This is a genomic window from Prochlorococcus sp. MIT2308 (assembly GCF_059772345.1).
Genome location: NZ_CM186283.1, coordinates 780,382 through 1,241,754 on the forward strand (window position 1 = coordinate 780,382; position 461,373 = coordinate 1,241,754).

The window sequence follows — 461,373 nt, forward strand, 5'->3', positions numbered from 1 at the left end:
AACACTTTCCATGCAACTGGCAGTGGCAAACAATTTTTATCTGGAGAGACCGTAAATGTTAAAACAATGACTGTAGAGACAGTCCTTAGTGGAAGAAATATAAATTTAATAAGAATGGATGTAGAAGGTCATGAAGTAGAAATATTAAATGGGCTTGTACGTTCATTTAATAATATAAAAACAAAGCCTATGATTATTTTCGAAACACATCTATCTAGGTATGGAGAAGAACATGACTTTAGGAAGACTCTAAGTGATCTTTTTAAATTGGGTTACAGAAATAAGTATGTAGGATCATCATCACAAGAAGGTACAAATCGTATCAAATCTTTTGGATACTCTCCCCTAAAAGAAATTAATAGTGATGGCGACAAAAGATGCATATTTCAAAATTTAAATAACGAGGATATTATCGAATTAGCTTGTAATAAAGGTGGCATAAGGACAATACTCTTGTGCCATGAGAATTGAAGTTTTAAATTGATTTTAAATTCAACAAAAGTATTATTTCTAATATTTTCTAATGAGTAAAGAGAAAAGACTTTTAATAATTTCTGGTAGTAATAAGCAAGGTGGTGCAGAAAGACAACTATCCAAACTTTTAGGAAGCGTAATTGAATATAAAGTAAGTATGATCTGCTTTTCTAGATATGAGGAGATTGGAGAATTTAGCAATCTAAAAAATCTCAATAAGTTTGAGTACTATACAGTTAACATTCGTAATCCTTGTACTATTTATAAGTCTTTAAAGTACTCAATAGCTTTAATAGACAACCAGATTAAAAGTACTGTAATTGTCGGTTGGCTTGGTAAGGGCAATTTATACGCACTACTACTAGGAGTATTAAGGCCATTTAAAACTAAATTATTTTGTTGCCACAGATCGCTCTTCTCACTGAGACAATCTATAGTTAGTAGAGTTTTACTTATTTTTACATTAATAATATACTTTATATATCCAAAAAGAATACACCACGTCACAAACTCAAGTGCAATAGCCTCTTCAATAATAACTAAATTTTTACTAAGGTCTAAAACTATAGTTATTCCAAATTGTTATGAAAACAAAAACACCCAAACTAGTAAGAAAGAGAAAAGAAATGAATTTCAAGAACACAATTCACTAAAGCTAATTATTGTGGCAAGGTTTAGTAAGGAAAAAGGATATGAGACTTTGTTTAAATGTCTTAATGAAGTAAAGATTCCATTTAAATTAAGATGTATTGGTACAGGGTGTTGCATGTCTAACCCAGACTTCAAAAGGTTGTGTGATCAATATAGTATTGATCCAATTGCTAAAGAAACTGTATCGGAAATACTAGAAGAGTATCGAAAATCAGACTTTCTCATTTTGCCATCATACTCTGAAGCATTCCCAAATGTTATTGTTGAATCACTATTAGCAGGGACCCCAGTAATATCAACTCCTACTGGACCATTCCTAGATTTACTCCGACCTTATGGGTTAGTAGCAAAGTCTTTTAGCTACAAAGATATCAAAGTAGTAATATCAAGAGCTGCAAAAATAAGAAGCAGTCAAGAGGTATATTTGGAAGTGAGCAATGAACTGTCTAAGAGAATAAATGACTATATCTTAACTCCTTCTGAAGCTGCAAAAAAATATGAGTTACTTTTTAACAAGCAAACTTAAAAGATATTTATGTATAAGAAGCTATATTTAGAATCATTTATAATTAATTACTATAATTTGAATCTAGAGAATAAAAAGTGTTATGATTTTTGTATAAATAGCCAACCATGAAAGTCAATAAATTTGGGAGTTATGAGATATTATGTTTTTTGTGGTCTCAAATAGATAAAAAAAGCAAAAGACAATTTATTTATCTATTTCCATTAATTACACTCGGATCGCTAGCAGAATCAATATCTATAAGTGCGATTGTACCTTTTCTAATTAAGTTATTTGTGAGTGAAAATAATGCGTCAAAAATTGCACTACCGAGTTTTATGAATCAAGTATTGATGTTAAGCACAAATCAAATTCTTTACATGGTTATTGTTATCGTAATCCTCGCATTACTAATTAGACTTCTATCTATATACAAATATGGGCGTTGGGCTGCCTTTGTTGGATCAAGTATTGCTGTTAAAGCCTTTGCTAAATTTGCAAAGACAGATTATATGAAATACAACAATTATAGTGAGAGTGAAACTGTAAATATTCTTGAAAGTTCTACTAATCAAGCCTCCTCAAATATATACCTTTTTGTAACTTTACTGATATCTCTAATGACTTCATCGGGACTAATATTAACAGGTTTAATTTTAAACCCAGGACTGTTAACACTCATATTTATTACATTAGGTATTAGTTATTTAATAATATTAAAATGTTCTAGCAATTATATAAGGAGATTTGGAAAACAAAAACATCGATTCCTTGAAAAGTGTAGAAAATATAATAATGATTCATATCGATCTTTTAAGAGTATAAAACTTGAAGCAGTAGAAGATAGTTTGATAAGTTTATATAGAGAAGTTGATATAGGAAGAAGACTTACAGGACATTTAGTGAAGCTTTTTGGAATATATCCCAAAATTCTTCTTGAGTCGTTGGCTATCTTATTGCTGACTATTACAGTAACAATTAGTGTTAATAATTTAGAAGGAAATAGCAAAACTAGTATCGACTTTTTAATGATTACAGTTATTTTTTCAAGACTCTTACCACTATTTCAAGCAATTTATTCGAACATTAGTTCAATAAGAGCATCTAGTTACTCGATACTTCAGCTAAGAGATTATATGAAGCTAAATACAGTTCAAAAAAATCCTACTAGATATGTAGTAAATTCAGATTTGACAAATTTTTCTTATTTGAAAGCTACTGGTATTTCTCACCAATATGCAAATGGTAAGGAAATTCTTTCGAATATTTCACTTGATGCCTCCAAGGGGGAGTGGATAGGGATAAAAGGTAGAAGTGGCGCTGGCAAGTCGACATTACTTGACATAATAATGGGGCTAGTAATACCAAATAAAGGCAATGTTTTTGTTAATGGAATAGACATCTATGCTACAGGCTCATATATAAACTGGAGAGACTCAATTTCCCATTGCTCGCAACAACCATTTGTGATTGATATTGATATTATTAGCAATATAATCTCCGTATTTAGCAATTCCAAGCCAGATATTAGAAGACTAGAAGAAGTGTGGTATTGCTCCTTACTAGATGAATTTCTCTCTCTACGTGAATGTCTAGAAATATACAAACAACCAAGGCAATATTTAGATGAAGCCAGACTAATGCCGATGAGTGGGGGGCAGAAGCAAAGAGTATCAATAGCCAAAACTCTCTATAGAAAATCAGATGTATTAATGTTAGACGAATGTACTAGTTCTCTAGATCTAGAATTAGAGAAAAAAGTATTATCACGCATCAAAGAAATTTACTTTGATAAAACTGTTTTTATGATTTCACATAATACAGAAACATTTAATTACTGTGATAAAGTTTTAGAATTGAGAAAGAATTAGAAATGATTTAAGTTACTTTATTTTATTATATATATTATTTTTTTTAAAGCTTATTTATTATCAAATTATTTCTTTATTCCGTAAATTGAAATCAATCTACTTCCTAAAAGGTTATCATGTATATATTCTGGCGTAATAAAATCAAAAAGATTATCAGGATCACCATATCCATGATAAGGAAACTCACCAGACATATAACTCTTAATATTATCTATTTCAGAGATCACTGTCTCAAAATGTAGAACATTTAATCCTATCTTACTCATCAATAGATCTAGAGATCCTTTGTGAAAATAATGTGGATGTTTCCAATTAAAGCAGGGAGACATTTCTCTTGTTAATCTAGTAGCTAATGATCTTAAATTTGGCACAAGTATAAATACTAGTCCATCAGGTTTAAGTAATTTTTTTAGATTTAAAAGAAAAGATTTAGGGTTATAGATATGTTCTAATACACTCCACATTGTAATTAAATCGTATTCAGCACCGATTACTGAGGGGTCTAAATTTTCAAAAGTACTGGAGATATAACTTATTCCAATGCCATGCTTATATTCTGATTGGTAATTGGTATTAGCATCAATACCGACACATTCTGAATAGCTTCTTTTATTCGCTTCTTGGAGGAATACACCTGCTCCACAACCTATATCCAATACCTTCTTTTTTTCATGTGGATTAATTAAATCAATTAGATCTAGACCGTAATTATATTTTAAACGATCAATATTCTTCTGCAGATCAACAGTATATATCTCTGATGTAGTTTTATCATCAGAATATAGATTAGCGGCTACTTCTCTTTTAATGACAGGATCTTGGTAAACATGAAGACAATTTTGACATCTAACATAATTCAATCCCAATCTCTCTACATATTGTTCTTTTTCGCTGCGGTCACATACAGGACAGAGCTGTTGAGCTTGCCAATCGGATTGAGAAATCTTTTTAAACCTATTGGTATTTGTATCTTCAATTATTTGAGAATGTTCTCGTATCAAAAAGCCACTTGAAGGTTTTCCTTTTCCACTTCTATTTGTTTTGGAGTTAAAAGCTTTTGCCCCCATTTGGATTTGACCATCAAATTCATTTATTCTTTTATACCTATCATCTAAATGTCGGTTGATATTCATAATACTACTTGTATTAGAAATAAAGAATAACATATATTCTATAACTTCTTTTACAGAATTTAATTTCCTTATTTATTTAAGGTGGCAAGCACAAAGTCTAAATCTATTTTATTAAAAACTCTTATAGTTGAAAACTCATTTTTAGAAGAGGCTATCTCTCTCTCGTTAGAGAATAATGCTTGGCTACTGAATATCTTAAAGAGAAAAAATAATAAAGCAAACAGAATGTATTCGCAATTTTATTTCATAAATATAATTGGTTGATCTTAACCTAAAATATTATGTTTAAAGATCATGTGATTTATGTGATTTAATTAAGTCTCTAATATTTATTATTTATTAATAAAAATAACTGTAATTTTGTTTAAGCTAATAAAACTATATTTTCCCTTATTGACTGATAATTTACTATCTTATTGATTTCTAAAAAGATAATGTAGATCTAAATAGACAACATGAGAAAGTTATGAATGGTGTATAATTAATTTTATATATTTAAACCTGCGATACATCTTAAGTCTTAAGTGTAAGATCAGAAGATAAGTTATCTAAAGTCACTATTTGAAATTGCTTATATGTTTGATTTGGAATAGAATTTACATAGACATAATGTTAATATTTGTTCATTCTTAATTCTTATAATAATTGATACTTTTTTCATTTTATGGAAGTAGATTTGGATTAATATCAGTTAAAGCTTCTATAAGTTCAATATCAGATTGAGTATGAATATCAACATCAGGAACGGTTTCAGGTATTTCTATCCATTCGCATTTTCCACCAAATCGTTTTCCATTAGCCCAGAAATTAGGATTAGTGATGAGGCCATAACCTGTGCATTCAAGTAAAAGCCGATTATGAGCCTCTTGCCTGGGTGAATAATCCTGCATCCAATCAAATATTGGCTTTTCAGAAATTTCAGGCGTTAGAGACCAGTAGTGCCTATGAGTTGGCCTGCCATGAAAAATAGAATCAATCGAGGAGGATGATTCAAGATATCTGTCTAACAATCTCAGAATAGTGCCTTTTGGTCTTAATGGTTCACAAGCACTGAGGTATAAAACTAGATCGTAGTTAGAATCTAAATTTAATTCGTCATTTGCATGTTTGAGAACAATTTCTGTGCTAGCAGAGTCATCACTATACTTCTGAGGCCTTGACAATGGCTTTGCTCCATAATTCGAAGCTTCATCAAGAATCCTTTGACTGTCTGAAGATACAAAGATATCTGTGCTTACTTCCATTGCTGATCTAATGCTATAAGCTATTAATGGTATTCCTTTTAATGGGTAAATATTTTTTAATTTGAGTGATTTGGATCCACTTCTTGCTGGTATTAAAGTAGCTATATTCACCTTGAACTAAATTCAGTATATTTATTATAATTGCCAATTGAACCTAATCATCTGAGAAGAGCTCCTATCAACCATTGGAAAGAATATTTTTTAATTGAATACTAAAAGATAGGAGCGTATATTAAGTAAATTTTGAAAGATCAAAAAAATATTACGATTACAGCCCTATTATTAATATTGCACTAATTAATAAATTCAATTTTACCTGCAAAATGTTTAAACAAGGAACTTAAGAGTAAAAAGAAAGAATTCTCAAAGGAAGTAATATTAACAATTTTCGATAAACCTAATAATTTCTTAGAATTGATATAAGTAATAAAGATCAAGATTTATTCTTCAGATTCTAAGAGAATTATAAATCTACCCAAAGTCAAAAGGGCAAAAAGAAACTGAGCACCTTTTGCCTTTCCGTTTATTGTTTCTTTAAAAACAAGATTAACCCTATCCCAGTCCAAGCAATGTAGATTTTTGCGGACACTAGAATGACTGAAAGTTTCCTTAATCAGTTTTTGCAAATGTAGTGACTGTCGAAGAAAATTATTCTGATCAGGGAAAGTCCTATCAGTTGAGACAGGACATCTTAATGAATTAATATTAGTAATTGAACGAATAACCTTTTTGGATAACTGTTTAAATGTCTTTAACAAAAAGTGATCTGATGCAGGAAAGCCATAATTAGAAGTAGGTATACTGCCTAAGATAGATTGCTTCAATAAAAGTCTTGGTAAGGCGGCATTTAAACGATATTTAATTGGAAGCGATAAAAAAAAGTTAAAAAGCTGATTATTGAAAGAAGGGATTCTTATATGACACAAAAGATTCATAGAATCTATATTTGGACGAGAGTAATGTCTTCCAAGTGTGTCAATTGTAAGCAAATCCCATTTCTCTTCATTTGAAAGATTAGCATCTTTATACCTTTCAGTAATGCAGTTGATTCGTCTAAGAAGTTTATCAAGAATTTCATTCCTAAATTTAGGCTTAATCAAAGTATTAATGTCTACACCTTTGACTCTATAAGGAACATTGTTTACAAAATCAACAGCAAATGGGAGGTTGGATTGTCTCAACACTTTTATAAAAAGAGGCTTGTTAAATAAAACAAACCATTTTGATGGTAAATATGAACCTTGAAAAAAATAGTCAAGACCATGGCCATTTAGAGCTAAAGCCCTTTCCCCTACAATATCCTTGCTAAAGCCAATAAAGAAACTATCAATAAAACTATGAAAGCCTGATGTTATTTTTATGGTCTCGTCAAAATAATATATAAGGTGGTCTTGGGGCAACTGACAAAAGATAAAATCATTATTAGTACTGAATGCGCAACGCCTAGCTATTTCCACTTCTAAGTTGTCAGAATAAGAAGCTGTTAGGCATTTAATATTCTTATCAGCGACAGAAAGAACTGAGCGACTATCGTGACCACCAGATAAGAACAAAAAGTTATTTTTGAATTTTTTATCGTTTGTCAATATTGATGTGCTTTGACGTAATAAGTGAAAGTATCGATTGAAAACCTTCTTAATAGATCCATATTTTTTCTTATAGAAAGAAGGATTCCAATATCTATTAACTGATATTTTATTAGTCTTAAAAGTTAAGACACTTGCAGGTGTAAGGAACTTTGATTCCTTGTCATACGTTTCTGTCCCAAAGACTCTATTTAAACGTAAAAACTCGTACATGAGCTCAGGCTTCCATTCAAAGGAATTAAGTCTCTTTAACTTTTTTGCTAAAAAATAATAAGAACTAGAACAGATCAGCTTATTATCTACAAACGCATAAAATATATTTATAGAATTAAACCTATCTGTAATGACATCGACTTTGCTGGATTTTTTATTTAGAGTAATTGCTAAGAATTGGCCATCGATAAGAGAGATATCATCAAGGCAAGATCTGCTATTTATGACATGAATAGCAGAGAGATGATCAATTTTATCCTCTATAATAGGTGATCCCCAAATAACAGAATAGAAGAAAGGGTCCTCATGAACCACTGGATTGTGATGGCAATAAGTTGCTAAGCCATTCTTTATATCAAGGATAAATGGTGATTCACGACATTGATCAGAGACTTCAAAATAAATTAGCTGGTCTTCAAGTGAGAAAGGTTTTTTATCATTTATATTTAATTGATACTTGGTAATTTTATTTTTCATGGTGATTTCAGGAATGAAGTCACTAATATATCTGAGGGAAATCTGGTAATATCAACCATATCTTAATTCTAACTGTAAAAATATTAATAGTCAAAATTTCATATATTAAGATTAAAAAAGTTTTAAATACTTCACGAGTTAAAAATATATATAATTATACTATAGCATAAAAGAATAGGATAGATATCATATTATAATTTAAGGATAAGAACTCTATATGTAATAGAAAATATAAAAATAATTATAATTAGGAATTATTTAATTTCTTTATTTAAACTAATTAGTTAAAGCTTTATATAGTCCAATTGAAGTAAATATGTTTAGGAAAGGTGATGATATTTCTGAAAGTACTTCAGAGGAAGTATCAAGTAAACCTCTACCTACGTAAATAATATCTCCATTACGGAGGTATGGATTTTTATAAGAACCACGAACTGAACTCTTCCGAAACCTGAAGTTTCTTCTGTCTATTGTTCCATCTTTTTTATATCTAATAAAGTTTATAGGACCACTTACAATTTTCTTCCCTCCAGCAAGATCCATCGCATCATTTAATGTAGAAAAACCATTGACTTTAATATTACCTGCTTTATTAACTCTTCCTGCAATCATAACGTTAATATATTTTGGATTGATATTTGATTGCATCGCTTGGCTAATCTGAGATGCGATAGGAGTTGAAGTTTTTGATATAAATATTTTATCTCCATCGAACACTCTAATATTATCTGATGTGTCCTCCAATTTAAGTGTATTAGTTAAATCAACCATAATCTTAATCTTGCGATTATTATTTGTAAATCGTCCTAATCTCGTGATCTCTACACTTCTCAAGTCAGTTCTCATTGTTACACCACCAGCACTTCTAAGGACATCTATAACAGAAGGGAATAATTGATTTGTATTGTATACAGAACTTTGATTAAAGTTATCCGAATTGTCTACTAAATCTTCTATTACTTTTTTTGAAGGTAAAGATGATCCACTCAAAGTGTATAGGCCAGGGGAATCAATTTCTCCATCTATATAAACATTAACTGGTCGATATCTGGTCATCCTAATTTCTGCATCAGGTTCATTGACATATGTAGCGTACTCTTTATTAAAAACGTCAGTAAGTTCTCCAATAGTTAGGCCACTTATAAAGATACGTTTTAGTCTTGGAAATGAAGATAAACCTTGCCCATCTATACAATACGTGTTGTTTATTTCTTTAGCTCTGGGTGCAATCTCCAATAGAAAGCAATCACCTGGGCCTAATATATAAAAGCTATTATCAGGTATTTTCCTTATGTAGTCTGATAATTTTTGTGAAGATGAGCTAATATTTTGAGTTGGAAGATCTTCGACTTGTTGAGAAATTAATCTACCTTTTTGTAGTAATTCTGTTGACTTATTAGGTGTTTTAAGTGTAGTTCTTAACTTATAAGGAATTTTAGGCGAATCAAGTTCTTTTAAATGCAATTTGTTTTGATCAGCTGCCAAGATATGACTATTTTTATTAGATATACTTGGTAAAAACAAATAATTGAATAATAGAAAAGAAACACCTAGTAATTTATATTTTAAAAAATTCATTTTTATACCCTAAAAGTTAAATCCTAAAGTTAGAGAATTTGCTTCTTGATAACTCATAGAATCCATTTTTTGAGTTGCAGTCACTTAATACTAATAATCCTACTACAGAATTATTTTGATGTAAAAGCTTATTATTTATAGAATAAAGATCTGACTTAGTTGTAACTCCTATTCCGGCAACTAATATAATGTGTTCAGATTGAATAGCTTCAAGTAAATTGTTAGTAGAAATTAGTCTCTCAATATGAAATATTTCCTTTACGTCCTTATTAAGTTGATTAATGTCTGTATCTTTGAACTCACCAATGTAGATTAATGAAAGACTTTGATCTAAATTTCCTTGATCTAGATTTTTTAGAAGACCACTTTTTAATAGCGAAAGTGAGTCCTTCCATGCGGTTTTATTATATAGAGATAACTTTTCCAGCAAAGGGAAGTCGGTTAATGAATCAAAATCATGTATTGAATAAATGATATTTTTACTTTTTTCAGACAAGATAGCGAGAGCTGAAGCTCCAGATATACCCAAGAGAATTCCAATTAAAACCATTCTTTTCCTTCTTGGGGCTACGGGATATGGAAGCAAGGTAGGTTTAGTAATAAGCTGCCAAGGATCTTGAATCTTAGATTTTTCTAATAAAAGATCTCTATATTGATTTTCAAGAACAGTATAAGTATTCCTATCTTTAACAAATTCACTTAATAATTGTCGATATTTGATTATTACCTCTTTTGGTCTGAAAGATTGATTGAACTCATCTTGAGCTTTTCCTTTCTTAGCTTGCATAAGACCAATAGCTTGTCTCTTCATTAACTTGATATAAAATTTCTTCTCTCTTTGTAGATCTTTAATAGTTTTATCTTTGGGAGTATAGATAACACTATATTTAGCTATTTCAGATTGAATTGCTCTTAGTTTCTCTGTTAAAGTGCTTAATTCTGGTATTGTTGAGATTATATATTCAAAATCATCAGAATCTTCACTAATCAATGATATCTGAGCTAATTTTAGTTCGATGTCATTGATTGTTTTTTTCGACTGTATTCGAATCTGTTCAGTATTTATAGTATTAAGGTTATCAATTGCGGCCGTTGGAACATCAAGGTAATATAGTTGATTTTCTAAACCAAATTCCTGCGCTTTCTTAAATGATTTAGCGCTTTTATCTTTATAAATTGGTATTTGCTCTTGAAAATAGGTGAGGCCTAACTCTATTGCTCTTTTTCTTCTTCTTCCAGAATATTCTTGATATGCCTTAGAAACTTTATTTAATACGGGGATTATTAATTCTTTATCGCTGTCTTGATATTTAACAGTTAATACAGATGTCCCTTCTTTCATGGAAACCTGTATTGAATCTTTCCAGTCGCTGAATCTTACTTTTTCTATTGATTTATTTTGTTTTGCCTTCTCTCCTTTAATGAAATTAAAAATATCCATTAAAACAGCAGGACTCTTTAGGATTTCCACATCCGTTTTTAATTTCCCTGGCATTCTTGAAATTCCCCAATTACCTAGTTCAGCATTCATTTCTTTAGGAGCATCATCTCGTAAAGAAAGGACTATTTGAAATTCTCCTTGCCATGTCCTGCCCGTTGACAATGCAACATAAGCACTCATAAATGCACTGATCAAGCCAAATAAAGAAATAAATTTTACGTTTTTTCTAATAGCGTTGACTACAACATCAAGGTCAATTTCTTCAAGGATGGTAGATCTTCTTATGGAGAAAGATTTATCTTCCTGCTTACTACGCATCCCTTACAATTGTGCATTCTTGTTGAATTGATTTTAAACCTATCAGCAGATTATTTCAAGAAGATTTAATTAGCTCATGGTTTAAGCAAGAAGAACGAATTTTTATATAAGCCCATTAATATTAATTGTTTCTTAATTAGGCATAGAAAAAGAAATCATATAAATAATAATACAAAGATAATAGTATTAACTTTCAGTTAAATAATTCTGATTTATAGCTTAGATCTATTGTGGTCTGTAAGGATGCGATCGCATTATAAATTTCGAACTCATCTATATAAAGAGTTCCTTGATTAAGAAACTTCGCTTTTAAATATCTTATGTTTGGAGATTTATTGATCTCATCAAGAATTTCTGGATATAATAAATTTGACTTTAGTGATATGCAAACAACTGGTATATTATTTAATATAGCATGCTTAAAACAACTAGTCTGAGGATTATCAATAACGTAAATAAAATGGTTTGGCAAGTCTTCAACACAAGCAGATAGTGTCTCTATATGAAATTCCTGCAAAATAATGTCAGGAACTTTCCATAATGATTCGGGATGCTCTCTTAAATAGACTTGATAATCATCTATCTTGATTAGTTTTCTAATTATATTTATTTGCCATTGTATATAATTAGCAGGCGGGTCGAGAGGCGGAGAATGAGGCTTGTCTGAAATAAGACTTGAAATATAGAGTATCTTATTGAGAGACTTATAGGGCTTTAATTTACTATTTTGATTTAACTTATAAGAACTAATAATTTTAGGTTTGATAAAGTTAAGAGGCCTAAATCTGCTATCTATTAATTTAATTAAAGACGTTTTATGTAGTTTACTATGTGTAATATACTGATTAGCTAGATCGAGCTCATTGTTTACTGCTGTTTTACAGCCAATCCATGATATTCCTATACCATGATCCAATGAAATAACGGTAGATTTACGTTCTATTTGTACAAGAGCTAGAATTCTATTGAATGGGCTATGTAGTGTTGGTAGATAGATTTCCTCAGCTGAACATGGCAATAACTTCCTACATGTTTTTAAACGTTCAATAGTAGCTAATATTGAATAATAGATTCGTTGAGAAAAAAGTAAACTAAGCTCAGATGATAATGATTGATGTTGGTCTTTTGAAAAAAAAGAAAGAATAACATCAATTATCTGACTACTTAAATTTAAAGCTGCTTGATTAGTCTTATATCTTGTAATTTTTCCTATAAAAAAGTACGTAACAGAGCTCCTATAAACATTTTCGATATCCTTATTCTCCCAGCAGCAATTATGTATATCATAATAAGCAGTATCAAAAGCAATCTTCTTTATAGGCTTAGAAATAATGGAATTAGCTAAAAAGATTTTCTGCTTCTTAGTCGCAAAATAAAGAACTCTATATAAACCCTTAGCCTTTTCGTATAGGTAGTTTGGATTTGAACTATTAACTACTCTGTCGATAACTAATTCGCATTTAGTAAATTTATCAACAGTTGTATTACTAAATAGTACAATATCGAGAATCAAAGATGGCAATAAAGCGATAATAGACTTACATTCATCGGATTTAATATCTAGAGTTTTTATCTTTTTAACAAGAGCCTCTTGCACCTCTTCAATTTGGATACTGTTCATATAGGAATTTATATGAGTTTTTAAAGGTTATATTAACATTTTTCATGCTCTATTCTACAAAAATAAAATTTAAATAATATAATTATAATTAGTTTTAACATTTTAAAGTTATTTAAAAGTAAGAATTATTAATTGATTGTTTAGATAGTTCTATCTATATTTTATTCTGGAAGTGGCTTGATAAATCGTAAGTACATAATTATTTTATAAGGTTTTAATTAGGACTGATATCATAAGAAATCCATACTTTAGTTATTCTTGCAATAAAACACAAAGATAAATCCTTATGAATTTAGCTATGAAAAAAGATTAACATACTTACTCTATCAGTTTAATATCACATCGTTTTTGATTATATCTCTTAAGAAAAAAATAATTTCTTCTTTCAGAAAAGGATTTATCAATTAATTTAGATTTTATATTGGTAAACTATTAATACAAAATGCTAATCAATTGAGATTAATCTTGTAAAAAGAATTGATAATTAGACTAGTAGATTTACATTTTTTATTAACTTAATTTCATGTATTAAATTCTTTATATTCATATCAAGTATATGAGAGATTTCAAAGATTGATTTTTTTCCATCGCAATATGCAATCAAGTTCATTCTGGATTTTGCAGGATGAGTTTTGCGAGCAATTGAAAGATTTGGATAAAGATTTCTTTTACCTAATTGTGGTTCACATTTGATTTTAATCTTTGGATATAGTTCTGTTTCAACGGCATCTATTATGGATTTCATCACGTCAAATGATCCTTCAAGTCCTTCTTGGCTGACAACATTTAAATTATCCGCATTTGTATGGTATTCAGGATATTCTTCAAATTTACTTCTACAGAAAGTACATACAGGCAACCTAATACCTGGTGAACAGTATTGCCTTTCATCAGATCCTCTATTTAAAAATGAATAAGCCTTAACATTCTTTAGTCCTATTAGAGCAGCGCTTATGGCTACGTCTGCTAAGGTGTCGTTAAAAGGTGTGTTTATGTATGAATATGCTCTATTATCACCTACACAACTAAGATTAAATCCAAGGATAATATGTTTTTTTAAATGATTTTGATATTTTGAAAGATAAGCGATAGAGCCTATTGTTTCAGGTTGCATTATAAAACGATAACTATATTTAGTTTGATCGTAATTACTTTTTATATAATCAAATAATGCGTTCAAAAGTACAGGACCACTTAATTCATTGTTAGCCATTGATGGGTGACAAATATAAGAGCTAAATAAGATTTCCTTTCGAGATTTACCTCGTATCAATGCGTGACTTAATTCAAGAGTTCCTGGATTTAAACTGGAATCAATAAAAACTTTATATTTGCCTTTCTTCATTGACTCTTTAACAGATTCCGGCATGCAAAAACCCCAATCTTTCTTATAATATGAAGTTACATATGGAACCCAATTAGGTTTACTTTTTAATGTATATATCTTCTTAGACAAATCATGCAAGTCCATCTCAATTTGAACAGGTTCAGAATAGCCAACAAGATGTAGGTTGTCCTTATGGAATTCTGCAAACCTTTCTCCAGTTTCTATATGCTCTAAGTATGCATTCTTAACATTCCATTCATTTGGAATCTCCCAATCAAATACCTTTTGACCAGTCTTAAATTTAAGCCTACGATATTCAGGATGAAATCCTTCAAAATATTTTAGAGTCTCTCTAGCTCCTTCCCCCGTTAATGATCGGCATATAGGAAATAGTTCCTTAATATGGTCAATCATTTTTATGTTGTTAAATTTCACAATCTATATAAAATTATTTTTTTATAATTATACATTAAATAAAATGATTGATTCCCTATTTAATGATAAAATTAAAAAAAAAAAGGTTAAAGAGGTTCCTAAATCTTATAAAAATAAATGTTTAAATCATTTTTGCTAATTATTTGGAATTTCTATTAGCATAAAATTTCAATACTTCGCTATTTATTAAGGGAAAATTTGAACTAGAAATTTGCTCTATGATAAAAAGATTATTATTTTTAAAAAGTAGCGAAAAAAAGCAAATATCATTATCTTTTTTAGCAGAGGTGAATGTATATATAATAATTAATATTCTTACATTAATAACTCAAAGAGAAAATTATCTTACGATTAGTTCACTCTTAATCTATATCATCCTCTGAAAGAAGTTGATCTTCTAAAATATCTCTTGCAGCTTTTCTTCCAAGAATATTTTTGATCAATGTTGGAGATATACCTGTTCCAGGACGTTTACATGAAAGATTCATTTCAGTAAAGATAGATCCTGCTTTTATTGCCTCTGTTGTAACTATACTTCTCCTTGCATATAATTTTGCTCTTTCCTCACTACTCGTACACTTTTTATCTTTTAAGCCAAGAAGAGTTTCTGATAATTTTAAATACTCTATGATTTTCTTGACATCTTGAGGATCAACAGAAAGCCAATGGTCAGCACTCTTTCCAAGACTTTTATCAATTGTAAAATGCTTCTCAATGACATTTGCTCCTAATGCATGAGCGAAAGCAGGTGTCAATAAATTCATAGTATGGTCTGATAAACCAATTACATAGTCTGGAAATTCTTCTTTCAAATCATGAATCATCCTTAGATTAATTTCATTATCTGCAGTTGGATATTTAAGGTTGCAATGCATAATTACTATTTTATTAGTTCCCTTTCTAACAATATTTACAGCTGATTTGATTTCATCTATAGAACCTGCTCCAGTAGAAAGCATGATAATTTTTCCTTTTGAAGCTACATTTTCTAATAAAAGATGATTTGTTAGATCACCAGAAGCGATTTTGTATGCCTGAATACCAATTCGGTCAAGATAATCTGTTGCCTCATTGTCAAAAGGAGTTGACATGAATTCAATATTATATTTATCACATAATCTCTTTAATTCAGCATGCTCTTTCTCTCCAAATGAATCTAGTTCAGAATATGAATCAAATTGAGTTCCTTCTTTTTTTATTTCCCCATCCCAGTCCCAGAAACGCGGTGCATCTCTAGTACACAAATTCTTGGCTTTATAAGACTGAAACTTAATAGCATGTGCTCCAGAATTAGCTGCTTCCTTAATTAATTTCTCACCGTATTCTAAAGATCCAAGATGATTGACTCCTGCTTCTGCTATAAAGAAAGGAGATCCTAATTTGATTTGACTCCATAGATCTTTCTTACTCATATCGAAGTAAATTATTGGTAAGTAGGAAAAGTATTAATCATTTTTTAATTTATCAGATTGTCGTCGCTTAATTTCTAATTTAATTCTATCTCTTTCTTTAGCCTTACTAGATAGGCTTCCTTGTCTCTTGAAATATCTGTAATAAGGTAGTCTCAAGTGATAACCATCAAAATTCTTAAGATATCTTAAGATTAAGTCATAGTCTTCGCTGTTCCTTAAAGACTCATCGTACAAACCAATTGATTCAATATAGCTTTTTCTAAACATAACTCCGGCTCCATGATCAAGTAACAATTCGAGTGAATTAATAGATTGAAGCTTCTCTATCTTTTCATTAACAATAATATGATCGCAATAGACAAAGCCTATATCATTGTTCCAATAAAGAATTTCATAAAGAGTATGAATAAAGTTCTTATTTACATAGTCATCTCCATCTACCCTTACAATATATTCTCCCTCTGAGGCGATAATTCCATTATTAGATGCTACAGCAACTCCTGAATTTTCTTTGAGCCTAATTGGCTTGACTAATTCTCCAAATGATTTGATAATTTCCCACGAATTGTCTGTAGAATGATCATCGATAACTATGATTTCATAATAATCTTCAGGCATTGTTTGGTTTAAACAACTATTAATAGCTCTTGAGATATATTTTTCTAAGTTGAAACAGGTTATAATAATTGAAACTTTCATCTTATTTCATTCTCAATTAGTTTGAGATCATCTATTGTATGTACATCTATATAATTAGTCGTAACTACACCTTTATAAACACTTAAAGCTTTTTGATTTATGCATCTATCTAATAGAACATGAATAGCTCCATCCTCTATTCCTTTTTTATCAACAGTAAAAACTTCCCATAAGTTATTATCTATCAATTTATCAATACACTCATCTATTTTTGATGCCTTAATTTGAGGAGAGTTGGCTTGAATTCTGACTAATATTTCGAAATCTATATCTTGACTGTTCAAGAATTTCTTAGAGTGAATAATGACATCTTGAGTCCAAATATTATCCTCTGCAAGTTCTTTTGGCCTATCAATAACTTGGACACTATATTCAAGTCCAACTTTTTTTATCTCTTTGTCTTCAGTACTTACAAATATGTTTTTATTGTTTAAATACTTACTTTTCAAGCACTCCTGCAGTGACCATCCCAAAAGTGGTTTACCTAAAAGCGGATAAATATTCTTCCGTGGGAGCCTTTTACTACCTCCTCTCGCTGGTATGAGGCAAACAATATTCAATGGATCACTAAACTAATGAAAGACACATTAAACATATCATCATTCTCTTCTGGAATGGTTGAAAGTGTAAAAAACAACTTCAATTGAAGAATGAATTTATTAAAAATATTAACATTAATTAGATACTCAGAGCCGATACTGAAACAATTGTCACTCAATCATTACTGATAGGATCAAATAAAAAAAAACAGAAATCACAAATTTAATAAAGCAAAGATAAAATAAATGCATTCTATAATTAACAAAATAAAATTTAAGTGAGTTAATCAAACTCTATAGATGATAAATTAAGAGAATTAGTTTTTAAAAACCTTCATTGGTAAAAGAGCTTTGATTCTCTTTACATTTTTTTCTCCCAATAGATCACTTATTTTTTTTCGAAGTGATAAGGAATTAATATATTTAATATCATCACTAGATCTATTATGAGTATAGTAATTAAAATATTTTTCTAATTCATCTGATGTTTTAACCCTACCATTGTCACTATATTTAGCTACAGCCATTGTAAAATCAGGCTTATAGAGATTGATAGCATTCGTGATTTTGGTTTTCATAAAGTTACCGATAAGCAAGTCGTCAAATATTTCTCTACGTATTGCTTTTAACAGAGAAACTTTGGGGGCATAGAATTTAATTTTTGCTTTCCCCTTGCCGTCATGTAGCATCTCATGATCAACGCCTCCTACATTTATGCTAATTGAGTTATAGTTTTTAAATAACGTACTAATCGAATTAAAATAATCCACACATTGATTGACTGATCTTAGATCAAGAACATCGTTCCAATCATCGCCAAAAGTAGACTCATGAATTGGTTCAGTTATAGAGAGCTTCTCTGGGTTTATATTATTTGCCAAAAAAGTTCCATTAGCTATTTCTATATTTTGAAATGCTGGTAGAAGAAGATTCTCCTCATTAGAAATAAATCCTTCACTCATTAAATTAACTGGTGTAATGTATTTATTAGCCCAAAAAGAATCTCTTCTTTGATATTGATGATGAGTACTAAAAGGGATAGCAATATTACAATTAAATTTTTTCATTGAGGCTTGAATCTTTTTGCCAACTGGTGGTCTCTCTGCACACTTAGGTTTAATCCTGTTTCCTTGAATATCAATATAATTAATCATGTCTGCATCTCCCCAACAATGTAATTGCAATAAATAGGAGTTTTTATATTTTGCAGATATAGATTGCAATTCCTTTTCAAAACCCATACCAGTAGTGTCATTTAAATTCAAAATCAATGATTTTTCACCAACATTATCAGTTAATTCCAATAACAAAGCTGAATCTTGAGTTTCATTATTAAATAACATTATCCTTGTAGACTTCCCAATAGAAATCCATTTTCTGGAAGGCAAGGAAATTACCATAAAACCAAATGCTCTAAGTTCTTGCTCAACCCTTGACCCGTAATGCTGAGCCAATAAAATCGTTGATTTTTTACATTGCCTCAATGACCCTAAATTTAAATGATCCGGATGAAAATGAGAGATGAAAATATATTTAGATTTTTCAATTGCTTCCCTTTGCTTTGTAGGAAACTTATGAGAAAGTCTCCAAGAGCCGAAATAAGCATGGTCATTATCAAACCATGGGTCGGTAGCGATAAGTGATTTATTATTTTCATATATAATTAGAGTTGCATTACCAATTGTCTCAAAGTGTATTGTCATTCTATTAATAAAAGTTTTCTAATAAATTTTAATAGTGTAAAAATCAATGTGAACCTTTTATTGTTTTAAGTTATTGCAACAATAATTCTCTTTATTATAGTAAGTAACATATGATACTTTTAACATCAGATTAAAGTAATGTGATGAATTGTAATTTTTATTTATCAGCATATGGTTTAGACCAGGTAAGTTCCTTCTCAAATGGATTGTATCAATAAACTGATCAAGCAATACAATAACATAAGTCAAGCATTCTATTAGTCAGAAAACAAAACTAAATTCTCAGATTATGTTAAATATTGTTAGATTAATATAGTTAATGAATTCAATATTTCTCTGATGCAATGTACAAAGAGTAATGATTATATTTATATTTTAAGCATGAATAATTTTAATACATAATACCTATTCATTAAAATAAGTTCAGTAAAGAGAATATCTTCTAATTTCTAATTTATAAAATCATGAAAGATTGATTGACCAGTTATTAGTATTAAATTAATATATAATGTATATTTTTGGCAATTGTAATAAAAGTGGTTTCAAGCAAAGATACAGCATCCAGTAAAGCCAAATTAATAATGTATGAACTTAATGAGGTTCCCAGAAAACTGATAGATCTATACATTCAACTAAAGCCAAAATCTGCTCTCTCAGATATCGTCACAAATGGATTTATAGCTAATACTGTTACGACGGACATTGGAGAATTACATCCTTGGAGTACTTGGCCAACAGTTCACCGAGGGGTTGATAACTCTTCACATAAAATAAGATATATAAATCAAGATCTTACATCTGTTAAGCATTACAAGCCTATCTGGGAAATTCTCTCTCAAAACAATATAGATGTAGGTGTCTTTGGATCATTGCAGTCATATCCTCCTCTTAGAGGTGAAAACATAACATATTATTTACCCGATACCTTTTCGCCAGACTCAGATTCACACCCAAAAGAATTCGAGGACTTTCAATCCATGAATTTAAACCTGTCAAAAGAAAATAAAGCGATTAGCAGAGCGATTAAAACTAAAGATGCTTATAAATTTATTCAATTGATAATGAAAGGATACCTATCAAAAAGCAGTGCATTCAAAACAGCAAGTCACCTAATTAAGGAACAGATGAATAGCAAATACAAGGCAAGAAGGTCAATTATGCAGGGGGTATTAACTTTCGATCTCTTCGAAAAAGCAGTCTATAAATACGAGCCATCATTTACCACATACTTCACAAATCATGTTGCTGGAATGATGCATAGATACTGGAGGGATCTCTTCCCATCAGATTTTCAACTAGAGATAGACCAAATTGATAATTTTCATTCTGCCTCAATAATTAAGGCGATGGACGTTGCTGATAATCACATGAAAAGTCTAATTAAAATGTCAAAAAGTATAGGTTATAATTTGTTGATAGTAAGTAGTATGGGCCAAGGTTCCATTGATAGAGGTGAAAATATAGCAGAATTGTTTCTTCAAGATTTAAAAAAGTTACTCTTAAAATTAGATTTAGATCCATCTAATTATGATTTACTACCAGCTATGCAACCTGATTTATGCATTAGCAATGTAGATCAAGAATCTCTTTCGAAAATCAGAGAAAGAATTAAACATCTCAAAGATATGGGAGGTAAAACAATATTAAAAGAAAGGTATGAACCTGAAGGGCTAAATATTAACCTTTCAATTAGAAGAACAGAAAAAACAAACCAAACAAAGAAGTTAACATATAAAAACAAGACTTTTAATATAAAAGATGCTGGTTTTGAACTTATGAAACGAGATAGTGGAACTGGTTATCATATACCCGATGGTATATTAATTACTTACGGTCCTGATAGTGGTAAATTTTTCAACAAAATTCCTCAACCAATTAATACTTGTCAGATATGTCCAAATATACTTAAACTTTACAATTTACCTATACCAAACTACATGAATCATAAAGCATAAAAAAACTAAACAAAAATGAGAACCTCCTTGATTTTTTGCTTTAGACGAATCGTCAAAAGCAAAAAATTTATTCTAATTTTGCACTAAACTAACTCCAAATAAAACCGCAACGATACTAATACAATAAATAATTAAAACAGTATTTTTATGACTAAAGCCTAAATTCATTAGACGATGATGTAAATGTGTTCTGTCTGGGTAAAAAGGAGAAAGACCTTTCCTAATTCGATTGAAAATAACATATACCATATCAAATATAGGTAAAAGAATTAAAATGAATGGAATAAACGGATTTAGTATTGTAAGTTCATCTGTTGTCAATAAAATACTAGTTGTTGCGACAATAAGTCCAATAAAATATGATCCACCATCACCCATCATAATCTTTGCTGGATAAAAGTTATGCCTTAAAAAAGCCAAACAACTTCCTGAGAGAGCTACCAAAGGTAGCGAAATTAAATATTGAGAATTCCCTAATCCAATAAAAATCATTCCCAATGAAAAAATTGTAGCTATTCCCGCAGCCAATCCATCTAGACCATCAATCCAATTTATTGCATTTGTAATACCTGTTATCCAAACGACTGTAACAATTAGGCTAATATAATCATTAAGTAAAAGAGGAGTTGCTACATTAATTATTGACAAATCTAGAGCTTTAATTGAAATTCCATTACCCCAAATAAAAATAGAAGTTATAACTTGAAAAAGAAGCCTAGATTCATACGAAATCACAAAGATATCATCAATCAATCCTAGAATAAAGAATGAAATAGATGCTAAAATTATTGGGATTATTAATGTATCACCTGCGTTAACTGGGAGACTTTGATAGCCTCCAATTAAATAAAAACATACCAAAGAAAGAAGAAATCCAAAAACAATTGCCCCCCCCCCTAAACGAACAATTATAACCTTATGAATTTTTCTCGGATCAGGATAATCAGTAATTCCAAATTTCTTCCCAATATTATTAACCGTAGGCAAACTAAGTAATGTAGTAAATGCAGCTATTAAAAAAACTCCTAAAAATAGATAGGGCCAAAATATCGCCAAATTAAATAAAACCTCTTTTGAAATAAATTTATATTCTATAAGATCACGTACAAGTAAATGTTATTATTATTTATAAACATATTTAAATTAATGGATGTCCTAGTAACTGGGGCCGCTGGTTTTATTGGTTATCATCTCTGCAATAGACTTCTTGAAAGATCTACCTCTGTTGTGGGTATAGATAACTTCAACTCATATTATGATCCAACTCTGAAACGTGCTCGAGAAAATAATTTATACAAGAAAGCCAAAGAAACTGGCACCCTATTCAAAATGGTTGAAGCAAGCATAGAAAACAAAGATTCGATTGAAGAAATTTTCTTAAAATATAAGCCCAAAAAAGTAATCAATCTGGCTGCGCAGGCTGGCGTTCGATATTCATTAATAAATCCATCAGCATACATACAATCAAATCTCGTTGGTTTTGGATTAATTCTTGAAGGATGCAGAAATCATGGAATTGAGCATTTGGTTTATGCAAGCAGTAGTTCTGTATATGGTGGGAATGTAACTACTCCGTTTTCTGAAAAACAAGGAGTAAACCATCCTGTCAGTCTTTATGGAGCTAGCAAGAAAGCTAATGAGTTAATGGCACATTCATACAGTCATCTTTATGACATGCCAACAACTGGATTACGCTTTTTCACAGTTTATGGACCTTGGGGGAGACCGGACATGGCGCTTTTCCTATTTACAAAGGCAATTCTGGAAAATGAGAGCCTTAAGATATTTAATAATGGTGAAATGGTAAGGGATTTCACATACATTGACGATATTGTTGAAAGTCTTATAAGAGTTATCGATAAACCACCTAATCAAAATAATAATTTTGACAAAAATGCTCCAGATCCCTCTCTCAGTTGGGCACCTTACAAAATTTTCAATATTGGTAATTCACGTCCAATGCCACTCATGGACTATGTAGAAGCAATAGAATCAGCATTAGGAAGAAAAGCAAAAAAAGAATTTTTACCAATGCAACCTGGTGATGTAGAGAAAACTCATGCTGATACAACTTCTCTAGAAAGTTGGACGGGTTTCAAACCCAATACTCCTATAAAAGATGGAGTGTCTAAATTTATTGATTGGTATCTAGAATTTTATAGTTTAGAAAAGACATGATCTCAAAATAATTTAAGAGTCAATTCTTCAAGTTAATTCTTACTAAAATAAAATTAAATGTATCTTCCCGACATTACTAAATGTACTATTGCTGTTATTGGACTTGGTTATGTCGGATTGCCATTAGCGGTTGAGTTCTCGAAAGCCAAAAGATGTCTAAGAACAAGCAAAAACTTATCTAGAAAAGTAATAGGCTATGACATTGATGAAAAAAGAGTTTCAGAGCTAAATCAGGGCTATGACAGAACTGGTGAAATTGAATTAGATTCAATAAGTGAGAATATTAATTTCACTTGTAAAACGTCAAATTTAAAACAAGCTGACGTCTATATTGTTACCGTACCAACTCCTATAGATAAATCTAAAAACCCTGATATAAGAGCAATTAAAAGTGCATGCGAAACAATAGGTAAAGCTATTAAGGAGAGAGCCAAAGTTAAAACTACGAACCCTGTTGTCATTTTTGAGAGTACATTTTATCCAGGTCTTACAGAAGAAGTTTGTGTAAAAATAATCAAAGATATTTCAAAATTAGAATATAATACTGACAACAAAAAGAATAATTTCTTCTGCGGATACAGCCCTGAAAGGATAAACCCAGGAGACAAAGATCATACACTAACTTCAATAAAGAAAATAACTAGTGGGAGTAATGGTATCTCAACTAATTGGATAGATCTTCTGTATGGATCCATTATAAAAGCAGGAACTTTTAAAACGACCTCAATAAAAGAAGCAGAAGCAGCGAAAGTAATTGAGAATACTCAAAGGGATCTAAACATTGCCTTAATTAATGAGCTAGCGATAATCTTTTCCAGAATGGGTATAGATACCAATAATGTGCTTAAGGCCGCAGAAACAAAATGGAATTTCCTAAGTTTCAAGCCTGGGCTTGTGGGAGGTCATTGTATTGGCGTAGATCCATATTACTTGACTCATAAAGCTGAACAAATTGGTTATGTGCCTGAAGTAGTTCTCGCTGGGAGAAGAATAAATGACAATATGGGTAAATGGGTAGTAGATAGATTAGTTATGAGTATGGCAAAAAGATCGATTGGAATTGGAGGTGCTAATTTATTAATATTAGGGTTTACATTTAAAGAAGACTGTAAAGATATGAGAAATACACAAGTGATAACATTATATCAAAGAGCATTAGAGTATTCGATGAAGGTAGAAATATTTGATCCAGTTTGTGACGTCAATCAAGGAAAGAAATGCTATGGAATAAAATTAGAGCGTAAGTTAAATCATAATAGGAAATATGATGCAATTATTGTCGCTGTTGCTCATAAAGAGTTCAAGCAATGGAGTCACAAGAAATGGTTAAATTTAATCAGTGAGAAAAGTATTATATATGATTTAAAAAATATTGTTCCATTAGAACTAGCTGATATTAGACTATAGTTTATCACTTTTCGTATGCATAGTATATAGAAAAAATATGTAACTCTTCATTATGAACTGGTAACAAAGATTTATCTAATTTATATCTATAGAAGATAAAAAATTAGATTAAATCTAACCATATTGATAGATTATTACCCTTATCATATAGGGTGATAGAATCTTTGGCTTGTTTAGAAATATGAGATCTCAATTCAGAGTTATTGATAAGATTTTGGATGCATTCTGCTAAAGCTATTACATCCCCAGATTTGTAAGTTAACATGCTATTTTTATCTTGAAGTACATCTAAGGCCCCTTCTACATTTGAAGACACTACTATAGGTAGATTAAGGAAAGCAGCCTCCCATAGTACATTTGGTGAGCCCTCATAAAGTGAAGGAAGCACAAATAACGTAGATTGAGACATCCAAGTATAAATATCATTATTGAATGGTACAAATGATATCTGATTTGAGACTCCTAACTTATAAGCAAGTCTTCTTAACTTATTTTCTTCAGGACCTTCTCCTATAAGATATAAATGAAAATCATTATTCTTCAGAAGAGAAAAAGCTGATATGATTTCTTTAAAATTCTTTTGATGAGAAAATCTACCTACTGAAAGTATACTTTTCTCTTTTTTTATAAAAGAATTAGTTTTCTGAGATGCGTGATTTATAAAATCATTTCTAATACAATTTGGAGTATAGGTTATTCTTTTGCTTGGATACCAAGACTTTAATATCCTGACTGCAAAAGATGTATTAGCTGTGATTTCATCCGCGAGAAAATATGTAAGTCGTCTGAGGGTTTTGACCAATAATGGTTGTGGCTGACGTAGAGGATCATTCCTCTCGCAAATAATAAGCTTATAATTACTAAAAAGAGAAGACAGGATACAAAGAATATTGGTTTTTGGAAGAAAAGAAATTACTGTATCTATAGAGTCTAATTTAGAAAAATAGTTGATTGAAAATATCAGATCATAATTTCTCATTAAGCCTTTTTTTGTACTTCGTAGATCTCGAAGTTTTGCTCCTTTTATAACTATATGGGTTTCAATATAGTCCAATTGGTAAATGTATAAATTGATGTTTTCCTGAATAAGTCTCTGGCTAAGTGATGAAACAAATTGTTGCGTACCTCCACCTCCTAGACTCGAAATTACTATGGCAATATTTTTTTTCATAATGCTCTATAGAGGTTCATTATACTTTTAAAATGTTCATCATGACTGAACTTAGCAATTACATACTTGTAGCACTTATTTACAAGCTTACTTGTAGATAAGGAATTCAAAAGTAAAACTCTTACACATGAAGACAATGAAGAAGGATCTAATTCGGCGAGATTAATATCTTCAATATTTTCAAGCAATTCGGCAAAACCTCCTGATTTTACTGCAACGAGTGGCGTCCTAAGGAACATCGCCTCAACGAGAGTCCTACCATGTCCTTCGTCTGTAGCTGTCGCCATTAAGATGTCACTTGAATAAATTAACTTCAATAAATCGTCTCTATATCCAGTAATATGTATTGAATCTCCATAATTAGAGGCGTTAATTAATGATTTACAGCTCGAAAAGTAGTCTAAATCTGTTATGCTTCCCACCAATAAAAGCTGAACATTCGGATATTGATCCTTAATTTTAATAAAAGCCTGAATTGCTAGTTGAAAATTTTTTTGATTATTCCACTTTCCAGCACTTATGATCCATTTATCCTCTGAGTTTATAGATAGATGCTTAGAGTATTTTATTTTATAATATTCCTTAGAAGAATTAAATATATAGTGATTTTGATCAAAAGGATTATAAATTAAACATGCTTTAGAATGAAGAATAGTTGGCAAACTTTTATTTACATATTTTGAAATGCAAATTATCTTCTTACAAAAAAGAAGTGAAACAAGATATAGTATTGACTTCTTATAACTACTGCGTAAATGGTATACAAGGTTAATATTTAACAACAAGCAGGGTAGTGACCATATAACTAATGTACGGGCATCATTAATGTGGCAAATGCTAGGTCTATTTTTTAATAAATAATATAAGATTCTGAATACAGACAAAAAATACTTGGTAATTGAGAAAAATTTAACGTTACGAATAGGAAATAGCTTCAAATAAGAGATTTCAGGTTTATGAATACTTCGCTTGAAATAGTTAACCAAATTACCTGATGAGGTACATATGATGGATACGTTACAGAAATCTTTCAACCTGTTTATCAACAATCCAGAAGAAACATGACTTCCACCAATGGTATCCCCGATATAAGGAAATACTATTTTTATTTCCTTAGGCTTATTGTTCATATATAGGAAGCTTTAAATGAAAAGAATAACTTTGTCTAAATAATAGAAATTAGTCGATCCATCAATCGACATGCTGTATAAAAAAAAGCATTTCTACTGCTGGGAATAAAATGGATACATAGTATATACTAAAAGGACATAAGTATTCGAAAGTGCTTAAGAAAATAGAACCGGTTATAGATTATAGAGCCTATATATATTCTCTCGTATTTGCCTTAATCATCTTTTTGTTTCCTGTGGAGTCACTTTCTGACAGGGATGCATATATTAATTGGATTCTAAATATTAAAGAGACTAGTAGTTTATCATCGTTTAGCTCATTTAGAGATACTATTTGGCTAATATCATCAGAACAAGTATGGAATCTTTTAGCTAGGATACTGAGCATAATTGATCCTGGTAAAGCATTTATATACCTAAGTTGTTTAATTTCATTCATGATATCATTATCTGTATTTAGAAATACAAAAGGAAATAATCTAATTTTATTATTGCTTTTATCTAATGTCTTCGTATTAACAGCCTGTTTAAATCATATAAGAAGTGGGATTGCAATGGCTTTAGTACTTACTACGTTCAATTATCCAAAATTAGATAAATCATTAAAATCAAGGTTAATAAGGCTAATTGCTCTAGGAATCCATAATGGCTCCGTGGTTTATATCTTTTTAGATTACTTTGATGAATCTATAGACAAAATAAGAAGAAACTTTGGAAGATCGAGTATGTTCTTATTTGGAATAGCAACAATTGTAGGATACAATCTATTATTCTTCCTGGTGTTCACTAAATATATCCCAAATGAAGGTACTATTTTGGGTAGGGGGTCATCAATAGGGCTAATATTTTACCTTTCTCTTCTTTTAGCTATAATTTGTTGTGAAAAAAAAGAGCGAGACGATTGTTATATTTCAATTCTTTTGCTAACTATGTATTGTTCTTGCTACTATATATATCCTCCTATTTCTAGGATCCTAGAGATGGGATTCCCGATTTTAATAATTTCTATAATGAATATAGAAAGCAAAAATAAAAAATATATATTACCTTGGTTTTTAATAGGAAGTATTGCGCAAACAGCTATCAATTTTGGCACATTATATAATTAGATAATAACTAGGTCCAGAATAATATTAGCCTTAAAATTCTGTTTTACCTTGTTAAATAAAGTCGTTCTTTTTTAATGAAGGTTATAATTTTAAAACATCTTCAAACAATTAGAAATATAATTTGGTGATAATTTGATAAGCTAGCTATAGTAATTGCATTAGATATCAAAGATTTTGCCACAAGCATTAATTATATCAAATACAAAATGGTTTACTTTAAACTTTAAAGATTGGCTAGTCGTAGAACTGCTTAAGAATTACAAAGTAACTGTTCTCTATCTTAATGAAGGCCCGACATCGTCGAGTATTGATTTAAATAGTAAAAAATATAAGAATCTAAAATTCTCAAAGTTGTCTATAAGTTCATTTCTAAACTGTGTAAATTCTAGTTGGAATTCCAGTATTGTCTTTGCTTTCACAGCAGAAGGTATAATTCTTTCTCCTTTTATCGCGCCATTTTCAAAAAAGCGAATCGCCACTATAGAAGGGCTAGGAAGAATTTTCTCTTCAAGGGATATCACAACAAGATTGCTTAAGAGAATCATATTAATAGTGTATAAAATACTATTCAAATATTATTTCTCGCGAGTATTTGTTATCAACTATTCAGATTATAATTATATATTAGAAAATAATTTAACTAAATTAGAGAAGTTATGTTATGTTCCCGGAACAGGAGTTGATACGAATCTTTTTAGTAAAGAAAATTTTAAATCATACTCAGACAATAGAGACGATTGTGAAAGGTTTAGTGTAGGAATGATAACAAGACTCGCTAATGGAAAAGGTGTAAATACTTTTATTGCATCTAGACTAGCTATGCAAAATCAATTCACTGAGCTTAGTAAAAGAGTAGATTATATAATTATAGCGCCAGAGAAACAATTAAATTTACTGCCTGAGAGTTATAAAAAAAGTCTGTCTAAACTAAACATATTTTTGAAGCCATATAATAAAAACGTTATAGTTATGTATAAACTTCTAGATATAATTGTACACCCATCAACATATTTTGAAGGCTTAAGTAGGGTTATGTTAGAAGCAGGAGCCTTAGAAATACCGATTATAACTTGCCCAAATAGAGGAATAAGTGACTTAATTCCTGATGATCAATATGCATATTTAATTAATACTCCACCCTCCCCTTTGCAAATCGCGATTGCTATTAGTAATGTAATTCAGAACCCAGAAAGATCTATAAAACGTTCATCTAAATTAAGGAAAAGAGTGACAAAATATTTCTCATTAGAAAAAGCCTCAAAAAGCTTCTTGCAACAGATTTAGGTACACGTATTTTGAGAAAGAAATTTTTATTTTTTATCCCTACTCTTGAAACTGGTGGAGCTGAGAAATGTACGATTATCTTGATGAACGAACTATCTAGAAAAGGATATGATCTGAGATTATTGACATGTAAAAGTGATGGACCTCTCAGGAATGATATCGATCATAAAATAATTTTAATAGAAACAAAAAAATCCTCTGTTAGTAAATCATTAATAGATATTGCTCTCTATATTAGAAAATGGAAGCCAGATGTTGTATTTTCTATAATGAACTATTGTAATATAATTGTTTTATTATCATGTTTGATCTCTGGCCACAGGTCTTTCAAAGTTATTAGCGAGAGGCAAAGTATATTTAATAGTATAAACTCATACAATAGAGTAATAAGACCATTTGCTAGATACTTAACAGCAATAATCTATAGATTTTCAGATAGAATAATAACCGTATCCTCTGGTTTAAAAAAAGAGCTTATTAGTACATTTCCAAGAATTAAAAAGAAAATAATTACAATAAATAATGGCTTTAACTTAGACCAAGTTAAACATCTTAGTAAAATGTGCAGCGAAATCGATATTTTTAATTCATATTTAAGAAAAAACATCAATTTGTTGGTAGCATGTGGAAGGCTAGTTTATGAAAAAGATTACTTTAGTCTTATAGAAACAGCTAAATTATTAAAAGCAAAGAATATTAATTACCACTTATTTATATTGGGTGATGGCCCTCTCAAAGAAGAAATCAAAATCCATATACAAAAATCAAATCTAAAAGAAAAAGTAACACTACTTGGTAACGTTAAAAACCCTTATGCATTTATTGCTAAAGCAGATCTCCTCTTACTTTCATCTATTAAGGAAGGTTTGCCAGGAGTAATTATTCAAGCCTTACTTTGTGAAACACAAGTAATTTCAACAGATTGCAATTACGGACCATCTGAGATACTTAAAAATGGTGAGCATGGAACATTGGTAAGAGTAAAGGATCCATACGCAATGTCTGAGGCAATTATAGAGCGATTAAAGAATCCAAAACGTATTAACATCAAAGAGATTAGAAAGCAGTATAATATAATTAACGTGGCTGATAGATATATTGAAATTATACAATCTAATATCTAATCTTTAAAATTATGTGCGGAATTACTGGAGTGGTTGGTTCTAAAGATCCTAATAATATTAATTTAGTAGTAAATGCAATAAATCTTATCTCTCATAGAGGTCCTGATAGTAAAGGTTTCTGGATATCTAATGATAAAAGGGTGTCATTAGGCCATGCGAGATTGAGCATTCAAGACACTTCTAAATTAGCTTCCCAACCAATGCTTTCTCCTGATGGAAAGTATGTATTAATTTATAATGGAGAGATTTATAACAAAGAGGAACTTAATATATCCATACTCAGAAAAGAGAGCTTAAGTCTGAGATCTAAAAGTGATACAGAAATACTTTTGTATAGTCTTATTCAAAATGGTGTAAAAGAAACTTGCAAAAAAATAGATGGTATGTTCGCATTTTGCTTTTATGACATGAAGCAACAGATTATTCATCTAGCAAGAGATAAATTTGGAGAAAAACCACTTTTCTACTCAGATGCAAATAATATATTCACATTTGCATCTGAAATAAAAGCCTTAAAGGTATACCAGAATTATAGTAATCAATTAGATATAGATGTTCTTGATTATTATTTAAGATATGGTTTTATACCTAATTCTGAATCAATATTTAAACATATAAAGCAATTGATTCCAGGTGAAATTTTAGAAATAGGAGTTAATAAATCAATTATAGAAAATCGATATCGCTATAGTGACTTATCAATCAATCAAAGTGAAGACTATCCACAAAAAGAAAAGAGTGAAATTCTGTTAAATCTTCTTAATCAAAGTGTAAGATCAAGATTGGTTGGTGATGTACCAATTGGATGTTTCCTTTCAGGTGGTATCGATTCATCTTTGATTGCAGCTCTAGCTTCAAAGAACCACAATAAGAGGCTTAAGACATTTAGTATTGGATTTAAAGATAAAAACTACGACGAATCAGTCTTTGCAAAAAATATTGCAAAGTATCTTGATACAGATCATTCTGAATACATAATCGGTGAGAGTGAATTGATAAAGTATGTACCGGAAATTACAAAAACATGGGATCAACCATTTGCCGACTCATCCCAAATACCAATGCTTGCTTTATGCAATATGACGAGTAAAGAAGTTAAAGTCTGTATAGGGGGAGATGGAGCTGATGAGATTTTTGGTGGTTATGAAAGATATAGACGTACATTATTATTAAATAGTATTCCAATTCCCACTCGAAATCTTATCTCTAAATTATTAATAACCTTAAATCAATATATCTATAGATTAAATATATCAAATTCAATTTTTGATAGAATCTGCAAAATAAATTGTTTATTAAAAACTAAGAATGCTGTAGAACTTTATGATGAGATCTCCTCACTAGGAATAGGTCTGGGAATTGGTAAAGATCCTTTTATCAAAGGGATAGATAACATACAAAAACTTAATATAGATAATAAAGAAATACTTGATTATTGCATGGAAGTTGATCTTAAACATTATTTATCGGAGGATATTCTTGTTAAAGCAGATAGAGCATCAATGAAATACTCCTTGGAAGTACGCTCCCCATTTCTCAATACAAGAATACTCGATATAGCAAGGAGTTACAATTCCAGCTCTCTATCAGATTATTTTGTAGGGAAAAAGCCACTAAGAAAGTTAGCAAGTAAAATGTTCCCTAATTCTCTTATTCAAAAAAAGAAGAAAGGCTTTGCGGTTCCTCTAAACAAATGGTTAAGAGGTCCATTGGCTAATTGGTCCTATAGCAGAATGCAAGAATCCTATTTGATAAAAGAAAATATCCTAAGTAGTGAAATTGTTTCAAGAATATACCAAGAAAATATAAAAGGAAATAGAAACTGGTCCCATCAAATATGGGCATTTTTAATCTTTGAAGAATGGTACCGAAGTACTAATTAATAATGATCATTATCACCTAAAGGATAATATTTATATGTTATGTAAATAATCAAAAAGAAGCTGATTAGAATCGAGACTTGAAGGACCTAGATATTTATCGTATAAGATTTTCATCTTTTTGTTTTGACCATAAGCCTGACAGGGTGTATTAATTAAGCTAAGTGCCAGGTTTTGAATATCTATTGGTTTTTTGGCGAGATAACAGGCATCTATAGCTTCAAATATAGGAAAATAACTTCTATATTTTAAATCCGCAGCTTCGTCAAATATTGGCATAATCACATGCTTACCTAAGAAGCCAGCTTCAATTAAAACAGTGGAGCCAAATGCTATAACAACTTTACTTTGATCTATAAATTTAGTACCATCACTTCCATAAAAAATCTTAAGGTTATGAGGAAATTTACCTCCACTGATTTGATATACAAGAGACTCGACTTTCTCATACCATTGATCGTGCCACTTTAGTTTTATAATTACATTTATATTTGGATTGTTATTGGCAAAGAATATAACTTCTTTATGGACTTTATGAAAAAATTGTACTAGTCCTTCATTGCTATTATTAGTCCAATCAGAATTATCACCTGAAGCTTTGTTAATTATTGACCTACCGATAGAATGAGTAAATGAAAAAAGAGTGAGAGTTTCTTTTGAAGATTGAAATTTCCTATATACACTATCCTTTTTATTGATAAGTCTATTTAACCTTGTAGACCCTATGATTTTTAATTGATCATGTCGACAGAAACCACTTTTAATAAGAACATCTCTTATTAATGGATTTTGAACAATTATTTTTTCTCCTTTAAACTTACCGAGACTATTATATCTTTGCAGAACGATCTCATTAGACATATCATTAATAATTACGCCTGCCCGATGCAATACTACATATGGAATACCAATTTCCTGAGCTGCTGCCCCAAGATGCATATCTTGAGGATAATGAGCCATTGCTGAAATTAGGATATTGATCTTTTTATTAATGCAAAAAGTCTTGATAAATCTCTTGTAAAATAAATTTAATTTCGTCTTTGCATAAAAAGACTCACTGAATATTTCAGGGTTATGATGATCTCTCAGCACCGGAGATGTTCTTCGGTAAAAGTAAGATTGGATACACCCAAATAATAATGGGTCTAAATAACAAATAACAAAACCTTGTGAAGATAGCAAGTCTAAATCCCCTCTGAATCTAAAATGACTTAATGCAAGTATTGACTTTCCGTTTGACTTTGCTGGTGTAATAATATTTGCTTTATGAAGTGAGAATTTTGCTAATAATTCAGGAGAATTAATTAGGATTGAAAGTCTACATACTATTCTTATTAAATAGTTATCGAAATAACCTCTCAAGATTTGAATCTTATTTATTAAAAGTCTTGTAAATGAAGAGATCCTCAAAAAATTAAGAAGATTTATATTCATTTAATAGCTAGTATTCCTTCAAAACAAATATATTTCATTATTGGGATAATATCCTTAAAACCAGCTCTTTGCAGCATCTCATAATTTCCCTGAGAAGAGAATGGTTCAAGTATTCCCTTTAAACTTATGCTCTTGCCAAGTATTTCTTCTGGACTATAACCTTGAGTTGTCTTGTATTCATTATATAAACCTGTAAACAAATCCTGGAACCTTGCATCTGAACCTCGGATTTTCTCAAACATAATAAATGCTCCTCCCCAATTTAAAGATTCGTAGACCTTGTCAATTAATATTTGGCGAACACTTGTTCTAACAAATTGAATAGTGTAATACGAAGTTATAAAATCTGATTTACTAAAATCAAACTCTACTGCATCTTCATAAACAAAAGAGCAGTTTTCATAGTTTAGTGAATTTTTAGTTGCCTTATTTATCATCTCTTGCTCAGAGTCTATTCCTATAAAAGTGACCCCTTTTTTGGCTTTATGACGTTCTGACAATAATCTAGATATTGAGCCTGTTGAGCAGCCAACATCATAAATAATTCCATTATCTTTAATAAAGTAATCGCTAATCTGACTTATTAACTTATGGCCATCTTTATATAGAGGAACTGATTTCAAGATATGCTCATCAAACTGAGATACCACATCACCTTGAAATTTCCAACTTGAGTTTTCGGCTGTTAAACCATCTCCTGCTTCCATGAAAATCTTTTTATCTAATTCTATCATGCAAATCTAATCTTTTAATAGAGATCCTTTCGTTACTAATATATAATGTCAGTTGTAATTAATTAAAATCATTTCTTTGAGGATTATTAACTGTCTTGTGCTCCTTTATACAAGTCACTTATTATTTCTATGAGAAGATATTTCTCTAATAAATGCTTTTTCACATTTGAAATATTAAAAGGAATATTGAAAAATGTTAACATATAAATAGCTAATTGATGTTATTCTTATTTGAGATTAAAACCATACATATTAATAAACATTCGTATTAAAATTTAGGGATATAATTACTTTAACTTATAGAGAATTATATATAAGATAGGTGTCTTTAAAAGATTAAATTGATAAATTATTATCTATTTAATTTAAGTTTACTAGAACATAATTTATGTTAAATTAATCTGAGAAAAGAAATTTATTATGGTCGTGAATATTGGTTGCCTGCCAATTGATAGCTCCATACCACCTTATCTAATTGCAGAGATAGGGCTTTGCCATAACGGCTCAGTTGCTATTGCGAAGGAATTAATATATCAAGCTTTCCTTTCAGGTGCAACATTAGTTAAATTCCAAAAAAGAGATATCTATTCACTCTTAAATAAAAGCTCTTCAAATAGGTCCTTTATTAAAGTTCCTTCACTAGGGACAACTCAGTATGAAGTTCGACCCAAATTAGAGTTCGATTTAGCAGAATATAAGGAGCTTTTCTCCTATTCGAGAAGCCTAGGCCTAATACCTTTTGCAACGATTTTTGACCACAATAGTCTAGAGTTTATTCTTTCTCTTGAGCCCGCATATTTAAAGATAGCTAGCCACTCTTCATCAGATTATCCGTTGATTAAATCTGTGATTAATACAAAAATTCCCTTTATGATTAGTACTGGTGGGTTAACTGAAGAGGAAAGGGAGCAGCTTCTTATGATATTGCCGAAAGAACAGGCAATTTTAATGCACTGCGTAAGTAGCTATCCTTCAAAACCTAATGAGCAATACATTAATACTATAACCCAATATATCAATAAAGGCTATGTTACTGGATTTTCTACCCACGAAATAGGTTTTACGGCAAGTATCCTAGCAGCTGGCTTGGGAGCCAAGTTTATTGAAAGACACATAACTCTTTCTAACGCAAGTGTTGGATTTGATCATGGAATTAGCATGGAGCCAAATAATTTCAAAAAATTAGCCCTAGAGCTTAAGTTAGTCAACCAAATGATAGGCATTAAAGATGAATTATTAGATGTAGAGTTGTCTGCTAGAACAAATTATCATTGTGGTGTTTTTGTTAATAGAGATATCAAGCAGGGTGAAATTATTACCATGAATGATATATATCTACAGCAGCCATTGGGTACCAATAAAGATTCCATAACAGGCTTAGGATTTAATAGTCTACATGATAAATCTAGCTTGAATAATATCTCTAAAGGATCACAATTATTAAAATCTAATTTTAATAATTATGATAGAGTGAACATGATTAATTAAAGTAAATAATAATAAAATGTTAAAAAAAACAATCTTAACCTTTGATGGTAGTGTAGATATTAAAAGTATAAGTAGAAATATCACTAGTATTAGTGTGAATCCATTAAAAAATAGATACTGCAAGTTTAGATATTATCAGACTAAATATCCATTGGAACTTATAGAGAAAATAATTTTTCTCAAAGGTTCATGTTGGTGTATAGATGAAATAAAGAGAGAGGAATCACCAGACTATGTTAAAAGGGCATTAGAGTATGGACTTTTTTCATTTATAAATAAAGAAGAGTTTACTAATAAAACGTTATTAGATTTTGGATGTGGAAGTGGTGCCTCTTGTTGTCTAATTTCGAAAATGCTACCTAATACAAAAATAGTAGGAATTGACTTGAGTAGTAAATTATTAGAGATAGCCAAAATGAGAATAAATCATTATGGGTTAGAAAAAAAAATAGAGTTGATTCATTCACAAAACTCTCAACGAATTCCATACAAGGAAAAAGTTGATTACATAGTACTAAGCGCTGTTTATGAACATTTACTACCCGAAGAGAGGAAAAATATATTAGCTATTTGCTTTTCTATACTTAGGCGTGGTGGAGTATTGTTTATAAATCAAACACCAAATAGATGGGCAATATATGAAAATCATACTACAGGATTAATATTTATAAACTATCTCAATGACAAACTAACTTATTGGTATGCAAAAAGACTCTCGAATCGTAAACTTCATAGACATAGCTGGGAAAAGTTACTTCGAATGGGAATAAGAGGCAGTAGTAAAAATGAAATCAAACAAATTATAAAAACAATCATTAAAAAATCAACTATTGAACAACTTAGACCAAAATATCTAGGTGTAAAAAATGATATTGATCTTTGGTATAGGTCTACATCCCGATTGAAAGGTCATTCAAAACTTATCAAAAAATTAATAAGATTTATACTAAATTTATTACCATTTTTATCACCATTTATTTTGCCAGGATTGATAATTGCTTTAAGAAAAAAATAGATGAGCTGATAGGTAGTAGATAAAAAATATTAATTGGTAAGATTTGCTTTGTTATTATTTTATCACAATACTTTTGGTCCTTAGTCCACAGTAATTATGAGGAAGTCTAAATATGGACTTTCTATATCTAGAAACAAATTTGTAAACAATATCTCCTATATGAAAATAAGAAAACAAAAAAACAATTTCAGCAGTTACTTTTAAAAATTTATTATGACAGTTTCTAAGTAATATCGATATGGCGGCTGAATGTGTATAAATATTTCCATCGTCAAATACAACTATAGTTGAATCAGGTTCTATATGGAAAGATTTCATAATCTTTTTGTAGATTTTATAATCCAAAAAGAATTTATCTTGACTTGAATATGCAAATGCTGTTAACTCTAAGTGCTTGTCTAAAAAGTTAATTAAGGAATTACACATTAGACATTCTCCATCAAATAATATTAATAATTTATTTGTTTTCTTTTCATTATATGGAAGTCTGATTTTCATCTTTTAATTTTTTAGTATATGTTTCAGTGAGTAGCCAATTCCTTTATACTTTGCTTTTCTTTTTGTCTTAAAAGGAAGGATATTCATCTGGTTAGACATTAATCTTTTATTAACTTCTATTTCAGTTGAGAGTTCTAGATTGAATCTGCGCATTTCAAAAGTATTTCTATTGTAAAGCCAATTTAATTGATAAAGGTTAAAGAATATTTCTCCCTTATCTCGACAAAACAGTCTGCTGAACTCACTAAGAAAAGTGAAGTCATGCTCATTTAATGCATTTTCTTTAGCTCGTTCGAGCACATCTAACAACCTTAATACATTTACCCATGATTGATTATTAACCATCATTCTTTTGATATCAATTTTACTTTCAAAATGATTCAAACCCTTTACTATATGTTTATTATTTGTATGCTTGTAATCTAATAATAGAAGACCGTGTAGATGATATTCTGAAAACAACCAAACCTTGACGTGACCTATCAATATTCTAATAAATTTATTTATATTAAATAATTCTATGTTTACACCTAAACCGAGCACAATGCTTGCTAACAAAACATAATTAACTTTACTGATAAAGTTTTCATTGATTATGCCTTGAATTGATATAATTATCATTATAATTCCATAAATACCAATTGGATTTAAATTAAATGGGTAGATTAGTGTAATCATAAATATCAAACTTATAAAAAAGAAGCAAATTAGTACTAATTTGTTACCAGCTAATAAACAAATTAGTGCGATAAAAGGAAAGAATAATTGATGGAATATTTCAAACCTAGATAAATAGGGGGATAGAGTCTTTATAAAGTTATATCTGGATTTATTTAATTTAAAGAACCTAAATTGAGGAAGTGACATCCAGATTAGAATTCCTTTCCCACTCATCCAATCACTTGACTTAAACTTATCAAAACCTGCATTGATAAATATTGATATCAAAAAGGCACTTGAAAATATTGATGCAATAATAGGTTCCTGTGTGTTAAGCACCTTCATTTCGAAACACAAAAGAAATATACTTTGAATTGAACCTGCAAAAAGATGGTCTTCCAAGCCATAAAAGGCGCTTTTCCAGAAAATATATCTATCAACGATAATATTAAAGGCTAGTAGCACTAAAAATAATGTATCTAAGTTAGTTATTAATTTGGTTTGCGCTGCATAACCAGTCGCTATAGATAATGCAGATAAGATTAATAAATAAGAGTTAAACCTATAAAAGTAATTTATAATATGTGAATGCCAAGAACGTAATTTATCTTTTAAGTGATAAAATAATATTTTTGAGTTAGCTTTGTATTGATAGTATCGTATTGTAAATAATAAGAATCCTGAGAGGCATATAATATTAAATTTCATGCTTCAAGTGCTCATAGTGTTATCATAGCATAAACAGATGCTAAAACAGACTTCTGGATTATTTTTATATCAAGAATTAAGTAATTAATAATTATTTAATTAATAGATTATTACCTTTATTTTATTTTATATGATTTCAATAAATTACTAATGATAAGTTATGAAATTCATTTCTAATTATTTGTTGATGATTTTGCATATTTATGATTTCCTTAATCCATTCATCATTAGACAAGGCAATTATAGAGCGATTTTTTTTCAATATAGATAGATTATTTAATATGAACTGTTTAGCAGTTTTAAAGCCAAATGGATTGTACATGAATACAAGATTTGCACTATCTTCTAATTCAAGATCCTTTACATTTTTTGTAACAAAATCAATAGATTTAGAAGATTTATCTGAGTGAGTGTAAAAGATATCTAAGTTTTTCAAGGCAGCTTTAATTAATACTTCAGAGAAATCACAACCTTTAAATGTTTTGAATGGATAGTTTGCTAAAAAGTATATTGTTGAGATTCCTGAACCACAACCTGCATCTATTAAATGATATTGGCTTGGTTGAATATCTACTGGGAGCATATCCATCAGTCTATCTATGTTTTGCAACCAAACGACCTGAAATGCCTTCGAATCAGTAATGTCAAGACCTTGCTCTTTAAGTTTTTCCAATGACATCCCAGAAAATTCTTTCAATCCGTAAAAGTTTATCCAATGGGAATTATATCCTTCACTGACACTTCTTCTCCAGGTGTATTCCTCATCTTTCCATCTATTATTATATTCTAGATTATGTTTCATAACCTACATGCAATAAACATTAAATAACTTAGCGCATTGGTTGAGCTAGAAATACTTATTACTTAGATTAATGTAAAATATTGATATGAATTTTCTAATTATTAATTAAATAATTCATAGATTTTTAATCAACTATCGATATAGCAAAAATATTAATGAATAGAATTTAGATCATAATTATAATAATATATGACAATTCTAAATTTTATAAAGCTTAGGATTAATACTTTATACACTTGGAAAAGTTATAAGACATTCTTTCATAATGGTCTAATCTGATATTTTTTACAAAAAAAAAACAAAGGAAAAAAGAAATTCTAAGTTTTGCTCATGTAAAATTAAAAATCCAACTAGCCAATAATCTTATTTAAATCAAAATCTATTGTTGTATAATATAAAAGTTGTTTTCTGTTATTACAAATATGTCATTAATTTCCACAAAAATAAATTATAATTTAATACCTAATTAGTAAAAATAATGTATCAAGATAATTTTTCAGCTGAATTAATCACCACAGCTCAAGCTAATACTCACTTTAATAATAGCCAAGATGGAACGCTATATCACAATCCTGAGTTTATTAAAGAGATTCTGACTGACTTTGAATGGTTAGGAGGTTTTAAGAAAAAAAGCTTATTATGCACAATGCCAATCTTTAATAATCTATATCCGGAGTTTTTCTATTACTCAGGACCCTTGTGGAGCAATATTTTTATGGGTCTTAAACCATATAGAAAATACTCAACAAGTCAAAAGATTTACGAAAAGATGTTAGAGTATTTAATTGGAATTAGAAAAAATATTGTAGTTCAATTTCCTTCTACAAATTATGACATAAGAGCATTTGAATGGTGGAACTACGGGAAAAAAGAGGATATAAGATTTAGAACATCTATTATGTACACAGCTAAAATCACAAGTCTCCAATCAAAAACACCAGCTCAATTAGAAGCCAATTTAAGAAGTGATGACAAAAGGAAGAGGTTAAGAAGAGTATTGAATAGGCAATCCGATTTTGAAATAGATAATTTAATTTCCTTAGATGAATTTATAAATTTATACCGGCAAACCATGTCAAGGGGAGGAACTAATCCTTCAGACGAGTCAATAATAATATTAAAAAATCTATTTAATTATGTTGACCAAAAACAAAAAGGATTCACTCTGTCAGTTAGAAGCTCCTTAAATAAAGAGCTCGTTGGATGTCAACTGGTTATCTATCAAGACAAAATAGCCAATGCTGTAGCTCAAGGAATTGACCAGAGGTTCTACAGTTCGGAAATAGTGACCTATTTGATTTTTAATTCAATTTTAAAAGCTAAAGATGACGGCATAGAGACTTTTGATTTTAATGGTGCAAATAGTCCTAAACGGGCGGATGATAAACATGCTTATGGTGCTGATGAAGTGCCATTTTATTCATTAACATATGGATGTAGAAACTAAAATATTTATTGCTTAATTCACTATTTTAATTGATTTATGTAATAACTTATTGATATTAGATTCTCTCTACTAATTAATTAGTATAAGCTTAATCTTTGCGAAATAATAAATAGGCTAAAAGGTACAAGTCATGCAATCACTGCATATTGGATTTAACTCTGAATTAATAAACTCTTGTCTTAGCTTATTGAGGAATTTAGATTTCCATATATCCAAAAGTGTGTCTTCATAAATAGATCCAAGATTCAATTTTATTCCATGAAAAGAACAACATGGAGAAATTTGACCATCAGACCAAATAGTTAAATAGGAAAATGGCCTAAAGCAATAATGCTCGCTATGTTTGGTTTCATAGTTTGATTTCTCATCTAACTTCGGAAGTAAAAATAAATGTTCTAACTTTCTAACTCTCTGAACTTCTACACTATCAACTCTATCAATCCACTTTCTTAAAAAATCTTCTTGCTGATGTTCATTAGAGGGTTGATTACAAAAAGAAACTCTTACTAAGGGCCTGCCATTGGATGTTTGATTGGCAACAAATTCATCAATGACTTGCTCAACCTTTTCTAAATCTCCTCCTCGAATAATTGTATATACCTCTTGATCTGCGGCATCAAGTGATATGCAGAGCCTTGTTATGCCTGTCGCAATATATTTCTTAATCTGATTTAATCTTATTCTACTTCCATTAGTAAAAAGAACTACATCAGGTATCTTGGAGCATGCATATTCAAGGACCTCTATTAGATTAGGATGGAGAGTTGCTTCCGAACCCATACCAAACATAACTGTAAATATACCCATTTCACTAGCTTGATCTACAATGGAAAATAGTGTTTCCTTGGGTAATTGATTTTTCACTCCCTCATGATTAACTGTATAGCACATCTTACAGGCATAATTACATTTATTAACCAGCTCTATATTTAAAGTTGTAGGTACTTTTGGAGTAGAATTTAGTTCTTTACAATTTAATGATTGATGATAAGTATCACGTACATTTTTAAAAGTATCAGAAGATATATTTCTATCTTTAATTAATATGTCTGACAAAATGTCATCATATTTTCTACGCGATTTTTTCTTTAAATGAGCTGGTTCCAATGTATCTGCTATAATTTTGTATATATTAGCATAAAAATAGCGTAAAGATAGCAGTATTAATTGAAACTGGAGAAGGCTCTAAATCTTTAAAACTTAAGAATATAATTCAATTAAATAAATAACCACTAACAAGCCACAGTATTAAATATAAAAAAGAACTATGAGAAGATTTTTATATCCTCAGATGATCATAAAATACTTGATATTGCAAAAAATATTGCTCTAAGGATATAAAACGATCATATTGCATTAATCGAGACGATAATATTACATAAAAAGTTCTATGAATGCTAAAAGCTATAGGAATGAGAAAAGTATGGAATGGTTGTTTAACTAAGTGCTCATAAGGAAATAAAGCTGAAATGAATAATTTTGATAAGGTCTTAAAAATTCCTAGGTTTAAATAAATTTATAAATTATCTCTTATGTGGAATGCCTCCCACCGTACTTTTGGTATTGCCCTGGGATCTAAAATTTGTAATGAAGCAATAATGAAATATATGAAAAATTGTATTTCAAAAAAAGTCACAACAAATAAGCTTTTAATAGAATTTACTTGTATTTGCTGATAAAAAGTCCTATGTACTGGTCTCAAGGAAAAGGACTTATAGATATTCTGCATGGCTAGAAATTTCCAAACCAATTCCAAAATAGATATTGAAGCTAACTTTATTATAGGTATAATAGAATAACTAGTTAACAAGAATGATGTATTCCAGTAAATGGCAAAAATTGCAATAATAATAAGAACAAAGAATGAGGAAGTATGGATATCAAGCTGTATTAACTCAATCCTAAATCAAACGATTAAGGATTATCAAATAATAATTGTAGATAATCAGTCAACTGACTTGACTCTAAAGATAGTAGAAAACTTCCCAGTAAAAGTTGTCCAATATGCTCCTTTAAATGGAATTTATAGACCTGGAGCAGCTCTAAACACTGGGATAAGAGCCTATGAGGCAGACTACTATGCTTTTATTTCTGCCCACTGCATAGCGAAGTCAGAGTATTGGCTCGAAGAATATGTTAACGAGATGAAAAGCAATGCAAGATATGCTGGTATCTACGGAAGACAAGAACCGTTAGCTTACTCAAGTGCTCAAACAAAAAGAGATTTATCAATAGCATTTGGTTCTGATCCGCGGACACAACAAACTGATCCTTTTTTCCATAATGGGAATTCAATAATTAGGAAAGAAGCATTATTACCATCTCTTTTTGATGAGGCAATATCTAATATTGAGGATAGAGAGTGGGCAAGGCAAAAAATATCAGAAGGATGGCTTATTAGGTACTCTGCTTCTTCTAGTGTTTACCATTACCATGGTATTCATCATGATAATAATCCAGGCAGATTAAAAACCACAGCCCTAGCACTAGAAAATCTTAATCTAAAAGGTAAAAAAACTAATCCAAGCATTAGTATTTTCTCACTTGCCTTTATAATAAGTATAAGAATAAATGAGTTATTTGAAGGAAGAATTGCAAAATGTTCTATTAAAGCATTTGCTGAAGGAATCAAAGAGGTTTCAAAAATAACTAAAGGAATTTCCCTATATATCGTTTCTAGTAAAGAGCAGTTTGAAGTAATATCAATGTATCTTAGTCAAGCTAATATCACGGATATAGAAACTTACCATATTCAAAGAGATCTAGGATTAGATAACAAGTGGGTAAGTATTCTAGATGTACTACAATTTGCCGTTGGTGAAATAACCAAAACAAATAAATACTTGTCTCACTTATGTTATTTAGATCTACACTACTTGTTTCGTAATCCAAAAGATATGAAATTAGCAGTTAGAAAAGCAAAAGAAAGCTATACTCAATCGAAAAACCTCACTGTATTATTTGGTGAAGAGATACCAAATAATAAATACTTGTTTAAATCAAATGAATTACATGACATTTTGTCTGAATCATTCAGGCCAAAGTCTACAAAGACAAATGATGATACAAGGTGGAGAATACATTCTGGATACCTTACTTTATTTACTCTAGAAGATATAAAAAGTTCGGCATTGTTTTCCAATGAAATAGAGCTTGCCTCACCGGAGGGGAATTTATCAACAATACGTGTTGAAAATAATACCGAATTAGAATATATTTTCTCTAAATTAGATGCATAAAAAAACATTAATTTACATATAATATGATAAAGAAATGATAGATTTAAAATATAAAAAGAGTTACCGGCTACTGAATATGAGAATTTACTATTTTATAAGATAACCAAATGAAGAGTTAAAGTAAGACCATATAATTGCTTCCTTAAATGTCTTATTGTATTAGAGAAAAGGCAAGCATGGGTATAAAGGATCAGAAAGGGTTGATAAATATATTCATAAAGAAGGGATTAATAGTTATCAAAATGATTATTCAAAGATTTTCTAGACAAGTGGTAATTATGTCTTAATGAATAAGCATAGTTTTTCACATTCAGATAATACATTTGAAGAAGATATTATAATAAATTAGAGTGATATGGTCATAAGATAGATTAGAGAAAAAGAGATATGTAATAATCCTATTCCGTCTTTCAAATTCTCACCTAATGGGCACTTGATGCATTTTCCGGGTAGATATGGGAACAAAAATTCATATCTTTTTGCCCTAAAACCTAATAAAATTTAGAAAACTATAATTTTGAGACCACTTGGGGATGTGTGGGATTAACTGGGAACACAAAAAATGCGGAGAGAGTGTCCCTCGCATTGAGCACTGCTGAACAGGTATGAACAGGTATGAACAGGTATGAGCAGGTACATTTCCAAAAGACCTCATATTCCGCCAATACATCCGCAAACCTATAATTTAGGTTTTGAAAGAAGTGATTCTCTTGGAGAAATTATCTATCGCCTCTTCTTAACATGAGTCATGTAAAGGTTCGTATAATTAGCAACTACCAACAAGAGCAAGAGAAAAGTATTTAAATTCAATTTCTTGATGCATTATTTATTAGCCAATCATAGAGAAGAACGGATCGAGCCAATCCCAGCATATGCTGCAACAAAAGGTCTATGCCTTGAAGGGGTAATAAAAAGCACTCATAGATAGGCGAAAATCCAAGAGTGCAGTTATAAATTGGTTTGAAGACTTCAACAATCAACTATATGCACTTATAGGCAGGTGATATTTGAAATCGGAACGGAGAGGGTGAATTCCTATTTGAGTATAAGGGAGCATATAGGAGAACATAAGAGAACAATAAACCCAAATCAGTTTAGAAATCCAACAACACACAAATTCATCCAACAACATTTCAAAAAATCCAACAACAAAATCCAACAACTTTATGAGTTTTGGTAAAATTAGTATTGAGTCTTCTGAAATAAATAGAATCATACTTTTAGTATTTAAAGAAAATATATTGGTTTTATATTTTTCTGATTAAAAAAATAAAATCTGAATAAATTAATATATTTAATTTATCTTCTAGCAAAATAAACAATTGCTGAAACTGTTGACATTAAAATAATTCCAAAATTCCATACAGTTGAACTATTATTATTTAAATTTTTAAACCAATCAGGGACTCCTCCATCCATAAAAATGATAACTAACCCAAACAATAATAAAATCGGCAATCCAAGCGCATAAAACAATTCCATAATCTAAGATTTATTTTTCTATATTATCTATAAAGAATAGATCCTATAAAAATCAATATAATTTGTTTAACAATAAACCATTAAAAGATTAGATAAAAGTCCTAATAAAGCACATTAAGCATCTGCGCAAAGTTGTCATTAGACGAAGTTATATTGATAAAAACGGAGAGGGTGAACTCGTTGCTGACCCTATACAGACAACTATAAGCACGTAAACTCATAAAAAGGTGCTTTTCCCCAATATTAGCAGGGGTAGTAATGACTAATAAAACCTTTGATGATAGTAATTGGAGGGAAGAATATAAGAATTACACCAGCAGTAAAACAGAGTTGGAATTATTAGAAAATGGTGCGAAATCATTATCACAATCTTGGATATTAAGTGCGTTATATCAAAAGTGGAAAAGGATAAATGGAATACCACCAGACCCAGCAGACTTGATTGCCAAAGTTCATTCTTGGAGTGGGAACTCCACTTATCTTGGTTTTTATCCCACTCTCCTATCTTTACTCTTGCATCGACCAATAGAAGGTTTTGATAGTGTGGAAAGATTTGTTCTAACCCTTCTTTAACCAAGTCAAAGCAAGTATCTACTTGATGCCTAATTTTTATCACCTTTTGTACCACTTTTGATATTTAATAACACTATTTATAAAATCTATCTATGTATATCGATTGTCTTTATATTCTGTGTGCTTTTTTGGTGCCATTTTAAAATAAAGTGAAGGGAAATAAAAGTTATTCCTCTAAATGTCAATATTTAAGGTCCTTAGGAATTTGAGACATAAAAAATTTAAGAAATTAAATCCTATATGGGTTTTACTTGGAAGATTTTATAGATTTATAATACGAAATTTTGATATCAAAATCACTCAATATATAGGATCTTATGGACCTTTTAAAATGAACCCTGAGTTTGCGTTCTCAAATTATTCCAGTTGGGGTGGTCAACACAATAGAGGTTTTGATCATCTAATAAGAAATCTAAAAAGTTCAAAAGTTTTTTTTGATGTTGGAGCACACATAGGATTAGTAACCCTTCCTGCCGCAAAATCCATGCCAATAGATGGACTTGTAGTTGCTTTTGAACCGAGTAAAAGTAATTTTAATCATTTAGAAAGTCATTTAAAAGCAAATAAACTTGATAGAAAAGTTAATTTGATTAAGACTTTAGTGGGATCAGATAATAATAAGAAAAGCTTTTATAGTAATTTTTTTGAAAGTGGGATGAATTCAATTAGTCCTATCAAAAAGGTAAAAGGTTATAAATTAATAGAGTTAAATCAATTGACATTAGATAGCTATTGTGAGCGAACAGGTAATATACCTGAAATTATAAAGATTGATGTTGAGGGTGCAGAATTAGATGTATTAAAAGGAGCGAATAATTTAATCAAAAGATTCTCTCCACTAATTTATCTTTCTGTGCATCCAAAACATTTAAAAGAATTAGGAATAGAAACCTCAGAACTACTAAAATATATTGAAAGTATTGGATACGTAATAAAGGATTTTGAAGGTAATGTTGTATCTAAGGTGGGGTTAACTGAATATTTATTGGAAAAGTATTAGATAAATATTCATAATAGATAATTGAACTTCCTGGAAATAACTAACTAAATAAAATTTCTTCTTCAACCCATCAATTACCAATAATAATGAGACGTTATGGTAATTGTTGTTACTAAAAGAATACGGAGAGGGTGGGATTCGAACCCACGGATAGTTTACTATCAAACGATTTCGAGTCGTTCGCTTTCGACCACTCAGCCACCTCTCCATTCAAATAAGTTTAAAAGAATCTTCTATTTTATCTTGCTAATAATAAGAATAAAAATTTAATTTTTAATTCTTTAATCCCAACCGGCCTTTCTCATAAGTTTAATTGCTTTTTTATTATTTTCTCCCAATTGATCAATAGTCACACCATCAGGAGTAAACCCTCCAAATTGTGTAACTTCATCTGTTTTATTAAAGCCAACTAAAGGGTGCTCAAATGTTGGACCTGCTAATCCACTACTACCATCAGGAGAAGCAAGATACTCCAAGAGTTGAATAGCTTCTTCTTTATTTTCAGCATATTTAGCAATTCCACCTGCACTTACATTCACATGAGCAGGATTAGGAGTAAGGACTTTTACTTTTTTAGCCAGCCTTTGATCTTTTCTACCATTCACACCGGCGAGCATCCTTGAAACATAGTAGTGATTAACTATCCCTACTCCACACTTACCCTGAGAAACTGCTCTAATAACACCTATATCACCTGGGAAAAAAGGCTGAGAAATATTCGAAATCAGACCTTGCAACCATTCTTTGGTTTTTGCCTCTCCTTTATTAACAATTTGATTGGCAACTAGAGATTGATTATATGGACTACTTCTTTTCCTCACACAAACAAGACCCCTCAAAGCTGGATTAGCAAGGTCTGAATAATCATTGATTGTATTTATATCAACTTTCTTAGGATTAGCGACCATAACCCTAACCCTTCTAGTTAAGGCATACCACCTTGCTTGAGGATCTCGATATTCCAATGGAACATTTTTATCTAGCTCTTCCGATCTATATGACTGTAGAAGACCACTTTTTGCAGCATTACTAATTCGAGCGGCATCAACAAGAAGAATCACATCTGCTTTAGAGTTTGAACCTTCCCTTTTCAATCTTTCAACAAGAGAAATACCTTGAGCCTCAATTAATCTAATTTTTATTCCAGTCTCCTCGGCAAATTTCTTGTATATCTGCTTATCTGTGTTGTAATGCCTACCTGAGTAAATCCTTACTTCTCTTTCAGAGGCCTTTACATGATTAAAACTTGAAGTGACTAATAGAGAACCTGCTATGACTGAAGTAAAAAGACGCTTAATTAAATTCATTAATCAATTTAGGGAAGGAATTAATATCTTTTTGTAGATTAGACAAAAAGACACAACTAAATATAGCCGCTCAGCTTTGATACGTATAGAAGTATAAATTGATATCTTATTTATACTTTAAGATATCAATTATATTTAGATATTGAACATGGAATATTTAACTCATTCACTGATAGATCAATCAGAAGCTCTTCAAATAATTCAAAAGCTAAAAGCCGAAAAATCTTCATGGCAAGATGGCAAAAAGACTGCAGGAAGCCATGCTGCAAAAATTAAATCAAATTTTCAATTAGATAAAAATTCAAAATTATCAATTGAGCTTAGAGATACTATTGTTAATAAAATCATCTCAAATCCTCTCTTAAAAAGTTTTGCATTACCTAGTCTTATTCATGGTGTCATGTTTACCCAATCTTTAGCTGGAGATGGTTACGGCACACATGTTGATAATCCATATATGCCCTCAGGAAGAAGTGATCTTTCTTTTACTTTGTTTTTAAACGAGCCAACAGACTATGAAGGTGGTGAATTAACTATTCAAACAATTCATACAACTGAAAAAATAAAACTTTCTGCTGGAGAAATGATAATTTATCCCAGCACTCAACTTCATTCTGTAGCTGAAGTCAAAGATGGTGAACGTTATGTATGTGTGGGCTGGATTCAAAGCTATGTGCAAAGCAATGAAGATCGAAATTTTTTATTCGGACTAGATGCAGGGGCAAAAGGTTTGTTAGCTAAACATGGAAGATCTGACGAATTAGATTTAATTTTCCAGGCATACAGCAATTTATTGAGAAGATTGGGAGATTAAGAAAGATTCTTTATACTTAACAAAGTAAAAAATGAACTTTCATTGATAGACTCAACCTATCAAAATAAATTCAAATTTAATTACATATGCCTAAAAAAAGTCCTGTAGGAATTTTCCTAGCAGCAACTGCGGCATTAGCCACAACCGCAATCATTCCAGATCATTCAATCGCTGGAGAAAAACATAGTGGAATGGGGGGTACAAAAGAATGGACCACTGATCAAGATGTAGACGAAGATGGCAAACTTGATGAGGCGGCTCAAAAAGCTGCCGATAAAGCAAAAAAAGCTGACGTTTGCATTCCAATCGGCGAAGGAGAAAATTGCTGGTAAGTTTTAATTAAAAAAAAGCCCCTTTAAGGGGGCTTTTTTAATGCAAAAAAAAATCGCCCCCTTAGGAGCGATTTTTTGTTTTTAACAAAATTTAGAATTTAAACTCTGTTAAAACAACTGCGCCGTTGACGTCTTTGCCATCAGCTTCAACATCAGATCCACCAAATATTGCAGGAGTGACGGTTACACCATCATTAATCTTGAATGAGTAATAAGCTTCCCAAACAGTGTTGTCTTCTGCAGGATCAGAACCAGCTCCATTGTAAGAAGTTGCAGCTTGTCTTGAACCGAATGCTACACCAGCTCTGTTGCCATCAACAAATAGATCAGTCCAACCTAGACCTACCATCCAAGCAGACATCTCATCTGGATCGCCTACAGCAGCATCATCAACTGAAGCTATGTCATAACCCAATTGAACTTGAGGAATAGAACCTGAAGTTTCAGGCTTCCAATAAGCTCTTAAACCAATTGAAGTTAGGTCTTTGCTGTAATCTTCACCAGCTGCAGTGTGGTAGTAACCATCATATGTTTCACCATTTGTCTTGCTAGCAAATGCTGCTGAAACTTGCCACTGAGGTGTGCCGTATTCAACCTTAGTAAGGAAGAATTCCTTAGAATCGTCGTCTAGAAGTCCAGCTGATGCATTATCTCCACCCTTTCCGGTGTAGTTAACACTTACTGCAAACCTTCCAGCTGAAGGATCATCAACTTGCTGAGTGTAAGCAGCACCAAAACCAGGGCTTGTGCTTGAACCATAAGTAGAAGCGTTACCACCAAGAGCAAACTGCTTAGTAACTGGCCTGTAGATTGATGGAGCACTAGCTAGCATGTAGTAGTTCTCAATCCTTGGTCCTACCCAAACTTGAAGGCTATCGCCAACAGGGAACTGATACCAAATCTTGTCAACACCAATAGTTCCAGAACCATCTTTAGCTGCAGAAAGGTAAGATCCATTTCCTTTGTCGTGGAAACGACCACCTTTGGTAAAGTTACCAGCTTTAAGTCTTGTATATAGAAGATCAGAACCAGTAAAACTGGAGTTCATGTTCAACTGATACATGTAGTTCAAAGTGACTTTGTCAGAGTCAGTCTCTGAGTCATCATCTACATAACCAGTTACGAAAGCTGCTTTACCACTCATTGTTGTGGTTGAAGAGAAAGCACCAGCTTGGATTTCGTCTAGCTGAGCTTCTACACCATCAACACGAGCTTCAATAACTTCAGATTCGTTTGATACAGAAGTGATATCTGCATTTGCAGCCATTGGTGCCATTAGGCCCAAAGCAGCAGGAGCTACCAGCAAACGCTGAAAAAGCTTCATTGTGTCCTCACACAAATATAACTCGCACATAATAGTGTATTCATTGAGACATTCCAGAGCACTAACACACAAAAGTATCTTTTTATACATAAGCTTGGAATATTAGATATGTTTATGTTCGAAAAGGCTAATTTTTATTTGGTTTTAATTACTAACTTAAACCCAGAGGAAAACCAAGAGACTCTCTTTCATCTAGCCATGCTTCTGCGACCTTGCGAGCTAAAGATCGAATTCTTGCAATAATTTTAGTTCGTTCCGTTACAGATATAACTCCTCTAGCTTCCAACAGATTAAAAGTATGACTACATTTCAGAACATAGTCAAGAGAAGGTGCAGGAAGCTTTTTAACTATTAATTGATGAGCCTCTTCTTCATAAATTTCAAAAAGTTTTCTTAAATTATCTGAATTAGATTCCTCAAAATTGTACTTGCATTGACCTTTTTCAAAAGGAAGCCAGATATCACCATATTTATTACTTTTGTTCCACGAAAGGTCCCAGATACTCTCAACATCTTGCAAATACATTGCTAGTCTCTCTAACCCATAAGTGATCTCAATCGAAACAGGCTTACAATCAAGACCACCACATTGCTGAAAATAAGTAAATTGTGTAACTTCCATACCATCAAGCCATACCTCCCATCCAACTCCCCATGCGCCCAAAGTTGGAGATTCCCAGTTGTCTTCTACGAATCTGATATCGTGATCTTTGGCTGAGACACCCAAGCACTCAAGAGAGGATAAATAAATTTCTTGAATACCATCTAAAGAGGGCTTAATAAGAACTTGGTATTGAAAATAATGTTGAGCTCTATTTGGGTTGTCTCCAAACCTCCCATCAGTTGGCCTGCGACAGGGCTCAGGATAAGCCACAGCCCAAGGCTCGGGACCTATCGCTCTCAGGAAAGAATGAGGACTCATTGTTCCTGCGCCTTTCTCTAAATCGTAAGGTTGAAGAAGCAAGCAACCTTTCTTACTCCAGAAGTTATTGAGGCTAGAAATTATGTCCTGAAAATACATGTATAGAAAAATATCTAGTTAATGTAAGTTTTGAATTCATTCATTCCAAAACTAAATATACACTTAAATAATAACAATGTAAGAAAAAACAGAATATAGAGATATTTAAACAGTTTTCATTTTTTTTAATCAAGAAGGTAAATATGACATATTTCCTGCTATTGAAATCCTTGGTTCGGTTGTTTCATAAAATGGATAAACACAGTGTCTTAATTGAGCAGGGAAAAAAAGCATAGTTCCCTCAAGTTTAGATGATAACGTATACGCAAAATTCATAACTTCTCCAAGGGTATTAATATATTCAAATTCAAAATTACCTGCCTTCCTATCTCCTTCCTTAATATCAAGAAATTGAGGCAATTTTTTTTGTTCTTCCCCTGAATAAGGAATCTTCATCCAAATAGCAAAAGAGTAGACTCCAGTGTGATCATGATAAGGATTAAATTCTGTTTTGTACTGATAGTTAACCCATAGTTGATTCAATATTATTTTAGAGTTAGGGCTCAATAAAGTATTTTGAGCAACAGGATCTTGACCAGTAGCGTTTTGTTCACGATAGAATTTTACTAATGGAATACAAACTGTTTTAAAAAAAAAGGAATCTATATCTTCAAGCAAAAGACTTTGGGAAATATTTCCAACTAATTTACTTTTATGGTTCTTATTAGTAGTTTTTGCAATATCAATAATCTTCCAAAGATAATCAATCACTTCTTGATCCAATTTAATTTGTAAAAAAGGAGTAACTGGAGGAGTTATTGTTTTAACTTCCATTGAAAATTGAAACTTAATAAAATAATAATCTCAAAATAAATACAAGTTTGCCTAAACATTGCCTAAACATCTTATACTGCTGTAATATAACCTTTCAGAACGACTTCTGTAATTGACTTCTTAGGGTTGAACTTTGACAAATATACTTATGTCCTGGAAATACATCAGTGCTGAAATAACAAGAATTAGTGGGGATTGGCTTAACCTGGCGGGGCCTGTAATCAAGAAGTACGACCAATATCCATCTTTTTCAAATAGCCATACCGAGAAAATTAAATAAATTCTAAATCAACTGGTGATCATTTAAAACTGAGTATTTAGATGAGAACAAAAAGAAAAATGTATAAGTACTTATACTTACGGTCTCATTACGCGATTTAGAGTGGCTCAAAGGTATTAAAATAAACAATAGTATTCCAGCAATTTTTTGCTATTTTTCGACTTATACAAGGAAAGCAAAAGAAAATATAGAGGTTATTTAATAATTACAGAATATTCACTGAACAATATCCGACGTGATCCAGTATTAACGTATTAACACCTATAGTAGTGTGCAATAAATAGAAAAATTAAAGCATAAAAGTTACATACGAAACAAATACAACCAAAAAAATCTAGCATGATAGTACATAAGTACCTATTGTTCCGATTCGTCACAAAGGTTATGTTGAATATGTACTTAGCTAGATCTATGGAACTATCGCCCACAGAGGTGGTCGACTTAGCGAGTATTCCGCTCAACAGCGAGGTTACCAAGGGGCTTGTACCGGCCCAGGTGGAATATGTCAAAGAATCGGTCTCCGAGATCAACGATGAACTGAGCTGCGTCGGTCAGTCGCTAAGGTCTGTCGCGGCAAGCCTCTCCGACATAAAAAGCAATATCAAGCCAGGGAACTGGAGGGCCTTCTTGAAGTCTGGCGCGATCAATTGCTCAGAGAGGTTCGCCGTTGATCTTGTAAGCGCGTACACCAACTGGCTTGGTGGTTCGGATATAGACGACAACCTGCTTGCGTCGCTAACCCCTAGGTCACTAGCATTGATGGGAAGCAAAGGAGTAACCGACAAGGAGCGGCAAAAGGTATTCGAAGCGGTAGAGAATGGCGAAAGAATGACAGAAGCTACAGTGCGAGGTCTAGTGAAAGGGAAAAAGAAAAAGATGAATAAACCTGCTCGAAAAACTGAAAGCGAAAAGATTAAATCACTTAAAGAAAAAATCGAGACTTATAAGAGAGTTATAAGTAATCTTCAAGACGAAAACAAAGAGCTTAGCAAGCTGCTATCAAATAGAGAAAAAATTGACTTACTCGTCTAATCCTCAATTCCAAAAGTTACTCAGAATTACCACTCAAAATGAAAATCACCAACTTAAATGCCAGAGGTTCTAAACGAAATCTTGAACCCAAAGATTTCCATACAAGTGAGCATGGCATCACGAAGAGATTACTAGATAAATACAAGCCAAAACATCTTTACAGCGTGGATGATACGAGCGACAGAAACAAAATAAAGAGAGTAGTTTGATATCATGAATAATAATTCAAAGTCCAGAAGTGGATTTATCCATTTGTACAACCCAAAGGAAGAAGGATTGGGATCCTATGACGTACACTATATAAATGCATATAAAAAAAATAGAAGACTAAAAAATGAAATAATCAAACATGATCAAGAGAGGTATGCAGCATGATTCCATTTATTAGAAGTTTTTCAGAATTAATGGCCATCACAGAATCAAGGGAGGTCAAAAATGATCTATCAAAAAACAATGAGAGCTACAGCTCGATAATGGATAGTGGGCAAAGGAAACGATATACAAGATCTCTAGATAAAAAAGACTTAGCTCTCCCTGATTTACCTAAAACTATAAGGAATAAGTGGATGAAAAAAAAAGAAAGTTTATCAAGATTTGTTGATGAATTAGACTATAACAATCAAATCCAATCATCGTATGACCTGACTTTGCTAGAAACACAAAACATAAGAAATGATCAGGATGTTGCCTAAACATGAACAAAACTAAAATCAATCATGGCTTAGAATATTTATCTTCGACATTAGTTCTCTCATATTTTTTTATTCATAATATTTTTTTAGTTCTGATTGGGATTATATTTTCATTATATTTGATTAATCTTAATTTTATTAATAGATTTATTACATCTATCAAAAAAAAATTAATTTACAAAAAAGTAGATATAGAGTTAAATACAAATGATAAGGGATTAAAAATTAATCCTGCTAAAATAAAATCAACAAAAGAGGATACCAAGCTTACATTAGTTGAAACCATAGAAGAACTAGGATTTATTCCGTCATTAGAGAAAAATGATGGAAGTAATGCTGCATAATTAAATTTAAACATAAGAATATCTTTTAAATCTTACTTCTCCCAAACTCTATTTGTCTTTACAATCAAGTTAATAGAAGGTAATCTGGAATAGATTTAATAATTAAATGCAAGAAGATCCAATAGGCATAGAAGATATATTAGTTAAGGGCCTATCGCATATTTTAAAAAGGACAGTGGAGGTTTGCCCAGGGGATCAATTAGCTATTGCACAAGAGTATAAAGAGTGGATAAATTGTATATCCGCTAGCGATTTTTCAAAGCAGGAGATACTAGTTTTAGATAAGTTTACATTTAAATAATAATAGAGATACCATTTAAAATATTAATTTATGTATAATACGTGAAGAGATAAAAAATTTATATTGTTAATAAATTACTTATATAAAATGAATATCCCCAAAATTATACTAAATAGCCAAGCAATAAAAATTGACTCTTAGTGATACTGATGTACTATAAAGATGCGCCGTAAGCGTATTGAGGAATCTCAATTTTCTTGTCCCCACTGCAATAAAAATCATTTTATTTACAAAGCATGGTTAATGAAATGGTCAACAGAGGTAGGAGATTTTTTTCGCGTATTTTTTTCAAACAATCAACTGGAGTAACTAATGGAATCTTCAAGAACTTCAAGCTGGAATTTAATAAAGAACGTAAAGCTTTCAAGCGGACTAGGAATAGGCAGAGAAATTCTCATAACAACCTCCAAAAGAGAATTAGTTGAATTTTATTGGACAAATCGAAAGCGGTTTTCAGGTGGTTGCATAAGACTCCCATCCAAAAAGAATTATCGATCAGGTTAGTAAAGAATTAACTTAAAATTTCTTATTTTTATTTGTCTGGTCTAAAAAGAGAATTAATTTTTAAGCCTATTGAGAAAATTAATTAATTATGGTTCTTCTTTATCATTAATTACTTGATATGAATTCGGAGCAAGTATTAAAAATAATATCCACCAGACAAAAACAAAAACGCCTACGATTGAACTAAATATAATGTTATTAAATAGTTTCCAACTAAAAATTAGAACTAAAACTCCAAAGCTTATAATTGACCAAGGTTTACACCAGTAAGGCTTGGAATCCCAAAAACTTTTTTTTGAATTTATATCCACTAAAGAAGTTGATCAATGGTTATAGCTCTCCAATCCTAACCAATTACTCAGGTTTTTCTTCTTCAACAGGTTTTTCTTCTTCAACAGGTTTTTCTTCTTCAACAGGTTTTTCTTCTTCAACAGGTTTTTCTTCTTCAACAGGTTTTTCTTCTTCAACAGGTTTTTCTTCTTCAACAGGTTTTTCTTCTTCAACAGGCTTTTCTTCTTCAACAGGCTTTTCTTCTTCAACAGGCTTTTCTTCTTCAACAGGCTTTTCTTCTTCGACAGGTTTAATTTCAACTATGTTGTTAATTGAAGGAGAGTTCTCAGTCTCAGTAAAAATCTTAGAAGCCTCCTTAATCGAATCAGACGCTGAGCCCTTGAGTAAAAATTTCAGAACATATCCAAGAGAGACAAACAAACCTATTGGGAGGACAAGTCCTAAAAGCAATTTATAGAGAATTATTCCTATTCCAAAGACAGCAATAGAAATAAGAATGTTCTTCCTGTTCATATGTACTAAATGAATAGACAATTAATCTAAGCTATTTCTGAGTTGTCTTGATGAGATAGCTTGGACGCGATGTTTATTTAAATAATCTAGATTGTAATTATTAACGTTAATTCAATGCTCAACAAAGAGAAAGAGTTAAAAAAATTCTTTAATTTAACTTATGGAGAAAAAGCTCCATCAAGGAAAGATTGGGAATCTTTTTACAATCAGCAAGTTAAATTCATAGATCCTACTCAAGAAAAAAATGGAATTGATGCATATATCAAAGCTCAAGATGGATTAATCAAAAGATGTGATGATATTTTTTTAGAATCACATTCAATTGCTTTCAATAAAAATATTGCTTTTGTTGAATGGACAATGGGTTTAAAAATAAAAGGTATCGAATTTATATACGATGGGACAACACGATTAATATTTGATGAAGAAGGGAAAGTCAAAGAACACAGAGATTATTTTGATTTTTGTTCAGGAACATTTGGCAATATTCCAGTTATGGGAGCATTTTTTAGATGGTTATACTCAAGATTTGTTGGCTAAAATATTTTTAATTTTTTAAATCAAAAAAGAACTAGTAAATTTACCTAATCGCAATCCAACGAAAAAAAAATATTTAATTATTTTCTAAATTTAATTTGTTTATTTGTTTCAATACGTAATTAAAATTTTTTAGCTATAACAAGAGTGGTGCTGGAAGAATCAAATGGGAAAATTAGTTGAGTTAATCAAGGAAACCTACGACCATAAAGCATGCTTAGAGATTGCCAATAGTGGTTGTTCTGATGGTGCCTGCACAAGACATAACTACCAAGCTGACACTCTATTGCTATATATGAGCTACTCAGATGAGATTATCCAATACACTTCAGAAAAACTCGGATACTCTTTTCTTTCTAATCTTGCAAGAGATTTTGGGTCACCACTAAAAGATCATAAAGATAAAGATGATTTCTCATGGCAAGAAGTAGTTTCGGCTTGTCCAAATAAGGACGACTATAAACATGCACTTGTATGGAAATTTATAGAACTAGTAGCCAAAGAGAAAAGTTTAGAGCAATAATAATTCAATATGGAAATTAATTCTTTAGAAGTTGAGTATTCATGCCAGAGGTAATTTGATTTTCGAAAAAAGATCAAATACTGGTCTCATCCAATGAGGTTGAAAAATAAAATATATCAAACAAAAAAAGAATATTGCACCTACTAATCCATAAATTTGAATCTCTATCTCTTCCCAGATCTCCTCGATCCATATAAGGAAAGATCTATTTTTACTTTTTCTCTCCATTGAAGTATAAATCAAAAAAAATAGCATATACGGATAATAACTAGTTTGAAATAATATTTATAAAAATATCTTAAATATATAAATAATTATATTCGATTGATAAATTGAATATAAAGTTATGGCCGATAAGACTCGTAAAGAATAATTTTTCATTAGATTGTTAATGTGATATCCAAAACAAAGATTGAAAAATACCCCTTCTATTGAAGAAATAATTTCAGTTACACTCAGCTGTACCTTAATTAGGATGACTGAAATAAATAGAATAGATAGATCGTTTCTTTATCAGGAATTTAAAGAATGGATAGTAAACTCTGGAGAGAATAAAGAGAGCCAAGAAATTTTATGCCTTAGATACTTAAAGAATGATAGGAAGATTCATTAGATTAACTTATAATTGCTATTTGATTATCTTGCAAAAAAGAATTTTGTAATCCTCGTTCGAAGACAAAAAGCACTAAGCTAGAGAAAACTAAATATATGTTCACTTCTTTATTCTCTCTTTTTTTCTCAACTTTACTTTGGGTTCAAGTACCTCAATGGAGTGATAATTGGTCAAAATGTGCTGTAGATGTACCTGACACTGCTTGCCATTGGTATATAGTTTCTCCAGATAATACTTTTGGGAAAGGATTCGATTGGGCCACTGCTCCATGGTTTGATGCAAACGGTTTGAACGATATTTCAAAAATTTCACCTGAAACAGTTGTAGAAAAACTGCAAGAAAAACAAATTAATAGAAATTTAATTTCTTGATTATTCCAGATAACTCCTATAAGAAGAAAAAATAACAAATAAAAATAGATAAATATTTAACTAAAAATAATTAATTTCGTATTTCACCTAATACTCTCAGTGCTTCATTCACATGAGCGGGTCCATTTAATAGATCATTAAAAATATGTCTTATAATACCTTTCGAGTCGATAATATATGTCACGCGACCATCTAATAAACCAAGAACTTTGGGAACACCAAAAGCTTTTCTCAAAGAATTTTCAGTATCACACAATAATGGGAAAGGAAGCTTATTTTTGTCAGCAAAAGACCTATGGCTTGCTTCATCATCACCACTCACCCCCCACACTTCAGCACCAAATAGTTTAAAAAGATCATATTTATCTCTAAAGCCACAATTTTCAGCTGTACAACCAGGGGTATCATCTTTCGGATAAAAAAATAGAACTAGTGGTCTACCTTTAGCTTGTTTATTCGTCCTAGCAACTCCTAGCTGATCAGAGAGTGAGAAATCAGGTATTTGATCGCCTAACTTTAAAGGCATTTGAATCATAAAACTTATTAGTTTATTATATAAAAAATTAAGGCATATCGGAGGAGGGGAAGAGTTGATAAAATGGTATTAACTCTAAAGTTAATAGACCAACACCGAATAACTATAGTTTGTAAACTCTAAATTTATTAAGTTAACAAAAACAAGATTTTGAGTTTTAGTATATTGGTGTTAATTAAATAAAAATCATTGAGTGGTTTCGGGAAAAAGAAAAAAGAGAATAAAGGCTCTTCTAAAAAACTCAGAAACCTTTCAGAAAAGGATCTGAAGGCACAATCAATAAATTATCATCTTAAAGGTAATTTAGCTGAAGCAGAAAAAGGATACATAACTTTTTTAAAAAATGGCTACTCTGATGCAGACATAATTTCAAATTATGCACTTATATGTGAAGATAATGATGAAAATGATAAAGCTATTAAACTATATGAAAGATGTATCAATAGCCATCCAAATCATATTTTTTCAAAATTAAATTTATCTTTTTTATATTATAAGTTAAATTATTATGAAAAAGCAGAAATAATAATTGAAGAAGCGATTAAATTAAAGCCTAGTATTCCAAATGGATATTGTATTAGAGGATTAATTCTGAAAAGTCTAAATAAATATAATGAGGCTGAATTATCACTTAAACAAGCAATCAAACTAGATAATAATTACTTTGATGCTTACATAAATTTAGGATTGCTAAATAAAGAATCTAATAAATATGATGAGGCAGAAAAATATTATTTAAAAGCTTTGGAAATAAATAATAAATCTGCTATTGCTCATTTAAACCTAGGCGCATGCTACAAAGACAAACAAGAACTAGAAAAGGCAATATTACATACAGAGAAGGCAATAGAAATAGATAGCACTCTAGAGAAATGTTATTTAAATCTAGCTACGATATATAACCAAATGGGTGATTATAAAAAATCACTCTCATATACAAAAAAAGAGATTTTATTGAATAAAAATAGTGATTTAAGTTTTCAACTTTTAAGTGAATTAATCAAAAAAGGAGAATTATTAAATCTATCAAAGAAAGATAATAGAGAATTACTTAATAATATATTAAATAGGAAAGATATCTCTCATAGAGAACTATTTGGCAATATAAACAGCCTAATCCCCAAAGAAGTATTAGAAAAATTATCGATTTTAGAATCGGAATTATATGTGAATAATGAATTTAATATTCTTATTAAGGATAAGGAATTAGTAAAGGCACTTTCATTACTCATATTTTGCTCTCCGTTATGGGAAAAAGTTTTAAGGAACCTACGCAAGAATATCCTGATGAGCTATTCAGATAAAGATAAAATAAATAATAATATTTTAAATTTTACCATAGGTCTTGGATCACAATGTTTCTTAAATGAATATGTCTATTACATATCCAAAGAAGAGGATGATAAACTAAAAGAACTTAAGGAAACGATCAATAATAATAAAAATAAAGATTATAAACTAGCAATAATCTCCTGCTATGAATCTCTATCTTCAATAAGCAATGAAACCATTAACTTGAATGATTATGTATCAAAAAATAAAGAATTCAATAATCTACTTAATTTACAAATTAAGGAGTTAAATGATGAAAAAAAGATTTCAAAAGGAATTAAGAAGATAGGGAATATAAAAGATTTTATATCTAAGGAAGTAAAAAATCAGTATGAATTAAACCCATATCCAAGATGGAGGTATAATTCATACGCTAAAGAAAATAAATTAAATATTTTATCAGTTATTAATTCTGAAATTTATCCAAATATAATTAACTCTTATTCAGATCAATTAAAAAATAAAAAAACAAATATACTTATAGCTGGTTGTGGGACAGGGATTCAAATACTTGAAGCATCTCGATATAGTAATTGTGAAATAACAGCAATCGATTTAAGCAATTCAAGCATCTCATACGCAAAAAGAAAGGTCGATGAATATGGAATGAAAAATGTCGATTTTATTGAAATGGATTTACTTGAATTAAAATCATTAAATAAAAGATTTGATATAATAGAATGTTCAGGTGTTCTTCACCATATGAATGATCCTATTAAGGGATTATCAAATCTATTAGATGTATTAGAAGAAAAAGGTTTTTTAAAGTTAGGTTTCTACAGCAAATATGCAAGAAAAGTAATACTAAAAATAAGAGAACTAATAAAAGAAAAAGATATTAAACCAAGCAATTATGAAATAAGAAGCTTCCGAAATGAAATTCTTAATGGAGAAATAAAGAGGTTAAATGAAATAACTAATTGGTCAGATTTCTACTCAACCTCAATGTGTAGAGATCTCTGTTTTCATAGTCATGAAAACTGTTACTCGTTAATTGAAATTAAAAAGATGTTAACACTATCAAATCTGGAATTCCTAGGTTTTACTCTTTCAAAAGATATAAAAGATGAATATCAGAAAGATAATAAATATATAGACTCTTTAAAAGATTTAGAATTATGGAATAAATTTGAACAATCAAATCCTAATTCTTTTAGGGAAATGTATCAATTCTGGGCTAGAAAATCAATTAAATAATTGTTCTTCCAATCCTGGAATAAATAATTTACATAAGGAGAAAATAAATAGTATTGCTAGAACATTACCCAGCATTGCTACTGCAAAGCGAATTCTCAGATCCTTAGCAAATGGTAGTAGGTTTTCCCAAAGTTGTAGTAATGGTCCGCCTGCCATTGGATATTGATGTTTAATTACCAATAGCTTACAGTGGGACTACCTTATTGGCTACATGAAAACAAGATTTAAAGTAAAAAATTCTATTATTATCTTCTACTTTAATTTGCTTCTCATAACAAATAGAATTATCAACCCTATCAATATTAAGACTATAGGGTAAAGCAATACAAATAAAAGATCTACAATATTTTCTGGTCTATTAATAATATATAAACCTAATATGAATATTATTATGGGTAAAAGAATAAGTGATTTTATCAATAGACCTTCATTCCATTTTTTAATCTCATTATCTTCATCCAATAAAGTCTCAAATTTCTTCTTTAAAATTTCATTATTGAAATCAGACTGATCACTCATGAAATTCTGATTAAAATACTACGAGTTCCAGATTAGAGTATATACTAACCATCTAATTAATATATAGTTTCACACGTATTGATTCCTATAAAAAAATGAATCGCTTTAATTATATAGATTTATTTGGTTTTTCAGCAGCTTTGCTTACTACTATTGCTTTTTTACCTCAGCTATATAAAACATGGCAAACAAAAACAGCAGAGGATGTATCATTAGTTATGTTGATTCTATTTATAACAGGTCTTATTTGTTGGATTATTTACGGTGTGAAAATCAATTCAATTCCGATCTTAACTGCAAATATAGTTACCTTTATTCTTAATTTTTCAATTTTAATTTTAAAAATTAACTACAGAAAAAGTAGAGAGCAATAAAATTCTTTTATATATATTAAATATTTATTATTGATCACCAATAGAGGCTATAGTTAATAAAGAACTAAATTTTTAAAATGTCAGGGGAAGAACTACAACTAATTGGCAGGTCTTTAGCACTGCATCCGCCTGTGATGATAATCACACTTGGGTTATTCATGTACATCAGAGGTAAAGCTATTGCAAGCAGTAACCCTACAAAAAAAGTTACACCATTTTTCCCTTTTAGAAACGTGTAAAAATAATATTATTTTTTTCTCAAAAGAAAATAATATATTTCACTGAGCTATTAGCCAAAAGGGTTAGTCCCCATAAGTGGCCCTACGAATAAAAATTCCATAACAGCACCAGTTATTGCTACAGGGAAAACCCAAATAGACATAAATCTAATTCCCATAAATTTCATTCCTCCTTTACCTGCGAATGCGTCTTTTGTCATTGTGTATACAGTTTCAGTATCTTTTACTGAATATGTATTTTCTCCAGGATCTGAGTAGGCTTGTGCAAAATTCAAATTATTTATTAAATTTCTAATTTTGTTATGCAAGACTATGGGCCAAACCCATAAGAAAAATATCCTACCGACAAATGAAAATGAATTAGCTTGACGAGCAGATAATTGATTGTTAGATGCTCTATTAGGGAATGCATCTTCAATCATTGATGTTATTGAGTCTTGATCAGTAGGAAATAATTTCCTTACCTCTAAAACTTCTTTTTGATCATCAACGGGAGAAATGTCTAGATCAGTTTTAGGATTATCTAAAACAGCTGTTGAGCTATTATTTTCTGCTTGGATTGATTCTTGATTTTCCATAGCTAACTTGTTTCTGTGAAAATTATAAGCCGAATTGGTATCTTCTGATTAATGAAAGAAATAATCTTAAAATTATCTATCAAATTTAGAATAAAATAATTAAAAAAAAAGCCTATCTGAAGATAAGCCTTTTTTTATTTTTAATTTTTAGTTATGCGTTTATTACACCACGTCGGATAAATTGCATTGCGAAAATCGCACCAAGGAAAAATACTGTGGGAATACCCAATGCATTAACCGCCAAAGTTCTAACTGTAAAAACTGGATAGCCCCCTGCAGGTCTTCCTTTATCAGCAACAATTGCAGTATCTTCCCAGACTTGCTCATTTTGAATGGTAGGTCCATTATCCCAGACAAATACTCCCCATCTTCTCAACCAATAATCAGTAAAGGCAACTGTAAAAATGACTGGGGTTAGTACCAAAAGTAATTTGAGGTTAATCATCCAACTATTTATTTATGCAGTAAATCTTGGCATACGAGAGTCAAAAAGGCAGATTGATTGATTGACCTTATGGATTCTGTAACAAATTGGTCCGAATTTAGAAGCTTTAATAACTCTCCAAGTTGACTCGCAAAACTTCTGATATTGTGGAGACATTGCCCCTAGAAAGGCGAAAATTAATTTGGTTGATTTATGGAATTCGGTTTTAAAGAAATTCTTTTCGGTTTAGCTGGCGTGAGCATGATTGCTTGGGCTGGCGTAATTGGCCTATGGCATACTTTTATGTTTCCAAGATTTTTCAAAGAAGATTCCAGGCGAATTAATAACTCCTACTCAGCTTCTTCCCTAGGTGAGTCAGCTCCTATGAACAAAACCACCAACAAGCCTTGGTTCATAGATGACGAGGGAGGGACACTTACACCTCAGACAGCTCTGGGTGCAATAGGTCTTACAGATAGAGGGAAATACAGCAAAAAATCTTTTGTAGTCGCTGATTTTAATCCTGTTGAAGCTGGTTATGGAGTTAATAGGCTCTACACATCTGTTTTAATTGGTTTAGCTATCAGTACTTTTGTCATAATATGCTTTGGTCTTCAAAGTGGTTTCGGCATGATGGGACCAACCTTATAAATCGACGCAATTTAAAACGAAAAAGATATATCCATTCACAAAATCAAAATTACCAACTCTCTAAAGGCTTTAAACCAAAAAATATAAATGTTTTCAGATAAAGATCTTTTATGAGAACCTTGTTGACTAATTTACTAATCTTCTTTCAAATCAATCTCAAGTAAATAGTAATCAATTTACTTTTTAGAATGTTTTATGAACGTTTTTCCCTGAAAACCCCTCTAAAGACTACATTCAAGAATCGTAATTTCAACGACAATCAAAATTAGAAATTAGTTACCTAAAAACCTAAGGAGTAAATAATGACTTGTTTGTGTATCAAAAATCAATATTTAATAGACAAGAAAATTTAAAAAAAGCCAAATTCACTCTAAATGTGCAAAGCTGCTTTAAAATATTGTTGATTTTAAATTGCTCCATGACTGTAGGAATCTACTTCGCTACAACAACAGGTAAAACCGAAGATATAGCTGAACGGCTGCACGGCTTACTTGACTCTGCTGAAGGTCCAAAGGATATTTCAGATGTCGATGACCTTAGTGAATTAACTGGACATGATGGGGTTATTTGTGGAATCCCCACATGGAATACCGGAGCTGACTCTGAAAGGTCAGGAACTGCTTGGGACTCAATCCTTGAAGACATCGGTGAACTAGACCTAAGTGGTAAGAAAGTTGCGATTTTCGGCTTAGGTGATTCTTCTACTTACACAGAAAACTACTGTGATGCAATGGAAGAGCTTCATAGGTATTTCCAACAAGCAGGCGCCTCAATGGTTGGATACACAGCAAAATCTGATTACACATTTGATGAATCAAAAAGTGTAGTTGGAGAAGAATTTTGTGGATTACCTCTTGATGAAGACAGTGAATCAGACATGACTGATGAAAGGCTTTCAGGATGGGCTGAGAAACTAAAAGGAGAGATGTTTTAAGCCTTAAGCAAAATTCTTAAATCTTCCTGAGTCATTACTTAGGAAGATTTTTTTTGTCCATTTTTATGTGAAATTAAGATTTACGAAAAAATAAACTAAAAAAATCTCTAAAAAAGTCATTTTCTGAAGTTATTTAATAAATCGCACCAAAGTACTCCACAATATCTTAATATTTTCTTTATGAACCAAGATCATTGCTCAGATCAAAACGTTTATCTAAACGTAAATCTCTCTTTAAAAGATGAGACTTTGAGGATGTTGCTTGAGATGTCAAATGATATGGGAGCAAGTCTTGAGGATGTAATAAGTTCAATAACTGAAGACTCAGTAATGGATTTACAGAGGCTACAGGACGATTTAGGCATTGTTATAATCCCCGAAAAATGTAGTATGCAAGATTTAATAAATTCACTTCAATAAAAATTAATCGTTTTTTTTTAATCTCTACGGTTTGGTATTTTCCAATCAAAATGAAAAAATTTGGTTTTTAAAAATATAGCTCTTAGTTCCTACTACTTTCCTCAAACTCTTAATTCCATCAAATATAAAATTGCTGAAACAATTTCTTTAAACTTTTCAATTAATCTTAAAAGTCATCAGAGATATTTTTTATTTAAACCTTTATAAAGCCAATTTTGAACTCTTTGCGCAAAGACTTTGTTAGTTGCTTTTTTTTCAAACCAGTCCCTACAATTTTTTCTTTTAATCTTTGAAATTGATTTTGTTGCTTTGATCAATCCATCGATATCATTGGGTTTCACCAAAAAACCATTAAAACCATCTTCGATCAATTCCCCAGGTCCTCCGAGATCATATGCAATTACTGGAACGCCACAAGCCATCGCTTCGACAATAACGTTACCGTAAGCTTCATTCCATTTAGGAGTATTTATCAAAGCTCTGCAAAAACCTAATTGGTTCTGAAATTCATTCGTTGGAAGAAAACCTTTCCATTCAATACTTTCTTTTGTAAAAGTATTTTCAATCTTTGAGGCATATTCTTTGTCTTCAATAAGTCCCCAAACCGATAATTTTTCACCTAGATAATTCGCAACTTTTACTGCATCTTCTAAACCTTTTTCAGGTGCAATTCTTCCAGCCCAGCCTAATGGACCATTCTTATTTTCATTGAATGAATAATTTTCCATATCAAAACCATTACCAACAATAATTGGATCAGTTTTCAAACAATAATCCTCTGATTGTCTTTTGGTATGAAAAGCTAACTGATATGGAAATACTTTACTTATTTGACTTATAATTTCTTTCATTATAAGTGATTCAGCACCCATACTAATTAAATGAAAGATTTTAATTTGATGAGTTTTTGTTAACCATAAAGGAAGCCAATCATAGGCAAAATTAATAACTGCATCAGAATGATTTCCTAATTCAATAGCTGTTTCCCATAACTTCGGTAAAACACTATTAGAGGGAATTAATACTGGGTCTGTTCTATTCTGATGTTGCCAACTAGGTTGATCTATTCCATCTATTAATCTTAATTCAAGCAATTCACTTTCAAAAGGTATTTTTGAACCTTCTGGTGCAATTAAAATAATTTTATGGCCTAATGAAATTAATCCTTTTACTAGAGAAATAATAGTAAGTTCAACTCCACCTCCTTTCCCACTGCCCAGATAACCTATAGGTGTACTTACAAGAATAAGTTTTAATTGTTTATTTCTCACTAAATTTAACCTTCTTCTAGTAATTCATTATTAGTTTTATCCCCCCAGAATCTTCTCCTTTGACTTACAAATAATACTGATATTAAAACCAAAACCACTCCAATCCACTGAAGAATGAAGAGTCTTTCTCCCAACCAAATTCCACCAGTAATTAAAGCAAAAACTGGTGTTAAAAATGCAAGGGTGCTAAAGCTAGTTAATTCTTTACGGCTTGCAAACCAAAAAAACAAGCCATAGGCCAGTGCGCTACCAAACAAACTTGAATAAGACATCAAAGTCCATTCAAAAGCAGACCAATCTGGTAATAATGGCCAATTTTTATCGAACACATGCCAAACGAGAAGAGGTATGCTTCCTAGAACCATATGCCATCCTGTTACGGCAACAGGATCACTGTTTTTGCAAGCATATCTAATAAGAACTGTTCCTAAAGCCATAGATGTGGCAGCGCATATCATCCAAACCTCTCCATGGCTTAAGAAATTACTTCCTGATTCAAATTTGCCAAGTAAAAACCAATTTCCAAGCAATTCAGTAGGGACACCAAGACAAATTATTCCAACCAATCCAAGAACCAAACCAATCCATCCAATTGGATTTATTGCATCTCCAAACAAAATTCTTGCTAATAGAGCAACCATCAAAGGTTGGGAATCGATAAGTACCGAACCCAGTCCCGCGCCTGTTTCCATTAAACCTTTCGCCAGAAAAATCTGAAAAAGTGTTGCATCAATCAAAGTAAATACTAAAAACCACACCAAATCATCTTTTGAAATATTCCAACTTCTCTTCAAGAAAGGTACGGAAGCTAAAACCACTAGACCAGCGGGCAAAAGCCTTAGTGAGGCAACAATCTCAGGCCCTGCAGCCTTAACCAATGGTGCCATAGCCGCCATTGATGTCCCCCAAAGAGCGAATGGCAAAATCATCAAAAACCAATTCCAAATGACAAACATAAGGTCAGAAAGCAATCTCCTTTTTAATATCAATAAAGTTATGCACAATTTGAATGATTTGGCCCTTGAGACGCAAATCCAAAAAAAGGATGGCACGAATATGTATTGAAGGTCCTATCAATGCAGAAACTCGAAAAAATGTCCTAAAGGCATTAAAGCAAATTGAAGATAGAGAGTTCCCAGCCCTGTTACTTCGCATTGACAGCCCTGGAGGAACAGTTGGTGACAGCCAAGAAATTCATAGTGCTCTATTGAGACTAAGAGAAAAAGGTTGTCATGTTGTGGCTAGTTTTGGCAATATCTCGGCCTCTGGAGGGGTTTATATAGGAGTTGGTGCTGAAAAAATCGTTGCCAATCCAGGAACAATAACAGGCTCCATTGGAGTGATTTTAAGAGGGAACAACCTCTCTAAGCTATTAGAGAAGGTTGGTATTAAATTTGAAACTGTGAAAAGTGGGCTTTACAAAGACATCCTTTCTCCTGATCGCCCTTTATCAGCAGAAGAGAGAAAACTGCTTCAGTCTCTGATTGATAGTAGTTATGAACAATTTGTCTTAGCAGTTTCAAAAGGAAGAAACTTAACAACGGAAGTTGTTAAGAGTTTTGCAGATGGAAGAGTTTTCACTGGAGAGCAAGCCAAAGAATTTGGACTTGTGGATGAAATCGGCGATGAAAATGATGCAAAAATGCTTGCAATAAAAATTGCGAACCTAGATGAAAAAACAAAGCCAATTACGTTTGGGAAAACCAAAAAGAAATTATTAGGGTTACTACCGGGAGGAAAATTAATTCATAACCTCTTAAATGCGTTAAATCTAGAGTTGGAGGGGAATGGGCAAATTCTTTGGCTATACAAGCCATAAGCTATGAATTTTCAAAATAAATTTAATCTATGTGCATTAAGGGGTGCAACAACTTCTGAACATAATTCTGTGGAATCAATTACTTCTGCAGTGGATGAATTACTAGTTGAATTAGTATCCAGAAATAATTTGATCCCCGATCAAATTATTTCTGTTACTTTCTCCGTAACCAAAGATTTAGATGCTTGTTTCCCCGCGTCTATTGCTAGAAGAAGAGAAGGTTGGGGGGAAATTGCCCTTTTAGACTGTCAACAAATGTTTGTTAAAGACGACTTGACCAAATGTATTCGTCTGCTTGCTTACGTTTCTTTACCAAATGATCAAACACCTCAAAACCCTTACCTCGGTAAAGCAAAAAATTTGAGGCCAGACCGTTAAAGCCAGTTTTTTTCCCAACAACAGCCTATATTCAGTTGGGTTTACTTCAATGCACTTGAAAAATATTCAAGTGCTATATATTTATCAACCAAAATAAGTCATGTTCAAAAATCATTCTTTACCAATCATAAAAAAAATTTTTTTTATTGGATTCTCTGCATTTTTGTTTAGTGCAGGAGCTTTTAACTTAGCCCCCAAATCATCAGCATCACCAGGCTTTTTTGAGTACCAATGGTACCCAGAGGAAGGTTATAAAAGACTTAGATACCTTCAATCTTCATCTGAAAGACTGGAAAGAGCAACTTATTACTTTTTCCTTAGGGGTAGAGAAAGAAAATCAGATATCAGCAAATTGACTCTTAGAGTACCTGATTATTTTGAAGCAAAAATTAAGCCTGAAAGACTAAGTTTATGCAAAGTAAAAATTGGTTCTTATACATCAAGAACCCGTTGCGCAGAAAATGTTCCATCCGATATAAGAATCAATGAGAACCAAACTAGAATTGATATATCCCCAGAAAAACCCATTCCTTTAAACAAAGATTCTTACGCAGTGGTAATGAAAATTTTCAATCCCAGAAAAAGAGGAATGTTTCAATTCCAGGCTTTTTCTCAAAAGGTTGGAGAAATCGACATCTCAACATATTTAGGAACTTGGAACATAGACGTACAGTGAACTGATAAATTAATCACATATATATCTAATCCAATACGAGCATAAATAAAAAATGACAAAAAGGACCTTCGGTGGAACTAGTAGAAAAAGGAAAAGAGTCTCTGGATTCAGAGTGAGAATGAGATCTCACACTGGGAGAAGAGTTTTAAGAACTCGTAGAAAACGTGGAAGAGCTCGTTTAACCGTCTAAATTTATTTTTCATCTAGCAGAGATATTAGTAACAAATTTTCTTCTTATGGTTTTGCCAAAACACATGAGACTTAAAGGTCATAAATGTTTTGACTTTATTTATAAGAAGGGAACTAGGTTCTACAGCTCTTCAATGGTTCTAAGAGTTACAAATGCAAATACAAAACTATATTTCAAAGAGAGCAACTCTAAAATTAAGCCCCTTATCAAATGTGCAATATCCATAAGTAACAAAGTAAGCAAAAAATCAGTTAGGAGAAATAAGCTTCGACGGTTATTCCACCAACATTTGGCTCAAAGACTTTCTAATATAAAATACGAAAAAGAAGTATGGGCTTTTATTTCTTTGAAACCTTCCTGCATGAAAAATTCTGATAGCAATCTTTTGAAAGAATGCGACAAACTTCTCATCAAGGCTGGAATAACAAAATGACAATCAGTCCAAACGAAGACATTTTTTACGAGGGAGGACCTGCCAGCGGGGACCTCATAATAAATTTAATTGCTGGGATTACGCTTATCGGTCTACCTTTTACTTTTGGAGCCTTAGTTAGAGCTTTATGGGTGAGGTACAAAATAACAACCCGTAGAATATCTGTTACAGGTGGCTGGCTTGGTAGGGATAAAACTCAAGTTGTATATAGTCAAATTGCTGAGATCAGAGCAATCCCAAGAGGGTTAGGATCTTACGGTGATATGGTTTTAGTCCTAAAAGATGGAGCACGACTTGAGATGAGATCACTCCCAAACTTTCGAGAGACAGAATCCTACATACTTGAAAAAATAGAAAAACCACCTATAAATAAATCCATTAAAGATGTTCAAGGCTTTTCAAACTAATGAGTCCTTACAAATATGTGAGACAAGAACACATCCTCTAAGGCAAACTGGCCTAACAACTTCAACCTTTCTTCCTTAAAAACCGTGATCGGGTACATCTCAGACAATCTACTTATCCCGATCCTAGATTTTTTCTACGGATTAGTTCCAAGTTACGGACTAGCGATTGTCGCATTAACCATAGTTATTCGCTTAGCACTTTTCCCTCTTAGCGCAGGCTCAATTCGAAGCGCGAGAAGGATGAAGATAGCTCAACCTGTTATGCAAAAAAGACAGGCTGAAATCAAAAGCCGCTATGCAAGCAATCCTCAAAAGCAACAGGAAGAATTAGGAAAATTAATGGGTGAATTCGGGAGTCCATTAGCAGGTTGCCTGCCACTCTTAGTTCAAATGCCAATATTATTTGCCTTATTCGCCACTTTAAGAGGTTCACCTTTTGCTGATGTTCCTTATTTGGTAAACATCAAAGTTCTTCCATCGGACCAAATTGCTGCAGTGGAACCAAAGCCTTTCAAAACAGCGAAGCACTCAATATTCATCACAGAAAAGAACCATTTCCCTGTAGTTGCTACTCTTCCAGGTGGCACAAAAATCGGTTCAGGTGATTCAGTAAAAATTAATTTACAAACTTTGAATGGAGACTCATACGTTAACGAATTAAAGAAATATGAAAGTGGTTCAAAATTTTCTCCTTCTTGGAAAGTCACAAAAGGAGAAGACATTGTAAAAGTATCTTCTGATGGGACTGTAAATGCACTCAATCCTGGTGATGCAACTGTTGAAGCAAAGATCCCTGGTTTGGCAGCTAAAAGCGGTTTCTTATTTATAAAAGCTCTAGGGAATGTTGGCTTTTATGTAGATGGTTCTATTCACTGGGATATTGCAATTCTAGTAGCAGGGTTTGGATTAACACTCGTTATCTCTCAAGTGCTTTCTGGAAGAGGAATGCCTGTAAACAAACAACAATCAACTGCAAATAAAATTACACCGGTAATGATTACTGGAATGTTTTTATTCTTCCCTCTGCCCGCTGGTGTATTGCTTTATATGGTTATTGCAAATATCTTTCAAGGCTTACAAACATTTCTGCTTAGCAGGGAATCCTTGCCAGACAATTTACAAAAAATACTTGATGATCAACTTAAACAACAAGATAAACCGGCAGTTTCTGTAACTTCTGAAGTTATATCTGATTCAGGAAGATTACCTTTTGAGCCAAAAAGTAATAAATAGCTTTTAGTACAACTTAAAATAAAAATCAAGCCTATATAGAACCATATCTATAACTGATGTCTAATTGGGACGAACAACTTGATCTCCTAATTCGAGCGAGAACTCCCATTATTTGGGTAAGGAGTAATGAAGAAGAAAGGGTTGAAACTCTTATCAAGAATTCTACTAAAAGGCTTTCTCCTCGAAGACTTGCAACTTGGGATTATATAGATGGAATCAGCAATGTTCTTAATTCTAATAATCTTGGTTCTAGGCAGCCAATGGCAGTACTTGAATGGCTTAAAAAATTGGATGAAAGTTCTCCAACCATACTTTTGTTAAAAGATTTTCACCATTTCTGTGAAGATCCAGGAATTCTTAGAATGCTAAAAAATTTAACTATTGATCTTCGCTCAAAGCCCCATTCAATAATTATCAGTTCTGGATTATGGAGCCCCTCAAATGATTTAGAAGAAGACCTAACTATTCTTGATCTACCCTTACCCAAAGAAAATGAAATTAAAACACTTTTATCAAATATTGCTGAAGCTAGTAATTCTCAATTAGACGAAAATGTCCTTAAAGAACTAACAAATGCATGTGGGGGACTGAGTGAATCAAGGATCCGCAAAGTGGCGGCTAGAGCACTTGCGCAAAGAGGTCAAATTGGTAAAGAAGATTTGCTAGAAGTATTGGAAGAGAAACGCCAATCTATTGCTCGTAGCGAAGTTCTGGAATATTGCAAAACAAATAAATCTCCAAATGATGTTGGTGGCTTACAAATATTGAAAGATTGGTTAAAACAAAGGAAGCAAGCTTTCTCCGAAGAGGCAAAAGATTTTGGATTGCCCTTACCTAAAGGGGTTTTGCTAGTTGGTCCTCAAGGGACAGGCAAAACGCTAGTAGCAAAAGCAATAGCAAATAGCTGGTCTATGCCTTTATTAAGACTTGATGTGGGTAGGTTGTTTGCTGGCTTGGTTGGAGCGAGTGAAGCAAGGACAAGGGAGACCATTCAGCGAGCTGAAGCTATGGCGCCTTGCATTTTATGGATTGACGAAATTGATAAAGCTTTTGGCGGTGATGGAAGAAGTGATGGAGGAACAAGTCAAAGAGTGCTTGCAAATATTCTCACTTGGATGTCAGAGAAAACTTCTTCTGTTTTTCTGGTAGCCACTGCAAATGGAATAGATAAGCTACCTGCTGAGCTGTTGAGGAAAGGGAGATTTGATGAAATTTTTATGCTTGAATTACCCTCTAGAAATGAAAGACATAGCATTCTTGAACTTCATCTTCAGAAAAGAAGACCTAATTTAAATATTGATTTAAATGCTACTGTCGATAGAACAGAAGGATTCTCTGGTGCAGAATTAGAACAAGCCGTTATTGAGGCAATGTATTTTGCATTTGCAGAGAAAAGGGAACTTGTAGAAGGCGATTTAATTCTCGCCTCAAGTCAACTAGTTCCTCTCTCTAGAACAGCAAGAGAACAACTTGAGTCTCTTAGAGAGTGGGCCTCTAGTGGAAGAGCGAGAGCATCATCTCCAAAACTATTTTAGTTTTTTCTTGTTATTGTCTTGATTAATCAAAAAAAGTTCTTAAATTTAGAAGAAATTAATAGTCGTGATTATTTTTAAGTACAATTAACGATTAGTCTAAAAGAACTTCAATATTTATATAGTGATAGACCATAGACTACTAAGAGAAAATCCAAATTTAATTGCAGAGGGACTTAAATCAAGAGGAATGGATATTGATTTAGAGGAACTTCAAAAATCATGCAAAGATCTTAAAGAACTTGAAGAAAAAAGAAATTCACTGCAAGCAGAGGGTAATTTAATTGGGAAAGAGGTTGGACAAAAAATAAAACAAGGCCTTTCTCAAGATTCTGAAGAGATTTCAAGTCTTCGCATTAAGGGTAATAAAATCAAACAACAAGTTGGAATTATTGAAGAGGAAGAAAAATCGATTTCAACTCAATTAAATGAACGAATTCTTTGCTTACCTAACCTTCCAGAAAAGGATTCTCTCATAGGGAAAGACGAAAAAGATAACAAGGAAATCAGAAGATGGGGTGAGCCTATCTCAGGAAATAATTTCAAAGAACATTGGGAAATTGCTAGTCAATTAAACCTTTGGGATAGCGAGAGATCTTCAGTAATAGCAAAAAGTAGATTTGTCACCCTTTTCAACCAAGCGGCAAAACTTGAAAGATCACTTATAAATTTCATGCTTGATTTACATGTTAAGAAAGGATATTTAGAAGTTCTTCCTCCAGCTCTTGTTAACACTGCTAGTCTTACTGGATCTGGGCAATTACCAAAATTTGCAGAAGAAAGTTTTCGTTGTGCAGATGATGATTTATGGCTAACTCCCACAGCTGAAGTCCCGATAACATCTCTTCATCGTGGTGAAATCATCCCTCAAAATATGCTCCCATTAAAATACGTAGCATATAGCCCCTGTTTTAGAAGAGAAGCTGGAAGTTATGGTAGAGATACCAGAGGTCTAATCAGACTTCACCAATTCAATAAAGTCGAACTATATTGGTTTTCTTCACCAGAAAAATCTAAAGAAGCTTTAGAACAAATCACATCTGATGCAGAATCTATATTGCAGCAACTCGAACTGCCTTATCGAGTAATTCAGCTTTGTACAGGAGACTTAGGTTTCTCAGCAAAAAAAACTTATGATTTGGAGGTTTGGCTTCCTGGTGCCAATACGTTTAGAGAAATATCTAGTTGCAGCAACTGTGGAGATTTTCAAGCTAGACGTTCCTCAATACGAACAAAAGATAACAATAAAAAAAATATACTTTTGCATACTTTGAATGGAAGTGGATTGGCCATAGGGCGTACTATGGCTGCGATTTTGGAGAATGGTCAACAACCTGATGGAAGTATCAATTTACCAAAAGCCTTAATACCTTACTTCGGTTCGAACAAATTACAGCCAGAATAACTCAATCAAAATCTAATTAATGAACGTTCTTTTATCTATAGCTGTATTAGGCCTTCTGATTTTTTTTCACGAGTCTGGTCATTTTTTAGCAGCAGTGCTTCAAAAAATCAAAGTAAGTGGTTTTTCAATTGGTTTTGGACCAGCTCTTTTGAAAAAGGAAATAAATGGAATCACCTATTCACTTAGATCGCTTCCTTTAGGGGGATTCGTATCATTTCCTGATGAAGAAACAGATTCATTAGTTCAACCCAATGACCCCGATTTATTAAAGAACAGACCAATTTACCAAAGAGCAATAGTTATCTCAGCGGGTGTAGTGGCAAATTTATTACTCGCTTGGATAGTACTAATTAGTCAAGCAAGCTTAATAGGAATTCCTAATCAACCTGAACCAGGGGTAATAATCATGGGAATTCAGCCAGATGAGCCTGCATTCAATTCAGGATTAGTAGCTGGAGATCAAATAATGAGCGTAAACGGTCGAGCATTAGGCAGCGGCAAAGATGGAATTATGGATTTAGTCAACATCATTCAGACATCATCTGGGGAAGAATTACTTTTTGAGAGAGTCAATGATGGAGAAAGCGAGACAATTTCTATAATCCCAGCTGAGAATGAAGGGAAAGGAAGGATAGGAGCCCAATTGCAACCAAATCTTCCAAATAAAGTATCTAAAGCAAAGAATATTGGTGAAATATTTAATAGCTCTAATTCGCAATTTTATGAATTACTTAGTCGAACTATTATTGGCTACAAAAGTTTAATTACTAATTTCTCTTCAACTGCTCAGCAGTTAAGTGGACCAGTCAAAATTGTTGAAATTGGTGCCCAGCTCTCGGAACAAGGTGGCTCAGGTCTTGTCCTTTTTTCTGCTTTGGTTTCAATTAATCTTGCAGTTCTTAACTCCTTACCTTTACCTCTTCTAGACGGAGGACAATTAGTTCTTCTAATTCTAGAGAGTATTCGCGGAAAACCAGTTCCTGAAAAAATTCAATTGGCTTTTATGCAATCTGGATTTGTCTTACTTGTAGGATTAAGTGTTGTTTTGATAATCCGAGATACGACACAGCTATCTTTAGTTCAGCAGTTTGTGCACAGGTAAGAACATTAAATTTTGGATAATTATTAAAAAGTATTTTGAAAATAAATTTACTGCAATTACTAAAAACAATCAGGCAAGGAGTTAAAATGTTTCTTAGATAAGTTGAATAAGCCCCTTAATGGCAAAAAAGTCAATGATAGCGCGTGACGTGAAGCGCAAAAAACTTGTAGAAAGATACTCAGCAAAGCGTAAAGCTCTGATTGATGCTTTCAAATCAGCAAAAGATCCTATGGAAAGATTAGAAATCCATAGAAAGATTCAAGCTTTGCCTAGAAATTGTGCACCTAATAGAATCAGAAATCGTTGTTGGGCTACGGGTAAACCAAGAGGAGTTTATAGGGATTTCGGATTATGCAGAAATCAACTTAGATCTAGAGCCCATAACGGAGAATTACCAGGAGTAGTAAAATCAAGTTGGTAAAAACTAATAGTAAATAGATTTATAATATATATACCAAGAAGTGGGAATGATTATATCTCCCACTTTTTTTAGTTTTATATTTTCAGTAATTGTGGTAAATGTTTCCTCTAGGAAACAAATCTATCGAGTTTTTTACTCAATTAGTCCCATTAAGTGTAAGAATGTCATAAGACAAAAAGCTATAAAGGCACGTGCAAGGTCAGACAAAATCAGTTTCCTTCGATGGTAGAGAGATAAAGCTCACTACAGGGAGATTTGCTCCACAGGCTGGTGGTTCAGTAATGATTGAGTGTGGTGACACCTCCGTTCTAGTAACAGCAACAAAATCGACAGGGCGAGAGGGAATTGATTTCCTACCTTTAATGTGCGAGTACGAAGAAAGGCTGTACGCAGCTGGAAGGATTCCAGGGAGTTTTATGCGTCGTGAAGGGCGCCCCCCAGAAAGAGCAACTTTAATTTCAAGACTTATTGATCGTCCAATGAGACCTCTTTTCCCTAGTTGGATGAGAGACGACATACAAATAGTCGCAACATGTCTTTCCTTAGATGAAAGAGTTCCAGCAGATGTTTTAGCTGTAACAGGAGCTTCAATGGCAACATTGATTGCAGGTATTCCCTTCCAGGGACCAATGGCTGCTGTTCGCGTTGGCCTCTTAGGAGATGACTTCGTTCTCAATCCAAGTTATAGAGAAATTGAAAGAGGTGATCTTGATTTAGTAGTTGCCGGGACTCCAGATGGTGTAGTAATGGTTGAAGCAGGAGCAAATCAACTATCAGAACAAGATGTTATTGAAGCCATTGATTTTGGTTATGAAGCAATAACTGAATTAATCAATGCTCAAAAGGAAGTTTTGAAAGAATCAGGAATCAAGCAAGATATCCCTGACGAGCCTGAAGTTGATGACACAATTTCAAACTATTTAGACAAAAATTGTACAAAGTCAATTAGTGAAGTTCTAAAAAACTTCGATCAAACAAAAGAGGAGAGAGACAACAAGATTGAAGAAATAAAGATCAATGTTTCATCAAAAATAGAAGGTCTAAAAGACGATAATGCTGTTAAAAAATCCCTTTCAGCAAATAACAAACTCTTAGATAATAGTTATAAAGCTTTAACCAAAAAGTTGATGAGAGATCAGATAATTAATGAAGGGAAAAGGGTCGATGGTAGAGAATTAAATGAGGTAAGAGCAATAGATGCAGACGCCGCAGTATTACCCAATAGAGTCCATGGATCAGCACTCTTTCAAAGAGGTTTAACACAAGTTCTTTCTACAGCGACATTGGGCACACCTAGCGATGCACAAGAAATGGACGATCTAAACCCTAATACTGATAAGACCTACATACATCATTACAATTTTCCACCTTACTCAGTAGGTGAAACTCGACCAATGAGAACTCCAGGCAGGAGAGAAATTGGTCATGGTGCTTTAGCCGAAAGAGCCTTAATTCCCGTGCTTCCAGCAAAAGATACTTTCCCATACGTTTTAAGAGTAGTAAGCGAAGTATTGAGTTCAAACGGCTCTACTTCAATGGCTTCAGTCTGTGGAAGTACGCTAGCACTTATGGATGCAGGAGTTCCTTTAAAAGCTCCCGTAGGTGGAGCAGCCATGGGTCTAATTAAAGAAGGAAAAGAAGTAAGAATATTAACTGATATTCAAGGAATAGAAGACTTTCTTGGAGATATGGATTTCAAAGTTGCCGGCACAGAAAAAGGAATTACAGCCTTACAAATGGACATGAAGATAACCGGTCTTCCAATAGAGACTATTGGAGAAGCGATTAATCAAGCGCTGCCTGCTAGAACTCATATTTTAGGAAAAATGCTAGAAGCAATAGAAACACCAAAAGAAAATCTTTCTCCACATGCTCCAAGACTATTAAGTTTCAGAATTGACCCTGAACTGATTGGGACTGTAATCGGTCCAGGGGGAAGAACAATAAAAGGTATTACTGAAAGAACCAATACAAAAATAGATATTGAAGACGGAGGAATAGTAACTATTGCATCACATGATGGAGCTGCTGCAGAAGAAGCTCAGAGAATTATCGAAGGTTTAACAAGAAAAGTGCATGAAGGGGAAATCTTCTCTGGTTCCATTACTAGGATTATTCCCATTGGAGCGTTCGTAGAAATCCTTCCTGGTAAAGAAGGAATGATACACATATCTCAACTATCTGAGGCAAGAGTAGAAAAAGTTGAAGATGTTGTAAAAGTTGGTGATCAAGTGACTGTAAGGGTAAGAGAAATAGATAATCGTGGACGTATTAATCTGACATTAAGAGGAGTACCTCAAAACGGAGGGATGAATAATTATCCTGAGCCAACTCCAACACCCGTTGCACCTCTTACTTAAAAAATTAGTTAGTTGTATCTGAGGATAAAAACTCCATAGCTTTTTGACAAATCGTATGATGTGATTTGCCATGGCTTGCTATCAGACAACCAGATTGAGAATAGTTTGTTTTTTGATAAATCAAATTTGTTCCGTCTGCATGGGTGAACATTCCACCAGCAGCCTCAATAAGTGCATGAGGAGCAGCCATATCCCAATCCTTTGGAGAAGTTTTTCCAGAAAGAGAGATATAAACATCTGATTCTCCTCTCAAAATTGATGCGACTTTGCAGCCAACACTTCCCATTTTTATTGTCTCAGAAAAGCACAAACTTGATAGAAGATTTTGAAGTTTTGATTGTTGATGATTTTTGCTTGAAACGAGAACTAATTCAGAGATTTCTAACCTTTCACTAAAAGAAATATACTTTTTAGAAGTATTACGATTTTCACACCATGCACCACTTCCAATAATTCCAAACCATAACTCATTTTTTTCAGGAATCAGAACTATCCCGATTTTAGGCTTTTGTTTATATGCCAAAGCTATATGAACGGCATAGTTTTTAGATCCTTGAAGAAAATCTTTTGTCCCATCAAGTGGATCAAGAATCCAGCACCAATCTTTTTGGCAATGAGATCCTTGAAAAGTTTTTTCCTTAGCAGTTTCTTCACTTAAAATATGCCAACCTTCATAAGCGATATTATTTTTCAGTCCAGAGATCAATAATTCATTAACTGCCATATCAGCTGCTGATACGGGACCATCTCCACCTTCTTCCACAGTTAAAGATTTTGGAAATCCATATGGAGGTTCTTGACCTCGAGCATAAGCCATCAGAACATCAGCGGCAGCCCAGCTAAGCTTTCTAAGCTCATCTAATAAAGTCGTTAAGTCGACATCTTCTGGTACTACTCGATCAATTGACATAATGAATTTAATTGATAATCTCCAGCCTCCACAAGAAAGATCAGAACCTAGCCCAGGGACTCTTTACTTAGTAGGGACTCCAATAGGTAACCTAGGAGATTTATCTCAAAGGGCAAAGTCAATTCTGAAAAATGTGTCACTAATAGCCTGTGAGGATACTAGAAGAAGTGGAAAATTAATGAAAACAATAGAATCTAAAGTACCTCTTCTTAGCTATCACAAACACAACTTACGAAGTCGACAATCTAAATTATTAGAAATATTAAAAAGCAATGGTAGTGTTGCTCTAATAAGTGATGCTGGCTTACCAGGAATAAATGATCCTGGAGAACAACTTGTTCATACTGCAAGATTAAATGGTTATGAAGTTATTTGCATACCTGGTCCCTGTGCCGCTACGACTGCATTAGTAATAAGTGGATTACCCTCACAGAGGTTTTGTTTTGAAGGGTTTCTACCCAAAAAACAAAGTATAAGAAATAAACGGCTTAAAGATATTTCTGAAGAACATAGAACAACAGTAATTTATGAATCACCACATCAATTAATAAAGCTTTTAAAAGATTTAGAAATCTTTTGTGGAAGAGAACGTCCTATCCATATAGCCAGAGAACTTACGAAAAGATACGAGGAGTCTATTGGCAAAACAATAGAAGAAGTGATTGATTATTTTACTATTAACAAGCCAAAAGGTGAATTTACAATAGTTCTGGGAGGAAATGAAAATCTAGAAAAAAAAACAAGTGAATCAGAAGCAATCACTAAACTAAATGAATTGGTAACGCATGGAGAAAAACCAAATACAGCAGCCAGAAAGATAGCAGAGGAAACAGGTTATGAAAAAAAATGGCTTTATTCCAAATTAAATAAGAAACTTGACAAATAAACTTTTTCGCTCAAAGCTGATTTAAAGATTAATTTTGATAAGAAGAATTTTACCAAATGTTTTTTAGATTAAAACTTTTAACACTAAATATTGGCTCAGCAATATTACTAATTTTCTTCCTTTGCCTTGGATCTCAAAATCTAACGAAAAAACATAATTTAAATTTTCTTATAAATAAGACAGTTGCTCTTCCTGTTGGATTTTTAGTTGGCACTTCGTTCACTTTAGGGTTAATTTCAGGTGGAGTAACTTCTGTATTAATGATTGATGGTAAAATAAATCAGGAAAATTAATTTTTCAAACTAATTATCCAAAGCAATTATCGATTCTTCAAGTATTAATCTAGTAATTCCCTTTAATGCTAAATATGATTTAGAGATTTTAAAAACACTTGTATCAGGTATCTTAATAACACGTTGGTTTTTTGAACAACTCCTTTTAGCAGTACGTTGATTAGAAAACAACAAAATTGCATTTCTTTCTAACTCACTCTCTGGCAAGAAACTCCACTCCGGCAAATCTGAGATGGCTTTTACTTCTAACTCAACTTTTTTATCTACGATCATATAAACAGTCTCAGGAAGGTTTTCTTGGTTAAGCATCTCAAAATCTAATTGCTTCTTTTCAAAATCAAAGCTAGAAACCAAAGGAGCTATTTCTTCAAATTGATTCTCAGAGTCCTGAATAGTTTTTTCAATCTCAGAATTCTCATTATTTTGATAATCTGTGTCTCTACTCTCACTAATTGGTAAAAATTCTATTTCTTCAAACTCAGGATTATAAAAATCGCCATCAGTTTTTATAGATTGTTCATTCTCATGAACTTTTTCATTGGGAGAATTCAAAGAATTTAGCGGTTCAGAATCTTTTTTTTTATTATCAGAACTTTTATTATGAGTCTTTTCAACTTTGTGGTTCCTACTTTTTAATCTTTCTTCTTTTACCAATTTATATTCAATATCTGAAAGCAGCGTTCTAACAGTCCTATTTATAGTAATTGAACTGCAACTAAATCTTTCTGCAAGAGCATTAGTATTCTCTCCAGCTCTATAAGCCTCTAAAATCTCATCTTTTTGAATTTTTGTAAGCCTTCTTGAAATCATACCTATCAAGCTATACATCCAAGATAAGACCTAATGCATAGAATTTGTAAAAAAGATTCTTATCTAATACTGGAACCAATACTTAAACATTTAAAAAGCTTCAAAATTTTATTCAAAAAACCAAAAAACAAAAAAAGTTATAGTTGACACCAAAAAATTGATGAAAATAAAAGGCTCAAGGGTATTTCTTGGATAAAGAAATAAAAAGTAGTTGCTGATCTGCTTAATTCTAGTTGTAGTTGTCTACGCGATTATGTAATGTTAGAGAGTTGATTTTGTTAATAGTTTTTTATGCGAACAGGTTTTCAATAAAGAACTAAAAATCATTGTGCTCCCTTAGCTCAGCTGGATAGAGCAACTGCCTTCTAAGCAGTGGGCCGCTGGTTCGAATCCAGCAGGGAGCGTTCACAAAAATCTATTCATACAAAGGTTAGAGATAATTGCTAAATCTTCTAGGAGCATAATCATATTTACTTATTGGGATATTTTATAAATCATGAGAACGACCTCTTATATTTGCTGGAGAATTTCTTTTTGAAAAATTTGACAACAGCAAATGGTCTACCTCCAACTTAAGTGTGAGGATCTCTAGGTTTATGTCAGAAAAATCTATTGATTATCAGTTCCCTGTAAACAACTAATAATGAATTACTTTCAGTGAATTAATGATGGGAATAAATGGTCTCTTTCCATAGACCTTCTAAATGCAATCAAGAAAGTAATTTAATGAAAAATTATTAATTATTTTACCAAGATCTATAAATAGTTCTTCCTAAAAGTTCTCTTAAAGCACTAGAACTTTTGCTAAGACTTGTAGCATTAGGTATCCATTGAAAAGGGCCTTCCCATCGAACAATCTTAGGGGCTTTAAAGTCAACGGGAAAAGGATGAACAACAAAGCCTTGACGCTCAAATAACTTTTTTGCCCGTTTCATATGAAAAGCACTAGTCACAAGAAGAATCTTGGATGAGGTATTAATTTGATTTAAATTTCTCTTTATTTCTATAGCTTCCTCTGCAGTATTAACAACTTTGTTAGTAACAAATATTGCATCTAAAGGGACTCCAAGGCTAATAGCATGATCTTTATATAATGTTCCTTCATCTTTCTGTTCATTGCCATAGTCATAGGGAGTTGTTCCACCTGTGAAAAATAATCTTGGAGCTTTTTTCTTTCTATATAGGCTTATTCCAGCAAAGTATCTATCTGGATCTTCCCATTCATAAATATTAGTTTTTCCAGGCGCTTGAGGTCTTCCTCCGCTACTTAATACGATAATTGCATCAGCAGTTGGTGCATCATTTTCATCTATTCTTTGCCATGGATATTCCACTAATTTCCATAATAAATCTGCTACAAAACCAACACTGAAAGTCCAAAGGAATAAAATCACCGTAAAAATCTTCTTTCTCGTTAGTTTGTTGAAATTTAGAATTAGATAAAATAAGCTAAATCCAAGAGGCAAGATAAATAGTGGTAGTAGCTTGGTTAAAAAATACGTTTTTTAAAAAGACAGTTCTTAACAGCTTAAACCAATAAATCATTTATCTTACGCTTTGACTCTGTACTAATTTAAATAAGACGATGTTAAAAATTTTTGATAAATAGGCAGCTATTAACTAATATCTCAAATAATTAAATATGGAGCCAAGCGGACTCGAACCGCTGACCCCCTGCATGCCATGCAGGTGCTCTACCAGCTGAGCTATGGCCCCAAGCGTGTTAAACGGGAGTAATATTAAGCAATTTAGAAGATTTAGAAAAATCAGCTGGTTTACTTGATATCACTTGATAATGGTTAAATAAGCAGCTATGCGCCATGAAATGCGCCATAGGGAGATAATAACCACATCGGATCTCGGCAAGAATGGCACAAAATTATGCGCCAAACCATCAAGCTCAAAAATGGAGATGGATGGTCAGTTCGTGGCAAAGAAATAAGGAGAATGAATAAAACCCAAGTGACTTATCGTTTCCAAGATGGACTTGGAATGAAAAATCCTAGGTCAGCAATTTTCCTTCCTTATGACTGGAACAGCCGAAACCAAAGCAAGATTATCACCGCAGTTGCTGATCTAAAAAGACTTGTTGATGAAAGAAACTTATCTCTTAAAAAAGCTGCAAAGTAAATGCTTGAACCTGTAGCGAAGGATCAAGCTCCAAATTTATTAACTGGGAAAACATAATTGAGGCTTTTCTAGAGTCGGGAAGTGACCGCAGAGGTACAACGCTGAGAGATATGAAAAGTTTTAAGACTAGAGAATCGAGGTCATTACGCTTTAACTCCAGCGCAATTGCATCTCCTAATCAGTCTCAAGTCTATGGGAGGCGAAGAGAGTAAAACTATTGATGCAAATAGCGTTGTTAAAGTTCCCGATACTTTTCCCGAAGGGAAAGAAGTTTTACCCGAAGGGAAAGAGGTGGGAAATCCCCAAACACCTTTGTTTGGATTTGGTCAAGACTAATTTCTTCTCCTTTCATGGAGATGAGGCGACTGCTGACGACGTTGCAGTGGATCAACTTATTTTTAAATTCAAAACTGTAGTACGACGTATAATCTCTATCAATAGATCCTTCTCAAAACAAATTATTTGACCGAAGCAAAAAGAAATCAAAAGCAAGCAGGTTCTGAAGTAAAAACATTCCCAGTGCCATTTGCTTTAGAAGAAATTAAAGAAAATATAACTATTACTACTAATACTCTATCTAAAGAACAACTAATTACACTAGCATTTAAGTCTCATTCAGAAGGAAAACTATCAGAAGCATCAAAATATTATCAACTTTTTATTAGTCAAGGATTCAAAAATGAAATGGTTTTCTCTAATTATGGAGTCATATTGAATTCCATTGGCAAACTAAAAGAGGCAGAATTGTCATTCCGTAAAGCAATTGAAATAAAATCTGATTTCGCAAATGCTCATTCCAATTTAGGAAATATATTGAGAGATCTTGGCAAATTACAAGACGCAGAATTATCTCAACGCAAAGCAATTGAAATTAAACCTGATTTCGCAAATGCTCATTCCAATTTAGGAAATGTATTGAGAGATCTTGGTAAATTACAAGACGCAGAAGTATCACTCCGCAAAGCAATTGAAATTAAACCTGATTTTGCAGAGGCTCATTACAATCTGGGAAATGTATTGAGAGATCTTGATAAATTACAAGACGCAGAATTTTCATTCCGCAAAGCGATTGAAATTGAACCTGATTACGCAAATGCTCATTCCAATCTGGGAAATGTATTGAGAGATCTTGGTAAATTACAAGACGCAGAATTATCTCAACGCAAAGCAATTGAAATTAAACCTGATTTTGCAAATGCTCATTCCAATCTGGGAAGTGTATTGAGAGATCTTGGTAAATTACAAGACGCAGAATTATCTCATCGCAAAGCAATTGAAATTAAACCTGATTACGCAAATGCTCATTCCAATCTGGGAAATGTATTGAGAGATCTTGGTAAATTACAAGACGCAGAATTATCTCAACGCAAAGCAATTGAACTTAAACCTGATTACGCAAATGCTCATTCCAATCTAGGAAGTGTATTGAGAGATCTTGGTAAATTGCAAGAGGCAGAATTGTCATACCGCAAATCAATAGAAATCAAACCTGAATATGCAAATGCTCATTACAATCTAGGAAATGTATTGAAAGATGTTGGTAATTTTCGTGATGCTATAAATCAATTTAAACAAGCCCTAAAATTGAACAATGAATTATCAGAAGCGAAGGCTGCATTAATTGCAATCAAAGGGAAAATCTGCGATTGGAGTGACATAGATATTCATACTATTTGGCTGAAGGATCTTGGCATTGAAGGATCTGCTGTTTCACCATTTAATTTACTTTATTACGAAGATAATCCTTTAAAGCATTTAAAAAGATCTAAAAAATTTAATAAAGAAAATTATACTAGACAAACAAATTATATTAAATATTCAAAAAAAAATATAATTAATATAGGTTATTTCTCTGCTGATTTTAGGACTCATCCTGTGATGCAACTAATTGCTCCTATACTTGAGCAGCACGATAGCTCTAAATTTAAAATATATTTATACTCATTTGTTTCAAAAGAAGATGAATATACTGACAGAGTAAGAAAATCTGGATGCATTTTTAGAGATATAAGCAAGTTAGATAATATCGAAGCTACAGCTTTAGCGATGAATGATAAAATTGATATTGCAGTAGATCTGATGGGTTATACCACACAAAATAGATTTTCTATTTTTTCTTCTAGAGTCGCACCTATTCAAATAAATTATTTGGGATATCCTGCTTCAATTGGATCTGATGTTATGGATTATATTCTCGCAGATAAGATTGTTATTCCAAATGATCATGAGAAATTCTATTCAGAGAAGATAATAAATATGCCGAATTGTTATTTATGTAATGATGATAAAATAAATATAAATATGAATATAAATAACGAACCTCTTTCCCGAAAAGATTTCAACCTACCTGATGAAGGATTTATATTTACCTGTTTTAACGACAATAAAAAAATAACTTCAAGAGAGTTTGATATTTGGATGAGATTACTTAAAAAAATTAAAGGAAGTGTACTTTGGTTGAAAAAGCCAAATAAATTGGCAATTGAAAATTTATATCTAGAGGCTGAAAAAAGAAATGTAGATCCAAAAAGATTAATCTTTGCAAATAAAGTTCCATTTGATTTGCATTTAGCAAGACAATCTCTTGGAGATCTTGGACTTGATACTTTTAACTTCAACGGTCATAAAACGACTTGTGATGCTTTATGTGCAGGACTGCCAGTTCTAACTAAGTTAGGAGAAAACTTTGTTGCAAGAGTTTCATCCAGCCTATTAACTTCCATAGGTATGCCAGAACTAATTACAGATAATGAAAATCAATATGAAGAAACAGCTCTAAGACTAGCTAGTAGCGAGAATGAACTTTTGAAATTAAAATCTAAACTAAAAAAACGAAAAAATAAATCATCACTTTTCAATTCAAAATTATATACTAAAGATCTTGAAAAAATTTATCTTAATCTAGTTAACAACTTATATTAGCCCAAATTATTAATAGTGTTAAAGTAGTTAAGTCAATAGTTTTATAATGATTCCTGAAAAATTATCTGAAGAGACTTGGAGAACTTGTGTAAGTTCAATGCCAATCTTTGGTATTGATATGATTATATTTTCTCGAAAATATGGAGTATTAATGGGACGCAGAATAAATAATCCAGCAAAAGGTAAATTTTTTGTACCAGGTGGGAGAATTTATAAAAATGAACGGATCAAAGATGCATTTAATAGAATACTACTAAGTGAAACAGGTTTGACTTTTTCATTTAATAAAACTATTTCAATGGGTTTATACGAGCACTTTTATAATGTTACATCTTGGCCCGCTTCAGAGAGCAGTACGCATTACATTATAGAAGCAAGATTAATAGAAGTCGAACCAGAGGATATTAATTCCAAAATAAATTTAAGTCAGCAACATTCAAATTTCGAATGGATATCTCTTGAAGATATCCATTCGAATTCTATTCATTCCTATTCAAAGAAGTATTTAGATAAAATAAAATATATCTAAAGTTAAATAAACAATTTATTTAGAAAATTTTAATTGAATTTTAATCTCATACCAAATTAAAGGGTTCTGCAATTTTTTTAAATTCAGTACATATTCTATTGACATCGCTAGTATCTATATCTGCATTAATAGGAAGATAAATTCCATATAAATGAATTTGATCAGCATATTTTAGAGAAGTACTTCTTCCATTATATTCCCTCCAAAATGGTTGTTTCCCAATACTCCCAGCAATAAGGGGTCTACTTTCAATATTTTTATTCTTTAAATGAATCCAAACCTCTTCAGGATTTTTTACTAAAGTAGCATAAGCAAAACTTGAAATAAAATCGTTAGATGATTCTTGACACCAAAAGTTTGAAAGCTCTTCCTTGTATTTATTAAATAGAATCGAACGCTTTGAACAATATTCATCTAAAATACTCATCTGCATCAGACCTAAAAATGCATTCAATTCAGTAGACCTTAAGTTATATCCAGGAAAATAAAATGTATATAAATCTCTAAAGTCTGTAGTGTTGTATTTTGATCTTAAATTCTTATGAAATTCCACATCAAGATTTCTTCCCCAGCCATGAGACCTTAATGACTTGCTTACTTGATTAAACTCATGATTATTGCTACAAACACATCCTCCCTCAATGGTAGAAATATGATGGCCATAGAAGAATGAAAATGTTGATGCAAGACCAAATGATCCTAGGCATTTTCCAGCAAGTGTAGAACCTAATGATTGGCAATTATCCTCTAATAAACGGATATTAAATTCTTCGCAAATATCTAGGATTTTATCAACAGATGAATTATGACCAAGAACATGGACTAAAATTAAAGTTCCAATATCTTCTTCCTTTATTAACTTATATAGGTTATCAACATTAATACCTAAATTTATAGGATCAGCATCCAATAGATACGGTTGATAACCTAATTGAATAAATGGTGATACTGTAGTTGCCCATGATAAGGCCGGAATACCAACTTTTTTATTTCTTAAATCTTTAAAAAATAGATTTGTAGTTGCCATTAATAAATTGGCAGAAGAACCACTGTTAATAAAAGTTGAATCATTTACCCCGATATATTTGGAAAATAATGATTCAAATTCAAATACTTTCTCTCCTTGAGTCAGTCTTGGGTAAGTTTTAATCCATTCAGATAATTTATCTAGATGTTCTTTAGGTATTGTTTCCGAAGCCAAGCCTATTTTTTTATACATTTTTTAGAAATTATAAATATTTTTTATTATCACCTTGGAACTCTAAATAATGAGAATAAGTTTTCTTAACGCCTAATTCTAAATCATGCCTTGGAAACCAACCTAAATCATTTATTTTCTTAACATCTAACAACTTTTGCTTCATTCCAATAGGTTTACTTAGATTAAATGTAAAAGATCCTTCAAACCCTAAAATCATAGAAATCTTTTTATAATAATCAAAAATCGAATAATCTTCACCTCTGCCAATATTAATTATATGAGGCATTTCTTTTATCCTAGGTAAAGAGAACCAAACTGCATCGGCAAAATCTTTAGCGTACATAAATTCTCTCCTAACATTTCCATCTCCCCAAATCTCAACTGTTTTTTTATTGTTAACTTTAGCTTCATGTAGCTTTACTATTATTGAAGCAATTAAATGAGATCTTTTAGGATTATAATTGTCATATTTACCATACAAATTACAAGGCATTAAAGTAATATAATTTCTAGAATCATCCTCTATTTTCAAGTAGTCACATAATCTTTGTGCTGCTATCTTTGCGATTGCATAACCTTCATTTGTTGGCTCTAAAAACCCATTTAATAAATATTCTTCTTTTAGTGGATTAGGTCCATTCTTGGGATACATACAAGAACTTCCCAAATTTATAATATTTTTTACTCCTATGCTTGCTGCTTCAGATATTAAATTACAACCTATTTCAAGATTCTCTATTAGAAATCTTGAGGGGTTTGCCATATTTGCATGGATTCCACCAACTAATCCAGCGGCATGAATAATATATTCTGGGCTATTAATCTTCAAATAATTTCTTATTTGTTCTTTATTAGTTAAATCTAGTTCTTGACGAGAGGGAGCCAAAACACAATAATTAATGGCCTTTTGATGTTCCTTTATATTACGTCCAACCATTCCAGTCCCTCCTGTTAGAAGAACACGCATAATAATTTTGCAAAGTTAAATAAAAACTTTCTTAAAAATCTGATTTTAGAAAGTTTTTTTGAAATTTAAACATAGCACCAAGAGTCATATTTATTTTCTTGGTCATAATTTCATTAAACTAATTCTCTACTAGGCATAATAGAGAATTGGGTTTTGACTTAAGGACAAAACAATTAATATTTTCTCGCTTGATTGGCATGTCAGTGAGGATGCAACTGGTAATCAAGCTAATGAAATAGTTTGTCTAGAGAAGGCAGCGATACCACTTGATTGGTTATGCAGCAATAAAGTGGTGTTGCTACCATTAGAAGACCCTCAATATTGACCTCCTCAAAGTCTTGAACAGTCAAATCCATTACCGTGGCTGTAATTCTTCGAGCTTTCCTTCTGCTTATCTGCTTAATTCGTACTCATCGGTCACTCTGGTCGTTACGACGGTGCAGCTGTGCCCTTGAGCAAGTAAGTCAGCAGCAAAAACTGTTCTTAATTCCATCTCTTGTTTATTGGTTTTTTTCATATTCCAGCTCGATGAAATGTAGATTAAATTCCCTCTGGAGAATGAGCAAACACAATGCCAACTCAGGAACCAAAGAAGGTATTAGATCCCAAGTTAGATTCTTTTCTATTGTTGAAAAGGCGAAAGTCATTGCTTCTACGTCAGTTAAAAAATCAGAGTGAATGAATTTTAATCATTTGAGATTTTCTAGACGTTGCTATTTGACGTCAGCTTATAAATCTGAATAACCATATAAGCAACCAAAGTAATAATCAAAATACCCAAAAAACACACTAATTACCATTGGAATAAACTTCTTATCTAGCTTTTTTTTCGATATTAGAGCTACATTTACGGCTCTTTTGTTGTCTAGTTTATGTAAACAATAAAAAAGAGATAGGCTTGCCATCCCAATAGATTAAAGGAAATCGAAAGTATTATCAAATATGCGCCATGGGATGCGCCATTTACGCTTTAAATCACCTCCTAAACCCTTTAATATCAACCGATCATAGAAGAATAATGCCCTTCATGCCATGCAGGTGCTCTACCAACTGAGCTATGGCCCCATGTGTGTGGTTGAATAGTCATATCAACTTATTTGAAAGATTCTAGCGAATCACTCATATTGTTTGATATTTAATCATATAGCTTTATTCAATAATGCTTGTAGCAAAAAATTTTTTATGAATTACTTTTTAAATAATATTGGTCTGTATGTAGGGTAAAGAATATTTTTCCATCTTTTTATCAATATCATAGGTTCTAAGAACTTCTGATATTCATTCTCTCCTAACATATTTAGTGTTCCTTTTCGAGTATTATTTAGATAAACAAAATTTGAATAATTGCTTGCAAACTTGCTATACATTTTTACTTGTTCTATACTCATCTCCTGAAAAGAAGCAGTATTAATAAACAAATCAAAATTTTCAGTTATGTCTTCAATTTGATGAGTACAAAGTATTTTAATTCTTGGTGATATTTTTGATTGCATATTTTGGGTTAATCTAGAACGATAACTTAAAACCTCATTAGTGAACTTTTGGCTTAAATAATATTCTGCGAAGGCTGAAACTGGTGCCAAATCAACTAATGTATAATTAATTTCTGGGTATAGTTCCAAAATAACTGATGCTAATAATCCATAAGAACCAGTTACCTCAACTACAGAATTAATACTTGAAAAGTCAAGTTGATTTCTTAAAAAAGCAAATTCAAGTAATTTCTCAAGATACAATTCACTATAGTATTTATTATCTATTTCAAAAACTAAAGGATTTCCTACTAATGGGTCATCGAATTCTAATTAATCGGGAGAGATCTTCTCAAGAAGTGAATATATGCACTTTAATTTATAGTGCGCTTGGTTCTTAGCCAGATCATATCCTAAATTAATCTGGCCATCATATTTTCTTGCTAAGCAGGACAAAAGGGGGATATTTAATAATGTTTTGTGTATTTTCCAAAAACGTGAATTATTAGTAATGGTTGGCTTATAACTATGACCTGATGCAAAAGCTAACAATGATTTTGATTGGCTAGATCTGAAGTTTGACATTCCAATCTTTTTAATTATTTTCACCATAGAATTTGCATGTTCATACCAATACTCTGATGGTTGATAAATATTTCTAGCGCTTCTAGAATCATTAATCATTTCTTGCATTAGATCTAACCAATAAAATTGTAAATTATTTTCCATATTAGAAAAGTCTGATTTTTAAATAATTATACTATTATTTATATCCTAAGTAAAAATTGTTCTATATTTTTAAACAATATTTTAGAAGGTTTTTTAATTGTAATATTTTTCTTAATAAGTTATCTTGGAAATTACAGGAAAGTCAAATTTTTCTCTTCCATTTAATTCGGATAATTCAATAACAATAATTAATCCAGTGATTTTTTTACCTTGCGAGTACAAAAGTTTAGATACAGAATCTACAGTTCCTCCAGTAGCCAAAAGATCGTCAATAATTAAGAATGATTTGTAATCATTTATCGAATCCTTTTGAATTGAAAGTGAATTAGTTCCATATTCCAATGAATATTTATTAGTTATTATTTTGCCCGGCAGTTTACCTGGTTTCCTTGCAACAACAAGAGGCTTAAAAGATTTTAATGCTAGGGATGATCCAAATAGAAAGCCCCTGGCATCTATGGCTAAGATGGCGTCTGCTGATTTACATATTTCCAATTCAGACATTTCTTGAATAAGTGAAGAAAATACCTCCGGATTTCTTAAAATTGGCAGAACGTCTCTAAATAATATATCTTCTTTAGGAAAATCTTCATGAGCTTCTATTAAATTCTCAAGAGAAATATTGCTCATCAATTATTTATTTGACATATATTCTAATTGTACATATGTTGCATACAAAAACAATGAAAAATATCCATATTGCTTTAATAAGTGCGATGCCCGAGGAGGTAGGAAATACTCTTAACCACCTAAATGAGGTTAGGTCTAAAAAATTTGGTGATTTGGAAATTTACACAGGTATATGGGATAAAAAAACTAATAATTCCAAGCCTGTTTTTGTCTCACTAGCTTGGAGTGGGTGGGGCAAAGTAAGTGCTTCTAGAGCTGCAACAAGGATAATATCAAATTCATCAAAAGATAATCCCATAGATTGTATTTTTTTTACAGGACTAGCAGGTGCAGTGGATTCAAACCTTAAACAATGGGATGTAGTGGTAGCAGATAAAGTTGTTCAATATGATATTGATGCAAGACCACTTTTTAAAAGATTTTATATTCCAGCGCTTAATTTAGATAGGTTAAGTTCATCTGAAGATTGGAAAGAAAAGACTTATTCGGCAATCTTCAATGCAAAAAATGATGGAAAACTGGAAGAGTTTGGTTCAATAACAAAAGGTTTAATTGGGACTGGCGATAGATTCATATCAGATCGAAATGTTTTGGTTGAATTGTCCAAAGATTTAGCTGGATTAAAGGCTGTAGAAATGGAGGGAGCCGCTGTAGCCCAAGTTGCTTCTCAGGAAGGGATCCCATGGGTCATTATTCGTGTTATTTCAGATGAAGCCAATTTAGATGCTGCTCATAATTTCAGTGAATTTCTTGAACTATATAAAAAAAATTCATGGTACTTATTAAATACTATACTTATTGGAATATCTAGATGAATTCTAAGTATTTCTCATTTTTAGTGTCGTAAATGTATATCAATCAAGAGGAAACCACTTAAAGATGAAATATTTTAATTAGATTTACTCGATTTGGAACATAATTAAAAAAGAAGTTAGATATTCCTCAGCCGCTAGACATAAATAGTAAAAATTATTTTTTTCACCAGGAGATTTAATAAATTTTAAAGCAGTATTTAATCAAACTTATTAAAAAAAAATTAATAAAAAATAACCTCTTATTGGTGATTATTTAATAACAAATAATATAAAGAGAATTCTAAAACTTAGGTTAATATTATTTAATTAGTTCTCATTATATAATATTAAAAATTTTTTTTTTATTTTTAATTATTTATTGATAACCATATGGATTCAATGTTTGCCATTTCCAACCATCTAAACACATTTTTTCTAAATCTCTTTTTGGCGACCAGTTTAGAGATGAGATAGCTAGAGAGTTATCTGCAATTACTGTGCAAGAATCGCCAATTCTTCTTTTTGAAAAATTCTTAGATATTTTTACGTTATTTACTTTCTCAAATGTATCTATAAGCTCTAAAACACTCGTTCCAATACCTGTACCCAGATTTAGATTAATTATTTTATTTTCAAAATTATTTAAATACTCAAGCGCAGCAATATGCCCTTCAGCTAGATCGATAACATGAATATAATCTCTTATACAAGTTCCATCAAAGGTCGGCCAATCATTACCAAAAACAGTCAATTCATCCAAAATACCTGCAGCTACTTTCGTAATATAAGGGAAGATATTATTCGGAACACCTATGGGTGCTTCTCCAATCATTCCAGATGGATGAGCACCAATTGGATTAAAATATCTAAGATTTGCAATTTTCCATCTATTAGAATTACCTTTATATATGTCATTAAGTATTTGCTCTATAGCTACTTTAGTCCTTCCATAGGGATTTATTGGTTGAATTTCTGTATTCTCTTTTAGAGGTAGACTATTTGACAATCCATATATAGTTGCACTACTACTAAATACAATTGTTCGACAATTATATTTTTCCATTACTTTTAATAAATTAATTGAGCCATTTACATTTACATCCCAATAAAGTAAAGGATCAAGCACAGACTCTTTAACAGCTTTTCGACCTGCAAAGTGGATAACAGCCTCGATAGGATCACCAAAATCTGCATATCTTAAAAACAAACTATCTAATGAAGTTTCATCTCTAATATCAGCTATCTCAATATCAATATTCTTTACTATATTATTATTATTTTTTAATATATCAATAACTCGAGAAAGAGATTTTTTATGACTATTAACATAGGAATCAATCACTGTTATATCATAACCTTTATCAAGCAAAGCAAGGCATGTGTGGCTCCCTATAAAACCTGCCCCCCCCGTAACTAAAACCCTCATCTACAAAATAATATTTAATTAGTTAATAGTATAGATTATATTAGTGAATTGTTGAGTTTTATAATTCAATGTATTGCAAGTCTGAATTAAACTATTTATAAATTTTACACAAAACTCTATTGATGTTAAGTTTAGAATCTAACAAATTCAATATCAAATTATTTTTGCAGCATTATTCTTATCAACAACTAGTTGCATTGGGTAGAAGTTCTTTACTGCTTTCAATCCCATCTCCTCTAAGAATATCTAAATAAAATTAAGTAATTAACTGGATAACTATTTCCAATATTAAATACTCAAAAGGAGCAAGGGAGGTAGATTTATTTGTATTTATATAATTGAATTTATTGTCAAAGCTAAGGCGAAAAGAAATAGCAGTTACGATACTAATAATTTTTCATATTTTAAATTCTTTAATATTAATAATATTTCATAAACTGGTTTTTTGAAAATTTGCAAATTAGATGATTCTTGTTTTCGTAAGCCTCCAAAAAGAAAAGAAAGAAAAGTCAGAAATATTAATCTCAAAGGAATACATAAAATATAGATATAAATATAAATTAATCCACAATTAGTATTGTCGGATTTAATTTATAGAAGTTTAATTATTTTATATTTTTTCTATAAAATAATATAAAGTATTAATATATGAGGTCAATTTAAGTCGGTTTTTTTTAAAGTTCCCACCCATTCACTATTTGAAATTTCCAAAGAATAACCACATTTCTCAGCGACTGAGATAGAGACTTTTTCAGCAATAGACTCAGTATCAATATTTTCTATCCCTTTCTTATTCTTATAGATAGCCATGTTTTCCTTTCTCGCGAAATCAAATGCACTTTCCTGAGATAGACCAAAACCAATTCCATTGCAAAATTTGTTTGAGAAATCTTTAGCAATTCTTTCAACCAATTTATCATTTTGACTAATAGATAATGCACTGACCTCTATATCAAATGACAAAAAAACGACAAAGAAAGTAAATATGATAAGAGAAAATACTGAAAAAAGACCAGTTCGAAAATTTGTCATTTTTACAATCTCTAAATTTTATTGAATATTTTAAAACTACGTTTATCAAAAGTTTTATAGTCAAAAATAAAAATCATATATTCTTAATATAAAAAAGAAAGAAACAAATACCTACAGATTAATTAGATTGTCTTCTTACGATAACTAATACTTGCTCTATCCAAATCGCTGGAAACCCAGCCAAAAGGTGCTAAATGTTTCTCTCTACCGTATATTATGAGCCTAATGTAAAGAAGCTGCAAGTTATGGAAATACTTCAAAGCGCCTCTGTTGCATACATTCATTATTTGAGTTTTATGCTTTGTTTTGGAGCCTTAGTATTTGAAAGGATCAAATTAAAATCAGATCCAAACAGAGAAGAAGCCATATCTATGGTTTTTGCAGATATAGTTTACGGAATTGCTGGTGTAGCTCTTTTAATAAGTGGGATTTATAGAGTAATCAAATTTGGGCAAGGTTCAGACTTCTACACTCACAACCCTATTTTTTGGACAAAAATAGTTACCTTTGCTTTAGTCGGTTCCTTATCTTTATATCCAACAATAACTTATATTTTATGGGCAATCCCTTTAAGCAAAGGTAAATTGCCAAATGTTACTGCTGACTTGGTTGCAAGATTAAGATTAATTATAAATATAGAACTATTTGGTTTTTCATTAATACCTTTTTTTGCAACTTTAATGGCAAGGGGTATTGGGGTAAATTAAATTAGTCAAAAAATTTTTAAAATTTATTCATTCAAAGGATATAGACACGTAACTTCCAAAAAATAAATCTTAAACTAAAAGGCTAATGTAAAAAAAGTTCATCCAATGAGAAATGAAAAGAAAATATAAACTTTAAGCTGAAGTCAATCAATTTTCTTCAAAGGGAGCCCTTCACTAGCAAGATCAGGAAAGAAGTTAGAGAAAGAAAAGTACAAACTGAACTTTTCCACATTTTCTTGTTTTCCAAATATTGATGAAAGTTTTGTCTGCGATTTTTAACAGGAACTTCCTAATGTATCAAGAGATACGAAACCTATGAAAATGATTGCAGCAGAGGGTGTTTTGGAAAATACTTTTTTTTTTGTAATTAATCCACTTATAGAATTGCCATCATCGCGATTGAGAATTTTTTAAGTTTATGATTTTGTGGAAAAGTGGAAAACTCCATCAAAATACCCAAGAATCACAAAAATAATATGCGCTTTTAAGTTTAAAAATTAGTCAACTCAAAGCTTTGAATAAACTTAAAAATAAACAGAATCAACGCAGGAAACAAAGCTGCAAAAGCTAGATTTTCTAGTATGTCAAGCTGTTGGTTTTTTTTCTGCCTTGATCAAGGTATCTAATGGCTCGTAAAGTAAATCAATAATTCCAAAACTTTAATTTTTTAATTACTAAGAAAGAAAATCAAAAAAATTAAATAGTTTTTAATTAGTGAAAAAAAATTAAATCAGGTTTTCCTCCAAACAGCAGTTAATTTACCTTGAACATGTACTTGTTCAGCATCAATTTCTATAGGTTCATAAGCTGGATTAGCTGCTTCTAAACGAACTAAGCCTCTATCACGAAAAAAATGTTTCAAAGTGGTCCCTAATCCTGGCACCATTGCACTGACAATAGTTCCGTTTCGCAAGCAAGAGGGATCATTAACAGGTTCCATTAAGACCATGTCTCCATCTGCAATAAAAGAATCAATCATTGAATCTCCATTTACAGTCAAAGCAAAAAGTCCTTTTAATTGAAGAACTGAATTGAAATCTAGAGTTTCTTGTACATCATCAAAAGTCTCAACTAATCCACCTGCTGCTATCGTCCCCAATACAGGAACTCCAGAAATACTCTCCTCTATTAATTGCAGCGTTCTTGCTTGACCTTCTTGCCATTTTATCCAACCTTTTTGTTGTAAATGTCTTAGCCGGCTTTGGATTGGAGCTGGGGACCTAAGGCCCATTGCTTGCATCATCTGCCTGATTGAAGGGCTGTGATGATGATTACCAATAAAATCCACAAGCCAATCGTAAAGTTCTTGCTGGGCGGTTGTAAGGGCTTCTTCAGGCATCCAAGCAGATAAAGTACATATGTCCTCCAATACATATGTACCTAAGATATCTTCATTACGCAACCCTAAAGCCCGCCAAGCTGAACAGCTAGTAAAGCTTGCTGAACATGAAGACGATTCTCAGCTTGATCAAAGACGAAGCTCTTTTGACTTTCTAAAGCATCGTTTGTAATTTCTTCTCCTCTATGAGCAGGTAAGCAATGCATAAGAATTGCATCCTTACCTGCGAGACTTATTAATTCTTGATCAACTTTATATTTTTCAAAAATTTCTTTCCTCTTTAATTGTTCTTCCTCTTGCCCCATGGAAGCCCAAACGTCTGTATAAATTACTTGGGATTCTTTGACTGCCTCGGAGGGGTCATTGCAAATAAATATTTTCGAGCCAAGTTCTGAAAGAGCTTTGGCCTTATCAAATATGCCTAGATCTGCCTCAAAACCTTTTGGGGAGCAAATTTTTACATTTACTCCCAACATCGCCCCACATATCATCAATGAGTTAGCGACATTATTGCCATCTCCAATGTAAGAAAGGTTTATTCCCTCAAGCTTCCCAAACTTTTCCTGAATTGTTAGATAATCAGCTAGAGCTTGGCAAGGATGTTCGAGGTCAGTTAATGCATTAATTACTGGAATACTGGACCATTCAGCATATTCTTCAAGTTCTTGCTGAGAAAAAGTCCTTATCGCCAGTACATCACAATAACGACTCAAAACCCTTGCTGTGTCTTTAATTGGTTCCCCCCTGCCCAGTTGAGTAACTTGTGGATTCAAATCAACAGTTTGACCTCCTAATCGTGCCATTGCAACTTGAAAGCTTACCCTTGTCCTAGTTGAAGCTTTTTTAAATATAATTCCAAGGACTCTATTACCAAGGTCTATTCTTCTATTACCTTTTTTCAGCTGTTTTGCTAATTCAAATAAACTTAGTATTTGTCTAGTATTTAAGTCAGCTGAAGAAAGAAAATTAGTGTTAGTTAGGGAACCTAATTCAGAAGCTAGGCTTGAATATGCTGTATTCATAAATAAGCCTCAAATATCCTTTATCGGAGATAAAGGATATAAAAGTCAAGTCTTTTAATTTAAAACTTTTTCAGGCATAACACTGTTCGAGAGCATTTGTTTAAGCTCATCCCCCTCTATTACTTCTTTCTCGAGAATCTTTTGAGAAATCTCTTCTAGTAAAGAGAGATTATTTTTAAGAATATTTAATGCATTTTCATGCGCATCATCAACCAAGCTTCTAACTTCTTTATCTATTGCTTGAGCAGTAGCATCACTTAATTCTCTTCTAGGATTGTTATTACCACCAAGGAACTGCCCACCTCCTTGTTTGTCATATGCCAAAGGGCCTAGAATATCACTCATTCCATAAGTACCTACCATTTGTTCAGCTAGATCAGTAGCTCTTTGTAAATCATTTGATGCTCCGGTAGTAATTTTTCCAAAAATGATCTCTTCCGCAGATCTACCACCTAGAAGAGTAGCTATTTGACCTTGCAAGTCCTCTTTTGAGTTTAGGAACCTTTCTTCGGTAGGAAGTTGAAGAGTGTACCCCAATGCACTCATACCTCTTGGAACAATAGATATTTTCGCAACTTTGCTGCCACCAGGCATTAAATGTCCAACTATTGCATGACCAACCTCATGGTATGCAACAATTCTTTTCTCGTCATCTTGCAATACACGACTTTTTTTCTCCAATCCAGCAACAACTCTCTCTATTGCTTCATTCAAATCTTGTTGCTCAACAGATTTTCTTTTTCCTCTAGCAGCCAAGAGAGCAGCTTCATTGACCATATTTGCCAAATCAGCACCAGCAAAGCCGCTAGTAGCTTGGGCGATACGATCTAAATCAATTTCATTTGAAAGTTTAACTTTCTTTGTGTAAATTTCTAAAATTGTTTTTCTTCCAGAAAGATCTGGTCTATCAACAAGTACCTGTCTGTCAAATCTGCCTGGACGAAGCAAAGCTGCGTCTAATACTTCAGGTTGGTTGGTAGCAGCTAAAACAATTACGGGTTTGTCAGTTGAAGCGAAACCATCCATTTCAGTTAAAAGTTGGTTGAGAGTTTGCTCTCTCTCATCATTTCCGCCAACAACCCCCATTGAACCTGATCTGCTTTTGCCTATTGCATCAAGTTCATCGATAAAAATTATGCAAGGTGCTTTCTTCTTGGCTTGCTCGAAAAGGTCTCTAACTCTTGCTGCACCAGCACCAACAAATAGTTCCACAAATTCTGAACCAGAGATAATAAAGAAAGGTACTTCGGCTTCACCTGCTACTGCTTTTGATAAAAGTGTCTTTCCAGTTCCAGGTGGTCCAACTAACAAAACACCCTTGGGAATTCTTGCACCAATGTCTGTATATCTCTGTGGCTTCTTGAGAAAGTCAACTATTTCTGTTAATTCATCTTTAGCTTCATCAACCCCAGCAACATCTTCGAATGTAACTTTAGATTCATCATCAGGGACATATACTTTAGCCTTGCTTTTGGTGAAACTTAGAGCTCCCTGAGCTCCTCCACCCCCCATACTTCTACGTGCAAAGAATTGCAAGACAAGGATAAAAATAAGTGGTGGTACAACCCAACTTAAAACGGTTGTAAAAATATTCGGCTTTTTAGGAGGCGCAGCTGCGAACTCAACGCCTTTTTTTTCTAATCTTTGAGGGAGATCCATGTCAAAGATTGGAGTAGTTGCAAGAACCGATGGTGCCCCTTCTTCTGCTGTGGAAAGTTCATATCTAATTTGATCTTGAGTTATGTAGGCACGCTTCACTTCCCCATCATCAACTTGGTTAATAAAAAGGGAGTATGGAACTCTAGGTACTTGCGTATTTGAACTTGGGAAAAAACTACTGAAAAGGAGAAGTGCACCAAAACCTATAAGAACTAAATTAATTATTCCAAAACGTCTATTTGGTTGATTTTCATCCTGTCGTATTGGCATTAGCAAAAACTTAATTAGATCCAAGTTAAACAACTTTCATGCAAAATCGAAATCTTTAACTGGAGGGAGATCCGAACGAATATCTGTTTAAACAAAATTAAAGCTTTAAATATGTAGACTCCAACAAAGATCTTCTCCTTTTTGTTCTAAATGAGAATGTTGCAATTTGTAGGTGGATTCTATTGATTCAAATCCAAAACTGTTGAGAGGACTCATTGCAGACTTGCCCCCTATGAGCTTGGGTGCCACAAAAACTACTAATTCCTGAACACAATTAGACTCAATTGCACTTGTAGCAAGATCAGGACCACATTCCCAAAGAATTTTATTGCAACCTTTTTGCGAAAGTGCCGTCATCAATTCGGATGGATCATCCGAATTGAGTCTTAATTTTTCTGGACCATCTGGTAAATCAGAAAAAAAAGCTTCATTTCCCTCTGGCCCATAAGCAATTATGGTTTTAGAAATTTTCGTATCCCAAAGTTTTGCAGAATGTGGCAAATCCAAAGTTCTAGAAAACACAACCCTTAAAGGTTCAACATTTGATTTTCCTCTTGAAGTCAAAAGAGGATTATCAGCACGAACTGTTCCTCCTCCTACAATTATCGCATCACATTTTGATCTGATTTGATGAACGGAATCCCTGGATTGTCTGCCTGAAATCCACTTACTGCATCCGTTAGGCAAACCAATTCTGCCATCCAAGCTCATTGCCCATTTAAGAATTCCCCAAGGACGACCATGACGCACTCGAAAACTAAATTCGCGATTAATAGATTCACATTCTTGATTTAAAACGCCCTGAATCACTTCAAGTCCGGAGTCTTTTAATCTTGAAATCCCATCACCAGAGACTCTTGGGTCTGGATCAACCATCCCAATAACAACTTTTTTCAACCCTGCATTTAATATTGCTTCTGTACAGGGAGGGGTTAAACCATGATGGCAACAGGGTTCTAAAGTTACAACGATCGTTCCATTTATCGATTTCTTTCCAGCTTTAGTAAGCGCTTCGATCTCAGCATGAGGGTTGCCTGCGCCTGTATGAAATCCCTCTCCAACAAGTCTTCCGCGAGAGTCCAATACAATTGCTCCTACAAGAGGGTTTGGGCTTGTTCTACCCTCTGCCAACAAAGCTAATTGAATTGCACGTCTCATCCAAGGCACCCATGGTTTTTGATCCTCAGACAAATTAATCATCTTGTTCTGCTAGTGATCTCCATTCACTTACCAAGTATGGCGGTATTGGTAGTTCTTTGATTAAGCCAGGCAGCTTGAGTCTCAAGGGTCTATTTTTATCCAAGTCTGAAATCAAAGGAGTGATATCGAATTCTGCAGCAGAATCATTCAAAATTTGAACGTTTGTTTTACTATTTTTTGTTATGTCTTTTAAATCCCAATTCTTCCTACCTGAATTAACTAACAAATTAGTTGGATGATCAATCCTTAATGAGCCTGGATAGCCCACAATTCTTAAAACCAATTTCTTGGAATCACTTGAATTTGGATAGACAATAATCTGCCAATTTTGATAATCCAAGTCTCTGAGGCTGTCTAAACTTCTTTTAATCTCTTTTTTCTGATCATTTAAAAAAATTTCTGAATCTGCATAACTTTTATTTGCGTTAGTAAACAAAAAACAACAAATTAAAAGACAAGGAATTATCAGACGAACTAAATCACGAAATCCTTCCATTATTGATATCTTCTGATTCGAGTAGTGCATCTAATGCTATTGCCGAACGAACGAGTGACTGATATTTCTTAATGATACGTTGATTATGTTCAACTATTTTGGAAGGATCATATTTTTCTGATTGCTTAATCGGATTCTCAAAGACTTGTACACCATCGTCCATTAATTCTAAATCTTTTTGCTGCTTAATCAGAGCTATCAAAATTTCATGCAGACGAGATCTTCTCTTTAAGTGCTCCTCAGCTTCATTTTTTAGATTCACAAATCATTTTGACTAACTATTAAAGTTTTAGTTGATTTTCATCCAAAAAATAGTAAAGCTATAAAAAAAAGAAATTTTTTCTACATCCATTTCTTTAAACCATGACTAATGAGTCAATTCAGATACATGTAATAGGAATTGACACTTCAAGTATTGAAAGTTTCTTTGAAGCCAAAAAAAAACCAATTTTTAACGCTGAGAGAATCACTGGTCCAAAGAGAATTTTAGATTCATTCAAAACTTGGTTAGAGCATAAAAATATAAAAAATCATAAGTTTGAATTTATTGCAACTGATAATCTAAATGGCTTCATAGCAGTATTAAAAAAGGAAGAGAAAAAAACAATTGTGTTTTCTGGTGGTGATCCTCTTTGGTTTGGAATTGGTAGATTACTAATACAAAACTTTCCTTTATCAAAACTTTATTTTGAGCCAGCTGCTACCAGTTTTCAATTAGCTTTTTCCCGACTTGGTAAACCTTGGCAAAATACAAAGTGGATCAGCCTACACGGTAGAGACCCTCTTCCATTTGAAAAAGCAATTAAAAAGCTTCCTTCTTCACTTGTTGTTTTAACTGACTCAAGCAGAGGAGGTGCCAAGGAGGTTTATAAATTACTTAATTCATTAGAGCTTGAGGAAAAATATGAATTTTGGACTTTTGAAAGGCTTGGCTATCAAAATGAAAGAATTATAAAAATTAATTCAATTGAGGATTTCCCCAAGGATATAGATCCGTTGCATCTTGTTATTCTTTTTGAAAAAGAAGAGCCAGCAATAGATTCAAAGAATTTACCTTTATTTGGAATTGAAGATTCAGTTTTTCTTCAAAATCCAGATTGTCCTGGGTTAATGACAAAAAGAGAAATTAGAGTTCAACTTCTCGCCGAACTCAATCTCCCAAAGCAAGGAGTGATTTGGGACATAGGTAGTGGGGTCGGAAGTATTGGCTTGGAGGCATTAAGGATATCTCCCAATCTAAAATTAGTATCAATTGATAAAAGGATTGGAAGTAAAAATATAATTCAAAAGAATGCAAAAAGAACAGGCGTAAGTCCATCTTTAATCATCGAAGATGAAATACTAAATGTATTCAAAGAAAAGAAGATATCACCTAATCTTCTACATCCAGACAGAGTTATTATAGGAGGTGGTGGATCAAACTTACATTTAATTGTTGAAGAAGTATTGAAGCTAATAAATTGTTCTTGTATAGTAATAATTCCACTAATATCTTTAAAATCGTTGTCAAGATTAGAGTCGATTTTGAAGCCTAAAGTCCACAAATTATCCATTAGTCAGCATCAATCATATAGAGGTGTAAGTATTGGAGAAGATATAAGATTATGTCCTTTAAACCCTGTTTTCATTTTGAAAGGTGAAATCCAATAATTCTTATCTCTTATCAGGCTTTGCAACGTGTGGCAGACCCCAACCTAGTTTATTTCTAAGAACTTCAAAAAATTCATGATCTGAAAGTCTAATAAATTTAACTGGATGATCACTTTTTCTAATCAAAACTCGATCTTCTGGCCACACATAACAACCTGCACTCCCATCAACAACCATCATCAATCGTTCAGGAGTAGCGGGAAAAACTGTTACTGGCTCTTCATCACTGAATACAAGAGCTCTTGATGCAAGCGAGTGTGGAGATATCGGGGTAAGTTGCAAAACCGGACAATCAGGAGTAATTACTGGTCCCCCCGCACTAAGTGAGTAAGCAGTTGAGCCTGTAGGAGTAGAGAGGATTACACCATCTGCAGAAATATCTACAGGAGCATGTCTGCCAACAGAAATCTCAAAATGACACATGCTTGTCATAGGTTCCCTATGCAATGCCATTTCATTTAAACAAAGGGCTTCCCATCGGCATTGATCTCCTCTCATAACACTTACAACTAGACTGGTTCTTTCCTCAATTTTCCATTGTCTTGAAGCCAGATGTTTGAAAATTTTATCTATATCTGAAAGATAGGCTTCCGCTAAAAAGCCTAAATGTCCTGTGTTAATGGTGAGAATAGGAATTCCCATTGGTGCTGTTTGTCTTGCTGCAGATAAAACAGTGCCATCACCACCTAATACAACTGCAAGCAAAATTGAAGAATCAAAACCATCAGGGATACAAGCGTTATATCCTTGTAAACTCATATATTGATCAGGGTTAGCAAAACCTAATAGACCACCTGAGCTGCTCACTCTGATAACTTCAAAGCCACAATCCTCCAATCTTTTTTGAAAAGTTTTTGCTGTCTTGACAGCAAGCTCTTTCCCGTCATTAACGATCAGTCCTACTCGGGGCACCGATCATACTTACAAACAATTTTTCGATATTAGCAATTAAATTGTGAATAATATTTATTTAATACAATAAAAAATTTAATTCTAAAAAAATTTAAATTTAGAATTGTTCTAAAAATCTCAGATCACTTGTATATAACTTTCGAATATCGTCTACTCCATGTCTGACCATGCAAAATCTCTCAACTCCGAGTCCAGCAGCAAACCCACTATATTTTTCCGGATCAATTCCTAATCCTTCTAAAACAGCTGGATCAACCATTCCACAGCCCATAACCTCTAACCATTTTCCTCTCCATTGAACATCAACTTCCGCCGAAGGTTCTGTAAATGGAAAATAACTAGCTCTGAAACGAATAGGTAAATCTCCAAAAAACGCCTTTAAAAACGCCATTACTGTTCCTCTTAAGTGGCTAAAGTTAATATCCTCGTCAATTGCTAATACCTCTATTTGATGAAAAACAGGTGAATGAGTTGCATCAACAGCATCTCTTCGATAAACACGACCAGGCGAAACTATCCTAACAGGGGGCTTTTTACTTTCAAGACAACGAATCTGCACAGGGGAAGTGTGCGTTCTTAAAAGATATTCACCTCCCAAATAAAACGTGTCTTGCATATCTCTAGCTGGATGGTCAGGCGGTATATTTAGTGCCTCAAAATTATAATAATCATTTTCTATCTCAGGACCTTCTGAAACTTGATATCCAAGACCCAAAAAAAGATCAATTATTTGCTCGGTAGTTGTTATTAAGGGGTGCCGATGTCCTTGAGAAATACCAGTTGGAGGAGCTGTAACATCTATAGTTTCTTCTATTAGTATCTGATTTAGAGCTTGAGCTTTTAAGAATTCAAGCTTTTCCTTTATTAAGTCTTGCAATTGAGTTTTTAACACGTTCGCTCTTTGACCAATTAAAGGTCTTTCCTCATTTGAAAGATTTTTCATCTCTCCCAATAGAAGTGAAAGTTTCCCTTTCTTTCCTAGAAAACCCAACCTCAATTTTTCTATTGATTCAGAATTTTCAGCTGCATCAATCTCTTTTGCAGCCTCGATTTCTAAAATATCAAGCTCGCTAGTGAGCTGTTTTAGGGATAATGTTGAACTCAATGAATTCCAATCTCGGGTATTAGTTTAATCGCCACAAGTCCAAGTTCAAAAAAACCAATAGCAAAAAAATGAAACCATTAAGAATTTTAATTAGTAATGATGATGGAGTTTTTGCAGAAGGGATAAGAACACTTGCCTCATCTGCAGCGAGCAGAGGTCATAAAGTTACTGTTGTTTGTCCAGATCAAGAAAGATCAGCAACTGGACATGGATTAACTTTACATTCGCCAATACGAGCTGAAAGAGCAGACGAATTGTTTGGGGAAGGTATTAAGGCTTGGGGCTGTAGCGGCACTCCAGCTGATTGTGTGAAACTCGCACTTAATGAAATTCTTGATCAAAAGCCAGATTTAATCCTTTCTGGCATAAATCATGGACCAAATCTTGGTACAGATATTTTTTGCTCAGGGACTGTTGCAGCTGCGCTTGAGGGGACTTTGGATGGGATCCCTTCTATTGCAGTGAGCATTGCAAGTTTTCAATGGAAAAGTTTCAGTTTTGCTGGAACACTAGCCTTAAATATCGCTGAGAAAGCACTTGAACAAAATTGGCCAAACAATTTACTTCTAAATTTAAATATTCCCCCTTGTGAAGAAAAAGAGATGCGGAAATTGGTTTGGACAAGACTTTCAATCAGACAATACGAGGAGCAATTCATTCGTCGGGTTGACCCAAGAGGGAACACCTATTTTTGGATGGCTGGTGAGGCTATAAAAGATCATCAATCAGCTGGAGAAGGGCCTCAAGTCTGGCCAAGTGATGTGTCTCAAATAGCCTTAAACTCCCCTTCTCTAACCCCTATTCAACCTGATCTTTTTTGGAGAGGTGATTTAGATAATTTACCAAAACTCATATAAATCTCATTTTTTCCTATAAATCCTCTGTAGTAACCACAAAGAAAAAATCAAACCTATTAAATGAGCGAATAAAACTTGTGTATTACTTAAAACAGAGAGCATTTCTAAAGAGGTAATTGGATAATTTTCCATTGCCCTCATTCCTGCACCTATGGATATTCCCGGAGCTTGCATTGAGGCTTGAACAAATAAAGCACCTGCCAAGGATTGATATCCAACCGACGAAAAAACTAATCCCACCAAATCGACAATCAAACCTCTCTTAAGTAATCTGCTAGTTTCTCCTCGTCCCGGTCTTGCCTCACTATCGAGGGATCTCCCAGTCTTTACGATTAACCACCCTTGCCAAAGGCTAAATAGCAATAAAATAAAAGCCAATGTCGTGAGAGACAAACCTGGACCTAGTCCCAATGCTCGCTCTGAATTTCTGGCTAAACTACTCCCAACATTGTTGAACAACAAAACGCCCACTACTACGACACCCAAAATTGTTTGAATCCAAAATCGAATCCAACCAATTCTTCTCATTCCCAAAGAAAGCAATTGAAAGTCACGTTGATCTGCCATCACGATGTATAAGGCGACAATCCAAATTTGCCATCTAAGCACAAAAATTGCACGCTTATCTTGATCCCTCTCTATGCTCCTGAAAACGCGAAACTACCAACTGCACTGGCTTTGGGTAGTTTCGATGGCCTGCATTTAGGTCATAAAAAAGTAATAAAAGCTATCTTAAATGAGCCTATTGGGATACCAACGGTTGTGAGCTTCTGGCCTCACCCACGCGAAGTTCTTTTTGGAGAATCAAGATTAAGATTAGATTTACCAAATGAAAAAACATCTTTACTCGAGCCACTTGGAATCGAGCAATTAGTTTTAGTTCCATTTAATAAAACTCTTGCCTCTAAAAGTGCTGAGACATTTGTAAATGAAATTCTTGTAAAAACCCTTCAAGCTAAACACATATCAGTTGGGGAAAATTTTAGGTTTGGTCGTAAGAGAGAGGGTGATGTGTCTACTCTTAAGAGAATTGGAGCATCTCTGGGAATCAAAGTTTCTATCATTCCAATTCTTGAAGATAATGATGGAAGACTAAGTAGTAGCAGGATACGCAAAGCACTGAAAGAAGGTGATTTAAAACATGCCAAGTATTTATTAAACCGTCCATATAGCTTCACCGGAAAGGTGGAGAAAGGTAGGGGTTTAGGTAAAAAAATTGGATGGCCAACTGCAAATTTAAAAATAGATGGGCGAAAATTTCTTCCATCATTAGGGGTTTATGCAGCTTGGGCCTCCATAACAAACGAAAAAGAACGCTTCTCAGCTGTTATGAATATGGGACCTCAACCGACTATCGATCCAAACTCATTATCAGCAGTAGAAGTTCACCTACTTGATAAGGAAATCAACCTTTTAGGACAAGAATTGACTATTGAACCAGTACAAAGAATTCGGCTTCAAAAAAAGTTTGAAAATATTGAAGAACTTAGTAAACAAATAAGTATTGATGCCATATTGGCAAAAGAAATTTTGACAAGCACCCTCTAAATCTAAGTAATTGCGGGATAAGCATTAGACAATCCCCACACAACAAATAGACCTATGCCTCCTAGCAAAAATACGCCCCAAATAAGCACTGCCATATTGTTCTCAGAATCATTTTCCACAATAAAATTTAAATGCATATCATCTAATAAAGGATGACATGAAATCAATGACTGTCACCCCTCCATCTGATAATCGTATTGCTCAATTGATTGACGCCAACCTTGATCGGGCTAGGGAAGGGCTTCGAGTTATGGAAGATTGGTGCAGATTTGGTCTTAAGAGAAGTGATTTATCTATTAAAATCAAAGATTGGAGGCAACAATTAGGAGTCCATCACCACAATATCTATAGAAAAGCAAGACTTACCTCAAACGACCCAGCCATGGGAGTTTCACATCCGTTACAAAAAGTCAGATCTACCCCTAAGGCTGTATTTATTGCAAACTCATCCAGAGTTCAAGAAGCCTTGCGAGTAATAGAAGAATTTACTCGCTTAACAGATCCGAAGCTTTGTGAAATTGCCACCAAAATTAGATACGAAACTTATGAGATCGAGATAAAAGTGATTAATACGACTGAAGGTATGTATAAAAGACAAGCCTTAAAAGATTGTTACGTATATTTAATTACTTCGAACAGGAAAAACCTCGAAGAGATAGTTCTTGAAGCTCTTAAAGCCGGTGTAAAGATAGTTCAATACAGAGAAAAGTTTTTAAGTGATTTTGAAAAAATTTCTCAAGCGAAATGCATAGCATCTCTTTGCAAAAAATACAATTCACTTTTTATAGTCAATGACCGAATCGATATTGCCCTTGCTGTTGATGCTGATGGGGTTCATTTAGGCCAAGAAGATATGCCAACAAAAATCGCGAGAAAGCTTCTAGGGGATGAAAGGATCATTGGTCGAAGTACTCACTGCCTTGAAGACATAAAAAATGCAGAGGATGAGGGCTGTGATTATATTGGTATTGGGCCAATTTTTTCCTCTGAGACAAAGAAACAACTAATTCCAATTGGAATTGACTACCTTCGAAAGGCATCAACTCAAACTACTCTACCCTCATTTGCTATTGGTGGAATCAATAGCTCTAACATAAAAAAATTAAACCAGGTCAACAATCTTCGTATCGCAGTTTCAGAGGCAATCATTAATTCAAATGACCCCTTTTTAAAAACTGAGGAGCTTCTTAAATTCTTAAAATGAACTTGAAAATTAACGGAGAAAATAAAACTTTTGAAAACACCGAAGCAAACTCTCTACTAGAGGGTTTACTTGAGTACTTAGGTTACAAACCCCAATTAGTTGTTGTTGAGTTAAATGGTGCCATTATCAACCCAAAAGATTGGATCAGTACAAAAATAAAAAATGGCGATTGCCTAGAGGTTGTGACAATTGTTGGCGGTGGTTCCTACAGTTAATTAATTCCGATAAAAATAAGTGTTCGATTTTACTCGCTTTAACTGGTTTACAAGAAAAAGATTTTTCTCTTTTCTGGTTATTTCATCATTAATTTCGTCTTTCTTATTGATGAATCCAAGCTTGGCGTCAGCGGCCAGTGGAGGACGAATCGGTGGTGGAAGTTTTCAGGCACCTACTGCACCACGAAGCCAAAATTACGGAGGCTATGGAGGGAATAACTTTCGAGGCTATGGAAGTGGCTATAGAGGCGGTGGTATTGGTTTTCCTTTCTTACTGCCGATATTTGGCATTGGTGGTGGTGGGATTTTTGGTTTTTTAATACTTATGTCAATCGTTGGTGTGATTGTTAATTCAGTTAAAAACACTTCAAGTTTTTCCAATCCAAGCAATAGCTCAATTGTTTCTCAATCAGCAAATCCATCCAAAGTATCTTTGATACAGTTTCAGATTGGTTTATTAGCAAGTGCAAAGGAGATTCAAATAAAGCTTAGAGAGCTAGCTTCCCAAGCCAACACTTCAACTTCATCTGGTCTTCAAAGAATTCTTCAGGACACAACTCTCTCCCTACTGAGGAAGCCTGAGCTGTGGGTCTATTCAAATATAGAGACAGGCTCCGTTCCATTTGCCTTAGCAGAATCAACATTTAATCGGATATCAATAACTGAAAGAAGCAAGTTAAAAGCAGAACTCACTTCAAACTTCTCAGGTCAAATAAGCAAATCAACAAACAATGAATCCAATCCTGGTGATTCCGATCTAACAAATGAATACATCGCAATTACTATCCTTGTAGCGACCAAAAAGAACTTAAAACTAAACAACTCAACTAACAACGAACAAATTACAGAGGCTTTGAGAGTAATTGGGTCAATACCATCAAACGAACTAATCGCTTTAGAAGTTATCTGGCAACCCGACGGAGAAGGAGAGTCTTTGACAGAAGAAGAGCTAATTACTAAATACCCAAATCTTAAACATTTATAAAGTCAGTACGCAAAGTAACCAAAAACCTGATTTCTTTATATTGTTTTCATCTTATTTACGTAAACAAGCTACAAAAAACATACAAACAACAGTTAGCATTCCATGACAGTTATTCACAGAAATAGAAGTGTCGGCTTCTTCGCAACCTGAACCTCGTTCAATGAAATGGGAAAGCTCCGGAGAGCTTGCTCAAAGAGATCTATCGGAATTAGTAACTCGTCTTCTTGATGTTGAATCGAGCAACAACAGTGATGAGTTAACAAGACTTGGTAGCAAATATGACGAAGAGTCTTAAGTCTATTAATTTTCTCTTGCGCTACTGGAGTTAATAACTCAACTTAGGAGAAAGAAAAAAGTTTTAATGAGAAGAAAGACTATTCAATGGATAAATACTCCTGTTATTACTGAAGCTATCTTCCGATATGAGAAGGGTTTACTTCCAAACTCAATGAAATTATGGTTGGAACAAGTCCTAGAAATAGACACACATAAAGACTAAGCTTTCAAAATTCTAATTGCAGCCATCGCAGCGCCATAACCATTATCAATATTCACCACCACTAATCCTGGAGCACAACTTGCAAGCATCCCCTCCATAGCGGTTTTACCACCACCACTAATACCATAGCCAACTGAGACAGGAAGTCCGATGATTGGCTGAGGTATTAATCCTGCGAGCACCGTAGGCAAAGCTCCCTCCATGCCGGCACAAGCAATCACTACTTTTGCTAATTTTATTTCTTCAAGTCTCTTTAGCAGCCTATGAAGTCCTGCGACACCAACATCAATCAATAATTTAGTTTTTATTCCATGCACGTTCAAAGCTATTTCAGCCTCTGACGCCACTCCAACATCACTTGTCCCTCCGGTCAAAATAATTACTTCTTCCCTAAAAGAAGTAGATTTTTTAAACTCCCCCATAGTCAAACAACCTGACATTTCATGAAATTCTGCAGAAGGAAATTCAACTAAAAGTTTTTCTGCTTTCTCTTTGGAAAGTCTTGTGACCAAAGCAGTTTCAGACTCAAGTTGATATTTATTCAATATTTTAGAAATTTGTTCAATTGTTTTATGCTCCCCCCATATGGCTTCAATTACACCCAGTCGACTTTGCCTCTGAAAATCAATAATTGATTCATTCATCTTTACTCAGGATTTAATTCCCCTTCAAAAATCAATGGAAAAGGATTTCCACTGCTTACACCTGTTTCCTCTCTCGCAATCTTTTCGAAATCCTGCTGGACTAGATTTATCTCTGCCTGAGAGATGTTTTTCCAAACTTCTCTTGATTCCCAACCAATCAATAAAGTTGCTTCCTCAACCTTAGGATCCCAAAAAAGTTGGCGTCCTAAAAAACCATCTTGTTTCAACAACCATGGTTCCCAACTTCCTTGCTCAGCTTTTAACCAAGCATATTTAAATTTTTTTGGAACATCAAGCTTGAGGTGCTCGACAATAGATTCCTTTGGGAAATTCAATTTCAATAAAGACTCAGCTTGAATATCTTTCACGTTTCCAAAAATAGTAGATAGAAAAATCAAACTCAGAAAAAGGAACCTAAATATTTTTTCAAAAAAATTTTTCTTTCTATTTTTTTTCATTTCTTTGCATCAAAACAACTGCATGACAACATATACCCTCCTCTCTTCCCTCAGCACCTAATTTCTCATTTGTAGTTGCTTTGACTCCTACATCATCAATCTCAACTCCTATTTTCTTAGATATTTTCTCCTTCATTAAGTCAATATAAGGTTTTAATTTTGGCCTTTCAGCGACAATAACTGAATCAATATTTTGAATTTGCCAACCTTTCTTCTCAATTAATTCCATTACTTGTTCAAGAAGAATCAAACTATCTGCATTTTTCCATTTAGGGTCATCTGGAGGGAAATACTTTCCAATATCACCCAAAGATAATGCCCCTAGTATGGCATCCATAATTGCATGAGTAAGAACATCTGCATCACTATGCCCATCAAGGCCTAAGCCTTCAGGATGGTTTAACTTGACACCGCCAAGAATCAAAGGTCGACCAGGAACCAATCGGTGCATGTCATAACCGTTGCCAACACGAAGTTGTGGAAAGGTGTTGCTCATATCTCTTTTCTCGCAGTAAGTTTGAAGGGATCCAAAATAGTCATCATCAATCTGTAACTAATCTGTAATTCCATATGGATACTCAATTTGCTTCAAGTTATTGTATCTTTTCCCTATTTTACTTCTTTTTGGTGACTAGTAACACCAAATATCCTAAATCTTTTTTTGTTTCTCACTTTCCTCAAGAAGTTGGTATCTCTTCCGACTCAAATATCCAATCAACCTAATACCCAATTTTTTCATATCCCCTGAAATTATTTCTAATATTGGGTTAAATAGAGATAAGACCTTTTATTATGGTTTATCTCTTTGATTATTAGTTCTGTCTAAATTGATCAAAGATTATTCCTAAATCTTTATATGTAAATTGCTATATAATAATTCATCTTTTAATGTATTCAACTTTTATAAATAATTGCTTATTAAGTTTAAATATCTATTTTATGATGCAATAGGAATTCCCTAAAATTACTAGACAGTCTTTCGGAAAATTCTTGAGAGATATGATTATTGTCTACCATTATCACTTTATCATTGATATCTTTGTAAGAATAAAAACCTTGCCTTAATACCATATACTCTTTAGGATCCCAAATATAAACGTTATTATTGTTGGACTTCAAAAAATCAAACAATAAATCCTGAGAAAGACTTGTTGCATTATCTTGTTTTATACTCACATCACAAGCATTCCATTTGAATATCTTATCCTGAAGAATACAAGTATCTACAGAGGAAATTGTTTTAAGTAGTGGTACATCTTTTATAAGTATGACCTTAACTCCTCTAATATCTAATTCTTTAATAAGTTTATCATAATTTATTTTAGCATTAACTAACTTATCATCTTCTGTATTTCTTAAACGTGTCGATACATGAGTATCCCTATATTTATTCAAATAACCTTTATGAAAAGAAATAGTAACAACATCATCAATTCTAGAATGCTTTATTAATGTCTTAACAGTAGGCGATATTTCTATATCTTTAGTTTTATCATAGAACAAAGAAGGAAAATCAGTTTTAGATTGAGAATTTATAAACCCGATCTCATATTTACTATCCTTAAGCGCCTCCCGAAGCATAAAAATAAATTGGGCAGCATGTGAGTCTCCAATAAGGAAGAAACGTCTATTTTTAGGCTTTACTCTTTTGGTTTTTAGACATTCTTCATAAGGTGATTGCAATTTGGATATTGACTCAGAACCATGACAATTTATATAATCCCATGATCTGTCTTGAGTTTTAAATCCTATTAATCTTGGAAAATATAAGAAACTTGCGTAAAGAGATTGAATTCGTATAGGTATTGCTACTAAAATAATAGCCAAAAAAGCAAAAAGAAATGTTTTCCATTGTGGCAGGTTAAACTTTTTATTTCTATATCTAACCTCTATTAAATTATAACTACTTATAGAAAGAATTAGAATCAATATCAGCTGAAATGGCAATGTTATATAATTTATACCTATTGTCCAACGACTTATAGCAAGTACAGCCCAATGCCACAAATAAAGAGAATATGATATTTTACCAATAAAAAGTACTAGATTATTGGTAAACAAGGAAAATATAAGCGTATCCTTTTTAAAAGAAGTAATCAATAAAGCTGTCAATAATACGATACTAATTGTTGATAAAGATGCATATTTACTTGGCAAGTAAAACACACAAATAATTATCAAGAAAATTAAAGATGAAGGAATTTTATTTAATCCTAGTCTTGATAAATGATCAGTTTGTCTATAAAGATATAGAAGACTTCCTGTTGACATCTCCCAGAATCTAGATGTCATAAGAAAATAAGCTGCAGGCTGATTTGTAGGGTATAGATAAATGAAACTGATTAATGATGGTATTGAAAAAAAATAAAGTAGGATGGATAAATTATAAGAACCTATTTTAGTACTTCTATTAAAACCTGAGAGATATACTAAGATAGGAAATATAAAATAAAATTGTTCCTCAACTCCTAAAGACCATGTATGAGTGAAAGGGTTAAGAGCTGTATTTTCAGAAAAATAGTCTGTTGATTCTTTATAAAGATAAATATTGGATAAACCCGCTAAAGCTGAAAGAGCAGTTCTTAATGTTATTCCAGGTAGTGCATTAAATAAACAAATTATAATACTTGTTATAAGAATAAAAGTTATAAGAGCAGGCAAAAGTCTTTTAATCCTTCTCTCGTAAAAATTCAGAATGAATTCCAAAAAACTTTTACTATCTTCCTTCCTAAGAGAAGAAGTTATTACATATCCTGAAATCACAAAAAATATATCTACACCTAAATATCCATTCGGCAAAATCCCTTTGTTAAAATGGTTGATTATTACCGCTAAAACAGCTAACGCTCTCAAACCGTCAATTTCTGGAAAATAACGTTTCAATGATAAACAGCATTAGATTAAGTTAGTGTAGCTAGTATATATAAATTAGCTGCATATATAAATTGGTTAGTATATATAAGCTTAGTTAGTATAACTTGATTAGCCGTAGAGAGCTTACTGATGGTTTATTACTGATACCATCATGGATTATCAAATACCATCTACCAGATTTACTTGTTGCCCTCCTGTATATAAACGCACCCTATCCTCGTATATTGGGGTTTTATCCAAGAAAAAATTATATTCTCCTTCGTCTCTATTTGGTGATACTTCCTTTGCATTTTTAATTGCATCTAATGCAACTTCTAAATCTTCGTGTTTATAACCAGCAGCAGTTAGTAATGTTTTTGCTGCATCTAAAACAGATGGATTTTTGTAATCCTACTGTAATTTGTAATTTTTAATTGTCGTGTCTCCCACGATGATCTGTAACTCACTTATTCCGCCAGAAATCGAGTTGTAGTCACCAATCGGGGTAAATGTCGTATTCGTTGCCTATTCGTAAGCTCACTTCAGTTCTCAATAATGAACTTCTCTTATTGAATGATAATTGGTCGTGCTTCCAAAGTTCGAACAAATCGGGTCTACGGGACTGTGTCCTAATTTCACTTTGCTTTTGCCTCCATTCTTTAATTAATTTATGGTTACCACTTAGAAGGACCTCAGGAACTTTTATACCTTTGAATTCTGAAGGTCGTGTGTATTGCGGATGTTCTAAAAGAAAATCATTGTGACTTTCTTCTTCTAATGATTCGGCACTGCCTAAAGTTCCAGGCAAAAGACGTGCTACTCCATTAATAATAGTTATTGCAGGAATTTCTCCACCAGTAAGAACAAAGTCTCCAATTGAAATTTCTTCATCAGCAAGAGACCGAATCCTTTCATCAAACCCCTCATAGCTGCCACATATCAATATGAGTTGATCTACTTTTGACCATCTAGAAAAATCAGATTGAGATATTTTTCTACCTTGTGGAGTCATCAAAAGTATCCTTTTTTTATTAAGCTTTGGGATCTCATCCAATACCGAAAAATAAGGTTCTGGCTTCAAGACCATTCCAGCGCCTCCGCCGTAGGGTTCATCATCAACTTTTCGATAATTATCTATTGCATGGTCACGAGGATTGTGTATATGAATTGATGCGATCTTCTGTTCAAATGCCTTTTTTATAAGTCCATGATCAAAAAAATTTTTAAATGCTTCTGGGAAAAGGCTTACTACATCGAACCTAAATTTACTCATATAAATCAGCTCCCTTCATAACCAAACTCATTAAGCCGAGTAGATTTGCTTCTCCAATCAGGAACAACTTTAACAAACAATTCCAAATAGACATTTCCATTAATTAAAGTTTGAATTTGCATCCTTGATTCCCGACCAATTTTCTTCAACATGCCCCCCCCTTTACCAATTAGTATCCCTTTCTGACTTTTTTTCTCAACACAAATAGTTGCAAGAATTCCTGTTCTTGATTTCTGTTCAGATTTTTTTTTCGGTGGTATATCTACAATTTTATCAATAGAGACTGCAACACTATGTGGTACTTCTTCGCGAGTGTTGATTAAAACTTGTTCTCTGATAAATTCAGCCATCAAAAACTTCTCAGGATGGTCGCAAGTCATATCACTTGGATATAGCTGAGGTCCCAAAGGCAGTTTTTCTTCTATTTCACTTATTAAATCATTACATCCCTTGCCTGTAAGTGCACTACAACAAAAAACTGGCCAATTTGTACCCTCAAAAAAGTCTAAATATTCTTTCTTTCGTTCTTTAAATTTACTCAACTGAACAAGATCCCATTTATTCAAGGCAACAATCACTGGGATTTGTAAATTTCTAATCAAATTTAAAATAAATGCATCCCCCTTACCTGGAGAGTGATTGGCTTCAAAAATAACTAAAACTGCATCTACCTCTCCAATAGACCTCTTGGCACTCTGAACAAGTCTTTCACCTAATAAATGATGGGGTTTATGAATACCAGGAGTATCTACAAAAATAATCTGCGACTTTTCATTTGTAAGTATTGCTTTTAATCGATTTCTGGTGGTTTGAGCAATAGGTGATGTAATTGCTATTTTCTCACCAATAAATTTGTTTATGAAAGTTGATTTCCCAACATTGGGTCGACCTATTAATGCAATAAATCCTGACTTAAAATCCTGTTTATTTAAATCTCCTAAAGACATTTTTTTCTCTCTACGATTATCTATAGCCTTACTCTAAAAGAGCAATAAAACCATGAATGAAAAGAAACCAACTTTTAAAGAGGCAATGCAAGCATCAATGCTTTGGTGCAAAAGCTGGGAAAATGATGAAATAAGTGACGAAGTGATTTCTGATCGTATCGGCGAGCTTATCAAAACGGTTGAGGGCGCAAGAGGATTTTTTGTTGTAAGCCTCTCAATAGATTGCCCTTTAATGGATAGATGTCCTGATGCATTAATTTTTCAATTAAGAAGTTCTGGAGAAATTGTTGTTGACTTAACCGTGAAGAATCTTGCTATGAGTTCAGCGATGATAATTACACATCGAAATAATAGAGATCCACAAGAAATTCAATCAAAGAGAATAAAAATTCGGTGTATTGAATTACTCAAACTCTTAGATTCGACTCAGGTAAAAAAACGTTTAGATGTATTACTTGAAGGGACAAAAGGGAATGGAACGGACTTGAAGTTTCTAAATAAATGGGGTTATAACGATGAACAAATCAATGCAATATCAGAAAGTATTTATCAAGTTGCAACATAAAAAAAGAGCCTTTCGGCTCTTTTTTTATGTTTAATTTATTAGCCTCAGTCTCTTCTGCCACCACCCTGAAGAGCAATAATCAGACGAAGAACGAAAACAAATAAATTTATGTAAGTTAGATACATTCCTAATGCTCCAGCTAAATACTGTTCATCGTTATATCTTCTTGGCATTGTGTAGAAGTCTACAAAAGACATAGCAACAAAAAGAACTGTTCCAAAGCCAGCAATCATTAATTCAAATCCACTGCCTCCAAACATCCCTGGAGCAAATAAACCACCAATAAATTGGAAAACCATTGCAATAATCAGACCAAGTAATCCAAGACCAACTGCGCCTTGCAAAGCTTGACCGACGTTATCACTCATTTTTCTTCCAACTGAGGATGCAATCACGAAAGTAATTCCAGTAGCAAATACAGCTGTTCCTATCGCTCCCATGCCTGCGACTTGAATTGCCAAGCCAACAATCCCGCTTAAAGTGAAACCAGTTAATAAACTGAATCCGGTCAGTAGTGGAAGTGCTTTTGAATTATTTGCGTTGTTGGCAGCGCTGCTAGCCATAAAAAATAAGACTATTTCTGCAATAAATGCGACTAGAAATAATGGACCAAATAATGGATTGTTAGTGGCTTGTAAAGAAAGTCCGCCTAAGACACCTAATCCAGTTAAAGCCATTCCTCCACCTACATAAGGCAAGGCTTTATTAACTACATTTGGGCCAATAAGTGCACTTGATTGTGCTTCACGAATAGCTTGTTGAAAATTGCTGTTTGCTGGCATGATGCACCAGATAATTATTAATACCTATATTGGCATAAAAAAAATAAGTCTTCATAAATGTGAATGCGGATCACCCTATTGTCTTTTTTTATCAAGTTCAGCATATGCATCAACAACACTTTGAACCAAAGGATGTCTTACTACATCGGCAGATGTAAGCCTGCAAACTGAAATCCCATCAACGTTTTCTAGCAAATCTGCTGCTTCAATTAGTCCACTCATCTGTCCGAATGGTAAATCCACTTGGGTTGCATCTCCTGTTACGACCATTCTTGATCTTTCACCAAGCCTTGTAAGCACCATTCTCATTTGTGCTGAAGTCGTATTCTGGGCTTCATCAAGTATTACAAAAGATTCTTCTAAAGTTCTTCCTCGCATATAAGCCAGTGGAGCAACTTCAATAACGTTTTTTTCTAAAAGCAAATTAGTTTTTTCTTGTCCGAGCAAAGAGTGTAGAGAATCATATAAAGGTCTTAAATAAGGATCTACTTTTTGTTGTAGGTCACCTGGCAAAAAACCCAATCTTTCTCCAGCTTCAACTGCAGGTCTTGTCAAAATAATTTTCTCAATTTTTCTCTCTGTAAGCATTCTCACAGCAAGTAAAGTTGCTAAGAATGTCTTGCCTGTTCCTGCAGGGCCTAAAGCAAAAGTAAGATCACTTTTTTCCATCGCTTCTACATAAATTTTTTGTCTAATTGTTCGTGGCCGTAAAAGATTTCCTCTCTGACTTCTTGCTAAAACTTTATTTGTTGATTTGGCGTGATCATTGCTTTTTCCAATATCTAATGCCCCAGCTGCAGCATGTAAATCGACGGTGGAGACAATTTGTCCTTCTTGCCAAATTGGTCTCACCAATTCAACAATTGCTGCTGCTCTCTCTAATTGATAACTATTACCTTTTATTTCAAGTTGTAATCCCCTTAAAGAAAAAGATGCTCCAGTTAGAGTTTCCAATCTGTGAAGTGTTGACTGACCAGTCCCTGATAAAGCTGTGGCAGCTTCGGAATCGGGAAGATCTATACAAAAGCGACCTTCAGTGGTTGCTTTAGACATAAATTTTCTTGAAGTTATTTATGGTCATCCAAACTTCTTAATCAGAAGTTTCCGATGCAGCTGCATCTTTTTTCTTTGCTAATCTCTCTTTTTCTTGTTTTTGCTTACCTAAAACCTCTGCTGGTCGAACTTTCTTCTCAAGAAGACCTCCTTTTTCTAATAATGTTCTTACTGCATCAGTAGGCTGTGCACCTTGTCCTAGTCGCGTTCTTAAAGCCTCAGTATCTAATCTTGTTTCTTTGGTTCTTGGATTGTAAAAGCCTAGTTCTTGCAGCGGGCGACCATCTCGCCTTGATGTGCTATTGCATGCAACTAGACGAAAACTGGATTCACGCTTTTTACCAAACCGCTTTAGGCGGAGCTTGATCATCTTTTATTTATTTGTAAGTGGATTGAACTCAGAGGTTCTTCAAATTAATAATACTCCACGGATGATTAATTTAGCCTTTTGTAATCGCTAAAGATCACCAAAGCCTTTCTTTTTCTTAACTGGTCTCTTTCTTCGGGGCGCCGAACCAGAGCCTCCTCTTCCTTTCTTTGATTGATATGGATTACCTCCTGATGCGGGCATACCAGAAAGTCCTCCCATTCCAGGAAGGCCTCCTTCCATGCCAGGGAGTCCGCCTCCAGTAGACATTTGCTTCATCAAACCTCTCATCCTCTGAAAATCAGCGAGGACCTTGTCAACGTCTGCTGTTTGATGACCACTACCACTGGCAACTCTTCGACGTCTTGAAGGTTGTGCTGCTAACAATTCAGGTTTATTTCTTTCCTCTTCTGACATTGAACCAATCATTGCCTCGATTTTTTTAAGTTGATCTTCACCACTTTTAATCATTCCATCATCAATTTTATTCATCCCAGGAATCATTTTCAGCAAGCCCCCTAATGAGCCCATTCGCTTTATCATCCTCATCTGCTTTACGAAATCTGAGAAATCAAAAGTTGCTTCTTGAAGCTTCTTTTGCATGATTTCTGCATCAGCAATTTCAACTTCTTTCTGTGCTTTTTCAACAAGAGTTAAAACATCACCCATTCCTAAGATTCTGCTAGCCATCCTCTCGGGATAAAAAGGTTGCAATGCCTCAACCTTTTCTCCGGTACCTATAAATTTGATAGGTTTCCCACTGATTTTTCGAATAGAAAGAGCAGCACCACCTCTCGAATCTCCATCTAGTTTTGTGAGAACAGCTCCTGTTATTCCAACTTTTTCATGAAAGCTTCTAGTAATATCCGCGGCCTCTTGGCCAATCATTGAATCAACTACCAACAAAACTTCATCTGGTTGAACGGCCTCTTTAATTCGAACCATTTCACCCATCATTTCTGTATCAATTTGAAGCCTCCCTGCAGTATCAACTAGCAAAGTGTCAAATCCCTCTTCTCTGGCTTTCTGCAAACCTTTTCTTGCAATCTCTTCTGGCTTGAGATTGGAACTTAAATTAAAAACCTCTACATCAATTTGATTTCCCAGAGTTACTAATTGATCAATAGCTGCTGGCCTATATGTATCAGCAGCTACAAGTAATGGCTTTAGATTTTTTTCTTTAAGGAGCAATCCAAGTTTTGCTGTGGCTGTAGTTTTACCAGCCCCCTGAAGGCCAGCCATTAAGATCACGGTTGGTTTTTCATCTGAATTAACCAAGGGATCATTCTCTCCCCCCATGACATTTACAAGTTGTTCATGAACAACTTGAATAAATTTCTGGCCAGGATTTATACCTCTTACAACTTCCGTACCAACTGCCTTAACTCTAACTTCTTCGATAAATTCCTTTACAACAGATAAACTGACGTCAGCCTCTAGGAGAGCTCGCCTTACTTGCTTAAGAGCTTCATCAACATTTCCCTCCGAAATCTTAGCCTCACCCTTAAATGCCTTTACGGCATCTTCAAATTGGCTGGATAGTTCCTCAAACATTTTCTTAGAGTTTCAGAATTAATTTTTAAGTTTTATTTTTAATTACCACTAATATAATCAACTAATTGCCAGTTATTTTTATTCTTACCTATTATATACTTTACTTTTAAAGAAGGATAAACACTTGACTCAATAATATCACCAGAAGAACTAATCTTTTTATCTTCATATTTCATTTCAACATTTGCTTCTATTCTTTTATTTGTTTTTTTAACAATATCAATTGAAGTTATTTTCGCATCAATGATAATTTTTTGGCCTAAAGTATTATATTTATTCCTTCTTTGAATTTCTATATTATATAGGTTAGGAGAAGCGACAGAAGAGAGGATTTTACTTTCCAAACCACTCAAAATATCTGCTTTTCCCTTTAACCATGATTCAATAAGAAATTTAATTTCTTGATCTGTAGGAGAGGGCGAAGTAAGAGGAACGGATTTATCAAAATCAAACTTTTCTTTATCATTAAATATTTTAGTTGAAACACTATCATTGTTTTTAATATCCTCTGGTTTAACAATTTCAGAGGTCGAAAGTTTTTTGAGATTAGTAGTTCCTGATGGTTTTCTCTGTGTGAGTGTCCCAAAGCTTATCCCCATAATAAATAAAACGATAAATGCAAAAGCACTTGTAAAAATTGGTCGTTTTGATAAGAAGGATTTGAAATCTAATCTATTGATCAATTCAGTAATTAGATAATATTTTGAAAATATATTTTTAAATATATCGGTTTCCAATAAAGCTTCTTTGCTTTGCAATCGTGATTTAAAAGACTTTTCTTTCAAAACGTCATCTAAAGACCCACCTGGCATTGGTAAATCAGCTTCTTCTTCATCCAAGTTTAATAATGAATTATTCTCAATTTCTTGTTCAGGGGACAAAGAAGATAGGAAAGAAAAGCCTGCTTTTGCAATTGCTAATGCACCTTTTTTTTCTAACTGTTCTACATATAGCTGTACTTCTTGATTAGAGAACCAATCATCAAGATTTACTGCCTGAATTTGAATATCACTAAAACCTACCAACACATCTTTATCTAACCAATTTCTGCAATAGTCACAAAGGGCAGCCAATGTTTCACCTGGATAATTATCTAGCCAATCTTTTAATTTCTCATCTGAACTGCTTCTAAAACGAGACTCTGATTGCTTTACATCTCCCAATAAAAGATCGATACATCCAATTAATGGCATAGGGTCAAAACCATTAATGTTTATATTTCGAAGGTATTTACGTGCCTCTTGCAAAAGTTCTGGTTTTCGATAAGTAAAGCCAGAAGCAATTAAGGCAAAAGCAGCAAGAAAGCCAGCATCTTCTGATCCCCTTCGGTACCAATTCAAGTAAAGTTTTGACTGCTCTTTTGCAGTTAAAAATCTTCTAATTTGGAGGAAAAATAGCTCAAAATCATTTTGATTTAAGCCTGCTATTTTTTCAGAATTTCTTTTCCCTTCAAGTCCGCCCCTTTTGTTAACAAATTCTTCCAACAAAGTCAGACCTTCCTGATGAGATTTATCTCCTTCACTCTCTCTACTTAACAAATCAAGAATTCTGTACGGGAGTAGGGTCTCCAGATCAGACTCAAGGGTTTTTCTTTCCTCAACAAGCTTCCCCATCCTTTGAAGCAACTGAATCCCTTCTTGGAGCAGATCAGCCCCTGAGGCATATCTTCTACATACCTGCTCATCAATAGAGGCGTCTCTACAAGACAAAGCTGCTATTAATGTTAAATCAGACTCTCTGCCACTACCCAAGGCAGGTGCTTGTGGCGGCTGGAGTGCTTTTTTTGCAAGCTTAAAAGCTTGCAGAGAAGAATTTGATTCCCACAAAAGAAGCAATCCTGCCACTTCACGATTTGAAGACAATTCAAGACCTGAAGAGCCCTCAATCAGGGCAAGTTCGTAAGATTGTCGTTCAGAAGGATTGGATAAAAGATCAGCAGAAAGTCTTAGCAGCTCAGCTCTTTGAGCTAAAACTTCATAAGTAAAGCCTTGCTTGGGAGGACGATCTAGCCTTAGCTGAAAAGCCCTGAGGACTTCTTCAGCATTTGCGGAAGGGCTAACCCCCAATAAGCGAAAATGATCAATAGGTAATTCCAATCGCTACTTGGTAATTAGTAAAAAAGCTCTAGGCATCGTAAGGGGTTTTATCCATTTTGCATCCATTGACGCTTAAAGTCTAAAAAGGATTGATACGTGAATATGAACAAAGTCATGACTCACAACAAGGGCAAAAGCAGCCAAGACCCTATTCAGAACAGGGAACACGCAGATAGACTAAGTCATTTAGCTAACACCAAACCCGCTGAAATCAACAGAGAAATTGGTTTAAATCTTTTCAAAGATATGACTTTGGGGAGACGATTTGAAGATAAATGTGCAGAAATGTATTACAGAGGAAAGATGTTTGGCTTTGTTCATCTTTACAACGGGCAGGAAGCAATAAGTACAGGTGTAATTGGTGCAATGAAACGCAAACACGACTGGTTTTGCAGCACATACAGAGATCATGTTCATGCTTTGAGTGCTGGAGTTCCTGCAAAAGAGGTAATGAGCGAGCTATTTGGCAAGGAGACTGGCTGCAGCAAGGGGAGAGGGGGGTCTATGCACCTATTTTCAAAAGAACATCATCTTCTTGGGGGTTATGCTTTTATTGGTGAAGGTATTCCAGTCGCGCTTGGTGCTGCTTTCACTAGCAAATACAGAAGGGAGGCTCTTAAAGAGAATAGTGATTCTGTAACTGCAGCTTTTTTTGGGGATGGAACATGCAATATTGGTCAGTTTTATGAATGTTTAAACATGGCACAATTATGGAAATTACCGATCATATTTGTTGTCGAAAATAATAAATGGGCCATTGGAATGGCCCATGACAGAGCAACTAGTGAAACAGAGATATGGAGAAAAGCTTCTGCATTTGGAATGTCAGGAGAAGAGGTTGATGGAATGGACGTGCTAGCTGTAAGAGGGGCCGCTCAAAGAGCTATAGAGCGGGCAAGAGCTGGGGAAGGACCAACTTTAATAGAGTGTCTTACTTACAGATTTAGAGGCCATTCACTTGCCGATCCAGACGAACTTAGATCTGAGAAAGAGAAGGAATTCTGGGCTAAAAAAGATCCAATTAAAAAGCTAAAAAATGACTTAACTAGTTCTGGATTCGTCTCTGATGAAGAGTTAAAAAATATTGAGAAAGAAATTGATCTGGAAGTTAATGATGCTGTTGAATTTGCTCTAAACGCACCAGAACCTGATCCAAGTGAGTTAACAAAATATATCTGGGCAGAGAACTAAAACTAAAGTAGATAAAATTCAAATTCCACTTGGAAGCTTTCTCGTAAGATTTCTCAATTTTCTTAAAGCTTTTAACTCAACTTGCCTAACCCTCTCACGAGAAACCTGTAACAATCTTCCTATCTCTGCAAGAGTATGTCTTTCATTACCCTCTAATCCAAATCTAAGCCTAATAACGTGCTGTTCTTGTTCGCTTAGATGACTTAGCCATCTTCCAAGTTGCTCTTGATGAATTTTTTGTTCAACTTTATCTAGCGGTTCTTCTCCAGAGCCATCAGCTATTAGATCACCTAAAAAACTACGGCCTTCATCACCATTAACGGGTGCATCAAGACTGCTAGTAGTAAGGGCTTGTCTCAAAATCGAATCAAGTTCCTCTAACTCAATTTCCATCGCCTCAGCTATTTCAATACGACTAGGCATTGCTCCAAGCTTATGAGCTAAGTCCAAGCTGACTTTTCTAATGGTCGCTAATCTCTCACTTAAATGAACAGGTAATCGAATTGTTCTTGACTGACAAGCAATCGCTCTTGTCATGCTTTGCCTTATCCACCAAAAAGCATAAGTAGAAAACTTATAACCACGAGTTGGATCAAACTTTTCTACTGCTCTTTCTAATCCAAGAGAACCTTCTTGGACTAGATCTAATAGTTCAAGACCCTTTCCTTGATATTTCTTTGCAACGCTTACTACAAGCCGAAGATTGGCTTTCATCATTCTTTCCTTTGCCCTCCGTCCAATTCGAATCAATCTTCTTTGATGTGAATTAAATTCTTTGCTCTCCTCCTTAATCTGACCATCCTCGGTAAGGCTCATCATTGTCTGAACCTGATTACCAAGTTCAATTTCCTCGGCTGGCGTTAAAAGAGGAACTCTACCTATGGAAGAAAGGTACCAACTAATTGGATCACTGCTGCGTCGTTTTTGAGATTCAGCAGGCTTGGGTGCAGATGAAACCATTTGTTTCTAGACCCGATTTCAAAGTGATAAGACTTTCCTACAGAAATCGCAAAAGATGCCTGGGTTTCATGAAGGCTTCAGATTCTGTTGACGATTAGTTAACAAATGGCACCAAATCCACCACTTAATGCCCTGTAAATGGTTGTTTCAAAACATTTCAGGTGCTTTCTTTTTTTATTAATTCACTAAGAAAAGTGCAAATAGTGCTAGCTGTGCTCCCTTTTTCGCAAAAAGCTCCAGCGTATGCATGCATCAAAGCTGACGCAGCGAGCAAACTAGTATCCAATTTTTTAGCACTTGCGAGCCCAGAAGCACCCATCCCTGATACAAACCCAGCCAGAACATCGCCAAGGCCAGTTCTTGCAACACTTGAATTCACTTGCCCTATTTGCCAGGTTTTTCCCTCTGGATCAGAAATAACACTATGAGCAGATTTCAATAGGACAGAAGAATTGCAAATTTTTGCAGCTGCTATTCCCGCCTTCAAGGTATTCGAGCAATCAATTAAAGGAAATAGCCTTTTAAATTCTTCAAGATGAGGGGTAAGCCAAGTAGGACCTTTTCTATCGTTTAGCCATTCCCATCCTTTCGAAGTTATCGAAAGCCTATTTATTGCATCAGCATCAAGAACAAGTAAGCCTTTGAAATCCTGTAAGTCAAAGCCAAAACAATCTTTTTCTTTTGCAAAACCTAATCCAGGTCCAAGCAAAATTGAGTCAAACCTATTCAAATCAACTTCATTTAAAACTTTGGCAAAATCTGAAGAACCATCCTGAAAAGTATTTAGATCTCCAAGCAATAAAACTTCGGGATGAGTACTCCAAAGAGCAGATGAAACTGAATAAGGCAATAAAGCGCTCACACTACCAGTTCCACTTGCTAAAGCCCCATTCAAGGCAAGGCATGCTGCGCCTCTATATTTTTCGCTTCCTGCAATCACCAGAACTCTTCCTCTTTGATATTTACTTTTACTTTTCCTTGGCTTAGGCCAAACGAAATCAGATAAATCTGAAAACGAAATCCGTAGAGGCTGTGTTCCAGGAAGATTAGCCAAAATCTTATCTGGGATCCCAATATCTATTCTCTCTAAATCACCGACAAAATCAATAGCTGAATCTTGAATTAAACCAGTCTTAAATAGGCCTAAAGACAGTGTTGAAGCAGCTTTAAATGACGTATTTGATACTGTATTCCCATTATCTGAGTCTAATCCAGCGGGAACATCAATACTAATAAGTTTTTCAGGACTAGATTTCTTCTTCATATTCAATAAGTGAACTATTTCATCAGAAATAATTCTTGATTGACCTAATCCAAATAATGCCTCAATCCATAATGAATCAGAATTCGAGTCAGGTTTATGATCCAAGTTTTTAATACCTATTCGAAGTGCATAGTCGAAATGTTTTTGTGTTAATTCTTTTTTCAATGGGAATGGACACCAAATAGAGATATCAACGCCTGCCATATAAAGTTCTCTTGCTACAACAAGCCCATCGCCTCCATTGTGCCCTGGCCCTACTAAAACGATTGCACCATTTTCAATCAATCCTTGCCTGTCTAATATCCATGAAGAGATACCAATCCCTACTTTTTCCATAAGAGCTTCAACAGGCATACCCATAGAAAACATTTCTTTTTCTATGGTTTGCATCTGCTCTGAAGTAACCATCACATGTTCCGAATCAGATTGAGGCCAATTCAAAATCAAAAAACAACCAAACCACTATGAATAGAAGTTACTATCAATGCCCATGAATGTGGAAACAAGAGAAACAAAAAAAGTTCTAAATCATTTGACTTCAGAAGAAACAGTCGCGAAAACATTAAAAAGACTGAAAGCATTCTCTGGAAATCATTCGGTTGTAGTGGGGCTTTCCGGAGGCGTTGATAGCTCCTTAACGGCTGCTCTCCTCTGTCAAGCTGGTTGGGATGTTGTGGGTTTAACTTTGTGGCTAATGAAAGGGAAAGGGTCTTGTTGCTCAGATGGATTAATTGATGCAGCGGGGATATGCGAACAACTTGGAATTAAGCATCACATAGTCGATTCAAAAGAAATTTTCCAAAAAGAAATAATTAATAATGTCGTAAAAGGATATGAAGAAGGAATTACTCCCTTGCCCTGCTCTCGCTGCAATAAATCAGTCAAATTCTCAGAAATGCTGAAATGGGTTAAAGAAAATAAAAATGTCGAGAAGATCGCCACAGGGCATTATGCAAGGATTAGATATTCAAATGAATCTTTCGATGGAAATGATCTTCCTAGTGATGGGATTAAAAGGCATAAGCTTTTAAGAGGTAAAGATCTCAACAAAGATCAAAGCTATTTTCTATATGATCTCCCACAAGAAATCCTAGGAAAAACAATTTTTCCTCTTGGAGAATTAACCAAAGAGATAACGCGAATCGAAGCTTTTAAACATTCATTAAAAACTGCCGAAAAACCAGAAAGTCAAGACCTATGTCTAGCTGAACATTACGGATCAATGAATGCTTTTATTGACAAGTATCTCCCAAAAAAGGAAGGAGAGATTGTCCTTAAAAACGGAAAAGTTATAGGTTCCCATAATGGGATTCAACATTTCACGATAGGACAAAGAAAGGGATTAGGTATTGCATGGGAAGTTCCTCTGCATGTTGTTGAAATTGATCCCTCTTTCAACAGAGTAATTGTTGCCCCAAGAGAAGATTCTGGTAAGTCAGAGTGTATTGTCAAAGATATAAATTGGGTATCAATTGAAGCACCTCAGAAACCAATACAAGTTGAGGTGCAAATCAGATACAGAAGTAGAGCAGTAAAAGCGAAATTATTACCAATTATTGACAGTGAAAAAGTAAATTATTGTAATAAATGTCATATTCATTTCGAAGAAGATCAATTTTCAATCACTCCTGGACAAGCAGCAGTATTTTACAAGGGAGATTATGTATTAGGTGGAGGACTTATTTCGAAAGAATATTAATACTAATTATATTTACGTGATCGCAAAATGCGTATTAAACTTATAAACCCAACTAAAATCAAAGGCAAGTCAGAAATATATGTATATAATGTTTTCTTTTCATTTAATTGAAGATCAACGAGTTGAACATGTTCTTTATTGGGTTTAAGTAGGGTATCAATTCTTCCATTACTTTTAATCAAAGATGTTGGGCCCGTATTGGAAACAGAGATTAAATTTTTTGCTGTTTCAATACTCCTTAATTGAGCAATAGATAAAAATTGTCTCTGCAAAGAAATCGGATAGGGATCTAAATTGGCAATCACTAAAATCCATTTAGCCCCTTGATTGACTGCTTTAGCTATGGCTTTTCCATTACTCAATTCATAACAAATAACACCTGCAAAAGATGGTCCATCCCAATCAAGAAGTCTTGATGGATTACCACCTTCAATTCCACCTACTGCAGAAAGACCATTTTTCAAAAATTTGGGCAATGCAGGCATCCATTCTCCTAGAGGAACTAATCTAGATTTATCCAATACATCCGAAAAAGACTTTTCTCCTGGATTAAAAACCAATATTGAACTTCGTAGAGAACCGTTTATTTTCCTAAAACCTCCTGAGAGAAACTTAACAGGAAAATCGCGAATCTTTGATCTATCAACTGGCAACGTTCCCTCTGGAGCAATTAAAAAAGATGCATTCATTTCAACAGCATCAGTTAATGCTTTATCTACTTTTGAGGGCAAAGCATTTATTTCTTCCTGACTAAATTTTTGTCTTATTGGAATATTTGTTTGCCACATCGCAACCTGTTCTGCCGAACCTATTGGGGAATCCAACAACAAGATAAATCCAATTAAATGAGCCAAGGAAAAATAAGCAAATCCAACAAAAATCAATTTCTTGAGTTTTTTCCTTGATTGAAAAGCCATTGAAAGTTGCCAAAGCCACCATCCAGCCAAAAGGTGGATAGAGGCTAAGCCTCCCGAACCTATCCATCTTGCTAATCCAGCCAAGTATCTATCTTGTGGCAATGAACTTGGCCCTACACCCATCCAAAACAAAGGGCCTCTAGATAGGATTTCTTCAGTTAGACCCCATATTGTTGACAATAAGACGGCATAAATAAACTTATTTTCTAATTTAGAAAACTGCAGTCTTCCAGGAGCCAAAAAACCACTTAAAGCTGACCAACTAAAAACCAGAGTCCCTCCAAAGACTCCACACAAAAGCCATATAGCAATGGTAATGGGCAAGCTTAAACTTGAGTTTATCCCTACCCAATTGAGTGGATGCAAAGATAGCAACCACTTATGACTCCATAAAATAGCCACCCCACCCCAACAAAACCCCCCCCATGGATTCTTGCTGGCAGACCAAAGTAAAGATATTCCCAAAAGCATGCATAAGTAATTGCCTTCACAAAGAGAGATTCCTGCTAGAACTCCACCAGCAAAAGCTTTAACAAAAAGAAGATAGATATCATTCATTAATCTAATTTAATAAAATACGCACCGACAAAATTCATACTCTCTGGTTAGTTATCTTTTAAATAGATGTAATTTGGGTATTAATCTGTAAGAATATTTTTGACCACATAATATTGCTGTGAGAGAAATTTTAATTAGCCTTTCTGTTTGCCTTAGCTGCTTGATGATTGCAGTGATCAGCCAAATCATCTCACCAACTCCAACGAATGCCTCACAAATTGACCAACCAATCCAAGCAGACGTGAGGCAATCCGCAACTACCAGCGAGCCTGTAACTAATCCATTTGAATTAGACCCAGAAGACTCAAATCCATCACTTTTTACTATGGCTTCAGATAACACCAGTTCAAGCCAAACCCCTCTAGGAGGAGCTGAAATAGGATCATCTCAAGTAACTTCAAGTGGGCTTGAAATTACAGAATTAGTTTTAGGTACTGGTCAAGAAGCTACTCCAGGAACAAGTGTCTCTGTAAATTACAAGGGTACTCTTGTTGATGGGAAAGAATTTGACAGCAGTTATGGGAGAGGTCCTTTTGAATTTTCTCTTGGTGCCGGAATGGTGATAAAGGGTTGGGATGAGGGAGTCGCAGGAATGAAAGTTGGAGGTAAAAGAAAATTAGTCATTCCACCAGAATTGGGCTATGGCAGCAGAGGAATAGGTCCAATCCCCCCTAATTCAGTTTTAACTTTTGAAGTGGAATTATTGGGAGTAAAATAAATTTCTTAAATTATTCAGAAATATTCAGAAAGCCCATAAAAAATTATGGCGTTTGTTGACAAACGCCATTAATGTAAAAAAAAATGTTCACAAATCATTTCTCAGATGTTGAGCGAAACACTTACATCAATCTTTAACAAGCTTCCAGCAAAATCTGTTCACGCTCACTGTGACGGACCTTGCGGTGTATACGACCCTGCTTCTGCAAGAGTTGCCGCAGAGGCAGTTTTGTCTATGACAAAAAAACTTATTGCTCTAGCTCCAGCTGGCAACGATCAAGCTTCCATTGCAGCACATAACAACACTTTTTCTCGTTTCGTTGCGATTAAAGAAGAAGAATCACAAAAGGCAAAAAAAGAACTTCTAATTCTCTGGACTGATTACTTCAAGCCTGAACACCTAGCTACATATCCAGATCTTCATGACACTTTTTGGAAAGCAGCAAAGCTTTGTAGTGCATGCAAGGTAAATATTGATCAAGCCAAGGCAGAAGAATTATTAGCAACTGTGCAAAAGATCCATTCTATGTTTTGGTCTTCAAAAGGTAGAAGTGATAGCTGGGTTACCGCAAGCTAATAAAAGTCTTTTCCACAAGCCGGACCTATTTACTTTATTTACTGTAATAATCGGTTACCGACAACACCTACGTGTTGTCGGTAAATCTATGGAAAGAACTCTTAAAGAGGGAGATTTAGTAACATATAAAAAGTTAAACAAAAAAAATATTGACTTAAAGATTGGCGATATCGTTGTTGCCTCTCATCCATTAAAAAAAAATAAGTTAATAATAAAAAGGATTCATAGGATTTATCAAAACAAATTTGATTTAAGAGGAGATAACTCCTTAGCAAGCACTGACAGTAGGGTATTAGGTTTAATTGAATTAGATTTAATCATCGGAAAAGTAGACAAAATCTTCCAAAAATAGATTTAATTTCTTGGTACATATCTTTTTCTTAATTTATAATTTACCAATTAACTTTTTAACTCCACCTAATATGTCCTCCTGTGACATAAGAGATTCACCAACCAAAACAGCATCAGCCCCATAACTTTTTACCAAAGCCAAATCCTCGCGAGTAAATAAACCTGACTCGCTTACCAAAGTAATAGAATCTCCCTTTAATTGGTTAGCATAATTCTTAGCCAATTCCTTCGTTACTTCCAGATTAGTTTTAAAACTCTTTAAATTTCTATTGTTGATACCTATTAAATTAAATGAATTAATGCTTAGTACTCGTTCAAGTTCTTCTGAGTCATGAACCTCAACTAATATTGTCAGTCCCAAATGTTCAGCGACCTTAGATAAGTACTTTAAATCTGAGTCAGTAAGGATTGCGGCTATCAAAAGTGCAGCATCAGCACCTGAAGCTCTTGCTTGATAAAGCTGATATGGGTAAAGGATAAAATCCTTACATAGTATTGGGATTGTAATTTCTTTTCTGACTTCAACTAAGACATCAAAACCACCTTGAAAGAATTTTTTATCTGTTAAAACTGATATGCAGTTAGCACCTCCCTCTTGATACATTTTACCTATCATTCTCGCATCAAAATCCTGTCTAATTATCCCTCTACTTGGACTGGCTTTTTTTATTTCTGAGATTAGTGCTGGTTTAGATTCACTATTTTTTAATGCCTCTATAAAATTTTTTGTTTTTGGTAAATCCTTGATCTTTTTTTTTAAATCTTCAAGTGAAACTTTTTTTCTTGCAATCTCAACTTCTAGATGTTTTTCCCAAACAATTTCCTCCAAGATATTTTTAGGTTTTGAATCTGGATGAGGGATTGCATATTCTAAATTGGCTACTTTTACACTTGGATTAGGGGGTCTTCTTCTGATTTCCATAATTTAAATAATTGATGATCTATAAAAATAAATTTGATTTGTACTACTTCTTTATTTGTAAAGATGCTTGTTTATAAGCAACCTCCACAACTTCGCTTAAGGTTGGATGAGTATGAACTTCTTTTGCTAAGTCATTTACACGCTGCCTTCTAGCAATTGCATTAGAAACTTCTTGTATAAGATCAGCCGCATGTAATCCATAAATATGAGCACCAAGGACTTCCCCCGTCTCTTTATTAAAAATCAACTTCATAATTCCATCACTTTCTAATTCAGCCAAAGCCTTAGAGTTCGCTTTAAAGTAACTTCTTACGATTCCAAGTTCAAAACCTTCATTTTTCGAAAGATCTTTTGCTTCTTCTTCCGAAAGTCCAACAGAACTTATTTCAGGGTGAGTAAAAGTCGCTGCAGGAATACTTCTATAATCGATTTCTGTAGCTTTTCCTAAAATATTTTCTACGGCAATACTCCCTTGAGCTGCAGCAGTATGGGCCAACATCAACTTACCGGTAACATCTCCCACTGCCCACAGATTAGAAATTGGTTTTTCATTTACCAATACTCTCATCTGATCATCAATCGGAATAAAACCTCTAGTTGTTTCAACTCCTACGGATTTTAGATTAAGATTTTTAGTCGACGGCACTCGTCCTGTTGCAACGAGAACAGCGTCAACTTGTAATTCCTCAATTACTTCTCGACTCTTTGCATCTGTAAGCTCGACCTCTACGGGACACCCTGGCTTAACTTTAGTAGCGAATACTCCAGCTCGAGTTTCGATATCTCTTTTATCAATAAGATTTCTTGAAGCTATTTTCGTAATGTCAGGATCAAAAGTAGGCATTACTTTCTCAAGAGCTTCAATCATGGTTACCTCACAACCTAAAGCTGTATAAATATCGGCGAACTCCAAGCCAATGTAGCCACTACCAATAATTGCGATCCATCGTGGTAGCCATTCAAGATTAATAGCTTCATCACTTGTAAAAACTGTTCGACCATCAATTTCGATCCCAGGAGGAACAAAAGGATCCGAACCTGTAGCCAAGATAATATCTCTAGCGGACAAAATTCTATCAACACCATTTTTTTCTCTTAACCCGACTTTTTGATTACCTTCTAGACGTCCTTCTCCTCTAAGTATTTCTACTCCTGATCTTTCAAGCGTTTTGGTTAGATTTTTTCGAATTGTCTCAACTAAGGATTTTGCATGTTCAGCAATTTTTTTACGTTCAAATCTAACCGGAGCAGAATGTATTCCAAATTCAGCAAGATGAGGTACATTAGCAAGCTCACGAACCTTCCCACTAGCTGCTAGCAATGCTTTAGAGGGAACACAGCCTCTGTTGACACAGGTTCCTCCCATATCTCTTGATTCAACAATAGCGACTTTCAATCCAGCCTCTGCTGCATGTTTTGCAGCGTCAAAGCCTCCATATCCAGCTCCGACAACAATTAAATCGAAGTCAAAAGGAATTTCACTCACGGTTTTCATTTGATACCCTTAACCATTTTTACCCTTTGTCGCTCCAACAAGAGAGGAACTGCAGCAGATGCCACATTTAATGAATCAACTAATGGGCTATGAGGCAACGTAACAAAGTCTGTGCAGCAGGCTTCAATTGAAGGATGAACTCCTGTACCTTCATTACCAAGAACCAATACAGTAGGGACATTCCAGTCTAAGTCCCAATACGGTTTAACTTCTTTATCAGTGACTTTGTTAGGTGAAATTGTTCCAACTATTTGGTAATTATTATCAATTGCAATATTTAGTTTTGAAACAAGCATTTTAATACTTGACGAAAATGAATCCCCTATCCGTTCAAAGGGCAAGTGAAGAACTGTGCCAGCAGAGGATCTTAAAACCTTTTGATTTAGGGGATCTGCTCCTGAAGCCAACCAAATAACATCGTATTCACTAGCAAGAGCTGATCGGAATAAATTCCCTAAATTTCCAGGGTCTTGGATTCTATCTAAAGCCAAAATGTGTTTTGGGGCTTTTTCCAATTTTGGCAATCCTGGCATTGGAAATATCGCTGCAACGCCATCTGGTGACACTGTTGACAAAGATGCTTCTAAAACATTTGGAGTTACTAGGGTTAACAAAGATCTGGAAGGTATTTTTTTTAAGACCTCCTTATTCTCATCACACCAATCTGGAGTTGCAATAACTTCTAATGGCAAAAAATTTGTTTTCAAAGCCTCTTCAAGCAAATTAGACCCCTCAAGCAACAGTGAAGAATGCTTTTCACGTCCGGTTCTTTTCAAAAGAGACCTTAATTTTTTGACTAAGGGGTTTCTTTTACTTGTAATCAATGGGGAATATGAATTATTAATTTTTCAACCTCAAATTATTAAATTTTTAAAAGTCAGAATAATTTTCAGCTTTGGAATAAGCACTAATATTCTTATTAAAATTAATACAAACTATCTTAAAATTTTATTTAAATTTTCAACATTATCAAAATATAATTTGAACCCATCAATTTTCAATAAGGTTGACTGGACTATTTTAATTCCGCTTGGCATTATAGCGAGGTAAGCAGTTCGCACCAATATGAGTAGTGTGGCGACAATTAAAAGGAATGTTATTCCGCCACATCTGGAGGTAAAAGGAGGGTGTCCGCTTAGTGGGATTTTAAAAGTTAGTGGAGCAAAAAATTCTTCACTAGTCTTAATGGCTGCTGCTCTTCTTACCAAAGAAAAGCTACTTATTGAGAATGTCCCACAACTTACGGACATTGAGGTAATGTCAGAGATTCTTAGTAATTTGGGTGCAAAGTTAACTAAAACCAATAATTCTATAGAGATTAATTCAGAGTTCATTCATAACGCAGAATTACCTTATCAACTGGTTCATAGCTTAAGAGCAAGTTTTTTCTGTGTTGGGCCCTTACTGACAAGACTTGGAAAAGCAAAAATTCCTTTACCAGGTGGTTGCAATATTGGAGCAAGACCTGTTGATGAGCACATCAATGGTCTTAAAGCTTTAGGAGCGGAAGTTGAAGTTAAGGATGATGTTGTAAAAGCTCAAGTTTCATCCAAAAACAAAAGATTACATGGTGCAAATATTACTCTTAAATATCCAAGCGTTGGAGCGACAGAAACCATTGTGATGGCTTCTTCCTTAGCTTTAGGCAAAACAACAATATCGAACGCCGCTAGAGAACCAGAGATACAGGATCTAGCTAAAATGCTTAATTCAATGGGGGCAAAGGTTTTTGGAGCCGGAACGAAAAAAATCACCATCATCGGAGTGGAATCTTTAAGAGGAACTTCTCATTCTGTTATCCCCGACAGGATAGAAGCAGGAACTTTTCTTATTGCGGCAGCAATAACACGATCACCACTCACAATTGGTCCGGTAATCCCAAATCATTTGGGTGCCGTTATTTCAAAACTACAAGAATGTGGCTGTTCAATATCTCATCATGGGAATCATCATTTGAAAATCATTCCAAGAGACATTTCAGGAGTTGAGATAACCACAAATCCATTCCCTGGTTTCCCAACTGATCTTCAGGCTCCATTTATGTCATTGATGGCCACAGCTAAAGGTTCAAGCAAAATTAAAGAAAGTGTTTTCGAGAAGAGAATGCAACATGTTTTGGAGCTAAATAAAATGGGCGCGTGTATTTATCTTGAAAACAATACTGCTCATGTAGAAGGAGTAAAAGAACTTTTAGGTTCAAATGTGAAGGGAGGAGATTTACGGTCTTCTGCTGCCATTATCCTTGCATGTCTCTCTGCTAAAGGAACTAGTATTTTCTCGGGCCTCGAGCACTTAGATAGAGGTTATGAAAAATTTGAAGAAAAATTAACTAATGCAGGTTCTATTATTTCTAGAAAGTTTGAAAAAATAACACCTAAAAATTCCTTCACCAGCAACACAATTAGTGAAGACAATATTAATACTCAAAAAAATGCGGCTTAGTTTCATATTTTTGCTAGTTTTGACATAAAATGGAATTATGGGAGCGTGGTGGAATTGGTAGACGCACCGCACTCAAAATGCGGCACCTTCGGGTTTGTCGGTTCAAGTCCGACCGCTCCCACTTCAATGATGAACACTTACAATCGTTTTCCTTTAGACCTTGTTAGGGGTAAAGGCTCGTGGGTATGGGACACAGAAGGTGGAAAATATCTTGATGCGGTAGCTGGCATTGCTACTTGTTCGTTAGGCCACAGTGATAAAGCACTAAATAAATCCTTATCAAAGCAATTAAGAAAACTTCAACATGTATCTAATCTTTACGGTATCCCAGAGCAAGAAGAATTAGCTCAGTGGTTGACTTCTAATAGTTTTGCTGAGAGTGTATTTTTCTGTAATAGCGGTGCAGAAGCAAACGAAGCTGCAATTAAATTGGCAAGAAAATATGGGCATATTGAACGCAACATAGACAATCCAATTATTCTTTGCTCAAAGGAAAGCTTTCACGGAAGAACTCTCGCAGCAGTAAGTGCGACTGGGCAACCGAAATATCACAAAGGCTTCGAGCCAATTGTTCAGGGATTCAAGTTCTTTTTTTATAACGATAGTGAGTCTTTTGAAAATCTATTTGATGATTTAGAAAAAACAGGTCCAACAATTGCAGCTGTTTTAATTGAACCCATACAAGGTGAGGGAGGAATTAATATTGGGAAAAAATCATTTTTTGAGCTTTTAAGGAAAAAATGTACGAGCAACAATGTTTTATTGATATTTGATGAAGTCCAAACCGGAATGGGAAGGACAGGTACTCTTTGGGGATATGAACAACTAGGAATTGAACCTGATGTTTTCACATTAGCCAAAGGCCTTGGAGGTGGGCATGCAATAGGAGCCCTATTAGCCAATAAGCTGGCTGATGTCTTTCAGCCCGGTGATCATGCCAGCACTTTTGGAGGGAATCCTTTCGCTTGCAGAGCAGCTCTAACCGTTGGGAAAGAAATTCAAAAAAGAGACCTCCTAAATAAAGTCAACGACAGAGGTGATCAGTTGAAAGAAGGATTAAGTAAACTATCAGAAAAATATTCAGATATATTTATCTCCACAAGAGGCGTTGGTCTTATTCAAGGTCTCGTCATAAAAGACGATATCAAAATAACATCTCTTGATATTGTCAAATCCGCCTTAGAGGAAAAGCTTCTTCTAGTATCAGCAGGTACAAAGGTAGTAAGGATAGTCCCAGCTTTAACTATTACAAAAAAAGAAGTCAAAGAGCTTATTGTGAGACTAGACAAATGTCTGATGAAACTTTCATAACAAAATCGAAATTCATTTTTGAAACCAAGAGCACAGAATATAAAAATATGAATCTGGGAATAGATCGTATGTTATCGGCTATTAATGCCATGGGAGAGCCCTGCAAAAAAACACCTGCCATTCATATTGCCGGAACAAATGGGAAAGGCTCTATTGCAGCTTTTATTAATAGTGTTCTTAGCTTAGCCAATATCAAAACTGGAGTTACCACTTCGCCCCATTTAGTTGATTGGGTGGAGAGAATATGTATCAACAAAACTCATATACCTAAAGAAGAATTTCAATCATTAAGTCTCGCTCTTACTCCAATTGCAGAAAAATATAGATTAACTCCTTTTGAATTTGTTATTGCAATAGCACTTAAATATTTTACTTTAAAAGAAGTTGAACTTCTTATCCTTGAAGTAGGACTCGGAGGTAGACTTGATGCAACTACCGCACATAAATATAGACCTATTATTGCATTTGGAGCTATTGGTCTTGATCATTGTGAATACCTGGGTGATAATCTAGAAAAAATAGCTACTGAAAAAGCAGCTGTAATAACTTCAAAGAGTGTTGTCATTACAGCTGCTCAACACAATATTGTAAAAAGAGTTTTCGAAGAAACTGCCCGTAAGCAACAAGCAGTCATTCATTGGGTAGATCCACTTCCTTCAGACTGGGAACTCGGTCTATCAGGAGCAATACAAAAAGAAAATGCAGCCGTAGCTAAAGGAGTTATTGAATCCTTAAAAAATATTGGATGGTCTATTTCTAAAGAACAAATTCGAGAGGGTTTCTCTCTTGCTAAATGGCCAGGAAGACTTCAAGCATTAAAATGGAAAGGATTACCAATAGTTGTTGATGGTGCACATAATCCTCATGCGGCAAACCAATTATCCATTGAACGAGACGCATGGACTGATCAAGAAAATGGAATTATTTGGATACTAGGAATTCAAAAAAGAAAAGACATGGTAGGCATTTTACAGAAGCTAATCAGAGAAAAAGATTTAGCATGGCTAGTTCCTGTTCCTGGCCAACAAAGCTGGTCTAAAGATCAAATTTTAAGTTTTTGCCCTGTATTTAAAGACCAACTCAAAGAAGCGCTTAGCGTGGAAGATGTTTTATCAGCACTTAATAAGCAACATAGATGGCCATCTCCACCCCCTGTAATTACAGGATCACTCTATTTAATCGGTGATCTTTTTCAAAGGAAAATATTGACAATTTAAATTGATTGATAAATTAATAAATCAATTGTCTTTTAGATTCCACCCTTTGAGTTTACCTGGATTGAGAATCCCTTTTGGATCAAAGTTACACTTAGCTTGCACTTGATTAGAATCAATTACACCTAGACCTCCATCTTCAACAGTGATTGTATGCGGATTAAAAATCACTGCCCCAAGGTCTCTGCATTGACTGATTAATTGATTCATAGCTTCTTCACCTTGCCATTTAACAAGTGGGAGTGAAGCTATTCTTTGAACTCCATTTTGACGAACACATTCCAAATGCCATAAAAGATTGGATCCCCACTCAGATTTCAATTTTCTCATCATTTCAGATTCAGGCTGAGGAAGAAGCATTTGCAAATAAGTCCAACCAGGATCAATGCCACGCATATGTAAAGTTGTATGGTTCCAAGAAAGTTCTCGAAGGCCTGTCCCAGCCTTCAGGTTCTCCGGGCCCAAGTCATCAAAGTCTGCGCCAGCTAACTTTGCAAGTCGCTCAACTGTACTAACACCATCAGGCGCGACCAACAATAATATTCTATGTTTACTTGAAGGCTTACCAGACCAATGCGGAAGACAGTTAAGAATTTCTTTCTCTAACAAGGTTCCCAAATAAAGATCTAGTGCAGCACAATTAAATTTGCTTAACAAGTCAACAGCCTGATTCCAATCAAAACAATCGACAACTATTTGTTGCCATTCAACAGATGGAGCAGTCGTCAATGTCAACGCAGTAATAATTCCGTTGGTTCCATAAGCATGGTTCAATGCCTCAGACTCGTTTGCGTTCAATTCTAGTTTTCTTGGGGAATCCTCAGTCGTTATTATTTCTAAGGATTGCAAATGGCCAGGATCTCGCAGGAAGCCCCAACGAATGGATCCTATTCCACCTGAACCACCAGCGATAAAGCCGCCAATAGAGGCGCTTCTCCATGTACTGGGAAGCAACCGTAATTGTCGACCATGTTTCATTAACTCATCATTGATATCTCTGAGCAAACAACCAGATTCAACTGTGATTTCACCTGATTTTGAATCGAAATTTCTAATTTTCTTTAGACCAGACATAACCATAACTACTCCACCATCAAGGGGAACACTTTGCCCGTAGTTCCCTGTTCCTGATCCTCTAAGTGTCAACGGAGTTGAGTGCTTATTACAAATTCGAGCAACATCAATAATGGCATCTACCGAAAGTGGTCGAACAACTATGTCAGCCAAGCAATCTTTCAATTCATTAATCAATATTGGTGAATAATCAAAGAAATCTTTAGAGAACCTTTTTAAATCACTAGTTTTTTGATAGATCTCTAGTTGAGATACTTGTTTTAGTTCACTTAATAGCAACTCTATTTTCTCTTTACTAGTCATGACTCATGATTTGTGAATGTTGTTTTTGTTTTTAGGCAATTCATTCAAGAATTCACCATTAACTACTACTCTTCTTTTAGGTCTCTCAGACAAAGCTTGAACCCAACTAGTTGAATCTAACAAAATAAAATCCGCAGGACTTCCCTTTTGAAAAATTCCATCCCATTTAAGGTTAAGTAAATCTGCTGGAGACCAAGTAAATGGAGAAAGGCCCAATCTGTCCCATGGAGATAAATGAGCAATTGTCATGGAGAGTGACATTAAATTTATAGGATCAAAATTAGATAAAGGGAACCATGAATCATTTATATTGTCTCCTCCTACAGATACATCAACTCCCGCTTTTTGAAGTTGAAAAATAGGTGCTAGTGGTCTTTTCGTTGAGGTGGCTCGATCTTTTCTTCCTAAAAGCCAAGAATTAGTTAATGGTAAAGAAACTACTTTTAATCTGTTCTTAGCCATTTTGTTCGCTAAAAATGAAATCTCCTTTTCTCTTAACAATCCCAAACTGCTTAGATGACTACAAGTTATTGACATCTCATTTTTAACTTGGCTTAATACTTCTAGAAGTAATTTCAATCCCACAGCCGGGCAAAATTGAGATTCATCAATATGAAGATCAATATCACACTTAAGTCTATTTGCTAGTTGCACTAGGTGAAGTAAGGACTTGAAAGTGTTCCTTTTATTGAAAGGTGGAGCTATCACCCCACCTAAGAGATCTCCATTTAGAGCAACTCTTTGAGCTAAAAGCTCACCTTCATCGCTTTGCCAAAATTCTAATGGAACCAAAGCCACAAACTGTAAAAAAATTTTCTCTTGCCATTTTGTTCTAATACTTTCTATCTGATCCCAATCTCTCATTGCTGTTTTTCCAAAACTATCTATATGAGATCTGATTGCCCTAATCCCATTAACAAGAGCTAGGTTGAGACACTTTTCAACTCTGAAAATCAATTCTTCTTCAGACCTCAATTCATATTCACGAAGGTTTGCTGCTAAAGCTTCTTGATAACTACCCCTCAAGTTAGGTGAACGTGACCATGAAAATGCTTTATCTATATGCGCATGCGGTTCTGCAAATCTTGGCAAAAGGATTTCTTCAGTGACTTTTGAAGTTTCTTCTAAGCCCCTAATTGATGTAATTGTTCCATCTCGCCACTCAAGCCGAGCAGACAACAATCCTTCTTTGTCAATTGAAGTTCCAAACACATCATGTCCACTACCAATTAAACATCTTGGAACAAGAACATCCACGCGCCCAGACTTTGGAGGACTTGCAATAACTTCAACATCTTTTGCGAAATTCACTTGTGAATAGATTTCAAAACCGGGTTTATTATTATGTGTTCTACTTACACAGTAACTTCTATATCTGTCAATTGCGTTTTGATCAAGATATAAAAAGTGATATTTTTAATCCTTACTATCTACAATAGCCACAAGCTAAATTTTTTTACCAAAATCATTTTGGAATTTCAAAATGACAAATCATTGGTAGATTAAAAGCACAAGGCGGGCGTCGCCAAGTGGTTAAGGCAGCGGCTTGTGGCGCCGCTATACGGGGGTTCGAATCCCCTCGCTCGCCCTTAAATTTTTTTTAGGACAATCTTAAAAGTCTTTTCCCCCAAGGAAAAAAATTAATCTGCGATGACAACATCCATAGCTCCTGCTAAACAAAGCAAGTCTTTTAGAAGCCATAGAGGAAGCTACTGGATTACCACTTTTGGTTGTCAAATGAATAAAGCTGATTCAGAGAGAATGTCAGGCATTTTGCAAACAATGGGATATGAGCTTGCAGAGGATGAACTTAAGGCAGATTTAGTTCTCTACAACACATGTACTATTCGTGATAATGCTGAGCAAAAAGTTTACAGCTATTTAGGTAGGCAAGCTAGAAGGAAAAAATCAGATCCTAATTTAAAAATTATTATTGCAGGATGCTTAGCTCAACAAGAAGGGGAAACACTTTTAAGAAGAGTTCCTGAAGTAGATCTTGTTATGGGACCTCAGCATGCAAATCGACTGGAGACTCTTCTTAATCAAGTTGATAACGGACATCAGGTGTTAGCGACTGATGAACAGCACATTTACGAAGATATTGCGACAGCAAGAAGAGAGAGCGCTATATGTGGCTGGGTTAATATTATTTATGGATGCAATGAGAGGTGCACTTATTGCGTAGTCCCCTCGGTTAGAGGTAAAGAACAATCACGAACACCGGAAGCTATTAAACATGAAATAGAAGAGTTAGCGAGAATTGGGTATAAAGAAATAACTCTTTTAGGGCAAAATATAGATGCTTATGGCAGAGACTTTAAAGCTTATAAATTCAAGAAATCTGGACAATTAACACTTTCATATTTACTAGAATATATTCATGATATTGAGGGAATAGAGCGTATAAGGTTTGCCACAAGTCACCCTAGGTATTTCACGAAAGAATTAATAGATGTATGTGCAAAACTCCCTAAGGTTTGTGAACACTTTCATATACCAGTCCAAAGTGGAAGTAATAAAATACTCAAGAATATGGGTCGAGGATACACTGTTCAATCCTATAAAGAAATTGTAAGTTATATAAAACAAATAATGCCTGAGTCCTCTATTACTTCTGATGCAATTGTAGCTTTTCCTGGAGAGACCAAAGATGAATTCGAAGAGACGCTATCACTTATTGAGGATGTTCAATTTGACTTGGTAAATACTGCAGCTTATTCTCCCAGACCAAATACCCCAGCTGCCTTATGGCCTAATCAATTATCTGAAACAATAAAAATTGATCGACTAAGAGAAATTAATAACTTAGTAGAAAAGACTGCAAAGAAAAGAAACTTAAGGTATAAAAACTCTTTACAGGAAATACTCGTTGAGAGCATAAATTCTAAAGATAGTTCCCAATTACTAGGAAGGACTAGAACAAATCGATTAACATTTTTCCCAAAGTCTTCAATTGATAGAGAATCACCTCAACCTGGAGAAATAGTGAATATAAAAATCAATGAGATACGTCCATTCTCATTAACTGGAAGTTTGTTATAAATGTTGATTAATTCAATAACCCACGTTTAAAGAATATTGAGAGCTAAATAAATATGTCAAATACAAAGCTAATTATAGGACTAGTTTTCGGTGGAGAATCAAGCGAACACGAAGTTTCCATTAAATCAGCTAAGACAATTTATAATGCTTTATCTCACCCTTACAATAGTAAAAACTTTATTGTAAATCCAATTTATATAAACAAGAATGGGTTTTGGGAGAATAAAGAATACTCAAAGTCAATTTTATTGGAAGAAAAAAAACCAATCATCACAACAAAAAGCAATAAAGTTTCCATTAATAATCTCAGTAACTTTCCAATATTAAGTAACAATGTTGATGTATGGTTCCCTGCACTACATGGACCAAATGGGGAAGATGGCGTTATTCAGGGACTATTTAAATTAACAGGAAAATCTTTTGTTGGATCAGGAACCCTTGGTTCATCATTAGGAATGGATAAAATAGCAATGAAATCAATTTTTAAATCATTCAACCTTCCTCAAGCTCCATATGTTTTTTTACATAAAGAGGATTTAGTAAATAAATTATTAATGAAATCTATTTTTGATGAAATAGAAAAAACAATACATTTTCCATGTTTTGTAAAGCCAGCTAATTTGGGTTCCTCTATTGGCATAACCAAAGCAAAGTCAAAGCAAGAACTTATTTCTGGGATAGAAATTGCAGCAAAATACGATGAGAGGGTAATAGTAGAAAAAAATATCAAAGGGAGAGAACTTGAATGTGGGGTATTAGGAAAGTCCAAAATGAAATCTTCAGTTATTGGCGAAGTTAAATTTGAAACTGATTGGTATACATATGAGTCAAAATATAATGATTGCTTAAGCAATACAATCATCCCAGCTGACTTGAACATAAATATCTCTAATAAAATACAAAGGCTAGCTATCGAGGCATGTAAAGCTATCAATGCTTGTGGCTTGGCTAGAGTCGATTTCTTTTATCAAGATAGTACGCAACAGATTTATATAAATGAAGTTAATACCTTGCCAGGCTTTACTAGAACAAGCATGTATCCAATGTTGTGGGAAGCTTCAGGAATAAAACTAGAAAAACTTGTTGCTAATCTCATAGAAACAGCTAGAGAATGAATTAACCATGACATTTTTAGATCTCTATTTCAAAAAATGATTCACGGTCTTCTTTGGTTGCCATTACTGATGGCTTTTATTCTCATTGCTTCCCTTGGTTGGATCGAGAGAAGGCGACAGAATCTCTACTTGATTTGGGCTAAAGGTTCAGAGCTGGCAAAGCTTGATGGAACAGGAGCTGCTCGATTAAAAGCTGGGATTTTATGCTGGAGCAGCTTTGAGGCTGGCAGCTTCAAGGAGGAAGCAACTTTTGAAGTCAAGAAATTAGAAATGGTTGAGCTAATGGCTCTGAGTTCAGGGGAAGCTCCTTTAACAAAAGAATCTGAAGGACGCTGCCGACTTAGGCTTATTGGTTCAGGTAAAGAAATAGATGTGCCTTTTTCAGATGCTGAACGTGCTCGTCAATGGATGGACAAACTTATGTCCAGAGCAAGATGCGACCTTTGAAATCTAACAAAAGAAAAAACAGAAACTCATTTAAAAATAATCGAATATCAACCAGGAAAGTTTCGTTTATTTTTCAAAAAAAGAATTTTCTCATTGAACTTTGGCAATTACTTTTTTTCTCAAGCACTTCAATTTTTCTGATCATTACATTTTTAAACCAGGCTTGGGAACCAATTGGGTTTGATCAAACTACAATCACAGGTCTATCTGGAATAACAAAAAACGACATTAAAAAAACCACCAGTATTTTTTATCCAAAAAATTTGTTGGAATTAAATCCAAAAGAAATTGAAGCTTATTTAATAAGAAAGCTACCTATTAAAAGTGTTTACGTAAGCAGAAAAATTTTTCCTCCCGAGATTCATTTGAATTTTTTAGAAAGAGAACCAATTGCTTTAGCGAGTCGAGTTTTATCAAATACTACAGAAAAAGGAATGATTGATATAGAAGGATCTTGGATACCACTTCAATTTGTAAATCAGTCAAAAAAAAATAAAATAAAATTATCTATCGAAAATTGGAATCCAAATAAAAAAAACCAAATTATTCAAATAATAAAAAATAGATTTAACTTTCAAAGCCCTCTTCAAAAAATCAAAATAAATCCTCTTGGAGAAATAAGCCTAAAAACCGAGCACTTCGACTCAGTCCTTCTAGGCTCGGGAACTGATCGCTTAATCGAGCAAATTGATAAGCTAAACCAGCTACAAAAATCATTACCAAATCTTTTAATCAACACAAAAGTAAACATCGTGGATCTTAAAGATCCACGCAAACCAGAATTAAAAATAGAAAAAACATTAGGGAACTGAAGGTAAAAGCCTTGCTACGACACAACTTTTCAGAAATCTCTAGCATATTTGTAATAATTCAGGACCAATAAGGGAAATTAATTTGTTAATCAATTTAAACCTATAAGCCAACAGAATTGATGGATGATGTTCATAATGCCCAAAACGAGTTCTAATCCTGAATATGGTGATGGGAATAGGAAACAAATCTAGTTTCAACATGGATGAAGGAATCCTACCCAGTCAATCTGCACGTATTGAGGTTATTGGCGTTGGAGGTGGCGGAAGTAATGCCGTCAACAGGATGATTAATAGTGATCTTGATGGAGTCACATATCGTGTTCTCAATACAGACGCTCAAGCTCTTATTCAATCATCTGCCACTCATAGAGTTCAGCTTGGTCAAAGCTTAACTAGAGGCCTTGGTGCAGGGGGAAATCCAAGTATTGGTCAAAAGGCCGCAGAAGAATCTAGAGCTGACCTCCAACAAGCCTTAGAAGGTGTAGACCTAGTGTTTATTGCCGCTGGCATGGGCGGAGGCACTGGAACAGGTGCTGCACCTGTCGTAGCTCAAGTTGCTAAAGAAAGTGGTGCTTTGACAGTAGGAATAGTTACTAAACCATTCAGCTTTGAAGGCAAACGTCGTTTAAGACAAGCAGATGAGGGAATCGCGAGGCTTGCAGAGAATGTCGATACATTAATTGTTATTCCAAACGACAGATTAAAAGACGTAATTTCTGGAGCACCTTTGCAAGAAGCCTTTAGAAGTGCTGATGATGTTTTGATGAAAGGAGTTCAAGGGATAAGCGACATAATCACTTGTCCTGGGTTGGTTAACGTAGATTTTGCGGATGTGCGTTCTGTGATGACAGAAGCTGGTACTGCCCTTTTAGGCATTGGTTTAGGCTCTGGAAGATCAAGAGCTCTAGAAGCAGCTCAAGCAGCAATCAACAGCCCACTTTTAGAGGCAGCTCGAATAGATGGAGCAAAAGGATGTGTGATAAACATCACTGGTGGTAGAGATATGACTCTAGAAGACATGACTTCTGCTTCTGAAGTTATATCTGATGTGGTAGATCCAGAAGCCAACATCATCGTAGGTACAGTTGTTGATGAAAAACTTGAAGGGGAAATCCAAGTAACCGTTATTGCGACTGGATTCGACAGTAATCAGATTTATTCAAATGAGAGAAATAGAGCAAGACTCTCGCCTCAATCACTTTACGAACAGTCAGAAGTCAGGGAAACAGGGGCCTCAATACCGGAATTTTTACGGTTAAGACAAAATCGTTGAGAAATATCAACTTGCTTGAATTAAGGTGACCCGGAGTCCACGCCTGCTTTGAGCATCCATTATGGCTGCTACCTTCCGGTCCTGACCAGGTTTAGGCGTCACAGCCGCATGGGGCCGAGTCGATAATATTCTAGCAACAGCTAAACTCGTTATTAAGAATTACATGCAAACCACAGAATTAGTTAACTTTAAAAAGGTGGGCAAACAGATAACTGTATTAACAGCTTGGGATGCTATCTCATCTTCAATAGTGGAGGCAGCAGGAGCTCATGTTGTTTTAGTTGGAGATTCACTTGGAATGGTTGTATTAGGTCATGCTACGACGCTTCCGGTAACACTTGATCAAATGCTTCACCATACACAAGCAGTTTGCAGAGGGTTTTCTAAACCCCTTTCCCAGCAACCTTTAGTAGTATGTGATCTGCCTTTTTTAAGTTATCAATGTGGAGAGGACAAGGCTGTTGAAGCTGCCGGAACTCTCCTGAAAAACTCCACTGCTTCGGCAGTGAAACTTGAAGGAGCTGAACCTGAGACTTTATTGGTTATTAAAAGACTTATAAGAATGGGAATCCCAGTAATGGGGCATCTTGGCCTAACTCCACAATCAGTTCATCAACTTGGATATAAAACACAAGCTAGAGATAAACATAGTCAAGAAAAAATTTTCAACGATTCAAAAATGCTTCAAGAATCAGGGTGTTTTGCAATAGTTTTAGAACACATACCAGGAGAGATTGCCAGCCGATTAAAGAAACATTTAGACATTCCAATAATTGGGATTGGTGCAGGAAGTGATTGTGATGGGCAGGTAAGAGTTACTGCTGATATTCTTGGCCTTTCGATTGCACAGCCCCCGTTTGCGAAACCTTTAATTGCAGGACGCGAACTTTGCATCGATGCATTAAAAGAATGGATTAATTCTACTCATCTAAATCAAGTGAATCCCACCACAAAAACATTTGAATTAAAACCTGATTGCTAATTTGCATTCCTTCAGGATCACTTAAAAAATACCTTCCATGTTTTCTTATTAGAAATCCTTCATTTAAAGAATTTAGCCAGAATTTTTGCAATAATTTAAAATTCTTATCGCATTCTTTTTGAGTCCATCCAACATTTTTTGCAAGTTCCTCTAAATGAACGCCCTCACGCCTTCTGAGACCAATCATCAGTAGTTCATCCAATGGCATTGGTTTTGACTTATCTCTAGACAAAGTTTGCTCTAATAATTGACTCCCTTGCTGATCAAGCCATTTTTTATAACTGGCAATTGTTCTGGGTCTGGAAAATCTCTCTCCCCAGGGAGCACTTGTTGCTCCCATACCAAACCCCCACCAACCAGAGCCACTCCAATACATACGATTATGTCTAGATGCATGACCAGGCAATGCGTAACTTGAAATTTCGTATCTAGAAAAACCCTTACTTTTCAGAAATTTATTAGTTACGAAATCTATTTTTTGAGCTTCAGTTTCAATTGGGATTTTCAACTCACCTTTTTTATGTCTTCTTCCAAAAACAGTATCTGGTTCAATAGTTAAATCATAAATTGACAAATGAGGGGCTTCAATTTTTACTGCTTGTTCTAACTCTTTCAGCCACTTAGACAAATTTAATCCTGGAAGATTTTGAATCAAATCAAGACTCCAGCTCCTTAACATCCCTTTTTTAAATAAATCATTTACCCAATTACAAGCCTCTCTTAATTGAGTGCCATTATGTTTTCTCCCAATTAAAGCCAAAGTACTATCATCAAATGACTGACCTCCCAAGCTAAATCTATTGATTCCAATTTCTATGAATCCGTTCAGATCATTTTCAACAAATGTTGCTGGATCAATCTCCATAGTTATCTCTGCACCATCTTGAAGTCCAAATTTTCTTTGAAGATTTTCCAACAAATCACCTAACTCATCTTTTTTCAATAAAGAAGGGGTTCCACCACCTATATAGATTGTTGATAAAGCAGGACCTGTAGGGTTAATTGAAATTTCTCTATGAAGTAAATCTAAATATGCGGTAATAGAAGTTATCCCTGGACTACCAGTAACTTGAGCGCTATCACCTAAAGGGATAATGGAAAAATCACAGTAAAAACATCTTTTATGGCAAAAGGGTATATGCAAATATGCACTTCTGGGTGGGGCTACCATTTGAGCTCTAGATATACAAACCCAAATAAATGGTCACTTTTGCAGCCCAAATCTTTGAAAATAAATAAAGCTTTAGAAAAAAACGAGAAGCAAGCATAACCTGAATATATGGCAGACATTGTGATTCTGGTTTTATTTCTTATATCAGGTGCAATCACCGGATGGATTGGAGTGAATTGGTTACCTGAAGAGACTTTAGATCATATTACTAATCTAAAGAATTTTAAAATTGCTCTATCAGGTTTAACCGCTTTTGTAGGTCTTTTAATTGCCTTTCTTTTGCAGCAATTTAGAAATAAATTAACAAAAAGGATAAGAACAATGCCAACAGATCTACTTGTCAGTAGATCTGTTGGCATTGTTCTTGGACTTCTCATAGCAACACTTTTATTGCTACCTGTATTACTTTTACCTTTACCCGCTGAATTATTTTTTGTAAAGCCAATTTTTGCTGTACTAAGCAACATATTTTTTGGAGTACTTGGATACAACCTTGCTGATGTTCATGGTCGAACAGTTTTACGTCTTTTCAATCCGAACAGCACTGAATCTTTATTAATGGCAGATGGAATTCTAACCCCAGCGAGTGCAAAGGTTTTAGATACAAGTGTAATAATTGATGGTCGAATTCAGTCTCTACTTAGATTTGGGCTCATAGAAGGGCAAATAATTGTCTCTCAATCAGTTATGGACGAGCTACAAAAACTCGCGGACTCAAGTAACAATGAGAAACGAGGGAAAGGCAGGAGAGGTCTTAAATTGCTAAACCAATTGAGAGAAAGTTATGGGAGAAGATTAGTAATAAATAGTACAAAATATGAAGGAGAAGGAACTGATGAAATTCTTTTAAAATTAACATCAGACATTTCAGGAATGTTAATAACTGTTGATTACAACTTATCTCAGGTAGCACAAGTACAAGAAATAAAAGTTCTAAATCTGAGCGATCTAGTGCTGGCAGTTAGACCAGAAGTTCAACCGGGTGAAAAATTAAATTTAAAAGTAGTTAGAGAAGGGAAGGAAAATTCACAAGGTATTGCCTATCTTGAAGATGGCACTATGGTTGTTATCGAAGAGGGCTTGCAATGGATAGGTAAACGAATAGAAGTAGTTGTGACTGGAGCATTACAAACACCGACAGGGCGAATGGTTTTTAGTAAAGCTTCCAATGATCAGCCCACGAACAAATTTTAAAAAACAAAAGCATCTCAAGGCTAGATCTAGCTAGGCTCGAGTCCAAAGATACTTAAACTTCATATGACTGCATCACAACCGTATTATGGCGATTCTGCCGTAATGAGAACTCCACCCCCTGATTTACCATCCCTTCTATTGAAAGAGAGGATAGTTTATTTAGGCTTGCCGCTTTTTTCCGATGATGATGCAAAAAGGCAACTAGGAATGGACGTAACAGAACTAATTATTGCCCAACTTCTTTATCTAGAATTTGATAATTCAGAAAAACCTATTTATTTTTACATAAACTCAACTGGAACAAGTTGGTATACAGGAGATGCAATTGGATTTGAAACTGAAGCCTTTGCAATTTGCGACACGCTTAGATATGTGAAGCCTCCCGTACACACAATTTGTATTGGTCAAGCAATGGGAACTGCAGCAGTAATTCTATCGGCAGGTACAAAAGGGCAACGAGCAGCATTACCCCATGCATCAATTGTTCTTCATCAGCCTAGAAGTGGCGCACAAGGCCAAGCGACTGATATTCAAATTAGAGCTAAGGAAGTTATTCACAACAAGAGAGCTATGTTAGAAATTCTTAGCCATAACACCGGAAGATCAGTAGAGCAATTGTCCAAAGACTCAGATCGAATGAGTTACCTCAACCCTCATGAAGCTGTTGATTATGGGATAATAGATCGCGTTCTTACTAGTAGAAAAGATTTACCAGGAGAGACAGTTTTGCCCACATAACTTAATTATTTTTCCCAAAATATTTTTAAAAATCATTAATCTCAACTACCAAACATTAATCAGCCATGCCAATAGGTACTCCAAGCGTTCCATACCGTCTTCCAGGAAGTCAATTTGAAAGATGGGTCGATATTTATACAAGACTTGGTGCGGAGAGAATTCTATTTCTGGGCCAAGAGGTAAACGACGGCATCGCAAATAGCCTAGTAGCACAAATGCTTTATCTTGATTCTGAGGACAGCAGTAAACCAATCTATTTGTACATCAATAGTCCTGGGGGCTCAGTCACCGCAGGTTTAGCCATATATGACACGATGAAATATGTAAAAAGTGACCTCGTAACCATTTGTGTGGGGTTAGCGGCCTCAATGGGTGCTTTTTTATTATCTGCAGGAACGAAAGGGAAAAGACTTGCATTACCTCACAGCAGAATAATGATTCACCAGCCTCTTGGGGGCACTGCTCAAAGACAAGCGAGTGATATAGAAATAGAGGCACGTGAAATTCTTAGAATAAAAGAAATGCTCAATAAATCCATGGCAGAAATGACGGGTCAAACATATGAAAAGATTGAAAAAGATACTGATCGTGATTACTTTTTAAGCGCAGAGGAAGCAAAAAATTATGGTCTAATCGACCGAGTGATAAATCATCCAAGTGAAAGTTAATTTGATAATTTTGTTTTTTTTATTAATTAAATTGTCTTGATAGTCAAAAAAATATCTCAACAAAAGTAGTCTCGATAGCACTCTATTTCGTAAGCTCAGCCTGATTCCAGTTCTGAAATACCCACTCACATGGCAAAACTTTTTTACGACTCCGATGCAGACCTAGGTCTTCTCAAAGATAAAACCGTCGCAATTATTGGTTATGGATCTCAAGGCCACGCACATGCATTGAACTTAAAAGATAGTGGAATAAAAGTTGTCGTTGGCCTTTATGAAGGGAGTAGATCAGCCAGCAAAGCAACTTCCGATGGATTGGAAGTTTTAAGTGTCTCAGAGGCTTCAGAGAGGGCAGATTGGATCATGATTCTTTTGCCTGATGAATTTCAAAAAGATGTTTATACCAAAGAAATAGCATCTCATTTGAAACCGGGTAAAATACTAAGCTTTGCTCATGGTTTCAATATTCGTTTTGAATTAATAAAACCTCCTGAATTTGTCGATGTGGTAATGATTGCCCCAAAAGGGCCAGGACACACAGTTCGGTGGGAATATCAAAATGGTCAAGGAGTTCCTGCTTTATTTGCTATTGAGCAAGATGCCTCAGGCAACGCTAGATCACTTGCGATGGCATATGCGAAAGGGATTGGTGGAACACGCGCTGGGATCTTAGAAACTAATTTCAAAGAAGAAACAGAAACTGATCTTTTTGGAGAGCAAGCAGTTTTATGTGGTGGTCTTTCAGAATTAGTCAAGGCTGGTTTTGAAACTCTTGTAGAGGCAGGGTATCAGCCTGAATTGGCCTATTTTGAATGCTTGCATGAAGTCAAATTAATAGTTGACCTCATGGTTAAAGGAGGTCTAACTGCAATGAGGGATTCGATTTCAAATACAGCTGAATATGGGGATTACGTAAGCGGTCCAAGGTTAATTACCAAAGAGACAAAAGAAGAAATGAAAAATATTCTTGCAGATATTCAAGATGGTACTTTTGCTAAAAACTTTGTAAAAGAATGCGATGAAGGAAAGCCTGAAATGAAGAGAATTCGCCAAAAAGACTCAGAACTCCCAATAGAAAAAGTAGGTAAATCACTTCGCTCTATGTTTAGTTGGCTTAAATCAGACTAGAAATATCATTCACTTAATCTTAATCGCCTTTATTCTTGACCTTTTAATAGGCGATCCAAGGAGCTTGCCACACCCAGTCCAATTAATGGGTGTGGTTATTAGTTTTTTGAGAAGATTAGCTGAAGAGTTTGCGAAAGAGAATAAAGCTAAGTTATATATATTAGGCGCAATAATTACAATTATAGTTGTATCATTAAGTGGCATAACTGGATGGCTGATAGAAAGATTATTTTTATTTTTTCAACTGAAAAATCCTATTTTAAGTACCTTATTTTTTTCTTTAATTTTAAGTAGCTCACTTGCATCAAGAAGTCTAAATAAAAGTATTTTAGAAATTATAAATTCGATAGGCAAAGAAAATCTTAGTAATTTAAGACGAAAACTAAGTCTTATAGTTGGTAGAGATGTTGAGAATTTAAATACCAATGAAATTCTCAGAGCGGCAGCTGAGACAGCAAGCGAAAATTCTGTTGATGGTATCTTTGCTCCGTTATTTTGGATATTTTTAGGAACTATTTTCTGGGAATTTGATAAATCAATACCAGGACCATTAGCTATGGCATGGATCTTTAAAGCATCTAGTACTATTGATTCAATGCTTGGATATAAAGAAGGTAAATTAAAGTGGCTAGGATTTGCTGGTGCGAAACTTGATGATCTAATGGTATGGGTCCCTTCAAGAATTGTATTAATTACACTTCCTCTTTGCTGTAAAACAAAGAAATCTTTTTTCAAAACGATAAAAGATTCCTGGAAGGATGGCATTTTGGATTCTTCACCTAACTCAGGAATTTCTGAAGCAATATTTGCTTATTGTGCTGGAGTAAGAATGGGGGGAATAAACTATTACAAAGGGCAAAAAAGAATAAAAGCAACAATTGCAAGATCTTATCCTATTGCGAGTAAAAGTTCAGTGAAAAAGATACTAAATATCAGTCTTAGGCTTCAAATTGCTTGGATTCTTATCTTTTGCTTGATAATGCTATTTATAAATTCATAAATCAAAAAGCACCTCTATCCATAGGAAAGAGCAATACTCCTAATGTAAGAATAATAATTTCCAAATCAAGTAGAAAATTTCTATTTCTTGCATAAATTAAATCTAATTCAACCCTTTTTTTATAACTAAGGTTGTTTCTACCACTAACCTGCCATAAGCCAGTTAGACCGGGTCTCACTGAAATAACTTCTTCCATAAAAAGACTGTATTTATTAATCTCATTACTAACAATTGGTCTTGGCCCAACTACACTCATTTCCCCTTTTAAAACATTAAAGAATTGGGGTAATTCATCTAAACTAGACCTTCGGAGAAATCTTCCTAATTTTGTTATTCTAGGATCTTTACGTAATTTAAAATCTGTTTCAAATTCCTTTCTCATAAGAGGATATTTATCTAGTAAATTTGGGAGTAAATCATCAGCATCTTTATACATAGTGCGAAACTTTATGCATCCAAATTCTTTGTAATTTCTTCCTACTCTTTTTTGAACATAAAAAACAGCTCCTGGAGAACTAAGCTTTACTAATATTCCAATTAGGATAAAAACTGGTGATCCTATAGTTAACACAAGCAAAGAAAAAACAATATCCCCTATCCTTTTCGATGTTCGTCCATATCGACTTTGATTTTTTATTATTTCTACCGCAGGCAAAGAAGAAGGTTCTTGTGATATTACTTCAAAAGGAATTATTGGAGAACCCTTACGGAACTCAGACCATCGTAATAAAGATTTTTTAGGATTAGTTTGCACAAATTATTGAGTTAACAAGCTCAAGACTGCAATAAAATCAGATCATACTTAATTAAGATTTTCTTGATGTAGAACTAAGGTCACTAGTAGCAATGTCACAAGAATTCATATGCTCTCTCCAAGCTCTATTTATGATTTTCTCAAGTCTTTTTTTAAATGAATCTTGAGAAAAAGAATTACTCCAATCCCTAATTAACTCAGAATTTAAATCTCTCCAAAGTTGTTTTTCCTTAAAAAATTCAATTGCTTCAACCAAGGAGTTCACTGTCTGATCATGAAACAAAAGTCCAGTTGCTCCTTTATCTGAATTTGAATTAAAACATTTCACTGTATCTAAAATACCTCCCTTACCAAAAGCAATCACAGGGGCTCCCGAAGCCATTGCTTCTACAGGAGCAATCCCAAAATCCTCTATACCCGCATAAACAAATGCTCTACATTTGCTCATAAGTTTTTGAATATTCTCTTGGCTCTGAAAACCAAGAATTTGAACTGTTGGGCCTGCAAGATTTTTTAAATGTGCTTTTTCGACTCCATCACCAACAACAACTAAAGGTAATTTAAGCTTATTAAAAGCCCTCACTACCAAATCAACCCTTTTATTAGGTACCAATCTACAGACACTTAAATAAAAATCTTCTCTGGGCTGATTCCACTCAAAACGATTGACATTGACAGGTGGATGTAAAACCTCTGATCGCCTTCTCCAATACTTCCAAATTCTCTTTGCCGTAAAATTAGAATTTGCTAGCAAGTAATCTACTCTTGAGCTACTTAATTGATCCCATTGCCTCAAAGTATGCAATTGCCATCTAATTAATGGTCCTAAACCTATTCTTCTTAAAAAAGAACGTTTCAAATATATATTCATTTGATCCCAAGCATACCTAACTGGTGTATGAACATAACTAATGTGAAGTTGATCAGGCGAAGTCAAAACACCCTTGGCTACAAGGTGACTACTACTTATAACCAAGGGATACCCTTCTAAGTCGATCTGTTCAATTGCGAAAGGTAAAAGAGGTAAATATTGTTGAACATGTGAGATGCCAAATGGTAATTTTTGAATGAAGCTAGTTTTTACTTTTCTTTTAAACAACCAACTATTTTTCAGCATATTCTCTCCATTAACCAAAGAGAAAAGGTCTGGTTGCGATGAAATTTCAGTAAGCAAATCATCAATTACCCGAACAACATTCTCGGCACCACCTGCTGATCTTGGAGTGAACCATTCATGTACTAATGCAATATTGCTTGGAAAATCTAAAGATGAATTTACACTCAAAATTAACACCTTAAATCATAAAATTATTTTCAGCTTATTACAACCAAGATATTATGACAATAGATAACTAAATCATCAATTCAGCAAATGTAAATTATTTTTCATTATGATCCATGGCTAATGAAATAATCTCTTTAAAAAGAAATATCTATTTTATCTAAAGATGTTATTAAAGGATCATAAAAGTTGTGAAATAAGCTGCCACTAAAAGAAAATAAATAAACAAAGCCACTTAATAATCCTAGAAGAATAAAGTACCTAACATAGCCACTTCTTCTTTTTAGTTTGGCAACTGAAAAAAGCATAATTAATAAGAAAACTAAACCTATTGATTCAGAAAAAAGCAAAGCTGGTCTATCAACTACTAATTGGAAGTTGCTTCCAATTAGTAGCTCAATTCCTGATATATCTTTTTTAAATAAAATAAAGTTGATTATTTCCGAAAAGATAAGGCTGATAATGATAAAATAGGATACTGGCTTAGTTAGCCTATTCATTGTTTTACTAAAACTCAATAAGAGCAAAGCTATAAAAATAGATGCAATTATTGGTAGTCCAGGAATCAACCAAGTAAAATTTAATAGCATAGTTATTAAACAAGCTCAATTTTACATGCGAGAATAAGTTCTTTTAATTGTTCTCGAAGACCAAAAACAAAAAAGCGCTCTGAAAGCAAAGCAATACTAAACAGATTAACACTATTCATTTTGTAAAAACATTTTATATTTTTTTAGCAAGAAAATGAGCTGAAAACAAGCTATAAATTAATAGTCAAACAAAACTTAATAAGGGGAAAAACCTTTTTGAATTTGATAAAACTCATCTCTATTTTAATATCTCAATTATCAAAACAGATAATAATAATATCCTATATATAATTTAATTTATATATAGGATATTATATTTTACTGATTCTTATTTTTTAACTCATTCTACTCTAAATAACTTGATAGTTACTCGCTTCAAGTATTCTAAACAAAAATAGCTTATAATTCACTATAGAATTAGGTTTTAAATTGAAATGTCTGAAATTGATGCCGAGAACAATAATCAAAGTATAACTTCAGATCTTGATGACATAAAGACAATTGAACCAGAGACAAATCCAGACATTACTGATCAAAGCCAAAATCTCAGTTCATATCCTAAATGGATAAATAATAAAGGCGAAGAGGTAAAGCAAGTCTTTGGCTTTAATGAAAATGCTGAACTTATTAATGCAAGAGTAGCCATGATAGGGTTTTTAATGCTCATACTCACTGAATTAGCTTTCGCTGGAGAGCCAGCAACACTTAAAATTTTTGGAATCGGCTAGTGAACAAAGCTTTGTATTATATTTATTCCAACAACTTTATTGATCCTCTCAAAAGCTATGAGTAAAAAAACATTAGTTGGTGTTTCATACGTATCTGCTTGGATAATTATTTGGGGAACAATTGGTTCACTTGTTGATTTTTATTTCCTTCAAAACACTTATCTTCCAGGCTCATTAGGTCAATATTTAACATTTTTAATTACAGCTATTATCTCTTCTATTGCCGCAACATACATGTTCCCAATAATAAATAAAAAGTTTATAAGTTAATAACGATAACGTTCAACTACTTGAGAAGGCTTATCATTAAGTCCCTTCTGATAAAGGATCCATTGATTAGTTTCAAGATCATGGTCACAACCCAAGCCTTCTAGTTCAATAGATTTCAAACGCAATTCATAATGGCATTGCTGATCAGCCTCAAACGCAGATTTATAGCCAGTAAAAAAATGTAAATACCCGAAAATTATTACTATTAAAGATATAATCGCGATAGATATTTTCATGAGAGGGAATAGATTATTATTTATATATTAGCTATTACCGTAGATAAAAAAAGTATTTATAATTTTGTTTCTTCTTCTGTTCCCAAAGGTATTTCACATTCAGTTAAATCTTGATCATTTAAACGATCTAATATGCGAACCATATCAACCGCAGACAACTCCCCATTAGCTACCCATTTAAGAGTTGTCTTTCTCTGTTGAGGAATCTTTTTAGATATGTTTTCCTGACTTCTTTTTTGTACCATTACTAATAAACAAACTTTTATAAAACATTAAAATATAAAGCTTCTATATCAAAACTCAAAAAAAAATTCTTAGTCAAACTTTACTTTTATTTTTCCTAAGTAGTAATATTTTCCTATTGTCAGGAGTCTAACTAAATCTTTCCCAATCATTTCGCTGTAAAATTTATATAAACACTAGCCTCTACCAAAATTATAAACAAACTCCTGAAATGAAGGATTATAAAAATAAACAAGCACACTAATAACTAATAAAACGTTTAAACCAATTACTATTGAACCTATGATGACTCTCTGACGCTTACCTGGGACTTTATATTTCATGCCGGCTGGCAGCTTAACTAATACATCTGGATCATTAAAACTTGATTTCTTAAATTTATTTTCTTTAACCTTGTTGGTCTTTGCTGCCTTATCGTTAGTTTTTTTGGAATTCGAAGCTTTGGAGCCCATTTTCTTAATTAGAGTAACTTCTTTATCTTTATGGTTCTAAGCTTACTTAGGTAAATCAGATAAAAAACTATTTTGTTCTAGTTTTTCACATTAGTTTGTTGACCAAGTCATAAATCAAGAATCAAGTGCTCAATATATTGATTATATTTAACAATATTTCTTGATAGCATAAAGAATATTTTTAGCTTCCTTTCTTTTGAAATCAGAACTCATAGCCATTATTAAATTCGCCTCTAAGCCAAGTAACCTAGTTTGACAAGAAAATTTTTTATTTTTTGCTGCATTAATTTGATAATTATTTATTTTAGGTAATGCTTGATTGCAAGATTTTATATCTCTATAACAACTCTTTACTAGCGTATCAATTAGCAGAAAATCTCTATTTTCTATTGCCATCAAAGGGATTAATGGAATAAGAAAATATATAAATAGAAGAAATTGGAATTTATTTTTTTTATATAGAGAACCAATCAAAACGTAATCTCCGTTAAAATGAATTAAAAATTATTTGAATATGTGTAACAGTTTTTAAGTCAATAAAAACAACATTATTTTCTTAATAATACAAATTCTAAGTTTTTACAAAAAAAAGGACTCATGTTTAAAGAGTCCCTCACGAAAAAAAGGTAAGCAAGCAAAACAGCTTTTAAAGAAAATCAACCCTGAACACGGTCCTTAAACAACTTCCCAGCAGTGAAAGCAGGAACTCGCTTGGCAGGTATTGCAATCTTCTCCCCAGTCTTAGGGTTTAAGCCCTGACGTGCAGAACGATCACGTGGCTCAAAAGAGCCAAACCCTAGAATGGAGACTTTCTTACCCTCCACTACAGAATCAATAATTGTATCTATGGCGGCATCTACTACCAGAGAGACATCTGTTTTCGTTAGCTCAGTACGAGCTGCAACCAGGTTGACTAAATCTGCTTTGTTCATTGGAAAGATTGTATGTAGCAGGGAGTAAGAAGAGGGAAACCAAAAGTTAATTAGTTTCCATAAAACTCAATCTTGCTAATCGTATGGACCAAATCACTTGCCTGCAACCCAAAGAGCTTGTGACAGTAAGCTTTCTAAAAGAGATAAGTGCTTTTTGTCATTATTCAACAAGCTTTAAAAGATTTGAATCAAATACCCGAAAGAAAGATGTAAATTTTAAATTTTCGCCAAAAAGCTTGTCAGGGCAAGACTTCTTAAAAGATGGATTTTCAAATGTACCATCAAGAATGGCTCTAAAGTTTGAAATTAATTCTTTTTTCTAAAGAAAATCAGTCATTTAATTGAATTCTCATGAATTAACAAAGGTCTACAGAAAAGCACATTTATTGGTATTACAAAATAATACCCACACTAAAAAAGAGACAGATAAATGAAAAATCAGATTTTTTCTACCTTTAGGGATCTATGTGGAAGCCGTAATCCCTAAAAAAAACAAAAAAATTTTTGTTGACTGTTTTTAAAAAAATTTCAAAAGATTTGAATTTCAATAATTAAGAATGTGTTTCAACTGAAGTTACTGTCCAAGTCAAAAAAACAAAGAAGTTCTATTGAAAAAACTATTAAGTATTGATTAAAAAAGCAGTGCGTGCTCAATAAAAGTTTTTTCAAAAATTGAATTTCGTTTTTTGAACTTGTTAAAACAAACCAACCGCCTAACTTGGAGGGAAAGTTACTTGACTACTTAATTTGAAGGACAAACACAATTGAGCAAAGTAAAAGTTGGTTCAGCATGGCCTTTGGGTAGCTCAGTCACTCCTGATGGGGTTAATTTCTCCATCGCAGCACCACATGCAACAAATCTAGAATTGCTAATCTTCCAAAATGAAAATGACGACTTTCCCAAAGAAATAATATCCCTAGATCATCAAAACAGGTCAGGAGACTATTGGCATGTTGAAGTAGAGGGACTAACTGAAGGCACTTTATATGGATATCGAATATCAATTAAAAAGAACAAAGCCACAGAGGAAAATCTTGTTTTAGATCCATGTGCGAGAGCTATTACAGGATGGCGAAATTATATAAGACCTCAAGAAGGGAAACAAATTAATCACTATACTCATTCTCTAAAGGGAGTAGTAACAGAAAGGGATTATTTTGATTTAAAATCTCACCCAAGGCCTAAGCATGCATGGAATAAAACAATTATTTATGAATTACATGTTGGAGGTTTCACTAAAAAAACAGATTCAAGCATTAGCGAAACAAAAAAAGGAACTTTTATCGGATTAATTGAAAAGATACCCTATCTTAAAAATATTGGTATTACATCGATTGAGCTGCTTCCTGTTTTCGCTTTTGATGCTAGTGACGCACCTCACGGACTAGTTAACTATTGGGGTTATAGCCCTATAAATTGGTTTACGCCGCATCAAAGTTTTGTAGATGGTTTGAATCCATTAGAAGCAAGAAAACAATTCAGGAAGTTAGTAGAGGTTTGCCATGATCATGGGCTTGAAGTGTTAATCGATGTTGTTTATAATCACACAACTGAAGGTAATCAAAATGGTCCAAAAATAAGTTGGAAAAGTTTTGGTCCTAAAACTTACTACCATCAAGATGAGAATGAAAATTATCAAGATGTAAGTGGGTGCGGAAATAGTATCGCTGCCAATCGTCCTTTAGTAAGAAAATTAATCTTAGAGTCGTTGCGATGTTGGGCACTTGAATTAGGTGTTGACGGCTTTCGATTTGACTTAGGTATTGCTTTAAGCAGAGGCGAAAATTTAATTCCTTTAGAAAAACCTCCCTTGTTTGAAGAAATCGAAACAGATCCTCAACTTAGTGATGTGAAATTAATCAGTGAGCCCTGGGATTGTGGAGGGCTTTATAAGCTAGGAGATTTCCCAGCTAAAAAGTTCAGAACATGGAATGGACATTTTAGAGATGATATTAGGAAATTTTGGAAGGGCGAGAAAAGTACAATATGGCGGCTTAAAGATAGATTAATCGGTAATAAATCCCTTTATAATGATAATAATTTAGCAAATATTTTCAGTATAAATTTCATAACTTCTCATGATGGCTTTACATTGAAAGATCTGGTAAGTTTTAACAAAAAGCATAACTTAGCCAATGGCGAAAACAATCGTGATGGAGAGAATAATAATAATAGTTATAATCATGGCATTGAAGGGCCAACAACTAATAAAGAAATAAATAATTTAAGGCAAAAACAACAAAGAAATCTTCTTTCAACACTCCTATTATCACCAGGGGTCCCAATGCTTTTAATGGGCGACGAAGTAGGAAGAAGCCAAGGAGGAAATAACAACACTTGGTGCCAAGATAACCCACTTGGATGGATGGATTGGGACCATGAGAATTGGGATCATGACTTAAAAGAATTTGTAAAAAAACTCATATCTTTAAGAAAACAACTACCAGAATTTTTTACTCCAGATTGTATTCATAATAGTGAAAAAGATAATACCAAGCTCAAAACGTCCGATTTTTGGATTCAGTGGCATGGAATTAAAGTTAACAAACCTGACTGGAGTGACTGGTCACATACTCTTGGTTTTAGCATTAACAAAAATAATGAAGGCTCAGCAATCTGGCTTGGCTTTAATGCTTACAAAGACCCAATGCTTTTTGAATTGCCAACCCCAATTTCTCCATGGAGAAAATATATTGATACTTCAATTTTAAAAAATAAAAATGTCTCAAAAAAACCCTTAACAAATCAATCGAACATACATATTGAAAGTAACAGCCTAGTTCTTATGGTCGCTAACGATTATTCAAAAAAAATTAAGCTATGAGACGCAATATCAAGCGGGCGGCGGGAATCGAACCCGCATCATCAGCTTGGAAGGCTGAGGTTTTACCACTAAACTACGCCCGCACTGGAAAAAAAGATTTACTTCCGATTGGAGTAAATATTAATTCCTGTTCCTCCATTATTACCTTGCGAGTCCCATTATCCAAAAAAGATTGATGAAGTCCACATCGCTTTACGAAGGGAATAATCGCACAAGACTAATGATCTCTTATGCAATGGGAGATGCTGGAACGGGATTAGCCGCAATACAGTTAGGTACTTATCTATTTCTATTTTTCACTTGTGCTGCAGGAATACCTGCATTTATTGCAGGCTCACTGCTTATGGTTTCTAAACTTTGGGATGCAATAAATGATCCACTAATTGGATGGATGAGTGATCATACGAGCTCGAAATGGGGGCCAAGGCTTCCATGGATGGTTGGAGGTGCTGTTCCCCTTGGCTTATTTCTTGCAGCAATGTGGTGGGTCCCTCCAGGAAGCATCGAAACAAAAACTACCTATTACGTATTCACCGCAATTTTCTTGATGACAGCTTATACAGCAGTAAATCTCCCTTTTGCAGCATTATCTACAGAGCTGACTGAAAATATGGCGATTAGGACAAGACTAAATGCAGCAAGATTTACTGGCTCTATTCTGGCAGGAACTTCTGGATTAATAGTAGCTGCAGGCTTCTTATCTAAAGGAGTAGACGGATATACTTCAATGGGAAGAGTTACAGGGATAATTGTTACTTTTACAACTTTAATTGCTTGCTGGGGACTTGCCCCATTTGCTAAAAAAGCAAGGAAACCAGCTACTCAATCTGAACCTTTTAACCAGCAACTAAAAAGAGTTTTAAATAACAAACTTTTCACAAGGATTATTGCTCTTTATTTGCTGCTTTGGTGCGGACTACAATTAATGCAAACCGTTTCGTTAATCTATCTTGAACAAGTAATGCTTGTCCCAATAGAAATTTCAAAGTGGATCCCAATTCCATTTCAAATTAGCACTCTATTAGGTCTGCAATTTTGGAGCTTTTACTCCAATAAATATGGGAGAATAACAGCACTGTATAAAGGAGGTTCAATATGGATTTTAGCTTGCCTTTTTGTCATGATTATGCCTCCTTTAACTAAGGGAATAAGTATCAATAATTTATTGTTTTTTGATAATAGTGAAGGAATAAAAATGCTAATCCTATTACTAATAATCATTTTAGTAGGATTTGGAGCATCAACTGCTTACCTCATTCCATGGTCTTTACTGCCCGATGCTATTGATAAAGATCCCGAAAAACCTTCAGGAATATATACTGCATGGATGGTTTTTATTCAGAAAATTGGCATAGGTTTAAGTGTTCAATTTTTAGGAGTTCTTTTATCTTTATCAGGATATAAATCATCAACCAATTGCTTATCAAGTTTTCAAGATTTAGATCAACCCATAACAGCAATAATTACCATTAGATTATGCATGGGATTAATACCATCTTTTCTTGTATTAGCTGGATTAATAACTATGAAACCTTGGCGAAATTTAGACTTCAAATCTGAAAGCGTAGGTCAATGAACAACACACCTCGTTGGCTAAGAAGATTCTTCAGCAGCATGTTAATTGGAGGGCAAGCAATTGCATCAATTGCCAAAAGGAAGGTAAATAAATCCGATTTAATAGATCAATTAATGGAAGCAGGACCAGGTAGCTTTCTGATTGTGCTCATAACAGGCGTTGCGGCTGGAACAGTTTTCAATATTCAGGTCGCCGCAGAATTAAGTAAGCAAGGTCTAGGTTCTGCAGTTGGCGGTCTTCTGGCAATTGGCATGGCTAGAGAGATAGCTCCTTTGCTAACCGCAACTCTACTTACTGGGAAAGTCGCAACTGCTTATGCTGCTCAAATAGGGACAATGAAAGTTACTGAGCAGATTGACGCCATAACCATGTTACAAACAGATCCAGTTGAATATCTTGTTGTTCCAAGGCTATTCGCCATGGTCATAATGGCACCAATTCAATGCTTACTATTCTTTTCTATAGCTCTATTTAGCGGTCAATTTAGCAGCACTGTTCTCTATCAAATTCCACCAAGCATTTTTTGGAATTCGGTAAGAGAATGGCTCATAACATCTGATCTTCCATTTATGCTTGTGAAAGCATTTGTATTTGGTTTCTTAATCGCAGTCATTGCTTGTGGGTGGGGGCTAACCACGAGAGGTGGGCCCAAAGAAGTAGGCTCAAGCACTACTGGAGCAGTAGTAATGACTCTCATAACCGTTTCTTTAGTAGATGTTTTACTCACCCAAGTTCTTTTTGGCTAAAAACTATGACTTCTAAAAATTCACTCGATAAAGATAGTGTAATTTTATCTCCTTCATATCGTTTACCGATCTTCATAATCTTTGCGGGCTTATTATTTTTAATCACACCACTTAATCCTTGGCCAACAATTGTGATTAGCAGTTTTGGTTTTTTCTTATTACTTCAATCATTTACCTTGAAACTGAAATTCACTAAAGATGATTTAATTGTGATGCAACTTGGTAATGAATTAAGAAGATTTCCCTTTAAAAATTGGATAGCTTGGAGAATCATACTACCCAATTTACCAGGTTTTCTTTACTTTAGAGAAGAGGCAAGCCCTCATCTTTTGCCAATCCTTTTTGAGGTTAACTCATTAAAAGAACAGCTAAGGTTAAGAGTCAAGGATTTAGAAATAGAAAAAGAAGTAGACTCATCAAAATCTAAAACTTAACTAAAGTTTTTGAAATATGGAATCCGAAGAAAATCTAACTAGAGAAACACAAAATTTAGAACAGAATATTTCTGTAGAAAATTCTTCACCATTGGAAGAAAAACCCAAAGAATCTATAGAAAAACAACCTGAATTAGCAACAACCACTGATCCTAAAAATAATCAAGAAATTGATACTGAGAAGACACAGACACAGACACAGACACAGACACAGACACAGACACTCTTTAACATTGCCCTTAAGGATCTTCAACTTTCTCGCGAGAGATTAGAAAAAGAATTAGAAGAACTTTCAAAAAAGAAAGTACAAATCGAAAATGAGCTTAAAAGCTCATTCTCAGGTCAATCTGATGCAATCGCTAGGAAAGTTAAAGGTTTTCAGGAATATTTAACTGGAGCTTTACAAGACTTAGCTCAATCAGCCGAGCAATTAGAGCTTGTTGTACCACCAGTAATAGTTAAACCATCTCCACTAGATAAAAATAAAGAGATTGAACCTTCCCATGAACAAGAAGTTGTACCTGCTGTTGCTGATACTTTCAAGCCTGACGAGAGTTTAATCAGAAGATGCTTTGGTCAATTTGTAGAACAACCCGATTTCTATGCAGAGCCCTGGAAATTAAGAAGAAGTCTTGAAGATAATGATATTCAAATGCTCGAAGATTGGTTCTTTAGCATGGGCGGAAGAGGTGCTCAACCAAGTCGAGGGAGTAGATCAAGGAATGCTTTGGTTGCGGCAGGAATTATTGCAATTTTAGGCGAATTGTACGGCGAACAATTTCAAACATTAGTTTTAGCAAGTCAACCAGAGCGACTTGGAGAATGGAGAAGATGTCTCCAAGATGCATTGGGACTCAACCGTGAGGATTTCGGACCTAATAGCGGGATAGTCCTTTTCGAAAGATCCGATGGCTTAATAGAAAGAGCAGATCGACTTGAAGAAAGAGGTGAGTTGCCTTTGATAATTATTGATGCCGCTGAGATAAACGTAGAGATTCCTATTCTTCAGTTTCCTATTTGGCTGGCTTTTGCAGGCAGCCCCAATGAAATTTATGAAGAGGATGAATTAATATAAAAATTCCAATGGCAATTGTTTTGAATCTATTAGTTCTTTTTTTAGGATATTTATTTGGTTCTTTTCCTAGTGGTTATTTAGCGGGAAAGATTGCTAAAGGAATTGACATTCGATCATTGGGTTCAGGGTCCACAGGAGCAACAAATGTATTAAGACATATTGGTAAACGCGCAGCAATTACAGTGTTCCTAGTAGATGTTCTCAAAGGAGTTATATCTATTTTATTAGCAAAACACTTCCTTCTGAATGATTCTTGGCAAGTAGCCGTAGGTCTATCAACTTTAATTGGTCACATTTGGCCTGTCTGGCTGAATTGGAGAGGCGGTAAAGCGGTAGCGACGGGATTAGGAATATTTCTTGGTCTTTCATGGCAAGTTGGGCTTACAACTTTAGGAATCTTCATTCTTATGATTACATTATTTAGAATAGTATCACTTGCAAGTGTTAGTGCAGCATTAGCTCTACCTTTAATAATGTTTCTAAGTTTCAATACCTCCAGTATTTCATTCCCATTTTTAATTATTTCACTCTTAGCTATGACTTTAGTTATTTGGAGACACAGAGAGAATATATTTAGGCTAATGAAAGGGAAAGAGCCCAGAATTGGGCAGTCCTAGAAAATTAATTCAGAACTTTATCGCAAAAACTTTTAAACATAAAAGCACGATTATCTGATTGGGTAATTGCTCTTCCAATAACTAACTTTGAAGCCCCCATTTTAAGAGCTTCGGATGCCTCAGAAACTCTGGATTGATCATTATTATCTGAACCAATTGACCGGATTCCAGGCGTTATCAAATCAAAACTCTCAGGATAAATTTCTCTAAGGGACTGAACCTCCCTAGGGCTGCAAACACATCCCCCCAATCCAGCATTTGATGCAATCTCTGCTAGGTGCTTAACACGTTGATCTATTGATTGATCAATTAATAGATCGTTAGCAAAACTTTCTTGAGTCCAACTAGTTAAGATTGTTATTCCCAAAAGCTTTGGCGGCATTAAATTAACTTTAGCTGCTCCTTCCTGAGCAGCTTCATTTGCCATCTTTAGAGCTTTGATACCTGCGCAAGTATGCAAAGAAATATATTCAGCACCTATTTGTGATGCAGCAAGACATGCTTTAGCAACTGTTGTAGGAATATCGTGAAACTTAAGATCTAAAAATATTTTTTTTCCTCTATCTCTCAAGGTTGACAATATGTCTGGCCCTTCACTAACAAATAACTCCAAACCAACTTTAACCCAGATAATTTCAGGTATTTCTTCAAGTAAATTGAAAACATTATTCTTATCCATACCATCTAAGGCAATAATTATTTTTTCACTTGGATGATCTATATCTTTCATAAAAACCAATCAACTTGAAACCCGAAGAAATTTTTTCTTTCCAACTTGCAAAATTTTTCCGATGAGATCTTCTGGACTATCAAACTCTAAATTAGGGTCTAAAATTTTTTCTCCATCAATTCGTACGCCACCTCCAAGAATTTGTCTTCTAGCTTCACTGCTACTTGAACACATTTTCATTTTACTAAATAAATAAAATGCTTTAGCTGGAAAATTGACACTTGAAATTGAAGATTCTGGTATTTCATTAAGAGAATTTTGTGTTCCTAAAACTAATTTTTCAGAATTAGACTGAGCTTTTTCTGCTGCTTCAACTCCTTTAAAATTAGAGGTTATTTTTAAAGCCATGAATTTCTGTACCTCTCTTGGATTTGAACTCAAATTATTTAAATTTTCATCAGTTAGCAAATTTAAATAACTAAAAACTAGATTATCTGGGACCTTCTCTAATTTTGAATACATCGATAATGAATCTTCGTTGATTCCTACAATATTGTTTAAACTTTTGCTCATTTTTTGAGTCCCATCTAAGCCCACCAAAATAGGCAATAACATTCCAAATTGTGGCCTTTGACCAAAAGCTCTTTGTAAATCTCTACCCATTGCGATATTAAATTTTTGATCTGTACCACCAAGTTCTAAGTCAGAATTAATTGAGACAGAATCATATCCTTGAAGAAGTGGATAGAGAAATTCATGAAGAGATATAGGAGTGCCAGATTTATATCGATTATTAAAATCTTCCTTTGCCAGCATCTGGCCAACTGTTGAATTTGACAAAAGTTCTATAGCTTTAGACAAATCAAGATTTTCTAACCACTCACTATTTCTTCTGATTTCTAGACGACCTGGAGTAGAAAAATCGAGCAACGAATTTTGGGGATCTTTGCCAAGTCCTAATTGCTCAAGGTAATTTAATGCATTTGATTCAACCTCGTCTTTTGAAAGCTGAATTCTTGTTTTACTTTTACCAGTTGGGTCTCCAATTCTTGCAGTAAAATCGCCAATTATAAGCACTGCAGTGTGTCCTGCGTCTTGAAAAGCCCTTAATTTTCTAAAAAGAATACTATGACCTATATGAATATCTGTTCCTGTTGGATCAATTCCAAGCTTTACACGTAAAGGTTTTTTTTCTATTGATGAAAGTTCTAATCTTTTTATAAAACTTTGATCAGAATCCTCAGATTTTTTATGAGGAAAAAGATCATCTAAACCCCTAGAAATCCAAGAAGGTAAATCATTAAAATTATTTAACATATTTAAATATAAACTGGTAAATAGTCATTTATCCAATTCTGATTTCATTCTAACCAACGTTTTATTCATTTGATCAAACATCTGATCAGGAGTGATACCAAATTGACCCAACTGAGTCTTCAACTGTTCAACTGTCATTTTTGCCTGAAAATCTTCTGAGAGCTCAAATCTTTTCATAAAGACTTTATACCTCTCCATTAAATTTTCCATGGTATTGATAAACATCACTTTTCCTTCTCTATCAAATTTCCCATAATCAGAGCCTAATTGCATAAGATTCTGATAATCAGTGAAAAGTTTTTTTGCCTCTTCCTGAACAATTTCAGATTCAAAAAAGCTCATATCTCTAGCCCCTGCTGATAGATCAATTGCTTGATTTTTAGTTGAACCTCTGACATAGATTGTATCATTTAAATATCTGTTTAGTCTAATCGATCTTTACCAGACAACATTTGCTTGGAGAGTGTAAATAGCCACACCCCAAAAAATATAATTATTACTCAAATCATATAAAAACCTACAAATAGAAGAAAAAGACTTTTTATTTGATCTTAACAAGCTAAACTCAAACTGTTGTCAATCAAATAATATAAAATCTTGATCTTATTATGCTGAAATATTGATCGAAAGTTATCTTATGATTCTAACCTTTTTAAAATGAAAAAATTGGAACGTCAATACGATTTATTTAACTATAATGATTTAGATTTTTCAGCAAATAATCTTCTTGAAGATATATTTATTGAAAAAAAAATAATTATAGAATGGCAAGAAAAAATAATTAATCATCAATCTCCCATTTTTAAATCTAACTGTAAAAACATGACTCAGCCTTCACTATTTGAATCTATTTCAGATGAGTTAAACGAAACTTTTAATCCTATTCAACTTACTCCTTTACCATTAAGTTTTTGGAGATGGCCAAAAACAATGCACAAAGGACCTGCGGTTTATTTTGTAATGGATAAAATTTTTAATTCTGAAGAAAATATTATTTTATATATTGGAGAAACAATTTCCGCAGATAAGAGGTGGAAAGGGGAGCATGATTGTAAAAATTACCTTTCAAATTATTCGGATAGTTTACAAAAAGCAAATATGATGCCCAAATTAAACATACGTTTCTGGCTTGATGTTCCAATTAAAACTAAGGAAAGAAGAAAAATAGAACAAAAACTTATTCAAACTTGGCTTCCTCCTTTCAATAAAGAGACAAGAGGAATATGGGCAACACCATTTACTTCTCAAGTCAGTTAGAAAAAATTGTTATCATTAGCACAAATAATAAAATTTAATGCACATTTCAGTAGTCGCCAAAGAAATTAAAGACTGGTCAGGATCAGTACTTATTGCTGGAATTTTAGAAGGAGCAATCGAAAGTCAAATAAATTCATTTAAGACAATAATAAATGATACTTATTTGAAACAAAGGTTAAATGACGCAAAGTTCGAAGGCCAAAAAAATCAGACATTTTCAATAGAGCTTGCAGAAGGAAACATAAAAAAAATCATATTTGTTGGATTAGGTAAAGCTGAAAACCTTCGAATTGATGATCTACGAAAAGCAGCTTCAACAGCAACTCGTAAAGTTTTGGGTTATGAAAAAAAATTAGGAATTTCTTTCCCTTGGGATGCATTTGATTCATCTTTAGCTGCATCGGCCGTTGGTGAAGCCGTTCGATTGTCTTCTATCAAAGATCTTAGATTTAAATCCGAACCAAAAGAATCGACTTCAATCGAGGAAGTTGATTTGATAGGGCTAGACGTGAAAGCGACCGAATCAGCAATTGCTGAAATAATGCCAATTTGCGAAGGAGTTAAATTTGCTAGAGAACTTGTTTCGGCTCCGCCCAATTTCCTAACTCCATATCAAATGGCCAAAGAGGCCGAGAAATTAGCAAAGGACTTTAATCTAGATTTAGAAATTCTTGACAAAAAAGATTGTGAAGATCAAGGGATGGGAGCTTATTTAGCAGTTGCCAAAGGATCAGATCTAGATCCTAAATTTATACATTTAAAATATTCTGCAAAAACTACTAAAAATAAAATCGTATTAATTGGTAAAGGCTTAACTTTTGACTCTGGTGGATACAACTTAAAAGTTGGCGCCTCTCAAATTGAAAAAATGAAATACGACATGGGAGGTAGTGCTTCTGTTCTTGGAGCAGCAAGAGCCATAGCAGAATTAAAACCAAATAACATCGAGGTTCACTTCATTGTCGCTTCTTGCGAAAACATGATTAATGGTTCTGCATTGCATCCTGGAGATATCATCAAAGCCTCCAATGGAAAAACTATTGAAGTAAACAATACCGATGCAGAGGGAAGATTAACCTTAGCTGATGCATTGGTTTACGCTTGCAAGCTTAAACCTGACGCTATCGTTGACCTTGCTACTCTCACTGGGGCATGCGTCATTGCACTAGGAGATGAAATAGCTGGGTTATGGACTGACGACGACAAGCTATCGAACCAATTAACTCAAGCCGCAAGCAAAGCTGGAGAAGGTATTTGGAGAATGCCTATGCAAGATTCATACAAAGCTGGAATCAACTCATCTATTGCTGATTTGCAAAACACAGGACCCAGGCCTGGGGGCTCAATTACTGCTGCCTTGTTCTTAAAAGAATTTGTAAACTCAAGTATTCCCTGGGCTCATATTGACATAGCAGGTACATGCTGGACGGAAAAAGATAGAGATATCAATCCAAAGGGGGCAACTGGCTATGGAGTACGAATGTTAGTTAATTGGATAAAAGAATTGAGTAGAAACTCAAATTAATACTTAACTATAAAAAATTTAAATTTACAATTTTATTTGTAATCACCCCAGACTTTTTTTAATCTATTGTCTCTACCACAACTGGTTCTGTAAAAATTATATTTAAGGGGATTTTTAACTGCAAAATCTTGATGATACTTTTCTGCTATCCAAAAGGCTTTTGAATCGATAATTTCAACCTTTAATTGCTCCAAAGGTACATTTAATGCATCAGAGATCGTTTTTTGAGTCTCTATGGCATCACTCATTTGTTCTGGGTTAGATGTAAAAATAATAGGCTTATATGAGTTACCTCTATCACAAAATTGTCCTTGATCATCAAAAGGATCTATATTAATCCAATAACGCTTAAGTAAATCTTTATAACTAATAACATCACTATTATAACTTACTTTGACAACCTCTTGATGGCCACTATGATTTTCATAAGTGGGATTAGTTAAATCACCTCCGGAATATCCACTTTCTGCCGACAAGACTCCATCAATCTTCTCTAGATCATGCTCTAGGCACCAAAAACAACCACCAGCAAAGATAGCTTCTTCTGATTGAGCAAATACTTTGGTTGGGAAAGCTATTAACAGTTGCACTAGCATACAAAATACTATTAATGTTCTGAAGATTTTATTCATAGGGATCATTGAACTAATAAGTCCAGAATATCTTCTGATACTCTATCTGTAACGCCAGGTTTTCCTAATTTATCTTTCAATCTTTTATAACCAATCATTATGTCTTCTTTTTTTGAATTATCTTCAAGTATTGTTAATGCTTCATTAAAAATTTTTTCTGCTTTAAAATCTTCTTGTACAAACTCTGGAACTAACATTTTATTTAAAAGAAGATTAACTGGAGAAATATATTTAACATTGAATCGCAATAAATATCTTGCGAAAAAAGCAGTTACTCTACTTACTTTATATCCAACTATTTGTGGAACTGAACTTAAAGCCAATTCCATATTTATCGTCCCAGACTTCGCTAAAGCCAGATGAGCAGCCGAAAATAAAAATGGCTTAATCTCATCAACTTCATTTGATAAAACAATCCTCCCAGATACACCATATTCTTTTAATGAATTATTTAATAATTCATTAAATTCTTTTAAACTTGATGGGATAATAACGGTGATAGAGGGATCATTTTCTTGAAGAAGCTTAGCCGCTTTTAAAAGTGTCGGTAAAATATATTTAAGTTCTTGTTTACGCGAAGCGGGAATGATAAGAAGAAGTTTTTTATCAGAACTTAGTCCTATTTTCTTTAATGATTCTTCTCTAGTAGGAATATTTCTATAAAAATCCAACATTGGGTGGCCTACGAATTTTACATTTCCTCCCTTATTTGAATAAAATTCAGCTTCTTCTTCGAAGATAGATAATATTCTATCTGTAAAAGTAATCAAGTCAGTTGTACCTGAATCACCTAACCTCCATGCCCATTCCTGAGGAGCAATGTAATAAATTATTGGCACATTAGGAAACTTTTTTTTTACTTTTAATCCCAGTCGAATATTTGGCCCCATATAGTCAATTAAAATAACTGCATCAAGGGAGGAAGATTTTAAGTAATGATCAATTTTTGATTGTGCATTTAAAGTTGGCAGAACGTAAGGAAGAGCTTCTAAAAAACCAATTGCACCTATTGAAGAGGTATTAGATATTAAATTAGCACCAGCTTCTCTCATCTTTTCACCACCTAAAGCAATTATCTCTAATTTAATTTTTCTTTTCTCTGCATTAGTCATCAAAGACTTTATCAGTAAACTTCCCTGCAAGTCTCCAGAAACTTCACCAGTACTGATTAATAACTTCATGATTTATTTGGTTGGCATTAAAGAAGGCATTGGACCTCTTCTACCTTTCCCAATTGAGAGTTCTATAAATCCACATAACCTTCTGGAAGATTCAAATAAATTCTCTTGTTTTGCTATTTTCAAACCATCAGAAATTACATAATTAGACTTAAATAATAAGTTCCAAATTCTTTTCAATTGTAAATATTCTTCTTTATTCTCTTTATCTATACTTTTCCTTTTTATTCCAACTTTATTTAGTCCCCTCATTCTTCCCGGGTGACCTTCTGCTAGGCAATAAGGAGGAACATCTCTATCAACTCTTGTCATGCCTCCCACCATAGCTAAATAACCAATATGCACAAATTGATGTATTCCCAAACAACCTCCAATCACAGCTCGATCTTCAACAACAACATGACCTGCGATCTGCACACTATTCGCTATTACTACATTGTTCCCAATTTCACAATTATGTCCTAAGTGAGAATAAGCCATTAACAAATTTTGATTCCCAACTATTGTTTTCTCTCCTTCAAAAGTCGCTCTATTTATAGTTACACATTCCCTAAAAGTATTATTATCTCCAATTACAACATAAGTAGAATCTCCATTATACTTCAAATCTTGGGGTTCTAACCCAATACAGGCTCCTGGGAAAATCTTATTATTTGATCCTATTTTTACTTTCCCCTCGATAATTACATTTGGTCCTATCCAAGTATTGGGACCAACAATCACATCTGGACCAATTACAGCTCCCGGACCTACACAAACACCTTTGGCTAGGTCAGCCTTTGGAGAGACATCAGCAAAATTATGTATATTAACTTTTTCATCTCCTATTAAACTTTCAGAAGAATCAAGTTCACTCATCAGATCAATCCAAAAGAGAAAACATCAAATCTCCAGAACAAACAAATTTATTATCAACTTTGGCCTCGCCCCTAACTTTTCCAAATCTCTTCCTTTTGATGCTTATCAATTCACAAGAGATTAACAATTGATCCCCAGGGACCACTGGACGCTTAAACCGAACCGAATCAATTCCAGCGAAAACAAACAGCCCTTTTGGAAGATCAGGCATTTGAGAAACTATCAAGCCACCTACCTGAGCCATTGCTTCTACTATTAAAACCCCTGGCATTAATGGCCTTTCAGGGAAATGGCCTTGGAATTGAGGCTCATTTAGAGTGACATTCTTTATTGCCACCGCTTTTTTCCCTGGGTCATGTTCAATCACTCTGTCAACAAGCGCAAAAGGATACCTATGAGGTAAAAGCCCCATTATTTGCTCGCTATTTAAAACAAGAGGTTGAGAAGAAGAGATGTCAGTCAAAATCAGATTTAATTAAGTTAATACCTTTTGAAGAGAAGCTGCAAATTCAGCATGAAGAGAGTGAGACCCTTTATAAACAAAAATCACCGCTCTCGGCAATCCAACAAAAGCTAAATCTCCAATGAAGTCAAGCAATTTATGACGCACTGGTTCATTTGGAAACCTTAAGGGTGGATTAACCCAAGAATCACCATTACAAACCAAGGCATTTTCAAGAGATCCTCCTTTAATTAGGCCAGCTTTCTTTAATTCTTCTAACTGATCAAGAAAGCCAAAAGTTCGAGCAGGTGCAATTTCTTTAACAAAATTATTTGGAGACATCTCAACAGAGAAAATTTGCTGACCAATTGCCTTGTACGGGAAATCAATCAAACCTATCAATTTCAAATTTTTTGATGGTTTAGCAAAAATTACACTCTCTCCTTGGCTGACAAATATTGGAGATTTTATTTCTGGCCTTGGTCTAGGAGCTGAAGCCGAGCTGGTCATTCCCACCTTTTCAATTTCCTCGATCCAACCAATCGCAGAGCCATCAAGTAAAGGGATCTCACTACCAACTATTTCTATATGTACATGAGTCAAGCCTGCACCAATTAATGAAGCCAATAAGTGTTCAACAGTTGATACTTTTTTTCCATTTAGGTCAAGGGTTGTGCATAAAGGGGTATTTCGCACTTGCGAAATATCAATAGGAATCACGTTATTAGGTTCATCCGAAAAAGAGATGTAAAACCCGGTTAATTCTGTTGGCTTGATAATGACTTTACATTTAAGACCTGTATGCAATCCGACGCCATCTTTTATAATTTCTTTTTGAAGCGTCCAACCTTGTTCATAATCATTGGGAAATGAGAACACTAGAATTTCCAGCCTACACCGATGTTATATCGCCAATTACCACTAAAATCTTGACTCGCTGCCTCTATCCGAATTGGGCCAACAGGTGTATTTATAACTGCTCCAGGTCCAACTGAAAAACCAGTTCCTGGTTTTTCAAGAATTTTTCCAGGCTTCCCAGGGACATTCGATTGAGAATCAAAATCAGATCCTGCGTCAACAAATAGAACTCCAGAGACTAAGCGCCAAATGGGAAATCTATATTCTGCTGTTGCCTCTCCATAATTTCTCGCAACACCTAGATCACAAGAGCTCCAACCTCGAACAGAGTTAGCTCCACCCAAGCAAAATGCTTCATAAGGAGGTAGCTCACCAATAATTGTTCCAATCTTTGCCTGAAAACCTAACGATTGAGAGCAATTTAATTTTTCACCAGACTTAGGACGACAACCCTTATGGAACTTCAGCCAATTAACAGGGAAAAAACGAGAATAACTTACCCTAGATCTATTAAAAGTGGGAGAATTCTCCCCTAAACTAATAAATTGTTCTGAACCAAGAGTGAAATAATCTCCAGAGGTAGGATTTCTTGAATTATTTAAATTATTATAAGTAACGGCACTTTTAAAACTAATAAGTGTATTTTCTGAAGAACAATTAAATGCTACACAAATAACTTCGACCTTTGGGACGCTACCTTCTTTAAAATTTGTAGATGCCACTCCATAAGGTCTTTTATCACCTGCGTAATCTATTGGTTTGACTTTCTGGAAATTTGCACCAATAAGTACACTCCAAGGAACCTTTTTTAGAGGCTGACCACCATTTAATGGCCTTGCGAAAGAGAAGCCACCTCCGGTTCGCTCCAAGACAATAGAGTCACCCTCATAATCAAACCAGCTAAACTGAGGTGCCGAAGACTTAGCCAAAGAAAGCTTCGTAAATGGTCCAGTTTCTATTAGAACATTATTATTATTTATATCTAATTTTTGGGATTGATTAATATCATAACTTATCGACGAATTAGATGCCTCATATCTATCTATAACTCCTCTTATACTTCCCCCATCTTGACTTCTAAGTTCTTGAGGAACTTCTCTACTTAAATATAATGAAGTTCTAAAAGATGTTCTGTGTTTATCATTTTTAATCCAGGGGTCATATAAGGAAATATTCAAAAGTGCTCCATATTCACCATAGGTCAAATTCATATTCGATGACCATGATCTTCCAATCAAATTGGACTCTTGCAAACCAATCTGACCAAAGACTCCTTGCCCTCCGCTATAACCAAGACCTCCCGTCAAAGATCCCGTTCTTTGTTCTGTTATACCTAATGAAATTATAATATTTCCAGGTTTAGAGTTAACTGGTTTAAGCGTGACTTTTACATCATTAAAAAGTGATGTTGCATATAGTCTTTTTATATCTGATTCTAATTTATTTCTATTAAAAACATCTCCAACTTTAGTTAATAATTCTCTTTCAATTACCCATTTTTTCGTTTTCCCTTTTATCTTTCTCCCTTTTTCATCTTCCATATTGCCATCTTCATCTATAAAGCTAATCTCAATACCTGAAATATATCCTTCTTGGATATTAAGTTCTACTAGTCCAGCTTTGGTTACACGACTTGGTCCAGATATCCTTGCCAATGAGTATCCATTTGCATTATACCAATCTTTAATTTCTTTAATTCTTATCTGAAGGGTATTTAAATTTAAAGTTTTTCCGAGATCATTATCAAAAATCTCATTTAATTTCTTATTTGAAAGTTTTCTTTCCAAAGGAAGAATATTTATCTCATTGAATATTGGATTAGGCTCAACTTTAATCAAAAGTTGAACTCCTGAAGAACTCTTTAAAGATTCAATTTTTGCACCTGAGAACCAACCTGATGAATAAATTCTATCTAAATCCTTCTTTACTTCTTCTTTTATAACCTTACTACCAGGCCTAATTAACATTGCATCATAAGCAATAACTTCCAGATTCTCTTTGTCAGGATGATCTTCAAGTCCCTCAATAATTATTTCAGAAATTAAAACTCTTTTTTCTTCAGATGTGGTATTTTCATCTTTTTGATTCGTTTCATCAGCTATTAAAAAATCATTAAGCTTTAAATTAAATTTGTTATTATTGATTTGACCAATATATTGAACACTATCAGTAAAAACTTTTTCAACAAATAATTGATCTTCACCTAAGATTATTTTAGAAGCTTTAGTTTCACCTAAAAGGCTAATAAAAGGTAATACTAAAGCAATAGCATATAAGCTTTTGTTTTTTAATTTCTTCTTAGATAGGGTGTGTCTTTTGAACATAGATTTCAAAATAATTCAGTAAAATAAAGTGATTCTTAGCCAATAATGATTTGATTAAAAAGCATTAGAAGACTCTTTTTTCTATCCGTTTCAAAATCTCCTCATATGCATCAATAACACCTCCAAGATCTTGTCGAAAGCGGTCTTTGTCAAGGATACGTTCCTCAGGGTCAGAATTTTTTTTATCCCAAAACCTACAATTATCTGGACTTATTTCATCTGCTAACACAAGCTCTCCTAATGAGTTAAGGCCAAATTCTAATTTAAAGTCAACCAATAGTAAATCAAGTGAATCAAAATATTCTTTTAAAATTTTATTAACACCTCTAGTAATTTTCTCTACCTCTTCCATCTGAGAAGAAGATATTATATTAAGCAACTTCAATCTTCTTTCTGTAAGTATAGGATCTCCTAATTCATCATCTTTATAATATAAATCTAGTAGAGGAGGATTTAATTTTGCTCCTTGATGTATTGGTGTTTCTCTACATAATGAACCTGTTGCGATATTACGAATAACAACCTCCAAAGGAATTACATTAATTTTATCCGCAATCATAAAGGTTTCCGAATGGAGTCCTAAAAAATGGGTTGGAATTCCATTAGATTCAAGCAATTTAAAAAGAGCAGCAGAGATTTTGCAATTCAATCGACCTTTGCCTTCGATCTGTGATCGTTTTTTTGCGTTAAAAGCAGTAGCATCATTCTTGAACTCTATTAAAACCCTATCTGGATTTTCAGTCGCAAAAATTCGTTTTGCCTTTCCTTCATAAATTAGTGACCTTTCGATATGATTCATTAATACCTCTGTTATCTAATTAGTATAAATAGACAATGCTAAAAAAATCACCTCAATCAAAACAATTTTTTTTAAAAACTAACTTTCAATCAACTTAATAACTTTTCTTCAAAATATATTAACTAATAATCAAAAGGTAATTAAAGCTCCACTAAAACTATTTTTCACTGCAGCAAGAGAACAACTATGACAAAGAATCTAAAGCCAGAAGAATCAGCTGAATTAAGAAGGGTATTAATAGTTGGGAACGGAGGAAGAGAAAATTCTATTGCTTGGGCTCTGTCAAAAAATCAATCCATAGAAAAAATATATGTTTGCCCTGGGAATGGTGGTACAACTAATTTCGAAAAATGTATCTGTCTAAGACCAAAATCCAAAGATGAAAAAGCAATTATAAATGAGTGCAAAAGACTTCAAATTGATTTGGTCATAATCGGTCCTGAAGTCCCTTTAGCTGAAGGCTTGGCAGACAAACTGCGTGAAGCAGATTTAATAGTTTTTGGTCCTGGAAAAGAAGGGGCTCAACTAGAGGCAAGCAAAGACTGGGCTAAGGGTCTGATGATAGAGAACAATATCCCTACAGCAAAGTACTGGACTACAGGCTCTAAAGATGAAGCCTTGAAAATTCTTCAAAGATTCAATAAACCACTTGTTGTCAAAGCAGACGGTCTTGCTGCAGGTAAAGGCGTAACCGTTTGTCAAACAATTGAGCAATCTAGGGAAGCAATTAATGAAGTATTTTCTGGAAAGTTTGGCTCTGCAGGAAATAAAATTATTCTCGAAGAAACAATTGAAGGGCCAGAAGTTTCTATTTTTGCTCTTTGTGATGGAGACAACTTAGTTATTCTTCCTCCAGCCCAAGATCACAAAAGATTACTCGAGGGAGATAATGGGCCAAACACTGGTGGAATGGGAGCTTACGCTCCTGCACTTCTACTCAATCAACAAGAACTTGATGACTTGACGGAGCTTGTTCTTATCCCTACTTTAAAAGGTCTGAAAAAAAAGAAAATCAAATACATCGGAGTTATTTATGCAGGATTAATGCTCACAAAATCTGGGCCAAAAGTTATTGAATTTAACTGTCGTTTTGGCGACCCAGAATGTCAAGCCTTAATGCCATTAATGGGAAATGAATTTTCATCAGTAATTTTTGCTTGTGCCAAAGGAGAGTTAAGAAACGCTCCAAAACTTACATTCAACGCAAAACGAAGTGCCTGTGTTGTTGCCGCATCTAATGGATATCCAGAAAACCCTCGAAAAGGTGACGAGATTAGTATTGATATTGGTTCAAATTCTTCTCTACAAGTTTTTCACGCAGGAACCGAGGTGGACAAATCTGACAATATAATTACATCAGGAGGTAGAGTTCTTTCAGTAGTTGCACAGGGAGAAACCTTTGACGAGGCTTTCGACTTAGTTTACTCTAGCCTGAAAAAAATCAAGTTTGATGATATGCACTACCGCAAAGATATAGGTTATCAAGTTAGGAATATTTAATTTAATTGAGTTTAATGAATAATTCAAATTTAAAACAAAATAATTCCTTTTCTTCGTCAAAAGACGATAGCTTTCGAAATGAATTAAGCACATTAGAAAAAATATATTTATGGTGGTCAAGATTTAATCTAAGATCAAAACTACTAGCATTTGGAACACTAGTAGTTAGTTTTATAATGACACTTATTACGTTCTTTGCTCTGAGTAGTATACAAAAAGATGCAGGCATGAACGATACAAGATATGCCAGAGATTTAGGCTTATTATTATCTGGAAACGTCACAGAATTAGTAGCAAAAAATCAAACAAGAGAGCTTTTCAACGTAGCAGAGAAGTTTTGGCGTTCAAGCAGAAATTTAAGGTACATTTTCTTCACTGACCCTGATGGCTTAGTGAAACTGGGTATTCCGGTCAGCGCAACGAACACGGAATCCGAAGAGGAGGGTGCCTTACAACTCACTAGAAAACTTAAACTCCCAAGTGAATTAAAAAAACAACCTCAATTCCCACTAGTCAGACAACATTCAACTCCTCAAGGTCAAGTAACTGATGTTTTTGTCCCAATGCTTTGGAAAGGTGAATACCTTGGCACATTAGCTCTTGGAGTAACACCAAATAAAAAAGCTCTTGCCACAGCAGCATTAACAAGAGAGATTACCGTTGCTGTGTTTATTTCTATTTGGGTTTTAGTAATAATTGGCGCAGTATTTAATGCTCTAACAATCACTCGTCCCATCAAAGAATTAGTTATTGGAGTTAGAGAAATTGCTAAAGGTAATTTTAAATCAAGAGTAGATCTACCTATGAGTGGAGAACTTGGAGAACTCTTAAATGGGTTTAATGCAATGGCGTCAAGATTAGAAGACTATGATGCGGCAAATATTGAAGAATTAAAAGCTGCTCAAGTTAAGCAGCAGTCTTTAATAGCCACCATGGCAGATGGAGCACTTCTGATTGATGAACAAGGAAATATTGTTTTAGTAAATCCAACTGCTAGAAGACTATTTCGATGGGAGGGTAGAAATCTTGAAGGTCAAAAATTATTAAATCAACTTCCTGATACCCTCGCGAAAGAGCTCGAAACTCCAATAACTTCTCTTTTAAATAATTTTGGAGACAGCGACGATTTGCGCTGCAATCTTGACGAACCCCCAAGAACACTTCGTATAGTTTTAAAGTCCGTTAGAGACACAACAGGAGAAAATATCAAAGGTATCGCTGTTACCGTTCAAGATCTCACTAGGGAAGTTCAATTAAACGCAGCACAAAAAAGATTCATCAGTAACGTTTCGCACGAATTAAGAACGCCATTATTTAATATAAAAAGCTATGTAGAGACCCTATATGACTTAGGTGAACAACTTACAAAAGATGAGCAAAAAGAGTTTCTGGGTGTTGCAAATTCAGAAACAGATAGACTTACTCGCTTGGTCAATGATGTTCTTGACCTATCCAAACTGGAATCTGGAAGAACAATCCAATTAGAATCACTAAGTATAAAAGAAGCTATGGAACAAACCCTCAGGAACTATAAACTTAATGCTGAAGATAAAAATGTTAAACTGTTATTGAATGTTGAAAATAATTTAGCGTTTGTTTTAGGGAATTGGGATATGATTCTCCAAGTTTTAGACAACCTTGTTGGCAATGCTCTCAAATTTAGCAAAGAAGGAGGAACAATAAATTTAAAGGCATACACATGGCCCGACATATGCGTTGCTTCTCCAGTTGATCAAGATAACGAGGCTCCACATTGTGAGATATTATCTCCAATGCCCAAAATAAGAGTTGAAGTGTCTGATACAGGATGTGGTATTTCTGAAATAGATCAACAAAGAATATTTGAACGTTTTTACAGAGTTGAGGATTCAGTTCATACGGAAATAGGGACTGGATTAGGGCTTTCAATTGTCAAAGGTATCGTCGACAAACATGGGAGTGAAATAAGAATGGCTAGTGAACCAAATACAGGAACGACTTTCTGGTTTGAGCTCCCTCTTGAAGATTCGGACTCTGATCAGTTATTACTTAAATCTGCAAGAAAAAATTGGGAAATTGAAAATGACAAGTCTTTAATAAAATAGAAATCACTCTTCTTTCATTTCAATGGTTTTAAAAACACCAGGGATTTGCTCTTCAGGATTAATTCGATGAGGGGCTCCACTAAAAATTTGTTCAAAATTAGAGAATGAGTCTTTAATCTCTGGGCCTTCATTAGTAATGATATATTCACGTATTCTTTTGTCATGCCATGATCCACGCATCTTAAAAACATTTATTGCTCTTGCCATTTCCCCTCTTATTTCTACATACTGTAAAAGCAAAATAGTATCAGTTATCGTCGAAATATGGGAATCAGTAATCGAGTGGCTTCCCATAAATTCTTCTGCAGTATTAGTAAAGAATCCTGCTATTTCTTCTTGTTTTGCATAACCAGTTACTCCAATAACGAACTGTCTAAATGCATTTAAGCTTACACCTCTTGCCAATGCAGATAGTGAATCGATTGCCATCCTGGAAGGTTTATAATCAGAGATCTCGGATTTGATAATTTGCAGATGATCTTCCAACCCAGTTGATTCTGGATAAGCACAAATAATCTTCAATAATCCATCAGCTTCCATTTTTTCAAAATCAATCCCCCAACTAGTTGCATTCCTTAGAAGTTGAGCTCTTGATTCTTCATATGCAAATAGGATTGTTCGTTCTTTATGTTTATAGGCATCTTCAACAAACTTAGAAACCAACATAGTTTTCCCAGTACCAGTCGCACCAGTTGCAAGAATAATTGAATCTTGAAAATATCCTCCTCCACACATTTCATCCAAATCAGGGACACCAGAACTTATGCGAATATTTGATGACCTTTGAGTCAATCTCATTGCACCTAAAGGAAATGCAACTATTCCTTGGGGACCCATTGTGAAAGGGAATTCACCCTTCATATGAGTAGTTCCTCTTAATTTCAAAATTTCTACAGTTCTTCTCCTCTTCTCTGCTTCTAAAACATTTCTTAAAATCACAACATTGTCAGAAACAAATTCTTCAACTCCATATCTAGCAATTGGACCATATTCATCTATTCTTTCAGTGGTCATAACAGTAGTCACTCCTATTTCTTTTAGTCTTGCAATTAGTCGAAAAATCTCTCTTCTAACAACATAAATTGCGTCATATTGTTGAAAAACTGCTGTCATTGAATCTATAGCCACTCTTTTAGCTTTGAACTTTCTAATGGCATAACTAATCCTTTCAATTAACCCAGATAAATCAAAACTTCCAGCCACATCTTGTCCTTCTGGGTCTGGAGATGCATCTAAAATAAAAAGTTTATTTTGGTCAATTAATTCTTGTAGATCCCAACCAAAACTTGCGGCATTTCGAACAATGTCCAGAGGTGATTCTTCAAAAGTAACAAAAATCCCAGGTTCATCAAAATTACATATTCCATGATGAAGATATTGCAGAGAAAAAACTGTTTTACCAGTCCCTGATGTTCCGCTAACTAAAGTGCTGCGTGCATTAGGCAACCCACCATGACAAATATCATCAAAGCCCTCGATGCCAGTGGGGAGTTTTTGAACATGCATGTTTGATCGAATTTTTTATTGAAGAACGCTTAAAGCTGTTATGAGTAAAACATAATCAACAAACACTAAGAATTGCTTAGTTATCGGTTGGGCTTAAGAATTCATTTACTTCTTGTTTAATTAACTAAATTATTTATCAGAAGAGTAAAACATTTCCTGATCTGAAAGTTCATCATACAAAAGGTCCAATCCAATTAGCACCTTTTCTCTATCTGAAAGGTCGCCAATGATTCTTCGGACAGGTGGGGGTAAAATCTTAGATAAAGTTGGCGTTGCAAGGATTTTATCTTCCTCGGCTAATTGAGGACTTTTTAAAACATCAATAACTTTAAGAGCATAGACACCTTTAAATTCACTTTCTAAGATTTCTCTCAAAGTGTTCAAAGCCCTCATAGAGTTGGGAGTATTCCCAGCCACATAGAGCTTAAGGATATACGTCTTTCTTGCACTCATTTAAAAACCTCTTAAAAATAATTAGAACATTTGCCCTACTTAGATCTTGACTAGGTAACCAACAAAAAGCCACAATGTTAGTTTGTTTTTCGATTACGATTAAGGCTTAATCGATTAAAAGAAGGAATCCCTTTTATTTTATTTCGAGCCTTAGCGTGTCACCAAATAATCATGGCTGATAAAAAATCAACTCCCACAAAGAACACTCCACAAGATAAAACTTACGCGATAGTTGAAGCCTCAGGAAAACAATTTTGGCTTCAACCCAACCGTTATTATGATTTAGACAGATGCCATGCAGAAGTTAATGATGTTTTGACTCTTGAGAAAGTGCTTCTGCTTAACGATGGCAAAGATTTAAAGCTTGGGAAACCTTATGTAAAAGATGCGAAAGTAGAAATTAAAGTCCTAGAGCATAGAAGAGGTCCAAAAATAATAGTTTATAAAATGAGACCAAAGAAAAAAACAAGAAGAAAAAATGGACATCGTCAAGAACTAACAAGGGTTTTAGTTCAATCAATATCAGTAGGATCAAAAACCAAAAAATCTAAAGAGACAAAAGACACCAAAACTACTACTGCTAAAGTAGAATCTTAGAAATTAAAACTAAAAGATTACATAAATCATGGCTCATAAGAAAGGTACTGGATCAACAAGGAATGGGAGAGACTCAAACTCCAAAAGACTTGGGGTAAAAGCTTATGGTGGTGAAAAAGTAACTGCGGGGTCTATTCTCATACGCCAAAGAGGTACATCCATACTTCCAGGGGTTAATGTAGGCAGAGGAAAAGATGATACTCTTTTCGCTTTAGCTGATGGTTCAGTTCATTTTGAAAGTATCCGAAGAGGGTTAAGGAATAGAAAAAGAATCAATATCCATGGCTAAAGATGTTTTTTTATTTTTTTAAAGGTTTATAAGCTCGAGTAGTGATTAAAAAAGGATGGAACACTTCTAAGAAATTTAATTGTAAGGTAGAAAAGAAATTCTCAATAAGAATAGGATCATCAAAATGGAATGGATATTCTCCATTTTTACCTTTATAAAAATACCAATTAAGTAAAGCTATCCCTTTAGGAGAAAGTTTTTCCAAAAATATTCTCAATTGTTTTGCTGGATCTGGCAGATGTTCTAAGACATCCAAGCAAATAAGAGAATCAAAAATCACATCAGAGGTGCTTTCTAAATCTCTAAAAACTGAAATCTTATTTTCAATACCCAATTCCTTAGATCTATGTTCTACAAAACTACGGTTTTGAGGATTAAGATCCACAAACCAAACATGTTCAACATTTGGCAAAAATGAAGCAGCCAGAGCATGCGTACCAATACCACCGCCAAAATCTAAAACTTTTCCAGAGGCAAATTTTTGTTGTAAACGAAGAGTATCAGCTATGTAATTAGAACTATTTAAATGCCAAGACGCAAGGTCTATTAAATGAGCATCGCCAACTTCTGCTTCATAAAAATCACCTGCATTTTTCTCAGTAAAAGCTCCTGGATGCAGAGCCGCCAAATCATCAACACCGTTAATTAACCTTTGATCTAATTTCTCATTATTTATGTGAAGAAAATCAATAAGGTGTTTTTTTAAATTAAAGCCATCTTTAAGGAAGCAGGAAATACTGAGATCTAAATTGGTCATATTATTTGGCTCACTGAACACACTGAGTTATAACTTTAAATGTTCAGGGTTACTTGAACAATCTTTTTACGTGAGCCTCAACCTACAATATTAATTTTGGAAAAGCCTTTTGGATTTGTTGTCATTGATAAGCCTGCTGGGCTTACTTCTCATGATTGCGTGAATAGACTTCGAAAAGTATTTGATATTAAAAAAATTGGACATAGTGGAACCCTTGATCCCTCAGTTACTGGTGTACTACCAATAGCAATAGGTGCTGCGACAAGATTAATCCCTTATTTACAAGGCTCTAAAGCCTATACAGGAATCATTCAGTTGGGGGTTACTACGAATACTGATGATATGCAAGGAGAAATCATAGAATCAAAAATATTGCCATTAATTAGCAAAAATGATATGGATTGTATACTAGAGAATTTCAGAGGCGAGATATTACAAAAGCCCCCTATTTTCTCTAGTGTTCATGTAAAAGGAGAGAGAGCTTATAAGAAAGCAAGAAAAGGAGAAAAATTTGATTTAAAACCTAAAAAAATAACCATAAACAAATTAAATTTAATAAGCTGGTCACCAAGTAATGGTGAGTTATTAGTTGACGTCGACTGCTCAGCAGGGACATACATTAGATCCTTGGCTAGAGATATTGGAGATAAAATTGGATGCGGTGGTCATTTGAAAAAGTTGAGACGCACAAAAGCCTATAATTTTACCGAGAATCACTCAGTACTACTTCCTGAGAAATCAGAATTTTATCCAGAAAAAAATAAACCTAAAATTCTTAACCCTAATATCTTTTTTGAACATCTTTCTTCTTTTAAATTAATTTCTGAAGAAGAGATTCTTAGTTGGCGCTCAGGAAGAAAGATAAGTTTTCAAAATAATATAAAACGTTTAAAGTTATCTAAAATCAAAGAAATTGAAAATAGTAATATTAATAATATTTTAGTATTGGATATTAAAAATCAAATCCTTGGGATAGCAGTTTTAGATGAAAGTTATGCAATTAACCCTAAGGTTGTTTTTAATGCAATTGGTTAAAATCATAAAATATAAAACTTATAATATTAATCTATAAATAATAAAATTAACTAATAGGTTTTTATTTGTACTCCCGTGTAATAATGTTTTAGGATTTCACGAAAACTTGATCCTCTTTCAGCCATAGCTTTAGCACCCCATTGGCTCATTCCTACCCCATGCCCAGCGCCATAACCTCTCACTAACAAGAAATAATCTTTTGGAATCTCCGGTAAAGGTTGAGGTGCCATATCATTGAAAACTTTATTATAAATATTCAATTTATTATCTAAATTGCTTTGTTTATATTTTAAATTAACATCAAATTTAGTACTAAGCAATTGTAATTTTTTTCTTAAGTTCTTCCCAGAGATATTTTTGTTGCCATTTAATCCATAAAGTTTAATTTTCAAGACTCTATCGGTATTGCTTTTGTTAATAATTTGTATACTGTTTACTCCACCCAAGTCAGGAAAAATCTTGTCTAACTCTCCTGAAGTAAATTCATTACTCCATCTATACTTCTCACCGTTTTGATCATAGTCAATAACACTTTTTAAATAAGGTAATTGATACTTCCAAACTGTGCCACTATTTTCAGTCCTCCCACCAGAACTACTATGAAAAACCGCCTCTATAAGTTTATTTTTATAAAACAAAGCAAGTGATCTTGTACTTTTGACTGCTCTATTTATTTTTGCTGTTTCAGCTTCAAGTCCTAAATAAACTTGACTTTCTTGAGTTGAATGAATATCAAAGGATTGATTCTCGTCTAAAAGTTTTAAAGCATAAGTCCTAGCTGCTATTGCTTGAGCTTGAAGTGCTGCAAGTGGAAATTCTTTAGGCATTTCACTACCGACAACACTTTTTAAATATTTCTCTAAGTTTAAAGAATTTATTATTTGCAAATTCTGATCATTCAAAGAAATTCTTAAGTCTCCCGCATACCTTCTATTTTTATACCAAATCCCTCTATCATCATTATTTTTGATTATTAAATTAAAGTTCTTAGGTAATTCAAACCAAGAATTTTTATTGTTGTTAATAGAATAGTTAACATTGCCATTATCGTAAATTATATTTATAGATTTAATAGATCTTTGTTTAGAAGAAATCCCTTTAAGAAATAAAGATTTGGCACCATCTGCTCTAAATCTTACCTTTTTTTCTTGACCAATTAAGACTCTTATTACTGGATCTTTAGCAGCAATTGACTTTAATGGGGAGATGAAAAATATAGCTAAGAAAACCATGGCCCATCCCTTACTACTTTTAGGTGACGTGCTCACAATAAAAATTGAATTTAGGTCCTAATTCTGCCTATAAGATAGAAGATCTACCAGTGGTCAAAGCTTTGAATGGCACCATGTACTAAAGAGGAGAAACTTGCAAGTCACTTTTCTAGGAACAAGCTCAGGAGTTCCAACTCTAACTAGAAACGTATCAGCGATGGTACTAAAGCCTCCACAAAGATCAGATTTGTGGTTGTTTGATTGTGGTGAAGGTACTCAACATCAATTCATGAGAAGCAACCTTAAATTATCTCAAATAAAAAAAATATTCATAACTCATATGCATGGTGATCATGTGTATGGCCTACCAGGACTTTTATCAAGTATTGGGTTGGCTGGAAGCAGCACTGGAATTGAGCTTTATGGACCAGCACCTCTTAAAAATTTTATTGATGCTTGCTTGTATAATAGTTCCAGCAGATTGGCTTACTCATTAAAATTCCATAGGGTAGAAAATTCTGCTTTTAAAAAAGAAATTTTATTTGAAGATTCCAATTTAGAAGTAAAAGTTGCTCCTCTTAAGCATCGAATCCCCTCTTTTGCTTACAGGGTGAACCAGAAAGCCAGACCAGGTAGATTCAATATAGATAAAGCAACATCAAAAAAGATACCTCCTGGCCCCGTATACGCCGCCCTTCAGCGTGGTGAAGAAGTGAGATTGGAGGATGGTCGCATTTTTTATGGAAAAGAATTCTGCGGTCCCGCTAGACCTGGGGTAAGCATCGTTTATTGCACAGATACTGTTTACACAGAATCAGCAATTGAAATTTCTAGAGAAGCCGACCTCCTGATCCATGAATCAACTTATTCTCATAAAGAAACTGACATGGCTTATGAACGTGGACATTCAACTGCCACCATGGCAGCTCAAATTGCTGCAAAAGCGAACGTAAATCAATTGATTTTGACTCATTTGAGCCCGAGATATACCCCTGGGAATGAAACAAGTCCTAATGATTTGCTTAATGAAGCAAAAGCAATTTTTCCAAATACTCAGTTGGCGAAAGACTTTTTGCAAATTGATATAAAGAAACGCTGCAACAGTTCTTGATCCCTTGCCTATGAAATGCCTCTACATGAAACAATAGTCGAGTTTGGTGCTTCTTTAATCGCTGGCGTTATTAATGGATTCTCTTATTTCTTCCCTTAAACGGTCCCTTTCAAGACTATTTGTCTTGATACCTGTGCTTGTAAGTCTCATTATTAGTCCTCTTTCTGTAAGTGCCCTGTATCCCAGCGATCCTTCTTCAGTGGATAGCTTAGATCCAAGCTTGGCTGGTAAGGACTTACAAAACACAGAGTATGTAAAATACGACTTATCAGGAAAAGATCTTGGTGGGGCGAATTTCACTGGGGCTTATTTCAGTGTCTCAACTTTGAAGAACTCTGATCTAACAGGCGCAAACATGACCAATGTTATTGCTTATGCTACAAGGTTTGATAATGCGAACCTTACAAACGTAAAGCTTACTGGTGCCGAGTTGCTTAAGAGTGTTTTTGATGGTGCAACCATTGATGGTGCTGACTTTACTGATGCTGTATTAGATAGAAGTCAACAGAAAAAACTTTGTGAAGTAGCTACTGGTAGCACAGCCGAAAGTCTTGGTTGTAGCACTACTGCTGCTGGATATGTTCCTGCTACCAAAGGTAAAGGTTTCAACCCAGGTACTTAAATTTATTCAAAATTTAACAACCAATAAAAAAGGGGCCAGTGGCCCCTTTTTTTATTGGTTAAAAACTAACTTTTTCACTTTGTTATTAGAAAGAAAGCCGCTGCAGCTCCGCCAACTGCAAACATTGGCAGGCCCACAAGCAAATGTGAGGTACCAAAGCCAAAGCCTTTTTGGCGCAATATAAAATAGCCAACCCCAGCAGCTCCAGCAGCCAATGGAATAGCAGCGGTAGCAGCAGAAGCAACAGCGTGATAGTCGAAGTTCATCCCTGTGTTGAAATTTAATTACCTACAATTATCCTTCAAATTTGAAAAATGGTATGAACTTATGCGCGAAATGCTTCATATCTTCATCACTTTAAATCGAAAAAGAGTTTTCAATTTTTCTAAATTCATGATCTTGAGGTGCAATATTTGAGACATCTCTGGAGCGAGGATGTTTGCTATACCACCATTCCTGAATATTGGTATCTAAACGACAAGAAAACAAAGTCAAGATTGTTTTTGTTGGTTTAACGCCTGGTTGGATAATTTCAACAGAATATGATGGGCATTTTTGTGCAGCGATATCAGCGACAAATCTTTTTCCAATTCTTCTCCAACTAGGCTCCTTACTTCGCCATGAGAGTCTGCAACACGGCCAAGGTAATTCCTCACGGTCATAGAGTCGACAGCATGGGCCTAAAACCCTAAAACTAAATTGACCTCCAATGCTTGAATGAATAGAACCATGGTCTAAAAGACCTTGAGCTTTATCTGTTGGCAAAACTTCTGAAATCAATTAATCCCTAAATAATTTTATTTGCGCTCATGAGCACATAAACAAGAGATTGGCGAGAAAAAAGATAAATGGCAAGTTATCGATAAAAATCTGGTGAAAAAATTAATATCAGTACATTTCGTCTTCAGCATGGGTTCTAATTGTGCAATCTGAAGTGGGATAAGCAACGCAAATCAAAATATAACCTTTTTTTATTTGATCATCGTCTAAAAAACTTTGATCCTCTTGATCAACTTCTCCTTTTTCTAATTTAGCGACACAAGTTGAACATGCTCCGGATCGACAGGAATAAGGAAGCTGAATCTTTTGTTCACAGGCAGCATCAAGAATATATTTGTCATCAGGGATATCGATGATTTCTCTGAGACCACTTAACTTATTAATAAAAGTGATCTTAAAAGACGTCATGAAAGTTGTTAATTTGGCAATTTTGAATTTATTTAATTTAAGGTAAGTTTTGACTCAATACCAGTAAGGCCCATCGTTCCTTTGTCTTAATTTCAAGAACTTGCCAACCAAGTGAAAAAAAGAATTCTTGAAGTTCTTTAATTTGTTCAACTAATAAACCAGAAAGAATGAGTTTACCTTTATTACTAATAATTTTTTCGAAACTCGGACCGATAGATCTTATTACAGGTGCAAGGATATTGCAGAGAATTAAATCAATTTTTTTTTCGGGCATATTCGTCTGGACTTCACCAATAGAACCAAGGTAAACATTTAAGAGGTCTTCAGGGACATGGTTTAAATCAGAATTAATTTTAGTGGCGGATATTGCCAGAGAATCGGTGTCAACAGAGAAGGTGGTCTCAGCACCTAATTTCAATGCAGCTAAAGATAATATTCCACTACCACAGCCCAAATCAGCGATGGTTTGACCTACTGGAGGGTCGTTGTCCAAGAATTCAATACATAAACGCGTAGAGGGATGACTACCAGTTCCAAAAGCACTACCTGGGTCTAAACGAATAATTTTTCGTTCCAGAAATTGCTCAGGGACATCTAACCATGCAGGCAAAATTAAGATTGATTGTCCTACGGGATCAGGTTTCCAGTTTTTTTTCCAACTTAAGCTCCAATCTTCATCTTTCACTTTTATCCATTTGCATGCAGGCAAAGTCAAGTCAAAAGGTTTTGCTAACGAAATAAATGATTGGACTAAAATCTCTCGATCCTTAACCAACCATTCATTCAAAGGAAGCCATATAAAAAGTTTTTCAGTGGAATTGTTTGATGGATCATGCTCTAAAGAGAATCTATGAATATCTAGCTTGTTCAACAGCCAATAAAAAGAATCTTCTAGCTCAACTGCAATTTCTTGCTCCAATCTCAACCAAATAATCTGAGAATTATTCAACTCTGTATTCTGCTCAACTAACAAATCATAAAGTCACAGAATGAGCTTCGTTTATTCCTTGCATTGAAATAATTGAGCCAAGCAACTCAGATGGGATAGGATCATCGATACTTAAAACCATAACTGCCTCACCTCGAACGATCCTTCTTCCTACTTGCATTGAGGCAATATTAACATTGTATTTTCCAAGAAGTGAGCCTATCTGACCAATAATTCCAGGCATGTCCCTATGCCTCGTAAAAAGCATATGTCTACTTGGCACAAAATTTATCGGGTACTCATCAATACTTGTAATACCGAGATCACCATCACCAAAAACGGTACCAGAAACGCTATGTCCACCTTTGTCGCTAAAACTATCCAACTGTAAAGAGCCTCGAGCAAACTCTGGGCTCAACTCATCCTTAATTTCGACGACATCAATACCACGTGCTTTTGCTTCCAATGAAGCGTTTACATAATTAATTTTATCTCCCAATGCACTAGTAAGGAATCCCTTTAAAGTAGCAATAACTAGCGGCTGAGATGGATGTTGAGCGAATTCTCCCTGCAAACGAACTTCTAATTTTTGAATCTGTCCCCCTGAAATTTGACTAACTAATAATCCTAATGTCTCCGCAAGTTTTAAATGTGGTTTAAGACTATCCATTATCTCTGCGCTTAGACCAGGAATATTTACCGCGCTGCGTGCAGGCAAACCCAAAAGAACATCTCTAATTTGTTCTGCAACATCAATAGCTACATTTTGTTGTGCCTCAACAGTTGAAGCACCTAGATGAGGAGTAAGTATCAAGCCTTTTTTTACAGCGCGTAGAGGGGAGTTCTCAGCTAGGGGTTCTTTTGCATACACATCGATTGCAGCACCTTGTATGACATTTTCTACTAATGCATTAGCTAAATCATTTTCATTAATAATTCCGCCCCTTGCACAATTCACCAATCTCGCAGTTGGTTTCATTTTTTTCAAAAGGTCCATATCAACTAAATTCTCTGTATCAGGTGTCCTTGGAAGATGAAGGGTTACATAATCAGATTGCTTGAACAACTCTTCAATATCACTTAATTGAACCTGCATTTGCTGAGCCCTTTCAGTTGAAACGAAAGGATCAAATCCTATGACTTCCATACCCATTGCATTCGCGACCTTTGCTACATGAGATCCAATCTTGCCAAGTCCAACTACTCCTAAAGTTTTCTTATAAAGCTCATTCCCTACATATTTTTTGCGATCCCAACCCCCAGAAAACATACTTGCATGTGCTTGAGGAATATTTCTAGATAATGAAAGAATCATTGCCAAAGCGTGCTCTGCTGCTGCAATCGTGTTTCCACCTGGAGAATTTACAACTAAGACACCCTTTTTAGTAGCACTTGGAACATCAACATTATCAACCCCAACGCCAGCTCTACCAATGATTCTTAATTTCTTAGCCTCAGCTATCACATCCGAACTAACTTGAGTTCCTGAACGGATCATTAAACCATCATAATCACTAATAATATTCTTTAACTCATCTATCGAAAGACCTACTTTTTGGTCAACTTGAGCAACCTGAGTAAGAATATCTATACCTGCTTGATCAATTGGATCAGAAACAAGAACTTTCGTCATTAAAGGCGATAAACGTGCCGATCTGAACTTTAGTGATCTATTTGCCGCTGGCCAGAATTATGTTGAGCAGGATTGAATATCCAAACATTTCAAGGAGCTAATTAGTGTCCACATTCGTAATCATCTCGAAAGAAAAGGAACCAATAAAAGAGTTACTTCTCAAATTAAGAGAGGCTCAAACACCTATCCTTAATTGCGATCTTGTAGAACCATTGGATAAACAATCCAAAGATGAGGAGTCAAATCTAGACACATCTGAAGAAGTTTTTGCCAATAAATCAAATTTTAATAATATCAAGTTTCTGAATCCAACTCTTGCTCGAAAGGATCGCCAAAAAACTTTGGCATCATGGTTGATTCCCTTTGGTTTTATTGCAGGTCTAAGCTTTTCTCAAATGACAGATCTTAAAACATTCGCAGACATGGGGTTCCCAAATCAATTAGAGAAGCTCTTAGGAGGCATAGTAGGAATGATTTCAGGAGCCCTAGGGAGTTTTTTTTCAGCTGGGGGCATTAGCCAAGAAACAAATGATGATTTAAGAGCTATTAGAAAAAAAAGCGAAGGAGGTTGTTGGCTGTTAATTCTAGAATTACCACTAGAGATAGAACCACCTTGGGGAATTCTAAAAGAGATAGATAGCTTAGAAATTATAACCATAGGCAAAGAGTAATTCTAACTTAAATAATATTTAAACAAGGGAAAATGATATTAACAGCTTAAACCCTAGATTTAATATTATATTTATCAAAATCACTCATTAATTTAATAGAAAGGTTTAGAATATTTAAATATAAAACGAGAAATTTATTCTCTTTTCATGTATCTTCCTAAACAAAAGATTCTATTAAATAGCAATTTTTGCGAAGAGCTAGAGGTTTTACTTGATTATGCAGAAAAGGCACTAAATCAGAGAAAACCTATATGGTCTCCTTTCGTTTCAGCACAATTAATGGAGGAAGTTAAAAAAAAATTCAATAATTTAAGTGATATAAAACTCTTTTTTGAGGGGGGATTCCCTGGTTCAGAACGTAAAAGAATATGTTTCATAAGATCTGAACAAGAAATCAACTTTTCATCTTCAAATATTCCCATAAAAGGTATTTATCTAAAAGGAAATTTCCTATTCGATAGAGCAAAACAAAATGATTTTAGAGATACCTTACATGAGCTTGGAATAGAAGAAGGCGCAATTGGAGACATTTGGTTAATTAGAGATAGAGGTGCCCAAGCCATTTGCTCGCAAAAATGTGCAGATTTAATTCATCAAAAAATTGGCAAATTACGAGAAGTCGAAATAGCAATCGAAGCGTTAGATCTCAATGATATGGAGATCCCTTTTAAGAGACCAGAAAAAATAATTAATACAGTTGAAGCCTCTACACGAATAGACGCAATAGCCTCTGCAGGATTTGGTTTATCGAGATCAAAAATAACGACTCAAATTAAAAAAGGCTGCCTGCGTCTTAACTGGAGGCTGAATAATCAGCCCAGTAAATCTTTGAAAATTGGAGACCTAATCCACTTGGAGCACAAAGGTTCACTTGAAATCCTAGATATAGATAAAACAAAAAAGGAACGCTGGAGAATCAAATTACTAAGGCAATGATTATTAGGTCCTATTGCCTGCTAACTTCATTGAGGAACTTAGCAATTGAGGCCTAAATCGATTCGCAAGGGCGATTAGCTCAGAGGTAGAGCACTACCTTGACACGGTAGGAGTCACTGGTTCGATTCCAGTATCGCCCATCAATCAAATTTTGTTAGCTTAGATATTTGAATAAATAAAAGTAATAGAAAAGATTAAAATTTTTACTTATCAAACATTTGATGAAGCTTAATCCATGTAATCTCACTATCACTATCCTCACCTCCACCAATTAAAGAGTACTCACCATTAGTTGATTCTTGTTTTTCTTTTAGTTTTAACATTTCCACGCCATCAATGTTTGCAGGCATTAAACAGAAGCAAATTCCTTTGCATCAAAACAACTTTTAAAGAATAAAGCCAGAAGTATTAATGATTCTTTAATCTTACAAGAATCAAGTTGCAAGATTTATTATTAATTTTTTACCTTTAGGACAGTAAGCACTGTAGTAAAAATGAGTAAATATCTTTGTTTAAGGATGAAAATAATGCAAGCAAAAAAATATTTTATATTAGAGAGTAGTCAAATTTTTATGCAAGCAGATTCTTCTTAAGCTAGTTAAGAATAGAAAAACCTATTTACATTCAAATCTAAATTAAGTTGTCAAAACAAACACAATCAAATCAAATCCATATTGTCCTCGGACTGGGCAAATCTGGTATAAGTGCAGCAAAGCTACTTAAATCAGAAGGCAAGGAAGTATTGGTGTTAGAAAATAATACTAATGAAAAATTAATAAGTATATCTAATAAACTAGAATCAGAAGGAATCAGTGTTGTCTTACTCGACGAACAACTTAATATTAATAATTTCACGCCCTGGATAGGTAAAATTGATAGTATAATTGTAAGTCCAGGGATAGAATGGGAACATAAAGTCCTAAAAGAATTAAGAAGCAAAAATATCAATATACAAGGTGAGGTAGAAGTGGCTTGGGAAAGATTGAATCATGTTCCTTCAATCGCTATTACTGGCACCAATGGCAAAACCACCGTAACAAATATGCTTAATCATGTTTTAAAATCAAATGGTTTAAATACTGATATGGGAGGCAATATTGGAAAGGCATTATCTAAAATCGCCTTAGAAACTATAAACAATCATCACCAACATTTGAACTGGCTAGTATTAGAATTAAGTAGTTATCAAATTGAAGGTTCTCCAAAAGTAGAACCGACCATCGGCATATGGACAACATTTACTCCTGACCATTTAGAAAGACATGGTGATATAGAAACTTATTTCAAAATCAAGCGAAGTTTATTAGAAAAATCATCCATTCGAATTTATAACTCCGATGACAAATCTTTATCTAGGAAAAGAAAAGAATTACCTCAAGGAATATGGGTTGGGATAGAGGAAAGATCATCCTATAATCATCATCCAAGATTCTGGATCGATCGAAAAGGTTATATTTATGAAGAACACAAACAACTATTTCATAACTCGATACTTAAGTTACCTGGCAAACATAACTTGCAAAACCTTTTACTCGTAACAGCAGCAGCAAGAGAAATAGGTCTTGATCATTCATCAATAGCTACAGCCATAAATTCATTTAGAGCGGTACCCCATAGATTGGAATATTTAGGAATTACAAAAAATTTAAGTTTTTATAATGACAGCAAAGCTACTAATTTCGACTCTTCAATAACTGGTTTAAAATCCATTCCCTCCCCGATAATTTTATTAGCTGGCGGCATACAAAAGAAAGGAGATCATCTACCGTGGTTAGAACAAATAAAACGATCTACTAACGGAGTGGTTTTATTTGGTCTTAGTGCCAAAAACTTACAGAAAGCATTATTAGATTCTTCTTATAAAGGAGAAGTCATTATCAAACACAATCTAGAAGAGGCGACAATAGCCTCTATTAATTTAGCCAGGGAAACAGCTTCCAAAAGCATATTATTATCTCCAGCCTGTGCAAGTTTTGATCAATATCAAAACTACGAAGAAAGAGGTGACCATTTTAAAGAGCTAGTCAAAAAATATAGAGATACTCAATGATCTATTTTTTCCAAGACAAATAGATTTGGTCGGAGATCCACCCTTGGGGGAGATTTTCCCCATGATAGTTTAAATGTATTCCTTAAAATTAGTACGTTGAACAACAACCAGTTCTCACAAAATGCTATTAGTCATAAGGAATTAAGTGACTTTTTAATCAGAGCCAAAAAAGATATACCTTCATTTGATACCCCTGAAAAAAATAAATCGAAGGAAAGTCAAGAATTGATTGATTTACTTGAAACCTGGACAGAATCAAGTCAAAAATTACTCCTAATGATTAGCAAGGAACAAAAAGTTTTAACTGAAAACAGAAGTCCTAAATCTCTGGTAGCCTTTGGGGCTATGGGAGCTCATATAAATATGGCCTTGCAAGCACTCAAAGCGACAGAATCTGACCAAGAAGGTTAAATATTAGGAAGTTTATTACATAAGAAATTAAAAGAACTAAATGTACTTTTTAAAAAATATAATTAAGTATAAAATCCTTAAAAAGGGATTATAGGGATATCTTATTTTGTCCGAACAAAACCAAAATCCACTTGTTCTCGTTCCAGAGTCAACAGCTAAATTGATGAAGTCCATATCAGGCGAAAGTATTGGTTCGGTTGATGATTTAATTTATTGTCACCTATATGGAATTGTAGGTGACTGGTACCTTTCAGAGATATCAGAAGATAGAGAAAAAGCCTTTGGATTTCAAATAATAAATTCTGAACCTGCTTGGGAAATGGATAATTGGTTAACTAATTCCAGCAAATGGGGGGAAATACCGATAAAAGCACTGCAAGAACTTGTTAATGAAAAATTTTTAAAAGAAAAAGATATTCGTTTTTTAATTACAAGAGATTTATTTTGGGAACCTACAAAGTTCTCAGAAATTAATCTCGATCAAAATACTCTTTTCTATCCAGGTACAACTGATAGAAGTTTATCGTGAACATATGAAACACTGTATGTCACTTTCATAAATAGTTTCTAATTAAAATGAAAGAAATAGACCCCAAAAAAGATCCTCTTTATTTATTAACAAAAGCAGTTGAGAGAGGGGATCCTGAAGTTGGACAAAAAGTAAAAGATCGCCTTGATAAATCAGATAATCCTTCAGAAATGAGATATTTAGAAGGATTACTTATACTACTAGGTGAGAAACCAGGAGAACTAGAAGATCCACCCGACGTCGAAGATGATCCAGATGAGTATTGGCAAGAGAATGATTACTTTGAGGTCTAAATTAAAGCGATAGCAACTCCAAAAAAAGATAAAAAAGAATAAAAAATTGTTAATTTGTTTATTTGATCTCCCTCTCTCTTAGAAATAAAAAGTGCAAAAATAGGAGAAAGACTTAACAAAGTCCAACCAATACCTATAGGCAAAAATTTAAAAACTATTTGTTGAAATAGTATTCCAAAATTAGTACCAAGTAAGGTTGATAAAATTAAATTTGAATTCTTATTTTTAGTTATTGATCTATTATTTAGAAGCTCAATAAAATCCTTTTTGAAAATAAAAAATAAAAACATCGATGCTGATAAAAGTCTTATTTCAGTTGTTTGTAATGGAGTTAATGTAGAGCTGATTAAAATTATCCTTGATAATAAAGCTGCAAAAACCGCACAAAATACCGACCCCAATGCGCACAGAATACCAAGCATATTTGTTTCGCTAGCTTCCTCTTTTTGAAATGTGTTTTGACTTACAATCATCAATAAAGAAAAAGATACAATTAGAGATCCTATCCATACTCTTTGAGGATATATCTCATTAATACTCAATGTTCCTAACGTAGTCGCAATTATTGGTGTTAGCGCTTCAAATGAGAGAGTTTTTCTAGTCCCTATTATTTTCAATGAATTTATGTACAAGGTATCCCCTATAGAAATACCAACTATTCCACTTATCATCAAAACAAATATAGAGGTTAAATCAGAAAACCAATTTATTGTTAAAGCAACTGGCAAAAAGAAAATTGAAGCAAGAACATTTTTATAAATATTGATTTGCCTAGGTAGAAAGTTTTTAGATTCTCTACGCCAAACAAAACACGCAAAAGTCCAAGATAATACTGCAGACATAGCCGCGATAAAACCAATCATATTTATCTATTTTTATAAATAAATTTTAAAAGAATTAAATGTTCAGTTCATCAATAGTTTACGTAGCTACTAACTAAAATAAGCTGGTTTTATGGTTGACTAACTATTTTTTTTTGCTTTCTGGCTTGTTTTTCTTACTATTTAAATTTAGTTTGTCATCACACCAAACTTCTAATACATCAGGGAAATGCTTCTCCATGCATAAATCGCAAATACCATGACTAAAACGAATATCTGCAATTTTTGAAAGGTATTTTTCTAAGTGCTGCCACTCACCATCAGAATCCCTAACCTCTTTACAATATGAACATGTTGTTAAAATACCCTCAGTGTTATGCATATGGGTAAGAGCATCAAGAAGACGAATAGATCTTTTACGAAGTTCTAATAAAGTCACAACCTGTCTAGACAATGCCTCCATAACTTGATGCTGTTGACCAGACAAATGTCCAGGCTTTCTATCAATCACGCAGAGAGTTCCTATTCGCTGATCAGTAGGGGTTTGCAATGGAAAACCAGCATACAAACGAATTTTTGGTTCTTCAACCACCAAAGGATTTGATTTAAATCTCTCATCCAATAAAGCATCCTCAACAATCAACGGCTCAGGGCTAGCAATAGCATGAGCACAAAAAGAAACGTCCCTTGATGTTTCTTTCGTCTCAAACCCACACATTGATTTAAACCATTGCGTATCTGTATCAACCAAACTCATTAAAGAAATAGGAGTTCCACAAGTCAAAGAAGCAATTTTCGTTATGTCGTCATAACATTGCTCGGGTTGAGTCCCTAAAATTCTATATTCAGCAAGAGCTTTTAATCGCTCTTCTTCTTTGCTTATTTTTGGGGCACCAAAACCCAAAACATTTACCTATTTATATCTTTCAAGAATAAGTAATCCTCAGTAATAAAAACGAATCTCTTCTCAATAATAAATAATTAAGTTTTCATAAGAAAAGCTTAGAAATTTTAAGCAAAATCCAAACTTATAAAAAAAAGAAGAGACTTGCTAGTTAATCTATAAAATCTAGCTTTTGGCTATTTGCTTTTATATAAATTTTGTAAGTATTGATATGCTCCTCTAAAAGGTTTTTGTAGTCCTGATTTTAAAACTACTCTTAGTTATCAAATTATCTTCACTAATATCTAGCCCTTTCACACTAGAGATCTGACCTTTCAAGCCCTCTAATTGAAGTTGATCAATCATCTGCTGAATAACCTGGCTTTCTACTAATTTCTGATCAATCATTTCTGGAGTCATTTTCTCAAATAATTTACCTGCTTTAGAGGCAACCACATCTGATGCATTAGTAATTTTGAGAAGAATCATAATTAAAGCAAAACTTAGAAAATTGAAATTCAATTCAATTTATTAATAAATAAATATTATATAAATTTATACTTCATCTAATATTAAAGAATTATGGAAATGTAATTCAACTAAGAATCAATATAATAATTTGAATTAAGACCAAGCATATAAAAATCCAAAGTAATGTCATTCCTATTTTATTGTGAAAGGAACCTTTCTTATAAATTGATGGACCTGATTCACAATCCTTTGTCATTATTAAAAGTAAAACAATGTAAAAATAACATAGCAATAGATTTGCATTTTGATTGCTCACGCAAACAAGCAATACAATTGAAAATAAAAATTTAAAAAATCGAGAAATATCCAGAAACACAAAATAACTATTACATAATAATATATTCAAACTTAAACATCAATTTTTTCTCTTTATATTGAGCAAATGGACTTTGAACAAACAAGAAATTTAATTGGTAGAATATTAATTTCAGCTATATTTATTTATGCAATTCCTGGTAAGATATTAAATTTCGAAAGGACAGTTGAGGTTATATCAAATAAAAATATACCTCTTAATTTAGCCCCATATTTATTGCTTTTAGCAATCATTTGCTTGGTTTTTGGTTCGATCCTTTTCATCTCGGGATTCAAGCACAAATTAGGAGCATATCTTCTACTAATCTTCATCGTACCAACAACCTTTATATTTCATTTTTCTCCTTTCCAAGCAAAAGCTGTTCTAATGAATGCTGGCCTGATTGGAGGATTATTACTTGGTTTAAATAACCTTAAAAGGAACTCACTTAAAGAGATTTTTAATAATCAGACAATTAAAAAACAGTAATACATCTAGATCTAGATCTAGATCTAGATCTAAAGTAAGGGCCTTTATTTTTCTTAGTCCATCTTTTGTCATTATTTTATAAACATCAATAGGAATATTTCCAAGTTCCGACCTTATAAGTTATGCCTCAATACCAATAATCGTTATCACACAAGTTCCCAACGGAGATGCTAACAAATCAGTTGGGGCAAAATCTTTTCTTTCGCCATCATGGTCTTTGGGTGCATTAGTATGAATCACAATCCCTGAAAAGCAATGCTTTGCTTCAGTGTGCAATTCCCCAATATATTTGCAACTAATTTTTGTAGAGCAGGTATGTGGATCTGTTTAGTTTTGATTTAAACGCCTGATCATTGCTTTATTTTGCCGAATTTATTCGCTAATCAAGTATAAAATAAGCTCCTTTTATCATAGACAAAACAATTATGATGAAAAAAAAATAATATGGTTTCACAGAAATATTCTCTCATTCTTAAGTAAATGATTTTTATTTCATTTTTCCTTAGTTTACTTATTACTCTTAATCCTTCACCAAGTTTTGATTGCGATGGGAACAGATTAACTGCCGTCATCAGAAACAACTTAAATGGAGATTTTTCAATAACAAATGATATTTCCAATATTGATGAAGGAGCATTTATAGTTCTTAATTGGCGCGATATCAACCTTATGCTCCCAGTATCTTTTAAGGTCGGTGAGATATCTTTCACCGACAAGAAATGGTTATGGAGTTACAAGGATGAAAAAAATGGATTAAGAATGGATGAACCCAGATTTGCTCAACTTTTACCTAGTGGAGATATTCAAGAATTTTCTTGTAAAGCTATTTACCCAGAGGACATGTTTTCGTGAAGAAAGTCTTAAGCAGGAAATAATCATGACATGTCATTGCTAGGTATTAAGTAACTGAAAAAACTTAAATGACTGTATCAAGATCAAAGAGGTTTGTATTTGTAGATACGAAGCAAAATATAAATAAAAAACAAGTTTTTATTTTTGGATCAATAATTGCAAGTAGTTGCTTAGGTGGTGCATTCTTAATCACACTTTATATTGAATATCTTCATAATCCAGCTTTTCACAGTTTTGTTCAATCAAGAGGGATATTCCTATGAAGCTTAAGTTCACCGATCCTAGATATTACTTCTAAAAAAAAAGCTCCCGAAGAACAGGAGCTTTTTTTTTAGAAAATTTATAGATGTTTTTTGGTTTTCCAGCCAATGGGTTGATTTCAATGACTTCTGATTAGTAACCAAATACGTGAACATCAATAATATGTTTTCGATTTAGATACCTTTTCAAGTTAAACAAAACCAGGAATGATTTGGCCTGTTGTTGCATATGCACCAATCAAAGCAATACAGCCGAATAATGCCGCATACCCATTAAGCCTTTCTGCGGTTAGCTTTTCAGGGTCAATGTTTCTTGTGATGTTTTCTTTCGTAGTCATTAAACAACTCCAGGAATAAGTTGGCCAGTAGTTAGGTAGATTCCAGTTAGAAGTACGAAAGCCATCATTGCTGGTCTGCCGATGCTTCTTTCCAAGATTGTCTTGTTAGATGGTTGCATGGTTAAGATTTAGAAAATACCAGGAATTATTTGTCCGGTTGTTGCATATGCGCCAAAGGCTGCAACGAAGCCAAGCATTGCTGCCCAACCATTAAACTTTTCTGCTTCAGGAGTCATTTGGAGTAAGATTGATTATGTAAAGGAATGTAACGAACTATTATTTGTTGTTGATGGTGGGCAACCGAACATAATAGTAAAAATTATCAAGTGCATTAGAAAAATCTATATAAAAACAAAATCTGAGTGCTTGTATTGTCTTTGAAACAATCAAAGATAACTATACTAATTAAAAATTAAATCAATAAGAAATTTGTACGACCCTTCGATTGGACAAGATTCACTCACCATCATTGATGTTGTAGGCGTGTTAATAGGTCATGTTCTTTTTGGCGTCGCTGCTACTCTCTTAATTGATTGGAGTTGGATCCCCTTAAGTGCTCAACAAAGAAAAACTGGTCGATCACTAAAACAAATTAAAAGAAGTTGGGGCTGGGATGAAAAACCCGATAGAAATGATGAGCTTCATAGCTAGAAAATAGAAAATCCTTTAAAAAAAAAACGAGTAATCTTTTAGTCCCTAGTTGGGTCAAATGATTTGCATTGATTTGTATCATATAATCTTAAAATTATTAATAGATCTATTAATAATTTTAAAATAGTTTTCAATTAATACGATTCTTTTTTTTTGATTGCCATCTTGAATGCTCTCTACTATCAAAAAAAAATTTTTTACCCTTAAAAAAATGGAATTAAAAATTAGATCTTGGAAAATTATTTATCTGTTTTTATTGCTTATTACAATAGTTATAGATAATTATAAATAATTTGTGTTTCGTAAATATATTTTTTAGTTTTTTAATATCTTTAATTGACTAAAATAATTGATAAATAAAGTTTTGCGCTAAAAAACGAAATGACAGGTGAAGATTGTACTCGTCTATTTAAGTCTGCTTATGAAAATAGATACACATGGGAATCAGATTTTTCAGGTTATGAAGGAAGATGTTCATGGACAGATGGCAAAAGAGAAGTAGAAGGAAACTTTTGCTTGGGACAAGATTTAAAAGCTACTGTTCACGATATAGATGACGAAGAAATAAACAAAGCCATTTCCTCACAACTTTGGGAGGTTGCCATTCATCGAGTGAGAAGATCATTTGAACAAACCCATGGTAAAAATACTTTTACTTTTGGGGATAAAAATGAAATCGGCTTAGAAGTTATAGTTGGAGGGAAAAACAAAGGTGACAAATATAGGATCAAAAACGATGTAGTTACAATGGTTTATAGGCATATTCATGGGAATCTAATAATTATTCTCACTGAGGATGTCCTTCATACTGGCAATGGCTACTTAAGCAAGAGTTATTCCAGCCAATATCTTGATCCAATTTCAAAAAAAGATTTAAAGGAAAAAAGCTTTTACAAAGATACTTTCATACCTTTATTCAAAGGAGGGCCTTGGGTTTTATCTTCTAGAGCCATACATCAAGAATCTTCAAAAGGTTTGGCAATGAATAGACAAGTATTTTCTTTTTCGGAGTTAAAAAGTCTTTGTACAAAATAATTTAAGCAAACTAAATAAATCTTTGCCGCAATAATGATTTTCATAAAAATGTCTAACTTGATTAAACCCGGGATTTATAAATTAACTATTTTCGATTATTAATAAATGGCAAGTACAAGAGGTTGGCAAATGCTTATTGATTTGTCCGTATTCATGTTTTTCGTAAAACACCTCACGTATCCTTTTTAGATGCTGTTGTAAATGTATCAAAGGGGCCGATGTTTTCATCCATTACAAAAATGCCATATCTCCCGCTGGTGACGGTGATTTTGAGCAGTACTACATTCATCATCAAATTGAACACCATTTTAGTGATTGAAAGTAGTCGAAAATTCACTCTTATCAACCCTAAATGAGATGAGCTACCCCATATTTTTTTCAGTAGAAAAGTAGGTGCACTTCAAATACTGATTGGTACATAGCCCAATATCAAAGTCAGATTAAAAAGGCAGTGATCCGTGCGAAACATCTTAAAGTAAGATAATCACCGCCTGTAAAAACAATGAAAATTATTGCTTAGTTGCTTTTTTTATTTGTTTGTAAATTCCTATTCGTTTTAGCCAGATCAGCCTTGCCTAGATTAGGGATACTGGACTGAGTTAGCATTTCATGAGAATCATGAGAAATTCAAAAAATATTCAAAACTTATACAGAACTAACTATTCATTTTCTACTTGAAACTCTTTTAATGAGTCTCCGTAATAACTCATAGCCAATTGAAGCAAGACCCAATTTATAGCTCTTGACATTGTTATCTCGAAATGACTTCAAATTAAAGATGGCTTATATTTCACAGCCTTGCTATGAGTAATTATTATTTTTAAAGGATTTAAAAATAATACGTTAATAATTTAAAATCGAATCAAGACTCAATTTGGTTATCAAAACAAGTAAAGATAAGTAATTATTCAGGGCATTTGTTCATTTTAAATATACACTTTGCTCATAAAGCAATTAAAGGTATTGCATGGTTTTTCTATCGAATCCACAGGTGTGGCACTTGCCAGGTACTTGGTCTGAGCAACCTATTGATGGCCCTTATTTAGGTATGACTACAAGTCAATTAAGTTGGGTGGCTGCATCGATTTTGGTAACCTTATTGATAGCTTTTAGTATTTACATCCTTGAGACGAGCAAGTCGAAGCGTAAAAGAAGTTCTTAGAATATTAAAATAGTTAGAATTTACTTACTCGGTAATTAATATTTTATGACATATTTTATTTTATATTTTGCTGGAATAGCCTCAATTTGGTGGGTTTATAAGGTTGGATGGACTGAAGCTCTAAAGACCATTATCAGTGTTTTAATTCCTTCTTTATTGATTATTCTTTTTAATGTCAAAGCAGGAAGACTAATATTCAAAAATCCCACAATTGGGATAATAAGTGTTCTTCCTACTGCAATTTTTATTTATCGAGGATCAAAGCCTCTCGTATTTGGAATTAATAGTTGGATAGATAGGAAAAGAAACGAATTTGTTTATTCACAAGAAGTGGTTGATGCTGAAGTGGTTTCTAAAGAGGAAGCATAAATTTAGATTTCGACAATGCAGTCATAGTGGGAGATCTGAAGAGAAGAAAACTCTAAACCCCTTTATTTGGATCTATTTCCCATCGTAAAGGAGTTAATTCTATCTTGAATCTCAAAAAAATTAGGAGTTTCTTTATTCTTTTATTAGTTATATTTGTTGAACGCTTTGGATAAATGGCAATAATGAAGTGATTAATAATTCAACCATGACAGATAACGAGCCAAAGTGGGATTACACCACCAAAGAAGGAAATTTTGCTGCAGGAGCAGCCGTTGTTGGAGGGAATTTACTAGTTCTTATTATTTACATTCTCTATAGAACGGTTCCCTCTGTTCACCATTTTATTATCGGGAGATAACTCATACTTTTCCTTGGGAGCGACTTAGTTGTTGGAGAGCAGAATTCTCAGTATCTTCGATTAGTTGTTGATTGCGACCAGATAAAAGTCAATAAAAAAGCCATCCCAATTAAAGGAAGAAGGGTTTTAATTAAGCCAACTAGAGCCAAAACTCCTATGCCGGCAGAGCTATAAATTGCCCATTTAGGAACATATCTACCTGCTCTACTCCCTTTATTACTTGAAGGTGGAATTACTTCTGGATCAATAGTCATTTCAACTGAAACAAATCAAGTTTTAATCAGAATAAATTCATTCAAAAGGAAAACAAGCCCCTAATAGATACTGTAATCAGGGGAATTTTTTGCTAACCATACCCCCCCATCTCTAAGTTTAATGAAGCATCTATGTTTTTTTAGTTTCTTCAAATAATCCAAAAAAAGTCCATGCTATTAATGAAACAAGTCCTATTAGCAAAGACAAAATGGCAAAAGTAAATTTCCCTAAAAAAAGAACTGCAATAGCTGTTGTTATGAAAATTAAAGAAAAAATTAGATAAGCATTGGCAGGGATTTTTTTTAGTAACTCCATAATTGATCGATTAAAACATATCTATTAAAAAGGAAACTCAGATTTTAACCATAAAGCAGAAGTAACTTTCATAAGTAACCACATAACTAAAGCTCCCTCAAGAAAGCCAAACCAATAAAGAGCGTAATTAGATATCCCCATTTGTTTTTGAGCACGTTCAACAAATGATTTATGCCATTCAATCAACTTCACTATTCATCTGTATACATAAAATTATTATAGTTAAAAGCAGCAAATTGCAACTTCTTTAGGACAATAGCATCTCTTATTCATGCGAGATGTTTTTATATTCAATAGTTCTTGGACTAACGAACTAAAGTCAAACATAATAATTTTATAGAATTAATAGCTACTAAAATGAGTCATTCAAAAACTTATAAAAATATTACTCTAGTTATTTAACTACATATAAATTTTCCATTGAAATACATATTAACCAGGTTATAGACACCCATCCCCATCCTGTGACTTGAGTCGAACTGCAGTCTAAATAGGCAAATCGGACGATTGAGGAGCAAAAGTCACATCGCTTTCCCAGTATCAAAAAATCAAGAAAATCAATGGTGACAATTTGGTCTAAATCTTTTTTTCGTCGTCATAAGTACAATTACGTTGTTATTAGGCTAGCTCAGACAACTCACTTAGCTCAATCCATCTATCCTCATGCTCTTGTATAGCTTCAATAAGCTCTGCTAACTGATGACTAATTTCATTAATGTCTTCATCACTATCAGTTATTTTTTTTTCTAAAAATGTTTTCTGTTTTTCTAACATAGGAAGTTTAAGATCTAGTTCTTTTAATTCTCTAGCTTCTTTAAAACTCAATTTTCTGGAAGTTTGTTGAGGATTTGATTTGTTTTCTGATCCAACCTTGTTATGTGAATTATTAACTATCTGATCTCGTTCTTTGGCTTCTTTATTTCGCTCCTCTAATATTTTTTGTTCCAAAAATCGAGAATAATTACCTTCATATCTTCGTAAGTGACCATTTTCAAAATGAAAAATTCGATCAATAGTTCGATCAAGAAAATATCTATCATGCGATACGACTACGACACAACCTTTGAAGTCCTCTAGAAAATCCTCTAACACGCTTAGTGTTTGTATATCTAAATCATTTGTAGGCTCATCAAGCAACAATACATTGGGAGCTTGTATGAGCATTTTACAGAGAGCAAGTCTTCTTTTTTCTCCTCCTGAAAGTTTAAGTAGAGGACTATGTTGCTGACTAGGTGGGAACAGGAATTTTTCTAAGAGTTGAGATGCGGTTATTTGTTTTCCCCCATGTTCAATTCGTAATGCAGCTTCCTCAACGAATTCGATAACTTTGCGCTGTTGGCCTCCCCCTTGATTTAAATCATTTGTATGTTGGTCGAGATAGCCAATATGAACGGTTTCTCCAAGTTTTATTTTCCCACTAGTAGGCAATCTTTTACCTGCAATTAGATCTAAAAGAGTCGATTTACCACTTCCATTTGGACCAATGATACCTACACGATCCTCAGGACTAAAGCTATATGTGAAATCATGTAAAAGATCCAAATTATTTTCTTTATCATTTAAAGAGAGTCCTACACCTTCAGCTTCAATTGCGATTTTTCCAATTCTTCTACTCAATGAATTCATTTCTAATTTAGATTGGAAATGATTTTTAGGTTTCGCTTGCATTTCAGCAATCCTTTGAATACGTGCTTTTTGTTTTGTGCTTCTTGCTTTGGGACCTTGTCTTAACCAAGCTAATTCCTTTCTTAAAACACCCTGAAATTTTTTCTTTGTAGATGCCTCTGATTGTTCTTGTTCAACTTTTTGTTGAAGAAATTGGCGATAATTTCCGGAATACTTGCGAGCTTCTCCATTATTGATTTCAACCATCCGAGTAGTAATACGATCAAGAAAATATCTATCGTGAGTTATCAAGACAAGAGCGCCGTCATAATGGTCTAACCAATTTTGAAGCCATTCCACTGCAGATGCATCGAGGTGATTAGTAGGTTCATCAAGAAGCAAGACATCTGGTTTAGAAACAAGTGCAGCGGCAAGTCCCACTCTTTTGCGGTAACCACCAGAAAGCTCTTTCACTGGCTTATCTAAATCTTTTATACCTAGTCTTCTTAGAACATCTTGGCATTGTTGTTCTAAATTCCATGCCCCAGCGACATCCATAAGTTCACTTGCCTGGCCAAGTTTTTTCAAAAGGTCTTCATCTTCTGGGTTTTGAGCGATTTTTCTACTTAGCTGACTGAAATTAAGTAATAATTTTCTTTTTTCTCCACACCCTTCAAGAACTTCTTCCAAAATACTTTTTTCACTGTTGTAACTTGTTTCTTGCCCAACTAAAGATATCCGCAAAGATGATAAACATCTCCTTTCTCCTTCCATCAATGGTTCTACTCCTGCAATGACTCTCAAAAGTGTTGACTTTCCAGATCCATTGGGACCAATCAAACCAAGTCTCTCTTTTTTATTTATATGAAGATCTAAATTTTTAAAAAGATTTTTTATTCCAAAGTCTGTAGAAGCATTAACAAGACTAATCAACACAGCTTACGTCCTCTTGTCCATAACTAAAGCCAACTCATAAATATTACCCCCCTTAGTCCTCATGATCTTTTTCAAAGCTTGAACATGAAATTTATAAATAAATTCTGTCATTACTTAGTAGTTATACTCTCTATTTCAACACTTTCTTTAATTAGGAATATATGACTTACTGCAAGAGCAGAAAGCATAAACAAGAAACTTAGCGAAAGAAATTGCAGTACTGCTCTACCCTTGAGCTAACCCTTCCAGAATCTTTTAAGCCTAGTGACCTAGCAGCATCACCACCGTTAATCTCGACTGCATAGTATCGTCCACAAGTATTCTTGGTTTCATAAATTCGATCATCAGACTTAACAGCCATCGGAGACATAAGAGCAAAAGATAGAGCCATGAAAAAGATACGGTTCATTATTTTATTTATGAGATAAAAAACTTTAGAGCCTTTTAAGAGTAAGATCTAACATAATTATTTATACATGTAAAAATAAGGATGAATTTTTTAGAGAGAGTTCTTTCAAATTACTTTCTGGCTTGGAGTCAGATTTTCAATTACAAAGATAAAACAAGTAGAGCACCTTTTTGGCACTTTTTTATCCTTGATGGATTAATAGGAGCTGTGGTCTCAATTCTATCTAATGACACCCTTGCAAATGATCCAAATGATTTTTATACCATCTCTGAAGGATATGATTGGAGTTATTTGTATAGCATTCCATCTTTTTTAGTTTTTATAGCTTTATTAATCAGAAGGCTGAGAGATATAGGTAAGGAAAACTTGGTTTTATGGGCGTTTTGTTCATTTATTCCCTTCTATAATCTTTATATATTTGCTCAGCCGTCCTCTAAAGAATAATTATTTCCTACCTTTAAAAGTACGAGGATAAGGAATATTAAGTGCATTAAACCTTTTCAATTTTTGACTACGCCTATAACGCTTATAAAACAAGTCGAAAAGTGTTGAAACTCCTAACCAAGATAGAATACAACTTATTAATATCCGCGCCCCTTCAGTCGATGCAAGCCAATAGATAATAGGATCAACTATAAAATTAATACTAACTATAAAACCAATAAACAAAGAGAAAGTCAGACAAGCTATTACTGATAAAGCTCTGATTATTTTTTTTGTATTGTAATTTTTCATACCCAAATGTTTAAAATCCTTTTAGGAATCTATATTTTCTATTCTCAAGCAGTATTGATAGTAAAGGAATTTTAATGTAATAAAAGTTGATTCAACTTTTACATTGTATATATAATTCACAGATCAAAAGGAGAAATTACAATTAACTACTTTTAGGAGACATATATAACAAATAACTATTAGATAATAATATAGCAATCAGATAAGGGGCTTACATAATTCATCTAAGCATTAAAACTACTTATACAAAAGTTTATGGAAGCTTACAAACTGATCTCAGATGGTAATTTCATTAGCTACTTTTAGCAGATGGCATTTCATCAATCTGTCGAAGAAACGATGTCAGACCTTATATGTCATATACCCTAAAGAACTGATAAACTCAATAATGAAGATCAGTTAGCTATTTATCAAGAATACAGAGAATAGATCAAAACATAAAGAATAAAAACCTTATTCCACAGAACATACTCTTAATAAATACATCTACTTGTGGGAAGAATAATCAATAAAAAGAAGCCCTCGCTTTAAATTTTACAGTGTTACTAAACTTTTCGAGCTCCTATACTTACTCACAAATCATTTGATAAAGATGAAATTAACCTTTAGATAATTAAGAGTGAGCCTAATGCAGATTCATCATCAGAAATTGATCTAGTTGATTTAAGCTTATTCGTTTATAAATAAAGACAAATGTTCTATCTGTAGGATATATTTAAACTAAAAAATTCTGTTTGAAGTTTCAAGGGGCTTTATTTGTCTGTTCACAACTTTGAATGAAGAAAAAGTGAAAGATTTTCTTTAATTGCCTAGGAAATAGAAAAATTTGGCGAAAATCAAATTTATAGATTAAAAAAAATTATGCGTCGCTTGGTATCAGGAATAGTTGGTCTAGCAGCTCTATTGGCTGGTTGTGCGACAACAAATCAAGACAATAGTTCTAGACTTAACCTGATAAAAAATCGCAATGAGTTAATTTGTGGAGTAAGTGGGAAGATTCCGGGATTTAGTTTTCTGAAAAGTGATGGTAGTTATGAAGGACTAGATGTCGATATATGTAAAGCATTTGCTGCTGCATTTATAGGAGATTCGGAAAAAATCCAATACAGGCCTCTAACTGCAGCAGAAAGATTTACAGCTATAAAAACTGGGGAAATTGACCTATTATCAAGAAATACCACTTTCACTCTCAGTAGAGATTCCTCAGGAGGAAATGGGTTAACTTTTGCACCAGTTGTTTTCCATGATGGTCAGGGATTGATGGTCAAGAAGGAAAGTAAAATTAGACGTATGAAAGATCTTGCAAATAAATCTATATGTGTAGGTTCAGGCACAACCACTGAGCAAAATATAAATGATGCATTCGAGAGTGCCTCGCTGCCATATACACCAATCAAATATCAAGACCTTAATCAAGTAGTTGCTGGTTATTTACAGGGTCGATGTTCAGCCATGACTTCTGATCGTTCACAATTAGCAGCAGCCAGATCTGGTTTTAAGAATCCAAAAGAGCATATTATTCTAGATGATTTATTAAGCAAGGAGCCACTTGCTCCAGCCTCCGATGGACAAGATCAGAAACTAGCTGATGCGATGAGATGGGTTATCTTTGCCCTAATATCAGCAGAAGAGCAAGGGATAACAAAGTCAAATATTGGTGAAAAAGTACAACTCGCAAAGAATAATCCGCAATTAAAACCTTTAAGAAGATTTCTAGGTATTGATGGAGGCCTAGGAGAAAAAATTGGTCTTAGCAATGACTTCGTAGTGAAAGTAATTAGCTCAACTGGCAATTATGGCGAGATTTACGAAAGAAATTTAGGTCAAAATAGCGAGGTGCCTATTCCAAGAGGACAAAATGAGTTATATAAAAAAGGAGGTGTACATATTTCACCACCATTTAACTAAAAATAATTTGTAACTGGAATGAAAATAAATCAAAAAATATTTTTTCAATTAGGGACAACCATTATCTTTTTGGGTTTGATTGGGATACTAATTAATAATTTGACAATAAATCTAATAAGAACAGGTCTTGGTTTTAATTTTAGCTGGCTTTTTAAACCAGCGAGTTTTGCTTTAGCTGAACACCCCTTACCTTATACCTCCTCAGATAGTTATGCTTGGGCATTATTTATAGGTTGGCTTAATAGCCTCAAAGTAATAGTCTCATCATTATTATTAGCTACTTTATTGGGAACACTTGTAGGCTTTGCAAGAACTGGTAAAAACTCATTACTAGGGCTTTTTTCAGCTGGGTACATTACAATTGTTCGCCAAACCCCTCTTTTACTTCAACTTATGTTTTGGTATTTTGTTGGTTTTTTAGGCTTAAAAGATAATGTATTAATCCAGATAAAAGATATATTTATAATTTCAAATCAAGGAATACAGTTATCAGGGTTCAACCTATCTTCAGAGTTTTCAGCATTGTTACTTGGTCTAAGTATATTTGCAAGTGCGTATATAGCAGAAGTGATTCGTGGAGGGATACTTTCTGTTCCAAGGGGGCAATGGGAAGCTTATAGAAGCTTAGGGCTCTCTGAAAGAAAAGGTCTTATCAGCATCATAATTCCACAAGCCTTACCAGCAATCATTCCAGGATTAACAAGCCAATATCTTAATCTTGCAAAAAATAGTACTTTAGCGATAGCAGTTGGATACTCAGATATTTATGCAATAAATGATACTATTATTAATCAAACTGGAAGAGCAATCGAATGCTTCCTTATATTAATTACTAGTTTCTTATTATTAAATCTATTAATAAGTAATAGCATGGAAATTATCAATAGGATAATCATCAACTCTAGAAAACATAACTAATTGATACTAAATATGACTTTAATTATATATCTATTTCAAAGGCTAAGAAAAACTTTGTTTTCAAGTTTATCCAATAGCATTATTAGCCTAATCTTCGTATTGATTATTAGTTTAGTTTGTCTAAATACGTTTAGATGGCTTATATTTAAAGCTAATTGGGCAGTTGTCACATCGAATCTTCCTTTGTTTGCATTTGGTAGCTTCCCACCGAATGAACGATGGAGGCCTGCAACTTGGATTATTATTCTCTTTTCACTCAGTATTATTACAATTTTTGGCCCTGGGTGGAAATGGCTACGCAAAAATCTTTTGATAGCATGGGTAGGCACTATTCCCCTAGGTCTTTATTTACTTTATGGGGGATTTGGATTGTCACCTATCATGAGTAGACATTGGGGAGGCTTAACTCTAACTATTCTACTAACTGCTTGTAGTTCATTGTTATCATTACCATTGGGAATAGTCTTAGCACTTTGTCGTCAAAGTTCATTACCATTAATTCAGAAGTTAAGTTCATTCTATATAGATGTAATGAGGGCAGTCCCTCTTATTGCTGTACTTTTCTTTGGTCAACTATTAATACCTTTATTTCTTCCAGTAGAAATAGAAGTTGATCGTGTTTGGAGAGCTATCTTTGCATTCACTCTTTTTGTCTCTGCCTACATAGCAGAAGATATTCGTGGCGGATTGCAGTCAATACCTAACACCCAAATAGAAGCAGCTAATAGTCTTGGCCTTAATCAATTCCAAATCATCCAATTGATATTGATACCTCAAGCCTTACGTATTGCATTACCTGCTTTGACTAACCAATCCATCGGACTTTTTCAAAATACATCTTTAATGGCTATTTTAGGACTAGTGGAGTTACTTGGTGTAGGCAGGAGTATCCTGGCTAATCCAGAATTTATTGGTCAATATATTGAAGTTTATGTTTGGCTAGCATGTGTCTATTGGATGGTTTGTACAATCATGGCTGTTCTAGCAAGACATCTTGAACAAAGAATGACCATTAATCAAGCTAATTTTTGATAATTCATGGAACCTATTGTTGTTGCAAAAAATCTCACTAAGTCTTACACAAAAGGATTACGAGCTCTTGATAATGTTTCTCTGACAGTTAATCAAGGGAAAGTTCTAGTGGTAATGGGTCCCTCTGGCTCAGGGAAAAGTACTCTAATTCGAACCTTTAATGGTCTTGAAACTTTTGACACAGGAGAACTGAATGTTTTAGGAATAACAGTTAATTCCACTCATGATGAAAAGAAAATACAAAAAATAAGAAGAAGAGTAGGAATGGTTTTTCAACAATTCAATTTATTCCCTCATCTATCAATCCTTGAAAATATCACTCTCGCTCCAATAAATGTGCAAAAACGTCGTCAAATTGAAGCGGAAGAATATGGCATGTATCTCTTAAATCAAATGGGAATAGATTCACATGCAAAAAAATACCCAAGTCAACTTAGCGGAGGAGAACAGCAACGAGTAGCCATAGCTAGAGCGTTAGCATTAAAGCCGGAGTTACTTCTATTTGATGAACCCACTAGCGCTCTAGATCCAGAAAGAATCAATGAGGTGCTCGATGCGATGAGAAGACTTGCTGATCAAGGAATGACAATGGTTGTAGTAACACATGAAATTGGTTTTGCTAAAGACGTAAGTGATCAAGTTTTATTTATGGATTCAGGTAAAGTCATAGAAACATCTCCTCCAAATATTTTCTTTTCTAATGCAAGACACGAGAGAAGTAGAAAATTTCTAAATCAACTTGATAAACATTAGCAATTGCCTAATCATAATAAAACGAAAAGGAAGATCTAAACAAAGATTGACTGAGTAAAGGATTCAAAGTCTGGGAAGTTTTCACCATAAAAGAAATTGTAAATAATTAATTTATGATTAAAGCAGAGAAAAAAGTAGACCATTGAACCTAAACATCTACATGAAGTAGGTTTATACTTACTCATAATTAACAAGTAAATAAATGTAATAAAGAAAATTTGATTGGTCTGAAAGAGTCTGGCAAGACTGACTCTTGAGAAATTTAGAAGTCTATGTAGCGATAAGTTTTATTAGTTTCAAAAGTCAGGTAATGCTGGAAGAGAAGCAAGCGGAATAGAATAAATCAGTCACCACTCTGTCCTCACACTGCTTTTTCACTAAGAACCCATGGCAGCAAAGAAAATCAACTATTGGCTAATGAAAAGTGAGCCAGATGCTTACAGCATTAAAGATTTGCAAAAGGAAGGAGAAACCCTCTGGGATGGAATACGAAATTATCAAGCTAGAAACTATATGAGGTCAATGGAAATTGGTGATCAAGCTTTTTTTTATCATTCAAATACTAAACCTCCTGGAATAGTTGGTTTAATGGAAATAATTGAAACCAATTTAATCGACCCATTTCAGTTTGATGAAAGTTCAAAATACTTTGACAAAAAATCAAAAAGAGAAAGCCCTCGTTGGGATTGTGTCAAGACAAAATATATCTGTGAATTTAAAAATATGATTACTTTAAAGGAGCTATCAGAAGATTACACGTCTGAAGAACTAACTTTAGTCCGCAAAGGCAATAGGCTATCAATCATGCCCATAGAAAAAGATATCGCTTTAGAACTTCTCGAAAAACTCCGGAAAAATTAATTCAAAAAGAATGAGACCCAAACATATTTCCAATATAAAGACGAGTTATCAATCTAGAACTGATACCATTTTGGATTAAGAATCCTGCAAGCGCTGCTTGTAAAAGCCTGTATTGATCCCAATTTGGATGTTTCTCAATATAAACTTTCATCGCTTGTTGAATCTGCTTGGGTATTTTTGTTTGAAAACTAATTGTATCCTCAGATTCCAAACTCTCAGAACTCTTGATCAAGCTGGTTTCTTCCATAAAATCAATATCTTTCATTTGAGAGGCTTTTGATAATACTAAATACACAATCAAACTACTATCAAAATCAAATACGACTAAACGCTTTCTCGAGCCGTCTCATCCTCAGATCAAGCACTCAACTACTTTCCGAAAGGAATTATAAGTATTAGTTATCCTAAGCATTAGTATTATTTAACAACCAAATTCAAGGAATCAAACTCAGTCTTTTTCCACAGCAATTAGTTGGAACCAAGGTAATGGGATCAATCCTGTGGAAAAAATGTGAGTTAAATCCATTTGGATTTGGGGAAAAATTGAAAAACTTTTAGTTAAGTTCTCTCACAAATAGTCTGAATCCCACATTATTCTCATTGCATTAGTAACATGATTAGTTACATTTCGAGGCCAATAGACTTCTGCTCCTCGATTTAATAGACCACTAGCACTCAAGATCAATCTCAGGTTCCATCCATTTTGATCACCTTTTAAAATTGCCAACCAAGGGCTACGCTCTAATTCCAAAGTGATATCCTCGTCGCCCATTAATTGTTCTCTCACTGATTTGTATTGATCAGACAAATCTATTACTAGCTTAACTAGATTTTCCCACTCAAATTTATTCAACTCTATAGCCCAATTTTCTCCTCCTATAAGCGTAGAAAAGTTATCTCTCGATGAGTCTCTAATTATTCTCCAGCCCGGACCTTCTTTTTTAATCACCTAACCAGGTAATAGATCAGGCTGATCTTGTTCATCACTTAATTCAATTATGGCCCTTTGTACTGGCTTAACCGTTGATTCTTCTAAAAGGCCATCAAAATCATCAAATCTTCTTTGCTTTGCTCTAAAAGCAATCCGAACAGTAGTGAGGTAGCGGTTAGTGGATTGCCTTATGAGACTCTCCCCTCTTTTTGCTAAATCCTTTGAATTAACACCTGAGCCTGACTTAATCACACTTAAAACTTTAATTTTGATTTATTCTAGAAGAGAATTGCTCATTTCTATATTTTTCGCCAAATAATAACCCTGTGTTAGTTTTTCTAGACTCACTTGCTATTTATAGATTTTTCTTCTCCTATTAAAAATTCACTGAGTAAAGATGGAAAAAAATAAAATCGATCAATTCGAAAACACTCTTCCAACTGAAATCAATACAAATAATTTTGGAACATTAGCCATCGATTTAGGGAGTTCAACAACGGTAGTTGTTTTTCAAAAAGAAAATGGAGAACCACCTGAAATGTTAGATTTAGCCCCCATTAGTCGAGCTCCAGGAGAAATACCGAGCTTAATTTGGAAATTATCAGAAAAAGAAGATTCCTATTTAATTGGTCAAGAAGTTATCAATTCAAATTTAATTAATGAAAAAGAAAATAACTTAAGTCAAGACTTTAAAAGATGGATAGGATCTCAAGAAATTGAGGATATATATGATTCAAAAATCTCCCCAGAGAGAGCAGGAGAAGTTTTAATTCACAATATTTGGAGAAAAGTCTCGGAGAAGGTAAAAATCAAAAGACTAGTATTAACTGCTCCCGTAGATACATATCGAGAATATAGAACTTGGTTGATCAATGTATGCAATTCCTTAGAAGTAAAAGAAATCGCCTTGGTTGATGAACCTACCGCTGCCGCAATGGGAGCTGGACTTGAACCTGGATCAACATTACTTGTTTTAGATTTTGGAGGGAGCACAATTGACATGTCAATTGTTGCTTTAGAAGGTGGGGAGGGACAAGCTTCACCAATTGCTCAACTTGTCAGATTTGATGGAAATAATTTAGAGGGAAAAAGCACACAAATTCTTCGAACCGCAAAAGTTCTTGGGAAATCAGGGCTTCGGTTAGGTGGTAAAGATATAGATAGATGGATATCTAATCATTTGTTACCAGAAGAGAAACCAACCAACTCAATCTTGAGAAGGGCCGAGGAGCTGAAATGTGAATTAAGTAATATTAATATAAAAGAGACATTTACTATCACTAAACAAGTAAAAAACAATGAGAATGAGGAAAAGATGTTAAGACTTTCTAAAAAAGGACTTGAAGAATTACTTATAGAAAAAGGGCTCTTAAAAAGTATTGAAAAGCTTTTCAAGCAAACAATTAATATCGCAAAACGAAATTCATTTGAATTAAAAGATCTTGATAGTGTTGTCTTAGTCGGAGGAGGATCTCGAATACCTTTAATTAAAAACTATTTAAGTAATATCTGTAATTCGATCCCTTTTTTGACTCCTCCACCAATTGAAGCAATTGCATTGGGAGCCTTAAATCTAACGCCAGGTGTTCAAGTAAAAGATGTACTAAATAAAGGAGTAAGTTTAAGATGCTGGAACAAAAAAAATGAAAAGCACATATGGCACCCTCTTTTCTTAGCAGGTCAAACATGGCCAACAATTAAACCTTTAGAAATAATTTTATCTGCAAGTGTAAATGATCAATCAAGCATAGATTTAATAATTGGAGAACCTCAAGAAGAAGGATCAAATGAGATTGTTTATATTAATGGATTACCAACTTTGACAACTATAGAATCTAATGAGGAAATCAAAAAGATCAATAATAGTATCATTTCTATTCCGTTAGATCCTCCAGGAGAACTCGATCAAGATTGTATTAAATTAAATTTTAATATTAATGAAAATTGTCAACTTGAAGTTGAAGGGATTGATTTACGAAATAACAATAAAATCACAAGTCAAAATCTTGGGGATATCAGATAAATATCTGATATTTTTAATTTAAATCATTTAAAGTTTTTTACATAAAAAAATACCTGCTTCTCCGTCAACCTCTCTTAATCTGAGTTCAATAGTCTCATCTTTACTAGTGGGAACCACACGCCCACAAAAATCTGGTTGAATAGGAACTTCTCTATGGCCTCTATCAACCATCGCAAGAAGCGTAACTCTTGTTGCTCGGCCCCATAAATGAAGAGCTTCTAATGCAGCTTTAATAGTTCTACCGGTATAAATCACATCATCTATTAAAACGACCTCTCTATCATCAACAGAGGAGGGTAAATCTGTCACTTGAGCTATTCGAGCCCCAACTCTAGGAAGATCATCTCTATGAAAAGTAGGGTCTAAGCATCCATTTTCGACTGGCTGACCAGATAATTCCTCTAAAGATTTTGCTAACAATCTAGACAAATGCACCCCTCTAGTTGGGATTCCAACTAGCAATAATGAACTTATACTTGGAATCTTTTCCAAAATTTGAGAAGCCAATCTTTTGATGGTTCTATCAAGTTCTTTTTCTGAAAGGATTTCTTTCTCTTTTTTTATGGCTTTATCTGGCATATTTTAAAGTCCTAAAAATTTTATTTTTTCTTAGGAATAACTTAAATACTTTTTTAATCTAATAGGGAAAAGCTAACCAAACATCAAAGAATTAGCCTGTTTACCTATTAGGAAGTAATTTAATACGAAAGAAAACCATCAAAAGAAACAAATTTCTTTGAATGCCAAGCAGAAACACCGCTGTTTCAATGAACAAAGGGAAAGTAGCACCAGTCGTGCTGGCGATACTTGACGGTTGGGGTCATAGAGAAGAAATTGAAAATAATGCAGTAAAACAGGCCTCAACGCCAGTATTTGATGCCTTATGGCATGCCTATCCTCATACTCTTATAGAAGCCAGTGGTGGGGATGTTGGGCTGCCAGATGAGCAAATGGGCAACTCTGAAGTTGGGCATCTAACTATTGGAGCAGGAAGAATAATTCAACAAGAATTGGTTCGAATATCCAATACAGTCAAAGAAAATAAATTAATTGAAAATTCTGCTCTTAATGATTTTTCTAAAAATTTAAAAAAGAAAAAAGGAACTCTCCATATCATGGGACTTTGTTCTGATGGAGGGGTTCACAGCCACATCACTCATTTATGCGGCTTAATTGAATGGGCTGCCAAAAAGGGGCTGGAAAACCTCTCATTGCACTTATTCACTGATGGTAGAGATACCTCTGCAAAGAGTGCCTCTAAATATATAAAAACAATAGAAAGCAAAATCAAATCAACGGGAGTAGGCGAGATTGCATCTATATGCGGCAGATATTGGGCTATGGATCGAGATAATCGATGGGAAAGAACATTAAAAGCCTATGAATTACTTACAGATCCAGGCTTCATAATTAGCGATCTTTCAGCAGAAGAAAGTTTAAATAAAAGCTATGAAGAAGGAATTACTGATGAATTTATTGAACCAATTAGGCTATCTTCCTCTTTCTTGAAAGATGGGGATGGAGTAGTTTTTTTCAATTTTCGCCCTGATAGAGCTAGGCAATTAGTAAAGGCGATTAAGTTAAAAGATTTTGACGGATTTGAAAGAAAGAAAAAAATAGATATTGACGTCCTTACCTTTACACAATACGAATCAGGTCTGCCTGTCTCAGTTGCTTTTCCACCTGAGCCATTAAATGATTTATTAGGACAAGTAGTTTCTGATAATGGTTTAAATCAATATCGAACAGCTGAAACTGAAAAATATCCACACGTAACATATTTTTTAAATGGAGGAATTGAGAAACCATTAAAAGGAGAGGTAAGACACCTTGTGCCCTCTCCAAGAGTGGCAACATACGATCTTCAGCCTGAGATGTCAGCTGATGAGCTGACCGAAAGTTGCATCAAAGCGATTGAAAGTGGAATTTACTCTTTAGTGGTAATTAATTTTGCTAATCCAGATATGGTTGGACATTCTGGAATAATTTCAGCTGCAATAAAAGCTAATGAAAAAGTGGATAGCTGCCTTGGAAGATTATTAAATTCAATAGGGAAGCTAGGAGGATCTATTTTGATAACAGCTGATCATGGTAATTCTGAGGTTATGGTTGGCCCAGATGGCCAACCATGGACCGCTCACACAACAAATCCTGTCCCTGTAATACTTGTTGAAGGTGAAAAACGTAAATTGAGTGGATACGGGAATGATATAAAACTCAGAGAGTCTGGAGGAGGATTATCTGACTTGGCTCCTACTCTTTTACACTTGTTAAATTTACCAAAACCAAAAGCAATGACTGGCACAACACTTATTGAGCCGATTAACTTACCTAAAAAAACAAATCTTATTCCTCAACCTGCATAATTAAAAACAAAAATGATCATTCCACTTTTATCTTGGGCTTGGGCAATTTTAGGGGTTTTTCTTATATTATTAGTTCTTCTTCATAGCCCAAAAGGCGATGGCATGGGTGGCCTTGCATCTAGCGGAAGTTCTATGTTCACAAGTGCCAGTAGCGCAGAATCTACATTAAATAGAGCGACATGGACATGCCTTATCTTATTTTTAGCACTCGCAGTTATTCTTAGCGCAGGTTGGTTAAAATAACTCTTAGACTTATTCTTTCAATATTTTTTAGCCTTCTATATATTTTTATTGAATAGACTTCAAAAGAAATATATTCTTACTGTCACACCTTCTAGAAAATATTTGTTAAAAAAAAGAGAAATTGATAAAAAATCCCAAAACTAACCGGACAAAATAATCAAAACCTTTTCTAATTTTTACTTAAGGTATGTTCTAACATTTTCCAAAACTATTTACTGGTATTAACAAAAAAGGGTCAAGGCATAAGCCCTGACCCTAATTGAAATTAAAGTTTCTTTTGAGTTAGAAGTTAATCAATAATCAAAATCACCACCCATACCACCACCTGCTGGGGAAGCCTCTTTTTTCTCAGGTAGATCAGCGACTATGCACTCAGTAGTGAGAACCATTCCTGCTATTGAGGCAGCATTTTGTAAACCTGAGCGAGTTACCTTTGCTGGATCAACAATTCCAGCAGAAAGCATATCTACATATTCACCTGTTGCAGCATTGTAGCCATCATTGACTGGTTTTGATTTAACGTTCTCTGCAACAACTGCTCCATTAGCCCCAGCATTCTCAGCTATACGCATTAATGGAGAAGTAAGAGCCGCTTCAACAATATTTGCTCCAATTAATTCTTCCCCAGAGAGATTGGAGGAAGACCAATTACCCAAGGCAGAAGCCAAATGAGCGAGTGTTGTTCCACCACCAGGAACAATTCCTTCTTCAACTGCAGCTTTAGTGGCGTTAATTGCATCCTCTAAACGAAGTTTTTTGTCTTTCATCTCAGTTTCGGTCGCAGCACCAACCTTCACTACAGCAACTCCACCAGAGAGTTTAGCTAATCTTTCTTGAAGCTTTTCTTTATCATAGGTTGAGTCGGTCTCATCCATCTGCTTCTTGATTTGTTCACATCTAGCATTAACAGCTACTTCATTACCTTCAGCAACAATTGTGGATGTGTCCTTATTAATTGTTACCCGCCTTGAAGTACCAAGCATATCAAGAGTAGCGTTTTCAAGTTTTAAACCTGCATCCTCAGTTATAAGTTGGCCATTTGTCAGGACAGCCATATCTTCAAGCATCGCTTTTCTGCGATCTCCAAAACCAGGAGCTTTAACAGCTGCAACGTTTAAGACACCTCTGAGTCTATTAACTACCAATGTAGCTAAAGCTTCTTTTTCAATGTCTTCAGCAATTATTAGGAGAGGCTTACCAGTTTTGGCAACTTGCTCTAGTACAGGAACAAGATCTTGAACTAAACCAATTTTTTTGTCGGTTAAAAGTATGTAAGGTTCATCCAACACTGCTTCCATTCTTTCAGTGTCAGTTGCAAAGTAAGGGGATATATATCCCTTATCAAAACGCATTCCTTCAGTGACCTCTAATTCAGTGGTCATTGACTTGCCTTCTTCTAGAGAAATAACACCTTCTTTACCAACTTTATCCATTGCATCAGCAATCATCTTGCCAACTTCTTCATCATTACCCGCAGCTATGGTGCCGCATTGAGCAATTGCATTACTGTCACTAATGGGTTTGGAATGATCTTTGATTTTTTCAACCAAAAATTCGGTCGCCTTGTCAATTCCTTTTTTCAAAGTGATTGCATTAGCTCCTGCTGCAACATTTTTCAAGCCAGCTTTAACCATTGCATGAGCAAGAACAGTTGCAGTAGTGGTGCCATCTCCAGCCGCATCATTGGTTTTTGAAGCAGCTTGACGAATTAGAGCAACACCTGTGTTTTCAATGTGATCTTCGAGCTCTATTTCTTTTGCGATTGTTACACCATCATTAATTATTTGAGGTGCACCAAACTTTTTCTCGAGAACAACATTCCGACCTTTAGGTCCCAAAGTGACGGCGACTGATTCAGCCAGAATGTCAATACCACGCTCGAGTGCTCGGCGGGCTTGCTCGTTGTAAATGATGCGCTTAGCCATAAGAGGCGATTTCCTTTAATTTCGAAAAGTTTTGGGTTTTGACTTCAGCAAAAGCTGAGATCTAATTGACGACAGCAAGAATATCTTTCTCGGAGAGAAGTACGTATTCATCGCTGCCAAGTTTGATATCAGTACCTGCGTACTTACTGTAGAGAACCTTGTCTCCAATACTTACTTCCGGAGATTGACGTGAACCGTCCTCGTTACGTTTTCCAGGACCAACCTGAGCAACTTCACCGACTTGAGGTTTCTCTTTAGCAGTGTCGGGAAGCAGTATGCCCCCCGCAGTCTTCTCTTCTGATTCAGAAACTTTTACAAATACACGGTCTCCAAGTGGTTTGACAGTGGAGACGCTGAGGGATACAGCTGCCATAAATTAGTGCAGTAGCAAAAAAAACAAAAGCGCTTAGCGCTGACTCGATAAAGAGTATTACTCATTACCAACGGTATTAATTTATGCATCTAAGCACTCTCAAGACCACATATATTCTGTGCGGTTGACCGAACACTGAAAAAAAAACGCCTGTGAAGTGGTAGTCTAAGCCGCTGATAAGAGTATGCAGATCAGAGCATGCTCACAAAGTTTCTAGTTATCTTATGGCCGCTTCTGCAACCACTACTGTTGGAACTAAGGGTATTGTTCGCCAAGTAATTGGTCCAGTTTTAGATGTTGAATTTCCAGCTGGCAAACTCCCTTCAATTCTTAATGCACTAAGGATTGAAGGCAAGAATCCTGCAGGGCAAGATGTTGCACTAACTGCAGAGGTTCAACAATTACTGGGTGATCATCGAGTCAGAGCCGTTGCCATGAGTGGAACTGACGGATTAGTCAGAGGAATGGAAGCTATAGATACAGGAGCTCCCATTTCAGTACCTGTTGGTGAAGCTACCCTTGGAAGAATTTTCAATGTTCTTGGAGAACCCGTAGATGAGCAGGGAGACCTTAAGGACGTAACAACTTCGCCAATTCATCGTTCAGCTCCAAGCCTCACAGACCTAGAAACAAAGCCAAAAGTATTCGAGACCGGTATAAAAGTTATTGATTTACTCGCTCCCTACCGCCAAGGCGGAAAAGTTGGGCTGTTTGGAGGGGCAGGTGTAGGAAAAACAGTTTTAATTCAAGAGCTAATTAACAATATTGCTAAAGAACATGGGGGAGTATCAGTTTTTGGTGGAGTGGGAGAGAGAACAAGAGAAGGTAACGATTTATACGAAGAATTCAAAGAATCTGGGGTCATCAATTCAGAAGATCTAACTAAGTCAAAAGTAGCCTTGTGCTTTGGCCAAATGAATGAGCCCCCTGGGGCAAGAATGAGAGTTGGCCTATCAGCTTTGACGATGGCTGAGCACTTTCGTGATGTAAACAAACAAGATGTTCTTTTGTTCATTGATAATATTTTCAGATTTGTTCAGGCTGGATCAGAAGTATCTGCATTATTGGGTCGTATGCCATCTGCTGTTGGATATCAGCCAACTTTAGGTACTGACGTAGGAGAGCTTCAGGAGAGGATCACCTCCACACTTGAAGGATCTATTACCTCAATTCAAGCTGTTTATGTTCCTGCTGACGACTTAACAGATCCTGCTCCTGCTACTACTTTTGCTCATTTAGATGCTACTACTGTTCTAGCGAGAGCTCTTGCAGCTAAAGGCATCTATCCTGCTGTCGACCCACTTGACTCCACCAGCACCATGCTACAGCCATCTGTTGTAGGTGATGAGCATTACCGCACTGCCAGAGCAGTTCAATCAACACTTCAAAGATACAAAGAATTGCAAGACATCATTGCCATATTGGGATTGGACGAACTTTCAGAAGAAGACAGAAAGACAGTAGATCGTGCACGCAAAATCGAGAAATTCCTATCTCAGCCATTCTTTGTTGCTGAAATATTCACTGGTATGTCTGGTAAATATGTGAAATTAGAAGATACAATCAAAGGTTTTAACATGATCCTTTCAGGAGAACTGGACAACTTACCTGAGCAAGCCTTCTATCTTGTTGGAAGCATCGAAGAAGTAAAGGCTAAAGCAGAAAAAATAGAATCTGAAGCAAAAGGTTAAAATTCTTTTCTATATACAATCCCATCTAAGTCAACGTTTTTCTAAACCCAAAAGATATGTCTTTAACTCTACGAGTTCTTGCTCCTGATCAAAGCGTGTACGATGATTCTGCTGATGAAATAATACTTCCAAGCACCACAGGGCTATTGGGGGTACTACCTGGTCACATTTCAATGGTTACTGCTATTGATTTTGGTGTTTTGAGGGTTTTAAAAAACGGTACGTGGGATTCAATCGCACTAAGTGGGGGTTTCGCGGAAGTGGAATCCAATGAAGTTACAGTTTTAGTAAATAAAGCTGAGATGGGGAAAAATATTGATTCTGCCAAAGCTGAGGCTGAATTAGAACAAGCTAAAAATCAACTAAGTCAAACTCAGGATAAAGAATCCTCCCCCGAAAAAATAAAAGCTCAAGAAGCATTGAACAAAGCTAAAGCATGGTTTAATGCTTCAAAATCTGACTAAAGTTTAAAAAAAGTTTCGTCTTGAACAAATATTTTGTTGAAGGAATTTTTTATGCCGTACCGCAGAAAGTAACATCAGGGAATTTAATTTTGGCTTGTTCTAATGTCTTTCCTTTTCCTTCCTCTTGCCAATAATTAATCACCTCTGTCGCTTTGTTTAGAACTTCCACTCTTTCATTATCAGTAATCCAACTTTTTTCTTCTAATTGAGACTTTAATGTTTCCCATGCGTCCTCTCTTGGCCAAAAGAAATAGGCTGTAAGAGGGCTGGGCCCTCCTCCAACAATTTGATCAACAGCCAAAGCTACATTGTCTGGCAACCAAAGAATTTTCAATAAAAATCTTCCCTCATCGGCCTTTGGTGTATGTCCTGAAGGGACTCCATCTGCATCTATCGTTGCAGTTGCTAACGCAGCAGCACCTCCAAGTGCACTTGGTCGACCTGATTTTGTCTCTTCAGAGCTAACTTTCCCTTGGTTTTCAGATTGTGGGATTCCCTCAGTACTTGTTACATCTTCTTGCACAGTACCAGCCTCTTCAGAAACCATCATCTCTAAGTTTTCTACTAGCTAACAAGATAATAATCTAACAGGAACTAGGACCTATTTGAATTACTAGATTAGGAATTCAAAAGGTTTTCTATTATTTGATAATGATGGGATTATGAAAGTAAAAAAATTTTTGGGAAGATTAATTCCTCATTGAGATTCAATTAAACAGATTTTCTCCGAATTTTCTCAATGAATTCAATCATTTTTCCAAATCATTCACATTCTTAGTCGCACTACGACTCAATACTTCTACAGAATTTTTTGTTACTAAAACATCATCCTCAATGCGAATCCCAATACCCTTCCACCTCTCATCTATATCAGGCTGCCCCTCGGGTACTGCTAAACGATCACTTATATAAATACCAGGTTCAACTGTTAAAACCATTCCAGGTTCAAGCTTCATATGATAATCACCAAGTCGATATGCCCCTACATCATGAACATCAAGGCCTAACCAATGACCTGTTCGATGCATATACAAATGAGAGTAAGCTTCTTGTTCAATGATCGAATCCACTTCGCCAACAAGCAGTCCTATGTCAACCAAACCTTTAATAAGATGCTTCAACGCAGTCATATGTACATTTTCGGCGTTAGCACCTGGTTGAACGCATTGAATTGCGGCTTCTTGAGCTGTGAGAGTAATTTCATATAAAGCTTTTTGTTCTCCCGAAAATCTCCCATTAGCAGGAAAGGTTCTTGTTATGTCGCCATTGTAATAATCATCCAAAGAGCAACCAGCGTCTATCAAAACAAGCTCTCCATCTCTTATTGGTGAATTATTTGCCGTGTAATGAAGTACACATGCATTGTCACCTGAAGCAACTATTGAGCCATAAGCAGGACCTCTTGTCCCCTTTTCAAGAAAGTATTTTTCTATTTGAGCTTGCAAATCTCTCTCATTCATCCCAGGGCGTGCATATTCTCTAACTATTTCATGACCCTCTGCAGAAATTTGTGATGCAATACGCATCCTTTCTATTTCAAACTCATCCTTATGAAGTCTCAGGTCATGAAGTATTGGGCAAGGTGCAATCATTGAAAACGGAGCAAAGCCACTTCTAGGAAGTTTTTGTAAATGCTCAGACCAAGTTTTCAAAACCAGAGGTTCCAAATGTGGATGTTTTCCAACTCGAAACGCAATCCCTTCAGCCCCTTTTAAATAATGAGGCAAAAGGTTTGGTAATTCATTTAAAGGATGGGATATGTCAACATCGAAATTATCTAAAACTCCTTTTATTCCCCACCTAAAGCCAGTCCAAACTTCTGCTGCAGACTCTTTTGGCAATACGAACAATACATATTGCTCTCCCTTGGGTTTATGAGGTAAAAACAATGCCACTGCATTTGGCTCATCGAAACCAGTTAAGTACCAAAAATCACTATTTTGCCTGAAAGGATATTCACAATCTGCATGATGAGTCACGAGTTCTGCAGCGGGGATAATGGCCGCATATTCTCCTAAATGTGACAGAAATATGTTTCTACGGCGACGAAAAATGCTTGAATCAGCCACAAAAATAACCCTATTTACTCTTTAGGATGGCAAGAGAACTGACTTAGTGGAAAAATAAAAGCAAAAGATCCTTACTATTTAAAAAATCTTTAGGGGATGAGCCAAGACATTCTGCTCTTAACTGCACTTATCGCAGTTATTTTAATGGGTTCTGCAATGTGCTCAGGGATAGAAGCAGCGTTATTGGCTGTCAACCCATTACGCGTGCATGAGCTTGCCAGAAGAAAACCAAAAGTACTGGGAGCTAGAAGATTAGAAAAATTACGTCACCGAATTGGAAGAACTCTAACTGTAGTCACCATTGCTAATAACAGTTTCAATATTTTTGGAAGTTTAATGGTTGGTAGCTACGCAAGTTTTATTTTTCAAAATAGGATCGGAAATGTAAAGCCAATATTTTTTATTGGCCTAACCATTCTTGTTTTACTTCTTGGAGAAATCGTACCCAAAGCACTCGGTACAAGGCTTGCATTGCAAATAAGTTTAACGAGTGCACCTGTGCTTGATTTCTTAAGTATAGTTATGCGTCCATTGCTAATAGTTCTTGAACGTCTACTACCAATTATCACTGCCAAGAGCGAGCTAACAACAGACGAAGAAGAAATAAGACAGATGGCCAGGCTGGGATCTCAAATAGGTCAAATAGAAGCAGATGAGGCTGCAATGATATCCAAAGTTTTTCAGCTTAATGATCTTACGGCTAAAGATCTAATGACTCCACGAGTTGCTGCTCCAACACTTCCAGGAGGAGTTTCTTTGCAATCTGTTAAATCAAATTTATTAGAAAATAATGCCACATGGTGGGTAGTATTAGGGGAAGAAGTTGACAAGGTTGTTGGTGTCGCTAACCGTGAAAAGCTTCTAGCATCTTTACTTCAAGGAGACTCTCATTTGACTCCTTACGATCTAAGCGAAAATGTAGAGTTTGTGCCAGAAATGATTCGAGTAGATAGACTACTGATTGGCTTTAATGAAGACAAAAACGGAGTCAGAGTTGTGGTAGATGAATTTGGTGGATTTGTTGGTTTAATAGGAGCAGAAGCTGTATTGGCGGTTTTGGCTGGTTGGTGGAGAAAATCAAATAAATGATTAACAAAACAGACTTAGCTACAAAATGCAAGTTTTGCATTGATCAATGGAAAGAGAACCTAAATCTTACTAATTACGAGAGAACTAAATTTGCTAATATTTTGAGTCAGCTAGAAGTTCAAATCAACAAATTAGAAAAAAAAGAACTACTTATATCAGTCTATGGACGAGTTGGAGTTGGGAAATCAAGCTTGTTAAATGCATTAATTGGAAAGCAAATCTTTCCAACCGATGTGCTAAACGGGAATACAAAGACTATTAAATCTTATACGTTGGAGAAAAGATTTAGCAGCTTAAACAAAGTTGAAATAATAGACTCTCCTGGTATAGATGAAATAAATAATACTAATCAAGAAGAAATACATTTTAATTACATATTAGATACTGATTTAATTCTCTTTGTAATTGATAGTGATTTAACTCGAATCGAATTGAATTCTATTGAACAGCTATTAAGGCATAATAAACCCATACTAATAGTCTTAAATCGTTGTGATCAATGGAATGCAAAAGAGACAAAGCTAATACTCTCAAGTATTCACAGAAAATTATCATTTTGCAAACAGAAAATTAAAATTTCTCTAGTTTCATCGTCTCCAAGGGAAGCAAAAATAAAATCAGACGGAACTGTTAGAAGTGAACAAAAAACTCCTAAAGTTGATATTCTCAAGAATGAACTTAAAGATATTCTCGATCAAAGCGGGGAATTACTAATTTGTGTAAATAGTCTTAGAATTGCAGACTATTTATACAAATCACTTAAGGAGAATCGACTACTTAAAAACAAAGCAGAAGCACAAAGCTTAATCGGCAAATATGCAACTTTAAAAGCCTCAGGAGTAGCAATTAATCCCTTTTTAATGATTGATCTTCTTACTGGTCTTGCTTTTGATAGTGCCCTTGTTATCCAATTAAGTAAACTATATGGATTAGAGGTAGGTGGTCCATCCGCTAGAGAATTAGTTAAAAAGCTTGGTTTTCAAAATTCATTACTGGGTGGGGCACAAATAGGCATACAACTTACTTTAAACATTTTCAAGAAAATACTGTTACTTGCTGCACCTCTTACGGGAGGATTAAGCCTTGCACCCACTGGTCTAATAGCCATTGCACAAGCAACTCTTGCGATTCATTCAACAAAAATCATAGGTCGTCTCGCAGCTTATAAATTTTTAAGGAGTACAAATAAAAAAGATGGGCGACCTCGATTAATGTTGAACTATCTTCTCAAAAAAAATACAGACTTTCGAATAATGCTTGGTGACTTTAAATTTCTTACATCAAGTACTACAAAAAACAAGAATTATTTGTTGCCATGAAAGCTAAAACAAACACAATAGCTTTATTCGGTACAAGTGCTGATCCGCCTACCTTAGGTCACGAGGCCTTGTTGAATGAATTAACAAAAATCTTCCCAAAAGTCATAACATGGGCAAGTGATAACCCTGATAAAACACATCAAATTCCTCTTCTAAAAAGAACTCAGCTTTTAAGAATACTTGTACAAAAAATTTCACATCCTAAATTAGAGCTAGTTCAAGAATTGAGTAGTCCTAGGACAATTCATACTCTAAAAAAAGCTTCTCAACTATGGCCCGAAGCGAAGTTAAGTTTTGTAATTGGTAGTGATTTAGCTGCTCAAATTCCAAAATGGCTCAATGCTAGGTCTATTCTCAGTAAAGCAGCAATAGCTATCACAATGAGAGATGGATGGCCAATTAGCGATAATCAATTAGATGAAATTAAAAATCTTGGTGGTGAAATTGATCTATTGCCTTTTAATATACCTGAATCATCAAGTTCGAAATTTAGAGAGAGACCTCAAGAAGTTCTTGTCCCCCAAGAGCTTGTTCCATTACTAATTGAAGAAAATCTATACGGTCTGGCAGATAACAAATAATGAAATTAGCCTTAGCCCAACTAAATCCAGTCATTGGAGATCTTGATGGTAATGCAGAAAAAATATTTGAATTAAGTAAAGAGATTAAAAACGAAGATGTTGATCTAGTAATAACACCAGAGCTTTCTTTAATCGGCTACCCTCCAAAAGACTTACTATTTAATCCAAAACTGTTCGAAGAGGAAAAAAATGTCTTAAACAAATTAAGCGAAAGATTAAGTAATCTTAGTCGAGACTTATCTGTATTAATTGGTATCGCAGAACCAACTCCAGATGAAGAAATTCCTAAACTTTATAATTCAGTTGTTATTCTAGAAAAAGGTTCCTGGAGAATCGTTGCGAGGAAGCAACTCCTACCCACATACGATGTGTTTGATGAAAAACGCTATTTTCGTTCTGCAGAAAATAGTAGTATTTTAAATTTTAATCGCCAAAAAAAACGCTGGAAGATTGGAATAACCATTTGTGAAGATATATGGGTTGAGAAAAACTTACAAAATGAGAAGATCCAAGGGAAAGACCCTTTAAGATCCCTAGAACAAGAAAAATTAGATCTACTGATTAATCTCTCAGCTTCTCCATTTATTGAAGATAAAAGTTTACTACGCCAACGCATAGCAGCCAAAGCAGCTATACGTCTTTCATGCCCCGTCATCTATGTAAATCAAGTAGGAGGGAATGATGAATTAATTTTTGACGGTTCTAGTTTTGCTCTTAACAACGAAGGGAAATTACGGCATGAACTTCCTGCCTTCACAGAGTCAATTAGTCTTTGTGACATATCTTCCCTCAAACAAAAAACCTCGATATCGAGTAAAAGTCCAACATCACAAGAAGTTCTTTTCAGAGCTTTAGTTCTTGGAGTTAAAGATTATGCAAGGAAATGTAATTTCAAAAGTGCGGTTATTGGATTAAGTGGGGGGATCGACTCAGCACTAGTGACCGCTATTGCAGTCGCAGCTTTAGGCAAGTCTAAAGTTCATGCAATTTTAATGCCATCTCCATGGAGTTCAGCAGGGTCTGTAAAGGATGCCACGGCGTTAGCTAATCGACTTGGGATTAATCATCAAAGGATCCCGATCTCAGCTGTAATGGATAGTTTTAACGATGTTTTATCTAATTCAATATCGGGGATACCATCCGGTATAACAGCTGAAAATCTACAATCTCGTATTAGAGGAACAATATTAATGGCTCTTGCTAATCAAAGGAAGCATTTACTTCTATCTACAGGAAATAAATCAGAACTGGCTGTAGGTTATTGCACCCTTTACGGAGACATGAACGGAGGCTTGTCTGTGATTGGAGATCTTTATAAGACAAGTGTATTTGATCTATGTGATTGGATAGATGGCGAGTCATCATCTACTTGTAGAAATGATTTCTTCCTCCCTGAATCAGGAGAAATCATAAGCTCTGAAATAAGAAGTAAGCCTCCAAGTGCTGAATTAAGACCAGAGCAATTAGATAGCGACTCTTTGCCGGATTATTTCATTCTTGATCCAATACTAAACGGGTTGATTGAACAGCATTTACCAACTGAAGTTTTAATAGAAAAAGGTTTTAATAAGAAGATAGTTCTCCAAGTCGCCAATTTATTAAAGAAAGCTGAATTCAAACGTTATCAAGCCCCTCCTTTGTTGAAAATCAGTCATCAAGCTTTTGGAAGTGGGTGGAAAAAGCCAATAGCCTCAAGATAAATCTTTGAATCTACTTCTTTTCGTCATTAATTTCTTTTAAGCAATCAATTGGTCTTCGTAGAGACTTAATATTAATCCCATGACGTAAAGCTGTTATTAGTCCCGCAGCCTCTAAATAATTCTCAGCATACAAAATATACTTATCTTTATCACCAGGTACGCAATCTAGCCTCATCTTTTTGGAGCTTACATTTAATACTCCTTGATTAGAAACTACTATTAAAGGAATAAATCTTTCGATGCAAGACAAAACTGCTTCGCCACCCAATGCACCCTGCGGAACAACAACAGCTCCCAAATCACTATTCCTTAATAAAGTTTTCACCTGTGAAAAAGCATTATCTTTGGTATTCATAGCTGACTTACCGATCAGATCGGGTGCGCGACTAAGACCAACTAAAACACTTTGCAAAAATGTATACCCAATCTCCTCTCCCGAGGTTCGAGGGTCTAGATCATAATCAATTGGTAATGGAGCTAACCCCGGTGCATGGGCACAAGGAATCAGTAAATGTTTTACGAGGAAATGACTGATTACAGCCTCGAGTCCCGCAATGACATCAACACCATTACCTTGTCTATAAAGTTGAGTTTCTAATTCATCACTATCATCAGGGAAACGCGTTACTACAGCAATTGCTGTTGCACCAGCTTTCTTCAGTTTTTCGGCAGCTCTCAAAAGAACATCTGGATCTTCTATACTCCCCCAACTTGAACCACTTAAACCTTTCCTCAGATTCATTCTTATAGCTCTTTCAGTTGTAATTACAGGACCAATGTCTAGACCCAGGGTTGCAATACAGCCATCAGCAACTTGTAAATGTCTTTTTTTCAAGTCAGGCTCTAAACCAGCATCTAATAGCAAACCTACTTTTTGTTGTCTTACTGGCTTGAGAAACACTTCTCCAGCGGCAAAAAGATTTAAACTATAACCTTCTACATATTGGATACAAGTATCTGGCCAATACAAAGATCCACCATTCATAACATTGGGATGAGTTATCAAACAGTCACTCACAGAAGCCAGTAATCTTGCAACGGGTATTGCATCTCCTGCATAGCCACCGACACTGCACCCTATACCTGTAGGAATAATCAATAATGTAGGCAAAGGATCAGTATTAGTCATAAAAGATCAATTCAATTCAGGGATTAACGCCTTTCTCCTTATCCTGATTAATAATCAACACAACTTCCACCGATACTATCTGGATTTTTTTTTCAGCATGAGTCGTCACTGAAGTAATAGCCCACCTTAGTGGGTCACCAAATTCTCTTAGCACAGATAAAATATATTTTTTTAAATCAACTATGCTCAATTCATAAGGCCAATCAATGTCCAATTCTATAAATTCAAGTTTCACTTTATTAATTACTTATACTTTGCGAATTTGCAAATTAGATAAAAATAAGAAACTACGCTGCAGCTCCACCAACAACTTCTAAAATTTCTTGTGTAATTGCTGCTTGTCTAGCCTTGTTATAATCAATAGTAAGGTTTTTAGCTAACTCCTTAGCGTTATCACTAGCGTTATTCATTGCAGTCATTCTGCTCGCCAACTCCGAAGCAGCTGACTCCTGTAACGCACGTAGTAATTGATTCTGCAAATAAAGAGGCAAAAGAGCATTCAAAAGTTGATCAGGACTTTGTTCGAAAACAATATCCGATGGTAATTTCGGTTCTTCATTCGACGGAGCAGCATCTTTTTCAATAATAAGTTGGCTATCTTTTGTAGTTAATCTAAAAATCTCATCTTCTGAATCTGCTATTCCTTGAGGATCTAAAGGTAAAAGAGTTTGTATTGTTGGGTTACAACTAACCAAACTAACAAACTTAGTATAAATGACCTCTACTCGATCGGTACTTTCGGAGAGAAATTCTGCTAATACTTCACTCGTTATAGAGCTAGCATCCTCAGAGGTCGGCACTTGTTCTAATTCTTTAAAAGTAGCTCTTATATTATAAAGGCTAGATCTATTCTCAAAATAACCTATTGCTTTCTTACCGATTAAGACCATGTCAGGACTATATCCTTGACTTTTTAATTCGGCATAGCGTTTCTCTGTTCGTTTAATAATATTTGCATTGTAACCTCCACATAATCCTCTATCCCCAGTAACAGCTAAGAGAGTGATTGTCTTAACTTCACGCCTATTTAGAAGAGGAGAGTCAGCAGCTTCAAACTGCATCCTTGATTGTATATTTTCTAAAACCCTTGCCAATCGATCAGCAAAAGGTCTACTCCTTAGGACCTGATCCTGTGCTCTCCGAACTTTTGCAGCAGCAACGAGTCTCATTGCTTCTGTAATTTTCCTTGTGTTTTTGACAGATACAATTCTGTCTCGTATGTCCTTGAGGTTAGCCATAGGTAATTTTCTCTCTTAGATAGCCTTTGCGTTTAAGCCGCAAGCATTGAGGATTTAACCTCGTTAATAGCGTCTTTAAGCATTGATTCAGATGCTTCACTTAATACTTTTTCCGAGAGAACATTATTAATAAAATCAGCCTTGTTTGTTTTTAGATAATCACGCAATTCACGAGCAAATTTTGTAACTTCCTCCTCAGGCACCTCATCAATCAATCCTTTAACCCCTGCGTATACAATAGCTACTTGCTCAGCTAAATTCAGAGGATCAAATTGGGGTTGCTTAAGTAGTTCTCTTAGTCTTTTTCCCCTGCCTAATTGCTTTTGAGTAGCCTCATCAAGATCAGATGCAAATTGAGAGAATGCCGCAAGTTCATCAAACTGAGCTAGCTCAAGCTTTAGAGTACCAGCTATTTTCTTAATAGCTTTCGTTTGAGCAGCTCCTCCCACTCGGCTAACTGAAATACCAACGTTAATTGCAGGTCTTAATCCAGAGTTAAACAAGTCAGAGCTCAAGAAGATTTGACCATCAGTAATTGAAATAACATTGGTGGGGATATAAGCAGAAACATCTCCTGCTTGCGTTTCAATAATAGGTAAAGAGGTCATTGATCCTGCACCCATCGAATCAGAAAGTTTTGCAGCCCTCTCTAGTAAACGACTATGGCAATAAAAAACATCTCCTGGATATGCTTCACGACCTGGTGGACGACGTAAAAGTAATGACATTTGCCTGTAAGCCTGAGCTTGCTTGGTTAAGTCGTCATAAATAACTAGTGTCGCCTTACCTTGATACATAAAGTGTTCTGCAATTGCTGCACCTGTATAAGGAGCTAAATATTGCAAAGCTGCAGCTTCAGATGCACCTGCATTAACAATAATTGTGTAATCCAAAGCTCCTTTTTCTTTCAGAACTTCAACTACATTTGCCACTGATGCTTGTTTTTGACCAACGGCCACATAGACACAAACAACATCTTGACCTTTTTGATTGATTATTGTATCGATTGCTATTGCAGTTTTTCCTGTTTGACGATCTCCAATAATCAACTCTCTCTGACCTCTTCCAATAGGAATCATCGCATCAATGGATGTTATGCCCGTTTGCATAGGCTCATGTACTGACTTCCTCTTAATAATTCCAGGAGCTATTGACTCAATTAGTCTTGAGTCTGTTGTAGCCATCTCACCTTTTCCATCTATTTGCTGTCCAAGAGGGTTAACAACTCTTCCTAGCATTGCCTCACCAACTGGAACTGAAGCAATCTTTCCAGTTGCTTTTACTGTGCTTCCCTCTTGAACTCCTAAAGCTTCACCCATCAAAACGACACCGACATTGTCATCTTCAAGGTTTAATGCAATACCTTCTGTTCCATCCTCGAATTCAACAAGCTCACCTGCCATAACCTTTTCAAGTCCATAAACTCTTGCGATACCATCTCCAATTTGCAAAACAGTACCTACATTGCTTACAGATACTGATTTATCGTAATCAGCAATTTGCTGTTTAAGAATTGAACTGATCTCGTCGGGACGTATAGAAACCATGGGATTTACTTAAAATGGGGAAGATGAAAGGGAGGGGGGAAGAGGAATAAAGCCAGAGGAGAATTAGCTGACCTTGGCCAAAGCAAGACCAAGTCGTCTAACTTGCCCTGCGATGCTGGCATCAATGACCTTTGATCCAACATTGACCACAAAGCCACCTAGCAATTCAGAGTCGACCTTTAGATCGATTTCCAAATTATCTGTACCAGCTATGGATTGTACTTTCTTGAGTAGCTCAGATTGTTGATCTTCACTTAAAGCTGAAGCTGAGGTAATTGTTGCCAAAGCAATATTTCTTTGTTCTCGATAGATTTCCAATAATCTTTCAAGAACAGAATTCAACAAACCTATTCTCTGTCTATCTGCTAAAAGTTTTAGAAGATTTAAGAAAGAGGGAGTGACCTGACTAGAAAAAAGTTTTTCTAAAGCTGCTTTCTTCTGATTAACCTCTAAAACTGGTGATGACATTGCATCACTAAATTCAGGGCAAGAATTCCAAATTTCTAGAATAGATTTAGCTTGTTTTACTACTTCATCAACCTCGTTACGGCTCTCAGCTACTTGAAGGAAAGCTTCAGCATAAGGAGTAGTAATGGTATTAAGTAGTGGCATTAGTTGTCTCCAATATTTTTAATTGACTGTTTAAGAAAATTATCTTGAGTATTTGAATCTAACTTTTTAGGAAGCATTGTTAATGCTTTTTCTATAGCAAGTTCTGCAGCCTCTTTCCTTAATTGGGAAGTTACTCTTGCAGCTTCAGCATTTAAATCAGAGGCAGCACCTTGTTTAATTCTTGCCATTTCCTCAACAGTCCTTTTTTCACTCTCCAAACGAATTGCCTCTGCTCTGGCTTTGCAGTCGTTTCTGATTTTTTCTGCTTTTTGCTTAGCGGAGGCAAGCTCGTCTTTTGCTTTTGAAAGGGAATCTTGCGCTTGGGAAAAACGCTCTTCTGCTTCTTTTAAGTCAGAGAGTATTGAAGTCCTTCGTCTTTCTAGGATTTTTCCTAAAAAGCCTGGTAAGAACTTATAGAGGCCAAAAACAACAACTGCTAAGTTGATAATGTTGGTCTCAAAAATATTTAAGTTGAGACCAAAGCCTTCGGAAGCGAAAATTAAAGAAGTCATTTTTTTGCCAATAGTCTTTCAACAATCAAATCTCCAAGATTTTCAGCTTCGCTTTTGAGTTGATTAAGAGCTTCATCTCTTTGTGAATCAATCTCACGCCTAGCTTTTTCTCTTGATGCATTTGCCTCTGAAGTAGCAAGAGCAAGAGCTTCTTTATAAAGATTCTCAGAATCCTGCTCTGCCTCAAGAATCACCTTCTGAGCTTCAAGTCGAGCCTCTTTAAGCTGCTCTTTGAGTTCAGTCTCAAGTCGTTCGACTTCAGCGATTTTTTTCTTTGCTTCTGCCCGACTGGTATTTACAAAATCCTCTCTTTCTTCAACTACCCGCCCAACAGGTTTGAAGAAAAGAGCATTAAGTATGAAAGTAAGCAACACAACCTGAACCGCCATAAGCGGAAGTGTTGCATCGAAATCAAACAGACCTCCCTCAGAGGCACCAAACAAAAACAAAGTTGGCATTAGCTAAGGTGCAAGAAATTAAGCGAGCCGAATAACGGCAATTGAAATTTGCTAAAGAATTTTCAAATATTTGGGCTGAAAGGAAACCAATTAATTGATTTACTCAATCAGCCCTTTTTTGAAATATTCAACCAGCAAAAGGGTTAGCGAAGAGAAGCACCAATGCAACCACAAGGCCATAAATGGTAAGTGATTCCATGAAAGCGAAAGAAAGAAGCAGAGTACCTCTGATCTTTCCCTCAGCTTCTGGCTGACGGGCTATACCCTCTACTGCTCCTTGTGCAGCACTACCCTGACCGATACCAGGGCCTATTGCGCCAAGGCCTACAGCTAAACCAGCTGCAACAACTGATGCGGCGGTGGTAATGGAATCCATAATTCTGCTAAAGATGTGTAGCGCTTTAAACGCTTAAAGAGTTGTGAACGGGAGTTTATACCTGCGAGGGGTGAATCTCATAGTTCTTGAGATGATACTGAAAGAATTTCAGGCCTCAAAGCAGGAAATTTGCCATTGAAAAGTTAATTCAGTAGCAAAAAATCATGATTAATGATGCTCTTCAACTGCTTCCCCGATGTAATAAGCAGCAAGAGTTGCAAAAATCAGAGCTTGAATAGCACTAGTAAACAAGCCTAGAAACATAACAGGAACGGGAAGAACAAGAGGCACAAGAAAAACAAGTACCGCTACTACAAGTTCGTCTGCGAGAATGTTTCCAAATAAACGGAATGAGAGAGATAGAGGCTTTGTGAAGTCTTCAACAATTTTGAACGGGAGCATTATTGGCGTTGGGTGAACGTAATACTCGAAGTAACGCAAACCCTTATTGCTCAACCCCGCATAGAAATATGAAAGAGATACCAGTAGTGCTAAAGCAACAGTTGTATTTATGTCAGCTGTAGGTGCACCAAGTTCTCCACTTGGTAGTTCAATCAGCTTCCAGGGAACTAATGCTCCGCCCCAATTGCTCACAAATATGAACAGAAAGAGGGTTCCTATGAAAGGCATCCAATCTCTATAAACCTTTTCACCAATTTGTGTTCTAGCCAGATCACGTATGTAATCCCACAGAAATTCCAAAAGATTTTGAACACCTTTTGGATCACGGTCCATTTTTTTTGTTCCAATGACCACCAAGGCAAGCAAAGCGCCTATGAGGAGCCATGAAGTCATAAAAACTTGGCCGTGAATTCTAAAATTTCCAATTTGCCAATAAAGGTGTTGACCCACCTCCAATTCAGCCAAAGGAAAAACAAATGGTAAAAAACCCATTTATCTGGTAGTTAGGTTGCGTAGAAAAAAAAAGCCAAACAAACAAAACTTAAAAATTTGATTTCTAACAAGCAATTAAGGCATAGATAGAAACTGAATAATTAACGCTGGTTTATAAAGCAAAAATCCTAATAAAGCCGGAATCAAATCAAGTTGAGGAAATCTAGAAGACCCCAAAACCAAAAGAACCGGAACTAACAACTGGACTTTACCGACAATTTTTGATGAAGTACCTAACCTTCCAACCCCGCGAGCAAGCAAGCGAAAATAAAGAATTCCTGATAAAGCACCAATAAATAGGCTTGCACTAGCTTGGATTCCCCAAAAGAAACCTGCTATGCCAACAGAAAAAATAGTCAATAAAAATGTCAGACGGAATACTCGAAATTGAAGTTCAAGATATTCGTCTGATTTGACTCCGGACAATGTGTCCAATGAGTCCATATCCAGAAGAGGATCATGACTTGAGCAATTGTCAACGGTCTCAGATGCCACAAAAATTCCTCCTTTTGGAGTTTCCTAGTGATAGCGAGAAGTTGTTTTGCAAACAAGACACCTAAGCTCTCTGCAAAGGCCCGGGGAATCTATCACGAGACTTGCATCAAAACAAAAAAATTTTCTCTATGAATAACTTGAAAAGTTGGTTAAATTAACAATCTGCGGAGAATTCTCAAACAAACTTTTATTTACCCAATATCAATCAAGATATAATTTGTTTAAAATTTAATCCTGTGGTTGTAAAATTAAGTTATTATTTTTTATAGTCCAATTTCTTTAATTTGCTCTCTAAAAATTAACAATTAAATTTAACTCGTAAAAAACTTCCTAGTTTTTGCGGAATTCCAAAAAAAGTAAATTAATTAAAGTTTAAAGACTTGGCAAAATGGCAATTTAACGGCTCAATGGTATACAAGCAAAATATCCTTTGAGTAATATTTCTAATAAAAAAACACCATTTACATCCAAAGCGAAAAAGAAGCATGAATCAAAAGATTTTCTGAGTAATTTTATAAACGATAAGATTCTTCCATTGCCTTGGCCATTTTGGCCTAAGGAAGGGCGTTTAATAATGGGATTAATAGCCTTTTGGAGCATTTCAGGAATTTTCATACTTGGATCAGCTAGTTGGTGGGTAGCTACCAGAGAAATGGGTGAAGGTACTTATTACATAAAAAGACAAATAATATGGTTAATCGCTAGTTGGAGCATTTTTTATCTCGCCATCAATATCAAATTAAAAAGCTGGCTTAGGGTTTCAGGTCCTTGCCTTTTTATAGGAATGCTGCTGATTGCATCAACAAGTTTTTTCGGTAGTACCGTCAATGGTTCTACAAGATGGTTGATTCTCGGTCCAATCCAAGTTCAACCATCGGAATTAATCAAACCTTTTATTATCCTTCATAGTGCAAAACTTTTTGGTCAATGGGAGAGAATAAATTCAGAAAAAAAAATTTTTTGGTTAACTATATTTGCCTCTATTATTTTATTAATTATAAAACAACCAAATTTAAGCACTGCTGCATTAACAGGAATATTACTTTGGATGATTGCCTTAGCTGCTGGTATTAATTTTCAACATCTTTTCAACACGGCCTTATCAGGCTTAACCATTGGTTCAATAAGTATTTTTTTTAATGCTTATCAGCAAAGTCGCGTTTTATCATTTATCAACCCATGGAAAGATCCGCAAGAAGGGGGTTATCAATTAATTCAGAGTCTTTATGCTATCGGTTCGGGTGGTTTATTTGGAGAAGGATATGGTCTTTCAATGCAAAAATTACAATATCTACCATATAGAAGTACTGATTTTATATTTGCTGTTTTTGCAGAAGAATTTGGATTTTTTGGATCTATTTTACTTTTGACTTTTTTACTTGTAATTTCATATTTAACTCTAAAAATATCCCTTAATTGTAGAAATAATTATACCAAACTAATTTCTATTGGATCAGGAACTATTCTTGTAGGCCAATCAATTATGCACATCGCAGTTTCCTCAGGTGCAATGCCTACAACAGGTCTACCGTTCCCTCTGATCAGTTATGGGGGAAACTCATTAATTTCAAGCTTACTAATAGCAGCCTTATTGGTCAGATCCTCTATTGAATCTTCAGATTTATTAATTAAAAATTCCGCAAATTGACGCTTAAATAGATAATCTAGAAAGGAAACTTGGTGTGGCAAATCTTTTTTTGAGCATTTCTTCCATAAGTTTGGTTTTCTCTGATATGGCTCGTCATGGCGAGCACATAATTAATAATGGGCTAAATAATCCAACCCCTGTATCACTCCTCATAGTTTTCACTGGAGGCCTTTTAACAAGTTTAGGCCCCTGCTCATTATCACTATTACCAATAACAGTTGCATATCTAGCTGGATTTAAAAGTAAACAAAACCCCTTACAAAAAACTTTTAGTTTCTGCGGCGGGATAGTTATATCACTAGTGATTCTAGGAAGTCTAAGCGGTTTTTTAGGGAAAATTTATGGCCAATTACCTGGTTTCTTTTCAATATTTATTAGTCTATTAGCCATAATCATGGGTCTTAATCTCCTTGGGCTCTTAAAAATCTCCCTTCCATCTGGACCTGATCCTGAAGCTTGGACAAGCAAAGTTCCCCCAGCTTTCGCACCGGTTTCAGCAGGGTTAGCTTTTGGATTAGCCTCCTCGCCTTGTACAACTCCTGTTCTTGCTGTTCTTCTCGCATGGGTTGCCAAGGAAGGTAACCCCATTAGTGGCACAATTTTTCTTGCAAGCTTTGCGATTGGGCAAATTGTTCCTTTATTTATTGCAGGTACTTTTGCAGCGAGTGTTCCAAAATTATTATCTTTGAGACCTATTGGGAAATGGGTTCCACCAATTAGTGGGGTGATTTTATTAACCGTAGGTCTTTTGAGCCTTTTTTCTACTTGGATATGAATTAGATGAAAAAAATCAGCCAAGTTTTAAATTGGCTTTCTAGCTTAAAGATTGCTATTTTACTATTATTTTTAATAGCAATTTCTTGTGCAGCAGGAACTTTTATTCCACAACAAGAACCAGATCAATTCTACTATGATAATTTCAATAATGATCCTCTTCTTGGACTTATCAATGGAAATATATTAATACTTTTTGAATTGAATCATGTTTATACAAGTTTCTGGTTTTTGATTTTACTAACTTGGCTTGGTTTAGCTCTTGCAGTTTGTAGTTTTAGAAGACAATTACCAATACTTAAATCAGCATTAAACTGGATAGATTACAAATCTCCTCGCCAAATAGCAAAACTTTCTGTCGCGCAGACAATTAAAACTAATGATCCTTCAAAAAGCTTAGAAAAACTTTCAATAAATTTAAAGAAGCAAGGCTGGAATGTGAGAGAAACAGATGGAAGGATAGCTGCAAGAAAAGGAGTAATTGGTAGATTAGGACCTATATTAATTCATCTAGGTTTAATCTTATTGATGATAGGTGCAACATACGGATCATTAAATGGAAATACTTTAGAAAGATTCATGGCACCTGGAAGATCAATAGATTTATTAAACAATAATGAAGAGAAAGGATTAACAATTAAATTACTAAAGTTTCAAATAGAAAGAGACCCTCAAGGAAGAGCTGAGCAGTATAGATCGATAGTAAAAGTTATTGAACCAAATGGAAATAATGAAGAGAAGGAGATTAGTGTTAATTCTCCATTAAGGTACAAAGGACTAACATTATATCAAGCCGACTGGTCTTTAGCAGCAATAACAATTCAAATTGATAATAGTCCTAAATTACAAATTCCAATAAAATCTATTCCAGAGCTAGGGGAACAAACTTGGGGAACTATTATACCAACCCAAAAAGATGGTGAAGGGCAAATCTTATTAACAGTATCGAGTGAATTGGGACCTGTAACAATTTATGATAATGATGGTACAAGACTTACAAACATAAGCATAAATAAGGAAGCAGAAGTGAAAAATACTTTAATTAAAATAATAAATGTAATACCAAGTAGTGGATTACTTTTAAAGCGTGATCCTGGAGTACCCTTTGTTTATACCAGTTTCGCTATAATACTTCTTGGTGGTTCACTAAGTATAATTTCCACCAAGAAGATTTGGTTATTACATGAAAAGGAGCAATCTATTATCTATATAGGTGGCTTAAGCAACAGAAATCTTTCAGGTCTCTCGAAAGAATTGCCGAAATTTATTAGTTTTCTAAATGATTAACTCTAAATCATTTCTTTTTCCATGACAAACTCTAATGATAGTATGAACATTTCCTCTCGGGTTAAAATCAGCTTCTAATTGCATCCACTTAGGGGCAGAAGCTTCAACAAAATCATCTATTATTTTGTTTGTAACTTCTTCATGAGATATTTTCTTTTCTCGAAAACTATTTAAATAAAGTTTAATTGCTTTTAATTCAATTACCTTCTTATCTGGTTGATATACAATCCTTAAAGTGGCGAAATCTGGATAACCCGAAAAAGGACACTTACATGTAAATTCAGGGAAATCTATTGAAATTTCATAATCTCGATTACTATTGGGATTAGGAAAACAAATCAAGCTCCCAGCAGCTATTTCCCTTTCCCCATACATAATTACCTCATTAATATTTTCTTCACTCATTGGAATATCTTGAATAGGATTTTAATAACACACTACATAATACCTGGATTAAAGATTCAACCCTCTAATAAATTTTGCTAATAAAAAAGCATTCAAATGATGGGAAAAAGCACATATGTATCAATGCGCACAAAACTAATTCTCGCTATCCCCCCTAATAGATGCAGAAGCAAGATTTTGTATGGACATCAGTCTTTCTGAAAAGAGAAATGGGACTCAAATAGAGCCGAAAACTGTTCACGGAATTCTTTGGCTACAAACTCATTTCGAATCCAATCATTGGGAAATTATCAGTAATGGCCTAGTAATCATTCCTACCAAGGACGCCCAAATGCTTCAAGAAGATGCAACAAATGCTGGACTAAATGTAAATTTCATCAATTCTCTAAGTCCAATAGACAAAATCTGATCAAAAATTATCTAATATCAAAAAAGTTTCTTAAAGTGATATGAAAAAGATAGAAGCAATAATACGCCCTTTTAAACTAGAAGACGTAAAGATTGCATTAGTCAATGCAGGTATAGTTGGAATGACTGTAAGCGAAGTAAGAGGATTTGGACGCCAAAAAGGACAAGTCGAAAGATACAGAGGTTCCGAGTTCACCGTTGAATTTCTTCAAAAACTAAAGATAGAAGTTGTTGTCCCTGAAGAAAAAATTGATATTGTTTTAAAAGCTATTGCTGAAGCAGCAAAGACTGGAGAGATTGGAGATGGAAAGATTTTCGTAATTCCAATTGATTCCGTTGTAAGGATAAGAACAGGTGATAAAAACGAAATAGCTCTATAAATTCACGAAAAATCCATCAATTTTTCTATTTCATCGAATCCCTTAGAATCATCGTTCATCCATAATAGATATTCTTGATTACCCGCAGGTCCCTTTAAGGGTGATGCAATCAATCCTTTTGGATGCCATCCATATTTTTTAGATTCGTTTATGACGCCTTCAATAGCCTCAAGATGCAGAGAATGATCCCGAACGACTCCGCCCTTCCCAACTTTGTCCTTGCCAACCTCAAATTGAGGTTTCACTAATACTAATAATTCAGACCGGGCATTATTAAGAAGAGATTTAAGACTAGGCAAAACAATTTTTAGAGAGATAAAAGACAAGTCAGCTACAGCGAAGTCAGGTATTGGATCTCCATCATTAAATAATTTTTCAGGAGTTAAATGTCTAATATTAGTACGCTCCAATAGAACCACTCTTGGATCATTTCTAATACTCCATGCCGTTTGGCCATAGCCAACATCAACTCCATAAACCTTTGCTGCTCCTAATTGCAAAAGACAATCTGTAAAACCACCAGTGGAAATCCCAGCATCCAGACAAACTCGATTTTTTATATTAAGCGGAAATTGATCAAAGGCTGCAGACAACTTTTCACCTCCGCGAGATACATACTTCAAAGGCTGAGTAATTTCTATCTGAAGATCTTTTAAAACTTCTTGGCCTGGCTTATCAAGAATTTGTCCATTAATTGACTTAACTTTGCCAGCTCTGATGAGCTTCTGCGCCTCTTGACGAGATTTAGCTAATCCTTTAGTCAGCAAGTGAAGATCTAATCGCGATTTTTTAGTCATTTGTTTACAAAAACAAACAGGAAACGGAACAAAAACCGCAGAAGTCGTAATAATCCTCTTTTTCAATAGAGAATCTATTTAATTGACCAAAGTTTTTGTCTAAAAAGCTCATGCATCCCACCAATAAAAATGAGCTATCTAGCCATGGTCATTTTCATCTAAACCCAAAGAAGCAAGCTGGAGAGGTACTTGAGCTTTTGCCTCCAGGAAGTTTTGCGAAATTTGCAAATCAACCCAATGACTTGCCTCCCTTCCAAGTAATTGACTGCAAAGCGGGAAAATGCAGGGTAAGACAGCAGGCTTGGGGAAGATATGTGCATTGGGAAGTTGAACACAATAGACTCAAGTCAGCTTGACCTTGACGACCTAAATTAAAGTAACCTTTAACTTTGTAGCACTTTGATTGAGCGTTACACAAACCCAGAGATGGGAAATATTTGGTCTGAACAAGCCAAATACCAAACTTGGCTTGATGTTGAAATAGCCGCATGTGAGGCTAATTGCAAACTAGGGAAAATCCCATTGAATGCAATGCAATCCATTCGATCAAAGGCAAATTTCACACCTGAGCGCATCCTCGAAATAGAAGCCGAAGTTCGACATGACGTCATTGCTTTTCTAACAAATGTGAATGAATATGTTGGGGATGCAGGTCGATATATACATGTTGGGATGACAAGTAGCGATGTCCTCGATACAGGACTAGCACTTCAATTGAAGTCATCAGTAAAACTTTTAAAAAAAGAGCTTTTATTGCTTGAGGACGCTATTAGAGATTTAGCAAGAGAACACAAGAGTACCGTAATGATTGGCCGTTCTCATGCAATTCATGGAGAACCTATTACTTTTGGATTCAAGCTTGCAGGATGGCTAGCAGAAACTCTAAGAAACAAAGAAAGGCTTAACAGTCTCGAGGACGATATCTCCGTTGGTCAAATCAGTGGTGCCATGGGAACTTATGCGAACACCGATCCCGAAATAGAAAAAATTACTTGCGAACTTTTAGGACTTCAGTGTGATACAGCTAGTACTCAAGTGATCTCAAGGGATAGACATGCTAATTATGTACAAACTCTTGCTTTGATTGGATCATCATTAGATCGTTTTTCTACAGAAATTAGAAACCTTCAAAGAACAGATGTACTTGAGGTAGAGGAAAACTTTGCCAAGGGTCAAAAAGGAAGCTCTGCTATGCCTCACAAAAGAAATCCCATAAGGAGTGAGAGAGTCAGCGGTCTTTCAAGAGTTTTAAGAAGTTATGTAGTTGCAGCTCTCGAAAATGTAGCTCTATGGCATGAAAGGGACATTAGCCACAGTTCCAATGAAAGATTAATGTTGCCAGACACGTCTATTACACTTCATTTTATGATCACTGAAATGACAGCGATTATTAAAGGACTTGGCATTTACCCGAATAATATGCTGAATAATTTAAACATTTATGGAGGAGTAGTTTTTAGTCAAAGAGTTCTTTTGGCATTAGTTGAGAATGGAATGAGTCGCGAAGATTCTTATCGATTAGTACAAAAACATGCTCATTCTGCATGGAATCAACCTGAAGGTAATTTTAAAAATAACCTTGAGAATGATCCTGAGGTAATGAATGTTCTCTCTCTAACTAAACTGTCTGAATGCTTCTCAACTGAATTACATCAATCGAATTTGAAGGTTATTTGGGATAGACTTGGGATATAAATGTAAATGCTAAATCTAAATCAATTAATATTTGTTAGTAGACTAAAGAACAACCATAGCTATAGATTCAACTAAAATCAATAGCTATAGTCTTTATTCCCAGGGAATTTAAATTTTCAAACCAACAGCAATGTCTAATATGAAACGACTTGAGAAAGATAGTCTAGGTTCGATTTCTGTTCCAGAAAATGCGCTATGGGGAGCTCAAACTCAAAGATCAATATTAAATTTTGCTATTGGCGATGAAATCGTACCTCTTGAAATCATTCATGCAATTGCACAAATAAAAGCCTCTGCTGCTCGTGTAAACAATCATTTAGGTCTGATTGATACAGAAATCGCACAATTGATCACTGAAGCAAGTTTGGAAATTATTGAAGGTAAATACAATGATCAATTTCCTTTGAAAATATGGCAAACAGGAAGTGGTACCCAAACGAATATGAACGTAAATGAGGTGATTAGCAACATAGCTTCAAAACGTTTAAATAAGCCTTTAGGTAGTCATGATCCACTTCATCCTAATGATCATGTCAATCGCTCTCAATCTACTAATGACGTTTTCCCAGCAGCTATACAGATAGCCACAATACTTAATTTAAAAAAGACCTTAATACCCGAATTAAAAAAGCTCATTGATTTGTTTCATCAAAAAAGTCATGAATGGAAGGATCTTATAAAAATAGGACGTACTCATCTTCAAGATGCAGTACCCCTGACTCTTGGACAAGAAGTTTCCGCCTGGTCAAGTCAGTTAGAGACTGCACTAGGACGCATAGAAATCAATCTCGAGGAACTTTATTCACTTCCACTGGGAGGAACCGCTATTGGAACAGGAATAAATGCTCCAGAGAATTTCGATAACCTCATTGCTCTTGATATCTCTAGAAAAACAAATTTACCCTTTGAAACCGCAGCCAATAAATTTGCCATCATGGCTAGTCATGATGGTCTTGTAAATATAATGTCCCAACTAAAATTATTAGCCGTAACTTTTCTCAAAATCGTTAATGATCTTCGATTTTTATCTTGTGGACCAAGAGCTGGATTATCAGAGCTACAGCTACCCGCCAATGAGCCTGGCAGCTCAATAATGCCAGGAAAAATTAATCCTACTCAATGCGAAGCTATGGCGATGGTATGTACACAAATAATTGGTATGGATGTCTCAGTATCCATAGCAGGAAGTGGTGGACATCTACAAATGAACGTCTATAAACCATTAATTGGATACAACATTTTAAAAAGTATTAATCTTATTAAAACCGCATGTAAAAGTTGCAGAGAAAATATGATTGAGGGTCTTCAAGCAAATGAACCAAAAATCAAGCAATATCTAGATAATTCTTTAATGCTTGTCACTGCATTAACTCCATCAATTGGATACGAAAAAGCAAGTCAAATTGCCAAATTAGCACATGAAAAGAATCTCAGCCTAAGAGAAGCCTCAAGTCAACTAAACTACATTGATCCAGAAGAATTTGATAATCTCATTAATCCAAAATTTATGGTTGGGTATGATTGAAAAAATAAATTTCTACTCTCAATTTTTTCTTTCAGTTGCCGGGTTAATAACCTCATGATTTTTTTCTTTTGATTGATTAATATCATCAGCCTCACAAACTGGAAATCTATCCATTAGTTTTATAGCTGCTCTAGCATTATTCCTAAGTTGCCTACTCACAGCCTCGCAATAGGGAATCTGTGAAAGCAAATCATTTGTTCTTCTTAGAATTCTTACAACATCTCCCTCATCTAAAGAAGTATTTGAAATTAAATCCGTCCAGGTACTTCCTCTTGCCCAGGCTTCTACTAAACCCATTAATTCTGAACTCCATAGAATTGGAACTTCAATACCAAAACGTTCTTGTACTCTAAATAATTCTCTTCGTATATTTGATAAATCATTAAAAGCTTCGTCTGCAACTGCACTTGGAATAAATCCAGTCCATAAATCAGGACGGTTAACTTCTGTCACAATTGACTGAATCACTCCGGCTAATTCAATCGGAGTCAATTCGTCAAGATGTCCGCTCATCAAGACCAAACCTAACCACAATTCATTTTCACCTCTTAAGGATCCAATGCCTCTACCTATTTCAGTGGGACTTAAATCATCCAAGCATCCGAAGTGTTTTAATACTTTAATCAGTGATAAAAAAGTTTCCCAGTGACGATTCGACCTGTCATAAAGTATCCGCTCACGTTCATGAATTTCAATCTCTAATTCATTCATTTTACGCCTATGCTTCTTTAATTTTTTCTTATCTCCCCATCGATGGGCTGGCTGAATCAACAATTCATCTTCTAGAGAGCTAACAAATTGAGCTTGAGACAAAACTTCACTAGCAAGATCATATTGCGCAATTCTCATATTATTTTTCTTAGCCAAATTTGATATCATTAGTGCTATCTCATTACTTGTCTTATCACCATGAAGTATTTCACCCAGTCTGCTAATTTCAGGAGTTATAATTTCTGATACGTCTAAGCATGCAAGGTCAGCATGAAGACTAACGACGTCCTTACAAGGGATTAGTATCCAAATATTTTCATCTGTTAAGCAGAGCAATTGAGATGGTCTATCTCCTTTTTGTAACTTTTCAATAATTACAGCAGGTACAACTTTACCTTTTAAATGCGAAGTTTTTAGACTTATCAAAGTCCCATTATTTGCAAATTCTAATGCTAAGATTAATTCATTAGATAAAGTCTCGGCTGATTGTTTTTGGAGAATTTTTAATAGTCTTCTTTCTTCCTTCAAATGACTTTTTATTTTTTCATATCTTTCAAAAGCTGACCATGGTATATCTTCTGAAAAGGTTTTATATTCTTTTAAGTCCTCTTTTAATCTAGAAAGTTCTTCTTCCTCTTCAACCAAATCTAAGCTAGCTAAGTATCTACTAAAGCTTCTTTCTATCAATTCTTTTGATTTTTCTAAGTCATAACGCTGTAATAAATTCAGAACCATGCCATAGCTGGGCGTGAATTGACTAATCAGGGGGTCCGCTGGACTGGTTGCCAAATGCCCAGCTTCTCTTACACCTTCAAATCGAGTTTGTACAGTAACGACATAACCTCTTGAATCAAGACCTCTTCTTCCTGCTCGACCAGCCATTTGCAAAAACTCACTCCCCATCAATTGACGATGTCCATTATCTGATCTCTTCGATAAAGTAGATATAATTGTACTTCTTGCAGGCATATTGATTCCTGCAGCTAATGTTTCAGTTGCAAAAACAACCTTAATCAATCCTTCTTGAAATAATTCCTCAATCAATTCCTTCCATGCAGGAAGAACTCCCGCATGATGAGAGGCGATTCCATTAAATAAAGCTCTGATATGTAGATCATCTCTGAGCCCTTCTGAATTTAAAATTGAATATTTTTCAAATCGATCTTTAATTGAATTCCTTTCTTCTTGACTAACTAGACAGGTACTGGCAATTGTTTTCACAGCTTTATCACAACCACGACGACTAAAAATGAAATAAATAGCGGGTAACATATTTCTCTCAGCCAACTTCGATATCACAAAGCCAAGTGAAGGAGATTCAGGCTGAATAGGCTTGGATAAGCGTCCTCTCTTCTTATGTGTTTTTGTTGGACGCCAAATCTTACAATTTGGATGTAATCCAGTTCCTTTATCGTTCAGTAATGGGTGAAGTCCTTTAGCGCTGCAAAAATTGAATTCCAGAGGAACTGGCCTTAAATCACTGGATATTAAATCTGTGGGTCCATGTACTTGCTCAATCCAATCGGTTAATTGGCCAGCATTTGCGACTGTTGCCGATAGACCAACAAATTGAACGGATTTAGGACAATGAATAATTGATTCCTCCCATACAGTCCCTCTGTGAGCATCATTCATGTAATGACATTCATCAAGGACAACAGTTTCTATATCCATTAGAGGATCATCATTTCTGTCTGCTGCTGCATAAAGCATATTTCTAAAAATTTCAGTAGTCATCACAAGGATGGAAGCCTCTCTATTCAGGCTTAAATCACCTGTCAAAAGGCCCACATTGCCTGAACCAAATTGATTCCGAAAGTCTCTTAGTTTTTGATTAGATAAAGCTTTTAAGGGAGTCGTGTAAAACACCTTATTTCCATGAGAAATAGCTCTATAAATTGCATACTCTCCTATTAATGTCTTTCCTGATCCTGTGGGTGCACTGACAACTACTGAATGCCCTTGATTGAGTGAATCAATTGCTTTAAGTTGAAACTCATCCAACGCAAAAGGAAAGATTTCCTTTGGATTTAAATTGTTTTGGTGGATTTCGTTCTCAGACGTATCTCTTTCTGATGAAGTCATTATTAAATCCTAGAGGAATATTCTATGCCCACATGATTTTTGACGTGGATACATAATAAAATCAAGAAACCAAAGAAATAATCTTAATCCAGTTCCCAAATCTCTAACCACTTAAAACAGAAAAATATGCCTGAAATCTCTAATTCTAGAATTCGTAAACTCAGGACTTGGATCCCAGGGCAAAGATCATCAGAGTTGATTGGTGTAGATGAAAATAAAAATCAAATCACCTTAATTGACCTAGCAAGTAATGATTATCTAGATCTTTCAAGACACCCATTATTAATTGAGGCCGCTAGACAAACCTTAGAAACTGATGGAGTCGGCTCAGGGGGATCAAGATTTATCACTGGTAGTAGAAATATTCATCAAAAACTTGAAACAAAACTAGCCGAATGGCTTGATCGTGAGATTGTCTTGCTTTACCCGAGTGGTTTTCAAGCAAATCTAGCTGCGGTCTTAGCACTTGCTGATCGTCACACTCCTGTGATTTGCGATCGTCTGATACATCATTCTCTGCTCGTTGGTGTCAAAGCGAGTGGAGCCAAGCTCATTAGATTCAAACACAATAATTTATCTGAACTAGAAAGACTTTTAAAAGAATCTAGACAAAGAAATCCTCAAAAAAAACCTTTAGTAATTACAGAAAGTCTTTTTAGTATGGAGGGTACAACAGCCCCCATAAAACAAATTTCAAAGCTATGCATTAAGTATGATTCAAAGTTACTTATAGACGAAGCTCATGCATTTGGGATTATGGGCCCCGAGGGAAAAGGAGAATCTTTTGGACTCAAAGAATCAATCTCAATTATAAGTGGGACCTTCGGTAAAGCTTTTGGAAGTGGAGGCGCATTTTTAGCAACAGACAAAATAACAGGAGAAAATTTAATACAGAACTGTGGGGCATTTCGCTATACAACCGCTTTGGCTCCTCCACTTTGTGGAAGTGCTTTAGCCGCATTAAAATTAATTGAAAGTAATCCTAGTTGGGGCAGCAAGCTGAGAAAAAAATCAATAGCTTTACGGGACAGATTATCTCAAATTGGATGGCAACGGCCTGCTGGGGAAGGTCCAATAATATCTATAATCCTTGGCTCAGACGAATTAGCAATGGATTATCAGAAGAGTCTTGAGGCACACGGCCTTCTAGCTGTTGCGATCCGTCCACCAACTGTCCCAGAAGGGCAATCCAGAATCAGATTAGTTATTAGGCGAAATACTCCCGTTCAGGCCTTCGAAAGACTGGTCGAAGTTCTTAAAAACAAATGAATGAAATAATTGCTATGCATGGCTGGGCTGGTGATAGTCATCAATGGTCAAATTGGGAAAAGATATTTAAAAGTTGTGATTGGGAATGGCAAACCTCTGAACGCGGATATAGAGATATAAGTCCTCATACATCAAAATGGAATCACACCTCTAATCATGTCGAACTTAAAAGAGTTGCTATATGTCACTCTCTTGGTTCACATTTGATAGATAAAGACGTTTTAAACTCGGCTACTCATGTTGTATTGATCAATAGTTTTAGTCGTTTTATTCCAACTAGCAAAGAGAATCGCCCTATAAAACTGGCCCTCAATAGGATGATGAATGCAATTGATTCCCCTAATGAAGAAGCTATGTTAAGAAAGTTTCAGATAAAAGCTTATAAACCTAATTACATTGATCTTGAATCATCCGAATCAAATCTCCTTCACATATCCCATTCTGGAAGGTTGAGACTAAAAAATGATTTAAAACTTCTTATGAATTCTGATTCTCTACCAAATGGCTTAAATAATTCTTCCAAAGTACTTATTATTAACAGTGAGCAAGACTATATTTTGACTAATCAAACGAAAGAAAAGCTAGTAGAAGATTTAAAAAGCCACTTGCTGAATGCACCCAAAACAATCAACCTTAAAGACGAGGGGCATTCCATAACAAAAATAAAAAATATCAAAAAAGTCAAACAGTGGTTAGAATTTGATCATGCAAAAAACATGGTTTAGCCAAGTTAATAAAAACTTTAACGAAGCTGCATTAAGTTATAACGAATCAGCATCAATTCAAAAAAGTACTGCTTTAAAACTAGCAAAAATATGTTCCAATTATTCAATTAAACATGGTCTATGGGTTGACCTTGGCTCTGGCACTGGACTACTCGCTAAGTCATTAGAAGATCTACATCCAAACCAATATGTAGTGAGATTGGACAATTCTAAAAAGATGATTGACCAACATTCAGAAAAGAGTGTTAAACAACTTTGGGATTTAAATAATGGGTTACCTAAGTGGCCCAGAAAACCAAATTTATTAGCTTCAAGTTTTGTTTTACATTGGCTTGAGAATCCACAAAAGAAACTGAAGGAATGGTTGAGTGCTCTAAGCCAGGATGGATGGATTGCCCTAGCAATTCCAATCAAGGGAAGTTTTCCAGAATGGTATGAAGCTGCAGAAAAGGCAAATTTAACATGCACGGCTCTTGATTTACCATCATACGACTCACTACTCAGAGTCGTTCCGAAAAAAAGTATTTTATATAATAAAATTGAGGTTATTACGCAAACAGCGAATACCGCGACTTCTTTATTAAAACCGATGATCAAGGTCGGAGCACAAAGTAGTCAAAAGGAACAATTAAGTGTTTCAGATTGGCGACATCTATTATCTTTTTGGCCAATTGCCAACGACGATAGACAACTAAGCCTTAGTTGGTCAATTCATTTTTTATTAATAAAACGATGAGTACTTTCTCAAAAAGAATTATTATTTGTGGTACAGATACAGATGTAGGTAAAACGATCGTTAGTAGTTTTTTCGTCCAAGGTCTCAAAGGTATTTACTGGAAACCCATTCAAAGTGGAACAGAAGAAGGTACAGATACCATAACAGTTCGCAATCTTTTAAACCTTGAACCTAACCGCTATCTTTCTGAAAGATATAAATTCAAGGCTCCTGTCTCTCCTCATTGGGCTGCCGAGCAAGAGTCTAGCTTTATTGAACCAAGTAATTTAAAATTACCAGACTTAGATGAATTAATAATTATCGAAACTGCAGGTGGTTTAATGGTTCCCTTAAATCGAGATTGGCTACAAATAGATCAATTAAAGGTTTGGGGGGCACCAATAATTCTTGTAGCCAGGACCGGTCTTGGCACTCTCAATCACACCTTATTAAGTCTAGAAGCCTTGAAACATAGAAATGTAGATATATTAGGAATAGTCTTAAACGGCCCTCCACACAAAGACAATCCGAAGACTCTTGAGCAATTTGGAGATACACAAATTCTTGCAAGTCTTCCTGTTTTTGACGAAGTCAACGCAAAAGTACTTTCACAAGAATGGAATAACCAGAAATTAGATCAAAAGCTTAACAAATACATTAGAAATTAAATTTTTATTTTTCTTTAATCAAGAGATTATTTTGACTTCAATCAAGTTAAATGTAACAAGAGGGAAAACTACATTTGATGAATGAGAAAGAAAATTCAAATCAAACTTTTCAGAATCCTCATATATGGCCGCCATTCACACAACTGACATCCTCTAAGCCTCAGTTATTAGTTGAGGAAGCTAAAGGTGCCCTTTTACTTCCTAAAGACAAAGCTCCAATAATCGATGCCATAAGTAGCTGGTGGGTAACTCTGCATGGTCATGCGAATGAATATATTGCTAAAGCCATCGCAACTCAAGCACAGCAATTAGAACAAATTATCTTTGCAGATTTTACTCATCCTCAAGCTGAGCTATTAGCTAATCGACTAAGTAAACTAACAGGTCTAGAAAAGTTATTCTTTTCAGATAATGGATCTACTGCAGTAGAAGTAGCTTTAAAAATGGCTCGACAATGGTGGAAAAACAAAGGTGATAATAGATCGCAAATCATTGCATTCGAAGGTGCCTACCATGGAGATACATTTGGAGCAATGGCAGTAGGCGAACGAAATATATTTAGCGAGCCTTTTGATCAAATGCTATTTCCCGTGAGCAGAGTCCCTTGGCCTGAGACATGGTGGGGCGATACAGATTTTGAAAGAAGAGAAAAGGAAGCTTTAGCGACTCTTGATCATCTCTTGAAGACACCAACTATCGCGGTAATTCTTGAGCCATTAGTCCAAGGTGCTGGAGGAATGCGAATGGTTCGTGCAGAATTTTTAGTAGAAGTTGAAAAAAAAATTCGCCAGGCTAATTCTTTACTTATTGCCGATGAAGTATTAACTGGCTTTGGAAGGTGTGGAGAACTATTTGCTTTTCAAAGAGCAGGATTAAAGCCAGACCTTATATCGCTCTCAAAGGGATTAACCGGTGGATTCCTTCCAATGGGTGTAACAATGTCCAGTAAAATGATTTCAGAAGGATTTCTTGGGGAAGATCCCAAGAAAACTTTCTGGCACGGTCATAGTTTCACAGCCAACCCATTAGGCTGCGCAGCGGCCAATGCCAGCTTGGATCTTTTAGAAAAATCCCCCAAAAAATATTTAGATTTTGAGTCACGTCACTTACCACATCTAAAAAAACTAGTTAATGATCCTAGGGTTGAATGTCCAAGAATCACAGGGACCATTGCGGCTTTTAATATTAAAGTAAAAGGTAAAAAAGGGTATTTAAGTTCAGTTGGGAAAATCATCAAAGCAAGTGCATTGAAGACTGGCGTGTTCATCAGGCCATTGGGAGATGTAGTTTATCTAATGCCACCACTATGTATTACAGATGAAGAGCTAGAGAAATGCTATTTTGGAATCCAAGAGGGCTTAAATTCTCTACCCTAAGATTTTTCATAAGGATTCAAAGCACTTAGCTATAAAATTATTACTAAAAATTGAATATCACATTAACCAACTTGGAATAAAATTTAAGTTTCCACCTTTTGAAAAAGCAATAAATACACCTAAAGCCAGGCTCACGAAAATAGATGTAATTAATAGAAGTAGTGAAAACAATTCTCCACCTGATAACGGTCGCCTTACCCCTATCGATTTAGAAAATTGTACGGGTTGTGTATTTCTCAAATAAGATTCTTTTTTCTGACTTATAAGATTATTCTCTTGCTCTATAAATAAATCATAATTTGCCCTTAGGACAGGGTCACTTAATAAATCATAAGCCTCGCAAACATTTTGAAATTGCCGTGTCGCTTCATCTCGTGGCAAAGATGTCGTATCCGGGTGAAGACGCTTACTTAATTGACGGAAAGCTTTTCTGAGCTCTGCGTTGTTAGCAGAGGAAGAGACACCAAGCAGTTCGTAACAATTAGGAGAAGGAGTCAACTAAAGAAAATATGATCTAATAATGTATAGATTTTATCTAAATATCTCAAGACTGACTATTTCAAAAAACGATTCAAAATGTCGATTGATAAAAACAACAAAAAAGCAAATCATCTTGTGATATGGAATAAGCTTAAATGGGTTCCAAGTGAAAAACAATTATCTCAATTTATCCATTTGCAGGAGTTACTTAAAGAATGGAATAAGAAGACCAACCTTACTCGTTTAGTCGATGGAGATGATTTCTGGACTGCACAAGTATGTGATAGCTTGTTGCCACTTCATGAAGAGCTGCAATACCCAGAGCTCTCTCATAAATATGTTGATATTGGTTCAGGTTGTGGATTTCCTGGATTAGCTATAGCTATTGCAATGCCAAATTCAAATATTACTCTTTTAGATTCTTCCAGTAAAAAAACGACTTTTTTAAAAGAAGTATCTAAAGAAATTGGATTGAATTCTCGGATCACAGTTGTAACTGAGCGGGCTGAGGTAGCAGGAAGAGATCCATTCCTTCGAAGTAATTTTGACTATGCAATTGCTAGAGCAGTTGCTTCTGCAAATGTAGTAGCAGAATATCTCGTGCCTTTTTTAAATTCAACAGGGCAGGCGCTCATATTCAGAGGAGGTTGGAGTGCAACAGAGCAACTTATGCTAAAAAAAGCCCTAACTGAACTACATGCAGAGATTCATCAAACACATAAATTCGTTCTCCCTAACAATCGCGGTATTAGGAATATTATCAGAGTTAGTTCTATTAATAAATGTCCCAATCAATATCCGAGATCAATTGGAAAACCAACAAAACAGCCTTTAGGTTACTAAATTCCCCATAATCTATCTCTTCTTTCTCCCCCCAATCTATCTCTCAATTTTCTAAGTACAAAAGGTATTTCAGAGCTCCATGGACTATTAATCAAAACTTTTCGTAAGTCATCCTCGCTCACTTCACAATCCAAGCAATCTGCATTTGAGCCTGGGAACCAATGTCCTCCTCTTCCTAGAAGACCATAACGATCTTTAGCAAAGCTTTCCATATCCCAAGCCTCTAATAAATTATTTAACCACAATAAAATCGGTATATTAATCTCTCCCGGAGTTCGATCCCAACTAGGTAAACCTATATGCCAAGTAGTCAACCATGACTCTCCAAGAGAATCACATGAGGCATCTTTTAGGCGCTTTTGTATGTTATTGATTACCGCATGCATGGTATCCATTTTAGAAATCGCACTTAAATGAATATCAAGATCTTCAGGCTTTGAGGCTCCAACACTTAATGTATGAACTCTTTTATCACTCAAGCAAAACAGATCATTAAATTCTATTGGATGTAAAGGACTACATAAATTTAAAAGTTTCAATGACGGTGTATGTAAATGGCCTCCCTTGTCAGTAGGGCTGATAATAAAAACTCCCATATCATTGGCATTCGCCACTTGTAATGCTCTTTCGTTTTCCTGGCGAATAAAATACCAATGCAAGTTAACATAATCAAAAAGCCCTGTTTCAATTGTTTTAATTATCAGGTCAACATTTGCATGAGTTGAGAAGCCAACATGATCAACAAGACCATCTTTTTGCCAACGACGAACAATCTCTAGGCATCCATTTGGACGAATAGTCATGTCTAAGTGCTCAGGAAGATTGATACCATGAATAGCTAATAAATCAATTTTCTTAGAACCTAATCTACTCATACTTAACTCAAGTTCTTTCTCAAATATTGAAGGATTATTATTTGGTGGTATTTTTGTCTGCACAATTCTTTTTGGGTCTTCAATTTGACCGAAAGCCCAACCTATCTGTCGTTCAGATGTTCCATAATGACGAGCAGTTTCTATGTGGTGCATACCTTTTTGAGATGCATGCTTAATAGTTTTTTGCAAGATGTCTTGTTGTTGATTATTAATCTCGTTGGGATCTAAATCCCTCCAGCTTTGTTGAAAGCGCATGCCTCCAAGAGATAAGACTGGCATTTGAAGCTCTGTTCGCCCAAATCTTCTACTAGGTATTGAATTGTTTTTAATATCTTTGATTCGTGGCACTTTTAAACTTAAAAATCAAGTAACAGGGGGTAAACCTAAATTCCTAAAACGATGATTCTTTATCACTTCTTCCAATTTAACTAAGTCTTCAAAAGAAACCCAATCTATACAATCAACAGGGCAGGTATCTATTGCTTCTTGAATTAATTCCTCACTATCTCCATCTTGTCTAAACGCCCGAGCTCTGCCCTGGTCGGGCTCCATGGCAAAAGTATTCGTAGCAACTGAGCTGCAATATGTACAACCAATACATTTCCTCTCATCGACCCATACAGCTTTTTCTTTTAATTTCCCACCTAATACAGGATCCCTACCGTTTAGTTTGAAATCTTCGTTACTAGCAGCTTCGAAGGCAGCATCAGGATTATGAATAGCAGAAGATTGCTGGTATTCATGTGACCTAGTTTCAAAAGCTGCGCTAGGGTCAAAAGTCAATTTTAGTTAGTGAAATCAAGAATCCCAACGAGTCACTACCAACTCTATTGAACCATCAAGATTTTCCTTTTGCTCAGAAATTTGAAATCCTTCTTGTGCGGTTGAATCAAGAACAGTATTTAATGCATAACGCTGGGTGACCTGAGCTAAAAATCGTTCAATAGGTATGGACTGTTTCCAAAGATCTAAATCTGTTACGAGTTCGTATGATTTTGAACTTTCATTCCACCTAAATCCAACGTCTGCTCCTTTACTCATCTCAACAATCATTTGAGCTTTTACAGTTTGACCTCTATAGCCTCTGACTAAATTTTCGCCCTCATTCGGTACATACCCTAAATCTATTAGAGCCTGTTTTAAAAACTCTTTTTTACGAAGTTGAGTTTTTACTGTGCTGAAATGTGACATCAGTGAATTTCTGCTGGAATAGTCTGTTTTTGGACCTTTTCACGAAGAAAAGTGTCAGAGGTGGGCTCTCTCCTCTCAACGGTGCCTAAGGCATCCTCAAGCTTCTCAGTCAAATCAATACATGCTTCACCAACAAGACCTTCAACGGTTTCTTCAACCCGTCCATCCTGTCGGATTCTAAATCGCAATGTGCGTTGTGGCATGAAAGTTAAGCCCCTAAGTGAAGCATGATATAGAAAAAAACTATAGAAACGCGAATTATTAATTTCAACTAAGTGTTTTTGTACCAAAAATTAAACCAATTGACCGTCATCAATTAATGATTTTAGTTTTATTTGTACCTCCGGATTATCCAATTGTTCCAAAGCTATCCTTGCTTCATACCTAACAGAGGGCTCACGATCATTCAATAAAACAGAAATGAAAGCCTCCTCTACGTGGATTTTGATTTCCTCACTCAAAAGGCTGTAAAGACGACCAAGAGACCAAATACAATTGCTTCTAACGATGGGTTCACCATCAATTTGCAAACTTTCAAGTAATTGATTAGCCGCTGGCAAAGAACTTTCTACTGAGTTGAGTCCAACCTCCGCTAAAGAACTTGATGCCCACAATCGAACGGCAGCGACATCTTGTTTTAATGCGTTAACCAAAGGTTCTAGAACAGGGGCATCTGAGTAATTTCCAAGACTCCAAGCAGTAGCTTTTCGCACATAAGCATTACTATCAAAGCGCAATAAATGCAAAAGTAGGTTGATAGCCTGTGGGCAAGGATTTCTGCCTAAAGCATAAACAGCGCTCATCCTCACGACAGGAGATGGTTCGTCCAGTAAAGGTACCAAAAGTGGGAGAGCTCTGGAATCCCTATGTTCACAAAAGACTCTTAGACCTTGAAGTCTTTCTTCATTTCCAGATTGAAGCCATTTCAACGCAAGATCACATTCTTTTGATGAATTAACTAGATCATCATCGGTTTTATCAAGTTCGATTTCATCTAATGGATCTCCCGCTAACTGAGCTGCTAATTCTCTAGCCAAGAGATCAGGGTCTATGGCTAAATTAGCCAACCCTTCATTACTTAATTTTTGATTTGCATCATTCATAGCTCTGACTTAGGAAGAGCAAGTTTAATTAACTGGTGCTGGTGCAAGCATATCCCCAGGCAGCCATATCCGCGCACTGACTGCAAACAAAGCGACACCAAAAAGCGCAACAATCAAAATAGGGAAAAGAGTTGTGCGTAAAAAACCCAAAGTTGCAAATAAATTAGATATTCATTCTGCTCTAAATTTTGTCCATTTGGCTATGAAGGGTCAACTTATTGAGTTATTAGTCTTGTTTTCTTCATTAAAAATACACAACTGACTGCAATCAGAAGCGCAATCCAACCATAGCTTTCTTGATGTAACAAGAAAGACCCAATACATATCAAGCCACCATAAAGAATTCCTGAGCCTAGAATGAACCTCGAGCCAAGGATGAAAAAAGAGTCAACCGGATCAATATTCAATTTATTTCTTATTTTTTTCCACCCAGGACCTGGTGGTTTCACCTGCTTCACAAACGCATTAAGTGTCTCCTGTGACTCTGGCTCAGTAAAAAATAAAGTAAACAACCAAATTACAGCTGTGACTACAGTATTAACCATAAGTCTTACCCCAAAGTCATCAATCATGAAATAAGGCGAAATAGAAGTAATTACCCCTATAAAGAAACCACCAAGCATTGCCGAAAGTTCTGCTTGAGCATTAACTCGCCACCAAAACCATCTAAGGACAAGCACAGCACCCGGGCCTGTACCTATCGCGATTACAAGTCTAAACATTGAACCAATACTGTTACTAAATAAAGCGGTGGCGATTCCCACTAGAAGCAACGAAATACTTGCGAGTTGTCCCATGAGAATCATTTCTCTAGGACCAGCTGATGGCCTTAAAAATCTTTGATAAAGATCATGAGAAAGATAACTTGCCCCCCAATTAATTGAAGTGCTTACGGTACTCATAAATGCAGCAACCAAGGAAACCACAACCAATCCAAGTCCAACAGGAGGCAAATATGTTATTGCGAGATTGGGATAAATTAATTCCCAGTCAGTTTGATAAGGCAAGAGGACCAATCCAGCCAATCCTACTAAGATCCAAAGCCAACTACGAATAAGATAATTAATAATTAAAAATACTACTCCAGCCAAAGTTGCTTGCTTTTCATCTTTAGTAGCCAATAGACGTTGAATAAACTCGCCACCACCATCACTACGCCTAAAACTCCACCACTGCAAAGAAATAAAAGCGAAAAAAGTAGTAACACTTATTCCTGAACTATCTAGCCAATTGAAACCATCTTTATTAAATGTCCACGGGAATATAGAAAGCAGCTCAGGTCGATTTAATGCCTTTAACTTTATTAACAAATCCGTCATACCACCTGAAGCATCAAGTGCTACATAGCAAACAGCAAAAGCGCCAAGAAGAGCTAATACTAGTTGTATAAAATCATTAACTACTACTGCCAAAAGTCCACCTAAAACAGTATAGACAAGTACAAATAAAGCAACACAAATCATTAAAATCATCGTGTCAGTTAATCCCCCAAATACAATATGTCCATCTACTACTCCTAATGCTTCAGCAACCTTACGCATTGCTAAGAAAGCATAACCAATTCCAATACAATTGATTGGAACAGATAGTAAAAAAGCTTTTATCCCTCTTAAGTAAGCTGCTGCCTTCCCCCCATAACGCAGTTCAGTGAAGGCTGCATCAGTCAACACCCCGCTACGCCTCCAAAGAGGAGCGAATATCACTGTCATAGCAACATGTGCTAGCCCGAAACTCCACCATTCCCAATTTCCTGACAAGCCTCTCGTCCCAACCAGTCCAGCAACATAGAGAGGTGTATCAATTGAAAATGTTGTAGCAGCCATAGACATACCTGCAAGCAAACCACTTAGACGACGACCAGCAACAAAGTAATCTGCTTCGTTACGATTTTTCAATGAGAAGAAAATTCCTAATATCAAAGAAAAAATTAAATATAAAAATAAAATAAACCAATCAATAAATGTCATAAGAACTGATAACTAATCTATTTTTATTTACTTAATTGATTTTTATTTGATTGATTGATTGATTGCCGTCTTAATTGTCCACATGCCGCATCTTTATCCCTACCTCTACTTGCACGAACACTTACAGCAATTCCCTTATTTTCTAATAGTTCTCTAAACCTACTCACTCTGGCTTGGCTTGGTCGTTTAAAGTTCTCTTCAGCGATGGGATTATAAGCTATCAAATTAACATGGCTCTGAAAACCTCTCATCAGATCAGCTAACTGCTCTGCATGTATATCTTTGTCATTCAACCCCCCAAGAAGAATATACTCAAAACTTACCCGTCTTCCAGTAAGTTCTAGATATGTTTTACAGTCTTTGAGTAATGACTTGATTGGATAAGATTTCGCCGAAGGAATTATTAATTCACGCAATATCTGATTAGGCGCATGAAGGCTAACTGCGAGGGTAAATTTAACTCTTCCCAAACGCTCTTGAGCTGTTTTCGCTAGATATGGAAGTGTTTCCGGTATACCAACAGTACTAACAGTTATTTTTCTTTGACCTATTCCAATATCATTTGTAAGACATTCAATAGAGTCTAAAACATTGCGTATATTAAGAAGTGGCTCGCCCATCCCCATAAAGACGACATGAGTTGGCCTCCTATTCATTTTTTCTCTAATACTAATTACCTGATCAACTATCTCATTTACATTAAGAGATCTGTTAAGTCCCCCCTTCCCAGTCGCACAAAACTTACATCCCATTGGACAACCAATTTGACTTGAGACACAAACAGTAAGTCTTTTATCTGTTGGTATTCCTACGGTCTCTATAATCTCACCATCATAAGTCCCCATTAATAATTTCAACGTCTCATCTTCTGCTAAAACTCTGTCAATTTCATCAAGTCTTCCAACCTTTATTCCTTTGTTTTTCAGTGAATCTCTCCATTTCTTTGGAAGAACAGTTATTGAATCTAGTTTTTTTGCCCCTCTTTGATAAATCCATTCATGAATTTGCCTCCCACGAAAAGATTTCTCACCTTCCTGACGCGCAAATTCTTCAAGGTCTTCAGAACTTAAGCCAAGCAAGGATGAATTACTTGATAGTTGAAGAAATTTTGTCACCAATTCATTAGTCCATGTCCTAACTTAAATTCCAAAAGCACGAGAGCGATAAAACCAATCATTGCCCATCTACCATTAATACGTTCAGTATGTGTGTGAAAGCCATAGCGAGGCAATTTACGCTTTGGAACAACTGGAGGATCAATCATCGATAATCTTTATCAGTGGAAAACTAAATGTTAGAAAATTTAAAAGAATTATGTAGAAAAATTGATTTATTCATCGGAGAGTAAGCCTTCTTCTTGTAAGCCCTCCAACGCAGCAGGATCTGGCATTTGGTCTTCAGGTAAGTCGTCGTCACCTGTTGGGCGTGCAAAAGCTGCAAAGTTACTAGTTGTAGGGTCAATTCCATGCCTACTTCTGGTTGCCTCTAAGTCCTCATCACTAGGATCGTCCAAAACAGAAGTATTCTTTGCTACTGGTGAAGAAGGCATATCAACAGTATAGTCAGGTCTAAGGTTTTGTATCCTTCGATAACCTGCAGGATCTTCTGCAAGAATATCTGGGTGAGGACCTGCTTCAGCATTTAACTCCTCAACAAAGCCACTAAAACCTGTACCTGCAGGTATCAGTCGGCCAATAATTACATTTTCTTTAAGTCCGCGAAGCCAGTCAGACTTACCTTCAATAGCGGCTTCGGTTAGAACTCTAGTTGTTTCTTGGAATGAAGCAGCTGAAATAAAGCTATCAGTATTTAAGGATGCCTTAGTAATTCCAAGTAAAACTGGAGTGAACTCCGAGGGAGCCCCTCCAGTAATAGAGATAGCCTGATTAGTATCTTCAACCTGCCTAAGTTCGATCAATTCTCCTGGTAAGAATGTTGTATCTCCTGCATCTTCTATTCTCACTTTACTAGTCATCTGACGAACTATCACCTCAATATGTTTATCGTCTATGGCTACTCCCTGTGACTTATAAACATTCTGTACTTCACTTACCATTCTGTGCTGAAGCTTAGCTATTGCCTCCTGAGCAGCATCCATTAAAGGCTTTTTGTCTCGCAAGTCTGTAAAGAAACATTCCAAAAGCTCATGAGGATTCACTGGACCATCAGTCAAAAATTCACCAGCGACAACTTGCTGACTATTCCTAACCATTACATTACGGCCTAAAAGAATCGGATATTCAGTAATCACATCATTGTCCTCAATAATAGAAACAACTATAGAATCATCATCCTCTCCTTTCTTGATGTCTACTGTTCCAGACTTTTTACACAAAATAGCTGAATCCCTAGGCCTACGAGCTTCAAGCAATTCTTCGATCCTTGGTAAACCTTGAACAATATCTCCTGTTTTTTGCCTTTCAAAAACCAATAGAGCCAAGCCATCGCCTCTTTGCACCAAATCTCCATCTCGAACATGAAGGACTGAATCTGGTGAGACCATATAAGGTCTACCAAGACGCAATTTAACTTTCTTTCCATCAATCTCCTCTATTTCCCCACAAGCACCTATTGTTTGATCTTTTGAAACAAAGTCTCCATCTACAACTCTTTGTCCAACTTTCAAAAGAGAAGTTCCTTTAGATTCAATTCTTATTGTATCTTCATCCCTTTCAACAATAAGTCGGCGAACCGGATCACCGTCAATGGCATCAGGAAGTTGAACAATTCCTTCTTGCTTACATAAAATCTGGGTTGTCGCCACTACGTCTCCTGCTGAAACTATTTGAGCATTTTCTATTTGCAATTCAGTGTGTGTTGAACCATGACTAGAATCAGAGGTAGTGTCTCTTCTAACTAAAATACTTTCAAGGATAACTAACTTCAATCTATCAATACTGCTTGAATTCAAGTCTTTTATGACTTCTACGTCTACTGTCATCTGTGGAGTCGTATCAAACGTCTCAAGCATTAATTGGGTTTTAAGTAACTCAATACCCTCTACAGATTTAATAAGCTCACCATCCTTAAAAGCAAGTCGCTGAGAGGCTTTTATTCCTAGTGATGGGCCCTTGGGTTGTTTAACATGCTCTAATTCAGGTAGCTGTGCTTGATCAGGAATAGTAAACTCCTCAACCGGTCTTAACAGAAGACCTTTACCTTCTGGGGTTTCTACTGATTGAACCATTACCATTGCATCAGTCTTAATACCTTTTGCAATCGTTTCTCCGGGATTAACTATTTGCCCCTCACCTTCAAACCTATCAAGTACTTTACTTTCTTTGCATAGTTTAAAAGTGCCACTCCTGACTATAATTTCACGAAGAATGTCATTTTTCTGAGTAACCGTAACTATTCCAGCAGTTTGACTAAAAATATCTTTAACAACCTCTGTACCTGCCTCTATCCATTGACGATCTTTAATCATCAACAATGAAATATCTTTATTAATTTCATGAGTTTCCTGAGGAATCCACAAAAGGGTGCCACCTTTACTAACTTCATAACCATTCTTTGCAGAGCGAGCTTTCTTAATTGTTAAACCAGGAGCATATTTAACAAGTCCACCTGTTTCAGTTTTAAACCTATCGTCTGCTAACTCAGCTATTACCTCATTATTTCCTATTTTGCTTCCAGGTATTGTATTCAATCTATAACGAGTATCATCTTTTGCTTCAAGATGCCATATTTCCCCTGAATGAGTCGACTCTTCTAGTAATTTAAAATCTTTTAATGTCATCGACGTTGTTACTATTTGAACTTCTCTAGAATCACCAATAGAGTCTCTTAGTCTTACTTCACCTCCAAATTCACTAGCCTGGCTCGCTTCGGCTAAAACTTGCCCCTCATTTACTGAAACATTGCCAGAGACAACTGGCATCGCATTAGGGGGTAAATTATATACGTCTCCTGCAAGTACCCAAAGCCGACCAAGTCGTTGAGCTTTAAGAGTAATGTTACCTTGTCTATCTGTAACTTCTCTAGGTTGAATAATTGATTCATACCTAACTTGTCCCGCTAAATCACAAATAACATCTTTTGTAGCCTTTTCAACACTTTTTTGTACAGTTCCACTAGCAATCTGAGCAACAGTCACATCGACATCAATTTCTTGAGCATTGTCTACAAAAAGTAAAGAGCCTATGGGTATGTCAATTTTTTGAGGCTTACCACCACTAGACGGAATAATACTAAGGTTAAAATCAACCTCTGCTTGCTGAGCTTCAACACCATGTGGTGTTCTATAGCCTCTCACTCGCGCCTTTGAACCAAATTCAACTTTTCCTGAAATAGTTGAACGTACAACACCAGTTTCTGCAGTTGAGACCCCGCCAGTATGAAAAGTTCTCATTGTCAACTGAGTGCCTGGCTCTCCAATAGATTGAGCAGCAACAATGCCGACTGCTTCGCCTAAGTCAACTAATTGATTATGCGCTAGCGCCCAACCATAACATTTACGACAAACTGATCTAGTCGCCTCACATGTGAGAGGAGACCGAACCCTTACCCCTTGAATATGTGATTGTTCAAATTTCTTAGATAGCTGAGGGTCAATAGGAGTATCTCTTTCAGCTAAAATTTCCTGGTCTGAGTTCACAACCTGTTCAGCTGTCAAGCGTCCAACAAGCCTATTGCCAAACTTTTCATCCTCTGTACTTATAGAAATAGACCTTGTCGTACCACAATCCTCTTCCCTAACAATTACATCTTGAGCGACATCAACCAAGCGTCTAGTTAGATATCCAGAATCAGCAGTTCTTAGAGCTGTATCAACAAGACCTTTACGAGCTCCATAAGAAGAGATGACATATTCAGTTACTGTTAAACCTTCTCTAAAATTAGTTCGGATTGGTAAGTCAATAATCTCACCTTGAGGATTAGCCATTAATCCTCTCATGCCAACAAGTTGACGAACCTGAGACATGTTTCCACGAGCTCCAGAATTAGCCATCATCCAGACTGAATTCAATGGATCGTTTTGATTGAAATTCTTTTTAACTGCATCCACTAATCTTTCATTAGTTTCAGTCCAAGTGTCGATAACTTTTGTGTGCCTCTCGACTTCAGTAATTTCCCCTAATCGATAACATTCCTCAGTAGCAGTTATTAGTTCTTCGGCCTGACCAAGCAGATCTTGTTTAGCCTCTGGGACCTTTAAATCGTCAACAGAAATTGATACTGCTGCCTGGGTTGCGTATCTAAAACCTAGATCTTTTAAGTTATCTGCCATGGCAGCAGTTGCAGCGGTTCCATGATGTTTAAATGCCCATGCAACTAAATTTTTCAAACCTTTTTTGTCAACTACTTTATTTCTAAAAGGTGGCGGAGTTTTTGAAAGTTTTGGTATAGCGTTCATCGCTGCTGCTTTTTTTGCTTTAGAACCTCTTTTTGCTTTTGATTTAGAAGAGGATTTACGAGTTTTAGGAGAAGAGGAAGTCATGAAAAAATTATTTTAAAAAGGGGGATGTGTCCAAGAGTTATGAGGTGGCTGCAACAGCATCGATAATTGTATGATTCATGACTACTCGACCAACAGTAGTCAAAATGTAACGGCTAATTAAACTTCCATCTTCATCTAATCGGTCTCGTCGATATGTCCATTCTTCAATACGAGTACCATCTTTCAAAGTCTCTAAATTACGCGGTTTCTGAAGCTCATCATCATCCTCAATTTCACCAGAAAATCGTACCCAAACCCAATCATGTAAATCTATTCTTTTATCTTCAAGAGCTTGTAAAACATCTTCAAGTGATGCGTATGTATGTGCATGATCCCCGAATTTAGGCTGATTTGCGTCCGGCTGAATTGCTGTTAGGTAGTAGGACCCTAAAACCATATCTTGAGATGGAGTAACAATGGGATCCCCAGTTGCGGGGGATAGGATGTTGTTACTTGCAAGCATTAGCATTCTTGCTTCCGTTTGCGCCTCAATAGCCAAGGGCACATGAACAGCCATTTGGTCTCCATCAAAGTCAGCGTTAAAAGCTGGGCATACCAATGGATGTAGCTGTATGGCTCGTCCAGCAACTAATTTAGGCTCAAAAGCTTGAATACCTAATCGGTGTAAAGTTGGCGCACGGTTGAGAAGTATAGGATGACCATCTATGACTTCTTGTAACACCTGCATTACTTCATCGTCGGCTTTCTGTATCAGTTTCTTTGCAGCTTTGATGTTATTTACAATATTCTGACGAATCAATCTATGAATTACAAAAGGTTGAAAGAGCTCTATTGCCATTTCCTTTGGCAGTCCACATTGATGCATCTTCAACTTAGGGCCAACTACTATTACTGAACGACCTGAATAATCAACTCTTTTACCAAGTAAATTCTGTCTAAATCGACCTTGCTTGCCCTCAATAATATCACTTAATGATTTCAGGGCTCGATTATTTGCACCAACAACAGTCCTTCCTCTTCTACCATTATCAATAAGTGCATCTACAGCCTCTTGTAACATCCTTTTTTCATTTCTAACTATTATCTCTGGGGCTAATATTTCCTGAAGACGAGCAAGTCGATTGTTCCTATTTATTACTCTTCTATATAAGTCATTTAAATCTGAAGTAGCGAATCGACCCCCATCCAATTGCACCATAGGTCTCAAATCAGGAGGTATAACAGGTATGGCATCTAAAACCATCCACTCTGGGCTCGCACTTGTAGCAATAAAATTATCTATAACTCTTAGTCTTTTTATCAGTTTAGCCCTTTTCTGACCTTTGCTTGTTGCAATTTCTTCTCTCAATTGCTCTGCAACTTCTTTAAGATTTAAATCTTCAAGCAATTGCTTTAAGGCCTCTGCACCTATCCCAACTATGGGTTCATTCTCAATAGTCGAATCCTCAGCATAAATTTCATCTTCGATCTCAAGCCATTCATCCTCTGTTAATAGCTGCTTATACTTTAGATCCTTACTATCTCCTATATCTAAAACAACATAACAGTTAAAATAAACAATTTGCTCAACATCTCTAAGAGGCATGTCTAACAAAATAGCGACATAGCTAGGAATGCCTTTTAGATACCAAACGTGCGATACAGGAGCTGCCAATTTAATAAATCCCATTCTATGCCTTCTTACGCGACTCTCTGTTACTTCAACACCGCATCTTTCGCAAACAATTCCACGATGCCTAACTCTCTTATATTTCCCACAGTGACATTCCCAATCTTTAGACGGGCCAAATATCTTTTCGCAAAATAATCCATCCATCTCAGGCTTAAGTGTTCGATAATTTATTGTTTCAGGCTTAGTCACTTCACCAACAACCTGGCCATTGGGCAAAGTTCTTTGACCCCATTCCATTACTCTTTCAGGAGAGGCTAATTTAATTTTGACGTAATCAAAATGGTTTTCAGTACGTAGATTGCTATTGGTCATGAGAATTCAGGGTGTTTAGATGATTTGTTTCTATTGAGTTGATTACTCTTCGTATTCTTTACCTAATGATTCATAGGTGGGTCTACTAGGCGTGCTTCTACGAGGATTTACATCTTGCATAAGATCAACCTCTTTACCATCATCTGTGTATACTCCGATATCTAATCCCAATGACTGAAGTTCTCTCATTAAAACTTTGAAAGATTCTGGAGTGCCAGGCCTTGGAATTGGTTTGCCTTTCACAATGGAATTAAGCGCTTCATTACGGCCTTGCATGTCATCAGACTTAACGGTTAACAGTTCTTGCAAAGTGTATGCAGCTCCATACGCCTCTAGTGCCCATACTTCCATTTCACCTAATCTCTGTCCACCTTGCTGAGCCTTTCCACCAAGAGGTTGTTGAGTCACCAAAGAGTATGGGCCAGTAGATCGAGCATGAATTTTATCGTCTACTAAATGTACAAGTTTAAGGAAATGGGCGTAGCCAACAGCAACGGGTTGATCAAAAGGTTCACCAGTTCGACCATCTGTAAGAAGTAACTTTCCTGGATCCTCAGGGTTGTAAACCCATGATTTGCCTGGCTGCTTTGCCGCCTCTTTCAAGTAAGCTTGAACTGTCTGGTTAGACATCTCTGATCCATACATCTCATCAAAAGGTACAATTTTAACTCGACAATCCAAATTAGATGCTGCCCAACCCATGAGGAGCTCAAAAACCTGCCCGACATTCATTCGACTTGGGACGCCTAATGGATTAAGACATATATCTACAGGTGTGCCATCAGGAAGGTATGGCATATCCTCTCTTGGCAATATCCTACTGATAATCCCTTTATTACCATGCCTGCCAGCCATTTTATCTCCAACTTGAATCTTTCTACGTTGCGCAACATAGACTCTCACCACCATGTTCGCTCCAGGTGGCAGCTCATCACCTTGTTCTCGTGTATAAATTCTGACATCAACCACTCGCCCTCTCTCCGTTGAAGGGACTCTAAGAGAATTATCTCTTACATCTCTTGCTTTCTCTCCAAAAATAGCTCTTAAAAGTTTTTCTTCAGGCGGTTGATCTGATTCTCCTTTAGGGGTAACTTTCCCAACCAGAATGTCTCCACTCTCAACGAAAGCTCCAATTCGAATAATCCCCATTTCATCCAAATTACCAAGACTTTCCTCTGATACATTTGGGATTTCTCTTGTTATTTCTTCAGGGCCTAGTTTTGTTTGACGAGCTTCTATTTCATATTTTTCGATGTGGACAGAAGTATATAGATCATCTTTAACTAACCTTTCACTTACTAGAATTGCATCTTCATAGTTGTAACCCTCCCACGGCATATAAGCAATTAAAACATTTTGACCAAGAGCTATTTCCCCTCCCTCACAGGCTGAACCATCAGCTAAGACTTGCCCCACAATTACAGGGTCACCATTAAAAACTATAGGCCTATGGTTTAAACAAGTATCTTGATTAGATCTTTGATATTTTTGCAAGTAATGGGCATGGTCATTGCCTTCCTCGTCAGTAACAACAATTGTATTAGCGTCTACATAAGTCACTGTTCCATTTACTTTTGAGATTGGAACCATGCCAGAGTCTCTAGCAACTTGAGTCTCTAAACCCGTCCCAACCAAAGGTCTTTCTGGACGCAAAAGAGGAACTGCTTGTCTTTGCATATTTGAACCCATTAAGGCTCTATTGGCATCATCGTGTTCCAAAAATGGAATTAACGATGCAGCCACAGAAATTACCTGAACTGGTGATAGTTGGACATAATCAACTTGCTCAGGAGAAACCGTTTCAAAATCTTGTCTATATCTAACGGGAACAAGTTCTGCCAATATTTTTCCTTCTTCGTCCGTGGCTACATCACCAGGAGCGACCCTACACTCATCTTCTAAATCTGCAGACAAATAAATAGGATCTCCTTGTTTAATTAATCGTCCATTTTCCACCTTCCAAAATGGTGTCTCAATAAATCCATATTCATTAACCCGAGCGTGCGTAGCCAAAGAATTAATGAGACCTGCATTGGGCCCTTCAGGAGTTTCAATAGGACAAAGTCTTCCATAGTGAGAAGGATGAATATCCCTAACTGCAAAGCCAGCTCTTTCACGAGTTAAACCTCCAGGCCCTAAAGCAGATATACGTCTTTTATGAGTTAATTCAGCTAATGGATTGGTTTGATCCATAAATTGACTTAGTTGACTTGAACCAAAAAATTCTTTTATGGCTGCAACTAAAGGTTTTGGATTTACGAGTTGCGCTGGAGTAAGTGAGTCTGTTTCCCCAACTGTCATTCTCTCCTTGATTATCCTTTCAAGTCTATTCAATCCAACTCGAACTTGATTTTGTAAAAGTTCACCGACTGACCTTACTCTCCTGTTACCTAAATGATCAATATCATCAAGAGTTGCTCCACCTACATCTAGCTCTAAGTTGATTAAATAATCTAAAGTAGAGAGAACATCTTCGTTTGTAAGTGTTCTTACATTATCAGGAATAGTTAAGCGTAATTTTTTATTTATTTTATATCTACCAACTCTTCCTAAGTCATATCGTTTTGGATCAAAAAATCTTGTTTGGAGCAACTGTTGACCTCCACTTACAGAGGGAGGCTCACCTGGCCTTAACTTTTTATAAAGCTCTAACAAAGCTTGGTCTTCTGAACTTATGCCTTCTTCGTTTGCAGCATCAATTGACTTCTTATAAAACTCAGGATGTCGTAATTTATCTATCACATCATTATCTGATAAACCCATTGCCCTCATTAAGACATGAGCATTAATTTTTCGTGTTTTATCTACACGAACATGCAACAAATCGTTTTTATCAGTTTCAAACTTTAACCATGCTCCGCGATTAGGTATAACGCTTGCATTGTAAGTTCTTCTACCATTTTTATCTTGCTCATCTTTGAAATAAACTCCTGGACTTCGAACAATTTGATTGACTATTACTCTTTCAGCGCCATTAATTATAAAAGTTCCACGCTCAGTCATTAAAGGTAATTCACCGATAAAAACTTCTTGTTCTTTAATTTCTCCTGTTTCTTTATTAACTAGACGACAAGTAACATACATTTGAGAAGCAAAAGTTGCATCTCTTCTTTTTGCCTCTTCTACATCATGTCTAGGACGTTTAAGCTTATATTCTGACCCTATAAAATGAAGTTCAAGCTTACCCGTATAGTCAGTAATGGGAGAAAAATTGTCTAATTCTTCTATTAAGCCTTTATCCAAAAACCACTTAAAACTTGATCTTTGCACCTCAACCAGATCAGGCAGATATGTAGCTGCTTTGGCTACCTGAATCGCGCTTCTGCTCATTCGAGAACCTGCGTTTATATGTAGAGGACGGGGTTGATGTCTTGTCCTAGAGTTCGAAAAATGATCTTTACTAAAAAAAACAAAAACAATCCCCAATAAGAGTGAGATTTGAAATTGAATTTAGTTAATTAACGAACAAACTGACTCAAAAAGGAAGATCCTTATAGGTTTAAGCGCAGATACCACGCCTAAGCAAGACAATAAATAACTCTACACTCAAATATGAGAATTAACTAGAGGGAATGATCATATTTAAGGCAACGCAAACAATTCCCTTGCATTTTGAGTGGTTTTTTCAGCAATTTCTGCGAAGCTTTCACCTCTGATTTCTGAGATTTTATCTACAACGTGCTTTACATACGAAGGTTCATTTCTTTTTCCTCTATGAGGAACGGGTGACAAGAAAGGACTATCGGTTTCTACTAGAAATCTACTTTCGGGAACTTTTTTGGCACATTCATGGATATCAATCGCATTTTTGAAAGTGACATTTCCACTGAAGCTTATGTAAAAGCCCAGATCAAGAAACCCTCTCATCTCTTTTGCATTGCCACTCCAGCAATGCATAACTCCTTTTGGACATTTACCATTCTCAGAAAGCTTAGAAAAAACTTCTAACATTTCTCTCGCTGCATCTCTGCAATGAACAATTACTGGCAAATTCAATTCAAAGGCCAAGTTTAATTGCGGCATTAAAATTGAAAGCTGCTCACTAAAGTTCTCTGCTTTAAAAAGATCAAGTCCTAATTCTCCAATAGCGACCACTCGACTATCATCAAGAGCTGCTTTTTTTAAAATGCTTAAAGTTTTAGGACCCCAATGATGCACATCCAATGGGTGCACTCCTACTGAATATCTGATCTCTTGAAATTGATCTGCTATTGATTTAATTGCAGGGATTTCAGAGGGTTCTACGCAGGCATGTAATAAAGCTTTAACACCCTGTAATCTCCATCTCTCAGCAACTTTTTCTCTATCTTCATTAAAATTAGAAAAAGCTATGTGGCAGTGACTATCAATTATTGAACTTTTAGAATCGCTCAAGATGCAAAATAAACTCTTCTTTTAATATTAAATCTTAGATTATTGATTCTCAAACAACTTCTTTCAAAACCTTTTTTATAGCAACGCTTAGTCTGGATTTCTGATTAGCCCCTGTGTTTTTATGCAAAACACCTTTTTTAACTGCTTTATCAATTTTGCTAAAGGCTAGATTAAATGTTTTTTTAAGGTCTGCCTTAGATTCATCGCTAGGCTCTTTTTCAAATATTCCACAAGCAAGGAAGCACCTCTTCATTAAGGTACGAACTGTAGATTTGTAATTTTTGTTTTCAAGGCGGTTGCGTTCCGCAATTTGAATTCGCTTTTTAGCTGAGTTGGTATTTGCCACGGAGGCTTAGTGTTTTAGTCTTAATGTTATTCCACAGTACCTCAAGACCATGAAGAAGATCTACATAAATCAAAATTAAGGCATAAGATAATCAAATTGAACCAATAGCCAAAAGTTCATGACGCAAATAATTAATAAAGAAGAGGTACAAAAAACCCCTTCAAAAAAATTGACCATTAAAACAGTTATTAATATTGATCAGGCTCAGCTTGAGCTCAAGGCAATTACTGAGAGAACATCTGGAACCTTTCAAGAAAAAGCTATACAGGTAGTTGACGATATCCTTGAAAACATTAGTAAAAGGGGTGACGAGGCTCTTAAAGAATACACTTCTCGCTTTGATGGATTTTTCGCGGAAAAATTTCAAGTCTCGTCAGATTTAATACTAAAAGCTTGGGAAGAAACTCCAAAGGAATTACAAGATTCGCTTTTATTGGCAAAAAAAAGAATTGAAAAATTTCATAGTCTTCAGATTCCAAAAAATATCGTATACATGGGCCCCCATGGAGAGTCACTGGGACGAAGATGGAGCCCTGTTGAAAAAGCCGGAATATATGTGCCTGGAGGGAGAGCAGCCTATCCAAGCACGGTATTGATGAATGCTATTCCTGCATATGTCGCAGGAGTCAATCAAACCATAATGGTTTCTCCTGCCAACTCTAAAGGGGAGTTAAACCAAACCGTACTTGCTGCAGCCCATATTACAGGTATCAACCAAGTATTTCGTGTCGGAGGCGCTCAAGCTATTGGGGCGCTTGCTATTGGAACTGAATCAATTCCAAAAGTAGATGTAATAAGTGGACCAGGAAATATTTATGTAACTTTGGCAAAGAAGAAAGTTTACGGAAAGGTAGGAATTGATTCTTTAGCTGGCCCAAGTGAGATCTTAATTATTGCCGATAAATCAGCAAAGTTGGAACACGTTGCATCAGACATGTTAGCTCAATCAGAACATGATCCTTTGGCTTCAGCCATACTAATAACTACTAATAAAAAATTAGCTGAAAAATTACCCGCAGAAATTGAACGTCAATTAATTAATCATCCAAGACTAGAAATATGCCAAGAATCAATCACAAAATGGGGGTTAATAGTCCTTTGCGATAATTTAGAAACTTGTGCAAAGTTAAGTGATACTTTTGCCCCAGAACACCTTGAATTGCTTGTAGAGGAGCCCAAGGAATTATCTAAAAGCATCAAAAATGCTGGGGCAATATTTATGGGGCCATGGAGCCCAGAGGCTATTGGAGATTATCTTGGAGGGCCTAATCACACTCTGCCCACTTCTGGGACAGCAAGATTTGCTGGCGCTCTTGGAGTTGAAACTTTTATGAAAAATACTTCACTTATAGATTTTTCAAAAGAAGCCTTTAATAAGAATAAAAATGCAGTTGTGCATTTAGCCAATAGTGAGGGATTACACAGTCACGCAGAATCAATAAAAATTAGAGATTCTAAATCCTCTTAAGCGATTCAACACCAACTAACTCATTTTCTACTTTTCCTACTAGTACTTCATCTGTCAGGTTTACAAAAAGTCCGTTTTCAAGAACACCAGGAATATTATTAATTTGACTCTCCAATAGTTCTGGTTCGTCAATACCATTACTAAACGCGAAATCAAGTATTAAGTTTCCCTGATCAGTAACTATGGGTCCAGCCTTTTTCTGAGCCATCCTTAGACTCCCTTCTCCTCCAAGATTTATTAATGTTTTTTGTACTTTTTTCCAGGCAGATGGAAGAACCTCTACTGGTAATTTGAAATCAAGGTTCAATTTTTTGACTAGTTTTGTAGAATCAACAACAACGATGAATTTTCTAGCCAAAGCAGCCACAAGTTTTTCCTGCACATGACAAGCTCCTCCTCCTTTAATTAATTGAAATTTGGGATCAACTTCATCGGCGCCATCAATTGCAAGATCAATTTCTGAGACTGAAGAAAGAGATTTAAGCGGTATACCTAATTCGGAGGCAAGAACTTCTCCCTGAAAGGATGTAGTCACACCTACGATATCTTTGATTTTTCCCGAATTTATTTTATGAGCAAGTGCTTCAATCATTAAAGCTGCTGTAGAGCCAGACCCAAGACCGAGAATCATACCGTCTTGAATTTGATCTACTGCAGCTTGAGCAACTGCTAGCTTCATCTGATTTTGAAGATCCATTTACTAATAGCTTTTCGAAAGACAGTAGCAAATTTTCAGCTAATTCCTGGTAAAGCAGCAGGCTTAATAGAAAGGTTTATCTCTTTGTTGTTTCGAAGGACTTCCAATTCAAATGGTTTTCCTATTTGGGCATTCTCAACTTGCATGAGCAGGGATCTAGGATCATTAATTTCATTCCCTGCTGCAAGTATCACAAGATCACCTCTTCTTAAGCCTCCCTCCTCTGCTGGACTTTGAGGGATAACAGATTGAACAAGTGCACCAGATCTTTCAGGTAAAACAATTAATGCATTGGGATCTTGATTGTGCTCTTTTGCTATTCTTTCATTTAGTAAAACTAACTGAGCCCCTAGGTAAGGATGAATAACTTCACCATTAGCGAGTAATTGATTGGTAACTTTTGAAGCAAGATTGATAGGGATTGCAAATCCAAGCCCAGCCCCTGGACCAGACCTGACCAAAGTGTTTATTCCAATAACTTCTCCATTTGAATTTATCAATGGTCCACCTGAATTTCCTGGATTTATTGCTGCGTCCGTTTGAATCAAATCTAATCTTTTGTCAGAGAATCCAAGAGTATTAATATCTCTATGAAGACTACTTACTATGCCCAAAGTGACAGTACTTTCAAGGCCATAAGGAGTTCCAAGGGCAATTGCCCAATCCCCAACTTGAATATCTTCTGAATCTCCCAATTTTGCACTTTCTAATCCAGGAAATTCTTTAATTTTCACAAGAGCTAAGTCAGTGACTTGATCGGTTCCAACAACTGTGCCATCCAATTGATTTCCGTTTTGAAGAGTAATAATCACACGATCAACTCTTTCCACTACATGAGCGTTTGTAAGAACTAATCCAGAATCATCAATTATGACTCCAGAACCTTGCCCTCTTTCTTTTTTTGGGAAAGTACTCAAATCGCCTAAAAGATCTCTCAACAAAGGGTCCAATAAATCAGATTCAAATTCATCTGTTTCATATTCTCTTTCAATATCAATCCTGACTACTGATGGTGAAACCCTACTGGCCACATCAGCAACGAAACTATGTGATTCGCCTGATTGAAAATTTTCTAAAGCTAATACAGATACTGGTCCGAATAAAAAGCAAAAAATTATGGAGCAAAAGAAAAATAGACTACTAAATCTCTTCATAATTTCTAACTTTCTGGGACTAGGCATAACGAGTCATTGTATTTAGGAACAATAAAATAGATCAATGCAATATAAGAAGAATTTGATTTTAGAGGTAACCGAAACCTTTATCTAGTAATATTTAAAAGCCTGACGGTACCTCTTTGAATAGAGGCGGGTCAAACTTAAACCGCTCGGGCTTTCTGCCCGATCTCGACGCTGCCTTTTGTCTAATCAAACCGTTACAGAATTAAAAGTTCTTACAACAAAGTCAGCAACTAATTATGGCTTTGATGTAACCGATTTTAAGATGATCACTCATCTGAATCCCTTGTCAATTCAAATAAGTATCCGACACAAAAATCCTGACAAGAAAGTCACTATTGATGACTGTTCAAACCTTAATCAATATATTGATGAAGCTATTCATGGTTCTGCAATCCTTAATCAACCTTTCACTCTGGAAATCAGTAGCGAGGGAGTGGGTGAAATCTTAACCAAGGAAAAAGATTTTCAGGTTTTTAAAGGGTTCCCAATTGAAGTTACTTATCAGGATTTAAAAAAAATTGAGCAACAAACAAATGGTTTGCTTCTAAAAAGGACAGATAATGATTTACAAATAAATCAAAAGGGGAAAACTCACAGAATCCCAGTCGAAGACGTTATCCAAGTCCGACTCACAACACCCTCTGGTTAAAATCTAGATATCAATTATCTAACCCAATCCTTCTCATCTTTATATCCCATCATCGATGGCTCTTGTTCTACTCCCAGGCCTAAACAACTTAATTGAAGACATTAGTGAGGAAAAAAAACTTCCCTCACAAGTTGTCGAAGCTGCTTTGAGAGAAGCACTTTTAAAAGGTTATGAGCGATATCGAAGAACTCTTTATTTGGGTATCAGCGAAGATCCTTTTGAAGAAGACTATTTTAGTAACTTTGATGTTGGCTTGGACCTAGATGATGAAGGTTATCGAGTTTTAGCAAGCAAGATAATAGTTGAAGATGTTGAGAGTGATGATCATCAAATAGCAATAGCTGAGGTTATGCAAGTCGCTGATGATGCCCAAGTTGGGGACACAGTTGTCCTAGATGTGACTCCAGAAAAAGAAGATTTTGGAAGGATGGCTGCAGCCACTACCAAGCAAGTCTTAGCCCAAAAGTTAAGAGATCAGCAAAGAAGAATGATTCAAGAGGAATTTGCTGACCTAGAAGACCCAGTACTAACTGCAAGAGTAATTAGATTTGAGAGGCAGTCTGTAATCATGGCAGTTAGCTCTGGTTTAGGCAGGCCAGAAGTAGAAGCAGAGCTTCCAAGAAGAGATCAATTGCCAAATGATAATTATCGAGCAAACGCAACATTTAAAGTATTTCTAAAAGAAGTTAGCGAAATACCTAGAAGAGGGCCTCAACTTTTTGTGAGCAGATCCAATGCTGGCTTGGTCGTATATTTATTTGAAAACGAAGTTCCTGAAATTCAAGAGGGTTCAGTACGAATTGTTGCTGTTGCTCGTGAAGCAAATCCACCTTCAAGAGCAGTAGGTCCCAGAACAAAAGTAGCTGTTGACAGCATTGAAAGAGAGGTAGATCCTGTTGGAGCATGTATTGGTGCTAGAGGGTCTCGAATTCAACAAGTAGTTAATGAACTTCGTGGAGAAAAAATAGATGTAATTCGTTGGTCTTCGGACCCTGTTCAATACATCTGTAATTCATTAAGTCCTGCAAGAGTTGAAGTTGTAAGGCTTGTGGATCCAGAAGGGCAGCATGCCCATGTCCTTGTACCTCCGGATCAACTTAGCCTCGCAATTGGAAGAGAAGGACAAAATGTAAGACTTGCTGCAAGGCTTACAGGATGGAAAATTGATATCAAAAATTCACAAGAATATGATCAAGCCACTGAAGATTCTGAGGTCGCAGAATTAATTTCTCAAAGAGAAGAAGAAGAATCTTTACAGAGAGAAGCTGAGCAGAGATTAGAGGCAGAGCAAGCAGCTAGAGCAGAGGAAGATGCACGATTAAGAGAGCTTTACCCTCTACCAGAAGACGAAGAAGACTTTCAAGATGACCAATTATCAGTTATTGATAGCAACGAAGCAGAAACAGAATCCTCTGAAACTAATTCAAGTATCGATTCCGATGTCTCAGAAACTGAGAATGATGAAAGTGATATTGAAAAAACAAACGAAGATGCGGTTACAAACGAAGATAAAATGATTTCAGAAGAGGAAGGAACACGGTGAGTCAAAGCCCCATTCTGCGTAGGTGCGTAGCTTGCAAAAAAATTCTTGATCGCAAGTTTCTTTTAAAAGTTACCAGAGATTTTCAGAATGGAGTAGTTCTCTCAGACGGGATGGGAAGATCAGCCTATCTCTGTCGATCTGAGTCATGTTTTGAAGAGGCTTTGAAGCGTAAACGATTACAAAAAGCTTTGAGATGTGATATACACTCAAGCGTTTTCAATATGCTCCAAAAACAACTTAATACCTGCATTGATTCAGATACTGAGGCATGATGTTCATTAAGAGAACTCAGTCAACTCAAAAACCAAATCTAAAGTTCAAGCACAACATTAATGACCAGCAGCGGCAAAATCAGAATTTATGAATTGTCCAAGGATTTAAGCCTTGACAATAAAGATGTGCTGGACGCAGCTCGTAAACTTTCCATAGCAGCTAAGAGCCATAGCAGTTCTATAAGCAGTGTTGAAGCAAATCAAATCAAAGATTTTCTAAAAAAAGGCAACAGAAAAAAAATAATTATTGAACCTAGTCAAAAATTAGAAAAAGAAATTCTTTCCGTTAAAAAAAATCCTGTCAAAACTCAAAAGAATCAGAAGCCTGAACTTAAGCAAAATTCTCCTGAACCATCAGTTAGTTCAAGAACGAAGTTAAATATACCTTTAAAGCCAAGTCAACCTTCTGTAAAAACTCAAGAATTGACTAAATCCGATAATTCAAAAAATTTAAAAAATAAATTTCCCGGTCAACAACAGAAAATAACAGCACCTGCTAAACCAAATAAACCACTTCCCCCTAGGCCAAGACAAGAAATTAAACAAACTATTTCTAAGCCCTTAACTCAAGCTGAAAGGGAAATTCCCCTAAATGAACTAAATAAAGAAAACAAAAACGTAAATCAATCAAAAAGGCCTGAATCAGCTAAAAAGCCATTTATCCAACCAAAACAAACTTACAGACAGGAACCTAAGAGGCCCATAGCACCAAGCAGACCAAAGATAAATATTCAAGATAAAAAACAATTAGAACCCATCAACGACAAGACAAAAGCCAGACTCAATCAAAGTGGCATTTCTCCTCAGAAAGTAGCCCCAGGAAATTTACAAAGAATCAAAAGTCAAAACAAACAGGCTTCGCCCTCAAGAAAGCCACATCCACCAACTAAAGGAAATACTCTTGAACTTGTAGGAGCCCCCATAAGAAGAGAAAAACCTATAAATAAACCTCAGACTAACGAGGCAAGGACTAAACCAATAATTCCATCAAGACCTGGAGCGCCAAAACCGCCAGTTTCTTTAAATCGTCAAGGATTATCAAATCGACCTGTTTCTAATAACAGAGCAGGTGGAGGAGGATTAAATCGGCCTGGTTCACAAAATAGGCAAAGCCCTAGTCGAGGTGGAGTAGCCAATCGACCTATGCAAGGTCAAAATCGTCCAGGATCTAATAATCGATCTGGAGGACCAATCCGTTCTGGATCTCCAAATCGAGGCGGTCTGCAAAATAGACCTGGAGTTCCTAACAGGGTAGCTGGTGTTTCAAACCGTTCTAACAATCGTCCAGGTGTTCCATCTGGGATCAGAAAGCCAGTTGCACCAAGTGAGTTAATGCAACTGCAAAAGCCTCAAGCGAGGCCAAGTGCTCCTCAAAGGAAATCTGATTCTTCAACCAGTCCTAAACCGAAACGAGAGAACCAAACTGGAGCCAGGCCACCAGTTAATAGGCCAACCCCATCCGCTCCTAAGAAGCCCGCTCATAGACCAGGTGGCACGGCAGCTCCTCCCAGAAGAACAGGCAGGCCTGATTGGGATGACAGCGCAAAGTTAGATGCTTTAAGAAATAAATCTCCTCAAAAACAGCGCCAGAAAGTCCACATTATTGGAGAAAATGATGATGCTCTAACTGCTGAGACAAGTGGATTTGCAGGAGAGCAACAAGCAGTCGTTCTTTCAGCAAGCTTGGCTCGACCATCGAAGCCGAAATCTGGAAAGAGAAATAATAGCAAGCCTTTAACTGCTCTTAAAAAACGTAAAAAAGAAACAACTCGTCAAAGGCAAAGAAGACGTGCAATGGAACTAAGAGCTGCTAGAGAGGCAAAGCTTGTAAGACCTGAAATGATTGTTGTCCCAGAGGACAATCTCACAGTTCAAGAACTTGCTGACATGCTGAGTGTTGAAAGTTCTGAAATTATTAAATCATTATTTTTCAAAGGGATTACTGCAACCGTCACTCAATCACTTGACCTGGCAACAATCGAAACAGTTGCCGAGGAATTCGGTGTACCGGTTCTTCAAGATGATGTTGAAGAGGCTGCGAAGAAAACAGTTGAAATGATTGAGGAGGGCGATTTAAAACATTTAATAAGAAGACCTCCGGTTGTTACTGTGATGGGTCACGTTGATCATGGAAAAACATCTTTGCTAGACGCCATAAGAAAAGCGAGAGTTGCAGCAGGAGAAGCTGGGGGGATAACTCAACACATTGGTGCTTATCAAATCGAAACTCAACATGATGGATCTACGAGGAAACTAACCTTCCTTGACACTCCTGGACATGAAGCTTTTACTGCAATGAGAGCCAGAGGAACAAGGGTTACAGACGTAGCGATTTTAGTTGTTGCAGCTGATGACGGCGTTAGGCCTCAAACCCTTGAAGCTATTAGCCATGCAAGAGCAGCAAAAGTACCAATTGTCGTAGCAATTAACAAAATTGATAAAGAAGGATCCTCTCCCGACCGTGTAAAACAAGAGTTGTCAGAGCAGGATCTATTGTCAGAAGAATGGGGAGGAGACGTAGTTATGATTCCCGTTAGTGCCATTAAAGGCGAAAACATAGATAAACTTCTAGAGATGGTTTTGCTCGTAACTGAGGTAGAAGACTTACAAGCAAACCCAAACAGATTGGCTAAAGGTACTGTGATTGAAGCCCACTTAGACAAAGCAAAAGGGCCTGTTGCAACATTACTAGTTCAAAACGGCACCCTCAAATCTGGAGATGTAGTCGCTGCTGGTCCAGTGCTTGGCAAAGTTAGAGCAATGGTAGATGAAAATGGATCCCGGATTAAAGAAGCAGGTCCATCTTGTCCTGTCGAAGCTCTTGGATTCAGTGAAGTACCAACAGCGGGTGATGAGTTCGAGGTTTACCCAGATGAGAAGGCCGCAAGAGCAGTGGTTGGAGAACGAGTCACGGACGCAAGGGCCGCAAGACTTGCGCAGCAAATGGCTTCCAGGCGAGTTTCACTTTCATCTATGTCTGGACAAGCAAGTGAGGGGGAACTTAAAGAATTAAATATCATCCTCAAAGCTGACGTTCAAGGAAGTTTAGAAGCAATACTTGGTTCTCTAGAACAGCTTCCTAAAGATGAAGTCCAAGTGAGAGTATTGCTTTCAGCTCCAGGCGAAATTACTGAGACTGATGTTGACTTAGCAGCGGCATCGGGCGCAGTTATAGTTGGATTCAACACTTCAATGGCATCGGGCGCCAAGCGCGCAGCTGATGCAAATGGTGTTGACGTGAGAGATTACGAGGTTATTTATAAACTTCTAGAAGATATTCAATTAGCAATGGAAGGTCTTTTAGAACCAGAAATGATAGAAGAAGCTTTGGGTGTAGCTGAGGTTAGAGCAATATTCTCAATTGGCAAAAGTGCTGTTGCTGGATGCTACGTAACCAATGGAAAAATACAACGAAATTGCCGGGCCAGAGTCAAAAGAGGCAAGCAAATCGTTTTTGAAGGCGATCTAGATTCACTAAAAAGAAATAAAGATGACGTAAAAGACGTTTCAACAGGGTTCGAATGCGGGATAGGTTGTGATCGCTTTGCAAACTGGGAAGAAGGAGATCAAATAGAAGCCTTCAAGCTTGTAACCCAAAGAAGAAAATTAACTAATTAGCTTGGCTTGTTAGTTACCACCCCACACTAACCTCAATAAATTTAATTATTAAAAACCTGAGAACTAATTCGCGTCCTCTTTACTCCTATCTTTAAACAACAAAAAGCCGAGAATTAACAATGCTGAACTTTGGATTGCTAGATCATTAAGAGAGACAGTATCGCCCGCAATCAAATTTGTAAGCATGATAAATAAGCCTAAGGCCGCTGATCCAAAAAGTGCTATCCAAACAGCTCTTCTCAATCCCCGATAAGGATTTTTAGTCTCCTTCAACAGTCGAGCTCTTAAATTAGGATCAAGATTGGATGCAGGCTTATTAGAGTTGCTCAAAAATAAAATTAAAGATGATAACTTTATTCTAGTGCCGATGTAGCTCAGGGGTAGAGCAACTGATTCGTAACCAGTAGGTCGGTGGTTCAATTCCACTCATCGGCATAAAAAATCAAAATAATTGATGTGACGTTCTTTAGAAATGAATATTGAAAACCTTTGGCTTTATCCAAGGGGAAAAAATCCTCATCAAAAACCAAGTATTAGACTTGAAAGAAACAAGCCCATTACTTATTAAAGTTTTTAAATTATCTTGTTTTTGCAAGATTTTGAATGACAAAAATCACAACTTAATTAATCTAAAACTATACGAAAAAGATAAAACTATAAAGATGAATAATCTCAGACCTATTTTCACTACAATAATAATCTCCACATCATTTTTAGTGATCGGATGCTCAAGTAATTTCCAAAGGAACAGAACTCCTGCGCTTTTTGAAACGAAAGCAGAAGCCGAATCAGCAACAAAAGATTTCAATTGCACCGGAACTCATAAAATGGGAAATAAATGGATGCCTTGTAAAAGTCATGCAAATCATGAAGAGGCAGAAAGACATGATTCTCATAATGGCCGTCGCCATCACCACTAATATTTTTAGATAATGAAAAATTCAACTAATACTAGTCAGGACAATTCAGACGGCTCATCGCATTGCGGAAGCAAACCAAAGAAAATTGCATTTGGAATAGCACCACTCGGATTTATATCCATTGGAATTGTTCCAATGGGAATTATTTCTATTGGTATTGTTCCCATGGGTGTGGCTTCCATAGGCATAGTAGCTATGGGAGTATTAAATGCTTCAATAGTGGGAATGGGAATATTTTCAGCAGGAATAACAACTATGGGTCTAAAGATATGGAGTCCAGAAAATAATGCTATTCAGGAGTCAATAAATCGTTCTCATGGTCCTTCTTCAAAAAACATATATGCTTATCCAACTAAATCTCAGGCAGAAATCGAAGCAAAAAAGCTTGGATGCATTGGTGTTCATAAGATGGGTCAATTGTGGATGCCATGTGCAACCCATATCAATCCTGACCAATAATTAAGCTATTAAATTTAGAGCTTTATTAGAAAACAAAAAATATTAAAACAAAAATCTATCCATTCTTTGGTAGCACAATCAATGAAATTACACAAAGAACACTAATTAGAGGTCCAGGAGGCAAATTCAAAATCATAGCGAGCGAAAAACCTATGAGCGATAAAACTAATCCAAATATTGAAGATCGAACCATAGCAATCCAAAGAGATTTAGCTTTCTGTAGCCCCAACAAAGTTGGTGTTGAAAGTAAAGCAATCACTAGAATGACACCCACTGCTGACATTGAGCTGACAATTACAAGTGCAGTTGTAAAACCAAGAGCTAGATTTAAAAAAGATACATTAACTCCGCTTGAAGCAGCGCCTTCAGGGTCTAAACCAATATGCACAAGTTTATCGTAACCAAAAACCAATAAGGAAATAAATGCCAAAAAAGCAATCAAAGTTCTCAATAAATCACTAAAATTTGCAGTTAATAAATCTCCAAATAAAACAGCCTCCAAATCAATCCTGATCCCAAGTAGAGGTATAAGAAGAACACCAAGTCCCATGGAGCCAGCAAGAATTGTATTCATCACAGCTTCATAATTTTGATTTTTTTTATTTGTCAAACTTTCTGCTGCAATAGCTCCCACTAAGCCACTGATGACACCACCGATAGATGGATCCATACCTAGCGCCATAGCCAAGGCAAGTCCAGGCAGAACACAATGTGAAATTAAATTAACTTGAAGCAGCCTTTTATGAGTAATTAATACACTCCCCATAGCAGGACACAGCACTCCTGAAAAGGAAGTTATCAAAAGAGGAATTATCCACCAATTTGTATTGACAAAAGACATTAAGCAAATGATTCAGTATGGTCAGGTAGAAAGATCAAATTAAGATCTTGATAATGAGTACCAAAAAGCCTGAGATCTCCAAGCGACAAGAACAACTGCTCAATGAACTTAGGAGATGTACCGATGAACTGAGCGGACAAGAACTGCATAGAAAACTTCATAATGGTGAAAAGGCAATGGGTCTGACCACTGTTTATAGAAACCTGCAAGCACTAGTCAAGCAAGGTTTGATCAGATCGAGACATCTTCCTAATGGTGAGGTGCTTTATGCTCCAGTTGAAAGAGATATTCATCATTTGACTTGTGTAAGTTGTGGAGAAACTACTCGATTACAGGGATGTCCTGTCAAAACAGTAGATATATCAAAAAAAGTGTCTAATAAATTTGAACTGTTATTTCATACCCTTGAATATTTTGGAATCTGCCAGAATTGTTCTAGAGAATTGAATGCTTGATAAGCTTAAATGATTATTTATCACACTTATATTTTCCACCTCAGATAATTAATTGAACTAAGTTTTTCTTGAACTTCTTGAGGGTTACCAGAGGCCAAGATAATCTTATCGAGAACAATAACCTTGTCATAAGCATTCAAAGATGTACCCCAATCGTGGCTACTGACAAAAACTGTCAAACCAGAATCGGCTAACTGACGAATAATTATCAGGAAATCTTCTTTTGCCGGTGGATCAAGCGCAGAACAAGGTTCATCAAGTAAAAAAATAGTGGCTGGATTCATCAAGGTTTTAGCAAGTAATGCTCTTTGTTGCTGACCACCTGATAAAGCATCTAACCTTCTCTTCGCTAGGTGAGATATTCCAACACGTTGGAGGGCAGCCTCAAGCTCACAACAAGTGGATTTCGAATGATTCACTCTACCTAGAGAAACTAATCCTTCAACAGTTATGGGAAAACTCCAATTTAACTTTCCCCTTTGAGGCATTAAAGCAACTTGAGCTCGATTATTAATTAATGGTTTTCCACCAACCGTGATTTCTCCTTGATCTGGTCTGCTGCTCCCTTGCAGCAAGCTTAATAATGTGGACTTGCCTGCACCATTAGGGCCAACAAGAGCAGTCAAAGTTCCTGGTTCCAGCTTAAGAGAAACTTTATTCAAAGCAGGTGGGATTTGAGTTGAATAAGAATATGTAAGATTTTCAGCAATCAAACAAGGCATCAGTTAGAGGATTTGCTGACAAAAAGTTATTATATACTTGTCAGGGCAAAACTAAAACGATTATCATTTTCAAGTATTTAAGTGTGAGGAGACTTTGAAACTTTTTCAACGTTTATTGGTAGCTCCAGCAGCTTTGGGCCTGATGGCTCCTGTTGCAGTTAACGCAGATACTGCATTCTCATCTACAACATCTCTTTCTGGTGGTGCTTATTTCACTGTTGGTTCTGTTTCTGACGGCGGAACTACAGATACAGAAGAAGAGCTTTATATGCAATATGCATATAGCCTTGATGTTTCTTCTAGCTTCACAGGAGAAGATCTTTTCTACGCAGGCATTGAAGCAGGTAATGCTAGTGGTCCACTCGCAAGCATGGATAGTGCTGTAGAAGACGGTGCAACTCTAAAAATATCTTCCCTTTTCTATGCTTTTCCCGTAGGAGATCTAGAAGTAACTGCTGGTCCTGTGGTTGCCCAGGATGACGTTCTTGCTGCCACAACTTCAGCATACTCAGGAAGTTTCAGGTTGGGCGCAATGCCTTTCTCTGAAGCTGGTGAAGAAACTGGTCCTGGTGTTGCTGTTGCTTGGTCTAACGACAACGGCGTAGTTGCTTCTGCTAGCTTCATATCTCTTGGTGGTACTGACGCAACCAAAGGTATTAATGCTGATGATGCTGATGATGTTTCAACTTTCACTCTTGGCTACAACGGAGACGGCTTTGGTGGCGGTCTAGTAATCGCTTCTAACGACGGCGATGCTGGAGCTGGATATGACACCTTTGGTGGTGGTATCTACTACAGCCCAGAGTCAATTGATGCGACATTCAGCGTTGCTTATGACACAAATGATCCAGAAACTGGTGCTGATGCAACTGATTTGTTCATCGGTGTTGACTACGAAGTTGGTCCTGGAACATTAAGTGCTGCTTACAACACAACTGATGTTGATGGTAGTGATTCTTTAGATTCAACAGGATTTGAAGTTTCTTACACTTATGCATTGAACGACAATGTATCAATCACTCCTGGTTTCTTCACAGTAGAAGATACAAGTACTGGTGATGATGATTCTGGTGTTGTTGTTGAAACTGCATTTAGTTTCTAACCCTATCAAAAGTCTAGATTTAAGACTATGCAATAAGCTTCTGCCCATTAGGCATAAGCTTATTGCTTTGATTTGCTCAATCATGAATTTGCAATTGAGGATTAACTCACTACTAATGCACACGAATTAATCCAAGTTACTTCACCTTTCAAAGCATTCCCTGACATGTAGTAAAACGATAATCATTTCCATTATAATAATTGGGTTTCATTCATAAATTCTGAATGTTTAGAGGTCTTTTGAAATCTGACTCAACAAAAGGATCGGTTGCGAAGTTTCTTCTTGGTGGTTCTCTTTCTGCAGGTTTTGTTTTTACAATCGATGCTAATCAAAGTGCACTAGCAAATTCAAAATCAATTGTTGCTGTAGAGCCATTAGTCTGTGATATTGTCTCCGCAATTGCACCACCTTCAACGCCTGTGACCTGTTTAATCGACAGGAAACAAGATGTTCACGATGTCAAGATCACTCCAAGACAGGCCCAAACTCTAAAAAGTGCCAAGCAAGTCTTTACTCTTGGTTCAGAGATGACACCTGCAATCAAGAAATGGTTAGGTAATCCCTTAACTGTTGTCGTTGGCGTAAGTGCAATAGATATAGATGATCATCACGACGATCATGACGATCACTCAGCTGCAAAGCATGACGATCATGATGACCACGATGACCATGGAGATAGTCATTCAGATGGAGCCTTTGAATGGGGTGGTGTTTTTGATCTTTCAGCAGGGAGCTACACCTGGTCATTCGCCAAAGTCGATGGACAGTATGCTGATCCTGCAATGAAAATGGTTATTCTCAAGTCAGATAATATTGAGGCATCAGAAGACCTTGCTAAAGACTTATTAGGATCCAAAGATTCTGAAGTTAAACGAAATAATGAAAAACTTTTTGCGCAGGAAAAAGCATATTTCCTCTCATTTAATGAGAAGAAAGACGTCACAACATTTACTGTAGAGATCAAAAAAGCTGGTAAATATGCATTCTTTACGGAGCATATGCCTTTTGAGTTTGAAGCCGACGAACATTTCTTTAAGGATGTTTCTGGTGACGATGTTGAACCGATAGCTCAAGTCCCAGATGAAGGTGATCATCATCACCATCACCATGGTGGGCTAGATCCTCATATCTGGCATGACCCTCATAACATCATCAAGATGGGAAATGTCATTTCTAAAAATATCAACAAGAAAATTTCCTTCTTTGACAGAGAAACAAAAAAAGTTTTAGAAGAAAGAACTCAAGCCGTTAATTCTATTTTAGAAAATCTCGACTTATGGATTCAAAAACAAGTTGCCACAATTCCAACTGATCGAAAGACAATCGTTTCTAAGCACAAAGCGATGGAATATTTCGGAGATGCATTTGGCTTAAAAACTTTGAGTCTATTAGATGTCCTTGGAGACTCTTCCAGCCTTAGACCAGAGACTATTTCAATGGTAATAGCTGAGCTCAAAGAAGAAAACGTGAACGTGTTATTCGCGGAGCAAAAGCCTCCTTCCAAGCTATTGAAAAACTTAAGCAGACAAACTTCCACTCCTATCGCAAGAAATCAAATCTTTGTTGATGGTCTAATGCTTAAAGGGAACACTATTTCAGTAGCAGTACACAACACATGCACAATTGTTGATTCGCTTGGTGGAGAATGTGATCAGAGAGAGGGCAATGAACTTGAGGGGGAATGGGATTCCTTAACGAATCCTTGACTTTTAAAGATTTAAGAATGTCTAATTTTAGAAAGATAGACATTCTTAAATCTAAATTGACAGGCAAAAGATACAAAGCTTACAAGCAATACTGGGAAGACCAGGCAGCCTTGGATCAATCACCATGGGATCAAGATAAGGTATTAAGACTTACTATTTTAACTGATTACGATTCAAATCTAAAAGAACTTCAATTTTCAAATCATTCGCTTAAAAAAAAGGATGAGAAACATTTATTAAGATTGAAAGTCCCTTACAATAATCAAGAAGTTGATAACTTTGAATCAAAATCGCTTGAATTATTGGGTATCAAAGAGCATTGGCTAACCGATATCTCTCTTGATAGTTCACATTGTTCAAATCGTTAATTAAAGAAATGAGCAACAAGCAAAAAGTACCAGTGACAATACTGACTGGTTTCCTTGGATCAGGCAAAACGACTCTACTTAATCGAATTCTGAGCGAAGAGCACGGTAAAAAAATAGCAGTTATTGAAAATGAATATGGTGAAGTTGGTATTGATCAAGGATTAGTAATCAATGCGGATGAAGAGGTCTTCGAGATGTCGAATGGCTGCATCTGCTGCACCGTCCGGGGAGATCTTATTCGTGTACTAGGAAACCTCATGAAGAGACGAGACAAGTTTGACTATGTATTAATTGAAACTACTGGTCTTGCTGATCCTGGCCCAGTAGCTCAGACATTTTTCATGGACGATGAAATTCGTGATGAGTTTTCACTTGACGGCATAGTCACACTTGTTGATGCAGCTCACATTGAACAACAACTTGGTCGAAGTGATGAAAGTTCCGAGCAAGTTGCCTTCGCTGACGTCCTTGTTCTAAATAAAACTGATCTAGTTTCAGATGAATCACTCGACAACTTAGAGTCCCGGCTACGCGATATGAATCGTATGGCTCGTGTAATACGTAGTAAACAAGCAGACGTCTCAATTGATACTGTTCTAAATCTCAATGCTTTTGACCTGGATCAAGTACTTCAGCGACGTCCAACTTTTCTAGAACCAGAGTATCCATTTGAGTGGACAGGTGTGTTTTCACTTGAAGAGGGTCGTTATGCGCTTACGCTCGAAGAAGGTCCAGACCCTACCATGTCTCTTGTCCTGTTATTAGACCAAGGCAAGGATGAGTCATCTCTAAACACAGGTGCTGAATCATGCGTAAGACTCTATGCCGAACAAGAACAACCTTTACATCCTGGCTACATAGTCCCCGTGGGGAAGCACGTGAGCCTTCAACTTCAATCAGAAGGTACTAAGTCCTTCCTAATAGACATTGACAAGACAAGGGATATAGGTCTATTCACTCAACATACTGCCGAGGAATTCAATTTAAAAATAACGAAAGGAAGGTCCTCAAATGCTGACGATAAAAATAATGCTCAAAACACCTCCATCATCTCTCCAATTGCTGAGAGAGTTTGGGTAGCAGAACACGAACACGATGATGAAGTAGGTTCGTTCGCTATCGAGCGAGTAGGTGATGTAGATCCAGAGAAACTAAATAGGTGGCTAAGTCGACTCTTATCAGAGAAAGGTGTCGATATATTCCGCACGAAAGGATTTATTAGTTATGCGGGTGAATCGAGGCGAATAGTTTTTCAAGGAGTACACATGCTCTTCACAGCTCAACCTGATAAAGAATGGGGCAATGAACCTCGCCGCAATCAACTTGTATTCATCGGTAGAAATCTTGATGAAGCAGAAATGAGTAGAGAGTTTGATAAATGTCTGGTATAGAAGCATTTAGTCCCAAGGGAATGCTTCATGAAGGTTGGTCTGCCCAAGCTGACGACTACGCGATTGCCTGCGGCTGGGCACTTCAAGGTAAAACTTTTTTAGTAGGTGATGTCGCAGGTGGGCTTTACGCATTTGAGGGAAAATCTGGAAAGCTCATTTGGCAAACAAGAAACACGCATAAAGGTGGATTGCTAGCAATGTCCATTCATCCAGATGGAAATACTTTTGCCACTTCTGGCCAGGATGGACATGTGTATTTATGGGAAAGTCATGAGGGTAAGTCAACTAACAATTTGGAACTTGGGAAAGGATGGGTTGAGCACATCAAGTGGTCCCCAGACGGAAAATTTTTAGCAGTAGTTTTTACTAAATACGTCTATATTTTTGATGAAAAAGGTAAAAAGCACTGGCGATCAGAAGCACATCCCAGCACTGTCAGCGCGATTGCTTGGTCTAATTCAAATGAATTAGCTACAGCATGCTATGGCCAGGTAACTTTTTTTGATGTAGTTAGCGACAAGATCAATCAAAAACTAAAATGGCGAGGTTCACTTGTATCAATGGTGCTTAGTCCAGATGGAGACATAGTGGCATGCGGTAGTCAGGATAATTCTGTTCATTTCTGGCGTCGATCAACCGATCAAGATTCAGAGATGACAGGCTACCCAGGCAAACCAAGCCACCTAGCTTTTGATCAAACTGGCACAGTTCTTGCTACCGGAGGTAGTGATCGAGTAACAGTTTGGAGTTTTAGAGGCGATGGGCCTGAGGGCACTGTGCCAGGAGAGTTAATGCTTCATACTGAACCCATTTCATGCTTGGCTTTCTCACATAGCGGAATGCTTTTAGCTTCTGGCGCGCGCGATGGTTCAGTTTTTTCTTGGTTTCTCCAAAAAGATGGTCAGGGTGATCCAGTTGGTGGTGCATTTGCAGGTGACCTTGTTAGCCAAATCTCTTGGCATCCTGATGACACTGCCTTGGCTGCAATAAATGCAAACGGAGGAGTTACGGTTTGGGATTTCAAGGTTCGGACAAAAACAGTACCTCAAGGATTCGGATAGGGTCAAAATTTCATTTTTCCAATAGATACTCGAGAGCCCCTGGATTGCTATTGGCTAGAAAATCAAAAATTCAACAAGAGGAGTTTTTACTGATGTATAAATATCCCTCATAACTTATATATGTTTATATGCCATCAGGGGACTCAATGAAAAAAACAATTCTTTGGCTTCAAGAATTACTCATTTCAATGGGTAATGCTCTTTTTCATCCTTATAAAGATAACTCACCTCCAAGTTTTGAGGCACAGCCCTTCAGAGATGACCCATATAAAAACCGAGGAATTGCGTAAGTAAAGGTCTTGTTTTTTAATTTCGAAGAGAGGTCCAAATGGGCCTCTTTTTTATTCCCTATTTCCCAGAAGAATAAGTAACGACCGAACCAAAAAGAATTAGATAATGTGCTTTAATACCCTCATGAATACACCGATTAAGAAGAAGTTAAGCACTAGTAATCCTGGCGTTAACTTAAAAAAAACTGACAACAAAAAACCCACCTGGCATTTTGAAGTAGAAGGTAGCGGTCAGAGAAAGAGATACTTAAGATCTCTCAAAGACAAGACTGCAGCTTAAGTTTTAGCCTTTTTACTAAAAATAAGTCAACTAAATAAACTCCACTTCAGGCCAATCACTAGGGGCAAATTCCATTTCAAATTTTTACTAAATTGGTTCTTTCAAGCGATTTAAATTATCCCAAGATCAAAAAACCTTGAAAAAATTCGAATGAATTTAATAGCTAGTTATAGAAAGAAAGGTTTTGAATCTGTTTCAGATGGAGTGATGTCTTTTTTGATCGTCGCACAGACTTGCATCGTGATGGAGTCGCCTTCAGTAATGGGGCAAACAATTATTCAGATCCTGCAAAGATTTCTACTGATATCAGCCTGATAGCAATAGATCGAACTGATCTGGAATCATTTGCTTTGTCTGAAGTAATAACTAGAGGAGTCAATGCTGGTCTTCAAAAATACGTTCAAGAACGACCACTTTTTAGCGAATGTGCTCCTGAAAAATCTCTCTTTGTTAATCCCATTTTCAACTTACAACGTTACGCTCCTGGGGAAGGTTTTAAGAAATGGCACTGCGACTGGACTATCAGCGAAGAAACGACCGAACCAGTTCACAGAGTTTTAGCATGGATTTTGTATTGTAATGATGTCGATTCAGGAGGAACAGAGTTTCATTGGCAGGAACATCATGAGACAGCTGAACCAGTCAAACTAGTTATTTTTCCCGCAGGTCTCACACATATTCATAGAGGCCGTGTAAATAAGGTTCATCCAAAAACTATTGCGACCGGATGGATCAATGCCGGATCAAGAGATTCATTCATTTCCAGACTAGCTCGACAGCAAATTACTAATTTTATTCGTTTACTAAATCATGAATTTAGATCTAAATTGATAATAATTTTTAAAGAAGCTTCAACAGATTGGGAATATGTTGTGTATTATTCAACAACGTTCGACTTAATTTGAGTCGCAGTTGGATTCAAGCCATGGAACGGGGACTTGAACAATAAACATCACTTCAATGGCTGAGCTAACTTACAGAGGACTTAAGTACACACAAACTAAATCCGCCAAAAAGGGACAAGAATTGCACTTGCAATATTGTGGTCATGAAGTTATGAGCAAGAGAATTCACGAAGCCATGAAAGCCGAAATGGGTTAGATAATAAGTCATACAACTATTAAAAGTTCAAAGTCCAAATGATCAGATAGATCAAATATGTATTCGCTGTTACTAAGTATCTTTTAATAATGTAATTAAACATACATCTTATTTAATTGTTAATAACGAAAATAAATTGATCTTAATTTGTGTGAGGACACAATGAAGCTTTTTCAACGTTTATTGGTAGCTCCAGCAGCTTTGGGCCTGATGGCTCCTGTTGCAGTTAACGCAGATACTGCATTCTCATCTACAACATCTCTTTCTGGTGGTGCTTATTTCACTGTTGGTTCTGTTTCTGACGGCGGAACTACAGATACAGAAGAAGAGCTTTATATGCAATATGCATATAGCCTTGATGTTTCTTCTAGCTTCACAGGAGAAGATCTTTTCTACGCAGGTATCGTAGCTGGTAATGCTAGTGGCCCACTTGCAAGCATGGATAGTGCTGAGACAGGTGATCTAGATGTTCAGTCTTTATTTTATTCGTTCCCTGTTGGCGATCTAGAAGTAACTGCTGGTCCTTTGGTTGATCAGGATGATGTTGTTGCTGCGACACCATCTGCTTATTCAGATGCATTCAGACTAGGCGCTATGCCTTACTCTTTGGCTGGGAACGAAACTGGTCCTGGTGTTGCTGTTGCTTGGTCTAACGACAACGGCGTAGTTGCTTCTGCTAGCTTCATATCTCTTGGTGGTACTGACGCAACCAAAGGTATTAATGCTGATGATGCTGATGATGTTTCAACTTTCACTCTTGGCTACAACGGAGACGGCTTTGGTGGCGGTCTAGTAATCGCTTCTAACGACGGCGATGCTGGAGCTGGATATGACACCTTTGGTGGTGGTATCTACTACAGCCCAGAGTCAATTGATGCGACATTCAGCGTTGCTTATGACACAAATGATCCAGAAACTGGTGCTGATGCAACTGATTTGTTCATCGGTGTTGACTACGAAGTTGGTCCTGGAACATTAAGTGCTGCTTACAACACAACTGATGTTGATGGTAGTGATTCTTTAGATTCAACAGGATTTGAAGTTTCTTACACTTATGCATTGAACGACAATGTATCAATCACTCCTGGTTTCTTCACAGTAGAAGATACAAGTACTGGTGATGATGATTCTGGTGTTGTTGTTGAAACTGCATTTAGTTTCTAACCCTATAAAGTTAAACAAAAGCCTCCTGTTGAATCAGGAGGCTTTTAATATATAGAAAACAAATTTCAGACTTTTAATAAATAATAATAACTAATATTATTCAAGATATTTTTTATTTTTTCTTGAATTGGATTTAAGTTGATTGGATTTGATTTGCGCTTCATATGCATCGATTTTCTCTATTCTCACAAAATCTTCATATGGGTTCGAAAGATTACTTCTTTTCATGTCTTTGATGTTTTATATAAAATTTATGGGTAAAAATTGAGCATGATTGTCTCTTTTATGCAGATTTATCACTTGTAAAGCCCCTATTAAGGCTCTCTTTAAATCATCTCATTTGATGAGTAATACGATGCCCATTGGGATAGAATTAATTAAGATTTACAATGGTTTCGCTTGTAATCACCTTTTCATTTTCGTTATCAATATCTTGAGAATAATCAGTCTTGTTTTGATTAAATTGTATAAAAAATAATTTGACTAAACTATTAAAAACTGCAAATTCATTGATTGATGTCCGTAATGAACAAAGTGATGTTTTTCTAACAAAATTATCCAATCAGAAAGATTAACTTTCTTAAACTATTTTTCAAAATCAGTTATTAATTCAAGTTCAATTCCTCATACATAAAAAAGACAGCTAATTTAGCTGTCTTTTTTATCTAAAAATTAATTTTGTCTATTTTTAACTTAGAAATATTTAAACGGGAAAAATATTTTATCAGGGCCTGCAAGCATAACTGAAGCAGCAATAAGAGCAGTTACTACTTGAACACCAATAAATTGTTTTTGGAGATATTTATATGAACCAGTTTCAGAAAGCTCAACTGATGGTTCATTCTCAGGTAATCCATAATAATAAATTTGAGAAATCTGAAAAAAGATTACCAAGCCTGCTATTGCAGCTAAAGGATTAAACCCGCCAAATGTGATTGTTGAAAAAGGAATTGTTGAGTAAACCATTAAAAAAGGCATTGCTCTGAACTGCTTATCATTACAGCATTAATTTGAGAAAATGCTTAATTCGCTAATAGACTGAAATCTAAAACTAATTAAAATTCAAAAAATACAATCAATCGAGTTGCAGACAGCTTTATTTTGAAAGGCATGAAAAATTCAGGTTAACTATTTTTAGGTCTAGCTTTTGTAACCCTAATAGCTCTTCCCATCCATTCAACATCTTGAAGATCATCGATTGCTTTTTGTTCTTGAGCATCATCACCCATATCAACAAAAGCAAAACCTCTTTTTCTTCCTGTTTCCCTTTCTAATGGAAGCTTACAATTAGTAACTTCACCATAACTGCTAAAAACACCAACAATATCTTCGATCTCAGCATCAAATGAGAGATTCCCTATGTAAATAGTCATTGGGTAACGGACCTATGAAGAAATAATGAATGGTCCGAAAAGGGGAAAACCTCAATGATTTGGCTAATAAGCAAAACTTGAAGAAAGCTATTTGGATAATTCATTTATGACTCTAGATCTTTTTCTCCCAAAAAGGACAAAACAAAAATATGCTTTATCGTCCTGTAAAATTATCCAATAGAATTATTTATCTTTTTGACTCAAGTAACTGTTGGAGAAAACGAAGGCATCGAATCAGCACTTCGCCGCTTTAAGCGTCAAGTTTCCAAGGCCGGCATCTTTGGAGAATTAAAGCGCCTGCGTCATCATGAAACTCCTGTTGAAAAATATAAGCGTAAATTGCAACAAAGACGTAGAAGCAGAAGAAGATAAATAAAATTAGAAAGTTCTACCTGGGTAATCAAATGCAAAGAGAAAACTGTTGGGTTTGGTTCAAAGGTTCAATCAAAGATGGAGGGATATGGAAGGGAGGATTCACTTATCAAAAAGATTGCAATCCTGGAGTGCTTATTCAAAATCCAGGATATGTACAATGTCGAGTACCTGACTGGAGAATTAGCACTACAGAGCCACCAGATAAAACAATAGGGCCAAAAATACCTGAAAATTCTGTTTGGAAAATTTTATAAATTCATGAATCATCTCAAACTTTTTCACTGAATTTCTAATGCAGATCCACACCAAAAAGAGGAGCTAGATACTTAACAATAGCTGGAGTGATTAATAAAACAGCTATCAATCTAAATGCATGGATTGCTGCTACGGCAGCTCCTACTCCAAGATCTGCTCCAACTAGACTCATTCCGAGGGTCCCTCCAGGAGCAGAACCCAACAAAGCTATTAATGGATCAATTCCAAACAAACGTACTACCAAAAACCCAACCAGGAGACCTGTAAGAATCAAAGTAAAAGTAATTACCAAAGCTGGCTTCCAAAGAGTTTGTAGCTCTGAAAGAGTATCTCGATTAATTCCAGTGCCAATAACGGTGCCTACACCAATTCCAAGCAAAGTTTTGGTACCCATCGGCCATTGAGCAGGTTCAAATTGACCACTTATGCTTAAGCATCCTGCCGCCAAAATCGAGCCCAGAAGAGGAGCCGCAGGGATACCACTCAGAAGCATCAAACTTCCAAGAGCAGCGCCACTTAGCATGTATATAATCAAAGTCATTGGAGGATTCATAATCCAATCGTCAAAGCAATAAATTTAGTCTGGTCTATTTTTTGTTTTTTAAATCAATTGATCAATATCAATTAAAAAAGCTTCAATAAAAACTTTTCCTTTAAATTAGTTGTTGATCATCAAAATTGAAAAAAATATAAAAACGCCTCCATAACTAAGTTTTGCCTAAATTTTAAATGGGCTTGAGTTTTTTTGGTTCTAACCATTAGTCTAAATTTCATTCAAAAAGGTCAACAAATTGTTAGTGTTTGTCTTAAAATGATTATTTTTCGTTGTCAATAGATGTCCTGATGAGAGCAAATCTGACTACTGAGTTAAAACTTCTTGGACCTAAACCAAGGGCAAAGATCTTGTACGTCAGACTCCCATGTAATCCTATTTTCCCTATCGGACCAATTTATCTAGCAGATCATGTACATAAATGCTTTCCGAAAATTCAACAATTAATTATAGATTTAGCTTCATTACCAATTTTAGATGTCGAAAGAATATTGATAAATAGTATTAAAAAATTTAAACCAACACTACTAGTTTTTTCATGGAGAGATATACAAATTTATGCACCTGTAGATGGAAGAGGTGGAAATCCATTACAAAATTCATTTGAAGTTTTTTATGCTCGAAACCCTCTCAAGAAAATTCGCGGTGCTTTAGGTGGTTTTCAACTATTAAAAAGTCATTATGGAGAGATATGGAGAAACCAAAGATTAATTAGAAAGGGATTAAAATATGCAAAGAAATATAATCCAAATGCTAATGCAATCGTAGGCGGAGGGGCTGTTAGTGTTTTTTATAATCAATTAAAAAATTCACTTCCCAAGGGTACTATCATCTCTTTAGGAGAAGGAGAGCTTTTAATAGAAAAATTAATAAGAGATGACTCAATAATTGATGAAAGATGTTTTATTGTTGGCGAGTCTCCAAGAGAAAAATTGATTCATGAGAAGCCAAATAACATGATTAAAACAGCATGTGATTATGACTATATTCAATCTATCTGGCCTGAATTTAAATGGTATTTAGATGGTGGCGACTTCTATATTGGAGTACAAACAAAAAGAGGATGTCCACATAATTGTTGTTATTGTATCTACACAGTTATTGAAGGTAAAAAAGTAAGAATCAACCCAGTAAGTGAGGTTATTAAAGAAATCAAACAACTTTACAACCTTGGTGTTCGCGGCTTTTGGTTTACTGATGCCCAATTCATACCTTCCAGAGGACATATTCAAAACGCCAAAGATATTCTTCAAGCTATATGTGATGAAGGTTTGAATGATATTCATTGGGCCGCATACATAAGAGCTGACAATTTAGATGAAGAATTAACAGAGTTAATGGTTAAAACAGGTATGAGCTATTTCGAAATTGGAATAACTTCTGGATCTCAAGAACTTGTCAGAAAAATGAGAATGGGATACAACTTAAAAACAGTTCTGAAAAATTGTGAACTTTTAGCAAAAGCCGGTTTTAATTCACAGGTTTCAGTAAATTATTCATTCAATGTTATAGACGAGCGTCCAGCAACAATAAGACAAACAGTTGCTTACCATAGAGAATTAGAGAAGATTTTTGGTGCTGATATTGTTGAGCCTTCTATATTTTTTATAGGACTTCAGCCACATACTCTACTCGAGGAGTATGGACTAAAAAAAGGCTTATTAAAACCTGGGTATAACCCCATGAGTTTAATGCCTTGGACAGCAAGGAAACTTCTCTGGAATCCAGAACCAATGGGCAAAGAATTTGGAAGAATTTGCTTGGAGGCCTTTGATAAAAATCCAAATGATTTCGGTAGAACTGTTATGGACTTATTAGAAAGAGATTATGGTGTTTCTTCGCTGGACGAAGCATTAACTGTCGAAGCTAAAAACCGACCGGTTCTAGAAAAAAGTCTTCGTTGAAAGAATATAGTAATTAACAAAATTATTATCCCAATTACACTTCCAATTGGATTCACCATATTTTTACTTGGTCCTATTAAAAAATAAGGAGTATCAATAGAAAAACTTACCATTCCCGAATCAATAAGATACCAAATACTAACTAATCCTCCATGCAAACCTACGCATCCCCATAACGACCCTCTATCAGTATTTCGTTTTAAAGTTAGAACTATTCCAAATAAAAACAGACCACTCAAGAAAGGAATTAAAGCTAATAAACCAATATCAGATCTATAATGTGCAAGACTAAAAATTATAGATTGAAAAATCATTCCTCTTCTAAAACCATACAGAAGAACCATTTCCTCCATTAACCATCCACGAAAAATTATCTCTTCAGCAAAAACAATACCCACTATTAATAATATTGCATTTATTAGTTGATCAAACTTGATATAGTCAGTTCTATCAATCCAGCCACATAATAATAAAAATAGAAAAAGAATAATTATTAAAAAAACTGAAAAGATAAATCCACTAAGAAATAGTTTAAATGATGCAAATTTATTTTTAAAATCTAATCCTATAGATAGCCATAAGTGATCAGTTTTCCATCTAATTTTTCCCCAACTTGGTAAAATACTTAGAAATAATATAAATGTAATTATAGTACCTATGATACTTAACTTATTGGAAGTAATATCTCTATAAAAAAAGGAAAAAAATTGACTAATAAACCACCCTGCAGGATATAGAAACAAAAAAAGAGTGAATGTTGGTATCCATTGCATCTTTTGATGCAACCATCTACGCCAAAACCTGTTAATTAATGATTTCAGCTTTCTGATTCTATAGAACTTGTTAGGCCTTTTGCCTTTAAAGATTCAGAATAAAATTCAGCAGGTTCTAAATCACAGATGATAACAAGTCCGATACCAGTTTTATGCGTTTCCAACATAATACTCAAGGCATCCTGTTCACTTAATTGTGGGACAACCTGCCTTAAAGTTTCAACAACATAATCCATTGTATTAACTGGATCATTGTGAAGTAAAACCTTATACTTGGGTGATGTTTTTCGAACTCGCTGAACTTCCCGATCAATAACCGCAGTATCACCATCTGTTTTATTTGTAGAACTAACCATAATTAAACTGCCAGGATGAACAGCACTTTTTAAAAAGGAACTTACCATGAGATTACGCATTAAAGTTTTACAATCTTTTGCATGGCTTTTTCGACATTTTCTCTACTGTTGAAGGCGGACAATCGAAAATATCCTTCCCCAGCAGCTCCAAAGCCACTTCCTGGTGTGCCAACGATATTTGCATTTTCTAGTAATAAATCAAAGAAATCCCATGAGCTCAAGTTATTAGGAGTTTTAATCCATGCATAAGGGGCATTAATTGCGCCAAAAACTTCAAATCCTGCCGAAGTCAAATTGGCTTTAATTATTTGAGCATTATCCATATAAAAACTTACTAATTTTTTGATTTGAATTTGCCCTTCTTCAGAATAAACGGCTTCCGCTCCTCTCTGAACAATATAACTGACTCCATTGAATTTAGTACTTTGTCGACGATTCCATAAGGACCACAAATCAACTTTTTCCTCACCTGCTTTACCTTTTAAAGACTTGGGAATAACTGTAAAAGCACATCTTGTGCCTGTGAATCCTGCATTTTTTGAAAAAGAACGAAACTCAATTGCACATTCTTTAGATCCCTCAATTTCAAAAATCGAATGCGGAATGGAGTCATCTTTAATAAAAGCCTCATAAGCAGCATCAAAAAGAATCAAAGAATCGTTTTCTTTTGCATATTCAACCCATGCAACTAATTGCTCTCTTGTTGCTACTGCCCCAGTTGGGTTATTAGGGAAACAAAGATAAATTAAATCAAATTTTTCTTTTGGTATTTCTGCCTCAAATCCATTCTCTGAGTTAATTGGGATATAACTTAAACCTTTATATTCTCCCGATGAGTTTGCTTCTCCTGTCCTTCCAGTCATGACATTAGTGTCAACGTATACTGGATACACAGGATCAGTTACGGCTATTTTATTGTCCTTACCAAGAATATCTAAGATATTGCTGCTATCACATTTGGAGCCATCTGAAATAAAAATTTCCTCTGGTGAAATCTCGCAACCCCTAGATAAATAATCATTCTTAGAGATACTTTCGCGAAGCCATTTATAGCCCTGTTCTGGTCCATAGCCCTTAAAGCCCTCCAGGGTTCCCATTTCTTCAATAGCTGCTTTCATCGCCTCACGACAAGCCAAAGGCAGAGGCTCAGTAACATCACCGATTCCGAGCCGGATTAAATCAATATTGGGATTCTTAGAGTTAAAGTCTTTAATTCTTCTAGAAATCTCTGGGAAAAGATACCCTGCTTTTAATTTCAGGTAATCAGCATTAACTTGTACCACTGGAAAATCGGTAAGATTTAATTCAAGGATAATCCCTTAAACACCTTTAAATCTCTAAACATAGTTTATTCTACAATTAAGAACTAATTTTTTAACAAGATCAGATCCTTAAATTATTAACCAAAAAGTGATCTTGTGTTAGTATATTTTTAGAACAAAGAATAGGGTTTTAGCCCTTAATGTTCTTAATTAACGTCAGATTTTCTTAAAGGGACACTTACATTAAACGCTGGCAACTCCAGCATTTTCAACCGGACTATATTTAATTCCCATTCCGAACAGTATTCTAAATCTCTTTAATTAGGTTTGGCGTCATAACTATCCAAATGTTCTACTTGCAGTTTTTCTGCTAATCAATTTTTTTATAGCTTGAAAAAGCTCAACATTGTATATGCCCCAGCAAATTGTGATTGCTGAGCATTTGCGAATTGCCGCTCTGCTCACTGATGAAAAAATAGATGAATTAATCGTGGCTCAAGGTAGCTACCAAATTGGAGATATTTTCTTAGGGACAGTTGAAAATGTTCTTCCAGGGATAGATGCTGCTTTTGTCAATATTGGTGAGACCGAAAAAAATGGTTTTATTCATGTCAATGATTTAGGTCCACTTAGATTAAAAAAAGCAACTTCAGGAATAACAGAGCTGCTCGAACCAAAGCAAAAGGTTTTGGTTCAAGTAATGAAAGAACCTACTGGATCAAAAGGACCAAGATTGACTGGAAACATCGCTCTACCTGGAAGATATCTCGTACTCCAGCCTTATGGGCAAGGTGTAAATATTTCTAGAAGAATAAGCACAGAAAGTGAAAGAAATCGACTTAGAGCATTAGGAGTATTGGTCAAACCTCCTAGTACTGGGCTTTTAATAAGAACAGAAGCAGAAGATATTTCTGAGGAATTTTTAATTGATGATCTTGAAAATCTTCTCAAGCATTGGGAGCTTATTCAACAAGCCTCTGAGAGTTGTACCCCTCCAATTCTTTTAAATAGAGATGAAGACTTTATTCATAGAATTCTCAGAGATAATATCGGTCAAAATGCAACTCAAATTGTAGTAGACAATACTGAAGCAATTGGTCGAGTTAAGAATTTCCTTGGCAAGGATAATAAAGAATTAGCAATAGAGTTGCATAGTGATTCACAAAATATATTAGAAAAATATAAAGTGATTTCTGCAATTAATGATGCATTAAAACCTAGAGTTGAGCTACCCTCTGGCGGGTATATAATAATAGAACCAACAGAAGCATTAACGGTTATAGATGTTAACTCAGGGTCATTTACACGATCTGCAAATTCTAGAGAAACAGTTTTATGGACTAATTGTGAAGCAGCTATAGAAATAGCAAGACAATTAAAATTAAGAAATATTGGTGGGGTTATTATTATTGATTTTATAGATATGGATACGAGAAGAGATCAACTACAATTATTAGAACATTTCACATCTGCCATAAATGGAGACTCAGCTAGGCCACAAATTGCTTCGCTAACAGAGCTCGGACTTGTTGAGCTAACGAGAAAAAGACAAGGTCAAAATATATATGAACTATTTGGGAAAAACTCTACTCATTCCCAAGGTCAAGCTCATCTTCCAAATATCACTATTCAAGACATAAATCCAACAACCTCATCTGAGGTTAGTGTGATCAATTCAACTTTAATATCAAGTGAAGAAATCCAACCTTCACAAGAGAATAATTTAAAGAAGAAGCGTATAAATAAGACAAAAGATATAGACACAAATCTAATCAATGAAGAAAACAAATTATCAATAGACAATTCGAAATCTTTCTCCAAAGAGAGCATTGGAGATGATATTGCTAAAGAGATCAACAATAAAAAGCAAGAGAATAAATTAATAAATATAAATATGAATGAGCATGAGGAGATTGTATATAGCTCAATGGGATTTAATCCCATCTTAATTTTAGATGAGCCTCCATTATATAAAAATTATACGGTTAATATAATACGTCCTGGAATTAAGGAAGGGGAAAAAGAGATTAATAAGATTCTTGAGGAAGATCAACAAAAAAACCTTGCTCAATCCGATACTAAAAATAATAATGAAGATATGATTCCTCTTAAAGTCAATAACACCATTGAGAAAGATCCAATTACCTCTGAAGAAAAAGAAAATAACGAAGGGAAAGATATTGATGTTTCCTTTGATGAAGAAACAATTGATTTAAACTCTAGTGAATCAAAAGAAGTTAATGAGGATCCAAGACGTAAGAGAAGAAGATCATCAGCCTCTTCTTGAGCATGTGTAATCATAAGTATCTGATTGCGGGTGTTGATGAAGTAGGCAAAGGTTGCTTATTTGGCCCTATTTTTGCAGGGGCTGTAATATTAAGCAAAGAAAACGAATCAGAACTCTTATCTCAAGGTTTAAAGGACAGCAAAAAATTAAGCCACAGACAAAGATATCAATTAGTTCCTTTAATCAAAGAGAATTCAATAGCCTGGTCAATAGGCCAAGCTTCAGCAAGAGAGATTGATAGTTTCGGCATCCGTGAGGCTACTGAAAAAGCAATGGTAAGAGCATTAGAAAAATTTTCGTCTCCACCAGACTTACTTCTAGTAGACGGAATATTACCCATTCGCCCATGGGCAGGAGAACAGAAAACACAAGTTCGAGGAGAGAGTCATTTCCCTTCAATTGCTGCTGCCAGCGTGTTAGCAAAAGAAGCAAGAGATGAATTAATGAAACGACTAGCTCCCTTATACAGTTTTTATGGACTAGAAAAAAATAAAGGTTATGGAACTGCATTCCATAGAAAACAATTAATCCATTCAGGCGCCACAAGACTTCATCGAAAAAGTTTTCTCTCCAGACTGAAAATGGATTAAATTTATTTAGTAACTAATTTTCATTACACCAATTTTTAAAGTCAGCAATTAGCTGCTTCTCAACTCTGCTCTTAATTCCTAATAATATTCCATTCAATATAGAGTGACCAGTGGTCTCGAGCATTTTGGGAGGAATTAATCTCAACAGTTGAGGCTGACTGACTGTTACGCCTAAAAGCGCTTCCCCTTCAAGACTTGATGGTTTTGCCTCCAGAGTTGCATCTAAGGTTAAATCAAAATCATCAACAAACCCTAAGCCCTCTAAATGACTTTCAGTGACATACATTCTTATTTTTCTTTCACTATTTTCTACCCCTATTGATACAACTGGATTTATCTGAAGTTGAAAAACATTAAAACTTGTGACTTCGTACTTAAAGCTCCCTGGCCCCAAAGGAGTCAATTTTTTTGGATCAAGCATTGCTCCTACAACTCTTTCCTGTTGTAGGAGATAATCAGATAGTTGCTCCTCATTCTCTTGAACAACTAGATCAATTTTTTGTCGTGCTTTAAAGGCAAGAGCCATTATCAAAAACTTGCTCAGTTTGATCTTATCGGCATTTACCCCTTTTTTTTATTCTAATGTCAACTCGAGTGGCTTACCTTGGACCCAAAGGAACATACGCTGAGAAGGCCGCAAAAGCCCTAGCAGCCTTAGAAAATATTGATTCACCACAGTTCTCTCCATGCAAAGGATTACGATCTGTGGTGGAAAATCTTGCAAACAATCTTTGTGAAGCAGCCGTAGTCCCAATTGAAAATTCAGTAGAAGGTGGCGTAACTACAACATTAGATTCTCTATGGATACATAAAAATTTATTTATTCATAGAGCCTTAGTACTTCCCATCAAACACTCATTAATAAGCAGCGGATCAATATCAACTATTTCAGAAGTCCTCTCTCATCCTCAGGCACTAGCTCAATGCAGCCAGTGGCTAAATGACAATCTTCCAAATGCAGTTCATTTGCCAACTAATTCAACAGCAGAAGCAATAAGGATGGTGAAAGGAAGCTCATTTAGAGCAGCGATTGGATCCAAAGATGCAAATGAGGAACTAAATATTCTTGCTTATCCCATTAATGATATTGAGGGCAATTGCACTAGATTCATTCTTCTTAGAAAAAAGAACATTAAAGTTGATGGCAATAAGGCAAGCATAGCTTTTTCTCTTAAGTCAAATAGTCCAGGTGCATTACTTAAAGCATTAAATTGCATAGCAAATCTTGGCCTGAACATGAGTCGAATTGAGTCTCGTCCCTCTAAAAGAGAACTAGGCGAGTATGTTTTTTTTATAGATCTTGATTTAAATAATTCTAGTGAAAAAGACTTTACAAAAATAACTGAAGATTTATCTCCACTTTGCAATCAAATAATTAATTTTGGATGTTATTTCAGTTCAGAAGTTGACTAATTTATCCTCTTGATTTGAAAACTCCAAATTTCATCAAACCTGTTGAAAAAGACCATCTCATCATTAAAATTGTTGGTATTTCTCTGAATGCTTTTAGTAAAGATCTAAAGCCTAATTTCAAAATAGATGAAGGTCTTCTAAACCCTTCATATATTGATTCATTCCAAGATTGAATTGTATATTTTGTCCAATTAGAGGTTTCTACAGAGCCTCCACAATAAGGACTATTTAATAAATTTTTTTTGAATCCTTCAATACTTGAAAATTCAGGATGCGTCCATTGAATTAAAAGTTGATGCATAATGAACTTTTCCAAGAAATTTAATGGTTTCTTTCTTGAATCTCTTTGATTCCAATCTGCAATTGCCAAAATGCCACCAGGTCTAAGTACTCTTAGCATCTCATCTGCATAAGTTTGTTTATCAACAATATGAGGGCCCGCTTCAACGCTCCAAACACCGTCAAAACTTCCTTTCTCAAACTTCAAGTCAAGAGCATTCATCACTTCAAAGCGACAAAAGTCATTCTTGGTAGTTAACTCATTTGCTCTTCTAATTTGTGCCTCACTTATAGAAATACCAACAACATCAAATCCATAATCACTAGATAATATTCTGGAACTTCCGCCTATACCGCATCCCACATCTAATATTCTTGATCCTTTTGGTAATTTATCCAAACCACTCCAACGTACTAATTCGTGAACAAAATCAACCTTCGCTTTTCTAAAATCCTTTTTTGATTTTGGTTTTTCGTAAAAGCCTAAATGAATATGCTCCCCCCAAAGATTTTCTAGTAAACAGTCATTAGTCCAAGAATCATATGAGGATGCAACACTATTAACCGACTCATATTTACGACTTTCCCTGAGCCATTGAGTACTTAAAATTAATAGAAAGAAAAGGCTAAATACAAAAAATAATATCCATTGCATAATTAATTGTTGGCTTGATCTGCGTTTGAGAAAGTATCTTTTAAAGCTGTTCTTGCAGCCAGTTGCCTTCTTGTGTGATCAAGAAGTTCATATTCTCTCTCCAGTCGGTGATAAGTATTTGTTAATTCTAATAAATTTTGCTGTTCACTTGCTACGGGGCCTCCAAGATGAGCAGCGATCCAAAAAGACAATTCTCTGGGGATATCGGGCAGAGAATCAGGGAGTTCTTTCTCGGATTCAGTTAATTTTGAGGTTAAGGAAACTACATCCCTAAGGGCAATAGAGACGGAATTCTTAAGTTCTAATAGTTTTTTTTGATCTGAGGTTTGATCATCATCAACCCAACTAACTAAAGCATTAATAAAAGGCGTTTCGCTAATGATTTCTAGGATTCGAAATCTTTGCTGTCCAATAGTAACAATATTGCTTCTTCCATCTTGTGAAGTTTGATGCTTAATGATCTCAGCACAACAACCAACATCAGCCATTTTTTTCGCGATTGGATCCCATCTAACTACTCCAAAACGGCTGTCTGACTTCAAAACAGATTGAAGCATAACTCTATATCGAGTCTCAAAAATATGAAGAGGCAAGTACTCCTGAGGAAAAAGCACAACCTCAGGCAATGGGAAAAGTGGTAGCTCCCTAACTGAAAGTTCGCTCAAATGGGTATTCCTGATTAAACATATCCTAGATAATCAATCTCTTGTTTGAGAGAAAAAGATCTAGAGCTTAACTTCTATATCAACTCCACTTGGGAGATCTAGCTTCATTAGAGCATCTATAGTCTTTGCTGAAGGCCTATAAATATCAATAAGTCGTCTATGTGTTCGTGTTTCAAAATGCTCCCTGGAATCTTTATCAACATGCGGGGAACGCAGAACACAGTAAATTTTTCGTTTTGTAGGTAGAGGAATAGGCCCTATTGCAGAAGCAGCTGTTGTATCTGCAGTCTCTATTATTTTTTCGCAAGACAAGTCAAGCATTCTTCGATCAAAAGCCTTTAGGCGTATGCGTATTTTTTGCTGTGCAATTGCAGTTGACATAATTGAGTTACCAAAAGCTAATTAGGTTTTCGAGGTTCTTTAAAATATGAACTGATTAGTTCATTTGCTTATTTAATCTAGAGGATGACCTGAATGAATTACAAGTCATCCTCAGAGCTATCACTCAATAATTTTAGAAACTACTCCAGCACCAATAGTACGTCCTCCTTCGCGAATTGCGAATCTCATGCCTTGTTCTATAGCCACAGGAGCAATCAATTCCCCTGTCATTTTTATTCTGTCACCAGGCATAACCATTTCAACATTGCTTCCATCATCAGATGTAAATGCAGTAATTTGACCTGTTACGTCTGTAGTACGGATATAAAACTGAGGACGATAACCAGCAAAGAAAGGGGTATGGCGACCACCTTCTTCTTTTTTTAATACATATACTTCACCTTCAAATTTTGTATGAGGCGTGATCGATCCTTTCTTAACAAGAACCATTCCTCTTTCAATATCTTCTTTCTGAACACCGCGTAATAGAAGACCAACGTTATCTCCAGCCATACCTTCATCAAGAAGCTTTCTAAACATCTCAACACCGGTAACAGTTGTGAGTCTTGTATCTCTAATTCCTACAATTTCAACCTCCTCTCCGACAGTTACTTTTCCTCTTTCAATTCGACCAGTAGCAACAGTTCCACGACCAGTAATTGAGAAAACGTCTTCAACCGCCATTAAGAATGGCTTGTCAACTTCACGCTCTGGCTCGGGTATTGAAGCATCAACAGCAGTCATTAACTCATCTATTTTTGTCTCCCAATCAGTTTCGCCTTCTATAGCTTTCAATCCTGAAACTTGAATAACAGGGATATCGTCACCAGGGAAGTCATAACTTGTAAGAAGTTCACGAATCTCCATTTCGACTAGTTCGATCATTTCTTCATCATCGACCATGTCACATTTGTTGAGTGCAACTACCAAAGCTGGAACACCAACTTGCTTAGCTAAAAGAATGTGTTCTTTGGTTTGAGCCATTGCTCCATCAGTCGCAGCTACTACAAGAATTGCACCATCCATCTGGGCAGCTCCTGTGATCATGTTCTTTACATAATCTGCGTGGCCTGGGCAATCAACGTGAGCGTAATGCCGTCCATCAGTTTCGTATTCAACGTGTGCAGTATTGATTGTGATTCCACGCTCTCGCTCTTCTGGAGCACCATCAATATCTGCATAATCTTGTTCTTTGGCTTGACCCTTCTTGGCTAAAACCTTTGTAATTGCAGCAGTAAGGGTTGTTTTGCCATGGTCAACGTGGCCAATAGTACCTATGTTGACGTGAGGTTTGTTCCTCTCAAACTTCTCGCGAGCCATTTTTTTTAAAGAATCGGGGGATGGTTAGTAAAATTTAGAGATCAGGAATTGCCCTGATTCTTGGAGATAATTGCTTCAGCAACATTACGAGGAACTTCCTCGTAAGTGCTGAACTCCATTGAGAAAATACCCCGACCTTGAGTCATTGATCGGAGTTGAGTGGCATAGCCAAACATTTCGGCTAATGGCACTTTTGCCTGGACTTTGGACTGCCCATCATCAATGGACTGACCTTCGACCTGGCCTCGTCTAGAGGACAGATCTCCAATTATAGAGCCTAGGAAGTCCTCAGGGACTTCTACCTCAACTTTCATCATAGGTTCAAGAAGGACAGGATTGCACTTCTTGATTCCATCTTTGAAAGCCATTGAGCCAGCAATTTTGAAGGCCATCTCTGATGAATCAACATCATGATAAGAGCCATCAACCAAAGTGACTTTGACATCAATAAGAGGATAGCCTGCAATCACTCCAGATTCACATGTTTCCTTCATTCCAGATTCCGCGGGTTTAATATATTCCTTTGGAACTGATCCACCAACAATTTTATTGACAAATTCAAAACCAGTGCCTGGCTCACCTGGCTCAACTTCGATAACGACATGTCCATATTGACCTTTACCTCCAGTTTGTCTTGCAAACTTTCCTTCTCCTGAAGAACTGGCTCGAATAGTTTCACGATAGGAAACTTGTGGAGCTCCAATATTTGCCTCAACCTTGAATTCTCTCAACATTCGATCAACCAGAATCTCTAGGTGAAGCTCACCCATTCCAGCAATAACTGTTTGATTTGTTTCTTGATCAGTACTTACTCTGAATGTGGGATCTTCTTCGGAAAGTGAGGTTAAAGCTTTCCCAAGTTTTTCCATATCGCCCTTGGTCTTAGGTTCAACAGCAACCGAAATAACAGGTTCAGGGATAAAGAGCGTTTCCAGAACAATTGCTTGATCAGAAGCACATAAAGTATCTCCAGTGGTTGTATTTTTAAGTCCTAGCACGGCTCCAAGATCCCCCGCCCTTAGCTCATCTACCTCTTCACGGTCATCAGCTTTCAAAATAATTAGTCTTGATATTCTCTCTTTGGCATCCTTGGTTGAATTGAGAACATAACTTCCTTTCTCAAGGACGCCAGAATACATACGAACAAAAGTTAATTTCCCGTATGGGTCTGCCATTACTTTGAATGCAAGGGCGCTGAATGGTGCAGAATCATCTGAGGGTCTTACAGCTTCTTTTCCGTTAGGAAGCAGACCTTGGATAGGAGGTACATCAACGGGGGCGGGTAGATAATTAACAACAGCATCAAGAAGCAACTGAACACCTTTATTTTTAAAAGCTGAACCACATAACATTGGAACTAAGCCATGTTTAAGAACACCTTCCCTAATCCCAGACTTCAGTTGATCAACAGTTAACTCACCATTTTCTAGAAAAGCATCCAATAATTCCTCATCAGTTTCAGCTATCGACTCCATTAATTTAGAGCGCCAATCAGAAACTAAATCAACCATGTCGGAAGGAACCTCAGTCTCTTCAATATCTTTGCCTAAATCATCTTTGTATATATATGCTTTATTAGCTACCAGATCAATAATACCTTTCAGATCATTCTCGGCTCCTATAGGTAATTGAATTGGCACTGCATTAGCTTTCAATCTATCTTTAATTTGTCCATGGACCTTTAGGAAATCAGCGCCTGTTCTGTCCATTTTATTCACAAAAACCATCCTTGGGACGGAATATCTATCGGCTTGTCGCCAAACCGTCTCGGATTGGGGCTGAACGCCACCCACAGCACAAAAAACAGCGATAACGCCATCAAGTACTCTCATCGAACGTTCGACTTCGATTGTGAAGTCAACGTGTCCAGGCGTATCAATGATATTGATACGGTGATCATCCCAAGTAGTTGAAATCGCTGCTGCAGTAATTGTTATGCCTCTTTCTCTCTCTTGGGCCATCCAATCGGTAACGGCGGCGCCATCATGGACTTCGCCCATTTTGTGTACAACACCAGAGTAGAAGAGAATTCTCTCAGTACAGGTGGTTTTACCAGCATCAATATGTGCAGCAATCCCGATATTTCTTACTCGTTCCAAAGGAAAGGCTCGTGCCACAGAAAATTCTCCGACTAAAGGGCTTTAAAATGCTGGTGGACTCTACAACTCAGCATGCAAAAAAAGAAATATTTTTTGAAATTGAATAGAAAAATTTGAAAAAATCAGTAGCGGTAATGTGCAAAAGCTTTATTTGCTTCAGCCATTTTATGCGTCTCTTCCCTCTTTCTCACTGCGTTCCCAGCCTCATTAGCTGCATCCATAAGCTCCCCGGCAAGTTTTTGAGCCATGCTTCTACCATTTCTTGATCTTGAGAAATTTACCAACCATCTGAGCGCCATCGCAGTCCCTCTTTCTTGACGGACCTCCATGGGAACCTGATATGTTGCTCCTCCTACTCTTCTAGCTCTTACTTCAACAAGAGGAGTAACATTCTTCACTGCTGTTTCAAATAATTCAATGGGATCCGAACCAGTTCTTTCGTTAATCAAACCAAAAGCATCAGAAAGAATTCTTTGAGCTGTTGATTTCTTACCGTGCTTCATCAATCGATGGACCATCATGCTAGCCAAACGATTATTGAACTGAGGATCAGGTAGAACAGGTCTTTTTTCTGCTGCGTTTCTTCTTGACATGAAATTAAATTTGTATAAGGGGGAAATTCAATGGATCAAAAATAAGTTTTATTCCTTGGGAGATTTAGCTCCATATTTTGATCTTGACTGTCTACGGTCTTTAACCCCAGCGGTGTCAAGAGTTCCTCTGACTATGTGATATCTCACACCTGGTAGGTCCTTAACTCTTCCGCCCCTCAGCAAAACTACAGAGTGTTCTTGAAGGTTGTGACCAATACCACCGATATAAGCAGTAACTTCAAAACCTGAGGTTAATCTGACACGAGCAACTTTTCTTAGAGCAGAGTTAGGTTTTTTGGGAGTTGAGGTGTAAACCCTGGTACAAACGCCTCTCCTTTCTGGGCAACCTCGCAAAGCAGGAGATTTTGTCTTTGTTTTTAGAGTCTTTCGCTCTGTTCTTATTAACTGTTGAATGGTTGGCATTAATTTTATATTTGGTCTTGGTTCGACCAGATTCAACAATTCTCCAGATTACTCGGTCAAGCACCCAAATTAGGATTTTTTTTTAATTAATATTTTATTTTTATTTAGGTTCAAGCATAAGGGACGAATTTTTAAAGAAAGTATTGAAGAAAAAACTTGATGGTCGACAAAAATGTTTAAGATGTAACTCTAGGAACTATCAAATCAATCTAATCATTCATTTCAAAGCTTACCGATAGCACTTTTGTAAGAAAAGAAAAAATAGTAAGTTAAAAAACATGCATCAACGACCCTCAAGATCAAATTGGCCTTATTGCGATAGCACCTATCCAGATGCATTCTCTGGGGAAAAAGATTCTTGTGGAGTTGGATTCATAGCAAGCGTCGAAGGCAAGCAAAACAACTGGGTCTTGTCTCAGGCTTTACGTGGTCTGAGTTGCATGGAGCATAGAGGCGGATGTGGAGGAGATAGCGATTCAGGTGATGGCGCTGGGATTCTATGCGAAATTCCATGGTCATATCTAAAGCAAGTTTGGCAAACTGCCAAAGAATGTGAGCCCAAATCATCAGGCATAGGAATGATCTTCATGCCTAAAGATGAAAAGAATAGGGAAATATCAAAAAATATATGTGAACAAGAAGCTGAATATTTAGGCTTAACTTCTAAAGGATGGAGAGATGTTCCTGTTGATGATGCAGTTTTAGGAAAACTTGCAAGAGAAAATGAACCCTTTATTACACAATGGATAGTTGATATTCAGGATAAAGAAATTAGTCTTGAGGCTTTGCTTTTCAGGCTAAAGCAAAGGATTTCAAATCGGGCAAATATAGAATTAAAAGAAGATAAACTAGGTCTCTATATATGCTCTTTAAGTAATAAAACAATTGTATATAAGGGAATGGTCAGATCTGAAATACTGGCTCCTTTTTATAAAGATCTACAGGACGACAGATTTAAAGTTTCATATGCGGTTTACCACAGAAGATTTAGTACGAATACTTTACCAAAGTGGCCATTAGCTCAACCCATGAGACTTTTAGGTCATAACGGAGAAATAAATACACTGCTAGGAAATATAAATTGGGCGAAGGCAGCAGAAACGGATATAAGTTCAGTATGGGAAGACAATGCAAGTGATCTAAAACCCATTGTCAACAATTTATTTAGTGATTCAGCCAATCTTGATTTAACTCTTGAGCTATTGGTTCGAAGCGGCCGACCAATAACTGATAGCTTATTAACACTTATACCTGAGGCTTTTAGAGACCAACCTGAATTAATAAACAAACCTGAAATCACTGCTTTTTACGAATACTCTGCAGGGACTCAGGAGCCATGGGATGGGCCAGCATTAATAGTTTTTACTGACGGAAGAAACATAGGAGCAACACTTGACAGAAATGGTCTAAGACCAGCTCGTTATTGCATCACTAAAAATGGATATGTTGTTATGGGATCTGAAACAGGTGTTGTTGAATTAGATGAGGGTCAAATTCAAGAAAAAGGTCGGCTAGGGCCCGGTCAAATGCTGTCAGTAGACTTAGGGAAAAAGAGAATTTTACGAAACTGGGATGTCAAAGAAGAATCAGCAAACAGATATCCATACTTAGATTGGTTAAAAGCAAATCGTATTAATCTCAATAACCAAAATTGGGAAGTAAATAATAAATTTGATAAGCAAGAGTTGCTTCAGCAACAAATTGCATTTGGATTTAGTGCAGAAGATTTTGATTACATAATCAATAGCATGGCTGCAAATGCCAAAGAACCAACTTATTGCATGGGAGATGATATTCCACTAGCCATACTTTCCAAGAAATCACATATTCTTTATGACTATTTTAAACAAAGGTTTGCACAAGTAACTAATCCTCCAATTGACCCTCTTAGAGAAAAACTTGTTACGAGCTTAGAAATGCACCTTGGTGTTAGGAAAGCTCCATTATCTCCAAAAGCAGAATCTGCAAGACTAGTTCATATTAAATCACCAGTTATTAATGAGAAAGAATTAATTTCAATAACAAAATCTGGTCTTAATTGCAATAAAATATCTACATTAATTCCTATAAATGATTCTGAAATAAGCCTAGATAAAGGTATTAAACATCTATGCAAAGAAGCAGAAAATTGTGTAATTAATGGCGGAGAAATACTAATCCTTTCAGATAGAAATATTAATCGAGAAAAATCATACATTCCTCCTCTTCTAGCTGTTGCGTCAGTTCATCATCACTTACTTAGCAAGGGTCTAAGGCTAAAAACTTCAATAATTATAGATACAGCTCAATGCTGGAGTACCCACCACATAGCCTGTCTAATTGGATTTGGAGCAAGTGCAATTTGTCCATGGTTAACATGGGAAACTACCCGACATTGGTGGCAACTACCTAAAACTCAAAAACTGATTTCCGATGGGAAGTTGTCTAATTTATCCATAGAGATTGCTCAAGAAAATGTTAAGAAAGCAATGGAGGATGGATTAAGAAAAATACTTTCAAAAATAGGAATCTCTGTTTTAGCAAGTTATCATGGAGCACAAATTTTTGAAGCCATCGGTATTGGTGCAGATTTAATTGATTTAGCTTTCAAAGGAACTACAAGTCGTATAGCTGGACTCACTCTTAGAGAATTATCAATCGAGACAATTTCATTTCATAAAAAAGCGTTTCCAGAGCTAGAGCAAAAAAAACTTGACTTTAATGGATTTGTTCAATACAGAAATAGTGGAGAATTTCATTTGAATAATCCAGAAATGTCAAAAATTCTTCATGCTGCAGTAAAAGCTGGGCCAGGATATGACCACTTCAAAACTTATCAACAACTACTAGAAAGTCGTCCAGCTACAACCCTAAGAGATCTACTTACTCTTAAAAAAGCAGCACAGCCTTTACCTCTAGATCAAATAGAAAGTGCTGAGAGTATTTGTCAAAGATTTTGCACCGGTGGCATGAGTCTTGGCGCTCTATCAAGGGAAGCGCATGAAGTTCTTGCAATAGCAATGAATAGAATTGGAGGCAAAAGTAATAGTGGTGAAGGAGGAGAAGATCCCGCTAGGTTCAATATCCTTGAAGATGTTGATGAAAATAATCAATCAAAGACCTTACCCAATATCAAAGGTCTTTCAAATGGAGATACTGCTTGTTCCGCAATTAAACAAATTGCGTCTGGCCGATTTGGTGTAACCCCTGAATATTTAACTAGCGGAAAGCAATTAGAAATCAAAGTAGCCCAAGGAGCAAAACCTGGAGAAGGAGGACAATTACCTGGACCAAAGGTTGATGAATACATAGCCAAGCTTCGCAATAGCAAGCCTGGTGTAGCTCTTATCTCGCCTCCTCCTCATCATGATATTTACTCCATAGAAGACCTAGCTCAACTTATTCACGACCTACATCAAATAAATCCAACTGCAAAAGTGAGTGTGAAATTAGTTGCTGAAATTGGCATTGGCACAATTGCTGGGGGAGTAGCCAAAGCAAATGCTGATGTAATCCAGATTTCAGGACATGATGGTGGAACGGGTGCCTCGCCACTGAGTTCAATTAAACACGCTGGTTTGCCATGGGAACTTGGATTAACTGAAGTTCACAGATCTTTATTAGAAAATGATCTGCGCAAAAGGGTTTTGTTAAGAGCAGATGGAGGTTTAAAAACAGGATGGGATGTCCTGATTGCGGCTCTACTTGGAGCAGAAGAATATGGTTTTGGAACAATCGCAATGATCGCTGAAGGTTGCATCATGGCGAGGATTTGCCATACAAATAAATGTCCAGTCGGTGTTGCAACTCAACAAGAAGGCTTAAGAAAAAGATTCCCAGGTTTACCAGAACATGTGGTGAACTTCTTTATCTTCGTAGCGGAGGAAGTAAGGCAATTAATGAGTCAAGTTGGTGTAGCAAAAGTCGAAGATCTTATTGGACGAACAGATTTATTAATTCCAAGGAACCTAGAACTAACAAAAACAAAAGAGGTCGACCTTTCCAGCCTTCTCAAACCTTTAAAGAACTCAAAAGATCGTTCATGGTTGAGCCACGAAATAGATGCTCATAGCAATGGAGAAGTTCTTGAGAATGCTCTTCTAAAAGATGAAGAAATTTCCAATGCAATTAAGACTCAGGGAAGCATTACTAAAGAAATTTCAATAGTTAACACCGATAGAAGTGTTTGTGCACGGATCTCTGGAGTAATAGCTAAAGAATATGGAAATAAAGGTTTTAAAGGGAATTTAAATTTGATATTTAAAGGTTCAGCGGGGCAAAGTTTTGGTGCCTTTATTTTAAAAGGAATGAATATTTCTTTAGTAGGAGAAGCCAATGATTATGTAGGCAAAGGCATTAACGGAGGCTCCATTACAGTTGTTCCTGAAATCATCAATCACACATCCAACGCACAGGTAATACTTGGAAATACATGTTTGTATGGAGCAACGGGTGGAAAATTATTCGCCCTTGGAATAGCAGGGGAACGTTTTGGTGTTCGCAATAGTGGCGCTCATGCTGTTATCGAAGGAGCGGGAGACCATTGTTGCGAATATATGACTGGGGGAGTGGTTGTTGTTCTAGGAAAAACCGGAAGAAATATTGGAGCAGGGATGACTGGAGGGATAGCATTTATTCTTGACAAAAAAAATGAACTTGACTTAAGAATAAATAATGAAATTGTTGAGGTCTATAATCTAACTTCAACTAACCAAGAGCAATTCTTAAAGGACCTAATTATTGAACATCTTCAGAGAACTAAAAGTCCCATAGCAAACAAAATTCTCTCAGATTGGTCTTCGTGGAAAAAGTTATTTAAGATAGTAGTTCCTCCAAGCGAAAAAAATAAATTATGTATTCAGGAAGCACTGGAGAAAGCGAAATCATAGATAAGAATGCCATTATTTATTAAGACTGAGAAGTTTAAAGATAAAACCTTAGAATTATCTAACAATGAAAGGAAAAAATTTTTATTAATGCATAAAGAATGGGTCAAAGAGATGAATAAAGGAGGCCATTACATCCAGAGCGGATATTTAATAAATGAAAAAAAGATTCCAGGCGGAGGGGGTTTATTAATTCTTGAAGCTAAGGATTATTTAACAGCAAAAAAAATCATAGCGAATGACCCCATGATAAAAAATGATTTAGTCGAATGGGATCTTCAACAATGGATATCAATTGATCGAAGACAGCCAAAGCTTTCAAATTATCTTGGATGAGACATCATTAATTTTTTAACTTCTCCAGCGTGATAGCTACTTCGAGTTAATGGTGAACTAATTACTTGTAAAAATCCTAATTTATTTTCTCCCTCAATACGGTAACTATCAAATTGCGAAGGAGATACAAATCTATTAACAGGTAAATGTTTTGGTCCTGGTGACAAATATTGGCCAATAGTTACTATGTCGACTTTATGTAAATGCAGATCATAAAGAACGCTCAAAATCTCTTCATCCGTTTCTCCTAATCCAGCCATTAAGCCTGATTTTGTATATACTCTTGGCCAACCTTCACGAACTCTTTTTAATAATTCCAAAGACCTTTCATATTTTCCTTGAGGTCTTACTCTTGGATATAGCCTTGGAACTGTCTCAATATTGTGATTTAGCACGTTTGGTGCAGCATCCAAAATGACTTTTAAAGCATCCCAATTACCACAAAGATCTGGAATTAAGACTTCAATAGAGGTAAAAGGAGATTTGCTTTGAACAGCTTTAATACATTTCAAAAATTGACTAGCGCCACCATCCTCTAAGTCATCTCGATTCACCGAAGTTATTACAACATGAGTTAAGCCCATCCTGTAAACAGCTTCACCTAAGCGATCAGGTTCTGATGGATCTAAAAGCCTTTTCGAGTTATCAAATGAGATATCACAATAAGGGCATTTCCGTGTGCAAGCAGGGCCCATGATTAAAAAAGTAGCAGTACCCCCTGCAAAACATTCTCCAATGTTTGGACAACTTGCTTCCTGACAAACTGTATTGAGTTTTAAATCAACTAATAGATCAGCAACATTGCCAATCCTCTCTTGCTGTGGTGCCTTAACACGTAACCAGTCTGGTTTAAGCAAAGCTCTTTTAATAACAAACTAACTTTAGAAAGAATTTCCAGATTGACTTGATTTTTTAACTTCTTCTCAAGTTGATAACTAAAAATAAGCTTAAAACAAAGTATTCGTCTTTCTGGTTTAAAAGAATATAAAAATTTAAATAGGGAAATAGCCTCTGGGTGTTAAAAATTTATTGTTTTTAACAGCACTCTGACTATTACCGATTACCAAAATAGTAAACATATCGACCCGATCAAATGGCAAAGTTTCCAAAGTATGTATTTCTAGAGTTTCATCGGGCCTCCCAACCTCTCGAGCAATAGCAACAGGTGTGGAGGGTTTGCGAAATTCGAGTAATAAATCAACAGTCTTTTTTAACTGCCAATCACGTTTTATTGATTTTGGATTAAAGATTGCAATAACAAAGTCACCAATAGCTGCGTTTTTGATTCTGCTCTCAATTTGATTCCAAGGAGTCAAAAGATCACTTAAAGAGATAGAACAAAAATCATTCATTAAAGGAGCTCCTAGTTTTGCAGCAGCCATCTGAAAGGAGCTAATGCCTGGATGAACTTGAAATAAAGGTCTGGAATCAATCTTTTCATTTAGCCAAATTTCGAGAGCCAACCCTGCCATTCCATAAATTCCACTGTCACCAGATGAAATAAGAGCAACCCTTACGCCTTCTTTTGCAAGCTCAAGAGCGTATTCACATCGATCTCTTTCAAAGGTTAATTTTGAATCAATGCGAACCTGATCAGGCCGTCGAATTGACTCCAAATAATCCAAGTAAGGGGTATAGCCAATCCACACAGCGCACCTAGTTAAAGCTAGACGTGAATCAGAAGTAAGCATTTCTAAGTCGCCAGGCCCACTACCAATTAAATGCAGTTCACCTTTATGAGGTGCAAAAGCCGTTGATAGCTCCACTAATGCAATTGTTACGGCCCCAAACTCATCTGCATTGGAATAAAAGATTTGTTTTTCTTGTATCAACCTTCCACTTTGCGCTCCTAACAAAAGTGCTGCCGCTTCAGAGACTGAGGCAGTTCCCATTTCATTCAACACTACATTTGAAGGAGTAGGAACATTTACTGTTGAAAGTTCAATAGCACTGAAGAAATAAATTGGCCACTCATTTTTTTTTGACAAGTTTAATAATCCTATTTCATCATTTTTTTTATCGATTGTTGCTAAACCAGCAATAGAAAGAAGTGATAAACCATTTTGAATAAAAGACTCATTAATTGCCCTTAGAATTAGCTTTTCATCTGTATTCCTCTCACAACCAATTCCAATGATTATTGATGGTGGATGCCATGAACATGAATTGGAATTTTCTTGACCTATATATAAATTGATATTTTCAAAAGGGGTTAGATCGTTTTTTTCTAAAAAAGAAAAATTAGAACAGCCTTTTAATTTCTGCCACAATTTTGATCCTTTTGATTGAAAAATAATATTGTTTTGCTCTCTAGACTGGCTAATCATTAATTTTCGCCAATCAGCGTCTCCCCCACCTCTTCTCCAGCCCCACCCTTCACCAAAACAATCCAAAGGGATTCTTCTTTCAGTAAATGAATCTGAGGTGCAAATCAATTCTGCCTCTAAAGCAGCTGCTAATTCATTACCAAATGCTTCTCCTCCTTGTTTATGCCCTCCTAAAAGAGTAATAACATTTTTAGCTCTTGAATCAACAACTATTACAGCTGGATCATTTTCTTTAGATCTAACAAAAGGAGATACAAGTCTAACCACAGCGCCGATTGCCCCTACAAAAATTAATTGATTATTGTTCTGCCAATGATTTTTCAAAAAATCAATTGGCAAGGATTCAACTAAACCTTCAATTTTTTTTTCTAAGTAGAGATTTGAACCATGAGATATAAAAATTTGATCTACGTGTTTGCTTGCTTGTAATCTCTCAAGCAAAGGCACAGCGCTTAAAGAAAATCCAAAAGCAATTCGTTTTGGATTTTTAACTGATATTTTTGCCAGAACAGTATTTAAAAATAACGTTGTCTCATATTAGGAAAACACTTAAAGAAAGATTTATTAAAAATAAAAAATCTTTAAATCGGCATTCAACAAAACCAGCCCAAACCTACAGCGAATCCCCATCACTGTGTTGAAAAGTATTTTTACTTACACCAAAAAATTCCATCAAAGCCAAAAAGCATTACGATAACTATTATTTTGATCAGTTGATATTTATAATTATTATAGCCGAATAGCTTATTTAAAAAAAATTTCTATTTTCTCTTTAAATCCAAAGACTTTCTTAAATTTAGGAACCTTGGTTTTCAAGAAGTCATAGAAAAAGTGTAGAACATTTGTTACATGCGACCGTAGTAAGTGAGAGTCTACTTTATGCTTATGGCATAACACTCAACCTAGGGATTCAAGTAACTTCAAAGGTAGGTCTTGAATTCCTAAAATCTTTCAACAGGTAATGCCACTTCCTAAGTAGTATTACTCACCGAAGATTTAACCCTAATTTTTTAAAGATTAGGCCCCCCAAACCTCGATCACATTCCTGAAGGAATCACTCGATGACCATTAGCCCACCAGAAAGAGAACAAAAAAAAGAACCAGTTCTCGATAAACCTATCGAAACTGATGCTATCCCCGTAGATTTTTCCAAGCTTGACAAGCCTGGTTTTTGGTCTAAGACCCTCGCAAAGGGTCCAAAAACTACAACTTGGATATGGAATCTTCATGCTGATGCGCATGATTTTGATACTCATGTCGGAGATCTACAAGAAACCAGTAGAAAAGTATTTTCTGCTCACTTTGGCCATTTAGCAGTCATCTTTATTTGGATGAGTGCAGCTTTTTTCCATGGAGCTCGCTTTTCTAATTATTCTGGATGGCTTGCAGACCCAACTCATGTCAAACCAGGAGCTCAAGTGGTTTGGCCAATAGTTGGGCAAGAAATGCTAAATGCTGATTTAGGAGGAAATTATCACGGCATTCAGATCACATCTGGAATTTTCCAGATGTGGAGAGGCTGGGGAATCACCAATGAAACTGAGCTAATGGCTCTTGCTATTGGTGCACTTTTAATGGCTGCAATAATGTTGCACGGTGGTATATATCACTATCACAAAGCAGCACCAAAGCTTGATTGGTTCAGAAATCTTGAATCCATGCTTAATCACCACATTGCTGGTCTTGTGGGATTAGGTTCAATTGCATGGGCTGGTCACTGCATTCACATTGGTGCTCCTACTGCAGCGCTTATGGATGCTATTGACGCAGGTAAGCCACTGATTATTGATGGCATTCCTATAGCTTCAGTTGCAGACATGCCTCTACCTCATGAGCTTTGTAATCCAGCAATCGCTAGTCAAATCTTTCCTGGACTTGCCGGAAGAACTGTAGAAAATTTCTTTACGACCAACTGGTGGGCATTTAGTGATTTTCTAACTTTTAAAGGTGGGCTAAATCCCGTTACGGGAAGTTTGTGGATGACAGATATTTCTCATCACCATTTAGCTTTTGGAGTGCTAGCTGTATTTGGCGGACATCTATATAGAACAATGTTTGGCATAGGCCATAGTCTCAAAGAAATACTAGATAACCATGCAGGTGATCCAATTCTTTTCCCTGCTCCAAATGGTCATAAGGGAATTTATGAGTTTTTAGCTAATAGTTGGCATGCTCAGCTTGGTTTAAACCTTGCAATGATTGGCTCATTGAGCATCATCATTTCTCATCACATGTATGCGATGCCTCCATATCCATACTTGTCTGTAGATTATCCAACTGTTCTGGGTCTATTTACACATCACATGTGGATTGGAGGATTGTTCATTGTTGGTGCCGCAGCGCATTCTGGTATTGCAATGATTAGAGACTATGACCCAGCTGTTCATATAGATAATGTTCTAGATAGAATCTTGAAAGCAAGAGATGCATTAATTAGTCATCTTAATTGGGCTTGCATGTTCTTAGGTTTCCATAGTTTTGGTCTTTATATTCACAATGATGTAATGCGTGCTTTAGGAAGACCTGCAGATATGTTCAGTGATACAGGAATTCAACTTCAACCTGTATTTGCTCAATGGATTCAAAATATTCATCACTCAGCTGCTGGTTCTACAACTCTTGCTGGCGCAAATGTAAATCTTCAAAGTGGCTTAGTTAGCGAGGTCTTTAATGGTTCAGTAAGTCAGGTTGGTGGGAAAATTGGAATAGCTCCTATACCTCTAGGAACTGCTGATTTCATGATTCACCATATCCATGCTTTTACTATCCATGTAACCCTTTTGATACTTCTAAAAGGAGTTTTATTCGCAAGGAGTTCCAGACTCATTCCTGACAAAGCGAACCTTGGATTTAGATTCCCATGCGATGGTCCAGGAAGAGGTGGTACATGCCAAGTCTCATCTTGGGATCATGTTTTCCTTGGATTGTTCTGGATGTATAACGGCTTATCAGTAGTCATCTTCCACTTCTCATGGAAAATGCAAAGTGATGTATGGGGACTTACAGGAGGAAACTTTGCTCAAAGCTCCATAACTATTAATGGATGGCTTAGAGATTTCCTCTGGGCTCAGTCATCACAGGTCCTCACAAGTTATGGGCAACCCATAAGTATGTACGGTTTGATGTTCTTAGGAGCACATTTCGTTTGGGCATTCAGTCTTATGTTCCTATTTAGTGGCCGTGGTTACTGGCAAGAGTTATTTGAGTCAATTATTTGGGCTCATAATAAACTTAAGTTGGCTCCAACCATTCAACCAAGAGCTCTATCTATTACTCAAGGTCGTGCAGTAGGAGCAGCTCATTTCCTTCTAGGAGGAATTGCTACAACTTGGGCCTTCTTCCACGCTCGCTTAATCGGTCTCGGCTGACCCTCTCTGATCTTTCATAAAATGGCAACTAAATTTCCATCTTTTAGTCAGGGTCTTGCTCAAGACCCTACAACCAGAAGAATCTGGTACGGCATCGCTACCGCTCATGACTTCGAAAGTCATGACGGTATGACAGAGGAACAGTTATATCAAAAGCTTTTCTCTACTCATTTTGGTCACTTAGCCATCATTGGTCTTTGGGTGGCAGGAAATCTTTTTCACATTGCTTGGCAAGGAAACTTTGAGCAATGGGTTCTAGATCCAACTCATACTCGTCCAATTGCTCATGCAATTTGGGATCCTCATTTTGGACAAGGTCTTACTGATGCTCTGACTCAGGCAGGAGCAACTTCTCCAGTCAATATTGCTTACTCAGGCTTATACCACTGGTGGTACACAATTGGTATGAGAACAAATGAGCAGCTTTTCCAGGGTGCAATCTTTATCAACATTCTTGTCTGCTGGTTATTGTTTGCTGGATGGCTTCATCTTCAGCCTAAATACAGACCATCATTAGCTTGGTTCAAAAATGCAGAATCTCAATTAAATCATCACCTTGCTGTTCTTTTTGGATTCAGCAGTATTGCTTGGACTGGTCATTTGATTCACGTAGCCATACCTGAATCAAGAGGGATACATGTTGGCTGGGATAACTGGTTAACTGTTATGCCTCATCCAGAAGGTCTAACTCCATTTTTCTCAGGAAATTGGGGAGCTTATGCACAAAACCCTGATTCACTTGATGCAGTTTTTGGAACTACTCAAGGAGCTGGTACAGCTATATTTACATTCTTAGGTGGCCTTCACCCTCAAAGTGAATCACTTTGGCTAACAGATATCGCTCACCATCATTTAGCTATAGGAGTTGTATTTATAATTGCGGGTCATATGTATAGGACTAACTTTGGTATTGGACATAGCCTTAAGGAAATTGTTGAAGCCCACAATACAAGTCACCCAAAAGATCCACATAAGGGTTATTTCGGTATCAAGCACAATGGACTATTCGAGACAGTTAACAACTCACTCCATTTTCAACTTGGACTTGCTCTAGCTTCTTTAGGTGTAGCTTGTAGTTTGGTCGCCCAGCATATGGGTGCCCTTCCTTCATATGCATTTATCGCAAGGGATTACACAACTCAGTCAGCTCTATATACCCATCATCAATACATAGCAATGTTCTTGATGGTTGGTGCATTCTCTCACGGAGCAATTTTCTTTGTCAGAGATTATGATCCAGTGCTTAATAAAGACAATGTTCTAGCAAGAATACTTAGTACTAAAGAAGCCTTAATCAGCCACTTAAGTTGGGTAACAATGCTTCTAGGCTTCCATACTCTTGGAATTTATGTTCATAACGATGTAGTTGTAGCCTTTGGAACACCTGAAAAGCAAATTCTTATTGAACCAGTATTTGCACAGTTCGCGCAGGCTGCAAGTGGAAAAATGATGTATGGATTTAATGCGTTGCTAGCAAATGCATCAAGTTCTGCATCCATAGCTGCTAATTCCATGCCAGGTAATCACTACTGGATGGACATGATCAATAGACAAGATGCATTAACCAATTTCTTACCTATTGGACCTGCAGATTTCTTGGTTCATCATGCGATTGCACTAGGACTACATACAACTGCTTTGATTCTTATCAAGGGTGCTCTTGATGCTAGAGGAACAAAGCTGATTCCAGATAAGAAGGATTTAGGATTTGCTTTCCCTTGTGATGGACCAGGTCGTGGTGGTACTTGTGATAGTTCTTCTTGGGACGCTACTTATTTAGCAATGTTCTGGGCCTTAAATACTATTGCTTGGATTACCTTCTATTGGCATTGGAAACATCTAGCAATTTGGATGGGTAATACTGCTCAATTCAATGAATCTGGTACCTATTTAATGGGTTGGTTTAGAGATTATCTATGGCTAAATAGTTCTCAGCTAATCAATGGATATAACCCATTTGGTGTAAATGCTTTATCTCCATGGGCTTGGATGTTCTTATTTGGTCATCTCATTTGGGCTACTGGATTTATGTTCCTCATCTCTTGGAGAGGTTATTGGCAAGAACTAATAGAAACTCTTGTTTGGGCTCATCAAAGAACTCCAATAGCTAATTTAGTTGGCTGGAGAGATAAGCCTGTTGCATTATCAATTGTCCAAGCCCGACTAGTTGGTTTAACCCATTTCACAGTTGGAAACTTTGTAACCTTTGGAGCCTTTGTTATCGCATCTACTTCAGGTAAGTTCGGATAAATCTTTAACAAAAGCTTTAAATAATAGAACACTGTCTTTACAGGCAGTGTTTTTTTTTGAGAACTAATATTATTTATGAGGTTATATATTTTGAAACTCTTGTTTGGGCTCAAAAAAAAAACTCCAATAGCTAATTTGGTTGGTTGGAGAGATAAACCTCTTGCATTATCAGTTTTCCAAGCATAATTAGTTGGTTTAGCACATTTCACAGTTGGAAACTTTGTAACCTTTGGAGCCTTTGTTATCGCATCTACTTCAGGTAAGTTCGGATAAATCCCTAACAAAAGCTTTAAATCATAGAACACTGTCTTTACGGGCAATGTTTATTGGAAATTAATACTTATTAGGCTTAGAAAAATTCATAACAGTAAAGAAATTAATCTAATTTAAAGCTTTTAAAAAATATCAGCCAATTGACATAAATAATTTAGAGAATAAAAAAGCCCCTAATTGAAGGGGCTTTTTTATTAAAATTCTTCTAAAAGATTTTAAGCTCCAAGTAAATGATATTCCTTAATTAAAGGAAGAACTGTATCTAGATGCAAAGTACCAATTAACAACCAAGCAAAAACCACACCTCCTGTACCTCCTAACCAAAAACCATTTGTAAAATCATTCCATCCTGCTCGAGTAAATAAATCAGAAGGAGGATTAGCTACTGTTGCATCCGGGGGCTGCACATTAGGCGCCTTACCTGCAGCATTGTAAAGAATAAAAAGAGCAGTCAGTATTTGAATAGCGCCTACGCCACCAAGTAAACCTGCTGTCAAGGCAAAATCAGTATTTCTGAGAGGCCCTGTCATAGAAAAAGGCCCAAATAGTAAATAACCAAAAATTGCTCCTGTTTCAAGGCCTCTAAAGTTTGGGGATAAGCCCTCTCTGTAAACAGGAAGATTATTTATAACCATCTTTGTAAACCAACCGCTGTTAACTGGGGTTTGAAGATTACCAACAGTTGGGTCTGTGACTGTTTTCACAGCCCACTTTTGCATAAGTGTTTCTTGAGATTTAGTCATGGGCTAAAAGAATCGGTAGAAGATTAAATTTTTAAAATTACTCAGTAGCTGTTATGTACCTACCAATTAAAACAATGAAAACGGCTGGACCCATAATCCCAACTAATGGAATCAGAATTGCGGGAAGCAAACTTGAAGCTAGTTCACTAGTCATTACTTATTTCAATAAATCCACTCTTATTTTATAGAATTATGATCTAATCAGACGAAATACATCCCATTGATGACATAAAAGTTATATCCGCTTATCTTCTTTTACGAAGATGCATCATTAAACAGTTTTTCTTATCATGAATCAAGTTTTTGCTGGTAGTTTAGCTCTAATTATTGCTTTAATCCTCTGGACTTCAAAAAAACAATCCAAGGCATCAGCTTTTTTCAAACCTCAAAAGGATTCTTTTTCAAAGGGCCAAGTAGCATCCAACTCTTTAGTAATTAAAAAGAGTTTAGAAAATCAAAATTCACACAAACATAATAATAAAGAATCAAAGCCTTTTAAGCATCAACTTTCACATGATTCACTAGAAACAAAAAAACAATTAACTAAATTAATCTCTAGCAACCCCAGTGATCGTCTTTTAGCTATTCAAATTGCGAGTAAATGGAAGAACAAAAAAGCTTTACCTTTTTTAAGAAGAGGATTAAGAGATTCTGATAGTCGAGTTGTTATTGCATCAGCAGCTGGAATTTCATTTTATAAAGGAAAAACTATTGATTTACATAAAAAATCTCAAACTTCTCGTCCTCCCCGGAATGTTTCTCTTATGCGATAGATTGGTCTATTTTGACTTTCATGATAAGTCCGGATCTGAAGCTCTCCAAGCAAGCCAAACCCAAAAAGTTGGACTCCAGTCACTGCAAGCAGTAAAGCGAAAATAAGTAAAGGTCTGTTACCAATATCTTCGCCTAAAAGTTTGATAATTAATAAGTAAAAACTTGTTATGAAGCTCCCAATAATTGCAAGAATTCCACCAAAACCAAAAACATACATGGGTCTAGTTAAAAATCTATTCATAAACCAAACAGTCAACAAATCCATTAAGACTCTAAAGGTTCTATCTATTCCATACTTACTAGTGCCAAACTGACGGGCTCTATGATTTACTTTTACCTCCGTAATTCTCGCTCCTTCAATATTTGCTAAAACAGGTAAAAATCTATGCAATTCTCCATATAGTCTCATATCAGTCAAAACTTCTTTCCTATACGCCTTTAAAGAACATCCATAATCATTAAGACGAACTCCAGTAACTTTCCCAATCAAACGGTTAGCGATTTTTGATGGAAGTTTTCTACTGATAGCTGCATCTTGCCTTCGAAATCTCCATCCACTTACAAGATCGAATCCCTCTCTAATCTTATTAACTAATAAAGGAATATCTTTGGGATCATTTTGCAAATCACCATCAAGGGTAATGACTATCTCACCAGAAGAAATATCAAATCCTGCAGCCATAGCAGCCGTTTGTCCATAGTTTTTGCGTAGAAGAACTCCGACTAATTCTGGTATGTCAATGCTTAATTGTCTAATTATCTCTGCGCTGTTATCTGATGAACCATCATTTACTAAAACTAATTCAAAATTTTCCTCCATAGGTTTTAAACTTTCTAATAACTGATTAACCAAAAAAGGAAGACTTTCTTCTTCGTTATAGATAGGAACAACTATTGATAAGGCGACATTAGAATTCATTCAAAACTCCTCATAAGGGTTAATTAATCTTCTTAAGAGTTTTCACTCTGATAACAGGAAACCACTCTTCCAGCAGATCTAAATTTAGATCTATAAAAAGAAGCAATTTTTCCAAGGTTTGGTTGAAATAAACCGTCAATCTCTATTCCATTATGCCCATCAGTTAGCCCAGAACTGTGAATATAAAAACCATTCTCAATATGCAATGCCACATGTGTACATTTTTCAGAAGATCCAAAGAAAAGTAAATCACCAGGTATTAATTTTTTTCCTAAATTTTCAATATCCAATGCTACATTTTTACAGAATTTTTCCTGCTGATAAGCATCTCTTGGTATCCAAATACCTGAACTTGCAAAAGCAGATTGAACCAATCCAGAACAATCAAAATTTGGACCTATAGTTCCACCCCACAAATATTCGTTTTTTATTTTTTTCGCAGCCTTAGCCCAAGACAATATTCTTGGTATCTTAGAAATAATTTTGTCTTCAGTGCAGAATTCGGATTCCCAGGATTCTATTTTTGAAGCTTGATGAATTAATTCAGAAAATCTAAACCAACAAATGTAGTCATCTTCCAAAAGACGAACTTTAACTCTATCGATAATTTCTTTATTTTTAAAATTAAATTTTAAATAATCAATCACTTGAAAACACCTGCCAATACTCACTTGCGTAACTAATTCATCACTACTTTCATTTTTTAACCCATCTATATTTATTCGCAGTTTCCACAAACTTCCCAAAACAAATGAAGCTTTCGTTAGCAAAACCTCTAAGGTCATATTAAATTCTTCTCGAGCGCTATGGCGTTCTACCAACAAGACCCTGAAATGGCACATTGCCTAAAAGGTCTACTAGATAGGTTTGAAAAAGAAGGTCGTCCAAACCTTCAAGAAGATATTGCAATAACATGCATCCGTTATGACAAGCAAAGTCCATCTTCAACTAGTGGATTTGGAACAGGATGGAATACAAACAAAAATTTTTATCCTGCGAGTGTAGTAAAAATAGTTTATGCATTGGCAACTCAGGTATGGCTACAACAAGACTTAATCGTTAACTCAGAAGAACTTAAGAGAGCTCTGCATGAAATGATCGCCAACTCCAATAATGACGCAACAGGTTTCATTTTAGATCTTTTAACAGGTACAACAAGTGGTCCATCTCTTAATGAATCCAACTATCAAGGATGGAAAATCCAAAGACAATTAATCAACACCTGGCTCAATGATCTTAGATGGCCTGAAATAAAAAATTGGAACTGCAGTCAAAAGACATGGAATGAAGGACCTTTTGGAAGGGAAAAAGATTTTTATGGAAAAAAAAATGAAAATCGAAACAGCATGACAACCGATGGAACTGCCAGGCTCTTTGAATCATTAATGACTCTTGAAATGCTCCCAAAATTAGAAAGCGAGCATTTAAAAAAAATTTTTCAACGATCACTCGATCCATTTTGTCGCAAACAAGATTTAGAGAATCAAGTAGATGGTTTTTTAGGAGCAGGTCTTCCTTTAGCTTCTAAGCTTTGGAGCAAAGCAGGCTTAATGAGCGAAGTTCGCCATGATGTTGCATGGTGGGAAGCTCCTAATAAAAATCCTATGCTTGCAGTTGTTTTTACAACTGGAAAAGAATTAGTAAAAGATCAATTTTTACTTCCAGCGATTAGCAGTGAATTAAACAAATTAGCTATTTAGCAATAAGTAAGATTCCTGCAAATAAAATAGATCCCAAAAGAAATCCAACAGCCAAAAGAACGGCTATTATTGGTGTATTTAAGTAAACAGATATAGTTGCGAGTTGATTACCCTTTGCTTCAGACACCTTGAAAACTCATAAAAATCACATTGATTAAAGCATCTAACAATGCCAAAAAACAAAAAAAGTTTCACTGATAAAACAATTTTTAAAAAAACAAAGAATTGTTTATTGGGTGCAAAAAGATATTCAAATAAAATTTGATTTTGGTTTATTATTTTGTAAAATTTTAGTATCTTTTTTACTTTGACTTTCTATTGTTGAACTATCCTGTTTATCTATTTTCTTATCTACTTTCATTAGATCCTCGTCTGATGAATTGAATTGATTTGATTTATCCAAGTCTTTGAAATCAATATTTTGTTGAATTGTGGAATTAGTAGGATCTGTATCCTCTAATTCACTTGTCTCTGGATAATTATTTTTTTCAACTTCTACAATATCTGAAATTGCAGATTTATTAAATAAATTAAAGTCAAATCTCCCTTTTGCAAAAGATACTGAAGTGAATACAAGTACTGAACATAAAATAATAATAAAAAAAATATTAGATAATAAACTATTTATGGGAGACCAAAATAATGTTACTTTTGCGTCCTCATTCCTTTGTTTAAATTTATTAATTGAAGGGCTTAAATCCAAAAATATATCTTGATTAATCCAACCTTTATTAGCTTTCCGATACGGGGACTCACTCTTAGTGAACTCAAAAACCTCTTGGATTCTTTCTTTAAGCACAGCTTAGGTTTGTATAAAACTAGAAGAACGAAAACATAGCAGAAAGTCAGAGGGAAAAAGTTACTTTCACATAGATGTTCGTGAAATTGAATTACCCAGCAATAAATACCATCGCAGAAACAAGAATAGCCGAAGCCAAAATCCCCACAGAAGCTATTGCAACGATCTTTCCAGTATTTAAGGAAACTGATACAGTCAACAATTCAGTTCTTGAATCTCGTTTCTTTTGAGAATCAATTTGAGATCGAGAATTGACCTTCTTGCTCGTTCGAGATTTTCTATCTTCAGCTGCTTTTTTGCCTGCTTGGGCTTTCTTTTCCGCCGCTGCTTTCTTTTCCGCTAGGGCTTTCTTCTCTGCCGCTGCTTTCTTTTCTGCTAGGGCTTTCTTCTCTGCCGCTGCTTTCTTTTCCGCTAGGGCTTTCTTTTCCGCCGCTGCTTTCTTTTCCGCTAGGGCTTTCTTCTCTGCCGCTGCTTTCTTTTCTGCTAGGGCTTTCTTCTCTGCCGCTGCTTTCTTTTCCGCTAGGGCTTTCTTTTCCGCCGCTGCTTTCTTTTCCGCTAGGGCTTTCTTTTCCGCCGCTGCTTTCTTTTCTGCTAAGGCTTTCTTCTCTGCCGCTGCTTTCTTTTCCGCTAGGGCTTTCTTCTCTGCCGCTGCTTTCTTTTCTGCTAGGGCTTTCTTTTCCGCCGCTGCTTTCTTTTCCGCTAAGGCTTTCTTCTCTGCCGCTGCTTTCTTTTCCGCTAGGGCTTTCTTTTCCGCCGCTGCTTTCTTTTCTGCTAAGGCTTTCTTCTCTGCCGCTGCTTTCTTTTCCGCTAGGGCTTTCTTTTCCGCCGCTGCTTTCTTTTCCGCTAGGGCTTTCTTTTCCGCCGCTGCTTTCTTTTCTGCTAAGGCTTTCTTCTCTGCCGCTGCTTTCTTTTCCGCTAGGGCTTTCTTTTCCGCCGCTGCTTTCTTGTCTGCTTGAGCTGTTTTCGCTTGCACTTTAAATCCAAAATTTTGCCTATTCAAGCATCCAGATCACAATGATTTTAAAAATATTGGCTAGTTGCAATGAAGTAATGCAATAGGTTTACTATTCTTTGATGTCTCTAGAAACCTTTGGCCGAAAATAAGAACGGAGAGGGAGGGATTCGAACCCTCGACAGAAGTTACCTCCTGTAACTCCTTAGCAGGGAGCCGCTTTCAACCACTCAGCCACCTCTCCATTCTCCATACCTTATCAAGTCAAAGCTCAAAAAATTTGTATTGTGATCCTCTACAAATTTTAAGTGACCACTCTAGGAAGTCTATTTCTGAAACTGCAAAGAACTTCCCATGGAATTGACCCTGACAAATCGCACCAATCTTGAGGAGGTATGCAAACCTCACCATCAGTTCCAAGAAGGGTTAAAACCTGACCAGTTTTAATATCTGGTTTATCAGTTATGTCAAAAACCATTTGATCCATTGCAATTGCACCTACTTGAGGAACCAACACTCCATCTATTGAGGCTGAAATTTTCCCAGAGAGAGTCCTGCTTACGCCATCTGCATAGCCAATAGCAACGACAGCAAGTTTACTGTTCCTTTTGGTTTTAAACATATGTCCATAGCCCACTCCTATACCTTTTTCAACATCCCTAATCAAAGTAACTCGGGCCTTAACTTTCAAGGCTGGAGTAAGATTCAAATCAGAGTCGATATCATTTATGGGAAAGTAACCATACAAGCTAAGTCCAACTCGAACCATATCAAAATGAAGACGACTATCTGAAAGTGTCCCCGCAGAATTAGCAAGGTGGGTGCACAAAAGCTTATTTCTTTTGCCTAAATCCTTTAAAACCTTCTCAAATCTATTTAACTGAATCTGAGTGAAACTTTTTTGAGTACTATTTTGTAGATCTTGATCAGCAATTGCTAGATGACTATATATACCTTCCAAGGAGATATTTTCTAAACAATCAATCTTAGTAATTAATTCTTCAACTTGACTGCAATCACAGCCAAGTCTAGTCATACCTGTGTCAACTTTTAAATGAATAGCAAATCTTTTATTCTTATTTTCTGCTATATTATTACAAATTATTGCCTCACGAATGCCGCTGATCGTAGGAATAAGATCCCAACAAAAAGAAGAATAAAGTTCTTCTGCATTTATTAGATTTCCAAGAATCAATATTTGACACCTAAAGCCAGCATTTCTTAATTGAATGCCCTCCTCTAATGTTGCTACTCCGAGACTATCAGCACCTCCAATTAAAGCAGCTTTTGCAACAGTCTCTGCTCCATGTCCATATCCATCAGCTTTTACTACTGCCATTAACAAACAATCTTTACCAATAAAGTTTTTCAAAACTCTTGAATTATTTTCAATACCTTTAGAGTCAACTTCTACCCATGCACGACTTCGAGGATCAGGGCTCATTGCATTTTGAGTTTTCCCTTCAAAAGTGAAAGATCTTTCTCTTTTATTGATCTTTGACATACTCGGCATGTAATCAATGTAATAAGGGAAACTGCAACAAGGTTCCAATACCACTAGCATGCCGCTTAAATAGCTTGCTTGCATGGGTCAAGTTCTTGTTTTAAATGCTTCTTATGAGCCATTGAACATCACTTCATGGCGTCGTGCGACTGTTTTGATGCTTAAAGGCAAAGCCGAAAGTCTAGAAGAAGATACTTCACACAATATTAGGCAAGATGTCAAAGCCCCCACAGTAATTAGATTAAGACAATTTATTAGAGTTCCATATCGAGATATACCTCTTTCTAGGAAAAATATATTTCAAAGAGATGATAACTGTTGTCAATATTGTGGTCAAAAAAATAAGAAACTTTCAATTGACCATGTTTTACCCCGTAGTAGAGGAGGAACAGACAATTGGGAGAATGTGATTACTGCGTGTCTTCAATGCAACGTAATGAAGGGCAATAGAACTCCAGACGAAGCAAAGATGCCATTAAAAACAAAACCTTACAAACCTCTAAATAACATGAGTTTTGAAACCACAAAACAAATTCATTCTGGTCGCCATAAAGAATGGAGTAAATATGTAATTGGATGGGTAGCATAGCTTCTATTAATCTTCAGATTGATTACTCATCTCTTCCATTTGCCTTTTTTGTTCTTCTGCAATACATGCGCCAATAACATCTTCCAATTGACCTTCTAGAACTTGCTCGAGAGGAAAATTTATTCCTAATCGATGATCGGTGGTTCGATTATCTTTGTAGTTGTATGTCCGAATTTTCTCACTTCTATCACCTGTACCAACTTGAGACAATCGAGCAGATCTTTCTTTTGCATTAGCTTCTGCTATTTCTAATTCTAATAATTTGGCTCTTAAAATCTCCATTGCTCTCTCTCTATTTTGTAATTGAGAACGTTCCTGCGTACAAAAAACTCTTATACCTGTGGGTTTATGAAATAAATCAATCGCTGTTTCTACTTTATTTACATTTTGCCCACCAGCACCACCTGATCTTGCCGTACTAATTTCTAAGTCAGTAGATTCTATCTTTACTTCCACTGGATCAGCCTCTGGCATTACAGCAACAGTTGCAGTAGAGGTATGAACTCGTCCTTGAGATTCGGTTGAAGGAACTCTTTGTACTCTATGAACACCTGCTTCGAATTTTAATTGACTGTAAACAGAATCTCCTTTTACTGAGATGATCATTTCACGAAAACCACCCATATCAGCCTCTGTTGAACTTATCGGTTTGACATTCCATCCTATTTTTTGTCCATATCTCTCATACATTCTTGCCAAATCACCAGCCCATAAACAAGCTTCATTTCCTCCTGCACCAGCTCTTATTTCAAGCATCACGCTTCTTTCGTCTCTTGGATCTTTGGGCAAAAGAGCCAAAGTCAACTTTTTAATTAATTCATTTTTTGAGTTTTCAAGATTTTCAAGTTCTTCTCTAGCCAAGAGCTCCATCTCTTTATCATCTCTACTTTCTTTTACTAAACCTTTAGCTTCTACATACTCTCTTTCTATTATCTGAAGTTTGAAATAATCATTAACTAATGGCTCTAAACGTGATCTCTCCCTAGCGATTCTCTCTAATTGTTTTGGGTCTGATGCAACGTCTGGATCAGCTAATTGCAACTCCAAGTTTTGAAAACTAGTTTTAGCTGTTTCTAATCGTTTTATTAGGGTTGAAGAATCCATTCTTTATATTCCCTAATTCTTTAGAAAAACAGCTATCAACTTTCTTTTTCTTCTTTGGGAGATTTATCTTTTTGTTCACCTGAGTCAGATGAGGCCATACCATATTTCCTCATAAATCTATCTACTCTTCCTTCTGTATCTAAAATTTTCTGAGTCCCTGTAAAGAAAGGATGATTTCCGCTCCAAACATCAACCTGTATTTCAGGCTGAGTTGAACCAGTTGTCATAACAACTTCTCCATTACAAATGACTTTTGCTTCTGGATACCAAGTTGGATGGATATCTGATTTAGGCATAATAATAAAAGTGCAAGATTTGAGGTAAAAAGTAAACTACCTCTTTGAGAATTGAGGAGCTTTACGAGCTTTTTTAAGACCATATTTACGCCTTTCTTTAGCTCTAGGATCCCGACTAAGATGACCCTCTACTTTCAAAGGCTTGCGATTATCAAGAGATAAATCACACAAAGCTCTCGCAGCTCCTTGTTTAATAGCGTCGGACTGACCAGTCAATCCTCCACCATATACATTAACTAAAACATCATATGAATCACTCAATCCTAAAGTTCTTAAAGGAGCTTTAACTGCAGATAGGTATGCAGGATTGAAATTCAAATAGTGGTCACCTGGCCGACCATTGATAATTATTTCACCTTTCCCAGGGGTTAATCTCACTCTGGCTACGGATGTTTTACGTCTACCAGTTCCCCAGTAAACTACTTTGTTTGTGGAGGTAGTCATTTCTTAACAGATTCAGAATTTAGATTTAGAATTGTAGGTTGTTGAGCTGAATGAGGATGATCAGAGCCTTTATAAACTTTGAGTTTGGTAAATAATTGCCTACCCAACCTTGTGTGAGGAAGCATTCCTTTAATTGCCTTTTCAACGATTCTCTCTGGAATTCTGGATTGAAGAGCTTTAAAAGTTTCCACTTTCATTCCACCAGGACGTCCAGAATGTCTGCGATAAAGCTTTTGATCTGATTTTTTGCCTGTTACTTTGATCTTTTCTGCATTTACGACAATAACAAAATCACCTGTATCTAAGTGGGGCGTGAAATTTGGCTTTGTCTTACCTCTTAGAACACTAGCAACTTCAGTTGCTAGTCGACCAAGAGTTTGATTCTCTGCATCAACCAGAAACCACTGGCGATGTATTGAATCCGGTGATGGAACGGATGTCTTGTTCATTTTTTCCTTAACACCTTTAACACTGAATGAGCATTATCGACTGATAATACTATTTAAGGAAGTTATCAAGTCAAAAAATTGAACTGATTCTTCAGAAAAACAATTCTACACTTCCATGGCTTAAAACTGGCCTTTTTGTTCGGATAAAATTTAAATTCCTGATTCAAAAAAATTCCCAATTTTTAAATTATTAATCTTTTATTTTGTTTGCTTATTTTGAGGACTCATATATTGGGAGAGAGAACCTAGGGAAAGTATCAAAACTTTTCTCTTGTGAGAAGATGTTTTCCTCGTAACCAACTCTTATCAAACACAATCCATGAGCTGGCGCAGACTCTTTTACCTCATGGCGCAAACCTTTTCTCCATCTAAACCTAAATTTTTCCAGAGAAAGTCGTTTTTCTCCAACAGCAACTAATTGGCCCATCAAAAGCCTTACCATCCCATACAAAAAGCCACTGGCCTGGATCTCAACAGTGACTATATCTCCATCACGACAAATAGAAACATCTTGCACGGTGGTTAATGAATTACTCCTATTACTTCCTGCTTTTTGAAACGCTGCAAAATCATGAAAACCTAATAAATCATTCAGAGCATGCTTCATTAAATTGACATCCAATTTAGATCTATATTTATGCCAACTTATATTTTGGAGAAAGAGATTTGGATAAGAACCATTAAAAATAGTATATCTATACCTTCGATATTTGGCTGAATAGCAAGCATGCCAATTACTGGAAACACTCGCAGCTTCAATAACTTTGATTGATGCTGGAAGTCTTCCATTAAGTGCTGATGTCCATTTGTTAATAGGAATTGGGCCAGAGCAATCAAAATGAACAACTTGTCCAGAAGCATGAACACCTGAGTCAGTTCTGCCTGCTGCTATTGCCTTAACTGGTCTGCTTGGATCAAGTTCTGCAATTTTTTCTTCTAAAGTTCCTTGAACAGTTTTTGAATCTTTTTGATTTTGCCAGCCCTTAAAGCATGATCCATCATATTGAATAACAAGTGCGATTCTATGGGTCAAATTTAACTAAAACTAAAAAATATTGGATTACTTTTTTGCAAAAAATGTATCCTACACAAGCTCAACAATAGCCATTTCTGAATTATCACCACGCCTTGGGATAGTTCTAACTATTCTGGTATAACCTCCCTGACGATCACCATATCTCTCTTGAGCCTTTTCAAAAAGTGCATGAACCAACTGCTTATCGTATACATAACCAATTGCTCTTCTTCTTGAAGAAAGGCTGCCATCTTTAGCTAAAGTGATCATTCTCTCGGTCTCATCTCTCAAAGCTTTTGCTCTTGCTTTGGTGGTTGTAACTCTACCTTCACGAATTAGTTGTGTAGTTAATCCTCTTAAAAGCGCTTTCCTTTGATCTGCAGGACGACTCAGTTGTGGAATTCGACGTTGATGACGCATTGGATTAGATCTGAAATGTAATAGTAATAAAACCGAAAGTCATGCAGAAGTTCTACTTTGCGGAATAGAAATTCCAATTCTCTCTAGAGCTTCAATCACTTCATCAGCAGATTTAGAACCGAAGTTCTTAATTTCCAATAAATCCTCATAACTGAAGCCCATCAAGTCTGAAACAGAGTTCACTTGGGCACGTTTTAGGCAGTTGTAAGCTCTTACCGATAAGTTTAACTCTTCAAGGGGAATTTGGGCTTCTGCTGCAGGCTCAGGCTCTTCAGGAATCTCTTCTACCATTGAAACGGTTGCGAGAGGTTGAAAAAGTTCAATTAATTGATTTGCAGCTTCCGCCAATGCATCATCTGGAGAGGTTGATCCATCGGTAACTAGCTCCATTTTCAATCTTTCTCTAGTAGATCCACCCTCGGCAACTGCAGTTTCATCAATGGTAAAATTGACTCTATTTATGGGCATAAATACCGCATCTATCTGAAGTAAATCGATTGCGCTGGTCTCTTCATTTCTTCTATCAACAGGTCGATATCCAACACCTCTTTCTACATGCAACTCTAACTCTAGGTTGTGGCCCTCATGAACTGTTGCTATGGGGCGATCACCATCAACGACCTCAACTTGAGAAGAGAACTGAATATCCTTTGCTTTTACTTCAGCGGGTCCAGTAACAGCAATTCTTCCTATCTCAAGTTCTTGACTACGACAATCAACCGAAATTTGTTTGCAGTTTAGAAGGATGTCCAAAACATCCTCTCTTACTCCAGGGATTGTTGCATATTCATGATTAACACCTGCGATCCTGACAGCAGTAACTGCACTGCCTTCAAGTCCACCCATCAAAACTCTGCGTAAAGAGTTGCCCAAAGTTGTTGCTTGACCTCTTTCAAGAGGTCCAATTAGGAAAACGCCTGTTTGGGAACGATCATTAGCAACTTGATGGTCGATCCTGTCTATCTGGTATTGCAACACGGTCTAATGCGATGTGGGGAAAAAAGAAAATTTCACTTAAGTGAATAGATTTTAAACGCGTCTGCGTTTAGGTCTCCTACAACCATTATGGGGAAGAGGAGTTACATCTCTGATCAAAGTAATTTCAAGACCAGCTACTTGCAATGCCCTTATTGCGGTTTCACGACCTGAACCTGGTCCTCTTACAAGAACTTCTATTTGGCGCATTCCTTGCTCTACCGCCCTTCGGGCTGCAAGTTCAGCCGCAGTTTGAGCAGCAAAAGGAGTACCTTTTCTAGCTCCTTTAAAACCGCTAGCTCCTGCTGAAGACCAGGAAATTACTTCACCAGAGGTGTCAGTAATTGAAACAATTGTGTTATTGAAGGTACTTTGAATATGCACAACTCCATTAGGGACGTTGCGCTTTGACTTCTTAGAACCGGATTTTTTTGAGGTTGTAGCCATTAGGCTGTGCCTGATTTAAAAAAGATTTTGTAAATTACCAGAAGGTAACAGGAGTCTTAAGAAATTATTTCTTTCTTCCTGCAACGGTTTTTCTCGCTCCTCTTCTTGTGCGAGCGTTAGTTCTGGTTCGTTGTCCACGGACAGGAAGACTCATCCTATGTCTTCTCCCTCGAACACATCCAATATCTTGAAGACGTTTTAGGGCCATTCCTTCCTGGCGCCTTAAATCTCCTTCAAGGGTGAATTCTTCAGTAACAGCTCTAAGCTTCTGTACATCGCTGTCGTCTAAATCCTTTACACGAATATCAGGGTTAACCCCAGATTTTTCGAGGATAGTCTGAGCTCTGGTTAAGCCGATACCATAGATGTAAGTGAGGGCAACTTCTACCCGCTTTTCGCGAGGTATGTCGATGCCTGAGATCCGTGCCACTTAGGGATAAATCGAAGAGGACAATGAAAATCATCATAATTTAATGATGACCTTGTTGTAAGAAGAAAACGAAAATAAAATTAATCGTTCATGGCTTCTTAAGAAAGCCAGGGATCAGCCCTGACGCTGTTTGTTTCGAGGCCTTTTCTTGTTGATCACATAGATCCGGCCTCTGCGCCTCACGATCTGATCGTCAGGACTAATTTTTTTGACTGAGGATCTAACCTTCATTTGGTGAGACTCTCCTATTTCCAAACTATAATTTTACTACATCATGCGCCTAAAGCTTTCTCGATAGATGAAAAAACAACATCTATGTCAGCATTACCTTCTATCTCTTCAAGAATTCCCTGCTTGGCATACAAATTAATAAGAGGAGAAGTTTTTTCTCTATAAATTTTGAGTCTATTAATAATGACTTGTTCATTATCATCCTTTCTACCTCTCTCTAAAAGCCTTTTAATTAAATAATCGTCGGCACATTTTATTAACACAACTCCTTCTAAAGGTTGATTAATTTTTTCCAAAAGACTTTTGAGAGAATTAGCTTGGTTGACATTTCTAGGGAAACCATCAAGCAACCATCCTTCATTAATATTTAACAATCTTCCTTCAACAATTGAGAGAACTAATTCATCACTTACTAATTCTCCTTTATTCATAACTTCAGCAGCTTTAATTCCTAAATCGGATCCAGAGCAGACTTCATCTCTAAGCAAATCTCCGGTTGAAAGATGGTCTAATCCGTACTTGTTGCAAAAAAGATTTGCCTGAGTACCTTTACCCGCACCAGGTGGGCCAAGGAATAGTAATTTCTTTTTCATTTAAATAAAAATCATATTAAAGATTTTATTGGCGTACTAATCCTTCATATCTTTGAGAAATGACATAGGTCTGAATTTGCTTAGATGTATCAATTGCAACTCCTACCAAAATCAATAATGAAGTCGCCCCAAGCCCTTGAAAAGTCTGAACATTAGTTGCTCTCTCTACTGCTGCAGGAACAATAGCAACAGAACCAAGAAATAATCCACCAAGCAAAGTGAGGCGGTTTTGAACACCTGAAAGGTAAGTAGAAGTAGAACCTCCAGGCCTCACGCCTGGAATTGCGACACCACCCTTTTTTAAATTAGAAGCAATATCTATTGGATTAATTGTTAAAGAAGCATAAAAATAAGCAAAACCTAAAATCAACGCGAAAAAAGTAATTGCATATGGCCATGGGTTAGACGAACCTGGATTAAGCGAACTAGCAGCCTTAATTAGTAAAGGGTTTTGAGTAAAGTTTGCGATTGTTATGGGGAGGAAAATTAACGCAGATGCAAAAATTATCGGCATGACGCCACCAGCATTTAATTTCAGAGGCAAATAACTTTGCCTACTTGGCAAAAGAGCTGTACCGCCCATTTGACTTTTTGCACTGACTATTGGAATTCTTCTGGCACCCTCTTGAACAAAAATAATACCAACAATAGTAATTAAGAAAACGATCAAAAGAATTATTATCCCCAGAACATCAGCTCTATCTCCGGTTTGAGCTTTCTCAATAGTGGAACTAAGCGCCTTAGGCAAAGTCGCAACAATATTCAAGAAAATAACTAAAGAAGCGCCTTGGCCTATCCCTTTTTCAGTAATGATCTCACTAAGCCACATCACAATCATAGATCCAGTTACTAATGCCAGTGATGTTTGAATAACAAATTCAGTTTCGCCAAGACCTTCGACTGCATACTGTCTCAGAATCAAAGCAAAAACTGTGCTTTGAACCAATCCCCATCCCAAAGCCACATATCTAGTGATTTGAGCAATCTTCCTTCTCCCTGCCTCCCCTTCATTTTTCTGTAGATCTTCCAGTTGAGGTAAGGATGCGGTAAGCAATTGGATAATTATTGACGCATTAATAAAAGGAAGAATACCTAGTGCAAAAATCCCCAAAGTTGATATTCCTCCACCTGTAAAAATATCAAGGAATCCAATCAATTGCCCCCCCTGATCAATAAAAGTTTTAAAAGCTTCTCTATCTATACCAGGCATAGGAATATAGATTCCTAATCGAACAATCAATAATAACCCTAGGGTCGTAAATACTCTTCCCCTCAGCTCTTGATTACTGAATAGCTGGGTGATTACTTCTCCCGCGCTTGGGTTTCTACCACGACTTATTAACATTTAATAAGGATAATTTAATTAGAGACTAATGTATAAAATTAATTTTTTGGAATAACAAAATTAATTATACACCTCGCATTTGCCACCAAGTTCTTCAATTTTCTTTTTAGCAGATGTTGAGAATGCAGCAGCTTGAACAGTCAATTTGACTTCTAATTTTCCGTTTCCAAGAATTTTTAGAGGATTTTTTGGTTTTGTCAAAATACCCTCCTTCACCAATGAATCAAGGTTTACAACAGTTCCTTCTTTCAATGCGTTCAAATTAGAAACATTGAGGACAGTAAAATTTTTCTGATTAACTATTGGAAAATGCTTTAATTTTGGGACTCTTCGATATAAAGGCATCTGACCACCCTCAAAACCTGGACGAGTAGGTCTACCTGATCGAGATTTTTGTCCCCTCATTCCAAACCCGCAACTAGCACCTTGACCAGCAGCTATGCCTCGACCTTTACGCATTTTTTTACGTCTAGATCCTTTATTTGATTGAAGAGATTCTAATTTAATAGTCATGGTTGTTAAGAATAAATCTGCTCTAGAGAAATACCACGCTCTTTCGCTGTGGCTTTATGAGTTCTTAACTCACTTAAAGCAACCATTGCAGCACGAGCATTATTTAGAGGAGTCTTACTTCCTAGTCTCTTAGCAAGTACATTTTTAATTCCTGCTAATTCTAAAACAGTACGAATTGACCCTCCTGCAATTACACCTGTTCCAGGTGCTGCAGGACGAATTAACACGCTAGCTGCACCATCTCTCCCATTGGAGAGAGTTGGAATAGAGCTGTTTCGGGTTAAAGGAACACGAACTAGATGTTTTTTTCCATCAGCGACTCCTTTCCTAACAGCACCAATGACATCTCCAGCTTTACCAACACCAACGCCAACTTGTCCTTTTTCATTACCAACTACAACTATTGCTCTAAAACTCATTTTCTTTCCACCTTTGACAGTTTTGGAGACCCTTCTTATTTGAACAACACGTTCTTGCCATTCAGAGTCTCTTTCTTGCCCTCTTCTCTCTCTTCTGCCTCCACGTTTTTCACCACGATTACGACGATTTTCTTGCCTACCATCTGCGGCAGGAGGAGAATCTGAAGATCCAGATGTTTTTTTACTTGAGGACTGGTTTTTAGAGTCTGTCATTGTTAAAGCAATAATTAAAAGTTCAAGCCTGCCACTCTGGCAGCTTCGGCTAGAGCTTTAACCCTGCCATGGTAGATGTTCCCACCTCTGTCAAAGATAACTTGTTTGATGCCTTTTGATAAAGCTTTTTTTGCAACGAGCTCCCCAACCGCTGTGGAGGCATCGCAACTTCCAGCATTTGCTTTTAAAGAAGATTTCAAGTCTTTATCCAAGGTTGATGCAGCACATATAGTGTTTTGAGCATCATCATCTATTATTTGAGCGTAGATGTGGTTATTAGAACGAAAAACAGCAAGTCTTGGTCTTGATTCTGTTCCGCTTAAGTTTCTCCTTAAGCGTTTATGTCGTTTTTGTGTCTGTTGTTTTCTTGAGAGTTTTGACATGGCTAAAAAATTTTTTAAAAAACAAATAAGCAAGATTAAGCTTTGCCAGACTTACCAGCTTTTCTAATTATGTTTTCTCCTTCATATTTTATTCCTTTACCTTTATAGGGTTCTGGAGGTCTAATTGCTCTTATTTTTGCAGCTTCATTGCCAACTAATTCTTTATCAGGTCCAGTTACGATCACATTTGTATTATTTTCAACTTTAAAAGTTATGCCTTCTGGAGGAACGATTTCAACAGGATGGCTGTAACCGGCACTAACAACAAGGGTTTTTCCTTTTACTTGAGCTCTTGAGCCAACACCAACTATCTCAAGTTTTTTTGTAAAACCTATACTCACCCCCTCAACCATATTTGCGACAAGAGATCTACATAGACCATGCATTTCCCTGGACTGCCTCTTTTCATTTACTGGTTTAACAAGAATAGTATTCTCATTTTTGGTAAGACTCACTCCATCTGGAAGAGTTCGCTCCAGTTGTCCTTTTGGACCTTTAACAGTAATAGAAAGACCATCGAGTTTTACATCTACCTTTTCAGGAAGGGAGATGGGTTTTTTTCCTGTGCGAGACATAATAAATACCTAATCAATCAACAGACGTAGCAGAGGACTTCTCCTCCAACCCCTTGTTTACGAGCATCACGATCACTCATGACTCCCTTGGAGGTAGAAATTATTGCAACGCCAAGACCTCCTAAAACTTTTGGTAATCCTCGAGTGTTTTTATAAATTCTTAACCCTGGTTTACTTACTCGCTGCATAGAACGAATAATCGGTGAGCGATGCTTACCGGTATATTTCAATCCAAGAATGAGCTGCTTTTTAAAGCCTTCTCCTTCTTCATTGATTTCTGCGATAAAGCCCTCACGCTGAAGAACCTTAGCGATACTAAGAGACATTCTTGAAGCAGGGACTTTGGTTTTTTCATGACGCTTTTCACTCGCATTTCTTATGCGAGTGAGCATGTCTGAAATTGGATCGTGGTTGGCCATAGTATTTAGCTAATCAAACTCATTTTTTACGGAAGGGCATTCCCATTTCACTAAGAAGAGCCTTACCTTGTTCATCAGAAGAAGCACTAGTGACAATTGTGATATCCATACCTCTAATGGCATCGACTTTGTCAAAAGTGATCTCAGGGAAAATAAGTTGCTCTTTTACTCCGATAGTGTAATTTCCTCGGCCATCAAAGCTTTTTGGACTCACACCACGAAAATCTCTGATTCTTGGAAGTGCCAAATTAATGAACCTTTCCAAAAATGCGTACATGCGATCACCTCTAAGTGTGACTGAGCAACCTATGGGCATTCCTTGTCTAATTTTAAAGGTCGCAATTGCTTTCTTAGCTCTTGTCACGAGAGCTTTTTGCCCAGAAATTGTTGCCATTTCAGCTAGAGAAGCTTCTAAAGCTTTGGAATTCGATGCTGCTTCACCAAGGCCTCTGTTTAAAGTGACTTTCTGCACCTTAGGAACTTGATGAACATTTTTCAGACCAAGATCTTTTAAAAGCTTTGGTCTAATTGTCTCTCGATAGCGTTTTTTTAGTGACATAACTGAGGAAAAAGTTGATTCTGGTCTTGGTCAGAATTCAATTAGGAAAGAGAGTCTGCTTTTAGTTAGTTCAGACAAAGGAAAAGCGAATTAATTAATCAATTAATTCTCCTGTCTTCTTTAATCGTCGTTTCTTAGATCCATCTTTATCTACAAAAATTTCAACTTTACTAGCAACTTTCTCTTTAGTTGAGTAGATCATTACATTTGAGGCATGCAAGGAAAATTCTTTGGTCTCTATTCGACCAGTTTCTCCTTCCTGTGAGGGTTTTAAATGCTTTGTTTTTTGGTTAATTCCTTGAACTAAAACTCTATTTTCATAGGGAAGTGTTTTAAGGACTTCACCGGTTTTACCCTTGTCCTTTCCAGAAATAATCTGAACTGTATCTCCTTTGCGGATCTTCATTTTGATCCGATCAGCAGGAGCTTTGGATTTGTTAATTGCTGGCATGACTAAATAACCTCCGGAGCTAAAGAGACAATTTTTGTGAAATTGCGCTCTCTTAATTCTCGTGCGACGGGACCAAACACCCTAGTACCTCTTGGGTTTTGATCATCATTGATAAGAACAGCTGCGTTATCATCAAACCGAATTGAATTTCCAGTCTCTCTGCGCATTGTTGCTCTAGTACGAACAACAACCGCTTTAACGACATCTGATTTTTTGACTCCCATATTTGGCATCGCATCTTTAACAGAAGCAACAATCACATCGCCTACGTGAGCATACCGACGATTAGAACCCAAGACTCTAATACATTGCAAACGCTTGGCACCACTGTTATCTGCAACGGTTAAGAATGTTTCTTGCTGGATCATTTTGCAGCCTCCTTAGATTTCATACCCTGAACGAGAACATCTGTAACCGTCCATCGTTTATGAGCGCTCATAGGAGGAGATTCTTTAATCCGAACTCTGTCTCCTACTTTGCAATGGTTTTCTGCATCATGGGCTTTGTATCTAGTCGTACGACTAATGATTTTTTGGTAGATGGGATGAGGAAATCTATTTTCCACAGCCACAACTACTGTTTTTTGCATTTTGTCACTGACAACAGTGCCGACCATTTCTTTAAGTGCCATAACTAATAAATCAAGATGAAGTGTTGGAGCGGCTTCGCTCGTTAGAAACCGTTAAAAGTTGAGCTAATTCGGTTCTTGCCTCTTTGAAGCGGTGAGTTTTCGCTAGCTGTCTTGTGGCTTGCTTAAAACGAAGATCAAAAAGTTCTTTACGAAGATTTTCAATCTTTTCTGATATCTCGGAATCTGAGAGATTCCTGAAATCTTTTGTAGTTGTTTTGCTCATGATGATGACTCCGAATCTTCTGCTGGAACTGGTGTTTTAGCAGGTTTATAATTTCCCTTATTGAGATCTTCTTCTAGGGAAATAAATTTTGTTTTTACTGGGAGCTTGTATTGAGCAAGACGCATTGCCTCTTTTGCAATTTTCTCTGTAATTTCTTCGCCACCCATTTCAAACAAAATTCGACCAGGCTTGACAACTGCAACCCAAAATTCTGGATTACCTTTACCAGATCCCATTCTTGTCTCGGCAGGCCTCATCGTTACTGGCTTATCAGGGAAAATACGAATCCAAATTTGTCCTCCCCTTTTTACATAACGAGTCATCGCTCTCCGACTCGCCTCGATTTGCCTTGAGGTAACCCACCCACAGTCTTGAGCTTGCAATGCAAACTGGCCAAAAGAGATTTTGTTGCCTCTAGTAGCAACGCCGCGCATACGGCCTCTTTGTTGTTTACGAAATTTGGTTCTTTTAGGACTTAGCATGATTAAAACTCCTTATTTACCTTCATTGGAACGGTCCTCAAATTGTTGAGGTCTACGATTCCCCCTATTGCGTCTAGGAGAAGAACCAACAGGTAAAGGCTGTTCTTCTTTCGGAAGAACTTCACCTTTAAAAACCCATACTTTGATTCCCAAAACGCCATAGGTTGTACTGGCGACTTTGGTTGCATAATCGATTTCTGCTCTCAAGGTGTGGAGAGGCACTCTTCCTTCTCGTGTCCATTCAGAACGTGCGATTTCAGCTCCATTTAGCCTTCCACCTACTTGTATTTTTAGACCTAAAACACCAGCTCTTTGTGCCCTTTGTACAGCCATTCGAATTGTTCGTCTAAATGCAACACGCTTTTCTAGTTGCTGCGCAATATATTCCGCTAGAAGATATGCATCTGCATCTACTTTTTCCACTTCAACTACATTTATACGCACTTGTCTACTTCTATCACCGATCGTTTTTTGAATACCAGATCTTAATTCTTCAATACCACTGCCTTGCCTGCCAACAATTACTCCTGGCCGAGCAGTTTTTAATTCGAGCTCAAGTTGATCTGCTTTTCGAGCAATCAATACATCACTAATACCTGCTGCTCCATACTTCTTCTTTATAAAAGTACGGATGCGATCATCTTCTTGAAGAAGCAACGGATAAGTTTTAGTAGGTGCATACCATTTAGAACGATGCTCTTGAGTGATCCCAAGCCTAATTCCAGTTGGATGAATTTTATGTCCCATCAGTCAGTGTCCTCAGAATTGGTTGATTGATTGGCCGAAACAGCAATGCTGATGTGGCATGTCTGCTTTTTGATAGCAAATGCTCTGCCTTGAGCCCTAGGTCTATAGCGTTTCATTGGTGGTCCCATATCAGCGGTAGCATTGGTAATCACCAAAGAAGAAGGGTCAAGACCAAGGTTGTTTTCTGCATTAGCAACCGCTGATCGTAATACCTTAGTTATTGGCTCAGTTGATCGATAAGGCATAAATTCAAGCATAATTAATGCATCCCTGTAAGTTCGTCCTCTTATTTGATCAAGAACACGTCTTACTTTTGAAGCAGATCCGCGAATGTAACGCCCATGAGCTAGGGCTGCAGTTTTAGTTGATGAATTAGTCATAATTAGCGTGCTCCCTTTTTATCTCTGATGTGACCTCTGTAGGTTCGAGTTGGAGCAAACTCGCCTAACTTGTGTCCAACCATTTGCTCAGTTATGAAAACAGGTATGTGGCTTTTCCCATTGTGAACAGCAATTGTATGGCCAATCATCATTGGCAAAATTGTTGAGGCTCTCGACCATGTTTTGATGACAGTTTTATCATCACTAGAGTTTTGCTTCTCGATTTTACGAAGCAAACTGTCTGAAATAAATGGTCCTTTTTTAAGTGAACGTCCCATAACGGTTTAATAGAATTTGTAAAGAAAGAAAGAAATCATGAATCTCGACCTCCTCTACTACGTTTAGATACCTTGCGTCGTTTTCGAAGAACATACTTATTACTAGGCTTATTCTTCTTCCTGGTTTTTAAGCCAAGAGCAGCTTTACCCCATGGAGTCACTGGACCAGCCCGACCAACTGGTGCCTTGCCTTCTCCTCCTCCATGTGGGTGATCACATGGATTCATTACACTACCTCTAACTTGAGGTCGTCTACCGAGCCATCTTCTTCTACCAGCTTTTCCAAGACTTGTATTTCTAATCTCAGAATTCCCCACCTCTCCCAGTGTTGCGTAGCATTCTTTTCTGACCAAACGAACCTCGGTAGAGGGTAATTTCAATGCAACATAATCTCCTTCTTTCGCCATAACCTGAGCACTTGCTCCAGCTGTACGAACCATCTGTCCTCCTCGACCTGGATAAAGTTCAACACAATGAACGCTGGAACCCAAAGGCATAGAGGAAAGTGGTAAGGCATTACCAGTTTCAATTGGTGCGTCTGGACCTGAAATAACTTCTTGACCAATCGTTATGCCTGCAGGAGCAAGAATATATCTCTTTTCGCCGTCAGAGTAAAAGAGTAAAGCAAGTCTTGCATTGCGATGAGGGTCATAATGTATTGCCGCAATTTTGGCCGAAATACCATGCTTATTTCTACGAAAATCAACAATCCTATATAACCTTTTGTGCCCGCCACCTCGGTGACGACAAGTAATTACTCCTCGGTTGTTACGTCCTTTCTTTCGATGCTTAGATACGACAAGTGAACGCTCAGGCTTTTTGGATGTAACTTCACTGAAGTCAGTTACTACTCTTGTACGAGTACCTGGTGTGTAAGGTTTGAAACTTCTTATAGCCATTTTTTTAAGCCTCCTCTGATTCTGGGAACAACTGTATGGAGTTGCCTTCTGCTAAGCGAACCACAGCCTTCTTCACTTGTGGCCTCTTACCAGAAAACCTACCAACTCTTCTACTTTTTCTTGGCGGATTCATGGTACTGACACCAAGAACCTTGACATCAAACATTTTCTCTACTGCAGCTTTTATATCAGGCTTAGCTGCTCTTGGATCGACCTCAAAAGTGTACTGATTTAAATCCAAAGCTTTTGTAGCCTTCTCAGTTATCAAGGGTCGCTTAATCACATCAGTAAGTCGTTTATCGAAAAATTTAGTCATCACCATAGACCTCCTTAATAGTTGATAATGCGTCTTCACCTATTACCAATGAATTGGCATTCAGAAGATCAAACACGTTTAGTTGATCAGCAGAAATAAGCTTAATTTTTTCTAAGTTTCTAATTGAGCGCTTAATGATTTCAGAAGGATTGTTGAGAATAATAAGAACTTTCACTTTCCCATCTGAATAAATTCCTAATCTCTTGAGTAAAGAAACAATTTCACTTGTCTTAGGAACTTCCAGTTTTGAGCCGAAGTCTTTAATTATTTTCACATCAGAAATTCTACTCATTAGAGCAGTACGAAGAGCTAACCTTCTTTCCTTCCTATTCATTTCCAAGTTATACTTCCGAGGCTTAGGGCCAAATATAACTCCCCCTCCAGGACGAAGAGGCGTTCGAATTGAACCTTGCCTTGCTCTACCAGTACCCTTTTGCTTGTAAGGTTTTCGGCCACCGCCTCGCACCTCAGACCTAGTCAAAGAACTTGCAGTTCCTTGGCGGCTATGAGCCTGCTGGCGCAAAACAGCACGGTGCAGTAAGTCTGCTGCAGATGATTCCTTAGCAGTTTTCAAATCAATTGTTGATTCGCCAGTCTCTTTGCCTTGCCAATCAAGAACAGTACAGTTAGCCATCATTTACCTCCTTGGTGGGTAGAGACGCCAACTCTTTTGGCAGGTCTTATGTTTAAAAGTGATCCAGGTTTACCTGGAACAGATCCTTTGACTACTAATAAATTGTGATCAGAATCTATCTTGAGAATTTCAAGGCCTCTAGTAGTAACTTTTTTGCCTCCCATACGACCAGCCATCCTCTTACCGGGATAAACACGGCCAGGAGTGGTTCCAGCTCCTGTTGAACCAGGTAATCGATGATTTTTCGAACCATGGCTCATAGGACCTCGGCTGAAACCATGTCGTTTTTGATAACCTGCGAATCCCCTTCCCATCGTGTCGCCACTTACATCAACCTTTTGACCTGTTTTAAAATCATCAACTGTTATTGCAGCTCCAAGTTGAAATTCACCGGAATTTTCAACTCGGTACTCTCGAAGATGACGCAAAAGATCATCTCCTGATTTTGCAAGATGACCTTTTGAGGGCTTATTGAGAAGTTTTTCGCGAATTAATTGAAAACCTATTTGTACAGCGGCATAGCCATCTGTATCGGCAGACTTCAATTGAGTGATTCGACAGGGACCCGCTTCTATCAAAGTGACTGGAACGGCTCTGCCTTGATCGTCGAAGAGTTGGGACATACCCAACTTCTTGCCTAAGATTCCTAAAGACATGAGTTAAATAAACGCTAACTAAAAGGTCAATCTGTAAAGAAAGACTCGGAATCTGAATTAAATCGCTTATCTAGCCAAAAAAGTTGAAGTTAATTGAATAATTGAAGTTCAATTTGTTTGGAAAAATGCTAGCGACAATCAGCTGGCTGAGACTTATTCAAACTTTTCAACAAGTTCAAACAGTATCTCGACAAAAGAAATAAATTCATCTGCTCTGGCCAAAAAGACTAAACGCAATCGCTTAGCCTGCTTAAGCGTCCAGAGGCCCGGCTAGCGGACGGGCATAGAAAAGCTTTAGCAACTTATAAGATTACACTATTAACACCCATTTTGTGTGATGCTTCACTTAAATAAGACAAAGAATTTGATTTAAGGATGCCTTTATTACTCTCTGGTCATAAATTTCGCAGTGATCTTGAATCATTTGGCTGCCTTGCCATCCTTACTCCCTTAGAAGGTGGAGCAGAAACTCGTTTACTTAGAAGACTTAGAGCCAGCGGATATCAAACACAGATCACTTCAGCTAGAGGATTAGGAGATCCAGTTGTCTTTCTTACCCAATTACATGGAATCAGACCACCGCATTTGGGACATCAAAATGTTGGGAGGAATGGAGCCTTAGGGGAAGTTCAACAAGTTATTCCTCAATTAAATGAATTATTAGTTGAAGATAAACCCTTTGTCCTATGGTTATTAGAGGGTCAAGTCTTATCCAAGTCAGAACTATTAGCAATAAATAATCTTTGCAAAAAGGAACCTCGAATCAAAATTGTTATTGAGATGGGAGGAGCTCGAAGTATTCAATGGCAACCATTAGATGCATTCATCAATAACGATTAGAAAATAATAAACGTGATTACTCAAAATTCGATTTGCAATTCTGAAGCTCTCAAAAAAGGTAACTGGGTAAAATTAATTTGTGGTGCAAGTAATCAAGACTTACCTTCAATAACTGATCTTTGCTCAATTTATGGAGCTGCAGGAGTGCATTGCATTGACCTTGCTGCCGACGAAGCTGTTGTCCATGCAGCTCGCAATGCGATTGATTGGGTTTTCGAAACTTACGGGAAAAAGCCTTGGCTGATGATCAGCTTAAGTGATGGAAAAGATGCGCATTTTCGCAAAGCTTGGTTTAATCCAGACCTATGTCCTTCGAATTGCTTAAGACCCTGTCAAAGCATTTGTCCAGCTCACGCGATTGAAAACGAAGGTGGTGTAAAGGCTAATAAATGCTATGGATGTGGCCGATGTATTGATACATGCCCATTAGGAATCATTAAAGAAAAGGATCGAAGATTAACTCTTAAAGATTTTGCTCCGTTGTTAACAACTATCAAACCAGATGCAGTAGAAATTCATACTGCTCCAGGAAGAAGCCAAGAATTTGAAAAAACAATCAAGGAAATTTTTAAAGTCGATTTGCAGCTACAACGGTTATCTGTCAGTTGCGGTTTACAAGGACATAAAATAAACCATGAAAAATTAGCAGAAGAACTTTGGCTGAGACATAAGTTCTTAAGAATTCATAATCAAAAACCTCTTTGGCAACTTGATGGGCGTCGAATGAGTGGAGACCTTGGAGCAGGTGCGGCCAAAATTGCAGTAAAACTCTGGGAAAGAATACGTCCAATAGCTCCACCAGGCCCCTTACAACTTGCTGGAGGAACTAATGAGTCGACCATTAAGTACCTGCCAGAGATTAAAGGGCCTGAAGGAGTTGCTTTTGGAGGAAAAGCAAGAAAAATAATTCAACCATGGTTAGAGGAGGCTCAACGAAAAAAAATCAGCCTTAGAGAGTGGCCTGAAGGCTGGGAGGCGGCTCTTTCAGAAGCAAAACGACTTATAAATCCTTGGCTTGTAAGGAAATCTTTATAATTGGAATTCTCTAGTTAAATCAATCATTCGAAAGCCCATGTTGAGCTGTATTAATGAAGAAATCTTCAGATTAACTAAAAAAAACTGGATAAAGACATGACAGGATTGAATCAAATATGCAATTATCTAAGAGAAAGAACCCTAATCTATGTCTCTCAATTGCAAACATAGATCTGGAACAATGGGCCGTCGCCAAGTGGTAAGGCATCGGGTTTTGGTCTCGACATTCCTAGGTTCGAATCCTAGCGGCCCAGTTTTTAACAGTAAGTGGTAGAGAAACCTCTAATTGTTCTTGATTTTGATGGTGTCATAGTTGATGGCATTAAGGAATATTGGTCAAGTTCTCGTCAAACTTGTATAAACCTACTTTATGCCAAAGAAAAAAATATTATTTCTTTTCCTAGTGAGATTCCCAAAGCTTTTAAGGCAATGAGGCCATGGGTCAATTATGGTTGGGAAATGGTTATTTTGGCTGCTGAATGTGCAAATAACACCAGTCAATTCAAATTACTAGATTTACAAAATTTCTCAAAAAATTATGAAATAGAATGCTCTTTAGCTCTTAAACATTGGGGTTGGACCCCTTTTCAATTACAAGAAGCTTTAAATCAAACTAGAAAAGAAGCAATATCAAATAATTTCAATCAGTGGTTAAATTTGCATCGGCCTTTTTCTTTAGTCATTGAACGCCTCAAGACCCTTGAGAATGAAGGCATTGAATTTGCTGTTTTAACAACAAAAAGTATTGAGTTCACAAAAAAGCTCCTGGATTGTTTCGATCTTCAGCCAAACCTTGTTTTTGGTCACGAATCAGGAAGTAAAGTCGATGTCTTGAACCAACTCTTACAAAAAAGAATAATTCGAGGGTTTATTGAAGATCGAAGAACTACCTTAGAAAAAGTCTTGGAAGATCCCAGGCTGAAATCTATCCCCTGTTACTTAGCAAGCTGGGGATACTTAAAACCTCAGGATCGAAATAATCTTCCTTCTGGTATTAAATTACTAAATTTAGATGTTTTACCAGAACCTATCTCGAAGTGGTCTTGACTTAATAGCGTACGTCTGTACTATCGGTTTAATTGCTATTCGTTGAGGAACTGAGTATTTCATCATCAATCCCAACGTCTGTTGTTATCCCTCTGCATTAACGTTATTTGTCATGTCAAACGAAGGTAAGTCACTTCAATCAACTGAATCCAAGAAAATAGACGGAAAATCTGGAGAGAAAGAAAAAGCATTGAGCTTAGTGGTTGGGCAAATAGAACGCAATTTCGGTAAAGGTTCAATCATGCGTCTTGGGGACGCATCAAAGATGCGGGTAGAAACAATATCTACGGGTGCTTTAACTCTTGATTTAGCTCTTGGTGGTGGCTATCCCAAAGGACGTGTGATTGAAGTTTATGGTCCAGAAAGTTCTGGAAAAACAACGCTGACGTTACATGCAATAGCCGAGATTCAACGTAACGGTGGAGTTGCTGCATTTGTAGATGCAGAACATGCTCTTGACCCAGTCTATGCAGCCTCTCTTGGTGTTGATGTAGAGAATCTTCTCGTATCTCAACCGGATACAGGAGAGATGGCATTGGAAATCGTTGACCAACTTATTAGATCTGCTGCAGTCGATCTAGTGGTTGTTGATTCAGTCGCTGCACTTACGCCCCGTTCAGAGATAGAAGGAGAAATGGGTGATCATTCAGTAGGTGCTCAAGCTCGTCTAATGAGTCAAGCAATGAGAAAAATTACTGGAAACATTGGCAAGTCTGGATGCACAGTCATTTTCTTAAATCAATTACGTCTAAAAATTGGTATTACATATGGAAATCCAGAAACAACAACTGGTGGAAACGCTCTTAAATTTTATGCCTCTGTAAGATTGGATATTCGTCGTATTCAAACGCTAAAGAGAGGAACTGAAGAATATGGAATTCGTGCAAAAGTGAAAGTCGCAAAAAACAAAGTTGCACCTCCATTTCGAATAGCCGAATTTGATATTCTTTTTGGGAAAGGAATTAGTACTCTTGGTTGTCTTCTTGATTTAGCAGATGAGACTAATGTCGTCACTCGTAAAGGAGCTTGGTATAGCTATGAGGGTGACAATATTGGGCAAGGAAGAGACAATACCATTACTTGGCTTGAACAAAATCCTGAATCAAAAGACATAATTGAAAAATTAGTTAAAGATAAACTAACTGAGGGCTCAGAAGTAAGTGCTAATTCAATGAGACCACTAGCAGCAGCAGCTCGACATGCTTCATTACGACCCAACTTAAACCAAGTTTCAGCGAACGGTTGAAACTAAAAATATAGTTGGGTTTATCTGATGTCTGCAGGAATCCACCACCCTGCAGCAGGTCCAATAAAGCGAACAATAATCCAAAGAATAACTAAAGCAGCAATACCTACCCATCCTGCACGAATACTTAATTTAATAAATTGATCTCTTTGCGCTTGCGTCACAGGAAACCAAGAGACAATACGAGGTGATTCATTCTTAGAGTTTTTCTTTCTACGAGGTTTCAATCCTTGTTCAGATCTTCGTCGAGCTTCTCCCATTACAAAAAACAATATTTTTTAATCTAAGATATTGATTTTAATAAGGCAATAAACGCTCCAACGCAATCCACGGCTCAAGAGCTTCAAATATTAATTTTCCCCAACTTCTATAGTGCATGCGGCCATCCAGTATAGCGACTCGAACATCTCCACCCCTAATGATTGCAAGCGATTTGAGAAGTATAGTAAGAGTTTCGGGAAACAGGAATTCTCGAAACCAATCACAACCCTGATGCTTAAGCATTTCAACTCGAGCAGCAACCCAGGGTGACTCTAAAGCAGGAAATGGAATCACTGGAAAAATCAATTGATCTGGTGTTGGCAAATTGTACTGATTAATAATCCACCAATGACAACTACAACAAAGAATCCCATTAGTCTCAACATCAGTGGTTTCATGAACTACTCTCAATCCAAAATCTCCAGCCAATTCACTAGCTATTTGAAGTCGTAGTTGTAAATCATCTACCAAAATAATAGTTGGACGAGGACGACCAAGTATCAATCTTTGACATTGTCTTACAATATGACAATAGAAATGAGACGTATTTGGCAAAGGTTGTCTTTTAGGGACAAACAATGGGATGGGTTCTTGATCAAATTTATTTCCTAAATTCACCTTCACAGTAAAAGTAAATTTTTTGCTGTTTAGATCTAACAAGAAAAAATCGCTTTGGCCTGAATTCGTCAGCATTAAAAGAGTATTTTTTGAAAACAAACTGGAAAAAGTTTGCAAAGGAAATAAAGGTTGAATATACCAGTCCCAACTAAGTTTTCGCTTATCTAGTTTCGCCCAGGTTACCCATTCATTGTTGACCGCATTAAGAGCTCGTTTCCAAGGCATAGCGGAAGGCAAGTCATCTTTGAGAATTTGTTTTAATTTTAAAAGTTCCCTATGATGAATCCTTATGACAGCATCAGAGCGCACTGAATGACTAAACAGATCTCGAGTTAAGCGCTCATGAAGTTCGACAAGTGAAACTTCAAAACGTGAGCGCGAAGCAATTAAATCCTCCCAATCTTTTTGAGTAATTTTTATAGACATAGATTCTCTAATCTCACTAGAAATAAACTCAGATTCAGGAAATATTAATTGGCGATTTTTTAATAAATCTTTTTCATAAGCAAAAACAAGATCTTGATATCTTAAAACCCAAACTTTTTTATCTGAAGGAGTTAATTCAATTCCCTCTACATAATCGAAATCTAATCGACTAGATCTTAACTTTGGTAATTCCACTTCAAACAAGAGTTGACATTGTCTCTCTGATAGAATTAGAACAACATTCTTGTTATGCAAACAAAGTGGAATCAAAAGACCAGGCCACCAGAAATTTTTACTATCACTTGATAGTTGAATAAAAGTATTATCTTTACGACTTAAGCTTCTAGCTATCAATCTTGTCAGGGTCAAATTATGAGGCCATAGAGCAAGATTATTTTGATAGTATTTTTTCAGATGTTTATGTGAATTCACCGCAAGCATTAGTAGTACCTTTATCAATAAATTCTTTTAATCATGTTGCCCTATCAATAAAGATATAGAACAATAATATTTATGGAGCTTAAAACAAAAACCTCAAAAAATATTGGAATTGTTGGATTAGGTCTAATTGGAGGTTCCTTAGGCTTAGATCTCCAAAAGCTTGGATATACAGTTTATGGAATTACTCATCGAGAAAAAAGTGCACAAAAAGCAAGAGAAAGAAAACTAGCCCAAATTGTTAGCACTGATACAAGCGTATTAAACAATTGCTCTCTTATTTATATTGCTTTACCACTGGAACAGCTCCTGTATCCTTCAACAGCCCTGATCAATGCCATTCCTAGAAATGCTGTTGTTACTGATGTTGGATCTGTGAAAGTCCCTATTTTAAATACTTGGAACAAGCTACATCCTCGTTTTGTAGCCAGTCACCCAATGACTGGGACCGAAGAATCTGGCGTTCACGCAGGTCAACATAATTTATTTAAAAACAAACCATGGGTTGTTACCCCAAGCAAAGAAACTGATCAAAAAGCTCTCGAAATAGTGCAGCAAATTGCTTTAGCACTTGGGAGTCAATGGATAAGCTCTGAAGCTCAAATACATGATGAAGCTGTCGGATTGATTTCACATTTACCAGTTCTAATTAGCGCGGCATTGCTCAAAACATTAACTACAGATGTAAAGCCTTCCTTATATTCACTTGCAAAAAGTATTGCATCGAGTGGGTTTTCTGATACCTCCAGAGTTGGAGGTGGCAACCCAGAACTGGGAGTCTCTATGGCAAAATTTAATAAAAAAAATATTGAGAGACATTTGACCTCTTATAGACATTCTCTAAATCTTTTTGAAAAATATTTACTGGAAGAGAACTGGAGTGAGTTAGAAAAAATGTTAGTAAATACTCAGGAAGAAAGACAAAATTTCATTTCAAAGCCTACGAATTAAAGATAGGGATATTCAAATGCCTACCTCTAAATTCCATTAGTTGTCTGACAACCATCATGGCTGATTGGCTTACACCTGCTGTACCTTCGCCGGGATAAATTGAATCTCCACAAAGCCATAAACCTCTGAGAGGAGTCCTACTTGACAATCCAAAAGGCCCAAATTGATCTGGATGCTGACCAAGCCCTCCGACTATTCCTTGAGGACGTCCTGTCCACTTTTCAAAGCTTCTTGGAGTTGCAAATTCTTGATGATCCCAACTCGACTCAATCAAATCAAACTTTTTATTCAAAATAGTTTGTATCTGTTTTGATAAAATATTTTTTTTTCTGGCATAGGATTGATTATCTAGATTAGACCATTGATCGATATCAACAAATACACTTGCAATTAAAGTAGCCATTCCCACTGGTGCACGCTGATCATCTTCCATGCTTATAGAAATAAATAAAGAGCCAAAATTCTCATCGAATAATTGAATATGTCCTGGGCAATCTACTGGCAAGTCAGCACGACGGAGAGCTCCATAAAATACAGCTGCACCACTAGGTTTGGGTAATTTTTTTATACTTTCACGATATGTTGTAGATAAACCTCCATCAATAGGAATTAAATCTAAAAGAGATTGAGGAGGTAAGCTAAAAACAATATCTGATGCTTTCAGCTCTATCAAATTTTTTCTCCTATCAATTACATTGACATGAAAGATATTTGATTTTGTTTGACTGAGTATTTTAGTTACTCTATGTCCTATTAAAAGGTTCCCACCATCTCTCAAAAAACTATCTTTCAACAAATCGCTAAGAATTTGCATTGATCCATGAAGATGCCATAACCCTCTGGGAGATTGGGCCATTTGAAGAACAGTTGCACCGTATAAAGCTGCCGTTCTACTCGCTGGCTCTTGAGAGTAAAGTTTTAATTGAAGATCTAGGAAACTTCGTAGACGTCTATCTTGATGACAACCAGTTATTTTAAGCAAATCTGCAATAGTCAACTTGCTCATAAAAGCTGTTAAAAGATTTGAAGGGCGTATAGCTCTAATTAATTGACTTAAATCCCACAAATTTCTTACAGGAAGGATGGGATCTCTTTCTACAAATTCCCAGTTACTAACGTGAATTTTAGAACATAATGACCAAAAGATTTCACTCCCAGGAAACTGTTCTTTTCTTTCCTTTTTCCACCTTAATGGATCATGCCAAAGATTAATTGGCCTACTCCCATCGCCAAGAACAACTGAACATCCAGGATCTAAAATTTTCGCATCAGGTAAAGGAATATCTAAATAATTAAATAAACGATGATGAATTCCTCCCCTCTCAAGACCTGCAACTTGAGTAGCGCCTACATCAAAAGTATAAGAACCTCTTTTAAAAGTTCCTGCACAGCCACCTAATTGAGTATGTGCTTCGACCAAAGTTACCTGACAACCCTCTCTAGCGAGAAGAGCAGCACTTGTTAGACCAGCTATCCCGCCCCCAACAACAATGATAGATTCTTCAGACATAAAAATTATCCAGCGAGAATAAGGTCAATGGAGGAATTAATCAAAAATGCTCTTTCCAGTTCAAATAAAGTAAACAAAAACTCATTAGTAGAAAAAATAATCCCGGTAGGCGGAGGTTGTATCCACAAAGCTTGGTGCATTTATTTCCAAAATGGCAAAAAGGTATTTGCCAAATCAAATCATATAGACAATCTTAATATGTTTAAGTTCGAACGTGAGTGTCTTTCTGTTCTCAAAAGATTTGCCAACAAATCGTATATCTGCGTTCCTAAAACACTTGATCTAATAACTTATCAAGACATATCTGTACTTTGTTTAGAATGGATAGATCTCGAACAATCCCAACAAAATCTCCTTGGACAAGGTTTAGCACTACTGCATAAATCATCGAGTGAGTGGAGCCAAAAGAAATTCGGATGGGATGAAGAAGGTTTTATAGGTTCTAGCACCCAAATAAGAGGGTGGGGCAGTAACTGGGGCGAATTCTTTGTCAATTATCGTCTTAGGCCACAACTTATAAAGGCAAAAACATGGGGTCTCATAATTGATGATTATGAAGATGTTTTAGTATATTTAAGCTCATACCTAAACGACCATAACCCAAGGATCTCAATAGTTCATGGTGATCTTTGGTCAGGTAATTGTGGAAGTACTCAAGATGGTTTAGGAAGTCTTTATGACCCTGCTTCATATTGGGCTGACAGAGAAGTTGACATCTCAATGACTAAATTATTTGGCGGTTTTAATAGAGAATTTTATAAAGGCTACGAACAGATCTGGCCACTAGATACGCTTTCAACAAATAGAACTAATATATATAATCTTTACCATTTGCTTAACCACGCAAATATGTTTGGTGGATCATACAAAGAAAATTCACTAAAAATACTAAAAGATCTGAGATCACGTGTGTAACGTGACCTCAGATCTTTTTGTATTTTCTTATTAATTTATCCTAGGTACTCTTTTTTAAGATTTTGAACTTTATCAAATACAGCTGTTCTTTTTTCACTTGTAGTTAAATTTTGCCAACTCCACTGGCCTAAAACTACTATTCCAAGAAGTTCAAGTAAACCAGGAAGAATGGGGAAAAAATTAACTGTATCAATAACAACCTTGATTAATACTTGAGCAAGAACAACCACAGCAATGATCCCTGCGGCCTTGCCATACTTACCCATCTGGGTCCAATCAATTTTGCTCAATGATTCATTAACTTTCCCCATTACATCACTGTAACGTTCTGAAAAATTAACACCTTCAGTTTTCCCTCCCTTTGATTCATCTTTAGAATCAGGATTTACATCAGACATGAACACAAGCGACTAAGCAGTTATGGACCGAGCGTATCGAATTAATTTAAGAAATGCCATAGGCTTTATATGGATAAGTCCGAACCAAAATAGAGAGGATGCCGAATCAACTCACTTTTTCTGATGAAAATTCCAAAATATATTGAGTTCCATAATGAGACAAATTATGTTCTCTCTAGATTTTTAAAGGCAGCTGAACCAGCTGAAGGCTGCGCTATATTAATTGGTCAAAAAAAAACTTCCATAACAGATGCTAAAAAAAATTTTTGGAAAGTAATGCACATCTGGAATTGTCGTAATGTATGGGGAGAACCAGAATCATTCTTAATTGATCAAAATATAGGAGTTTTTGCTAATCAAAAAAATATTCAACCATCAAAAAATACTCGCTTCGAAATAGACGCAAAAGATCAAATTGCCTCTCAAAAATGGTCAAGAGAAAATGATTTAGAAGTTTTATGCTGTGCTCACTCTCATCCTTCAAGTGAAAACAGACCGTCGGAAATGGATTTACTCTTCCACCAATCTCCTGGTCTTATGGTTATTTCAAATAAGGATGGAGATTTAAAGGCATGGTGGATCAAAAATAAATTTGATTTTCATAGCGTGAAAATTAAATTTATTTCTTTAACGTAAGTAAATCTTAAAAGGGTTGACTCATGGGGCAAAGCCAGAATGACGCAAATTTAAATCTCGATGAACTTGCTAGGTATGCAAGACATATAAGTCTTCCTGAAATAGGTATTACAGGTCAAAAAAAATTGAAGACGAGCTCAGTTGCTTGTATTGGGACTGGGGGACTCGGATCTCCACTTTTAATTTATCTTGCTGCAGCTGGAATAGGACGTATCGGAATAGTTGATTTTGATGTAGTTGAATACTCAAATTTACAAAGGCAAATCATTCATACAACTGATTCAATAGGCCTATTAAAAACAGATTCTGCCAAACAACGCATACTCAAAATAAATCCTTCTTGTCGAGTGGATTTATTCAATCAAAAGCTAACCAGTAGTAATGCTTTAGAAATACTTAGAGCTTATGACGTGATATGTGATTGCTCAGACAATTTCCCAACACGCTACCTAATTAATGATGCTTCTATAATTCTCAAGAAGCCTTATATATATGGTTCAATTGCACGATTCGAGGGTCAGGTAAGTGTATTTAATTTGAAGAAAGATAGTCCTAGCTATAGAGATCTTATTCCAACGCCACCTCCACAAGAATTAATTCCATCATGCTCTGAAGCTGGTGTTATGGGAATTCTTCCAGGAATTATAGGTACAATTCAAGCAGCAGAAGCAATAAAAATAATAACAAATATTGGTTCTCCACTAGATGGAAGGGTCCTCATTTTTAATGCACTAAAGATGAGATTTAAAGAGCTAACATTGAAATCTAGTCAAGAGAGTAGTAATATCAATAAATTAATAGATTATAAAAGCTTCTGTTCAGAAGTTAAAGTTAAAAATGAGGTCGATTTAAATATAAAAAGCATTTCAGTGCAGGAATTAAAAACACTTCTTAGTCAAGGATCTAAAGAGACATTATTGATAGATGTTCGCAACCAAATCGAGCATAATGAATGTTCAATTTCAGGCTCCAGGCTCATACCCCTTAGTTCTATTGAAAGTGGGGAGTCCATCAATGAAATCAAAATTCTTGCCGCGCAAAAAAATCTTTATGTATTTTGTAAAAGTGGAAAAAGGTCATTGCGAGCACTAAGGCATTTAGACAAACTTGGAATTCAAGGTGTAAATATTGAAGGAGGTATTGATGCATGGAACAAAGAAAATATTAATTAGAACTAATAATCAACTCCTCTCTTTAAATCAACTCCTTTTTCTGCATAGTGCTTATGACACACCATCTCAGAATGAACACTTGCCAAATCAAAATACAGAGGTTGATTTTTACATCTTCCTGTAATAATCACTTCAGTCTCTGATGGTTTGCGCAGTAATGTTTGAACGATAGGCTCAACTGGTAGGAGTTCCAAATCAACAGTTGGATTTAACTCATCCAAAATAACTGTCTTATAAAGACCACTTGAAATCGCTGCTCTTGCAATTTCCCATGCTCTCTCAGCTTCTACATAATCAATGGGTTTTTGCTGGCCTCTCCAAACAATCGCATCTCTACCAGATCGAAGATGGTCCACTAAATGAGGATAACTTTCTCGAAGAGCTGCAATAGCAGCATCCTCTGTATAACCACTACCACCCTTAAGCCATTGCAATATTAAAACACGATGACTTTTATCCTGACTAATTCCTCTACCGATAGCTTGTAAAGCTTTACCCAAAGCACTGGTTGATTTGCCTTTCCCTTCCCCAGTATATATTTCAATTCCGCCAACATTATTTTCAAAAGGACTTTCCTCTTTATTGATCTCAGGGCGCCTGTGAGCTCTCATCTCAGAATGTAGTTCAGCAACTTTAATTAAAGGGTTTGGTGCTGCTCTACCAGTGACAATGATTTCCATACCACTTGGTCTTGCAGTAAGTGTTTTCACAACTTCTTCAACTTGCAATAAACCCAAATCCAGAACAGGATTCAATTCATCTAGGACAACAACTGAATATAAGGCACTGGCAATCGCCCCCTTTGCTATGTCCCATCCTCTTTGAGCTTCCTGATAATCAAATTTTGTAGATTGATCGACGTTGAAAAATTCACCTCTGCCAGTCCTAACTTGATCAATCAGGTGGGGGAAACCTTGCTGCAAAGCATCAATTGCTGAATCTTCGTCATAAGAGCGACCAGGCCCTTTCAAAAATCTAAGAAGTAATACTCTTGTTTGTTTTTTCTCACATATACCCAGACCTATAGTTCTCAGAACCACCCCCAAAGCTGCTTGACTCTTGCCTTTACCCTCTCCGTCATAAACATGTAATTGTCCATGACTTCGTTCTTGGCTTTCCGATGCTGTCGTAATTCCTATACCGTTTGATACCACGATCGATAATTCTGCTTTTTATGCATGCAACTTAACTTCTTCTACATTACACGTCATAGAATATGGAAAATACACACAAAGATGAAAGAGTTCAGAACGTTAAATTCAAACAAATAAATGATCCTCTAAAAAAGTGTTTTTCAGTCAACTTGAATCTTTATCTGAATTAGAACTTGAGCAACTAAAATTGTTAAGGGAGTTTATTAAAGATATAAATAGTGCATGTGTTGCCTTCTCTGGAGGCGTTGATAGTTCTTTAGTAGCAACAATAGCGCATGAACAGCTAGGCTTAAAAGCCCTTGCAGTTACTGGTGTCTCTCCTTCTTTAGCTCCATATTTACTAAAGCAAGCGCGTCTTCAAGCTGCTTGGATTGGTATTCGTCATGAAGAATGTCAAACCCATGAAATCAATGAGCCAAATTACTTTAAGAATCCTGAAAATAGATGCTTTGCGTGCAAACAAGAATTGCACAAGCATTTATATAAAATTTCAAAAAAATACAATAATGCTCAAGTTCTCGATGGAGTTAATCATGACGACCTTAGCGACTTTCGACCAGGTATTAAGGCAGCTAATCAAGCAGGCGTGATATCACCTCTGGCCGAACTGAAAATAGATAAAAAATCAATTCGTTCGATTTCCAAATCATTAGGATTACCTTGGTGGGATAAACCTGCTCAACCATGTTTAGCCTCTCGCATTCCTTTTGGAGAGGAAATAAGTTCAAAAAGGCTGGAGCAAATTGCCTTAGCAGAAGAATGGATTATTAATCAAGGTTTTTCTAAGGTACGTGTAAGAAGTCAAGGTCTATCAGCAAGAATCGAATTACCCGCACATGAAATAAACAACTTTCTGAAAATCATTCAAAGAAATCAATTAATTAAATATTTTTTATCTTTAGGTTTTCATTCAATAAGCCTAGATCTAGAGGGTTTTATTAGTGGCAAACTTACTAGAGAAATAAAGAAAACCATCTGAAAGATCAAATCTCATCTCGAAATAATTTTTGATTTACTTAAAGTATTGATTTTGCTCAGGGTTCACGATGCAAAGCTTGAATTCCTGAAGGAATCTCTCTGGCAATATTTTTAAAAGAGAAGTTCTTAGCCAAAAAATCTTTGAAAAGTACTTCACAAGCTTTTTCAGGCATCGTATGGTTACCACAAGTGAATACATCAATGGCTGCATAACCAATCTCTGGCCATGTATGTATTGAGATATGAGATTCAGCCAATAACGCGAGTCCAGTAACTCCCTGAGGTTTAAAACTGTGTGTTACCAAATTTATGAGCGTAGCACCAGCAATTTTGGCCGATGATGTGATTGTTGTCCTTATAAAAGCTTCATCATTAAGCTTCAAATGATCACATTGGTAAAGTTCAAGTATGCAGTGCCTTCCAATATTCTCACTAGAATTAGCATGAATGATTTCTGCATCATTTGACTTGTAAGAATCAGGCCATCCAGGGTTTGGATGCAATTCTGGGAAAAAAGGTTCCATAATATATCCAAAAATCATTTCCACAATAACCGACCAATAGTTTTAACTAAAAGAATCTAATAGCATTAATTGTGAGTTTCGTACCCATTCACCTTCAAAAGATTCCAAATGTGTTGCACTAATTAAACACTGATGTTTTTGGCCAACAGCATCTAAAAGCAATAATTGTCGTTTTGGATCCAGCTCAGCTAAAACATCATCTAAAAGCAAAATTGGAGATCTGCCAAACACCGTTTTAATTAATTCTAATTCGGCCAATTTCAAAGCCAACACAATAGTCCTCTGTTGACCAGCAGAACCAAAGCGTCTAGCATCTACTCCATTTATTAAAAAATGTACATCATCACGATGCGGACCTACTCGGCAATTACCCGTAACCTGTTCATCAGGCCTCATTTCCAAAAGTTGACGTTCAATACTCTCCCTCCAAAGCCTTTCACTCTCTTCACCTTCAAGTTGACTACCTGGTAAATATGAAATAGTAAGCTTTTCCTTACTATTACTTAAATATTCTTGCCAGTTTGAAGCTATCGGAAGTAGACGATCTAAAATACGCCTACGCCTTCGATGAATTCTTGTACTTACCAAAGCCATTTGCCTATCATAAGAATCTAATAGAATATTCTGATTCTCGTTCGATTGAACACTGAAATTACGCCACAACTGACTTCTTTGCCTAAGCAATCTAGAAAACCTTCCGACCAAGTCAGAATAAATTGGTTCAAGTTGTTGAACAATTCTATCTAGCCAATTTCTTCTTAGAGCAGGTTCTCCTCTAATTAATTCTAGATCAAGAGCACTAAAACCTACACTTCTCATCGGTCCGATCAAATCAATTTGACGAGTTAAAAGTTTTTCATTTTTATAGGCTTTTCTCCCACCTTTTCTGTTTAATTCTAAAGAAACTTTTTGATCATCGTCAATTTTCGCAGATAAGAAAGCCTGATCTTGGTCCCAATAAATTAAATCCTGATTTCGATTAGATCGATGAGAGCGTAAACAAGACAAGAGCTCTACAGATTCAAGAAGATTAGATTTCCCAACTCCATTTTGACCTATTACTATTAATCGATTTTCAGTTAACTCAAACTGAAAACATCGATAATTTCGAAAATTATTAAGTTCTAACTGATGAAGTTGAATGTTGCTTTATGGCATTTGTATGTAAGCTAATTTTAATAAGGTCTCAGTATTTGGCCTTTTTTAATATCAACCCCTTGTTGGGCATGTAGCTCAGTTGGATAGAGCATCAGATTCCGGTTCTGAGAGTCGGGGGTTCGAGTCCCTCCATGCTCGTAAAAATAATTTCTCAAAGTCTAAATCCCATTGTTTTTATACCATTTGGATCTAATAAAAATCCATTAGCTTTTAATGGATTAAGTGAAATTAACGGAGCAGCAACCGAAATACTACAGCCTGGCAACTCTCGTCTAATTATTTCGATTGCCTTGAAAACCACAATAGACATGAACGTTTCTTGTTGATCCCCAGGCTCTGCGACTAAATCCCACAAATTTGCATTTAAACCCTTATCGCTAGTCACACGAACAAAGCCAACAAGATTATCAGAAGTTTTTTGAAGAAGAGTTAAATAAAAATCAGACTTTTTCAAAGCTAATTCTAACTTCCTTGGTTGATGGGTGTCTTGTTTACATCTTAATAAAAGCCTATTTATTTTACGTACAGGAACAGGTTCACTCCTGAGTAAAACAAAGCCCTGAGGAATTTGGGGGCATTTATTTCCTGAATTTAATCCAAGCATGTCATCCTGTGTTTCTCATTCCTGCAGCAATGCCATTGATAGTTAACAATGCTCCTCGCAATAATTCACTACGGCTATATGTACGTGAACTTTGACCAGAGTCAGCACTCAAATCTTCACTAATGGGTGGTTGACGATTCTGATCTCTTAATCGTTTGAGAAGAGCGACTTGTAGAAATCCCAAGGGAATAATAGTCCTGTTCCTCAGATTTACAGACAATTGCAAAGCTGGGTCTGCACTCAAAAGTTTTGACTTATCAGTAATTTCTAAAATTAATTTCTTTGTTAAATTATATTCACTTGAGATGATATCGAAAATTCCAGCGAATGCTTCACGATTATCATTGCCACCTAAACTAAGCATATAGTGGTGGGCAACATCCAAATCAACTTTCGAAAGTGTCATCTCTACTTTAGATATCAACATTCTAAAGAATGGCCATCTCTGATTCAACATTCTCAACATCTCCATTTGATTGGGATCTATCTTTAGTTCAGTAGCTAACGCTGTACCAACCCCAAACCAGCTAGGCAAGAGGAATCGACTTTGAGTCCAACCAAAGACCCATGGAATTGCACGAAGACTTGATAAGTCTTTTGCACCACTTTTTCTTCGTGCAGGACGACTAGAAATTTGCAACTTACTGATCTCTTCAATTGGAGTAACTACTTGAAAGAATTGAACCAAGTCGGGATTATCATGAACTAAAGCTCGATAATGCTCCCTTGAACGAGCAGCCAGCCTGGTCATCAATTCATTCCAACTTGGCGTGGCATCTAATTTGTTAGTAACCAAGCTATTTTGGAGAACCGCTGTAGTGACAGTTTCAAGATTATATAAAGCTAATTCTGGAAGGCTATATTTTGAGGCAAGAACCTCCCCTTGCTCTGTGATCTTTATACGGCCTTGAAGCGTACCACTTGGTTGAGCCAAAATTGCTTGATAAGCTGGTCCACCTCCTCTGCCTACTGACCCTCCCCTACCATGAAAAATACGTAAAGCTATACCTTGTCTACTAGCCAGATCTTGTAGTGCTATTTGGGCCTTATGAATTTCCCAATTACTTGAGAGGAAACCAGAATCCTTGTTACTATCAGAATATCCAAGCATAAGTTCCTGAAGAGGTTGTTTTTTCTCTCCTACTCGTTGAAGTAATTTTCTATAAACATCTTTCTGAAGTAAAGACTCCATGACAGAAGGAGCATGTTGTAAGTCTTCAACCGTTTCAAATAATGGAACAACAAGAAAATCAGCAGCTCCTAAAGTTGGATCAATCAATCCTGACTCTTTGGCTAAAAGCAAAACTTCTAATAAATCTGATGCTGTATGACTCATTGAAATTACATATGAGCGACAAATACGAGTACCAAATTCTTTTTGAAGCCTATTAAGCATATGAAAAACTGAGATAGTTTCTTGAGTACTTTTAGACCAATCAAAAGCAGGAGGGATAAGTGGTCTCCGAGTATTCAATTCCTTCATCAACCAAGTGACGCGACTTTCCTCGTTCATCAATCCATATGACTCAGGCAGATCTAAATAGCGAGTGAGTTCATCCAACGCATCACTATGACGAGTACTTTCTTGCCTAATGTCTAAACTTGCTAAAGAGAAGCCAAAGATATGAACTTGGTTTAATAAGGTATCCAGAGGTTCACATGTAAGATTAGTACTAACCAAACTATTCCTAATAAGTTCTAATTCATTTTTAAATTCGTCTACAGATCTATAGTGAAGTAAATCATCAAAACTATTATTTGTAGATGCTAAAGGCTTAACTTCAGGAGAGAATTGCCACCCAGCATCTGCTAGCTGCTTATTACGTATTTGAGTAAGTCGTAACCTCTCGAGTGTATAGCTAAGCTTCAATCGATAAGGTTCTAGCCGATATCTGGCAGCTCGCTCCTCGTAGACCTCCGGGAAACGAACTCTGTCCATTTCTAATGACTCTAGCAAAGGAGAACTTACTTGACTCCATTGCATAGATATACTTAATTGATCTCTGAGCTCTTGAACTGAAGTAATATATCTATCCAACATTAATTGTCTTTGATAACAGGCTGTTCTCCATGTAATTTCAGGAGTGACGGACGGATTACCATCTCGATCTGAACCCACCCAGGAACCAAATGTACAAAAGGCTTCATTAGGGATCTCTACATCTGGATAACTAGAAGCCAATGCCGTAGTCAGCCTCCTTCTCAATTGTGGCATAGCATCAAACAAAACCTGTTGAAAATAATGAAGCGCATAATCAACTTCATCTAGAACAGTCGGCTTGAATTGATGAAGTTCATCAGTTCTCCACCAAAGTCTTATCTCCTCCTCTAATTGCAGCCTAAAGATTTCCTTCTCAGACTCGGAGATTAAGCTATTAGATTGAAGCTGTTGCAAAAGAGTGGCTACTCTTCGTTGCTTATGTCTGACGGTATGTCTAACTATTTCAGTTGGGTGAGCTGTAAAGACAAGACGAATATCCATTTCCCTCATTAAAGCATCAAGCTGGGCTGGAGGAACATTCAAAAGACGTAATCGCTCAAACAATTGTCGAAAAGTTGCTGGTGCAGTTTGACTCGCTAAAGCAGGAGCGAAAGGGTCTATGTTGTCATGACTATTGTCTAGCTTTCCTTTTTTCATACTTTCTAAATAACTATCCTCCTCTATACGTTGCTCTAAAATATTTACTAACTGAAAATAAAGCGAAAAAGCCCTAGCAGCAGATATCGCCTCTGCTAAATCCATTTCCGTAATCAAATTAACTATAGCCTGCGAAGAATTATCTTTATTTGACTTGCTAGGGTCACTTAATTGCTTTAAACGCAATAATCGATCTGTTTGATTAGGAGGACATTCACTTTTGAGAACTGTTTTCCACAGATCCTCAACCAGTTCAAGTCTTTGTTGCAATAAATATCCAGGATCTTTATCCTCAACACTTTCTGTCGAGTGATGAGAGATATTTGCGTTAGAAGAATTTTTCAACATAAACCTATTATGAGGCAGTTCTCCCGACTTAGTCACTAATGGGTTGTTTCAATTGAATGAAATTGGTCTCTTCTCGTTCCATTTCACTAATACCTTTCTGAAGCAAAGACTGAATTGAGACCCCCTTGGAATAAGAATTCAGCCATATCATTGATTGATTTCCGTTTGTTAAAATAGATTCAATCGGTTGCAATAACTCAAACATATCAAGCTGCTTAGCTAAAGGAGTCACCTCTAAAAGAAGTTCATTTATCCAATCACGACAGTTTATTTGTTTTCCAGTTTTCCAATGAGATAAATTTGCATCGAGACTAGATTTGGCGGCAAGCAAATCATTTTCATCTGCTAATAGAGCCAATTCTTTGAGTGTTTTAAAGCTCGCTTCCATGGGATCATATTTTTTTATATTGTTTTTAAGATGAATAATTCTTAGTTCAAGTAACGCTGTTATGGCTAATAGCAAATCAACATTACATACCAAGTCACATATCCTTAGCTCTAATCGATTTAATACATGAGGTCTTTCTGGACCATTTGGCCGAACTGATGTCCACAAATGTCTTTCATTTTGCATATTCCCCTGCGATAACTGATCTTCAACCCATGTTACATAGTGATCATGATCTACAAACATAGGGACATTGGAGGGTGTCTTAGGGAATTGAATCCACCTTTGAGAATGTGCTCCAGTGGCATTTCCTCCTAAAAAAGGAGAACTAGCGCTTAATGCCAAAAATAATGATGCCTCACATCGAACCAAACGAAGAGCCGAAAACAGTAAGGATAGGTTTTCAATACCTAAATTAATATGAATACTTGCTGTTACGACTTTTGTTCCATAATTTTTTTCTATATAAGAGTGATAACAGTTTTCCACATCTGACCTTTCAAATTTTTCTATATTTCCAAGACTTAAAGTGCTCCCAGGAAGAATGGTGAGTTCTTTGCAATCAAGCCATTTTCTAAGTTTTAATCGTGGTAGTAACAGTGCATGCTTTAAAACTTCATATCTTTGATCTGGAACAGTTATGTACTCAAGATTTCTTTGATCAGGTTCTTTCACAAAATCTGATAGATCTTTAGTAATAGCAGATGCAACCCCTACATTTTCGCCGGCAAATGTACCGGTAAAAAGCTCCACTTCAAACCCCTTGAGAAGCATAAAGTTGGTCATAAATCAGGAGCTTCTAGGCAAGCTAAAGCAGTAAACATTCCTTTCGCTTTATTTAAAGTTTCTTGATACTCATTAGAAGGAATGGAATCTGCGACGACTCCAGCTCCAGCTTGAACTTGAACTATACAGTCATTTTTATTGTTCCTACGAACAACCATTGTTCTGATAGTAATAGCTGTGTTTAAGGCTCCATTTAAATCTATTGAGCCATAAACGCCGGAGTAAGGACCTCTACGTTGTTTTTCTAATTGATTAATTAGTTGCATAGCTCTTATTTTTGGTGCTCCACTAACAGTTCCAGCGGGGAAAGAAGCAATTAATAAATCCCAAATATCATTTGTTTTTTTTAAAGTACCTTCAACCTCACTGACTATGTGCATTACATGCGAATATTTTTCTATAACCATTAATTCTTTTACAAAAACACTACCTGGGATGCAAACTCGGCCTAAATCATTTCGACCTAAATCTACTAACATCACATGCTCAGCTCTTTCTTTTGGATCTTTTAAAAGATCTTTCTCAAGGATTGCATCATCTAAATCATTTTTACCTCTTGGACGTGTACCAGCAATTGGTCTCAAACTTGCTTGAATACCCTCTTCAGTTTGTTTGGCCTTAACCATTACCTCCGGGCTCGAACCAATAAGTTGCCAATCTCCAAAATCAAAAAATGCCATAAATGGAGAGGGATTTACCATCCGCAGGCTTCGATATAACTCAAAAGGTTTTTGTATTACAGTCGACTCCAATTTTTGACTAATAACCAACTGAAAAACATCACCTTTTTTGATAAATTCTTTTGCCGATTTAACACTTTTTTCAAATTCACTCTTTGATGTTTTTTGCTTCATATCAACTGATCTATTCGCATTTTCATTCCATTTTAAAGACTTGACTGGCTTTAGAGGAGCTGCCATTAGGTCTTGAAGTTGATTGATTTGTTCACAAGCGATTTCATAAGCTTGACCAGAGGAAACCCCATCACTTAAATCTCCATATGCTACGGCTGTTATTAGACGTTTGACTTGATCAAAAATAAGAATTTTGTCCATAAACATCCAAATCCCATCAGGCAAGTCTTGATCTGATAATTCATGGGTGGGTACAGAGGGCTCAATCCATTGAATTAGTTCATAACCCCACATTCCAAAAAGTTGTCCTAGTTGCGGTAACCCTGACAAAGAAACAGATTTATAAGGCTTAAGCATTTCCCTGAGTATTTCAATTGGATTTCCATGAAACTTTTCTTGTTTTCCAGTTCTCCAACATCTAGTCAATTCATCACCACTAACTGTCACCTGCCATAGAGGATCTGATGCAACCACACTCCACCTGCCAATAGTTTCTCCACCTTCTACTGATTCAAGTAATACCCCTGGAGGGTTGCCGTTACCAACTTTAAGCCAGGTGGTAAGGGGGGTTTCCAAATCAGCCGGCCAACTTTTTGCCAAGGGAATATAGTTTGCCCCGCTGGAAGCTGATAAAAGAAATTGTTCCTTATCCAAGCTAAGCATGACTGCATAATGGCAGCCCAATATATATATTTAAAGGGGTCAACACTTTAGATTAGATTAATCATGCATCGTAAGTTTTTTTTCCGCTAAATTTCAAGCTTGCTGGATTAGGATTTTCTCCGATTCGTCTATTGTTGTAACCTTCTTTTAACCTTCCTTCATTGGGTTTCTCAGAAAAGACACCATCTTTAGGGAAAAGTAATTCTCTATCCCCTCCAGGATAAATTCTATATATTTTGCTTGTTTCAATTCTTGGCTTAAACCCTCTTAATTGAGTATTCAAAGCAAAACACTGCTCTTTTCTTGCAAAGTACATCAAATTATCACCTGCATGCATTACTGCAGCTCCTCCTGTTGGAAGCTCAAATACCTCAGAGGTTTTACTTGTCCAGGTAATTGCATATTTTTCTTCGGTTTCAGCCGAGTTTAATAAACCACCGGTGCTACCAATGTGTTTTGGAAGTGTTCCAGGTAATACTTCGGTCATGCTTTCAATTAAATCAACTTTTCTTTATATTTTTAAATTAGCACTTTATTTTGTGCCTTTTGACTCATTGGACGTCAACTTCACACGCGTCAACATTAATCAATCAGATCAAATTCTTTTAATTCAGAAATAGGAAAAAATATCGTAATTCCTTTATCTCTCCTATTAGTAAGTCGGCCCCCAAGACTTTTCAAAAGTCTTTGCGTTGCAGCCTGACTAAGCTGCAAATTACCTGTTGAAGGATTCCAGCTAAGTACTGGACCAATTTCTTCGTTGGAACAACTTTCTGAAATTTCAGAATGAGTAGTTGTGGAAAGCTGAGTTAAAATCTGAAGCTTTAGTCTTTGACCCGCTGGCCTCAATTTCAAAGTTAATTCCCCACCGGTTTGCAATCCACGACTATTACGATCAATAAGACCTGTAAGCATTAATTCAAGCCCTTCAGAATCACTCAAGACTTTTGGCAAATCTGGTGTGATATCAAGAATAAGTTTTAAACCTTTTCGTTCTAACTGATTACTCCAAACCGGAAATAACATTGTGAGCATTTTACCTAAATCAGTTAAAGCTAAATTTGTCTCTCGTGGCTTACTCCTCTCTAACTCAACTGCATTAAAAATCAAGCCGAAACGATCAATTTGTTCTGTACATTCAATATCTATTTGCTTCAAACGTGATTCAACTACCCTAGATAAGTCTTGTTTTCGTAGAAGAGATCTTATTAAAGTTCTTATTGTCGCCAGAGGAGTCCTTATTTCATGTGTTAAAGCCTCTAGTAAGGAAATTTCACTATTTCTTGAGATTGATGTGTGATCATTAATTAAATTATCTGGCAAAGTTTGAATATTTAAACTTGGTGCAATATCTGCAAGTCGTTGAGATAGTAAAGGCCAAAATACTTTAGATAAATCATCATTCGTTTTTAGCTGGCCCAATTCTCCGAGTGCGTTTCGAAGATTATGTGCTTGTTCAACATTTTCTGTATTCAATCTGTTGTCAAGTAACGTCAAAAGGTCACTCAAAGTCTCTGGATCACTGCGCATTAATAATTTTCTCTCCTGACAACTCCCCTCCAGGGCCAAAGCAATTTGAATTTCAGGAGTAATCACTATTAACAAAGGATCGTTCCCATCTTCCTCCAGAAGAGTCAATCGCTCATAGCCTGAGGAATCATTATGAAAATCCATCGAAATTGATTGACTGGGTGGCAACATCCCCATAGAAGGATTTGTTAGATTTACAAGATCCTTGGGAGCCCATACCCATCCTTGAAATTTCTTGAGTAATTTAGGTTCGTATAACGCTGGTAAAGGGGAAGACAACCACAAACCTCTTGTAAGGTTCATCGGAAGGAGTATGTCTGACTGAAGAGTATCCAGAGCAGCCCACCACATTCTCCTGACTGCAGATTCACTACATTTGGCTTGAGGAACACCTTTAGCCATTCTTTTTTGTAAGGCTTTAATTGTTATTAGGGACGTATTCACAAAAACCTCCAAACCTCATACAAACCTTTAAATTCATTAGATTGGTCAGATTTTAAAGGGTGAAAAATCATAAAAAAAAGAGTTTCAACTCATGAGGTGCCTTAGCTGATTATTTTCAAATAGATTGATTGAAAATTTCTAAGTAATTCAATTTAAGAGGCAAATAAGTCTTTTAAAAAATTAGAATCATAAGAACTAATTCGTTTATTAGTAAGGGTTAAAAAGGTGGGGATTGCACCTCATATCCCATAAATCTAAGAATAACTAATCCAATGAAACTAATGTTTGATCTTGAAGTGAGGATTCCTTCCTTTACATAGATGAAAAACTTAACCTCAAGATGGTAAAAAGGTGCTTAACCATCGCAATACTTAAAACACTACTGAGACTCGACTGATGCATTTACAAATAGAATAAGCATAATTATTTAATTAGAGATTTTTTCTTATTGACTGTCCTCTTCTAGATACAGATAAACAAAGGCCCAAACTTATAAAATTAACAAGTAATGCCGTTCTTCCATAGCTCATAAAAGGCAATGGGATTCCAGTTACAGGACCTAAACCAATGGTCATAAATATATTCACCATAATTTGGAACATAAACATTGAAGCTATTCCAATCACAATCAAAGATTCAAAATCACTGCGCGCCTGAATAGCTATCTTGATCAATCGAAAAATTAGAATAAAAAATAAAAATAAGACCAACAAAGTTCCTACGAAACCTGTCTCTTCTCCAAGAGCGCTAAAAATAAAATCAGTATGTTGCTCTGGTATGAATTTTAACTTAGTTAATTGACCCTGCATCAACCCAGTTCCAACCAATCCTCCAGATCCAATACTTATTTTGCTTTGGAGCATATGATAGCCACCACCTAAAGGATCTTGGCTAGGATCAAGAAAAAGAATTAGTCTATCTCTCTGATAATCTCTTAATAAAGTTTCCCAAAACCAAGAAGAAGTTTTGGCTATTAATGAATGAAAGAGAAAAATTAATATTGTAAGTATTTTTCTTTGATTTGGAAGAGACTTATAAGACAAAAAAACAATTATTGGGAACCATATAAAAAGCCCCAATGGGTATGAGTAAGACAAGAACCCTGTAACTGAAGTAGCCAAAACAATAAATGCCCACTCATATGGCATCCCTGACCAATACAACATTCCGAGAAGTATCGCGCCAAAAACAAGAGATGTACCAAGATCAGGTTGTATGAAAACCAAAATCCAAGGAAAAATAGAAACCAATAAAGGCTTCATTACATGCGATAAATTAGTAAATCTTCTTCTATCTAAAATAGAAGCCAAAACAAGTATTAAGGTCAATTTAGCAAACTCCGATGGCTGAACATAAACGCCAGCAAAGCTCAACCATCTCTGTGCTCCTAATTCAGAAGTACCACTAAAATTTACATATAACAGGGTTAAAATAGTAAAAAAATATATTGGTACAATATATTTTCGTAGATCTTGCAAAGGAACTTGAGCCAAAAAATAAACAATTAAAGACCCTATATAAGCAATGATTGCATGGTGATACCAATCTGCAATTCCAATATTTCTTTGAGTACTTGCAATTAAGAAACAAGATAAATGTACTAAAATAAAAGGTACAATCCAAATTATAAAATCAGTATCTTTCCAAATTTTTTTGTTTCTAACTATTTTTAAATTAGATATTTTCTTTCGACCAAAACTTATCATGACTTTCAATCAATGTTTAACTGATAATTGATGAGACAGAGTTTCTGCAAGTTCTAAAAATACTTTTGCTGTTATTGAATCTCGAGATGTATGAACTACAGGCAAATCCTTACCTGTACCTGAAAAAGTATCTGACTCTATTGGTATCTGAGAAAGCAAGGGGACATCATTCTCTTTAGCTAATTGCTCTCCACCTCCCGAGCCAAAAATCTCATATGATTTTTGAGGTTGATCTGAAGGAATAAAATACGTCATATTTTCTATCACTCCTAGTACAGGAATATTCAATTGTTTAAACATTGCTAGTCCCCTTCTTGAGTCTTGAAGAGATACATTTTGTGGAGTGGTGACTATAAGCACACCTGCCATGGGAACTGCCTGAGCCAAAGAAAGTTGAGCATCCCCTGTCCCAGGAGGAAGATCCACTATTAAAAAATCACGTTCTCCCCAAGAGGCTTGATACAAGAATTGTCGAATAATTCCATTAAGCATTGGGCCACGCCAAATCACTGGTTGATTTTGATCAATCAATAACCCCATTGAAACCATTCCAATTCCACATGTTTCAATGGGGATAATCATTTGCTCTGCGCCCGAACCACTAACTTCAGGAGTTATTTCGCTAACACCAAGCATGTAAGGGGTATTTGGCCCATAAATATCTGCATCAAGCAAACCAACCTTAAAACCTTTTTGACTAAGCGCACAAGCTAAATTTACGGCAACAGTACTTTTACCAACGCCTCCTTTACCACTACTTATAGCGATAACATTCTTCACTTTTGGTATTGGAGTTAATCCCTGAGATTGAGCACCATGCCCGGCCTGACCAATAGGAGATTCCGCAGATGGAGAGGAGTCCCCTATCTCAATTTGTACTTCTTCTATGTCTTCCAGTAAATCAATGCATTTCCTAATATCATTGGCTATTTGACTTCTTTGCGCTATCGCAAAATTAGGGAGGGTGAGTCTTACAACAATCTTCGGTGGCTTTACTGAAACGATATGCAACCATCCAAGTTCAACAATAGATCGTTCACTTCCGACATCTTTGACTGAATTAAACGCTTTTAAAACCTTCTCGTTAGTTGTCATTCTTAATTTCTATTCACCCGATAATAGTAAAAAAATCGACAAATATTCCAACTCATTATCCAATGATATTGGCTTTGGTAAAAAGTAAAAAATATTCGCAATACAAACTTTTCCAATATTGATGTGAAATTTGCATCATTTGAAAGTATTTTTTAAAGAAAGAAAAATACAATTAATTTTGTCCTCCTCACCAAATCAAGCCATTTTACCGGCAAAAAATTCAAGAGAACGAGCCAAAAAGCTTGTTTTAGGTCTTCAAGATGAAATTTGTGCTGGCTTAGAGACTATTGATGGAGAAGGCCAATTCACAGAAGAATCTTGGCAGAGACCAGAGGGTGGTGGGGGTCGTTCACGAGTCTTGAAAGATGGGAAAATCTTTGAACAGGGAGGAGTGAATTTTTCTGAAGTTCATGGGAATGAACTTCCACCCTCAATAATTAGCCAAAGGCCAGAAGCAAAAGGTCACTCTTGGTTTGCAACAGGAACCTCCATGGTTCTTCACCCCAAAAATCCCTACATACCAACTGTTCATCTGAATTACAGATATTTTGAAGCAGGTCCTGTTTGGTGGTTTGGGGGAGGGGCAGATTTGACCCCTTTTTATCCATATCTATCTGATACGCGTCACTTTCATTCATGTCATCAAGCCGCATGTGACACAATTAACAAAGATCTTCATAAAGTTTTCAAACCGTGGTGTGACGAATATTTCTTTCTAAAACATCGAAATGAAACTAGAGGAGTTGGAGGTATTTTTTATGACTATCAAGACGGCTCAGGTTTACTTTATAAAGGACAAAATGCCAAAGGGAAAGCATCTCAAATTTCAAAAGAATTAGGTCACTATTCTTTGAATTGGGAAAATCTTTTTTCACTTGCCAAAGCATGCGGACAAGCATTTCTGCCCTCGTATGAGCCAATTATAAAAAAACGAAAAAATCAACAATTTTCAACCAAAGAAAGAGACTTTCAACTTTATAGGCGAGGTAGATATGCTGAATTCAATTTAGTTTGGGATAGAGGGACCATTTTTGGATTACAAACAAATGGAAGAACCGAATCAATATTGATGTCATTACCGCCCTTAGCAAGATGGGAGTATGGATATAAGCCAGAAAATAATTCACGTGAAGCACTATTGACAGATTTATTTACAAAGCCTCAAGACTGGTTTACAGATAAATCGCTTGAAGAGAGGTGTCTATCACATCAAGCATTAGATTAAATTTCCCACTTCTAAGTTATCCCATTTAAAAAAGCCTGAACTATTTCATTAGCTATAAGATTTATTGTTCTTTGCCTAGTTTTTAAATTTCTAAGATTTTGTTCTAGTAAACCCTCTAATTTCCCAATTTCAAGAATCCTTATTTGCCTTCTTGGAGCACCTAAACCTCCTCTAAATAAAACTGGAAACCTTCCAAATTTTTTTGCGATTGACTCGTCGATTCTGTTTGGCGTTTCAGAAAAAGGAGGAATCAATCCTGAGCCGACTCCATATTTACCATATGCATCAAAATGAATCTCAATCGCATAACCACCTTGCTTGGCAAATTTCCTACCTACTGACCAATTTGTTCTTGGATCATTAGCATCATCAATATTTCTTATCCCAGGATCATACGATCTGATATTTAAGCCTTTCTTTTTGCCAATATTCACAACTGATTTTTGTAACTTTAAATTCCAAAAAAGTTCATCACTAATTTCAGGATGCATTGGATTCTTTCCAAACTTATCAACAGCTTCTCCAGGAGTACCAGCGCCAGACAACCCCTGAGAGTCTGCATGGCCAGCTAATATTAAAATAGGGACATTTTTATCTACATTTTTACTCCCAACCCAATTTGCAGGAAGAGTTGCACCTTCACCAATAATTACTTCGAGATCATGAGTGAAATTAAAATTTCTAGTGTAATAAAGTTGAGAAAAAGCATAAAAAATAATAAAAAATACGATAAATTTCAAACGGTTAAATAATTGATTTCTCTCCACAACTAATAATTAAATAGGTGATGAAAGTAGAGAATTTTCACTGCTAAGCTGAAGACTTTCAGATAATTCCGACTGAATTGCAATCAACTCATCACGATGAGCTCTAATTCTTAAAACACTACTATCTGATAAATCTGAACTTAACAACTTAACTTCTAATGATTCCTCTCGTTGGGATCGAATACGATAAATAATTCCTGCTAGAGGTGCACCAATTAAAGCTAGGAGTAAAGGCCACCAACTCAAAGAGGGGTAAAGCTGAATCAGAACCAGACCCAAGCAAGCTGATCCCAGTCCTCCAAGGCAAGATAAAAAGACAATCAAAAAAGTACTAGAAGCAACATTGCCATTGAAGATCAACAATTTCTCTTCCACATTGCCTCCATTCTTTTTCCAACCACGTTCTTCTAACCAAAAACTAATTCCTTTCATAACTTCAAGGGGAGGCAAAGGAGACTGAACATCTACAACTGTCGTACGGTCTTTACTTGCAGCTCGCAGAAAAAAACCCAAACCTATAGCCAAGAGGATAGTAAGAAATAAAGTTGAGGAGAATGCGCTTTGCATCTCAAAAATACGATCCCTTTTATTTTAATTGTTATGAAAAACATAGCTACAAAAGTGAGCTAAGAGAATTAAAAGATATTTTAAAAAATAAAAACGATGAATTTCCTAAATATTTTTCATCATGAAAGGTATTAGAATTCAATCATGAAAAAATCACTTATTAATTAAATTCCACTAAATCTACTATGCCAAAAAAACTTGACGAACCGTCGACCTTCAAGATCTTTGATAAAGACATAGATAATGAAACTAAAATTGCTTTAAGCTCATCTTTGGCATTAGCAGTTGATACTGAAGCTATGGGATTAATTCATGGCCGAGACAGACTATGTTTAATACAAATATGTGATCAATTAGATAATGTTATTTGTATTCGTATAGAAAAAAACCAACAATCAGCACCCAACTTAAAATCTATTCTTGAGAAAACAACAATTGAAAAAGTCTTTCATTTTGCAAGATTTGATGTGGCTGCCTTAGCAAGTAATCTAAATATTGATGTTAATCCAATTTTTTGTACAAAAATTGCAAGTAAAATTGGTAGAACTTACAGCCCAAGACACGGATTAAAAGAAGTGGTTATGGAAACTGTTGGAGTTGAATTAGATAAGCAAGCTCAAAGCAGTGACTGGGGAAAAGTTGGAGATTTAACTCAAAAACAACTGATCTATGCAGCAAATGATGTTAGATATTTACTAGGGGCTAAACAGAAACTTGAGGAGATGTTGATACGTGAAGATAGATTGGACTTAGCGCAAAAATGTTTCCAGTGTGTACCAATTTTTTCCGAGCTTGATAGAAGAAGATTTACCAATATTTTTGACCACTAATTTTTTCAACCAAAAGATTAATTAATCTTCAAGCATAAAATTTTCCTCTTCTTTTAGAGCCTTCAACAAGTGATCAAATGAGGCAGAGGCAGATATAGTTTGTTTTTGATCCTCATTAAAAGTTTGCTCAAGGATCTTTTGAGCAATTTCTTTTCTTGATTGCAATTCTTTTTTCCCTTCTTTAGCCGCTGCAACCTCTACTTTTCTTCGAGCGGCTGCAATACTTATGCTTAAAGATGATGCTATTTGAGCACAAATTTTAAGATAATGATGATCTTCAATTAGAGGCATATGCTTTGGCTGGAACAGAAAATCTTCATTAAAAATCTTTTATCAGATTACACCGCACTATAAACCCTGGGACAAGTGAGTCGAAATACTAATAGCTAAAGAGCGACTTCCACCCTCAGGGCCCATTCGTTTAGATCCTCTTAAACCAATGGTGTGTCTATCAAAATCAGAATCCAATAAAAACTCCACTCGTTTTGCGAAAGTTCGATAACCTTTTGCGATAGCCACCGAACCTCCCAACAATCGACTTTGACGCTTAGCAAAATTGAAATTAAATTGAGGCCCTTTCCCTGGGAAAGAGACACATGGGATACCTAAACCTACTAATTGTTCTGTAGCTGTTCCCGCATTTGCGATTCCTACTTCTCCCCAATTAGCCCATGAAGAGAATTGTTGAAAACCAATCAATATAAGTAAGGATTTTTTTTTCCATATTTCTGATATCCCTAATTTATCTATTGATTCATCAGTCGGGTTGAAACCTAAATCAACCATTATCAATTTTATTTTTTTACTCATTGAAGAAGAGTTTAAAGGAACAAATATTGCCAAAGGAGATGAAGTTTGAATCAGTTGAGTCGCAATTAAAAGTTTCTTAAAATTCTCATACGCCTCAGGTAAACGACTTCCACATAACAAAATCAAGCGTCTATATGTTTTGAAATCACTTGGACATTCTGTCTTAGCCAGACCATCCATCATCGGATTCCCAGGGGCAATTGCTTCCACTCCATGCCCCCTTAAACCTCTAGCAGTGATTTTGTCTCTTACAGCAACCATCTTGCAGCGACTAGATCGCATCAACCAATATTCCCATGGATCCCACTCGGTTCCTTTTAATCGATGGTAAAAATCGCTCAAAGAGAATCTAGGTCCGCTTGTCCATGTGTAATCACTTTTGGGAGTGCCAACAAACAAATAATCAGCACCACTAGCCCATGCAAAAAGAAGGGGTAATAAATCTCCAACCGCAACAATAATTCTTCCCTGTCTCGCTGATCGATGAATAACAGTCCATTGCCTCCAAAGGCTCCAGAGCAATCCAGCTTTTAAATCTAAAACTAATCCACTAAAACTCTGATTACTAAATCCACCACTTGGTAAAAAACTTAAAGGACCAATCTTGGTAAGCCAGCAATCTGTTGTGAGTTTGTTAAACACTTTTCCCTCTCCAACCATTGGGAGTACTTCTTGGGAAACATCTGGATTAATTTCATGTAATGCTTCCATGATCTGGCAGGCAATCGTATCTTCTCCATGTCCATTACAAAGAAACAAAAGATTTTGTTCGGCTTGGCTGATACGATTTGGATTGGAAATGAATTTTTCATTTTCGGCGGCATGGCCAAGTGGTAAGGCAGAGGATTGCAAATCCTTTATCCCCAGTTCGAATCTGGGTGCCGCCTTTAGTATTGTTCGTTTAATTTTCCTGAGAAAGCCTCCCAGAACAATGCTCCATGTGTAGCGAGTGGCAAGTTTCAAGAAGAGTCAGAAATTGATAATTTGATTTTGTTTCTCGATCGAAATATTGATCATTTTCACATTCTTACAGTAAGTCTTTAAAAGAACCACTAATGAAAACCTGGTAGCCAATCAAAATGCCAAATAGTTTTATCTTATATTCATATCTTTATTTACTATTTCATTCGTTTAAAAATTGGGAAGTAATATTAGTCATGAACTAATATCAAAAACAATAACCAATATAACAGTGACTGATCAAATTGAATTCAGTTCTTTTTTTAAATTATTAAATTCAATAAAAGAAGGAGAATCGGAAAAAATATCTTTATTAGATGAACAAATTAATGAATTTAAAAATGGTACTAATTCTAAAAGTTTTTTAGAAGAGTTGGGATCGATTTATCTAGCGATAGGTGTCACAGAATTATATGTTTTTACGAATCAAAAGGATTTAAAGTCTATCGGTCTGATAGATAAAGAAGGATGGGAAAAATTATCTGAAAAAAACCAACAGGAACTTCCCGTCTTCCTTGCTAATAAAATGATTGAGTACATTAAAGAAAAGAAAAAAGTGAAAGAAATATCAAAAAAATGGAATATTAGAGAAGGTGAAATAAGAAAGCACATAACAAAAATGGCAAGATATATTACTGAGGGGATAATTGATGTTATTGAGTAACTTAATAGGTAAAATCTAAAAAAATTATTTAAGATTCATCATTAATTATCAGATTTGGTCTTTAAATAAAGAGATTTAAAGTTAATATTCATTATCTGCAACGCAAATACCAAGGCACCTTATACCATTACTGGTAGTTCTTCCACAATGATTACATAGTACTTTTTCAATTTTATTTTCACCTACATTACCTTTTTGACTTTCGTGATTACTTTTACTATTCTCCACAGAGAAATCTTTCAATCTGTTTAATTTATTCATGTAAGATACTTGAAAATAGGCTTTTTAGTTAAAGAACAACCGCGAAGTCATGAGTAAGAAAAAAATCGGGATTGGCTTTGGCACTTGGGCGTGGGGAAATAAATTGGTATGGGGCTACAAACCTGAGGTAGATGATATTTTACTAAAAAAAACTTTTTTTGATGCGATTGATGGTGGATTAGATCTTGTTGATACGGCAGATTCATATGGCACAGGAAACTTATTTGGTCAAAGCGAAAAGCTGATTGGCAATTTCCTTGAAGAGTTACCAAAAAGTAAACTAAAAAAAATCACCATTGCAACAAAACTCGCCCCCTTCCCCTGGCGAGTTGGTCGCAATGGCCTCAATTATGCTTTTCAAGAGAGTAATAAGCGGCTTAAAGGACATATGAAAAGAGTACAACTTCATTGGAGTACTTATCGTTATGCGCCTTGGCAAGAAGAGCAATTAATAAATGGCCTAGGAGATTTATACGAAAAAGGTTTAATCAAGGAAATCGGGTTATCGAATACTGGTCCAAAAAGACTAGAATTTTTATATCAAAAACTTAAAGAACGAGGAATAAAAATTAATAGTATACAGATGCAATTTTCATTGTTAACTAAGCCAACTTTAGCAAATGAAAGAATTAAAAATATATGTATTGAGCATGATATAGAATATTTAGCGTATAGTCCACTTGCATTAGGAATACTAACAATTCCACCTAATCAGTCTCCTAAACCTAGAACATTCTTGCGACAAAAGTTATTTGAAAATATTCTTCCTAAAACCATAGAAATGAGAGCACAAATAACTAATATTGCTAAAAAATATTCAGCCTCCCAAGCGCAAGTGGCATTGAATTGGATAAGGTCTCATGGAGCCAAACCAATAGTTGGGATTCGCAATCCCTTACAAGCTAAAGATGCTATTTCAGCACTTAATTGGTCTCTGACCCACAGAGAAAAAGAAAGACTGAATTCTTACAGAAATAAATGTCTTACACATATGCCTCAAAATCCTTTTACTAGTCCATAATTTAAATTAATTATCAGGACTTAAGATCACCTTCATTGAATCGGAAGAGGTTGGAAGAGTAATAACTTTTGCTGGTGGAATTGACTGTGAATTTGAGGGTTTTTCAACTATTTCTTTATCAGTTTCTTTTTCATCTTTAGCACAAGCTTCTAAGGCTTCTCTCAACAATGAGTCAAATGTAGCACCTGGCAATCTATGCCTGGCGACTTCAAGGAATGTGAGTGGTAAAGACTCTGATGCTGCATCTTTTAAAGCAGGATTATTTTTTCGATGTTCTTGCTCATCTTGAATTGCTCGAATAAATCTTAAAGTTACTTCATGCTTGGTAGAAGCTTTGATTAATGTATCATTATCTCTTTGTCCATTATTTGCTTCTTGTTCTAAATCATTAATTCTGCTCTCTAAACTAGTTAGGACTTCATCAGCTTCTTTACCAATATGAGCGAGTTGTCCATCAGACAAGTTTGGCAAATCAGCTACATATACTTTTCCATGATCTCGGAGTGTTAGGAAAGTTGGTCGTGGACCTCCATTTTGTCTCATGCCCGATTCAGCTTGTCCACCTAAAGGTTTTCTAGGTGGTGTTGGACCTGCAGAACTTCTCCTACGCGTAAGACGCTGTTGATTTTCAAAAGGCATAGAACTTAGAGCTAATTAAGATCTGACTTCGCATTACCCGAACTAATATCCGGCTTGCGTTTTTTTACATCTTACTATTTTTTTACCGATATCGAAAATCTTTTTTAACCTTAATTTAAGGTATTAAAAATTGGAATACATAATTTTATAAACCAATGCTATGTGCCTTAATCATGGAATTCCCAATATATCTAAATGCCTTGGATTATTTAAACTGTCTACAACTTGACCAATATTCCAAGCTTCAAAATCATTTTTTGAACATATTTCTAAAGCGGAATTCACTACATTTTTGGGAACAATTAAACAAAAACCTATACCCATATTAAAAGTATTCCAAAGATCAATCTCGGGAATATCACCAGCATTTTGTAACCAAGAAAATATTTCAGGAATTTCCCAACTAGTTATATCTATATGGGGTACTAATCCAGCAGGAAAAACTCTAGGAAGATTTTCTGGTAATCCTCCACCAGTTATATGAGTCATTCCATGAATTGGTAAATTTTCAATCAACAATTTCTCAACAAGTTCAGCATAAATTGCTGTTGGTTTAAGCAAATATTCAATCAAGTTACTTTGATTTTTTCCATATAAAGTATTTTGATCAACATTTGCCATAGAAAGCACTTTACGAACAAGACTAAATCCGTTGCTATGGACTCCATTACTTTTAATCCCAATAATTTGATCTTCAGAATCAATGTGCGAGCCTGTAATTAAGTGATTATTTTCAACGATGCCTACACAAAAACCTGCTAAGTCATATCTTCCTTTGGGATAGAATCCTGGCATTTCAGCCGTTTCGCCTCCCAATAGAGAACAATCAGATTTACTACAACCCTCAGCAATTCCCTCTATAACTTCTGCCAAAGCATCTGGAGTCAAGGTTCCACTTGCGATGTAATCCAAAAAAAATAAAGGCTTAGCGCCATTGGTTATTACATCATTCACGCACATTGCAACTAGGTCAATGCCAACTCCAAAATGACAGTCATATTGTTGGGCTAATTCCAATTTTGTCCCAACACCATCAGTCCCTGATACCAATACAGGACTTTCATAGCCATTTGGAATTTTTATACATCCTCCAAAACCTCCTAAACCTCCAATCACTTCGCTTTTATGAGTTTTTTCAACGCATGATTTAATTTTCTCCACAAATGCTCTTCCAGCAGTAACATCAACTCCCGAAGTTTTGTAATCCATCAGTAAAAAACTTTCATGTTCAAAAGATCTGAATCCTCATATGAAACTCTATATGGAATCAGTATGCAATCAACCTATTTCATTTCAATCATAAGTTTATGAAATTCATTTGTTTACCAACATAGTGGGACAAAAAATCTTCCAAACTAATGCTGAATTAAAAGATTGGCTTAGTGAACAACATTCAGCAATAATTTTCATCCCCACTATGGGAGGGCTTCACCCTGGGCACCAATATTTAATTAAGAAAGCTAAAAAAAGGAAACCCAACAAAAGTCAAATCATTCTTGTAAGTATTTTTGTCAATCCATTGCAATTTAGCAAGGGCGAAGACTACAAAAAATATCCTAGAAATATAACTAGAGATTCTGAATTAGCTTTTAGTGCAGGAGCAGATGCGATTTGGGCTCCAAATTATATTGACGTTTTTCCAGGAGGGGAAGATTCTCATTTCAAAATTCAAGTTCCTAAAACTTTGCACAATCAATTATGTGGTGCTGAAAGAAAAGGACATTTTGATGGAGTTGCTACCGTTATTATTCGTCTCATAAAAATTATCAAACCAGAGAAACTAATTCTTGGAGAAAAAGATTGGCAACAATTACTTATCATTAGAAAACTTTTTCAAGAACTCTCCATACCTATAAAAATTGAATCCTTTTCTACACAAAGAGATCAAAGTGGTTTTGCTTATAGTTCAAGAAATGCTTATCTAAGTCATTCTGAAAGATTAAATGCTCAGGCTTTACCCAATGTAATTCAAGAAGCAAAAGATGATTTTGTTAAAGACAAGATCATAAATCTCAAAAAGATAGACTCCAAACTGAAAGCAAGCAATTTAGAAATCGAATACATAAAAATCGTAGATGCATTTTCATTGCAAGAAAAAAAGAATATAAATGGTATATGTCTTTTAGCCGCAGCAGTAAGGTGTGGTTCTACAAGACTCATTGATCACACTTTTCTTATGCATAGAAAACCAATTATTGCAATTGATGGTCCAGCTGGTGCTGGTAAAAGCACAGTAACGAAAGAATTTGCAAAGAGACTTGGTTTTATTTATTTAGATACTGGTGCAATGTATAGAGCAGTCACTTGGTTAATACTCAAAAATTCGATTGATCCAAATAACCAAGTTGCAATAAAAAACATCTTAAAAGATGTAAAATTAGAGTTTAAAAACTCAAGTTTTGATGAGCAAAGAATATTAATTAACAGCACTGATGTAACAGAAAAAATACGATCACCAGAAGTTACTTCAATGGTTTCTGAAATTGCGAAACAACAATTCGTCAGAGAGTTACTCACAACAAGACAACAAGTTATTGGAGATCATGGAGGTTTGATTGCTGAAGGCAGAGACATAGGAACAGCTGTATTCCCTGAAGCAGATGTAAAAATCTTTCTAACAGCTACTCCAAAAGAAAGGGCAAAACGAAGATCTCTTGACTTAGAAAAAAGAGGTTATGAATACTCCAGCATTGAAGATCTTGAAAAAGAAATTAAAGAAAGAGACAAAAAAGATACAGAAAGAGCAATCGCCCCCCTAAGAAAAGCTCAAGATGCCATAGAACTTGTTACTGATGGACTGAATATTGAAGATGTATTAGAAGAAATGACTTATATTTTTAGATCAAAAATTCCTGAAGAAATCTGGCCAACACCTAATCTATAAGACTATCTATTAACTCTTCAATAGCATCATTCAATAAATCTAGAACCTTGTCGAATCCATTTTGACCTCCATAATAAGGATCAGGAACTTCATCTAATTGTGATTTTTTAGAATAACTTAAAATAAGATTTATTTTTGAATTCATAGTGTGCATATCATCTTTAATTAATGATTTAACAGCATTCAGATTATCTTTATCCATAACAAAAATATGATCAAATTCATATAAATCATTCTCTTTTATTTGTCTCGCTCGACTGGTTAGTTCTATTCCCCTCGATAATGCTGTTGTACGCATTCTTTGATCAGGAAGATTTCCTACATGCCAACTACCAGTTCCTGCGGAATCAACCACAAAAAAATTTTCTAAATCTCTCTCTTTAATTTTTTTATTAAAAATTCCTTCTGCTGCCGGAGAACGACATATATTTCCCAAGCAAACAAAGAGAATTTTTTTTGCCATTTTTTGAATTTATTTATTTTATTTTAGATCAAAAAGGATATTGTTTATATAGCTTTCAGTCCATTTTTCTCCAAAAAAGCCTCTTAACATACCTCTTGCAGGATCTTTTTCAGCCCTGTATCGCATATATTCTTTTTGACCATTTAACATTTTAAAAGATCTTTCCTTAGAAATCATTTTTGCGTCTCTCACTAAATCAAAGAAACAATTCAAGTATTCAACAAAAGCAGGTTTAATTATCTGACTAATTAATTTATCTCCTTCTTCTCCTAATGGAATTCTAGACCAAAGAAAAGCAGGAGAAAAATATTGAATAGCCTCAGAAGGAATATCACCTCCTGTTGGTAGTTTTGATTGCCAATTAGCATGTATAGGTTTTAACTTATCCCAAACATGTTGAGTATGATTTATATCGTCTTTTAAAGCAGGTTGAAGATCTAAAGCAATAAGATGACCATTTGGAAGTGTTACAAAATCGGCTCCAAAAAAAGGTAAATCATAATTATTGAAAGGTGAGATTACCAAATTCATGACAGAAGTGATTTCACCAGCTTGTAGGCAAGCACATCTAGCCTGTCGTATTTTTTCCGTCTTAAGACCCCATGTTTCCAAAATAACTTTTTTAGGATTAGAACTTGACCCAAATAATGATTCTTTGAAAAGAAAAGCATTATTTATCGGATAAGGATTAGGTCCAAAAATAGAAAACTTCTTAATAGTTTCATCTAAGAAATAAGCCCAACGCCAATTACTTATCGAAATAGGGGCAAGACTATTATTTCGGTTACTTTGCATTTAAGAATAAAAATGTAGAATTAACGTTTATAGGGTTAAAGGAAATAAAAATTCATTCATATATTTCTCTGACCATTCTTTGCCAAAAAAGCCAGAAAACAAACCATGAGCAGGATCTTTTTCAGCACTATATTTATTATAATCCATATGCAATAAGCTTATCTCCTGCGATTTAATATAATTTTCATTAACTTTAGATAAATCGAGATTAAACCAATAACATTTAAGAAAAGAACTAAAAACTTTTGGTAAAATTTTGTCTGCTTCAAAATAACCACCTTTGCAAAATAAAGCCCATGGAGAGAAGTACTTACTTGGATCATATATATTACTATTCATATCAGAATTAAACTCATTAAAAGATTTTTTTATACTTTTTAAGCCATCAAAGTACCTATCAAAATATTCTTTATCTTGAACAAGAGGCTGAAAGTCCAGAATAGCAACTAGCTTTTCTTTTTTCTCAAACCATAAAAGATCAATGCCCATAATTGGCATATCATTTTGATCATTCGGATAAGCAACTGAATTTAATACTTGAAGACGATCTCCTGCATCTAATCTGGTCACTCTCCATCTTCGAAATCCAGGAACATCCCATAACCAGCTATTCAGTTTATGATTGCCTTTTATAGAAACGCGTTCACAAAATTCATCCGGAACCATCAAATTCTGACCGCCATGATCAAGAATATTTTTATTTAATTCACTTAAAAGATCATCAAACATATATAGTCATCTCCTCAGAGGATTTAATAATTTTCTTTCTATGTAAGTGATTAAATCAGTTAAAACGAATAAATTCAAACATTTTTACTATTCTAATAGATATCTTAATAGATACTGAATTTAAAGAAAGGAATAATCTTTAGAAAAAATTAATTTCATTACTCAGTACTACCTTTTCGCTTTTTATTTGCAAAAAATCTAAATAAAACTTTTCCAATAGCAGCAATTAAATTTCCTTCTAATTCATTAAAAATATCCATATTGTATTTAAAAGATCTATTAGCTTCTTCAATAATTGAATCTGCTATCTTTTGATCAATCGGAAGATTATCCAAGGTATTTCGATACTTGATTTTAAATTCTTTTTCATCTCTAATGTCCTCAAAAATATAAAAGCTAAGTCCCTCATCCCCAGGAAGATTCATGGCTTTTTTAGTGATGGTTTTCAAAAGCTGTCCCCCAGATAAGTCACCTATATATCTGCTGTAATGATGCCCAATTAAAAGTTCTGGATTATCTTTAGCAATTTGCCTAATTCTTGCTTCATATTCAACAGCTGGCTTAGAGGGTTTTACCAATTCCGACCACTTACTACCAAAGTAGAACGAAAGATCTTGTTCTAATTTTTCCTTGCGAAAAAGCTCTTTAAATCCAATTGGAGAAATTATCGGATGAGAATTTTCACAAAGTTTTTCTATCTCCTCCTCCATCGCAGAGTAAACAAAATATAAATCAGCTAATAAATTTCTGTATGAGGACTTATCAACTACTCCCTTGAGAAAACAACTGATAAAACCTGTATTCTCAGCCATCGTATGAGACTTTTTAGTCCCTTCACGAAGTTGCCTAGCCAAGGCTACTGCCATGAGTTCAAAATCATTTAATCAAAACTTACCACTTAGACATAAGCTCAACATTAGATCTATTAATCCGTGAATAAAAATTATGGCGAATTTTGAAAAGCTCATTGCCCCATCAGAAGGCCAAAAAATTACTTTTGTTGATGGAAACCCAGTAGTCCCAGATAATCCAATTATTCCATTTATCCGAGGTGATGGAACAGGAATAGATATTTGGCCTGCTACACAATTAGTAATTGATCAAGCCATTAAAAAAGCATATGGAAAAAACAGATCCATAGAGTGGTTCAAAATCTATGCGGGTGATGAAGCTTGCGACTTATATGGAACCTATCAATACTTACCAAATGACACTCTTGAAGCGATAAGAACTTACGGCATAGCAATCAAAGGACCTTTAACAACGCCAGTAGGCGGAGGGATACGATCTTTAAACGTATCTTTAAGACAGATTTTTGATTTATATTCATGCGTTAGACCTTGCAAATATTACGAAGGAACTCCAAGCCCTCATAAAAAGCCGCAAGATTTAGATGTAATTGTATATCGAGAAAATACTGAGGATATCTATATGGGCATTGAATGGGAATCTGATGATCCCGAATGCATCAAATTAATTAATCAACTCAATAATGAAATAATTCCAGCCAGCCAAAAACTAAAAAACAGGCAAATTCCTAACGGATCAGGAATCGGAATTAAGCCCGTTAGCAAAAGTGGTAGTCAAAGACACATTAGGCGAGCGATTAAACATGCACTCAATCTTGAGGGGAACAAAAGACACGTGACTTTAGTTCATAAAGGAAATATCATGAAATTTACTGAAGGAGCTTTCAGAGATTGGGGATACGAATTAGCAACCACAGAATTCAGGAATGTATGCGTAACCGAGAGAGAAAGTTGGATTTTAGATAATCTAGAAAAAAATCCTGGCATCACTAATGAGGAGAATGCTGAGTTAATTGATCCAGGTTATTCATCTTTAACAGAAGAGAAAAAAAAAGCTATTTGTGATGAAGTTTATTCAGTTCTCACAAGCATTGGTGCTAGTCATGGCAATGGAAAATGGAAGGACATGGTAATGGTTGATGACCGAATCGCAGATAGTATTTTTCAACAAATTCAAACTCGCCCTCAAGAGTATTCCATCCTTGCAACTCTCAATTTAAATGGTGATTACATTTCAGATGCGGCCGCAGCAATTGTTGGTGGACTGGGGATGGCACCAGGAGCAAACATTGGAGATACGGCGGCTATTTTCGAAGCCACCCATGGAACAGCTCCAAAACATGCAGGTTTAGACAGAATCAATCCAGGTTCAGTAATACTTAGTGGAGTAATGATGCTGGAATATTTAGGTTGGAATGAAGCAGCAAAATTAATTACAAATGGTTTGAGCAAATCTATTTCAGACAAACAAGTTACTTATGATCTAGCACGATTAATGGAACCCCGCGTAGCTCCTCTTAGTTGTAGTGATTTTGCTAAATCAATTATTCAAAGATTTTAATTAAATATTTTTTAAAATCCCCAAAATTAAGGTTTTGACTCCATCAATCTAAATGACTCGAGAAGTGTTTGCGCATCGCCTAGATTACCTGGGAAAGTAACTACTGGTAAATCATATTGATTAGAGTTACTTTTTACTATTGACAATCCTGGTAATATTTGACCTTTTAAATCTACCTGATTAAAATTCAACCCCTTTTGAAGCAAAAGTTGTGTTGTAATACCTCCTTTACTAATAATATAACCAAACTTATTATTTATTTTTCCAACTAGAATCGCCATAAACTCTGCAAGTTCCAATCCAAAATTCATTCTTCTGGAGTAAGAAGAAAACTTAATTTCTTTTCTGGAGGTATATAAAACAGGTACTTTTTTTATATCCAATATATCATCTATTTTCGATAACAATATTTTCTCCAGCTTTAAGATTTCTTCTTGAGAATCTTCTAAAGCAAAAATATCAGCTAATTTACTGACTGGTATTTCTAAACCTTCACAGGAATTATCTTTCATTAAAACCTCTAATTGATCTGTCGCCAATTTCACATGAGAGCCAACCATTATCAAACCTGGCTTATATTCAAACTGATTATTTTTCGATTTTAAAGACACTAAATCTGCATTATCTTGAGGGTTAGGTGGTAATTCAGATAAAGAGTTGATAAAGCTTGCAGCTGTTCTGAAAAGAAATTTTTTTTCTCGAGAAACTACTTTAATCGCCCTAGCTAGGGTTTCTAAATGATGAGGTAATTTAGCATCAACAACTACTGAAATGTTATTTTCTAATTTAGACAAAAAGCTCAAAAGAGATTTAAAGCCATCCTCATTGTTAAAGGCCATGTCTAATTCTTTGATTTCAATATGCAAGATATTTTCCGCCTGTATCTTTCCAAAACTTTTTTCTTCAATCCATTTAGCTAAATCACTAGTAGAAAATCCAAAAATATTATCACGGCCAAAATCCGTCTTATGAACTGGTATTCCATTTAAATAATGAATTCGGTTCTCAGTTGTTCTTCCACCTTCCAAAAAAGCTGGGATGTGAAATGTTGCATGAAATGGTCCTAATTCTTCCGCAAGTATTTCAGGTTCTAAAACACCATGACCACGTAATGTTGAATCTCCTCTACTAATGTAGAAATAATCATCTTTGGAAAACCCTTGTCTTAAAAAAAACTTTTTAATAGATGAGCATATTTCTCTAGTTTTCTGGACAGCCAAAACAGAAGATAAAGATCTGGTATTAGCGAGTATAAATATCAAAGGCGAAGATTTTAGAAATGCTTCCTCTAGAGTTTGTTCATCCCAATTTAATAATAACGGGCATCCATAAACAGTTTGAGATCCAGTTGGATCATCATCAAAAATAATTATTTTCATAATGCATTAATCTATTATTTAATTGACGATTTATTCGTATCTCTCCCAACTTTCAGGGACTTGAATATAAGACTTATTTAAATCGGCAACAGACCCACACCCTAATAGTTTCATTGTTCTCACTATATCCGTTTGAAGAATTTCTATAGCTCTGGCAACACCTTTACCTCCTGCAGCGGCAAGTCCATACGCATAGGCTCTACCTATCAACACTCCTTTCGCGCCAAGACATAATGCTTTCACTACATCACTACCTCTGCGAATACCTCCATCTAGCAACACATCTATCTTTCCATCTACTGCAGCTAAAACTTCTGGCAAAACACGGATCGTGGGAGCAACGCTATCAAGTTGCCTGGCTCCATGATTAGAAATAACGATCGCATCAGCACCTAGCTCTACAGCTTTTTTTGCGTCATCACCGATATGTATTCCTTTAACAATAATTTTTCCACCCCACGCTTCGCGTATCCATTGAAGATCCTCCCAAGTAACAACTGATTGCTCTAAAGCAGGTCCAATTGCCGTATATCTCATAGGGCCATCATCAAGTTGAACATTTGGAAAGCTCATTAAGCCGCCATCACTTAACCATTGAATCATCCAGCATGGTTTAACTAAGATTTGAGGAATATATGGAAGCATTTCAAAAGGATTCATTGATAAAAGCTGTTGTGTTCCTGATCGCATATCTCTTTCCCTTAAACCAGATACGGGCGTATCAATAGTTACGACTATTGCTGAGAATCCTGACTCTTTAGCTCTAGCAATTGTTTTTAACGCGACTTCTTTACCACCTAGCAAATAAAGCTGATACCAAGCTGGACCGTTTGTAGCCGCTTTAACATCCTCCAATAAGCAACCTGAGAGAGTCGACAATGTATAACCTGTTCCGGCTTTTCCTGCCTCTCTAGCCGCAACCACTTCTCCTTGGGGATAAAACATCCTGCTACTCCCTACTGGTCCCAACAAGAAAGGAAGATGAAATTTCTGATCTAAAACAGATATTCCAAGATCACACGATGGAACAGAAACAGCACATCTAGGTCTAAATAGAATTTCATTATATGCGTTGCAATTTTGTGAAAGTGTCTGTTCTCTATCTGCACCACTATCTATATAGTTAAAAACCATCGCCGGTAGACGATTCTTTGCTCTAGACCTGAGGTCCTCTATATTAAGTACGCCTGGAGAGGAAACATCTGCTCCTAACATTATTCATCACAAATTCATGAATGATGAATCTATAATATATTGATCATAGATGCAAAAACGAAAAAAAATATTGAAATATTTGTCATACAAAAATTATAAATTAAAATTTAATTAGTTACAAATTATACGCGGTAATAGTTAGATAACTAAAAAGAATTATACTTAAAAGTAGTAAATAATTCAGTATATTCTTCTGGTTGAATTTCAAGTTTTCGATCTCCAGTTACCAATGAATTCCTTGGACTAGTCCAAGGCTCAAGACAAACCATTTTCCTTGGTGGATCAGTCCATATTACAGTTGTATCCATTGGGTCTTGGTGAATTAATTCAATTACGTTTCTAGATTGAGAATCGTATAGTTTAACCGAACTAGAAGGATAAGAAATGAAATCAACTCCTTTATCTAAAATTCTTATTTGGTCAGAGGAATTCGTAACTTTCATATTTGTTTGATCAATACATTTTTCAGGCAAACCGTCAATCTTTATTTTTTGTAAATTTGAAACTTGAAAGTATGGATGCAGGCCAAAACTAAAGGGCATACAGTCTCGACTCTGATTGTAAATCTTAACAGATATGTGTAGAGCTTTTTCTTGCAAGGAAACGTCCATCAATAAGGTAAAAAAGAAAGGGAAACAAGACAGCGAATCCTTTGTATCAACTAGCTTTAATCTGATTCCTAATTTATCTCCTAATAAATGAATTGACCAAGGTAAATCTCTTGCGAATCCGTGCTGTTTCAAACAATGCTTATTACCACCAATCAAATAACTCTCAGATAAATCTCCACAGATGGGGAAAAGGATAGGTATTCCACCTCTGACACTTTTGTCTTCATCCAGAAAACGATCTAAATCAAAATACAAAAGGTCTTTGCCTTCACTTCGCCATTCAGTAATCAAGCCTCCTCTTTCAGGAACAATTCTTATGGATGAATCACATTCAGTATTTGAGTATTCCCAATGAGGATAAGGGTTTATCCTCTTCGAAAAACTTATGGACATGAGTTAAAGCTCATCAATCCATTCTAAGAGAGCGGAATTAACCTGATCTGGAACTTCATCATGAGGACAATGACCAGCATCTAAAACAACTTCTTTTGTATTTACTGGGGTGTGTTTTTTATAGGTCGCTCGTTTACCAGGTGCATTCATCCAAGGGTCTCGATTGCCCCAAAGCAGTAATAATGGTGCTTTCAACTGAGCAAACAATTCATCCAGTGGTCTTCCCTGAGGTCCTGCAGGATCAAAAACACTTTTGAATACATTGAAAGCCCCAGCATCCAAAGATGGTTTTCGGATAGCTTCTACCAATTCATCATCAACGTTCGATGTGTCTATATAGACTTGCTTCAAGGTACGTTTAATCGTCGAGGGCTGTCTGAGGTTCTCAAAAATTATCCTTTGCAATAAGATATTTTTGAGAAAGATCCCAGCAACAGTTTTTCTAGCAGTAGCCCAAAATCCTTTAGTCGGCTTTTTGTCTTCACTAAAATAACCAGCTGCATTCAATAACACAACACCTGCTGCATCAGTACCTAATGCAGCGCCACTAGCAAGCGCTGCATATCCCCCAAGAGAGTTGCCCACAAGAATTGTGGGTCTCCGAATGTTTTCTTTTACGTACGAGACTATTTGATCTCTCCAAAGCGGACCTCCATAAGAAAGACCTCCGGGTTTAGAACTTTTACCAAAGCCCAGAAGATCCAAGGCATGAACTTCATACTGCTTCCCGAGTACCGGTAAGTTATGCCTCCAATGTTTTGTTGATGCACCAAAGCCATGTATTAAAAGAATCGCCGGCCCTTTTTCCTTGTCAGTCTTGTTTTTGTGCGAAGCAGGTATAATGCTCAAACTGTGAACATAATGTCCTAAGAATTTCCATTCAGAAAGATTTTTTTCTACTACTGAGGAAACCATTTAAGAATAAACCCGATCTGACTAATTTTAGTAAATCATTGATAAGAATAGATTGGTAATTTTATTTCTTTTTTTCGAAATTTCCTCACCTAAAAAAATTAGCAATTTAAAAATTTTCAGACTAACCCCACCGGATCCGCAGCAACCTCATCAGGAATGGAATTACCTCCTGAAGGTGGCTTATCCTTCAGGACAACTCTAAGTAGAACAGGAGCCAAAAATGTTGTTCCAATGACCATCAACAAAATCGCAGCCTCCAGAGAGGGGGTAAGCAAACCAGCACTTGTTCCCAAGCCAAGAAAAATCAATCCAACTTCTCCTCTAGGCATCATTCCCAAACCAACAACTAATCGATTTGTTGGTTTATCAATAATAAATGACCATCCAGCTGCAATTTTTCCAACAATTGCGACAAGAAAAAGGAAACCTGCCACAACTAAAGCAGATCGACTCTCGGGATCTAAAGGGTTGATTACTGAAAGATCCATTCCAGCACCAACTAATACGAAAAAAATTGTTGCGAATAGTGAAACCAAGGGCAAAACAGATTGTTGTATGGCGTGATTATTCTTTGAGCTACTGAGAATCAACCCTGCTGCGAAAGCCCCTAATGCTGCTTCTAGACCAATTGCAGTGGCAATGAAACAACTTAAAACCAATATCACAAAAGATGCGACTACAACCGCACCTGGCGCTTTTAGCCTTTCTAATAACCAATCAAAAGCTGGAGCGGCTGTTCTACTCAAGGCAATTGCAGCAATGACAAAAACAGTTGCAGCCAATACCAACTTGACAATAGGTGCTATTTGAAGCGAACCCCCTGTCGCAAGAGCAACTACAACGGCAAGAATCACAATTCCAAGAATGTCATCCAGCACGGCTGCACCGATAACAATCTGACCCTCACGCGTTTTTAAATATCCAAGCTCACCAAAAACACTTGCTGTTATCCCTATGCTCGTAGCTGTCATGGATGCACCAGCAAATATCGCAGGAATAATATCTACTTGGAAAATAAACATTAATCCAAAGGTTCCAAAAGCGAATGGCAAAATCACTCCTGCCATTGCAACTGTGAAGGCTTGTGCTCCCACTGCCACTAATTCTTCTAATTCACTCTCTAAACCAGTAAGAAATAGCAATGCATAAAGCCCTAATGTTGCGACTGCCTGTAATGAAGGAAAAGTTTCAAAATAGATATCCGGAACTGCTTCTTTTGGTATTGATGCAAGAGAACTTATCAGAGATACAAAGCCTTGATTTAATTCAGCATGTGCACTGGGCGGCAATAAAAGATGTAATCCTGAGGCACCAATTAAAACCCCTGCAAGAAGTTCTCCAACAATTGTAGGCAAACTTAGTCGCACTAAGATTTCTGCCAAAGTCCTTGCAGCCACGAAAATCATTAAGAAGTTAATGACCCCAATTAGAGTTTCCGCGACCTCTACATCATGTGTATTTAGTACAGAGACTAAAGGAGTTAATACCATCAGGGGTCCAGAAAAAGCCTTTACTTACATGACATAAATTACCTAATCATGGGGCCTGTTTGGTTTAAGTATCAAAGGTGACTTAATCAATAAGGTGTGGATCTGAAGTTACTAACAGCTTACTGGGTCGATATTGGCTAGCGTCCAAAGACATTTGATGCCTTTATGAGCAGCTCCCAGTCTATAGATCTGCGTCTGCCGACCCCAGGATGCTATGCAGATCCTGTTAGGGCAGGCATGGATGCTGATGCAGTCTTCGATGGAATGACTGAGCATCTTTTTTTCACTCTCGGCAAACTCGCTACATCCGCAAGTCTTCGAGATCTCTACATGGCTTTAAGTTTTGCTGTTAGAGACAGATTGATGAGCAGATATCTCACAAGTCAGGAGACAATACGAGCAAGACCTCAAAAAACAGTCGCATATCTTTCCGCTGAATTTCTGATAGGACCTCAACTAAATAATAATTTGTTAAATCTAGGGATAAAAAAAGAAGCAGAAGAAGCTCTTAAAAGGTTTGGAATTGAATCTCTAAATGACATTTTGGAAGTCGAGGAAGAGCCTGGACTTGGAAATGGAGGTTTGGGTAGACTGGCAGCTTGCTATATGGAGTCACTCGCAAGTCTTCAGGTCCCTGCGGTTGGTTATGGAATAAGGTACGAATTTGGCATTTTCAACCAATTAATCAGAGATGGTTGGCAAGTGGAAGTTACTGATAAATGGCTGAAAGGAGGGTGGCCTTGGGAATTGCCACAACCAGACGAAGCTTGTTTAGTCGGTTTTGGTGGACAGACAGAGAGTTACACAGACGATAATGGAAATTATCGATCGAGATGGATTCCAAGCGAACATGCGATAGGTGTTCCACATGATGTACCTGTACTTGGTTATCGAGTTAACAGTTGTGATCGCTTGAGGTTATGGAGAGCTGATGCAACCGAAAGTTTTGATTTTTATGCTTTCAACATTGGAGATTACTACGGTGCTGTTGAAGAGAAAGTAGCCTCAGAAACCCTTTCAAAGGTGTTATATCCGAATGATGGAACTGATGAAGGAAGAAGATTGCGCTTGAAGCAACAGCACTTTTTTGTAAGTTGTTCTCTTCAAGATATGCTGAGAAGTTTAGAAAAGCGATCAATACCTGTCGATGAATTTCCAGATCATTGGACTGTTCAACTTAATGACACCCATCCAGCAATTGCTGTCGCTGAGTTAATGAGACTTTTAATCGATCAACATCGATTGGATTGGGATAAAGCCTGGGAAATCACTAATAGATCTGTTGCTTACACAAACCATACTTTGCTACCTGAAGCTCTTGAGAAATGGGACCTCAGCCTTTTTAGAAATTTATTACCCAGGCATCTGGAACTTATATATGAGATAAACAGGAGATTTCTACAACAAGTAAGACTTAAGTATCCAGGAAACGATTCGATTTTACGTAAACTTTCAATTATTGATGAAGAGGGTGGAAAAGCCATACGAATGGCTCATTTAGCGACAATTGGAGCACATCATGTAAATGGAGTAGCTGCATTACATTCAGATTTAATCAAGAGGCAATTACTACCTGAATTTGCAGATCTGTGGCCTGAAAAATTCACCAACGTCACAAACGGAGTAACCCCTCGTAGATGGGTTGCTCTAGCAAATCCTGAACTTTCTAAACTTCTTGACAAAGAAATTGGTCCCAATTGGATTACCAATATGGATCTATTACGTGAATTAGAAAAAAAAGAAAATGACTCTAATTTTTTAGATCTGTTTGCTTCAGCCAAATTATCTGGCAAAAGAAAACTTGCTGGTTACATACATCGACAAACTGGTGTTCTTGTTGATCCATCGAGTTTATTTGATGTTCAAGTTAAAAGAATTCACCAATATAAAAGACAGCATTTAAATGCTTTGCAAGTCATTGCTCAATATCTGAGGATTAAAAATGGATTAACAAAAAATATTGCACCCCGTACGATCATTTTTGGGGGTAAAGCTGCGCCAGGTTATTTCATGGCGAAATTAATGATTCGATTCATAAATGGCATAGCTGATGTAGTTAATGCAGATCCAGATATGGAGGGATTACTAAGGGTAGTTTTTCTGCCTGATTACAATGTAAAACTAGGAGAGCAAGTATATCCAGCGACTGATCTTTCCGAACAAATTTCAACTGCTGGCAAAGAAGCTTCAGGAACTGGAAATATGAAATTCGCCATGAATGGTGCCTTAACAATTGGAACCCTTGATGGAGCAAATGTAGAAATCAGAGAAAGAGTAGGAGAAGAAAACTTCTTTTTGTTTGGAAAAACAGAGTCAGAGATCATGGAATTAAGAGACCAAGGGTATCGTCCAAATAACTTTATTTCCAAATCAAATGAACTACAAGAGACTCTAAAATTAATAGAAGTTGGGCATTTTAGTAATGGTGATAGTGAGCTATTTAAACCGATAATTAATATTTTGACTGGGAATGATCCTTTCTTTGTTATGGCAGATTTTGATGATTACCTTCGTGCACAAGATGAGGTTAGTAAGGCCTGGAAAAAGAGTCAAAAATGGAATCGCATGGCATTATTAAATACTGCAAGATCAGGTTTTTTCTCATCAGACAGATCTATTAGGGAATATTGTAAATCTATCTGGAAAGTTAAACCGTTACCAGTAGAAATAAGTTGTGAAAAATAAATCCCTACTTTTCAGGCAAGTCAGGGGTTTGATGCAATAATCTATTTAATCTTAATCTGTCAATATTTAACGGGTCTGGAGCCAGTTCACCAGCAACCTCTCTAAATATATCCTCAACTTCCTCGGAAACTTTAACATCGAAAACTCTTTCCATTAAAGCCTCAATGGAATATAGATGAGCATTAACATTCTCTAGATCAGAGATTACATGTGTAATAGATTTATCTTTTTTCTCAATAGACCCTATGTGACTATTTTCCTCAGATTTATTGGATGAATTTGAATTAATTTTTTTTTGCAACTCTTCTAAAACTCTTCCACATAATGTTCTAAAAGATTGAAGAGCAGCCCAATTAATCTCTTGTTGTTTACGCAAAGTGGGAAATTCTCTAATCAAACGATCATGTTCCCGATAAAATCTTTGGCAATCTGGACATTGGCATGGTTCTTCAGGCACCTTGATCAAGGCAGCTCATAACCATGATTGCATTTTTTAGGCCCTCATAGGGGGCTCATCATTAAAGAAGTCTCCTTCGACATCATTATTATCAGCATCCGAGCTTTCAGGCAAAGGTATTTCAACGCTTGTAACCACTTGAATGACATCACGTAATCTCATTGAGTCTGCGAACCATCCCATGGCTTGTTCTGTATCACCTCTTCCTTCTGCATCATTAGCTTGATCTTCGTGTGCTTCAGCCAAAAGTGTTAACCAACATAAGCATCTAGCTTGAACAATTGATAAATCTAAATCACTTGGTTGCGATTTAGATATTTGCTCACTCTCTTGTTGAACAAGTAATCGCAAGCGAAGATCGTGAAGCTGGGCCATCTTGACTGATTCACTACATCAACGCTAGCGAGAGAGTAAGGATTTTGCACACCCACCACATATAGGACTACATATTTTTAGTTTTAATTCCTTTTTCGCACGGGGCTGGCGGGACTCGAACCCACGACCTACGGTTTAGGAAACCGTCGCTCTATCCAACTGAGCTACAGCCCCCTGAAATTAATTATGCCTTGAGGCATGATGGAGTGGAAAGCAGGGGAGGTGATCGCAATTGAACTTCAGCAAAAAGCTGAAGCATTGATTGAGGAAAGTCCGGGCTCCTATTTGGCCAGGCTTGCTGGGTAATTCCCAGTGCGGGTGACCGTGAGGATAGTGCCACAGAAACACACCGCCTAATGCTTAATGGGGAAATCCCAACAAGCGCGGCAAGGGTGCAAAGGTGCGGTAAGAGCGCACCAGCAGCATCGAGAGGTGCTGGCTAGGTAAACCCCGGCTAGGAGCAAGGCGGGGGACTCTGGATGGCCATAGACCTTGTCCCCAAGGAGAGCCGCTCGAGGCTATCGGCAACGTTAGTCCCAGATAGATGATTACCCATTCACTTTCTAAAGAAAGAAGAATGAACAGAACCCGGCTTATGACCTGCTTTCACTTAATTAATCAAACACAAAGAAATTTCAGGCAATCCCTATTTTTTCATAAATTAAATTATTTGCTTTAAATAATTATGCAAATTTCAATTCAAAGAATAGAAGAGATAATTAATTTTTTAAAAGATCTCAATCTAGATCCAAAATATCAAAAAGAATTTACCAAAAAAAAAATAAAGAATATTTTATATATTAATGAATCACTAACACATAGTTCAGCGAATAATGAAATTAATTATGAGAATCTTGAATTTCTTGGAGATGCAGTATTAAGACTGATTGCATCAGATTTCATAAAAAATAAATATCCATATATGCAAGTTGGAGAAAGGTCTGAACTTCGTTCTCATCTTGTAAGTGATCAGTGGTTAACGGAAGTTGGTAATAAAATAAACATAAAAAGTGTATTATTAATTGGCAAGAAAGCAATCAGAGATAAATCAGCAAATGCAACTATTCAAGCAGAGGCAACTGAGGCATTAATAGGAGCTTTGTATGAAAGTCTTGCTCTTCTAGATCCTATAAAAAATTGGCTTCTTCCATTCTGGGATGAAACTAGTAAAGAAGTTCTAGCTGATCCTCACAAGAAAAATTACAAATCAGCTCTTCAAGAATTGACCCAAAGTGAAGGATTATCTATGCCCGTTTATAAAACAATTGAAGTAGATAAAAAGCATGACAATCCAAAACGATTTTTTTGCACTGTTTATATCAAAAATCTATCAATAGCAGAAGGCATGGGAAAGTCAATCAAACAAGCAGAGAAAGATGCCGCAAAGAAAGCTCTAAAGCAACTTGATGATAATTTTATTAAGCAAGTCAGAAAGTAACAATGTAATTAGTTTGCAAAGTATTCATTAACTTTTAACAAGATCTTTTAAAGGTAGTGTCAATAATTTATCCCAATTACCACCCTCAAAAAGCACCGCCGCTTTATTACCACTTATTCTTTGAACAAAGCCTTCGTAACCATTATAAATTGACTCTTGGTTATTTACAGTTACTGTTGTCCCAGGGAGAATAAGGTCTTTTGAATCAGTCATAATTAAACATATTAAAATAAACTTCTAAAAAGTCTACTTATAAGAATGATCGAAAAAGATAAATGGATGTCAATTGGTGAAATTGTTGCTCCGCAGGGTTTAAAAGGCGATATTCGAATCAAACCTAGCAGTGAATTTCCTGAGAGGTTTACAAAACCGGGAAAACGTTGGATTCAAAAAAATAACGAATTGCCCACGGAAATTAATTTAACGAAAGGAACGCTTATTCCAGGTAAATCAATCTATGTACTCTCTATCGAAGAAGTATCTAATAGGAGTTCAGCAGAGAAAATTGTTGGATGGAAATTAGTCATACCAATAGATAGCAGACCAAAATTGAGTCAAGATGAGTACCATTATTTTGATTTGATTGGTTTAGAAGCAAGAAAAGGTCCAAAAAAAACTTTAATTGGTTATGTAACTGACTTAATCAAGGGAGGGAACGACCTCCTAGAGATAGAGTTGTTAGAAGGTAAAAAAGTTTTGGTACCTTTTGTAAAAGAAATTATCCCAGAAATAGAAATCAAAGAAAAATGGCTGCTCATCAATCCACCCCCAGGCTTATTGGAACTCTAAAAATCATTCAGATTTTTAATCATTGCTTCAAGAATGGTTTACAAATTTCTTCATGGAAATAAATCCTAACTCAATAATTCCTGTAATTCTCAGTGGAGGATCAGGAACAAGATTGTGGCCACTTTCAAGAGAAAGTTATCCAAAGCAGTTTCTAGCACTAGATTCACGAAAGAAACAAACTCTTTTACAAAGCACTTATGAAAGGCTTCTAGGTTTAGAGGGTCTTGAAAAACCGATTTTGATATGTAACGAAGATCATAGATTTATAGTTGCAGAGCAATTTAGAGAACTAAATACAACTCCCCAAGCAATTATTCTCGAACCAGAAGGTCGAAATACTGCTCCAGCGATAGCTGTGGCTGCGCTTCAAGCAATTTCTTTAGGTAAAGATCCTTTGCTTTTAATTTTAGCGGCGGATCATTTAATAGAAAATATCGATGAATTCAAAAGAGTAATTCAATCAGCAAAAACATATGCAAATAAAGGCAGACTAGTGACTTTTGGTATCATTCCAACATGCGCAGAAACAGGTTACGGTTATATTGAAGCCAAAGAATCACCTAATCAAGAAGATCAAACAAAAGGACTAGAAATAAAAAAATTCATAGAAAAACCTAATAAAGATCTTGCCGAGAAACTAATCAAAGATTCTCGTTATACTTGGAATAGTGGTATGTTTCTTTTTAAAGCGAGTTCGATAATAAAAGAATTAGAAAAATTTTCGCCAGAAATAATTAATTATTGCAAGATTGCTATTGAGAAAGATGTATTAGATCTTGATTTTCTAAGATTAGAACCAAAGTCATTTAAGAAATGTCCAAAAGTATCTCTAGATATTGCTGTAATGGAAAAAACGAAATTAGGAACGGTTCTTCCATTAAATGTTGGATGGAGTGACATAGGAAGTTGGAAATCCTTATGGGATATCAGTCAAAAAAATAATGATGGTAACTATATAAATGGGAGAATAATAGCTGAAAAAAGTAAAAACTGTTTTTTACAAAGCGAACAGCGTCTTATAATAGGAATAGGGATAGAAAATCTAATAGTTGTTGATACAAGCGACGCTATATTAGTAGCAAGTAAAGATCAATCTCAAAACATTGGAAATATCATAAAAAGATTAAGTTCAACAGATTTTCCGGAAGGTAAAGTTCACAGAAAAATTTATAGACCCTGGGGAAATTACACTACAATAGTTGAGGGGAAAAGATGGCTAGTTAAACTGATAGAAGTAAAGCCAAAAGCCTCTCTTTCTTTACAAATGCATCACCATAGAGCTGAACATTGGGTAGTAGTTAATGGAACAGCATTGATAGAAAAGAATGGGGAAAAACAACTTTTAAGTGAAAATGAAAGTACATTTATTCCTTTAGGTTGCAAACATAGATTAAGCAATCCAGGAAGGTTGAAGCTTGAGCTTATTGAAGTGCAAAGTGGTACTTATTTAGACGAAGATGATATTGTCCGTTTTGAAGATTCCTACGGCAGAATAAAAAATATTAGTTGATAAAACTATAGTTTAATTATTTAAATTGGAGAGATTAATTAACTAAAATTATTAAAAAGTAAAATCACTCTACAGTTACACTTTTTGCCAAATTCCTAGGCTGATCAACATCTAAACCTTTATGAGCGGCTATGTGATAACTAAATAACTGTAGAGGTACAACAGTCAAAAGAGGGCTAACCCATTCACTAACTTTTGGAATAGTAAACAATTCATCAAACATTTCTGCTTCCGGACTACTTGTTGAGACTCCAATTAGACGAGCATCTCTAGCTTTCGCCTCTTGCGAATTACTGAGAACTTTTTCATACACCACACCTGGAGCTGCAATAGATACCACTGGAACATGTTGATCTAATAGTGCTATTGGTCCATGTTTCAGCTCCCCAGCCGGATAGCCTTGAGCATGAATGTAACTTATTTCCTTAAGTTTTAGAGCACCTTCAAGTGCAATTGGATAATTTATACCTCTACCTAAGAAAATCACATCTTTTGTTTCAACAAACATGTGTGCTATTTCCTGTGAGAGAGAGTCATGCTTTTTTATAAGTTCTGTTTGCTGTTTAGGAATTAATCTCAAATCATTGGAGAGATCCAAAATTTCTTGAGGAGTTCTGTTTTTTCTATGAGAGGCAAACAACAAAGTTAAGCCATAAAAAGACAACATTTGCCCTAGAAAGGTTTTAGTGGCTGCGACACCTATTTCGATCCCTGATCCAATATCAATGACATTTTCAAGTTCGCGACCAAATGAACTATCGACTCTATTAGTAATTCCCAAGTGATGAAAAGAAAAATTAGCATCGCCAATTGAATCTCTTCTATCTTTTTCCATCCTTAATGCAGCTAAAGTATCTGCCGTTTCCCCGGATTGGCTGACTCCTATTGTTAAAGTGTTGGGGGAAAGTGGAGGTGGAGCATATCGAAATTCACTTGCAAAAAATACCTTTGTTGATACTCCTGAAAACTGTTCCAACAAATAAGCGCCTACCATAGCTGCATGTCTACTTGTGCCACAGGCGAGTATCTGTATTTGTTCAATCCTTTCGAGGACAGTTGTTGAAATCGGGTAAGCCAATGAATTCTTCAAGGGCAAATCCTTAGGCAAAAATCTATCTATCCATAGTTGTGTTCTTTCTGGCTGTTCATAAATTTCTTTCAGCATAAAATGACGGAAATTCCTCTTATCAGCAGATAACTCTGTTCCCTCTAGAAGCGATGGTGGTCTGTGCTGCCTATTTCCCTCATCATCATAAAGTTCAATTCCTAATGGAGTTAAAAGTGCAATTTCATGATCTTCTAATGGTAAAAATGTTCGCGTAAATTCCGCTAATGCTGGAATATCACTTGCACAAAAAAACTCACCTTCACCAAAGCCAAGAACCAATGGTGCTTGTACGCTAGCCACCACTAAAGCATTTGGAGCCTTTGCCCAAATCACGGCTATGGCATAAGTCCCCTCTAATAAAGTCAAAACCTTTTGAACAGCTATTAATAAAGTTTGTCCATTTTGGGAAAGCCCATTAGCCAAGGACTTTTCTAATTCAAGCCCGATTAAATGTGGAATTATCTCAGTATCAGTTTCGGAGGTAAATTTAATTCCCTTGAGTTTCAGGCTTTTAGATAAATCCCTGTAATTTTCAATAATCCCATTTTGCACTACTGCAATTTGAGCTAAAGAATCGAGGTGAGGATGTGAGTTCCTTTCGTTAGGTTTACCATGAGTAGCCCATCTGGTGTGGCCAATACCTACATAACCTTTGGGAGGCTTTTCTTTAATTAAATTTGCAAGATTAATAAGTTTTCCTTGGGATTTTATGAGATTAAGTTTTCCAATTGGATCGTTTTTTGAACTATCAATTGTAGCTATCCCCGCAGAATCATAACCTCGATATTCAAGTTTTCTCAGCCCATCAATAAGTTTAGAAGAGACTTCCGTAGATCCAATAACAGCAAATATGCCACACATAAATTTAAACTAACTTTACAAATTATTTATATATAAAATAAAGGTTGAAGAAAAAAATAACTAATTATTAGTAGGCTAATCCCATACTTCTAGTTGTTTCGTCACCTAAGTAAACCCTAATACTGAGGAAATCAGTTGGGCAAGCAGTTTCGCACCGCTTACACCCAACGCAATCTTCAGTTCTTGGAGATGAGGCTATCTGAGAAGCCTTACAGCCGTCCCAGGGGACCATTTCAAGAACATCCAGTGGACAAGCCCTTACGCATTGGGTGCAGCCAATACAAGTGTCGTAGATTTTGACTGCGTGAGACAACTGTCTTTAGAATCGTTTGTATATGTAAAATTTTATACTCTCTATTTAATGAAACTGTGGGTTTTGATCAGTTCTGATACTTTTGGTAACAGAGCATTTATTACTATCTGTCAACTTAGGTTGTTTCTAATGCAAAAAGGTTTTTCGAAGTAGACACATTAACCCGTAGGATTAGAAGTCAGGTCTAAGAAGGTTATGTCCCAGGAAGCAATCCTTGAAAAAGTTCGTTCTATCGTCGCAGAACAACTCAGCGTTGAAGCCGGTGAAGTAAAACCGGATTCAAATTTCCAAAACGATCTCGGTGCAGACTCTCTCGATACTGTCGAATTAGTAATGGCGCTCGAAGAAGCATTTGACATAGAGATCCCTGACGAGGCTGCAGAGGGCATTGCCACTGTCGGGGATGCAGTCAAATACATCGAAGAAAAACAGTCTTGAGGTTTAAATGATGGAGAAACTCCATCGAGTTGTCATTACAGGTCTTGGTGCCATTACTCCCATTGGCAACAACAAAGAAAGTTACCTTCAAGGCCTTCAATCTGGTCAAAATGGGGTAGATCAAATAACACTCTTTGACGCCTCTTCCCATGCCTGCAGATTTGCAGCAGAGGTAAAAAATTTTGACGCAACAGGCATACTAGAGCCTAAAGAATCCAAAAGATGGGATCGCTTCTCAAAATTTGGAGTCATTGCTGCAAAAGAAGCACTGACTCATTCAGGTTTAATAATTGACGATTCTAATTCCGCAAGAATTGGAGTAATTATTGGATCGGGAGTTGGTGGGTTGTTGACGATGGAAACTCAAGCACATGTTTTAAATAACAAAGGAGCTAGTCGAGTAAGTCCATTTACCGTGCCCATGATGATTCCAAACATGGCTACTGGTCTTGCAGCCATTGCACTTGGAGCTAAAGGGCCAAGTTCAGCGGTTTCAACTGCTTGTGCTGCAGGATCAAATGCTATTGGTGATGCATTTAGACTTCTACAATTAGGTAAGGCAGATGCAATGGTTTGTGGCGGAGCAGAAGCAAGTATTACTCCTCTAGGTGTAGCAGGTTTCGCGAGTGCCAAAGCCCTATCATTTCGGAATGACGATCCATCCTCAGCGAGCAGACCATTTGATTCTCAAAGAGATGGATTCGTAATTGGAGAAGGAGCAGGAGTATTAATTTTAGAAACTCTTGAACATGCATTAAAACGAGACGCAACAATACATGGAGAAATAATTGGTTATGGAACCACGTGTGATGCTCATCACATCACATCACCTACGCCAGGGGGATTAGGAGGTGCAGAGGCCATCAAACTCGCATTAAATGATGGGAAAATCAATCCTGAGCAAGTCGATTACATCAATGCTCATGGAACAAGTACTCCAGCCAATGACAGCAATGAAACTTCTGCAATTAAAACTGCATTAGGGAACCATGCATACCAAGTACCCACGAGCTCAACAAAATCAATGACCGGTCATTTATTGGGAGGTTCAGGTGGCATAGAGGCCGTTGCTTGTGTTTTAGCAATAAAACATGAAATAATTCCGCCAACAATTAATTATTCCAATCCCGACCCAAATTGTGATCTTGATTATGTTCCCAACAAGGCAAGAGAAAAGAAATTAGACGTCGTACTATCTAACTCTTTCGGGTTTGGCGGTCACAATGTCTGTCTAGCTTTTCGACAAATGATCTAATCAATGTCGTCTTAACTGTCCACTTTAAAAATTTTTCCACTCACTAATTCAAAATGGTTGCCCTGACAAATTCTCTAGACACACTATGCATCAATAGCATCAGAATGCTCGCAGTTGACGCAATTAATAAATCAAATAGTGGCCATCCAGGACTTCCTATGGGTTGTGCACCGATGGGATACGCATTATGGGACAAACATCTTCGTCATAATCCAAAAAATCCGAAATGGTTTAACCGAGACAGATTCGTCCTCTCTGCAGGACATGGGTGCATGTTGTTGTATGCCCTATTGCATTTAACAGGCTACGACTCCGTAACAATGGAGGACATAAAACAATTTCGACAATGGGGTGCAAAAACTCCTGGTCACCCAGAAACTTTCGAGACACCGGGAGTTGAAGTCACTGCAGGACCACTGGGAGCTGGAATTTCCAATGCAGTGGGTCTTGCAATAGCAGAAGCGCATTTATCAGCCAAATTCAATAAGCCTGATTCAACAGTTGTAGATCACTACACATACGTAATTATGGGTGATGGATGCAATCAAGAGGGAATAGCTTCAGAAGCTTGTTCTCTCGCAGGTCATCTAAAGCTTGGGAAATTAATCGCTCTATACGACGACAACAGCATTACAATTGATGGGAGAACAGATGTATCATTCACAGAAGATGTATTAAAGAGATATGAAGCTTATGGATGGCATGTTCAAGAAATACCTGATGGAAATACAGATGTGGAAGGCATCTCTAAAGCAATAGAAAAAGCAAAATCAGTTACCGATAAGCCTTCAATTATAAAAATTACGACAACCATCGGATTTGGCTCTCCAAACAAAAGTGATACAGCTGGAATCCATGGAGCAGCTCTTGGAGAAGAAGAAGCAGAACTTACAAGGAAAGAACTTGATTGGTCATACGAACCTTTTAAAATTCCTCAAGACGTATATGACCAATACCGTCAAGCTATTGAAAGAGGTTCCCAACTTGAGTCTAAATGGAATCAAACACTTGCAGATTACAAGGCTAAGTATCCTGCTGAAGCATCTGAATTTGAACGGATGCTTAGAGGGGAGCTTCCTCAAGGGTGGGATAAAGATTTGCCTACATATACCGCGGATGACAAAGGCCTTGCCACAAGAAAACACTCTCAAATATGTTTAGGTGCTCTGGGGCCTAACCTTCCTGAACTAATAGGAGGTTCTGCGGATTTAACACATTCAAATTACACAGATATAAAAGGTGAAACAGGGTCTTTTCAATATGAAAGTCCTGAAAAACGTTATTTGCATTTTGGTGTCAGAGAACATGCGATGGCAGCCATTCTAAATGGTATTGCGTATCACGACAGTGGTCTAATACCTTATGGTGGAACCTTCCTAGTCTTCGCCGACTATATGAGAGGCTCGATGCGTCTTTCAGCTCTCAGTGAGCTTGGAGTTATTTATGTTTTAACCCATGACTCAATAGGTGTTGGTGAAGATGGGCCAACACATCAACCAATAGAAACCATTCCCTCACTAAGAGCAATGCCAAATATGATGGTTTTCCGTCCAGGTGATGGTAATGAAACCAGTGGCGCTTATAAAGTTGCAATTAAGAATCGTAAGAGACCAAGCTCTTTGTGCCTAAGTAGGCAGGGCATGGTGAATCAACAAAATTCATCAGTAGAAAAAGTTGCTTTAGGTGGATATGTACTAGAAGATTGCGATGGCAAAGCTGATCTAATACTTATTGGAACTGGAACTGAGCTTGATTTATGTGTCCAAGCAGCGAAAAAACTAACTTCAGAAGGTAAAAAAGTGCGCGTAGTTTCTATGCCATGTGTAGAGCTTTTTGAAGAACAAAGCGAAAGTTATAAAGAAGAAGTTTTACCTTCTAACATCAGAAAACGCATAGTAGTTGAAGCCGCAGAGAGCTTCGGATGGCATAAATATATCGGTCTTGATGGAGATAGCGTTACTATGAATGGCTTTGGAGCATCTGCACCAGGTGGATTATGTATGGAAAAATTTGGATTTACAGTTGAGAACGTACTAGAAAAATCTAGAAATCTACTCAACAAATAAATTAATCTTTGCAATTAGCAAACAGTTAATTAATCCACTTAAACAAGTTAAACAAAGAACTAATTTTCTTTGTTTAACTTTAGGGGAGTTAATTCAGCTGCACCTTTTGACTTGATTTGATCGTTTAATTTATCAAGATCTTCATCTGTGATTTTTGTATTCATTGGGCAATGGTTAGGACCACACATTGAACAAAACTCTGCTTTTTTGAAAATTTCTTCGGGCAAGGTTTCGTCATGGTATTGCTTAGCTCTCTCTGGATCCAATGACAATTCAAACTGCTTGTTCCAGTCAAATTCTTTCCTAGCCTTGCTTAATGCATCATCACGATCACGCGCTCCAGATCTATGCCTTGCAACATCTGCAGCATGAGCAGCAATTTTATAAGCAATTAGACCTTCCCTAACATCCTCAGGATTTGGCAAGCCAAGATGTTCCTTAGGTGTTACGTAACAAAGCATCGCGGTACCGTACCAACCTGCCATAGCTGCACCAATAGCACTTGAAATGTGGTCATAACCAGGTGATATATCTGTTACCAATGGACCTAGAACATAGAAAGGAGCTTCTGAACACTCCTCCATTTGCTTCCTAACATTGAATTCAATTTGATCCATCGGTACATGACCTGGCCCTTCGACCATGACTTGGACATCATGTTTCCAAGCTCGTCTAGTCAATTCACCCAAGGTTTTCAACTCAGCAAGTTGAGCCTCATCAGATGCATCATGCAAGCATCCAGGCCTTAATGAATCGCCTAAAGAAAAAGTGCAATCATAGCGTTTAAAAATTTCGCAAATATCATCAAAACGAGTAAACAAAGGATTTTGCTTGTAGTGATAAAGCATCCATTGAGCAAGAATTCCACCGCCTCGACTAACTATTCCAGTAATGCGACCTTTAACCTTGGGTAGATGTTCAATCAATAAGCCAGCATGAATAGTTTGATAATCAACACCTTGCTGACAATGCTTTTCGATGATGTGTAAAAAATCATCCTCAGTTAACCTTGAAATAGATCCGTGAACACTTTCTAAAGCTTGATAAACAGGAACTGTCCCAATAGGGATAGGGGAGGCATTTATAATTGCAGTCCGGACTTCATCTAAATTAACTCCTCCAGTGGACAGATCCATGAGGGTATCTGCGCCATATTTAACAGCAAGATCAAGCTTTTTTAATTCTTCGCTGATATCACTTGCATTTGGGGAAGCGCCAATATTTGCGTTGACTTTACAAGTAGAGGCAATACCTATTGCCATCGGCTCTAGGTTCGTATGGTTAATATTCGCAGGGATAACCATACGACCACGCGCAACCTCTTCCATAATCAAAGTCTCTGGAAGATTTTCACGCTTTGCTACAAAAAACATTTCTTCAGTGATTTCGCCTTTTCGAGCAAAATGCATCTGAGAAACATTTTTTTTACCCTTTCTGGAAGCAACCCATGAATTCCGCATGAACTAAAAAGCTATTGAATAAAGCAAGGGAGCATTATGCAAAGATCACAATTTTTCACTTTCCTTACGCTGGTTCAAACCAGATCAGGTTCAGAGGGTGTGATCTCAGCCATACCTTGAAGCGATATGGCACCCCTAGTGATAAATACAAATTAGCTCGAAATCACCAACTAAACCCTAAAGTTTTTATAGATAAAAAATCTCTATTTAAAATTTTTGATTATTCATCTCCTTTTTAATCTCTAGAAACAACATTCGTCGTCGCCTTAATCTTCTAACTGCCCCAGTCAAAACCAATCCACTTCCAACTACTAATGCAGGTATTACTTGGATTTTATCTTTGCCCTCTCTATGTAAAAAACCAGTAATTGCTAATAAAATCAGCAAAGGTGCTGAAATTGAAATTAATGGATTACCCAATCTGTTCATAAAATTAAGACCCTATATGTTGTGAAGAGGTTTAGTAGCCATCACTATTGTTTGAGACAAAATTTTTATTCCTAATTCCAGACTTCTTTCATCCAAAGAAAAATATCCACTATGTAATGGAGCACAACCTTGATCACCGGCAACTCCTAATCGAAACATCGTCCCAGGTACATCTTGCAAAAAGAAAGCAAAATCTTCAGCACCTAATGAGGGATTTTCTAAATAAACAATATTTTCTGGATCCATAAAATTCTTCGCGCACTCACATAACAAATTTGTTAGATCAGGGTCGTTACAAACTGGAGGCGCTATTGACTTAAAATTTATTTTTGCTTTAGCTCCATAATTACTCACTATATTTTGAACTATTTTGTCTATCCATTGAGGCAACTTTTCATAAAGTTGGCTATCCAAGCATCTTACTGTTCCAAGAAGCTTAACTCTCTCAGCAATTACATTAAAAGCATTCCCTCCGGAAATTTTCCCAAAACTTATAACTACTGGTTTAAGAGCATCTAACTGTCTACTAATAGCCTCTTGAAGTTCACTGATAACTTTTGCCGCGATCCAAATTGCGTCTGTGCCTTCATGGGGTCTAGCTCCATGACCTCCTTTCCCCATAATATCTATTTCCAATTCAGCAGCGGCGGCTGTAAAAGTACCACTTTTTATTCCAATTTTTCCAACTGGCAAATCTGGATAAACATGAACACCAAAGAGCGCATGAACTCCCTCAAGAACCTTTTCAGATCTCATCCAATTTGCACCAAGTGCAATCTCTTCAGCAGGTTGAAAAATTATTCTGATTCGAGAAGTTGTAAATTTATTGTTTGCTAATACTTTTGCCACTCCCAAGCCGATAGAGGTATGCAGATCATGCCCGCATGCATGCATCAAGCCTTGAATTGAAGAAGAGTAATCCAAGCCAGTTCTCTCCTCGATTGGCAAAGCGTCCATATCAACTCGCAAAGCAATAACAGGTCCGCTTTTTTCACCCATTTCAGCAACCACGCCTGTTTTACCAACTGCTTCTGTTACCTCCCAACCTGCTTTTCTCAGCTCCCCAGCTACAAAAGCAGCTGTTTGATATTCCTGACCACTTAATTCTGGATGAGCATGTAGATGACGTCGTGACTTAATAAAGTCAGGAAGCATCTCCTTAGACAAAACTTCAATTTTTTTACCTAAATCTTTCATCTTTAATCCAACGCAAGAAATGCAATCAAATCATTTGTAGGTTTTGGAGGCCAACGGCGGATATGCAGTAACCAATCTTTATCACGGTATCTAATATCTAGTCCAGAAGCTGCAGCCCAATTACTTTCAGCTTCACCTGTGAAGCCTTTACGCCACAGAAGAGCACTTAGTGCTGCTCTAGCATCTGCGAATAAGGGATATTTACGAATTAATATTCTAATTTTTTTTTCAGCGAGTTCAAAATCACCCAATTGATAAATTGCAAGCGCCTCACTAGAGCTAGCCATAGCAATAGAATAATTGGAAGATGCAACTTGAGAAAATAATCTCTTGGCCTCAATCCAATTCCCCATAGATCCCATTACATTCCCTAAGTTGTATAAAGCCGAAACATCTTTAGGATTCCTTTCTAAAACGTATTTGTAATCATTACTAGCGTCTTCCCAACGCTCCAAGGCTTCTTCAGCAATTCCTCTATTCAGATAAGGGTCTAAATCTCCAGGTGAAATTTTTATGGCCATGTTTTGATCTTTTATGGCGCCCTTAGGATCACCGAGAGCAAGACGAATATTTCCTCTATTACTTAATGCAGCCGCGTCATTTGGATTGTCATTCAAATAAGAACTCCAATCTTTTTCAGCTTGAATAAAATCTCCATTCTTACTTTCTTGAAGAGCCTTTTCGAATAAGTATTTGGGAAGCACCTTGGCTTGCGACGCAAATGGTACAAAAACAATAGAAACCAGAAGTAAAACCTTTAAAACTGATATGTTGATCATTTGTCTATTTTATTTGTTGAAGTAAGAAGATATGTTTTTCAGCCGCTGGAGTAACAACCCTTCCCCTGGCTGTTCTTTGTAAAAAACCAATTTGCATCAAATAAGGCTCAACTACAGTTTCAAGAGTGGTTGAATCCTCGCCTAGCGCAGCTGCCAAGGTTTCAAGTCCTACAGGTCCGCCTTGATATTGATTAACTATCAGCCCCAGATAACTTCTATCTGTGGCATCTAATCCTCTTTGATCGACTCGATGTAGATCAAGGGCTTCATTAACAAGTTGTACATCAATAGTTTTTGCAGAGGAATGCACCTCTGCATAATCTCTGACTCTTCGTATTAGCCTATTCGCAATTCGGGGAGTACCTCTACTTCTTCTGGCTAATTGATGAGATGCTTCTTCTGAAATTGATAAATTTATAAGGCTGGCAGATCTTTTAATTATGTTTTCAAGATCCAAGTAATTATAAAAGTCTAGTCGCTGAGTTATTCCAAAGCGATCTCGCATAGGGGAGCTCAACGCAGCAGGCTTAGTAGTGGCTCCAACCAATGTGAAAGGCGGGATTTCGATTGATCGCATCCTTGAGGAAGTACCTTTGCCTACAGTTAAATCCAACCTTCTATCCTCCATAGCTGGATACAAAAGTTCCTGAGATATGCGATTTAGTCGGTGAATCTCATCAACAAATATCAATTCACGCGGCTGCATATTGATCAATAATCCAACAATATCCCTTGGACGTTCAAGTGCTGGTGCGCTTGCAACTCTAGCTTTAACTCCCAATTCCTCAGCAATAACCAAAGCCATAGTTGTTTTTCCCAATCCAGGCGGCCCATAAAGCATTAAATGATCTAATGCTTCTCCTCTAGTCAATGATGCTTTAACCGATATTTCAAGAACCTTCTTTAACTCAGATTGACCCAAGAATTCATCAAAAGATTTAGGCCTAAGTGAATCTTGCCTAGATAATTTAATCTCCTCTTTTAAAAGAGTAGAACCAACTAATCTTTCCTCTCCCTTATCATTAGGAAGAGGTGAATGATTAGTAATTGAAGACACAATTGCCATGAACGAAGGGTAGTGGCTTATCCACAAAAATGGAGGTAAATAGAAAAATGAGCAAAAAAAGAAAGAAAAAATCCAGAACAATTTCCTCAGTTGATGGAAATCGTCGCTTAGCTGAAAATCGACAAGCAAGATACGAGTATGAAATCCTAGAAACACTTGAAACCGGCTTAGAGCTTCTTGGAACTGAAGTTAAGTCAATTAGAGCTGGGAAAGTAAACTTAAAAGACGGGTTTTGTTTAATTAAAAAAGATCAAATTCAACTTCACAATGTTCACATATCGCCTCATAATCATGCCGGTAAGTTTTTCAATCACGAACCTCTAAGAATAAAAAGACTTCTTGCACATCGAAAAGAAATAAAAAAATTAAAAATAGATTTAGAAAGAAAAGGTTTAGCATTAATACCTTTAAGTCTTTACCTTAAAGGCTCATGGATAAAGTTGAAAATTGGAATAGGAAGAGGGCGAAAGCTACATGACAAAAGGGATAGAGAGAAAGTTAATGACTCGAAAAGAGATGTAGCTAATGCACTAAAACGTTTTTAAAAGTGAGAAATTTGTTAATATCACCTATTAAAGATTGATCTAAAAAACAAAAAATATATTCTTCAATTATCACTAACATCTAAAACAACATTTTCTGGTGGAGGTGTTGGATCAGGGTCCGCAATGAGCATATGTTGTAAAACAATTTCAGGACGCTCGCTATCTCTCCATCTAATACGATAAGCAGGCATTTTGGTCCCCCTGCTTGTCGTTTGTTCAACAGGTTCCATCACCCAACCGCGTCTTGAACGCCCTTGGGGATTCCGTTTCACAACAGCATCTGCGTGCTTGAAGCGAAAACCAACTCTCTCGCCACTCATCTGAACAAAATACTTACTCGCCTATTATCCACTCTGACGGGTCACTTTCCAGTTTGTTTTAAATTTGATTCTGGTCGCAAAAGCGGAAAAGCTATGACATCTCTAATTGAAGGACTATCAGTTAATAGCATTACAAACCTATCTATCCCTATACCAAGACCTCCTGTTGGAGGCATTCCAACTTCAAGAGCATTAATAAAATCTTCGTCCAAGCTGTGAGCCTCAAGATCACCTGCCTCTTTTTGCGCCTGCTGTAACAGTAAACGTTCTTTTTGATCAATAGGGTCAATTAACTCACTAAACGCATTAGCAGTTTCTCTACCGACAATAAAAAGTTCAAACCTTTCAACTAAACCTTTCTTCGTCCTATGTTTTCTGGCTAATGGAGAAATCTCAATTGGATAGTCCATCACAAATGTAGGTTGAACCAGTTTAGGCTCTACTACTTGCTCAAAAGCTTCATTTAACAATTTCCCAACACTGTTAGCCTTTTCAGGCGCTTGAAGGCCTTCTTGAATCATTGCAGCCCTGGCATCGTTCACGTTATCTCCAAACAACTCAAAATCAATTCCAGTGAATTCCTGAACTAATTCATGCATCGTGGCCCTTTTCCAAGGGGGTTTCAGATTTATTTCTTGCTCTTGATAATTAATCTTAGTCGATCCACAAATTTTTTCGCAAACTGAAGAAAGTAATTTTTCTGTTAATTCCATCATGTCAAAATAGTCTGAAAAAGCTTCATAAATTTCAACAGAAGTAAATTCCGGATTATGCCGCGTGCTAATACCTTCATTTCTAAAAATTCTTCCCAGTTCATAAACCCTTTGAAAGCCCCCCACCACAAGTCTTTTAAGATGCAATTCTGTTGCAATTCTCAAATACAAAGGTAAATCAAGGGTGTTGTGGTGAGTTATAAAAGGCCTTGCATCAGCACCACCGGCCTCTGATTGTAAAACTGGGGTCTCAATCTCGAGAAAATCTTTTTCATCTAACCATCGTCGAATTGAACTAACTAACAAAGCTCTGGTTCGAAAAGTTTTTTTTGATTGAGGATTAACAATTAAATCTAAGTATCTTTGCCTGTACCGCTTTTCAACATCGGCAAGACCATGCCATTTATCTGGTAAAGGCTGTAAAGATTTTGACAACATTGACCACTCAAAGACTTTGATAGAGAGTTCACCTCTATCAGTTCTCCTCAATATTCCACTTACTCCTATCCAATCACCAGAGTCAACAAGGGAGGTAATAATCTCAAAATTATTCTTTGCATTTTCGCTATTTTTATTTTGATTTAACGTAGCCTTCTCTAAAAATAATTGTATTGTGCCTGTTTCATCGGCAAGAGTAAAAAAAGCGAGTTTGCCCATCACTCTCCTAGAGGTTATTCGTCCTGCAATGGAAACTTCTTCTCTTTTTTCTTCTCCCTTTGGCAAGTCTGCGTATTTTTTCTGTAAAACAGAGGAAGAATAAGTAGGTTTAAAATTTAAGCCATACGGACCTTGTCCAAGGCTTTTGAGTGCTTGTGCCTTCTCAAGGCGGGTATCTCTTAATTCAGACAAGGCAATTCATACATACGGCAGAAAAGAACGGGATAAATGCAAAACCTATCAATATTGAGCTATGAATCTCTAACTTGCAATAGCAGTTGGAAATTCTCCCATTCTTTGCGAAGCGTAGCCAATACCTCTTACAGTTAAAATCAATTCAGGATTTCTTGGATCTGGTTCAAGTTTGCCCCTCAAACGAGCTACATATACATCTACAACTCTTAAATCAGCAGCTCGTCGAGGAGGGTAACCCCAAAGCTGTTCCAAAATCTCGGCTCTAGGGACAACTCGACCAGGATCACGGAATAATAATTCCAGTAAACTGAATTCTGTATACGTAAGACCTATTCTTGCTCCGCCTCTGCTGACTTGCCTTCTATTGGTGTCTACAACAAGATCACCAAGTTTCATTACTCCTTGTCCTGAAGGAACCTCTCGAGGCTCATCTACTGTAGGAGCTGGTCCAACTCTTCTCAGTATCGTCGCAATTCTTGCCTCCAACTCTTTTGGGCTAAATGGCTTAGCCAGATAATCATCAGCGCCTAAATCCAAACCAGCAACTCTTTCAGAAATCGCTTCAAGAGCTGTCAAAAATATTATTGGGACACAAGACTCTGCTCTAATTCTTCGACACACTGCGAAACCATCCATCTTGGGGAGCATGACATCAAGAACAACTAGGTCTGGTGCTTCTTTATGAAAAACCTCGAGTGCTTGCTCTCCATCCTGTGCAGATAAAACCTGGTATCCAGCAAGATTAAGCCTTGTGACCAAGACTTTCAATACTGCTGGTTCATCATCTACAACCAAAATACAGGTCATAAGATTAACTGTTGCCGTAGTGACAGGACCATCGAAATTTTGTGTCGAAAATGGCTTCTTGTTATAAGAAGATATCATCTTCAAGTAAGGTATTCAAAGCCCTTTGACTAATTTAAAAGACAGACTCCCCTCTAATAAATAATTATTTATTCTAATTTAAAAGATTTAAAATTTTTCAAATTAGTTTTTTTTATAAGCAAGAAGAAGCCATGAAGAAAAAAACGGGGCAACTAATCCAGTGATGATAGCCTCAGAAATTAATATATAAATTGACCAAGAATGAAACCAGTTATTTCTTAGAGAGCTATATATGAAAAGTTTTTGAGCCCAGATAGAAAGGCCAACGAAGGCGGTTCCAAAGATGGCCATCAAACCAATATTTAAAAAAAATTCGATTTTTTTATTATGCAATCCATATTGACTCCAAACTAAAGACAAAATAAATAAAGATGGAATATAAGAAGCATCACTAATTGTAAAAGAATCTAGAAAAATTCCCAATAAGGTAGCAGCTATAACTGACCTCCATCGACTATTCTTTAGTGAAAATGGCAACAATAAAATTACAGGCCAGCATGGTTTTATTCCATTAACATTAAGCCAATCAGGAGATATAATTAAAAAAGCTGGTAAACAGATTATTGCAAAAAAGATCAATAATTTCTTATTATTTTTAGCCATTATTTTTTTAGAATTTGAACCCAATCTATCGCCTCAGGTGATGCAGTTAATTGAACTATTGCATATGGAGAAGGCAATGCTTTCTCGTTAACAAATTGAACAATTCCTATTGTTAAATTTGGCGGTAATTTAGTACTTGCTGGTGATGAAGTTACAACATCTCCAATCTTAACTAAAGGATTTTTATTAAAGAAAATAAGCTTTGGTCTATTTGTACCCATCCCAGTCAAAATTCCATGTTGCTTAGTTCGATCAATCCAAGCCCCTACTTGATGACCAGGATCAGTCAACAGTCTTACTCTTGAAGTAAGTGGAGTTGTGCTATCAACAAGACCAATCAAGCCACCTGGTCCTATCACTGTTTGCCCTTTCAAGATTCCATCTTGTACGCCCTTATTAATTTCTAAGAGTTGCCACCAATTTCTAGAGGATCGCGATATCACAGCTGCCGAAATTCTTTCGTCACTATTCAGCTCTTTCAAAGCAAGAGCTCTTCTTAAACGAATATTATCCTTTTCAAGCAATTTTAATCGCATACTTCTTTCAATATTTTCTCCTTCCTTAATCCATTCTCTTTGAGCAGTGCCAGGGAGTATTGGTTTGAGTAAAATAGAATAAAAGTCTAAAAATCCTGCTCCCTTTGTCCAACGAATAGCAAACAAAAAAGCTACAAACAAAAATATTACCCAAAACCTACTTTTCAAAAGCAAATGAAACCCAATATTCCCTCGGGCTTTAATCATTGTTCAATCTCTAATTACGTTTCTAGCGAAATCGGGTGTATCTAAAACTCTTCGCATTGATTTAAAATCATCTAAAACCAAACCACATCCATTTACAACGCACAACAATGGGTCCTCAGCTACGTGAGTGAAAATTCCTGTTTCATGGCTTAAAAGATCACTAATTCCTCTTACTAACGCACCCCCTCCTGCAAGCATTATCCCTCTATCAACAATGTCTGCAGCCAGTTCAGGTGGAGTCCTCTCTAGAGTTCTTTTTACAGCATCAACAATCTTATTCAAAGGCTCTGACATTGCTTCTCTTAAATCACCAGCTTTCAAATTAATTGAACGAGGCAGACCTGATAGTAAATGCAACCCCCTTACATCTATGGATTGCAAATCAAATTCATTAGATGGAAAAGCTGATCCAATTTTAATTTTTATCTCTTCAGCAGTTCTCTCCCCGACTACTAAATTGTGTATCTTCTTTAAATAAGTAGCGATAGCATCATTAATCTCATCACCAGCAACTCTTACAGATTCACTTAAAACTGTTCCACCAAGACTTAAAACAGCTACTTCAGTAGTGCCTCCTCCTATATCAACAATCATTGTTCCAATTGGCTCTGTGACTGGCAAAGAAGCTCCTATTGCAGCAGCAACAGGTTCATCAATCAAATGCACCTCTCTTGCTCCAGCAAGACCAGCTTCACGAACTGCTCTTCTCTCTACCCCAGTCACTCCACTTGGAATACCAACAACTAATCGAGGTGCAATAATTCCGCGCCCCTCATTACACTTTTGAATAAAAGTCTTAAGCATTTGCTCCGCTGCATCAAAATCTGCTATCACACCATCACGTAATGGCCTAACAGCGCGAATATTCCCAGGTGTTCGCCCTAACATTAATTTCGCGTCATCTCCCACGGCCAAAGGGACCCCTTCCTCCAAATCCATAGCTACAACGGAAGGTTCCTGTAAAACAATTCCTTTACCAGAAACATAAATCAAGGTATTGGCTGTACCTAAATCGATCCCAATATCACGGGAGAATTTGAAACGGTTAAAAAACACGGATTTCAATCATTTGAGCAATCATAAAGAGAGTTGAACTAAGATAAATATATTATTTAAAAACCAATAAGCATCAGAGGCAAAAATGGGAATAAATTCAGTCACTCTTGTTGGCAGAGCAGGCAGAGATCCTGAAGTAAGATATTTTGAATCTGGAACAGTAGTAGCAAACCTTACTATGGCTGTAAACCGACGAAGTCGAGAGGATGAACCAGATTGGTTTAATCTTGAAATCTGGGGAAAACAAGCTCAAGTCGCAGCCGATTACGTAAAAAAAGGCTCTTTAATAGGCATAACTGGTAGCTTCAAATTGGATAGTTGGAAAGATCGTAATACTGGAGAAGATAGAAACAAGCCAGTTGTAAGAGTTGATCGTCTTGAATTATTAGGATCAAAAAGAGACTCAGAAAATAGTAATTTTCAAAACAACAATTCTTTCAATCAACAACCAAGTAATGATGAAATTCCATTTTAAAAATATATTTAATTCATAATTAGTTTGCGAAGAGTTTTATAAATTAAAATTATTATTGCAATTGAAATAGATAAGAGAATAATTGTCTTAAAAATACTTGAAAAAGGACTAATCCATTTTTGAATATTTGCATAATTATCTCCTAAATAAAATCCTGTAATTGTTAAAAATAATGTCCATATTAAGCTCCCAGCTGTCGTCCAAATCAGAAAGGGAGTAATGGGCATCAATTCGACTCCCGCAGGGACCGAAATCAAAGTCCTAATTCCAGGAACTAATCTTCCCCAGAAAACTAGAGATACGCCATATTTGTTAAACCATTTCCGACTTCGAGCAAGATCTTGGGAATTAATACCAATCCAACGTCCATTTTTCTCCAGCCATTTCTCAATTCTTTCTTCATTAACTAGTTTGCCAATTCCATACCAAGGCAAAGCACCTATTACGGTTCCAATTAAACCTACTAAAACAACAGGAATAAAATCCAATTGACCTTGAGCCACATAAAAGCCGCCAAGGGGCATTATTAATTCCGAAGGAATTGGAGGAATTAGATTTTCTAAAAACATTGCTAATAGGATTGCTCCATAACCAATCAACTGATTAGTCTCAACCGCATTTCCTATCAATACTGGTAACGAAGATATAAATTCTGATATTTCCATTTAGTTTTAATTATTGAAATAAATTAATACCGATATTGATCTGTCTTATAGGGACCTGAAATTGGAACATTAATGTAATCAGCCTGTTCTTGGGTTAACTTAGTTAACTTTGCTCCTATCTTATCTAAATGAAGAATAGCGACCATTTCATCTAAATGTTTTGGCAAAACATAAACTTTATTCAAATATTTAACTCCGTATTTGAATAATTCAATTTGGGCTAAAACTTGATTAGTAAAAGAATTGCTCATAACAAAACTTGGATGACCAGTAGCACATCCAAGGTTTACTAATCTTCCCTCTGCTAAAAGAATAATTTTATTACCACTTGGCAGCGTTATGTGATCAACCTGAGGTTTAATATTTTCCCATTCATAGGACTTTAAAGAGGAAACTTCTATTTCATTATCAAAATGGCCAATGTTACAAACTATCGATTCGTTTTTCATCCTGATTAAATGCTCATGACGAATAACTTGGAAGTTTCCAGTTGCAGTAACAAAAATATCCACCTCTTCAACCACCTCATCTAATCTAACTACTCTGAAACCCTCCATTGCCGCTTGAAGAGCACATATAGGATCTATCTCAGAAATCATTACTGTCGCTCCTAAACCTCTTAGTGACTGAGCAGAACCTTTGCCAACATCTCCATAACCCATTACAAGGGCCACCTTGCCAGCCACCATTACATCTGTAGCTCTTTTAATGCCATCAACCAATGATTCTCTGCAACCATAAAGATTGTCAAACTTACTTTTAGTAACTGAATCGTTTACGTTAATCGCTGGGAAAACAAGTTCTCCATTTTTTTCCATTTGATAAAGACGAGCTACCCCAGTTGTTGTTTCCTCAGTTACACCTTTTATAAAAGATTTAGCTTTTGAATAAAAGTTTGGATCTTGAGAGAGTTTTTTCTTAATAGATGCAAATAATGCGATTTCCTCTTCATTTGATGGGTTATCAAGAACTGAGATATCTTCTTCTGCTTTGCTCCCCAAAATAAGTAATCCAGTCGCATCACCTCCATCGTCAAGAATCATATTTGCAGATTCACCGTCTCTCCATTCAAAAATTTTGTGAGTATATTCCCAATATTCATCTAGAGTTTCACCCTTCTTAGCAAATACTGGTACTCCAGAATTTGCAATAGCTGCAGCAGCATGATCTTGTGTGGAAAAAATATTACATGAAGCCCATCTAACTTTTGCACCAAGTGCAACAAGAGTCTCAATAAGAACTCCTGTTTGAATAGTCATATGGAGACTACCAGCGATGAAAGCCCCTTTTAATGGTTTTTCAGATCCATATTTTTTTCTAAGAGCAATTAAACCTGGCATTTCTGTTTCAGCGATCAAAAGTTCTTTTCTGCCAAAGTCTGCTTGGGTTATATCTTTAACTACGTAATCAGGATTCGTCTCAATACTGTTGAGATTTGACTTGGTTGCTGCGAACATAAATAAAACTCTCTATAGGAGATTGTGGAAAAAGATAGTGAAAAACAATTCAAGGTTTTTAATTCATTTGCTCAGCAAACCAAAAATTTCTGCTGGACTCTAGACAAACCTGAATCAACAATGTCATTAGGTTCAACATTAACAAAAAAATTTCCAGATCTACGCATTCTGCTTTTAAAGGGGCCTCTTGGAGCAGGAAAAACTACATTAGTTAAAGGAATTGCAAACTCTTTAAGCATTCATGAGCCCATAACTTCTCCAACTTTTCCTTTATCTCAACATTATCCTTTTGGATCTCCTCCATTAATACATCTTGATCTTTATAGAATTGAAGAGCAAAATGCGGCAAACGAATTTTTTTTACAAGAAGAAGAGGAATCAAAAGCCATGGGTGCATTAATGGTTGTTGAATGGCCAGAAAGATTATCTCTTCCCATGCCTGATGCTTGGAAAGGAAAACTTGAATATTCTTCAAATAATCAAACTCGGGTTTTTCAGCTCATGCCTCCCCGATATGAAGACAATAAATTATCAATATCTTCCAGATAACCTTGTGCATCTATAGCTCCTAATCCTTTGCATACATATGAACCACATGCAATTGCAAATTGGACAATTTCTTCCGCTCTTTGTTGATTTATTTGATCTAACTCAACAGATATGAGTTTATAAATTAATCCAGCAGTGAATGCATCACCAGCTCCAGTCGTATCAACTACAGAAGATGGGGCAATCGCAGATGTTTGTCCACTATTTTTATTAAGGATCCATAAGACTGGGTTGGATCCATCCGTAACAATTACAGAGGGTCTATTAGGTAAAGATAATGAGATTTCAATCGGATTTGAGGTGTTAAAAAACCATTCCGCCTCCTCTTTTGCAAGTTTCATTAATGAAACGTTTTTTAAAATAGAGATGATTTCATTCTTTTCTTTAACAGAGGGTTCTAAGACTGTTGAAATTTTATTTCGCCAAAAAGTTGGTCGCCAATTCAAATCTAAAGCGATCTTAATTCCTTCATTGAAAGCTTTTTCCATACACCACAAAAAAGCATTAGATGAAATTTTTGAAGCCAGAGGAATAGTTCCGGCAACAAACCATTTTGCTTTTTTTTTAACCAGTGGCCAGTCTGAAATAACTTGTTCCCGCGATATAGCTTGATCAGCAAATCCCAAGCCTTTATCCCCCTCAAATCCCTCAAAAAATCTTTCTCCACACTGATCTCTACGAACCAATACAACTCTTGTTGAACGAAGGTTATCCCGCTGTAAACCAGAGGTATTAATTCCTCTCTCAATCAATAGCTTTTTGAAATTTTCACCAAAAGTATCATTTCCAAGAGAGCCGAGAAAAGATACATTTGCACCTAAACGACCTAATGCACATGCAACATTAGCTGGAGCACCTCCAAAGCAATCTTTGACTGGAAAATCAGAGGAAGGGTCCCCACCAAGAGGGCCAAGACGATCTATCAAAGCTTCACCAAAAACAATTACGCTTTCATCCTGCATTTTTAACTTTTTAGCAATGAAATTATTATTGATTATTTAAAGTTTTAATTTAAAATTCTAAATGTTTTTGTAATTCAGAAATAATTTTTGCATTAGCTGCAGGGAAAGGAAATTCATAAAGTCTTTCAGGAGAAACCCAAAATAATCTTTGGCTAACTAAAGGTTTAGGCTCTCCTGATATCCATTCACAAAAATGAACAGTAAAATAAAGTTTTTTGTGGGTGTAGGTGTGTTCAAACGATAATAACTTTGCTCCAACTTTGACAACAATACCAAGTTCCTCATTTAATTCGCGCTCGATAGTTTTTTCAATAGATTCATCAGAAGTTTTTTTCCCACCTGGAAATTCCCACATTCCACCCATACTTGAACTTTCCAAGCGCTGATCTATGAGCAATTCTCCGTTTTCATTGAAAACAAGCCCAATACCAATTTCTTGAAGAGGCTTTATTTTGCTCATTAGTTTTTTAGGAAAATCATCAGGATCGTACTTTATATAGGCAATACAAAAATTTTGTAGTGGGCAAGAAGAACAACTTGGTTTTTTGGGAGTGCAAATCATTGCCCCTAAGTCCATCAAAGCTTGATTGAAATTCCTTGGACTGAGTTTTGAAATCAAAAAAGAGCTAAATTTCCACAATTTTCTGTCATCTTTAATAGATCTTCTCTCTAGAGCTAGCAATCTCGACAAAATTCTTTTTACATTTCCATCTAATATTGGTGTAGGCAGATCAAATGCAGATGAGATGATACTACCTGCAGTACTTCTTCCAATCCCAGGGAGACTAATCCACTGCTCTATTTCATTAGGCCAAGAATGTGGATCTTGATCTCTATTTTTGCCAACAAATTCAATTAAAATTTTCGAGGATTGATGTATTCGATTAGCGCGTGAATAATAGCCAAGACCTTGCCATATCATAAGAAGATGCTCTAAATCAGCCTCAGCTAAATATGTCAAAGTAGGAAAAGCCTTCATCCATTTTTCCCAGTAAGGAATAACTACCTTCAACTGTGTTTGCTGAAGCATTACCTCTGCAATCCATATTTCATAAGGGGATATACTTTCGCCTAATTGAGGAATAGAGCCATCTTTCTTTAATTTCCAGGGTATCCAGTACCTACCTTTTGCTCTAAACCATTGAAGAAGTGAATTTTGAATATCTTGAGGAGAATCAATGATGCCCATCAAAATAAATTAAATTTTAAAAATTGTTTTTCAATAATATCATTATTTTCAGAAATTAATCTAATCAAATTAATACTTTTCAAATACCTAATACATAGAATAATATTAAAAAAAAAAATTAGATACTTTACTAGGGATATGGTTAGAAGTAAAAATAATTTGTATTCTTCGCTAAAGTTATGAAGAAATTCTGGAAATGGAAAGATTATCACATCGCCTGGCAAGTCGAAGAGTCAGAAAATAAATCAGAATTCGCGATAGTATTAATTCATGGTTTTGGGGCATGCAAAGATCATTGGAGATTCAATCAAAAACACATTAGCTCAATTGCACCATGCTATGCATTAGATTTAATAGGATTTGGAGAAAGTAATAAACCAAAGTCTCAGCTTTCATATGAAAAGAAAACCTCAGAAAATTATAATTATTGTTTTGATAACTGGAGTCAGCAAATTTATGATTTCTGCAATGAAATTGTTAAAAAACCTGTCTTATTAATTGGGAATTCTATTGGGGGAGTTATTGCATTAAATACATCAAAAAAATTATCTAAAAATTGCATAAGTGTAATTTTAATTGATTGTGCTCAGAGAACAATGGATGATAAACGCCTAGCCGAACAATCATTATTGATGCGACTCTTTCGACCAGTGATTAAAACTTTAGTAAGACAAAGAATTTTAAGTTACAACATTTTCAAAAATGCAGCAAATCCATCTTTTATTGAAAAAATTCTAAAAGTAGCTTATCCAAGCAAAAGTAATATTGATGAAGAGTTAATAGAAATGCTTTTTCAACCAACACAAAGTGAGGGAGCATCAGAGGCTTTTAGAGGATTTATTAATTTATTTGATGACTATCTCGCTCCAGATTTACTTGAGGAATTGGATAATTCAGTGCATTTGATCTGGGGAGAAAAAGACCCCTGGGAGCCAATAAAAGAAGCTCAAAAATGGTATGAAACTTTTGAATGTATTAAAAGTTTAGATATCATTCCTCAAGCTGGGCATTGTCCTCATGACGAGATGCCAGAACAAGTTAATCCTATCCTGAAAAGGATAATTCAGGAAGCCATATAAGCTTCAACTGATTCTCCTGCTTTTCTTAAACCTCTTAAACCATCTCTTTCTAAATTTCTTACTCTATCCCTGCTGATCCCTAACACCCTTCCAATTCCAGTCAAGCTCATTGGATCATCACCGTCCATTCCATACCGCATTCTCAAAACTCGATTTTGTAGTTCGGGTAATTGCTCAAGTAATGTTTCTAAATCTCCTTTCATGCAATCATTTTCGATCTGCTCAGAGGGCATATCAATTTCGTTAGATAAAAGATCCAATAGAATAGTGTCTTCTCCGTCACCAATTTTTGTTTCCAAACTGACAGGTTGACCGGCTTTACTCATTAGATCTTTAACGTCGTCTTCAGGCAATTCAACGTACTCAGATAATTCTTTTAATGTTGGAGTTCTAGAAAGTTCTTGGCTGAGTTCCCTTTGCCCTTTTTTTAATTTATTAAGCATTTCAGTTATGTGAATAGGTAGTCTTATTGATCTACTTTTCTCTGCTATTGCCCTTGTAATACCTTGACGAATCCACCAATACGCATAAGTTGAGAACTTGTAACCACGAGCTGGATCAAATTTCTCGACACCTCGGACTAATCCAATTGTTCCCTCTTGGATTAAATCTAATAATTCCATATTTCTTTTGGTGTATTTCTTAGCAACACTGACAACTAAACGAAGATTGGCTGCAACCATTCTTTCTTTTGCTCTTCTACCACTTTTAAGTTTCTTTTTTAGTTGGATAGTAGAAATTCCAGCCCTTTCAGCGAAAAAAGTAATATCTGGCTTCTCACCAAGATCACTCTCAAGTTCAGCCTCCAGATTTTCAAGAACCATAAGATCTTGAACCTGCCTTCCTAATGTGATTTCTTGTTCATGAGAGAGCAAAGGGACTCTTCCAATGTCTCTTAAATAGGAACGAACTAAGTCTATATCTGATATGGATCTTGAAGCTGGAGCGACAGTTGCTTTGTTAGTTTTAAGAACCTCTACTGCCGTTGTCATGGATTTGTTGAGTTTTGTGAAGCCTACTACTAAGAATTGTAAAGATCAATTAAAAATAGCTCGGCTTCCCGCACTTTGAGTATAAACACTCATTCATGTTCTAAGCCAGTCTTCCCAAAAGCCAAGAAGCTGTTTTGAGGTATATCAGCACTCCTGCTACATCCGTAGCGGTAGTGATAAATGGAGCAGACATTAATGCAGGATCTAATCCCATACGATCAAAAAACAAAGGTAAAGAGGCACCTGCTGTCGCAGCAAGAGTTGTAATAGCCATTAAACTTATCCCCACAGCTGTTGCAACCAAGGGTCCCTCTCCTTGCCACCAAGCAAAAGGCACAACAAAAATGGCCATTAAAATTCCAAGCAAAGCTCCAGCAACTGATTCTCTAGCAATAGCGCGAAATAGACCAAGTCTTTGAATTCGTTGAGTACTCAAACCTCGAATGACAACTGTTGAGCTCTGAGCCCCAACATTTCCACCCGCGCCAATTAATAAGGGAATAAACGCAGCTAATAAAACAACTTGTTTTAAAACCTCGTCATTCATAGCAATAACTTGAGTTGTTAGTCCATTCGCCAACACCAAAACAGCAAGCCAGACAATTCGACGTCTAGCTACAACAAATAAATTGCTTTGGAAGTAATCGTCTTCATCACCAGCTTGAACTGCCCCAGCAGCATAAATATCCCTGGTTGCCTCTTGTTCAATAACATCGATCACGTCATCCACAGTGACAATACCAACCAGTCTTTTTTCAAGGTCGACAACCGGTAAAGCTAAAAAATCATATCTTTGAATCGCTCTTGCTACTTCTTCCTGATCAGTATCTGTTCTGACATTAACAACCTCTCTTGTCATAACTTCCCCAATAAGTGATCCAGGATCTGCTACCACTAGATCCCGCAAAGATAAGATTCCAGTTAAATGTCTCTCTTTGTCTGTGACATAAAGGCTGTAAATTGTTTCTGAAAAAGTAGCTCTTTGTCTAACCAATTTCAATGCCTGAGAGACACTCAGGAATTCTTTAAGATCTATAAATTCTGTAGTCATCAATCTGCCAGCCGTCTCAGATGCATAACCCAAAAGTTGAGCTGTTACTCGTCTTTCCTCTGGGCTAAGTTCTGCAAGCAAACGTCTAACAACTTTTGCTGGCAATTCATCAAAAAGACGTACACGATCATCTGGGGACATCTCCTCGACCAAGTCGAGTACCTCGTTTGATCTCAGACGATCTAAAAGATTTTGTTGCACTGAGGGATCCAGATATTCATAAACTTCGATAGCCTCGTTTTTATTCAACAACCTGAAAGCCAAGGCTTGTAAAATCATTGGCAATGTATCAATGGCCTGAGCTACATCAACAGGTTGTACAGGTCTTAGAAGTGATTTAACACCATCGTAATTACCTGCGGAAAGCATTGCCTCTAACTGCTGTCCAACAGCCTCGGCAACCAAGCTGCCATTGGCTAAAGATCGAGCCTCATTGGATGCCCCCAATTGTTCGTTCATGTTCGGAGCAATAAGCCTCTATTATTTTATTGTTAACTCCCATTTTTGTTACTTCAATAACCATGTCCGTAAATATCAGCAAAGTACAAATCCTCACTTTTAACAATGAAAAAATAACTTTTGATTATTTCCAAGGGAATGTCTTATTAATCGTTAATGTCGCTAGCAAGTGCGGATTTACTAAACAATATAAAGCTCTTCAAAGTCTTCAAGACAAGTACGAATCAAAAGGCTTTAGGGTTTTAGGTTTTCCATGCAATGACTTTGGCAATCAAGAACCTGGAGAGCTAGACGAGATAAAAAATTTCTGTTCAATGACGTATGGAGTAAATTTCCAACTTTTCCAAAAAGTGCATGCAAAAGGGAATACTACTGAGCCATTTACAACGTTGAATCAAGTCGAGCCTGCTGGCGACGTTGAATGGAATTTCGAAAAATTTCTTGTCAACAAAAAAGGTGAGGCCATCACAAGGTTCAAAAGTTCAGTCGAACCCGACAGTGTTGAAATTCAAAAAGCCATTGAAAATTTACTTAATTAATTAAGAACTTTTTCGTAAATAAATCACCCAAGCAAACACCAAAAAATCCAATTAATACAATTAAAACTGAATTCAAGAAAAATAATTTATATAAACCGTCACTAATTAATTTAAATAAAAAAAAAGACCAGCCACTAAACGTAGTAAGTGAGCCACAAAATCCAAAACCAAAAATCAATTTATTAATTCTTTTTACAGGCATTGCATTAATAATGCCTAATAAAAAACAACCTAGTGTATTTACTATAAAAACATCATCAATTTGCCATCGAAATATAGCACCAGGAACAGCTCCAATTGAAATAAGAAAGTATTTATTTTTTGTTAAAAAATTATTCATTTATTAATCACCAAATAAAAAGCCCAACACTAAAGCACTTATTCCCAAAGAAAAAGAAAAAATAAAAAGCTTTAAAGCTTTTAAAAACTTATGTTCTCTAAATAATTCAAACAAATCATAAATAAATGTAGAAAAAGTGCTTAAACTTCCAATGAAACCAATTGCAAAAAACAATGCCAATTGAGATGAAACATTTAAAGATTTTATGTGTGATGATATAGAAATAAAAAAACCAAGAAAAAAACAAGAAAAAATATTAATTAAAAAAATAGAAAATTTTCCATTTATATTGATTTCTTTGAATTTCTGATAGATTAGAAATCTAGAGTTCGCTCCAAATACTGCACCAATAGCAATCAATATAATATCTTTTAGTAAATTAAGATTTACCAATATTTATCCATCCTCTTTTATAAAATAATTGATTAAAATTCTGAATTGCAATATTAACCAATAACCACTTTCCATTATTAGTACTATCCCAAGTTTTTAAAATTTTGACTGGTGTTCCTGCTTTAACACTAGTTACAATAGATGCATTTTTATAGGCTGAAGAAAGCAAGTTAAAATCTTTCAATGCAATTATTGGTGATCCCATATTATTTTTTCTATGTTGAATAATAGACTCTTTCGCACCTCCAGCAGGCAATGCTGTAGGAATCACCAAAGCAATACCTAAAAGCCATGTCCAAATTATAAAAGTACTTATTAAATTCATCAAATATCCAAAGTTGCAAGGTCAAGGTCAACACTATGAGTCTCAATAAATTCTCTTCTTGGTGCAACTTTATCACCCATTAAAATTGTAAATATACGATCAGCCTCAAGTGCATCTTCTATCTCAACTCTTTTCATCATTCTAGTTGCAGGATCCATTGTTGTTTCCCATAATTGTTTTGGCATCATTTCTCCTAAACCTTTAAATCTTTGAATTGTATAGTTAGCCTTTTCTCCAAAATTTGATATTGTTTTTTGCAAATCTGATTCGTTATAGCAATAAGTATGTTTCTTTCCTCTTTCGACCTTGTAAAGAGGAGGACAAGCAATATATATATAACCGCCTTCCACAAGAGCCTTTTGATACCTATAAAAAAACGTCAAGAGCAAAGTTCTTATATGTGCGCCATCAACATCAGCATCAGTCATTATTACTACTCTATGATATCTGAGATTCTTAACTTCAAAATCCTCACCTTTAATACCTAAACCAAGCGCTGTTATCAAAGATTGAATCTCAGTATTTTTATAGATCTTCGCATCATCGGTTTTTTCTATATTTAGAATTTTGCCTCTCAAAGGAAGAATTGCCTGGAATTTTCTATCTCTTCCTTGCTTAGCTGATCCTCCTGCAGAATCTCCCTCAACTATGTAGATTTCTGATTCTGATGGATCTCTTGAACTACAATCAGCAAGTTTACCTGGCAGTGTAGAACTTTCTAAAACACTTTTTCTGCGAACAAGCTCTCTAGCTCTTCTTGCTGCCTCAGCAGCATTAAAAGCTTGAATTGCTTTCTCTAATATCAAATCAATTACACCTGGATTAAATTCTAAATATTGACTAAGAGATTCACCAACCAAATTATCAACAATTCCGCGTACTTCTGTATTCCCTAATTTAGTTTTTGTTTGACCTTCAAATTCTGGATCAGGAACCTTTACTGATAGAACAGCTGTCAATCCTTCTCTAATATTTTCTCCAGCCAAATTGGAATCAGAATCCTTTCTTTTACCTCTTTTCTTAGCAAATGTATTTAAAGTTCTAGTTAAGACTGTTTTTAAGCCCTCAATATGAGTACCACCATCAATCGTACGAATATTATTGGCAAATCCGAGAATGCTGTCTGAATAAGCATCAACGCACCACTGCATTGCTGCTTCTACTTGAACTCCATCTTTTTCAGAATTGACATAAATAATCTCTGGATGTAACGAGTCTTTTTCCTTGGTCATATATTCAACATATTCTTTAATTCCACCTTCATAAAAATAAACTTCTTCATAGGGAGTTTGTTCAGAATCTTTTTGCTTTTTCCTTTCATCACGAAAAACGATTCGGACTCCTCCATTCAAATATGCAAGTTCTCTAAGCCTCGAAGACAATATTCCGTATTCAAAAGCTATCCCATCAGTAAAAATCTTGTCGTCAGGTTTAAAACAAACAGTCGTTCCAGTTAAGTTTTGATCTAACTTCGAAAGATTTTCAGACTTCAAATTTCCAATTGATGCACCCCTTTCAAATCTCTGAAAATGAACTTTATTTTGCCTGCGAACTGTGACCTCTACCCACTCACTCAAAGCATTTACTACAGATATACCAACCCCATGTAAGCCTCCAGAGACTTTGTATCCACCACTTCCAAATTTTCCACCTGCATGAAGAACAGTTAATACTGTTTCTAAAGCACTTTTGCCAGTGCGTGGATGAATATCAGTTGGTATCCCTCGACCATTATCAGTAATAGATGCTGAACCATCTTCACAAAGTAAAATGGTTATTTGATCACAATGGCCAGCGAGAGCCTCATCTACTGCATTATCTACAACTTCGTATACAAGGTGATGAAGCCCTTTTGACCCTGTTGAGCCTATGTACATTCCAGGGCGTTTTCTGACAGGTTCCAAGCCTTCTAATACTTGGATCTGCTCAGCACCATAAGCCTCTTGGACTTTTGAATCTTTACTCATTCGGATTACAGCAAACAGTCAAGGTTGTCTGTGATACTTGCATTAGTCGAAACCTTTCCTGAAATTTCAATTTAACATTGGTACAAGGGAAAGTCTTTGGAAAATTCCAAAACCAAATCAAAACAATTAATCATGATGCAGTTACTGCTAATAAAACTTCAGAAAATGAATTATGCAACCCAATAAACCACTTGTCATAGCCCTTATGGGTCCAACTGCAAGCGGAAAAACAGAACTGGCAATTGATATTGCAAACTCAATTAAAACTAATATTCACAATGTTGATTCACGTCAAATATACATTGATATGAATATTGGGACTGCAAAACCGACATTAGAGCAACAAAGAAAAGTTCCTCATTTTTTGATTGATTTATGCTTACCTACTACACCATTAAATCTTTATGAATTTAATTCAATAGCAATTAATTCAATGGAGGAAGAATTAAAAAAACGAAACGTAATTTTTCTTGTTGGAGGCAGTGGACTATATCTTCAATCATTAATTAGAGGACTTAACCCTCCAGGAGTGCCACCTCAAAAATTCTTAAGAAAACAACTTAACAAAATCGAGAGAAACGAAAGGCATAATTTATTGAAGTGTTGTGATCCAAAGGCTGCAGAACAAATACATCCCCAAGATTCAATTAGAACTGTTAGAGCTCTTGAAGTTTTTTATGCCACTGGAAAAAGTTTTTCAAAGCAAAAAAATTCAAACCCTCCTCCATGGAAAATTTTAGAGCTTGGTTTAAACCCTGACAATTTAGGAATAAGAATCAAACAAAGAACTGAAAAAATGTATAAAAACGGATTGATTCAAGAAACTGAAAATTTGATTATGAAATACGGAAATGATTTACAGTTGCTAAAAACTATTGGATATGGGGAGGCAAGGTCTATTATTAATGGAAAGATAAACTTTGAGGAGGCCCTAGCAATAACAACCAAACGCACACTCCAGCTAGCCAAAAGACAAAAAACTTGGTTCAGAAACAAACATAATTCAAAATGGCTAAATACCGATAATGCATTAACTGAAGCTTTATCCTCTATTTATGAGGTTCTAAGTTGACAATTGCAAATATGCTTAGAATTAGCCCAAAAGGTTCTTTCCACCTAATTAGTTACTGAATGCCACCTCGTCCTCGTTTTGATCGTCGCGCTCCAGAAAGGGAGCTGCCCAACATTAATGAAAGAATCAACTATCAAAGTCTCAGAGTAGTTGATTCAGATGGCACCCAACTTGGTGTCATTAGCCGTGAAGAGGCATTAGAAGTCGCTAAGGAACGAGAGCTAGATCTTGTCTTAGTCAGCGAAAAGGCGACGCCGCCAGTATGCAGAATCATGAATTATGGAAAATTCAAATTTGAACAAGAAAAAAAAGCAAAGGAAGCAAAGAAAAAATCCCACCAAACAGAAGTCAAAGAAGTAAAAATGAGATATAAAATTGATCAACATGATTATCAAGTTCGCATTAGTCAAGCTACCCGCTTCTTAAAAGCTGGTGACAAAGTCAAATGCACAGTTATTTTCAGAGGTCGCGAAATACAACATACTGCTCTTGCTGAAACTCTTTTAAAAAGAATGGCCAATGATCTTGAAGAGAAAGCAGAAGTGCAACAATCTCCTAAGAGAGAAGGAAGAAACATGATTATGTTTTTAACTCCGCGTAAAACTCCATTATTAAAGAAAGAAAAAGATTCAACTGAACCCCAAAAAGCTTTAAGAACAATCAGTTAAATTAAATAAAACAAAATTATTATTGGACAAAAAAATAATTGTCACTTGCTAATCTTTTTATTAAGGTAGCCACATTAAAGCCTGTCATATAGCCTGTGAGATTCCACATACAACAAGACAGTGAAATTCCTGCATCAAGTCAGCTATACAACCAAATTTGCTTTGCAATAGCAGCCAGGCACTATCCCCCTGGCCACAGGCTTCCAAGCACTAGACAGCTAGCTATGCAAACAGGTCTTCATCGAAACACAATTAGCAAAGTTTACAGACAACTTGAAACTGATGGAGTCGTAGAGGCTATTGCGGGCTCAGGTATTTATGTTCGAGATCAACAGAAACAAAAAGATTTAAGAAACACCTCTCCCTCAATACGTAAAAAAGTCATCAAAGACATAGACAATGAGGTTCGTAAAAGTATTGATCAACTTTTAAATGAAGGCTGTACCCTGCAGCAAACTAGAGAATTATTTACCCGTGAAATTGATTGGAGACTAAGATGTGGAGCCCGCTTACTTGTTAGCACTCCCAGAGAGGATATAGGAGCATCATTACTAATTGCAGAAGAATTAGCACCTCATTTAGATGTCCCTGTCGAAGTCGTTCCGATGGAGGAATTGGAAAGTGTTTTAGAAAGTTCAAGCAAAGGGACAGTTGTAACAAGTAGATACTTCTTACAACCATTAGAAGAGATAGCCAAACGTCATCAAGTCAGAGCTGTCGCTGTAGATCTGAGTGATTTCCAAAAAGAACTTGCTATTTTGAACAAGCTTCGCTCAGGCAGTTGTGTAGGAATAGTAAGTATAAGCCCAGGAATACTGAGAGCAGCAGAAGTAATTTTGCACAGTATGCGCGGTAATGAAATTCTTTTGATGACTGCCAACCCTGATGTAGGAAGCCGTTTGATTGCTTTGTTGAGGGCAGCAAGTCACGTCATTTGTGATAGCCCAAGCCAACCTGTTATTGAGCATACGCTGAGGCAAAATAGATCTCAATTAATGAGGATGCCCCAAATCCACTGCGCAGATAAGTACCTTAGTGATTCCACAATAGAAGAATTACGTAAAGAAATCGGTCTGCTCGATTAAAAATTGCATTCAATGTCAATGTTTCGATCACTAAAATCTGATTTTGCGATAATTAAGGAAAGAGATCCAGCAGCTCGAGGCTTTTGGGAAATAATATTTTGTTATCCAGGATTTCAAGCTATTTCGATTCACAGAATCACTCACAAGCTTTGGAAGTATAATCTTCCAATATTACCAAGGCTGTTAAGCCATTTAACTAGGTTCTTGACTGGGGTTGAGATTCATCCAGGCGCAAGAATTGGCAAAGGAGTTTTTATAGATCATGGAATGGGAGTAGTTATTGGCGAAACAAGTGAAATTGGAGATAGATGTTTGCTCTATCAAGGAGTAACTTTGGGTGGTACGGGAAAGGAAAGTGGAAAAAGACACCCTACTCTGGAATCAAATGTCGTCGTAGGAGCAGGAGCAAAAGTTCTTGGAGGGATTTGCATCGGAACCAATACAAGGATTGGAGCGGGATCAGTTGTAGTAAAAAATGTAGAGGCAAATAGTACTGTTGTAGGAATTCCTGGACGAATCGTTCATCAAAGTGGAGTAAAAATCAATCCCTTGGCTCATTCAGCACTACCAGATACAGAGGCCAACGTTCTTAGAAATCTTATGGAAAGGATAGATCAATTAGAAAGTGACATATTAGTCTTGAAAGACGTAGTTGGTAATATTAAAACGACTAAAAAAACCAAAAAAGAAGAAATCATTATTGGCGAATCTCAAAGCTTAAAAGACAAAGAAATCATTGAATTTATTGGGGATGATTTTAATAATAAAGATACTTAAATCTATATCCAAACAGATTTAGAGTAAAAAAGGTAATTTCTTATTCTCGTTGTTTAATAAAGAAATAGTCAAAAAGATACCTACGAAATTAACAATTAAAATTACAAATGAAACACGATAATTTACATAGCCTTGAATTATACTATCCCTTAGAGGATCTAATACCTGATAAATAAAATTTATATCCGTAATCCAAGCTAATGCACCCAAGCTTTCTTTCCTATAAAGTATTGGTGAAGTTAAAAAAACTAACTGAAGAATTATTGGAACTAATTGAGCGATATCTGAATAACGAACACTAATCAAACATATAATCACAGGAAACCAATATATAAATAAAAATAAATTTATAAATGGTAACCATGAATATAATAAAAAATTAGTTAATAGTGAGAATTTGAAAAAGATAAATACAAAAAAAACTAAAGTAAAAGACTGAATAAAAGTTTGTAATTGAAAGGCCCATTCTTCCAATGTATAGAAAATAGGGTTAAGATTCATATTTTTTATATTCGAAGAATTATAAGCAAATAATTGAGGTGAATTCGAGATTGATGAACTAATTGTATTCCAAATAACCAAACCAAATCCTAAATAAATAAAATAAGAGGTAAAATTCTCTACAGAGAAAACTGTCCCATAAACAATTCCTAAAGTTGCTATTGATAATAAATTTGAAAAGCCCAGCCAAAAACTACCAAGAGTTGTTTTAGCAAACCTAGCTCTTGATCTAGAAGTAGCGGTATACCACCATGCTTTTCTAGTTCTAAAAGCAAATTTTAAATTATTAAATAACATTTTTTGATGATATTTAATGAGTGTGATAGTAATTTAGTGCAGCATCTAAGGGACCATCATAGGCAATTGATCCATGGCTAAATACAATTCCTCTGTTACAAAATTGTTTTAAAAGTTCTTCAGAATGACTTGCTAAAAATAAAGTTGCGGCTGATTCCATAAATTGCTCCATTCTCTCTTCAGCACGATCACAAAAATCAGCATCCCCGGTTCCGAAGCCTTCATCAATTGCCAAGCAATCATGATGACTAGAAGTGAGAATTGAAAAAATTAATCTTGCTGACATTCCTTCACTATAAGTCTTTACAGGTAAAGAAATATATGTGCCTAAACCAGAAAATTCTATAATTTCATTCAAGAAGGGTTCAAAACCTTTTAAACTATAGTTTTTGAGTAAAAAATATGCTTTACAAGCATCTATTCCTGATAGCTCTGGACTAGTTAAAAAAGTCTTTTGAAGCATCGGATATACCTCTACTGAACGTTTAATTTGACCTGAGGTAGGTTCATAAATTCCGGATATAAGCCTTAAAAAACTACTTTTACCAGAACCATTATGACCAATCAAGCCAACTCTTTCGCCTTTCATAACAGTTAAATTAATATTATTCAGAGCAAGAATGTTAGCTCCCTGTTTCGACTTAGTTAATTTGCCTCCTGTAATATTAACAACCTTTTTAGTAAGTCTTTTTGTCAAAGATCTAGGTTCTAAATAATAAATAGGAATAGCAAGAGAAAGATCTTTAATTTCAATAGCAGGACGAGTAAGAATCTCAATAGGAATCTCAGACAATGAATTGATAAAATTATTGATCTCATCAATAGAAACTATCTGATGTTTAATATTGCCAAGAAAATCTGATACTTTAATAAATAAATCCCCTGACACCCAAGGGGAAATAGAGTCAGGTTGATATAAATTAATCAAGAAAATACTCTTACTTATTTGATTTGTAAATAATTCTGCAGCGGTAATCTTATTTTTCAATACATTCATATCTTCATCTTTTAGAGCTAGATTAATTAAATTTGATTGATTCTGAAAATCAACTAATTGATAAACTATATCTGATACATTCAAGTTCTCATTATCAATCATTCTCAACCAATAATTTAAACTATTATTATCTACCTTTCTATTAAATAAATTTAAATAAAGTTTATTTATTCGGGATTCAATAGGCTTATTACCCATATAGTTAGTATATTCATCTTGTATAGATAATTGCTTAGATATCACTCTTAATGTTAATGATTTATTATTACTTGAAAGCCAATAATTTAATCCTAAAGGATCAGCAGGTCTTCCAAAATATGCCATATATAATTTCTGCAACTTATCTGAATCGACATTAATCATATTGAGATAACTACAGATTAAATTTAGGCTTGAACTTGCTTTTGAGATGGTTGGAACATAAACATAGAATAAATTACGTTTCTTCTCATATTTATCATCATCTCTAAAAACATATCATAACCCTCATTTTTATATTCAATTAAAGGGTCTTTTTGTCCATAGCCTCGTAATCCAACTGACTCTCTCAATGAATCCATTGACTGTAAATGTTCTCTCCAAAGTGTATCTAATTGCTGCAGAATAAAAAATCTTTCGGCCTCTCTCATTATTCCTGGGTGAGTTTGCTCTACTTGAGCTTCTTTCATATCGTAAGCATTTCTTAACTGCTCTTTTAAAAAGTCTTGTAGTTCAAGTTTATTCAATCCAAGCAAATCATCAGATTTAAGTTCATCTAATAAATAAATAAATTCTTTGACTTTTAAAACCAACTTATCTAAATCCCACTCTTCAGGTGGCAAGTCTTCATTAACATATGCTTCAACTATTTCTTCCATCGTTCTTTGACCATATCCAATAACTTGTAGCTTTAACTCTTTTCCATCCAGTACCCTTCTTCTTTCTAGGTATACCGCTCTTCTCTGATTATTCATTACTTCATCATATTCAAATATTTGTTTCCTAATATCATAATAATAAGTTTCAACTTTCTTTTGAGCACCTTCTAAAGAACGAGTGAGCATTCCAGATTCTATAGGCATATCCTCTTCCACCCGAAAAGCATTCATAAGACCTGCAACTCTATCTCCACCAAAAATGCGAAGCAGGTTATCTTCTAGCGATAAAAAGAAACGTGTACTTCCTAGATCTCCTTGACGACCAGCTCTTCCTCTTAATTGATTGTCAACTCTTCTTGACTCATGACGCTCAGTTCCTATTACATGGAGCCCCCCAGCCTCACGAACTTTAGTTTCCTCATGGCTCAACACCACTTCATATTCATTTTTAATTAATTGAATAGCAACTCTTAATTCCTCAATATTTTTATCCTGAGTGGGTGTCTTTTCGGCCGCAGTAGCAATATAGTCGTCTAATTCAATCAAGCTCAAAGCACGATCACCCCATACCTTTACTAACTTGGAAGATAAAGCTATAAGCCTTTGCTCAGTTTCTTCAGTAAGTGAAACAGGAAAAATATTTTGTAAGGAAGTGTATTGTAATTTTTTGCTACTCTTAGGGTTCTTTTTATTATCTTCTTTGAATCCCACTGAAGGGGAATTGCGTTGTAGTGGTATTGGAGGCTTGTGACCTTCTTCTGGTTTGACTAATCGATTGCTTAAAATTTCCCTAATCTTCAATCTGGCCATATAGTCACTATTACCACCAAGAATAATATCTGTTCCTCTTCCAGCCATATTAGTCGCAATGGTGACAGCACCTGAGCGTCCAGCTTGAGCGACTATTTCCGCTTCTCGCTCAACATTTTCTGGTTTTGCATTCAATAAATTGTGGGGTATTTGCTGCTCTGATAAAAGAGTACTTAAAAGCTCACTCTTCTCAACGCTTGTAGTACCTACTAGAACTGGTCTTCCTTGTTTATGAATTTCAGCTGTTTCTTTTGCGACTGCTCTCCATTTTCCTTTTTCAGTTTTAAAAACTTGATCCACCCAATCTTCCCTTGCAATTTTTCGATTAGTAGGAATAACAGCTGTCTCTATTTTGTAAGTTTTTTCAAATTCAACTTCCTCAGTTTTTGCCGTTCCTGTCATCCCAGATAGTCTTGGATAGAGAAGAAAGAAGTTTTGATATGTAATCGAAGCCAAAGTCTGGGTCTCTGGCTGAATAGGGAGATTCTCTTTGGCTTCAATTGCTTGATGTTGACCATCGCTCCAGCGTCTTCCAGGCATTACTCTCCCTGTAAATTCATCGACTATGACTGCCTCCTTATCCCTAACAATATAATTCACATCTTTCGTGAAAAGTTCTTTTGCCTTTAATGCATTTGTTACGTAGTGAGCCCAGGGATCTTTCGGATCAAATAAATCTTTAACTTTCAAAAGCTCTTCTGCTTTAGCGAAACCCTCATCAGTGAGTATGCAACTTCTTTGTTTCTCATCTACCTCGTAATCCCCCTCAGGATCGATACCATCTTTACTCATTTCCTTTGCTCTCACTAATTTCTCTACAACTTCTGAGGCTTTTTGATATTTCTCTTGAGGTCTTTCAACTTGACCTGAAATAATTAATGGCGTTCTGGCTTCGTCAATAAGAATCGAATCAACCTCATCAATTACGCAAAAGTTAAAATCTCTTTGAACAATCTCAGACTGATCTGCTGCCATATTGTCGCGTAAATAATCAAATCCCAACTCAGAGTTCGTGGCATAGGTTATGTCACATTCATAATTCTTTTTTCTTTCTTTAGGCGACATTGATTGCTGAACCAACCCAACACTTAAACCAAGAAAACGATGAACTTGACCCATCCATTCAGCATCTCTTCTGGCTAAATAATCATTAACAGTAACGACATGAACACCTTTACCAGTCAAAGCATTTAAATAACTCGGCAAAGTGGCTACGAGTGTTTTACCTTCTCCTGTTTTCATTTCTGCTATTTGACCCTCATGCAAAACCATCCCACCTATCAGCTGGACATCAAAATGCCTCATGCCTAAGACACGCTTAGAAGCTTCTCGAACTACTGCAAAAGCCTCTGGTAAAAGTTGATCAAGGATTTGAAGCTGAGATTTAAAACTTGTAACTTGTTCTATTTTTTGCCTAAATTCAGCAGTCTTTCTTCTGAGCTCATCATCGGTCAAACCAACTAAATCTTCCTCTAAAACATTTATATCCGTTACCAAAGGATAAAAAGATTTTATTTTCCTCTTATTTGGATCGCCTAATAATTTACCTAGCATCAAATCAAACTTAATTACTAATATATTAACTTGTAAGATTGATAAATGAGAGTTTATATATTTATATTATTAATAATATAAATATAGATATAAAAAAAGGTTTAAGCAATTTAGGAAATAGAAAAGTTATTTATAAATACAAACGCAATGATACAATAGAATAAAAACCTTGGGAGAGCAAAGGGTGGATAAATCGAAAACTGCTTTGATTACTGGTATCACTGGTCAAGATGGAAGTTACCTTGCTGAATTATTAATAAATAAAGGATACGAAGTACATGGAATCATAAGGAGAAGCAGCCAAGTGAATACAGAACTAATTAAAAATTTAATAACTAATAAATCAAAGGAAGAACTTACTTTACATTATGGTGATTTAACAGATAGTACAAATCTCCTACGAATAATTAAAGAAGTACAACCTGATGAAATATACAATTTAGGAGCTCAAAGCCATGTAAAAGTTAGCTTCGAATTGCCAGAATATACGGCTCAAACAGATGCTTTAGGACCACTGAGAATCCTTGAAGCAGTTCGAATCTTAGGCCTTATTGAAAAAACAAAGATATACCAAGCAAGCACTTCAGAACTTTATGGTCTGGTCAAAGAATCACCGCAATCTGAATCAACGCCTTTTTATCCTAGAAGTCCTTATGGGGTTGCGAAATTATACGCATATTGGATAACTATTAACTATAGAGAGTCATATGGAATGTTTGCATGCAATGGAATTTTATTCAATCATGAATCCCCACGGAGAGGGGAAACATTCGTTACTAGAAAAATCACTAGGGGACTAACAAGAATTCATTTTGGAATCCAAGAATATTTAAAAATGGGCAATATTGATTCTTTAAGAGATTGGGGACATGCAAAAGATTATGTAGAAATGCAATGGAGAATTCTTCAACAAAATGAGCCTGAAGATTATGTTATTGCCACAGGCAAACAATGTTCTGTACGAAAATTTATTGAAATTTGTGCTATCAAATTAGGATGGGAAGGGATAGATTGGGAAGGTGAGGGTATGCACGAGATAGGGAAAAGAAGAGATAATGGAAAGTTAGTAATCAAAATAGATTCATCATTATTCAGACCTACAGAAGTTGAAACATTACTCGGTGATGCTAAAAAAGCATACTCCAAACTTGATTGGAAACCTACCTACGACATTAAGGATTTAGCATCAGAAATGATAGAAAGTGATCTCAAGATAGCCAGGAAAGAAAGTAGTTTATAAATAAAAATTTTTCAAGTTTCTATTCTATTATTTAAAGTATGCAAGCTAATCAAGAATGAATATAAGTTCAAAAAAAATAATTTATAAAGTAAGTAAAGCAGGAAATTAGTATCAATAGGAATCAGACGATGATGAAAATAAAATAATTTTTTATAATTAAAGAAGAGTTTCCGAATATAAAACAGTTATCAATACAAAGATATTTGGAGTATTCACTAAAATAGAAGAATGGAATAGTGTATGATGTGTAAAAATACTAGAAAGAAAAAAATGGCTAACGTAACTATTGACGGAAAAGATTACAATCTAGATGATTTAAGTGAAAAAGCAAAGGAACAACTAGCAAGCTTACAATTTGTACAAAATGAATTACAAAAACTTGAAGCCCAAAAAAACGTTTTAAGAACTGCATCAGCTGCATATTCTACGGCTCTGAAAAATGAACTCAATAGCTAAAATGGGCGTTTTTTATCTAGCATGTACCTTCTAGCCAAAATAATTATCAATTAATTTTTTGGTTTCTCTAAAACATGTGATTTACAAGTCAATCAATGAAAGCTCTAGAACTTTTTCCTAATAAATGCATAGAATTATTACACGAGAATAATTTACTTAAGCCACTTATTAGATCTGAACTTTTAAAGAACTTATTATCAGACATTTATATTGAAACAAAAATAAAAAAGGAAATTATAGCGGATTTTTGTAAAAGATTAAATATCACAGATGATATAAAGTTTAACTTGTGGTTAAAAGAAAATAAATTAGATCAAACTAAATTTGAAGAACTCGCATTAACCAATGTTCGTTTAAAAGAATATTGTAAACTTAATTTCGAGCATCAAGTTGAAAGTAGCTTTCTTGAAAGGAAAAGCGAATTAGATATAGTAGTTTACAGCATAATTAGAGTTAAAGATTTTTTCTTAGCTAGAGAGATTTTTTTTAGAATCCAAGAAAAAGAAGCTAGCTTTGGAGAGCTGGCTATCAAACATTCTGAAGGTATCGAAAATAAAACCAGAGGGATAATAGGCCCAGCCCCATTAGGGAGAGCACATCCAAGGCTTATAGAATTAATAAAAAAGTCTAAAATTGGAGAAGTCAATTCACCTATACAAATAGATGAATACAACATAGTTTTAAGATTAGAATATTATGAACCAGCAAAGCTAGATAGTTTTATGAAAGAAAAAATCAGTGAAGAATTATTCAATAAATGGATTGATAAAGAAACCGATATATTAAGTAACAATCTCCTAGAAAAAATATTAGTTAACAATCCTGATTCTGATCTAATAAAAATATCATGAAAAACAACATTAATATTAATCTGAAATCAATAGAAGCTTTTAAATATATAAGCGATTCTAGTATAAAAAAAATTGAGAATGAATCAAAATTACTTCGATATAAAACCGGTTACCCAATCTGCAATAAAAAAGATCTTATTCCAAATACAGTTCTTATTATTCTAAGTGGAGAAGCAAGGCTTTTATATGGCACGACTTTTAAATCACAAACAATAACTAAATTAGGTTCTGACTCTTTTATTGGTCTCGCCTCTTTATTACGAGCAAAAGGATGTGAATTAATTACCGCAAGTAATGATCTATTAGGTTTGGCTATTCCTGACAGCTTAATTTTATATTTATATAAAAAAGAAAAAGAATTTAGAAACTGGTGTAATACTAATTTTCTTCCATCAGAATTGTTAGAGTTAGCTATTTATATCAGTGAAGAATCTCATAGTTCTGACATTGAAGATAATATTAAAAACATATTTAATCAGCTATTAGTTAATGTCAAGTTGAATATATTTAAGAATGGTGAGAAAATTCCCGACGGAGAAAATTATATTTATTTTACTGGTAGTGCTAATATAGAAAAAAAAGAAATCGGTGAAATAATACAAAATAGTGAAGAAATTATCGCAAAGAGTCCATTCCCAGGAAGGGTTTTTTCATTAAATAAAAAAATTTATTATCAATTAGTAAGTAATAAATATAACCCGAAATTAGTTAAAACCAATGATGATAATAACATAGAGAATAAAGATAATATTGATATTGGTCCTGATGTATTTGATATTAGTACTGAAGATCTTGGAAACTACAGTCCAAAGAAAGAACTCAAAATAATTAAAGGCACTGGAACAATGAGAGAGTCTTTGGCCTGCCTGCAAATGATAGCAACAGAAATGAAACTACCTTACAGAGTTGATTCAATAGAAAAAATCCTTCGGGACACAATTAAAAGAGGTAAAAAACCAACCATTCATCTACTTGGAGGAATAACTTCCTCAATGGGTTTACATTCATCTACAGCTAAAGTAGCTCCTCGAATGGCGGACAGGCTTCCATCTCCCGCAATAATTACTTGGAAAGAAAGTTTTGCTGTTGTAAAAGAAAGTCATTCAAATAAATTAGAATTAGCATCTCCAGTTGAAGGATTAATTAAATTAAATTCTGATCAATTTGAAGAAAGTTTTAAGAAAGGATATATTGAATTGTTATTAGTTGAAAGAAACGAGCAAACACCAGGCATAAAGTTTGGCCTTCAATGGTTATTGCCAGCCATTAATCGATATAGAAGCGTTCTTTTACAAGTTTTCTTAGCGTCATTCGTAGTGCAACTATTTGGCTTAGCTAATCCATTAATGATTCAAGTAATCATCGATAAAGTTATTAGTCAAAGAAGCCTAGATACACTTCAAATATTAGGACTAGCACTAGTAGTAATTACTATTCTTGGAGGGATACTTAGTAGTCTCAGAACATTTTTATTTAATGAGACAACAAACAGAATTGATACTAGATTAGGAGCTGAGGTTATTGATCATTTATTACGTTTACCTTTAGGTTATTTTGATCGAAGACCAGTAGGTGAATTAGGCAGCAGGATAGCTGAATTAGAAAAAATCAGAAATTTCCTTACTGGACAAGCTTTATCTACAATATTAGATGCAATATTCTCTCTTATATATATAGTAGTAATGGTAATTTATAGTTGGTTATTAACACTAATTGCTCTGGGAGTTGTACCTATACAAATCATGATAACTATAATTGGAACCCCATTAATTAGAAGACAGATTAGAGATATTGCACAGGAAAACGCAGTTACTCAAAGCCACTTAGTTGAAGTTTTAACAGGTATTCAAACTGTTAAAGCCCAAAATATTGAGCGAGTAAGTAGATGGAAATGGCAAGAATTATATTCAACTTATGTTGCAAAGTCATTTCAAAAAACTATTACTGGAACTGCTCTAGGAGAGACAAGTCAAGTATTACAACAGCTATCTCAACTACTAGTACTGTGGGTCGGTGCCACCTTAGTACTTAAAGGTCAATTAAGTTTAGGTCAGTTAATAGCTTTCAGAATTATATCTGGATATGTAACCCAACCATTATTGAGATTAAGTACAATTTGGCAAAATATACAAGAGCTTCGCGTCTCATTTGAAAGGCTTTCAGATATCGTCGATACACCCGAAGAAACGTCTTTAGCAGATCAAGCAAAGATTCCATTACCAAGCATCAACGGATCAGTTGAATTCGAAGACGTATGCTTTAAGTTTTCTCCCGGTCAACCTGATATTTTGAAGAAAGTATCTTTAAAAATTAAGCAAGGTCAATTTGTAGGAATAGTTGGTCAAAGTGGAAGCGGTAAAAGTACTTTAATGAAATTACTCCCAAGGTTATATAAACCTAATTCTGGCAGAATCAAAATAGATGAATATGACATAGATAAAGTGGAATTGTATTCTTTGAGAAGACAAATTGGAATCGTGCCGCAAGAGCCCTTACTTTTTGCTGGAACAATAAATGAAAACATTGCCCTAACTGATCCCGAAGCGGCAAGTGACGATATTGTTCAAGCCTCCAAAATTGCAAGTGCCCACGATTTCATAATGGAGTTAGAAGATGGATATAGCACTAATGTTGGTGAAAGAGGCGCAGGTTTATCAGGGGGCCAAAAACAAAGAATAGCTATTGCAAGAACACTATTGAGTAACCCTAAACTTCTAATTATGGATGAGGCTACGAGTGCACTAGATTATGAAACTGAACGGAAAGTATGTGAAGGTTTAAAAGACTCATGCAAAGAATCTACAGTATTTTTTATTACTCACAGGCTAAGCACAGTAAGAAATGCAGATCTAATAGTCATGCTTCACCAAGGTTCTATTGTCGAGACTGGAACCCACAATGAATTAATGAATTTAAAAGGTAGATATTTTGCACTTTATCGTCAACAGGAGTCTACTTAAAATGAAAACAAGCAAAAAAGAGCAATTTTTAAAATCAGTCGGGGACATAACAAGCTCAATTAAGCTGAAATCAAAAAAATTAAGTGAGACGTTTAATACTATAAAAAATGAAAAAATTAACCTAAAGACATTAAAACCTATTGAATTTATTCAATCGTTACAGGATAAGATTGATAAAACATTAAGCAACGATATAAATCTAGTTTTTTTAAAGCAATCAAAATTTTGGGCAACTTCAATAACCTGGGTTTTAATGGGTAGTACAGCATTTTCTATTGGATGGTTAGCTATTGCCAAAACAGATGAAGTCGCCATAGCTATAGGTAAATTAGAACCAAAAGGCGGAGTCTTTGATGTTCAAATGCCTTTAGAGGGAATTGCTAGAGAAATACTTGTTAAAGAAGGAGATGTTGTAAAAAAAGGACAAATTCTTATTCATCTTGATACTGAAATTACAGAAGCAAAAAATACAGCCTTACAAAACAGTCTTAGTTTCAATAAAGATATTACAAAAAGGCTAGAAAATCTTGTAAGTGAAGGTGCCGTATCAGAGTTACAATATATGCAACAACTTGATAAAGTCGAGCAAATTAAAAGTGAAATAAAAACAAATTTAGTCACTTTAAAATATCAAGAGATAATTTCACCAATAGACGGGGTGGTTTTTGAACTTCAACCGAAAGGTCCAGGATACGTAGCACGAACAAGCCAACCAGTAATGAAAATAGTTCCTTCGAATAATTTAATTGCGAAGATAGAAATTGATAATCGGACAATTGGTTTTGTAAGTGAAGGTAAAAGTGCAGATATAAGTATTGATTCTTTCCCAGCAAGCGACTTTGGAATAATCAAAGGAAAAGTATTAAGTATCGGTTCTGATGCATTAGCACCAATTCCTTCGCAAGGTAAAGGTTTCCGTTTCCCCGCAAAAATTGAATTGGATACGCAATTTCTGGAACTTAAGTCAGGAAGAAAACTCCCACTTCAAGCTGGAATGAGTTTATCAGCAAATATCAAACTAAGAAGGGTTACGTATTTGCAATTACTTTTCAATAAATTTAGTGATAAAGCAAATTCATTAAAATCAATCTAAAAAAACATTATTTATTGCTAACCTTTTTCATATATTTATATCTAAAAAGAAATTCATTAAAGAATTAGTCAAACAGACTGAAGTTAATTCTAATTATTATTCAAGGTAGGGAGATAAATGTAATTGAAATCTTTTTTGTTTGAAAGACAAAAAAAGCTCCGCAATTGCGGAGCTTTTATAATTAAAGCTTTTAGTTTTTCTAGAAAACTTAAGAAGCAGTAATTGTAAAGTTGTCAGAATGCCAACTATCGATATCTGCACTAGCAACTGTAGCCACCTTAGTAGTTGTAATAACTCCGGCTGCAGAAGCAGAAGCGAAGAATACATGCTGGGTCTCTGATGCATCGCTAGAAGCAGCTGTTACAAACACAGCTTTACCACTTCCGGCCATATCTAAGTTGCCGTACTCACCACCTGCAGCTAACGCAGCGTCAAGTCCAGCAGCTGTGGTTATATCTTGTCCACCAGTTATATCAACCAGTAGGTTAACGTCACTTTCTACAGCAGTCGAACCAGCAGTGTTAGCTGTGATAACAGCGTTCATAGCGGTGGCATTTAAGAAAGCATCTGGCTTTAGAACATCTCCACTTGCACCTTGAGTGAAGTTAGTAATTGAGTCAATTCCATTGTTAGCAGCTGTAGATGCGAAGACCATTGTGTAATCGGTATCTACTGCTGTTTCCAATTTGATTGTGTCTGCTCCTTTACCACCTGTAATCAGGTTGGTTGTTGAAGCAGCATCGCTACTTGCTGAAGTCAAATCGATGGTATCGTCACCATCTCCTGCCGTTACAACAACTCCTCCGTCGTGATTAGCTCCTGTCTTAACTGTGATGGTGTCGTTTCCTTTACCACCAATAACTGTGATGACAGTGTCTGCAGCGTCTGTCGCCTGCTCAACTGTAATCTTATCAGCGTTATCAGAACCAGTAAGATCAATGGTGTTCGCAGCAGCATTACCAGCAGCAGTGTCTTTAATATCCATCTCAACTGAGTTTGATCCAGTTAATTGAGATGCGTCAACAACAACTACGTCACCTGCTGCTCCTGATGCAAGCGCTTTAGCAGAAATCTTTAGCTGATTGCCTGAAATAGATGAAGCTAATGTATTAGCCCAACCACCTAAAGTTACTGTTAGATCACCTGCAAGAGCACCTGTAAAGCCAATGGTCTCTACATTTGACATTCCATTGAGTGTTGTATCGTCGAATGTCAATGCTTGGGTTGAAGAATTGGTATCAGTGAAATTAACTGTGTCAGTACCAGCTTCACCATCAATTGTTGCTGCCGCCAAGTTAGCGATTGTTCCGCTGTAAGTGTCATTACCAGCTCCAGCATTAACTGTTACTGAACCACCTGATCCAACTGCACCTACTTCCAAAGTGTCTGCAACGGCTGAACCCGTCACTGTTAGGGCGCCGGTTTGACCACCTGTAGTAAGAACAGCTCCACCAGTGATGCTTGATGCATCAAGAGTCGTAACTTTTACAGCATTAGATGAAATATCAATGTCCGCAGATTTAGTACCCTTAACGTTGATCGTCTTTAAGTTTCCTGCAGCACTAAATGAAACCGCAGCTCTATCAGAAGTTGTTGTTGTTAGAGCGTCACCTGAGTTTGCTGTGAAGTTAAGAGTTTCAAAACCAGTAACTGTCGCAGTAGTGAAATCAGTTGCACTTGCAGCAGTTGCATGCTTTGAAGTTATTGAAAGTACATCAGATGTACCAGTCGCATCTTTAAGTGAAAATGTTCCACCCGCATGATTAGCACCCTCAATGGTGATATTTCCTGCAAGCGCTGCTGACATATTTGTCAAGTTAGCGTTTGTAACTTTTGCAGCATCAATTGATGAAGCTAGGTACTGAGTATCAGTATCTACACCTGCAGCTACTTGAATAACGTCAAAGTTGGTATATCTGTCAGCTTCATCAGCGGTATTGACGTGGGCAGCAGAAGCAACAACTAGTGTGTCTTCGCCTGCTCCTGCATTAGCAGCAAATTTATCAGTAGTAGCAAAACCACCTAATCCAGTTGTGAAAACATCAGCACCTGATCCAAGTGTGATTACTGCAGCTTTATTACTTGAGCCAGGTCCAGTCATTGTGATTATGCCTGTGGCATCACCAGCAGCAACTGTAGTAATGGTGTTACCAAGAGTACCTAAAGTTACATCTCCAGAACCAGTGATATTCAAGGTAGCCTTTGAACCAGTAGTAACTAGTTCACCTGTTGTAAATTTGACGCCTGCATCAAGATTAATTGTCGTTGCAGCTGCCAAATCTAAATCATCAATAGCAGAAGCAGTACCTGTTGTGTTGACATTGACTGTAGTTAATTTTGCTCCTGTTACGGCAACATCCTCATCAGAACCACCATCTGCAGTAGTAATTTTATTGAGGCCAAGTGTTATTGCAGTATCTGTTGCAGCAGCGGCAACAACAATTCCCGTACTTGCTAGTGCAATATTTTCAAGTCCTACGGATGTAACAGTTATGGGAACGGTATAGGTAGCGGTACCATCACTTCTAATGAAATTAGCTGTTGTGATACTTGCCTGATCTGAAGTTAGTGTGAAAGCAACATCTTCATCGTAGACATTTAAAGTCTCAATATTTTTTACTGTTGGAATACCAGCGACAGTTCCGTCAGAGTAGATATTGAATGTATCTGTTCCAGCTCCTCCATCAATCGTGTCAGCTACAGAAGTAACTTCTTTTGAATCAGTTCCTCCAGCAGCGCTGTTATCTGCATTGAATGTGTCATTACCTGCAGTACCAGTAAAATCTGATCCTGTATCAATGGATGTGGTTAGAGCGAATGTCTTAGCTGAAGCAACTACTGATGGATCACCATTGCTGACGATTGTGTTAACGCTAGCTGTAACGCCTGCTGCAGTATGAGTAGTGTCCTTATCAATACCAGATAAATAAGTAACTGCTTCAGTTATGTTTACTCCAGATGTCCAAGGGCTTGTTGATTCAGCTTGGTAAGCAAGAATTGCGGCGGTGCTTCCTTTTACTTCTGCAGTGTAGGCAACAGCGGCGTTAGTTCTATTAGTGAGCGCTGTTTTGTCGTCTGAACTGCCAGAATTATTTTTTGCCGCCCAAATTAGGTGAGTCGCAATCTCAGCAACTTTCAGGACGCCTAAATTGATCTGTTGAGTCCAGTAAGTTAAACCTGTTACATCAGCTTCTCTATCAAAAAGGTTTTTGTAGATCTGATTAACTTGAGCTTCTACTGATTTGCTTCCGTATGCATCTTTGAATTCGGCTTGTGCATACATATCTGCAGCAAACGCAGCTGTGGTGATCCCTTGTTCAGTCCAGTAATCAAGACCTGTAGGATCAGCAGCGCGCCCGAAGTATGCAACGTAGAGCTCTTGGAGTTCAGTGCTAGTCGCGTTGGCCATGGGGGAAAAGTTTAAGTGCTTTGCTAGGGATCACCGCATTAAATAATGCGGTTATCTGTTTGGCAGGCCAATATACAGGCTTGCAGGACAGAATCTTGCGGAACTATAACCTCTTCCATAAATAAGACAATGGTTTTAAGGGATTAATAAAAGGGAATCCAAACAAAATCCGTAGCTCTAAAAGTAATCAATTTATGTAGGCTCTTTCTTCTTAAACGATTCGAAAAACTTAATAAGGATAGGTAAAAATTCTTTTGCCAATTAGTTTTTCAGGCTTTGAGCTCCAATGAGAAATCAAGTATTAATTAAAAAAAAGATCGATTTCTAAATTTGATAATTCAACCATTTTTATCCATAGAGTATCCAGATAACAAAGTGCACACCTTCTTTAAGATCAGTCGAAAAAGGGCTTTTTCAAAGAAAATGATTTCCAATTATTCCAAAAAATACAAAGTTTGCCATCAGTTGCCAAATCACCAAAATTTCTCAAATAAATGCAAAATAGAATTACAAGAGTTAGATCCTTGCCTTGCCTCAAAAAAAAAAAGTTTTGGTCTTTGGAAGCGGCGGTCAAGATGGATCGCTCCTATGCAATTCATTGATAAAGAAAAATAATTCTGTAATTGGTGTCAGAAGAAGCTCGACAAAATTTTGTAAAAACCATTGTGTACTTGGAATACAGAACGATTTAGAAATAAAAGAATGTGATTTAATGGATTTCGAAAATTTACGTCAACTAATAGCAACCGAGAATCCAAATGAAATATATAATTTAGCAGCTCAGTCTTCAGTGGGGAAATCGTTTACTAACCCCATAGAAACAATTGAAAGTATTGCAAATGGAACATTAAATATATTAGAGGCTTGTAGACAAATAAAATATGAAGGTACATTATTCTTTGCTGGAAGTAGTGAAATATTCGGTAATACAGAAATAGCTGCAGGCATAAACCATCGGCAGAGGCCTATGAGTCCATATGGAATTGCCAAACAAACAAGTTTTAATCTAGTTAAAGTTTATAGAGAACTTCACAATTTAAAATGTAAAACTGGTATTTTATTTAATCATGAATCACCATTAAGAGGGAAAAATTATGTAACAATGAAAATCATATTAGGAGCAGTTGAATGTTACAAGAATAAGAATCATAAATTAAAATTAGGGAATTTAAATATCCATAGAGATTGGGGTTGGGCAGAAGAATATGTTGAGGCAATTCAGTTAATGAATATGGAAAGTAACAACACAGATCAGATCATCTGCTCTGGAAGATTAACAAGTCTAAAAGAATTTATATCAATGACTTTCGAAAAACTCGGTCTTAATTATCAAGATCATATTATTATTAGTTCAGAGAAAATAAGAAAATCAGATATATTTAAAAGTCTTGGCGATCCAAAACCATTTTATGATAAATTCAAATGGAAAGCAAAATTAAGAATAAGCGAGATAATTGATAAGCTAATTGAAGAGCAGCTCAAGTAGAAAAAGAATTATTAATCTCTAGACTCTTTATTAGAAGAGAAATCCTATTGCCCAAATTGGAAAAACTACGCTGATGGATTAATTTTTCTCTCTGTTGGAATAAGTCAAAACGCGCCGGTTTTTTAAACCAGCTATCAATACCATCAGCAATATCTTGGCTAGTGAAACCTGGCATAAAATCAACTAAATCTTTAACATCATCAAATATTTGCAAAGGTGTAACAAGTACAGGTTGAAGCGAAGATAAACCTGTTCTCACGGAGGCGCTTGAAGATTCATTAGAAAATTGATAAGGAAAGACAATTAATTCATAATTTGATAATCTACTTATAATTTCTCTATCGCTGTAGTAGTTCGTGTCAATATTAACTATTTGAGTCAGTTTTAAATTGAAGATTTCGTTTACAAGTTCATCATAATAAGAATTATAATTTTCACTGTAAGAGGCACAATAAATAGTAAGTTTGATGTCTATAGATTTTTTTCTCAATAAATAAATAGACCTAATTAGTTCCTTATAACCTTTATTAGGCAAACAAAATCCAAAAGAAGCAATCGATCTGATTTGATTAAAATTATTTGAAAATCTTTTTTTTATAAGATAATTTCCTTTTTCTAAATGTAGAGATCTAGTTTCTGAAATCCCATGAGGAAATAAAAGCACATTATCCACCAATCCCAAATTTTTTAATCTATTTAAATCATTTATAGTATGAACGATTAATCTATCACATTTCTTAAAAGCAGTAGTTAGGAAACGAAGTTCTTTTTTCTCATTACGAATCGGGTCTTGTGTTGAATGAAGAAAAACTATTATATTTATATTATTATTTTTAAGTTCATTAATAAAATTTGAAAAAGTTTTAAATTGAAAAAAACCATAATTAAATTGAATGACTAAAGTGGTTATATTCAACTTGTAGATTAGATTCATTACTTCATCAAAACTATCATTATCATATGAATCGAACTTCCAGGATTTATATACATTCTGATTTTGATTGACAACATCAATATCGATATTAGATTTTATTTCATGAGCGGGATAAAAAACCTCAATTTCTTCTTGCATACTCTCAATTAAATGACGCGAATAAGATGCAATACCACATCTAGAGAACCAAGTTGTCATCCAGGCTACTCTTGAATATTGATTATTTTTATTGCTCACCAAATGTTTAACGAATGATTTATTATCAAATGCGACCCTGTCCCATGTTGATGAATTAATTGTTCTTTTTGCATTAGTGATCTTAGTAGAAATTTCTTTTTTAGTAGCAGAGTAAACACGTCTCATTTGATCAATTAAATCTTCAGAAGAAGGCTCCGCCCAGTAAGAGTAGTCAAGAGCAAAGTGAGACTTAGAATTTGCAAATTGAAAATCAACTAACCAACTATTAGTTTCATCGCAAAAATCTCTTTGACCTCCCCAAGCTGTAGTGATAACTGGTAAACCTAGAAGCATGGCTTCGGCAATAGGCAAACCAAATCCTTCTCCCCTGCTAGGAGCAACAAGAACATTGGACTGCAAATATAAAGATTTTAATTGAGCCAAGTTCAAATCATCTTTGATAATTTTCACGTCAGGAAAATGTATATTATTTTCTTTAAGTTCGTTTATCTGTTGCTCAATATTATTATGCGGATTATCAAAAGTTTTAATAATTAAAGAAACATCATCATTTGCTTTGAAAACGGTTGAATAAGATTTCAATAATATATCAACTCCTTTTCGTGGAAAACAAGAAGATATATGTAAGATTTTATATGATTTGGAATTAATATTATATGTATGATCAATCTGAATATGATTAACATGATCTACTCCTAGACCACAAACCTTAATGGGTACATGCACTCCATTATCAATTAAAATCTTTTTGACAAGTTTAGACATGACTGTTATTCCTTGAAGGTTAGAATTAAAATCTTTTACCCATTGCTGTGGAAACTCAGACTCCTCCCATCCATATGCATGTAATAAGTTAATAGTTCCTTTGACATCATTTACTCTTGGGGGATAGAGATTTCTAGTGCAAATCAAGAAACGATCATTACCTTTAATAGCTCTCTTATAAAGTTTGTTGATAGTTGGATTATTAGCTAAAAAATTAGAATCTGGTTCATAATCGCCTGGTCCATCAGTACAAAGAAGAGAGACATCTTCCCCTAATTTATCTAAAGATAAAGCATAGTACCGATTTAGAATTGCCAAACTATAAGATGAATCAAATGGACCTTCTAAACGCCATGTTAAGCCTTTGCAATTTTTGAATTTTCTAGAAATTTCTATTTTCTTTGATTGATTATTAATAATTGCTATTGCTGAAGCTAAAGATTTTAAATAGTTAATATTAGATTTTGTCCTAACTTTGACAAATGGGCTTTGTACAAGATTTTTTATTAAAATTTCATACTGAATATCTAATAAATGATTGAAATCACAATATTTTTCTTGATCTAATATAGATTTTTTTGATATTATTTCATTTAGGGAATCTATAGTTTTGTTAATCGTTTGTTTCCATGAAAAAAATTTTATTCTTTCCCTAGAATTAAAGCACAGAGCTTTATAAAAATTTTGATCTGTTAGGCTTTTATAAATTAAAGAAGATATGTCCTGAGCGTTATAAGGATCAAAAAGAAATCTTTGATCACCAATAATTTCTGGCAAACTCGTAAGATTAGAAGCAATGACAGGCGCACCACAATTCATTGCTTCTAAAATAGGTAGTCCAAAACCTTCATACAATGAGGGAAAAATAAATAATTGGCAAGTACGATATAAATCAGCTAATTCGCTATCCGTTACAAAGCCAAGAAAAACTACATACTCCGGAGGCAATCCAAAGTTAATCATCCATTCTTTGATTAAAATTATTTCTTCCTCTGTATAGGGTCCTGTTAAAACTAATTTATGTTTAAATATTAAGTTAATAGGCAATAATGCATAGGCTTCAATTAATCGGGATAAATTTTTTCTGGGATCGGTAGCACCAGAATACAACAAAAAACTTCCTAGAAAGTTCTTATCAATTCTCGAATTTAAAGATATTGACGAAAACAGTTTTTTATTACATGCCGAAGAAATATTATAAATTAATTCATTATTTATCTTTAAATACTTTGAAGCATCTCTAAGTGAAGCTTGAGAAATAGCAAGTAGTCCATCCAAGCTTGATAATTCTTTAATCTTATTCAAATAATAAAGTTTAAATTCAGGATCAATATTTAAATATTGATCACATTGAATTAGTGGAATTAAATCATATAGGATTGAAACAATTGGAGGCAGCTCGAAACACTTGTTATGACTAACTAAAGTATTATCCCTAAACCCATCAAAAAAACTTGTAATTAATATAATATCTGCATTAATCAGTGACAAAGCATAACTTCTAAGTTGAATTGAAATCCAACGCTTTGAATATCTACCAACATAGCTTCCATTCAAATCTCCTATTATTGGACATTTAAAGTACGTTATAGTTAAATTTATATTTTTTAGTTCTTCCTCAAAGTCATTGCTTAGATCGGTCAATGCCGAATTAGTAAATAAAATATATTCGTTCTCGGGATAATAATGTATCAATTCTTTTGTGAATTCCAAACAATATCTACCTATACCTCTCTTACGATTTCCGTCTCTTTGCAAGCCTTGTAAATCAATTATAATTTTCATGATTAAGAATATTTATTTAAATCTTTAAGAATAGTCTGAGCATCCTTAGATTCATCAAAATATCTCTCTAGTTTTTTATCATTCTTCAATACCATTTGTAAATCTTCTTTTAAATGTTTACTTTTTTTAGAGAATTTGTATTGATAAATTCGAACACCATATTTATCAAGTATCCTCTCAATAAATCTAAGTATAAAGAATATTGATTTTATTTTATATAATTTTTTTATTGAAAATTTATAAAAATTACTGTTATAAACGTAGCGACAAAGACTTATAGATTTATTTTTCAATCTACTTTTGAAATTAATAATTTTTCTTTTTATAATTAGAAGTTTACTCCTCATATTAGATAAATAAGTATTTTCATAGAGTGTTATGAGCTTTTGTACTTGCCTTTCTAATTCTAAAATCCTTTTTCGCATTAGATAAATCGCTTCATCGTATTGTGCATATCGATTACTTGAATAATTATCAAAGTCAATTGCTGCATCTAAAGTTGTTATACCCAGCCTCATATCTCGTGTTAAAAGGTTACCATCATCAAAGATTGAATCATCTAAAATATTAGACTTTGAAGCTATTAATACCAGATCTTGCGCGACCCCATTAAATACCCTTGTTAATTTGTCATGGTCCGAATTTTGTAATGGTCCTCCATTGATAAAATAATATTTTAATTTAGTAAAGCCACTTCTCTGAATAATGA

Annotated in this window: 481 protein-coding genes, 13 tRNA genes, 2 other RNA genes, 3 pseudogenes and 1 riboswitch (2 of these 500 cut by a window edge); of the genes and pseudogenes, 219 read left to right on the top strand and 280 right to left on the bottom strand. The window is 35.4% G+C overall.

What is annotated here, in order from left to right:
• From AC6EIW_RS04760 to AC6EIW_RS04770, 3 genes are all read left to right on the top strand, one after another.
• Positions 1–471: the final stretch of an FkbM family methyltransferase gene (locus tag AC6EIW_RS04760; protein ID WP_498521422.1), read on the top strand. It extends 477 nt beyond the left edge of the window; only the last 471 of its 948 coding nucleotides appear in the window; its start codon lies off the left edge, out of view; the stop codon is at positions 469–471.
• A 52-nt stretch (positions 472–523) separates the two neighbouring features.
• Complete coding sequence (locus tag AC6EIW_RS04765; RefSeq protein ID WP_498521423.1) at positions 524–1,651, top strand: glycosyltransferase; 1,128 nt, start codon at positions 524–526, stop codon at positions 1,649–1,651.
• Positions 1,652–1,758: 107 nt separating this feature from the next.
• On the top strand, positions 1,759–3,501 hold the full coding sequence (locus AC6EIW_RS04770; protein ID WP_498521424.1) for an ATP-binding cassette domain-containing protein: 1,743 nt from the start codon (positions 1,759–1,761) through the stop codon (positions 3,499–3,501).
• A gap of 65 nt (positions 3,502–3,566) precedes the next feature.
• Here AC6EIW_RS04770 and AC6EIW_RS04775 read toward each other — a convergent pair whose 3' ends face one another.
• From AC6EIW_RS04775 to AC6EIW_RS04825, 11 genes are all read right to left on the bottom strand, one after another.
• Complete coding sequence (locus tag AC6EIW_RS04775) at positions 3,567–4,634, bottom strand: class I SAM-dependent methyltransferase (RefSeq protein ID WP_498521425.1); 1,068 nt, start codon at positions 4,632–4,634, stop codon at positions 3,567–3,569.
• Between the two features lie 662 nt (positions 4,635–5,296).
• Entirely contained in the window at positions 5,297–5,989 is a 693-nt protein-coding gene (locus AC6EIW_RS04780) for an acylneuraminate cytidylyltransferase family protein (protein ID WP_498521426.1), read from the bottom strand.
• Between the two features lie 329 nt (positions 5,990–6,318).
• Positions 6,319–8,154 (bottom strand): asparagine synthase-related protein, encoded by a 1,836-nt coding sequence (locus AC6EIW_RS04785; RefSeq protein WP_498521427.1) that lies wholly within the window; start codon positions 8,152–8,154, stop codon positions 6,319–6,321.
• A 276-nt stretch (positions 8,155–8,430) separates the two neighbouring features.
• Positions 8,431–9,732, bottom strand: a complete 1,302-nt coding sequence (locus tag AC6EIW_RS04790) for an SLBB domain-containing protein (RefSeq protein WP_498521428.1) — start codon at positions 9,730–9,732, stop codon at positions 8,431–8,433.
• A gap of 16 nt (positions 9,733–9,748) precedes the next feature.
• A complete protein-coding gene (locus AC6EIW_RS04795) occupies positions 9,749–11,491 on the bottom strand; it encodes a GumC family protein (protein WP_498521429.1) in 1,743 nt (580 codons plus the stop codon).
• A gap of 193 nt (positions 11,492–11,684) precedes the next feature.
• Positions 11,685–13,112 (bottom strand): hypothetical protein, encoded by a 1,428-nt coding sequence (locus AC6EIW_RS04800; protein WP_498521430.1) that lies wholly within the window; start codon positions 13,110–13,112, stop codon positions 11,685–11,687.
• Between the two features lie 484 nt (positions 13,113–13,596).
• Positions 13,597–14,874 (bottom strand): DUF4910 domain-containing protein, encoded by a 1,278-nt coding sequence (locus AC6EIW_RS04805; protein WP_498521431.1) that lies wholly within the window; start codon positions 14,872–14,874, stop codon positions 13,597–13,599.
• A gap of 362 nt (positions 14,875–15,236) precedes the next feature.
• Complete coding sequence (locus AC6EIW_RS04810) at positions 15,237–16,286, bottom strand: N-acetylneuraminate synthase family protein (RefSeq protein ID WP_498521432.1); 1,050 nt, start codon at positions 16,284–16,286, stop codon at positions 15,237–15,239.
• 33 nt (positions 16,287–16,319) lie between these two features.
• Positions 16,320–16,985, bottom strand: a complete 666-nt coding sequence (locus AC6EIW_RS04815) for a glycosyltransferase family 2 protein (protein WP_498521433.1) — start codon at positions 16,983–16,985, stop codon at positions 16,320–16,322.
• Positions 16,982–17,545, bottom strand: coding sequence for an acylneuraminate cytidylyltransferase family protein (locus AC6EIW_RS04820; protein WP_498521434.1), 564 nt, complete (start codon positions 17,543–17,545; stop codon positions 16,982–16,984). The genes AC6EIW_RS04815 and AC6EIW_RS04820 overlap by 4 nt, the downstream gene beginning before the upstream one ends.
• Positions 17,546–17,841: 296 nt before the next feature.
• Positions 17,842–19,227, bottom strand: coding sequence for an MBL fold metallo-hydrolase (locus AC6EIW_RS04825; RefSeq protein ID WP_498521435.1), 1,386 nt, complete (start codon positions 19,225–19,227; stop codon positions 17,842–17,844).
• A gap of 536 nt (positions 19,228–19,763) precedes the next feature.
• On the opposite strand from AC6EIW_RS04825, the gene AC6EIW_RS04830 reads away from it, so the two are divergent.
• Positions 19,764–21,182, top strand: coding sequence for a hypothetical protein (locus tag AC6EIW_RS04830; RefSeq protein WP_498521436.1), 1,419 nt, complete (start codon positions 19,764–19,766; stop codon positions 21,180–21,182).
• A gap of 72 nt (positions 21,183–21,254) precedes the next feature.
• On the opposite strand, the gene AC6EIW_RS04835 is transcribed toward AC6EIW_RS04830, so the two are convergent.
• Positions 21,255–22,238: an MraY family glycosyltransferase gene (locus AC6EIW_RS04835; protein ID WP_498521437.1), complete on the bottom strand. Its 984-nt coding sequence runs from the start codon at positions 22,236–22,238 to the stop codon at positions 21,255–21,257.
• Positions 22,239–22,295: 57 nt separating this feature from the next.
• Here AC6EIW_RS04835 and AC6EIW_RS04840 point away from each other — a divergent pair, with 57 nt between their 5' ends.
• Both AC6EIW_RS04840 and AC6EIW_RS04845 read left to right on the top strand, forming a co-directional pair.
• Positions 22,296–23,360, top strand: a complete 1,065-nt coding sequence (locus AC6EIW_RS04840) for an NAD-dependent epimerase (protein WP_498521438.1) — start codon at positions 22,296–22,298, stop codon at positions 23,358–23,360.
• Positions 23,361–23,417: 57 nt separating this feature from the next.
• Entirely contained in the window at positions 23,418–24,767 is a 1,350-nt protein-coding gene (locus tag AC6EIW_RS04845) for a nucleotide sugar dehydrogenase (protein WP_498521439.1), read from the top strand.
• Positions 24,768–24,870: 103 nt separating this feature from the next.
• On the opposite strand, the gene AC6EIW_RS04850 is transcribed toward AC6EIW_RS04845, so the two are convergent.
• Together AC6EIW_RS04850 and AC6EIW_RS04855 are read right to left on the bottom strand one after the other, a co-directional pair.
• On the bottom strand, positions 24,871–25,938 hold the full coding sequence (locus AC6EIW_RS04850; protein WP_498521440.1) for a glycosyltransferase: 1,068 nt from the start codon (positions 25,936–25,938) through the stop codon (positions 24,871–24,873).
• Positions 25,935–26,600 (bottom strand): glycosyltransferase family 4 protein, encoded by a 666-nt coding sequence (locus tag AC6EIW_RS04855; protein WP_498521441.1) that lies wholly within the window; start codon positions 26,598–26,600, stop codon positions 25,935–25,937. Before AC6EIW_RS04855 ends, AC6EIW_RS04850 begins: the two co-directional genes overlap by 4 nt.
• Before the next feature lie 620 nt (positions 26,601–27,220).
• Here AC6EIW_RS04855 and AC6EIW_RS04860 point away from each other — a divergent pair.
• The 4 genes from AC6EIW_RS04860 (at position 27,221) to asnB (ending at position 32,468) form a co-directional block, all read left to right on the top strand.
• The gene (locus AC6EIW_RS04860) at positions 27,221–28,177 is read left to right on the top strand and encodes an EpsG family protein (protein WP_498521442.1); all 957 of its coding nucleotides are present in this window, start codon (positions 27,221–27,223) and stop codon (positions 28,175–28,177) included.
• 174 nt (positions 28,178–28,351) lie between these two features.
• Positions 28,352–29,461 (top strand): glycosyltransferase, encoded by a 1,110-nt coding sequence (locus AC6EIW_RS04865; RefSeq protein WP_498521443.1) that lies wholly within the window; start codon positions 28,352–28,354, stop codon positions 29,459–29,461.
• Positions 29,462–29,472: 11 nt separating this feature from the next.
• Positions 29,473–30,585, top strand: coding sequence for a glycosyltransferase (locus AC6EIW_RS04870; protein ID WP_498521444.1), 1,113 nt, complete (start codon positions 29,473–29,475; stop codon positions 30,583–30,585).
• An 11-nt stretch (positions 30,586–30,596) separates the two neighbouring features.
• The gene (asnB, locus tag AC6EIW_RS04875; protein WP_498521445.1) at positions 30,597–32,468 is read left to right on the top strand and encodes an asparagine synthase (glutamine-hydrolyzing); all 1,872 of its coding nucleotides are present in this window, start codon (positions 30,597–30,599) and stop codon (positions 32,466–32,468) included.
• A 30-nt stretch (positions 32,469–32,498) separates the two neighbouring features.
• Here the strand turns inward: asnB and AC6EIW_RS04880 are convergent, their stop codons facing one another.
• Together AC6EIW_RS04880 and AC6EIW_RS04885 are read right to left on the bottom strand one after the other, a co-directional pair.
• Positions 32,499–33,899, bottom strand: coding sequence for a hypothetical protein (locus tag AC6EIW_RS04880; protein WP_498521446.1), 1,401 nt, complete (start codon positions 33,897–33,899; stop codon positions 32,499–32,501).
• Positions 33,896–34,633, bottom strand: coding sequence for a methyltransferase domain-containing protein (locus tag AC6EIW_RS04885; protein ID WP_498521447.1), 738 nt, complete (start codon positions 34,631–34,633; stop codon positions 33,896–33,898). The genes AC6EIW_RS04880 and AC6EIW_RS04885 overlap by 4 nt, the downstream gene beginning before the upstream one ends.
• A gap of 420 nt (positions 34,634–35,053) precedes the next feature.
• Here AC6EIW_RS04885 and AC6EIW_RS04890 point away from each other — a divergent pair, with 420 nt between their 5' ends.
• Together AC6EIW_RS04890 and AC6EIW_RS04895 are read left to right on the top strand one after the other, a co-directional pair.
• Positions 35,054–36,121 carry an N-acetylneuraminate synthase family protein gene (locus AC6EIW_RS04890; protein WP_498521448.1) on the top strand — a complete coding sequence of 356 codons (1,068 nt, stop codon included), beginning with the start codon at positions 35,054–35,056 and terminating at the stop codon, positions 36,119–36,121.
• A 16-nt stretch (positions 36,122–36,137) separates the two neighbouring features.
• Entirely contained in the window at positions 36,138–37,136 is a 999-nt protein-coding gene (locus AC6EIW_RS04895) for a class I SAM-dependent methyltransferase (RefSeq protein ID WP_498521449.1), read from the top strand.
• A 54-nt stretch (positions 37,137–37,190) separates the two neighbouring features.
• Here AC6EIW_RS04895 and AC6EIW_RS04900 read toward each other — a convergent pair whose 3' ends face one another.
• From AC6EIW_RS04900 to AC6EIW_RS04910, 3 genes are all read right to left on the bottom strand, one after another.
• Positions 37,191–37,634: a thiol-disulfide oxidoreductase DCC family protein gene (locus AC6EIW_RS04900; protein WP_498521450.1), complete on the bottom strand. Its 444-nt coding sequence runs from the start codon at positions 37,632–37,634 to the stop codon at positions 37,191–37,193.
• Positions 37,635–37,637: 3 nt separating this feature from the next.
• Positions 37,638–39,002, bottom strand: a complete 1,365-nt coding sequence (locus tag AC6EIW_RS04905) for a hypothetical protein (RefSeq protein WP_498521451.1) — start codon at positions 39,000–39,002, stop codon at positions 37,638–37,640.
• 136 nt (positions 39,003–39,138) lie between these two features.
• Positions 39,139–39,804, bottom strand: coding sequence for a class I SAM-dependent methyltransferase (locus AC6EIW_RS04910; protein WP_498521452.1), 666 nt, complete (start codon positions 39,802–39,804; stop codon positions 39,139–39,141).
• A gap of 478 nt (positions 39,805–40,282) precedes the next feature.
• Between AC6EIW_RS04910 and AC6EIW_RS04915 the strand changes: the two genes are divergently transcribed.
• A complete protein-coding gene (locus AC6EIW_RS04915; RefSeq protein WP_498521453.1) occupies positions 40,283–41,251 on the top strand; it encodes a GNAT family N-acetyltransferase in 969 nt (322 codons plus the stop codon).
• A 114-nt stretch (positions 41,252–41,365) separates the two neighbouring features.
• Here AC6EIW_RS04915 and AC6EIW_RS04920 read toward each other — a convergent pair whose 3' ends face one another.
• Positions 41,366–42,307, bottom strand: coding sequence for a radical SAM/SPASM domain-containing protein (locus tag AC6EIW_RS04920; RefSeq protein WP_498521454.1), 942 nt, complete (start codon positions 42,305–42,307; stop codon positions 41,366–41,368).
• Between the two features lie 773 nt (positions 42,308–43,080).
• On the opposite strand from AC6EIW_RS04920, the gene AC6EIW_RS04925 reads away from it, so the two are divergent.
• Positions 43,081–44,490, top strand: a complete 1,410-nt coding sequence (locus AC6EIW_RS04925) for a glycosyltransferase family 2 protein (RefSeq protein WP_498521455.1) — start codon at positions 43,081–43,083, stop codon at positions 44,488–44,490.
• 1,299 nt (positions 44,491–45,789) lie between these two features.
• Here AC6EIW_RS04925 and AC6EIW_RS04930 read toward each other — a convergent pair.
• On the bottom strand, positions 45,790–45,972 hold the full coding sequence (locus AC6EIW_RS04930) for a hypothetical protein (RefSeq protein ID WP_498521456.1): 183 nt from the start codon (positions 45,970–45,972) through the stop codon (positions 45,790–45,792).
• Positions 45,973–46,230: 258 nt separating this feature from the next.
• On the opposite strand from AC6EIW_RS04930, the gene AC6EIW_RS04935 reads away from it, so the two are divergent.
• A complete protein-coding gene (locus AC6EIW_RS04935; protein ID WP_498521457.1) occupies positions 46,231–46,545 on the top strand; it encodes a hypothetical protein in 315 nt (104 codons plus the stop codon).
• Between the two features lie 331 nt (positions 46,546–46,876).
• Positions 46,877–47,545 (top strand): FkbM family methyltransferase, encoded by a 669-nt coding sequence (locus tag AC6EIW_RS04940; protein WP_498521458.1) that lies wholly within the window; start codon positions 46,877–46,879, stop codon positions 47,543–47,545.
• A 123-nt stretch (positions 47,546–47,668) separates the two neighbouring features.
• Here the strand turns inward: AC6EIW_RS04940 and AC6EIW_RS04945 are convergent.
• Together AC6EIW_RS04945 and AC6EIW_RS04950 are read right to left on the bottom strand one after the other, a co-directional pair.
• Positions 47,669–47,753: transfer RNA gene (locus tag AC6EIW_RS04945), tRNA-Ser, on the bottom strand.
• Between the two features lie 73 nt (positions 47,754–47,826).
• A complete protein-coding gene (locus AC6EIW_RS04950; protein WP_498521459.1) occupies positions 47,827–48,852 on the bottom strand; it encodes an extracellular solute-binding protein in 1,026 nt (341 codons plus the stop codon).
• 148 nt (positions 48,853–49,000) lie between these two features.
• Here AC6EIW_RS04950 and AC6EIW_RS04955 point away from each other — a divergent pair, with 148 nt between their 5' ends.
• Together AC6EIW_RS04955 and AC6EIW_RS04960 are read left to right on the top strand one after the other, a co-directional pair.
• On the top strand, positions 49,001–49,666 hold the full coding sequence (locus AC6EIW_RS04955) for a Fe2+-dependent dioxygenase (protein WP_498521460.1): 666 nt from the start codon (positions 49,001–49,003) through the stop codon (positions 49,664–49,666).
• An 86-nt stretch (positions 49,667–49,752) separates the two neighbouring features.
• Positions 49,753–49,998, top strand: a complete 246-nt coding sequence (locus AC6EIW_RS04960) for a hypothetical protein (protein WP_498521461.1) — start codon at positions 49,753–49,755, stop codon at positions 49,996–49,998.
• Positions 49,999–50,089: 91 nt separating this feature from the next.
• Here AC6EIW_RS04960 and AC6EIW_RS04965 read toward each other — a convergent pair whose 3' ends face one another.
• The 3 genes from AC6EIW_RS04965 to AC6EIW_RS04975 form a co-directional block, all read right to left on the bottom strand.
• Complete coding sequence (locus AC6EIW_RS04965) at positions 50,090–51,322, bottom strand: iron uptake porin (protein ID WP_498521462.1); 1,233 nt, start codon at positions 51,320–51,322, stop codon at positions 50,090–50,092.
• 151 nt (positions 51,323–51,473) lie between these two features.
• Positions 51,474–52,343, bottom strand: a complete 870-nt coding sequence (gene glyQ / locus AC6EIW_RS04970; RefSeq protein WP_498521463.1) for a glycine--tRNA ligase subunit alpha — start codon at positions 52,341–52,343, stop codon at positions 51,474–51,476.
• 129 nt (positions 52,344–52,472) lie between these two features.
• Positions 52,473–53,117: a putative 2OG-Fe(II) oxygenase gene (locus AC6EIW_RS04975; protein WP_498521464.1), complete on the bottom strand. Its 645-nt coding sequence runs from the start codon at positions 53,115–53,117 to the stop codon at positions 52,473–52,475.
• A gap of 907 nt (positions 53,118–54,024) precedes the next feature.
• Between AC6EIW_RS04975 and AC6EIW_RS04980 the strand changes: the two genes are divergently transcribed.
• The 7 genes from AC6EIW_RS04980 to AC6EIW_RS05010 all read left to right on the top strand — a co-directional run bounded on the left by AC6EIW_RS04980 (position 54,025) and on the right by AC6EIW_RS05010 (position 56,270).
• Positions 54,025–54,429 carry a hypothetical protein gene (locus AC6EIW_RS04980; protein ID WP_498521465.1) on the top strand — a complete coding sequence of 135 codons (405 nt, stop codon included), beginning with the start codon at positions 54,025–54,027 and terminating at the stop codon, positions 54,427–54,429.
• Between the two features lie 38 nt (positions 54,430–54,467).
• Positions 54,468–54,638, top strand: coding sequence for a hypothetical protein (locus AC6EIW_RS04985; RefSeq protein ID WP_498521466.1), 171 nt, complete (start codon positions 54,468–54,470; stop codon positions 54,636–54,638).
• A gap of 4 nt (positions 54,639–54,642) precedes the next feature.
• Positions 54,643–54,804 (top strand): hypothetical protein, encoded by a 162-nt coding sequence (locus AC6EIW_RS04990; protein ID WP_498521467.1) that lies wholly within the window; start codon positions 54,643–54,645, stop codon positions 54,802–54,804.
• On the top strand, positions 54,801–55,121 hold the full coding sequence (locus AC6EIW_RS04995; RefSeq protein WP_498521468.1) for a hypothetical protein: 321 nt from the start codon (positions 54,801–54,803) through the stop codon (positions 55,119–55,121). The genes AC6EIW_RS04990 and AC6EIW_RS04995 overlap by 4 nt, the downstream gene beginning before the upstream one ends.
• Positions 55,122–55,123: 2 nt before the next feature.
• Positions 55,124–55,465: a hypothetical protein gene (locus tag AC6EIW_RS05000; RefSeq protein ID WP_498521469.1), complete on the top strand. Its 342-nt coding sequence runs from the start codon at positions 55,124–55,126 to the stop codon at positions 55,463–55,465.
• Positions 55,466–55,571: 106 nt separating this feature from the next.
• Positions 55,572–55,766: a hypothetical protein gene (locus AC6EIW_RS05005; RefSeq protein WP_498521470.1), complete on the top strand. Its 195-nt coding sequence runs from the start codon at positions 55,572–55,574 to the stop codon at positions 55,764–55,766.
• A gap of 312 nt (positions 55,767–56,078) precedes the next feature.
• Positions 56,079–56,270, top strand: a complete 192-nt coding sequence (locus AC6EIW_RS05010; RefSeq protein ID WP_498521471.1) for a hypothetical protein — start codon at positions 56,079–56,081, stop codon at positions 56,268–56,270.
• A gap of 86 nt (positions 56,271–56,356) precedes the next feature.
• On the opposite strand, the gene AC6EIW_RS05015 is transcribed toward AC6EIW_RS05010, so the two are convergent.
• Together AC6EIW_RS05015 and AC6EIW_RS05020 are read right to left on the bottom strand one after the other, a co-directional pair.
• A complete protein-coding gene (locus tag AC6EIW_RS05015) occupies positions 56,357–56,581 on the bottom strand; it encodes a DUF6737 family protein (RefSeq protein ID WP_498521472.1) in 225 nt (74 codons plus the stop codon).
• Positions 56,582–56,624: 43 nt separating this feature from the next.
• Positions 56,625–57,074 carry a hypothetical protein gene (locus AC6EIW_RS05020; protein ID WP_498521473.1) on the bottom strand — a complete coding sequence of 150 codons (450 nt, stop codon included), beginning with the start codon at positions 57,072–57,074 and terminating at the stop codon, positions 56,625–56,627.
• A 114-nt stretch (positions 57,075–57,188) separates the two neighbouring features.
• Here AC6EIW_RS05020 and AC6EIW_RS05025 point away from each other — a divergent pair, with 114 nt between their 5' ends.
• From AC6EIW_RS05025 to AC6EIW_RS05035, 3 genes are all read left to right on the top strand, one after another.
• Entirely contained in the window at positions 57,189–57,614 is a 426-nt protein-coding gene (locus AC6EIW_RS05025) for a nuclear transport factor 2 family protein (RefSeq protein WP_498521474.1), read from the top strand.
• Positions 57,615–57,777: 163 nt separating this feature from the next.
• A complete protein-coding gene (locus AC6EIW_RS05030) occupies positions 57,778–58,134 on the top strand; it encodes a hypothetical protein (RefSeq protein WP_498521475.1) in 357 nt (118 codons plus the stop codon).
• Positions 58,135–58,842: 708 nt separating this feature from the next.
• Positions 58,843–59,118, top strand: coding sequence for a DUF8643 family protein (locus AC6EIW_RS05035; protein ID WP_498521476.1), 276 nt, complete (start codon positions 58,843–58,845; stop codon positions 59,116–59,118).
• Between the two features lie 70 nt (positions 59,119–59,188).
• On the opposite strand, the gene AC6EIW_RS05040 is transcribed toward AC6EIW_RS05035, so the two are convergent.
• On the bottom strand, positions 59,189–59,644 hold the full coding sequence (locus AC6EIW_RS05040) for a peroxiredoxin (RefSeq protein WP_498521477.1): 456 nt from the start codon (positions 59,642–59,644) through the stop codon (positions 59,189–59,191).
• Between the two features lie 198 nt (positions 59,645–59,842).
• Here AC6EIW_RS05040 and AC6EIW_RS05045 point away from each other — a divergent pair, with 198 nt between their 5' ends.
• On the top strand, positions 59,843–62,182 hold the full coding sequence (locus AC6EIW_RS05045; RefSeq protein WP_498521478.1) for a tetratricopeptide repeat protein: 2,340 nt from the start codon (positions 59,843–59,845) through the stop codon (positions 62,180–62,182).
• Here AC6EIW_RS05045 and AC6EIW_RS05050 read toward each other — a convergent pair.
• Entirely contained in the window at positions 62,171–62,338 is a 168-nt protein-coding gene (locus tag AC6EIW_RS05050; protein ID WP_498521479.1) for a hypothetical protein, read from the bottom strand. The genes AC6EIW_RS05045 and AC6EIW_RS05050 overlap by 12 nt on opposite strands.
• Positions 62,339–62,434: 96 nt before the next feature.
• A complete protein-coding gene (locus tag AC6EIW_RS05055) occupies positions 62,435–62,701 on the bottom strand; it encodes a hypothetical protein (RefSeq protein ID WP_498521480.1) in 267 nt (88 codons plus the stop codon).
• 95 nt (positions 62,702–62,796) lie between these two features.
• Here AC6EIW_RS05055 and AC6EIW_RS05060 point away from each other — a divergent pair, with 95 nt between their 5' ends.
• Both AC6EIW_RS05060 and AC6EIW_RS05065 read left to right on the top strand, forming a co-directional pair.
• Positions 62,797–63,075, top strand: a complete 279-nt coding sequence (locus tag AC6EIW_RS05060; protein WP_498521481.1) for a SemiSWEET family sugar transporter — start codon at positions 62,797–62,799, stop codon at positions 63,073–63,075.
• A 77-nt stretch (positions 63,076–63,152) separates the two neighbouring features.
• Entirely contained in the window at positions 63,153–63,314 is a 162-nt protein-coding gene (locus tag AC6EIW_RS05065) for a hypothetical protein (protein ID WP_011294990.1), read from the top strand.
• 50 nt (positions 63,315–63,364) lie between these two features.
• On the opposite strand, the gene AC6EIW_RS05070 is transcribed toward AC6EIW_RS05065, so the two are convergent.
• Together AC6EIW_RS05070 and psbF are read right to left on the bottom strand one after the other, a co-directional pair.
• Entirely contained in the window at positions 63,365–63,892 is a 528-nt protein-coding gene (locus tag AC6EIW_RS05070) for a hypothetical protein (RefSeq protein ID WP_498521482.1), read from the bottom strand.
• A 151-nt stretch (positions 63,893–64,043) separates the two neighbouring features.
• Complete coding sequence (psbF, locus tag AC6EIW_RS05075) at positions 64,044–64,337, bottom strand: cytochrome b559 subunit beta, long form (RefSeq protein ID WP_498463290.1); 294 nt, start codon at positions 64,335–64,337, stop codon at positions 64,044–64,046.
• Between the two features lie 192 nt (positions 64,338–64,529).
• Here psbF and AC6EIW_RS05080 point away from each other — a divergent pair, with 192 nt between their 5' ends.
• The 3 genes from AC6EIW_RS05080 to AC6EIW_RS05090 all read left to right on the top strand — a co-directional run bounded on the left by AC6EIW_RS05080 (position 64,530) and on the right by AC6EIW_RS05090 (position 66,321).
• Positions 64,530–64,967 carry a hypothetical protein gene (locus AC6EIW_RS05080; RefSeq protein ID WP_498521483.1) on the top strand — a complete coding sequence of 146 codons (438 nt, stop codon included), beginning with the start codon at positions 64,530–64,532 and terminating at the stop codon, positions 64,965–64,967.
• A 418-nt stretch (positions 64,968–65,385) separates the two neighbouring features.
• Positions 65,386–65,901, top strand: a complete 516-nt coding sequence (gene fldA / locus AC6EIW_RS05085; RefSeq protein ID WP_498463292.1) for a flavodoxin FldA — start codon at positions 65,386–65,388, stop codon at positions 65,899–65,901.
• Positions 65,902–66,081: 180 nt separating this feature from the next.
• Positions 66,082–66,321 (top strand): CopG family transcriptional regulator, encoded by a 240-nt coding sequence (locus tag AC6EIW_RS05090; RefSeq protein ID WP_498521484.1) that lies wholly within the window; start codon positions 66,082–66,084, stop codon positions 66,319–66,321.
• Positions 66,322–66,497: 176 nt separating this feature from the next.
• On the opposite strand, the gene AC6EIW_RS05095 is transcribed toward AC6EIW_RS05090, so the two are convergent.
• Together AC6EIW_RS05095 and AC6EIW_RS05100 are read right to left on the bottom strand one after the other, a co-directional pair.
• Positions 66,498–67,592 (bottom strand): glycosyltransferase, encoded by a 1,095-nt coding sequence (locus AC6EIW_RS05095; RefSeq protein ID WP_498521485.1) that lies wholly within the window; start codon positions 67,590–67,592, stop codon positions 66,498–66,500.
• A gap of 5 nt (positions 67,593–67,597) precedes the next feature.
• Positions 67,598–68,548, bottom strand: a complete 951-nt coding sequence (locus AC6EIW_RS05100) for a DMT family transporter (protein WP_498521486.1) — start codon at positions 68,546–68,548, stop codon at positions 67,598–67,600.
• Positions 68,549–68,601: 53 nt separating this feature from the next.
• Here AC6EIW_RS05100 and sppA point away from each other — a divergent pair, with 53 nt between their 5' ends.
• The 12 genes from sppA to AC6EIW_RS05160 all read left to right on the top strand — a co-directional run bounded on the left by sppA (position 68,602) and on the right by AC6EIW_RS05160 (position 79,548).
• Positions 68,602–69,411, top strand: coding sequence for a signal peptide peptidase SppA (sppA, locus tag AC6EIW_RS05105; protein WP_498521487.1), 810 nt, complete (start codon positions 68,602–68,604; stop codon positions 69,409–69,411).
• A gap of 3 nt (positions 69,412–69,414) precedes the next feature.
• Positions 69,415–69,789 carry a chorismate mutase gene (gene aroH, locus AC6EIW_RS05110; RefSeq protein WP_498521488.1) on the top strand — a complete coding sequence of 125 codons (375 nt, stop codon included), beginning with the start codon at positions 69,415–69,417 and terminating at the stop codon, positions 69,787–69,789.
• Positions 69,790–69,889: 100 nt separating this feature from the next.
• Positions 69,890–70,465 carry a DUF2808 domain-containing protein gene (locus tag AC6EIW_RS05115; protein WP_498521489.1) on the top strand — a complete coding sequence of 192 codons (576 nt, stop codon included), beginning with the start codon at positions 69,890–69,892 and terminating at the stop codon, positions 70,463–70,465.
• A 52-nt stretch (positions 70,466–70,517) separates the two neighbouring features.
• Positions 70,518–70,655 (top strand): 50S ribosomal protein L34, encoded by a 138-nt coding sequence (rpmH, locus tag AC6EIW_RS05120; protein WP_413678338.1) that lies wholly within the window; start codon positions 70,518–70,520, stop codon positions 70,653–70,655.
• 46 nt (positions 70,656–70,701) lie between these two features.
• The gene (rnpA, locus tag AC6EIW_RS05125) at positions 70,702–71,088 is read left to right on the top strand and encodes a ribonuclease P protein component (protein ID WP_498521490.1); all 387 of its coding nucleotides are present in this window, start codon (positions 70,702–70,704) and stop codon (positions 71,086–71,088) included.
• Entirely contained in the window at positions 71,085–71,495 is a 411-nt protein-coding gene (locus AC6EIW_RS05130; protein WP_498521491.1) for a PH domain-containing protein, read from the top strand. Before rnpA ends, AC6EIW_RS05130 begins: the two co-directional genes overlap by 4 nt.
• A gap of 84 nt (positions 71,496–71,579) precedes the next feature.
• A complete protein-coding gene (gene yidC, locus AC6EIW_RS05135) occupies positions 71,580–72,728 on the top strand; it encodes a membrane protein insertase YidC (RefSeq protein ID WP_498521492.1) in 1,149 nt (382 codons plus the stop codon).
• A 56-nt stretch (positions 72,729–72,784) separates the two neighbouring features.
• Positions 72,785–74,263 carry a Ycf46 family AAA ATPase gene (locus AC6EIW_RS05140; protein ID WP_498521493.1) on the top strand — a complete coding sequence of 493 codons (1,479 nt, stop codon included), beginning with the start codon at positions 72,785–72,787 and terminating at the stop codon, positions 74,261–74,263.
• Between the two features lie 121 nt (positions 74,264–74,384).
• Complete coding sequence (serS, locus tag AC6EIW_RS05145; RefSeq protein ID WP_498521494.1) at positions 74,385–75,665, top strand: serine--tRNA ligase; 1,281 nt, start codon at positions 74,385–74,387, stop codon at positions 75,663–75,665.
• Positions 75,666–75,684: 19 nt separating this feature from the next.
• Positions 75,685–76,767 carry an RIP metalloprotease RseP gene (gene rseP / locus AC6EIW_RS05150; RefSeq protein ID WP_498521495.1) on the top strand — a complete coding sequence of 361 codons (1,083 nt, stop codon included), beginning with the start codon at positions 75,685–75,687 and terminating at the stop codon, positions 76,765–76,767.
• Between the two features lie 118 nt (positions 76,768–76,885).
• Positions 76,886–77,188: a 30S ribosomal protein S14 gene (gene rpsN, locus AC6EIW_RS05155; protein ID WP_498521496.1), complete on the top strand. Its 303-nt coding sequence runs from the start codon at positions 76,886–76,888 to the stop codon at positions 77,186–77,188.
• Positions 77,189–77,379: 191 nt separating this feature from the next.
• Positions 77,380–79,548 (top strand): polyribonucleotide nucleotidyltransferase, encoded by a 2,169-nt coding sequence (locus AC6EIW_RS05160; RefSeq protein WP_498521497.1) that lies wholly within the window; start codon positions 77,380–77,382, stop codon positions 79,546–79,548.
• 4 nt (positions 79,549–79,552) lie between these two features.
• Here the strand turns inward: AC6EIW_RS05160 and AC6EIW_RS05165 are convergent, their stop codons facing one another.
• Positions 79,553–80,458 (bottom strand): 3'(2'),5'-bisphosphate nucleotidase CysQ family protein, encoded by a 906-nt coding sequence (locus AC6EIW_RS05165; protein WP_498521498.1) that lies wholly within the window; start codon positions 80,456–80,458, stop codon positions 79,553–79,555.
• Position 80,459: 1 nt separating this feature from the next.
• On the opposite strand from AC6EIW_RS05165, the gene rsmI reads away from it, so the two are divergent.
• Both rsmI and AC6EIW_RS05175 read left to right on the top strand, forming a co-directional pair.
• Positions 80,460–81,344 (top strand): 16S rRNA (cytidine(1402)-2'-O)-methyltransferase, encoded by an 885-nt coding sequence (gene rsmI / locus AC6EIW_RS05170; protein WP_498521499.1) that lies wholly within the window; start codon positions 80,460–80,462, stop codon positions 81,342–81,344.
• A 56-nt stretch (positions 81,345–81,400) separates the two neighbouring features.
• The gene (locus AC6EIW_RS05175) at positions 81,401–81,637 is read left to right on the top strand and encodes a hypothetical protein (protein WP_498521500.1); all 237 of its coding nucleotides are present in this window, start codon (positions 81,401–81,403) and stop codon (positions 81,635–81,637) included.
• Positions 81,638–81,646: 9 nt separating this feature from the next.
• Here AC6EIW_RS05175 and AC6EIW_RS05180 read toward each other — a convergent pair whose 3' ends face one another.
• Positions 81,647–82,447, bottom strand: coding sequence for a hypothetical protein (locus AC6EIW_RS05180; protein ID WP_498521501.1), 801 nt, complete (start codon positions 82,445–82,447; stop codon positions 81,647–81,649).
• A 330-nt stretch (positions 82,448–82,777) separates the two neighbouring features.
• Here AC6EIW_RS05180 and AC6EIW_RS05185 point away from each other — a divergent pair.
• Positions 82,778–82,851, top strand: a tRNA-Arg gene (locus AC6EIW_RS05185).
• Between the two features lie 342 nt (positions 82,852–83,193).
• Here AC6EIW_RS05185 and AC6EIW_RS05190 read toward each other — a convergent pair.
• Together AC6EIW_RS05190 and AC6EIW_RS05195 are read right to left on the bottom strand one after the other, a co-directional pair.
• Complete coding sequence (locus AC6EIW_RS05190) at positions 83,194–83,841, bottom strand: YdcF family protein (protein WP_498521502.1); 648 nt, start codon at positions 83,839–83,841, stop codon at positions 83,194–83,196.
• A gap of 249 nt (positions 83,842–84,090) precedes the next feature.
• Positions 84,091–84,163 (bottom strand) — tRNA-Ala (locus AC6EIW_RS05195).
• A 165-nt stretch (positions 84,164–84,328) separates the two neighbouring features.
• Here AC6EIW_RS05195 and AC6EIW_RS05200 point away from each other — a divergent pair.
• From AC6EIW_RS05200 to AC6EIW_RS05215, 4 genes are all read left to right on the top strand, one after another.
• Positions 84,329–84,577: a hypothetical protein gene (locus AC6EIW_RS05200; RefSeq protein ID WP_498521503.1), complete on the top strand. Its 249-nt coding sequence runs from the start codon at positions 84,329–84,331 to the stop codon at positions 84,575–84,577.
• Between the two features lie 192 nt (positions 84,578–84,769).
• Positions 84,770–84,913, top strand: a complete 144-nt coding sequence (locus tag AC6EIW_RS05205; protein ID WP_498521504.1) for a hypothetical protein — start codon at positions 84,770–84,772, stop codon at positions 84,911–84,913.
• Between the two features lie 126 nt (positions 84,914–85,039).
• Entirely contained in the window at positions 85,040–87,499 is a 2,460-nt protein-coding gene (locus tag AC6EIW_RS05210; RefSeq protein WP_498521505.1) for a tetratricopeptide repeat protein, read from the top strand.
• 46 nt (positions 87,500–87,545) lie between these two features.
• Positions 87,546–88,028: an NUDIX domain-containing protein gene (locus tag AC6EIW_RS05215; RefSeq protein WP_498521506.1), complete on the top strand. Its 483-nt coding sequence runs from the start codon at positions 87,546–87,548 to the stop codon at positions 88,026–88,028.
• A gap of 46 nt (positions 88,029–88,074) precedes the next feature.
• On the opposite strand, the gene AC6EIW_RS05220 is transcribed toward AC6EIW_RS05215, so the two are convergent.
• From AC6EIW_RS05220 to AC6EIW_RS05245, 6 genes are all read right to left on the bottom strand, one after another.
• Positions 88,075–89,247: a DegT/DnrJ/EryC1/StrS family aminotransferase gene (locus AC6EIW_RS05220; RefSeq protein ID WP_498521507.1), complete on the bottom strand. Its 1,173-nt coding sequence runs from the start codon at positions 89,245–89,247 to the stop codon at positions 88,075–88,077.
• Between the two features lie 10 nt (positions 89,248–89,257).
• Entirely contained in the window at positions 89,258–90,196 is a 939-nt protein-coding gene (locus AC6EIW_RS05225) for a GDP-L-fucose synthase family protein (protein WP_498521508.1), read from the bottom strand.
• A 391-nt stretch (positions 90,197–90,587) separates the two neighbouring features.
• Positions 90,588–90,713, bottom strand: coding sequence for a hypothetical protein (locus tag AC6EIW_RS05230; RefSeq protein WP_498521509.1), 126 nt, complete (start codon positions 90,711–90,713; stop codon positions 90,588–90,590).
• 670 nt (positions 90,714–91,383) lie between these two features.
• On the bottom strand, positions 91,384–91,932 hold the full coding sequence (locus AC6EIW_RS05235; RefSeq protein WP_498521510.1) for a putative sugar O-methyltransferase: 549 nt from the start codon (positions 91,930–91,932) through the stop codon (positions 91,384–91,386).
• Positions 91,933–92,001: 69 nt separating this feature from the next.
• The gene (locus AC6EIW_RS05240) at positions 92,002–92,397 is read right to left on the bottom strand and encodes a hypothetical protein (RefSeq protein ID WP_498521511.1); all 396 of its coding nucleotides are present in this window, start codon (positions 92,395–92,397) and stop codon (positions 92,002–92,004) included.
• Positions 92,398–92,508: 111 nt separating this feature from the next.
• Complete coding sequence (locus tag AC6EIW_RS05245; protein WP_498521512.1) at positions 92,509–93,027, bottom strand: adenine phosphoribosyltransferase; 519 nt, start codon at positions 93,025–93,027, stop codon at positions 92,509–92,511.
• A 53-nt stretch (positions 93,028–93,080) separates the two neighbouring features.
• On the opposite strand from AC6EIW_RS05245, the gene AC6EIW_RS05250 reads away from it, so the two are divergent.
• Entirely contained in the window at positions 93,081–93,842 is a 762-nt protein-coding gene (locus AC6EIW_RS05250) for a 5'-methylthioadenosine/adenosylhomocysteine nucleosidase (protein WP_498521513.1), read from the top strand.
• 355 nt (positions 93,843–94,197) lie between these two features.
• Here the strand turns inward: AC6EIW_RS05250 and galE are convergent, their stop codons facing one another.
• Entirely contained in the window at positions 94,198–95,247 is a 1,050-nt protein-coding gene (galE, locus tag AC6EIW_RS05255; protein ID WP_498521514.1) for a UDP-glucose 4-epimerase GalE, read from the bottom strand.
• A gap of 654 nt (positions 95,248–95,901) precedes the next feature.
• Positions 95,902–96,279 carry a hypothetical protein gene (locus tag AC6EIW_RS05260; protein WP_498521515.1) on the bottom strand — a complete coding sequence of 126 codons (378 nt, stop codon included), beginning with the start codon at positions 96,277–96,279 and terminating at the stop codon, positions 95,902–95,904.
• 245 nt (positions 96,280–96,524) lie between these two features.
• On the opposite strand from AC6EIW_RS05260, the gene AC6EIW_RS05265 reads away from it, so the two are divergent.
• Positions 96,525–96,986 carry a DUF2214 family protein gene (locus AC6EIW_RS05265; protein WP_498521516.1) on the top strand — a complete coding sequence of 154 codons (462 nt, stop codon included), beginning with the start codon at positions 96,525–96,527 and terminating at the stop codon, positions 96,984–96,986.
• Positions 96,987–97,716: 730 nt separating this feature from the next.
• Here AC6EIW_RS05265 and lexA read toward each other — a convergent pair.
• The 6 genes from lexA to AC6EIW_RS05295 all read right to left on the bottom strand — a co-directional run bounded on the left by lexA (position 97,717) and on the right by AC6EIW_RS05295 (position 103,234).
• Positions 97,717–98,325, bottom strand: a complete 609-nt coding sequence (lexA, locus tag AC6EIW_RS05270) for a transcriptional repressor LexA (RefSeq protein WP_498521617.1) — start codon at positions 98,323–98,325, stop codon at positions 97,717–97,719.
• Between the two features lie 65 nt (positions 98,326–98,390).
• Positions 98,391–99,347: an ornithine carbamoyltransferase gene (gene argF, locus AC6EIW_RS05275; protein ID WP_498521517.1), complete on the bottom strand. Its 957-nt coding sequence runs from the start codon at positions 99,345–99,347 to the stop codon at positions 98,391–98,393.
• Positions 99,348–99,401: 54 nt separating this feature from the next.
• Entirely contained in the window at positions 99,402–101,276 is a 1,875-nt protein-coding gene (ftsH, locus tag AC6EIW_RS05280) for an ATP-dependent zinc metalloprotease FtsH (RefSeq protein WP_498521518.1), read from the bottom strand.
• A 105-nt stretch (positions 101,277–101,381) separates the two neighbouring features.
• Entirely contained in the window at positions 101,382–102,476 is a 1,095-nt protein-coding gene (ribD, locus tag AC6EIW_RS05285; protein WP_498521519.1) for a bifunctional diaminohydroxyphosphoribosylaminopyrimidine deaminase/5-amino-6-(5-phosphoribosylamino)uracil reductase RibD, read from the bottom strand.
• Positions 102,469–102,972 carry a DUF3122 domain-containing protein gene (locus AC6EIW_RS05290; protein WP_498521520.1) on the bottom strand — a complete coding sequence of 168 codons (504 nt, stop codon included), beginning with the start codon at positions 102,970–102,972 and terminating at the stop codon, positions 102,469–102,471. The genes ribD and AC6EIW_RS05290 overlap by 8 nt, the downstream gene beginning before the upstream one ends.
• Entirely contained in the window at positions 102,956–103,234 is a 279-nt protein-coding gene (locus tag AC6EIW_RS05295; RefSeq protein WP_498521521.1) for a DUF8678 family protein, read from the bottom strand. The genes AC6EIW_RS05290 and AC6EIW_RS05295 overlap by 17 nt, the downstream gene beginning before the upstream one ends.
• 101 nt (positions 103,235–103,335) lie before the next feature.
• Here AC6EIW_RS05295 and cbiE point away from each other — a divergent pair, with 101 nt between their 5' ends.
• The gene (gene cbiE, locus AC6EIW_RS05300; RefSeq protein ID WP_498521522.1) at positions 103,336–104,622 is read left to right on the top strand and encodes a precorrin-6y C5,15-methyltransferase (decarboxylating) subunit CbiE; all 1,287 of its coding nucleotides are present in this window, start codon (positions 103,336–103,338) and stop codon (positions 104,620–104,622) included.
• A 3-nt stretch (positions 104,623–104,625) separates the two neighbouring features.
• Here the strand turns inward: cbiE and AC6EIW_RS05305 are convergent, their stop codons facing one another.
• Entirely contained in the window at positions 104,626–105,534 is a 909-nt protein-coding gene (locus AC6EIW_RS05305; protein WP_498521523.1) for an NAD(+) kinase, read from the bottom strand.
• Between the two features lie 97 nt (positions 105,535–105,631).
• Positions 105,632–106,639, bottom strand: a complete 1,008-nt coding sequence (gene pheS / locus AC6EIW_RS05310; RefSeq protein ID WP_498521524.1) for a phenylalanine--tRNA ligase subunit alpha — start codon at positions 106,637–106,639, stop codon at positions 105,632–105,634.
• A gap of 68 nt (positions 106,640–106,707) precedes the next feature.
• Here pheS and surE point away from each other — a divergent pair, with 68 nt between their 5' ends.
• The gene (surE, locus tag AC6EIW_RS05315) at positions 106,708–107,496 is read left to right on the top strand and encodes a 5'/3'-nucleotidase SurE (RefSeq protein ID WP_498521525.1); all 789 of its coding nucleotides are present in this window, start codon (positions 106,708–106,710) and stop codon (positions 107,494–107,496) included.
• Positions 107,497–107,499: 3 nt separating this feature from the next.
• Here surE and AC6EIW_RS05320 read toward each other — a convergent pair whose 3' ends face one another.
• A complete protein-coding gene (locus AC6EIW_RS05320; RefSeq protein ID WP_498463328.1) occupies positions 107,500–108,063 on the bottom strand; it encodes a DUF3611 family protein in 564 nt (187 codons plus the stop codon).
• A gap of 60 nt (positions 108,064–108,123) precedes the next feature.
• On the opposite strand from AC6EIW_RS05320, the gene AC6EIW_RS05325 reads away from it, so the two are divergent.
• On the top strand, positions 108,124–109,044 hold the full coding sequence (locus AC6EIW_RS05325; protein ID WP_498521526.1) for a bifunctional riboflavin kinase/FAD synthetase: 921 nt from the start codon (positions 108,124–108,126) through the stop codon (positions 109,042–109,044).
• A gap of 2 nt (positions 109,045–109,046) precedes the next feature.
• On the opposite strand, the gene AC6EIW_RS05330 is transcribed toward AC6EIW_RS05325, so the two are convergent.
• Positions 109,047–109,181 (bottom strand): hypothetical protein, encoded by a 135-nt coding sequence (locus AC6EIW_RS05330; RefSeq protein ID WP_498521527.1) that lies wholly within the window; start codon positions 109,179–109,181, stop codon positions 109,047–109,049.
• Positions 109,182–109,201: 20 nt separating this feature from the next.
• Between AC6EIW_RS05330 and AC6EIW_RS05335 the strand changes: the two genes are divergently transcribed.
• From AC6EIW_RS05335 to AC6EIW_RS05355, 5 genes are all read left to right on the top strand, one after another.
• Positions 109,202–110,248: a thiamine phosphate synthase gene (locus AC6EIW_RS05335; RefSeq protein WP_498521528.1), complete on the top strand. Its 1,047-nt coding sequence runs from the start codon at positions 109,202–109,204 to the stop codon at positions 110,246–110,248.
• Positions 110,245–110,463: a sulfur carrier protein ThiS gene (thiS, locus tag AC6EIW_RS05340; RefSeq protein ID WP_498521529.1), complete on the top strand. Its 219-nt coding sequence runs from the start codon at positions 110,245–110,247 to the stop codon at positions 110,461–110,463. The genes AC6EIW_RS05335 and thiS overlap by 4 nt, the downstream gene beginning before the upstream one ends.
• Before the next feature lie 19 nt (positions 110,464–110,482).
• The gene (locus tag AC6EIW_RS05345) at positions 110,483–111,448 is read left to right on the top strand and encodes a DUF1517 domain-containing protein (RefSeq protein WP_498521530.1); all 966 of its coding nucleotides are present in this window, start codon (positions 110,483–110,485) and stop codon (positions 111,446–111,448) included.
• A 127-nt stretch (positions 111,449–111,575) separates the two neighbouring features.
• Positions 111,576–111,743, top strand: a complete 168-nt coding sequence (locus tag AC6EIW_RS05350; RefSeq protein ID WP_269606593.1) for a DUF8633 family putative protein — start codon at positions 111,576–111,578, stop codon at positions 111,741–111,743.
• Between the two features lie 66 nt (positions 111,744–111,809).
• Complete coding sequence (locus tag AC6EIW_RS05355; protein ID WP_498521531.1) at positions 111,810–111,947, top strand: hypothetical protein; 138 nt, start codon at positions 111,810–111,812, stop codon at positions 111,945–111,947.
• Here AC6EIW_RS05355 and larB read toward each other — a convergent pair.
• From larB to era, 6 genes are all read right to left on the bottom strand, one after another.
• Positions 111,944–112,591 carry a nickel pincer cofactor biosynthesis protein LarB gene (larB, locus tag AC6EIW_RS05360; protein WP_498521532.1) on the bottom strand — a complete coding sequence of 216 codons (648 nt, stop codon included), beginning with the start codon at positions 112,589–112,591 and terminating at the stop codon, positions 111,944–111,946. The two genes, AC6EIW_RS05355 and larB, sit on opposite strands and share 4 nt — an antisense overlap.
• A gap of 2 nt (positions 112,592–112,593) precedes the next feature.
• Entirely contained in the window at positions 112,594–113,049 is a 456-nt protein-coding gene (locus AC6EIW_RS05365) for a TIGR03792 family protein (RefSeq protein ID WP_498521533.1), read from the bottom strand.
• The gene (gene ispF / locus AC6EIW_RS05370) at positions 113,036–113,545 is read right to left on the bottom strand and encodes a 2-C-methyl-D-erythritol 2,4-cyclodiphosphate synthase (protein WP_498521534.1); all 510 of its coding nucleotides are present in this window, start codon (positions 113,543–113,545) and stop codon (positions 113,036–113,038) included. The genes AC6EIW_RS05365 and ispF overlap by 14 nt, the downstream gene beginning before the upstream one ends.
• A gap of 428 nt (positions 113,546–113,973) precedes the next feature.
• A complete protein-coding gene (locus AC6EIW_RS05375; protein ID WP_498521535.1) occupies positions 113,974–115,932 on the bottom strand; it encodes an acyltransferase family protein in 1,959 nt (652 codons plus the stop codon).
• Positions 115,933–116,395: 463 nt separating this feature from the next.
• Positions 116,396–117,175 carry a tRNA (guanosine(37)-N1)-methyltransferase TrmD gene (gene trmD, locus AC6EIW_RS05380; RefSeq protein WP_498521536.1) on the bottom strand — a complete coding sequence of 260 codons (780 nt, stop codon included), beginning with the start codon at positions 117,173–117,175 and terminating at the stop codon, positions 116,396–116,398.
• Positions 117,176–117,180: 5 nt separating this feature from the next.
• On the bottom strand, positions 117,181–118,122 hold the full coding sequence (era, locus tag AC6EIW_RS05385) for a GTPase Era (protein ID WP_498521537.1): 942 nt from the start codon (positions 118,120–118,122) through the stop codon (positions 117,181–117,183).
• 52 nt (positions 118,123–118,174) lie between these two features.
• Between era and AC6EIW_RS05390 the strand changes: the two genes are divergently transcribed.
• Positions 118,175–118,687: a sll1618 family protein gene (locus AC6EIW_RS05390; RefSeq protein WP_498521538.1), complete on the top strand. Its 513-nt coding sequence runs from the start codon at positions 118,175–118,177 to the stop codon at positions 118,685–118,687.
• 44 nt (positions 118,688–118,731) lie between these two features.
• Here AC6EIW_RS05390 and AC6EIW_RS05395 read toward each other — a convergent pair whose 3' ends face one another.
• The 5 genes from AC6EIW_RS05395 to AC6EIW_RS05415 all read right to left on the bottom strand — a co-directional run bounded on the left by AC6EIW_RS05395 (position 118,732) and on the right by AC6EIW_RS05415 (position 124,539).
• Positions 118,732–119,469 carry a Bax inhibitor-1/YccA family protein gene (locus AC6EIW_RS05395; RefSeq protein ID WP_498521539.1) on the bottom strand — a complete coding sequence of 246 codons (738 nt, stop codon included), beginning with the start codon at positions 119,467–119,469 and terminating at the stop codon, positions 118,732–118,734.
• A gap of 75 nt (positions 119,470–119,544) precedes the next feature.
• Entirely contained in the window at positions 119,545–120,522 is a 978-nt protein-coding gene (locus AC6EIW_RS05400; RefSeq protein WP_498521540.1) for a PhoH family protein, read from the bottom strand.
• 37 nt (positions 120,523–120,559) lie between these two features.
• Positions 120,560–120,892, bottom strand: a complete 333-nt coding sequence (rpsP, locus tag AC6EIW_RS05405) for a 30S ribosomal protein S16 (RefSeq protein WP_498463340.1) — start codon at positions 120,890–120,892, stop codon at positions 120,560–120,562.
• Between the two features lie 87 nt (positions 120,893–120,979).
• Positions 120,980–122,443, bottom strand: a complete 1,464-nt coding sequence (ffh, locus tag AC6EIW_RS05410) for a signal recognition particle protein (protein ID WP_498521541.1) — start codon at positions 122,441–122,443, stop codon at positions 120,980–120,982.
• Between the two features lie 38 nt (positions 122,444–122,481).
• Complete coding sequence (locus AC6EIW_RS05415) at positions 122,482–124,539, bottom strand: IMS domain-containing protein (protein WP_498521542.1); 2,058 nt, start codon at positions 124,537–124,539, stop codon at positions 122,482–122,484.
• Positions 124,540–124,653: 114 nt separating this feature from the next.
• Here AC6EIW_RS05415 and pdhA point away from each other — a divergent pair, with 114 nt between their 5' ends.
• Positions 124,654–125,730, top strand: coding sequence for a pyruvate dehydrogenase (acetyl-transferring) E1 component subunit alpha (pdhA, locus tag AC6EIW_RS05420; RefSeq protein ID WP_498521543.1), 1,077 nt, complete (start codon positions 124,654–124,656; stop codon positions 125,728–125,730).
• 18 nt (positions 125,731–125,748) lie between these two features.
• Here the strand turns inward: pdhA and AC6EIW_RS05425 are convergent, their stop codons facing one another.
• Both AC6EIW_RS05425 and AC6EIW_RS05430 read right to left on the bottom strand, forming a co-directional pair.
• Positions 125,749–126,690 carry an RpoD/SigA family RNA polymerase sigma factor gene (locus AC6EIW_RS05425; protein ID WP_498463344.1) on the bottom strand — a complete coding sequence of 314 codons (942 nt, stop codon included), beginning with the start codon at positions 126,688–126,690 and terminating at the stop codon, positions 125,749–125,751.
• A 157-nt stretch (positions 126,691–126,847) separates the two neighbouring features.
• Entirely contained in the window at positions 126,848–128,395 is a 1,548-nt protein-coding gene (locus AC6EIW_RS05430; protein WP_498521544.1) for an NAD(P)H-hydrate dehydratase, read from the bottom strand.
• Positions 128,396–128,438: 43 nt separating this feature from the next.
• On the opposite strand from AC6EIW_RS05430, the gene mnmA reads away from it, so the two are divergent.
• The gene (gene mnmA / locus AC6EIW_RS05435; protein WP_498521545.1) at positions 128,439–129,653 is read left to right on the top strand and encodes a tRNA 2-thiouridine(34) synthase MnmA; all 1,215 of its coding nucleotides are present in this window, start codon (positions 128,439–128,441) and stop codon (positions 129,651–129,653) included.
• A 2-nt stretch (positions 129,654–129,655) separates the two neighbouring features.
• On the opposite strand, the gene AC6EIW_RS05440 is transcribed toward mnmA, so the two are convergent.
• On the bottom strand, positions 129,656–131,128 hold the full coding sequence (locus AC6EIW_RS05440) for an apolipoprotein N-acyltransferase (protein WP_498521546.1): 1,473 nt from the start codon (positions 131,126–131,128) through the stop codon (positions 129,656–129,658).
• 163 nt (positions 131,129–131,291) lie between these two features.
• Here AC6EIW_RS05440 and AC6EIW_RS05445 point away from each other — a divergent pair, with 163 nt between their 5' ends.
• The 3 genes from AC6EIW_RS05445 to sodX all read left to right on the top strand — a co-directional run bounded on the left by AC6EIW_RS05445 (position 131,292) and on the right by sodX (position 132,774).
• Positions 131,292–131,846 carry an FKBP-type peptidyl-prolyl cis-trans isomerase gene (locus tag AC6EIW_RS05445; RefSeq protein WP_498521618.1) on the top strand — a complete coding sequence of 185 codons (555 nt, stop codon included), beginning with the start codon at positions 131,292–131,294 and terminating at the stop codon, positions 131,844–131,846.
• A 105-nt stretch (positions 131,847–131,951) separates the two neighbouring features.
• Positions 131,952–132,422, top strand: a complete 471-nt coding sequence (gene sodN, locus AC6EIW_RS05450) for a superoxide dismutase, Ni (protein WP_498521547.1) — start codon at positions 131,952–131,954, stop codon at positions 132,420–132,422.
• Positions 132,397–132,774 carry a nickel-type superoxide dismutase maturation protease gene (gene sodX, locus AC6EIW_RS05455; protein WP_498521548.1) on the top strand — a complete coding sequence of 126 codons (378 nt, stop codon included), beginning with the start codon at positions 132,397–132,399 and terminating at the stop codon, positions 132,772–132,774. The genes sodN and sodX overlap by 26 nt, the downstream gene beginning before the upstream one ends.
• 33 nt (positions 132,775–132,807) lie before the next feature.
• On the opposite strand, the gene trpC is transcribed toward sodX, so the two are convergent.
• From trpC to AC6EIW_RS05470, 3 genes are read right to left on the bottom strand one after another with little or no spacing between them, the layout of a single operon-like run.
• Positions 132,808–133,695, bottom strand: a complete 888-nt coding sequence (gene trpC / locus AC6EIW_RS05460) for an indole-3-glycerol phosphate synthase TrpC (RefSeq protein WP_498521549.1) — start codon at positions 133,693–133,695, stop codon at positions 132,808–132,810.
• A 43-nt stretch (positions 133,696–133,738) separates the two neighbouring features.
• Positions 133,739–135,181, bottom strand: coding sequence for a dihydrolipoyl dehydrogenase (gene lpdA / locus AC6EIW_RS05465; protein ID WP_498521550.1), 1,443 nt, complete (start codon positions 135,179–135,181; stop codon positions 133,739–133,741).
• A gap of 5 nt (positions 135,182–135,186) precedes the next feature.
• Positions 135,187–136,014, bottom strand: coding sequence for a TrmH family RNA methyltransferase (locus tag AC6EIW_RS05470; RefSeq protein ID WP_498521551.1), 828 nt, complete (start codon positions 136,012–136,014; stop codon positions 135,187–135,189).
• Positions 136,015–136,255: 241 nt separating this feature from the next.
• On the opposite strand from AC6EIW_RS05470, the gene murA reads away from it, so the two are divergent.
• The 4 genes from murA (at position 136,256) to AC6EIW_RS05490 (ending at position 140,160) form a co-directional block, all read left to right on the top strand.
• Complete coding sequence (gene murA / locus AC6EIW_RS05475) at positions 136,256–137,632, top strand: UDP-N-acetylglucosamine 1-carboxyvinyltransferase (RefSeq protein ID WP_498521552.1); 1,377 nt, start codon at positions 136,256–136,258, stop codon at positions 137,630–137,632.
• Between the two features lie 39 nt (positions 137,633–137,671).
• Positions 137,672–137,753 (top strand) — tRNA-Leu (locus AC6EIW_RS05480).
• An 8-nt stretch (positions 137,754–137,761) separates the two neighbouring features.
• Positions 137,762–138,943, top strand: coding sequence for an aspartate aminotransferase family protein (locus AC6EIW_RS05485; RefSeq protein WP_498521553.1), 1,182 nt, complete (start codon positions 137,762–137,764; stop codon positions 138,941–138,943).
• Entirely contained in the window at positions 138,922–140,160 is a 1,239-nt protein-coding gene (locus tag AC6EIW_RS05490) for a bifunctional folylpolyglutamate synthase/dihydrofolate synthase (RefSeq protein WP_498521554.1), read from the top strand. Before AC6EIW_RS05485 ends, AC6EIW_RS05490 begins: the two co-directional genes overlap by 22 nt.
• A gap of 21 nt (positions 140,161–140,181) precedes the next feature.
• Here the strand turns inward: AC6EIW_RS05490 and AC6EIW_RS05495 are convergent, their stop codons facing one another.
• Entirely contained in the window at positions 140,182–141,534 is a 1,353-nt protein-coding gene (locus AC6EIW_RS05495) for an FAD-binding oxidoreductase (RefSeq protein WP_498521555.1), read from the bottom strand.
• Positions 141,535–141,537: 3 nt separating this feature from the next.
• Positions 141,538–142,845 carry an amidohydrolase family protein gene (locus tag AC6EIW_RS05500; RefSeq protein ID WP_498521556.1) on the bottom strand — a complete coding sequence of 436 codons (1,308 nt, stop codon included), beginning with the start codon at positions 142,843–142,845 and terminating at the stop codon, positions 141,538–141,540.
• A 204-nt stretch (positions 142,846–143,049) separates the two neighbouring features.
• On the opposite strand from AC6EIW_RS05500, the gene AC6EIW_RS05505 reads away from it, so the two are divergent.
• From AC6EIW_RS05505 to ftsZ, 6 genes are all read left to right on the top strand, one after another.
• A tRNA-His gene (locus AC6EIW_RS05505) sits at positions 143,050–143,122 on the top strand.
• A gap of 62 nt (positions 143,123–143,184) precedes the next feature.
• Entirely contained in the window at positions 143,185–144,576 is a 1,392-nt protein-coding gene (gene miaB, locus AC6EIW_RS05510) for a tRNA (N6-isopentenyl adenosine(37)-C2)-methylthiotransferase MiaB (RefSeq protein ID WP_498521557.1), read from the top strand.
• 53 nt (positions 144,577–144,629) lie between these two features.
• Positions 144,630–145,691 carry a D-alanine--D-alanine ligase family protein gene (locus AC6EIW_RS05515; protein ID WP_498521558.1) on the top strand — a complete coding sequence of 354 codons (1,062 nt, stop codon included), beginning with the start codon at positions 144,630–144,632 and terminating at the stop codon, positions 145,689–145,691.
• Between the two features lie 36 nt (positions 145,692–145,727).
• Positions 145,728–146,138, top strand: coding sequence for a hypothetical protein (locus tag AC6EIW_RS05520; protein ID WP_498508021.1), 411 nt, complete (start codon positions 145,728–145,730; stop codon positions 146,136–146,138).
• Positions 146,096–146,950: a cell division protein FtsQ/DivIB gene (locus AC6EIW_RS05525; protein WP_498521559.1), complete on the top strand. Its 855-nt coding sequence runs from the start codon at positions 146,096–146,098 to the stop codon at positions 146,948–146,950. Before AC6EIW_RS05520 ends, AC6EIW_RS05525 begins: the two co-directional genes overlap by 43 nt.
• A 169-nt stretch (positions 146,951–147,119) precedes the next feature.
• On the top strand, positions 147,120–148,223 hold the full coding sequence (ftsZ, locus tag AC6EIW_RS05530; protein ID WP_498521560.1) for a cell division protein FtsZ: 1,104 nt from the start codon (positions 147,120–147,122) through the stop codon (positions 148,221–148,223).
• A gap of 24 nt (positions 148,224–148,247) precedes the next feature.
• Here the strand turns inward: ftsZ and ffs are convergent.
• Positions 148,248–148,344, bottom strand: an RNA gene (gene ffs / locus AC6EIW_RS05535) — signal recognition particle sRNA small type.
• Positions 148,345–148,386: 42 nt separating this feature from the next.
• On the opposite strand from ffs, the gene panB reads away from it, so the two are divergent.
• Entirely contained in the window at positions 148,387–149,205 is an 819-nt protein-coding gene (gene panB, locus AC6EIW_RS05540) for a 3-methyl-2-oxobutanoate hydroxymethyltransferase (RefSeq protein ID WP_498521561.1), read from the top strand.
• Here panB and hemW read toward each other — a convergent pair.
• Positions 149,144–150,376 (bottom strand): radical SAM family heme chaperone HemW, encoded by a 1,233-nt coding sequence (gene hemW, locus AC6EIW_RS05545; protein WP_498521562.1) that lies wholly within the window; start codon positions 150,374–150,376, stop codon positions 149,144–149,146. The two genes, panB and hemW, sit on opposite strands and share 62 nt — an antisense overlap.
• 108 nt (positions 150,377–150,484) lie before the next feature.
• Between hemW and AC6EIW_RS05550 the strand changes: the two genes are divergently transcribed.
• From AC6EIW_RS05550 to cbiB, 5 genes are all read left to right on the top strand, one after another.
• Entirely contained in the window at positions 150,485–151,570 is a 1,086-nt protein-coding gene (locus AC6EIW_RS05550; RefSeq protein ID WP_498521563.1) for a PIN/TRAM domain-containing protein, read from the top strand.
• Positions 151,571–151,633: 63 nt separating this feature from the next.
• Positions 151,634–152,308: an ATP-dependent Clp protease proteolytic subunit gene (locus AC6EIW_RS05555; protein ID WP_498521564.1), complete on the top strand. Its 675-nt coding sequence runs from the start codon at positions 151,634–151,636 to the stop codon at positions 152,306–152,308.
• Positions 152,309–152,373: 65 nt separating this feature from the next.
• Positions 152,374–152,976, top strand: a complete 603-nt coding sequence (locus AC6EIW_RS05560; RefSeq protein ID WP_498463368.1) for an ATP-dependent Clp protease proteolytic subunit — start codon at positions 152,374–152,376, stop codon at positions 152,974–152,976.
• A gap of 129 nt (positions 152,977–153,105) precedes the next feature.
• Positions 153,106–154,101, top strand: coding sequence for a ketol-acid reductoisomerase (gene ilvC / locus AC6EIW_RS05565; RefSeq protein ID WP_498521565.1), 996 nt, complete (start codon positions 153,106–153,108; stop codon positions 154,099–154,101).
• 64 nt (positions 154,102–154,165) lie between these two features.
• Positions 154,166–155,101: an adenosylcobinamide-phosphate synthase CbiB gene (gene cbiB / locus AC6EIW_RS05570; RefSeq protein WP_498521566.1), complete on the top strand. Its 936-nt coding sequence runs from the start codon at positions 154,166–154,168 to the stop codon at positions 155,099–155,101.
• Position 155,102: 1 nt separating this feature from the next.
• Here the strand turns inward: cbiB and AC6EIW_RS05575 are convergent, their stop codons facing one another.
• The 3 genes from AC6EIW_RS05575 to AC6EIW_RS05585 all read right to left on the bottom strand — a co-directional run bounded on the left by AC6EIW_RS05575 (position 155,103) and on the right by AC6EIW_RS05585 (position 157,727).
• Positions 155,103–155,855: an undecaprenyl-phosphate galactose phosphotransferase family protein gene (locus tag AC6EIW_RS05575; protein WP_498521567.1), complete on the bottom strand. Its 753-nt coding sequence runs from the start codon at positions 155,853–155,855 to the stop codon at positions 155,103–155,105.
• A gap of 52 nt (positions 155,856–155,907) precedes the next feature.
• Positions 155,908–157,140, bottom strand: a complete 1,233-nt coding sequence (locus AC6EIW_RS05580; protein WP_498521568.1) for a glycosyltransferase — start codon at positions 157,138–157,140, stop codon at positions 155,908–155,910.
• A gap of 134 nt (positions 157,141–157,274) precedes the next feature.
• Entirely contained in the window at positions 157,275–157,727 is a 453-nt protein-coding gene (locus tag AC6EIW_RS05585; protein ID WP_498521569.1) for an NAD(P)H-quinone oxidoreductase NdhF, read from the bottom strand.
• 434 nt (positions 157,728–158,161) lie between these two features.
• Here AC6EIW_RS05585 and AC6EIW_RS05590 point away from each other — a divergent pair, with 434 nt between their 5' ends.
• The gene (locus AC6EIW_RS05590; RefSeq protein WP_498521570.1) at positions 158,162–158,455 is read left to right on the top strand and encodes a high light inducible protein; all 294 of its coding nucleotides are present in this window, start codon (positions 158,162–158,164) and stop codon (positions 158,453–158,455) included.
• A 57-nt stretch (positions 158,456–158,512) separates the two neighbouring features.
• Positions 158,513–158,725 carry a hypothetical protein gene (locus AC6EIW_RS05595; protein ID WP_498521571.1) on the top strand — a complete coding sequence of 71 codons (213 nt, stop codon included), beginning with the start codon at positions 158,513–158,515 and terminating at the stop codon, positions 158,723–158,725.
• On the opposite strand, the gene AC6EIW_RS05600 is transcribed toward AC6EIW_RS05595, so the two are convergent.
• From AC6EIW_RS05600 to AC6EIW_RS05620, 5 genes are all read right to left on the bottom strand, one after another.
• A complete protein-coding gene (locus AC6EIW_RS05600) occupies positions 158,722–158,961 on the bottom strand; it encodes a hypothetical protein (RefSeq protein ID WP_498521572.1) in 240 nt (79 codons plus the stop codon). The genes AC6EIW_RS05595 and AC6EIW_RS05600 overlap by 4 nt on opposite strands.
• Before the next feature lie 56 nt (positions 158,962–159,017).
• On the bottom strand, positions 159,018–159,206 hold the full coding sequence (locus AC6EIW_RS05605; RefSeq protein WP_498521573.1) for a DUF8633 family putative protein: 189 nt from the start codon (positions 159,204–159,206) through the stop codon (positions 159,018–159,020).
• Positions 159,207–159,380: 174 nt separating this feature from the next.
• On the bottom strand, positions 159,381–159,656 hold the full coding sequence (locus AC6EIW_RS05610) for a hypothetical protein (protein ID WP_498521574.1): 276 nt from the start codon (positions 159,654–159,656) through the stop codon (positions 159,381–159,383).
• A 147-nt stretch (positions 159,657–159,803) separates the two neighbouring features.
• Positions 159,804–160,052, bottom strand: a complete 249-nt coding sequence (locus AC6EIW_RS05615; RefSeq protein ID WP_498521575.1) for a hypothetical protein — start codon at positions 160,050–160,052, stop codon at positions 159,804–159,806.
• A 260-nt stretch (positions 160,053–160,312) separates the two neighbouring features.
• A complete protein-coding gene (locus AC6EIW_RS05620) occupies positions 160,313–160,588 on the bottom strand; it encodes an HU family DNA-binding protein (RefSeq protein WP_011295240.1) in 276 nt (91 codons plus the stop codon).
• A 764-nt stretch (positions 160,589–161,352) separates the two neighbouring features.
• On the opposite strand from AC6EIW_RS05620, the gene AC6EIW_RS05625 reads away from it, so the two are divergent.
• A complete protein-coding gene (locus tag AC6EIW_RS05625; RefSeq protein WP_498521576.1) occupies positions 161,353–163,413 on the top strand; it encodes a glycogen debranching protein in 2,061 nt (686 codons plus the stop codon).
• A 12-nt stretch (positions 163,414–163,425) separates the two neighbouring features.
• On the opposite strand, the gene AC6EIW_RS05630 is transcribed toward AC6EIW_RS05625, so the two are convergent.
• Positions 163,426–163,496, bottom strand: a tRNA-Gly gene (locus AC6EIW_RS05630).
• A 92-nt stretch (positions 163,497–163,588) separates the two neighbouring features.
• Here AC6EIW_RS05630 and AC6EIW_RS05635 point away from each other — a divergent pair.
• From AC6EIW_RS05635 to plsY, 5 genes are read left to right on the top strand one after another with little or no spacing between them, the layout of a single operon-like run.
• A complete protein-coding gene (locus tag AC6EIW_RS05635) occupies positions 163,589–164,989 on the top strand; it encodes an MFS transporter (RefSeq protein WP_498521577.1) in 1,401 nt (466 codons plus the stop codon).
• Positions 164,986–165,735 (top strand): MlaE family ABC transporter permease, encoded by a 750-nt coding sequence (locus tag AC6EIW_RS05640; RefSeq protein WP_498521578.1) that lies wholly within the window; start codon positions 164,986–164,988, stop codon positions 165,733–165,735. Before AC6EIW_RS05635 ends, AC6EIW_RS05640 begins: the two co-directional genes overlap by 4 nt.
• 5 nt (positions 165,736–165,740) lie before the next feature.
• Positions 165,741–166,169, top strand: coding sequence for a DUF3119 family protein (locus AC6EIW_RS05645; RefSeq protein WP_498521579.1), 429 nt, complete (start codon positions 165,741–165,743; stop codon positions 166,167–166,169).
• Positions 166,170–166,185: 16 nt separating this feature from the next.
• On the top strand, positions 166,186–167,244 hold the full coding sequence (locus AC6EIW_RS05650) for a DUF3086 domain-containing protein (protein WP_498521580.1): 1,059 nt from the start codon (positions 166,186–166,188) through the stop codon (positions 167,242–167,244).
• 20 nt (positions 167,245–167,264) lie between these two features.
• A complete protein-coding gene (plsY, locus tag AC6EIW_RS05655; protein WP_498521619.1) occupies positions 167,265–167,861 on the top strand; it encodes a glycerol-3-phosphate 1-O-acyltransferase PlsY in 597 nt (198 codons plus the stop codon).
• Positions 167,862–167,865: 4 nt separating this feature from the next.
• On the opposite strand, the gene pyrF is transcribed toward plsY, so the two are convergent.
• From pyrF to AC6EIW_RS05670, 3 genes are read right to left on the bottom strand one after another with little or no spacing between them, the layout of a single operon-like run.
• The gene (pyrF, locus tag AC6EIW_RS05660) at positions 167,866–168,591 is read right to left on the bottom strand and encodes an orotidine-5'-phosphate decarboxylase (protein WP_498521581.1); all 726 of its coding nucleotides are present in this window, start codon (positions 168,589–168,591) and stop codon (positions 167,866–167,868) included.
• Between the two features lie 9 nt (positions 168,592–168,600).
• On the bottom strand, positions 168,601–169,848 hold the full coding sequence (gene tyrS / locus AC6EIW_RS05665; protein WP_498521582.1) for a tyrosine--tRNA ligase: 1,248 nt from the start codon (positions 169,846–169,848) through the stop codon (positions 168,601–168,603).
• A gap of 24 nt (positions 169,849–169,872) precedes the next feature.
• A complete protein-coding gene (locus AC6EIW_RS05670; RefSeq protein WP_498508050.1) occupies positions 169,873–170,190 on the bottom strand; it encodes a DUF1825 family protein in 318 nt (105 codons plus the stop codon).
• Between the two features lie 315 nt (positions 170,191–170,505).
• Here AC6EIW_RS05670 and AC6EIW_RS05675 point away from each other — a divergent pair, with 315 nt between their 5' ends.
• Both AC6EIW_RS05675 and AC6EIW_RS05680 read left to right on the top strand, forming a co-directional pair.
• Complete coding sequence (locus AC6EIW_RS05675) at positions 170,506–171,105, top strand: GIY-YIG nuclease family protein (protein ID WP_498521583.1); 600 nt, start codon at positions 170,506–170,508, stop codon at positions 171,103–171,105.
• 37 nt (positions 171,106–171,142) lie between these two features.
• Positions 171,143–172,630, top strand: a complete 1,488-nt coding sequence (locus AC6EIW_RS05680; RefSeq protein WP_498521584.1) for a leucyl aminopeptidase — start codon at positions 171,143–171,145, stop codon at positions 172,628–172,630.
• A gap of 32 nt (positions 172,631–172,662) precedes the next feature.
• Here the strand turns inward: AC6EIW_RS05680 and msrA are convergent, their stop codons facing one another.
• The 7 genes from msrA to purC all read right to left on the bottom strand — a co-directional run bounded on the left by msrA (position 172,663) and on the right by purC (position 179,721).
• Positions 172,663–173,271, bottom strand: a complete 609-nt coding sequence (msrA, locus tag AC6EIW_RS05685) for a peptide-methionine (S)-S-oxide reductase MsrA (protein ID WP_498521585.1) — start codon at positions 173,269–173,271, stop codon at positions 172,663–172,665.
• Positions 173,268–174,443 carry a lipid-A-disaccharide synthase gene (gene lpxB, locus AC6EIW_RS05690; protein WP_498521586.1) on the bottom strand — a complete coding sequence of 392 codons (1,176 nt, stop codon included), beginning with the start codon at positions 174,441–174,443 and terminating at the stop codon, positions 173,268–173,270. The genes msrA and lpxB overlap by 4 nt, the downstream gene beginning before the upstream one ends.
• A gap of 3 nt (positions 174,444–174,446) precedes the next feature.
• Entirely contained in the window at positions 174,447–175,298 is an 852-nt protein-coding gene (gene lpxA / locus AC6EIW_RS05695; protein ID WP_498521587.1) for an acyl-ACP--UDP-N-acetylglucosamine O-acyltransferase, read from the bottom strand.
• 4 nt (positions 175,299–175,302) lie between these two features.
• Positions 175,303–175,710, bottom strand: a complete 408-nt coding sequence (fabZ, locus tag AC6EIW_RS05700; protein WP_498521620.1) for a 3-hydroxyacyl-ACP dehydratase FabZ — start codon at positions 175,708–175,710, stop codon at positions 175,303–175,305.
• Positions 175,711–175,773: 63 nt separating this feature from the next.
• Positions 175,774–176,619, bottom strand: a complete 846-nt coding sequence (lpxC, locus tag AC6EIW_RS05705; RefSeq protein ID WP_498521588.1) for a UDP-3-O-acyl-N-acetylglucosamine deacetylase — start codon at positions 176,617–176,619, stop codon at positions 175,774–175,776.
• Positions 176,619–178,922: a BamA/TamA family outer membrane protein gene (locus AC6EIW_RS05710; protein WP_498521589.1), complete on the bottom strand. Its 2,304-nt coding sequence runs from the start codon at positions 178,920–178,922 to the stop codon at positions 176,619–176,621. Before AC6EIW_RS05710 ends, lpxC begins: the two co-directional genes overlap by 1 nt.
• A gap of 64 nt (positions 178,923–178,986) precedes the next feature.
• A complete protein-coding gene (purC, locus tag AC6EIW_RS05715) occupies positions 178,987–179,721 on the bottom strand; it encodes a phosphoribosylaminoimidazolesuccinocarboxamide synthase (RefSeq protein WP_498521590.1) in 735 nt (244 codons plus the stop codon).
• A 186-nt stretch (positions 179,722–179,907) separates the two neighbouring features.
• On the opposite strand from purC, the gene purD reads away from it, so the two are divergent.
• Together purD and AC6EIW_RS05725 are read left to right on the top strand one after the other, a co-directional pair.
• Positions 179,908–181,221, top strand: coding sequence for a phosphoribosylamine--glycine ligase (gene purD / locus AC6EIW_RS05720; RefSeq protein ID WP_498521591.1), 1,314 nt, complete (start codon positions 179,908–179,910; stop codon positions 181,219–181,221).
• Positions 181,222–181,235: 14 nt separating this feature from the next.
• Positions 181,236–183,305 carry a HAMP domain-containing sensor histidine kinase gene (locus AC6EIW_RS05725; protein ID WP_498519770.1) on the top strand — a complete coding sequence of 690 codons (2,070 nt, stop codon included), beginning with the start codon at positions 181,236–181,238 and terminating at the stop codon, positions 183,303–183,305.
• Positions 183,306–183,308: 3 nt separating this feature from the next.
• Here the strand turns inward: AC6EIW_RS05725 and kaiC are convergent, their stop codons facing one another.
• Both kaiC and kaiB read right to left on the bottom strand, forming a co-directional pair.
• Positions 183,309–184,811 carry a circadian clock protein KaiC gene (gene kaiC / locus AC6EIW_RS05730; protein ID WP_498519771.1) on the bottom strand — a complete coding sequence of 501 codons (1,503 nt, stop codon included), beginning with the start codon at positions 184,809–184,811 and terminating at the stop codon, positions 183,309–183,311.
• Between the two features lie 129 nt (positions 184,812–184,940).
• Positions 184,941–185,264 (bottom strand): circadian clock protein KaiB, encoded by a 324-nt coding sequence (gene kaiB / locus AC6EIW_RS05735; RefSeq protein WP_498463399.1) that lies wholly within the window; start codon positions 185,262–185,264, stop codon positions 184,941–184,943.
• Positions 185,265–185,435: 171 nt separating this feature from the next.
• On the opposite strand from kaiB, the gene rplU reads away from it, so the two are divergent.
• The gene (gene rplU / locus AC6EIW_RS05740) at positions 185,436–185,861 is read left to right on the top strand and encodes a 50S ribosomal protein L21 (RefSeq protein WP_498519772.1); all 426 of its coding nucleotides are present in this window, start codon (positions 185,436–185,438) and stop codon (positions 185,859–185,861) included.
• Between the two features lie 28 nt (positions 185,862–185,889).
• Positions 185,890–186,150 carry a 50S ribosomal protein L27 gene (gene rpmA / locus AC6EIW_RS05745; RefSeq protein WP_498519773.1) on the top strand — a complete coding sequence of 87 codons (261 nt, stop codon included), beginning with the start codon at positions 185,890–185,892 and terminating at the stop codon, positions 186,148–186,150.
• Positions 186,151–186,160: 10 nt separating this feature from the next.
• Here the strand turns inward: rpmA and AC6EIW_RS05750 are convergent, their stop codons facing one another.
• A complete protein-coding gene (locus AC6EIW_RS05750; protein WP_498519774.1) occupies positions 186,161–186,907 on the bottom strand; it encodes a class I SAM-dependent methyltransferase in 747 nt (248 codons plus the stop codon).
• A gap of 96 nt (positions 186,908–187,003) precedes the next feature.
• Here AC6EIW_RS05750 and truB point away from each other — a divergent pair, with 96 nt between their 5' ends.
• Entirely contained in the window at positions 187,004–187,942 is a 939-nt protein-coding gene (truB, locus tag AC6EIW_RS05755) for a tRNA pseudouridine(55) synthase TruB (protein WP_498519775.1), read from the top strand.
• Between the two features lie 50 nt (positions 187,943–187,992).
• Here the strand turns inward: truB and AC6EIW_RS05760 are convergent, their stop codons facing one another.
• Positions 187,993–189,210, bottom strand: a complete 1,218-nt coding sequence (locus tag AC6EIW_RS05760) for a SpoIID/LytB domain-containing protein (RefSeq protein ID WP_498519776.1) — start codon at positions 189,208–189,210, stop codon at positions 187,993–187,995.
• A gap of 97 nt (positions 189,211–189,307) precedes the next feature.
• On the opposite strand from AC6EIW_RS05760, the gene rnz reads away from it, so the two are divergent.
• Together rnz and AC6EIW_RS05770 are read left to right on the top strand one after the other, a co-directional pair.
• Positions 189,308–190,264: a ribonuclease Z gene (rnz, locus tag AC6EIW_RS05765; RefSeq protein ID WP_498519777.1), complete on the top strand. Its 957-nt coding sequence runs from the start codon at positions 189,308–189,310 to the stop codon at positions 190,262–190,264.
• Between the two features lie 73 nt (positions 190,265–190,337).
• Positions 190,338–190,886, top strand: a complete 549-nt coding sequence (locus AC6EIW_RS05770; protein WP_498519778.1) for a pentapeptide repeat-containing protein — start codon at positions 190,338–190,340, stop codon at positions 190,884–190,886.
• Between the two features lie 74 nt (positions 190,887–190,960).
• Here the strand turns inward: AC6EIW_RS05770 and AC6EIW_RS05775 are convergent, their stop codons facing one another.
• The 5 genes from AC6EIW_RS05775 to serA form a co-directional block, all read right to left on the bottom strand.
• The gene (locus AC6EIW_RS05775; RefSeq protein ID WP_158467090.1) at positions 190,961–191,152 is read right to left on the bottom strand and encodes a hypothetical protein; all 192 of its coding nucleotides are present in this window, start codon (positions 191,150–191,152) and stop codon (positions 190,961–190,963) included.
• 91 nt (positions 191,153–191,243) lie between these two features.
• Positions 191,244–191,666 carry a DUF8632 family protein gene (locus AC6EIW_RS05780; RefSeq protein WP_498519779.1) on the bottom strand — a complete coding sequence of 141 codons (423 nt, stop codon included), beginning with the start codon at positions 191,664–191,666 and terminating at the stop codon, positions 191,244–191,246.
• 108 nt (positions 191,667–191,774) lie between these two features.
• Complete coding sequence (locus AC6EIW_RS05785) at positions 191,775–192,074, bottom strand: 2Fe-2S iron-sulfur cluster-binding protein (protein ID WP_498519780.1); 300 nt, start codon at positions 192,072–192,074, stop codon at positions 191,775–191,777.
• A 37-nt stretch (positions 192,075–192,111) separates the two neighbouring features.
• Positions 192,112–193,023: a 50S ribosomal protein L11 methyltransferase gene (prmA, locus tag AC6EIW_RS05790; RefSeq protein ID WP_498519781.1), complete on the bottom strand. Its 912-nt coding sequence runs from the start codon at positions 193,021–193,023 to the stop codon at positions 192,112–192,114.
• Between the two features lie 25 nt (positions 193,024–193,048).
• The gene (gene serA / locus AC6EIW_RS05795) at positions 193,049–194,635 is read right to left on the bottom strand and encodes a phosphoglycerate dehydrogenase (RefSeq protein WP_498519782.1); all 1,587 of its coding nucleotides are present in this window, start codon (positions 194,633–194,635) and stop codon (positions 193,049–193,051) included.
• 104 nt (positions 194,636–194,739) lie between these two features.
• Here serA and AC6EIW_RS05800 point away from each other — a divergent pair, with 104 nt between their 5' ends.
• From AC6EIW_RS05800 to AC6EIW_RS05810, 3 genes are all read left to right on the top strand, one after another.
• The gene (locus tag AC6EIW_RS05800; RefSeq protein WP_498519783.1) at positions 194,740–195,306 is read left to right on the top strand and encodes a hypothetical protein; all 567 of its coding nucleotides are present in this window, start codon (positions 194,740–194,742) and stop codon (positions 195,304–195,306) included.
• Positions 195,307–195,453: 147 nt separating this feature from the next.
• On the top strand, positions 195,454–196,242 hold the full coding sequence (locus AC6EIW_RS05805) for a photosystem II electron transport protein, Sll1252 family (RefSeq protein WP_498519784.1): 789 nt from the start codon (positions 195,454–195,456) through the stop codon (positions 196,240–196,242).
• Positions 196,243–196,310: 68 nt separating this feature from the next.
• Positions 196,311–196,382, top strand: a tRNA-Val gene (locus AC6EIW_RS05810).
• Positions 196,383–196,445: 63 nt separating this feature from the next.
• Here the strand turns inward: AC6EIW_RS05810 and AC6EIW_RS05815 are convergent.
• Entirely contained in the window at positions 196,446–196,592 is a 147-nt protein-coding gene (locus AC6EIW_RS05815; RefSeq protein WP_498519785.1) for a hypothetical protein, read from the bottom strand.
• A 290-nt stretch (positions 196,593–196,882) separates the two neighbouring features.
• Between AC6EIW_RS05815 and murD the strand changes: the two genes are divergently transcribed.
• The 4 genes from murD (at position 196,883) to AC6EIW_RS05835 (ending at position 199,525) form a co-directional block, all read left to right on the top strand.
• Positions 196,883–198,292: a UDP-N-acetylmuramoyl-L-alanine--D-glutamate ligase gene (murD, locus tag AC6EIW_RS05820; protein ID WP_498519786.1), complete on the top strand. Its 1,410-nt coding sequence runs from the start codon at positions 196,883–196,885 to the stop codon at positions 198,290–198,292.
• A 96-nt stretch (positions 198,293–198,388) separates the two neighbouring features.
• On the top strand, positions 198,389–198,703 hold the full coding sequence (locus AC6EIW_RS05825; RefSeq protein WP_498519787.1) for an MATH domain-containing protein: 315 nt from the start codon (positions 198,389–198,391) through the stop codon (positions 198,701–198,703).
• Positions 198,704–198,809: 106 nt separating this feature from the next.
• The gene (locus tag AC6EIW_RS05830; protein ID WP_498519788.1) at positions 198,810–199,232 is read left to right on the top strand and encodes a hypothetical protein; all 423 of its coding nucleotides are present in this window, start codon (positions 198,810–198,812) and stop codon (positions 199,230–199,232) included.
• Between the two features lie 47 nt (positions 199,233–199,279).
• Positions 199,280–199,525, top strand: coding sequence for a hypothetical protein (locus AC6EIW_RS05835; protein ID WP_498519789.1), 246 nt, complete (start codon positions 199,280–199,282; stop codon positions 199,523–199,525).
• Here the strand turns inward: AC6EIW_RS05835 and AC6EIW_RS05840 are convergent.
• The 3 genes from AC6EIW_RS05840 to AC6EIW_RS05850 form a co-directional block, all read right to left on the bottom strand.
• Complete coding sequence (locus AC6EIW_RS05840; protein WP_498519790.1) at positions 199,522–200,388, bottom strand: EamA family transporter; 867 nt, start codon at positions 200,386–200,388, stop codon at positions 199,522–199,524. The two genes, AC6EIW_RS05835 and AC6EIW_RS05840, sit on opposite strands and share 4 nt — an antisense overlap.
• Positions 200,389–200,491: 103 nt before the next feature.
• A complete protein-coding gene (locus AC6EIW_RS05845) occupies positions 200,492–201,250 on the bottom strand; it encodes a GAF domain-containing protein (RefSeq protein WP_498519791.1) in 759 nt (252 codons plus the stop codon).
• Positions 201,251–201,469: 219 nt separating this feature from the next.
• A complete protein-coding gene (locus tag AC6EIW_RS05850) occupies positions 201,470–201,718 on the bottom strand; it encodes a DUF8653 family protein (RefSeq protein WP_498519792.1) in 249 nt (82 codons plus the stop codon).
• 424 nt (positions 201,719–202,142) lie between these two features.
• Here AC6EIW_RS05850 and AC6EIW_RS05855 point away from each other — a divergent pair, with 424 nt between their 5' ends.
• On the top strand, positions 202,143–202,544 hold the full coding sequence (locus tag AC6EIW_RS05855) for a DoxX family protein (RefSeq protein ID WP_498519793.1): 402 nt from the start codon (positions 202,143–202,145) through the stop codon (positions 202,542–202,544).
• Between the two features lie 120 nt (positions 202,545–202,664).
• Here AC6EIW_RS05855 and AC6EIW_RS05860 read toward each other — a convergent pair whose 3' ends face one another.
• The gene (locus tag AC6EIW_RS05860) at positions 202,665–202,820 is read right to left on the bottom strand and encodes a hypothetical protein (protein WP_498519794.1); all 156 of its coding nucleotides are present in this window, start codon (positions 202,818–202,820) and stop codon (positions 202,665–202,667) included.
• Positions 202,821–203,024: 204 nt separating this feature from the next.
• Between AC6EIW_RS05860 and AC6EIW_RS05865 the strand changes: the two genes are divergently transcribed.
• Together AC6EIW_RS05865 and AC6EIW_RS05870 are read left to right on the top strand one after the other, a co-directional pair.
• The gene (locus AC6EIW_RS05865; protein WP_498519795.1) at positions 203,025–203,396 is read left to right on the top strand and encodes a DUF8671 domain-containing protein; all 372 of its coding nucleotides are present in this window, start codon (positions 203,025–203,027) and stop codon (positions 203,394–203,396) included.
• Between the two features lie 68 nt (positions 203,397–203,464).
• Positions 203,465–203,659 (top strand): hypothetical protein, encoded by a 195-nt coding sequence (locus AC6EIW_RS05870; RefSeq protein WP_498519796.1) that lies wholly within the window; start codon positions 203,465–203,467, stop codon positions 203,657–203,659.
• A gap of 188 nt (positions 203,660–203,847) precedes the next feature.
• On the opposite strand, the gene AC6EIW_RS05875 is transcribed toward AC6EIW_RS05870, so the two are convergent.
• From AC6EIW_RS05875 to AC6EIW_RS05885, 3 genes are read right to left on the bottom strand one after another with little or no spacing between them, the layout of a single operon-like run.
• Complete coding sequence (locus AC6EIW_RS05875; protein ID WP_498519797.1) at positions 203,848–203,994, bottom strand: high light inducible protein; 147 nt, start codon at positions 203,992–203,994, stop codon at positions 203,848–203,850.
• Positions 203,994–204,113, bottom strand: a complete 120-nt coding sequence (locus AC6EIW_RS05880; protein WP_011294968.1) for a high light inducible protein — start codon at positions 204,111–204,113, stop codon at positions 203,994–203,996. Before AC6EIW_RS05880 ends, AC6EIW_RS05875 begins: the two co-directional genes overlap by 1 nt.
• A 9-nt stretch (positions 204,114–204,122) precedes the next feature.
• Positions 204,123–204,230: a high light inducible protein gene (locus AC6EIW_RS05885; protein WP_011125327.1), complete on the bottom strand. Its 108-nt coding sequence runs from the start codon at positions 204,228–204,230 to the stop codon at positions 204,123–204,125.
• A 193-nt stretch (positions 204,231–204,423) separates the two neighbouring features.
• On the opposite strand from AC6EIW_RS05885, the gene AC6EIW_RS05890 reads away from it, so the two are divergent.
• From AC6EIW_RS05890 to AC6EIW_RS05910, 5 genes are all read left to right on the top strand, one after another.
• Complete coding sequence (locus AC6EIW_RS05890; protein WP_498519798.1) at positions 204,424–204,645, top strand: hypothetical protein; 222 nt, start codon at positions 204,424–204,426, stop codon at positions 204,643–204,645.
• A gap of 381 nt (positions 204,646–205,026) precedes the next feature.
• The gene (locus tag AC6EIW_RS05895; protein ID WP_498519799.1) at positions 205,027–205,680 is read left to right on the top strand and encodes a DUF3386 domain-containing protein; all 654 of its coding nucleotides are present in this window, start codon (positions 205,027–205,029) and stop codon (positions 205,678–205,680) included.
• A gap of 967 nt (positions 205,681–206,647) precedes the next feature.
• On the top strand, positions 206,648–206,842 hold the full coding sequence (locus tag AC6EIW_RS05900) for a hypothetical protein (RefSeq protein ID WP_498519800.1): 195 nt from the start codon (positions 206,648–206,650) through the stop codon (positions 206,840–206,842).
• 45 nt (positions 206,843–206,887) lie between these two features.
• Positions 206,888–207,211, top strand: coding sequence for a hypothetical protein (locus AC6EIW_RS05905; protein ID WP_498519801.1), 324 nt, complete (start codon positions 206,888–206,890; stop codon positions 207,209–207,211).
• Between the two features lie 205 nt (positions 207,212–207,416).
• Positions 207,417–207,569: a hypothetical protein gene (locus tag AC6EIW_RS05910; RefSeq protein WP_011295035.1), complete on the top strand. Its 153-nt coding sequence runs from the start codon at positions 207,417–207,419 to the stop codon at positions 207,567–207,569.
• A 47-nt stretch (positions 207,570–207,616) separates the two neighbouring features.
• On the opposite strand, the gene AC6EIW_RS05915 is transcribed toward AC6EIW_RS05910, so the two are convergent.
• The 5 genes from AC6EIW_RS05915 to AC6EIW_RS05935 form a co-directional block, all read right to left on the bottom strand.
• On the bottom strand, positions 207,617–207,823 hold the full coding sequence (locus AC6EIW_RS05915; RefSeq protein ID WP_498519802.1) for a hypothetical protein: 207 nt from the start codon (positions 207,821–207,823) through the stop codon (positions 207,617–207,619).
• Positions 207,824–207,953: 130 nt separating this feature from the next.
• Complete coding sequence (locus AC6EIW_RS05920) at positions 207,954–208,139, bottom strand: hypothetical protein (RefSeq protein WP_498519803.1); 186 nt, start codon at positions 208,137–208,139, stop codon at positions 207,954–207,956.
• Between the two features lie 24 nt (positions 208,140–208,163).
• Positions 208,164–208,331 carry a hypothetical protein gene (locus AC6EIW_RS05925; protein WP_498519804.1) on the bottom strand — a complete coding sequence of 56 codons (168 nt, stop codon included), beginning with the start codon at positions 208,329–208,331 and terminating at the stop codon, positions 208,164–208,166.
• 426 nt (positions 208,332–208,757) lie between these two features.
• Entirely contained in the window at positions 208,758–210,680 is a 1,923-nt protein-coding gene (locus tag AC6EIW_RS05930) for an ABC-F family ATP-binding cassette domain-containing protein (RefSeq protein ID WP_498519805.1), read from the bottom strand.
• A gap of 199 nt (positions 210,681–210,879) precedes the next feature.
• Positions 210,880–211,071: a hypothetical protein gene (locus AC6EIW_RS05935; protein ID WP_498519806.1), complete on the bottom strand. Its 192-nt coding sequence runs from the start codon at positions 211,069–211,071 to the stop codon at positions 210,880–210,882.
• A gap of 99 nt (positions 211,072–211,170) precedes the next feature.
• On the opposite strand from AC6EIW_RS05935, the gene AC6EIW_RS05940 reads away from it, so the two are divergent.
• Complete coding sequence (locus AC6EIW_RS05940) at positions 211,171–211,533, top strand: DUF805 domain-containing protein (RefSeq protein WP_498519807.1); 363 nt, start codon at positions 211,171–211,173, stop codon at positions 211,531–211,533.
• Here AC6EIW_RS05940 and AC6EIW_RS05945 read toward each other — a convergent pair whose 3' ends face one another.
• Complete coding sequence (locus AC6EIW_RS05945; protein ID WP_498519808.1) at positions 211,534–211,824, bottom strand: hypothetical protein; 291 nt, start codon at positions 211,822–211,824, stop codon at positions 211,534–211,536.
• A gap of 861 nt (positions 211,825–212,685) precedes the next feature.
• On the opposite strand from AC6EIW_RS05945, the gene AC6EIW_RS05950 reads away from it, so the two are divergent.
• The 5 genes from AC6EIW_RS05950 to AC6EIW_RS05970 all read left to right on the top strand — a co-directional run bounded on the left by AC6EIW_RS05950 (position 212,686) and on the right by AC6EIW_RS05970 (position 217,296).
• Positions 212,686–213,732 carry an amino acid ABC transporter substrate-binding protein gene (locus AC6EIW_RS05950; protein ID WP_498519809.1) on the top strand — a complete coding sequence of 349 codons (1,047 nt, stop codon included), beginning with the start codon at positions 212,686–212,688 and terminating at the stop codon, positions 213,730–213,732.
• 18 nt (positions 213,733–213,750) lie between these two features.
• Positions 213,751–214,650: an ABC transporter permease subunit gene (locus AC6EIW_RS05955; protein ID WP_498519810.1), complete on the top strand. Its 900-nt coding sequence runs from the start codon at positions 213,751–213,753 to the stop codon at positions 214,648–214,650.
• Between the two features lie 12 nt (positions 214,651–214,662).
• Positions 214,663–215,682: an amino acid ABC transporter permease gene (locus tag AC6EIW_RS05960; RefSeq protein ID WP_498519811.1), complete on the top strand. Its 1,020-nt coding sequence runs from the start codon at positions 214,663–214,665 to the stop codon at positions 215,680–215,682.
• A gap of 6 nt (positions 215,683–215,688) precedes the next feature.
• Positions 215,689–216,435, top strand: a complete 747-nt coding sequence (locus AC6EIW_RS05965; protein ID WP_498519812.1) for an amino acid ABC transporter ATP-binding protein — start codon at positions 215,689–215,691, stop codon at positions 216,433–216,435.
• Between the two features lie 387 nt (positions 216,436–216,822).
• Complete coding sequence (locus AC6EIW_RS05970) at positions 216,823–217,296, top strand: EVE domain-containing protein (protein ID WP_498519813.1); 474 nt, start codon at positions 216,823–216,825, stop codon at positions 217,294–217,296.
• Between the two features lies 1 nt (position 217,297).
• Here the strand turns inward: AC6EIW_RS05970 and AC6EIW_RS05975 are convergent, their stop codons facing one another.
• From AC6EIW_RS05975 to AC6EIW_RS05985, 3 genes are all read right to left on the bottom strand, one after another.
• On the bottom strand, positions 217,298–217,561 hold the full coding sequence (locus tag AC6EIW_RS05975; protein ID WP_498519814.1) for a DUF2811 domain-containing protein: 264 nt from the start codon (positions 217,559–217,561) through the stop codon (positions 217,298–217,300).
• Between the two features lie 303 nt (positions 217,562–217,864).
• The gene (locus AC6EIW_RS05980) at positions 217,865–218,245 is read right to left on the bottom strand and encodes a DUF1818 family protein (RefSeq protein ID WP_498508125.1); all 381 of its coding nucleotides are present in this window, start codon (positions 218,243–218,245) and stop codon (positions 217,865–217,867) included.
• Positions 218,246–218,479 (bottom strand): DNA-directed RNA polymerase subunit omega, encoded by a 234-nt coding sequence (locus AC6EIW_RS05985; protein WP_498461439.1) that lies wholly within the window; start codon positions 218,477–218,479, stop codon positions 218,246–218,248. It abuts the gene before it with no gap.
• Positions 218,480–218,624: 145 nt separating this feature from the next.
• On the opposite strand from AC6EIW_RS05985, the gene AC6EIW_RS05990 reads away from it, so the two are divergent.
• Positions 218,625–220,250 (top strand): Hsp70 family protein, encoded by a 1,626-nt coding sequence (locus AC6EIW_RS05990; RefSeq protein ID WP_498519815.1) that lies wholly within the window; start codon positions 218,625–218,627, stop codon positions 220,248–220,250.
• Positions 220,251–220,277: 27 nt separating this feature from the next.
• Here AC6EIW_RS05990 and pyrR read toward each other — a convergent pair whose 3' ends face one another.
• A complete protein-coding gene (gene pyrR, locus AC6EIW_RS05995) occupies positions 220,278–220,829 on the bottom strand; it encodes a bifunctional pyr operon transcriptional regulator/uracil phosphoribosyltransferase PyrR (RefSeq protein WP_498519816.1) in 552 nt (183 codons plus the stop codon).
• 161 nt (positions 220,830–220,990) lie between these two features.
• Between pyrR and gpmI the strand changes: the two genes are divergently transcribed.
• Positions 220,991–222,616 carry a 2,3-bisphosphoglycerate-independent phosphoglycerate mutase gene (gene gpmI / locus AC6EIW_RS06000; protein ID WP_498519817.1) on the top strand — a complete coding sequence of 542 codons (1,626 nt, stop codon included), beginning with the start codon at positions 220,991–220,993 and terminating at the stop codon, positions 222,614–222,616.
• A 12-nt stretch (positions 222,617–222,628) separates the two neighbouring features.
• Positions 222,629–222,859 carry a preprotein translocase subunit SecG gene (secG, locus tag AC6EIW_RS06005; RefSeq protein ID WP_498519818.1) on the top strand — a complete coding sequence of 77 codons (231 nt, stop codon included), beginning with the start codon at positions 222,629–222,631 and terminating at the stop codon, positions 222,857–222,859.
• Between the two features lie 293 nt (positions 222,860–223,152).
• Here the strand turns inward: secG and groL are convergent, their stop codons facing one another.
• On the bottom strand, positions 223,153–224,784 hold the full coding sequence (gene groL / locus AC6EIW_RS06010) for a chaperonin GroEL (protein WP_498519819.1): 1,632 nt from the start codon (positions 224,782–224,784) through the stop codon (positions 223,153–223,155).
• A 61-nt stretch (positions 224,785–224,845) separates the two neighbouring features.
• Entirely contained in the window at positions 224,846–225,157 is a 312-nt protein-coding gene (gene groES, locus AC6EIW_RS06015) for a co-chaperone GroES (protein WP_498519820.1), read from the bottom strand.
• 224 nt (positions 225,158–225,381) lie between these two features.
• Between groES and atpD the strand changes: the two genes are divergently transcribed.
• Complete coding sequence (atpD, locus tag AC6EIW_RS06020; protein ID WP_498461445.1) at positions 225,382–226,848, top strand: F0F1 ATP synthase subunit beta; 1,467 nt, start codon at positions 225,382–225,384, stop codon at positions 226,846–226,848.
• 56 nt (positions 226,849–226,904) lie between these two features.
• Positions 226,905–227,312, top strand: coding sequence for an ATP synthase F1 subunit epsilon (atpC, locus tag AC6EIW_RS06025; RefSeq protein WP_498519821.1), 408 nt, complete (start codon positions 226,905–226,907; stop codon positions 227,310–227,312).
• A 49-nt stretch (positions 227,313–227,361) separates the two neighbouring features.
• On the opposite strand, the gene AC6EIW_RS06030 is transcribed toward atpC, so the two are convergent.
• Positions 227,362–227,862 (bottom strand): 30S ribosomal protein PSRP-3, encoded by a 501-nt coding sequence (locus AC6EIW_RS06030; protein WP_498519822.1) that lies wholly within the window; start codon positions 227,860–227,862, stop codon positions 227,362–227,364.
• A 199-nt stretch (positions 227,863–228,061) separates the two neighbouring features.
• Entirely contained in the window at positions 228,062–229,381 is a 1,320-nt protein-coding gene (locus AC6EIW_RS06035) for an aminopeptidase P N-terminal domain-containing protein (RefSeq protein WP_498519823.1), read from the bottom strand.
• Positions 229,382–229,477: 96 nt separating this feature from the next.
• Between AC6EIW_RS06035 and AC6EIW_RS06040 the strand changes: the two genes are divergently transcribed.
• From AC6EIW_RS06040 to AC6EIW_RS06055, 4 genes are read left to right on the top strand one after another with little or no spacing between them, the layout of a single operon-like run.
• A complete protein-coding gene (locus tag AC6EIW_RS06040; RefSeq protein ID WP_498519824.1) occupies positions 229,478–230,470 on the top strand; it encodes a CNNM domain-containing protein in 993 nt (330 codons plus the stop codon).
• The gene (locus AC6EIW_RS06045) at positions 230,467–231,789 is read left to right on the top strand and encodes a GTP-binding protein (RefSeq protein WP_498519825.1); all 1,323 of its coding nucleotides are present in this window, start codon (positions 230,467–230,469) and stop codon (positions 231,787–231,789) included. Before AC6EIW_RS06040 ends, AC6EIW_RS06045 begins: the two co-directional genes overlap by 4 nt.
• A complete protein-coding gene (locus AC6EIW_RS06050; RefSeq protein WP_498519826.1) occupies positions 231,786–232,370 on the top strand; it encodes a nicotinate-nucleotide adenylyltransferase in 585 nt (194 codons plus the stop codon). Before AC6EIW_RS06045 ends, AC6EIW_RS06050 begins: the two co-directional genes overlap by 4 nt.
• On the top strand, positions 232,370–234,070 hold the full coding sequence (locus tag AC6EIW_RS06055; protein WP_498519827.1) for an NAD+ synthase: 1,701 nt from the start codon (positions 232,370–232,372) through the stop codon (positions 234,068–234,070). The genes AC6EIW_RS06050 and AC6EIW_RS06055 overlap by 1 nt, the downstream gene beginning before the upstream one ends.
• A 10-nt stretch (positions 234,071–234,080) precedes the next feature.
• Here the strand turns inward: AC6EIW_RS06055 and AC6EIW_RS06060 are convergent, their stop codons facing one another.
• The 10 genes from AC6EIW_RS06060 to AC6EIW_RS06105 form a co-directional block, all read right to left on the bottom strand.
• On the bottom strand, positions 234,081–235,199 hold the full coding sequence (locus AC6EIW_RS06060; protein WP_498519828.1) for a DUF3326 domain-containing protein: 1,119 nt from the start codon (positions 235,197–235,199) through the stop codon (positions 234,081–234,083).
• 16 nt (positions 235,200–235,215) lie between these two features.
• Entirely contained in the window at positions 235,216–235,434 is a 219-nt protein-coding gene (locus AC6EIW_RS06065; RefSeq protein ID WP_498519829.1) for a DUF8621 family protein, read from the bottom strand.
• Positions 235,435–235,486: 52 nt separating this feature from the next.
• Positions 235,487–236,437 carry a F0F1 ATP synthase subunit gamma gene (locus AC6EIW_RS06070; RefSeq protein WP_498519830.1) on the bottom strand — a complete coding sequence of 317 codons (951 nt, stop codon included), beginning with the start codon at positions 236,435–236,437 and terminating at the stop codon, positions 235,487–235,489.
• Positions 236,438–236,469: 32 nt separating this feature from the next.
• Positions 236,470–237,984 (bottom strand): F0F1 ATP synthase subunit alpha, encoded by a 1,515-nt coding sequence (atpA, locus tag AC6EIW_RS06075; RefSeq protein ID WP_498461456.1) that lies wholly within the window; start codon positions 237,982–237,984, stop codon positions 236,470–236,472.
• Between the two features lie 63 nt (positions 237,985–238,047).
• A complete protein-coding gene (atpH, locus tag AC6EIW_RS06080; protein ID WP_498519831.1) occupies positions 238,048–238,596 on the bottom strand; it encodes an ATP synthase F1 subunit delta in 549 nt (182 codons plus the stop codon).
• A complete protein-coding gene (locus AC6EIW_RS06085) occupies positions 238,596–239,108 on the bottom strand; it encodes a F0F1 ATP synthase subunit B (RefSeq protein ID WP_498519832.1) in 513 nt (170 codons plus the stop codon). Before AC6EIW_RS06085 ends, atpH begins: the two co-directional genes overlap by 1 nt.
• Positions 239,105–239,566, bottom strand: coding sequence for a F0F1 ATP synthase subunit B' (locus AC6EIW_RS06090; RefSeq protein ID WP_498506063.1), 462 nt, complete (start codon positions 239,564–239,566; stop codon positions 239,105–239,107). The genes AC6EIW_RS06085 and AC6EIW_RS06090 overlap by 4 nt, the downstream gene beginning before the upstream one ends.
• A 127-nt stretch (positions 239,567–239,693) precedes the next feature.
• A complete protein-coding gene (gene atpE / locus AC6EIW_RS06095) occupies positions 239,694–239,942 on the bottom strand; it encodes an ATP synthase F0 subunit C (RefSeq protein WP_011125758.1) in 249 nt (82 codons plus the stop codon).
• Positions 239,943–240,110: 168 nt separating this feature from the next.
• Entirely contained in the window at positions 240,111–240,836 is a 726-nt protein-coding gene (gene atpB / locus AC6EIW_RS06100; RefSeq protein WP_498461460.1) for a F0F1 ATP synthase subunit A, read from the bottom strand.
• A gap of 75 nt (positions 240,837–240,911) precedes the next feature.
• Positions 240,912–241,331 (bottom strand): ATP synthase subunit I, encoded by a 420-nt coding sequence (locus tag AC6EIW_RS06105; RefSeq protein WP_498519833.1) that lies wholly within the window; start codon positions 241,329–241,331, stop codon positions 240,912–240,914.
• Between the two features lie 430 nt (positions 241,332–241,761).
• On the opposite strand from AC6EIW_RS06105, the gene AC6EIW_RS06110 reads away from it, so the two are divergent.
• From AC6EIW_RS06110 to AC6EIW_RS06120, 3 genes are read left to right on the top strand one after another with little or no spacing between them, the layout of a single operon-like run.
• The gene (locus AC6EIW_RS06110) at positions 241,762–242,979 is read left to right on the top strand and encodes an FtsW/RodA/SpoVE family cell cycle protein (protein ID WP_498519834.1); all 1,218 of its coding nucleotides are present in this window, start codon (positions 241,762–241,764) and stop codon (positions 242,977–242,979) included.
• 34 nt (positions 242,980–243,013) lie between these two features.
• Positions 243,014–243,754: a cytochrome c biogenesis CcdA family protein gene (locus AC6EIW_RS06115; RefSeq protein WP_498519835.1), complete on the top strand. Its 741-nt coding sequence runs from the start codon at positions 243,014–243,016 to the stop codon at positions 243,752–243,754.
• Between the two features lie 5 nt (positions 243,755–243,759).
• Positions 243,760–245,040 carry a cytochrome c biogenesis ResB family protein gene (locus AC6EIW_RS06120; RefSeq protein ID WP_498519836.1) on the top strand — a complete coding sequence of 427 codons (1,281 nt, stop codon included), beginning with the start codon at positions 243,760–243,762 and terminating at the stop codon, positions 245,038–245,040.
• On the opposite strand, the gene queF is transcribed toward AC6EIW_RS06120, so the two are convergent.
• On the bottom strand, positions 245,029–245,445 hold the full coding sequence (gene queF / locus AC6EIW_RS06125) for a preQ(1) synthase (RefSeq protein ID WP_498519837.1): 417 nt from the start codon (positions 245,443–245,445) through the stop codon (positions 245,029–245,031). The two genes, AC6EIW_RS06120 and queF, sit on opposite strands and share 12 nt — an antisense overlap.
• A 181-nt stretch (positions 245,446–245,626) precedes the next feature.
• Here queF and AC6EIW_RS06130 point away from each other — a divergent pair, with 181 nt between their 5' ends.
• Positions 245,627–245,854 (top strand): hypothetical protein, encoded by a 228-nt coding sequence (locus AC6EIW_RS06130; protein WP_498519838.1) that lies wholly within the window; start codon positions 245,627–245,629, stop codon positions 245,852–245,854.
• 40 nt (positions 245,855–245,894) lie between these two features.
• Positions 245,895–246,233 carry a P-II family nitrogen regulator gene (locus AC6EIW_RS06135; protein ID WP_498519839.1) on the top strand — a complete coding sequence of 113 codons (339 nt, stop codon included), beginning with the start codon at positions 245,895–245,897 and terminating at the stop codon, positions 246,231–246,233.
• Positions 246,234–246,235: 2 nt separating this feature from the next.
• Here the strand turns inward: AC6EIW_RS06135 and AC6EIW_RS06140 are convergent, their stop codons facing one another.
• Positions 246,236–247,030 carry a TlyA family RNA methyltransferase gene (locus tag AC6EIW_RS06140; RefSeq protein WP_498519840.1) on the bottom strand — a complete coding sequence of 265 codons (795 nt, stop codon included), beginning with the start codon at positions 247,028–247,030 and terminating at the stop codon, positions 246,236–246,238.
• A 110-nt stretch (positions 247,031–247,140) separates the two neighbouring features.
• Between AC6EIW_RS06140 and AC6EIW_RS06145 the strand changes: the two genes are divergently transcribed.
• The 3 genes from AC6EIW_RS06145 (at position 247,141) to AC6EIW_RS06155 (ending at position 250,250) form a co-directional block, all read left to right on the top strand.
• Positions 247,141–247,386, top strand: a complete 246-nt coding sequence (locus AC6EIW_RS06145; RefSeq protein ID WP_498519841.1) for a hypothetical protein — start codon at positions 247,141–247,143, stop codon at positions 247,384–247,386.
• A 43-nt stretch (positions 247,387–247,429) separates the two neighbouring features.
• On the top strand, positions 247,430–248,725 hold the full coding sequence (gene purB / locus AC6EIW_RS06150) for an adenylosuccinate lyase (RefSeq protein ID WP_498519842.1): 1,296 nt from the start codon (positions 247,430–247,432) through the stop codon (positions 248,723–248,725).
• A gap of 130 nt (positions 248,726–248,855) precedes the next feature.
• Positions 248,856–250,250, top strand: coding sequence for a class II fumarate hydratase (locus tag AC6EIW_RS06155; RefSeq protein WP_498519843.1), 1,395 nt, complete (start codon positions 248,856–248,858; stop codon positions 250,248–250,250).
• A gap of 18 nt (positions 250,251–250,268) precedes the next feature.
• On the opposite strand, the gene AC6EIW_RS06160 is transcribed toward AC6EIW_RS06155, so the two are convergent.
• A complete protein-coding gene (locus tag AC6EIW_RS06160) occupies positions 250,269–253,046 on the bottom strand; it encodes a DEAD/DEAH box helicase (RefSeq protein ID WP_498519844.1) in 2,778 nt (925 codons plus the stop codon).
• Positions 253,047–253,172: 126 nt separating this feature from the next.
• Between AC6EIW_RS06160 and AC6EIW_RS06165 the strand changes: the two genes are divergently transcribed.
• From AC6EIW_RS06165 to bioA, 5 genes are all read left to right on the top strand, one after another.
• Positions 253,173–254,315, top strand: a complete 1,143-nt coding sequence (locus tag AC6EIW_RS06165) for an aminotransferase class I/II-fold pyridoxal phosphate-dependent enzyme (protein ID WP_498519845.1) — start codon at positions 253,173–253,175, stop codon at positions 254,313–254,315.
• Positions 254,312–255,040 (top strand): alpha/beta hydrolase, encoded by a 729-nt coding sequence (locus tag AC6EIW_RS06170; protein WP_498519846.1) that lies wholly within the window; start codon positions 254,312–254,314, stop codon positions 255,038–255,040. The genes AC6EIW_RS06165 and AC6EIW_RS06170 overlap by 4 nt, the downstream gene beginning before the upstream one ends.
• Positions 255,021–255,776, top strand: coding sequence for a methyltransferase domain-containing protein (locus AC6EIW_RS06175; protein WP_498519847.1), 756 nt, complete (start codon positions 255,021–255,023; stop codon positions 255,774–255,776). The genes AC6EIW_RS06170 and AC6EIW_RS06175 overlap by 20 nt, the downstream gene beginning before the upstream one ends.
• Entirely contained in the window at positions 255,773–256,423 is a 651-nt protein-coding gene (gene bioD / locus AC6EIW_RS06180) for a dethiobiotin synthase (protein ID WP_498519848.1), read from the top strand. The genes AC6EIW_RS06175 and bioD overlap by 4 nt, the downstream gene beginning before the upstream one ends.
• A 77-nt stretch (positions 256,424–256,500) precedes the next feature.
• On the top strand, positions 256,501–257,799 hold the full coding sequence (bioA, locus tag AC6EIW_RS06185) for an adenosylmethionine--8-amino-7-oxononanoate transaminase (protein WP_498519849.1): 1,299 nt from the start codon (positions 256,501–256,503) through the stop codon (positions 257,797–257,799).
• A 57-nt stretch (positions 257,800–257,856) separates the two neighbouring features.
• Here the strand turns inward: bioA and AC6EIW_RS06190 are convergent, their stop codons facing one another.
• Entirely contained in the window at positions 257,857–258,297 is a 441-nt protein-coding gene (locus AC6EIW_RS06190) for a J domain-containing protein (protein ID WP_498519850.1), read from the bottom strand.
• Between the two features lie 78 nt (positions 258,298–258,375).
• Here AC6EIW_RS06190 and rsmG point away from each other — a divergent pair, with 78 nt between their 5' ends.
• Positions 258,376–259,122: a 16S rRNA (guanine(527)-N(7))-methyltransferase RsmG gene (gene rsmG / locus AC6EIW_RS06195; protein WP_498519851.1), complete on the top strand. Its 747-nt coding sequence runs from the start codon at positions 258,376–258,378 to the stop codon at positions 259,120–259,122.
• Here rsmG and AC6EIW_RS06200 read toward each other — a convergent pair.
• The 14 genes from AC6EIW_RS06200 to rpsT all read right to left on the bottom strand — a co-directional run bounded on the left by AC6EIW_RS06200 (position 259,119) and on the right by rpsT (position 276,363).
• Positions 259,119–260,345, bottom strand: a complete 1,227-nt coding sequence (locus AC6EIW_RS06200) for an aldo/keto reductase (RefSeq protein WP_498519852.1) — start codon at positions 260,343–260,345, stop codon at positions 259,119–259,121. The two genes, rsmG and AC6EIW_RS06200, sit on opposite strands and share 4 nt — an antisense overlap.
• A 15-nt stretch (positions 260,346–260,360) precedes the next feature.
• On the bottom strand, positions 260,361–260,780 hold the full coding sequence (locus AC6EIW_RS06205; RefSeq protein WP_498519853.1) for a ferredoxin: 420 nt from the start codon (positions 260,778–260,780) through the stop codon (positions 260,361–260,363).
• A gap of 15 nt (positions 260,781–260,795) precedes the next feature.
• Positions 260,796–261,188, bottom strand: a complete 393-nt coding sequence (locus tag AC6EIW_RS06210) for a DUF1257 domain-containing protein (protein ID WP_498519854.1) — start codon at positions 261,186–261,188, stop codon at positions 260,796–260,798.
• On the bottom strand, positions 261,188–261,391 hold the full coding sequence (locus AC6EIW_RS06215; RefSeq protein WP_498519855.1) for a DUF2997 domain-containing protein: 204 nt from the start codon (positions 261,389–261,391) through the stop codon (positions 261,188–261,190). The genes AC6EIW_RS06210 and AC6EIW_RS06215 overlap by 1 nt, the downstream gene beginning before the upstream one ends.
• Positions 261,392–261,481: 90 nt before the next feature.
• Positions 261,482–262,291: a HEAT repeat domain-containing protein gene (locus AC6EIW_RS06220; RefSeq protein WP_498519856.1), complete on the bottom strand. Its 810-nt coding sequence runs from the start codon at positions 262,289–262,291 to the stop codon at positions 261,482–261,484.
• 24 nt (positions 262,292–262,315) lie between these two features.
• Complete coding sequence (locus AC6EIW_RS06225) at positions 262,316–262,441, bottom strand: DUF8624 family small hydrophobic protein (protein ID WP_498519857.1); 126 nt, start codon at positions 262,439–262,441, stop codon at positions 262,316–262,318.
• A 65-nt stretch (positions 262,442–262,506) separates the two neighbouring features.
• Positions 262,507–264,258 carry a sodium:solute symporter family protein gene (locus tag AC6EIW_RS06230; protein WP_498519858.1) on the bottom strand — a complete coding sequence of 584 codons (1,752 nt, stop codon included), beginning with the start codon at positions 264,256–264,258 and terminating at the stop codon, positions 262,507–262,509.
• A 23-nt stretch (positions 264,259–264,281) separates the two neighbouring features.
• Positions 264,282–265,373 (bottom strand): dual-specificity RNA methyltransferase RlmN, encoded by a 1,092-nt coding sequence (gene rlmN, locus AC6EIW_RS06235; protein ID WP_498519859.1) that lies wholly within the window; start codon positions 265,371–265,373, stop codon positions 264,282–264,284.
• A complete protein-coding gene (locus tag AC6EIW_RS06240) occupies positions 265,370–265,522 on the bottom strand; it encodes a CAB/ELIP/HLIP family chlorophyll-binding protein (protein WP_498461486.1) in 153 nt (50 codons plus the stop codon). The genes rlmN and AC6EIW_RS06240 overlap by 4 nt, the downstream gene beginning before the upstream one ends.
• A 66-nt stretch (positions 265,523–265,588) precedes the next feature.
• Complete coding sequence (locus AC6EIW_RS06245) at positions 265,589–269,698, bottom strand: DNA-directed RNA polymerase subunit beta' (RefSeq protein ID WP_498519860.1); 4,110 nt, start codon at positions 269,696–269,698, stop codon at positions 265,589–265,591.
• 37 nt (positions 269,699–269,735) lie between these two features.
• The gene (locus AC6EIW_RS06250) at positions 269,736–271,643 is read right to left on the bottom strand and encodes a DNA-directed RNA polymerase subunit gamma (RefSeq protein WP_498519861.1); all 1,908 of its coding nucleotides are present in this window, start codon (positions 271,641–271,643) and stop codon (positions 269,736–269,738) included.
• Between the two features lie 42 nt (positions 271,644–271,685).
• Positions 271,686–274,973 carry a DNA-directed RNA polymerase subunit beta gene (gene rpoB / locus AC6EIW_RS06255; RefSeq protein WP_498519862.1) on the bottom strand — a complete coding sequence of 1,096 codons (3,288 nt, stop codon included), beginning with the start codon at positions 274,971–274,973 and terminating at the stop codon, positions 271,686–271,688.
• 252 nt (positions 274,974–275,225) lie between these two features.
• Complete coding sequence (locus tag AC6EIW_RS06260) at positions 275,226–276,017, bottom strand: TatD family hydrolase (RefSeq protein ID WP_498519863.1); 792 nt, start codon at positions 276,015–276,017, stop codon at positions 275,226–275,228.
• A gap of 49 nt (positions 276,018–276,066) precedes the next feature.
• Positions 276,067–276,363, bottom strand: coding sequence for a 30S ribosomal protein S20 (gene rpsT / locus AC6EIW_RS06265; RefSeq protein WP_498519864.1), 297 nt, complete (start codon positions 276,361–276,363; stop codon positions 276,067–276,069).
• A 118-nt stretch (positions 276,364–276,481) separates the two neighbouring features.
• Here rpsT and hisD point away from each other — a divergent pair, with 118 nt between their 5' ends.
• Positions 276,482–277,831 carry a histidinol dehydrogenase gene (gene hisD / locus AC6EIW_RS06270; RefSeq protein ID WP_498519865.1) on the top strand — a complete coding sequence of 450 codons (1,350 nt, stop codon included), beginning with the start codon at positions 276,482–276,484 and terminating at the stop codon, positions 277,829–277,831.
• Here the strand turns inward: hisD and rpiA are convergent.
• Both rpiA and AC6EIW_RS06280 read right to left on the bottom strand, forming a co-directional pair.
• On the bottom strand, positions 277,818–278,528 hold the full coding sequence (rpiA, locus tag AC6EIW_RS06275; protein WP_498519866.1) for a ribose-5-phosphate isomerase RpiA: 711 nt from the start codon (positions 278,526–278,528) through the stop codon (positions 277,818–277,820). The genes hisD and rpiA overlap by 14 nt on opposite strands.
• A 35-nt stretch (positions 278,529–278,563) precedes the next feature.
• Positions 278,564–279,709, bottom strand: coding sequence for a trypsin-like peptidase domain-containing protein (locus AC6EIW_RS06280; RefSeq protein ID WP_498519867.1), 1,146 nt, complete (start codon positions 279,707–279,709; stop codon positions 278,564–278,566).
• A 178-nt stretch (positions 279,710–279,887) separates the two neighbouring features.
• Between AC6EIW_RS06280 and AC6EIW_RS06285 the strand changes: the two genes are divergently transcribed.
• Genes AC6EIW_RS06285 through infB form a run of 4 tightly spaced genes read left to right on the top strand, consistent with a single transcriptional unit; the run spans position 279,888 to position 285,791 of the window.
• Positions 279,888–280,358, top strand: a complete 471-nt coding sequence (locus AC6EIW_RS06285; protein ID WP_498519868.1) for an LSm family protein — start codon at positions 279,888–279,890, stop codon at positions 280,356–280,358.
• Positions 280,359–280,413: 55 nt separating this feature from the next.
• A complete protein-coding gene (gene nusA, locus AC6EIW_RS06290; RefSeq protein ID WP_498519869.1) occupies positions 280,414–281,901 on the top strand; it encodes a transcription termination factor NusA in 1,488 nt (495 codons plus the stop codon).
• Positions 281,898–282,173, top strand: a complete 276-nt coding sequence (locus AC6EIW_RS06295; protein ID WP_498461497.1) for a YlxR family protein — start codon at positions 281,898–281,900, stop codon at positions 282,171–282,173. The genes nusA and AC6EIW_RS06295 overlap by 4 nt, the downstream gene beginning before the upstream one ends.
• 60 nt (positions 282,174–282,233) lie before the next feature.
• On the top strand, positions 282,234–285,791 hold the full coding sequence (infB, locus tag AC6EIW_RS06300) for a translation initiation factor IF-2 (protein ID WP_498519870.1): 3,558 nt from the start codon (positions 282,234–282,236) through the stop codon (positions 285,789–285,791).
• Between the two features lie 63 nt (positions 285,792–285,854).
• Here infB and AC6EIW_RS06305 read toward each other — a convergent pair whose 3' ends face one another.
• Positions 285,855–286,121, bottom strand: coding sequence for a DUF3493 domain-containing protein (locus AC6EIW_RS06305; protein ID WP_498519871.1), 267 nt, complete (start codon positions 286,119–286,121; stop codon positions 285,855–285,857).
• Between the two features lie 33 nt (positions 286,122–286,154).
• Between AC6EIW_RS06305 and AC6EIW_RS06310 the strand changes: the two genes are divergently transcribed.
• The 3 genes from AC6EIW_RS06310 (at position 286,155) to AC6EIW_RS06320 (ending at position 287,170) form a co-directional block, all read left to right on the top strand.
• Positions 286,155–286,226: transfer RNA gene (locus tag AC6EIW_RS06310), tRNA-Thr, on the top strand.
• A gap of 227 nt (positions 286,227–286,453) precedes the next feature.
• A complete protein-coding gene (locus AC6EIW_RS06315) occupies positions 286,454–286,711 on the top strand; it encodes a DUF3721 domain-containing protein (RefSeq protein ID WP_498519872.1) in 258 nt (85 codons plus the stop codon).
• 12 nt (positions 286,712–286,723) lie between these two features.
• Positions 286,724–287,170, top strand: a complete 447-nt coding sequence (locus tag AC6EIW_RS06320; protein ID WP_498519873.1) for a DUF3721 domain-containing protein — start codon at positions 286,724–286,726, stop codon at positions 287,168–287,170.
• A gap of 55 nt (positions 287,171–287,225) precedes the next feature.
• Here AC6EIW_RS06320 and AC6EIW_RS06325 read toward each other — a convergent pair whose 3' ends face one another.
• On the bottom strand, positions 287,226–288,011 hold the full coding sequence (locus AC6EIW_RS06325; RefSeq protein WP_498519874.1) for a metal ABC transporter permease: 786 nt from the start codon (positions 288,009–288,011) through the stop codon (positions 287,226–287,228).
• Between the two features lie 53 nt (positions 288,012–288,064).
• Between AC6EIW_RS06325 and AC6EIW_RS06330 the strand changes: the two genes are divergently transcribed.
• A complete protein-coding gene (locus AC6EIW_RS06330; protein WP_498506107.1) occupies positions 288,065–288,466 on the top strand; it encodes a Fur family transcriptional regulator in 402 nt (133 codons plus the stop codon).
• Between the two features lie 26 nt (positions 288,467–288,492).
• Here the strand turns inward: AC6EIW_RS06330 and AC6EIW_RS06335 are convergent.
• Positions 288,493–289,098: pseudogene (locus AC6EIW_RS06335) on the bottom strand (ABC transporter ATP-binding protein); the annotation flags it as partial.
• A gap of 184 nt (positions 289,099–289,282) precedes the next feature.
• On the opposite strand from AC6EIW_RS06335, the gene AC6EIW_RS06340 reads away from it, so the two are divergent.
• From AC6EIW_RS06340 to AC6EIW_RS06380, 9 genes and pseudogenes are all read left to right on the top strand, one after another.
• Entirely contained in the window at positions 289,283–290,290 is a 1,008-nt protein-coding gene (locus AC6EIW_RS06340; RefSeq protein WP_498519875.1) for a porin, read from the top strand.
• A 224-nt stretch (positions 290,291–290,514) separates the two neighbouring features.
• Positions 290,515–291,996 carry a metal ABC transporter substrate-binding protein gene (locus tag AC6EIW_RS06345; protein ID WP_498519876.1) on the top strand — a complete coding sequence of 494 codons (1,482 nt, stop codon included), beginning with the start codon at positions 290,515–290,517 and terminating at the stop codon, positions 291,994–291,996.
• A 17-nt stretch (positions 291,997–292,013) separates the two neighbouring features.
• Complete coding sequence (locus tag AC6EIW_RS06350; protein WP_498519877.1) at positions 292,014–292,364, top strand: hypothetical protein; 351 nt, start codon at positions 292,014–292,016, stop codon at positions 292,362–292,364.
• Between the two features lie 8 nt (positions 292,365–292,372).
• Positions 292,373–293,755: a CobW family GTP-binding protein gene (locus AC6EIW_RS06355; RefSeq protein WP_498519878.1), complete on the top strand. Its 1,383-nt coding sequence runs from the start codon at positions 292,373–292,375 to the stop codon at positions 293,753–293,755.
• Positions 293,743–294,816, top strand: coding sequence for a WD40 repeat domain-containing protein (locus AC6EIW_RS06360; protein WP_498519879.1), 1,074 nt, complete (start codon positions 293,743–293,745; stop codon positions 294,814–294,816). Before AC6EIW_RS06355 ends, AC6EIW_RS06360 begins: the two co-directional genes overlap by 13 nt.
• Positions 294,817–294,962: 146 nt before the next feature.
• Positions 294,963–295,106, top strand: a complete 144-nt coding sequence (locus AC6EIW_RS06365; protein WP_011295192.1) for a hypothetical protein — start codon at positions 294,963–294,965, stop codon at positions 295,104–295,106.
• Between the two features lie 124 nt (positions 295,107–295,230).
• Positions 295,231–295,386 carry a hypothetical protein gene (locus AC6EIW_RS06370; protein ID WP_498519880.1) on the top strand — a complete coding sequence of 52 codons (156 nt, stop codon included), beginning with the start codon at positions 295,231–295,233 and terminating at the stop codon, positions 295,384–295,386.
• A 150-nt stretch (positions 295,387–295,536) separates the two neighbouring features.
• Positions 295,537–296,159, top strand: a pseudogene (locus AC6EIW_RS06375) (2OG-Fe(II) oxygenase); the annotation flags it as partial.
• A 490-nt stretch (positions 296,160–296,649) separates the two neighbouring features.
• Positions 296,650–297,651, top strand: a complete 1,002-nt coding sequence (locus AC6EIW_RS06380; RefSeq protein ID WP_498519881.1) for a porin — start codon at positions 296,650–296,652, stop codon at positions 297,649–297,651.
• Between the two features lie 693 nt (positions 297,652–298,344).
• Here the strand turns inward: AC6EIW_RS06380 and AC6EIW_RS06385 are convergent.
• Positions 298,345–298,617, bottom strand: a complete 273-nt coding sequence (locus AC6EIW_RS06385; RefSeq protein WP_498506120.1) for a hypothetical protein — start codon at positions 298,615–298,617, stop codon at positions 298,345–298,347.
• Between the two features lie 158 nt (positions 298,618–298,775).
• Positions 298,776–299,024: an RNA-binding regulator gene (gene rbp / locus AC6EIW_RS06390; RefSeq protein ID WP_498461518.1), complete on the bottom strand. Its 249-nt coding sequence runs from the start codon at positions 299,022–299,024 to the stop codon at positions 298,776–298,778.
• Between the two features lie 195 nt (positions 299,025–299,219).
• On the opposite strand from rbp, the gene rpsU reads away from it, so the two are divergent.
• Positions 299,220–299,396, top strand: a complete 177-nt coding sequence (rpsU, locus tag AC6EIW_RS06395; RefSeq protein ID WP_011295405.1) for a 30S ribosomal protein S21 — start codon at positions 299,220–299,222, stop codon at positions 299,394–299,396.
• Between the two features lie 32 nt (positions 299,397–299,428).
• Positions 299,429–299,653 (top strand): hypothetical protein, encoded by a 225-nt coding sequence (locus tag AC6EIW_RS06400; protein WP_498506121.1) that lies wholly within the window; start codon positions 299,429–299,431, stop codon positions 299,651–299,653.
• Positions 299,654–299,688: 35 nt separating this feature from the next.
• Here AC6EIW_RS06400 and AC6EIW_RS06405 read toward each other — a convergent pair whose 3' ends face one another.
• Complete coding sequence (locus AC6EIW_RS06405) at positions 299,689–300,207, bottom strand: AbrB family transcriptional regulator (protein ID WP_498519882.1); 519 nt, start codon at positions 300,205–300,207, stop codon at positions 299,689–299,691.
• Positions 300,208–300,497: 290 nt separating this feature from the next.
• Here AC6EIW_RS06405 and AC6EIW_RS06410 point away from each other — a divergent pair, with 290 nt between their 5' ends.
• A complete protein-coding gene (locus AC6EIW_RS06410; RefSeq protein ID WP_498519883.1) occupies positions 300,498–302,111 on the top strand; it encodes a photosystem II high light acclimation radical SAM protein in 1,614 nt (537 codons plus the stop codon).
• On the opposite strand, the gene AC6EIW_RS06415 is transcribed toward AC6EIW_RS06410, so the two are convergent.
• From AC6EIW_RS06415 to AC6EIW_RS06425, 3 genes are read right to left on the bottom strand one after another with little or no spacing between them, the layout of a single operon-like run.
• Positions 302,033–302,884 carry a CPBP family intramembrane glutamic endopeptidase gene (locus AC6EIW_RS06415; protein WP_498519884.1) on the bottom strand — a complete coding sequence of 284 codons (852 nt, stop codon included), beginning with the start codon at positions 302,882–302,884 and terminating at the stop codon, positions 302,033–302,035. The two genes, AC6EIW_RS06410 and AC6EIW_RS06415, sit on opposite strands and share 79 nt — an antisense overlap.
• A gap of 44 nt (positions 302,885–302,928) precedes the next feature.
• A complete protein-coding gene (gene clpS / locus AC6EIW_RS06420) occupies positions 302,929–303,240 on the bottom strand; it encodes an ATP-dependent Clp protease adapter ClpS (RefSeq protein WP_498521621.1) in 312 nt (103 codons plus the stop codon).
• A gap of 59 nt (positions 303,241–303,299) precedes the next feature.
• Positions 303,300–304,523 carry an LL-diaminopimelate aminotransferase gene (locus AC6EIW_RS06425; RefSeq protein WP_498519885.1) on the bottom strand — a complete coding sequence of 408 codons (1,224 nt, stop codon included), beginning with the start codon at positions 304,521–304,523 and terminating at the stop codon, positions 303,300–303,302.
• A gap of 391 nt (positions 304,524–304,914) precedes the next feature.
• On the opposite strand from AC6EIW_RS06425, the gene AC6EIW_RS06430 reads away from it, so the two are divergent.
• Positions 304,915–306,789, top strand: a complete 1,875-nt coding sequence (locus AC6EIW_RS06430; RefSeq protein ID WP_498519886.1) for an Rne/Rng family ribonuclease — start codon at positions 304,915–304,917, stop codon at positions 306,787–306,789.
• 2 nt (positions 306,790–306,791) lie between these two features.
• Positions 306,792–307,379: a ribonuclease HII gene (locus AC6EIW_RS06435; RefSeq protein WP_498519887.1), complete on the top strand. Its 588-nt coding sequence runs from the start codon at positions 306,792–306,794 to the stop codon at positions 307,377–307,379.
• A gap of 13 nt (positions 307,380–307,392) precedes the next feature.
• Here the strand turns inward: AC6EIW_RS06435 and AC6EIW_RS06440 are convergent, their stop codons facing one another.
• Positions 307,393–307,905, bottom strand: a complete 513-nt coding sequence (locus tag AC6EIW_RS06440) for a DUF1997 domain-containing protein (RefSeq protein ID WP_498519888.1) — start codon at positions 307,903–307,905, stop codon at positions 307,393–307,395.
• Between the two features lie 56 nt (positions 307,906–307,961).
• On the opposite strand from AC6EIW_RS06440, the gene pheA reads away from it, so the two are divergent.
• Entirely contained in the window at positions 307,962–308,792 is an 831-nt protein-coding gene (pheA, locus tag AC6EIW_RS06445; RefSeq protein WP_498519889.1) for a prephenate dehydratase, read from the top strand.
• A 1-nt stretch (position 308,793) separates the two neighbouring features.
• Here the strand turns inward: pheA and AC6EIW_RS06450 are convergent, their stop codons facing one another.
• The 7 genes from AC6EIW_RS06450 to rpsL form a co-directional block, all read right to left on the bottom strand.
• A complete protein-coding gene (locus AC6EIW_RS06450; RefSeq protein WP_498519890.1) occupies positions 308,794–309,726 on the bottom strand; it encodes a methyltransferase domain-containing protein in 933 nt (310 codons plus the stop codon).
• A 2-nt stretch (positions 309,727–309,728) separates the two neighbouring features.
• Entirely contained in the window at positions 309,729–310,391 is a 663-nt protein-coding gene (locus tag AC6EIW_RS06455; RefSeq protein ID WP_498519891.1) for an LON peptidase substrate-binding domain-containing protein, read from the bottom strand.
• 60 nt (positions 310,392–310,451) lie between these two features.
• Entirely contained in the window at positions 310,452–310,772 is a 321-nt protein-coding gene (rpsJ, locus tag AC6EIW_RS06460) for a 30S ribosomal protein S10 (RefSeq protein WP_498519892.1), read from the bottom strand.
• A 120-nt stretch (positions 310,773–310,892) separates the two neighbouring features.
• Positions 310,893–312,092: an elongation factor Tu gene (tuf, locus tag AC6EIW_RS06465; protein WP_498506132.1), complete on the bottom strand. Its 1,200-nt coding sequence runs from the start codon at positions 312,090–312,092 to the stop codon at positions 310,893–310,895.
• A gap of 41 nt (positions 312,093–312,133) precedes the next feature.
• Complete coding sequence (fusA, locus tag AC6EIW_RS06470) at positions 312,134–314,209, bottom strand: elongation factor G (RefSeq protein WP_498519893.1); 2,076 nt, start codon at positions 314,207–314,209, stop codon at positions 312,134–312,136.
• Positions 314,210–314,313: 104 nt separating this feature from the next.
• Entirely contained in the window at positions 314,314–314,784 is a 471-nt protein-coding gene (rpsG, locus tag AC6EIW_RS06475) for a 30S ribosomal protein S7 (protein ID WP_498461533.1), read from the bottom strand.
• A gap of 48 nt (positions 314,785–314,832) precedes the next feature.
• Entirely contained in the window at positions 314,833–315,207 is a 375-nt protein-coding gene (gene rpsL, locus AC6EIW_RS06480; RefSeq protein WP_011824478.1) for a 30S ribosomal protein S12, read from the bottom strand.
• A gap of 278 nt (positions 315,208–315,485) precedes the next feature.
• Between rpsL and gltB the strand changes: the two genes are divergently transcribed.
• Both gltB and AC6EIW_RS06490 read left to right on the top strand, forming a co-directional pair.
• Complete coding sequence (gene gltB / locus AC6EIW_RS06485) at positions 315,486–320,075, top strand: glutamate synthase large subunit (RefSeq protein WP_498519894.1); 4,590 nt, start codon at positions 315,486–315,488, stop codon at positions 320,073–320,075.
• A gap of 6 nt (positions 320,076–320,081) precedes the next feature.
• Positions 320,082–320,408, top strand: coding sequence for a YciI family protein (locus AC6EIW_RS06490; protein ID WP_498519895.1), 327 nt, complete (start codon positions 320,082–320,084; stop codon positions 320,406–320,408).
• Here the strand turns inward: AC6EIW_RS06490 and lipA are convergent.
• The gene (lipA, locus tag AC6EIW_RS06495; RefSeq protein WP_498506136.1) at positions 320,396–321,265 is read right to left on the bottom strand and encodes a lipoyl synthase; all 870 of its coding nucleotides are present in this window, start codon (positions 321,263–321,265) and stop codon (positions 320,396–320,398) included. The two genes, AC6EIW_RS06490 and lipA, sit on opposite strands and share 13 nt — an antisense overlap.
• 135 nt (positions 321,266–321,400) lie before the next feature.
• Positions 321,401–323,182, bottom strand: coding sequence for a precorrin-3B C(17)-methyltransferase (cobJ, locus tag AC6EIW_RS06500; RefSeq protein ID WP_498519896.1), 1,782 nt, complete (start codon positions 323,180–323,182; stop codon positions 321,401–321,403).
• Between the two features lie 614 nt (positions 323,183–323,796).
• Here cobJ and psaA point away from each other — a divergent pair.
• From psaA to AC6EIW_RS06515, 3 genes and pseudogenes are all read left to right on the top strand, one after another.
• Positions 323,797–326,103 (top strand): photosystem I core protein PsaA, encoded by a 2,307-nt coding sequence (psaA, locus tag AC6EIW_RS06505; RefSeq protein WP_498519897.1) that lies wholly within the window; start codon positions 323,797–323,799, stop codon positions 326,101–326,103.
• 21 nt (positions 326,104–326,124) lie between these two features.
• Complete coding sequence (gene psaB, locus AC6EIW_RS06510; RefSeq protein ID WP_498519898.1) at positions 326,125–328,353, top strand: photosystem I core protein PsaB; 2,229 nt, start codon at positions 326,125–326,127, stop codon at positions 328,351–328,353.
• Positions 328,354–328,445: 92 nt separating this feature from the next.
• Positions 328,446–328,626: pseudogene (locus tag AC6EIW_RS06515) on the top strand (hypothetical protein); the annotation flags it as partial.
• A 215-nt stretch (positions 328,627–328,841) separates the two neighbouring features.
• On the opposite strand, the gene AC6EIW_RS06520 reads toward AC6EIW_RS06515, so the two are convergent.
• Entirely contained in the window at positions 328,842–329,369 is a 528-nt protein-coding gene (locus tag AC6EIW_RS06520; RefSeq protein ID WP_498519899.1) for a photosystem I reaction center protein subunit XI, read from the bottom strand.
• Positions 329,370–329,406: 37 nt separating this feature from the next.
• Positions 329,407–329,523: a photosystem I reaction center subunit VIII gene (locus AC6EIW_RS06525; protein WP_011295429.1), complete on the bottom strand. Its 117-nt coding sequence runs from the start codon at positions 329,521–329,523 to the stop codon at positions 329,407–329,409.
• Between the two features lie 136 nt (positions 329,524–329,659).
• Between AC6EIW_RS06525 and AC6EIW_RS06530 the strand changes: the two genes are divergently transcribed.
• Positions 329,660–330,142, top strand: a complete 483-nt coding sequence (locus AC6EIW_RS06530) for a HEAT repeat domain-containing protein (protein WP_498519900.1) — start codon at positions 329,660–329,662, stop codon at positions 330,140–330,142.
• Here the strand turns inward: AC6EIW_RS06530 and AC6EIW_RS06535 are convergent.
• Both AC6EIW_RS06535 and AC6EIW_RS06540 read right to left on the bottom strand, forming a co-directional pair.
• On the bottom strand, positions 330,100–331,062 hold the full coding sequence (locus tag AC6EIW_RS06535; protein WP_498519901.1) for a glycosyltransferase: 963 nt from the start codon (positions 331,060–331,062) through the stop codon (positions 330,100–330,102). The genes AC6EIW_RS06530 and AC6EIW_RS06535 overlap by 43 nt on opposite strands.
• Before the next feature lie 32 nt (positions 331,063–331,094).
• On the bottom strand, positions 331,095–331,847 hold the full coding sequence (locus tag AC6EIW_RS06540) for a C40 family peptidase (protein ID WP_498519902.1): 753 nt from the start codon (positions 331,845–331,847) through the stop codon (positions 331,095–331,097).
• A gap of 21 nt (positions 331,848–331,868) precedes the next feature.
• Between AC6EIW_RS06540 and AC6EIW_RS06545 the strand changes: the two genes are divergently transcribed.
• Entirely contained in the window at positions 331,869–332,762 is an 894-nt protein-coding gene (locus AC6EIW_RS06545; protein ID WP_498519903.1) for a serine hydrolase, read from the top strand.
• Here the strand turns inward: AC6EIW_RS06545 and AC6EIW_RS06550 are convergent.
• From AC6EIW_RS06550 to alr, 5 genes are all read right to left on the bottom strand, one after another.
• Entirely contained in the window at positions 332,755–332,889 is a 135-nt protein-coding gene (locus AC6EIW_RS06550) for a hypothetical protein (protein ID WP_011295180.1), read from the bottom strand. The two genes, AC6EIW_RS06545 and AC6EIW_RS06550, sit on opposite strands and share 8 nt — an antisense overlap.
• 123 nt (positions 332,890–333,012) lie before the next feature.
• The gene (locus AC6EIW_RS06555; protein WP_498519904.1) at positions 333,013–333,561 is read right to left on the bottom strand and encodes a hypothetical protein; all 549 of its coding nucleotides are present in this window, start codon (positions 333,559–333,561) and stop codon (positions 333,013–333,015) included.
• 91 nt (positions 333,562–333,652) lie between these two features.
• Positions 333,653–334,534 (bottom strand): hypothetical protein, encoded by an 882-nt coding sequence (locus AC6EIW_RS06560; protein ID WP_498519905.1) that lies wholly within the window; start codon positions 334,532–334,534, stop codon positions 333,653–333,655.
• 134 nt (positions 334,535–334,668) lie between these two features.
• A tRNA-Ser gene (locus tag AC6EIW_RS06565) sits at positions 334,669–334,757 on the bottom strand.
• A 60-nt stretch (positions 334,758–334,817) separates the two neighbouring features.
• Complete coding sequence (gene alr, locus AC6EIW_RS06570; RefSeq protein WP_498519906.1) at positions 334,818–336,026, bottom strand: alanine racemase; 1,209 nt, start codon at positions 336,024–336,026, stop codon at positions 334,818–334,820.
• Between the two features lie 73 nt (positions 336,027–336,099).
• On the opposite strand from alr, the gene AC6EIW_RS06575 reads away from it, so the two are divergent.
• Positions 336,100–336,606 (top strand): HNH endonuclease, encoded by a 507-nt coding sequence (locus AC6EIW_RS06575; protein WP_498519907.1) that lies wholly within the window; start codon positions 336,100–336,102, stop codon positions 336,604–336,606.
• A 6-nt stretch (positions 336,607–336,612) separates the two neighbouring features.
• Here the strand turns inward: AC6EIW_RS06575 and prfA are convergent, their stop codons facing one another.
• The 30 genes from prfA to rplC all read right to left on the bottom strand — a co-directional run bounded on the left by prfA (position 336,613) and on the right by rplC (position 353,133).
• Positions 336,613–337,710: a peptide chain release factor 1 gene (gene prfA / locus AC6EIW_RS06580; RefSeq protein WP_498519908.1), complete on the bottom strand. Its 1,098-nt coding sequence runs from the start codon at positions 337,708–337,710 to the stop codon at positions 336,613–336,615.
• A gap of 35 nt (positions 337,711–337,745) precedes the next feature.
• Positions 337,746–338,006: a 50S ribosomal protein L31 gene (gene rpmE, locus AC6EIW_RS06585; RefSeq protein ID WP_498519909.1), complete on the bottom strand. Its 261-nt coding sequence runs from the start codon at positions 338,004–338,006 to the stop codon at positions 337,746–337,748.
• A 36-nt stretch (positions 338,007–338,042) separates the two neighbouring features.
• The gene (rpsI, locus tag AC6EIW_RS06590; protein WP_498519910.1) at positions 338,043–338,450 is read right to left on the bottom strand and encodes a 30S ribosomal protein S9; all 408 of its coding nucleotides are present in this window, start codon (positions 338,448–338,450) and stop codon (positions 338,043–338,045) included.
• Positions 338,447–338,899, bottom strand: coding sequence for a 50S ribosomal protein L13 (gene rplM, locus AC6EIW_RS06595; protein ID WP_498519911.1), 453 nt, complete (start codon positions 338,897–338,899; stop codon positions 338,447–338,449). Before rplM ends, rpsI begins: the two co-directional genes overlap by 4 nt.
• Before the next feature lie 211 nt (positions 338,900–339,110).
• Entirely contained in the window at positions 339,111–339,932 is an 822-nt protein-coding gene (gene truA / locus AC6EIW_RS06600) for a tRNA pseudouridine(38-40) synthase TruA (RefSeq protein WP_498519912.1), read from the bottom strand.
• A 51-nt stretch (positions 339,933–339,983) separates the two neighbouring features.
• Entirely contained in the window at positions 339,984–340,334 is a 351-nt protein-coding gene (gene rplQ / locus AC6EIW_RS06605) for a 50S ribosomal protein L17 (RefSeq protein ID WP_498461555.1), read from the bottom strand.
• Between the two features lie 39 nt (positions 340,335–340,373).
• On the bottom strand, positions 340,374–341,312 hold the full coding sequence (locus tag AC6EIW_RS06610; protein WP_498461556.1) for a DNA-directed RNA polymerase subunit alpha: 939 nt from the start codon (positions 341,310–341,312) through the stop codon (positions 340,374–340,376).
• Between the two features lie 51 nt (positions 341,313–341,363).
• Positions 341,364–341,756: a 30S ribosomal protein S11 gene (rpsK, locus tag AC6EIW_RS06615; RefSeq protein WP_498461557.1), complete on the bottom strand. Its 393-nt coding sequence runs from the start codon at positions 341,754–341,756 to the stop codon at positions 341,364–341,366.
• A gap of 64 nt (positions 341,757–341,820) precedes the next feature.
• Positions 341,821–342,186, bottom strand: coding sequence for a 30S ribosomal protein S13 (gene rpsM / locus AC6EIW_RS06620; protein WP_498461558.1), 366 nt, complete (start codon positions 342,184–342,186; stop codon positions 341,821–341,823).
• 114 nt (positions 342,187–342,300) lie between these two features.
• A complete protein-coding gene (rpmJ, locus tag AC6EIW_RS06625) occupies positions 342,301–342,417 on the bottom strand; it encodes a 50S ribosomal protein L36 (protein WP_011295453.1) in 117 nt (38 codons plus the stop codon).
• Between the two features lie 41 nt (positions 342,418–342,458).
• The gene (locus AC6EIW_RS06630) at positions 342,459–343,010 is read right to left on the bottom strand and encodes an adenylate kinase (RefSeq protein ID WP_498519913.1); all 552 of its coding nucleotides are present in this window, start codon (positions 343,008–343,010) and stop codon (positions 342,459–342,461) included.
• Positions 343,011–343,035: 25 nt separating this feature from the next.
• Positions 343,036–344,355: a preprotein translocase subunit SecY gene (gene secY / locus AC6EIW_RS06635; RefSeq protein WP_498461560.1), complete on the bottom strand. Its 1,320-nt coding sequence runs from the start codon at positions 344,353–344,355 to the stop codon at positions 343,036–343,038.
• Between the two features lie 60 nt (positions 344,356–344,415).
• Entirely contained in the window at positions 344,416–344,868 is a 453-nt protein-coding gene (rplO, locus tag AC6EIW_RS06640; protein WP_498519914.1) for a 50S ribosomal protein L15, read from the bottom strand.
• A 5-nt stretch (positions 344,869–344,873) separates the two neighbouring features.
• Positions 344,874–345,500 carry a 30S ribosomal protein S5 gene (rpsE, locus tag AC6EIW_RS06645; protein WP_498519915.1) on the bottom strand — a complete coding sequence of 209 codons (627 nt, stop codon included), beginning with the start codon at positions 345,498–345,500 and terminating at the stop codon, positions 344,874–344,876.
• Between the two features lie 14 nt (positions 345,501–345,514).
• The gene (gene rplR, locus AC6EIW_RS06650) at positions 345,515–345,883 is read right to left on the bottom strand and encodes a 50S ribosomal protein L18 (protein ID WP_498461563.1); all 369 of its coding nucleotides are present in this window, start codon (positions 345,881–345,883) and stop codon (positions 345,515–345,517) included.
• A gap of 35 nt (positions 345,884–345,918) precedes the next feature.
• Positions 345,919–346,458: a 50S ribosomal protein L6 gene (rplF, locus tag AC6EIW_RS06655; RefSeq protein WP_498519916.1), complete on the bottom strand. Its 540-nt coding sequence runs from the start codon at positions 346,456–346,458 to the stop codon at positions 345,919–345,921.
• Positions 346,459–346,475: 17 nt separating this feature from the next.
• A complete protein-coding gene (gene rpsH, locus AC6EIW_RS06660) occupies positions 346,476–346,877 on the bottom strand; it encodes a 30S ribosomal protein S8 (protein ID WP_498461565.1) in 402 nt (133 codons plus the stop codon).
• A 19-nt stretch (positions 346,878–346,896) separates the two neighbouring features.
• A complete protein-coding gene (rplE, locus tag AC6EIW_RS06665) occupies positions 346,897–347,436 on the bottom strand; it encodes a 50S ribosomal protein L5 (RefSeq protein WP_498461566.1) in 540 nt (179 codons plus the stop codon).
• Between the two features lie 94 nt (positions 347,437–347,530).
• Entirely contained in the window at positions 347,531–347,842 is a 312-nt protein-coding gene (rplX, locus tag AC6EIW_RS06670; protein WP_498521622.1) for a 50S ribosomal protein L24, read from the bottom strand.
• Positions 347,843–347,889: 47 nt separating this feature from the next.
• Positions 347,890–348,255, bottom strand: a complete 366-nt coding sequence (gene rplN / locus AC6EIW_RS06675; RefSeq protein ID WP_011295463.1) for a 50S ribosomal protein L14 — start codon at positions 348,253–348,255, stop codon at positions 347,890–347,892.
• Positions 348,252–348,518: a 30S ribosomal protein S17 gene (rpsQ, locus tag AC6EIW_RS06680; RefSeq protein ID WP_269611570.1), complete on the bottom strand. Its 267-nt coding sequence runs from the start codon at positions 348,516–348,518 to the stop codon at positions 348,252–348,254. The genes rplN and rpsQ overlap by 4 nt, the downstream gene beginning before the upstream one ends.
• A gap of 10 nt (positions 348,519–348,528) precedes the next feature.
• On the bottom strand, positions 348,529–348,741 hold the full coding sequence (rpmC, locus tag AC6EIW_RS06685; protein WP_498506156.1) for a 50S ribosomal protein L29: 213 nt from the start codon (positions 348,739–348,741) through the stop codon (positions 348,529–348,531).
• Positions 348,738–349,223: a 50S ribosomal protein L16 gene (gene rplP, locus AC6EIW_RS06690; RefSeq protein WP_498519917.1), complete on the bottom strand. Its 486-nt coding sequence runs from the start codon at positions 349,221–349,223 to the stop codon at positions 348,738–348,740. The genes rpmC and rplP overlap by 4 nt, the downstream gene beginning before the upstream one ends.
• Positions 349,224–349,235: 12 nt before the next feature.
• Positions 349,236–349,970, bottom strand: coding sequence for a 30S ribosomal protein S3 (gene rpsC / locus AC6EIW_RS06695; RefSeq protein ID WP_498461569.1), 735 nt, complete (start codon positions 349,968–349,970; stop codon positions 349,236–349,238).
• Entirely contained in the window at positions 349,970–350,350 is a 381-nt protein-coding gene (gene rplV / locus AC6EIW_RS06700) for a 50S ribosomal protein L22 (protein WP_498519918.1), read from the bottom strand. The genes rpsC and rplV overlap by 1 nt, the downstream gene beginning before the upstream one ends.
• Positions 350,351–350,352: 2 nt before the next feature.
• Positions 350,353–350,628, bottom strand: a complete 276-nt coding sequence (gene rpsS, locus AC6EIW_RS06705; RefSeq protein ID WP_498519919.1) for a 30S ribosomal protein S19 — start codon at positions 350,626–350,628, stop codon at positions 350,353–350,355.
• A gap of 35 nt (positions 350,629–350,663) precedes the next feature.
• Positions 350,664–351,527, bottom strand: a complete 864-nt coding sequence (gene rplB, locus AC6EIW_RS06710) for a 50S ribosomal protein L2 (RefSeq protein ID WP_498519920.1) — start codon at positions 351,525–351,527, stop codon at positions 350,664–350,666.
• Positions 351,528–351,531: 4 nt separating this feature from the next.
• The gene (locus AC6EIW_RS06715) at positions 351,532–351,843 is read right to left on the bottom strand and encodes a 50S ribosomal protein L23 (protein ID WP_498461573.1); all 312 of its coding nucleotides are present in this window, start codon (positions 351,841–351,843) and stop codon (positions 351,532–351,534) included.
• A complete protein-coding gene (rplD, locus tag AC6EIW_RS06720; RefSeq protein ID WP_498519921.1) occupies positions 351,836–352,477 on the bottom strand; it encodes a 50S ribosomal protein L4 in 642 nt (213 codons plus the stop codon). Before rplD ends, AC6EIW_RS06715 begins: the two co-directional genes overlap by 8 nt.
• Entirely contained in the window at positions 352,477–353,133 is a 657-nt protein-coding gene (rplC, locus tag AC6EIW_RS06725) for a 50S ribosomal protein L3 (protein WP_498519922.1), read from the bottom strand. The genes rplD and rplC overlap by 1 nt, the downstream gene beginning before the upstream one ends.
• A 375-nt stretch (positions 353,134–353,508) precedes the next feature.
• Here rplC and AC6EIW_RS06730 point away from each other — a divergent pair, with 375 nt between their 5' ends.
• The 5 genes from AC6EIW_RS06730 (at position 353,509) to recA (ending at position 357,301) form a co-directional block, all read left to right on the top strand.
• Positions 353,509–353,973, top strand: a complete 465-nt coding sequence (locus AC6EIW_RS06730; protein ID WP_498519923.1) for an NAD(P)H-quinone oxidoreductase subunit N — start codon at positions 353,509–353,511, stop codon at positions 353,971–353,973.
• Between the two features lie 12 nt (positions 353,974–353,985).
• Positions 353,986–355,008: a Light dependent period protein LdpA domain-containing protein gene (locus AC6EIW_RS06735; RefSeq protein ID WP_498519924.1), complete on the top strand. Its 1,023-nt coding sequence runs from the start codon at positions 353,986–353,988 to the stop codon at positions 355,006–355,008.
• A 182-nt stretch (positions 355,009–355,190) separates the two neighbouring features.
• Positions 355,191–355,262 (top strand) — tRNA-Gln (locus tag AC6EIW_RS06740).
• Positions 355,263–355,275: 13 nt separating this feature from the next.
• Positions 355,276–356,055, top strand: coding sequence for an HAD family hydrolase (locus AC6EIW_RS06745; RefSeq protein WP_498519925.1), 780 nt, complete (start codon positions 355,276–355,278; stop codon positions 356,053–356,055).
• 112 nt (positions 356,056–356,167) lie between these two features.
• Complete coding sequence (gene recA, locus AC6EIW_RS06750) at positions 356,168–357,301, top strand: recombinase RecA (protein ID WP_498506165.1); 1,134 nt, start codon at positions 356,168–356,170, stop codon at positions 357,299–357,301.
• Between the two features lie 20 nt (positions 357,302–357,321).
• On the opposite strand, the gene AC6EIW_RS06755 is transcribed toward recA, so the two are convergent.
• A complete protein-coding gene (locus AC6EIW_RS06755; RefSeq protein ID WP_498519926.1) occupies positions 357,322–357,561 on the bottom strand; it encodes a DUF2839 domain-containing protein in 240 nt (79 codons plus the stop codon).
• A 37-nt stretch (positions 357,562–357,598) separates the two neighbouring features.
• Entirely contained in the window at positions 357,599–359,047 is a 1,449-nt protein-coding gene (locus AC6EIW_RS06760; protein WP_498521623.1) for a helicase, read from the bottom strand.
• 72 nt (positions 359,048–359,119) lie between these two features.
• Here AC6EIW_RS06760 and AC6EIW_RS06765 point away from each other — a divergent pair, with 72 nt between their 5' ends.
• The gene (locus AC6EIW_RS06765) at positions 359,120–359,995 is read left to right on the top strand and encodes a prephenate/arogenate dehydrogenase (RefSeq protein ID WP_498519927.1); all 876 of its coding nucleotides are present in this window, start codon (positions 359,120–359,122) and stop codon (positions 359,993–359,995) included.
• Here AC6EIW_RS06765 and crtD read toward each other — a convergent pair.
• Positions 359,985–361,505 carry a C-3',4' desaturase CrtD gene (gene crtD, locus AC6EIW_RS06770; RefSeq protein WP_498519928.1) on the bottom strand — a complete coding sequence of 507 codons (1,521 nt, stop codon included), beginning with the start codon at positions 361,503–361,505 and terminating at the stop codon, positions 359,985–359,987. The genes AC6EIW_RS06765 and crtD overlap by 11 nt on opposite strands.
• 27 nt (positions 361,506–361,532) lie before the next feature.
• Between crtD and AC6EIW_RS06775 the strand changes: the two genes are divergently transcribed.
• Positions 361,533–362,420 (top strand): fructosamine kinase family protein, encoded by an 888-nt coding sequence (locus AC6EIW_RS06775; RefSeq protein WP_498519929.1) that lies wholly within the window; start codon positions 361,533–361,535, stop codon positions 362,418–362,420.
• 35 nt (positions 362,421–362,455) lie between these two features.
• Here the strand turns inward: AC6EIW_RS06775 and AC6EIW_RS06780 are convergent, their stop codons facing one another.
• Complete coding sequence (locus AC6EIW_RS06780) at positions 362,456–362,818, bottom strand: CAAD domain-containing protein (RefSeq protein ID WP_413683568.1); 363 nt, start codon at positions 362,816–362,818, stop codon at positions 362,456–362,458.
• A gap of 123 nt (positions 362,819–362,941) precedes the next feature.
• Between AC6EIW_RS06780 and AC6EIW_RS06785 the strand changes: the two genes are divergently transcribed.
• A complete protein-coding gene (locus tag AC6EIW_RS06785; RefSeq protein WP_498519930.1) occupies positions 362,942–363,454 on the top strand; it encodes a M67 family metallopeptidase in 513 nt (170 codons plus the stop codon).
• A gap of 23 nt (positions 363,455–363,477) precedes the next feature.
• A complete protein-coding gene (gene moeB / locus AC6EIW_RS06790) occupies positions 363,478–364,626 on the top strand; it encodes a molybdopterin-synthase adenylyltransferase MoeB (RefSeq protein ID WP_498519931.1) in 1,149 nt (382 codons plus the stop codon).
• A 2-nt stretch (positions 364,627–364,628) separates the two neighbouring features.
• Here moeB and AC6EIW_RS06795 read toward each other — a convergent pair whose 3' ends face one another.
• Positions 364,629–365,780 (bottom strand): cob(I)yrinic acid a,c-diamide adenosyltransferase, encoded by a 1,152-nt coding sequence (locus AC6EIW_RS06795; RefSeq protein WP_498519932.1) that lies wholly within the window; start codon positions 365,778–365,780, stop codon positions 364,629–364,631.
• A 133-nt stretch (positions 365,781–365,913) separates the two neighbouring features.
• Here AC6EIW_RS06795 and larE point away from each other — a divergent pair, with 133 nt between their 5' ends.
• Positions 365,914–366,759, top strand: coding sequence for an ATP-dependent sacrificial sulfur transferase LarE (gene larE, locus AC6EIW_RS06800; protein ID WP_498519933.1), 846 nt, complete (start codon positions 365,914–365,916; stop codon positions 366,757–366,759).
• 55 nt (positions 366,760–366,814) lie between these two features.
• Here larE and speD read toward each other — a convergent pair whose 3' ends face one another.
• A complete protein-coding gene (gene speD, locus AC6EIW_RS06805; protein ID WP_498519934.1) occupies positions 366,815–367,282 on the bottom strand; it encodes an adenosylmethionine decarboxylase in 468 nt (155 codons plus the stop codon).
• 42 nt (positions 367,283–367,324) lie between these two features.
• Complete coding sequence (gene recF / locus AC6EIW_RS06810; RefSeq protein WP_498521624.1) at positions 367,325–368,425, bottom strand: DNA replication/repair protein RecF; 1,101 nt, start codon at positions 368,423–368,425, stop codon at positions 367,325–367,327.
• 79 nt (positions 368,426–368,504) lie between these two features.
• Here recF and AC6EIW_RS06815 point away from each other — a divergent pair.
• A tRNA-Arg gene (locus AC6EIW_RS06815) sits at positions 368,505–368,578 on the top strand.
• Between the two features lie 13 nt (positions 368,579–368,591).
• Here AC6EIW_RS06815 and AC6EIW_RS06820 read toward each other — a convergent pair.
• From AC6EIW_RS06820 to AC6EIW_RS06855, 8 genes are all read right to left on the bottom strand, one after another.
• Positions 368,592–369,044: an N-acetyltransferase gene (locus tag AC6EIW_RS06820; protein WP_498519935.1), complete on the bottom strand. Its 453-nt coding sequence runs from the start codon at positions 369,042–369,044 to the stop codon at positions 368,592–368,594.
• Position 369,045: 1 nt separating this feature from the next.
• Complete coding sequence (ppc, locus tag AC6EIW_RS06825) at positions 369,046–372,030, bottom strand: phosphoenolpyruvate carboxylase (protein WP_498519936.1); 2,985 nt, start codon at positions 372,028–372,030, stop codon at positions 369,046–369,048.
• Positions 372,031–372,058: 28 nt separating this feature from the next.
• Positions 372,059–373,204 carry a glutamate--cysteine ligase gene (gshA, locus tag AC6EIW_RS06830; RefSeq protein WP_498519937.1) on the bottom strand — a complete coding sequence of 382 codons (1,146 nt, stop codon included), beginning with the start codon at positions 373,202–373,204 and terminating at the stop codon, positions 372,059–372,061.
• Positions 373,201–374,721, bottom strand: coding sequence for an anthranilate synthase component I family protein (locus AC6EIW_RS06835; protein ID WP_498519938.1), 1,521 nt, complete (start codon positions 374,719–374,721; stop codon positions 373,201–373,203). The genes gshA and AC6EIW_RS06835 overlap by 4 nt, the downstream gene beginning before the upstream one ends.
• 61 nt (positions 374,722–374,782) lie before the next feature.
• Entirely contained in the window at positions 374,783–375,208 is a 426-nt protein-coding gene (psaD, locus tag AC6EIW_RS06840) for a photosystem I reaction center subunit II (RefSeq protein WP_498506180.1), read from the bottom strand.
• Positions 375,209–375,303: 95 nt separating this feature from the next.
• Complete coding sequence (locus AC6EIW_RS06845; RefSeq protein ID WP_498519939.1) at positions 375,304–376,695, bottom strand: sensor histidine kinase; 1,392 nt, start codon at positions 376,693–376,695, stop codon at positions 375,304–375,306.
• 431 nt (positions 376,696–377,126) lie between these two features.
• Positions 377,127–378,401: a rod shape-determining protein RodA gene (gene rodA, locus AC6EIW_RS06850; RefSeq protein WP_498519940.1), complete on the bottom strand. Its 1,275-nt coding sequence runs from the start codon at positions 378,399–378,401 to the stop codon at positions 377,127–377,129.
• A gap of 9 nt (positions 378,402–378,410) precedes the next feature.
• A complete protein-coding gene (locus AC6EIW_RS06855; protein ID WP_498519941.1) occupies positions 378,411–379,496 on the bottom strand; it encodes an Mrp/NBP35 family ATP-binding protein in 1,086 nt (361 codons plus the stop codon).
• A 178-nt stretch (positions 379,497–379,674) separates the two neighbouring features.
• Here AC6EIW_RS06855 and hemF point away from each other — a divergent pair, with 178 nt between their 5' ends.
• Positions 379,675–380,721 carry an oxygen-dependent coproporphyrinogen oxidase gene (hemF, locus tag AC6EIW_RS06860; protein WP_498519942.1) on the top strand — a complete coding sequence of 349 codons (1,047 nt, stop codon included), beginning with the start codon at positions 379,675–379,677 and terminating at the stop codon, positions 380,719–380,721.
• Between the two features lie 11 nt (positions 380,722–380,732).
• Here hemF and AC6EIW_RS06865 read toward each other — a convergent pair whose 3' ends face one another.
• Both AC6EIW_RS06865 and AC6EIW_RS06870 read right to left on the bottom strand, forming a co-directional pair.
• The gene (locus tag AC6EIW_RS06865) at positions 380,733–381,488 is read right to left on the bottom strand and encodes an N-acetylmuramoyl-L-alanine amidase (protein WP_498519943.1); all 756 of its coding nucleotides are present in this window, start codon (positions 381,486–381,488) and stop codon (positions 380,733–380,735) included.
• Between the two features lie 9 nt (positions 381,489–381,497).
• The gene (locus AC6EIW_RS06870) at positions 381,498–382,055 is read right to left on the bottom strand and encodes a cofactor assembly of complex C subunit B (protein ID WP_498519944.1); all 558 of its coding nucleotides are present in this window, start codon (positions 382,053–382,055) and stop codon (positions 381,498–381,500) included.
• 185 nt (positions 382,056–382,240) lie between these two features.
• Here AC6EIW_RS06870 and AC6EIW_RS06875 point away from each other — a divergent pair, with 185 nt between their 5' ends.
• Positions 382,241–382,885 carry a ribonuclease D gene (locus AC6EIW_RS06875; RefSeq protein ID WP_498519945.1) on the top strand — a complete coding sequence of 215 codons (645 nt, stop codon included), beginning with the start codon at positions 382,241–382,243 and terminating at the stop codon, positions 382,883–382,885.
• A 21-nt stretch (positions 382,886–382,906) separates the two neighbouring features.
• Here AC6EIW_RS06875 and AC6EIW_RS06880 read toward each other — a convergent pair whose 3' ends face one another.
• Both AC6EIW_RS06880 and AC6EIW_RS06885 read right to left on the bottom strand, forming a co-directional pair.
• Positions 382,907–383,176, bottom strand: coding sequence for a DUF8658 family protein (locus AC6EIW_RS06880; protein WP_498519946.1), 270 nt, complete (start codon positions 383,174–383,176; stop codon positions 382,907–382,909).
• Positions 383,177–383,233: 57 nt separating this feature from the next.
• Positions 383,234–384,406: a lipid-A-disaccharide synthase-related protein gene (locus AC6EIW_RS06885; protein WP_498519947.1), complete on the bottom strand. Its 1,173-nt coding sequence runs from the start codon at positions 384,404–384,406 to the stop codon at positions 383,234–383,236.
• A 105-nt stretch (positions 384,407–384,511) separates the two neighbouring features.
• On the opposite strand from AC6EIW_RS06885, the gene AC6EIW_RS06890 reads away from it, so the two are divergent.
• Together AC6EIW_RS06890 and AC6EIW_RS06895 are read left to right on the top strand one after the other, a co-directional pair.
• Positions 384,512–384,582: transfer RNA gene (locus AC6EIW_RS06890), tRNA-Cys, on the top strand.
• 251 nt (positions 384,583–384,833) lie between these two features.
• Positions 384,834–385,319, top strand: a complete 486-nt coding sequence (locus AC6EIW_RS06895; protein WP_498519948.1) for a hypothetical protein — start codon at positions 384,834–384,836, stop codon at positions 385,317–385,319.
• An 81-nt stretch (positions 385,320–385,400) separates the two neighbouring features.
• Here AC6EIW_RS06895 and AC6EIW_RS06900 read toward each other — a convergent pair whose 3' ends face one another.
• Positions 385,401–385,580: a DUF8639 family protein gene (locus AC6EIW_RS06900; protein ID WP_498519949.1), complete on the bottom strand. Its 180-nt coding sequence runs from the start codon at positions 385,578–385,580 to the stop codon at positions 385,401–385,403.
• A gap of 49 nt (positions 385,581–385,629) precedes the next feature.
• Between AC6EIW_RS06900 and AC6EIW_RS06905 the strand changes: the two genes are divergently transcribed.
• Entirely contained in the window at positions 385,630–386,601 is a 972-nt protein-coding gene (locus AC6EIW_RS06905) for an aldo/keto reductase (protein ID WP_498519950.1), read from the top strand.
• 6 nt (positions 386,602–386,607) lie between these two features.
• Here AC6EIW_RS06905 and AC6EIW_RS06910 read toward each other — a convergent pair whose 3' ends face one another.
• Both AC6EIW_RS06910 and purM read right to left on the bottom strand, forming a co-directional pair.
• Positions 386,608–387,240 carry a DUF8655 family protein gene (locus AC6EIW_RS06910; RefSeq protein ID WP_498519951.1) on the bottom strand — a complete coding sequence of 211 codons (633 nt, stop codon included), beginning with the start codon at positions 387,238–387,240 and terminating at the stop codon, positions 386,608–386,610.
• 171 nt (positions 387,241–387,411) lie between these two features.
• Positions 387,412–388,449 (bottom strand): phosphoribosylformylglycinamidine cyclo-ligase, encoded by a 1,038-nt coding sequence (gene purM / locus AC6EIW_RS06915; RefSeq protein ID WP_498519952.1) that lies wholly within the window; start codon positions 388,447–388,449, stop codon positions 387,412–387,414.
• A 124-nt stretch (positions 388,450–388,573) separates the two neighbouring features.
• Here purM and AC6EIW_RS06920 point away from each other — a divergent pair, with 124 nt between their 5' ends.
• Positions 388,574–390,124 (top strand): bifunctional pantoate--beta-alanine ligase/(d)CMP kinase, encoded by a 1,551-nt coding sequence (locus tag AC6EIW_RS06920; RefSeq protein ID WP_498519953.1) that lies wholly within the window; start codon positions 388,574–388,576, stop codon positions 390,122–390,124.
• Here the strand turns inward: AC6EIW_RS06920 and AC6EIW_RS06925 are convergent.
• The 4 genes from AC6EIW_RS06925 to AC6EIW_RS06940 all read right to left on the bottom strand — a co-directional run bounded on the left by AC6EIW_RS06925 (position 390,114) and on the right by AC6EIW_RS06940 (position 392,977).
• Positions 390,114–390,587 (bottom strand): low molecular weight protein-tyrosine-phosphatase, encoded by a 474-nt coding sequence (locus tag AC6EIW_RS06925; RefSeq protein ID WP_498519954.1) that lies wholly within the window; start codon positions 390,585–390,587, stop codon positions 390,114–390,116. The two genes, AC6EIW_RS06920 and AC6EIW_RS06925, sit on opposite strands and share 11 nt — an antisense overlap.
• Positions 390,588–390,605: 18 nt before the next feature.
• Positions 390,606–391,382: a phycoerythrobilin:ferredoxin oxidoreductase gene (locus AC6EIW_RS06930; RefSeq protein ID WP_498519955.1), complete on the bottom strand. Its 777-nt coding sequence runs from the start codon at positions 391,380–391,382 to the stop codon at positions 390,606–390,608.
• Positions 391,383–391,409: 27 nt separating this feature from the next.
• Positions 391,410–392,111 carry a 15,16-dihydrobiliverdin:ferredoxin oxidoreductase gene (locus AC6EIW_RS06935; RefSeq protein ID WP_498519956.1) on the bottom strand — a complete coding sequence of 234 codons (702 nt, stop codon included), beginning with the start codon at positions 392,109–392,111 and terminating at the stop codon, positions 391,410–391,412.
• A gap of 158 nt (positions 392,112–392,269) precedes the next feature.
• Positions 392,270–392,977 (bottom strand): biliverdin-producing heme oxygenase, encoded by a 708-nt coding sequence (locus AC6EIW_RS06940; RefSeq protein WP_498519957.1) that lies wholly within the window; start codon positions 392,975–392,977, stop codon positions 392,270–392,272.
• A gap of 79 nt (positions 392,978–393,056) precedes the next feature.
• On the opposite strand from AC6EIW_RS06940, the gene AC6EIW_RS06945 reads away from it, so the two are divergent.
• Positions 393,057–394,481, top strand: coding sequence for an NADP-dependent isocitrate dehydrogenase (locus tag AC6EIW_RS06945; RefSeq protein ID WP_498519958.1), 1,425 nt, complete (start codon positions 393,057–393,059; stop codon positions 394,479–394,481).
• 26 nt (positions 394,482–394,507) lie between these two features.
• Here the strand turns inward: AC6EIW_RS06945 and AC6EIW_RS06950 are convergent, their stop codons facing one another.
• The 5 genes from AC6EIW_RS06950 to AC6EIW_RS06970 form a co-directional block, all read right to left on the bottom strand.
• Entirely contained in the window at positions 394,508–395,860 is a 1,353-nt protein-coding gene (locus tag AC6EIW_RS06950) for a four-carbon acid sugar kinase family protein (protein ID WP_498519959.1), read from the bottom strand.
• 30 nt (positions 395,861–395,890) lie between these two features.
• Positions 395,891–397,075 (bottom strand): alpha-hydroxy acid oxidase, encoded by a 1,185-nt coding sequence (locus tag AC6EIW_RS06955; RefSeq protein ID WP_498519960.1) that lies wholly within the window; start codon positions 397,073–397,075, stop codon positions 395,891–395,893.
• Positions 397,076–397,221: 146 nt separating this feature from the next.
• Positions 397,222–398,079: an aldose epimerase family protein gene (locus AC6EIW_RS06960; RefSeq protein WP_498519961.1), complete on the bottom strand. Its 858-nt coding sequence runs from the start codon at positions 398,077–398,079 to the stop codon at positions 397,222–397,224.
• A 3-nt stretch (positions 398,080–398,082) separates the two neighbouring features.
• Positions 398,083–398,994, bottom strand: a complete 912-nt coding sequence (locus tag AC6EIW_RS06965; protein WP_498519962.1) for an alpha/beta fold hydrolase — start codon at positions 398,992–398,994, stop codon at positions 398,083–398,085.
• Between the two features lie 116 nt (positions 398,995–399,110).
• Positions 399,111–400,484, bottom strand: a complete 1,374-nt coding sequence (locus tag AC6EIW_RS06970; protein ID WP_498519963.1) for a cation:proton antiporter — start codon at positions 400,482–400,484, stop codon at positions 399,111–399,113.
• A gap of 165 nt (positions 400,485–400,649) precedes the next feature.
• On the opposite strand from AC6EIW_RS06970, the gene AC6EIW_RS06975 reads away from it, so the two are divergent.
• Positions 400,650–403,169: a glycogen/starch/alpha-glucan phosphorylase gene (locus AC6EIW_RS06975; protein WP_498519964.1), complete on the top strand. Its 2,520-nt coding sequence runs from the start codon at positions 400,650–400,652 to the stop codon at positions 403,167–403,169.
• Positions 403,170–403,173: 4 nt separating this feature from the next.
• On the opposite strand, the gene AC6EIW_RS06980 is transcribed toward AC6EIW_RS06975, so the two are convergent.
• The 3 genes from AC6EIW_RS06980 to AC6EIW_RS06990 form a co-directional block, all read right to left on the bottom strand.
• Positions 403,174–403,626 carry a DUF8661 family protein gene (locus tag AC6EIW_RS06980; protein ID WP_498519965.1) on the bottom strand — a complete coding sequence of 151 codons (453 nt, stop codon included), beginning with the start codon at positions 403,624–403,626 and terminating at the stop codon, positions 403,174–403,176.
• 36 nt (positions 403,627–403,662) lie between these two features.
• On the bottom strand, positions 403,663–404,001 hold the full coding sequence (locus AC6EIW_RS06985) for a DUF8670 family protein (RefSeq protein ID WP_498461623.1): 339 nt from the start codon (positions 403,999–404,001) through the stop codon (positions 403,663–403,665).
• Positions 404,002–404,101: 100 nt separating this feature from the next.
• Positions 404,102–404,175, bottom strand: a tRNA-Arg gene (locus AC6EIW_RS06990).
• A gap of 35 nt (positions 404,176–404,210) precedes the next feature.
• Between AC6EIW_RS06990 and rnpB the strand changes: the two genes are divergently transcribed.
• Both rnpB and rnc read left to right on the top strand, forming a co-directional pair.
• Positions 404,211–404,613: RNase P RNA component class A (gene rnpB, locus AC6EIW_RS06995), an RNA gene on the top strand.
• A gap of 73 nt (positions 404,614–404,686) precedes the next feature.
• A complete protein-coding gene (gene rnc / locus AC6EIW_RS07000) occupies positions 404,687–405,439 on the top strand; it encodes a ribonuclease III (RefSeq protein ID WP_498519966.1) in 753 nt (250 codons plus the stop codon).
• Positions 405,440–405,466: 27 nt separating this feature from the next.
• Here rnc and AC6EIW_RS07005 read toward each other — a convergent pair whose 3' ends face one another.
• Entirely contained in the window at positions 405,467–405,652 is a 186-nt protein-coding gene (locus AC6EIW_RS07005; protein ID WP_498461625.1) for an NAD(P)H dehydrogenase subunit NdhS, read from the bottom strand.
• Positions 405,653–405,697: 45 nt separating this feature from the next.
• Here AC6EIW_RS07005 and rimM point away from each other — a divergent pair, with 45 nt between their 5' ends.
• Positions 405,698–406,228: a ribosome maturation factor RimM gene (gene rimM, locus AC6EIW_RS07010; RefSeq protein WP_498519967.1), complete on the top strand. Its 531-nt coding sequence runs from the start codon at positions 405,698–405,700 to the stop codon at positions 406,226–406,228.
• A 52-nt stretch (positions 406,229–406,280) separates the two neighbouring features.
• On the top strand, positions 406,281–407,738 hold the full coding sequence (locus tag AC6EIW_RS07015; protein WP_498519968.1) for a mannose-1-phosphate guanylyltransferase/mannose-6-phosphate isomerase: 1,458 nt from the start codon (positions 406,281–406,283) through the stop codon (positions 407,736–407,738).
• Positions 407,739–407,802: 64 nt separating this feature from the next.
• Here the strand turns inward: AC6EIW_RS07015 and glmS are convergent, their stop codons facing one another.
• Both glmS and psaC read right to left on the bottom strand, forming a co-directional pair.
• The gene (gene glmS, locus AC6EIW_RS07020; RefSeq protein WP_498519969.1) at positions 407,803–409,707 is read right to left on the bottom strand and encodes a glutamine--fructose-6-phosphate transaminase (isomerizing); all 1,905 of its coding nucleotides are present in this window, start codon (positions 409,705–409,707) and stop codon (positions 407,803–407,805) included.
• A gap of 67 nt (positions 409,708–409,774) precedes the next feature.
• Positions 409,775–410,020 carry a photosystem I iron-sulfur center protein PsaC gene (gene psaC / locus AC6EIW_RS07025; protein WP_011295528.1) on the bottom strand — a complete coding sequence of 82 codons (246 nt, stop codon included), beginning with the start codon at positions 410,018–410,020 and terminating at the stop codon, positions 409,775–409,777.
• A 195-nt stretch (positions 410,021–410,215) separates the two neighbouring features.
• Here psaC and acpP point away from each other — a divergent pair, with 195 nt between their 5' ends.
• From acpP to tkt, 3 genes are read left to right on the top strand one after another with little or no spacing between them, the layout of a single operon-like run.
• Positions 410,216–410,458 (top strand): acyl carrier protein, encoded by a 243-nt coding sequence (acpP, locus tag AC6EIW_RS07030; RefSeq protein WP_011295529.1) that lies wholly within the window; start codon positions 410,216–410,218, stop codon positions 410,456–410,458.
• A 7-nt stretch (positions 410,459–410,465) separates the two neighbouring features.
• A complete protein-coding gene (gene fabF / locus AC6EIW_RS07035; RefSeq protein WP_498519970.1) occupies positions 410,466–411,713 on the top strand; it encodes a beta-ketoacyl-ACP synthase II in 1,248 nt (415 codons plus the stop codon).
• 53 nt (positions 411,714–411,766) lie between these two features.
• Positions 411,767–413,779 carry a transketolase gene (tkt, locus tag AC6EIW_RS07040; protein ID WP_498519971.1) on the top strand — a complete coding sequence of 671 codons (2,013 nt, stop codon included), beginning with the start codon at positions 411,767–411,769 and terminating at the stop codon, positions 413,777–413,779.
• Between the two features lie 59 nt (positions 413,780–413,838).
• Here tkt and thiC read toward each other — a convergent pair whose 3' ends face one another.
• From thiC to ruvB, 5 genes are all read right to left on the bottom strand, one after another.
• Entirely contained in the window at positions 413,839–415,239 is a 1,401-nt protein-coding gene (gene thiC, locus AC6EIW_RS07045) for a phosphomethylpyrimidine synthase ThiC (protein ID WP_498519972.1), read from the bottom strand.
• Between the two features lie 43 nt (positions 415,240–415,282).
• A riboswitch (TPP riboswitch) is annotated at positions 415,283–415,386 on the bottom strand.
• Between the two features lie 60 nt (positions 415,387–415,446).
• Positions 415,447–415,668: a DUF3188 domain-containing protein gene (locus AC6EIW_RS07050; protein WP_498461632.1), complete on the bottom strand. Its 222-nt coding sequence runs from the start codon at positions 415,666–415,668 to the stop codon at positions 415,447–415,449.
• Positions 415,669–415,680: 12 nt separating this feature from the next.
• Positions 415,681–416,865, bottom strand: coding sequence for an amidohydrolase (locus tag AC6EIW_RS07055; RefSeq protein ID WP_498519973.1), 1,185 nt, complete (start codon positions 416,863–416,865; stop codon positions 415,681–415,683).
• Between the two features lie 2 nt (positions 416,866–416,867).
• Complete coding sequence (locus AC6EIW_RS07060; protein WP_498519974.1) at positions 416,868–417,644, bottom strand: tetratricopeptide repeat protein; 777 nt, start codon at positions 417,642–417,644, stop codon at positions 416,868–416,870.
• A 4-nt stretch (positions 417,645–417,648) separates the two neighbouring features.
• Positions 417,649–418,710, bottom strand: a complete 1,062-nt coding sequence (ruvB, locus tag AC6EIW_RS07065; RefSeq protein WP_498519975.1) for a Holliday junction branch migration DNA helicase RuvB — start codon at positions 418,708–418,710, stop codon at positions 417,649–417,651.
• Between the two features lie 47 nt (positions 418,711–418,757).
• Here ruvB and smpB point away from each other — a divergent pair, with 47 nt between their 5' ends.
• The gene (gene smpB, locus AC6EIW_RS07070) at positions 418,758–419,255 is read left to right on the top strand and encodes an SsrA-binding protein SmpB (protein ID WP_498519976.1); all 498 of its coding nucleotides are present in this window, start codon (positions 418,758–418,760) and stop codon (positions 419,253–419,255) included.
• A gap of 62 nt (positions 419,256–419,317) precedes the next feature.
• Here smpB and AC6EIW_RS07075 read toward each other — a convergent pair whose 3' ends face one another.
• From AC6EIW_RS07075 to AC6EIW_RS07100, 6 genes are all read right to left on the bottom strand, one after another.
• Positions 419,318–419,575, bottom strand: a complete 258-nt coding sequence (locus AC6EIW_RS07075; protein WP_498519977.1) for a DUF8660 family protein — start codon at positions 419,573–419,575, stop codon at positions 419,318–419,320.
• Positions 419,576–419,616: 41 nt separating this feature from the next.
• Positions 419,617–421,137 (bottom strand): lysine--tRNA ligase, encoded by a 1,521-nt coding sequence (gene lysS, locus AC6EIW_RS07080; protein ID WP_498519978.1) that lies wholly within the window; start codon positions 421,135–421,137, stop codon positions 419,617–419,619.
• 69 nt (positions 421,138–421,206) lie between these two features.
• Complete coding sequence (gene rpaB / locus AC6EIW_RS07085; protein ID WP_413389326.1) at positions 421,207–421,947, bottom strand: response regulator transcription factor RpaB; 741 nt, start codon at positions 421,945–421,947, stop codon at positions 421,207–421,209.
• A 180-nt stretch (positions 421,948–422,127) separates the two neighbouring features.
• Positions 422,128–422,628, bottom strand: coding sequence for a hypothetical protein (locus AC6EIW_RS07090; RefSeq protein ID WP_498519979.1), 501 nt, complete (start codon positions 422,626–422,628; stop codon positions 422,128–422,130).
• Positions 422,628–423,371: a rod shape-determining protein MreC gene (mreC, locus tag AC6EIW_RS07095; RefSeq protein WP_498519980.1), complete on the bottom strand. Its 744-nt coding sequence runs from the start codon at positions 423,369–423,371 to the stop codon at positions 422,628–422,630. Before mreC ends, AC6EIW_RS07090 begins: the two co-directional genes overlap by 1 nt.
• 3 nt (positions 423,372–423,374) lie before the next feature.
• The gene (locus tag AC6EIW_RS07100) at positions 423,375–424,427 is read right to left on the bottom strand and encodes a rod shape-determining protein (RefSeq protein ID WP_498519981.1); all 1,053 of its coding nucleotides are present in this window, start codon (positions 424,425–424,427) and stop codon (positions 423,375–423,377) included.
• 85 nt (positions 424,428–424,512) lie between these two features.
• On the opposite strand from AC6EIW_RS07100, the gene AC6EIW_RS07105 reads away from it, so the two are divergent.
• Positions 424,513–424,902, top strand: a complete 390-nt coding sequence (locus AC6EIW_RS07105; RefSeq protein ID WP_498519982.1) for a single-stranded DNA-binding protein — start codon at positions 424,513–424,515, stop codon at positions 424,900–424,902.
• 8 nt (positions 424,903–424,910) lie between these two features.
• Here the strand turns inward: AC6EIW_RS07105 and AC6EIW_RS07110 are convergent, their stop codons facing one another.
• The gene (locus tag AC6EIW_RS07110) at positions 424,911–425,567 is read right to left on the bottom strand and encodes a DedA family protein (protein ID WP_498519983.1); all 657 of its coding nucleotides are present in this window, start codon (positions 425,565–425,567) and stop codon (positions 424,911–424,913) included.
• 23 nt (positions 425,568–425,590) lie between these two features.
• The gene (ahcY, locus tag AC6EIW_RS07115; protein WP_498519984.1) at positions 425,591–427,024 is read right to left on the bottom strand and encodes an adenosylhomocysteinase; all 1,434 of its coding nucleotides are present in this window, start codon (positions 427,022–427,024) and stop codon (positions 425,591–425,593) included.
• A gap of 24 nt (positions 427,025–427,048) precedes the next feature.
• Between ahcY and tsaE the strand changes: the two genes are divergently transcribed.
• Entirely contained in the window at positions 427,049–427,573 is a 525-nt protein-coding gene (gene tsaE / locus AC6EIW_RS07120; RefSeq protein WP_498519985.1) for a tRNA (adenosine(37)-N6)-threonylcarbamoyltransferase complex ATPase subunit type 1 TsaE, read from the top strand.
• Here the strand turns inward: tsaE and AC6EIW_RS07125 are convergent.
• Positions 427,519–428,535, bottom strand: coding sequence for a carbohydrate kinase family protein (locus AC6EIW_RS07125; protein ID WP_498519986.1), 1,017 nt, complete (start codon positions 428,533–428,535; stop codon positions 427,519–427,521). The two genes, tsaE and AC6EIW_RS07125, sit on opposite strands and share 55 nt — an antisense overlap.
• Before the next feature lie 49 nt (positions 428,536–428,584).
• Entirely contained in the window at positions 428,585–429,724 is a 1,140-nt protein-coding gene (gene mutT / locus AC6EIW_RS07130; protein ID WP_498519987.1) for an 8-oxo-dGTP diphosphatase MutT, read from the bottom strand.
• 179 nt (positions 429,725–429,903) lie between these two features.
• Here mutT and AC6EIW_RS07135 point away from each other — a divergent pair, with 179 nt between their 5' ends.
• The gene (locus AC6EIW_RS07135) at positions 429,904–430,803 is read left to right on the top strand and encodes an alpha/beta fold hydrolase (RefSeq protein WP_498519988.1); all 900 of its coding nucleotides are present in this window, start codon (positions 429,904–429,906) and stop codon (positions 430,801–430,803) included.
• On the opposite strand, the gene AC6EIW_RS07140 is transcribed toward AC6EIW_RS07135, so the two are convergent.
• Both AC6EIW_RS07140 and mgtE read right to left on the bottom strand, forming a co-directional pair.
• The gene (locus tag AC6EIW_RS07140) at positions 430,788–431,795 is read right to left on the bottom strand and encodes an RpoD/SigA family RNA polymerase sigma factor (RefSeq protein ID WP_498519989.1); all 1,008 of its coding nucleotides are present in this window, start codon (positions 431,793–431,795) and stop codon (positions 430,788–430,790) included. The two genes, AC6EIW_RS07135 and AC6EIW_RS07140, sit on opposite strands and share 16 nt — an antisense overlap.
• Before the next feature lie 100 nt (positions 431,796–431,895).
• Complete coding sequence (gene mgtE / locus AC6EIW_RS07145; RefSeq protein ID WP_498519990.1) at positions 431,896–433,305, bottom strand: magnesium transporter; 1,410 nt, start codon at positions 433,303–433,305, stop codon at positions 431,896–431,898.
• A gap of 62 nt (positions 433,306–433,367) precedes the next feature.
• Between mgtE and AC6EIW_RS07150 the strand changes: the two genes are divergently transcribed.
• On the top strand, positions 433,368–433,844 hold the full coding sequence (locus AC6EIW_RS07150) for a glutathione peroxidase (protein WP_498519991.1): 477 nt from the start codon (positions 433,368–433,370) through the stop codon (positions 433,842–433,844).
• Here AC6EIW_RS07150 and AC6EIW_RS07155 read toward each other — a convergent pair.
• Genes AC6EIW_RS07155 through gyrB form a run of 4 tightly spaced genes read right to left on the bottom strand, consistent with a single transcriptional unit; the run spans position 433,837 to position 436,869 of the window.
• The gene (locus tag AC6EIW_RS07155; RefSeq protein ID WP_498519992.1) at positions 433,837–434,184 is read right to left on the bottom strand and encodes a fluoride efflux transporter FluC; all 348 of its coding nucleotides are present in this window, start codon (positions 434,182–434,184) and stop codon (positions 433,837–433,839) included. The genes AC6EIW_RS07150 and AC6EIW_RS07155 overlap by 8 nt on opposite strands.
• Before the next feature lie 3 nt (positions 434,185–434,187).
• Positions 434,188–434,577 (bottom strand): fluoride efflux transporter FluC, encoded by a 390-nt coding sequence (locus tag AC6EIW_RS07160; protein WP_498519993.1) that lies wholly within the window; start codon positions 434,575–434,577, stop codon positions 434,188–434,190.
• Positions 434,564–434,902, bottom strand: a complete 339-nt coding sequence (locus tag AC6EIW_RS07165; RefSeq protein WP_498519994.1) for a hypothetical protein — start codon at positions 434,900–434,902, stop codon at positions 434,564–434,566. The genes AC6EIW_RS07160 and AC6EIW_RS07165 overlap by 14 nt, the downstream gene beginning before the upstream one ends.
• Positions 434,902–436,869 (bottom strand): DNA topoisomerase (ATP-hydrolyzing) subunit B, encoded by a 1,968-nt coding sequence (gene gyrB / locus AC6EIW_RS07170; RefSeq protein ID WP_498519995.1) that lies wholly within the window; start codon positions 436,867–436,869, stop codon positions 434,902–434,904. Before gyrB ends, AC6EIW_RS07165 begins: the two co-directional genes overlap by 1 nt.
• Positions 436,870–437,041: 172 nt before the next feature.
• Between gyrB and miaA the strand changes: the two genes are divergently transcribed.
• From miaA to cysE, 4 genes are all read left to right on the top strand, one after another.
• Positions 437,042–437,941, top strand: coding sequence for a tRNA (adenosine(37)-N6)-dimethylallyltransferase MiaA (gene miaA, locus AC6EIW_RS07175; RefSeq protein ID WP_498519996.1), 900 nt, complete (start codon positions 437,042–437,044; stop codon positions 437,939–437,941).
• 59 nt (positions 437,942–438,000) lie between these two features.
• Positions 438,001–438,609, top strand: coding sequence for a translation initiation factor IF-3 (gene infC / locus AC6EIW_RS07180; protein ID WP_498519997.1), 609 nt, complete (start codon positions 438,001–438,003; stop codon positions 438,607–438,609).
• A 95-nt stretch (positions 438,610–438,704) separates the two neighbouring features.
• Complete coding sequence (locus AC6EIW_RS07185; protein ID WP_498519998.1) at positions 438,705–439,694, top strand: GntR family transcriptional regulator; 990 nt, start codon at positions 438,705–438,707, stop codon at positions 439,692–439,694.
• Positions 439,695–439,712: 18 nt separating this feature from the next.
• Positions 439,713–440,471 (top strand): serine O-acetyltransferase, encoded by a 759-nt coding sequence (gene cysE / locus AC6EIW_RS07190; RefSeq protein WP_498519999.1) that lies wholly within the window; start codon positions 439,713–439,715, stop codon positions 440,469–440,471.
• 18 nt (positions 440,472–440,489) lie between these two features.
• Here the strand turns inward: cysE and AC6EIW_RS07195 are convergent, their stop codons facing one another.
• The 3 genes from AC6EIW_RS07195 to secA all read right to left on the bottom strand — a co-directional run bounded on the left by AC6EIW_RS07195 (position 440,490) and on the right by secA (position 445,487).
• Positions 440,490–441,269 (bottom strand): ABC transporter permease, encoded by a 780-nt coding sequence (locus tag AC6EIW_RS07195; RefSeq protein ID WP_498520000.1) that lies wholly within the window; start codon positions 441,267–441,269, stop codon positions 440,490–440,492.
• Between the two features lie 13 nt (positions 441,270–441,282).
• Entirely contained in the window at positions 441,283–442,590 is a 1,308-nt protein-coding gene (locus AC6EIW_RS07200) for an ABC transporter ATP-binding protein (protein ID WP_498520001.1), read from the bottom strand.
• A gap of 62 nt (positions 442,591–442,652) precedes the next feature.
• A complete protein-coding gene (secA, locus tag AC6EIW_RS07205) occupies positions 442,653–445,487 on the bottom strand; it encodes a preprotein translocase subunit SecA (protein ID WP_498520002.1) in 2,835 nt (944 codons plus the stop codon).
• Between the two features lie 184 nt (positions 445,488–445,671).
• On the opposite strand from secA, the gene gmd reads away from it, so the two are divergent.
• The 5 genes from gmd (at position 445,672) to AC6EIW_RS07230 (ending at position 452,087) form a co-directional block, all read left to right on the top strand.
• Positions 445,672–446,727, top strand: a complete 1,056-nt coding sequence (gene gmd / locus AC6EIW_RS07210; RefSeq protein WP_498520003.1) for a GDP-mannose 4,6-dehydratase — start codon at positions 445,672–445,674, stop codon at positions 446,725–446,727.
• Positions 446,728–446,997: 270 nt separating this feature from the next.
• Positions 446,998–447,183 carry a DUF6447 family protein gene (locus AC6EIW_RS07215; RefSeq protein ID WP_498520004.1) on the top strand — a complete coding sequence of 62 codons (186 nt, stop codon included), beginning with the start codon at positions 446,998–447,000 and terminating at the stop codon, positions 447,181–447,183.
• Positions 447,184–447,278: 95 nt separating this feature from the next.
• On the top strand, positions 447,279–448,034 hold the full coding sequence (locus tag AC6EIW_RS07220) for a peptidylprolyl isomerase (protein WP_498520005.1): 756 nt from the start codon (positions 447,279–447,281) through the stop codon (positions 448,032–448,034).
• The gene (locus AC6EIW_RS07225; RefSeq protein ID WP_498520006.1) at positions 448,031–450,994 is read left to right on the top strand and encodes an ABC transporter transmembrane domain-containing protein; all 2,964 of its coding nucleotides are present in this window, start codon (positions 448,031–448,033) and stop codon (positions 450,992–450,994) included. Before AC6EIW_RS07220 ends, AC6EIW_RS07225 begins: the two co-directional genes overlap by 4 nt.
• 1 nt (position 450,995) lies before the next feature.
• Positions 450,996–452,087, top strand: coding sequence for an HlyD family secretion protein (locus tag AC6EIW_RS07230; RefSeq protein WP_498520007.1), 1,092 nt, complete (start codon positions 450,996–450,998; stop codon positions 452,085–452,087).
• 208 nt (positions 452,088–452,295) lie between these two features.
• Here the strand turns inward: AC6EIW_RS07230 and AC6EIW_RS07235 are convergent, their stop codons facing one another.
• Entirely contained in the window at positions 452,296–455,496 is a 3,201-nt protein-coding gene (locus AC6EIW_RS07235) for a DUF4214 domain-containing protein (RefSeq protein ID WP_498520008.1), read from the bottom strand.
• A 529-nt stretch (positions 455,497–456,025) separates the two neighbouring features.
• Here AC6EIW_RS07235 and AC6EIW_RS07240 point away from each other — a divergent pair.
• A complete protein-coding gene (locus AC6EIW_RS07240) occupies positions 456,026–456,982 on the top strand; it encodes a GDP-mannose 4,6-dehydratase (protein ID WP_498520009.1) in 957 nt (318 codons plus the stop codon).
• Here AC6EIW_RS07240 and AC6EIW_RS07245 read toward each other — a convergent pair.
• Both AC6EIW_RS07245 and AC6EIW_RS07250 read right to left on the bottom strand, forming a co-directional pair.
• Positions 456,975–460,664, bottom strand: a complete 3,690-nt coding sequence (locus AC6EIW_RS07245; protein WP_498520010.1) for a glycosyltransferase — start codon at positions 460,662–460,664, stop codon at positions 456,975–456,977. The genes AC6EIW_RS07240 and AC6EIW_RS07245 overlap by 8 nt on opposite strands.
• A gap of 2 nt (positions 460,665–460,666) precedes the next feature.
• A protein-coding gene (locus tag AC6EIW_RS07250) for a class I SAM-dependent methyltransferase (RefSeq protein ID WP_498520011.1) crosses the window boundary here: on the bottom strand, positions 460,667–461,373 show its 3' portion. 505 nt of this gene lie beyond the right edge of the window; the window shows 707 of its 1,212 coding nt (coding positions 506–1,212); the start codon falls outside the window, past its right edge — the gene reads right to left on this strand; its stop codon occupies positions 460,667–460,669.

What these genes read in the sequence shown, in the direction of transcription:
- AC6EIW_RS04765 (WP_498521423.1), top strand. Translation starts at nt 524, where the DNA reads ATGAGTAAAGAGAAAAGACTTTTAATAATTTCTGGTAGTAATAAGCAA.
- AC6EIW_RS04770 (WP_498521424.1), top strand. Translation starts at nt 1,759, where the DNA reads ATGAAAGTCAATAAATTTGGGAGTTATGAGATATTATGTTTTTTGTGG.
- AC6EIW_RS04775 (WP_498521425.1), bottom strand. Translation starts at nt 4,634, where the DNA reads ATGAATATCAACCGACATTTAGATGATAGGTATAAAAGAATAAATGAA.
- AC6EIW_RS04785 (WP_498521427.1), bottom strand. Translation starts at nt 8,154, where the DNA reads ATGAAAAATAAAATTACCAAGTATCAATTAAATATAAATGATAAAAAA.
- AC6EIW_RS04790 (WP_498521428.1), bottom strand. Translation starts at nt 9,732, where the DNA reads ATGAATTTTTTAAAATATAAATTACTAGGTGTTTCTTTTCTATTATTC.
- AC6EIW_RS04795 (WP_498521429.1), bottom strand. Translation starts at nt 11,491, where the DNA reads ATGCGTAGTAAGCAGGAAGATAAATCTTTCTCCATAAGAAGATCTACC.
- AC6EIW_RS04800 (WP_498521430.1), bottom strand. Translation starts at nt 13,112, where the DNA reads ATGAACAGTATCCAAATTGAAGAGGTGCAAGAGGCTCTTGTTAAAAAG.
- AC6EIW_RS04810 (WP_498521432.1), bottom strand. Translation starts at nt 16,286, where the DNA reads ATGAGTAAGAAAGATCTATGGAGTCAAATCAAATTAGGATCTCCTTTC.
- AC6EIW_RS04815 (WP_498521433.1), bottom strand. Translation starts at nt 16,985, where the DNA reads ATGAAAGTTTCAATTATTATAACCTGTTTCAACTTAGAAAAATATATC.
- AC6EIW_RS04825 (WP_498521435.1), bottom strand. Translation starts at nt 19,227, where the DNA reads ATGACAATACACTTTGAGACAATTGGTAATGCAACTCTAATTATATAT.
- AC6EIW_RS04840 (WP_498521438.1), top strand. Translation starts at nt 22,296, where the DNA reads ATGTTATTATTATTTATAAACATATTTAAATTAATGGATGTCCTAGTA.
- AC6EIW_RS04845 (WP_498521439.1), top strand. Translation starts at nt 23,418, where the DNA reads ATGTATCTTCCCGACATTACTAAATGTACTATTGCTGTTATTGGACTT.
- AC6EIW_RS04850 (WP_498521440.1), bottom strand. Translation starts at nt 25,938, where the DNA reads ATGAAAAAAAATATTGCCATAGTAATTTCGAGTCTAGGAGGTGGAGGT.
- asnB (WP_498521445.1), top strand. Translation starts at nt 30,597, where the DNA reads ATGTGCGGAATTACTGGAGTGGTTGGTTCTAAAGATCCTAATAATATT.
- AC6EIW_RS04880 (WP_498521446.1), bottom strand. Translation starts at nt 33,899, where the DNA reads ATGAATATAAATCTTCTTAATTTTTTGAGGATCTCTTCATTTACAAGA.
- AC6EIW_RS04885 (WP_498521447.1), bottom strand. Translation starts at nt 34,633, where the DNA reads ATGATAGAATTAGATAAAAAGATTTTCATGGAAGCAGGAGATGGTTTA.
- AC6EIW_RS04890 (WP_498521448.1), top strand. Translation starts at nt 35,054, where the DNA reads ATGGTCGTGAATATTGGTTGCCTGCCAATTGATAGCTCCATACCACCT.
- AC6EIW_RS04895 (WP_498521449.1), top strand. Translation starts at nt 36,138, where the DNA reads ATGTTAAAAAAAACAATCTTAACCTTTGATGGTAGTGTAGATATTAAA.
- AC6EIW_RS04900 (WP_498521450.1), bottom strand. Translation starts at nt 37,634, where the DNA reads ATGAAAATCAGACTTCCATATAATGAAAAGAAAACAAATAAATTATTA.
- AC6EIW_RS04905 (WP_498521451.1), bottom strand. Translation starts at nt 39,002, where the DNA reads ATGAAATTTAATATTATATGCCTCTCAGGATTCTTATTATTTACAATA.
- AC6EIW_RS04910 (WP_498521452.1), bottom strand. Translation starts at nt 39,804, where the DNA reads ATGAAACATAATCTAGAATATAATAATAGATGGAAAGATGAGGAATAC.
- AC6EIW_RS04915 (WP_498521453.1), top strand. Translation starts at nt 40,283, where the DNA reads ATGTATCAAGATAATTTTTCAGCTGAATTAATCACCACAGCTCAAGCT.
- AC6EIW_RS04925 (WP_498521455.1), top strand. Translation starts at nt 43,081, where the DNA reads ATGGCAAAAATTGCAATAATAATAAGAACAAAGAATGAGGAAGTATGG.
- AC6EIW_RS04930 (WP_498521456.1), bottom strand. Translation starts at nt 45,972, where the DNA reads ATGGAATTGTTTTATGCGCTTGGATTGCCGATTTTATTATTGTTTGGG.
- AC6EIW_RS04935 (WP_498521457.1), top strand. Translation starts at nt 46,231, where the DNA reads ATGACTAATAAAACCTTTGATGATAGTAATTGGAGGGAAGAATATAAG.
- AC6EIW_RS04940 (WP_498521458.1), top strand. Translation starts at nt 46,877, where the DNA reads ATGAACCCTGAGTTTGCGTTCTCAAATTATTCCAGTTGGGGTGGTCAA.
- AC6EIW_RS04950 (WP_498521459.1), bottom strand. Translation starts at nt 48,852, where the DNA reads ATGAATTTAATTAAGCGTCTTTTTACTTCAGTCATAGCAGGTTCTCTA.
- AC6EIW_RS04955 (WP_498521460.1), top strand. Translation starts at nt 49,001, where the DNA reads ATGGAATATTTAACTCATTCACTGATAGATCAATCAGAAGCTCTTCAA.
- AC6EIW_RS04960 (WP_498521461.1), top strand. Translation starts at nt 49,753, where the DNA reads ATGCCTAAAAAAAGTCCTGTAGGAATTTTCCTAGCAGCAACTGCGGCA.
- AC6EIW_RS04965 (WP_498521462.1), bottom strand. Translation starts at nt 51,322, where the DNA reads ATGAAGCTTTTTCAGCGTTTGCTGGTAGCTCCTGCTGCTTTGGGCCTA.
- glyQ (WP_498521463.1), bottom strand. Translation starts at nt 52,343, where the DNA reads ATGTATTTTCAGGACATAATTTCTAGCCTCAATAACTTCTGGAGTAAG.
- AC6EIW_RS04975 (WP_498521464.1), bottom strand. Translation starts at nt 53,117, where the DNA reads ATGGAAGTTAAAACAATAACTCCTCCAGTTACTCCTTTTTTACAAATT.
- AC6EIW_RS04985 (WP_498521466.1), top strand. Translation starts at nt 54,468, where the DNA reads ATGAAAATCACCAACTTAAATGCCAGAGGTTCTAAACGAAATCTTGAA.
- AC6EIW_RS04990 (WP_498521467.1), top strand. Translation starts at nt 54,643, where the DNA reads ATGAATAATAATTCAAAGTCCAGAAGTGGATTTATCCATTTGTACAAC.
- AC6EIW_RS04995 (WP_498521468.1), top strand. Translation starts at nt 54,801, where the DNA reads ATGATTCCATTTATTAGAAGTTTTTCAGAATTAATGGCCATCACAGAA.
- AC6EIW_RS05000 (WP_498521469.1), top strand. Translation starts at nt 55,124, where the DNA reads ATGAACAAAACTAAAATCAATCATGGCTTAGAATATTTATCTTCGACA.
- AC6EIW_RS05005 (WP_498521470.1), top strand. Translation starts at nt 55,572, where the DNA reads ATGCAAGAAGATCCAATAGGCATAGAAGATATATTAGTTAAGGGCCTA.
- AC6EIW_RS05010 (WP_498521471.1), top strand. Translation starts at nt 56,079, where the DNA reads ATGGAATCTTCAAGAACTTCAAGCTGGAATTTAATAAAGAACGTAAAG.
- AC6EIW_RS05020 (WP_498521473.1), bottom strand. Translation starts at nt 57,074, where the DNA reads ATGAACAGGAAGAACATTCTTATTTCTATTGCTGTCTTTGGAATAGGA.
- AC6EIW_RS05025 (WP_498521474.1), top strand. Translation starts at nt 57,189, where the DNA reads ATGCTCAACAAAGAGAAAGAGTTAAAAAAATTCTTTAATTTAACTTAT.
- AC6EIW_RS05030 (WP_498521475.1), top strand. Translation starts at nt 57,778, where the DNA reads ATGGGAAAATTAGTTGAGTTAATCAAGGAAACCTACGACCATAAAGCA.
- AC6EIW_RS05035 (WP_498521476.1), top strand. Translation starts at nt 58,843, where the DNA reads ATGTTCACTTCTTTATTCTCTCTTTTTTTCTCAACTTTACTTTGGGTT.
- AC6EIW_RS05040 (WP_498521477.1), bottom strand. Translation starts at nt 59,644, where the DNA reads ATGCCTTTAAAGTTAGGCGATCAAATACCTGATTTCTCACTCTCTGAT.
- AC6EIW_RS05050 (WP_498521479.1), bottom strand. Translation starts at nt 62,338, where the DNA reads ATGGCAGGCGGACCATTACTACAACTTTGGGAAAACCTACTACCATTT.
- AC6EIW_RS05055 (WP_498521480.1), bottom strand. Translation starts at nt 62,701, where the DNA reads ATGAGTGATCAGTCTGATTTCAATAATGAAATTTTAAAGAAGAAATTT.
- AC6EIW_RS05060 (WP_498521481.1), top strand. Translation starts at nt 62,797, where the DNA reads ATGAATCGCTTTAATTATATAGATTTATTTGGTTTTTCAGCAGCTTTG.
- AC6EIW_RS05065 (WP_011294990.1), top strand. Translation starts at nt 63,153, where the DNA reads ATGTCAGGGGAAGAACTACAACTAATTGGCAGGTCTTTAGCACTGCAT.
- AC6EIW_RS05070 (WP_498521482.1), bottom strand. Translation starts at nt 63,892, where the DNA reads ATGGAAAATCAAGAATCAATCCAAGCAGAAAATAATAGCTCAACAGCT.
- psbF (WP_498463290.1), bottom strand. Translation starts at nt 64,337, where the DNA reads ATGATTAACCTCAAATTACTTTTGGTACTAACCCCAGTCATTTTTACA.
- AC6EIW_RS05080 (WP_498521483.1), top strand. Translation starts at nt 64,530, where the DNA reads ATGGAATTCGGTTTTAAAGAAATTCTTTTCGGTTTAGCTGGCGTGAGC.
- fldA (WP_498463292.1), top strand. Translation starts at nt 65,386, where the DNA reads ATGACTGTAGGAATCTACTTCGCTACAACAACAGGTAAAACCGAAGAT.
- AC6EIW_RS05090 (WP_498521484.1), top strand. Translation starts at nt 66,082, where the DNA reads ATGAACCAAGATCATTGCTCAGATCAAAACGTTTATCTAAACGTAAAT.
- AC6EIW_RS05100 (WP_498521486.1), bottom strand. Translation starts at nt 68,548, where the DNA reads ATGTTTGTCATTTGGAATTGGTTTTTGATGATTTTGCCATTCGCTCTT.
- sppA (WP_498521487.1), top strand. Translation starts at nt 68,602, where the DNA reads ATGATTTGGCCCTTGAGACGCAAATCCAAAAAAAGGATGGCACGAATA.
- aroH (WP_498521488.1), top strand. Translation starts at nt 69,415, where the DNA reads ATGAATTTTCAAAATAAATTTAATCTATGTGCATTAAGGGGTGCAACA.
- AC6EIW_RS05115 (WP_498521489.1), top strand. Translation starts at nt 69,890, where the DNA reads ATGTTCAAAAATCATTCTTTACCAATCATAAAAAAAATTTTTTTTATT.
- rpmH (WP_413678338.1), top strand. Translation starts at nt 70,518, where the DNA reads ATGACAAAAAGGACCTTCGGTGGAACTAGTAGAAAAAGGAAAAGAGTC.
- rnpA (WP_498521490.1), top strand. Translation starts at nt 70,702, where the DNA reads ATGGTTTTGCCAAAACACATGAGACTTAAAGGTCATAAATGTTTTGAC.
- AC6EIW_RS05130 (WP_498521491.1), top strand. Translation starts at nt 71,085, where the DNA reads ATGACAATCAGTCCAAACGAAGACATTTTTTACGAGGGAGGACCTGCC.
- AC6EIW_RS05140 (WP_498521493.1), top strand. Translation starts at nt 72,785, where the DNA reads ATGTCTAATTGGGACGAACAACTTGATCTCCTAATTCGAGCGAGAACT.
- rseP (WP_498521495.1), top strand. Translation starts at nt 75,685, where the DNA reads ATGAACGTTCTTTTATCTATAGCTGTATTAGGCCTTCTGATTTTTTTT.
- rpsN (WP_498521496.1), top strand. Translation starts at nt 76,886, where the DNA reads ATGGCAAAAAAGTCAATGATAGCGCGTGACGTGAAGCGCAAAAAACTT.
- AC6EIW_RS05165 (WP_498521498.1), bottom strand. Translation starts at nt 80,458, where the DNA reads ATGTCAATTGATCGAGTAGTACCAGAAGATGTCGACTTAACGACTTTA.
- rsmI (WP_498521499.1), top strand. Translation starts at nt 80,460, where the DNA reads ATGAATTTAATTGATAATCTCCAGCCTCCACAAGAAAGATCAGAACCT.
- AC6EIW_RS05175 (WP_498521500.1), top strand. Translation starts at nt 81,401, where the DNA reads ATGTTTTTTAGATTAAAACTTTTAACACTAAATATTGGCTCAGCAATA.
- AC6EIW_RS05180 (WP_498521501.1), bottom strand. Translation starts at nt 82,447, where the DNA reads ATGATTTCAAGAAGGCTTACAAAAATTCAAAAAGATGAGATTTTAGAG.
- AC6EIW_RS05200 (WP_498521503.1), top strand. Translation starts at nt 84,329, where the DNA reads ATGCGCCAAACCATCAAGCTCAAAAATGGAGATGGATGGTCAGTTCGT.
- AC6EIW_RS05205 (WP_498521504.1), top strand. Translation starts at nt 84,770, where the DNA reads ATGGGAGGCGAAGAGAGTAAAACTATTGATGCAAATAGCGTTGTTAAA.
- AC6EIW_RS05215 (WP_498521506.1), top strand. Translation starts at nt 87,546, where the DNA reads ATGATTCCTGAAAAATTATCTGAAGAGACTTGGAGAACTTGTGTAAGT.
- AC6EIW_RS05220 (WP_498521507.1), bottom strand. Translation starts at nt 89,247, where the DNA reads ATGTATAAAAAAATAGGCTTGGCTTCGGAAACAATACCTAAAGAACAT.
- AC6EIW_RS05225 (WP_498521508.1), bottom strand. Translation starts at nt 90,196, where the DNA reads ATGCGTGTTCTTCTAACAGGAGGGACTGGAATGGTTGGACGTAATATA.
- AC6EIW_RS05230 (WP_498521509.1), bottom strand. Translation starts at nt 90,713, where the DNA reads ATGAAAAAAACCAATAAACAAGAGATGGAATTAAGAACAGTTTTTGCT.
- AC6EIW_RS05240 (WP_498521511.1), bottom strand. Translation starts at nt 92,397, where the DNA reads ATGGAAAATAATTTACAATTTTATTGGTTAGATCTAATGCAAGAAATG.
- AC6EIW_RS05245 (WP_498521512.1), bottom strand. Translation starts at nt 93,027, where the DNA reads ATGAGCAATATTTCTCTTGAGAATTTAATAGAAGCTCATGAAGATTTT.
- AC6EIW_RS05250 (WP_498521513.1), top strand. Translation starts at nt 93,081, where the DNA reads ATGAAAAATATCCATATTGCTTTAATAAGTGCGATGCCCGAGGAGGTA.
- galE (WP_498521514.1), bottom strand. Translation starts at nt 95,247, where the DNA reads ATGAGGGTTTTAGTTACGGGGGGGGCAGGTTTTATAGGGAGCCACACA.
- AC6EIW_RS05260 (WP_498521515.1), bottom strand. Translation starts at nt 96,279, where the DNA reads ATGACAAATTTTCGAACTGGTCTTTTTTCAGTATTTTCTCTTATCATA.
- AC6EIW_RS05265 (WP_498521516.1), top strand. Translation starts at nt 96,525, where the DNA reads ATGGAAATACTTCAAAGCGCCTCTGTTGCATACATTCATTATTTGAGT.
- lexA (WP_498521617.1), bottom strand. Translation starts at nt 98,325, where the DNA reads ATGCCTGAAGAAGCCCTTACAACCGCCCAGCAAGAACTTTACGATTGG.
- argF (WP_498521517.1), bottom strand. Translation starts at nt 99,347, where the DNA reads ATGAATACAGCATATTCAAGCCTAGCTTCTGAATTAGGTTCCCTAACT.
- ftsH (WP_498521518.1), bottom strand. Translation starts at nt 101,276, where the DNA reads ATGCCAATACGACAGGATGAAAATCAACCAAATAGACGTTTTGGAATA.
- ribD (WP_498521519.1), bottom strand. Translation starts at nt 102,476, where the DNA reads ATGATTAATTTGTCTGAGGATCAAAAACCATGGGTGCCTTGGATGAGA.
- AC6EIW_RS05290 (WP_498521520.1), bottom strand. Translation starts at nt 102,972, where the DNA reads ATGGAAGGATTTCGTGATTTAGTTCGTCTGATAATTCCTTGTCTTTTA.
- cbiE (WP_498521522.1), top strand. Translation starts at nt 103,336, where the DNA reads ATGACTAATGAGTCAATTCAGATACATGTAATAGGAATTGACACTTCA.
- surE (WP_498521525.1), top strand. Translation starts at nt 106,708, where the DNA reads ATGAAACCATTAAGAATTTTAATTAGTAATGATGATGGAGTTTTTGCA.
- AC6EIW_RS05320 (WP_498463328.1), bottom strand. Translation starts at nt 108,063, where the DNA reads ATGGCAGATCAACGTGACTTTCAATTGCTTTCTTTGGGAATGAGAAGA.
- AC6EIW_RS05330 (WP_498521527.1), bottom strand. Translation starts at nt 109,181, where the DNA reads ATGCATTTAAATTTTATTGTGGAAAATGATTCTGAGAACAATATGGCA.
- AC6EIW_RS05335 (WP_498521528.1), top strand. Translation starts at nt 109,202, where the DNA reads ATGAAATCAATGACTGTCACCCCTCCATCTGATAATCGTATTGCTCAA.
- thiS (WP_498521529.1), top strand. Translation starts at nt 110,245, where the DNA reads ATGAACTTGAAAATTAACGGAGAAAATAAAACTTTTGAAAACACCGAA.
- AC6EIW_RS05355 (WP_498521531.1), top strand. Translation starts at nt 111,810, where the DNA reads ATGAGAAGAAAGACTATTCAATGGATAAATACTCCTGTTATTACTGAA.
- larB (WP_498521532.1), bottom strand. Translation starts at nt 112,591, where the DNA reads ATGAATGAATCAATTATTGATTTTCAGAGGCAAAGTCGACTGGGTGTA.
- AC6EIW_RS05365 (WP_498521533.1), bottom strand. Translation starts at nt 113,049, where the DNA reads ATGAAAAAAAATAGAAAGAAAAATTTTTTTGAAAAAATATTTAGGTTC.
- ispF (WP_498521534.1), bottom strand. Translation starts at nt 113,545, where the DNA reads ATGAGCAACACCTTTCCACAACTTCGTGTTGGCAACGGTTATGACATG.
- trmD (WP_498521536.1), bottom strand. Translation starts at nt 117,175, where the DNA reads ATGAGTAAATTTAGGTTCGATGTAGTAAGCCTTTTCCCAGAAGCATTT.
- era (WP_498521537.1), bottom strand. Translation starts at nt 118,122, where the DNA reads ATGTCTTTAGGAGATTTAAATAAACAGGATTTTAAGTCAGGATTTATT.
- AC6EIW_RS05390 (WP_498521538.1), top strand. Translation starts at nt 118,175, where the DNA reads ATGAATGAAAAGAAACCAACTTTTAAAGAGGCAATGCAAGCATCAATG.
- AC6EIW_RS05395 (WP_498521539.1), bottom strand. Translation starts at nt 119,469, where the DNA reads ATGCCAGCAAACAGCAATTTTCAACAAGCTATTCGTGAAGCACAATCA.
- AC6EIW_RS05400 (WP_498521540.1), bottom strand. Translation starts at nt 120,522, where the DNA reads ATGTCTAAAGCAACCACTGAAGGTCGCTTTTGTATAGATCTTCCCGAT.
- rpsP (WP_498463340.1), bottom strand. Translation starts at nt 120,892, where the DNA reads ATGATCAAGCTCCGCCTAAAGCGGTTTGGTAAAAAGCGTGAATCCAGT.
- ffh (WP_498521541.1), bottom strand. Translation starts at nt 122,443, where the DNA reads ATGTTTGAGGAACTATCCAGCCAATTTGAAGATGCCGTAAAGGCATTT.
- pdhA (WP_498521543.1), top strand. Translation starts at nt 124,654, where the DNA reads ATGACTCACAACAAGGGCAAAAGCAGCCAAGACCCTATTCAGAACAGG.
- AC6EIW_RS05425 (WP_498463344.1), bottom strand. Translation starts at nt 126,690, where the DNA reads ATGGTTTCATCTGCACCCAAGCCTGCTGAATCTCAAAAACGACGCAGC.
- mnmA (WP_498521545.1), top strand. Translation starts at nt 128,439, where the DNA reads ATGCCCATGAATGTGGAAACAAGAGAAACAAAAAAAGTTCTAAATCAT.
- AC6EIW_RS05440 (WP_498521546.1), bottom strand. Translation starts at nt 131,128, where the DNA reads ATGAATGATATCTATCTTCTTTTTGTTAAAGCTTTTGCTGGTGGAGTT.
- AC6EIW_RS05445 (WP_498521618.1), top strand. Translation starts at nt 131,292, where the DNA reads ATGATTGCAGTGATCAGCCAAATCATCTCACCAACTCCAACGAATGCC.
- sodN (WP_498521547.1), top strand. Translation starts at nt 131,952, where the DNA reads ATGTTGAGCGAAACACTTACATCAATCTTTAACAAGCTTCCAGCAAAA.
- trpC (WP_498521549.1), bottom strand. Translation starts at nt 133,695, where the DNA reads ATGGAAATCAGAAGAAGACCCCCTAATCCAAGTGTAAAAGTAGCCAAT.
- murA (WP_498521552.1), top strand. Translation starts at nt 136,256, where the DNA reads ATGAGTAGTGTGGCGACAATTAAAAGGAATGTTATTCCGCCACATCTG.
- AC6EIW_RS05485 (WP_498521553.1), top strand. Translation starts at nt 137,762, where the DNA reads ATGAACACTTACAATCGTTTTCCTTTAGACCTTGTTAGGGGTAAAGGC.
- AC6EIW_RS05490 (WP_498521554.1), top strand. Translation starts at nt 138,922, where the DNA reads ATGTCTGATGAAACTTTCATAACAAAATCGAAATTCATTTTTGAAACC.
- AC6EIW_RS05495 (WP_498521555.1), bottom strand. Translation starts at nt 141,534, where the DNA reads ATGACTAGTAAAGAGAAAATAGAGTTGCTATTAAGTGAACTAAAACAA.
- miaB (WP_498521557.1), top strand. Translation starts at nt 143,185, where the DNA reads ATGACAACATCCATAGCTCCTGCTAAACAAAGCAAGTCTTTTAGAAGC.
- AC6EIW_RS05515 (WP_498521558.1), top strand. Translation starts at nt 144,630, where the DNA reads ATGTCAAATACAAAGCTAATTATAGGACTAGTTTTCGGTGGAGAATCA.
- AC6EIW_RS05520 (WP_498508021.1), top strand. Translation starts at nt 145,728, where the DNA reads ATGATTCACGGTCTTCTTTGGTTGCCATTACTGATGGCTTTTATTCTC.
- AC6EIW_RS05525 (WP_498521559.1), top strand. Translation starts at nt 146,096, where the DNA reads ATGGATGGACAAACTTATGTCCAGAGCAAGATGCGACCTTTGAAATCT.
- ftsZ (WP_498521560.1), top strand. Translation starts at nt 147,120, where the DNA reads ATGGGAATAGGAAACAAATCTAGTTTCAACATGGATGAAGGAATCCTA.
- panB (WP_498521561.1), top strand. Translation starts at nt 148,387, where the DNA reads ATGCAAACCACAGAATTAGTTAACTTTAAAAAGGTGGGCAAACAGATA.
- hemW (WP_498521562.1), bottom strand. Translation starts at nt 150,376, where the DNA reads ATGGTAGCCCCACCCAGAAGTGCATATTTGCATATACCCTTTTGCCAT.
- AC6EIW_RS05550 (WP_498521563.1), top strand. Translation starts at nt 150,485, where the DNA reads ATGGCAGACATTGTGATTCTGGTTTTATTTCTTATATCAGGTGCAATC.
- AC6EIW_RS05555 (WP_498521564.1), top strand. Translation starts at nt 151,634, where the DNA reads ATGACTGCATCACAACCGTATTATGGCGATTCTGCCGTAATGAGAACT.
- AC6EIW_RS05560 (WP_498463368.1), top strand. Translation starts at nt 152,374, where the DNA reads ATGCCAATAGGTACTCCAAGCGTTCCATACCGTCTTCCAGGAAGTCAA.
- ilvC (WP_498521565.1), top strand. Translation starts at nt 153,106, where the DNA reads ATGGCAAAACTTTTTTACGACTCCGATGCAGACCTAGGTCTTCTCAAA.
- AC6EIW_RS05585 (WP_498521569.1), bottom strand. Translation starts at nt 157,727, where the DNA reads ATGCTATTAAATTTTACTTGGTTGATTCCTGGACTACCAATAATTGCA.
- AC6EIW_RS05590 (WP_498521570.1), top strand. Translation starts at nt 158,162, where the DNA reads ATGTCTGAAATTGATGCCGAGAACAATAATCAAAGTATAACTTCAGAT.
- AC6EIW_RS05595 (WP_498521571.1), top strand. Translation starts at nt 158,513, where the DNA reads ATGAGTAAAAAAACATTAGTTGGTGTTTCATACGTATCTGCTTGGATA.
- AC6EIW_RS05600 (WP_498521572.1), bottom strand. Translation starts at nt 158,961, where the DNA reads ATGAAAATATCTATCGCGATTATATCTTTAATAGTAATAATTTTCGGG.
- AC6EIW_RS05605 (WP_498521573.1), bottom strand. Translation starts at nt 159,206, where the DNA reads ATGGTACAAAAAAGAAGTCAGGAAAACATATCTAAAAAGATTCCTCAA.
- AC6EIW_RS05610 (WP_498521574.1), bottom strand. Translation starts at nt 159,656, where the DNA reads ATGGGCTCCAAAGCTTCGAATTCCAAAAAAACTAACGATAAGGCAGCA.
- AC6EIW_RS05615 (WP_498521575.1), bottom strand. Translation starts at nt 160,052, where the DNA reads ATGGCAATAGAAAATAGAGATTTTCTGCTAATTGATACGCTAGTAAAG.
- AC6EIW_RS05620 (WP_011295240.1), bottom strand. Translation starts at nt 160,588, where the DNA reads ATGAACAAAGCAGATTTAGTCAACCTGGTTGCAGCTCGTACTGAGCTA.
- AC6EIW_RS05635 (WP_498521577.1), top strand. Translation starts at nt 163,589, where the DNA reads ATGAAGTCCACATCGCTTTACGAAGGGAATAATCGCACAAGACTAATG.
- AC6EIW_RS05640 (WP_498521578.1), top strand. Translation starts at nt 164,986, where the DNA reads ATGAACAACACACCTCGTTGGCTAAGAAGATTCTTCAGCAGCATGTTA.
- AC6EIW_RS05645 (WP_498521579.1), top strand. Translation starts at nt 165,741, where the DNA reads ATGACTTCTAAAAATTCACTCGATAAAGATAGTGTAATTTTATCTCCT.
- AC6EIW_RS05650 (WP_498521580.1), top strand. Translation starts at nt 166,186, where the DNA reads ATGGAATCCGAAGAAAATCTAACTAGAGAAACACAAAATTTAGAACAG.
- pyrF (WP_498521581.1), bottom strand. Translation starts at nt 168,591, where the DNA reads ATGAAAGATATAGATCATCCAAGTGAAAAAATAATTATTGCCTTAGAT.
- tyrS (WP_498521582.1), bottom strand. Translation starts at nt 169,848, where the DNA reads ATGTTAAATAATTTTAATGATTTACCTTCTTGGATTTCTAGGGGTTTA.
- AC6EIW_RS05670 (WP_498508050.1), bottom strand. Translation starts at nt 170,190, where the DNA reads ATGAGCTTTTTTGAATCTGAAATTGTTCAGGAAGAGGCAAAAAAACTT.
- AC6EIW_RS05675 (WP_498521583.1), top strand. Translation starts at nt 170,506, where the DNA reads ATGAAAAAATTGGAACGTCAATACGATTTATTTAACTATAATGATTTA.
- AC6EIW_RS05680 (WP_498521584.1), top strand. Translation starts at nt 171,143, where the DNA reads ATGCACATTTCAGTAGTCGCCAAAGAAATTAAAGACTGGTCAGGATCA.
- msrA (WP_498521585.1), bottom strand. Translation starts at nt 173,271, where the DNA reads ATGATCCCTATGAATAAAATCTTCAGAACATTAATAGTATTTTGTATG.
- lpxB (WP_498521586.1), bottom strand. Translation starts at nt 174,443, where the DNA reads ATGAAGTTATTAATCAGTACTGGTGAAGTTTCTGGAGACTTGCAGGGA.
- lpxA (WP_498521587.1), bottom strand. Translation starts at nt 175,298, where the DNA reads ATGAGTGAACTTGATTCTTCTGAAAGTTTAATAGGAGATGAAAAAGTT.
- fabZ (WP_498521620.1), bottom strand. Translation starts at nt 175,710, where the DNA reads ATGGGGCTTTTACCTCATAGGTATCCTTTTGCGCTTGTTGACAGAGTG.
- AC6EIW_RS05710 (WP_498521589.1), bottom strand. Translation starts at nt 178,922, where the DNA reads ATGTTCAAAAGACACACCCTATCTAAGAAGAAATTAAAAAACAAAAGC.
- purC (WP_498521590.1), bottom strand. Translation starts at nt 179,721, where the DNA reads ATGAATCATATCGAAAGGTCACTAATTTATGAAGGAAAGGCAAAACGA.
- purD (WP_498521591.1), top strand. Translation starts at nt 179,908, where the DNA reads ATGACAAAGAATCTAAAGCCAGAAGAATCAGCTGAATTAAGAAGGGTA.
- AC6EIW_RS05725 (WP_498519770.1), top strand. Translation starts at nt 181,236, where the DNA reads ATGAATAATTCAAATTTAAAACAAAATAATTCCTTTTCTTCGTCAAAA.
- kaiC (WP_498519771.1), bottom strand. Translation starts at nt 184,811, where the DNA reads ATGCATGTTCAAAAACTCCCCACTGGCATCGAGGGCTTTGATGATATT.
- kaiB (WP_498463399.1), bottom strand. Translation starts at nt 185,264, where the DNA reads ATGAGTGCAAGAAAGACGTATATCCTTAAGCTCTATGTGGCTGGGAAT.
- rplU (WP_498519772.1), top strand. Translation starts at nt 185,436, where the DNA reads ATGGCTGATAAAAAATCAACTCCCACAAAGAACACTCCACAAGATAAA.
- rpmA (WP_498519773.1), top strand. Translation starts at nt 185,890, where the DNA reads ATGGCTCATAAGAAAGGTACTGGATCAACAAGGAATGGGAGAGACTCA.
- AC6EIW_RS05750 (WP_498519774.1), bottom strand. Translation starts at nt 186,907, where the DNA reads ATGACCAATTTAGATCTCAGTATTTCCTGCTTCCTTAAAGATGGCTTT.
- AC6EIW_RS05770 (WP_498519778.1), top strand. Translation starts at nt 190,338, where the DNA reads ATGGATTCTCTTATTTCTTCCCTTAAACGGTCCCTTTCAAGACTATTT.
- AC6EIW_RS05775 (WP_158467090.1), bottom strand. Translation starts at nt 191,152, where the DNA reads ATGAACTTCGACTATCACGCTGTTGCTTCTGCTGCTACCGCTGCTATT.
- AC6EIW_RS05785 (WP_498519780.1), bottom strand. Translation starts at nt 192,074, where the DNA reads ATGACGTCTTTTAAGATCACTTTTATTAATAAGTTAAGTGGTCTCAGA.
- serA (WP_498519782.1), bottom strand. Translation starts at nt 194,635, where the DNA reads ATGACGAAAGTTCTTGTTTCTGATCCAATTGATCAAGCAGGTATAGAT.
- AC6EIW_RS05805 (WP_498519784.1), top strand. Translation starts at nt 195,454, where the DNA reads ATGTATCTTCCTAAACAAAAGATTCTATTAAATAGCAATTTTTGCGAA.
- AC6EIW_RS05815 (WP_498519785.1), bottom strand. Translation starts at nt 196,592, where the DNA reads ATGCCTGCAAACATTGATGGCGTGGAAATGTTAAAACTAAAAGAAAAA.
- AC6EIW_RS05835 (WP_498519789.1), top strand. Translation starts at nt 199,280, where the DNA reads ATGAAAGAAATAGACCCCAAAAAAGATCCTCTTTATTTATTAACAAAA.
- AC6EIW_RS05840 (WP_498519790.1), bottom strand. Translation starts at nt 200,388, where the DNA reads ATGATTGGTTTTATCGCGGCTATGTCTGCAGTATTATCTTGGACTTTT.
- AC6EIW_RS05850 (WP_498519792.1), bottom strand. Translation starts at nt 201,718, where the DNA reads ATGATTCTTCTCAAAATTACTAATGCATCAGATGTGGTTGCCTCTAAA.
- AC6EIW_RS05855 (WP_498519793.1), top strand. Translation starts at nt 202,143, where the DNA reads ATGGACTTTGAACAAACAAGAAATTTAATTGGTAGAATATTAATTTCA.
- AC6EIW_RS05865 (WP_498519795.1), top strand. Translation starts at nt 203,025, where the DNA reads ATGATTTTTATTTCATTTTTCCTTAGTTTACTTATTACTCTTAATCCT.
- AC6EIW_RS05870 (WP_498519796.1), top strand. Translation starts at nt 203,465, where the DNA reads ATGACTGTATCAAGATCAAAGAGGTTTGTATTTGTAGATACGAAGCAA.
- AC6EIW_RS05875 (WP_498519797.1), bottom strand. Translation starts at nt 203,994, where the DNA reads ATGACTACGAAAGAAAACATCACAAGAAACATTGACCCTGAAAAGCTA.
- AC6EIW_RS05880 (WP_011294968.1), bottom strand. Translation starts at nt 204,113, where the DNA reads ATGCAACCATCTAACAAGACAATCTTGGAAAGAAGCATCGGCAGACCA.
- AC6EIW_RS05885 (WP_011125327.1), bottom strand. Translation starts at nt 204,230, where the DNA reads ATGACTCCTGAAGCAGAAAAGTTTAATGGTTGGGCAGCAATGCTTGGC.
- AC6EIW_RS05895 (WP_498519799.1), top strand. Translation starts at nt 205,027, where the DNA reads ATGACAGGTGAAGATTGTACTCGTCTATTTAAGTCTGCTTATGAAAAT.
- AC6EIW_RS05900 (WP_498519800.1), top strand. Translation starts at nt 206,648, where the DNA reads ATGGTTTTTCTATCGAATCCACAGGTGTGGCACTTGCCAGGTACTTGG.
- AC6EIW_RS05905 (WP_498519801.1), top strand. Translation starts at nt 206,888, where the DNA reads ATGACATATTTTATTTTATATTTTGCTGGAATAGCCTCAATTTGGTGG.
- AC6EIW_RS05910 (WP_011295035.1), top strand. Translation starts at nt 207,417, where the DNA reads ATGACAGATAACGAGCCAAAGTGGGATTACACCACCAAAGAAGGAAAT.
- AC6EIW_RS05915 (WP_498519802.1), bottom strand. Translation starts at nt 207,823, where the DNA reads ATGACTATTGATCCAGAAGTAATTCCACCTTCAAGTAATAAAGGGAGT.
- AC6EIW_RS05920 (WP_498519803.1), bottom strand. Translation starts at nt 208,139, where the DNA reads ATGGAGTTACTAAAAAAAATCCCTGCCAATGCTTATCTAATTTTTTCT.
- AC6EIW_RS05935 (WP_498519806.1), bottom strand. Translation starts at nt 211,071, where the DNA reads ATGGCTCTATCTTTTGCTCTTATGTCTCCGATGGCTGTTAAGTCTGAT.
- AC6EIW_RS05940 (WP_498519807.1), top strand. Translation starts at nt 211,171, where the DNA reads ATGAATTTTTTAGAGAGAGTTCTTTCAAATTACTTTCTGGCTTGGAGT.
- AC6EIW_RS05945 (WP_498519808.1), bottom strand. Translation starts at nt 211,824, where the DNA reads ATGAAAAATTACAATACAAAAAAAATAATCAGAGCTTTATCAGTAATA.
- AC6EIW_RS05950 (WP_498519809.1), top strand. Translation starts at nt 212,686, where the DNA reads ATGCGTCGCTTGGTATCAGGAATAGTTGGTCTAGCAGCTCTATTGGCT.
- AC6EIW_RS05955 (WP_498519810.1), top strand. Translation starts at nt 213,751, where the DNA reads ATGAAAATAAATCAAAAAATATTTTTTCAATTAGGGACAACCATTATC.
- AC6EIW_RS05960 (WP_498519811.1), top strand. Translation starts at nt 214,663, where the DNA reads ATGACTTTAATTATATATCTATTTCAAAGGCTAAGAAAAACTTTGTTT.
- AC6EIW_RS05965 (WP_498519812.1), top strand. Translation starts at nt 215,689, where the DNA reads ATGGAACCTATTGTTGTTGCAAAAAATCTCACTAAGTCTTACACAAAA.
- AC6EIW_RS05970 (WP_498519813.1), top strand. Translation starts at nt 216,823, where the DNA reads ATGGCAGCAAAGAAAATCAACTATTGGCTAATGAAAAGTGAGCCAGAT.
- AC6EIW_RS05975 (WP_498519814.1), bottom strand. Translation starts at nt 217,561, where the DNA reads ATGAAAGATATTGATTTTATGGAAGAAACCAGCTTGATCAAGAGTTCT.
- AC6EIW_RS05990 (WP_498519815.1), top strand. Translation starts at nt 218,625, where the DNA reads ATGGAAAAAAATAAAATCGATCAATTCGAAAACACTCTTCCAACTGAA.
- pyrR (WP_498519816.1), bottom strand. Translation starts at nt 220,829, where the DNA reads ATGCCAGATAAAGCCATAAAAAAAGAGAAAGAAATCCTTTCAGAAAAA.
- gpmI (WP_498519817.1), top strand. Translation starts at nt 220,991, where the DNA reads ATGCCAAGCAGAAACACCGCTGTTTCAATGAACAAAGGGAAAGTAGCA.
- secG (WP_498519818.1), top strand. Translation starts at nt 222,629, where the DNA reads ATGATCATTCCACTTTTATCTTGGGCTTGGGCAATTTTAGGGGTTTTT.
- groL (WP_498519819.1), bottom strand. Translation starts at nt 224,784, where the DNA reads ATGGCTAAGCGCATCATTTACAACGAGCAAGCCCGCCGAGCACTCGAG.
- groES (WP_498519820.1), bottom strand. Translation starts at nt 225,157, where the DNA reads ATGGCAGCTGTATCCCTCAGCGTCTCCACTGTCAAACCACTTGGAGAC.
- atpD (WP_498461445.1), top strand. Translation starts at nt 225,382, where the DNA reads ATGGCCGCTTCTGCAACCACTACTGTTGGAACTAAGGGTATTGTTCGC.
- atpC (WP_498519821.1), top strand. Translation starts at nt 226,905, where the DNA reads ATGTCTTTAACTCTACGAGTTCTTGCTCCTGATCAAAGCGTGTACGAT.
- AC6EIW_RS06030 (WP_498519822.1), bottom strand. Translation starts at nt 227,862, where the DNA reads ATGATGGTTTCTGAAGAGGCTGGTACTGTGCAAGAAGATGTAACAAGT.
- AC6EIW_RS06040 (WP_498519824.1), top strand. Translation starts at nt 229,478, where the DNA reads ATGAGCCAAGACATTCTGCTCTTAACTGCACTTATCGCAGTTATTTTA.
- AC6EIW_RS06045 (WP_498519825.1), top strand. Translation starts at nt 230,467, where the DNA reads ATGATTAACAAAACAGACTTAGCTACAAAATGCAAGTTTTGCATTGAT.
- AC6EIW_RS06050 (WP_498519826.1), top strand. Translation starts at nt 231,786, where the DNA reads ATGAAAGCTAAAACAAACACAATAGCTTTATTCGGTACAAGTGCTGAT.
- AC6EIW_RS06055 (WP_498519827.1), top strand. Translation starts at nt 232,370, where the DNA reads ATGAAATTAGCCTTAGCCCAACTAAATCCAGTCATTGGAGATCTTGAT.
- AC6EIW_RS06060 (WP_498519828.1), bottom strand. Translation starts at nt 235,199, where the DNA reads ATGACTAATACTGATCCTTTGCCTACATTATTGATTATTCCTACAGGT.
- AC6EIW_RS06070 (WP_498519830.1), bottom strand. Translation starts at nt 236,437, where the DNA reads ATGGCTAACCTCAAGGACATACGAGACAGAATTGTATCTGTCAAAAAC.
- atpA (WP_498461456.1), bottom strand. Translation starts at nt 237,984, where the DNA reads ATGGTTTCTATACGTCCCGACGAGATCAGTTCAATTCTTAAACAGCAA.
- atpH (WP_498519831.1), bottom strand. Translation starts at nt 238,596, where the DNA reads ATGCCACTACTTAATACCATTACTACTCCTTATGCTGAAGCTTTCCTT.
- AC6EIW_RS06085 (WP_498519832.1), bottom strand. Translation starts at nt 239,108, where the DNA reads ATGACTTCTTTAATTTTCGCTTCCGAAGGCTTTGGTCTCAACTTAAAT.
- AC6EIW_RS06090 (WP_498506063.1), bottom strand. Translation starts at nt 239,566, where the DNA reads ATGCCAACTTTGTTTTTGTTTGGTGCCTCTGAGGGAGGTCTGTTTGAT.
- atpE (WP_011125758.1), bottom strand. Translation starts at nt 239,942, where the DNA reads ATGGATTCCATTACCACCGCCGCATCAGTTGTTGCAGCTGGTTTAGCT.
- atpB (WP_498461460.1), bottom strand. Translation starts at nt 240,836, where the DNA reads ATGGGTTTTTTACCATTTGTTTTTCCTTTGGCTGAATTGGAGGTGGGT.
- AC6EIW_RS06120 (WP_498519836.1), top strand. Translation starts at nt 243,760, where the DNA reads ATGAAAAAAATCAGCCAAGTTTTAAATTGGCTTTCTAGCTTAAAGATT.
- queF (WP_498519837.1), bottom strand. Translation starts at nt 245,445, where the DNA reads ATGAGTGAAGAAAATATTAATGAGGTAATTATGTATGGGGAAAGGGAA.
- AC6EIW_RS06130 (WP_498519838.1), top strand. Translation starts at nt 245,627, where the DNA reads ATGGACATCAGTCTTTCTGAAAAGAGAAATGGGACTCAAATAGAGCCG.
- AC6EIW_RS06135 (WP_498519839.1), top strand. Translation starts at nt 245,895, where the DNA reads ATGAAAAAGATAGAAGCAATAATACGCCCTTTTAAACTAGAAGACGTA.
- AC6EIW_RS06140 (WP_498519840.1), bottom strand. Translation starts at nt 247,030, where the DNA reads ATGACTAAAAAATCGCGATTAGATCTTCACTTGCTGACTAAAGGATTA.
- AC6EIW_RS06145 (WP_498519841.1), top strand. Translation starts at nt 247,141, where the DNA reads ATGCATCCCACCAATAAAAATGAGCTATCTAGCCATGGTCATTTTCAT.
- AC6EIW_RS06155 (WP_498519843.1), top strand. Translation starts at nt 248,856, where the DNA reads ATGTCTAATATGAAACGACTTGAGAAAGATAGTCTAGGTTCGATTTCT.
- AC6EIW_RS06160 (WP_498519844.1), bottom strand. Translation starts at nt 253,046, where the DNA reads ATGACTTCATCAGAAAGAGATACGTCTGAGAACGAAATCCACCAAAAC.
- AC6EIW_RS06165 (WP_498519845.1), top strand. Translation starts at nt 253,173, where the DNA reads ATGCCTGAAATCTCTAATTCTAGAATTCGTAAACTCAGGACTTGGATC.
- AC6EIW_RS06170 (WP_498519846.1), top strand. Translation starts at nt 254,312, where the DNA reads ATGAATGAAATAATTGCTATGCATGGCTGGGCTGGTGATAGTCATCAA.
- AC6EIW_RS06175 (WP_498519847.1), top strand. Translation starts at nt 255,021, where the DNA reads ATGCAAAAAACATGGTTTAGCCAAGTTAATAAAAACTTTAACGAAGCT.
- bioD (WP_498519848.1), top strand. Translation starts at nt 255,773, where the DNA reads ATGAGTACTTTCTCAAAAAGAATTATTATTTGTGGTACAGATACAGAT.
- bioA (WP_498519849.1), top strand. Translation starts at nt 256,501, where the DNA reads ATGAATGAGAAAGAAAATTCAAATCAAACTTTTCAGAATCCTCATATA.
- rsmG (WP_498519851.1), top strand. Translation starts at nt 258,376, where the DNA reads ATGTCGATTGATAAAAACAACAAAAAAGCAAATCATCTTGTGATATGG.
- AC6EIW_RS06210 (WP_498519854.1), bottom strand. Translation starts at nt 261,188, where the DNA reads ATGTCACATTTCAGCACAGTAAAAACTCAACTTCGTAAAAAAGAGTTT.
- AC6EIW_RS06215 (WP_498519855.1), bottom strand. Translation starts at nt 261,391, where the DNA reads ATGCCACAACGCACATTGCGATTTAGAATCCGACAGGATGGACGGGTT.
- AC6EIW_RS06220 (WP_498519856.1), bottom strand. Translation starts at nt 262,291, where the DNA reads ATGAATGATGCAAATCAAAAATTAAGTAATGAAGGGTTGGCTAATTTA.
- AC6EIW_RS06230 (WP_498519858.1), bottom strand. Translation starts at nt 264,258, where the DNA reads ATGACATTTATTGATTGGTTTATTTTATTTTTATATTTAATTTTTTCT.
- AC6EIW_RS06240 (WP_498461486.1), bottom strand. Translation starts at nt 265,522, where the DNA reads ATGATTGATCCTCCAGTTGTTCCAAAGCGTAAATTGCCTCGCTATGGC.
- AC6EIW_RS06245 (WP_498519860.1), bottom strand. Translation starts at nt 269,698, where the DNA reads ATGACTTCCTCTTCTCCTAAAACTCGTAAATCCTCTTCTAAATCAAAA.
- AC6EIW_RS06250 (WP_498519861.1), bottom strand. Translation starts at nt 271,643, where the DNA reads ATGACCAATAGCAATCTACGTACTGAAAACCATTTTGATTACGTCAAA.
- rpoB (WP_498519862.1), bottom strand. Translation starts at nt 274,973, where the DNA reads ATGAGCAGAAGCGCGATTCAGGTAGCCAAAGCAGCTACATATCTGCCT.
- hisD (WP_498519865.1), top strand. Translation starts at nt 276,482, where the DNA reads ATGACGCAAATAATTAATAAAGAAGAGGTACAAAAAACCCCTTCAAAA.
- rpiA (WP_498519866.1), bottom strand. Translation starts at nt 278,528, where the DNA reads ATGGATCTTCAAAATCAGATGAAGCTAGCAGTTGCTCAAGCTGCAGTA.
- AC6EIW_RS06280 (WP_498519867.1), bottom strand. Translation starts at nt 279,709, where the DNA reads ATGCCTAGTCCCAGAAAGTTAGAAATTATGAAGAGATTTAGTAGTCTA.
- nusA (WP_498519869.1), top strand. Translation starts at nt 280,414, where the DNA reads ATGGCTCTTGTTCTACTCCCAGGCCTAAACAACTTAATTGAAGACATT.
- infB (WP_498519870.1), top strand. Translation starts at nt 282,234, where the DNA reads ATGACCAGCAGCGGCAAAATCAGAATTTATGAATTGTCCAAGGATTTA.
- AC6EIW_RS06315 (WP_498519872.1), top strand. Translation starts at nt 286,454, where the DNA reads ATGAATAATCTCAGACCTATTTTCACTACAATAATAATCTCCACATCA.
- AC6EIW_RS06320 (WP_498519873.1), top strand. Translation starts at nt 286,724, where the DNA reads ATGAAAAATTCAACTAATACTAGTCAGGACAATTCAGACGGCTCATCG.
- AC6EIW_RS06325 (WP_498519874.1), bottom strand. Translation starts at nt 288,011, where the DNA reads ATGTCTTTTGTCAATACAAATTGGTGGATAATTCCTCTTTTGATAACT.
- AC6EIW_RS06330 (WP_498506107.1), top strand. Translation starts at nt 288,065, where the DNA reads ATGAGTACCAAAAAGCCTGAGATCTCCAAGCGACAAGAACAACTGCTC.
- AC6EIW_RS06345 (WP_498519876.1), top strand. Translation starts at nt 290,515, where the DNA reads ATGTTTAGAGGTCTTTTGAAATCTGACTCAACAAAAGGATCGGTTGCG.
- AC6EIW_RS06350 (WP_498519877.1), top strand. Translation starts at nt 292,014, where the DNA reads ATGTCTAATTTTAGAAAGATAGACATTCTTAAATCTAAATTGACAGGC.
- AC6EIW_RS06355 (WP_498519878.1), top strand. Translation starts at nt 292,373, where the DNA reads ATGAGCAACAAGCAAAAAGTACCAGTGACAATACTGACTGGTTTCCTT.
- AC6EIW_RS06360 (WP_498519879.1), top strand. Translation starts at nt 293,743, where the DNA reads ATGTCTGGTATAGAAGCATTTAGTCCCAAGGGAATGCTTCATGAAGGT.
- AC6EIW_RS06365 (WP_011295192.1), top strand. Translation starts at nt 294,963, where the DNA reads ATGAAAAAAACAATTCTTTGGCTTCAAGAATTACTCATTTCAATGGGT.
- AC6EIW_RS06370 (WP_498519880.1), top strand. Translation starts at nt 295,231, where the DNA reads ATGAATACACCGATTAAGAAGAAGTTAAGCACTAGTAATCCTGGCGTT.
- AC6EIW_RS06380 (WP_498519881.1), top strand. Translation starts at nt 296,650, where the DNA reads ATGAAGCTTTTTCAACGTTTATTGGTAGCTCCAGCAGCTTTGGGCCTG.
- AC6EIW_RS06385 (WP_498506120.1), bottom strand. Translation starts at nt 298,617, where the DNA reads ATGGTTTACTCAACAATTCCTTTTTCAACAATCACATTTGGCGGGTTT.
- rbp (WP_498461518.1), bottom strand. Translation starts at nt 299,024, where the DNA reads ATGACTATTTACATAGGGAATCTCTCATTTGATGCTGAGATCGAAGAT.
- AC6EIW_RS06400 (WP_498506121.1), top strand. Translation starts at nt 299,429, where the DNA reads ATGCAAAGAGAAAACTGTTGGGTTTGGTTCAAAGGTTCAATCAAAGAT.
- AC6EIW_RS06405 (WP_498519882.1), bottom strand. Translation starts at nt 300,207, where the DNA reads ATGAATCCTCCAATGACTTTGATTATATACATGCTAAGTGGCGCTGCT.
- AC6EIW_RS06410 (WP_498519883.1), top strand. Translation starts at nt 300,498, where the DNA reads ATGAGAGCAAATCTGACTACTGAGTTAAAACTTCTTGGACCTAAACCA.
- AC6EIW_RS06415 (WP_498519884.1), bottom strand. Translation starts at nt 302,884, where the DNA reads ATGCAATGGATACCAACATTCACTCTTTTTTTGTTTCTATATCCTGCA.
- clpS (WP_498521621.1), bottom strand. Translation starts at nt 303,240, where the DNA reads ATGGTTAGTTCTACAAATAAAACAGATGGTGATACTGCGGTTATTGAT.
- AC6EIW_RS06430 (WP_498519886.1), top strand. Translation starts at nt 304,915, where the DNA reads ATGCCCCAGCAAATTGTGATTGCTGAGCATTTGCGAATTGCCGCTCTG.
- AC6EIW_RS06435 (WP_498519887.1), top strand. Translation starts at nt 306,792, where the DNA reads ATGTGTAATCATAAGTATCTGATTGCGGGTGTTGATGAAGTAGGCAAA.
- AC6EIW_RS06440 (WP_498519888.1), bottom strand. Translation starts at nt 307,905, where the DNA reads ATGGCTCTTGCCTTTAAAGCACGACAAAAAATTGATCTAGTTGTTCAA.
- pheA (WP_498519889.1), top strand. Translation starts at nt 307,962, where the DNA reads ATGTCAACTCGAGTGGCTTACCTTGGACCCAAAGGAACATACGCTGAG.
- AC6EIW_RS06450 (WP_498519890.1), bottom strand. Translation starts at nt 309,726, where the DNA reads ATGCAATGGATATTATTTTTTGTATTTAGCCTTTTCTTTCTATTAATT.
- rpsJ (WP_498519892.1), bottom strand. Translation starts at nt 310,772, where the DNA reads ATGTCAACTGCAATTGCACAGCAAAAAATACGCATACGCCTAAAGGCT.
- tuf (WP_498506132.1), bottom strand. Translation starts at nt 312,092, where the DNA reads ATGGCTCGCGAGAAGTTTGAGAGGAACAAACCTCACGTCAACATAGGT.
- rpsG (WP_498461533.1), bottom strand. Translation starts at nt 314,784, where the DNA reads ATGTCAAGAAGAAACGCAGCAGAAAAAAGACCTGTTCTACCTGATCCT.
- rpsL (WP_011824478.1), bottom strand. Translation starts at nt 315,207, where the DNA reads ATGCCAACCATTCAACAGTTAATAAGAACAGAGCGAAAGACTCTAAAA.
- gltB (WP_498519894.1), top strand. Translation starts at nt 315,486, where the DNA reads ATGCATCAACGACCCTCAAGATCAAATTGGCCTTATTGCGATAGCACC.
- AC6EIW_RS06490 (WP_498519895.1), top strand. Translation starts at nt 320,082, where the DNA reads ATGCCATTATTTATTAAGACTGAGAAGTTTAAAGATAAAACCTTAGAA.
- psaA (WP_498519897.1), top strand. Translation starts at nt 323,797, where the DNA reads ATGACCATTAGCCCACCAGAAAGAGAACAAAAAAAAGAACCAGTTCTC.
- psaB (WP_498519898.1), top strand. Translation starts at nt 326,125, where the DNA reads ATGGCAACTAAATTTCCATCTTTTAGTCAGGGTCTTGCTCAAGACCCT.
- AC6EIW_RS06520 (WP_498519899.1), bottom strand. Translation starts at nt 329,369, where the DNA reads ATGACTAAATCTCAAGAAACACTTATGCAAAAGTGGGCTGTGAAAACA.
- AC6EIW_RS06525 (WP_011295429.1), bottom strand. Translation starts at nt 329,523, where the DNA reads ATGACTAGTGAACTAGCTTCAAGTTTGCTTCCCGCAATTCTGATTCCA.
- AC6EIW_RS06530 (WP_498519900.1), top strand. Translation starts at nt 329,660, where the DNA reads ATGAATCAAGTTTTTGCTGGTAGTTTAGCTCTAATTATTGCTTTAATC.
- AC6EIW_RS06535 (WP_498519901.1), bottom strand. Translation starts at nt 331,062, where the DNA reads ATGAATTCTAATGTCGCCTTATCAATAGTTGTTCCTATCTATAACGAA.
- AC6EIW_RS06540 (WP_498519902.1), bottom strand. Translation starts at nt 331,847, where the DNA reads ATGACCTTAGAGGTTTTGCTAACGAAAGCTTCATTTGTTTTGGGAAGT.
- AC6EIW_RS06545 (WP_498519903.1), top strand. Translation starts at nt 331,869, where the DNA reads ATGGCGTTCTACCAACAAGACCCTGAAATGGCACATTGCCTAAAAGGT.
- alr (WP_498519906.1), bottom strand. Translation starts at nt 336,026, where the DNA reads ATGCCGAGTATGTCAAAGATCAATAAAAGAGAAAGATCTTTCACTTTT.
- AC6EIW_RS06575 (WP_498519907.1), top strand. Translation starts at nt 336,100, where the DNA reads ATGGGTCAAGTTCTTGTTTTAAATGCTTCTTATGAGCCATTGAACATC.
- prfA (WP_498519908.1), bottom strand. Translation starts at nt 337,710, where the DNA reads ATGGATTCTTCAACCCTAATAAAACGATTAGAAACAGCTAAAACTAGT.
- rpmE (WP_498519909.1), bottom strand. Translation starts at nt 338,006, where the DNA reads ATGCCTAAATCAGATATCCATCCAACTTGGTATCCAGAAGCAAAAGTC.
- rpsI (WP_498519910.1), bottom strand. Translation starts at nt 338,450, where the DNA reads ATGACTACCTCCACAAACAAAGTAGTTTACTGGGGAACTGGTAGACGT.
- rplM (WP_498519911.1), bottom strand. Translation starts at nt 338,899, where the DNA reads ATGAACAAGACATCCGTTCCATCACCGGATTCAATACATCGCCAGTGG.
- rplQ (WP_498461555.1), bottom strand. Translation starts at nt 340,334, where the DNA reads ATGCGTCATCAACGTCGAATTCCACAACTGAGTCGTCCTGCAGATCAA.
- rpsK (WP_498461557.1), bottom strand. Translation starts at nt 341,756, where the DNA reads ATGGCTACAACCTCAAAAAAATCCGGTTCTAAGAAGTCAAAGCGCAAC.
- rpmJ (WP_011295453.1), bottom strand. Translation starts at nt 342,417, where the DNA reads ATGAAGGTTAGATCCTCAGTCAAAAAAATTAGTCCTGACGATCAGATC.
- AC6EIW_RS06630 (WP_498519913.1), bottom strand. Translation starts at nt 343,010, where the DNA reads ATGAAAAAGAAATTACTATTCCTTGGCCCACCTGGTGCGGGTAAAGGT.
- secY (WP_498461560.1), bottom strand. Translation starts at nt 344,355, where the DNA reads ATGTTAATAAGTCGTGGTAGAAACCCAAGCGCGGGAGAAGTAATCACC.
- rplO (WP_498519914.1), bottom strand. Translation starts at nt 344,868, where the DNA reads ATGACTATTAAATTAGAATCTCTTCAATCAAATAAAGGATCTAGACGT.
- rpsE (WP_498519915.1), bottom strand. Translation starts at nt 345,500, where the DNA reads ATGACAGACTCTAAAAACCAGTCCTCAAGTAAAAAAACATCTGGATCT.
- rplR (WP_498461563.1), bottom strand. Translation starts at nt 345,883, where the DNA reads ATGTCAAAACTCTCAAGAAAACAACAGACACAAAAACGACATAAACGC.
- rplF (WP_498519916.1), bottom strand. Translation starts at nt 346,458, where the DNA reads ATGTCTCGCACAGGAAAAAAACCCATCTCCCTTCCTGAAAAGGTAGAT.
- rpsH (WP_498461565.1), bottom strand. Translation starts at nt 346,877, where the DNA reads ATGGCCAACCACGATCCAATTTCAGACATGCTCACTCGCATAAGAAAT.
- rplE (WP_498461566.1), bottom strand. Translation starts at nt 347,436, where the DNA reads ATGTCACTAAAAAAACGCTATCGAGAGACAATTAGACCAAAGCTTTTA.
- rplX (WP_498521622.1), bottom strand. Translation starts at nt 347,842, where the DNA reads ATGAAGATCCGCAAAGGAGATACAGTTCAGATTATTTCTGGAAAGGAC.
- rplN (WP_011295463.1), bottom strand. Translation starts at nt 348,255, where the DNA reads ATGATCCAGCAAGAAACATTCTTAACCGTTGCAGATAACAGTGGTGCC.
- rpsQ (WP_269611570.1), bottom strand. Translation starts at nt 348,518, where the DNA reads ATGGCACTTAAAGAAATGGTCGGCACTGTTGTCAGTGACAAAATGCAA.
- rpmC (WP_498506156.1), bottom strand. Translation starts at nt 348,741, where the DNA reads ATGAGCAAAACAACTACAAAAGATTTCAGGAATCTCTCAGATTCCGAG.
- rplP (WP_498519917.1), bottom strand. Translation starts at nt 349,223, where the DNA reads ATGCTAAGTCCTAAAAGAACCAAATTTCGTAAACAACAAAGAGGCCGT.
- rpsC (WP_498461569.1), bottom strand. Translation starts at nt 349,970, where the DNA reads ATGGGACATAAAATTCATCCAACTGGAATTAGGCTTGGGATCACTCAA.
- rplV (WP_498519918.1), bottom strand. Translation starts at nt 350,350, where the DNA reads ATGACTAATTCATCAACTAAAACTGCAGCCCTAGCTCATGGGCGTTAC.
- rpsS (WP_498519919.1), bottom strand. Translation starts at nt 350,628, where the DNA reads ATGGGACGTTCACTTAAAAAAGGACCATTTATTTCAGACAGTTTGCTT.
- rplB (WP_498519920.1), bottom strand. Translation starts at nt 351,527, where the DNA reads ATGGCTATAAGAAGTTTCAAACCTTACACACCAGGTACTCGTACAAGA.
- AC6EIW_RS06715 (WP_498461573.1), bottom strand. Translation starts at nt 351,843, where the DNA reads ATGACTAAATTTTTCGATAAACGACTTACTGATGTGATTAAGCGACCC.
- rplD (WP_498519921.1), bottom strand. Translation starts at nt 352,477, where the DNA reads ATGGCTAACTGTACTGTTCTTGATTGGCAAGGCAAAGAGACTGGCGAA.
- rplC (WP_498519922.1), bottom strand. Translation starts at nt 353,133, where the DNA reads ATGTCTTTAGGAATCTTAGGCAAGAAGTTGGGTATGTCCCAACTCTTC.
- AC6EIW_RS06730 (WP_498519923.1), top strand. Translation starts at nt 353,509, where the DNA reads ATGCCTTTATTACTCTCTGGTCATAAATTTCGCAGTGATCTTGAATCA.
- recA (WP_498506165.1), top strand. Translation starts at nt 356,168, where the DNA reads ATGTCAAACGAAGGTAAGTCACTTCAATCAACTGAATCCAAGAAAATA.
- AC6EIW_RS06755 (WP_498519926.1), bottom strand. Translation starts at nt 357,561, where the DNA reads ATGGGAGAAGCTCGACGAAGATCTGAACAAGGATTGAAACCTCGTAGA.
- AC6EIW_RS06760 (WP_498521623.1), bottom strand. Translation starts at nt 359,047, where the DNA reads ATGCTTGCGGTGAATTCACATAAACATCTGAAAAAATACTATCAAAAT.
- AC6EIW_RS06765 (WP_498519927.1), top strand. Translation starts at nt 359,120, where the DNA reads ATGGAGCTTAAAACAAAAACCTCAAAAAATATTGGAATTGTTGGATTA.
- crtD (WP_498519928.1), bottom strand. Translation starts at nt 361,505, where the DNA reads ATGTCTGAAGAATCTATCATTGTTGTTGGGGGCGGGATAGCTGGTCTA.
- AC6EIW_RS06775 (WP_498519929.1), top strand. Translation starts at nt 361,533, where the DNA reads ATGGAGGAATTAATCAAAAATGCTCTTTCCAGTTCAAATAAAGTAAAC.
- AC6EIW_RS06780 (WP_413683568.1), bottom strand. Translation starts at nt 362,818, where the DNA reads ATGTCTGATGTAAATCCTGATTCTAAAGATGAATCAAAGGGAGGGAAA.
- AC6EIW_RS06785 (WP_498519930.1), top strand. Translation starts at nt 362,942, where the DNA reads ATGAAAATTCCAAAATATATTGAGTTCCATAATGAGACAAATTATGTT.
- moeB (WP_498519931.1), top strand. Translation starts at nt 363,478, where the DNA reads ATGGGGCAAAGCCAGAATGACGCAAATTTAAATCTCGATGAACTTGCT.
- speD (WP_498519934.1), bottom strand. Translation starts at nt 367,282, where the DNA reads ATGGAACCTTTTTTCCCAGAATTGCATCCAAACCCTGGATGGCCTGAT.
- AC6EIW_RS06820 (WP_498519935.1), bottom strand. Translation starts at nt 369,044, where the DNA reads ATGCTTGGATTAAATTCAGGAAATAAATGCCCCCAAATTCCTCAGGGC.
- ppc (WP_498519936.1), bottom strand. Translation starts at nt 372,030, where the DNA reads ATGTTGAAAAATTCTTCTAACGCAAATATCTCTCATCACTCGACAGAA.
- gshA (WP_498519937.1), bottom strand. Translation starts at nt 373,204, where the DNA reads ATGACCAACTTTATGCTTCTCAAGGGGTTTGAAGTGGAGCTTTTTACC.
- AC6EIW_RS06835 (WP_498519938.1), bottom strand. Translation starts at nt 374,721, where the DNA reads ATGCTTAGCTTGGATAAGGAACAATTTCTTTTATCAGCTTCCAGCGGG.
- psaD (WP_498506180.1), bottom strand. Translation starts at nt 375,208, where the DNA reads ATGACCGAAGTATTACCTGGAACACTTCCAAAACACATTGGTAGCACC.
- rodA (WP_498519940.1), bottom strand. Translation starts at nt 378,401, where the DNA reads ATGATAAGTTTTGGTCGAAAGAAAATATCTAATTTAAAAATAGTTAGA.
- AC6EIW_RS06855 (WP_498519941.1), bottom strand. Translation starts at nt 379,496, where the DNA reads ATGACAACTAACGAGAAGGTTTTAAAAGCGTTTAATTCAGTCAAAGAT.
- AC6EIW_RS06870 (WP_498519944.1), bottom strand. Translation starts at nt 382,055, where the DNA reads ATGCAAAGCGCATTCTCCTCAACTTTATTTCTTACTATCCTCTTGGCT.
- AC6EIW_RS06875 (WP_498519945.1), top strand. Translation starts at nt 382,241, where the DNA reads ATGCCAAAAAAACTTGACGAACCGTCGACCTTCAAGATCTTTGATAAA.
- AC6EIW_RS06880 (WP_498519946.1), bottom strand. Translation starts at nt 383,176, where the DNA reads ATGCCTCTAATTGAAGATCATCATTATCTTAAAATTTGTGCTCAAATA.
- AC6EIW_RS06885 (WP_498519947.1), bottom strand. Translation starts at nt 384,406, where the DNA reads ATGGAAGCATTACATGAAATTAATCCAGATGTTTCCCAAGAAGTACTC.
- AC6EIW_RS06900 (WP_498519949.1), bottom strand. Translation starts at nt 385,580, where the DNA reads ATGAATAAATTAAACAGATTGAAAGATTTCTCTGTGGAGAATAGTAAA.
- AC6EIW_RS06905 (WP_498519950.1), top strand. Translation starts at nt 385,630, where the DNA reads ATGAGTAAGAAAAAAATCGGGATTGGCTTTGGCACTTGGGCGTGGGGA.
- AC6EIW_RS06910 (WP_498519951.1), bottom strand. Translation starts at nt 387,240, where the DNA reads ATGCCTTTTGAAAATCAACAGCGTCTTACGCGTAGGAGAAGTTCTGCA.
- purM (WP_498519952.1), bottom strand. Translation starts at nt 388,449, where the DNA reads ATGGATTACAAAACTTCGGGAGTTGATGTTACTGCTGGAAGAGCATTT.
- AC6EIW_RS06925 (WP_498519954.1), bottom strand. Translation starts at nt 390,587, where the DNA reads ATGGCAAAAAAAATTCTCTTTGTTTGCTTGGGAAATATATGTCGTTCT.
- AC6EIW_RS06930 (WP_498519955.1), bottom strand. Translation starts at nt 391,382, where the DNA reads ATGCAAAGTAACCGAAATAATAGTCTTGCCCCTATTTCGATAAGTAAT.
- AC6EIW_RS06935 (WP_498519956.1), bottom strand. Translation starts at nt 392,111, where the DNA reads ATGTTTGATGATCTTTTAAGTGAATTAAATAAAAATATTCTTGATCAT.
- AC6EIW_RS06940 (WP_498519957.1), bottom strand. Translation starts at nt 392,977, where the DNA reads ATGGCAGTAGCCTTGGCTAGGCAACTTCGTGAAGGGACTAAAAAGTCT.
- AC6EIW_RS06945 (WP_498519958.1), top strand. Translation starts at nt 393,057, where the DNA reads ATGGCGAATTTTGAAAAGCTCATTGCCCCATCAGAAGGCCAAAAAATT.
- AC6EIW_RS06950 (WP_498519959.1), bottom strand. Translation starts at nt 395,860, where the DNA reads ATGAAAATAATTATTTTTGATGATGATCCAACTGGATCTCAAACTGTT.
- AC6EIW_RS06955 (WP_498519960.1), bottom strand. Translation starts at nt 397,075, where the DNA reads ATGTTAGGAGCAGATGTTTCCTCTCCAGGCGTACTTAATATAGAGGAC.
- AC6EIW_RS06960 (WP_498519961.1), bottom strand. Translation starts at nt 398,079, where the DNA reads ATGTCCATAAGTTTTTCGAAGAGGATAAACCCTTATCCTCATTGGGAA.
- AC6EIW_RS06965 (WP_498519962.1), bottom strand. Translation starts at nt 398,994, where the DNA reads ATGGTTTCCTCAGTAGTAGAAAAAAATCTTTCTGAATGGAAATTCTTA.
- AC6EIW_RS06970 (WP_498519963.1), bottom strand. Translation starts at nt 400,484, where the DNA reads ATGGTATTAACTCCTTTAGTCTCTGTACTAAATACACATGATGTAGAG.
- AC6EIW_RS06975 (WP_498519964.1), top strand. Translation starts at nt 400,650, where the DNA reads ATGAGCAGCTCCCAGTCTATAGATCTGCGTCTGCCGACCCCAGGATGC.
- AC6EIW_RS06985 (WP_498461623.1), bottom strand. Translation starts at nt 404,001, where the DNA reads ATGGCCCAGCTTCACGATCTTCGCTTGCGATTACTTGTTCAACAAGAG.
- rnc (WP_498519966.1), top strand. Translation starts at nt 404,687, where the DNA reads ATGCAAATTTCAATTCAAAGAATAGAAGAGATAATTAATTTTTTAAAA.
- AC6EIW_RS07005 (WP_498461625.1), bottom strand. Translation starts at nt 405,652, where the DNA reads ATGACTGATTCAAAAGACCTTATTCTCCCTGGGACAACAGTAACTGTA.
- rimM (WP_498519967.1), top strand. Translation starts at nt 405,698, where the DNA reads ATGATCGAAAAAGATAAATGGATGTCAATTGGTGAAATTGTTGCTCCG.
- AC6EIW_RS07015 (WP_498519968.1), top strand. Translation starts at nt 406,281, where the DNA reads ATGGAAATAAATCCTAACTCAATAATTCCTGTAATTCTCAGTGGAGGA.
- glmS (WP_498519969.1), bottom strand. Translation starts at nt 409,707, where the DNA reads ATGTGTGGCATATTTGCTGTTATTGGATCTACGGAAGTCTCTTCTAAA.
- acpP (WP_011295529.1), top strand. Translation starts at nt 410,216, where the DNA reads ATGTCCCAGGAAGCAATCCTTGAAAAAGTTCGTTCTATCGTCGCAGAA.
- fabF (WP_498519970.1), top strand. Translation starts at nt 410,466, where the DNA reads ATGATGGAGAAACTCCATCGAGTTGTCATTACAGGTCTTGGTGCCATT.
- tkt (WP_498519971.1), top strand. Translation starts at nt 411,767, where the DNA reads ATGGTTGCCCTGACAAATTCTCTAGACACACTATGCATCAATAGCATC.
- thiC (WP_498519972.1), bottom strand. Translation starts at nt 415,239, where the DNA reads ATGCGGAATTCATGGGTTGCTTCCAGAAAGGGTAAAAAAAATGTTTCT.
- AC6EIW_RS07050 (WP_498461632.1), bottom strand. Translation starts at nt 415,668, where the DNA reads ATGAACAGATTGGGTAATCCATTAATTTCAATTTCAGCACCTTTGCTG.
- AC6EIW_RS07055 (WP_498519973.1), bottom strand. Translation starts at nt 416,865, where the DNA reads ATGAAAGATTTAGGTAAAAAAATTGAAGTTTTGTCTAAGGAGATGCTT.
- AC6EIW_RS07060 (WP_498519974.1), bottom strand. Translation starts at nt 417,644, where the DNA reads ATGATCAACATATCAGTTTTAAAGGTTTTACTTCTGGTTTCTATTGTT.
- ruvB (WP_498519975.1), bottom strand. Translation starts at nt 418,710, where the DNA reads ATGGCAATTGTGTCTTCAATTACTAATCATTCACCTCTTCCTAATGAT.
- smpB (WP_498519976.1), top strand. Translation starts at nt 418,758, where the DNA reads ATGAGCAAAAAAAGAAAGAAAAAATCCAGAACAATTTCCTCAGTTGAT.
- AC6EIW_RS07075 (WP_498519977.1), bottom strand. Translation starts at nt 419,575, where the DNA reads ATGAGTGGCGAGAGAGTTGGTTTTCGCTTCAAGCACGCAGATGCTGTT.
- rpaB (WP_413389326.1), bottom strand. Translation starts at nt 421,947, where the DNA reads ATGACCTGTATTTTGGTTGTAGATGATGAACCAGCAGTATTGAAAGTC.
- AC6EIW_RS07090 (WP_498519979.1), bottom strand. Translation starts at nt 422,628, where the DNA reads ATGGCTAAAAATAATAAGAAATTATTGATCTTTTTTGCAATAATCTGT.
- mreC (WP_498519980.1), bottom strand. Translation starts at nt 423,371, where the DNA reads ATGATTAAAGCCCGAGGGAATATTGGGTTTCATTTGCTTTTGAAAAGT.
- AC6EIW_RS07105 (WP_498519982.1), top strand. Translation starts at nt 424,513, where the DNA reads ATGGGAATAAATTCAGTCACTCTTGTTGGCAGAGCAGGCAGAGATCCT.
- AC6EIW_RS07110 (WP_498519983.1), bottom strand. Translation starts at nt 425,567, where the DNA reads ATGGAAATATCAGAATTTATATCTTCGTTACCAGTATTGATAGGAAAT.
- ahcY (WP_498519984.1), bottom strand. Translation starts at nt 427,024, where the DNA reads ATGTTCGCAGCAACCAAGTCAAATCTCAACAGTATTGAGACGAATCCT.
- AC6EIW_RS07125 (WP_498519986.1), bottom strand. Translation starts at nt 428,535, where the DNA reads ATGCAGGATGAAAGCGTAATTGTTTTTGGTGAAGCTTTGATAGATCGT.
- mutT (WP_498519987.1), bottom strand. Translation starts at nt 429,724, where the DNA reads ATGGGCATCATTGATTCTCCTCAAGATATTCAAAATTCACTTCTTCAA.
- AC6EIW_RS07135 (WP_498519988.1), top strand. Translation starts at nt 429,904, where the DNA reads ATGAAGAAATTCTGGAAATGGAAAGATTATCACATCGCCTGGCAAGTC.
- AC6EIW_RS07140 (WP_498519989.1), bottom strand. Translation starts at nt 431,795, where the DNA reads ATGACAACGGCAGTAGAGGTTCTTAAAACTAACAAAGCAACTGTCGCT.
- mgtE (WP_498519990.1), bottom strand. Translation starts at nt 433,305, where the DNA reads ATGAACGAACAATTGGGGGCATCCAATGAGGCTCGATCTTTAGCCAAT.
- AC6EIW_RS07150 (WP_498519991.1), top strand. Translation starts at nt 433,368, where the DNA reads ATGTCCGTAAATATCAGCAAAGTACAAATCCTCACTTTTAACAATGAA.
- AC6EIW_RS07155 (WP_498519992.1), bottom strand. Translation starts at nt 434,184, where the DNA reads ATGAATAATTTTTTAACAAAAAATAAATACTTTCTTATTTCAATTGGA.
- AC6EIW_RS07165 (WP_498519994.1), bottom strand. Translation starts at nt 434,902, where the DNA reads ATGAATTTAATAAGTACTTTTATAATTTGGACATGGCTTTTAGGTATT.
- gyrB (WP_498519995.1), bottom strand. Translation starts at nt 436,869, where the DNA reads ATGAGTAAAGATTCAAAAGTCCAAGAGGCTTATGGTGCTGAGCAGATC.
- miaA (WP_498519996.1), top strand. Translation starts at nt 437,042, where the DNA reads ATGCAACCCAATAAACCACTTGTCATAGCCCTTATGGGTCCAACTGCA.
- infC (WP_498519997.1), top strand. Translation starts at nt 438,001, where the DNA reads ATGCCACCTCGTCCTCGTTTTGATCGTCGCGCTCCAGAAAGGGAGCTG.
- cysE (WP_498519999.1), top strand. Translation starts at nt 439,713, where the DNA reads ATGTTTCGATCACTAAAATCTGATTTTGCGATAATTAAGGAAAGAGAT.
- AC6EIW_RS07195 (WP_498520000.1), bottom strand. Translation starts at nt 441,269, where the DNA reads ATGTTATTTAATAATTTAAAATTTGCTTTTAGAACTAGAAAAGCATGG.
- AC6EIW_RS07200 (WP_498520001.1), bottom strand. Translation starts at nt 442,590, where the DNA reads ATGGCATATTTTGGAAGACCTGCTGATCCTTTAGGATTAAATTATTGG.
- secA (WP_498520002.1), bottom strand. Translation starts at nt 445,487, where the DNA reads ATGCTAGGTAAATTATTAGGCGATCCAAATAAGAGGAAAATAAAATCT.
- AC6EIW_RS07215 (WP_498520004.1), top strand. Translation starts at nt 446,998, where the DNA reads ATGGCTAACGTAACTATTGACGGAAAAGATTACAATCTAGATGATTTA.
- AC6EIW_RS07220 (WP_498520005.1), top strand. Translation starts at nt 447,279, where the DNA reads ATGAAAGCTCTAGAACTTTTTCCTAATAAATGCATAGAATTATTACAC.
- AC6EIW_RS07225 (WP_498520006.1), top strand. Translation starts at nt 448,031, where the DNA reads ATGAAAAACAACATTAATATTAATCTGAAATCAATAGAAGCTTTTAAA.
- AC6EIW_RS07230 (WP_498520007.1), top strand. Translation starts at nt 450,996, where the DNA reads ATGAAAACAAGCAAAAAAGAGCAATTTTTAAAATCAGTCGGGGACATA.
- AC6EIW_RS07235 (WP_498520008.1), bottom strand. Translation starts at nt 455,496, where the DNA reads ATGGCCAACGCGACTAGCACTGAACTCCAAGAGCTCTACGTTGCATAC.
- AC6EIW_RS07245 (WP_498520010.1), bottom strand. Translation starts at nt 460,664, where the DNA reads ATGAAAATTATAATTGATTTACAAGGCTTGCAAAGAGACGGAAATCGT.